Raw genomic sequence first — 460,432 nt, 5'->3', positions numbered from 1 at the left:
GGCCAGCAGTTGCCATTGATCGTTCAGACGCAGTTGATCCTGCACGTACACCGCACGGCTTTCGACTTCGGTGTGAGTGCTGCTGGACACTTGCATCCGTCCGGTATGGCGCAAATTGCGGTCGGGGTTGTACAGGTCCAGTGCCGGTACAGGCTGAGTCCCGCGTCCGGTGGCTGCGTTGTACAACGTAGGGTCGCGCCGCTGGCTGCCGATTTCGATGCCGGTCAGCAAACGATGCTCAAGGCCGAACGTGTCGAAACCGCCTTCCAGCTCGACGTTGTTGTAGACGTTGCGGGTGGTCAGGTCCTGTTGCCAGTGCTGGCGCGTGACCTTGTTGGTCGCCGGGGTGTAACCCGTCAGGTAGGTGTTGTCGAAATTGCTGTTGAGCTTGAACACGCCCAGGGTGTGGCGCAGCTGCCAGTTGTCGCTGAGCTCATAACTGAGTTTCGAGCGCAGGGATTGCGACTTGTCGTCGATGAAATCGTGTTCGCTGCCGTAGGTCGTATCCCGTCCTACGTCCGCCGGGCGTCCGTTTACACCGGGGATACCGCGATCCGGCGTACGGTTGTAGCGGCTGTATTCGTACTGCACCAGCCAGTTCAGGTCCGGTGTCAGTTGCCAGCTCATCGACGGAGCGAACAGTTGGCGATTGCCGCTCACGCCGTCGCGGAAGCTGTTTTGATCCATGTTGCCCATGTTCAGGCGCAGGCTGATGTTCTCGCTCGGGTCGGTGCTGAGGTCGGCGTAGAGGCTGCGCAAATCATCGCTGCCGCCCTGGGCCTCGAGGGTCGAGCGGCGACCGAATTCAGGCAGTTTGCTGACCCGATTGACGATCCCGCCCTGACTGCCACGGCCATACAAAACAGCGGCCGGGCCTTTGAGGACTTCGATGCGTTCGATGTTGTGCAAATCGCGCACGTATTGGCTGTCGTCGCGGATGCCGTCGAGATAGAAGTCGTTGCTGGCGTCGAAACCGCGGATGCGCAGGCTGTCGAAGCGCGTGTCGGCGCCGCTGCTGACGTTGGGGATGCCGCTCAGCGCGGTGCCCAGATCGTTGGTGCCGTAATCCACGACGTTCGCGGTTTTGATCGAGTCGATGGCTTGTGGAACGTAGCGCACCGGCGTGGCGGTGCGGGTCGCGGTGCTGGTTTCCTTCACACGCGGGTCATCGGCTTCAGCTTCGGCGCTGATCGACGTCTCGGGTAAAACGGTGGTGGCGGCGCAGGCAAAACCGGCAGAGAGAAATGCAGAAAGCCCAAGGGTGACGGGCGTGAGGCGAAAGGGGGCAGGCATCTGAAGCGCATCCGGAAGGGTGGAGTAATTCGAGGGTGCGAATGGTAATGCTTGCTATTTACTTCTGTTAATTATTCTTGAAAGGTTTCGCTGTTTGATTATTTCGAATTGTGTCGAGATGGCTACAGTGGGGCCGTGAGGTCATTTGACCGATTCATGAAACAGACTGAAAGCCATTCCAGCGTTTTTCAGAAACGGGCGGAGGACTAATCTGCCGGCATCTCGTTTTCCTACGCTTTTGCCGGAGTCTTCCCATGATCCTTCACTATATTTACGACCCGTTGTGCGGCTGGTGCTACGGCGCAAAACCGCTGGTGCAAGCCGCCCAGGCTGTGTTGCCAGTGATCGCCCACGGCGGCGGCATGATGACCGGCGCCAACCGCCAGACCGTCTCGCCACAACTGCGTAACTACGTCATGCCCCATGACCGGCGTATCGCCGAGTACACCGGTCAGCCGTTTGGCGAGGCGTATTTCGAAGGATTGCTGCGCGATGAGACGGCGGTTTTCGATTCCGCACCGCCGATTGCCGCGGTGCTGGCAGCCGAGCAGATCGCCGGTCGCGGACTGGAGTTGCTGGGGCGTTTGCAAAGTACTCACTACGAGGAAGGTCGACGCATTGCCGATGAAGCTGTGTTGTTAGAACTCGCGAAAGACATCGGTCTGGAACCTCAAGCGTTCCAGGCTGCTTTCAAAGCAGCTGAAACCGATCGCCACATCAAGGACAGTCGAACATTCCTGGCCGAAGTCGGCGGCCAGGGTTTCCCGACCTTCGCCCTGGAACACAACGGCCAATTTACCCTGATCGATATCAGCCCGTGGCTCGGCAAGCCGCAAGCCTTTGCGGCATGGCTGAGTCAGTCGCTTCCCGCACAAGCGTCATCATCGGAGCTTAAAGCCTGTGGTCTGAACGGCTGCGCCGATTGACGGCGGCAAGTGTTTTCTTAGACGTTTTTTCGCCTATTTACAGACGATTCATGAAATTGACACATCGTTAAGGGCGCGGCTAGGATTCGCCCCACGCCTGTGGCTAACCGCCATGACTCATAAAATAACAAAAAGGCCCGCCACGATTTCTTCGTGCGCGGGCCTTTTTGTTTAGGGTGAAAAAAGAGTGCGATAGCGCCGTTTCAGCCGTTCGACACAGCGCGTATCAACGGTCATAAGGAAAAGAACAAAATGTTGAACAAGCGAATCAGTCTGATCGCTCTGGGGATGTTGAGCGCTACACAGGTCATGGCTAACGACCAGGCCGAATCCAAGGGTTTTGTTGAAGACAGCAGCCTCAAAGTGTTGCTGCGCAATGCCTACATCAATCGCGACAAAAAAGACGGCAACGACGACCAGCGTGAATGGGGTCAGGCTGCCATCGGCACCTACACCTCGGGCTTCACCCAAGGTACCGTCGGCGTAGGCGTTGATGCCTTCGGTCTGTACGGCTTGCGTCTGGACCGTGGTAGCCACAGCGGCGGCCAAGGCATCGACTTCTTCAAGGAAGGCGACAGCGGTAACCCGGCCGGCGATCTGGCCAAAGCCGGTGGCGCGGTAAAATTCCGCATCTCCAGCACCGTTCTGACGTACGGCGACCAGATGCCGGTACTGCCGGTGTTGAGCTACGACAACGGGCGTCTGCTGCCGGAAAGCTACACCGGCACCCTGATCACCTCCAGGGAGATCAAAGGCCTGGAGCTGAACGCCGGTCGCTTCACCGCCGAATCGCGCAAAAGCGCTGAAGGCCATGACAGCGGCGGCCTGAAGTCGATCAACGTGTTGGGTGGTAGTTACCAGTTCACCGAACAGTTCAAGGCTGCGCTGTACGCCTCCGACGTCGAAGACGTGCTGAAGAAGCAATACGTGAACGCCAACTACGTGTTCCCGATCGACAAGGATCAGTCCCTGACCCTGGACTTCAACGGCTACCGCACCAAGCTGGAAGATTCCTACGTCCGCGACAGCGGTGCCACCGGCGACGACAACAAAATCTGGAGCCTGGCCGCCACATTCGCCACCGGCGCGCACTCGTTCACGCTCGCCCACCAGCGCAGCACCGGCGACAGCAACCTGGGCTACGCCTACGGCGGCTACCAGAAAGATCAAGGTCGCGTCGGCGACGGCGGCAACACCATCTACCTGGCGAACTCCTACTGGTCCGACTTCAACGCCGAAGACGAACGCAGCTGGCAGCTGGGCTACGGCCTGGACTTCAGCACCTTCGGTGTTCCAGGCTTGAGCTATAACTTCGCCTACGTGCGCGGCGACAACATCACCACCTCCACCAGCGAAGGCGGTACCGAGCGCGAAATCTTCAACCAGTTCAAGTACGTCGTCCAAAGCGGCCCGGCCAAAGACCTGAGCGTGAAACTGCGCAGCTCGATCCTGCGTGTCTCGCAGAAATCGAGTGAGTACAACTCCAGCGGTAACGAAGTGCGTGTGTTCGTGGATTACCCGATCAACATTTTCTGATGATTGGTTGCGCTACCGAGGCCTGATGCAAGGCTGAGAAAGGAAAAGCCCCGACTGGTTCGGGGCTTTTTTGTGGGTGCGATTTAGAGCTCAACGCCCTCAGCTATTTCCTGCGTTGAACCGGGACGGTTCTCGAGTAGGAAAGGGATCAGGCTGATATTCATCGCGAGCTCAAACGGTTGAAATATTGGGCGAGGAATCCAGCTGATGGTCACGCTTCTCAAGCTTTCGAGCCGTCCATCACGCTGAAGTTGACCAAAAAGATCCCGCTCAATCACAATGCTCGAGGTAGCGCCAATGTAGCTACAAATTAACGATGAGGTTATTACCATGGGTGCATTGCTGAAAACCACAGACGTGCGTTGCCGCATTGATGAGGATTTGAAGGCGCAGGCTACTGAGGTCTTGAGTGCTTGCGGCCTGAGCATCAGTGATGCCATGCGTCTTTTTCTTCGTCAGGTTGTAGCCACTCAGGGCCTCCCGTTTGAGGTGCGCGTCCCTTCGAAGAAGACGGCCCGCGCCATGACGGAAGCACGAGACATTCGCCAGCGGTTCGACTCGATAGACGACATGCTGAGGGACGCTGATGGCGAAACCGGAGAAAAAGCAAAAGCGCGCTGAGCTGCCCAAACAGTGTGCGCAAACATCGGAATTCAAGAAGTCGTGGGAACGTTACAAGCGGGCCGGACGCCGCGACATGAATGAAGTCCGTCAGGTGATGGTCACGCTATTTCTGGGAGAGCCATTGCCCGCCGAGTATCTGGATCATGCGCTTACGGGGGATTGGGCTGGTTTTCGAGAGTGCCATATAGGCGGTGATTTCTTGATGATTTATGAGCACACGCGCTCCGATCTGATCACATTCGTTGATCTCGGAAGTCATTCCGAACTGTTCAAGTAGCACCTCTCAACACAAACCCCCCGACTGGTTCGGGGCTTTTGTGGGCGCAGCAGCGCTCTGGCTTGCGCCACCGGGTGATTCGAGCTACCCGTCACAGCCTGGATTTTCCATCGCGAATGATCGAAACGACAAACTGGGTCGCGCGCGGCAACAGCATTGGACGCCGATTGAGCGGGAGTGGCGATTGATTACCGGTGCTACGGTCTGCGCCGTTTCGTGCGATCAAGCAAATCACCGTGGAAACCGTAATCGTCGAAAAGCTTAGGAAGTCCGCAAACGAACAAAAATTTTAAAAATGTTCGGATCTGTACTACTCTGAAGGCACAACCCTTTGCCCGAAGGAGTCCTTCCAATGGCCACTTCATCCCCCGTCCGCACGGCTCCCCAAGAGCTCGACACCCCGGAAGCCGGCCGTGTGGCGCTCAAGTTCTTCTTCAACCTGATGGAACGTTGGGGCTGCACCGCCGAAGAACAGCGCACGCTGCTCGGCAAGGTCGGCAACACCACCTTCTATAAATACAAACACCTGCCGCCCAATGTGCGTCTCCCGCACGACACTCTGGAGCGCATCTCCTACCTGATGGGCATCCACAAAGCCCTGAGCATCATCTTCAGCAACAACCGCGACCGCGCCTACAAATGGGTCAGCAGTCCGAACACCGCCGCGCCGTTCAATGGTCAATCCGCGTTGAGCTATATGCTGGCCGGCCGGGTGGTGGACATCGCTGACGTGCGTCGCTACCTCGATGGCGTCCGCGGCTGATGGCCCCGGAAGTGGTACTCCCCGAGTGGAACCGTGCTTACCGGATGATCAACAGCGCGTTCCCCCCGATCACCTTGTTTGAAGACGTGCTCGACCCCGAAGACCTACAAACCGCCTACGCCCTGGAAGCCCTGACCAACGACCGGTTGGCCCAAGAAGCCGGCGTGCTCTCCCGCGTGCTGCCCGAAGACCGAATCTCCGGCCCCGGCTCATCACCGGTCATGGCCGCGTTCACCCACATCGGCAAAACCAGCCGCTTCACCGACGGCACCTACGGCGTCTACTACGCCGCCAGCAGCCAGGCCGCCGCCATCGCCGAAACGAGCTATCACCAGGAACGCTTCCTGGCCGCGACCAACGAGCCGGACATCGAGTTGACCCTGCGCACCTACGTCAACAAAGTCGTTAAACCGATGCACGACGTTCGCCAACACTACCCCGGGCTGCACAACCCGGATCCTGACGCTTACGGGCCGTCACAAGCCTTTGCCCGGCAGCTGCGTGAAACCTTGTCATGGGGGCTGCTTTACAACAGCGTTCGGCTGCCTGGGCATGAATGTGTCGCTGCGTTTCGGCCGCCGGCCGTCTCGATTCCGAAGCAAGGCAAGCACATACGTTATGTGTGGAGTGCGAGCAGTCGGAAGATTTCGTTTGTGTTTGAGGTCAGCGAGGTGTGAGCCGGAAACTAAAAAGCCCCGATTGATTCGGGGCTCTTTCATACGTGCGATTTGTTTATGGCGCGACGTTACTGGCTCGGTTGTTACCCGGTGCATCGAGCACTTTCGCTACGTCATCGATGATCGCCTTACTCATATCCTGCAAAAAATGCGACGCCCAGGCATGCCGGTCGGTGTCACGAACCATGGCGGCGTCAGATGCGAGAAGTTTGGCGATGTGGAGCAGGTCGGAGGCGTGGGAGAGGGCCTGGATGACCGGGACGCCGGCGTTGATGCGGAACAGCGGTTGGTTGTCGTGGTAGGAGAAAGGGGTGAGGCCGATGGTTTTCAGGTCTTGGGGGTTGGTCATTGGGCACCTCCAGTTTTTGGGCGGTGGTGGGCGTGACCCGGTGTAGCAGTAGCGAAAATTTTGAATGGATTGCGGGCATGCATAAGGAGAACTCCGATTGGTTTCTGCATCGAATTCGAGTTCTCAGGCCCGGTCGCTGAATTGGCAGCGACGGGTTGAAGGTAGCTGGAGGGGGGAGGATGCGCAATCGTGGCTAGGTGGTGGCGTGGGTTGAAGGGTTTTAGTGATTTTTATGGCTGGGCAATAATTATTGGTCAGTCATAATTTTCATAATTTGAAGAAGGCGTGCTGATGGCCTTGCCGACTTGCTGAAGGAGACATCAGGAATGGACATTGAATTGGATAAGTTTCAAAAGGATTTGCTGGAATCTGTACGCGAAATGAATGAGAGCCAAGCGCTTCGAATCGCTGAGGGGAGGCCGTTAACGAAGGAACGCATCGACTCGCACATGTCGTCGTCAGCGACACGTTCTAATAACGTGTCGCTGAAAGTGAAAAAAAGCGACACGTAACAAGACGGACTACATCAGAAGGGGCTGGGTCCTACTGCAAAATCGCACAACGTCTAGCAGGCGTTAGCTTGTGAAATTACGATCTGAGGCAAAGCCCCGCCATCGTTGGACGGCAAGGTAAAAGTCGTTCGAAAGCCGAGTTTATCCAGCATGTCCAACATTGCATCGATCGTAAATTTCTCGATCTTGCCAGTGGTGAGTTCTGAGACGCGTGATTGGGTCACGTTCAGCCTGGCTGCAGCCTCACTTTGTTTGAGGCCCAGGGTTTTGATGTAGTCAGTGATGAATATCGATAGCTCCATCTTCAACGCTTTTTTGCTAGCGACTTCGCTGTCATGCGTGGCATGGAATGGGCTGTCGAAAAATTGAACTGCCATGAACGCCTCCATCCTTTGAGTTATCTAAAATTTGCGATAAGCGCAGGCTAGTCGATTGATCGCTTTTGATGCAAACGTATTGTGTCTGCGAGACATAACTCATTACACCAAGTAACTAATGATGTTCCCGCCCCCACCTTTATCCCCTCCAACTAACTCCCTACATTGAGCTCCAACGCCTACCCATTCATTCCGAAGGGAAGGTCACTGGAGATTCCTCATGCCTTTCGTAAGCGTACGCATCACCCGCGATGGCGTTACCTCTGAGCAGAAAGCTCAGGTGATCGCCGAAATCACTGAAACCCTGGAACGCGTCCTCAACAAGGATCCGCACCTGACCCACATCGTGATCGAAGAAGTCGACACCGATAACTGGGGCTACGCCGGCATCACCACCACCCAGTACCGCAAGCAGCTGGCTGAGGCGGAGGGGCAGTCATGACCGCGTCGGTCTCCATCGATTTCATCTCCGACGTGGTGTGCCCGTGGTGCGCGTTGGGTGCGACGGCGCTGGAGCAGGCGATCGAGAACGTGGCCGGTGAAGTGTCGGTCGAGCTGACCTACAAGCCATTCGAGTTGAACCCGGACATGCCGGCAGTCGGCGAAAAAGCGGTTGAGCACTTGATGCGCAAATATGGGCGAACCGCCGAAGACGTCGCCGCCGGCAAAGCGATGCAGATCACTCGCGGTGAGGCCATCGGCTTCAAGTTCGATCTGGAGAAGCGCAGCCACTTTTACAACACGTTTGATGCTCACCGGTTGTTGATGTGGGCGTTGCAGGAAGGGCGGCAGGTCGCACTCAAGAAAATCCTGCTGCGCGCTTATTTCACCGACGGCCAGAACCCGAGCGATCGCGAGACGCTGGTTGGTCTGGCTGCTGAAGCGGGACTGGATGCGGCGGCTGCTCAAGAGGTGTTGGCGTCCGGTGCGTTCGCCAAGGAAGTGCGTGAGCTTGAAGAGTTTTACCGCCAGCGCGGCATCAATTCGGTTCCGGCCATGGTGCTGAACGGTCGTCACCTGGTGTCCGGTTCGCAGTCGGTCGAGTACTACGAACAGATGTTGAGACAAATGACGACGACCCCCGCCGAAGCCTGATTACTTACTTTTTCAAACCATCATTTATTAGTTGAGGTTCATCATGAGCAATTCGAAGAAAGTCATCGTTATTACTGGCGCCTCCCAAGGTCTCGGCGCAGGCATGGTCAAGGCGTTCCGTGATCTGGATTACAAAGTTGTCGCCACTTCGCGTTCGATCAAACCGTCCACCGACCCGGACATCCTCACCGTGGCGGGCGACATCGGCAACCCGGAAGTCGCCCAGCAAGTCATCCGTGAAGCCATCGCACGTTTCGGCCGCATCGACACCCTGGTCAACAACGCCGGGATCTTCGTTGCCAAGCCGTTCACCGCTTACACCCCGGAAGACTACGCCGCCGTGTTGTCGGTAAACCTGAATGGTTTCTTCTACATCACCCAACTCGCGATCACCGAGATGGAAAAACAAGGCAGCGGCCACGTCGTCAACATCACCACCAGCCTCGTGGACCACGCCATCGACGGCGTGCCATCGGTACTGGCGTCGTTGACCAAAGGTGGCCTGAACGCGGCGACCAAATCCCTGGCCATCGAATACGCCAAGCGCGGTATTCGGGTGAACGCGGTCAGCCCCGGCATCATCAAGACGCCAATGCACGGCGAAGAAACCCATGAAGCGCTGGGCAATCTGCACCCCGTCGGGCGCATGGGCGAGATCAGCGACATTGCTCAGGCGGTTGTGTATCTGGACAGCGCCAACTTTGTCACTGGCGAGATCCTGCACGTCGATGGTGGGCAGAGTGCCGGTCACTAAGACCTGACTTTCCAAACCCCGGAAACAACAAGGCCCTCGTATTTCTACGAGGGCTTTGTTTATGGTGCCGGCACCAGGTGGAAAAATGGGCGTCTGTGCGCAGTGGTGCTAGCTTTGATCACAAACATCTACTTGCTAATGCTTCTGTATCGAGCCAGTACCCACCTCAAGGAAAACCCGTAATGGATCTACACCACGAGTTTGAGAGCAGTAAATTCTTCAACCGCGCCCGAATCGATCGACGCGCCGCCGATGCCTTGGTCGGGTTGGCCGCTGGGATTACGGCCGATGGTGTTGTGAACATCACGGAAGCGGTTTTTCTAAAGCAATGGTTGGAAAACAATCTCGCGCATCTGAACGATCCGGTGATCAATCTGCTGTATTCGCGTTTGGCGTGCATGCTTCAGGACAATGCTCTAGACATGGATGAGTCCCTGGAGCTGCTTAATATCCTGCGGGGTTTTTCTGGAGTGGACATTGAGGGAGCGAAGGTCGGCGGTGCTGTTGCCGTTGCTCCTACGGACCTTCCCTTCAATTTACCGGCCCCTGATTTGGTATGGGATGGCCGGATGTTTGTATTTACGGGTGTCATGGCCTTTGGGCCGCGTAAGGATTGTCAGGCGCTAGTCGAAGAACGAGGTGGTTTGATTGGGGGCGGTGTGAGTAAGAAGGTGCACTACCTGGTGGTCGGTAGCGTGGGTAATGAGCAGTGGCGCCACAGTACTTATGGAACGAAGATCATGAAGGCAGTGGAGTTGCGGGATGCAGGAGCTTCGATTGCCATTGTGGGTGAGGATCATTGGCAAAGGATGCTGTTTGGTTGAGGTTGCTTCGTTTTTGGTGCCTTGAAAAGGCAGCCCTTTGTCTGGGTCAGTAGATCGTCGTTGGGTTTGACGGCCTCATCGCGAGCAGGCTCGCTCCCACGGGTTTCAGTGTGTGCGGACAAAAAGTGGACGTTCCAGAAACAACAAAGCCCTCGTATTTCTACGAGGGCTTTGTTTTGTATGGTGCGGCACCAGGAGTCGAATTTATCTTTAACTATTTGCCGGCAATGGTTTTTATGAAGGTGAATATTCGTTTCTACCTCTAAAGCTACCCTCTAGATGAGGAAAGGCCTCTCGCCCTTCGTTTGTCAGTGGTGAACCCTGATGAACATGGCGAAGGGGCAGGACTGTCAAGAGGTGATGTTATTGTGACATCCTAGGGCTAGGCCTAGCGTGGTGGCTGCGAGGCGGGCTGCTTCGGCGAGCACCAAAATTTAAAGGGAGTTTGTTTTGATTGTTCCTTTGCGCAAACAGAAGCCTGACGGAAATCTGTACACGCGGTTTCCTGACATTGAAAGAGCTTTGGCCGAGCTCGACGGCATTCCGGCTGCGGATCTCGTAAGTCGGACGCGGCTACCGAAAGGTGAACCAAGTTACGTTCCCACTGAGTGCATTTTGCACTTTGTGCGAAGAAGCTGTCGGATCAATGACCAAGCGCTTTTTGAGCAGCTTTTTAAGGTGCTCGCCGAGCGAGTACGACGGGCAATGCCAAGAGTAGAAAATCCGGATGGATCGCTTTCCCTTGTCAGGAGCCAGATTTTTGAACAAGTCTACGACAAGCTCGTGACTCTGCTGCTTCAAGAACGCGCCGAGTACGTGGAGCGTTTGGATTTTTTCGAAATTAACTTCAATGGTGGCCTAGCACGGTTGAAGCTTGATGCTCAGGACAAGGCATGGAAGGAGGACAATCGCAACACGGAATTGGGGGTTGAGGAGGAAAGCGGAGAGCTCGACGTCAAGGTCCAGCAGGCCGTAGGCTCTTATGATCCCTTCGATGCAACTGTCCTTGACGACTATATTTACCGCTCTCGCTTGGATGCAGCGATGGATGAGTTACCACCATTGCAGCAGAGGATTATCGAAATGTTGCGCCAAGGAGTTCAGATCGACTCAAATGATCCTGGCACGGTGACCATCTCTAAGTCGCTCGGGAAATCAGAGAAAACCATTCGGAATCACCGTGACATGGCCTTTTCCCGGATACGGATGCTTATCACCCGAGGAGAGAAATAATGTCCACTCATCTCCCCAAGCTATCCCTTGATCAAGTGCTCGAATCGTTCGCAATGGAGCATGACGCTGACGGGCAGGCATTGCGGCGGTATCTGCAAGAATACCCCGAATACGCGCCACAGCTGGTAGATCTCTCCCAGGAAATATTCCGGTTCGACATTCTGGATGAAAGCCCTTTGTCGATGGAAGACCAAATGCGGATCGACACAGCGTGGTCTCGTATCCAAAGCGCTCCGACCAAGGCCGTAACCGACTTGTTTGCTGACCTGTCGGTGCCAAAATTGCGCGAGGTTGCTCAAACGCTCGATGTGCCTCGACAGGTAATCACTGCATTTCGTGAGCGAGCCGTAATTGTCGCGTCTATCCCGATGCGTTTTCTGACGAAGCTCGCTGGTTTGCTGGGAAGCAGCGTGCAGGACTTACAGGACTCACTTTCCCTACCTCCGCAAGCACAGGCGAGAAGCTACAAGGCTGACGGTAAACCTTCAGAGGCCGCTCGAGTGACGTTCGAGCAATTGCTGCGTGACGCCGGTCAGTCGGATGAGCAAATCGAGTTGCTTTTAGCGGACGACGTCTGAGATGGACAGTATAGAAATCGCCCGTAAGGTTGCCGAAGTCCTACACAACCAGGCGGTAGTGGCTGGCGATGATCCTTGGAAGCCACTGACGTTTGCATTGGCTGAGGTAAAGCGCCGCAATCTGGATGCTGAGTCTACGAGCAAAGGCGCAGCTGTCCTCAATGGTGGCAGGGCGACCTTTGTGCGCGACGAAGGCCTCATCCTTTATGAACGGGGTGATAGCGAGTTTGAAATGGCTTTTCTCGTTGCTCACGAAATAGGTCACATAGAACTTGGGGACGACGTCGAGGACACCAAAGACTCTACGCCGTACAGCATTGAGCCAGCTCGGACTGCAGAGGCGTCACCTGTCGGCATTGAACGGGTGGTGGACTACGGGAGGCGACAACGCAGAGAGGTCCAGATGGATCTCTTTGCTCGCGACTTCTTGTTGCCTAGGTCGGTAGTCCGGAGATTGCACCTTGAAGGTGGCATGACAGCTTCAGAAATCGCCGCAAGGTTAGGTGCCCCCTTCGATGTAGTAGCTCAGCAGTTGCTCGACTCACTACTGCTTCCCGCTATCTCAGCCATGTCTGGCGAGCATCAAGAACGCGAACTCAACGAGTTGCAGGAGATTGCAGCGAGTCATAGGGGAAGCGCGTACTTGCTGGAGGCGGGGCCAGGCACAGGAAAGACTCAAACTCTGATTGCCCGTCTTGAGAGGCTTTTAGCAGATAACGTCGACCCTCGCCGCATCTTGGTGCTGACATTCTCGAATAAGGCGGCAGGTGAAATCGCAGAACGTATCGCTCGTGTCGACAAGGCAGCCGCAGCGGCTATGTGGACAGGTACTTTTCACGCTTTCGGTTTGGACTTTCTCAGGCGTTTTCATACGGAATTTGGACTTCCACCAGACCCTCGTTTGCTTGATCGCACAGAGGCGGTCGAGTTACTCGAGAATGAGTTCCCCAGACTCCGACTCAATCATTACCGGGACATCTACGATCCCACCAACATCATCGTTGATATCCTTTCGGCTGTTTCGCGAGCCAAAGATGAGGTTGTAGGGGCTAAGGCTTACCAATCCCTTGCCGAGTCCATGCTTGCATCGGCGCTCAGCGACGAGGACAAGTTAGCGGCCGAGAAAGCACTAGAAGTCGCCAAGGTCTATGAAGTGTATGAGCAACTGAAACATCAGGCACGAGCTATCGACTTCGGTGATCTGGTCTGCCTGCCGGTTCAGTTGCTAGAAAATAATAAAGAGGTAAGGAGCATCATTCGAGGCACTTACGACCATATATTAGTTGATGAGTACCAAGACGTTAATCGGAGCAGTGTTAGGCTATTGTCCGCGCTGTGCGGTGACGGGAAAAATTTGTGGGTCGTAGGGGATGCGAAACAGTCAATCTATCGCTTCCGCGGCGCTTCTAGCTTCAACATGGAACGGTTCGGGACTGAGGACTTCGCGGGCGGTAAGCGTGGCCGGTTGAAGATGAACTATCGATCTGCGGACGAGGTCGTGACGGCGTTTTCCAGTTTTGCGGTCGGTATGGCAGTCGGTGATGCCGCAAGCGGTCTGGAATCCAATAGGGGGAAGAGCGGCTACCGTGCGCAACTGCGTCAGGTGGATCAGGGCGACCAACAGGTAGTGGCCATTGCGGACGCTATCGCAGAAATGCTCGCCAAAGGCTACAGCTACCGTGACCAGGCAGTCCTATGTACTGGTAACGAAAAGCTTTCCGAGATCGGGCAGAAGCTTGAGGGGCTCAACATACCAGTCCTATTTTTAGGGAGCCTATTTGAGAGGCCTGAGGTTAAAGATCTTCTGTCTCTGGTCTCGCTATTGGTGGACCGCCGGGCAATGGGGCTTGTGCGGACAGCCTGTCTTCCGGAATTTGAGATGGCTTTAGGGGGCGTGGCTGCGGTGATAGGCCACTTGAGGGAATACGACCTAGCTGCTGGGAGTTGGCGATCACTGGGAGGAGCGCTTGATAGTCTTTCCCCAGAAAGTAAGTTTGGATTAGACAAGGTTGCCACCGCGCTTGAAGGCTTTGATGAAAGTGCCTCTCCTTGGGACGTTATGGCCACAGTGTTGTTGGACCGAACCCGGATAGCAGCAAACTTAGCGGAATCGTCCAAAGCTGCCGATTGGGCGCGAGGTATTGCAACGTGGCAGCTGATGAACTTCGTCAAGGTACAGCCCGCCGGCAAGGGGCTCCCGATTTCGCGATTGCTGGATCGTATTCGGCGTCTGGTTAGACTGGGCGACGATAGAGATCTTCGACAGCTACCCGCAGCGGCGCAAAGCGTCGACGCGGTGCGGCTGATGACGATCCATGGGGCCAAAGGCTTAGAGTTTCCCGTGGTACATCTGCCAGGATTGAACGCCGGCACGCTGCCTAGAGCGGTACCCCCCCTTAGCTGTCCGCCTCCGTCGAATATGATTGAAGGTGCTGGTGTCGAAGCTGGAGAGGAGCATCGACGGGAGCATGAAAAAGAGCAGGAATGCCTTTTTTACGTTGCGCTGTCACGAGCCAGAGATCGGATTTTCATGTACGCAGCCACTCGAAACGCCATTGGCCATAAGAGAGCGTTGTCGAAGTTCATCAGTCGGCTGGGTACTGACGTTGAGATAGGTGGCGCCAAGCTTTCACGGACAGTGCCTAAAGCGTCTGAGGACGCGGCAATTGAGTTGGTGGTGGATGGCGGCCTGAGCCTAGCCGACCATGAGGTCTCGCTATACCATTCATGCCAGCGTCGATTCTTCTATACCTATGTGTTACAGGTGGGAGGCAAGCGTGCCCCTACGCCGTTCATGCAAATGCACGATGCGATGCGTACTGCGGTCAAGTCTATGGTCCAAGGAAGCGACCCATCCCCCGAATCTATTGCCAATTATCTGACTCAGATCTTCTCCTCCTCTGGGCTCGCGGAGCATGGGTATGTGGGGGACTATCTTGAGCTGGCCAAAGGGATGATGAGCTTTTTCGCTTCGATCCGAGAGGGATATGCTACCCAGCCCCCGGCTGGTATGAGTTTAACTGTTGGAGGAGAGCAAATTGTCGTCTTTCCCGACGACGTCTTAGTGGGGCTTGATAAGAGCCTTACGTTTCGGCGAATACGTACCGGCCACTCCAGAACGAGTGACTTGACCGGTATTGGTGCAATAGCATTTCTGTTGGCCGCACGACAGAGCTATCCGCATGCCAAGGTGGAGTATGTATATCTGTCCGATGGAGCTGTCCATCCAGTGGTATTCACGTCCAAGCAACTGGAAGGAGGCGGTTCCAAGCTTGCAGCTTCATTCGAAACCATCCGCAACGGAGTGTTTCGCGCTGAGCCATCACCACGAGTGTGCCCCGCCTGCCCTGCTTTTTTTGTGTGTGGCCCTACCCCTCCAGGACCACTTCACAAAAAATTCTAAAATAATTTACCGGTTTGTTTTTGTTACACCGATGACTAGGTAAAGCCGGACACTGGGTCTGGCTGATCCGTAAAGGTCAGCAAAATGAAAACCGATAATATTCTAGAGTTTGACGATTTAGGTGAGGCTATTCGAGAAGGTCGTGGCCTGTACCCGGCTCGCGTCTACCGCATCCTTTTTGCGGAAGAGAATCTCAACTTTCGCACGCTAGATGTAAGCGACCCAATACCACTTGGCCGTCAAATTTTGGCTGCTGCTGGGTTAAGCGCTCGAGACGATTACAGTTTGTTCGCCATCTTAGAAACAGGGGATTTTGAAGATTTGCGGCTCGACGAGCCCTTTGACCTGCGGGGTCATGGCGCAGAGCGCTTCGTAGCTTTCCAGACTGATCGTGATTTCAAACTTACAGTCAACGATAGCCAGGTTTCTTGGGGCAAGCCAGCTATTTCCGGCGCAGCGCTATACACGCTAGCGAACCCCGGAGATTCCGAAGCTGTGTTTCTAGTCATCCGTGGTGGTGAAGACCGTCAGATTGAAGTAGGCGAGGCTGTGGACCTCACGGTGCCTGGCGTGGAGCACTTTGTTACCGCGCCTAAGCGCAAACTGAAATTTGAGATTGTGGTCAACGGCCACGAGGTCGAAGTTACGGACACTAGCCTGAGCTTCGAAAAACTCGTGACGATCGCTTATCCAGGCGAAGCCCCAGCGCCGAATATCAAGTATTCAATTACCTATCGCAAAGTGGCTTCCAAGCCCCACAGCGGTGAACTGGCCGCTGGCGGCTTTGTCGAGATCAAGAACGGGAGCATTTTCAATGTCGGCCGCACTATTCAATCTTAATCAAGACCTTCAACGCCTGCGCGAGGATGGGTACTTTGTACAAATTACAGGTGGTCTCCTTGTAATGCGGGAAGTGCCATACGTTACTTCAATGCGGGAGGTGAAAATGGGCACAATCATTTCCACTCTGTGTCTTTCTGGGGACGTCACCCAAAAGCCAGAACCGCACACGGTGCATTTCGAAGGCGAGTTTCCTTGCAATGCTGATGGAACCACCATCGAGGGTATCTCTGCCGGAGCTGTCCCTGCGGCCCCGACGCTTACTGCCCAGTACATGCTGTCCAGCAAGCCTGGCCCGGAGGGTTACCAGGACTATTATCAGAAAATGGCGACCTACGCGGCGATCATCGCTGGGCCCGCTGCGGTTCTCAAACCCGGCACTACATCGCGTGTGTTCAGGCAGCCAGACACTGATGAGGACAGTCCATTTAATTACGTGGAAACTGCGTCAGACCGTGTGGGTATAGGGGCTCTGACGGCGCGCCTCGAAGGTGAGTGCTTAGCGATCATTGGAGTGGGAGGCACCGGGTCTTATGTCCTAGACCAAGTAGCGAAGACGCCGGTTCGTGAGATCCGGCTCATCGACAGCGACGACTTTCTGCAACACAACGCTTTCCGCGCACCTGGCGCCCCGTCGATCGAGACACTGCGAGAGGCTCCAAAGAAGGTAGATTACTTTACTGAGATCTACTCAAGAATGCACCGCCAAATTGTGCCGCATGCGGTGCAAATCGATGCAGGTACTGTACATCTCTTGGAGGGCATCACCTTTGCTTTTCTCTGCATGGACGCAGGCGAGCCTAAGCGCTTGGCAATGCAGAAACTGGAAGAAATGGGAGTGTCCTTTGTGGACGTAGGAATGGGACTCGAGCTCGTCAACGGTTCGTTAGGAGGCATCTTGCGGGTGACAGCCAGCACGCCGGATATGCGTTCCCATATTCGGGAGCGTGTATCTTTCGAGGGCGGGGGTGGGGAGAACGTGTATGCGTCCAACATTCAGGTAGCCGACCTGAACATGCTGAACGCTGCACTAGCCGTCATTAAGTGGAAAAAACTACGCGGTTTTTACCGCGATCTAGACAAGGAACACCACTGTTCGTACACAACCGACGGGAACATGCTTCTAAACGGAGATTTTGTATGATGCGTCATATGCAGCTTACACCTCTCTTCGTGAAGAGCGTCCCTAGGGCGTTAGATCCCGGGATCCTGTATGTGTCGATGGAGTACGGAACCGTGGTTCATAGTTGCTGTTGCGGCTGTGGTCAAGAGGTAGTGACACCGCTGACGCCTACAGATTGGAAGTTAACTTTTGACGGTGAAGCCATTTCTCTTTGGCCTTCTGTAGGTAACTGGAATTTACCGTGCCGGTCGCACTATGTGATTAAGGGCAACCGCGTTATAGAAGCAGGATCTTGGGATAAGGCTAAGATCGAAGCGGAGCAAAGACGCGACAAATCAGCCAAGGCTCAATTTTATGGTAAGTCTGCAGAGTTGGTAACGCCCCCACAAAAAGAAATACAAGAGCCGGTTGAGTCCGTACAGCACGAAGTAGAGAAAGGTGTATGGGGAAAATTGCTAAATTGGTTCCGCTAACCATAACCCGTCAATTTTTCTGATATTAAAATTAATCAATGTGATTGCAATGGGCGGACCATCTGCTCCGGAAATATGATCAAAGAAGACGAGCCTTAGGCTGTGTTAAACGCATGAGGGCTTTGGTATCAGTTAATTCATATGATTTAAGAAGTGTGTCTGATGATTTCATGGATTAATACTTGTTAGTCGGCTAGTTTTGTCTGCGGTGTTTTATTTTAGTCGGAGTTCATTGGTGGTAGAGTGCGCGCTTTTCGATACTGTACTTGGTGGTCGTATTGAATTAGTGGGTTTCATTGGGTAGTTAAGATATAGAGGGATTATGGATAATACAATTTGGAAATATGCGGAACAAGTGTATGGCGCGGAATTGCCAATGGTAGTGAAGCGGCTAGTTTCCAGCTATGAAGATGTAAAGAAGGATGCGGCCCATGTTGTAAGAGCTAAAGAAAGTAGCCTCGTGGCGCCGCTGGATGCTCTCCGTCAGTTGGGCATCGCTACCCAATCAGGTGATACCTTCACCATTGAAAGCAAGTCACTACTTTACCGGCTTGAGGTCGACGTTAAGCGGATGACTCTGAATGATGGCTCGCTTTCTGTGAGGGGGAGTTTTTTCTCGGAGGAATTGGGTCTTTGACCAGAATCTCGAACCAGTAGGGCTGATTGTTGCTTGTGTGTTTTGCGAGTTCGGTTTTTCACCTGAAGCTGAGAGACCTGGCTCATTGGTTGGAGTGGGATTAAAAGTATGTCCAGTATCTTCGTATTACATACTTATGACTCGAACCATGATTTTTTGAGCCGTTCTGCGATCAACTGCGCTGTCAGCCTATAATAATAACGAGTTGCTTCGGTTTTGAGGTTTGGCGAGTGATTTAAGAACCATACAAGATGCTTTCGCTTCCAAGTCCACGGATTATTTCGTTGCCAGCGAGCAGCGATTGCAATTTGGATGGCCATCGCTTGACGAAGGTGACGTTGGCGGGTGGCGGGCGAGCCGGTCATCACGCCTGCCAGGAACAATTCCATATCGAATCCCTTGCTCATGCTCGTCTACCGATGTAAGCCGAGGCCACGTCGATACGACCGTGCCCCAGCTCGTAGCTGATTTGTACTCTGGCCTCGCGATCAAGGTGTCGGTCGAGTTGGTAGTAACTGCCACCGTTGATGGGGGCGAGATGATGGGTGATTTGCTCATAGCGATTACACGCATAGGCTGCCCGCAGTTCGTGAAAGCCTTTGAGGTTGTGCTTATGGAGGATGTACCGTGTGGGGCGAACGATTCTCTGTTGGAAGTCGAGGTAGTTTTCGTCCGGTGCTAGCAGGTTGTGGCTACCGTCAGGTGAGACCTGGAGGGCAAATGCCAGCGCGATACGGATGTGATCATCCACCGTAACCCAACGATGCGCCGATGCGCCCGAGCGACCACCTTTGGTTCCGTCCTGAATGTTGATCTTGCCAAGTTGCTCCGCTTCGCGTTGCAGGCGCGGCAGGTCGGCCAAAATGGCCTCACGCAAGCGCATTCCGGTGGCTCGTGCCAACTGAGCGATTGCTGCGGCGCGAGGCATTTGGTGTTCGCAGAGCACGTCGACGATCCGCTTCACCTGTTCGCGGTCTTGGCCCTGCGGCACCGAGAGCCGAACACTGGTGCGCTGCATTCCCAACGCCTTGCTCGGACTCGGCACTTTCACATACTGATCACCGCGAAGCGCTGCCAGGGTCCGGTTGACGCTGGACAATCGGTTTTGCGCAGTCGCTACGGCGAGCTCACCTTGTTCAACTTGCTCGCGCAGATGTTCGGCATAGTCCAGCAAAGTCTGTCGATCAATCTGCCGCGCATCGTTAACCCCCGGCCCATCCTCCGAGCGACACCAGCGCACAAACGCCTGCCACCGATCACTGTGCGCCTTGACCGTGCCGTAGTGCCCGCCGCCAAATAGATCTTTCAGCGCCAGCGGCCCGGCAAAACTCAGTTGTCTCCCGTAGCCAAAATTGCGTCCATCTCGCCTGCCCACCAGTGCCATGAGCGAACTCCTCTTGAAGCCAAAACTTTTAAAACTTTCCCCACGTCATCCCGCCAAGAATGTTGAGTGTTATCAGGGATCAAGGCCCCTGCGACCTGTGAGGGTTGTCCACTAACGCGGGACTTGCGGCTCCTTACGACCGGGAGCTTGGGCATTTCATGATCTGGCCTCCTGAACACTTCCAAGGAAGTGGGCGGGTGGAGGCTGCACTGGCTGACGAGACCGGCGCCGCGAGATCCTGAGTCGGGTGAAGGCAGTGAAGCGATGACAGGGGCATGCCTGACTGTCAGTCAGGTGCAGTCCATTCCGTAGGCTGCGGCACCATCATCTGCATCGCTGTTGCTGGTGACTTTTCGGTGTTTGTCACGCCGATTGTCACGAGGGGGGAATGCCGCAAAGCCTTGTACGAGATCGGCTGCAGCAGCGGTACGAGCGCCCGTCTCTTTCCGGAAGAAAGAGACGGGCGCAGGTTGGCGCAAAGAAATGGCCAAGCGGATAGGTTGCTGCAGGGCAGCTATGAAAGGGGTGAGTTGCCGCAGTGGGCACACTGGTAAAAGTAGGCATCCATCACATCGCTGTGACCGTGCGAGCCGCCGGACGCTAATCGCACTTTGGGAGAACCGCCACGGTGTGGCGTAGCCTCAAAGGTTCTGGCTACCTGGGTTGCTGTCAACGACAGCACTTTGCCCGATCTTTTCTACGCCTGTGGATAATTCGGGTCAAGACTCTAATTTTCGGGAGTTCTGCGGCTGTGGATGAAATTATCCACCGGTGGAAATCTGTGGTTTTCCACAGACAGTTGCAAGGGTTTTAGATTTTTTAAGTGAGGTCCATCCAAGCAGGGCGGCTTTGCAGCCCTGTTTGGATGGACCCGCGTGGACAAGCGGATCATCGAGATTTCGAGAACGTACGCTTACTTTGCTGCGCCGCGATTGGCGATTGGCTTTTGGCCGTGTGACCTGCCTACGCGGGAGCAAGTGTTCGTAGGTCCGCTGCAGAGCTCCGAACATTACGCCAGCAGCTCCGAACATAACGGGGCTAGCTCCGAACATAACGTCGAACTGGATATGCAGCGAAACGATAATGGCTGCTTGTTGAGCAATCATATTGACGCGCCGATGATCGATGCTTGGGACAGACTCATGAAAAGCAGGCGTACAAAGCGCACATGGGTGGGCAGGACGAGGAGTAGGCTAACGGCCTACTCCCTCAAGCGGCTTTTCGCCTTGAGTCGCGTGACGTTCGCCCCGGTCTGATTGGCAAATTCGTGCGGGGTGACATGCTCCTGCCGATTGGCCTCCAGGTACCGGCTCCACCAGTTCATGATCAGCCTGCGCTCCTCGATGAACTCGGCCTTGTGGATGTAAGCGGCGCGGACGTTGTTGCGTTCCTTGTGGCTCATCTGCCGTTCAATGGCTGTCTCCGACCACAATCCTGATTCGATCAGTGCGCTGCAGGCCATCGAACGAAAGCCATGGCCGCAGATTTCGGTTTTGGTGTCGTAGCCCATCTTTCGAAGCGCGCTATTCACCGTGTTTTCAGACATGGGTTTCCAGGGCTTGGTATCGCCTGCAAACACCAGGTCGAATTTACCGGTGAGGACGTGGATCTGTTCAAGCAGGGCCACGGCTTGCGGCGATAAGGGTACAAGATGGATATCCCCGGCCATTTTTGTACCCCTTGTGGAAAAGGGGACTCCGTCCAACGCGGGACGGGTGTCGGGAATCTCCCAGGTGCCGCGCTTGAGGTCAAATTCATTCCAACGGGCAAAGCGCAGTTCACTGGAGCGGACAAACACATGCAGCGAGAGCATGGCCGTCAGCCGGGTAAGTACGCGGCCGTTATAACCCTCAATGCGCTCCTGCAGTTCAGGCAGACGCGATAAGGGTAACGCTGGGCGGTGAACAACCCTCGGGGCTTTGATCAAACCTTCAAGGTCGGAGGCAGGGTTTGCCGCGATCTGTCGAGCACGCTTCGCCTCGCGCATGATGCTTTGCAGGTAGTTTTGTACCCTTAAAGCTACGTCAATTGTGCCGCGCTCCTGGATCGCTTCCAGAGGTTGCATCAGGTCATGGGTGTCCAAGTCGACAATAGAGCGAGCGCCGATCAGTGGAAAGACATGGGTTTTGAGGCGGCTCAGAACCGTCTTGGCATGGCCCGGTGCCCATTTGGAAGACATCGCTTTGTGCCAGTCCAGGGCCGCGCTTTCAAAGGTTCGGCCTTGGATTGCGGCCTGCGTCTTGGCTTGGTGTTTGGACTCTATGGGGTCGACGCCTTCCGCCAACATCCGCTTGAGCTCCAGGCGCTTGTGGCGCGCATCGGCGAGACCAACCACGGGGTAGTTGCCGAACGAAGTCAGTCCTTCGCGTCCATCAGGTTTTACATACCTGAGACGCCAGCCTTTACGGCCATTGGGTTGGACGAGGAGGTAGAGGCCGTCGCCGTCGAAAAGCTTGTAGGCGCGGTCGGTGGGCTTGGCTGCGCGGCAAGCCGAATCGGAGAGTGGTGCAGTGGTGCGCGACATAAGGGTACTCCTCCCTTTATCGAATGACCTTACCCCTATATCTATCCCTAAAACGGTCGGAATCCAACAGATTTTGACGGAATCTGACGGAACGCCAAAACGAAAAAACCCGCCAGAAGGCGGGTTTTTCGGGGGTTCCAGAGATTTTGAAAGCCTTCTCTGGAACCTTGTATGGTGCCGGCACCAGGAGTCGAACCCGGGACCTACTGATTACAAGTCAGTTGCTCTACCAACTGAGCTATACCGGCGTGTTGGGCGACGATTATAGCGATTGGGTTGGTTCTGTAAACCCCTGAATTCAGACTATTTTTGCGCAGGCGTCAGGCGGGCCCCGCGGATGCTTCTGCGGGGCCGACCGGTGCAATTGCTTTAGCCCCTTACACGCCGTTTTTAACCGCGTTGATCAGGTCCTGACTCAGCACCTGCGCGGGCGCCACTTGCACGCTTTGCGTGTAGAACGGCGGCAGGTTCTGGGCCAGTGTCGATAACGCTTGGGCGGTGGTGTTGCCCGGCAACAATACATATTGCAGATTGGACGGATAGCTTTGTGGCACAGGGCCTTCCATGGTCGAACCGTACGCGCCGAAGGTCATCACGGCCTGCGGTGTGGTGGGATCGGGTGCATAGAGGAAGACGAAGGTGCCGTACTTTGGATGTGTCAGGTATTGCTCGGCCTGGGCGCGAACCGCCGGGTCGGGGTCGTTCATCAGGGTCCAGCGCATGACCGCGTAGTTGCGGGTGGTCTCCATGAACGCTGTACGAATCGGCGACTGGTTCTCGACGCCACCCAGGCACACCAGCAGGTTGCCGAACGGATCGATGAGGGCTACCGAGTTGAACACCGGGCTGTGCTGTGCGGTTTGTAACAGTGGCGTGGCGAGTTCTTCGCCGGGGTCGCGTGGGTTGGCCGATTGCACGGTCAGCGCAAACGGGCTGAGCGCGGTCAGTGCCTGGCGCACTTTGCTGTTGGCCGGAAGGTTTGCCGGGTTTTGCAGTTGATCCGGTGGCAGGCCGCTGTTGTTGCTGGCCTCGCGTACGGTGTTGACGCTGGCGGAGAAGATCGAGCTGGTGAGGAAGTAAGCCGCCGAGTCGATGGTCTGGCCGCCGAATACCGGGCTGTTCGAGCCCTGATAGGCGCGGCTGACAGGCGCCGCAATCGCGTAATAACCCCAGGTGTCCTGCGCCTGTTGGCGGATCTGCGGTGGCAGCGACGGAAAGGTGAACTGGCTGTTGTAGTTGATGCCTGCGTAGTCATCGATCGCACTGACGGCGACGTTAAATCCTGCGGTCAGCAGTGAACCAGCGCACATGGCGCACGGGTCCAGCGTGGTGACGACAGTCAACTGATTGGGCGGTGGCAGGTTCAATGGCGCGACATTTTCGTAGTACCAGTCCACCAACTGTCGCTCGCCGTGGGCGGTCGGGTCATGGGGTAGAAAGTAAGTGGTGCCATTGCCGGGGAAAGGCATCAGCACGTTGTTGTGTAGCGCGGCAATGACCTCGCCCGTCGCGTTGTTGATGATGGCGCCGCCCACCGCGAAGGTTTGCTGCAGTGCAGCGTAAATGGCTTGGTTGGCGACGGTATCGACGGCTTCTTGCGCACTGTTCAATGTGCTCATGTTTTCCCAGCTCCTTGCTGTCCCTGATGCCAGAGAATTCTGGCGCTTTGCAAAGATAGTTGAGGATTTCCAGGTCGTTTATGTTCTTTTGGCGTAACGCTTATGCACAACGCAGACCTGGGGCAGCTCAGTCAAGAGCGCAATTGTGGATCGGTTCTCAATTTGCTCGCAAATACCTGTTTTTCTGGTTTTTTATTCATGTGTACGAAAAATGAACAGTGGTGTTTAAACCCCGAAACAGGCGTTTTTATTGGATCCACGATAATTCCATCAACAGAGTTATCCACAGGCTGAGCGTATTTAAGGGTGTTCGGCCAAGAGTAGAAAGTTACGAGGTGTGAGCGGGGTTTCGCAGAAGGTGCCGAGGCGAATGGCATAGCCCTGCTCGGAGAGGAAAAGTGCCCGATCGAGTACCAGCCAAAGCTCCAACGGGCGTCGGAAAAGTCCGCGCAACAGCTCCAGATTGCGCACTTCGGCCAATCGCTGCCAACCGGCGGCTTCGAGTGCTGACCAATCCTGCGGGCTGATTGTGGATAACTCTTTAAGCGCGGCCAAATGATGGCAGTAATCAGCGAAGGATTTATCCAGCCAGGCACTGGGCAGCGAAGGGGTGGGCAGGTATTCGTCAATGCCGCGCAATTGCCGCTGGAGCAGGTCGAAGGCCAGGCGTCGGGCCATGGAAGTATCGCGTTGACGTCGGACGCGAGCGCCAGCGGTGACGGTTTCGCTCATCGGTAGCGAAAGATCTTCGAGGGATAGCTGTAGGTCGGAGCGCTTGGCCGACGAGGAAAGCGGCTGATACTCGCTCAGACTGATCCGGTTGTAGCAGCAAGGCGCGATGGCCAGTTGTTTGCAACCAGACGCACTGGCGAGCTGGATCAGCCGCACATGCAGATCACCGCAGGCGTGCAGCGCTACCGGCGTGTGGTCAGACTTCAAGAAAGAGGCGGCATCCGCAGCGAGTACATCTTGCTCGACATGCAGCGCATGCAGTTGATGATGCTGGCTGAGTGCCTGACCGCTGGCGACCAGCGCCGGGTCGTATTCCAGGCAGGTCAGTTGTTGTCCGGATTGCAGCAGACGTCGACCCAAGTGGCCTTTGCCCGAACACCAATCCAGCCAATGGCTCGGCGTATCAGCAAACTGCAAACGACTGGCGAAGGCTTCGATCTGCTGCCACTTGCGCCCCGGCACATCGACATTCAGTCGATGAACCGCCGTTTCAAGCGCATGAGCCGGCAATTCATCCACCGCGCTCAACTCAAGGGACATCGCTGCCAATGAGGCAAACGGCTCCGGTGCGTCCAAAAGAGCTGGGTTGTTGTGAGCGTGTTCCGCGTCCTCCAGCGATCGCCTGCGTAGCCAGGTCGCCAACTCCGGGTAGGACGCTTCCCAGGGAAGCTGTAGATGAGTAAACGGCCGAGGCTTCCACAGCGTCTGATGCTTGATCAGAAAAGCATCCAGCGCCGTGAAGCGGGCGAGTAACGCCTCGCCCGTCAGCACGCAGGCATCAACGCCCTTGGCAGGCATCGACGCGCAGCCAGCGCTCCAGCAGCTTGAAGCCGCGAACCAACACATAAGCCATCAGCAGATAGAACATGCCCGCCGCGAAGAAGATCTCCACCGGCAGGTAAGTCCGGGCAATGATGGTGCGGGCCATGCCGGTCAGTTCCAGCAGGGTCACGGTGCTGGCCAGGGCGCTGGCCTTGAGCATCAGGATCACTTCGTTGCTGTAGGCCGGCAGACCGATGCGGGCGGCACGCGGCAGCATGATGTAGAACAACGCTTTGGCCCGGGACATGCCCAGCGCCCGCGCCGCTTCAATCTCGCCTGGTGGAATCGCCTGGATCGCGCCGCGCAGGATCTCTGCGATGTAGGCCGCGGTGTGCAGGGTCATGGTCGCTGTTGCGCACCAGAACGGATCGCGCAGGTACGGCCACATCGAGCTGTTACGGATCGCGTCGAACTGCGCCAGGCCGTAGTAGACCAGGAAGAGTTGAACCAGCAACGGCGTGCCGCGGAAAAAGAAGATGTAGCCGTAGGGGAATGCCCGCACGTACCAGAGTCGCGACGAGCGCGCGATGCCCAGAGGAATTGCCAGCAGCAAACCGGCGATCACGGCGATGGCCACCAACTCCAGGGTCAAGGTCGCGCCCTGAGCCAGTTTCGGCAGCCACTTGATGATGACTTCCCAGTTCATTGGGTGCTCCTCGCGAAGCCGCGAGCGGCGCGTTTTTCCATGAAGTACATGCCGGTCATGGCGAGAACCGTCAGGCCCAGGTACATGAACGCGGCCACCATGTAGAAGGTGAACGGCTGCTTGGATATGGTCACGCCGATTTGCGTGTGACGCATGATTTCTTCCAGGCCGATGACCGATACCAGCGCGGTGTCTTTCATCAGGATCATGAACAGGTTGCCCAGGCCGGGCAGGGCGATGCGCCACATCTGCGGCATGATCAGCTTGGTGAAGATACGGAATTTCGACAGACCCAAGGCCACGCCAGCTTCACGGTGACCCTTTGGAATCGCCAGAATCGCACCACGAAACACTTCCGTGGCGTAGGCGCCGAAGCACAGCCCCAGCGCAATCACGCCGGCGGCGAAGGCATTGAGTTCGAGGTCGGGGTTGCCGAAGAACTCGCCCAGGGCACGCATCAGGTTGACCGTGCCGAAATAGATCAACAGCACCCAGAGCAATTCCGGGATGCCGCGAACCAGTGTTGAATAAGTGCCGCCAAGCCATTGCAGTGGCTTGTGCGGGGAAGTCTTGGCCAAGGCGCCGAGCAGACCGAGCACCAGCCCCAGGCACAAGGCCGAGAGTGCCAGTTTCACAGTCATCAGCGCGCCAGCGGCGAGCGCCGGGCCGAATCCGTAGAGATCGATAGTCATGGATTTCTTTTCAAATCGCGGCAGGCAATGCCAGGGACTGGCGCCGTCAAATAACGGCGCCAGCCCGGCAGGTCAGAATCAATAGATGCTGAACGGGAAGTACTTGTCGTTGATCTTTTTGTAGGTGCCATCAGCGACGATTTCTTTCAGTGCGGTGTTCAGCTTCGTACGAATCTCATCGCCTTTACGTACAGCGATACCGATCTTGTCGCTTTCTTCCACCGGGTCGCCTTTGAACTCATAAGAACGGCCGGCGTCGCTTTTCAGCCACTCGTAGTTGACGTATTTATCCGCGAGGATGCCGTCCAGACGACCGGAGGTCAGGTCGAGGTAGGCGTTTTCCTGGGTGTCGTAGAGTTTGACTTCAACGCCTTCCATGTTGTCTTCCAGCCAGGTGCCAGCGAGGGTCGCACGTTGTGCACCGATCACTTTGCCTTGCAGGGAAGCCTTGTCGGTTTTGAAGTCGACGTCTTTCTTGGCGATGAATTGCAGCTTGTTGGAGTAGTACGGGTCGGTGAAGTCCACCGCTTGCTTGCGCTCGTCGGTGATCGACATCGAGGAGATCAGGAAGTCGAATTTCTTGGCGTTCAGGGCCGGAATGATGCCGTCCCAGTCGGACGTGACCACGGTGCATTCGACTTTCATCTTGGCGCACAGGGCGTCGCCGATTTCTTTGTCGAAGCCGACGACATTGCCACTGGCATCTTTGTTGTTGAACGGTGGGTAGGCCGCTTCGATGCCCATCTTCAAGGTCTCGGCGGCGGCACCGGCGCTGAAGGCCAGGGTGACGGCAGCAGCCAGGAAGATTTTTTTGTAGTTCTGCATGTGGGTAGCTCCGTTAGCGGTTGCTGGACATGAATTGTTTGCAGCGCGCCGAAAGCGGGTTTTCGAACACCTGCTGTGGCGATCCTTGCTCTTCTACCAGGCCCTGGTGGAGGAACACCACCTCGCTGGAAACCTGACGGGCGAAGCCCATTTCATGGGTGACCAGCAGCATGGTGCGGCCTTCTTCGGCCAGTGCGCGGATGACATTAAGTACTTCCTGGACCATTTCCGGGTCAAGGGCGGAGGTCGGCTCGTCGAACAGGATCACCTTGGGCTGCATGGCCAGCGTGCGGGCAATGGCCGCGCGTTGTTGCTGACCACCGGAGAGTTGCGCCGGGTAGGCGTGGCGTTTGTCAGCGATGCCGACCTTGGCCAGCAAGGCTTCGGCGACTTCAATGGCCTCGGCCTTGCTCTGGCCGAGTACGCGACGCGGCGCTTCGATGATGTTGTCGAGCACGCTCATGTGCGGCCAGAGATTAAAGTTTTGAAACACAAAACCGATCTCGCTGCGCAGGCGATTGATCTGCTTGCCATCGGCTGCGACCAGTTCGCCGTTCTTGGCGGCTTTGAGCTTGAGTTCTTCGCCGGCCACCAGGATCTGGCCCTGATGCGGGTTTTCCAACAGGTTGATGCAACGAAGGAAGGTGGACTTGCCGGAACCGGAAGAACCCAGGATCGAGATCACGTCGCCGTCGCGGGCGGTCAGCGAGATGCCTTTAAGCACCTCAAGCTGTCCGTAGCGTTTGTGCAAGTTGCGGATTTCAAGCGCGGGCGTGGCCTCAGCCATGTGCGTTCCTCATAGTATTTCGCTCCTGCTGTTGGCGGCCTTCCTGGCGAGGCGGCCAAGCTAGCATAGCGTCTGAATGGCAGCCAACAGCGCTACGGGCGTTAAGCGGGTGGCCTGTGGCAGGTTGTCGCATCGGTACAGCAGACTGTCGCGCTGCTATCAACCGAACAGCCGTTTGAACCCTGCCTGTCGATAAAAAGGCTGGGGCTGTTCCAAAAAAGGGCGCGATGTTGCCAGCTTTGGCGGGGGGTTGGAAGCGCTAACCGGCCAAACGTTCCTGATCCGCACTTTTATTGTGCGTCGCTATATTTTTGGGTGTGTTTCTGGTGCGCCGCTTCGTTCTTAAAGTGGGTCGCAGGGTAACGCTCTGGCGAATTGCCATTAATCTCAATGACTTGCGATGACTGTCCGGTCCGGCGGAGAGCCCCATACTTGGGCGTTCTGTAACATTTTGGCGCAATTATTGCGTGCAGAATACGGAACGCCCCGTTGGTTTCTTTTTACGAGAAGGAACGCCACGCCGGGTGGACGTAATCGCTTTTCCTTACAAAGGTAGTTTCAATGAGCAGTACCCCAAGCTCCAATGGCCTCGAACAGGGGCTCAAACCGCGTCATGTGACCATGCTGTCGATTGCCGGGGTAATCGGCGCCGGCTTGTTCGTCGGCTCGGGTCACGCCATCGCCGCCGCAGGCCCGGCCGTGCTGTTGGCCTACGCTGCCGCCGGTATGCTGGTGGTGCTGGTGATGCGCATGCTCGGCGAAATGGCCGTGGCTTCGCCGGACACAGGCTCCTTCTCGACGTATGCCGATCGCGCGATCGGTCACTGGGCCGGTTTCACCATCGGCTGGCTCTACTGGTGGTTCTGGGTGTTGGTGATTCCGCTGGAAGCCAACGCCGCCGCGACTATCCTGCATGCCTGGTTCCCCAACGTGGCCATCTGGGCCTTCACCTTGGTCATCACCTTGCTGCTGACGGTGACGAACCTGTTCAGCGTGAAGAACTACGGTGAATTCGAATTCTGGTTCGCCTTGGTCAAAGTCATCGCGATCATCGGTTTCATCGGTCTTGGCATTCTGGCGATCTTCGGCTTCCTGCCGACCAGCCAGGTCAGCGGCGTTTCGCACCTGTTCGACACCCAGGGCTTCTTGCCGAACGGCATGGGCGCAGTGTTGGGCGCGATCCTGACCACCATGTTTTCCTTCATGGGCACCGAGATAGTGACCATCGCGGCCGCGGAATCGAAGAATCCTGGCCAGCAAATCTCCAAGGCAACCAACTCGGTGATCTGGCGGATTGGCTTGTTCTACCTCGTATCGATCTTCATCGTTGTGGCCTTGGTGCCTTGGAACGACCCGGTGTTGGCAGCCGTCGGCTCCTACCAGACTGTGCTTGAGCGCATGGGCATCCCGAATGCCAAGCTGATCGTCGACATCGTGGTGCTGGTTGCTGTGACCAGCTGCCTGAACTCGGCGCTATATACCGCCTCACGCATGATGTTCTCTCTGGGCAAGCGCGGTGATGCACCGGCCGTTTCCCAGCGCACCAACAAGAGCGGCACGCCGTACTGGGCCGTTATGCTGTCCACCGGCGCTGCGTTCGTCGCGGTTTTCGCCAACTACGTGGCCCCGGCCGCCGTGTTCGAATTCCTGCTGGCCAGCTCCGGCGCTATCGCGCTGCTGGTGTACCTGGTGATCGCGATTTCGCAATTGCGTATGCGCAAGCAGCGCATGGCACGTGGCGAGAAAATCGCTTTCAGCATGTGGCTGTTCCCGGCCCTGACCTACGCGGTGATCATCTTCATCGTTGCGGCCCTGACCATCATGCTGTTCCAGGAAGCGCATCGCGTGGAGATCCTCGCGACCGGTCTGCTGAGTTTGCTGGTGGTGGCTGCCGGTTTGTTTGTGGCTCGTCGTCGCAAGCTGCAGAAGATGGGTGCGGTGGTGCTGAACTGATTCGTACCGCATAACGCAAAACGGCCGCTGTCAGTGATGACAAGCGGCCGTTTTTTGTTTCTGAGGCGAGTGTTTACTCAGCCTTTTCTTCCTGCGCGTCCAGCGACTCGCGATAGCTGTCGAGTGCCGTGCCGAAGTCGGTGATGAACTGCGGATCTGTCAGCCAGGCCTGGGCGGTGTCGCGGTCCATGCCGTCGGTCCACATGCGGTAATCGATCAGCATGTCGGCAGCCAGGTGAGTGGCGGCCATGGCTTCGTTGTCGGCGTTTTCCATGTCCAGCAGTTCTGGATGGTCGCTGATGATTCCGGCGAGGTTCGATAGCAGGGTCAGCAGCATGTCGTTACGGCTGGTGGCTTCCGCTTCGCGCATTTTGCTGAACATCGCCAGGGTGTATTCCGGGATCGGCTCGCCGATTTCGCCCAGGTCATCGTCCAGTGCGGCGGGTTTTCTGCCGTGGATATTGATTTGCTTGGCTTTGATCTTGGCGCGTTTGGCGCGTTTCTGTTGCTTGTTCAGGGAGGCCATTAAATTCAGTTCGCTTTCGGTTGTGTTTGGGCCGCGATGGCGTCGGACGCCGCCACGTAGTCAGCCTGGAAGGCCGGGGATTCGATCCACGCCAATGCGCCGGCTTCGTCGACTTCGGTGGACCATTGGCGATACTCGATCAACGCCGCGAGGATGAAGTCTGTCGCGCCTTCTTCGCCTTCCTGCTCGTACACCAGCTCCAGCAGCGGGTCTTCGAGGAAGGCTGTGCACATGGCTTGCTGACTGGTTTTTTCAGCGTCGATCATTTTCTTGAACAGCTCGGTCAGGTCCACCGATTCGAAGTCGATGCGATCGTCGTTCGGGTCCAGCTCGACCGGCGCGGCGGCCCGTTGGGTGCGGTTCTGCTTGGCCTTGGCTTTGGCGCGTGTGGCGCGTTTGTTCTGCTTGTTGGCGGATGCCATGGGCGTCGTTCCGTATTTCGTTGAGTGGGCAAGTCAATCAGCTGCGTGGTACTAGCCGCCCGGGTGTGTCGGGGGTCAGTTCGCCGGTCTGCAGCCAGGACAGTGCAATGGGCCATAGTGTGGCTTGGTATGCGCTACGAAAAAAGGCGAAATGTCCGACTTCTTGTTCGCCGATGTCTTCGGGGGCGATTCGTAGGTGGCTGTTCGTGGCTCCGGTGAAGTAACTGAGCAGGCGTTCGATAGCTGGAATCGTGCCGTAAGGATCGTCGCTGATGCTGATGGCCAGGTTTTGTGCGGTGACGGATGAGAAGGGCAGCCGCCCGGATTTTGCGTGAAGGACGCGTCCGCTGGGGCGTTTCTCGTAGTGCGCGGTGGGCATGCTCCAGTCGCGAACCACGCCGGCGGGGGTGTCCTCTAGCCAGCCGAGACGTTTGCCGGGGAAGTAGCCGCAAAGCCATGTCATCAACGGCATCACCAGATGCCACTTGCCGAACATCCGCCAGCGATGGGCGGGCGCGTAATCGCGCCAGTAAGCGAATTGCGCACCGACGGTCACCAGACGTCGAATCATATGCCCGGAAGCTCCCAGGCCCGCTGCACAGCCTCCAAAGCTGTGGCCTACAACATCGATGGGTTGCCCGGGGAATTCACGCTGAGCGCGCTTGAGCATCGCCTCAAAGTCCAGCGCGCCCCAATCTGACCATGAAGCCCGAAGCCCTTTCAGCGACGCGGGTCGCGATTCGCCGATGCCACGGTAGTCGTAAGTGATCACGTCGAAGCCGTTGGCGTACAGGTAATCGGCGAAGCGTGAGTAGTGGCGACAGCGGACTGAGGTGGCGGCGTTGATGATGACGACCGGGCGGGTAGCGTCCTGATGGGGGTAGCTCCAGGTAAAACCGCCGAGGCTGTAGCCGTCTGCGGCGGGCTCCTTGAACGGTTCGCCTGCCGTAGATGTTCGCGGTGGCAACTCGGTTTGAGTGGGTGCCAGTGAGGGCATGTCCTGCAAATTCATCGGCGTCGGACCTTTGCGGGTAGCTGCCAACGATAGTCTTCGCGCAGCGTATGAACAATCTATCGGTGTTTATCCGGGTAACTGGTCGAGCAGTCTCTCTTCAATTGCCGCCCGCTCCCGATCCAGTTCCGCACGAAGCTCCTCCTCGCTCGGCAGCACTAGCTTGTACTTGCTGGCGAAAAGTTGTTCGTTGCCCTGCAACATCGAGTAGCGCACCACTGATTCGTTTTTTTGCGCGCAAAGGATGATGCCGACGGTCGGTCCGTCCTCATCGTTGCGCTTGAGGTCGTCATACATGCGTACATACATGTCCATCTGCCCGACATCCTGATGAGTTAATTCGCCTCGCTTGAGATCGAAGATGACGAAGCATTTGAGAAGGTAGTTGTAGAACACCAGATCGATGTAGAAGTCTCTACCTTCGGTGTTTATGCGTTGTTGGCGGGCGACGAAAGCGAAACCTTTGCCCAGCTCAAGCAGGAAGCCTTGAAGTTGCTCGATGAGTGCTTGTTCAAGTTCGGTTTCCAGGACAACTCCTGCGTTGGGCAGGCCGAGAAATTCCAGCATCACGGGATCCCGGATGAATTCTCGAGGGCTGTCGTTCATTGCATGGATGTTAGTAGTGGCTTCTTTCATGGCGGTAAGCTTGTCTCGACTCATCAGCAGTCGCTCGTAATAAAGCGTGCTGATCTGGCGTTCCAGGGCGCGGCTTGACCAGTTTTGATTGGCAGATTCGTCCATATACCATTTGCGTGCCGCGTCACTATCGACTCTCAGCAGTCTGCGGTAGTGGGTCCAGCTCAATTCGAGACGCAGTGCGTCCCGAATTGGAAACGTCTGATAAAACAATCGCATTTTTCGCAAGTTAGTCTCATCAAAGCCCTTCCCGAACTCCGCAGTCAGCACCTTCGCCAGCGATGCCAGCAGCTGCTTGCCATAAACCGCCCGCCGAGCGCCTTCCTGCTCGAACTCCACAATATGCCGTCCGATCTGCCAACAGGTTTGCACCTGAACGGTATCGACCGCTCGTAATACCTTCTGACGCGCTTCGCGGATCAACTCGCCAAGATTGCCGAGCAGTGAAGTGATCTGTGGATCTTGAGTGTTACCGGGTTTGAGGGAGGTCATGACATTTTCCGCCGCTGAAGGAAACAGGCGGAAGAGGATGGCAAGAGAGTAATAGCCCGCGATGCCGGGCGCGGCTGGTAAGCCGGAAGGAAAGTCCGACTGGTTTTGCGGGATCACGCCGACGGCAATCCGCGCTTGAGGAATACAACGTGTAGTTCAATTCGCAGTGAGCCCAAGTACTAATCAATCTAAAACTTGAACATTCAGCGAGAAATCTAAAAGGAGTAACGGTAGGGCTCTGTGGAGCCCGGGAGTCGCCATCATGAAGTACGTCCATTCACTCATGTTGCCCATCGTCGCAATCGGCGTGTTGATGTTTCCAGCCATTTCACCGGCCGCCAGCCTGGAGCCCATCGACAGCTCAGGTGTGCAAGTCCAGAGGCAAGAGCAAAACGGGATCGCTTATTTGTCCGGCGGTGTTGGCGAGGATGAGTCAAAGGCCATCCAGCAAACCACTGGGTACAATCTGCACATGACCTTCTCCACCGGGCCTGCGAGCGAATACATTCCCGACGTGGATGTAATCATCCAGAAGGCCCAAGGGCAGCCCGTGCTGACACTGAGTGAGGCTGGTCCGCTGGTCTACGTTCAGCTGCCTCCCGGCAAGTACACAGTTGTCGCCACGCATAAAGGTGAAGTGCGGCGTGATACCGCGGATGTAGGTAGCGGCACCGCTCGCAACCTGGTCTTCCACTGGGGTGGTGAGAACTAGCGACGACTGCGTAACGTCATCAACTAAATCGCAGGCATAAAAAAACCCCGAATCTTGCGATTCAGGGTTTTCGGTATTTGGTGCCCAGAGACGGAATCGAACCGCCGACACGGGGATTTTCAATCCCCTGCTCTACCGACTGAGCTATCTGGGCAACGGGGCGCATTAAACTGGTTTTTCAGGGGGTCGTCAAGAAAGTTTTCAAAAAAATTTTAATTATTACCGTCGCTTACGTTCCGACCCTCGAAAAAGCGGGATTATTCAGCCGGCGGAACGTAGCCGTCAGCCTTGGCGTATTCCTCGCCGGAAAAGAACTTGTCCATCTCGCCCTGAAGATATTTGCGGTCTTCGGCGTTCATCATGTTCAGGCGTTTTTCGTTGATCAGCAGGGTCTGGTGCTTTTGCCAGTCTGCCCAGGCTTTGGCCGAGACGTGGTCAAAAATGTCCTGACCTTTTGCGCCTGGAAATGGAGCGCGCTCCAGGGCGGGCAATTCTTCTTTGTACTTGCGGCACATGATGGTGCGGGTCATGACGACTCTCCTGCGTTCAATACGGCGGCCGCGCGTTCGAGCAAGGTTTTGACCGGGGCGGCAAGGCCCAGGCGCGGCGGGGTGGCGAGGTTATACCAGAGCCAGTCGGCCTCGGCCACGTGGTGGCCGGCCTCCTGGACCTGAACCAGCCAGGGTTCGATGGACAACTGAAAATGACTGAAGGTGTGTACCAGGCTCGGCAGCGCCTGTTGGCTGCCCAGTTCCAGCGAATGCTGCGAAGCCAGATGTTGCAGGTCGTCGAGGTCATCGAGTTCCGGCAGGCTCCATAGACCGCCCCACAAGCCCGTGGAAGGGCGACGGTAAAGCAGAATCGCGCCGTCACCGTTGGCGAGCATCGGCATCAGCGTACGCTTCTGCGGCACGGCTTTGCGCGGTTTGGGGATCGGGTAGCGCGTCTCCAGGCCAAGCATGTGCGCTTCGCAGCCCTTTTCGAGCGGGCAGAGCAGGCAACTCGGCTTGCTACGGGTGCAAAGTGTGGCGCCCAGATCCATCATCGCCTGGGTGTAGGCGTTGACCCGATCATGCGGTGTGAAGCGCTCAGCGTTCGCCCACAGCTGTTTGGCGACCTTTGGCTCGCCCGGATAGCCCTCTTGCGCGGTAAAGCGCGCCAGCACCCGTTTGACGTTGCCGTCGAGGATCGGCGCCCGCAGGCCCATGCTCAGGCTGGCGATAGCGCCGGCTGTGGACAGGCCGATGCCCGGTAGATCAACCAGCTTTTCCACATCGCGGGGAAACTCGCCACCGTACTGCTCGACGACGATCTTCGCGGTCTTCTGCAGATTGCGTGCGCGGGTGTAGTAACCGAGGCCGGTCCACAGGTGCAGGACTTCGTCTTCCGGCGCAGCGGCCAGGGCCTCGACCGTCGGCAACGAGGCCATGAAGCGGTCGAAGTAGTTCAGCACGGTGCTGACCTGGGTCTGCTGCAGCATGATTTCCGAGACCCACACCCGATACGGGGTGATGCCTTGTTGCCAGGGCAAATCGTGGCGGCCGTGGCGGTCGTACCAGTCCAGCACCGCCGATGAAAACTGCTCGGCTCTCATCGCTTGAACAGCCCCTTCAACGCGTTTTTCAGTTCCGGGCTGACTTTGTCGCCAAGCTTCTCGTCGATTTTTTCACCGATCCGTTCGCCGGCCAGTTTGCTCGCGACCTGGCCCATGCGTTCGTTATCGAGGCGGCAAGCCTTGGCGCCCAGTTCCAGCGGGCCACGGCAGCGCAGCGGCCATTCGATGCCGACGAACTTCTCGCCGACCTGGCAGGCCGGGTCCGGCATGTCGCTCTTGTCGCCTTCGACGATAACGCCCACGCGGTAGTCCATGCCCAACACCCGCAGATCGACATCGCCGTCGCCATTGACGGTCATGCCCGGGATGCGCACTTTCAGGTCCGGGTTGCTGGCCACGCCGTTACGGAAGGTCAGGTTGCCCTTGAGCTCCTGGAACGGTGTGTCCTTGCCCCGTGGCTCGCTGCTGAGGGATTTGCGGTTCAGGGTGGCGATGCCTTTGCACAGCTGTTGTTCGAGGTTGGCATTGAGCAGCACACCGTTGTTGATGATGAAACTGGCGTTGCCGTTGAGGGTTTCGATCAGCGCTTTCTGGCTGTTGCCGCTGCCGGTCAGGTTGCTGTTGAGCGTCACCAGACCTTTGACCGGTGGATTTTTACCCTGGCTTTCGAGGATTTTTTCCACCGGTACTTTGCTGATGCTCGACTGCATGTTCAGCGCCGGTACTTGTTGGCGCACATCGAGCGTACCTTTGGCGTCGAAGTTGCCGTCGTACAGGTCGCCGCGAAGGCTTTCGAGTGTCAGCAGACCGCCCTGGCCTGTGGCCTTGAGCGCAGCGTTCTGGATCGGCAATTTATCGAGCGTCAACTGACCGAAGGTGAGGTCAGCGTCCACGTCGAGTTTGCTCAGGCGTTCCACCGGCAGCAGGCGCTCGTTGCTCCACGCGTCTTTGGTCGGTGCTTGCGGCAGCGGTGTGCTGCCCGCGCCAGCCAATGCATCGGCTTCGGTGCTGGCCACTTCGGCCTTACGCACTTGCGTCGCGCTACTGGCTTCGGCGGATTTTGGTGGCAGATAACGGTCGACGTTGAAGGTGTCGGCCTTGAGGTTCGCCCGCAGCGATTGTTTGGCGAAGTCCTCGACGGCGATGCGGCCACTGAAGGTGCTGTCGTCGACTTTCAGGTTGATGTTGTCGAACACCACGCTGGTCGGCGTGCCCGCCAGACGGCTGACTAACTCGACTTTGCTCAGGCTACCGTCAGCCATCGCCGGAAGTTTCTGACCGATGCTGTCGACGAATTTCGCCAGATCGAACTGGGCGATCGACACGCCGCCGCTGATTTGCGGGGTTTTGTCGAGGTCGTTGACCTTCAGTTCACCCAAGGCGCGCAATTGGTTGGCAGAGATCTTGATGCCGGTCCATTCGGCGACGTTCGCCGCTTTATCCAGCAGTAACTGGCCCTGGGCGGCGAAGGTCATGGTTTTGCCTTGCAGCGGATCGCCAGCCACTTCGCCGGAGAGTTTCATGTCTTCGAATTTGTAGCGCTGCAGTGCGCGCTCGAAACGCAGCTCGCCATTGAGCTCGGTACGGACACGCAAAACCGGCTGGTTGGTGCCCAGGAATGCGGTGAGTTTGACCGGGATGTTCGTGGAGTCATGCACCGGGCCGGTACTCAGCTGGATGCTTTCGGCGCTGAATTGCTTGCCGGTTTTTTCGTCGCTGTATTCAACACGGGCGTTGTTGACGGTCAGGCTGTCGATGTCCAGGCGGATCGGCTGGGCCGGTTTTTCCGCTTGGGCGGTGGTCTCGGTCGCTGGTTCGCCAGTGGTTGCGGGCGGTGTGGCCGGTGTGGCTGGCGCCGGTACCTTGCCGATGTCTTGCCAGTTGCCGTGGCCGTCCTTGTCGCGGGTCAGGCGCAGGTTCAGGCCTTCGACGCGCACATCGCTCATCTGCACTTCACGGCGCAGCAGCGGCAGTACACGGACCGACAAGCCAAGCATCTGCAAATCAGCGAACGGCTCGGTGGGCTTGGCCAGGGTTGCGACGCTGGCTTCGTGCAATTCCAGGCCCAGCCACGGGAACAGGCTCCAACCGATATCGCCATTGAGCGTCAGCTCGATGTGGGCCTTGTCGCGGGCTATCTGGCGAATCTCGTCTTTATAGTCGTTGGGATCAAAGAGGTGGGTCAGGGCAAAGCCCAGCGCCACAATGATCAGCAACAGCCCGAGAAGTACCAGACCCAGGATTTTGCCGAACGCTTTCATGGGCGAGTCCTTGTAGTTAGTCGAATTCGAAATTTAGCCGGGGAGTATAGCGCTCCGTAGCGGACGACCGGTCAGCGATCACGTCGGCAACTCATCCAGCGGTATTTTCAGTTTGGCCGCCAGCGCTTGCGCCTCCAGATGTCCGGCAGGCGCCAGTAAGCGCAATGTCGTACCCGCTTGCGACGCCATTTTCTGCGCTTCATTCACCAGGCGCTCGGCCACGCCACGACGACGGGTGATTTTTCGTACGCAGAGTTGGGACAGGTGCCAGACATCCGAGTGCCGTTGCAGACGTGCCGCACCCAAAAGCCGATCGTTGAAGCGGCCAGCGATCAGCGAGCCGTCCAGCAGGCAGGCTTCGATCAGCTGCAAATCTCCGGCAAACGGGGCAAACAGCCAGTCCGGAGCATCGCGGTAGATCTTCTGCAGATCTTGCTGATCCTGATAAGTGGCTTCGTTCAATGGCTCGACAATGATCGGCATGAGGGCTCCTTCAGTGGTACGAGAACTGATGACATACAAAAGGTGATATCACTTTGATTTTTCTGTCACGTACAGATGGTAACCTCTGCCGGTTCGTCCGTCCTTCTGCGACGTGATGTCGCACCAAAATGGAGCTTCACCTCAAAAAACAGTCATGCGTGCGCATAAAGGCTGGGGGTGAGGAGCGCTGACGAACCATTCTAATAATTGGGGGATACACAATGACCACGAGCATCACGGTGGACGGCCTCAAAGCCGACCAGCCCGCGTTCCTGTCCAAGGAGCGCATCATCGCCAAGCCCGGTTTCAACCGTTGGCTGGTACCACCGGCCGCCTTGGCCATCCACCTGTGCATCGGCATGGCCTACGGCTTTTCGGTGTTCTGGTTGCCACTGTCCAAAGCCCTGGGTGTGACCAAGGCAGTGACCTGTGCACCGGACATGAGCTTCATCTCGCAAGTCTTTTCGTCCCAATGTGACTGGCCGATCTCGATGCTCGGCTGGATCTACACCCTGTTCTTCATCTTCCTCGGTTGCTCGGCCGCTATCTGGGGCGGCTGGCTGGAACACGCCGGGCCACGCAAGGCTGGCGTTGTGTCGGCGCTGTGCTGGTGTGGCGGTCTGCTGATTTCAGCGCTGGGGGTCTATACCCACCAGATATGGTTGATGTGGATCGGCTCCGGGGTCATTGGCGGCATCGGCCTGGGCCTGGGTTACATCTCGCCGGTATCGACCCTGATCAAGTGGTTCCCGGACAAGCGCGGCATGGCGACCGGCATGGCGATCATGGGTTTCGGTGGTGGCGCGATGGTTGGTGCTCCGCTGGCCGCAGCCTTGATGGGCCACTTCGCTTCGCCAACCAGCGTCGGCGTATGGCAGAGCTTCCTGGTGATGGCCGCGATCTACTTCGTGTTCATGATCGGTGGCGCACTGTCCTACCGCGTTCCGCCAACCGGCTGGAAGCCTGAAGGCTGGACGGCTCCAGCGAAGAAAGCTGCCAACGCGATGATCACCCACCGTCACGTCCACGTGAACGTGGCGTGGAAAACCCCGCAATTCCGTCTGGTGTGGCTGGTGCTGTGCCTGAACGTTTCGGCGGGTATCGGCATCCTCGGCATGGCTTCGCCGCTGTTGCAGGAAGTGTTCGCTGGCACGTTGTTGGGTAACGGCCTGACATTTGGTCAGCTGGACGCCTCGCAGTTGGCCTCGATCGCTGCGATCGCTGCCGGTTTCACCGGTTTGCTGAGCCTGTTCAACATCGGTGGTCGGTTCTTCTGGGCCTCGTTCTCGGATTACCTGGGCCGTAAAAACACTTATTTCGTGTTCTTCGCGCTTGGTTTTGCACTGTACGCGTTGATCCCGAACCTCGGTCACCTGGGCAACGTTGCGCTGTTCGTGGCGGCGTTCTGCATCATCCTGTCGATGTACGGCGGTGGTTTTGCGACTGTCCCTGCGTATCTCGCGGACCTGTTCGGTACGCAAATGGTCGGCGCGATCCACGGTCGTCTGCTGACTGCCTGGGCGGCGGCGGGCGTGTTGGGTCCGGTGTTGGTGAACTACCTGCGTGAGTATCAGCTGAGTATCGGCGTTGAACGCGCCGCGGCTTACGACATCACCCTGTACATCCTCGCGGGCCTGCTGGTGCTGGGTTTCATCTGCAACCTGCTGGTGCGTCCGGTGGCTGACAAGTACTTCATGACCGACGCTGAACTGGCCGCCGAACAGGCGCTGGGCCACGACAAAGGTGCTGACAGCAGCACCGTATTGGAGTGGAAAGCGGATGCGGGTACCAAGCCTTTGGCAGTGGCAGCGTGGCTGGTGGTGGGTATTCCGTTGGCGTGGGGTGTTTGGGTGACCCTGCAGAAAACGGCAGTCCTCTTCCACTAAGTTCAGTAAACGCGTCACCCCTGTGGGAGCGGGCTTGCTCGCGAAGAGGGAGTGTCAGTCGACATCAATGTTGCCTGACACACCGCTTTCGCGAGCAAGCCCGCTCCCACATTTGAACTCCACCAGGCACAGAATCCGTGTTTTGCTGGCTTGTATGGACATGTCTATCCCCGACAGCATGGGGTTCAGCCCGTCAGGGATATCACGTATCGTGTTTCTGTTTCTGCCCCGCGCCCCTATAATGGTTGCCTTTTTCGCCCAATGATTTTGCGGAGCTGGTGATGGCCGAACGTAAGGCGTCAGTCGAGCGCGACACTCTGGAAACCCAGATCAAAGCCTCGATCAACCTGGATGGCACCGGAAAGGCCCGATTTGATATCGGTGTTCCTTTTCTTGAGCACATGCTGGACCAGATCGCCCGTCACGGGCTGATCGACCTGGATATTGTCAGCAAGGGCGACCTGCATATCGACGACCACCACACGGTGGAAGACGTCGGTATCACTTTGGGTCAGGCCTTCGCCAAAGCCATCGGCGACAAGAAAGGCATCCGTCGCTACGGCCACGCCTACGTGCCGCTCGATGAAGCGCTGTCGCGCGTGGTGATCGACTTCTCCGGCCGCCCTGGCCTGCAGATGCACGTTCCCTACACCCGTGCCACCGTTGGCGGCTTCGACGTTGACCTGTTCCAGGAATTCTTCCAGGGCTTCGTCAACCACGCGCTCGTCAGCCTGCACATCGACAACCTGCGCGGCACCAACACTCACCACCAGATCGAAACCGTGTTCAAGGCTTTCGGCCGCGCCCTGCGCATGGCGGTAGAGCTGGATGACCGCATGGCCGGTCAGATGCCATCGACCAAAGGCGTTCTGTAATGCAGACGGTCGCGGTTATCGATTACGGCATGGGCAACCTGCACTCGGTGGCCAAGGCCCTCGAGCACGTCGGTGCCGGCAAGGTCTTGATCACCAGCGATGCCGACGTGATTCGCGAAGCCGACCGGGTGGTATTCCCCGGCGTCGGCGCGATTCGCGATTGCATGGCAGAGATCCGTCGCCTGGGCTTCGATTCGCTGGTGCGTGAAGTCAGCCAGGACCGCCCGTTCCTCGGCATCTGCGTCGGCATGCAAGCCTTGCTCGACACCAGTGAAGAGAACGACGGCGTCGACTGCATCGGCCTGTTTCCGGGCGCGGTGAAGTTCTTCGGCAAAGACCTGCACGAAGACGGCGAACACCTGAAAGTCCCGCATATGGGCTGGAACGAAGTGAAGCAGAAGGTGAGTCACCCGCTGTGGCACGACATTCCGGACCTGGCGCGATTCTACTTCGTGCACAGCTACTACATCGCTGCCGGCAATGCGCGGCAAGTGGTGGGTGGTGGTCACTACGGTGTCGATTTCGCTGCGGCGCTGGCCGATGGCTCGCGTTTCGCCGTGCAGTTCCACCCGGAGAAGAGCCATACCCATGGCCTGCAATTGCTGCAGAACTTCGCCGCGTGGGATGGTCGCTGGTAAATGGCCGTCAAGAAGAAGCCGCCGATCCTGACCCTCACTCCCGAACAGGAGAGCGAGGCCAATCACAAGATCAAACGCTTTATGGAAGATCGCTTCGAACTGGACCTGGGTTCGTTCGAAGCGGCTGAAATCCTTGAGCTGTTTACCCGTGAAATTGCGCCGCACTATTACAACAGGGCGATTTTCGATGTGCAGACGCACCTCAAAGAGAGGTTCGAAAGCATCGAAAGCGACCTGTGGGCGCTCGAGAAAAACTGATTTTCGAGCGAAGCTGAACAATCGAATTTGAAGGTTTGCCAGATGCTGATTATTCCCGCTATCGATCTTAAAGACGGTGCCTGTGTTCGTCTGCGCCAGGGCCGCATGGAAGATTCCACGGTGTTCTCCGATGACCCGGTGAGCATGGCTGCCAAGTGGGTGGAGGGCGGCTGCCGTCGTCTGCATCTGGTCGACCTGAACGGCGCCTTCGAAGGCCAGCCGGTCAACGGCGAAGTGGTCACCGCCATCGCCAAGCGCTACCCGAACCTGCCGATCCAGATCGGCGGCGGTATCCGTTCCCTGGAAACCATCGAACACTACGTGAAAGCGGGCGTGAGCTACGTAATCATTGGCACCAAAGCCGTGAAAGATCCGGCCTTCGTCGCCGAAGCCTGCCGCGCGTTCCCGGGCAAAGTGATCGTGGGTCTGGATGCCAAAGACGGTTTTGTCGCCACTGACGGCTGGGCTGAAATCAGCACCATTCAGGTGATCGACCTGGCCAAGCAATTCGAAGCTGATGGCGTGTCCGCGATCGTTTATACCGACATCGCCAAAGACGGCATGATGCAGGGCTGCAATGTACCGTTCACCGCTGCGCTGGCTGCCGCGACGAAAATTCCGGTCATCGCTTCGGGCGGTATCCACAATCTGGGTGACATCAAGTCGCTGCTCGACGCGAAGGCGCCAGGCATCATCGGCGCCATCACCGGCCGGGCGATTTACGAAGGCACCCTCGACGTTGCTGAAGCGCAAGCTTTCTGCGATTCGTACAAAGGCTGAGGACTGACCATGGCGCTGGCCAAACGCATCATCCCTTGCCTGGACGTGGATAACGGCCGGGTGGTCAAGGGCGTCAAGTTCGAGAACATTCGCGACGCCGGCGACCCGGTGGAAATCGCCCGTCGCTACGACGAGCAAGGTGCCGACGAGATTACCTTTCTCGACATCACCGCCAGCGTCGACGGTCGCGACACCACGCTGCATACCGTCGAACGCATGGCCAGCCAGGTGTTCATCCCGCTGACCGTGGGTGGCGGTGTGCGTACCGTGCAGGACATTCGCAACTTGCTCAATGCTGGCGCGGACAAGGTTTCGATCAACACGGCTGCGGTGTTCAACCCGGAATTCGTCGGTGAAGCGGCTCAGCATTTCGGTTCGCAGTGCATCGTCGTCGCCATCGACGCCAAGAAGGTTTCACTGCCGGGCGAACCCCCGCGCTGGGAAATCTTCACCCACGGTGGTCGCAAGCCTACCGGTCTCGACGCCGTTGAATGGGCGAAGAAGATGGAAGGCCTGGGTGCCGGCGAAATCCTGCTGACCAGCATGGATCAGGACGGCATGAAAAACGGCTTCGATCTGGGCGTTACCCGCGCGATCAGCGATGCATTGGGTATTCCGGTGATCGCCTCCGGCGGCGTCGGCAATCTGCAGCATTTGGCCGACGGCATTATCGAAGGCCACGCCAGTGCGGTATTGGCGGCGAGTATTTTCCACTTCGGCGAATACACCGTGCAGGAAGCCAAGGCCTACATGGCTCATCGCGGCATCGTGATGCGCTAAACAAACCGATACAGGCCAGTGGACAGCATGGCGGGCTCAGGGCACTCTTGGGTACGCCATGGATCTCGGTAGCCAGACATGCTTAAACGCCTTCTTCTTGTCCTCGCCAGCGCTTCTCTGTTGTTCATCAACGGAGTTCACGCCGAAGAAAGTCCCGACACCGGCCTGGTGTTGCTGACTGAAAATTTCCCCCCCTACAACATGGCGAAGAACGGCAAGAACTTCGCTCAGGGCGAGAACATCAATGGCATCGCCGTGGACATCGTCCGCGAGATGTTCAAACGCGCCGAAGTCACTTACAGCCTGACGTTGCGTTTCCCTTGGGAGCGAATCTACAAGCTCGCCCTGGAGAAACCCGGTTACGGCGTATTTGTGATGGCGCGGTTGCCGGATCGCGAGAACCTGTTCAAGTGGGTTGGCCCGATCGGGCCGGATGACTGGATCATGCTGGCCAAGGCCGATAGCAAGATCAGCCTTGAGTCGCTGGAGCAGGCGCGCAAATACAAGATCGGCGCCTACAAGGGCGATGCGATTGCCGAGACATTGGCCAAGCAAGGGCTGAAGCCGATTGTTGTGCTGCGGGATCAGGACAACGCAAAAAAACTGGTCAACGGCCAGATCGACCTGTGGGCTACCGGCGACCCCGCCGGGCGCTATCTGGCGCGCCAGGACGGGGTAACCGGGCTCAAGACGGTGCTGCGCTTCAACAGCGCCGAGTTATACTTGGCGTTGAACAAGGACGTGCCGGATGACGTCGTGGCCAAGCTGCAAGCTGCGCTGGATCAGCTACGAAAGGAAGGCGTGGTGGACGACATCATGGCGAAGTATCTGTAACCCTCACTTCGATACAACCTGAGACGGAGCGGCCGGCGTCGCGCTCAAGTACACGGCACTTGTAAACACGTTATTCAACATCGCCCTAGTCAGGTGCTGTTCACCGGAACTGACGCTGATAATACAAAGTGCATGTGCGCCGCTTTGTGGCCCGATTTCACTATTGATGTAAGCATCTTCAGCGCTGATGGCGGCGCTGTAATTGTCGGAAGCTTTGCAGTCCCTGGCCTTATGGACCGTTTTGTAGCGATAGAAGGGCGCCTCGAGGGAGAACCTGAAGTCCCACGTAGGCAATACGATCTGCTCATCCGCGTTTTGCGTTCTATGAACGTATGACTTGAGCTTCCAGGGTTCCGTGACCGTCAGCTCGACCGGCTCCAACGAACAGTTCGCCCCATCGCTGGTGAAGACACCGTCAATAAAGCAGTTGTGTAGAAAGTTGGCAGAGTAGCTGTAGTTGAAACGGGCAGCCGTACAGGACGTCGAGTGTTCACAGCCAGGCGGCGCTGGTGTATTGCGCGAACTCACGACTTTACTGACGATGCCGGTGATTTCATTGGTGCGGCGGTTCAGCATCGGGCTGCCGGAGCTGCCAGGGCGAAGGTCGCAGCTGTTTTTCATGGCCAAAGGGAACACCCCAGGGTGATCGATGAACGTTCCGGCGGTTTGTTCAGCGCAGGCACTCAATCGAAGCCCTTGTTCGGTAAAGCCTCTCGGCGCGCCAATGTTAAGCGCATCATGACTCTCGTTGGTTTGATGGGACGCCAGCTTGAGCGGGTTGACCCCGGCCTGTATCAGCGACGCCAATGTTGCATCGACCTCCAGTACTGCAAGATCGGTCCCGACCAGACTGCTCCATCGGGCAGTCCGGATGGCGTATTGGCGCTTACGCTGTGGCATGTCATGAAAGTAGTGAAAGGTGACGCTGGCTTTCAACGGCAGATTGGTCCGCGCCGAACCGTACTGAAACAACACGCAATGACCGCTGGTGAGCAGGTAAGCAGGGCCGGTGGCTCGGCCTTGCCTGTTTCGCGTATCCAGTAGAGCGGCGCCGCAGGTCGCGCCCGATTGGAGACTGAGAAGTCCCACGCCACTCCAGATTTCATAAAGATGTTCTCTGTTTTGCAGTGCCCTTGACGGTGAGTCGTTGACGACGCCTTCGCCCAGATCGCGGGCCTGCACTGCGGAAATGGCCAGCAGGCCAATCAGGCCTGCGAAGCAGAAGAAGCTGAGGTATTTCATGTCCATTCCTTGGTGATGAAATTCAGGGTGAGCGCTATCGTGGCACGCGACGGTGTACCGGCAGGTATAAATAGTTATCGCGAAATGGAGTGGGCTGCGAGGAATTATCGGGCGATCGGGAGGCGGTACTGGCCATCCTTGCCGTGCGCTGCCGTTGCACGATTGCCGCGCACGCTGATCATCTGTTTGATGTCGATCCAGTCAATGCCCTGAGCCTTGAGCTTGGGCAATTCACGTTCAAGCACCGCTAATGTCTGCGGATACGGATGCCCGATCATCACCGCAGAACCCTGCTTGCGCGCCAGGCTGATAGCCGTCTGTAGCTGAGTAAAAATCGTGGCTTCAGTGGGCTCGTCATCCAGGAATACATCCCGCGAAACGCTGGCCAAACCAATCTTCTGCGCCTCGGCGGCCGCCACGGTTTGCGCACTGGTGCGGCTGTCGACGAAGAGCTTGTGCCGACGCTGCAAGTCCGCCATCAGCCAGGCCATGGCCGGGCGCTGAGAGGTCATGCGACTGCCCATGTGGTTGTTGATCCCCGCGGTGTAGGGCACGACCTTAAACGCTGCGTTCAGCCGTTTCTCAAGCTCTTCGATGGGTAAGTCGGGATGCCAGGCAAACGGACCGGTGGCCGGGTCCATGGGCATGTGCAGGATGACGATCTTGCCGGCGCGATGGGCTTCGCGGGCGAATTCGGTGGCGTGGGGTGTGTCAGGCATGATCGCTGTGGTCACCGGCCCGGGCAGCGCCAGCACGCGGCGGTCGCGTGGCAGGTTTTGCCCGAGGTCATCGATGATCAGGCTCAGGTAAGCCTTGTGTGGGGTTGTCGCCGTCTCGGTGGAGGCTGCATGAGCAGCTCCCACCAGACAGCACAGCAAGCCGAGGATGAGCGCAAAGCGCATCTCAGTTGCCGCGGGTGATGCTCAACCCTTTGAGCAGGCTCAAGGCCTGGGCCAATTGGTAGTCGTCATCCTGCGGCATCGCCTTGGCTTTGCCGCTGGAGCTGGTCGGTTTGTCGGCGCCGCCGTTGCCATTGCCCAGGTGACCTTGCAGATCGGCTTCCTTGAAGTACTCGCCGTCCTGTTCGTTGGTGATCTTGGCCTTGCGCACTTCGATGTCCGGGACGATGCCCTGAGCCTGGATCGAGCGGCCGTTCGGCGTGTAATACAGCGCCGTGGTGATCTTCAGTGCGCGTTCGTTGTTCAGCGGCAGGACGGTTTGTACCGAGCCTTTGCCAAAACTGGTGGTACCCATGACCACCGCGCGTTTCTGATCCTGCAAGGCACCGGCGACAATTTCCGAGGCCGAGGCGCTGCCGCCGTTGATCAGCGCGACCATTGGCACGGCTTCGCTCTCGTCCTTGCCGGTGGCGGAGAAGCGCAGCTCGGAGTTGGCGATACGGCCCTTGGTGTAAACGATCAGGCCTTTGGTGATGAAGTGGTCGACCACTTCCACCGCCGCTTGCAGCACGCCGCCCGGGTTGTTACGCAGGTCGAGGATGATGCCTTTGAGCTTCTTGCCGTTGTCTTTGCGCAGCTTGGCCAGGGCCTTGGAGACTTCGTCGCCGGTCTTGACCTGGAACTGGGTGATGCGGATGTAGCCGTAGCCGGATTCCAGCAGCTGGCTCTTCACGCTCTTCACTTGAATGATGGCGCGGGCCAGCGTCACGTCGAACGGTGCACCGCCGTCGCGCACCAGGGTCAGGGTGATTTTCTGGCCGATCTTGCCGCGCATCTTGTCCACGGCTTCGGTCATGCTCTGGCCGCGGGTCGGCTGGCCATTGATCTTGACGATGAAGTCGCCGGCCTGAATGCCAGCCTTGGAAGCTGGGGTGTCATCGATCGGCGAAACCACCTTGATGAAACCGTCTTCGGCGCCCACTTCGATGCCCAGGCCGCCGAATTCACCGCTGGTGCTTTCCTGCAATTCAGCGAAGTCTTCCGGGCCCAGGTAGGCGGAGTGCGGGTCGAGGTTGCTGAGCATGCCCTTGATCGCGTTTTCCAGCAGGGTCTTGTCGTCCACCGGTTCGACATAGGCGGCCTTGATCCGATCCATGACCTCGGCAAAGGTGCGCAACTCTTCCAGCGGCAATGGCGCCTTGGTGGTCGCAGCAGTGCCCGCAGGCGCGACTGCCGGGGCCGGTTGAGCGGCGAACGCCAGAGGCGCGCCGATCACCAGGGCGATCGTCAGGGCCAGCGAGGTAAGGCGGGACAAATGCAGCATGTCGAACGAACTCCTGAAGTAGATGGCGTACTTATCCTTGCGCACGACACCATTGCGCCGGATCACTCGGGTGACCCTGCTGACGAATAGCGAAATACAGCGCTGGCGTGTCCTGCCCGCCACTGTTGCCGACAGTGGAGATGGACTCACCGGCTTTTACCACGTCACCCGCAGACTTGAGCAGCGTCTGGTTGTGACCATAAAGACTCAAAAAACCGTTGCCGTGGTCTAGAATCACCAGCAGCCCGGCGCCTCGCAACCAGTCGGCAAACACCACGCGACCGCCATGCACGGCGTGCACCTGGCTGCCGGCGGAGGCGCTGATCATCACGCCGTCCCACTTGGTGCGGGCGTCGTCGCCACGGGTTTCGCCAAAGCGTGCCAGCAGTCGACCATCGACTGGCCAGGGAAGTTTTCCCCGGCTTGAAACAAAGGGGCCGCCAAAGGTCTCGCCTGAACTTGAAACCAATGCGCCGGGTGTCGATTTAACGGGTTTGCGTGGGGCATCAGTGGCGTCTGCATCTGCTGCAGCCTGAGCCTCACGTAAACGCTTTTTTTCGGCTTCCTGCTGGGCGATCAGCGCTTTTTGCCGCGCTTCTTCTGCCTCACGGGCCTGACGGGCCAGGGTTTCTTCAATGGTTTTAAGGACTTTAGACAGGTCTGCCTGATCCTGCTCGCGGGCTGCCAGTTTCTGATCGCGGGCCTTCACGTCGTCGCTGAGCTTGGCCAGGACTTGTTGACGCTCCTTGCGGACTTTGTCGAGTTCGTCGCGCTGGCTGTCGAGGCTGCTTTTCTGCACCAGCAATTGCGCCTGTTGCATGGCGATGTCTTTTTCGACATTGGCCAGTTGGCGCAGGGTTTCGTTGAAATTCTTCAGCTGCTCCAGGCGGGCCTGGCTCAGGTAGTCATAATAGGTGAGGGTGCGGGCGAATTTTTCCGGGTTCTGCTGGTTGAGCAGCAGCTTCAAGTACTCCTGACGGCCGTTTTGATAGGCCGCGCGGGCCTGAATGGCGATCAGTCGTTGCTGTTCAATCCGCGCGCTCTGGAGTTTTTTTTTCTCGGCATCGAGTCGCTGCAGCTCGGATTCGCTTTTCTTCAGCTCTTTTTGCAGGGCTTCGACCTGCTTCTCGAGCTTGCCCATCTCGGTCTCGGTGCCCTTGAGGTCTTTTTGCACACCGGATTTTTCTTCCTGGAGCTTACCCAGCAGTTTTTTCAGCTCGGTAATGTCCTGACGCGTGGCGTCCAACTGTTGTTGGGTTTGCGCGCGCTCGTCAGCAAAGGCCGGTTGGAGCAGGCATGTCAGAGCAAGGGCTATCAGGACGCGAAGCATAGAGGCGGGCGACACCAGGGAAAGGGACAGCCTAGTATGCCCGCCAAGCGTGGCAAAAAAAATGCCCAATTGGGGCTGTGTGATGACTGGACCCCAAAACACCCACAAACCAGTGTGGGAGCGGGCTTGCTCGCGAATGCGGTGTGTCAGGCAACGTTGATGTCGACTGACCCGCCGCATTCGCGAGCAAGCCCGCTCCCACAGGGTATGGCGGTGTTTGAAGAGGCGGGTTACACCAGAATCGAAGTCCCGGTCATTTCAGCCGGTTGTTCCAGGCCTAGCAGTTTCAACATGGTTGGTGCCACATCCGCCAGCACGCCGCCGTCGCGAACCTTGAAGTCGCGCTTGCCGACATAGATGAACGGCACCGGTTCGGTGGTGTGGGCGGTATGCGCCTGGCCGGTGGCCTCATCGGACATCTGCTCGACGTTGCCGTGATCGGCAGTGATCAGCGCTTCGCCGCCGACTTTTTCCAGTGCATCGACGATGCGGCCAACGCACAGGTCGAGGCATTCAACAGCTTTTACTGCCGCATCAAACACGCCGCTGTGGCCGACCATGTCGCCGTTGGCGTAGTTGACCACGATCACGTCGTAACGCTGGTTTTCGATGGCATCGACGATGCGGTCGGTGACTTCCGGGGCGCTCATCTCGGGCTGCAAGTCATAGGTGGCGACTTTTGGCGACGGGATCAGGATGCGTTCTTCGCCCGGGAACGGTTCTTCGCGACCACCGGAGAAGAAGAAGGTCACGTGGGCATACTTCTCGGTTTCGGCGATGCGCAGCTGGGTCTTGCCGTTTTTCGCCAGGTAGTCGCCCAGCACGTTGTCCAGGCTGCCTGCGGCGAAGGCCGACGGCGCAGGAATGCTGGCGGCGTATTGGGTCAGCATGACGAAACCGGCCAGTTTTGGCTGGCGGGCACGTTCAAATTCCTTGAAATCGTCTTCGACGAATACGCGGGTCAATTCACGGGCGCGGTCGGCGCGGAAGTTCATGAACACCACGGCGTCGCCGTCTTCGACTTTCACCGGTTCGCCGATGCTGGTGGCTTTGACAAATTCGTCGCTCTCGCCGCGTTCGTACGCGGCTTGCAGGCCTTCCTGAGCGGTGGCGGCGTTGAATTCGCCGTTGCCATCGACAATCAGGTTGTAAGCCTGGGACACGCGGTCCCAACGGTTGTCACGGTCCATGGCGAAGTAACGGCCAATAATGCTGGCGATCCGGCCTTTGCCGAGGGCCTGGAAGGCCGCATCCAGCAGTTCGATGGACGACTGAGCGCTTTTCGGCGGCGTGTCGCGACCATCAAGGAAGGCGTGCAGATAGATTTTTTCGGCGCCGCGCTTGAAAGCCAGTTCAGCCATGGCAACCAGGTGATCCTGGTGGCTGTGAACGCCGCCATCGGACAGCAGGCCCATGAAGTGCACAGCTTTGCCGGCAGCAACGGCTTTATCGACAGCGGCGCAGATGGTCGGGTTCTCGAAGAACTCGCCGTCGCGGATCGATTTGGTTACGCGTGTGAAGTCCTGATACACCACGCGGCCGGCGCCGAGGTTCATGTGGCCGACTTCGGAGTTGCCCATCTGGCCATCCGGCAGGCCGACATCCATGCCGCTGCCCGAGATCAGGCCGTTCGGCACGGTGGCCCACAGACGGTCCAGCACGGGCTTCTTCGCCGCAAAGATGGCGTTGGATTCAGGGCTCTCACTGTGACCGAAGCCGTCGAGAATAATCAGGACCAAAGGTTTAGGCGTGGTAGTCATGGATTCCACTCGTGGCTGAGTTAAAAGAGGGCGATGGAAAAGGGAGTGGCAGTTTAAAGCTAAGTTCCGACGGCGTCACCGCCGGACGGGGTTTGGCCCACCATAGTGGCTGTGTATACTGGCCGACATTTTAACGCCCTGGAACCTCCTTCGATGGTTGCTCACCTGATTGAATTTGCCACTAACCACTATCTGCTCGTCGGTATCTTCGTCGTACTGCTGGCGTTGCTGATCGCTTATCAGATGCAAGGCGGCGGCCGCAGCCTGAGCACCGGTGAACTGACCGGGCTGGTCAACAAGGACGCGGGCGTTGTGATCGACATTCGTTCGACCAAGGACTTCGCCGCCGGTCACATTGTTGGCGCGGTGAACATTCCTCACGACAAACTGACCGCTCGCGTCGGCGAACTGGAAAAGCACAAGGCCAAGACCATCATCCTGGTCGACGCCATGGGCCAGACTGCTGGCACTCATGCCCGCGAACTGATGAAGTCCGGTTTCACCGCCGCCAAGCTTTCCGGCGGTATTTCCAGCTGGAAAGGCGACAACCTGCCGCTGGTGAAGTGAAATGAGCAACGTCGTCGTCTATTCCAGCGATTACTGCCCTTACTGTTCGCGAGCCAAGTACCTGCTCGAGAACAAAGGCGTGGCCTTCGAAGAGATCAAGGTCGATGGCAAGCCGCAGGTGCGTGCCGCCATGGCTCAGAAGGCCGGACGTACGTCCGTGCCGCAGATCTGGATCGGCAGCACCCACGTGGGTGGTTGTGATGATTTGTTCGCCCTTGAGCGCGCCGGCAAGCTCGACGCGATGCTCAAGGCCTGAATGCCTTCCCTATAAGACCCCAAGATCAGAAAGGATCTGAGATGACTGACCAACAGAACACTGCAGCTAGCGAAGAAGAAACCGCACCGCAATTCTCCTTGCAGCGCATCTACGTACGTGACTTGTCCTTCGAAGCACCGAAAAGCCCGGCCATCTTCCGCCAGCAGTGGGAACCGAGCGTCGGTCTGGATCTGAACACCCGTCAAAAGGCTCTGGAAGGCGACTTCCACGAAGTCGTGCTGACCCTGTCCGTCACCGTGAAGAACGGCGACGAAGTGGCGTTCATTGCTGAAGTGCAACAGGCCGGGATCTTCCTGATCAAGAACCTCGACGACGCTTCGATGAGCCACACCCTCGGCGCGTTCTGCCCGAACATCCTGTTCCCGTACGCTCGCGAAACCCTGGACAGCCTGGTCACCCGCGGTTCGTTCCCGGCGCTGATGCTGGCCCCGGTGAACTTCGACGCGCTGTACGCACAAGAGCTGCAGCGCATGCAGGCGGCTGGCGAGACTCCAACCGTTCAATAAGCGGTCTGTGCGTCAAAGCAAGTCCAATGTGGGAGCGGGCTTGCTCGCGAAAGCGGTGTAACAGACAACGATGATGTTGAATGTTATGACCCCTTCGCGAGCAAGCCCGCTCCCACATTTGTTATGTGCTGTTACTTGAACCCGAGCTGGCGCCAGCCTTCGTACACGGCGACCGCTACGGTGTTCGACAGGTTCAGGCTGCGGCAACCTTCACGCATCGGCAGGCGCAGGCGCTGTTCGCCGGGCAGGGCATCGAGTACTTCTGCTGGCAAACCACGGCTTTCCGGGCCGAACAGGAACGCATCGCCCTCGGCGAAGCTGGCATCGTGGAACGGCCGCGAGCCCTTGGTGGTGAAGGCGAACAGCCGAGGATGACCTAGTCTTTCCAGACAGCTGGCGAGGTCTGCGTGGCGTTGCAGGGTGGCATACTCGTGGTAATCGAGGCCGGCCCGGCGCAGACGCTTGTCGTCCATCTCGAAGCCCAGCGGTTCGATCAAATGCAGGTGGCAGCCACTGTTGGCGCACAGCCTGATAACGTTGCCGGTATTCGGCGGAATTTCTGGTTGGAAAAGGATGACGTGAAACATGCACGGCTCCGAAGGTAAAGATGAGCGGCATTCTACGCCTGAAGCTGACCCGCGTTCGAAGCTATTCCCGCGAGTGATGGCTTCGCTGGCGATTGTCGGGGTGATGGTGGGGCTGATGATCGGTCGCCTGACCACTCCCGACCCCAGCGAATTGCAGCAGGTCGAGGTCACGAACGATGGGCTGGTGGTGTGGTTCAACAACGAACCCAAGGCTCACGGCGAGTTCGTCGACGGTAGCCTCGCGCTGCTGTTCGAGGCTGAAGGCAAGGCACAGAAAGGTCAGCTCAAGCTCAACGACAAAAACGTGAACTGGCGGGTGCGTTTGAGTGATGGGGGGTTGTTGCTGACGGTGGTGGCGGCCCGGCCACTGCAGGGCGAGTGGGCCGGTAGCGAGGTCGATGACCGCTGGCGGCTGGAGATCCATCTCCGAGAGCAATAAAAGAGGGAATCCCCGGCCTGCCTGTACCAAGGTTCCCAAAACGGCAGGGCTCGCGCATTGCGTCGTGAGCCCGGTGTAAAGAAGGAACCCCTGACCTGCCTGTATCAAGGGCCCCAAAACTGCCTGGGCTCGTCGCTTATGCGGTGTGAGCCCGATGTAAAGAGGGGAATCCCCGGCCTGCCTGTACCAAGGTCCCCGAAACCGGGTAGTGAACTGAATCACTGAATGGACTATTGCAGGGGGCGTGCCAGGTTTTAACAAGTTGAAACAGAATGTCGCGCTGAAACGTCGAAAGCCCCGTATTCCGGGGCTTTCGTGTTTTTTCGATAGGGGTTCGATTGCGAACGCAGGCGGGATTTGGGATCGGTTGCCGTGCGCGATTGCGGTTCACGGTGCATTCAGTCGGTGCACGGAGATCTTAATGTGGGATTCGGCGAATGGATCTATTGATCGTTCCCACGCGCGGGAGCGTGGGAACGATCAGGTGGGGGGATTAACCCTCATCCCCCTCATCATCATCCCCACCATCAACCTTCATCCCCAATTCCTTGATCTTGCGCGTCAGGGTATTACGCCCCCAACCCAGCAAAACCGCGGCATCGCGGCGGCGGCCGGCGGTGTGTTTGAGGGCGGTTTCGATCATGATCCGCTCGAAGGCCGGCACGGCGCTGTCGAGCAGGCTCGACTGGCCACGAGCCAACGCCTGATCGGCCCACTGGCGCAGCGCTTGCTCCCAGTTGGTCACCGGCGCCGAATCCTGCGGCAGGTTCAGCAGCTCCGGCGGCAGGTCGCTGATGTGCACTTCGCGACCCGATGCCATCACCGTGATCCAGCGGCAGGTGTTCTCCAGCTGACGCACGTTGCCGCCCCACGGCAGGTTCTTCAGGTATTCCTCGGTTTCGCTTTTCAGCAGCTTCGGCTCCACCGCCAGTTCCTGCGCGGCGCGGCTGAGGAAGTGCTTGGCCAGGGTCGGGATGTCTTCGCGACGGTCCGACAGCCGTGGAATGTGGATGCGGATCACATTGAGGCGGTGGAACAAGTCCTCACGGAATTTCCCGGCATGCACCAGGGTTTCCAGATTCTGGTGAGTCGCGGCGATGATTCGCACATCGACCTTCACCGGCACATGGCCGCCGACGCGATAGAACTCGCCGTCCGCCAACACCCGCAGCAAACGAGTCTGGGTGTCTGCCGGCATGTCGCCGATTTCATCGAGGAACAGCGTGCCGCCGTCAGCCTGTTCAAAGCGACCGCGACGCAGGTTGGCCGCGCCGGTGAACGCGCCTTTCTCATGGCCGAACAGCTCGGATTCCATCAGGTCTTTCGGGATCGCCGCCATGTTCAGCGCAATGAACGGCGAAGCCGCCCGTGGGCTGTGACGGTGCAGGGCGTGGGCCACCAGCTCTTTACCGGTACCGGATTCGCCGTTGATCAGCACCGTGATGTTGGAGTGGCTCAAGCGCCCGATGGCGCGAAACACTTCCTGCATCGCCGGCGCTTCACCGATGATTTCCGGGGTGCGGGTCAGGGCGACCGGGACTTCCAGGCCTTGCTGTTCCTGAGCGTGCTGGTTCGCGCGCTTGACCAGGGACACCGCTTCGTCAACGTCGAACGGTTTTGGCAGGTATTCAAACGCGCCGCCCTGATAGGACGCGACAGCGCTGTCCAGATCGGAGTGAGCGGTCATGATGATGACCGGCAGCCGTGGGTGTTGTTCGCGAATCCGCGCCAGAAGGTCCAGACCGCTGGCGCCCGGCATACGGATGTCGGAGATGATCACGTCCGGCTGCTGGCGCGCCAGGCGGCTCATCACGCCATCGGCGCTGTCGAAGCTTTGCGTGGTCATGCCTTCTTGCTGTAAGGCTTTTTCCAGGACCCAACGGATAGAACGGTCGTCATCGACGATCCACACGGTTTCACTACGGCTCATGTCGATGTGGCTCCTTGTTCCAGTGGCAGAAAGATCGAGAAGGTGGTGTGGCCTGGATGGCTGTCACATTCGATCAGGCCCTGGTGCTGGCTGATGATGTTCTGGGTAATGGCCAGGCCCAGCCCGGTACCGTCCGGGCGGCCGCTGACCATGGGAAAGAAGATGGTTTCCTGCAACTCCGCGGGAATGCCCGGGCCGTTGTCGATGATTTCGATCTTGGTCACCAGCCGATGACGCACATGGCCGATGGTGAACTGGCGCATGGCGCGGGTGCGCAGGCTGATGCGGCCCAGGCGCAGCTCGTTCTGGCTGCTGATGGCCTGCATCGCATTGCGCACGATGTTCAGTACCGCTTGAATCATTTGTTCGCGGTCGATCAACACGTCGGGAATGCTTGGGTCGTAGTCGCGCACCAAAGTGATGCAGCCCTGGCTTTCGGCCTCCACCAGATGACAAACACGTTCCAGAACTTCGTGGACGTTGCACATCGCCAGTGACGGTAGCTTATTGGAACCGAGCATGCGATCGACCAGATTGCGCAGGCGGTCGGCCTCTTCAATGATCACGTTGGTGTAGTCGCGCAGGCTTTCTTCCGGCAGTTCGCGGGCAAGCAATTGCGCCGCGCCGCGAATCCCGCCGAGAGGATTCTTGATCTCGTGAGCGAGGCCGCGCACCAGCATCTTGCTGGTTTCCTGCTTCGACAGCTGCGCCTCTTCCTTGGTGATCCGCAGCAAGCGGTCACGGGGGTGGACTTCCAGCAGCAGCATCGTGACGCCGTTGGCCAGGATGGGCGTTACCGCGTAGTCGACGGTCAGGGTCTGGCCGGTGAGTGCGGTGAGCATTGCTTCGCGCTTGGTGAACGGGTGGGCCTGCTGGACCGCCTGGCGCAGGGAGTTCAGCGCTTCGGTGGATTCGGTGAACAACTCACTGATGAACTGCCCATGGCTACGCTGACCGCTAATGGCCAGGAGCATCTCCGCCGCCGGGTTCATGTACTCAAGGCGCAGTTCGGCGTCGAGCAGAATGGTGGCGGTGGTCAGGTTGTCGAGTAGCAATCGATGCAGTGCGTCGCTAATGGTCATCAGGACCTCTTTTGGAGCAGGGCGCGCGCATGAATAAAGCGCTGATACGAGGAAAATGCAAAAACCAAACCAAGGCTCCGAAAAGAAGCGTTTAAGGCCTGAAACGGGCGTTTGACGCTCGTTTGCGTGGCGTTCTGCCAGCTTTGACGGGTACTTTCGAACCAAAATGGGATGGGATGTGAGTACGGTGCAACTAATTGCACCAATATAGTGCGCAAAGCTGAGCGGCGTTAAAAGAAACGCAGGAAGGGATTTTTTTCTTCTACGGGTTTGTCTTTGAGCGGGCATTCCGGCCGTTGGCCGTAATCGGCGGGGGCGCAGGGTTTGACCTGACGCTTCTGCGCGAGGGAGATGCGCAGCATGTGGAATGGCTGGTTGGCTGTGCGTTCAACCGTGCGACCCTGCTCGTCGAGGATTTCCACGGAGAGGTTATGGCTGCCGCGATCGATGTTGCTCAGGGCAAATACCGGGCTCAGGCCGGGCGCTGCGGTGGGTTGGCCGTCGAGCAGCAGTTGGTAGCGATGGCCTCGTTGCAGGCCGGGTTCGCTGGTGACGCTGACGATAATCTCGCCAGCACTGCTGCGCACTGTGGCGTCTGGCTCCGGCACCAGGACTCTCAGCATGTCGTAGTGAAACAGAGGTTTTGTTTCGGTTTTCTTTCCAGCATTCACTGGTGCTGCGCCGCCAGGGTTGGCGGACATGCGATTACTCGTCGCCATGGGCACGCGCTTGGCGTTGCCGGAACCTGGCCGGTCGGTGTAGACCCGATTGCCCTGGGCGTCGATGTAGGTGAACACCTCGGCCGTCACCGGCAGGGCGATCAGGCAGGTGATCAGCAGCCACAGCCTCACGGCTTATGCACCCGTTGTACGGTGAACGTCACGGTGGGGCTTTGCTGGACGATGTTCTCACCATCGATCACCTGCACTGCGAGGCTGTGTGTGCCGCGATCAATATTGACCAGTTGCAGGATCGGCACGTTGCTCGGCTGGCCGTAAGGTTGATCGTCCAGCAACAGCCTGAGCAGATGAGGGCCTTGCAGGCGGGGTTTGATCAGAACGTTGACGGTGAAGGTGCCGTTGTTGGCACGCAGTGCTTCGGTAGTGGGCAAGTTGGTCAGCTCCAGCACCTCGTAAGCGCTAAGCGGCTGTTCGCGGCTGGTGGCTTCGACAGGTGGCGCAGAAGGGGCTTGGGGCTCAACCCTGTTAAGCGGTGGCAACTCGACCGGCTGAGCCTTCACGCCATCGGGCGGTTGGTTGCTGTAAGCGGTGTTGCCGTCGGCGTCGGTGTACTTATAGATCTGCGCTGCGGCGGGCAGGGCGATCAGCAGCAATATCAGTAGAAAACCACGACCCATAAAATTGACCAGAAACGAAAGCATTGAGGTGCAGCATAGGTCAGGGCTGGCAATAGACCCAAGTCGTTAACATTTGGGCATGATTTATCGCAATCTCCCAAACACTACAAAACCACTGTGGGAGCGGGCTTGCTCGCGAAGGCGGAGTGTCAGTCACCATCAATGCCAGCTGAAAGACTGCCTTCGCGAGCAAGCCCGCTCCCACAGGGGACGTCGTCAGCCGTTGAAATCGCGCCCAAAAAAAAGGCCTCCCGAAGGAGGCCTCTTTTTTGTCACGCCGCTTGCGCAGGCGCTACTGGATTAGCAGCTGTAGTACAGCTCGTACTCCAGTGGGTGTACGAAGGTACGTACTTTGATTTCTTCTTCGCTTTTCAGAGCGATGTAAGCGTCGATGAAGTCGTCGCTGAAAACGCCGCCTTTGGTCAGGAACGCACGACCTTTGTCCAGCTCTTCCAGGGCTTCTTTCAGGCTGCCGCAAACTTGTGGGATCTCTTTCGCCTCTTCAGGCGGCAGGTCATACAGGTTTTTGTCAGCAGCGTCGCCAGGGTGGATCTTGTTCTGGATACCGTCCAGGCCGGCCATTACCAGGGCAGCGAAGGCCAGGTACGGGTTAGCTGCTGGATCCGGGAAGCGAGCTTCGATACGGCGAGCGCGAGGGCTGGACACGTAAGGAATACGGATCGAAGCGGAACGGTTGCGAGCCGAGTAGGCCAGCATTACTGGAGCTTCGAAACCTGGGACCAGACGCTTGTAGGAGTTGGTCGACGGGTTGGTGAAGCCGTTCAGTGCCTTACCGTGCTTGATGATGCCGCCGATGAAGTACAGAGCGGTGTCGGACAGGCCGGCATAGCCTTCGCCAGCGAAGGTGTTCTTGCCATCTTTGGCGATGGACAGGTGAACGTGCATACCCGAACCGTTGTCGCCGTACAGCGGCTTAGGCATGAAGGTCGCGGTGCGGCCGTATGCATCAGCAACGTTGTGTACGCAGTACTTCAGGGTTTGAACTTCGTCAGCCTTGGCAACCAGGGTGTTGAACTTCACGCCGATTTCGTTCTGACCGGCAGTCGCCACTTCGTGGTGGTGAACTTCGATGACCAGGCCCATTTCTTCCATGGCGTTGCACATGGAGGTACGGATTTCGTGGTCGTGGTCGAACGGCGGAACCGGGAAGTAGCCACCTTTGACGCCTGGACGGTGGCCTTTGTTGCCGCCTTCCACGTCCTGGTCGGACATCCACGAACCTTGTTCGGAGTAGATCTTGAACATGGAACCGGAGATGTCGGACTTGAACTTCACTTCGTCGAAGATGAAGAATTCAGGCTCTGGACCAACAAATACGGTGTCGCCGATACCGGTCGACTTCAGGTATTCCTCGGCACGCTTGGCGATCGCACGTGGGTCACGGTCGTAGCCTTGCATGGTCGAAGGCTCGATCACGTCGCAAACCAGAATCAGGGTTGGCTCTTCGGTGAACGGGTCGAGAACGGCAGTGCTGTCGTCCGGCATCAGGATCATGTCGGAGGCTTCGATGCCTTTCCAGCCAGCGATGGAGGAACCGTCGAACATTTTGCCTTCTTCGAAGAAAGCTTCATCCAGCGCGTCGCGAGCCGGCATGGTCACGTGGTGCTGAGTGCCTTTGGTGTCAGTGAAGCGCAGATCAATCCACTTGACGTCATGATCTTTGATGAGTTGAACCGACTTCGACATAGTGTCCTCCGGGTGGCTTCGGGCTTAGTAGTGGATGCCCTTAGAATGTGGGTGATGCCGGCGCGAATACTCTGCCAAGGCAACCTGCCTCACAAGGGAGCAAATTGCATGCCAGTGCCCCACCATGGGTTTTTTGCCCCAATTTCACGCTTATAAAGGTGCAAAGCGGAGCAAAGCAGGAAATAGCGCCCTGTAATGTGGCGTCAAACTCAGCAAATGACCTGTTTTGGTGCGCGCAAAACCTTCTGCACATTAACTGGTTAAACCTTGAGCAATTTCCGCTATAATCCGCGCCCCCCTTTTTCGGCTGGCCCAGCGCGCGCTGTTTTCATGAAACTAATCGTAAAAGTCTTTCCCGAGATCACCATCAAGAGCCGCCCGGTACGGATGCGTTTCATCCGCCAGTTGGCCAAAAATATCCGTACCGTGCTCCGCGACCTGGACCCGGCTGTGGTGGTGAACGGTGTGTGGGACAATCTCGAGCTGGAAACCCGCGTCAGCGAGCCCAAAGCCCTGAAGGAGATGACCGAGCGCCTGAGCTGCATGCCGGGCATCGCGCATTTCCTGCAGGTCGATGAATACCCGCTGGGCGACTTCGACGACATCGTCGCCAAGTGCAAGCAGCACTTCGGTGATGCGTTGGCCGGGAAGATCTTTTCGGTGCGCTGCAAGCGTGCCGGCAAGCACGAATTCAGCTCGATGGACGTCGAGAAATATGTCGGCAGCCAACTGCGTCGTCAGTGCGGCGCCGCCGGAATCTCGCTGAAAGAGCCGGAAATCGAAGTCCGCCTCGAAATTCGCGACAAACGGTTGTTCGTGATCCATAACCAGCACAACAGCATCGGCGGTTATCCGCTGGGTGCCCTGGAACAGACACTTGTGCTGATGTCCGGCGGCTTCGATTCCACCGTCGCCGCTTACCAGATCATGCGCCGCGGGCTGATGAGCCATTTCTGCTTCTTCAATCTGGGCGGACGAGCCCATGAACTGGGCGTCATGGAAGTCGCGCATTTCATCTGGAAGAAGTACGGCAGCTCCCAACGCGTGTTATTTGTCAGTGTGCCGTTCGAGGAAGTACTGGGAGAAATTCTCGGGAAAGTCGATAACAGTCATATGGGCGTAGTTTTGAAGCGTATGATGTTGCGCGCTGCTTCCCGTATTGCCGATCGGCTGGACATCGAAGCGCTGGTCACCGGCGAAGCGATTTCCCAGGTGTCGAGCCAGACGTTGCCGAACCTGTCCGTGATCGACTGCGTGACCGACAAGCTGGTCTTGCGTCCGCTGATCGCCAGTCACAAGCAGGACATCATCGACCTGGCCAACGAAATCGGTACTGCCGACTTCGCCAAGCACATGCCGGAATACTGCGGGGTCATCTCGGTGAACCCCAAGACCCACGCCAAGCGTCCACGCGTGGAGTACGAAGAACAACAGTTCGACATGGCAGTACTTGAGCGTGCGCTCGAGAACGCCAAACTGGTGCCGATCGATCGCGTGATCGACGAATTGGGCCAGGATTTGCAGATCGAAGAAGTCAGCGAAGCGCTGGCTGGTCAGATCGTCATCGATATCCGTCATCCGGATGCCGCTGAAGATGACCCGCTGGGCCTCGTTGGCATTGAGGTACAAACGATGCCGTTTTATGCATTGAACGCTCGTTTCAAGGAACTGGACCCTACTCGCCAGTACCTGCTGTATTGCGACAAAGGCGTGATGAGTCGCCTGCATGCCCACCATTTGCTCAGTGAGGGGCATGCCAATGTGCGCGTTTATCGACCGAGCTAAGAGCCCGGGGCTGTATGCCTGTGGCCTGCGTCACCGGCCCCCCGACTCTGCCGTCAAGCTGTAACGGCAAGGCCTGACTCTACTGTAAATCGCTGCCAAGACTTGTCAGCACACCGAATCCTCTGATCGAGATACACAAGTGATCGAAAATCTACGCAACATCGCCATCATTGCTCACGTTGACCATGGTAAGACCACCCTGGTAGACAAACTCTTGCGTCAATCCGGCACCCTGGAGCGCAACGAGCTCAACGACGAGCGCGTGATGGACTCCAACGACCAGGAGAAAGAACGCGGTATTACCATTCTGGCGAAAAACACCGCCATCAACTGGAACGGCCACCACATCAACATCGTGGACACCCCGGGCCACGCCGACTTCGGCGGCGAAGTTGAACGCGTAATGTCGATGGTTGACTCCGTTCTGCTGCTGGTTGACGCTCAAGACGGCCCTATGCCGCAAACCCGTTTCGTGACCAAGAAGGCTTTCGAAGCCGGCCTGCGTCCAATCGTGGTGATCAACAAGGTTGACCGTCCAGGCGCGCGTCCGGACTGGGTTCTGGACCAGATCTTCGACCTGTTCGACAACCTGGGTGCTACCGAAGAACAGCTGGACTTCAAAGTCGTCTACGCCTCGGCCCTGAACGGCATTGCCGGTCTGGAACACACCGACATGGCTGAAGACATGACCCCGCTGTACCAGGCGATCATTGACCACGTGCCGGCTCCACAAGTTGACCGTGACGGTCCGTTCCAGATGCAAATCTCGGCACTGGACTACAACAGCTTCCTGGGTGTTATCGGCGTTGGCCGTATCGCCCGTGGTCGCGTCAAGCCGAACACTCAAGTTGTGGCTATCGACGCCGACGGCAAGCGCCGTAACGGTCGTATCCTGAAGCTGATGGGTCACCACGGTCTGCACCGTATCGACGTTGACGAAGCAGCTGCCGGCGACATCGTCTGCATCAGCGGCTTCGACCAGCTGTTCATCTCCGACACTCTGTGCGACCCACTGAACGTCGAAGCGATGAAGCCGCTGACCGTTGACGAACCAACCGTTTCCATGACCTTCCAGGTTAACGACTCGCCGTTCTGCGGTCGTGAAGGCAAGTTCGTCACCAGCCGTAACATCAAAGAGCGTCTGGACAAAGAACTGCTCTACAACGTTGCTCTGCGCGTTGAAGAAGGCGACTCCGCCGACAAGTTCAAAGTCTCCGGCCGTGGTGAGCTGCACCTCTCGGTACTGATCGAAACCATGCGTCGCGAAGGCTTCGAAATGGGTGTTGGTCGTCCGGAAGTGATCATCCGCCTGGTTGACGGCGTCAAGCACGAACCGTACGAAAACGTGACCATCGACCTGCCAGAAGAATCGCAAGGTTCGATCATGGAACAGATCGGTATCCGTAAAGGCGACCTGACCAACATGGTTCCGGATGGCAAGGGCCGTGTGCGCCTTGAGTACAACATCCCGGCTCGTGGCTTGATCGGTTTCCGTAACGAGTTCCTGACCCTGACCTCCGGTGCAGGCATCCTGACCTCGATCTTCGACCGTTACGACGTGATGAAGTCCGGCGACATGTCCGGCCGTCAGAACGGCGTGCTGGTTTCGGTTGCTACCGGTAAGGCGCTGACTTACTCGCTGGAAACCCTGCAAGCTCGCGGCAAACTGTTCCTGGGTCACGGCGAAGACGTGTACGAAGGTCAAATCGTCGGCATCAACAGCCGCGACAACGACCTGGGCGTCAACCCAACCAAAGGCAAGAAGCTCGACAACATGCGTGCTTCGGGTAAAGACGAAACCATCGCTCTGGTTCCGCCTATCCGTTTCACCCTGGAACAAGCTCTTGAGTTCGTGCAAGAAGACGAACTGTGCGAAGTCACTCCTAAGTCCATCCGTCTTCGCAAGAAGATCCTGGGCGAAAGCGAGCGTACCCGCGCTGCCAAGAAAGCCGGTAACTGAGTTTCGACTTAGTTAGCTGCTAAAAAAACGCCCCCGACCGCAAGGTCGGGGGCGTTTTTGTTTGTCTGGCTGTAGCAGCTGTCGAGCCTGCGAGGCTGCGTTCGGCTGCGCAGCAGTCGTGAAATCAAACGCTGCGGTGCATCATATAAATCGTATTTTCCGGCCTGCGACTGCTGCGCAGCCGAACGCAGCCTCGCTGGGGCTCGACAGCTGCTACGGGGAATCGAGGCGGCTTTAAAACTTCTCGAGGGTCCGACGGCTCTCGCTGGACTCGCGCGCCACTTCTTTCGGCTTATACGCGCAATACCCCGGCCGCGGCCCGATTTTCGGGTGGTTGCGGCAAGTATCCGGGCGCTTTTCATAAATAGTGCACAGACGGCTCTTACGATCCAGGTACAGGCAATCGTTGTTGCTCATGCGCTGAAGGGTGAAGATCTCGGACTTCTGGTTGTAACGCTCGACGATCCCTTCCTTCTGCAAACGCTTGGCAATGTTCTTCGGCGGCTCGCCGCGCTCGAATTCATCGACGATGCCGATACGGATCAGATCCTTGATCTTGACCTCGACCGGCAGGGTGCAGCAGCTGGAAACACACGAACCACACATCGGGGCGGAGTACTTGGCCCAGGTATCGAGGCGATCGATCTCCGCGGCGGCGATCAGGTTGGACTTCATCATCGGTTGTTACCAGCGTGCATCAGGGCGCGCGATCATACCGGGACTGGTGGATTTTTGAACAACCTTTCGCCAGATTTTTTCGTATTCCGCCCAATAACACCTGTAACCCGGCACGGCCCCTGCATTCTTTCCGGTGCGCGACAAGGTAATGTCGATCTATCTCACACTAACGGGAAAAACTGCCGAACCAGAGTTCCAACGGCCTGTCAGACCGTCTAGGCTCAACTACTCCACGCTCGCTCGAGGTCCTATCGATGACTCAAGAACCACTTGTTCGCGAAGCAGAGGTGGCCGCATTCCGCGACGCCGTCTTGACCAAACTCACCTACGCGGTGGGCAAAGACCCGGATCACGCCTTCGACCACGACTGGTTCGAAGCCATTGCCCTGGCGGCGCGCGATCACATGGTCGAGCACTGGATGGATCACACCCGGCAGATCTACCGCAAAGGTCAGAAGCGGGTTTATTACCTCTCCCTCGAATTTCTGATCGGCCGTCTGCTCTACGACAGCCTGAGCAACCTTGGCCTGCTCGACGTCGCCCGCGAAGCCATGACAGAACTCGGCGTCGATATTGAACGCATCCGCCTGCTGGAGCCCGACGCAGCACTGGGCAACGGCGGCCTCGGTCGCCTGGCCGCGTGCTTCATGGAAAGCATGTCGACCCTCGGAATCGCCGGGCACGGTTACGGTATTCGTTATGAGCACGGCTTGTTCCGCCAGGCCATCGTCGACGGCTGGCAGCAGGAACAGACCGAACACTGGCTGGATTTCGGTAACCCTTGGGAGTTCGAACGACCAGAGGTCGTTTACCCGATCGGCTTCGGCGGCAGTGTCGAAACCGTCACCGACGAAACCGGCAAGTCCAAGCAAGTCTGGACGCCAGCGGAAACCGTTCGCGCGATTGCGTATGACACGCCGGTCGTCGGCTGGCGCGGGGCGAGCGTCAACACGCTGCGCCTGTGGCGCGCCCGGGCCATGGAAGATTTGCATCTGGAACGCTTCAATGCCGGCGACCACTTGGGCGCCGTGGCAGAAGTCGCCCGGGCCGAAAGTATTTCCCGGGTGCTCTACCCTGCGGACAGCACCGAAGCCGGCCAGGAACTGCGCCTGCGTCAGGAGTATTTCTTCGTCGCCGCGTCCTTGCAGGACTTGCTGCGCCGCCATCGCAACATGCACACCTCGGTCCTGACCCTGGGCGATCATGCCGCGATCCAGCTCAACGACACCCACCCTTCGATTGCCGTCGCCGAGCTGATGCGGCAACTGGTCGATGTCTATGACGTCGCGTGGGATGCGGCGTGGCAGGTCACCGTCGACACGCTGTCCTACACCAACCACACGCTGCTGCCGGAAGCACTGGAAACCTGGCCGGTCGGTTTGATGGAGCGGATGCTGCCGCGGCACATGCAGATCATTTACTTGATCAACGCCCAGCACATCGATTCGCTGCGGGCCAAGGGTATCCATGACTTCGAGGTGCTGCGCGCGGTGTCGCTGATCGAGGAAGACAACGGCCGCCGCGTGCGCATGGGCAACCTCGCGTTCCTTGGCTCCCACAGCGTCAACGGCGTGTCCGGGCTGCACACGCAGTTGATGCGCAAAACGGTGTTCTCCGAACTGCACAAACTCTACCCGGACCGGATCAACAACAAGACCAACGGCATCACCTTCCGCCGCTGGCTCTACCAAGCCAACCCGGAGCTGACCTCGATGATGGTCGATGCCCTCGGCCCGGATCTGCTGGACAACCCGGAAGAACGTTTGCTCGGCCTGGAACCGTTCGCCGAGAAAGCCGCGTTCCGCAAGGCGTTCGCCGAGCAGCGGCTGCACAGCAAGAAAGCCTTGGCGTACATCATTCACGAGCGACTTGGCGTTGCGGTCAACCCGGCGGCGATGTTCGACGTGCAGGTCAAGCGGATCCACGAATACAAACGTCAATTGCTCAACTTGCTGCACACCGTTGCGCTGTATCAGGCGATTCGTGCCGAGCCGGAAATCGATTGGGTGCCGCGGGTGAAGATCTTCGCCGGCAAGGCGGCGGCCAGTTATCACCAGGCCAAGCTGATCATCAAACTGACCAATGACATCGCCCGGGTGGTGAACAACGATCCGACGGTGCGCGGTTTGCTGAAAGTGGTGTTCCTGCCCAACTACAACGTCAGTCTGGCGGAGAGCATCATTCCGGCAGCGGATTTGTCGGAGCAGATTTCCACTGCAGGCTTCGAGGCCTCGGGCACCAGCAACATGAAGTTCGGCCTCAACGGTGCGCTGACCATTGGCACCCTGGACGGGGCCAACGTCGAAATGTGCGAACGCATCGGTGCCGAACACATGTTCATCTTCGGCCTCAGCGCTCAGCAAGTTGAAGCGCGCAAGCAGAACCATGAGTTCAACGCGACGCCGGATATTGCGGCATCCCACCGGCTGAATGACGTGCTGCAAGCGATTCGCGGCGGGGTGTTCTCGCCGGATGATCCTTCCCGTTACACAGGATTGATCGATTCGCTGATCGACTACGACCGCTTCCTGGTCTGCGCCGATTTCGATTCTTACTGGGACGCGCAGATGCGGGTTGAAGCCCATTGGCACGATTCGAAGGAATGGTGGCGTTCGGCGGTGTTGAGCACCTCCCGGATGGGCTGGTTCTCGTCCGACCGGACCATTCGCGAGTACGCCACGGATATCTGGAAAGCTTTGGAGTAACTTTTAGCAATAATTGCGAGCAAGGCCCGACGGTTGTTGGGCCTGGCCGATATACTGAGCGTCAGTTTGCCGGATTGGCCACTGCGCTTAGGGATATCGACCATGCAATGGATGTTCATGCTGATTGGGCTGGTGCTGGGCTGGGTACTCGACGAGTCGTTCAGCGATGCGCTGCTGGGCGCGCTGCTCGGGTTGGGTATTGGCCAGGCCATTCGCATTGGCCGCTTGGGTTCACAAGCTGACCAGCAGCGCCAGCTGCTTCAACAGGCGCAGGTGACGCTGAATGCGGTCGAGCAACGTCTGGCATTGCTGGAGGTATCAGGTGTCAAGGCGCCGGAAACCAGTGAGCCAGTTGCCAGCGAAGCTGCTGCACCTCCTGAATTCACTCTCGACGAAATCCCTGCCGAGGCCCCGGAGCTGATCTGGGAACTCCCTCCCGAACTGGAACCGATCACCGCGGCCGCTGCCGAAACGAGCCGTCCAGTGCCCGTCGATGCCTGGAAACCCGAACCGGTCGCCCGCGAGCCGCAACAACCCGCCATCCCGCGCGGCCCGAACTTCATCGACCGCGCCATCAGTGGTGCCCGCAACTGGCTGTTCGGCGGCAACACCGTGCTGCGGGTCGGTGTGGTGCTGTTGTTTCTCGGCTTGGCCTTCCTGTTGCGTTACGCCACCGAAGGCATGGTGGTACCGATCGAGATGCGTTACGCCGGTGTTGCGGCGGCGGCATTGGGGCTTCTGGGGCTGGGTTGGTGGCTTAGAACACGCAACAGCCATTACGCGTTGATGTTGCAGGGCACCGGGATCGCGGTGTTGTACCTGACCGTGTTTGCCGCGATGCGCCTGCATCCGCTGCTCGATCCTACGGCGGCATTAGGTCTGCTGGTTGCAGTGACGGTGTTCTCGGCGATCCTCGCCATCACCCAGGATGCCTTGGGCCTGGCTGCCGCTGCAGCATTGGGCGGTTTTGCCGCGCCGATCCTGACCTCCACCGGCGCCGGCAACCATGTCGCGCTGTTCAGCTACTTCGCCTTGCTCAACGCCGGCATCCTCGCCATCGCCTGGTTCAAGGCCTGGCGGCTGCTCAACCTGATCGGTTTCGTCGGCACCTTCGGCATCGGTTTCGCCTGGGGCCTGCGTTCCTATACCCCGGAACTGCTGTGGAGCACCGAGCCGTTCCTGATTGTGTTCTTCCTGATGTACCTGGCCATTGGTCTGCTGTTCGCCCGACGCAAGTTGCTGGAAATGAGCGACGCCCCCGAGGACGACAGTCGTGAAGCGCTGCTGCACTGGTCGGCGCACAAGGGCGATTACGTCGACGGCACGATGCTGTTCGGTCCTCCGTTGGTGGGCTTCGGCTTGCAGTTCGCATTGGTCCAGCACCTGGAATTCGCCGCAGCCTTCAGCGCTTTGGCATTGGGCATGATTTACATGGGGCTGGCGCGGCTGTTGATGGGCGGACGAGCGTTGCTGCTGGCGGAAACCTGCCTGGCGCTGGGGGTGATCTTCGCCAGCCTGGCAATTCCGTTGGGGCTCGATGCGCGCTGGACCGCCGCCGCTTGGGCCGTTGAAGGCGCCGGCATCTTCTGGCTTGGCCTGCGTCAGCAACGACCGTTGGCCCGAGCCTTTGCCTTGCTGCTGCAATTGGGTTCGGCGCTGGCGTTTATCAGCGAACTGCGGATCGGTGAAAGCAGCCTGCTAGACGGTGCGCCGCTCGGCGCGTTGATGCTCGGCGTGGCGTTGTTGTTCAGCTTTTACCAGTTGCGCAAAGCCTTGCCCGAGCAGACGTCGGACTGGGAACGCAAAGGGCTGCCGGTATTGGCCTGCCTCGGTCTGACCTTCCTCTATCTGCTGGCGCCGTTGTTTTTCTTCACCGACGGCACGGCGATCAGTTGGGCGCTGGCGGGGTTGGCGACGTTGTTTGTTGGCTTGCGTCTGCAATCGCGCACGTTCCTGTTCACCGCATTCGCCGTGCAGTTGCTCGGCGGTGCGTTGTTCCTGCTGCGGCTGCAAGGTTCTAGCGGTGAGTCCGGTGCCGTGTTCAGTGCGGGTTGGAGCGGTTTGCTGAGCGCGTCGTTGATCGGCCTGGCGCTGATCGCTGGCATGTTGCTGGCGGCGCGCGATGAGATGGTCCGAAGCGACGTGAGATTGCTGCGTGGCTTGTCGGTGGTACTGCTGGCCGGTCTGGTGTTGATCAATCTGGCGGTGCTGTTCGTCCTGCCTTGGCAAACGGCGAGCGCGGTGTGGGCGGCCAGCGGTCTGTTCATCATCTGGCTCAGCCTGTACCTGAAGCAGCGCGTGAGTTTTGTCTTCGGTCTGCTGTTGCAGGTCATTGGCGGCGCGGCGTTCCTGATGGCCGGGCCTGATTTGCTCGGACCGCTTGCGAGCGAAGGATTGAGGCCTCTGGCTCATAGCGGTTTCTGGACGCCGATGGTGTTGGGTCTGGCTGCGATGGTTGGCGCCTGGCGCTTGCAGTTCGGCAATCATGCTTCGGCCTTCGATGTGCTGAGCTTGCAGCGTTTGTCCGAAGTGCTGCTGGTGTGGGGCGCGGCTTGGTGGGCGCTGGCGTGGATCAGTGAAGTGCTGCGCTTCGCACCGTTGAATCTGCACGCGACCTTGCTGCTGGCGGTCGCGGCGCTGAGCGTGGCGTTGTGGACAGTGTTGGCGCTACGCCTGAAATGGTCGTCGTTGGGCTTGCTCTGCACCTTGCTGATGCCTGCGGCCGGTTTGGTGTTGCTGGCTGCGTGGCACTCGCGTTATCACCCGGCGGCCAATGTTGGTTGGCTGGTATGGGCGGCCGTGTTCGTGGTGCATTTCCTCTCTCTGCGGCGTCTGGCGCCGATGTTGCCGGCGCGCGCCCTCAGTACCGCCCATGTGCTCGGCTGCTGGCTGTTGATCGGTGTGTTGGCCCTGGAGCTGCGTTACGGCCTGTTGCTGTTGTCCGAGCAGTACAACGCCTGGCGCTGGTTGGGTTGGGCGATTCTGCCGAGCCTGTATCTGGTGCTGATGGCGGCACCCCGTGCCTGGCCATGGCCGGTGTCGGCGTATTCGCGCGAATACCGTGTGTACGCGGCGGCACCGCTGGCGTTGCTGATGCTCGGCTGGTTCTGGCTGGCGAACGTCGTCAGCGACGGCACCGCCGAGCCGTTGCCATACGTGCCGCTGATCAACCCGCTGGAGTTGGGTCTGCTGTTTGCGCTGTTCGGCGTCTACGTGTGGTCCCGCAGCGCTGTGGCGCAACTGGCGATTCGCAAGGACTATGCCGAATACGCCACGCAACTGATCGCTGGCGCCTCGTTGTTTGTGTTCTTCACGGCGCTGGTGATGCGCACGGCCCATCATTGGGGCGGTGTGCCGTTCGAGCTGGATGCGTTGCTCGAATCCATGCTGGTGCAGGCCGGTCTGTCCATCGTCTGGACCTTGATGGCCCTGAGTCTGATGATCGGCGGCCATCTGCGTCATCGCCGAGAAGTCTGGCTGATCGGTGCGGCGCTGATCGGTGTAGTGGTGGCCAAACTGTTCTTTGTCGAATTGAGCAACCGCGGCGGACTCGCCCGGATCGTCTCGTTTATCGGCGTTGGCGTGTTGCTGTTGGTGGTGGGCTATTTCGCCCCGTTGCCGCCCAAGCGCGCCGAGGCTGTGCCGGAGGCTGAAAAACCGGCCCCGCAAACCGAAGGAGTGTCGTCTTGAGTCAGAAGCTGAACCTTGTCTGGTTGGGCGCCGTTGCGCTGGGGGTGGCGCTGTCGGCCGGTGCTCAGGAAAAATTGGCGGACTTCACCACACAGGTGCCATTGTCGGTCAGCGGCGAAGGTCCGTGGTATCGCCTCGAATTGCCGTTGAGCGTGCAATTGAAGGCGCGGCAAACCGATCTCAGCGATGTGCGCGTATTCAATGCCGCCGGTGAGGCTCAGGCGTATTCCTTGGCGCGCGCGCCGGCGCAGACCAGCGAAAACCGCACCCTGACTGACGTGAAATGGTTCCCGCTGTACAACTCGGCGGATTCCACCGAGCACGCACCGAGCGTGCGGGTGCAATCGAGCGCCAATGGCACGCTGGTCGAAGTTCAGCCGTCCAGTCAGCTGGAGGTGGGCGAAGAAATGCTGCGCGGCTGGTTGCTCGACGCCAGTAGCATCAAAGCACCGTTGCAGCAGTTGATCCTCGACTGGACCAGTGAGCGCGACGGTTTCCAGCGTTTCACCATCGAGGCCAGCGACGACCTGCAGCATTGGCAGTCATGGGGCGAAGGGCAGGTGGCACGCCTGACGTTTGCCGACGAGCGGGTCGAGCAACATGAAGTCGCCTTGCCGGGCCAGTCGGCCCGTTATCTGCGCTTGCTGTGGAACACGCCGCAATCGGCACCGACGTTGACCTCGGCGCAACTGCAAAGCGCCAAGACCCGCAGTCTGCCGCTACCGCTTGTCTGGTCGCAACCGCTGGCTGGCAGCAGCGTAAAGGCCGGTGAATACACTTGGCAATTACCCATGGGGCTGAATGTCGAACGCTTGCAGGTCGAGTTGAGCCAGCCCAACAGTTTGGCGCCCGTGACCTTGTCCGGTCGTCGGGAAAGCAGCCTGCCGTGGCAGCCGCTGGGCAGCGGTTTGCTCTACCGCCTGACCCAGAGTGGCCAGGACGTGGTGCAGAACGAATTGCAGCTGTCGGGGCAAACCGTTCAGCAGTTGAAGCTGACGGTGGACGAGCGCGGCGGCGGTCTGGGGGCCGAGGCGCCGACTGTGCGGTTCGCCGTGCGCTCCATTCAATTGGTGTTCCTGGCGCGCGGAGCGGGGCCTTATACGCTCGCGCTGGGAAGTGCCACGGTGAAGGCGGCGAACCTGCCGCTGTCGACGTTGATTCCGGATTACAGCGCTGCAAAGTTGGCGACATTGGGCAAGGCTACGGTGGACGGCGGGGCGGTGGCCACGCCAGCGTCGACCGTGACAACGGCTGCGCCGACGGACACCAACTGGAAGAAATTCGGGTTGTGGGCGGTGCTGCTGCTCAGTGTTTTGTTTCTGGCATCGATGGCGTTCAATCTGTTGCGCAAGCCGCCGGTCAAGCCCTGAAACTGGCAGCAACGCCCGGTGCACATCCGGGCGGTTTCGAACTACGCTCAACCGGGCGCATGAACTCTATTGGGTGTAACACGTCTGATAGGAGGAAATGCGCCCCGACTCGCGTTAAACTGCGCGGGTTTTTAGCCCCCCATTCCACCGGAGCCTTCCATGTCCCGCGTTACCCTGAGTCGCTATTTGATTGAGCAGACCCGTAGCAATAACACCCCTGCCGATCTGCGTTTCCTGATCGAAGTGGTGGCGCGTGCTTGCAAAGAGATCAACCACGCCGTGTCCAAAGGCGCCCTCGGTGGTGTTCTGGGCAGCATGGGCACTGAAAACGTCCAAGGTGAAGTGCAGAAGAAACTCGACGTGATCTCCAACGAGATCCTGCTCGAAGCCAACGAATGGGGCGGTCACCTGGCCGGCATGGCGTCCGAAGAAATGGACAACGCCTACCAGATCCCGGGCAAATACCCGAAAGGCGCGTACTTGCTGGTATTCGACCCACTGGACGGCTCGTCGAACATCGATATCAACGCGCCGGTCGGTACTATCTTCTCGGTGCTGCGTTGCCCGAACGAATACCTGAGCCAAAACGAGCCCTTGAACGAAAAGGCTTTCCTGCAGCCAGGCACCGAGCAAGTGGCTGCCGGTTACGCGATCTACGGTCCACAGACCATGTTGATCCTGACCTTGGGCGACGGCGTAAAAGGCTTCACCCTGGACCGCGAAATGGGCAGCTTCGTGCTGACCCATGAAGACATCAAGATTCCGGAGTCCACTCAGGAATTCGCGATCAACGCGTCCAATCAGCGTCACTGGGAAGCTCCGGTACAACGCTACGTCAGCGAATTGCTGGCTGGCGACGAAGGCCCGCTGAAAAAGAACTACAACATGCGCTGGGTCGCCGCGATGGTCGCGGACGTGCACCGCATCCTGACCCGTGGTGGCTTGTTCATGTACCCACGCGACAGCCGCGAGCCGTCCAAGCCGGGCAAGCTGCGTCTGATGTACGAAGCCAACCCGATGTCGTTCCTGGTTGAACAGGCTGGCGGCGCTTCCACCGATGGCCATCAGCGCATTCTCGACATCAAGCCTGACGGCTTGCACCAGCGTGTCGCGGTGTTCCTCGGCTCGAAAGAAGAAGTCGCACGCGTCACGGCTTACCACAAGGAATAAACCATGACCGCGCCCTGGCAGCCGTTGCTCGAATGGTGGTTCGGAACGCTCGAATTCCCCAACGAAATATCGGCTGACAAGGGCAAGTTATGGTTCGGCAAGCGCGACAGCCAGGACCTCGAAGCGCGCACGCGTTTCGGGGACTGGGTCGAGCAGGCACTGGCCGGCGGATTGACCGAGTGGGCGCAACGCCCCGAAGGTTGGCTGGCCCTGGTGCTGCTGCTCGATCAACTTCCGCGCATGATCTATCGCGACACTCCCAAATCCTTTTCAGGCGATCTCAGGGCTCAGGCACTGGTAGCGCAAGGCATTGCTGCGGATTTCGATCGGCAACTACGGCCGATTCAGCGGGTGTTCATCTATCTGGTGTTTGAGCATTGCGAGAATCTGGCGGTGCAGAACGAGGCGGTTTCGCGGTTTATCGATCTGGTGGCGCAGCAACCTGAGGCTGATCGGGCGGTGTTTGCCGATAACCTGGATTATGCCGAGCGGCATCAGAAAGTGATTGCGCGGTTTGGACGGTTTCCGCATCGCAATGCGGTGTTGGGAAGGGAGTCTACGGCTGAGGAGTTGGAGTTTCTTTCGGGGCCTGGTTCAAGGTTCTAAATCTTCATCGCGGCTGATGCCGTCATCGCGAGCAAGCTCGCTCCCACAGGAGATTTGTGCATGACACAAATCAAGTGTGGGAGCGAGCTTGCTCGCGATGAGGCCTTTAAAAGCGCTTTAGATCCGGAAGCTGCCAACCAACTGTTTAAGCCGCGCCGCCTGCTGCTCAAGGTCTGAACACGCGCGCAACGTCGCCTGCAGGTTCTCCACGCCTTCCTGGTTCAGCGTGTTGATCTCGGTGATGTCGACGTTGATCGACTCCACCACCGCCGTCTGCTCTTCCGTCGCAGTAGCCACCGACTGGTTCATCCCGTCGATCTCACCGATACGCTGAGTCACGCTGCCCAGACGTTCGCCCGCCTGGTTGGCGATGCCGACGCTGCTTTCGCTTTGGCGCTGGCTGTCGGTCATGGTGATCACGGCTTCCCGGGCGCCGACTTGCAGTTCCTCGATCATCTTCTGCACTTGCTGTGCCGAATCCTGAGTACGGTGCGCGAGGTTACGCACCTCGTCTGCTACCACGGCAAAACCGCGACCGGCTTCACCGGCACGGGCCGCTTCGATGGCGGCGTTGAGTGCCAGCAGGTTGGTCTGCTGGGAGATGCTGGTGATCACTTCCAGAATCTGCCCGATGTTCACGGTGTTGCTGTTGAGCGTTTCGATGTTGCCGCACGAATCGCTGATCTTCGCCGAGAGCTGCTGCATCGCCGCGATGGTTTTATCGACGACTTGCTGACCGTCCTCGGCCAATGCGCGAGCATCGCTCGAATGCTGAGAGGCGAGGGCGGCGTTCTGAGCAATTTCCTGGGCGGCGGCGCCCAGCTCGTTGATGGCGGCGGCGACGCTGCTGGTGCGCGAGGCTTGCTGGTCGGAGTTGAACATCGACGAATTCGACGCAGCAACCACACGCAAGGCGACTTCGTTGACCTGGCCGGTGGCCGAGGACACCTCGCGAATCGACGTATGAATACGCTCCACAAAACGGTTGAACGAGGTGCCCAGCGCACCAAATTCGTCCTGGCCGTGGATGGTCAGGCGTTTGGTCAGGTCACCTTCGCCTTCCGCGATGTCATGCATGGCGCGGCCCATGGTCAGTAGCGGCTGCATCAAGAAGCTGATCAGCATGCCCAGCAGCGCGATGATGATCACCACGGCAATGACCATGGCGATGATCGCCGAGGTGCGAAATTCGCTGAGCATCGAGAACGCGGTGTCCTGATCCAGCACCAGCGCCACGTACCAGTCTGCCGAGGGCACACCGTTGACGTGGGTAAAGGAGATGAATTGAGTCTTGCCGTCGATCTCGACTTCTTTCATGCCCGGGCTGACTTTCGGCGCGCCGTTCGGGTAGGCGTCGGTCAGGCTCTTGAGCACCAGTTTGCTGTCCGGGTGAATCAGGATCTTGCCGTCGGCACTGACGATGAACGCGTGGCCGTGGCCGCCGAAGTTCAGCGAGTTGATGATCGCGCTGACGCTGGACAAGTCGATGTCTGCGCCGGCGACGCCGATCATTTGATTCTGATGTTTCACCGGGGTGGCAACGGTGATCACCAGTTTGCCCGACGACGCGGCGATGTAGGGTTCGGTGACGATGGTCTGTTGCGCGCCGTTGGCCGCCTTGTACCAGCCGCGGGCGCGGGGGTCGTAATCCGCGGCACGATTGCCGGCCGGGACCGAGAACATCACGCCGTCGGTGCCACCGAAGTAGCTCAGCTGAAAATTACTGGTGTAGGCGGGCAGGTCGATGGCGCGCTTGAGGTTGGCCTGGGCGCTGCCGTCCACCGCGATCTGCTGAGACAGCGATTGCAGCAACTGAATGCGGCTTTCCAGCCAGGTCTGGATGTTGCTGGTGGTCAGGCTGCCGAGTTCCTGCATCGAGGATTCGGTACTGCTGCGCAGGGTTTGCCGCTGGCGATAGTCGTTGAAGAGGATGAAACAAGCGAATGCAACGGCCACCACGAGGGCGGCAGCCAACAAGATCTTGTGGCTGAACTTCATGTTTCTGGTCATTAAATGAGCTACCGCGGAGAGGCTGGTCAACAAAGGGGCGTCAATTTGCCACAGTCGTGGGCGTTGCGCTGCTTTTATGTCGACTGACCGGCGCCAAAGATTAGGCGGATTTTGTGAAAACCGACGAAATACTCAATAGCGAAAGAAAGTTGCTGATTTTTCGAAACAAGACAGACGAGCGGCCTGATAAATAGCCGGCCGGACAGGGAACCAGACAAGGGTTTTCTCTTCTAAGCTTCAGCTTGGCAGCCATGCCATTCCCCTTCGCCCCAGGAGCTACACCATGTCGCTGCGTTCTATCGCCCTGCTTTCGTTCTGCGTGTTGTTGGCCGCGTGCAGCAAGGTTAATCAGGAAAACTACTCGAAGCTGTCGTCAGGCATGCCCAAGGCCGAAGTAGAAACCTTACTGGGCAAACCCGCCGATTGCTCGGGCGCACTGGGCATGTCCAGTTGCACTTGGGGCGACAAGAACAGCTTTATCAGCGTGCAGTACGCCGGTGACAAAGTGCTGATGTTTTCTGGCCAAGGCCTGAAGTAATCCGGGGCGATGCGCCCACGGGAGAAAAATAATGAAGCGGTTACTGATAGTCCTTTTAGCCGGCCTGGTATTGGCCGGCTGCGCCACTTCCGGCGTAGATCCGTTGGCGCCGAAAACCGCCAATAGCGTCAATCTCAAGAAGTACCAAGGGACCTGGTACGAGTTGGCTCGTCTGCCGATGTATTTCCAGCGCAATTGCGCGCAATCCGAAGCCCATTACACGCTCAAGCCTGACGGCAAGGTGTTGGTGCTCAATCGCTGCCTGACGGCAGACTGGCAATGGGAAGAGGCCAAAGGCGTGGCCTGGCCACAGGAGCCTGGCAAAACCGACAAGCTGTGGGTCGAGTTCGATACCTGGTTTTCGCGGCTGATCCCGGGTGTGGCGAAGGGAGAGTACTGGGTGCTGTACGTCAGCGATGACTACAAGACCGCCATTGTTGGCGATTCGAGCCGCAAGTATCTGTGGCTGCTGTCACGGACCCCGACGGTCAATGGCGTAGTGCGTGAAGAACTGTTGAGCAAGGCACGTCAGCAGGGCTACGACACTACGCGGCTGATCTGGCGCGCGACCGACACGCAGATGGCCAAGACCTCTAACTAACGTCTAGCGCATAACCAATGTGGGAGCGGGCTTGCTCGCGAAGGGGTCATCAAATTCAACAGAGATGTTGACTGACAGTCCGCTTTCGCGAGCAAGCCCGCTCCCACATTTTTTTGCGTCAGCCTAGGAGATCGCGCAGGACTTGTGTGAAGGCGCGGTTACTTTCTTCTTCCCCTGCATGACGCCCGTCGCGCACAACCCACTGGCCATTGACCAGCACATCCCGCACCTGGCGATCACCGCCGGCAAACAACCAACGATTGAGAATTCCGTCGCCACTGGCCGTCGCCAGGTACGGATCGTTGCCATCCAGCACCAGCCAATCCGCACGTTTGCCAACTTCCAGCGCACCAATCGGCTGACCCATCGCCTGAGCGCCGCCATCCAGCGCCGCGTCGTACAGCGTGCGGCCAACCATAGGCTGATCCGCGCCATACAAACGATTACGCCGTTGGTCGCGCAGACGCTGGCCATATTCCAGCCAACGCAACTCTTCTACCACGCTCAATGACACATGGCTGTCGGAACCGATGCCCATGCGCCCGCCCTGAGCGAGGAAATCCACCGCCGGGAAGATTCCGTCGCCGAGGTTGGCTTCGGTGGTCAGGCACAAACCGGCGATGGCGCGACTCTTGGCCATCAGCGTGACTTCTTCCGGGTTGGCGTGGGTCGCGTGAACCAGGCACCAGCGTTGATCGACCTCGGTGTTCTCGTACAGCCATTGCAGTGGACGGCGGCCGCTCCAGCTCAGGCAGTCATCGACTTCTTTCTGCTGTTCGGCGATGTGGATGTGCACCGGGCACTGCTTGTCGCTGGCTGCCAGCACTTCGCTGATTTGCTGCGGTGTTACCGCGCGCAACGAGTGGAAACACAAACCCAGCGACTGCGCCGGTTGCTGCGCCAGGATCGGCTGCAAGCGCGATTGAAGCTTGAGGTAGTTTTCGGTGCTGTTGATAAAGCGGCGCTGGCCTTCGTTCGGGGCCTGGCCGCCGAAACCGGAATGGCTGTAGAGCACCGGCAGCAGGGTCAGGCCAATCCCGGCGGAGCGGGCGGCCTGGCTGATGCGCAGCGCCAGTTCGGCCGGGTCCGCGTAAGGCTGGCCGTTGGTGTCGTGGTGTACGTAATGAAATTCCGCGACCGAGGTATAACCGGCCTTGAGCATTTCGATGTACAGCTGACGAGCGATGACGCCGAGTTGATCCGGGCTGATTTTTCCGACGAGGCGATACATCAAATCGCGCCAGGTCCAGAAACTGTCATTCGGATTCCCCGCCACTTCCGCCAGCCCGGCCATGGCCCGCTGGAAGGCGTGGGAGTGTAAATTCGGCATACCCGGCAGCAGCGGACCGCTTAGCCGTTCGGCGCCATCTGCGTTGGAATCGGCCTGGATATGGGTCAACACGCCATCGGCGCTGACTTCAAGACGTACATTGTTGGCCCATCCACTAGGCAGCAGCGCGCGTTCGGCAAAGAAGGCGGACATGGTTCAGCACCCCATCGTGTGTTATTTGTATATACATATACAGACGTTTGCCTGCTCGGTAAACTCCGGCAAGCTAGCAACCTTTACTAAACGAACAAGGATTAACCGTGCCAACTCCGTCTGCCACATTGCCGCCGAATGCCAATCTGAGCGCCAATCTGGGCGACAGTCCGGCGCCCTTGTACGCCCGCGTCAAACAGATGATCACCCAGCAAATCGACAGTGGAAACTGGCCGCCGCACTACCGCGTTCCGTCGGAAAGCGAGCTGGTCAACCAGCTGGGTTTCAGTCGCATGACCATCAACCGCGCCCTGCGCGAGATGACCGCCGACGGTCTGCTGGTGCGCATGCAGGGTGTCGGCACGTTCGTCGCCGAGCCGAAAAGTCAGTCCGCGCTGTTTGAAGTGCACAACATCGCCGACGAAATCGCCTCCCGTGGCCATCGCCATACCTGCAAGGTCATCACCCTCGAAGAAGAGGCTGCCGGTTCCGAGCGCGCACTTGCCCTGGACATGCGCGAAGGCCAGAAAGTCTTTCACTCGCTGATCGTGCATTTCGAAAATGACATCCCGGTGCAAATCGAAGACCGTTTCGTCAACGCACTGGTGGCGCCGGACTACCTCAAGCAGGACTTCACCCTGCAAACGCCATACGCCTACCTGAACCAGGTCGCGCCGCTGACTGAAGGCGAACATGTGGTCGAGGCGATTCTGGCCGAGGCCAGCGAGTGCAAATTGCTACAGATTGAAAAGGGCGAGCCGTGCCTGCTGATTCGTCGCCGCACCTGGTCCGGCCGTCAGCCAGTGACCGCCGCCCGTTTGATCCACCCCGGTTCCCGTCATCGTCTGGAAGGTCGTTTTCATAAATAGAGAGAATAAATAGAGAGCATAAATGAGTCAGTTCAAGGTTCTACGCGCAATAGATTACCCACGCATGCCATGGAAAAACGGCGGCGGCAGCACTGAAGAAATCACCCGTGATGCGGGCACTGGTCTCGATGGTTTCGGTTGGCGCCTGTCGATTGCCGACATCGGCGAGTCGGGCGGTTTTTCGACATTCGCTGGCTATGAACGAGTGATCACGGTGCTGCAAGGCGACGGCATGACCTTGCGGGTTGATGGCCAGGACACGCAGCCATTGTTACCGCTGGACCCATTTGCTTTCAGCGGCGAGAGCCAGGTCTCCTGCACATTGCTCGGTGGGCCGATCCGCGACTTCAACCTGATTTATGCGCCGCAGCGTTATAGCGCGCGATTGCAGTGGCTGGACGGCGAGCAGCGGTTTTTCAGCTCTGCAGGCACCGTACTCGTGTTCAGTGTCACCGACGAGCTTGAAGTAAAGGTCGGTAACAGCGCCTCACAACTCGGTCGCCATGATTGCCTGCAACTTGACGGTAACGCCGGCCTGCTGGAAGTCTCCAGCAATGGCCAGTGCTGTGTGATCGAACTGATCGCACGCTGATTCAAAATCCCCAAAAGATCGTCCGAACGCGGCCCGAGCCTTCGGACGATCTTTTTGCTTTTCAATGTTCCCCAGCGCGCACCAACTTGTTACCGAATGCCCCAGCGTGGCGCAAAACCACGCTCAAGTAACAGCTGTAACCCTCCTCGCAAAATCCCCCCGAAAAATTTCATCTTTGCCAGAACCCTTGATCCAGGCGCTTTCCAGCCCTTTCAAAACTTTTCTTGAACACTCATCCAGCAAGTTGGCCGCTTGATTGCATATGCTTGTATGTACAAGTAAAGACGTATGCGTATGAGTCGATCGAGACTCCTCGCAGCGTCCACTGATTCAGGTTTGGATTGATCGCTGAGGAGTCTCTTTCGTGACTGACAATAAAATGACCAAGTTTCGTGATGTTGAAATCCGCGCTGCCCGCGGTAACAAGCTGACCGCCAAGAGCTGGCTGACTGAAGCGCCGCTGCGCATGCTGATGAACAACCTCGACCCGGAAGTCGCCGAGAACCCTAAAGAACTGGTGGTTTACGGTGGTATCGGTCGTGCGGCACGTAACTGGGAATGCTACGACAAGATCGTCGAAAGCCTGACCAACCTGAACGACGACGAGACCCTGCTGGTGCAATCCGGCAAGCCGGTCGGCGTGTTCAAGACCCACAGCAATGCCCCGCGCGTACTGATCGCCAACTCCAACCTGGTGCCACACTGGGCGAGCTGGGAACACTTCAACGAACTGGACGCCAAAGGCCTGGCCATGTACGGCCAGATGACTGCCGGCAGCTGGATCTACATCGGCAGCCAGGGCATCGTTCAGGGCACCTACGAAACCTTCGTCGAAGCCGGTCGCCAGCACTATAACGATGACCTGAAAGGTCGTTGGGTCCTGACCGCAGGCCTCGGCGGCATGGGCGGCGCTCAACCACTGGCCGCGACCTTGGCCGGCGCTTGCTCGCTGAACATCGAATGCCAGCAGGTCAGCATCGATTTCCGCCTGAACAGCCGTTATGTCGATGAGCAAGCCACCGACCTCGACGACGCTCTGGCACGTATCGCCAAATACACCAAAGAAGGCAAAGCGATTTCCATCGCCCTGCTGGGTAACGCGGCTGAAATCCTGCCGGAACTAGTCAAGCGCGGCGTGCGCCCGGACATGGTCACCGACCAGACCAGCGCCCACGACCCGCTGAACGGTTACCTGCCAGCCGGCTGGACCTGGGAAGAGTACCGTGCTCGCGCCAAGACCGAGCCAGCCGCTGTCGTCAAAGCCGCCAAGCAATCCATGGCCGTGCACGTTAAAGCGATGCTCGAATTCCAGAAGATGGGTATTCCGACCTTCGACTACGGCAACAACATCCGTCAGATGGCCCAAGAAGAAGGCGTCGAGAACGCATTCGACTTCCCAGGCTTCGTACCCGCTTACATCCGTCCGCTGTTTTGCCGCGGTATCGGCCCGTTCCGTTGGGCTGCACTGTCGGGCAACGCCGAAGACATCTACAAAACCGACGCCAAGGTCAAAGAACTGATCCCGGACGACGCCCACCTGCACAACTGGCTGGACATGGCGCGCGAGCGCATCAGCTTCCAGGGTCTGCCGGCACGTATCTGCTGGGTTGGCCTGGGCCTGCGCGCCAAGCTCGGTCTGGCATTCAACGAAATGGTTCGCAGCGGTGAATTGTCCGCGCCAATCGTGATCGGTCGCGACCACCTGGACTCCGGTTCGGTAGCCAGCCCGAACCGCGAAACCGAATCGATGCAGGACGGTTCCGATGCCGTGTCCGACTGGCCACTGCTCAACGCTCTGCTCAACACCGCGAGCGGCGCGACCTGGGTTTCCCTGCACCACGGCGGCGGCGTCGGCATGGGCTTCTCCCAGCACTCGGGCATGGTGATTGTCTGCGATGGTACTGACGAAGCGGCCGAGCGTATCGCTCGCGTGCTGCACAACGACCCGGCGACCGGCGTCATGCGTCACGCCGATGCGGGTTACCAGATCGCGATCGACTGCGCCAAGGAACAAGGGCTGAACCTGCCGATGATTACCGGCAAGTAATGCTTGCCCGTAGGAGCAAAGCTTGCTCGCGATGAACGATAACGCGGTGCATCAAATACACCGCTATCGCGAGCAAGCTCAGCTCCTACAGGGACCGAGTGATCTCCAATAACAATCCACAGAGGTTGAATCATGGCTGTTAACAGCGATCGTGCAGGCAGTAAACCGTTGATCGAGAAACGTTCGATCGACTACATCCCGGAAGCGGAAAGACACGGTCGTCTGTTGAGCCAGTTCACCCTGTGGATGGGTGCCAACCTGCAAATCACCGCGATTGTCACCGGGGCCCTGGCCGTGGTGCTGGGCGGTGACGTGTTCTGGTCGTTGATCGGTCTGTTGATCGGTCAATTGCTCGGCGGTGGCGTAATGGCGCTGCATGCGGCGCAAGGGCCAAAACTTGGCCTGCCGCAGATGATTTCCAGCCGGGTACAGTTCGGCGTTTATGGCGCGGCCATCCCGATCGTGCTGGTCTGCTTGATGTACCTCGGCTTCACCGCAACGGGAACCGTTCTTTCCGGTCAGGCGCTGGGCCAGTTGTTTGGTGTCAGCGACAGCGTCGGCATCCTGATCTTCGCCAGTGTCATTGTGCTGGTGACGGTGCTCGGTTATCGGGTGATCCATTGGATCGGCCGTGTCGCTAGCGTCATTGGTGTGATTGCCTTTGTTTACCTGTTCAGCCGCCTGATGAGCCAGACGGACGTGGGTGCACTCCTGCAAATCCGCCACTTCAGCTGGAGCAGCTTCCTGCTGGCGGTGTCGCTCGCGGCGTCCTGGCAGATCGCCTTCGGTCCTTACGTGGCTGACTATTCACGCTACCTGCCGAGCAAGACGTCTTCGGTGAAAACCTTTTTCGCCGCTGGCGCGGGTTCGGTGATTGGCGCACAAGTGGCGATGATCCTCGGCGTGTTTGCCGCCGCTTCGGCCAACGGCCAATTCGCCGGCCATGAAGTGGCCTACATCGTTGGTTTGGGCGGTACCGGTGCCACCGCTGCGTTGCTGTATTTCAGCATCGCGTTTGGCAAGGTCACCATCTCCACGCTGAACTCCTACGGCAGCTTCATGTGCATTGCGACCGTCATCAGCGGTTTTCGTGGTGATCTGAAAGTAACGCGCTTGCAGCGTCTGGTCTTCGTGCTGGTCATCGTCGGCGCTGCGACCCTGATGGCGTTGCTCGGTCAGCACTCGTTCCTCGGTGCGTTCAAGTCCTTCATCCTGTTTTTGCTGGCGTTCTTTACGCCATGGAGCGCTATCAACCTGGTGGACTACTACTGCATCACCCGCGAGCGCTATGACGTGCCGGCGCTGGCCGATCCGAATGGTCGCTACGGCCGTTGGAACGTCCTCGGTATCAGCGTTTATGTCTTCGGTGTGCTGGTGCAGTTGCCGTTCATCTCCACCAAGTTCTATACCGGTCCGCTGGTGGCGGCCCTGGGTGATGTGGATATTTCCTGGATCATCGGTCTGGTAGTTCCCGCAGGCCTGTATTACGTGTGCGCGAAAAAATGGCACAGCGCAGTACCCGATCACCTGATTCTGCCGGTCGAGCAGGACAGCGATGCAGCACCTATAACAAGCGGGGCCGGTCGCGCTGCGGCGCAGGCCTGATTGGACGTGGACAGGGCTGGATGCCTCTTGACTGCCGTAAGCCAACTCATGATTAGGAGCGTCACTACAATGAAATCGAACAAGACCCTGCTGACCACATTGCTTTCCATGGGCCTGCTGGCCAGCGCCGGCGCCACTCAGGCGGCGGGTTGGTGCGAGTCGGGCAAACCGGTGAAATTTGCCGGCCTGAACTGGGAAAGCGCCATGCTGCTGACCGACGTGCTGCAAGTCGTGTTGGAGAAAGGCTACGACTGCAAGACCGACAGCCTGCCGGGCAACTCCATCACCATGGAAAACGCCCTGAGCAGCAACGATATTCAAATCTTCGCCGAAGAGTGGGTTGGTCGTAGCGAAGTCTGGAACAAGGCCGAGAAGGCCGGCAAGGTCGTCGGAGTCGGCGCGCCTGTCGTGGGTGCTGTCGAAGGTTGGTACGTGCCGCGTTACGTGATCGAAGGCGACGCCAAGCGCAAACTGGAGCCTAAAGCTCCGGACCTGAAAGCGATTGCCGATCTGGGTAAATACGCTGCCGTGTTCAAGGATCAGGAAGAGCCATCCAAGGGCCGTTTCTACAACTGCCCGGCCGGCTGGACCTGTGAGCTGGACAACAGCGAAATGCTGAAAAGCTACGGCCTGGAAAGCACCTACACCAACTTCCGTCCGGGCACCGGTCCGGCACTGGATGCCGCGGTGTTGTCGAGCTACAAGCGTGGCGAGCCGATCCTGTTCTACTACTGGTCGCCAACCCCGCTGATGGGCCAGGTTGACCTGGTGAAACTCGAAGAGAAACCAGGCGTGAACAAGGAAGTGACCATCAAGGTCGGCCTGTCCAAGACTTTCCACGAGCAAGCTCCGGAACTGGTGGCCGTGCTGGAAAAGGTCAACCTGCCAATCGACCTGCTCAACCAGAACCTCGGGCGCATGGCCAAAGAGCGGATCGAGTCACCAAAACTGGCGAAAATCTTCCTCAAGGAACATCCTGAAGTCTGGCATGCGTGGGTGAGCGAAGACGCAGCCAAAAAGATCGACGCGGCCTTGTAGGTTGAGCCTCTCCGACTGCCCTGAGCGGCAGTCGGATGCTTGATCGCAACCCCTTGATTGAGAGTCTCTTATGTTTCCCGAAAGCTTTACCTTTTCCATCGCCGACTGGGTCAACAGTTGGGTCGATACGCTGGTCACCAACTACGGCGACGTGTTCCGGCAAATCTCGGACACGCTGCTGTGGGCCATCGTCAATCTTGAAGGGCTACTGCGCGCGGCGCCTTGGTGGCTGATGCTGGCCATCGTCGCGGGCGTTGCCTGGCACGCGACCCGCAAAGTCGTGACCACGGCCGTGATTGTCGGCTTGTTGTTCCTGGTGGGTGCGGTCGGCCTCTGGGACAAGCTGATGCAAACCCTGGCGCTGATGATGGTGGCGACGATCATTTCGGTGCTGATCGGCATTCCACTGGGCATTCTTTCGGCACGCAGCAATCGCCTGCGTTCGATCTTGATGCCGCTGCTGGACATCATGCAGACCATGCCGAGTTTCGTGTACCTGATCCCGGTACTGATGCTGTTCGGCCTGGGCAAGGTCCCGGCGATTTTCGCCACCGTGATCTACGCCGCACCACCGCTGATCCGCCTGACTGATCTGGGCATTCGCCAGGTCGACGGCGAAGTGATGGAAGCGATCAACGCCTTCGGTGCCAACCGTTGGCAGCAACTGTTTGGCGTGCAACTTCCGCTGGCCCTGCCGAGCATCATGGCCGGGATCAACCAGACCACCATGATGGCCCTGTCGATGGTAGTGATTGCCTCGATGATCGGTGCCCGTGGCTTGGGCGAAGACGTGTTGGTGGGGATTCAGACTCTCAACGTCGGACGTGGTCTTGAGGCCGGTCTGGCGATCGTGATTCTGGCAGTGGTTATCGACCGTATTACTCAGGCGTATGGTCGGGCACGGCATGAGGTGAGCAAATGAACAACGAAGCCATCAGCAAGATCGAAGTCAAAAACGTCTTCAAGATTTTCGGCAACCGTTCCAAGGATGCGCTGGCCATGATCGGCCAGGGCAAAACCAAGGATCAGGTGCTGTCCGAAACCGGCTGCGTGGTCGGCGTGAACGACTTGTCCCTGAGCATCGGCACCGGCGAGATCTTCGTGATCATGGGCCTGTCGGGTTCCGGCAAGTCCACCTTGGTGCGCCACTTCAATCGCCTGATCGACCCGACCAGCGGCGCGATCCTGGTGGACGGCGTGGACATCCTGCAATACGACATGGAAGCCCTGCGCGAATTTCGCCGGCACAAGATCAGCATGGTGTTCCAGAGCTTTGGCCTGCTGCCGCACAAGACCGTGGTGGATAACGTCGCCTACGGCTTGAAAGTGCGTGGCGAGACCAAGCAAATGTGCTCCGAGCGCGCGCTGCACTGGATCAACACCGTGGGCCTCAAGGGCTACGAAAACAAATACCCGCATCAGCTCTCGGGCGGCATGCGTCAGCGTGTGGGCCTGGCTCGCGCCCTGGCGGCAGACACCGACATCATCCTGATGGACGAAGCCTTCAGTGCCCTCGACCCGCTGATTCGCGCCGAGATGCAGGACCAGTTGCTGGAACTGCAAAAGACCCTGCACAAGACCATCGTCTTCATCACCCACGACCTCGACGAGGCCGTGCGCATCGGCAACCGCATTGCGATCCTCAAGGATGGCCGCCTGATTCAGGTGGGTACGCCAAGAGAGATCCTGCATTCGCCAGCGGATGAGTATGTCGATCGGTTCGTTCAGCGTCGGGCTGCGGTGGTTTAAGACAGACCGCTTTTGTGGCGAGGGAGCTTGCTCCCGCTCGAGCGCGAAGCGGTCGCAGATTTTTTGGGGCTGCTTCGCAGCCCAGCGGGAGCAAGCTCCCTCGCCACAGGTGTCATGCGTTCAAGAATTTTGTATGAGGTCAAAGATGTCCCAGGCTGAAAAAATCGTTATCGCCGACGCCCCGTTGCGTTGGCAGGATGTGGTCGCCGTCGCCCGTCATGGCGCACAGCTTGAGCTGTCACCACAGGTCTGGGCGCGGATCGAAAATGCCCAGGCGATCGTCCAGCGCATCGTCGTCAGCGGCGAGCGCGCCTATGGCGTCAACACCGGCCTCGGCGCGCTGTGCAATGTCTCGCTCAAAGACGAGCAACTCAGCCAACTGTCGCGCAACACCCTGCTCAGTCACGCCTGTGGCGTCGGCGCGCCACTGGCCGACGAACAGACCCGCGCAATCATCTGCGCCGCTATTCGCAACTACAGCCATGGCAAATCCGGCATTCATCGCCGGGTCGTCGAAGGTCTTCTGGCGCTGCTCAATCGCGGCATCACCCCGCAAGTGCCGTCCCAGGGTTCGGTGGGTTACCTGACCCACATGGCCCACATCAGCATCGCGCTGCTGGGTGTCGGCAATGTCAGCTATCGCGGGCAGATCGTTTCCGCGCAGCAGGCCCTGGCCGAAGAAGGTCTGCAACCGGTTCAACTGGGCGCCAAAGATGGCCTGTGCCTGGTCAACGGCACGCCGTGCATGTCCGGCCTCAGCTGCCTGGCAATCGCCGACGCGACGCGTTTGGTGCAATGGGCTGACGTGATCGGTGCCATGAGCTTCGAAGCCCAGCGCGGTCAAATTGCTGCGTTCGATGCCGAGATCATCGCGCTCAAACCACATCCAGGCATGCAGCAAGTCGGCATCAACTTGCGCGCGTTGCTCGATGGCAGTGAAGTGATTGCCAGCAGCAAAGGCATTCGCACTCAGGATGCGCTGAGCATTCGCTCTATCCCGCAGGTTCACGGTGCGGCTCGCGACCAACTTGAGCACGCGAAAAAGCAGATCGAAACCGAACTCAACTCGGTCACCGACAACCCGATGCTGCTGGGCACGCCGGACGACTTCCGAGTGGTGTCCCAGGCCAACCCGCACGGTCAATCCGTGGCCTTGGCGGCGGATTTACTGGCCATCGCCATGGCGGAAATCGGCTCCATCGCCGAACGTCGCCTCGACCGCTTGATCAACCCGCATGTCAGCGGTTTGCCGGCATTCCTGGTGGCCAACCCGGGGGTTAACTCCGGGATGATGATCGTCCAGTACGTCGCTGCTTCGCTGTGTGCGGAAAACCGTCAGTTGGCGCAACCGGCGGTACTCGACAACTACGTCACCTCGGGCCTGCAGGAAGATCACCTGAGCCTGGGCACCAACGCCGCGCTGAAGTTGCATCGCGCCTTGGAAAACTGCACGCAGATCCTCGCCATCGAGTACCTGCTGGCGTCTCAGGCGTTTGAATTCTTGAAAGAGCAACGCTTCGGCGCCGGTACCGATGCCGCCTGGCGTCTGCTGCGCGAGCGAGTCCCGGCCTACGACCAGGACCGCTGGCTGGCACCGGACATCGCCAGTGCCGCCGCCGTTTTGAAAGACCCTGTTTTGCTGCACAGCGCGTTACCAAACTTGAACTGATTTTTACAAAACACCAGCGTGCCAAGGCGCGGCTCCCCAGAAGGCGAGACGCGACGGACAACGGACATCTCCGGAGCGTCTGGTGAGTACTCTTCATTTATGAAGAATAAATCTCTCAAAAGGAGCATAGAAATGACTGTTTTAAACCTTATTCCCGGCCAACTGAGCCTTGCCCAACTGCGTGATGTTTATCAGCAACCGGTCAAAATCACCCTCGACAACAGTGCCTCGGCCCAGATCGAAGTCAGCGTTGCCTGCGTGGAACAGATCCTCGCCGAGAACCGCACCGCTTATGGCATCAACACCGGTTTCGGCTTGTTGGCGTCGACCCGTATCGCCAGCGAAGACCTGGAAAACCTGCAGCGCTCGCTGGTGCTGTCCCACGCCGCCGGTGTTGGCGAGCCGATCAGCGATGCACTGGTTCGCTTGGTCATGGTGCTGAAGGTCAACAGCCTGAGCCGTGGTTTCTCCGGTATTCGTCGCAAGGTCATCGACGCACTGATCGCCCTGATCAATGCCGAGGTTTACCCGCACATTCCATTGAAAGGTTCGGTCGGTGCATCCGGTGACCTGGCGCCGTTGGCCCACATGTCGCTGGTGCTGCTGGGCGAAGGCAAGGCGCGCTACAAAGGCGAGTGGATGGAAGCGACCGAAGCGCTGAAAGTGGCCGGTCTGACCCCGCTGACCCTGGCTGCGAAAGAAGGTCTGGCGCTGCTCAACGGCACCCAGGTTTCGACCGCTTATGCATTGCGTGGTTTGTTCGAAGGCGAAGACCTGTTTGCTGGCGCCCTGGCCATTGGTGGTATGACTGTTGAAGCCGTGCTGGGCTCGCGCTCGCCATTCGATGCTCGCATCCACGCCGCTCGTGGCCAGAAAGGCCAGATCGATGCCGCTGCTGCTTACCGCGATCTGCTGGGCGAGCGCAGCGAAGTGTCCGACTCGCACCAGAACTGCGAAAAGGTTCAGGACCCGTACTCCCTGCGCTGCCAGCCGCAAGTCATGGGAGCCTGCCTGACCCAGTTCCGTCAGGCCGCCGAAGTGCTCGCCATCGAAGCCAACGCCGTTTCGGACAACCCGCTGGTATTCGCCGCTGAAGGCGACGTGATCTCCGGCGGTAACTTCCACGCCGAACCGGTCGCCATGGCTGCCGACAACATGGCGTTGGCCATCGCTGAAATCGGTTCCCTGAGCGAGCGTCGTATCTCGCTGATGATGGACAAGCACATGTCGCAACTGCCGCCGTTCCTGGTGGCCAATGGCGGCGTGAACTCCGGCTTCATGATCGCCCAGGTGACCGCTGCGGCACTGGCCAGCGAGAACAAGGCGCTGTCCCATCCGCACTCGGTGGACAGCCTGCCGACTTCCGCGAACCAGGAAGATCACGTTTCCATGGCGCCGGCTGCCGGCAAGCGCCTGTGGGAAATGGCCGAAAACACTCGCGGCGTTCTCGCGGTGGAATGGTTGGCTGCGGTCCAAGGTCTGGATCTGCGCGATGGTCTGAAGACTTCTTCGAAGCTGGAAGAGGCTCGCGGGATTCTGCGTGCGCAAGTGCCTTTCTATGAGAAGGATCGCTTCTTTGCACCGGACATCAACGCGGCGAGCGAGTTGTTGGCGAGCCGTTGCCTGAACGCGCTGGTACCGGCGAAGTTGCTGCCTAGCCTGTAATGGCCCTATCGCGAGCAAGCTCGCTCCCACAGGGTTCATGCAATCCAATGTGGGAGCGAGCTTGCTCGCGATTCGATTTTGCGTCGAATAAGAATAAATAAGGACGAGCAATGCAACAGCCAGAAAAGGGTTTGAAACGCGGGCTCTCTGCCCGACATATTCGCTTCATGGCGCTGGGGTCGGCAATCGGCACCGGGCTGTTTTACGGTTCTGCCTCGGCCATTCAAATGGCCGGGCCTGCGGTCCTGCTCGCTTACCTGATCGGTGGCGCGGCGGTGTTCATGGTCATGCGCGCCCTCGGCGAGATGGCGGTGCACAATCCGGTGGCCGGTTCTTTCGGCCACTACGCCAGCACTTATCTTGGGCCGATGGCGGGCTTCATCCTCGGTTGGACCTACGCGTTTGAAATGGTCATCGTCGGCATGGCCGACGTCACCGCATTCGGTATTTACATGGGCTTCTGGTTTCCGGAAGTCGCCCGCTGGATCTGGGTGCTGGGCATCGTTTCGGTGGTCGGCGGCTTGAACCTGTGCAACGTCAAAGTCTTCGGCGAAATGGAGTTCTGGCTGTCGCTGCTCAAAGTGGCGGCCATCGTCGCGATGATCCTCGGTGGCTTTGGCATCATGCTGTTCGGCATCAGCACGGCGCCCGGCGCTCAGGCGACCGACATCAGCAATCTCTGGAGCCATGGCGGCTTCATGCCCAATGGCGTGGGCGGCCTGATCGCTTCGTTTGCGGTGGTGATGTTTGCGTTCGGCGGCATTGAAATCATCGGCGTAACGGCCGGTGAAGCCAAAGACCCGCAGCGCGTGCTGCCCAGGGCGATCAATGCCGTACCGTTGCGTATCCTGCTGTTCTACGTGCTGACGATGTTCGTACTGATGTCGATCTTTCCATGGCAGCAGATCGGCAGCCAAGGCAGCCCATTTGTGCAGATTTTCGACAACCTGGGGATCAGCTCGGCGGCGACCATTCTCAATATCGTGGTGATCTCGGCGGCGGTGTCGGCGATCAACAGTGACATCTTTGGCGCGGGCCGCATGATGTACGGTCTGGCCCAGCAAGGGCACGCGCCAAAGGGCTTCGCCCGCTTGTCGCGCAACGGCGTGCCATGGATGACCGTGGTGGTAATGAGTGCCGCGCTGCTGCTGGGCGTGCTGCTGAACTACCTGATTCCGGAAAACGTGTTTCTGTTGATCGCGTCCATTGCGACCTTCGCCACTGTATGGGTCTGGTTGATGATTCTGTTCACCCAAGTGGCCATGCGTCGTTCCATGAGTGCCGAGCAGGTCGCCCAACTGAAATTCCCGGTGCCTTTCTGGCCCTATGCGCCAATGGCGGCGATTGCCTTCATGCTGTTCATCTTTGGCGTGCTGGGCTATTTCCCGGACACCCAGGCGGCTCTGATCGTCGGCGTGGTCTGGATTGTATTGCTGGTGCTGGCCTACCTGACGTGGGTGAAACCGGCGGCAGGGAAGGCAGTACCGGTGGAGCGGGAACCTTCTTTTTCTCATCGATAACCTAACGGAGGCCACGGATGAAAACTCTCTGGCAACACTGCCACGTCGCAACCATGGCGCAAGGCGTCTACTCGATCATCGAGGATGCGGCCATCGTGACGTCAGGAGCGCACATTGAGTGGATCGGCCCACGCGCTGAACTGCCGTCGGGCGAGTACCCGGCAGTCAATGATCTTAAAGGGGCCTGGGTGACGCCGGGCCTGATCGACTGCCACACCCACACGGTGTTCGGCGGTAACCGCAGCGGTGAATTCGAACAGCGTCTGCAAGGCGTCAGCTATGCAGAAATCGCAGCGGCCGGTGGTGGCATTGCCAGCACCGTGCGCGCCACTCGCGCGGCCACTGAAGACGAGCTGTTCGCCAGCGCCGCCAAGCGTCTGAAAAGCCTGATGCGCGACGGCGTGACCACGGTCGAAATGAAATCCGGCTACGGCCTGGACCTGGCCAGCGAACGCAAGATCCTGCGGGTCATCCGCCGCCTCGGCGCCGAACTGCCGGTCAGCGTGCGCAGCACCTGCCTGGCCGCTCACGCGTTGCCGCCGGAATACGCGGACCGTGCCGACGACTACATCGATCACATCTGCGCCGAGATGCTGCCGGCCCTGGCCGCCGAAGGGCTGGTGGATGCCGTGGACGCGTTCTGCGAATACCTGGCGTTTTCGCCGGCGCAGGTCGAGCGGGTGTTCATCACCGCTCAGAAGCTCGGTTTGCCGGTGAAGCTGCACGCCGAACAATTGTCGTCGTTGCATGGTTCGAGTCTGGCGGCGCGTTACCACGCACTGTCGGCCGATCACCTGGAATTCATGACCGAAGACGACGCCATCGCCATGGCCAAGTCCGGCACCGTCGCGGTGTTGCTGCCCGGCGCCTTTTACTTCCTGCGGGAAACCCAGTTGCCGCCGATGGAGGCTCTGCGCAAACACGGCGTGAAAATTGCCATCGCCAGCGACCTTAACCCAGGCACCTCACCGGCGCTGTCGTTGCGTTTGATGCTGAACATGGCGTGCACCTGTTTCCGCATGACCCCGGAAGAATCCTTGGCGGGTGCAACGATTCATGCCGCCACGGCGCTGGGCATGGCTGAAACCCACGGTTCGCTGGAAGTCGGCAAGTGTGCAGATTTCGTCGCCTGGCAAATCGATCGTCCGGCCGATCTGTCGTACTGGCTGGGCGGTGACCTGGAAAAACGCGTCGTGCGTCACGGCGTTGAAGTGAGCATTTAGGAGAACAGTTGTGGATAAGGTTCTGAACTTCAAACAAGGCCGCGTGCCGCTGCTGATCAGCATGCCCCACGCCGGCCTGCGCCTGACCCCGACGGTCGAAGCCGGGTTGATCCCCGACGCGAAAAGCCTGCCGGACACTGATTGGCACATTCCGCAGCTTTACGAATTTGCTGCCGAGCTGGGCGCCAGCACCTTGGCCGCCGAGTATTCGCGTTTTGTCATCGACTTGAACCGACCGTCTGACGACAAGCCTTTGTATGCCGGTGCGACCACCGGTCTGTACCCGGCGACGCTGTTCGACGGCATTCCGTTGTTCCGCGAAGGGCATGAGCCGTCAGCGGCGGAACGCGCGACTTACCTGGAGCAGATCTGGACGCCGTACCACAGCACGTTGCAGAACGAGCTGGCGCGACTGAAAGCCGAGTTCGGCTACGCATTGCTGTTCGATGCGCACTCGATCCGCTCGATCATCCCGCACTTGTTCGACGGCAAACTGCCGGACTTCAACCTAGGCACCTTCAACGGCGCCAGTTGCGATCCACAATTGGCCGCTCAACTGGAAGCGATCTGCGCACGCCACGACGATTACAGCCATGTGCTGAACGGTCGCTTCAAGGGCGGCCACATCACCCGGCATTACGGCAATCCGGCTGAGAACATCCATGCCGTGCAACTGGAGTTGGGCCAGTGCACGTACATGGAAGAGTTCGAGCCGTTCCGCTATCGTCCGGACCTGGCGGCGCCGACGCAGGTGGTACTCAAGGAGTTGTTGCAAGGGCTGCTGGCTTGGGGGCAGGAACACTACAAGCGCTAACGCTCAGCACAATACCCTGTGGCGAGGGAGCTTGCTCCCGCTCGGCTGCGCAGCAGTCGCAAAGTCTGCAAACCGGTCCGTCTGACACCACAAGGTGTCTGTTTTCAGGGCTGCTTTGCAGCCCAACGGGAGCAAGCTCCCTCGCCACAGGTCATCACTCGCCTCGATACCGGACTGGAACGGTCGCCACCGTGCAAAACACGGTCGCCACAGTTCGCTTTTACCCTCTCGACGCTGCGTAATGTTCTGGGCACGGTGCATGAAGACACCGGGCCCACAATAATCCGCTGCCGCACGAGAACCTCCCCAATGAAAAGACCGTTTATCCGCTGTCTCTCAATCCTCTGCGGCACTGCTCTGCTGAGCACCAGCGTCCTGGCCAGTGACGACGCTTCCTGCAAGGCCGTGCGCATGGGCGTGGTCAACTGGACCGACGTGATCGCCACCAGTGGCATGGCCGATGTGCTGCTCAACGGCCTCGGCTACGAAAGCAAGCAAACCAGCGCCGTGCAGCAAATCATCTTTGCCGGTATCCGCGACAAGCGTCTGGACATCTACCTCGGTTACTGGAAACCGGCGATGGACAAAAACATCGCGCCGTTCCTGGCTGCCAATCAAGTGAAAGTCTTGGACAAGCCGAGCCTGGCCGACGCCCAGGCTACGCTCGCCGTACCGGAGTACGTCGCCGAAGCGGGCCTGAAAACCTTCGCCGATATCGCCAAATTCAAGGATCAACTCGGCGGCAAGATCTACGGCATCGAGCCGGGCAGTGGCGCCAACACCACCATCAAAACCATGATCGAGACCAATCAATTTGGCTTGAAGGATTTCAAGCTGATCGAGTCGGGTGAGGCCGGCATGCTTGCCGCTGTTCAACGGGCGGTGAATCGCAAGGAACTCGTGGTGTTCGTCGGCTGGACCCCGCACCCGATGAACATCAACATGAAAATAGCCTACCTGACCGGCAGCGAAGACGTTTACGGCCCGAACGAGGGCGCCGCCACCGTCTCCACCGTGACCGCCCCGGATTACGCCCAGCGCTGCCCGAATGTAAATCGCCTGCTGGAAAACCTGACCTTCAGCGCTGCCCAGGAAAGCCAGTTGATGGTGCCGATCATGGAACGCAAGACCCCTCAGGACGTTGCCAGACAATGGCTGCGTGATCATCCCGAGGATCTGCAGCGCTGGCTCGCCGGTGTCAGCAGTTTTGATGGCAAGGATGGCGTGGCGACCGTTCAGGCCAGTTTGAAACTTTGATGAGTTCCTATCCGTTATCCGAGCAAATGACGGCTTTCGTCGAGAAAACCGTCAGCTTCAACAGCACCGATAGCAGCCTCGCCGGTTTGCGCCAAGCCTACAGCGGGATGTGCCGAGCGTTCACCCCGTCAAGTCCCGCCGGTCTTTATGTGGTGGATTTCGAATTGGCCGGCGTGCCGGTGCGGTCTTATCAGCCGTCGGTTTCGCCACCGACCGGCGGTTGCCCGTGCATCGTGTATCTGCACGGCGGCGGCTGGGTGGTAGGGGACCTGGATTCCCACGACTTCATCTGCGCCGAACTGGCATCGACGCTCGGTGTGCTGGTGATCGCGGTCGATTATCGGTTGGCGCCGGAGCATCCGTTTCCGGCGGCGTTCGAGGATTGTCTGGGTGTCTGGCGCGCGCTACGGGCCGGGCCATTCCGGCTCGATCCCGAGCGAACGCTGGTGGCCGGGGACAGCGCCGGTGGCAACCTTGCGGCTGCGTTGTGTCTGGCGTTGCGCGATGCGGGCGAGCCATTGCCGGCGGCGCAGGTGCTGATTTATCCGGGGCTGGGCGGTGATCACCGATTGCCGTCGCGCAGTGAATGCCTCGACGCCCCCTTGCTCAGCAGCAGCGATCTGGACTGTTATCACGCCCTGTACTTGCGCGGCACTGGACAGCCAGGTGCCTACGCGATGCCGTTGCTCGCCGAGGACTTCAGTGGGTTGCCGCCGGCCTTGATCGCCGTGGCGCAATTCGATCCGTTGCGCGATGACGGCGTGCTGTACGCCGAGCGATTGAACGCAGCAGGCGTGGCAGCGACGCTTTATTACGGGGAGGGGTTGGTTCACGGCTGTCTGCGGGCTCGGGGGCAGGTCGCCGAGGTCGACGCGCTCTATGAAACGCTGCTCGGCTATTTGTCTGAAAAAACCGGCTGAAAAACTCTGACTCTGCAAGGCATGCTCATTGGCGTAATTCGGGTTTATGATGCCGGACGGCAGAATAATAGAAGTCCCCCCAGGGATGACCTCGACCCCTTACGGAGCGCGCAATGCAGACTTTGTACCCGCAGATCAAACCCCACGCCCGGCACGATCTGGCCGTCGATGAAACCCACACGCTGTATGTCGACGAAAGCGGTTCACCGGAAGGTTTGCCGGTTGTATTCATCCACGGCGGCCCCGGCGCCGGGTGTGATGCCCAGAGCCGTCGGTATTTCGATCCAAACCTGTATCGCATTGTGACCTTCGACCAGCGCGGTTGCGGTCGTTCCACGCCCCACGCCAGCCTGGAAAACAATACCACCTGGGATCTGGTCGCCGACCTTGAGCGGATTCGCCAGCACCTTGGCATCGATAAATGGGTGCTGTTTGGCGGTTCGTGGGGCTCGACCCTGGCGCTGGCCTACGCGCAAACCCACCCGGAGCGCGTGCACGGTCTGATTCTGCGCGGGATTTTTCTCTGCCGTCCGCAGGAAATCGAGTGGTTCTACCAGTGTGGCGCCAGTCGCCTGTTTCCCGATTACTGGCAGGACTACATCGCGCCGATCCCGCTGGACGAGCGCGAAGACTTGCTCTCGGCTTTCCACAAACGCTTGGTCGGCAATGATCAGATTGCCCAGATGCACGCGGCCAAGGCCTGGTCCACCTGGGAAGGCCGGACCGCCACCCTGCGCCCGAACCCGATGGTGGTCGATCGTTTCTCCGAGCCGCAGCGCGCGCTGTCCATCGCCCGCATCGAATGTCACTACTTCACCAACAATGCGTTCCTTGAGCCCAACCAGCTGATCCGCGACATGGGCAAGATCGCCCATTTGCCTGGCGTGATCGTCCATGGCCGCTACGACGTGATCTGCCCGCTGGACAACGCCTGGGAACTGCATCAGAACTGGCCGAACAGTGAATTGCAGGTGATCCGTGACGCCGGCCATGCCGCCTCCGAACCTGGCATTACTGACGCACTGGTTCGTGCCGCCAATCAGATGGCCCATCGACTGCTCGATCTGGCCCCTGAAGAAGCATGAAGGGCCTGCTGCAACGCGTGCGTGGCGCACGAGTCGAGGTAGCGGGGGAGGTGGTTGGCGCCGTCGATCAGGGATTGCTGGTGCTGGTGGCGGTCGAGCCCGAGGATACTCGGGCCAGCGCCGACAAACTTCTGCAGAAACTGCTTAACTATCGTGTGTTCAGTGATGCCGAGGGCAAGATGAATCTGTCTCTGGCGGATGTAGGCGGTGGGTTGCTGCTGGTCTCACAGTTCACCCTGGCCGCCGATACCAAGAGCGGGTTGCGTCCGAGTTTTTCGACCGCTGCCCCTCCGGCCCTGGGTGAGGAGCTTTTCGACTATCTATTAGGTAAAGCGAAACAGGTGCATGGCACTGTGGCATCAGGTAGATTCGGCGCGGATATGCAGGTGCACCTGGTCAACGACGGCCCGGTAACCTTCCTGTTACAGACCTGAAAGCCCTTGAAACATGTTTTTAAGGGCTTTTCGACTGAAAACAGGCGTTTTTCGCGATAAATACTTTGTTACCCCTGATGCGTTGTAACGCGGCCTACTAGATAATCGCGCGCTACGGGGATCAGCGTTCGTTGGTCCATTTTGACTTAGGTAGAGACTTGTCCTGGACCTCTTGGGGAATCATTTAGCCCCATAGGAGTCGGAATAATGCTCGCCAACTTGGCAAGAGTGGTCTGTAGGGTCGGTTTTTTCATGCCGCACACCTCATAGGCCCTTCAACTGGCCGTTGGTTTTTTGATCTGTTTTCGGCGAGGGTTGCTCGTGATTGTTAGTCCCTGTAATGCACCAAAATTGTCTGCCAAACGGTTACGAAGTGCTCTGGTAGCGGGCTCTGCACTGCTCTGCCTGCTCAGCGCCGGTCAGCTTTGGGCATTCAATCTGGATGATGTATCGGTCAAGGCAAAAGAGCTGGCCGGGCAGAAGTACGAAGCTCCGCGCAGTAACCTGCCGAACGAGTTCCGCGAGATGAAATTCGCGGACTATCAAAAAATTCGTTTCCTGACCGAAAAAGCCGAGTGGGCCGATCAGAAAACCCCGTTCAAGCTGTCGTTCTATCACCAGGGTATGCATTTCGATACGCCGGTGAAAATCAACGAAATCACAGCTAACACCGTCGAAGAGATCAAATACGACCCAAGTCGTTTCGATTTCGGCGACGTGAAGTTCGATCCTAAAGCCACCGAACAACTGGGTTATGCCGGTTTCCGTGTGCTGTACCCGATCAACAAGGCGGACAAGCAAGACGAAATCATGACCATGCTCGGCGCGAGTTACTTCCGCGTTGTCGGCAAGGGTCACACCTATGGCTTGTCCGCTCGCGGCATGGCCATCGATACCGCGTTGCCGTCCGGCGAAGAATTCCCGCGTTTCACCGAGTTCTGGATTCAACAGCCGAAACCGGGTGACAAGCACCTGGTGATCTTCGCCCTGCTGGATTCGCCACGCGCTACCGGTGCCTATCGCCTGACCCTGCGTCCGGGCAGCGACACCGTTGTCGACGTCAAGGCCAGGATGTTCCTGCGTGACAAGGTCACCAAGCTTGGCGTTGCGCCGCTGACCAGCATGTTCCTGTTCGGCGCCAATCAGCCGTCGAAAGTGCTGAACTACCGTCGCGAACTACACGATTCCAGCGGTCTGTCGATCCATGCCGGTAACGGCGAGTGGATCTGGCGCCCACTGAACAATCCGAAACACTTGTCGGTGAGCAACTTCTCGATCGAGAACCCGCGCGGTTTCGGTCTGCTGCAACGTGGCCGCGACTTCAGCCACTACGAAGACCTCGACGACCGCTACGACAAGCGCCCAAGTGCCTGGATCGAACCAAAAGGCGATTGGGGCAAGGGCTCCGTCGATCTGGTAGAGATTCCGACTGCCGACGAAACCAACGACAATATCGTTGCGTTCTGGAGTCCGGAAAAACTGCCTGAGCCTGGCCAACCGCTGGACGTCGCTTATCGCATGCACTGGACCATCGACGAAGCCGCGCTTCACGCACCGGACAGCGCCTGGGTTCAACAGACCCTGCGTTCCACGGGTGACGTGAAACAGTCCAACCTGATCCGTCAGCCGGACGGCAGCGTCGCCTATCTGGTGGACTTCGAAGGTCCGTCCCTTGCGGCATTGCCGGAAGATACGGAGATTCGTAGCCAGGTCAGCGTTGGCGAGAATGCCGAGCTGGTCGAGAACAGCGTACGTTACAACCCTGAAACCAAGGGCTGGCGCCTGACGCTACGGATGAAAATCAAGGATCCGGGCAAGCCTACCGAGATGCGTGCTGCACTGGTCAAGAACATCGTGACTGCCGACCTGGCCAAAACATCGTATCCGGCATCCAATTCTTCCGTCGCCAAGGCTGACAAGATTGCCGCTCGGCAGCAGGAGAAGCTAGACAAGGAGGCCAAGGAAGCCAAGGAGACCAAGCAAGCTGAGGCCAAGCAGGTTGAAGCCAAGCAGGTCGAAGCCAAGCCAGCCGCAGTTTCCAAGGACAAGGACAACAAAGACGCCAAGCAGCCAGTCGCTGCCGAAGCGGCCCCAGCCACACCGGAATCGGTACCGACTGAAGAAGTCCTGACCGAGACCTGGAGCTACCAGTTGCCTGCCGATGAGTAATTCTCAAGTACAGCCAGAGACTCTTGCCGAGTATCTGGCGCATCTACCGATGACCGACGAGCAGCGCGCGGAACTCGCGGGCTGCCAGTCTTTCAGCGAATTGCACGAACGCCTGTCGTCCTCGACGTTCGACGCGCCGACCGAGGCTGCTCAAGCTTCGGTGGGTCGTCGTTTGACGCTGAACACTGCCGAAGAACTGGCAGACGCTGAAATGCTGGTGCTCGACGCCAGCGGCCGGGTTTGCCTGCGGGCAACCCCGCCGATCCGTCGGACCAAAGTCGTGCCGGAGCCGTGGCGCACCAACATTCTGGTGCGTGGCTGGCGTCGTCTGACCGGTCGCACCAATCCGCCGGCCCCGCCGAAGGATGAGCGCGTGCTTCCGGCTGCTCGCTGGCGCACCGTCGGTTCGATCCGCCGCTACATTCTGCTGGTGCTGATGCTCGGCCAGACCATCGTCGCCGGCTGGTACATGAAAGGCATCATGCCGTACCAGGGCTGGTCGTTCGTCGACCTGAATGAAGTGCTGCATCAACCGCTGTCGCAAACGGCTACGCAAGTGCTGCCGTATGCACTGCAAACCAGCATCCTGATCTTGTTCGGGATTCTGTTCTGCTGGGTGTCGGCCGGTTTCTGGACCGCGTTGATGGGCTTCCTCGAGTTGCTCACCGGTCACGACAAATACCGCATTTCCGGTAAAAGCGCCGGTAACGAGCCGATCCCCAAGGACGCGCGCACCGCACTGGTGATGCCGATCTGCAACGAAGACGTGCCACGGGTGTTTGCCGGTTTGCGGGCGACCTTCGAGTCGGTTGCGGCCACGGGTAACCTGGATCGCTTCGACTTCTTTGTCCTCAGCGACAGTAACGACGCCGACATCTGCGTCGCCGAGCAACAAGCCTGGCTGGACGTCTGCCGTGAAGCCAAGGGCTTCGGGAAGATCTTCTATCGCCGCCGCCGCCGTCGCGTCAAGCGTAAAAGCGGCAACCTCGACGACTTCTGCCGTCGTTGGGGCGGTGATTACAAGTACATGGTCGTGCTCGACGCGGACTCCGTGATGAGCGGTGATTGCCTGACCAGTCTGGTGCGCTTGATGGAAGCTACTCCGGACGCCGGGATCATCCAGACCGCGCCGCGCGCGTCTGGCATGGACACGCTGTATGCGCGCATGCAGCAGTTCGCCACCCGCGTATACGGTCCGCTGTTTACCGCCGGTCTGCACTTCTGGCAGTTGGGCGAATCCCACTACTGGGGCCATAACGCGATCATCCGCATGAAGCCGTTCATCGAGCACTGCGCCCTGGCGCCGTTGCCCGGTAAAGGCGCGTTCGCCGGTGCAATTCTGTCCCACGACTTCGTTGAAGCGGCGCTGATGCGCCGTGCCGGCTGGGGCGTGTGGATTGCCTACGACTTGCCGGGCAGTTACGAAGAATTGCCGCCGAACCTGCTGGACGAACTCAAGCGTGACCGTCGCTGGTGTCACGGCAACCTGATGAACTTCCGGTTGTTCCTGGTAAAAGGCATGCACCCGGTGCACCGTGCGGTGTTCCTGACGGGTGTGATGTCTTACTTGTCGGCGCCGTTGTGGTTCTTCTTCCTTGTGCTGTCGACGGCGCTGCTGGCGGTCAACACGCTGATGGAGCCGCAGTACTTCCTTGAACCACGTCAGCTCTATCCGTTGTGGCCACAATGGCACCCGGACAAGGCGATCGCGCTGTTCTCGACCACCGTCGTGCTGCTGTTCCTGCCGAAGTTGTTGAGCATCATCCTGATCTGGGCCAAGGGCGCGAAAGAGTTCGGTGGCAAGTTCAAGGTGACGATGTCGATGCTGCTGGAGATGCTGTTTTCCATGCTGCTGGCGCCGGTGCGGATGATTTTCCACACCCGCTTCGTGCTCGCCGCGTTCCTCGGTTGGGCCGCGACCTGGAACTCGCCGCAACGTGACGACGACTCCACGCCATGGAGCGAAGCGGTCAAACGCCACGGTCCGCAAACCTTGCTGGGCTTCTTCTGGGCCCTGCTGGTGATCTGGCTGAACCCGAGCTTCCTCTGGTGGCTGGTGCCGATCGTCGGTTCGTTGATGCTGTCGATTCCGGTGTCGGTGATCTCCAGTCGAGTTGGCCTGGGCCTCAAGTCCCGTGACGAAAGCCTGTTCCTGATCCCTGAGGAATACAATCCGCCACAGGCGTTGCTGGCGACCGACCAGTACACCCACGAAAACCGTTGGCATGCACTGAACGACGGCTTCACCCGGGCAGTGGTCGATCCACAGCAGAACGCCTTGGCGTGCTCGCTGGCGACTTCACGCCACCGTCAGGCCGAGCCGATCGAATGGTTGCGGATCGAGCGGGTGCGTCATGCGCTGAAAGTCGGGCCTGAGGGGCTGAACAACAATGAGCGCGTGCAACTGCTCAGTGATCCGGTGGCACTGGGTCGTCTGCATGAGCAGATCTGGAACGAAGCTCACCCCGAGTGGCTGGAGGCGTGGCGTAAATCGGTGAAAGCCGATCCCCATGCGCCGCTGTTGCCGCTCAAGCCGCTGAGTGTGCAGCCTCAGTTGGCCTGACAAAAAACCCCGCGAAAGCGGGGTTTTATTTGCGCTGATCAGCGTCAGGCAACAAATCCTGCTTAAACCCTTGTGCAAACGAACGAGTGCGTTAGCATCCGTCCCCGAATTGGTGCGCCCGGACAACTTTCTGTTCGTATCTGCCGGTTTCCCAAGGGAAACCCGCAGTTTGCGCGCCTCACAACGCGATGGTTTTGGGGACTTGATGATGAAGAAGTATCTCTCGATGCTGCTGGTCGGCGTCACGGCATTGGTTGCAGTCAACACGGCGCAGGCCGGTGCCATCGATGACGCGGTCAAGCGCGGCACGCTGAAAGTTGGCATGGACCCGACCTACATGCCGTTCGAAATGACCAATAAGCGCGGCGAGATCATCGGCTTCGAAGTCGACATCCTCAAAGCCATGACCAAGGCCATGGGCGTCAAGCTGGAGACGGTTTCCACCGGCTACGACGGCATCATCCCGGCCCTGCTCACCGACAAGTTCGACATGATCGGCAGCGGCATGACCCTGACCCAGGAACGCAACCTGCGCCTGAACTTCAGCGAACCGTTCATCGTGGTGGGCCAGACCCTGCTGATCCGCAAGGAACTGGAAGGCACCATCAAGTCCTATAAAGACCTGAACACCACCGACTACCGGATCACTTCCAAGCTCGGCACCACCGGCGAGATGGTGGCCAAAAAGCTCATCTCCAAAGCCAACTACCACGGCTACGACAACGAGCAGGAAGCCGTGCTCGACGTGGTCAACGGCAAGGCCGACGCCTTCATCTACGACGCGCCTTACAACGTCGTGGCGGTGAACAAGGTCGGTGCCGGCAAACTGGTGTTCCTCGACAAGCCGTTCACCTACGAGCCGCTGGCCTTCGGTCTGAAGAAGGGTGACTACGACAGCCTCAACTTCATCAATAACTTCCTGCGCCAGATCCACGAAGACGGCACCTACGATCGCATCCATGACAAGTGGTTCAAAGACACCGCTTGGCTCAAGGACATGGAGTAAGGCCCGGTCAGCTAGACCGCGTCGCTCCATTCGCGGGCAAGCCCGCTCCCACAGTTGACCGAGTTGCTGGATAAGTACGCGGTTAAATGTGGGAGCGGGCTTGCTCGCGAAGACGGCATCCCTGGTGATACAAATCTCGGAATTTTCAAAGTCAATGAAACAGAAAAAAGCCCAATGGCCGTGGCACGTGTTAACCGTGCTGCTGCTGATCGGCCTGGCCGGCGCGTTGTATTACGCCACCTCGCTGATGTCCTACGAATGGCGCTGGAACCGTGTGCCGCAATACTTCGCCTACCACGCCGAAGAATCCCGGCGTGCCGCCGATATCTCCACCGTCAGCGAACTGGTGCGCAAGGGCGACAAGGCGGAAGTCACCCTGCGCAATGATGCCGGTACAGAGCAGCACCTGACCGTCGACGACAACAGCCTGCAAGTCGCCCAAGGTGATGACGTGGCCGAAGGCGACGTGATCGGCGTGACCCGCCATTGGGCCGCCGGACCGCTGATGTGGGGGCTCTGGACCACCTTATGGTTGTCCGTGGTTTCAGGTGTGCTCGGTCTGCTGATCGGCCTCGCCACGGGCCTGTGCCGATTGTCGAACAACCCGACCCTGCGCGATCTTTCGACGATCTACGTCGAGCTGGTCCGCGGTACGCCGCTGCTGGTGCAAATCTTCATTTTCTACTTCTTCATCGGCACCGTGATGAACCTCTCCCGGGAGTTCGCCGGGATCGCCGCGCTGTCGTTGTTCACCGGCGCTTATGTGGCAGAAATCATCCGTTCCGGCGTGCAATCCATCGCCCGTGGCCAGAGCGAAGCCGCGCGCTCCCTGGGTCTGAGCGCTGGTCAGTCGATGCGTCACGTGGTGCTGCCGCAAGCGTTCAAACGGGTGCTGCCACCGCTGGCCGGCCAGTTCATCAGTCTGGTCAAGGACACCTCGCTGGTGTCGGTGATTGCGATTACCGAGCTGCTCAAAAGCGGTCGCGAAGTCATCACCACCTCGTTCTCGCCGTTCGAAATCCTGTTCTGCGTGGCCGGTCTGTACCTGTTGATCAACCTGCCGCTGTCGAAAATCGCCAGCCGGCTTGAGCGGAGGCTCGCGCAAAGTGATTGAAGTCCGCGATCTGGTAAAAGTTTTCGACACCCGCGGCCACGTGGTTCGCGCGGTGGATAACGTTTCGACGCACGTGGCCAAGGGCGAAGTGCTGGTGGTGATCGGCCCGTCCGGTTCCGGCAAGTCGACTTTCCTGCGCTGCCTCAACGGCCTGGAAGAGTTCGACTCGGGCTCGGTGAGCATCGACGGCTTGCAACTGGCCGACCCGAAAACCGACGTGAATGCCTATCGTCGCGAAGTCGGCATGGTGTTCCAGCATTTCAACCTGTTCCCGCACATGACCGTGCTGGAAAACCTCTGCCTGGCCCAGAAAGTCGTGCGCAAGCGCGGCAAGAAGGAGCGGGAGGCCAAGGCCTTGGCGTTACTGGAAAAGGTTGGTATTGCGCAGAAGGCCAACGAGTTTCCGTCGCGCCTGTCCGGCGGTCAGCAACAGCGCGTGGCCATCGCCCGGGCACTGGCGATGGAGCCGAAGGTCATGCTGTTCGATGAGCCGACCTCGGCGCTCGACCCGGAAATGGTCGGCGAAGTGCTGGACGTGATGAAAACCCTGGCGGTGGAAGGTATGACCATGGTTTGCGTCACCCACGAAATGGGCTTCGCCCGGGAAGTGGCGGATCGGGTGCTGTTCTTCGATCACGGCAAATTGCTGGAAGACGCTTCACCGGCCGAATTCTTCGATGCGCCGAAGGATCCGCGGGCTCAGGCCTTCTTGCGGCAGGTTCTCTAACCTCAGCGTTTGTCAGACCGCTTTCGCGAGCAAGCCCGCTCCCACAGTGGGTCTGGTTGAGCACAAGAAATGTGTTCACCGAAAATCTACTGTGGGAGCGGGCTTGCTCGCGAAAGCATCACCCCGGTCCCAAGCGAACCGAGGTCATTGAATCGCCTTAAACCTTGAACCGCCCCACCAGCATCTGCAGATGCGTCCCCAACCGTGCCAGTTCAACGCTGGAGGCCGCGGTTTCTTCACTGGCCGCCGAGGTTTGTTCGGACACGTCGCGCACGTTCAGCACGCTACGGTTGATCTCTTCAGCCACCGCGCTCTGTTGTTCTGCTGCGGCGGCGATCTGCTGATTCATCGACTGAATCGCCGAGACAGTGCGAGTAATGCTTTCCAGCGAGCCACCGGCGCGGCGGGTCAGTTCGACGCTGCTGTCGGTCAGGCTGCGGCTGTTGTCCATGATGATCGCGACTTGCTGGGTGCCGGTTTGCAGGCCGACGATCAGCTCTTCGATTTCTTCGGTGGACTTCTGGGTACGCTGGGCCAGGCTGCGGACTTCGTCGGCGACCACCGCAAAACCACGTCCGGCCTCACCGGCACGTGCGGCCTCAATCGCCGCGTTGAGCGCCAACAGGTTGGTTTGCTGGGCCACGGATTTGATCACGTCGAGTACGCTGCCGATCTTGTCGCTTTCACGTTTGAGATGACCCATGGCTTCGGTGGAGCTGCCGACTTCCTTGGCCAGGCGCTCGATCTGGGCGATGGCTTCGCCGACCACTTTGTCACCTTCGCGGGCCTGCTGGTCGGCGGCGACGGCGGCTTCGGACGCTTCTTCGGCGTTACGCGCGACTTCCTGCACGGTGGCGGTCATTTCGTTCATGGCGGTCGCCACTTGGTCGGTCTCGACCTTCTGGCTGTTGACCCCGGCGCTGGTCTGCTCGGTGACTGCCGACAGCTCTTCGGCGGCGCTGGCGATTTGCGTGACGCCGTCACTGATGCCGCCGATCAACTCGCGCAGGCCCAGGGTCATGCTTTGCATGGCGCGCTGTAGCTGACCGAGTTCGTCCTGACGTTCAGAGATAAGGTTTTGGGTCAGGTCGCCGGCAGCAACGCGCTCCGCCACTTTGAGAGTCTGGCTCAGGGGAATCACGATCTGGCGAGTGATGGCCCAGGCGGCAAGCATGCCGAAGGCGAGCGCCAGGACGGTGGCCAGCAGCAGCAGGTTTTTGGCGTGCGCGGCGTCGGTGTCTCGGACGATGGTTTGCGACACGGTGAGTTTTTTGCTGACATCGAGCAGGATGTCGCCTTGCGCGGCCATGCGTTTGAGCGCGGCAGCGCTGGCAACCTGAGAGTCACGGAACTGGCTGACGGCGGCGCGATAGGCCTTGAGCGAGTCAGTGGCCTGCTGCAGATTGGTGATGTGCTGTTCCGGCAGCTTGGAGGGCAGGCCTTCGAGGTTTTTCAATGCGTTGTCGATGGCGTCCAGAGCAGGTTGCTCGGCCTCGGTTTTACCGCTGTAGGTATAACCGCGAACCTGGAAGCGCGCTTGCTGGATCAGTTTGCTCAGGTCGATCACGCTGTTGAAATCGGCGACGCTGTCACCTTGCAGCATGGATTTTTCGACTTCGGCGACACGGGCCACGGCGTTGTCGGCGGTGGCGCCGAGTTTGCCGCGGGCATCTTCGCGGTGGGCGCCGGCCTGGGTCATGGCCGTGAAGGCTTGTTTGTACTCACTGACGGCGGCCAGTTGCTGGTCGATCATGGCCACGTCGGCCGGTTGTTCGATCAGCGTGCGCGCGGTTTTCAGGCCGGTATCGAGTTGGCCGAGCAGATCGTTGACCGCACCGGGGCCTTGTTCGCCACGACGCATTTCGTAATCCAGACGGGCCAGGCGCAGGTCTTTGGTCAGGTCATTGAGGCTGGCAATAAACCCCAGCTTATCGCCGCGACTCATCACACCGCTCAGGCCGGTCCAGCCGGTGAAGGTGATCAACAAGGTAAGCAGCAGCACCAGACCGAAGCCGACACCCAGTTTGCGATTGACGCTGACGTTCCCCAGTTTCTCGGCTAGCCATCGGTACATACTGCAACTCCCTCGAACCATTCGTTGGTTTTATGGGAACTGTATCGGCAGGCAGCCGGGAATCTGTAGGGGAGTAAACACTTGTGGCGAGGGAGCTTGCTCCCGCTTGGGCGCGAAGCGGCCACCGCTTTTTGCCAGCAAGATCGCATTCACCGGTTTTACGACTGCTTCGCAGCCGAGCGGGAGCAAGCTCCCTCGCCACAGGTAGGGTGTTTGACTTAAAAAAGCCGCGAAAGCAGCGCAGTGACGGCGGTTTCGACCCGCAGGATGCGGTCGCCGAGCTGCACCGGTTGCAGGCCGGATTTGCCCAGCAGTTCGATTTCGTAAGGAATCCAGCCACCTTCGGGGCCGATGGCCAGGGTTACCGGTTCGTCCAGGCCACGAGGGCAGGGCGGGTAGTTGCCGGGGTGGCCGACCAGGCCGAGGGTACCCTCGGTGATCGCCGGCAGACGGTCCTCGACGAACGGCTTGAAGCGCTTCTCGATGACGACTTCCGGCAGCACGCTGTCCCGGGCCTGTTCGAGGCCGAGGATCAACTGCTCGCGAATCGCCTCGGGCTCCAGGAACGGCGTTTGCCAGAAGCTCTTCTCGACGCGATAGCTGTTCACCAGAATGATCCGTGGCACACCCATGGCCGCCACGGTCTGAAACACTCTACGGAGCATTTTCGGTCGTGGCAGGGCCAACACCAGGGTCAGCGGCAGCTTGGCCGGTGGTGGCTGGTCGAGGGTGACGCGCAATTCGGCTTCATCGGCGTCCAGGCGCAGCAGTTCGGCCGACCCCATCAACCCGCCGATGCGCCCGACCCGCAGGCTGTCGCCGACAACGGAGCGGTGGACTTCCTGCATGTGCGTCAACCGGCGATCGCGCAGGATCGCCCGGTCGGCCGCAATGAAGTCGGCCTCTTCGAGAAGCAGCAGGTTCACGGTTGAGTCGCTGGCGGCTGGTCGTTGTGATCGTCGGCCGGCTGGTCGTCCGGGTGCTCGCCGCGCTTGCTGATCAGGCCGCCGAACAGGATGCCGATTTCAAACAGCAGCCACATCGGTACGGCCAACAGTGTCTGCGAGAAGATGTCCGGTGGCGTCAGGATCATGCCGACCACGAAGCAACCGATGACTACGTACGGGCGGATTTTCTTCAGGTAAGCGACGTTGACCACGCCGATCCATACCAGCAGCACCACGGCCACAGGGATCTCGAACGCTACGCCGAAGGCGAAGAACAGCGTCATGACGAAGTCGAGGTAGCTGCTGATGTCGGTCATCATCTCCACGCCGGCCGGGGTGGCGGCGGCGAAGAATTTGAAGATCAGCGGGAATACCAGGTAATAGGCGAATGCCATGCCGGTATAGAACAGCAGGATGCTCGACACCAGCAGCGGCACCGCAATGCGCTTCTCATGCTTGTACAGGCCTGGCGCAATGAAGCCCCAGATCTGATGCAGGATCACCGGGATCGCCAGGAACAGCGACACCATCATGGTCAGCTTCAGTGGCGTCAGGAACGGCGACGACACATCGGTGGCGATCATCGTCGCGCCCACGGGCAGGTACTGACGCAGCGGCGTGGAGACGAAGGTGTAGATCTGCTGGGTGAAGGCAAACAACCCGGCGAAGATGATAAAGATCGCCGCTACACAACGCAGCAGGCGGGTACGCAACTCGGTGAGGTGCGAAACCAGCGGCATGTGCTGGTCATTTTCGGGGAGATCGCTCATGAGACTCGCGGCGGCAAAGTGGTGTCGTGAGGAGCCGGCGTTGTCGGCGCGGCGGCAGGAGCAACAGGTTCTACGGTCGCGACAACCGGCGCCGGTTCAACAGCTTTCACCGTTTCCGTCGGTGCCGGGGCAGGTGTGGCGTCTGCAGTCGGAGCATGAATCGTCTGCTCCGCCACAGGCTCAACCGGCTGAACCGGTGTGGCCTCTTGCTGAGTCGGCGTGAAAATCTTCCGCGCCTCCTGCTCCAGCGACAGAATGTGCTCGTTGTGCAGCTGCCGACGAATCTCGTCGGCACCGATTTCACGTTCAACTTCCTGTTTGATCGCGTTGAAGCTGCGCTTCAGACGGCCGACCCACAGGCCGGCGGTGCGCGCAGCACCCGGCAGACGCTCGGGCCCCAGCACCAGCAAGGCTACGAGGCCGACGAGCAGCAGTTCAGAGAAGCTGATACCAAACATTAGTCAGTGCTCACACGTCTTTGCGGATCGGCTCTTCGACTTTTTGCGCCTGCACGTCGATGGTGTGCGGCTGGTTCACGGACTGCGTGGTCTGTGGCTGAACAGGCGGAACCGAGGTCGCTGCCGGGTCGGCCGGTTTCTCGTCGTCGTTCATGGCTTTTTTGAAGCCCTTGATCGACTCACCGACGTCAGTGCCGAGGTTTTTCAGTTTCTTGGTGCCGAACACCAATACGACAACAACCAGGATGACGATCCAGTGTTTCCAGTCAAAAATGCCCATGTCGCTGCTCCTCTCTAATAGTTGTTCAGGCGGACGGGCGCGAGGCTTTCTCGGCGTGTCCGGACAGACCGAAACGACGGTCCAGTTCATCGAGTACAGCCTGTGGATGCTGCCCCAGTTGGGCGAGCATGACCATGCTGTGGAACCACAAATCGGCGGTTTCGTAGATCACATCGCTGCAGTCACCGCTGATGGCGGCATCCTTGGCGGCAATGATGGTTTCGACCGACTCTTCGCCGACTTTTTCCAGAATCTTGTTCAAGCCCTTGTGGTACAGGCTGGCGACATACGAGCTGTCGGCGGCGGCGCCTTTGCGCTCTTCCAGCACTTGGGCCAGACGGGTCAGAGTGTCACTCATGTGTGTGTCCTGCGGAATAGATGGCGTGCGGGTCCTTGAGCACCGGGTCGACGGTTTTCCAGTCGCCGTTCTCGAAGACGCGGTAGAAGCAGCTCTGACGACCGGTATGGCAAGCGATGTCGCCGATCTGCTCGACCATCAGGATGATCACGTCGGCGTCACAGTCCAGGCGCATCTCATGCAGGGTTTGCACGTGGCCGGACTCTTCGCCCTTGCGCCACAGCTTGCCACGGGAACGTGACCAGTAAATGGCGCGGTTCTCGGCAGCGGTCAGTTCCAGCGCTTCACGGTTCATCCAGGCCATCATCAGGACGCGCCCGGTCTTGTGATCCTGGGCAATCGCCGGCACCAGGCCATCTGCGTCCCACTTGATCTCGTCCAGCCAGTTTTTCATCTTCGACTCCGACAGCGGGCCCGACACTTCATTAGTCGGGCAGGCGTTGAAACAGTGTGCCAGCGTGCGGGGGCTCTGGCTATCGGCGAACGACCAGATACAAGCCGACGGCCACCATGATCCCGGCCGGCCAATGACCCAGTTCGTTCAGCGGCCCACCGGCAGCGAGTATGGTGCCGCCGGCCAGGTGCGCACAGCCGAGCAGTCGCAGCAGCCAATCGTCCTTGCGACGGTGCCACGGTGGCGGCGGGTCGTAGGCGTGGGGCTGGGACATGCGTTCGAGCAGGTCGCGGGCCATGTTGGCCAGGTGCGGCAGCTGTTCGAACTGGCTCTGCACGTTGCCGATCAAGGCTTTGGGGCTCACGCGCTCACGCATCCAGCGTTCGAGGAATGGCTGGGCGGTGTTCCACAAATCGAGGTCCGGGTACAACTGGCGGCCCAGGCCTTCGATGTTCAGCAGGGTTTTTTGCAGCAAAACGAGCTGCGGCTGCACTTCCATGTTGAAGCGCCGGGCGGTCTGGAACAGGCGCATCAGCACCTGGCCGAAGGAAATATCTTTTAACGGTTTTTCGAAGATCGGCTCGCACACGGTGCGGATCGCCGCCTCGAATTCGTTGAGTTTGGTTTCCGCCGGTACCCAGCCCGAATCGATGTGCAGCTGCGCGACACGACGGTAATCCCGCTTGAAGAACGCGAACAGGTTGCGCGCCAGGTAGTCCTGGTCTTCCGGGGTCAGGCTGCCGACGATGCCGCAGTCGATCGCAATGTACTGCGGGCTCCATGGCTGCACGGTGCTGACGAAGATGTTGCCGGGGTGCATGTCGGCGTGGAAGAAGCTGTCGCGGAACACTTGGGTGAAGAAGATCTCCACGCCGCGTTCGGCGAGCATTTTCATGTCGGTGCGCTGGTCGGCGAGGGTCGTGAGGTCAGTGACCTGAATGCCGTAGATGCGCTCCATCACCAGCACTTTCGGCCGGCACCAGTCCCAATAGACTTGCGGCACGTAGAGCAGCTCCGAGCCGTCGAAGTTACGCCGCAACTGGCTGGCGTTGGCCGCCTCACGCAGCAGGTCGAGTTCGTCGTAGATGGTTTTTTCGTAGTCCTGGACCACGTCCACCGGGTGCAGCAGGCGCGCATCGGCCGAGAGCTTTTCGGCGGCGCGGGCGAGGATGAACAGCCACGCCAGATCCTGCGCGATGATCGGCTTGAGCCCCGGGCGGATGACCTTGACCACCACTTCTTCGCCGGTTTTCAGCTGCGCGGCATGCACTTGCGCCACCGAGGCCGAGGCCAGCGGTTCGACGTCGAAGCGGCTGAAGACTTCACTGATCTTTTTGCCGAGCTGTTCTTCGATCAGATTGACCGACACTTGCGAGTCGAACGGGGGCACGCGGTCCTGCAGCTTCATCAGCTCATCGGCGATGTCTTCCGGCAGCAAGTCGCGGCGGGTGGACAGGATTTGCCCGAACTTGATGAAAATCGGTCCCAGGTCCTGCAACGCCAGACGCAATCGCGCGCCGCGGCTCAGGTCCAGCGTCTTGCGCGGGAACCAGCGCCACGGCAAGGCGTAGCGCAGCGCCAGCAGAAACCATGGCAGTGGCAGGGCGAACAACAGGTCATCGAGGCGGTAGCGAATCACAACGCGCTGGATGCGCAACAAACGGCGGACGGCAAGCAGCTTCATGCGTTATCGCTTGGGTCGAGGGATCGGGAAAGGCGCTCGAATCGCGCCTCGAGACGTTCCAGATCGAGTTTGATCTGGTCCAGTTCACTGAAACGGGCTTCGGCTTCGCGCTGACCGACGAGGGTGCGTGATTCTTCGGCCAGGTACTCGCCAAGGTTCTGGTTCAGGCTGGCGAACCCTTGCTGATACCAGCGCGCGCGACTGCGCAGGTGACCGCCGAGCAGTTGCGTGGCGACAGGTCCCAGCCAGCGCGAGAGTTCGTACTCCCAGTCCAGCTCAAGGTCCTGAAGGATCGCCGCCAGTTCCAGCAGCACGCCGCTGTCGCCGTCGAGTTCGACTTCGGGAGCATGCAGGACCGAAGTCTTGTCCTTGCTCATGGCCAGTTTCAGCAGGCTGGAGGCTGGTGCGCGCAAGGTACAGTCGGCGCCGGTTTCCCAGTGGGAAGCCAGCATCAAGCCTTCGTCGCTGGGCAGGATGAACACTTGCAGCGCCGGGCTGCGGCAGTCGACGGCAATCACCCGGCCGCTCAAATGCGCCAGCCGCGGCAACGCCGTGCTGTCGAGACGCAGCACCCGGTTCAGACCGAGTTCAACGCTGGCGAGCAGGCCGGCCAGCAACATCAGGGTTTGATGCCACGGTGCAGGGCGACAATGCCTGCGGTCATGTTGTGGTAGGTCACGCGGTCGAAACCGGCCTCGACCATCATCGACTTCAGGGTTTCCTGATTCGGGTGCATGCGGATCGATTCGGCCAGGTAGCGATAGCTTTCCGAGTCGTTGGTGATCAGCTTGCCCATCAGCGGCATGAAGGCGAACGAGTAGGCGTCGTAGGCTTTGGACATCAGCGCATTGGTCGGCTTGGAGAACTCCAGCACCAGCAAACGGCCGCCCGGTTTCAGTACGCGCAGCATCGAGCGCAGGGCGTCTTCTTTGTGCGTGACGTTGCGCAGGCCGAAAGCGATGGTCACGCAGTCGAAATGGTTGTCCGGGAACGGCAGCTTTTCAGCGTCGGCCTGAACGAATTCGACGTTGCCGGCCACACCCAGATCCAGCAGGCGGTCACGACCGACCTTGAGCATGGACTCGTTGATGTCGGCCAACACGACCTGGCCGGTCGGACCAACGAGGTGTGAGAACTTCTTGGTCAGGTCGCCGGTACCGCCGGCGATGTCCAGCACGCGGTTACCGGTGCGAACGCCCGACAGCTCGATCGCGAAACGCTTCCACAGACGGTGCATGCCGCCCGACAGGAGGTCGTTCATCAAGTCGTACTTGGCGGCTACCGAGTGGAAAACTTCAGCGACTTTTTCCGCTTTCTGGCTTTCCGGAACGTTTTTGAAGCCGAAGTGAGTGGTGGGTTCGGCATCGCTGCCTTTGCGCTGATCAGTCATATCGCTGTCACCAAAAGAGAATGCGGGACATTCTAATCCCGGTGGCCTGCTTTGTCTTGGCAAGGCTGAAGGTAAGATAGGCAATCGCCGGGACGTTTTGCCGCAGCAGCGGTCAAGATGCTTCAGGAAAGTATTCATAAAGCAGGAGTCATTCGATGGCCCGTATTAGTGTTGAGCGTTCCCACGGCCTGGGTAAGGAAGCGGCCCGCGAGAAGGCCGACCAGTTGGCGCAGAAACTGTCCGATCAATATGGCCTGGAGCCGCAATGGTCCGGCGACACTCTGAACCTCAAGCGTTCCGGTGTGAAAGGCGCGGTGTATGTGGGCGAGAATTCGATCAAGGTCGATGTCGAACTTGGCCTGTTGATGTCGGCCATGAGCGGCACGATCAAATCGGAAATCGAAAAGGCCCTCGATAAAGCGTTGGCTTAACTCGGTCTTGTTTTGGAATGCGATCAATGTGGGAGCGGCGGTGCGACGATTCGACTTGCTCGCGAAGGCGGTGTGTCAGTTGACTAAAATGTTGACTGAAACGACGCCTTCGCGAGCAAGCCTGCTCCCACATTTGTTTTGTGGTGTGACCAAGGTTTTATGTCAGTTGTTAGGGTGCCGTTTCTAATTATTCTCACTACTTTGTGCCTGAGCCCGACTCTTTCGCGGGCAGTTCCTCAAACCTTCTGCGCGTGAGGTGCACCATGGCCAAAGTTATTTTGAAGAAAAAAATCGACGCTTCGACGACTGCTCTGGGCGACGTTAAATCTTATGCCCGCAAGATCTGGCTGGCAGGCCTGGGTGCCTACACCAAGGTCGGCCAAGAGGGTAGCGAGTACTTTCAAGAGTTGATCAAGGCTGGTCAAACTGTTGAAAAGCAAAGTAAAAAAGTAGTTGCCGAGAAACTTGAAGCGGCCAATGCCGAGATCGATGAAGCCAAAAGTGAAGTGAGCACTTTCAAAGGCAAGGTCGAACTTCAACTCGACAAGGTCGAGAAGGCTTTTGACTCGCGTGTCGCAAGTACCTTGAATCGTATCGGCATTCCGTCTAAACATGACGTTGAGACACTCTCTGCCAAGCTCGATGAGCTGACGGCATTGCTCGAACGCGTCGCGCGTAAATCTTAAGGAGAACGGGATGGCTGGTAAAAAGAACACCGAAAAAGAAGGCAGCTCGTGGATCGGGAAAGTCGAAGACTACTCCCGCAAAATCTGGCTGGCTGGTTTAGGCGTGTACTCGAAGATCGACACTGACGGCAGCAAACTCTTCGATACATTGGTTAAAGACGGCGAGAAAGCCGAGAAGCTCACCAAGAGTGCTGTCGGCAAGAAAGTCGATGCTGCCAAGGACTCTGCTTCGTCGGCCAAGTCGCGCATCAGCGGCGTGAAAGATCGCGCGCTGGGCAAGTGGGATGAGCTGGAAGGGGCTTTCGACAAGCGTCTGAACAGCGCCATTTCACGCCTGGGTGTACCGAGCCGCAATGAAGTCAAGGCACTGCACAGCAAGGTCGATACCCTGACCAAGCAAATCGAAAAACTCACCGGTGCCAAGGTGGCGCCTGTTGCGGCGAAAACCGCGGCGGCCAAACCTGCGGCGAAATCCGCTGCCAAACCACTGGCTAAAGCTGCCGCTAAACCAGCAGCAAAAACTGCCGCAGCGAAACCTGCAGCAGCCAAAGCAGCAGCAAAACCAGCCGCTAAACCAGCCGCTAAACCGGCTGCCAAAACTGCAGCGGCCAAACCCGCAGCCAAGCCAGCGGCAAAACCTGCCGCAGCGAAGAAGCCAGTGGTGAAAAAGCCGGCAGCTCCGAAAGCGGCTGCACCAAAACCAGCAGTGGCTGCCGCCAAACCGGCAACCCCGGCCCCGGTCAGCGCATCGAACTCCGCTGCTGCACCGACCCCTGCTGTAACCCCGACTGTCGCATCAGCTCCTTCGACGCCAACCAGTCAGTCCTGATTTCAGGGCTCAAGAAAACGCCCGGCCTGCAAAGGTCGGGCGTTTTTGTTTGGCATTTCAAAGGATCAAAAGATCTTAATGCTCTTCGAGGTATTGGAGCGCCAACTGCTCCGTCGCCACCTTGATCGGCGGCAGCAAATGCGGCGCCACCAGCATCATGATCTGGTAAACCACCAACCTCACCTCACCCTCGCGATCAAGAATCCGCTGATAGTCCAGTGAGAACAGCAGCGTCATGGTGATCTGTTCCACCAACTGCCCCAACGCTTGGGTATCGCTGACCAATTGCCCTTGAGCCTTTAATCGTGCGAGCAACGAAGCCAGCGTGCGCTTCAACGCGTTGAGCAGGTTGCGTATGCCCTTGGCCAGTTTCGGCAAGCGCCCGGCGAGGTTCGACAGGTCCTGGAACAGAAACCGGTAGTGAGCCAGGCGTTCGACGATCAGGTGCAGGAACAGCCAGTAATCTTCCGGTGCAAGTTCCACATCGGCCGGTGGATCGAGCAGGGGCGCCAGTTCGGTCTGGAAACGCTCGAACAGTCCGAGTATCAACGGTTCCTTGCCGTGGAAGTGGTAGTAGAGGTTGCCCGGGCTGATGCCCATTTCGTTGGCAACTTCCATGGTGGAGACGTTCGGCTCGCCCTTCTGATTGAACAACTGCAAAGCACATTCGAGAATCCGGTCGCGGGTTTTCATCCAGTCTTCTTAATGGTCAAGTCATGCCACGGCCGGCGCCGGCCGTGGTTCGTTGTCAGTCAGCGCACGCGCACATAAGTGCCGGGTGCCGCTTCCATCGGTGGATAGTTCTGGTTGCCGAGCGCCATGTGGGTTTCTTTTTGCGCGCCTGAACGTTCTTGAATCCAGCTCAACCATTGTGTCCACCAACTGCCGTTGACTTGCTTGGCGTCGTAATACCAGGCCCGTGGGTCGCTGCTCAGCTTCGTGCTTTCGACGAAGTTGGCTTTCGGGTTTGATGGTGGGTTGAGAATGCTCTGTATATGACCGCTGTTGGACAACACGAAGCGTCGCTCGCCACCCAGCAGCAGGGTCGAGCGATACACCGCATCCCACGGGGTGATGTGGTCATTGATGCCTGCGACGCTGAAGCTGTCGACGGTGACTTTCTGCAAGTCGATCGGCGTGCCGCACACTTCCAGGCCACCCGGATGACTCATCGGGTTGTGTTTGAAGAAGTCCAGCAAGTCGCCATGCAAGGCTGCCGGCAAACGTGTGTTGTCGTTGTTCCAGTAAAGGATGTCGAACGCCGGCGGCTCCTTGCCCAACAGGTAGTTGTTAACGAAATAGCTCCAGATCAAATCGTTGGGGCGCATCCAGGCGAAGACCTTGGCCATGTCGCGGCCATCCAGCACGCCTTTCTGATAGGAGCGACGCTTGGCCGCCTCAAGCGTCTGTTCGTCGGCGAAGAGGGTCGCAGGCGAGTCTATCTGACTGTCGAGCAGGCTCACCAGGTACGTTGCGCTGGACACTCGCCGCAGTTGCCGCTTGGCTTGTAAGTGACCTTGCAGGGCGGCGATGGTCAGCCCGCCCGCGCAGGCGCCCATCAGGTTGACCTCACGAGCACCGGTGATCGCCCGGCACACATTCATCGCTTCTTCCACGGCTTCGACGTACGTCGACAGCCCCCATTCGCGATGACGTACATCCGGATTGCGCCAACTGATCATGAAGGTCTGCAAACCGTTCTTCAGGGCGAACTGGACGAAGCTGTTGTGTGGGCTCAGGTCGAAAATGTAGTACTTGTTGATCTGTGGCGGCACCACCAGCAGCGGTTTGGAATACTGCTTTTCGCTCATTGGCTTGTACTGGATCAACTCCAGCAGCTCATTGCGAAACACCACGGAGCCCGTGGTGGTGGCGACCGTTTTGCCGACCTCGAACGCTTGCTTGGTGACTTGTCTGGGCAGGCCGTCGTTGTGCAGGAAGTCGTCGACCAGGTGGCCGATACCTCGCACCAGGCTGTTGCCGCCGGAGTTGAAGATCTCCTTGATCGCCAGCGGATTAAGCAGGCTGTTGGACGGAGCCATGGCGTCGTTGAGCAAGGCGAACGCGAAGTGCGCCCGGGCGCGATCGTCCGGGGTCATGTTGCTGTCGTCGATCCAGTGTTTGACCTCTTTCTGCCAGCTCAGGTAGGCCTGCAAACTGCGGCGATAAAATGGATTGAGGCTCCACGCCGGATCGGCAAAGCGATTGTCCTGCGGGTTGGTCGGGTGCAGGGTTTCGCCCAGCAGCACGCGTCCCAGTTGACCGCCCAGCTTCAAGGCGTGTCGGGCGCTGTGCACTGGGTGGCGCAAGCCATGGGCGGCAACGCTGCGCAGGGTCGAAAACAGATCCCGGCCACGCAGGCCGGTAATCGCACTCTGTGCATTGATGAACGCGGCGGGAGTGGGTAAAAATTCCCTCGCTGGTTTTTCGCGCATGAATGAACACTCCTTCGTCTTCAGGCCAAATACAGATACACCGAACCAGAACACCATAGACGCTGTTGCGGAATGTTGCGCGGCGCTACGTCTTCCCGACCCCTTTTTGTAACAAAAGCCAGGGCCGATTAGCCGCCCAATGGCGCCGGATGCGGATGCATCACGGCACGCTGACGTTCTTCCTCGAGAAACTTCATGATGATCGGTGCCACCGCTTCGGCCCGGGTGATCAAAAACAGATGCCCGTCATCGATGATGTGCAACTGGGCGTTGGGAATCCGCCAGGCCAGTAACCGCATGTTGACCAACGGAATCAGTGGATCGTCGTCACCGGCCAGCACCAGGGTTGGCTGGTGGATCTTGTGCAACCAGTGAATGCTGGTCCAGCCGAGGCCGGCGAACAGCTGCCAGTAGTAACCGAGTTTGCCTGCCGAGCGGACCTTGGCGGCATGGCTGGCGGCGAGGGTTGGATCGCGACGGAACGCACCGCCATAGATCATCGGCGCAATGCGAATCACGTGAGACGGCTGGATGTAGCGTCGTGGGCTGGCCATCATCCACAGGACTCTCGGCTTGCCCGGCACCATCACCGTGCCAGCCGCCGTGGCCGCCAGAACGAGTTTCTTGCAGCGCTCGGGATAGTCGTAAGCGAACTGCTGGGCCAGGGCGCCACCCCACGACACGCCGATTACGTTGACTTGCCCGTAGTCGAGATAGTCGAGCATCCGCGCCGTGAGTTTCGCCAGGCCCGGAAAGCGATACGGTCGCCTTGGCGTCGACGAACCGCCGACACCGGGGACGTCGAAGGCGATGACTTCCAGGTCCGGGTCCAGCGCCGCGACGAACGGAAACACCAGCTCCAGGTTGGCGCCGATGCCGTTGAAAATCAGCAAGGGCGTCAAGTGAGGCTTGCCGGGGCGTACCGCCGTGCGGAGGGTCTGGCCATCCAGGTCGACGGTACGAAATATGAACGGTTGCGGCATGCTTCAGGCCTTGTGGGTCACTGTCTCAATTTCACCCCCTCGCTCCCCTACAGGGGAGCGAGGTGTGTCAGTTATCGCTCATGCACATATGTGCCTGGTGCAGCTTCACCTGCTGGATAAGCCTTGTTGCCCAGACTGCCCGGAGACTTCTTCAGCTTGCCCGAACGCTCGGCTTGCCATGCCTGCCAGTGCAGCCACCAGGAATCGGTGTGCTTGGTGGAGTTCTCTTGCCATTCCTCGGCCTTGACCGGCATCTCGGTGCTGGTCATGTAGCGCGATTTCGGATTGCCCGGCGGGTTCAGAATGCTCTGGATATGCCCGCTGCTGGACAGTACGAATTCAACCTTGCCACCGAACAGTTGCGCCGACTTGTAGCAGGACTTCCACGGGGTGATGTGGTCGTTGGTTCCAGCCAGGGAGAAGATGTCGGCAGTGACCTGTTTCAGATTGATCGGTGTGCCGCACACTTCCAGTGCGTCAGGACGGATCAGTGGGTTGGTTTTGAACATCTCGATCAGGTCGCCGTGGAACGCTGCGGGCAACCGTGTGGTGTCGTTGTTCCAGAACAGGATGTCGAACACCGGCGGCTCGTTGCCCAGCAGGTAGTTGTTGACCCAGTAGTTCCAGATCAAGTCATTGGGGCGCATCCAGGCGAAAACTTTCGCCATGTCACGGCCTTCCAGTACGCCGGCCTGATAGGAGTGGCGCTTGGCGGATTCGAGAGTCTGCTCGTCGACGAACAGTGCCACGTCGCTGTCCAGGGTGGTGTCCAGCACGCTGACCAGCAGCGTCAGGGCGTTGACCTTGTTCTCGCCGATCGCGGCGTAGTGGCCCAGCAGGGCGGTGCAGGTGATGCCGCCAGAGCAGGCGCCGAGCATGTTGATGTCTTTGCTGCCGGTGATCGCGGTAACAACGTCGACCGCTTCCTTGAGCGCTTCGATGTAGGTCGACAGACCCCACTCGCGCTGCTCCTTGGTCGGGTTGCGCCAGCTGACGATGAACGTCTGCATGTTGTTGCGCAGGCAGAAGCGCGCCAGGCTCTTGTCCGGGCTCAGGTCGAAAACATAGAACTTGTTGATCTGCGGTGGCACCACCAGCAATGGGCGCTCGTGCACCTGTTCAGTGGTCGGCCGGTACTGGATCAGCTCCAGCACATCATTGCGAAACACCACTGCGCCTTCGGTGACGCCCAGGCTCTTGCCGACCTCGAACGCGCCCATGTTGACCTGGCTCGGCATGCCACCGTTGTGCACCAGATCCTTGGCCAGATGGGAGAGGCCGTCGAGCAGGCTTTTGCCACCGGTTTCGAAGAAGCGTTTGACTGCCGCCGGGTTGGCCGCACTGTTGGTCGGGGCCATGGCTTCGGTCATGAGGTTGATCACGAAGTGCCCGCGTGCGACGTCCTTGGGCGAGAGATTGCTTTCGCCGATCCAGTCGTGGAGCTCCTTGCGCCACGCCAGGTAAGTTTGCAAATAACGTTTGTAGAGCGGGTTCTGGCTCCAGGCCGGATCGTGGAAGCGACGGTCATCGCTGGTCGGTTGCAGCGCGGATTTGCCGAACAGCACGTTCTTCAGTTCGATACCGAAATGAGCGACATGCTTTGCACTGTGAATCGGTTGTTTGATGGCCTGGGTCAGCACCATTCGGGCAGAGCCCAACAGATCTTTTCTACGCAGTCCAACGACCGGATTCAGCCCCAAGGTGTTTTCCGAGGCCTGAAACTTCAGGTCATCGTTATTCTTGTTACTCATCTACGACGCTCCATTGTCCTGAGACGAGTACCTGGGTCCAGCTGTGCAGTCCACAGCCAATGCCAGGTACTACTGCTCGGGTGACCGTTAATTCTGCATCGCTGCTTTTTAGTTCAGAGAGCACTGCAGGTACCTTGCCAGCTCCATTGGTTACCCGAGTTTAATTTTTTTCGCAAGCAGGCCAATCGTCGGCCAGGAAGCGGAGCATTCAAACAGATGGAATTAGAAAATGCCTTCTAATGAGCGAAAGGCCTGATTTAGAGCATCAGCTTGACGATGGATTCGTTCGGATCGCGGGTCTTTCCGGCGGCTTTGAGTTCCGCAAGATAATCGTTCCAGAGATCCTCTTGGCGCACGCCCAGCTGGTACAGATATTCCCAGGTGAACAGGCCGCTGTCGTGGCCGTCGTCGAAGGTCAATTTCAGTGCGTACTGACCGGCCGGTTCGACCTTGGTCAGACCTACGCCGATCTTGCCAAATTGCAGGATAGGTTTGCCGTGGCCCTGGACCTCGGCGGAAGGAGAGTGCACGCGCAGGAACTCGGCGGGCAGGTGATGTTCCTCGCCGGACGCGTATTTCAGCGACAGGGTTTTCGAGGCTTTGTGCAGTTTGATGTCGGTGGGGAGTTGGGTCGTCATGGGGCCGGTCGTCCGTCTTAATGGAGGCCCTGTGTCTGCGGGTGATCTTGTGGCGAGGGAGCTTGCTCCCGCTCGGCTGCGCAGCAGCCGTAAACTCGGCGAATGTGGTCTGTCTGGCAGATCGCATTCACTGACTTTTGGGGCCGCTTCGCGACCCAGCGGGAGCAAGCTCCCTCGCCACAGAAGCCCGCTCACACAGAATGTGACCTACAGGATATAACGGGACAGGTCTTCGTTCTGCGCCAATTCGCCCAAGTGGCTGTTGACGTAATCGGCGTCGATCAGGATCGCCTTTTCGTCGTGGGCGCTGGCCAGATCACCGGCGCTGAACGACACCTCTTCAAGCAGGCGCTCAAGCAGTGTGTGCAGGCGACGGGCACCGATGTTCTCGGTCTTCTCGTTGACCTGCCAGGCGATCTCGGCGATACGCTTGATACCGTCTGGCTGGAACTCGATCACCAGGCCTTCGGTTTTCAGCAGGGCGCAATATTGCTCGGTGAGCGAGGCATGCGGCTCGCTGAGAATGCGTTCGAAATCTTCAGGCGTCAGGGCCTTCAGTTCGACACGAATCGGCAGGCGACCTTGCAGCTCGGGCACCAGATCGCTCGGCTTGCTCAGGTGGAACGCACCGGACGCGATGAACAGGATGTGGTCGGTCTTGACCATGCCCAGTTTGGTGTTGACGGTGCAGCCTTCGATCAGCGGCAGCAGGTCGCGCTGTACACCTTCACGGGAGACGTCGATGCCACCGGAGTTGCCGCGCTTGGCGACCTTGTCGATTTCGTCGATGAACACGATGCCGTGCTGCTCGACCGCTTCCAGCGCCTTGGCCTTCAACTCTTCTTCGTTGACCAGGCGGCCGGCTTCTTCGTCGCGCACCAGTTTCAGCGCTTCCTTGACCTTGATCTTGCGGCTCTTGCGTTTGCCCTTGCCCATGTTGGCGAACAGGCTCTGCAACTGGTTGGTCATCTCTTCCATGCCCGGCGGCGCGGAGATATCGACACCGGTCACTTCGGCGACTTCGATTTCGATCTCTTTGTCATCCAGCTGACCTTCGCGCAGGCGCTTGCGGAACAGCTGGCGGGTGTTGGAGTCGGCCGACGGTGCGGCGTCGTCGTTGCTGAAACCCATGCGTGCCGGTGGCAGCAGGGCGTCGAGGATGCGTTCTTCGGCGGCGTCTTCGGCGCGGTGGCGAACCTTGGTCATTTCCTGTTCGCGCAGCAGCTTGATCGCCGCGTCGGCCAGGTCACGAATGATCGATTCAACGTCGCGGCCGACATAGCCGACTTCGGTGAACTTGGTCGCTTCGACCTTGATGAACGGCGCGTTGGCCAGTTTCGCCAGGCGACGAGCAATCTCGGTTTTACCGACACCGGTCGGGCCGATCATCAGGATGTTTTTTGGTGTGACCTCAACGCGCAGCTCTTCAGGCAACTGCATCCGGCGCCAGCGGTTACGCAGCGCGATGGCGACGGCGCGCTTGGCATCGTCCTGGCCGATGATATGGCGATTGAGTTCGTGGACGATTTCACGGGGAGTCATGGACATAGTAATTGGCGGTCCTCAGGTAAAAGTGAGCCGTGGCGTGGTGGCCAAAACAGGCTTACTCAGCGAGGTCCTGCTCCTCAATGGTGAAGGTGTGGTTGGTGAATACGCAGATGTCGCCGGCGATACCGAGGGCGGTTTCGACGATTTCCCGGGCCGACAGATCGGTTTTCTTCAGCAGTGCGCTGGCGGCGGCCTGGGCGTAACCGCCACCGGAACCCATGGCGATCAGACCTTCTTCGGGTTCGACCACGTCGCCGTTGCCGGTGATGATCAGCGAGGCGTCTTTGTTCGCGACCGCGAGCATGGCTTCGAGGCGACTGAGGGAGCGGTCAGTGCGCCATTCTTTGGCGAGTTCGACAGCGGCGCGAACCAGGTGGCCCTGATGTTTCTCAAGCTGGCCTTCAAAGCGCTCGAAGAGGGTGAAGGCGTCAGCGGTAGCCCCGGCAAAACCGGCGATCACCTGGCCGTGGTACAGGCGGCGAACTTTCTTCGCGTTGCCTTTCATCACGGTATTGCCGAGAGAAACCTGGCCGTCGCCGCCCATGACGACTTTGCCGTGGCGGCGAACTGAAACGATGGTGGTCAAGGGAGAGTCTCCACGCAGCGGGGCGAAAATGCCTTATGCCAACTCATATGGGGGTGGTGGAGCGTATTTCAACTGCGGAGAGGGAGAGGGGACGAGCGGTGTGTCGTTCACTAAGGAGGATGTAAGTGAATCCCTGTGGCGAGGGAGCTTGCTCCCGTTCGGCTGCGAAGCAGTCGTAAACCCGGCTACCGCAGTCTGTCTGACGGACCGCGGTGCCCGGGCTTGGGAGTGCTGCGCACTCCAGCGGGAGCAAGCTCCCTCGCCACAAAAGCAGGTTGTTTCTGCTGGATCAGCGGCTCTGGCGTTGTTGTAACAACAGGTTGCTGAACCCGCTGCCGGCCAGTTGTTTCTGGGCCGTGGTCAGCTGTTCGCGGTTGCTGAACGGTCCGACTAATACCCGATACCAGGTCTCGTCTTTCACGGTGCCGGATTCAACCGCCACCGCCTGACCGAGCAAAATGATCTGCGCCCGAACCTTGTCCGCGTCAGCCTCTTTGCGGAACGAACCGGCCTGCAGGAAGAACTTGGTCACTGGCGCCGCTTTGGACACCGGTGGCGCTGGCGGCGGAGTAATCCCGGCCAGTGCGGCCTGAGCCCGCGCGGTATCGATCTTCGCCGCTTGCTCTGGCGTGACCGGCGTCGTCGGAATGGCCGGCACTTGTGGCGTCGGCAGGGTTTTCTCCGGCACGGCATCCGGCGGCACGATGACTTCCGATTCCGGCAGCAACGTGTAGAAGTCGTACTTCGGCTTCACCGGTTGCGTCGGGCTCGGCGGGGTCTTGTTGGCCTCGGCGATCTTGGTGGCTTTCTGCTGCTCGATCTTCTCGCGCTTGACGCTCTCGCTGCCCTTGCCCGGTTCCAGCTTCATCAGGAACACAATAAACGCGCCGACCGTCAGGCCGATGGCCATCCACAGCCAGCCCGGGATCGGTTGCTTTGCAGGAGCTTGGTAACGGCTGGCGCCACGCTTGGGTGCAGGTTTTTTCTTGGCAGCCAACTTACATACGCTCCAGAGTTTCCAGACCCAACAGTTCCAGGCCTTGCTTGAGAGTGCGGCCGGTCAGCGCGGCGAGGCGCAGACGACTCTGCATTTGCGCTGGAGTGTCGGCACTGAGGATCGGGCAGTTCTCGTAGAAACTGGAGAACAGGCCGGCAACATCGTACAGGTAGGTACACAGGATGTGCGGCGTGCCCTTTTCGCAAACGTTGTTCAACACTTCGCCGAACTGCGCGAGCTTCGCCGCCAATTCGTGTTCGTGGGCCGCTTCGAGGACGATCTGGCCTTCGACTTCGCTGAAGTCCTTGCCGAGTTTGCGGAACACGCCGGCCACGCGGGTGTAGGCGTACAGCAAGTAAGGCGCAGTGTTGCCTTCGAAGTTCAGCATCAGGTCGAAGTTGAAGCTGTAGTCGCTGGTGCGGTGCTTGGACAGGTCGGCGTATTTCACCGCGCCAATGCCCACGACCTTGGCGATGTTGCGCAGTTCGTCTTCGGCAAGTGCAGGGTTCTTTTCTTTCACCAGGTTGTAGGCACGTTCCTGGGCTTCGGTCAGCAGGTCGATCAGCTTCACGGTGCCGCCGTCACGGGTCTTGAACGGACGGCCATCGGCGCCGTTCATGGTGCCGAAGCCCATGTGTTCCATGTCCATCGGGTGCGTCACGAAGCCGGCCAGGCGCGCGACCTGGAATACTTGCTGGAAGTGCAGGGCCTGACGCTGGTCGACGAAGTACAGCGCGCGATCAGCCTTCAACTTGCCGCTGCGGTAACGCACGGCCGCCAGGTCGGTGGTGGCGTAGAGGTAACCGCCGTCAGCCTTGACGATGATCACTGGCAGCGGGTCGCCATCGGCGTTCTTGAATTCATCGAGGAATACGCACTGGGCGCCGTTGCTCTCGACCAGCAGGCCGGCGGCCTTGAGGTCGTTGACCACGTTGATCAGGTCGTCGTTGTAAGCGCTTTCGCCCATCACGTCGGCCATGGTCAGTTTGACGTTCAGCAGTTCGTAGATTTTCTGGCAGTGCGACAGCGAGATGTCTTTGAACTTGGTCCACAGCGCCAGGCAGTCCGGGTCGCCGGCTTGCAGCTTGACCACCAGGCCACGGGCGCGATCGGCGAACTCTTCGGATTCGTCGAAGCGTTGCTTGGCCGCACGGTAAAAATTTTCCAGGTCCGACAGCTCGTCGCTGGTGATCGGGTTTTCCTGAAGGTAGGCCATCAGCATGCCGAACTGGGTGCCCCAGTCGCCGACGTGGTTCTGACGGATCACTTCGTCGCCGAGGAATTCCAGCACCCGGGCCACGCCGTCGCCGATGATGGTCGAGCGCAAGTGGCCGACGTGCATCTCTTTGGCCAGGTTCGGTGCCGACAGATCAACCACGGTGCGCTGCACCGGGCCGGCCTTGCGCACGCCAATGTGGGCGTCGACCAGGGCGGCGTCCAGGCGAGTGGCCAGGGCCTGGGTGTTCTGGAAGAAGTTCAGGAAGCCGGGGCCGGCGATTTCGGTCTTGGTGACGTTTTCATCAGCCGGCAGCGCGGCGATGATTTTCTCTGCCAGGTCACGCGGCTTCATGCCGGCCGGTTTGGCCAGCATCATCGCGATGTTGCTGGCGAAATCGCCGTGAGTCTTGTCACGGGAGTTTTCCACCTGGATCGCCGGCGACAGGCCTTCAGGCAACACACCTTCGTTGACGAGTTGGGTGATGGCTTGTTGGATCAGCTGGCGAATGGTGTCTTTCATGGTGTTCTCTTTCGACCGCAAGCGCGGCGGCGCCTGGATGCGCTAGTGGAAAAACTGGGCATTATCCGTTGCGAAGACGGGCTTGCCAACTATAGCGGGCAGGTTATGGATATGTGGTGACAAATCGGGCCCCTTCGCGAGCAGGCTCGCTCCCACATTGGAATGCATACCCCTGTGGGAGCGGGCTTGCTCGCGAAGGCGATCTCTAATTCAATACAAATCCACAGGATCGACATCCAGCGACCAGCGCACCGCCCGCCCACTAGGCATCTGCTCCAAAACCAGCAACCAACGGCTCAACAACCGATGCAGCGGCGCCCGGGCCGTCGCTTGCAGCAACAACTGCGCACGATAACGCCCGGCCCGGCGTTCCATCGGTGCAGGAACCGGCCCGAGCAGCTCGATGCCAGTCAGGTTCTGTTCGGCCAGCAAACGCTCGGCCTCACTGCACGCCTCATCAAGAAAACCTTCAGCTTGCCCCGGTTTGTGCGCTTCGGCCCGCAGCAGCGCCAGGTGCGCAAACGGCGGTAGACCTGCCGAGCGACGTTCGCTCAACGCCTGTTCGGCAAAGGCGAAATAGCCCTGTTCGGTCAGTTGCACCAGCAGCGGATGGTCGGCCAGGTGAGTCTGGATGATCACTTTGCCCGGCTCTTCAGCCCGGCCCGCGCGCCCGGCAACCTGGACGATCAACTGCGCCATGCGCTCGCTGGCGCGAAAATCGCCGGAGAACAGCCCGCCGTCAGCATCGAGAATCGACACCAGGGTCACCCGTGGGAAGTGATGCCCTTTGGCAAGCATTTGCGTGCCGACCAGAATGCAGGGCTGGCCCTTCTGAATGGTCGCGAACAGCTGATTCATCGCGTCCTTGCGCGAAGTGCTGTCGCGGTCGACCCGCAGCACCGGGACGTCCGGGAACAGAATCCCCAGCCGTTCCTCGGCGCGCTCGGTGCCAGCGCCGACTGGCCTTAAATCGACTTTGCCGCACTTCGGGCAATGCCGAGGGACGCGTTCGACGTAGCCGCAATGGTGGCAGCGCAGTTCGCCGGAGCGCTGGTGCACGGTCATGCGCGCATCGCAGCGCTGGCACTCGGACATCCAGCCGCAGTCGTGACACAGCAAGGTCGGGGCAAAGCCGCGACGGTTGAGGAACACCAACACTTGTTGTCCAGCGGCCAGCGTCTGACCGATGGCCTGCTGCATCGGCCCGGAAATGCCGCTGTCCAGCGGACGGCTTTTCACGTCCAGGCGCAGGAAGCGCGGCTGTTTGGCGCCACCGGCGCGCTCATTCAGGCGTAAGAGCCCATATCGACCGGTGTAGGCGTTGTGCAGGCTTTCCAGCGAAGGCGTGGCGGAGCCGAGGACAATCGGGATGTTTTCCTGGCGTGCGCGGACCAATGCCAGATCTCGGGCGTGATAGCGCAGGCCTTCCTGCTGTTTATAGGAGCCGTCGTGCTCTTCATCGATGATGATCAGGCCGGGGTTCTTCATCGGCGTGAACAGTGCCGAACGGGTGCCGATAATAATGTCGGCGTCACCGTCGCGGGCGGCGAGCCAGGCTTCGAGGCGCTCGCGGTCGTTGACCGCCGAATGGATCAGCGCGATACGTGCATTGAAGCGCTGCTCGAAGCGCGCCAGGGTCTGCGGGCCGAGGTTGATCTCCGGGATCAGTACCAGCGCCTGCTTGCCGGCCTCAAGCGTTTCGCGGATCAGCTGCAAATAGACTTCGGTCTTGCCGCTGCCGGTGACGCCGGCCAGCAGGAACGCGTGATAACTGTCGAAGCCGGCGCGAATTGCCTCATAGGCCGCACGCTGCTCAGGGTTGAGCGGCAGTTCCGGCTGCGCCAGCCAGTGTTCGTGGCGGGCGTCGGGGGCGTGCTTGCGGATGTCGACTTGCACCAGATCCTTGGCCAGCAGCAAATCCAGGCTGTCCTTGCTCAGCATCAGTTTGCTCAACAACTGATGGGCGACGCCGTGGGGATGCTGGGCCAGGGTCGCCAGGGCCTCCCGTTGACGCGGGGCGCGAGCGATGCGCGGGTCATCAAGGCTGGCGCCGGGCACGGCGGACCAGAAGCGCTCCTGCCGTGCTTCGGCCAGTTCGCCTTGTCGCAACAGTACCGGCAGCGCCCAGCTCAATGTGTCGCCGAGGCTGTGCTGGTAATACTGGGAAGTCCACAGACACAGTTTGAACAGCGCTGGCGGCAGCGGCGGCGTGGCATCGAGCAGGGCCAGGGCAGGTTTGAGCTTTTCTACCGGCACTTCGCTGGTGTCGGTGACCTCCACCAGAATCCCGATCATCTCCCGTCGGCCGAACGGCACCCGCAGGCGCATGCCCGGCTGCAACTGGGCACGCAGGACCCCGGCCGGAGCACGGTAATCGAACAGGCGTCGCAGAGGCGAAGGCAGGGCGAGGCGCAAAATGGCGTCGGGCACGCGGGGGGATCTCGATAAACGGGCAGTAAAAAAGTCGAACGCATATTAAATGTGGGAGCGGGCTTGCTCGCGAATGCTGTTGATCAGACACATCATCGTTGCCTGACACACCGTATTCGCGAGCAAGCCCGCTCCCACAATGGGCGCGTATTCGGCCGGGAGCCTAGCAGACGGTCGGTCGAAGCGACAGCTTGCGTGATTGCAAAGGTCTGGTAGAATCCGCGGCCTAATTATGTGCGGTATTCAACAATAGTGTTGAGTGGCGGCACACTAGCCTGAGGAATACACCATGAAAGCCGATATCCATCCAGCGTACGAAACCATCGAAGTAACTTGCAGCTGCGGCAACAAGTTCGAAACTCGTTCGAACCTGTGCAAGCCACTGGGTACTGACGTATGCAACGAGTGCCACCCGTTCTACACCGGTAAGCAGAAGACTCTGGATACTGGCGGCCGTGTACAGCGCTTCGCAGACCGCTTCGGTGCTTTCGGCAAGAAAGCTCCTGCTGCTGCAGAGTAAGGTTGCAAAGCCCCATGGGCTTTACCTTGCTGATGAAAAAGGCGTCCCTCGCGGGCGCCTTTTTTGTGTCTGCGATTTGGCTTTCCGCTGCCCAGGCCTTCTGCCCGGCGCCGAGCGGGCTGACATCCGTTGTGGTGCAACGGGTGGTCGATGGTGACACGCTGCGCCTGAGCGATGGCCGCAGCGTGCGCATGATCGGGTTGAATACGCCGGAGCTGGGCAAGAAAGGTCGCTCCGACGAGCCGTTCGCGGTGGCGGCACGCCAACGCCTGGAAGCACTGGTGAACGCCAGCGACGGACGGGTCGGTTTATTGCCCGGTAAGGAAAGCAAAGATCATTACGGTCGTACCTTGGCCCATGTCTACAGCGCCGATGGCACCAACCTTGAAGCGCAGATGCTCGCTGAAGGGCTCGGTTTCCAGGTAGCGGTCGCGCCGAATGTCGATCTGGTCGACTGCCAGCAAGCGGCTGAACACAGTGCCCGTCAGGCCGGGCTCGGCTTGTGGCGCCAATCCCCTGTGCTGAAAGCGGAGCAGATCAGCGCTTCCGGTTTCGCTGTGCTCAGCGGTCGTGTGAGCAAGGTTCAGCGCAATCGTGGCGGGGTTTGGATCGAGTTGCAGGATTCGGTTGTATTGCGCGTTGCACCCAATTTGCTGGGGCAGTTCGATGTGGCGAAGCTCGAGCGGCTGAAGGGCAGGCAGATCGAGGCCCGTGGCTGGGTGCTGGACCGTTCGCGGCGCGGCGGACTGAAGGAAGGGCAGGCGCGCTGGCTTCTGCCATTGACCGACCCGGCGATGCTTCAGATGGCGCAGTGATAAAAAATTGTAGACATTTTTTATTTCGATTGTGAACAGTCTATCCCTTGTGTTCCGTGGCTCTTGGCCCAAAGTCGTAGGGCCGGGTGCTTGACAGGGGTGACTGGTCAGTCTTGTGAGGACTTTGCGAGGCGAGTATCCTCGGCGGTCCGTCTGTCCCACAGTAAAAAGCGGAATGCCCCTATGTCTGATTTGAAAACTGCCGCTCTCGAATATCACGCCCATCCCCGTCCAGGGAAGCTGAGTGTCGAGCTCACCAAGGCCACCGCTACCGCCCGCGACCTGTCGCTGGCCTACAGCCCCGGCGTAGCCGAACCAGTACGCGAAATCGCCCGCGATCCTGAACTGGCCTACAAATACACCGGCAAAGGCAACCTGGTTGCAGTCATTTCCGATGGCACCGCAATTCTCGGCCTGGGTAACCTCGGCCCATTGGCTTCCAAGCCAGTGATGGAAGGTAAAGGCGTGCTGTTCAAGCGCTTCGCCGGCATCGACGTTTTCGACATCGAAGTCGACTCCGAAAGCCCGCAAGCCTTCATCGACACCGTCAAGCGCATCTCCATCACCTTCGGTGGCATCAACCTGGAAGACATCAAGGCACCTGAGTGCTTTGAGATCGAACGTGCTCTGATCGAGCAGTGCGACATTCCGGTATTCCACGATGACCAGCACGGCACCGCGATCGTTACTGCGGCCGGCATGATCAACGCCCTGGAAATCGCTGGCAAAACCCTCGCTGACGCCAAGATCGTCTGCCTGGGCGCCGGTGCTGCCGCCATCTCCTGCATGAAATTGCTGGTGAGCATGGGTGCCAACATCGAAAACATCTTCATGGTTGACCGTACCGGCGTGATCCACTCCGGCCGTGACGACCTGAACCAGTACAAGGCTGTTTTCGCTCACTCGACCGAGAAACGCACCCTGGCTGACGCCCTGAAAGGCGCGGACGTGTTCGTTGGCCTGTCCGGCCCGAACCTGCTGAGCGCTGAAGGCCTGAAATCCATGGCGGCCAACCCGATCGTGTTCGCGTGCTCCAACCCGGACCCGGAAATCTCCCCGGAACTGGCTCACGCTACCCGTGACGACGTGATCATGGCGACCGGCCGTTCGGACTACCCGAACCAGGTCAACAACGTGCTGGGTTTCCCGTTCATCTTCCGTGGTGCACTGGACGTTCGCGCCAAGCGCATCAACGAAGAAATGAAAGTGGCTGCGGCCAACGCCCTGCGCGAACTGGCCAAGCTGCCGGTTCCTCAGGAAGTGTGCGACGCCTACGGCGGCATCAAACTGGAATTCGGTCGTGAGTACATCATTCCGAAACCAATGGATGCCCGTCTGATCACCGTGATCTCCGATGCCGTGGCCAAGGCTGCGATCGAGACCGGCGTAGCGACCCTGCCGTATCCGAAGAACTACCCGCTGAAAAGCGTGGATGACGTGTTCAACGGCTAAGTCGTTGTAGCGCTTCAATAGAAAGCCCCGACTCTTGCGAGTCGGGGCTTTTTTTCGCCTGTGGGTTTGGCGGCGGTTGTGATGGCCCCTTCGCGAGCAAGTCGGATCGCCGCACCGCCACTCCCGCATTGGAATGCGTACCCCTGTGGGAGCGGGCTTGCTCGCGAAGACGGCCTGACAAGCGACACATCTATGTGGGGAATGCACAAATCAAAAAAAGCCCCGCTCTTCTTTCGAAGGCGGGGCTTTTTGCAGCTTCAGGCGATCAGAACAAATCGATCGGCGCCGCTTCATCCGCAGGCAGTGGGCTGCCCGGCGCAGTGCCGTTGCCCAGCTCGTTCCCCGACGGTGGCGTGTCTTCGGCCTTGAACAGCTCGAAGTAGGCGCCTGGCGTGCCTGGGGTGGCTGCACGGCCGCTGACCGGGTCGACTCGCAGGCTGAGGATGCCTTCCGGCTCTGCCTGCGTATGAGGCGGCAGGCCTTTGAGCGCGGCGCCCATGTAACTCATCCAGATCGGCAGGGCGACGGTACCGCCGAACTCCTTGCGACCTAGGCTTTCAGGCTGGTCGAAACCGGTCCAGACAGTGGTCACATAATCGGCGTTGTACCCGGAGAACCAGGCGTCCTTGGACTCGTTGGTGGTACCGGTCTTGCCCGCAATGTCGCTGCGGCCCAAGGCCAGGGCGCGGCGGCCGGTACCGAGTTTGATCACGTCCTCGAGCATGCTGTTGAGGATGAACGTGGTGCGACCATCGACGATGCGCTCGGCCACGGCCGGCGTTTGTGGCGTTGGCTGGGCGGTCAAGGCTTCGCCCGGCGTTGCGTTGACGGTGAAGGCGTTGGCCGCGACTGGGGCGGCGATGCCGTCAGTGACGACGTTGCCTTTCGGGACGCTCGGCGGGTTGGCGACGAACAGCGTGTCGCCGTTGCGGCTTTCGATCTTGTCGATGATGTAGGGGCTGATCTTGTAGCCGCCGTTGGCGAAAGTGCTCCAACCGGTGGCGATTTCCATTGGCGTCAGCGTCGCGGTGCCCAAGGCCAGCGACAGGTTGGGCGGCAGGTCCTGCTTGTTGAAGCCAAAGCGCGTGATGTAATCGATCGTCCTGCCAACGCCCATGGCTTGCACCAACCGGATCGAAACCAGGTTGCGCGACTTGTACAGGCCTTCACGCAAGCGGATCGGGCCGAGGAAGGTGTTGGTATCGTTCTTCGGGCGCCAGACCTTGTCCAGATACTCGTCGACGAACACGATCGGTGCGTCGTTCACCAGGCTGGAGGCGGTGTAGCCGTTATCCAGCGCCGCACTGTAGACGAACGGCTTGAAGCTCGAACCCGGCTGACGCTTGGCCTGCAAGGCGCGGTTGTAGTTGCTCTGTTCGAAGGCGAAACCGCCGACCAGGGAGCGAATGGCACCGTTCTGCGGATCGAGGGAAACCAGCGCGCCCTGAGCCTGCGGGATCTGGCTGAATTTCAGCGAGTTGTCCGGCTGGCGTTGCACACGAATCAGGTCGCCGACCTGGGCGACGTCCGAAGGCTGCTTCGGATTGGCGCCCATGCTGTTGGTGTTCAGGAATGGGCGCGCCCATTTCATGCTGTCCCAGCCGACGTGTTCGTCACCGGTACGGGTCATCACTTGCAGGCCGGTCTTGTCGACTTGGGTGACGATGGCAGGTTCAAGGCTGCTGATGGTGCGTTGCTTGGTCAGCTCGGTTGTCCAGGCCTCGCGAGTCTTGCCCGGCAGGCGCGACTCGGGGCCGCGATAACCATGACGCTGGTCGTAGGTCATCAAGCCTTCGTGAACCGCGGTGTTGGCCATTTCCTGCAGGTTGCTCGGCACCGTGGTGGTGACACGGAAACCCTCGGTATAGGCGTCGCTGCCATAACGGCCGACCATTTCGGCGCGGGCCATTTCAGCAATGTACGGCGCATTCACTTCCGGGGTCGGCACGTGATAACTGGCGTTCAGCGGCTCGTTGATCGCGGTGGTGTAGTCGGCTTCGGTGATTTTGCCGAGCTTGTACATGCGCCCAAGGATCCAGTCGCGACGTTCCTTGCTGCGGGCCGGATTGGCCAGCGGGTTGAAGCGCGACGGGGCTTTTGGCAGGCCGGCGATCATCGCCATCTGCGCCAGGCTGACATCACGAATCGACTTGCCGTAGTAAACCTGCGCGGCGGCTTCGATACCGTAGGCGCGGTTGCCCAGATAGATCTTGTTGACGTAGAGCTCGAGGATCTCGTCCTTGGTCAGCTGCCGTTCAATCTGCAGGGCCAGGAGAATTTCGGTGGTTTTGCGCGAGAAGCTGCGTTCGCTGGTCAGGAAGAAGTTCTTCGCCACCTGCATGGTGATGGTGCTGCCGCCGGACTGAATGTGTCCGCTTTTTACCAACTGGCTGGCCGCGCGCATCAGGCTGCTGGGGTCGACGCCGTAGTGGTTGGCGAAGTTGTCGTCTTCAGCACTTAGTAACGCATTGATGAAATTGGGGGGAATGTCGGCGAACCGGATTGGTGTGCGGCGCATTTCGCCAAATTCTGCGATCAGCTTGTTGTCGCTGCTGTAGACCCGCAAAGGAATCTGCAACTGGATGCTTCTCAGCGCCTCCACGGATGGCAAACCCGGACTAAGGTAGAGAAAGGCGCCGCTAAGACCGAGGAGCAGTCCGCAGAAAACGGCGACGATGGACCAACCGAAAAATTTCAGCAGACGAATCAAGGCTTTTGGACATCCAGGGCAAAGAATGAATTTGGCATCAGGGTTCAGATAAACAGGGAACGACCCGCGCTTGAAGTAAAAACCGGAAAAAAACGCTGGGCATTATAAGCATTTTTCCATCGGGGGCGTCATTTGCGCTGCTGTCAAGACGGGTGGTTTGAACGCAACGGATATTACAGAGTCCGTAAGACACGGATAGTCATAGGGAATTGGTAGTGCTAGGACTCTTTAATAAAAAGGCCAATACGCTTCTGGGGATCGACATCAGCTCCACGTCGGTCAAGCTTCTGGAGCTAAGCCGCCAAGGCGACCGCTATCGGGTCGAGGCCTATGCGGTGGAACCTTTGCCCACCAACGCGGTGGTCGAGAAAAATATTGCCGAGCTCGAAGGCGTAGGGCAGGCACTCGCGCGCGTGCTGCTCAAGGCCAGAACCAACCTCAAGAACGTCGCCGTGGCCGTAGCCGGTTCGGCGGTGATCACCAAGACCATCGAGATGGACGCCGGTCTTTCCGACGACGAAATGGAAAACCAGCTGAAGATCGAGGCCGATCAATACATCCCTTATCCATTGGACGAAGTGGCCATCGACTTTGAGGTCCAGGGCGTTTCTGCGCGCAACCCCGAACGAGTCAATGTGCTGCTGGCGGCCTGTCGCAAGGAAAATGTCGAGGTCCGGGAAGCGGCCCTGGCCCTGGCCGGCCTGACAGCCCGCGTGGTCGACGTCGAGGCTTATGCGCTGGAGCGTTCCTACGGATTGCTGGCGAGCCAACTGGCGGCTTCTCAGGAGCGTCTGACGGTAGCGGTGGTCGATATCGGCGCCACCATGACCACCCTGAGCGTGCTGCACCAGGGGCGGATCATCTACACCCGCGAGCAATTGTTCGGCGGTCGTCAACTGACGGAGGAAATCCAGCGACGTTATGGCCTGACCCTTGAGCAGGCGGGGCTGGCGAAGAAGCAGGGTGGTTTGCCGGACGATTACGTCAGTGAGGTGTTGCAGCCGTTTCGCGATGCGCTGGTGCAGCAGGTGTCGCGTTCGTTGCAGTTTTTCTTCGCCTCCGGTCAGTACAACTCGGTTGATCACATCCTGCTGGCCGGCGGTACCGCATCGGTCCCGGGGCTGGACCGGTTGATCGAGCAACGATTGGGTACGCCGACGCAAGTGGCCAACCCATTCTCCGACATGGCCCTGAGCAGCAAGGTCAACGCCGGTGCCCTGGCCAGCGATGCGCCGGCACTGATGATCGCCTGCGGGCTGGCCCTCAGGAGTTTCGACTGATGGCGCGGATCAATCTTTTACCCTGGCGCGAAGAGCGGCGTGAGGCACGCCGCAAACGCTTTTTACTGGCGCTGGTCGGTGTGATGGTGGGGGCTGTGGGCGCGGTGCTGATCGCGAACCAGGCCATCAGTGGCGCTATTGATCGGCAAGTGGCTCGTAACGATTACATCGGTAAACAGATTGCCGTGGTCGACGAGCGGATTAAACAGATCAGCGATTTGAAGGCCCGTCGCCAGCAACTGGTCGAGCGCATGCGCATCATCCAGGACCTGCAAGGCAACCGGCCGATCAGCGGGCGTATTTTCGATCAACTGGCGCGGACGCTGCCTGACGGCGTGTATTTCACTGAGGTGAAAATGGCCGGCAAGTCCTTGTCCATCACCGGAGCGGCGGAGTCCAACAATCGTGTGTCAGACCTGATGCGCAATCTGGATGCGTCCGATTGGTTTGATGCGCCCAGCCTCACGGAAGTCAAAGCGACGACCGCCGGTCAGCTGGATCAGGCCAACGTCTTTCAGCTGACCGTTCGTCAGACTCAGCCCGCTGCTGCGGAGGGCGGCAAATGAGGCTGTCTGACTGGTTCGAAGGCCTGCGCAAGATCGACATCAATGACCTGGACACCAATAACATGGGTTCCTGGCCCCCAGCCATCAAGGCACTGGCGGGTATCCTGCTCATGATCCTGGTGCTCTCGCTGGGCTACAGTTTTTCCATCAGCGACCTTCAGAGCCATCTCGAACTCAAGCGCGAGGAAGAGTCGACCCTCAAGGAGCAATTCGCCAACAAAGCCCATATGGCGGCGAATCTGGAGCTGTATACGCAGCAGATGAAGGAAATGGAGAACTCCTTTGGTGTGTTGCTGCGGCAATTGCCCAGCGACACCGAGGTGCCCGGCCTGCTGGAGGACATCACTCGCACCGGCCTGGGCAGTGGCCTGGAGTTCGAAGAGATCAAACTGCTGCCGGAGAACACGCAGCAGTTCTACATCGAGCTGCCGATCCAGATCACCGTCACCGGTGCCTATCACGACCTTGCCACCTTCGTCAGCGGTGTCGCCGGGCTGCCACGGATTGTCACCCTGCATGACTTCGACCTTGCGCCGGCCAACCCGGAAGGTGGTCCGAAGTTGCGCATGAGCATCCTTGCCAAGACCTACCGCTACAACGACAAGGGGCTGCAAAAATGAGCCCGATTCGTTGCTTTTCGCTGGTGGTGTTGGTCTCCGGCCTGGTCGGTTGCGGCAGCGACAATGACTTCAGCGACCTGGATGCGTACATGAACGAAATGCGTTTACGTGCCCCCGGCAAGATTGAACCAACGCCGACATTTCGGTCTTACCCAACATTCACCTACAGCGCCGCCAACCTGCGAAGCCCGTTTTCCCGACAGATCAGAGTCGATCTGGCCGGCCAGAAACACGGCTCGCGCACCGTCAAACCTGACCCGAGTCGGGTCAAGCAGTACCTCGAAGGTTTCAACATCGAGCAGTTTGAAATGGTCGGAACGATCGCCAATGCGACCGGCTCCTTTGCGCTGCTGCGCGGGGCGGGCGGGGTGCATCGGTTGAAAGTCGGCGATTACCTGGGGCGTAACGATGGGCGGATCGTCGCCATCAGCGGCTCGCAGGTCGATGTGGTCGAAATCGTTCCCGACGGCGAAGGCGCCTGGCTGGAGCGGCCGCGGACCATCCCTTTGAAAGAACACTCATAGTGGAACTCGAATAATGAACAGGATTTTCTCAACCTTCGGTATTTCGCTATGGATAGCGTTGCTGTCGCCGATGGTACTAGCGGCCAACCTCAAAGCGCTGGATGTCGCCGCGCTGCCGGGGGACCGCGTCGAGTTGAAGTTGTCGTTCGATGGGCCGCCACCGCCGCCCCACGGTTACACCACGGAATCGCCTGCACGAATTGCGCTGGATCTGCCTGGCGTCGTCAGTCAGCTTAAAAGCAAAAATCGTGACCTGGGGGGCGGAAATGCCCGCAGTGCCACGGTGGTGCAAGCCAAGGACCGTACGCGACTGATCATCAATCTGACCCAGTTGACGCCGTACAACGCGCGGGTCGAAGGCAACACGCTGTTCGTGGTGGTCGGGCAAGGGGCCAACAAGACGGCCTCCAGCCCGGCGCCCAAAACGCCGCGCGCCGCGACTGCAACGCCAGCCCTGGCGAAAGCCTATGCGCCGGTAGGCAAGGCCATTCGGGGTGTGGATTTCCAGCGCGGCACCCAGGGCGAAGGCAATGTGGTCATCGATCTGTCGGATCCCTCCATTGCCCCAGACATTCAGGAGCGCGACGGCAAGATCATCCTCGGTTTCGCCAAGACCCAGTTGCCTGAGCCGTTGCGTGTCCGTCTGGACGTCAAGGATTTCGCCACGCCGGTGCAGTTCGTCAACGCCAGCGCCACGGGTGATCGGGCCACGATCAGCATTGAACCCGGCGGCGCCTTCGATTATTCGACTTATCAGACCGACAACAAGCTGACCGTCAGCATCCGGCCGATGACCGTCGATGACTTGCAGAAACGCAACACCGAACGCTTTGCCTACACCGGTGAAAAGCTCTCGCTGAATTTCCAGGACATCGATGTGCGTTCGGTGCTGCAACTGATCGCCGATTTCACCAACCTCAATCTGGTGGCCAGCGACACAGTGCAAGGCGGCATCACGCTGCGTTTGCAGAACGTACCGTGGGATCAGGCGCTGGATCTGGTGTTGAAAACCAAGGGCCTGGATAAACGCAAGATCGGTAACGTTTTGCTGGTCGCTCCGGCCGATGAAATCTCCGCCCGCGAGCGTCAGGAACTGGAGTCGCAGAAGCAAATCGCCGACCTGGCTCCCCTGCGTCGCGAGCTGTTGCAGGTCAACTACGCCAAAGCTGCCGATATTGCCAAGCTGTTCCAGTCGGTGACCAGCGCCGAGTCAAAAGTTGACGAGCGGGGCTCGATCACGGTGGATGAGCGGACCAACAACATCATTGCCTACCAGACCCAGGATCGCCTCGACGAACTGCGCCGTATCGTCGCGCAACTGGATATCCCGGTGCGTCAGGTGATGATCGAGGCGCGCATCGTCGAAGCCAACGTCGACTATGACAAAAGTCTCGGCGTGCGCTGGGGCGGTTCGTTGCAGAACAAGGGCAACTGGAACACGTCCGGGGTCAGCAATAATGGGGCTGACGCTTCATCGACCATCGGTACGCCGGGCAGCACCAGCACCAACTCGCCGTTTGTCGACCTGGGCACCGTCGCCAACACCTCGGGGCTCGGCATCGCCTTCATCACCGACAATGTGCTGCTGGATCTCGAGCTGACGGCCATGGAGAAGACCGGTAACGGCGAAATCGTCTCGCAACCCAAGGTGGTCACCTCGGACAAGGAAACCGCGAAAATCCTCAAGGGCACGGAGATTCCCTATCAGGAAGCCAGCTCCAGCGGCGCTACCTCGGTGTCGTTCAAGGAGGCCTCGTTGTCGCTGGAGGTGACGCCGCAGATCACTCCGGACAACCGGATCATCATGGAGGTCAAGGTCACCAAGGACGAACCGGATTACCTGAACAAGGTGCAGGATGTACCGCCGATCAAGAAAAACGAGGTCAATGCCAAGGTCCTGGTCAACGACGGCGAGACCATCGTGATTGGCGGCGTTTTCTCAAATACTCAAAGCAAGGTTGTAGATAAGGTGCCATTTCTCGGTGATGTGCCGTATCTTGGCCGCCTTTTCCGGCGTGACGTGGTTTCGGAGAAAAAATCCGAGCTGCTGGTATTTCTCACTCCGCGTATCATGAATAACCAGGCGATTGCTGTGAGTCATTGATTCTGTGCGAAATTTGATTCTTGTTGGACCGATGGGGGCTGGAAAAAGCACCATCGGCCGGTTGCTGGCCAAAGAGCTGCGCCTGCCATTCAAAGATTCCGATAAGGAAATTGAATTGCGCACGGGCGCCAATATTCCGTGGATTTTCGATAAAGAAGGCGAACCGGGCTTTCGTGACCGCGAGCAGGCGATGATTGCCGAGCTGTGTGGCTGCGATGGCGTGGTGTTGGCGACCGGTGGCGGCGCGGTTATGCGCGAGGCCAATCGTCGGGCGCTGCACGCCGGGGGGCGGGTGGTCTATCTGCATGCGTCTGTCGAACAGCAGGTCGGCCGCACTTCCCGCGATCGCAATCGACCCCTGTTGCGTACTGCCGATCCGGCCAAGACCCTTCGGGATCTGCTGGCAATCCGCGATCCGCTTTATCGTGAAATCGCCGATCTGGTGGTGGAAACCGATGAGCGGCCGCCGCGAATGGTCGTGCTCGATATTCTCGAACGCTTGCAGCAGCTACCTCCCCGTTAAAGCGCAGCGCGAAATGCGCTATCCTCGGCGTCCTGTCATGGCCGCTCAAGGTTGTGGCGGATGGCTACCGAACGGCGTCACACCAGCAGACGCCGTGGACATTCGTTAACTCAAGGCAGGACGCCTGATTCCATCTTCACTGTGGGGACACATGCAGACACTCAAGGTCGATCTAGGCGAGCGCAGCTACCCGATTCATATTGGCGAAGGTTTGTTGGATCAGCCTGAGCTGCTGGCCCCGCATATCCGCGGACGGCAAGTGGCGATCATCTCCAACGAGACCGTTGCGCCGCTCTATCTCGAGCGTCTGACCCGCAGCCTTGCACAGTTCTCGGTGGTTTCCGTGGTGCTGCCGGACGGCGAAGCGTTCAAGACCTGGGAAACCCTGCAACTAATTTTCGACGGTCTGCTGACCGCGCGGCATGACCGCCGTACCACGGTCATCGCCCTCGGTGGCGGCGTGATTGGTGACATGGCCGGTTTTGCTGCCGCCTGCTACCAGCGTGGTGTCGATTTCATCCAGATCCCGACCACGCTGCTGTCGCAAGTCGACTCTTCGGTGGGCGGCAAGACCGGGATCAACCATCCGCTGGGCAAGAACATGGTCGGCGCTTTCTATCAGCCGAACGTGGTGCTGATTGATACCGCTACCCTCAATACCCTGCCGGCCCGCGAACTGTCCGCCGGGCTTGCTGAAGTCATCAAATACGGGCTGATCTGCGACGAGCCGTTCCTGACCTGGCTTGAAGACAACGTCGATCGCCTGCGCGCCCTGGATCAGGTCGCCCTGACCTACGCCATCGAGCGTTCTTGCGCGGCCAAGGCTGCGGTGGTCGGTGCCGACGAACGGGAGACCGGTGTTCGCGCCACACTCAACCTGGGTCACACCTTCGGCCACGCCATCGAAACCCACATGGGCTATGGTGTCTGGCTACATGGTGAAGCGGTCGCTGCTGGCACCGTAATGGCCTTGGAAATGTCCGCACGCCTGGGCTGGATCAGCGAGCAAGAGCGTGATCGCGGCATTCGTCTGTTCCAGCGTGCCGGCCTGCCGGTCATCCCGCCTGAAGAGATGACTGAAGCCGATTTTCTCGAACACATGGCAATTGACAAGAAAGTGATCGACGGTCGTTTGCGCCTGGTGCTGCTGCGCCACATGGGCGAAGCGGTGGTGACCGACGATTATCCGAAAGAGGTTTTACAGGCCACGCTGGGAGCGGATTACCGCGCTCTGGCTCAGCTTAAAGGTTAATAAGATCCCGATGACTAGTTTGCACGCCGACGAGGCTTTCCTCGGCCATTACCAGTTGAGTCATGACCCTTTTTCTCCACGGGTGCCTGGCTTCAAATTCTTCCCGGCCCAGCGCAAACCGGTGCTGGGGCAACTGCATCACCTGGCACGCTACAGTCAGTTGCTGCTGGTCGTCACCGGCCCGCAAGGCAGTGGCAAGACACTGTTGCGTCAGGCCCTGGTGGCCAGCACCAACAAACAGTCGGTGCAGAGCGTGGTGGTTTCCGCCCGTGGCGCCGGTGATGCGGCCGGCGTGCTGCGCCAGGTGGCTCAGGCGCTGAACGTCGCCCAGGCCGAGATCGGCGCGATTCTGGCTCAAGTGGTGCAGCTTGCACTGACGGGGCAGGAAGTCTATTTGCTGGTGGATGACGCCGAGCAACTCGACGAGTCCGCGCTGGAGGCCTTGCTGGCCCTGGCTGCCGGTGCTCCGGAAGGTCGCCCGCATGTGTTCCTGTTCGGTGAGTCCTCGCTGATAGCTCAACTGGACGCGCTGAGCCTCGAGGAAGAGCGTTTCCACGTCATCGAGTTGCAGCCGTACACCGAAGAAGAAACCCGCGAATATCTGGACCAGCGGCTCGAAGGCGCCGGCCGGGGTATCGAACTTTTCACCGCAGATCAGATCTCTGATATTCACGAAAGCTCCGACGGTTGGCCTGGCACCATCAACCAGGTTGCCCGCGATGCAATGATCGAAGCCATGATTGCCAGCCGCTCAGCGGTGAAGCGTCCAAGTATGGGGTTCAACATGCCGAAGAAACACGTATTGGCGATTTCCGCCGTTGTCGTGGTCGCGGTAGCCGCCGCCTGGTTGATGCCGGGTCGCAGCAAAGCACCGACCACTGGCGCACCTGCCAATGAACAGGCGCAACTGCCGCTTGGCCAGGGCACGCCACAACCTAACAGCGGCGGCGCGCCTGCCGTCGAATTCGCCGGTAACTCGCAACCGATGCCATTGCCGCTGGTCGGTAACTCGCAACCGGTCATGCGCGGTCCGTTGGCCGAAGCCGCAGGCGGCATCACCGAGGGCGATGACGGCGTGCCGGTCGAAGGTTCGAGCGCTACGCCGCCGACCGTAACCACCATCGCGCCGCCTGCGGGCATCCAGCCTGGCCCGGCACCGACACCTGCCGCCAAGCCTGTGCCTGCTCCGACTCAGGTTGCGACTGCCAAGCCGGTTCCGGTAGCGCCTGCCGTGAAGCCGGCTCCAGTGCCAGCCAAACCAGCCGCCGCCACCGCTGCCGCCAAACCTGTCGAGAAACCAGCCACCGTGGCCAAGGCCGCCGGCGGCACCTGGTACGCAGGGCAAGCGCCGGGTAACTACGTGGTGCAGATCCTCGGCACCAGCTCCGAATCGGCCGCGCAATCCTTCGTCAAGGAGCAGGGCGGCGAGTACCGTTATTTCAAGAAAGTCCTCAACGGCAAGCCGCTTTACGTCATCACTTACGGTAACTTCGCCAACCGCGATGCAGCCGTTACCGCCATCAAGGCCTTGCCAGCGAAGGTTCAGGCTGGTAAACCTTGGCCTCGCACTGTCGCCAGCGTCCAACAGGAACTGGCAACAACTCGCTGAAGATTCGGCGGCCTTACCCAGGCCGCCTCTCCCGGCACCTCAAAATTTCTACAAGTGCATGCCGCCTCTACAGGCCGCGTGCCTTGTGGTGTCTGCGTCACAGTAGTCTTTGAGTCGTTGCGGTCAAAATTAAAAAAGTTTTGACTAGCACAGCATATCGCTTTAAACCTTTCACAAATGCGACATAGATTTGCGACATTTCGTCGTCAAATTTGTGAGCCTCTGTGTCGGTGTGTACAATGACCTCCCTTTTGCCCCCGCAAAGCTGGCGTACGTTCGGCGCGGATGGTAAGTGGTTGAATTGAAAAGAAATTTGCCTCGATAAGAGGCAGCCTGGTGAGAAAGTGTCTATGAAAGCAGGTCTGTACCAACCAGATGAATTCAAGGATAACTGCGGTTTCGGCCTGATAGCCCATATGCAGGGCGAGCCCAGTCATACCCTTTTGCAAACGGCCATCGAGGCCCTGACCTGCATGACCCACCGCGGTGGGATCAACGCCGACGGCAAGACCGGTGACGGTTGCGGTCTGCTGATTCAAAAGCCGGATGTATTCCTGCGAGCCATCGCCCAGGAAACCTTCGGCATCGAACTGCCCAAGCAATATGCGGTGGGCATGGTCTTCTTCAACCAGGACCCGGTCAAAGCCGAAGCCGCTCGCGAGAACATGAACCGCGAGATCCTCGCTGCTGGCCTGACTCTCGTCGGCTGGCGCAAAGTGCCAATCGACACCAGCGTCCTCGGTCGCCTTGCCCTTGAGCGCCTGCCGCAGATCGAGCAAGTGTTCATCGCCGGTGATGGCTTGAGCGATCAGGACATGGCCGTCAAGCTGTTCACCTCCCGTCGTCGCTCGTCCGTGGCCAACGCCGCCGACGCCGATCACTACGTCTGCAGCTTTTCGCACAAGACCATCATTTATAAAGGCCTGATGATGCCGGCGGATTTGACCGCCTTCTATCCAGACCTCAGCGACCAGCGCCTGCAAACTTCGATTTGCGTGTTCCACCAGCGCTTCTCGACCAACACCCTGCCGAAATGGCCGCTGGCTCAGCCGTTCCGCTTCCTCGCCCACAACGGCGAGATCAACACCATCACCGGTAACCGCAACTGGGCCGTGGCCCGTCGCACCAAGTTCACCAACGATCTGATGGATCTGGAAGAACTCGGCCCGCTGGTCAACCGTGTCGGTTCCGACTCCTCCAGCATGGACAACATGCTTGAGCTGATGGTCACCGGTGGTATCGACCTGTTCCGTGGTGTGCGGATGATCATTCCGCCTGCGTGGCAGAACGTCGAAACCATGGACCCGGATCTGCGTGCATTCTACGAATACAACTCGATGCACATGGAACCGTGGGACGGCCCGGCCGGCGTGGTAATGACCGACGGTCGCTACGCGGTGTGCCTGCTCGACCGTAACGGTCTGCGTCCGGCGCGTTGGGTCACCACCAAGAACGGTTTCATCACCCTGGCCTCGGAAATCGGTGTCTGGAACTACCAGCCTGAAGACGTGATCGCCAAGGGCCGCGTTGGCCCGGGTCAGATCTTTGCCGTGGACACCGAAACCGGCCAGATCCTCGACACCGACGCCATCGACAACCGCTTGAAGTCGCGTCATCCGTACAAGCAATGGCTGCGCAAGAATGCCCTGCGCATTCAGGCGACCATGGAAGACAACGACCACGGTTCGGCGTTCTACGACGTCGACCAGCTCAAGCAGTACATGAAGATGTACCAGGTCACTTTCGAAGAGCGTGATCAGGTGCTGCGTCCGCTCGGCGAGCAAGGCTACGAAGCCGTCGGCTCGATGGGCGACGATACGCCGATGGCCGTGCTGTCCCAGCGCGTGCGCACGCCGTACGACTATTTCCGCCAGCAGTTCGCGCAGGTCACCAACCCGCCGATCGACCCGCTGCGTGAAGCAATCGTCATGTCGCTGGAGATCTGCCTCGGTGCCGAGCGCAACATCTTCCAGGAGTCGCCGGAACACGCCTCGCGCGTGATCCTCAGCTCGCCGGTCATTTCCCCGGCCAAGTGGCGCTCGTTGATGAACCTCGACCGTCCGGGCTTCGAACGCGCGATCATCGACCTCAACTACGACGAAAGCGTCGGCCTCGAAGCGGCAATCCGTAACGTCGCCGATCAGGCTGAAGAAGCTGTGCGCTCCGGTCGTACCCAGGTCGTGCTGAGTGACCGTCACATTGCTCCGGGCAAATTGCCGATCCACGCTTCCCTGGCCACCGGCGCGGTGCACCACCGCTTGACCGAAAAAGGCCTGCGTTGCGACTCCAACATCCTCGTGGAAACCGCGACGGCTCGCGATCCGCACCACTTTGCAGTGTTGATCGGTTTCGGCGCCTCGGCGGTCTATCCGTTCCTGGCCTACGAAGTGCTGGGCGACCTGATCCGCACCGGTGAAGTGCTGGGCGACCTCTATGAGGTGTTCAAGAACTACCGCAAAGGCATCACCAAAGGCCTGTTGAAGATCCTGTCGAAGATGGGCATCTCGACCATCACGTCGTACCGCGGTGCGCAGTTGTTCGAAGCCATTGGCCTGTCCGAAGAAGTCTGCGACCTGAGCTTCCGTGGCGTGCCAAGCCGCATCAAAGGTGCGCGTTTCGTCGACATCGAAGCCGAGCAGAAAGCCCTGGCCGCCGAAGCCTGGAGCCCGCGCAAGCCAATCCAGCAGGGCGGTTTGCTGAAGTTCGTCCATGGTGGCGAATATCACGCGTACAACCCGGACGTGGTCAACACCCTGCAAGCCGCTGTGCAGCAGGGCGACTACAGCAAGTTCAAGGAATACACGGCGCTGGTGGACAACCGTCCGGTGTCGATGATCCGTGACATGTTCAAGGTCAAAACCCTGGACACGCCGCTGGACATCAGCGAGATCGAACCGCTGGAATCGGTGCTCAAGCGCTTTGACTCTGCGGGCATCTCCCTCGGCGCCTTGTCGCCGGAAGCTCACGAAGCCCTGGCCGAAGCCATGAACCGCCTCGGTGCGCGTTCCAACTCCGGCGAAGGCGGCGAAGACCCGGCGCGTTACGGCACCATCAAGAGCTCGAAAATCAAGCAAGTGGCGACCGGCCGTTTCGGTGTGACCCCGGAATACCTGGTCAACGCTGAAGTGCTGCAGATCAAAGTCGCTCAGGGCGCCAAGCCCGGCGAAGGTGGTCAGCTGCCAGGTGGCAAGGTCAACGGGCTGATCGCCAAGCTGCGTTATGCAGTGCCGGGCGTGACCCTGATTTCGCCTCCACCGCACCACGACATCTATTCGATCGAAGACTTGTCGCAGCTGATTTTCGACCTGAAACAAGTCAACCCGAAGGCGCTGGTCTCGGTGAAGCTGGTGGCAGAAGCGGGCGTCGGCACCATTGCCGCCGGTGTGGCCAAGGCCTACGCGGACTTGATCACCATCTCCGGCTACGACGGCGGCACCGGTGCATCGCCGCTGACCTCGATCAAATACGCGGGCGCTCCGTGGGAACTCGGCCTGGCCGAAACCCACCAGACCCTGCGCGGCAACGACCTGCGCGGCAAAGTCCGGGTACAAACCGACGGCGGCCTGAAAACCGGTCTCGACGTGATCAAGGCGGCCATTCTCGGCGCTGAAAGCTTCGGCTTTGGCACCGCGCCAATGATCGCGCTGGGCTGCAAATACCTGCGTATCTGCCACCTGAACAACTGCGCCACCGGCGTCGCGACTCAGAACGAGAAGCTGCGCAAGGATCACTACATCGGTACCGTCGACATGGTGGTGAATTTCTTCACCTACGTCGCCGAAGAAACCCGTGAGTGGCTGGCCAAGCTGGGCGTGCGCTCCCTCGAAGAGCTGATCGGTCGTACCGATCTGCTGGACATCCTCGAAGGCCAGACCGCCAAGCAGCAACATCTGGACCTGACGCCGTTGCTGGGCAGCGATCACATCCCTGCGGACAAGCCTCAGTTCTGCCAGGTCGACCGCAACCCACCGTTCGACAAAGGCCTGCTGGCCGAGAAAATGGTCGACCTGGCCACTTCGGCCATCAACGACATGAGCGGCGCCGATTTCGCGCTGGATATCTGCAACTGCGACCGCTCGATCGGCGCGCGGATCTCCGGTGAAATCGCTCGCAAACACGGCAACCAAGGCATGGCGAATGCGCCGATCACCTTCCGCTTCAAAGGGACGGCCGGTCAGAGCTTCGGTGTGTGGAACGCTGGCGGCCTGAACATGTACCTGGAAGGCGACGCCAACGACTACGTCGGCAAAGGCATGACCGGCGGCAAACTGGTCATCGTTCCGCCGAAGGGCAGCGTCTACAAGACTCAGGACAGTGCCATCATCGGCAACACCTGCCTGTACGGCGCCACTGGCGGCAAGCTGTTCGCCGCCGGTACCGCGGGCGAGCGTTTCGCGGTGCGTAACTCCGGTGCTCACACCGTGGTGGAAGGCACGGGCGATCACTGCTGCGAGTACATGACCGGTGGTTTCGTCTGCGTATTGGGCAAAACCGGTTACAACTTCGGCTCAGGCATGACCGGCGGTTTCGCCTACGTGCTCGACCAGGACAACACCTTCGTTGACCGGGTCAACCACGAACTGGTGGAAATCCAGCGGATCAGCGGTGAGGCGATGGAAGCCTATCGCAGCCACCTGCAACGCGTGCTGAACGAATACGTCGAGGAAACCGACAGCGAGTGGGGTCGTAACCTCGCTGAAAACCTCGATGACTATCTGCGTCGTTTCTGGCTGGTCAAGCCCAAGGCTGCCAACCTGAAATCGTTGCTTTCCAGCACCCGTGCCAACCCGCAGTGATATGCGCCTGAAGAGTTTGATGAGGTTTTAACAATGGCTGAACGTCTGAATAACGACTTCCAGTTCATCGATGTCGGGCGCAAGGATCCGAAGAAGAAACTGTTGCGTCAACGCAAGAAAGAGTTCGTGGAGATCTACGAACCCTTCAAACCCCAGCATTCGGCCGATCAGGCTCACCGCTGCCTGGGTTGCGGTAACCCGTATTGCGAATGGAAGTGCCCGGTACACAACTTCATTCCGAACTGGCTGAAGCTGGTGGCCGAGGGCAACATCCTCCAGGCCGCCGAGCTGTCGCACCAGACCAACACCCTGCCGGAAGTGTGCGGCCGGGTGTGTCCGCAGGATCGTCTGTGCGAGGGTGCCTGCACCCTCAACGACGGTTTCGGCGCGGTGACCATCGGTTCGGTCGAGAAGTACATCACCGACACCGCGTTCGCCATGGGCTGGCGCCCGGACATGTCCAAGGTCATACCGACCGGCAAGCGTGTTGCGGTGATCGGCGCAGGCCCGGCGGGCCTGGGCTGTGCCGACGTACTGGTACGCGGCGGCGTGACCCCGGTGGTGTTCGACAAGAACCCGGAAATCGGCGGTCTGCTGACCTTCGGCATCCCCGAGTTCAAGCTGGAAAAGACCGTGCTGAGCAATCGTCGCGAAGTCTTCACCGGCATGGGCATCGAGTTCCGTCTGAACACCGAAGTGGGCAAGGACGTGACCGTCGAGCAACTGCTCGAAGAGTACGATGCCGTGTTCATGGGCATGGGCACCTACACCTACATGAAGGGCGGCTTTGCCGGTGAGGATTTGCCGGGCGTGCATGACGCGCTGGACTTCCTGATCGCCAACGTCAATCGCAACCTGGGCTTTGAAAAGTCGCCGGAAGATTTCGTCGACATGAAAGGCAAGAAGGTGGTGGTACTGGGTGGCGGCGACACGGCGATGGACTGCAACCGTACTTCGATTCGCCAGGGCGCCAAGTCGGTGACCTGTGCGTATCGTCGTGACGAAGCGAACATGCCGGGCTCGCGCAAAGAGGTAAAGAACGCCAAGGAAGAAGGGGTGAAATTCCTCTACAACCGCCAGCCTATCGCGATCGTCGGTGAAGACCGCGTCGAAGGCGTGAAGGTGGTCGAGACCCGTCTCGGCGAACCGGACGCCCGTGGCCGTCGCAGCCCCGAGCCGATTCCGGGTTCCGAAGAGATCATCCCGGCTGATGCCGTGGTCATCGCGTTCGGTTTCCGTCCAAGCCCGGCGTCGTGGTTCGAACAGCACAGCATCCAGACCGACAGCCAGGGCCGCGTTGTGGCCCCGGAGCAAGGTCAGTACAAGCACCAGACCAGCAACCCGAAAATCTTCGCCGGTGGCGACATGGTTCGCGGTTCTGACCTGGTGGTAACGGCGATCTTCGAAGGCCGCAATGCCGCCGAAGGGATCCTGGATTACCTGGGCGTTTAACGTTCAGACCTGATCTGCGGTACGGTCAAAATGTGGCAGCGGGTTTGTTCTTTGCGAACAAACCCGCTGCCACACATTGACCATCAGCGCCGGCGGGTTTTCACCCGTTGCATCACCACCACAAAAAACACCGGTACAAACACCACCGCCAGCGTAGCGGTGATCATCCCGCCGATCACGCCTGTGCCGATCGCCTGTTGGCTCGCCGAACTGGCACCCGTAGCAATCGCCAGCGGCACCACTCCCAGAATGAATGCCAGCGATGTCATCACAATCGGCCGCAACCGCAAACGCGCGGCTTGCAGGGTGGCGTCGATCAAATCGTGACCTTCGTCATAAAGGCTTTTGGCAAATTCGATGATCAGGATCGCATTCTTCGCCGACAGGCCAATGATGGTGATCAATCCGACCTTGAAGAAGACGTCGTTTGGCATCTCGCGCAGCGTCACCGCCAGCACCGCACCGAGCACGCCGAGCGGCACCACCAGCAACACTGACGTCGGAATCGACCAACTCTCGTACAACGCCGCCAGACACAAAAACACCACCAGCAGCGACAAGCCGAGCAGGATCGGCGCCTGATTGCCGGACAAGCGTTCCTGCAACGACAGCCCAGTCCATTCCTGACCCAGCCCGGCCAGTCCTTGCGCCACCAGACGTTCGATTTCCGCCATGGCTTCACCGGTGCTGTAGCCGGGAGCCGGCTCACCGGAAATGCTGATCGACGGGTAACCGTTGTAGCGGTTCAATTGCGCCGGTCCTTGAATCCACTTGGCCTGGACGAAGGCTGACAGTGGCACCATTTTTCCCTCGTTGTTGCGCACGTGCATCTTCAGCAGATCATCGACCTGATTGCGCTGCTCGCCCTCAGCCTGGACCACCACCCGTTGCATCCGCCCCTGATTGGGGAAGTCATTGATGTAGGCCGAACCGATGCCCGTGGACACCACGTTGCCAATATCGGCAAAAGACACGCCCAGCGCATTGGCGTGCCGGCGGTCGATATCGAGTTTTACCTGCGGCGCCTCGGCCAGCGCGCTTTCGCGGACGTTGATCAGGATCGGGCTAGCTTGCGCGGCTTCCAGCAAATCGCTGCGCGCCTTCATCAGCGTGGCATAGCCAAGCCCTCCACGGTCCTGCAAGCGGAATTCGAAACCGCTGGACGTGCCGAGACCGTCTATCGGCGGCGGCAAAACAACGAACACTTCTGCCCCTTTGATCTGGCTCACTACCGCGTTCGCGCGATCGGCGATGGCCGCCGCCGTGTCATTGCTGCCCCGCTGCGACCAATCCCTGAGCACGGTGTAACCCAGCCCGGCGTTCTGTCCGCTACCGGAAAAACTGAAGCCGAGCACGAAGGTGCTGTTGTCCACACCCGGCTCGGTGGCGTTATGCGCTTCGATCTGCTTGATCACCTCGACCGTGCGATTCTGGCTCGCGCCGGGGGGCAATTGAATGTCGGTGATCGTGTAGCCCATGTCTTCGACCGGAAGAAACGAGGACGGCAGGCGACTGAACGTCACCACCAGCACAATCAGCAGCCCGCCATAGATGAACAGATAACGCCCGCTGCGTTTCAGTGCATACGCGACCCCATCCTGATAGCGGTCGGTCAGATGCTCGAAGCGACGGTTGAACCAACCGAAGAACCCACGAGACGCGTGTTCGCCCTTTTCAACGGGCTTCAGCAGTGTGGCGCACAGCGCCGGGGTCAAGGTCAGGGCGAGGAATGCCGAGAACAGAATGGACGTGGCCATGGTCAGGGAGAACTGCTGATAAATTACCCCGACCGAGCCTTGCATGAACGCCATCGGGATAAACACGGCAACCAGCACCACGGTAATGCCGACGATGGCGCCGCTGATTTGCTTCATTGCCTTGCGCGTTGCTTCCTTGGGTGAGAGCCGCTCCTGAAGCATGATTCTTTCAACGTTCTCCACCACCACAATGGCGTCGTCCACCAGGATGCCGATCGACAGCACCATGCCGAACATGGTCAGCACATTGATGGAAAATCCCAGCACTTGCATGATCGCAAAAGTGCCCATCAACGCCACCGGCACCACCAGCGTCGGAATCAACGTATAGCGGATGTTTTGCAGAAACAGGTACATCACCGCAAACACCAGCACCATCGCTTCGAGCAATGTGTAAACCACTTTGGTGATCGAGACTTTGACGAAGGGCGAGGTGTCATACGCGATCTGGTACTTCATGTCCGCCGGGAAATAACGGGTCAACTCATCCATCTTCGCGCGCACCAGCGTCGCCGTGCTCAACGCGTTGCCACCGGGCGTCAGTTGCACGCCCAGTTCGCTGGAAGGCTGGCCATTCAGGCGCGTGCCGAACTGGTATTCCTGGCTGCCGATTTCGACCCGGGCGACATCGCCCAAACGTACGACGGCGCCATTGGTCTCGGCGCGCAGCACGATGTCGGCGAACGCTTCGGGGCTCGACAATTGGCCTTCAACGAGGACCGTCGCGGTGATTTCCTGACTGCCGCTGACCGGTAATTCGCCGAGGCTGCCGGCCGCTATCAGCGCGTTCTGAGCGAGTATCGCAGCGTTGACATCCGCTGGCGTCAGGTTGAAAGCGATCAGTTTTTGCGGGTCGACCCAAATGCGCATGGCCCGCTCGGAGCCGAACATCTGGACCTTGCCGACGCCGTCCAGGCGCTTGATTTCGTTGACCACATTGCGCGCCAGATAATCGCTGAGGGCAACGTTGTCGACATCCGCGCTGGTGCCGATCAGCGAGATGAACAACAGGAAACCTGTTGAGACTTTCTCCACGCGCAACCCTTGTTCTATCACCGCTTGGGGAAGGCGCGACTCGATGACTTTCAAGCGATTGAGTACGTCGACCTGCGCAAGCTCGGGATTGGTGCCGGGTTTGAAGGTCGAGGTGATCGTGGCGGAACCCTGGCTGCTGCGCGATTCAAAATACAGAAGATGATCAGCGCCGCTGAGCTCTTCCTCGATCAGGCTGACGACGCTTTGATCCATCGCCTGCGCCGAAGCCCCAGGATAGGTGGCGACAACTTCGATTTTCGGCGGGGCAATGTTGGGGTATTGCGCCACTGGCAACTGCGGTATCGCCAGTGCGCCGGCGAGCAGGATGAACAGCGCAATCACCCAGGCGAACACTGGGCGATCGATAAAGAACTGCGGCATAAAAAAGCGTCCTGCTTACTGACCAGTCGCCTGGGCAAGGGGAAGAGGGGAATTGTCGATCACGACTTTTTCGCCGGGACGAGCATGTTGCAGACCTTCGACGACGATGCGATCACCCGATTTGAGGCCATCAGTGACCACCCATCGATGCTGATTCACCGCGCCCAGTTGCACCGTTTTCAGGCTCACGCGCAGTTCGTCATCGATCAGCAGTACTTGGGGCAATCCCGCGCTGTTGCGCACGATGGCGCGCTGCGGGACGCTGATACCGCGTTGATCGATGGCCTGCTCCAGCCGCACCCGCACGAAGCTGCCGGGCAGCAAGTCGAGATCCGGATTGGGAAACTCGCTGCGCAGGATGATCTGGCCAGTGCCGGGGTCGACGGTGATGTCGCTGAAAAGCAGCTTGCCGGGCAAGGAATAGAGGCTGCCATCGTCCTGAATCAGCGTGGCTTTGGCCTGGTCCTGACCAAGCTGTTGCAGCTGGCCGGAGCGCAAAGAGCGGCGTAGTTCGTTGAGCTCACGGGTCGATTGAGTCAGGTCGACGTGAATCGGGTCCAGTTGCTGAATTAGCGCCAGCGGTGTCGATTCGTTCTGCCCGACCAGAGCGCCTTCGGTCACCAATGCGCGACCGATGCGCCCGGAGATGGGCGCGGTAACAGTGGAGTAACTCAAATTCAGACGCGCACGTTGCACCATCGCCTGGTTGGCCGCGACGTCAGCCTCGGCCTGCTGAGCCGCCGCGCGCGTATTGTCATATTCCTGGGCGCTGATCGCATTGCCCGAGATCAATCGGCGGTAGCGCTGTTCTTGCAGGCGCGCGCGCGTCGCATCGGCCTGCGCTCTTTTCAGTCCAGCCACGGCACTGTCCAGATCGGCTTGAAGGGGCGCAGGGTCGATGTAAAACAGAACGTCACCCTGTTTCACTTCACTGCCTTGCTCGAACACACTTTTGTGCACCACCCCAGCCACTCGGGCGCGTACCTGGGCAATGCGTGGTGCCGCAACCCGGCCACTCAATTCGCTGGTGACGGAAAGGGGCCTGGCTTCCAGGGTTTCGATGCTGACCTTTACAGGGGCGGATTCCGGCGTGTCGGATGCCTGTGTACAGCCGCTGACAATAATGGCCAGTACCAATGAACCTGACGCGAAATGCAGTTTTCTATACATCGACACCCCTCCATAAGAGGCGCGGATGCTAGGAAGGGACGGTTAATTCGCTGTTAAGCGGGTCTTGGAAGAGTGCGAGTAGATGTGACGAGCCCTCAAGAAACACGCCTGTTTGCGCCTCCGGCAAGTGTTCAGGGGGCGTGGCGCCCCGTTTGACTGGCGCGACAAATTGACCCGATAGACAAAAGGCTGACCTGCAACCGTGCCTTTTGCGTCGAGCTCTGAGAAAATGCCCGCACTTTTTTTCCGGATGCCGACATGACTGCCCTGAAGAACGACCGTTTCCTTCGCGCCCTGCTCAAGCAACCCGTAGACGTCACGCCTGTCTGGATGATGCGTCAGGCCGGTCGCTACCTGCCGGAATACCGCGCCAGCCGTGCCAAGGCCGGTGACTTCATGAGCCTGTGCATGAACCCGGAGTTCGCTTGCGAAGTCACGATGCAGCCGCTCGACCGCTACCCACAACTGGACGCGGCGATCCTGTTCTCCGACATTCTGACCATCCCCGATGCCATGGGCCAAGGCCTGTACTTCGAAACCGGTGAAGGTCCGCGCTTCAAGAAAGTCGTCAGCACCCTGGCTGACATCGAAGCGCTGCCGATTCCTGATCCGCACAAAGACCTCGGCTACGTCATGGACGCGGTCAGCACCATCCGCCGCGAACTGAACGGCCGCGTGCCGCTGATCGGCTTCGCCGGCAGCCCGTGGACACTGGCCACCTACATGGTCGAAGGCGGCTCGTCGAAAGACTACCGCAAGACCAAAACCATGCTCTACGACAACCCGCAAGCCTTGCACCTGCTGCTGGACAAGCTCGCGCAGACGGTCACCAGCTACCTCAACGGCCAGATCATGGCCGGGGCGCAAGCGGTGCAGATCTTCGACAGCTGGGGCGGCAGCCTTTCGGCGGCGGCGTACCAGGAGTTCTCCCTGGCTTACATGCGCAAAATCGTCAGCGGCCTGATCCGCGAACACGAAGGTCGCAAAGTGCCGGTCATCCTGTTCACCAAGAATGGCGGTCTGTGGCTCGAAAGCATTGCTGATGCGGGCGCTGACGCGTTGGGCCTGGACTGGACCTGCGACATTGGCGAAGCCCGCCAACGTGTCGGCAGCAAAGTCGCCCTGCAAGGCAACATGGACCCAACCGTGCTCTACGCAAAACCAGAAGCCATTCGCACCGAAGTCGGCCGCATCCTCGCCAGCTATGGCAAGGGCAGCGGCCACGTGTTCAACCTCGGCCATGGCATCACGCCTGAAGTCGACCCGGAACACGCCGGCGCCTTCCTGCGCGCGGTGCATGAACTGTCGGCGCAGTATCACGAGTGATGTGAACTGATAAAGCGCTAGGCTTTTCTGTGGGAGCGAGCTTGCTCGCGATGGCGGTATAACAGCCAACTTAGATGTTGAATGTTATGACCTCATCGCGAGCAAGCTCGCTCCCACAGTTGTTTATGGATGACTGGATATTTATGTTTAAGCCTTTACACCGCCGAGCGGCGGCAACTTCGCCAGTTTCAACGCCACCAGCAGCGCAATCACCAGCAACCCGCCAATGAACAACCCGATCCCGTTCCACCCGCCCATGTGCCAGAACACCCCGCCCGCCGTCCCGGCGATGCTCGACCCGGCGTAATAGCTGAACAGATAAAGCGACGACGCTTGCCCCTTGGCCTTGATCGCACGACGCCCAATCCAGCTACTCGCCACCGAATGGGCGCCGAAGAAGCCGAAGGTAAAGATCAGCATCCCGATGATCACCACCGGCAGCGGCGTGAGCATGGTCAGGGCGAGGCCGGCGATCATCAGCACGATGGTCGCCCACAGCACTTTGCGACGGCCGAGCTGGTCGGCCAACGAACCGATTTTCGCTGAGCTGTAGATACCCGACAGGTACACCACCGAGAGCAGCCCGACGAAGGCCTGATCCATGTGGTACGGCTCGGCCAGCAGGCGATAGCCGATGTAGTTGAAGAGGGTGACGAACGCGCCCATCAGCACAAAGGCTTCGAGGAACAGCAGCGGCAGGCCGGCGTCGCGAAAGTGCATGGTGAAGCCGTCAATCAAGCTGCGCGGGTGCAAAGAGCGGGCGCGGAAGTTGCGCGACTCGGGAAGGATTTTCCAGAACACCGCCGCTGCGATCATGGCCAGGCCGCCGATCACCAACATCGCCGTGTGCCAGCTGACGAAATCGATCAACACGCCGGTGATCAAGCGTCCGCACATCCCGCCAATCGCGTTGCCGCCGATGTACAAACCCATGGCCAGACCGATGTGTTGCGGGTGAATTTCTTCGCTCAGGTAAGTCATGGCGACTGCTGCCAGACCGCTCAACGACAACCCTATCAGCGCCCGCATCACCAGCACGCCGTGCCAGCTCGGCATCATTGAACTGGCGATTGTGCAGAGCGCGGCGGCGAACAGCGCGGCGACCATCACCGGTTTACGCCCGATGCGATCAGAGATCGGGCCGGTGATCAGCAGACCAATGGCGAGCATGCCGGTGGCGGCCGACAGGATCAGGCTGCTCTGGGCCGCGTTGATGGAGTACTCATGGGACAGCAGCGGCATCATCGGTTGCACGCAATAAAGCAGGGCGAAGGTCGCGAAGCCGCCGGAGAATAGTGCCAGCACCGTGCGCATGAACATCGGCGTGCCTTTTTCGATGTAGATCTCCTTTAATTCGGCGACAACATCGTCCACCGCTGCGGGCGGAACTTCATGGGCAAGTGGAGCAACAGCAGTTTTCACTTCGGACCTCGGGGGGGGCGCAGCCGGTCAGGCAATGAAAAAAGCATATAGCTGCCTAATGATTCAATCCAATATATTGTTCGACCTGTTTGATAGGTTTAACGACCTAATGGAGTTTTCATGGAATTGCGTCACCTGCGCTACTTCATTGCTGTTGCCGAAGAACTGCACTTCGGCCGTGCCGCCCAGGTGCTGGGCATCTCGCAACCGCCGCTGAGTCAGCAGATTCAGGCGCTGGAGCAGGAGGTGGGCGCGCGGTTGTTCGAGCGCACCAATCGTCGGGTCGAACTGAGTGAAGCCGGCCGGCTGTTTCTGGAAGAGGCGCGGTTGGTGCTGGCACAGGTCGACAAGGCGGCGGATGTTGCACGGCGGGCGCAGCTGGGTGAGTTGGGTGAACTGAAGATTGGCTTCACCTCGTCGGCGCCGTTCAACTCGACCATCCCTCAGGCGATTTTTTCGTTTCGCCAGCGATTTCCGGCAGTGCACCTGAACCTGCGGGAGATGAGCAGCACCCAGGTCGCCGATGCGTTGGTGGATGAGTCGATTGAAGTCGGGATCATGCGACCGCTTGGGTTGCCGGACTCGCTCAGCGTGGTGGAGTTGATGCGTGAGCCGCTGGTGGCGGTGCTCAGCTCCAAGCATCCTTTAGTGGCCGATAGTGAAGAAGGTTTGTTTCTGTCGGCCCTGGCCCTCGAGCCCTTCGTATTTTTCCCACGCAGCTATGGCAGTGGTCTGTACGCACAATTGCTCAGCCTGGCGCGGGATGCCGGTTTCAGTCCGCACTTTGCTCAGGAGGCGGGTGAGGCGATGACAATCATTGGTCTGGTGGCGGCGGGGTTGGGTGTTTCGGTGCTGCCAGCGTCTTATCAGCGGATGCGCATCGATGGCGTGGTCTATCGGCCTCTGCTCGATCCAGAGGCGGTGTCGGCGGTGTGGCTGGTGCAGCGCAAGGATCAGAAGTCGCCGATGGCCAAGGCGTTTGTTGAGTTGTTGACGCGTAAGGTTGAGCCGTTGAAGTCGTGACTGCTTCGCAGTCAATCGCGAGCAGGCTCGCTCCCACAGTGGATGGGAGGTGGAACAAAAATCGGTTCACGCCGCAAATCCTTGTGGGAGCGAGCCTGCTCGCGAAAGCGTCCGCGAGTTCACCAAAAAAGGTGCAGTTGCCTATGCCATAGCGGACGCTTCGCTGAAGGATGTAGGACATTTCCGAACTACCTTGAACAGGCCACAGCACCTTGCGGCATTGCCTACAACTACTCCAGAATCCGCCGGCTTGTGCGCTTTGGGGGCCATCGGTAACTTTATTCGCATCACTGATTTCCAGTGATCGGGTTTAGTAGCCCGTGTTTACACGATGCGCATTTGCATGCCGGACAGTCAGGTAATTTCATGCCTGCACTTTGATGGTCGCTGTGCGTAGGGCGCTCTCGGGCGCGCCGGTTCGTGTTTCCCGGTCTACTAACCTGCGTACGGCTGCCACCCTTTTGATTAGTAGCGACTCGGTGGCTCCACTTTGTAGGTAGCCGAAACATGACGAATACAACGACAAACCTACCGGACACTGATCCGGATGCTCCACGCCAACCAAGCAAAATCTTCCTCATCGCCCCCGATATCAACAACCAAACTTTGCTGGAATACGCCTGTGAATCCCTGGCATCAGCGAACGTCATGGCGAGCGATTTCGCGAGGTCTCTGCAAGGATCGCAAAGCAACACACTGCTGGGGATTCAACAGTCGATCATGCTGGGAGAATTGGCGGTGAACCGGGTGCTGGATAACCTCGATCCATCCTAGTGCGCCAGGGGGCTAACACTGCCTGCTTTCCCGAAAGGGGCTTGTGAGACTCTGTGGATCCTGGGCAACCAGCCATCGCAGAGCCAGACAGGGCCGGGGTTATGTCGAACCGACCTGTTTGAGACGGCGCTATTGTGGCGAGGGAGCTTGCTCCCGCTGGGTCGCGAAGCGGCCCCAAAAGAAAGGACTGCTACGCAGTCCAGCGGGAGCAAGCTCCCTCGCCACAGGTTACTCATTGCTCGCAGCGTTTCTTTATCTGCCGGGCATTGGCTCGTTACGACCAGCGCTTAAAAATCAGCGACGTATTAACCCCACCAAAGGCAAAGTTGTTGTTCATCACGTACTGGTTGCTCATCTGTCGGAACTCGCCGCGCAGGTAATCGAGCTTGCCGCAGTGCGGGTCAACGTCGTCGAGGTTGAGGGTGTGGACGTACAGGTCGCGGTTCATCATTTCGATGCTGAACCAGGACTCCAGCGCGCCGCAGGCTCCAAGGGTGTGACCGAGGAAACTCTTTTGCGAGCTGATCGGCATGTGCTCGCCGAACAACGCGCTCGTTGCCAGCGTTTCGGCAATGTCGCCCTGTTCAGTGGCCGTGCCGTGACCATTCACGTAGCCGATGTCAGAAGGCTGTAACCCGGCGTCTTCCAGCGCCAGTTCCATGGCTCGGCGCATGGTGACCTGCTCTGGGCGGGTGGCGTGCTGGCCGTCGGCGTTGCTGCCGAAACCGACGAGTTCGGCGTGGATGTGCGCACCGCGAGCCAATGCGTGTTCGAGTTCTTCGAGCACCAGCATGCCACTGCCTTCACCGATCACCAGGCCATCGCGGCCGCTGTCATAAGGGCGTGGGGAAGTCTGCGGCGCATCGTTTTTCAGGCTGGTGGCGTAGAGCGCGTCGAAGACCATGGCTTCGGTCGGGCACAGCTCTTCAGCGCCGCCGGCGAGCATCAATGGCAGGCGACCAAACTTGACCGATTCGTAGGCATAACCGATGCCCTGACTGCCGCTGGTGCAAGCGCTGGAGGTCGGGATCAGCCGACCGGTGAGGCCGAAGAAGATGCTGATATTCGCCGCCGTGGTGTGCGGCATCATGCGTACATAGGAGTTGGCGTTCAGGCCCTCGGCCACCGAGTTGAGCAGCATGTTGCCGAACGCCTTGATCTCGTCGGTGCTGCCGGTGGATGAGCCGCAGGAAACGCCCATGCGCCCGTCCTTGATCGATTCGTCACCCAACAGCCCGGCATCGGCCAATGCCTGTTCTGCCGCGCCGACCGCCAGGCGCGAGACCCGGCCCATGCTGCGCAATTGCTTGCGGGTCCAGTGGCTCGGGACCTTGAAGTCGTCGATTGGCCCCGCGAGGCGCGTGCTGAGTTCGGTGAAGCGATCCCACTCGTCCATCCGGCGGATACCGCTGCGGTTGGCCGCGAAGTTAGCGGCGATGGTGTCCCAATCACTGCCCAGTGAGGTGATGCCGGCCATGCCGGTGACGACGACGCGCTTCATCAGCACAGGCCTCCGTTGACGGCCAGAACCTGCCGGGTGATGTACGACGCTTCCGCCGACATCAGGAAATTCACCGCGCTGGCCACCTCTTCCGGGGTGCCCATGCGTTGTGCGGGGATCATTTTCATCATTTCTTCCACCGGCACGTTTTCATCGAGCATCGCGGTGTCGATCAAGCCGGGTGCGACACAGTTGACGGTAATTTTGCGCTTGCCCAACTCGATCGCCAACGCCTTCGCCGCGCCGATCAAACCGGCCTTGGAGGCGCTGTAGTTGACCTGTCCACGGTTGCCGATCAACCCGGAAACCGAGGTGATGCAAACAATCCGTCCGGCCGCGCGACGACGAATCATCGGCATCATCACCGGGTGCAGCACGTTGTAGAAACCGTCGAGGTTGGTGCGCATCACCACGTCCCAATCATCCTCGCTCAGGGCCGGAAAAGCACCGTCGCGTGTCAGGCCGGCGTTCAGCACCACGCCGTAATAGGCGCCGTGGGTTTCCACGTCGGCTTCGAGAATGGCTTTGCAGCTGGCGCGATCGGAAATGTCGAATTGCAGGATGCGCACGTTGCGCCCCAAGGCTTCGATTTCGGCCTTCACGGCTTCAGCGTCCGCCAGGCCACTGCGGCAATGCAGCACGATGTCATGCCCGGCCTGAGCCAGACGCAAAGCGATAGCACGGCCGATGCCACGGCTGGAACCGGTGATCAGTACGGATTCAGTCATGGCTGGGTTCCTTGGGTTTCATGAAGGTATTGAGCGGCCTGAGGCGGACGGAACACGTTCAGACGAGCGGTGGCATGAATGCCGGGGGCGGTGATGTGGCATTCGAACACGCCCATGCCGTTGTCGTCTTCCAGTGAGCGGATGCCGTGGATGGTCAGCTCGGTGCCGGCGGGGAAGTGCTCGACGTTGCATTCGAATTTGCGAGTGCCAAGCAGAAACCCCAGCTCTACCGCATCGCCTCGCTGGCGCGCATGGCAACCGGCGTAGGCGGCGACGCTCTGGGCCATCAGTTCGATACCGACCCAGGCCGGCAGGCTGCCGTCCGGGCGGTTGAACAGGCCGTCGGGTCTGACCGTGAGGCGGGTGTAAATCTGCTCGTCATCGAACGACAGGATCTGCTCGATGAAGATCATGTCGCCAGCGTGCGGCAGCAGTTCGGCGATCGGCCAGTCAATCATGGGGCGTCTCCGATAATCAGGCTGACGTTGTTACCACCGAAGGCAAAGGAATTGCTCATCAGATAGCGAGGTGCAATGGACGTCAGGCGATCGGCCGGGGTCACCCATTTCAGGGCTGGCAATTCGGGGTCCGGTTGACCGTCCCAGACGTGGGGCGGCAGGGCGTGGTCGTGGTTGCCTGCACTCAGGCTCAACCAGCAGAACGCCGCTTCCAGAGCGCCGGCCGCCCCGAGGGTGTGGCCGGTCATGGGTTTGGTCGACGAACACGGCACACCCGTCGGGAACAACGTCGCCACCGCCAGGCTTTCCATGGCGTCGTTGTGTTGGGTCGCGGTGCCGTGCAGGTTCAGGTAATCGATCTGCTGCGGCTGCAATTCTGCTCGGTTCAAGGCTTTGCGCATCGCTTGCAGGGCGCCACGGCCGCTGGGTTCCGGTGCGGAAATGTGATGTGCATCGGAGCTGGCGCCACTGCCGAGCAGGGCAAGCGGTTGGCTGTCGCCGACACGTTTGCTCATCAAAAACAGCGCCGCTGCTTCGCCAATGTTGATGCCGTTACGGTTCACCGAAAATGGGTTGCAGCGTTGTCCGGACACCGCTTCCAGCGCCGAGAACCCATTGAGGGTCAGCTTGCACAGGCTGTCGACACCGCCGCACAGCACCGCGTCGCACACGCCCAGGTCCAACAGTCGCTGAGCACTCATCAACGCCCGGGCGCTGGAGGTGCAGGCCGTGGAAATCACATAGGCCGGGCCGCTCAGTTGCAGCCAGTCGGCGAGGAAGTTCGCCGGCGCGCCGAGTTCCTGCTGTTGGTAGTCGTAATCGGCCGGGAACTGATGCTCGCGGATGTAATGGGCCAGGCCGCTGCTGGCTTCGTCGATGCCCGAGGTGCTGGTGCCCAGAACGATACCGATGCGGTCGCGGCCGTAGGTCTGGATTGCCTGGTCGATGTCTTCGCGAATTTGCAGCGCGGCTTCCAGCAGCAATTGATTATTACGGGTGTCTTGCGGCGCAAGCTCAGCCGGGATCGGCGCCAATTCGCCTTGAACCGCGGCCACGGGCAATGACCGTTCCGCCACCCAGCCGGCCTCATTGCGCATGCCCGAACAGTCTCCGGCAAACAGGTTGCGAGCGACTTCGGACTTGTCACGGCCCAGGGCGCAGATCACCCCGAGGGCATTCAGGTAGGTCGTCATGGCGCGTCTCCGCTGAGCGGCGTGACTTGATATTTCGGGCCTTTGGGCAGGTTCAATTCAAAGCTCATGGGTTGTGAGTAGCGGACTTCCCAGTGCGCTGGCAAGGACCGTTGCGAGCCATGCTGCCACGCGGCGGGATAGTTGCCCGACAGTTCATCTTTGGGGGTCAGCGCAAACAGCAGCGCGGCGAACAGCTCTCGCGCTTCCGGATTGGGCGGCAGCAGACCGTCAGCCTGCCACTCGCCATCGACCAGTTTCTGGCGTGCCTGTGGAATGCCCAGCAAGTCCATCATCGACCAGCGAATGCCAGGGCCTTCACGCTGGATCACCAGCACCCAGTCCTGACGTTGGTCGGCCACCAGGCGCTGGATGTGCAATTGCAGCGGCAACGACAGGTTCGGGGTTTGCTCGGGCAGCGGCGCCCGGCTGGCGCAGGCGCTCAGCAACAGGACGCAACCCAAAAGCAGAAAACGGATCATCAGGCACACCTATCAAGGGGTTTGCGCGCGACCACATTGACCAGGGTTTCTTCCCGTTGGCCAAAGGGCTTCGGCCGGCGCAGACCCAAGCGTTCAAACAGGCCGAAATCCTTGGCGCGGCTCCACCACAAGTATGGATAAGACACGTTTTGCGGGCCGAGTTCGAAACCCTGCTGGCGAATCATGTCCAGGTACCCGGCGGCGCTCTTTTGCACGTGCATCGGGTGGCGGAACAACCAGCGGATCACCCAGGTATCAATGTAAGCCTCGGTGGATTCGGCGAACAGCAAATAGCCACCGGGCTTGAGCACGCGGTAGAACTCGGCCAGTGCCTGTTCCTGCTGCACCAGATGATGGAAGGTCTGGTGACAGAACAGCAGATCGACGCTGGCGTCCGGGACGTTGATGCTTGCGCAGTCGCTGCCGATCAACTCCACCTCCATGCCCTGACGGATGGCTTCTTCGCCAGCCAGGTTCAGGCTGTGCGGGTCGGCGTCCAGACCGATCAGGCGCTGGGGGGCAAAGGTCTGGCGCAGGTACTGGAACGACTTGCCCTGGCCGCAACCGGCATCCAGCAGCACCGGGTTGCTCGGCAATGCTTCGCTGAACAGGCTACGCAAATCGGTGATTGCCACTCGCAGTACATGGTGCTGCCAGGTGTGGCTGCGCAGGAACCAGAAACCAAAGCGGGTTTCTTCGACGTAGGTGTCGCTCAAGTAGCTCATGTGCCATCCCTTGCACAGAGCTCCGAGAGCATCCGCAGGCGGCGCTTGGGTTCGGCGACAAACGGATTACGCTCGTCCCAGGCATACCCGGCCAGAATCGAACTGATCATGCGGCGAATATCGGGCGAGCCGCCCTCATGATAAATCACATCCTGGAACGTCCCGGCGTACCAGCCTTCGACGTAGCAACGGAACGTGTCGACGCCGCGCTTGAGCGGGATGGCGAACTCAGTCTGCCAATCGACATTTTCGCCTTGCAGTTGGCGATGCAGAACTGCGGCGGCCATGCTCGCCGAGCGCATGGCGATGGTCACGCCTGAGGAGAACACCGGGTCGAGAAATTCCGCTGCGTTGCCGAGCAGGGCAAAGCCTGGCCCGTGGAGGGTTTTGACGTTGGCCGAGTAGCCGCCGATGGTTCGAGCAGGCGTATCCCACACAGCGTTGTTCAGCACACCGGCCAGGCTTGGGGTTTCAGCGATAAACCCTCGCAGGCACTCGTCCAGGTTCTCCATGCGGCCTTCGAAGTGTTCGGCTGCCGCGACCACGCCCACCGAGCAACGGCCGTTGCTGAACGGGATGGTCCAGAACCAGATATCGCGGTGGATCGGATGGGTGGTGATGAGGATTTTTTCCCGCTCGAAGGTCGGGCTGTCGATGTGGTCTTCGACGTGAGTGAACACGGCCTGGCGCACCGGGAAATCCGACGGCGCTTCAAGGTCGAGCAAGCGCGGCAACACACGGCCGTAGCCGCTGGCATCCAGCACGAAATCGGCTTCGACACGGTACTGACTGCCGTCTTCGCGAAGCACGTCGAGTTGCGGTTTCGGCAGGCTGAAATCGACGCTGACGATGGCTTCGCCGTAACGAACGTCGACGCCTTGCAACGCGGCCTGATCGGCCAGCAGCTTGTCGAAATCGGCACGCAGCACCTGGAAGGTAGTCGGCTTGCCGTTGCTGAACGTCTCGCCGAAATCAAAGGCGCTGTATTGCTCGCCCCAAGCGAATGCCGCACCGTTTTTCAACTGGAATCCGGCGGCGTTCACCGCCTCGAGCATGCCGGCTTCTTCGACGAAATCCAGGCAGTGGGACAGCAGGCTTTCACCGATGGAAAACCTTGGAAAATGCTGGCGTTCGATCATCAACACGTCATGACCTTTGCGCTTGAGCAGCGCGGCGGCGATAGCGCCCGACGGACCTGCACCGATAACCACGACCTGGCGATGTTCCATTTCAACTGTTGGCACGGGGGCTCCTTGCCGGGACGGCGATGTTCAGAGGGGTTCGATGCATACCGGCGAGTGCCGGCAGCAGTGTCGCGATCAGGCCCATCACCATCAGCGCGAAGTACAGCGCCGGGCTGATGAGTTGTTGTTGCAGCAGCAGGTTGAGAAAGACGATCTCGCTCAACCCACGAATATTCAGCAAGACACTTTCCCGCCAGCGACTGGCGCCTTCAAACGAGGCGCCGGCCCAACCGAGGCCCAGCCAGTTGCCCAGCAGTTTACTGGCAATCGGGAACAGTAGCAGTGCGGCCAGTTGCACCCAGCCGAGGCTGGCCATGGCCGCGTGGACGTTGATTTGCACGATGCCGAACGTGAGGATCAGCGGGATCGCGATATACGTCTGCAAGTGACTCATCCAGATCACCGGCAACGGCAACACCAGCGGCACTTTGAGTGCAGCCATCCACAGCAGGTAACCGATGCCGAAAATCAGCGCATTGAGCTTGAAGTGCTCCGCCACGACCAGCAGTGCGAAGAAGCAACCGCTGTGCAGCAACGGTTGGCGCAGTCGGAGCAGACGCAGCAGCAACGGCAGGCAGGCGCCAGCCAGCGGCAGCAAGAGGCTGCTCAGGTGCAGGCTGCCCTGGGCGATGGCAAACAGGGTCCAGCAGGTGAGGTCGATGAGGATCGCGGTCTGCACCAGTCGTCGGGTGGCGGCAGGCGGGTATTTGATGTGCCGCAGGTACAGATACAACACCGGAATCGCCGTGATGGCGAACAGCAGGCCGACCGCCAGCGAACTGATCCAGGGTTGCGGCGGTAACAACCACACCGCTGTCGCGAGGCCGCAGGCGAATGGAATGCAGAAACTCGGCAGGGCGATTTTCAGGCTCTGACGGTCGAGTCGCAGGTCAATCACGTCACTGAGAATGTGCCCCAGCAACAACGCAAAACTCAGGCTGTAGACGTTTTTCAGCCAGGCCGGCGCGACCAATGCGGCGCCGCTCAATTGCCACTGGGGTTCGATCCAGAAGTACATCAGCAGCGGCAGGCCGAAGGTGGCCAGCAGCAACTGGCTGACAATCGGGATTACACCGAAGTGACGACCGACACGGGTGGCCACGGCGAACAGCGCCAGGGCCATGACCCAGAACACGGCGATCATCATATTGCCGACTCCGTGACCGGGGCAGCGTGAACCTGACGTCCGGCCCACGGCGCAAGGATGAAGCTGAACGCCAGGCCCAGGCTCACCGACAGACCGAAGTTGCTCACCGCCGGCGTGCTGGACACCGCCAGCAAACCGAACGACAGCCAGGTGGTCAGCGCCGCCAGCAAGGTGCCCAGCAGGCTCACGGCAGCGCCGCCGACCTGTTCACGCATGAGGATCGCGTAATCGACGCTGATGGCCGTCACCAGCAGCAGGCCGAACAGGCTGAACAGTGTCAGCGGTTGCCCCAGCCAGCCGAGACTGGCCAGGCTGCAGAGCGCGGCCAGCAGCGGCAGGGCGACGATCCGCAGCGCGCCGCCAAAGCCGAACGGCAGGATCAGCACCAGCACGATCAGCACGCAGGAAGCGAGTTTCAACTCTGCGGCACTGATCTGGGTATCGGCGAACACCTTGTTCAACTCACCGAGGCGATCCACCAGTTCCACGCCCGGCAAATCCAGCGCCTGGATTCGCAGCAGAGAGGGATTGTTCAACCCTTGCAGACTGACCATCGCCGCTACGCCGTTATCGGTCGGGCCCAGCCACAGCGCGCGATAGGGTTCCGCCAACGGACCGACCAACGCTGCGTCGATGTCTTCGGTGGGCAGTGCCTGCAACTTCGTGAGCTCTGCTTGCAGCGCCTCGGCCGGCACGCCGACATCAAGCAGCGGTTGCCAGAACTGCGGTAACTTGTTCAGCGCTTCACGGACTTTCCGTTGTTCGCTGGGTTGGCTGACTAGTTGATTGAGCGACAGATAACCCTGGAGTTTTTCCAGGTTGACCAACTGATCCAGTCGCTCGCTCAGCGCGGTTTGGCGTTCCAGCAGTTGCTGCTGATTGGCCGCGCGCACCAGGAAGAACTGGCTGGTGGGTTGATAGCCGGTGATGCGTGCAATGGTTTGTGCTTCGTCAGTCAGTTGCTGCGGTGCGCCGACCCACTGGCGAATGTCGTTTTTGGTGTCGAGCTGCAACAGGCCGCCCACACAAAAGGCAATCAGCAGCGCCAGCAGCACCGGCGTGCTCGCGAGTTTAAGCAACGCTTCACGGCGCCCCAGCAAAAACTCGGACACCCGCAGCGGCCACTGCGCGGGACGCAGGTCTGTGCCCTTGAGCAGTGCCGGCAGCAGGCACACAGCGGATAAATAAGCGCCGAGCAGACCGGCGGCAGAGAACACGGCAATCTGGGTCAGCGCCGGGAACGGTGTCCAGGCCAGGGCCAGGTAACCGATGCAACTGGTGATCAGGCTCAGCGTCAGGCCCGGCAACGTCAGGCGCAGGGCCGGCCAACTGTGCCAGGGTTTCAGGCTCCAGCTCTTGGACAGGTAATGCAGCGGGTAATCGACCGCCACGCCGATCAGGCTCGAACCGAGCACCAGCGTCATCACATGCATATGGCCGAACAGCGCCACGCAGGCCACCGCGCCGAAGAGCATGCCGACCAGCACCGGGACGAAGGCCAGCAACACCCGCCAGCGCCGAAAGGCCAGCAGCAACAGCAATAGAATGCCCGCCGTGGCGCCGCCACCGACCCAGGTCATTTCCCGGGTGGCTTGTTTTTGCCCACTGGCCGCATAGAGCAAGCCGCTGGCGGCAAGCAATTGAACATTTGCCTGGGCGGCTTGTTCACGGCTGTGCTGGAGCAGGTCGGCCACTTGCAGCGGCAGGTTCATGTCGAAGGCGTTGCCCGTGGTGCGCGAGCGCAGCAACACCCAACTCTTGCCGTCGGCATCGGCGACCAGCGCACCGCTGCCGATGTCCAGTTGCACCGAACCGTGCTGCGGCTGGCTGTTCTGGATGCGCCCGGTCAGGCCCAGCCAGTCATCCTGACTCGGCACCAGACTGAAACCGGTGAAAGGGTCGAACAGCGCTTGTACTCGCTGCTGGATAAAGGCGTCGGGATGCTCGATCAGTTGCTGCCGGTCAGCCGCTGAGAGCATCGCCAGTCGGCCATTGAGCAATTGCGTGCGTAGCGCCGGCAAGTCGGCTTGCAGGTTCCACTGGACCTTTTCGAACAAGCCGCTGGCCTGCCATTGCTCACCCAGTTTCTGCGCCATCGCGACGGCTTGCTGGCGATCGGTGTGGCCGACCAGTACCAGCATTTCGCGGTTCAGCGGTTCTTGCATGCGTTGTTCGGCGCGCAGTTCCAGCGCGTCCGGCGCCGTGCCCGGCACCAGTTCCATCAGGTTGGCCGACAGCGGGGCGCCGTCACGCCATTGCCAACCGGCGAGCGCGAGCACCGCCAGCAGCAGGATCAGAAATAGCCGCGGAAGACTCCGTTCACTCGGCAAAGTCATGTTGCTCCGCATCGCTCAACGGTTGGGCGCTGGTGCTGTCCTGCATGCGCAAAAGCGTGCTGTCGCCCTGGGTTTCGAGCAGCTCGATGCTGTGCACCAGTTCGCCGCCGGCAATGTTGATCTGAGTGAACACCTGCTTGAGCAGCATGGAGCGCGGGGTCAGCGTCAGTTTCCAGTTCTGCGCATCGCCGTTCAGTGAAAGCTCGAAATCCCGTTGCAGCCCGCTGCTGTCGCCTTGCAGTACGGCGAGGAACAAACGGTTCTGCTCAGCGCCGGCACTCTTGCTCGGCAGCATTTGCCAGCCGTTGGCATCACGCCGGGCGATGCCTTTGTCGCTGATGCGGTAATCCTGTTGCAGCGGGGTTTTCAGCAGCCAGAGCAAACCGTGGTTTTTAGCGAGGACGAAAGTGCCCTTGCTGGTCAGCGGCTGAGGCAGGGCACGCAGGTGTTTTTCCTGAATGAAGTTGCCGTGGATCACGTCAGGCTTGGCCAGTTGATCACTGAGTTGCTGCAAATCAAAAGCCTGCGCGATCGATGACAACCCAAGCAGCGCCAGCGCAGCGATGCATCTGAACACTGAACGTGGCGAGCGAGCTTGCTCGCGCTGGGCTGCGTAGCGGCCCCAAAATTGGCGGGTTTGTGAGTGCTTCGCACTCAAGCGCGAGCAAGCTCGCTCGCCACAAGGAATTGGCCTGGCATCAAAAGAGGTGTCGATTCCTGGGTTCATGCGAGCATCCTTTCAACAGCGTCGGTGAAGACCTTGGGTGAGGCCAACTGCATTTCGCGGCTGCTCATGTCGACGGCGACCTGTACGGAACTGGCGCGGGTCAAGCGTTCGCCGGTTTCCAGATCGCTGATCAGATAACTGATCTTCAGACGGTTCTCCCATTCCACCAGATTGGCGCGCACGTTGAGCTTTTGGCCGAACACGGCGCCACGCACATAACGCAGTTGCAGATCGATCACCGGCCAGGCGTAGCCCGACTCGACCATGGCCGTGTAGTTGTGGCCGATCTTGTCCAGCAGCGCGCAGCGGGCGACTTCCAGGTATTTGATGTAATGGCCGTGCCAGACGACGTTCATGGTGTCGACATCAAAGAACGGCACGAGGATTTCCGTATCGGTGTGAAGCACTCCCTTGCTACGCATGCAGCCTCCAGTGTTGCTCGGCAATTCGCTTCAGGCACAGGCGAAGTTCGCCTTCCAGCGCGCGGTCTTCGATGACCGGCGGGAAGTCCTTGGCCAGCTCCTCGTGCATGGCGGCCAGTGCTGGCGGCAATGGACGTGCATCCTCGGCCTTGCTACGCAGCCAGACGCCTTGGTTGGCGGCCAGCAGGGTGGCGGCGGCGACCTGTTCGGTCAGTTCCAGCACGCGGATCGCATCGCGGGCGGCGATGGTGCCCATGCTCACTTTGTCCTGGTTGTGGCACTCGGTGGAGCGCGAGAAGACGCTGGCCGGCATGGTGTTTTTCAGCGCTTCGGCGGTCCAGGCACTGGTGCCGATCTGCACGGCTTTGAAGCCATGGTTGAGCATCGCCCGGTCAGCGGTGGCGCCGGACAGGTTGCTCGGCAAGCCGTGGTTGTAACGCTCGTCCACCAGCAAGGCGAGTTGACGATCAAGCAGGTCGGCGACGTTGGCCACCAGGTTTTTCAGGCTGTCCATGGCGAACGCAATATGGCCGCCATAGAAGTGCCCTCCGTGCAGCACGCGTTCGGCTTCGGCGTCGATAATTGGGTTGTCGTTGGCGCTGTTGAGCTCGATCTCGATGAACGAGCGCAGCCAGTTCAGACTGTCGGCCAGCACGCCGAGGACATGGGGGGCGCAACGCAGGGAATAGCGGTCTTGCAGGCGATGCAGCGGCGCGGTCGGCGCGTCGATCGCTAGATCCTTGCGCAGCCACGCCGCAACTTGCATTTGCCCCGGATGCGGTTTGGTGGCGAACAGACGCTCGTCGAAGTGCTCGGGGTTGCCTTGCAGGGCGACCACGTTCAACGCGGTGATGCGCGTCGCCAGTTGCAGCAGGTAATCGGCGCGGGCATAGGCCAGACACGCGAGACCGGTCATGACGGCGGTACCGTTCATCAACGCCAGCGCTTCTTTCGGGCGCAGAACCAGCGGCTCCCAACCCAGTTCGCGATGTACATCGGCCGCTTGCCAGCGCTCACCCCGGAACATTACTTCACGCTCGCCGGACAGGGTCGCGGCGACATAGGACAACGGCGTCAAATCACCGCTGGCGCCCACCGAGCCTTCTTCCGGGATCAGCGGCAGAATGTCGTGTTCGAGGAAGGCTTGCAGGCGTTCCAGCAGTTCCACACGCACCCCGGACACGCCGTGGCACAGCGACTGCAAACGCGCCGCCAGCACCGCGCGAGTGGCTTGTGCGTCGAGCAGTTTGCCCAGGCCGCAGCCGTGGAACGTGTACAGATGACGGGGCAACGCCTCGACGTGATGCAGCGGCACCGCGACCACGCAAGAATCGCCGTAACCGGTGGTCACGCCGTAGATCACGCCTTCCTTGTCCAGCAGGGAGTCCAGGAATCGCGCACCCTTGGCGATACGCTCACGGTACGCAGGGTCGCTTTGCAACTGCGTCGGCACCTGACGGTTGGCCAGGGCCAGCACGTCTTCGATGCGCAAAGGGAGTTCGCCGAAGGTTACCGGCTCAAGCGTTGACGTCGTCATCGGTCTTCCAGAAAGGGTAAAAGTTGAACCATTGTTGGGGCGCTTCAAGGCAATACTGACCCAAGCGTTCGGCATAGCGGGAGGCCCACTGATGAATGACCTGCTCGCGGTCGCTGCGCTTCCACACCACGGCCTCGGCGAACGGTTCGAGGGTCAGTCGATAGTCGCCCGTCGGCTTCTTCAGGCACAGCATCAGGTTGATCGGGCATTTCAGCAGACCGGCCAGCAGCCAGGGCCCCTGGGGGAACGCGGCTTGATGGCCGAGGAAATCCACGCTCACGCTGCGCCCGCCGTGCAGCGGCACGCGATCGCCGGCAATCGCCAGCCACTCGCCGCGCTCCAGGCGTTCATGGAGTTGCAGCATGATCAGCGGGTCCAGCTCGCTGACCTGAATCAGCCGCAAATTGGTCGCGCCAGCTTCACCCAGCAAGCGGTTGAATTGCTCGGCGTGCTTGGTGTGCACCAGCACGTTCATCGTGACTTTTTCGCCGATCTCCGCCAGCGCGCGGCACACCTCGAGATTGCCCAGGTGCGCGCCCACCAGCATCTGCCCGCGGGTGCCGCGCAGTTGATTGCGCAGCAATGCCGGGTCGATGATTTCAATCTGCTCGATGCTCAGCTTGCCGTTCCATACGTCGAGCTTGTCGAGCATGGAGTCGGCGAAGGCCATGAACTGGCCGAACACTCGCCAATGGGTCGGGCGCAATTCATTGCGACCACTCCAGTCAGCGAGCCGTTGCTGGTATTGCCAGGCGCTGTGACGGGCGCTGCGACCGAACAGGAAAAAGTACAGAACGATGCCGTACAGCAGCGGGCTCAACACCCTGCGCCCGAGTACTTTGGCGCAGAACGCGGTGAACTTCATCAGCCAGAAACTGCCGCGCTCCTGGCGGTCAGCCCAGTGTTCCTTGTCTGCGCTCATGCTCGCCACCGTCGCCAGAGGATCACTGGCGCCCGCAGCAACATGCCGAAGAACAACCGGGTGTGCATGCTCGTAATCAGCACGTTGTCGTGGAACAGGCGGAAATGCGAGACGCCATCCAGCGGGTAACGGACTTTGGTTTGCAGCCATTGCATGGGCAGATTGCGCCAGGCCAGCCGGACGAGAATGTCCGAGTCGAAGTCCATGCGCTTGCCGATCTTCGCCGAATCGATCAGCGCCAGGGTCGGTGGCAGTGGATAGACGCGGAAGCCGCACATGGAATCGCGAATCTGCAACGACAGGGTGTTGATCCAGACCATGACGTGAGTCAGGTAGCGGGCATACAAACGACCTTTCGGCACGCTGGCGTCGTATCGCGGATAGCCGCAGATCACCGCCTCGGGATGGGCGCGCGACAGTTCGATGAAAGTCCGGACGTCTTGCAGGTCATGCTGACCGTCGGCGTCCACCTGCAAGGCATGGCTGAAGCCCAGCCGCGAGGCTTCGCGAAAACCGGTCATGACCGCGCCACCCTTGCCCTGGTTCGCGCCAAGCCGGATCAGGAACACCTTGTCGCGCAGGGCCAGTTGATCGAGCACCTTTGCACAGGCCGGGCTGCTGGCATCGTCGACCAAAATGCACGGCAGGCCGCTGGCGAGCAGCGCATCGACCACCGTGGTGATGGCGGTTTCGTGGTTGTAGACCGGGATGATTGCGCAGGGGTTATGCATGTTGGCTCACACCTGAAAGACCGAGGTGCCTGCTTCGCGAGCAAGCCCGCTCCCACCTTGGATCTCTGTTAAACACGAATCCCCTGTGGGAGCGGGCTTGCTCGCGAATGAGTGCGCAGCACTCACCAAGGTTATGCATCGCCTGCCGCCTCCAGCAAGATCCGCCCGCTGGAGCAGGTTGCGGTCTCGTTGCGATAGGTGAAATACAACTTGCTGCGCGTCGGATCGAAGCGCAGGTGCAGCTGGACTTCATCGCCAGGGCGCACCAGTTGCTGGAATTTCAGCACTTCCATGCCGGCGAATTTTGCCGGCAGGTCCATTAATTGTTGTCCTAGCATCAACGCCCACTCCACTTGCACCACGCCGGGCAATACCGGCGTCTGAGGAAAGTGACCGCTGAAGTAAGCGAGGTCGGGTGGTACCGCCAGTTGCAGGTTCCATTCGCCATCGACTTCGACCTGATCCAGCACTTCCGGCGCCTTTGGGCGTGGCGCCAGCAGCAGGGCTTCAACGGTGGCCTGGGGCAGTTTGCCCTGAGCGTTCAGCGGCAGTTGCCGCAGCAGGCGCCAGCGACGTGGCAACGCCAGCGCTTCGCAATGCTGGTTCAAATGCTGACGCAGTTCTTGCGTGAGGGTGCGTCGACCCTGATTGCGCAAGGCATGCAGGCCTGACTCGGTCAGCACCAGCAGCGCGCCCAACGAAGCGCGGTTTTCCTGAACCACGCCAAGACGCGCTTCGGCGACCCAGTCGTGGGCCATTAGGGCTTGTTCCAGCATGGGTAGAGAGATACGTTTTTCTTCCAGTTTGACGATCCGGTCCAGCCGGCCGAGCAGTTCGAATCGGCCGTCGGCAGCGATTCGCGCGGCATCCGCGGTGTGTTCGATATGCCCGGGAGGCAAGTACGGCGAAGCAATGAGCAGGGCGCCGTCGCTGTCCTGGCTCAACTCGATGTCAGCAAAGGGCTGCCAGAGCGCGTGGCCCTGACGCCAGGCGATACCGCCGGTTTCCGAGCTGCCGAGGATTTCTGTCGGCCATTGCTGCAAGCGTTGCTGAAGGCTTTGTGCGGCCTCGGCCGGGAGGGCGCCACCGGAAGAAAATACTCGGCGGACCGCACTTAAAGCGGGCCAGTCGAGGTTGTCACCCATGCGCTTGAGCAGCGCCGGGCTGGCGACCCAGGCGAACACCGGGTGTTCACGGCTGGCGCGCTGCAGGTCTTCAGGGAATGCCAGCTGCTTGCGCACAAACGAGCGCCCGGCGCACAGCGGCCAGAGCACTCGAAACAACAATCCGTAGATATGCTGAGTGGCGACGCTGCCGATGATGCAAGCCGCGCCAAGATCGGCGCCCCAGAGCAGCTCCAGCGCTTCGACTTCATTGGCCAGTTGGCGCAGGGTTTTGTCGATGCGCTTGGGCTCGCCACTGGAGCCGGACGTGCACAGGCTCAGCGAACAGCGATCCAGATCCAGCGCGTCGGCCATCAACGGCGGATGGCGGTAATCGCTCAGGTGTGCGTCATCGGCCTGATCGGTCAGCCACAGATCGACTTCGGTCGACCAGCGCAGGCGAGTCTGGGCTTGCAGGTCTGCGGGCAGCAGCACGCTGACCCCGGCGCGCCAGGCACCCAGCAGGGCAATCGCCAGGTCAGCGGCGTCCTCAAGGTGCACGGCAATACGCCGCGCCCCCTGGGCTTGCAGGCCCGCGGCGAGGCTCAAAGCCTGTTCGCAAAGCTGTGCGTGATTCAGTGCCGGTTCGGCCGTCACGGCACGTTCCGGTTGCGCCTTGAGCAACAGGTGCTCAAGTTTTATCCAATTCATGGGTGGCCTCGTACCCGTTGTCGTATCAGCCATTCAATGGCAAACAGCAGGCCCATCAATCCGTAGGAAATCAGGCCGGTGTACAACATCCACCAACTCAGCGGCGCCCAGAGGGTCAGGGCGGCGGCGAGCAAACCGTTACAGAAGAAAAACACGCACCAGACGATCGTCACCTGGCGGGTATAAACAATCGCCTTGGCCGGCAGTTGCGGTTCGCGCAAACGCGCCAGGCGTTCGATGATCGGCGGGCCAACGATCAAGCTCAGGCCAAACAGCCCGAGCATGAACGCACTGATCAGCACCGGGTACCAGCGCAGCAACAGCGGGCTGTCGAACAGCGCCAGCAACAGGCAAAAAGTGATCGCAGTGATCGCCATCCACAGACTGCCGGGCTTGCGCGTACCGAGCAGTGCCCGGGCCAGCCACAGGCTGCCCAGCAGCAAACCGAACTGCCACGGCGCGAAATGTTCCATGCCGAAATACACCGCGAAGGGGTACAGCAGGCCCGCCAGCAGCAGGCCGAGGCCGATCAGTCGGCTCATGCGGCCGGCTGAACCAGACGGTAGACCGCCTCGACCACGTCGCTGACGGTACGCACCGATTTGAACTCTTCGGCAGCGATTTTCTTGCCAGTCTGGCGTTTGATGTGATCGATCAGGTCGACCGCGTCAATGCTGTCGATTTCCAGGTCCTGATACAGGTTGGATTCGAGGCTTACGCGCTCGGGGGCCAGCTCGAAGAGTTCGACCAGAGCATCGCGCAGGGTGTTGAAGATGTCGTCACGAGTTTGCATGGTCCGGTCTCAAGCTGCCTGTTTTGCAGTGACGAACGCCGCAAGGCTCGCCACGTTGCTGAAGTGATTGCGGGTGTCTTTGGCGTCGGCGTCGATTTTGATGCCGTATTTTTTCTGGATGGCCAGGCCGAGTTCCAGAGCGTCTACCGAATCCAGGCCCAAGCCTTCGCCGAACAGCGTCTGGTCGTCGCCGATGTCTTGTGCGCTGATGTCTTCAAGGCCCAGGGCGTCGATGATCAGTTCTTTGATTTCACGGTGTAGATCGCTCATCTTCGGCGAGCTCCTTAATATAGTAATGATGCAAATAGTCATTGAGCTTGCGCGAGGCCTGAGGAGCAGGGCCCAGCGCGGCGAAGGCTTGTGGGTCTATATCGGCCCCGACACGGAAACTGAAGTGCACACGGCGTTTGGGGATCCGATACCAGGGCTCGGCCTTGGTCAACGTGGTCGGGCTGACCTTGATGATCACCGGGGTGAGGATTTTCGCACCCCGCAGAGCGATTGCCGCAGCACCCCGATGGAAGGCTGGCGCCTGACCGGGCTGAGTGCGGGTGCCTTCAGGAAAGATGATCAGGGTCTGGCCGCTTTTCAGCGCGTCGGCAGCGGCATCGAGCATTTCCATGCTGCCGTCATTGCTGATGTATTCGATGCAACGTAGCGGGCCGCGGGTAAAAGGGTTCTCCCAGAGGCTTTTCTTGACCACGCAGTTGGCGTGGCGCACCAGGCCGATCAGGAACACCACATCAATCAGTGACGGGTGATTGGCAATGATCATTTGCCCCGGTCGACCGAGTTTTTCGGCGCCCTGGATGTCGTAAGTCAGCACGCCGGTGCGGGCCATGAACCGCACAAAAAACCAGAACAGGCGAGCGACGGTGTGCCGCGCTCGCCGCCGGTGTGTCCGGGCATCGCCGGGCAGGCAGTTCAGTAGCGGGAAAACCACAAGCCGCAGGCACAGCCCGCCCAACCCGAACAGGGTGAAGCTTGCGGCGGTAGCCAGCAGGCGCCAGTAATAGGCGTCGCGGTTTTTTTCGGTTACAGGTTGCGTTGCCAGGTCCATACACGATTTTTCCAGGCATGTTGGCAGGTGGTCTGCTGGCCGAGCAGGGTACTCAATAGGTTCAGGGCATGGGGCCAGTGGGTTTTGGACAACTCATCCGAGCCGCTGTTCAGGGACAGCTGCCAGTCATTTCCGGGGGTGATCAACAAGCCGACCGCGTAAGGGAACGGCACGTCGTCGATCCAGGTCGAGTAGGCTTCGGGCGGTTGCTCTTCGGTGACGATCAGCAGTACCGCGGGAGCACCTTCGGAAAGCAAAGCCGCGGCCTCTAGCATGCCGTGTTCAAGGCCGTCGCCGGCTGCCGCGAGGGCCGTCATTTCGCTGGTTTCGCCGCGCATGATCGACCACAGGCCAATGATCGCGTTGTGCACGGACAGGCTGAATTGAGTCGGCGACAGCGGCTGATCGGTAGCCAGATCGCTGAGAATATCGAAAGTGCGCGGGGTTTCGCCGTGGCGAGAAATAAAGACCAACGGTAGGTCCTGGCGGCCATCGGCCAAGGGCCAGCCGACACTGAACGCCATCCGCGCCAGACGACTGAGTCGCCGGCGCTGCATGGCCGGCAGAAACGAGACGTCGGGTGCGGCATCGCTGCTCGCAAGCACGACCGGTTGTCGGCTCCAGGCCTGCCAGTCGTCCACGCTTTCGAGCCCAGGGGCCCACGCGCGCCATTGGGCGATGTTGAAATTGATCACAGACATTCATCCCGCCCTTGACGCGGTGAGTCGCAAAAAAACGCGAACTACCTTACGTAGCGCTTAGCGCCGAGTGACGCGCATTATCCCGTTGCGGCGGGCGTGTAGCAAATGATGGTTACATTTTGCTCAATGAAATGTACCGGTTGGTTCGTGCATGGCTGTCACTTGGCCATTATCCACGTCGTGGTGGACATGTCTGTCGGTACTGGTTGTTTTTTTATTGAGAGATTGCCGCTGACTGTGTAGTCCCGCTGCCGGCGAGGTAGCTAAGCAACGCCGTGGACTACTACACTCGGTCATTCTTTGATACACGGAGGTTTTGACATGCGGCGCGTGGTGTTCAATCAGAAAGGTGGCGTAGGCAAGTCCAGCATTGCCTGCAATCTGGCGGCGGTCAGCGCCAGCGAGGGTTATCGCACGCTGTTGGTGGATCTCGATGCCCAGGCCAACTCCACTCAGTACCTGACGGGGCTCACCGGTAATGACATTCCTATGGGCATTGCCGACTTTTTCAAACAGACCCTGTCTTCCGGACCGTTCTCCAAGAAAAACCAGGTCGATATCTACGAAACCCCGTTCGACAACCTCCATGTCATCACTGCCACTGCCGAGCTGGCTGACTTGCAGCCCAAGCTTGAGGCTAAACACAAGATCAACAAGCTGCGCAAATTGCTCGAGGAACTGGACGGCGATTACGACCGGATCTACCTCGATACCCCGCCAGCGCTGAATTTCTACGCGGTATCTGCGTTGATTGCCGCTGATCGTGTGCTGATTCCCTTCGATTGCGACAGCTTCTCGCGTCAGGCTCTTTACGGGTTGTTGGCGGAAATCGAAGAATTGAAGGATGACCATAACGAGGGGCTGGAAGTTGAAGGGATTGTCGTCAACCAGTTCCAGGCCCGCGCCAGTCTGCCCCAGCAAATTCTCGACGAACTGATCGCCGAAGGCCTGCCGGTGTTACCGGTGTACTTGGGCAGTTCGGTACGCATGCGTGAATCCCACCAGGCCAACACGCCGCTGATCCACCTCGATCCGCGTCATAAGCTGACGCAGCAATTCGTCGATCTGCACAACCTGCTGGAAAATTCCTGACTGCTCTTCAGATTCCTTGGCTACGCAACCAGCTCATCAACTGCGGTAACGGGAAGGCGCCACTCTGACGCGCCACTTCCCGGCCGTTTTTGAACAGAATCAGACTCGGGATCGAACGGATCCCCAACTGCGCTGACAGCTGCTGGTTTGCCTCGCTGTCCAGCTTGGCCAGTCGACACTTGCCTGCCAATTGCACCGCCGCCTGCTCGAACACCGGCGCAAACGACTTGCACGGCCCACACCAATCCGCCCAAACGTCCACCAGCAGCGGCAGATCGCCTTTGATCTGGCTGGCGTAATCGCTTTGCTTCAGTTCGAAGGGTTTATTCAGCAGGACTTCGGCTTTGCAGCGGCCGCATTTTGGATGGTCGTTGAGGCGTTCGGCGGGGATGCGGTTGAGGCCGTTGCAGTGGGGGCAGGGGATGAGGAGTGGGTCGGACATGGTCGTACTCTGAATGAGTGGGCAATCTAGAACTGATCTGGTGTCGAAGGTGGCGTTAATCAAGGAGATAGTTTGTAGTCCATCGCCTTCGTCAATGCGGAGAGGACCTACACGTATTGGCGTCGCGGCTGATTGGCTGCGAATTGTTGGGCTTTTAATGTGAGCAGCTTCAAAAAAGGGCGTTTCACTTTGGGAGTCTTCGGGCCAATGATCGCTAAAGCTTCATCGCGCTACCGCATTTCAGAGCTTCTCAGTGACCCTGATTGTGTCAAAGCTCTGAATGCCCGGACTGCTTTTGCGCAAGAAGGGGACTATGTGGGTCACGAAGATGTCTGGTGGGATCCGAATGCGGATCAAAATGGAAAGCTGAAAGCACTACAAGCACAGCAGTGTTCCGTCACGAGCAAAAATGCAGTCGAGAACTGGGAGTTCGCCTCTCCGCTCCTGCATAAACCGCAAAGTAAAGACAATTGAGGAGTGGGATCACAAGCATCACCCAATGCCGAAGCCCAGCGGTGTCGACGTCCTCGGCTACTTGATGCGCGAACACGGATTGAGCCAAAGCGAGCTGCCCGGCGTCGGCACCCAATCGGTGGTCTCCGAGATCTTGAGCGGCAAGCGTCAGCTCAACCTGCGGCAGATCCGCTGGTTGGCCGAGCGCTTCGGAGTGTCGGTGGAGACCTTTATCTGACCGGGTTCAGGAAGAGCAACTGATCTCCAGATGCTTGCCCCACTCCGGCGGCCGCTCGGCATAACTCTCCATCCCTGGCTGCTCCTTGAACGGATTACTCAGCACCGCGTGCAACCGACGAACCTCTGAATAGTCGCCACTCTCTGCCGCATCAATGGCTTTCTGCGCCAGGTAGTTACGCAGGATGTATAGCGGATTGACGGCGTGCATGCGTTTGCGACGCTGCTCCTGATCAACCTCGCCTTCACGCGTCACCCGGGCGATGTAGAGCTCGCCCCAGGCATCGAAGCCTTTGATGTCGACGAAGTCATCGCGCAAACGGGCGACGGCCAGTTCAGGTGATTCGTCTCCCAAACGGCGGAAGAACAGGCTGTAGTCGACGCCACTGTTCTGCATCAGTTGCAGCAGGTGCTCCAGCAGTTTCTGGTCATCGTCTTCGGCCTTGGTGAAACCGAGGCGGCGGCGCATCAGGTCCAGGTAATGGGCCTGGTACAGCGGGAAGTACAGGCCGAGGGTTTCACGCAGGGCTTCGACGCTGATGAACGGCGTCAGGGCCTGGGCGAGGGCGCTGAGGTTCCACTGGCCGATTGGCACCTGGTTGCTGTAGGAATAACGGCCCTGGTCATCGGAGTGGTTGCAGATGAAGTGGGCGTCGAAGTCGTCGAGGAAGGCGAACGGGCCGTAGTCGAAGGTAATGCCGAGGATCGACATGTTGTCGGTGTTCATCACGCCGTGGCAGAAGCCATAGGCCTGCCATTTGGCGATCAGTTCGGCATTGCGCTCGACGATTTCGCGAAACATCGCCAGGTACGGTTCCGGCTGTTCCAGGCATTCCGGGAAATGCATGGCCAGTACGTGGTCGCCGAGTTCTTTCTGCTTCTCGGGGCGTTTGGTGTAGTAGAAATATTCGAAATGCCCGAAACGCACATGGCTCGGCGCCATGCGCAGGACCATGGCCGCGCGTTCCTGCTTCTCGCGCCACACCGGCGTGTCGGAGCCGATTACGCATAGGGCGCGGGTGGTCGGGATGTTCAGGGCATACAGCGCTTCGGAGGCAAGAAATTCGCGGATCGAGGACCGCAGCACCGCCCGCCCATCACCCATACGCGAAAAGGGCGTCTGGCCAGCACCCTTGAGGTGCAGGTCCCAGTGCTCGCCGGCCTCGGTGTAGACCTCGCCCAGCAACAGACCGCGACCATCACCCAACTGTGGGTTGTAGGAACCGAACTGATGACCTGAATAGACCATCGCCCTCGGGATCGCGTCGGCCCAGAGTTTGTGGCCGCTGAACAGCTCGGCGAACTCCGGGGTTTCGGCCTCGGTTGGGTCGAGATCGAGCAGCGCCATGGCGGCGGGGCTGGCCACCACCAGACGCGGGTTGTCGATCGGCTCGGGCAGCACGTGGGCGGAAAACGTATCGCCCAGGCGGGCGAAACGATTATCGAAGGTCAGTTCGTCGAGGGCTTTCAAGGGCCATCTCCAGCAGAATGTCCGAGCATTCTGCTAGGGATAGGACGGTTAGTCGAGTTTGGCGGCTGGCGGCTCTTGAGGCGCTTGACCATCCACCTTAGGCGCAATGGTTTTGGCTTCTGGATCGACGGGTACCATTCTGTATTCCTGGCCCTGGATGTTCTTGAGGTAAACCTCCATCTGCCGGAACGAGATGTTGATGTGCTGCTTCTTGAACTCGCGATTGATGAAGCGGTTGACCTCATCGAGCACCGGGTTACGGTCACCGAGGTCGCGCACATGCATGCGCAACTCGTGGTCGAGGGTGCTTTCGCCGAAATTCAGGAAGTACACGTGGGGTTCCGGGTCTTTCAGCACGCGCGGGTTATCGCGCGCGGCCTTGAGCAGCAACTCCTTGACCAGGTCCAGGTCCGAACCGTAATCGACACCGAGCTTGAGGGTCACTCGGGTGATGGTGTCTGTCAGGGACCAGTTGATCAGTTGCCCGGTGATGAACGTCTTGTTCGGGACAATGATGTCCTTGCGGTCGAAGTCGGTGATGGTCGTGGCGCGGATACGGATCTTGCTCACCGTGCCCGACAGGTTACCAATGGTGATGGTGTCGCCGATCCGCACCGGACGTTCGAACAGGATCATGATCCCTGAGATGAAGTTGGCGAAGATTTCCTGCATCCCGAAACCGAGGCCCACCGACAGCGCTGCCACCAGCCATTGCAACTTGTCCCAACTCACGCCGAGCGTCGACAGGGTCGAGACGAAACCGATGCCAGCGATCACGTAAGACAGCAAGGTGGTGGTGGCATAGGCACTGCCCTGAGCCAGGTTCAGCTTCGACAGCACCAACACTTCCAGCAACCCCGGCAAGTTGCGCGCGAGGGCGAAGGTGATGCCGATGATGATCAGCGCGCCGAGCATGTCGCCAATGCTGATCGGCACCATGCTCATGTTGGCGCCGGTGCCGCTGGTGTATTCGTAGAGGGTGACGTTATCCAGGTACGAGAACACAGAGATCAGGTCCGACCAGACCCAGTACAACGCCGCGATGAAACCGCCAAGCAGTGCCAGGCGGATCAGGCGCAGGGACTGTTCGTTGACTTTCTCGATGTCCAGCGTTGGCTCTTCGATCACCGCTTCGCCATCGCCGGCCTCTTTCGCAGCCTGGCGTTTGGCCAGGGCGCGCTGGTAGGCCAGACGGCGTGCCGCAACGCTGAGGCCGCGCACGAAGGTGGCCTCGATCACCAGCCAGAACATCAGCAGGTAAAGGGTGTTGATCAACCGGTCACTGAGCTTCAGTGCGGTGTAGTAGTAGCCAAAACACACCGCCACGAACAGCGCCACAGGCAGGACGGTGAACATTATTCCCACGGCCTTGCGGAACAGCGAAGCGTTCTGGTGAGTCGGGCTGCTGATCAGCAGGCGGCTGAGCAGCCAGGCCATCAACGCGTAGCAGGTCAGCACCACCGGCATGCCGAGTACGTCATCGGCCAGGGTTGCGGGTTGCAGCTCGGCGACTGCCACCACCGCGACCAACGCCATGACCACCAGCCCGAGTCGACGGACCCAGCCCTGCAGGAATTCGACCTGAGGTTTTTCCCAGCGGAAATGCAGTTCGGCCACGCCGCCCGGCGCGAGGATCCGGTAAGCGGTGTAGAACACTAGCCAGGCCTGGGCCATTTGCAGCAGCGCTGCGCCCATGTTCGCGTTCTGTCCGCGGGCGTCGATTTGCAAGGCCAGGCCACACAAGGCCAGGCCCAGGGAGACCGGCATCGCCAGCAAAATGTTGATCAGGATTGCCTGCGGCGTGTGCCACTGGCTGTCACGTTTGAAGTGACCGATGTCCTGGTGAACTTTGCTCAGTCGGGCATACAGGCTTTTGCGCCGCCACAGCAGGGCACCGATCAACAGTGCCAGGGGCAGGAACAGCAGTGGCCGTTGGGTCAGGCCGTCACTTAATTCGCTCAGGCTGGACGCCCACGGCAGCGTGGTGACCTGACGTTCAAGACGCTCAGGCACGGCGCGCATCCACTCCGGGTCCAGCGGTTTATTGCTGGGAATCCAGAACATCTGCTCATCGAGGGTCGCCCGCAGGCTTTGCGCGGTGCTGAGCAGTTGCTTCTGATTGAGTTGCAACGTGATGGATTCGTTGAGCACCGCGCTGAGTTCACGGTTCAGCCGCTCCAGCAGGTCGGCGCGGGTCGTGGCCAGTTCCAGCAGGCTCTTGCGCAGTTGCGGGGTCACCTGCTCGGGAGGCTGAGTCGACAGCAGGTTGTCGACGTAGGTCGCCGGGTTGCTGAGCAGTTCCCGTTGCTGGCTGACTTCGAATTGATACAGGCGAATGTCGGCGATCTGGTCGGCCAGGTCACGGTCGAGCCTGAGGCGTGGCAGGGCCTGTTTCTGTTTGTAGAGAATCTTGGAGAGCAGCAGGCTGCCCTTGAGCACGTTGATTTGCTCGTCCAGCGCCGAATCGCTCTGGGTCACGTTGTCCAGTTGCTGCTTGGTCTGCAGGTTCTGCTGGGTGACTTCGTTGAGTCGGTCAGTACTTTTGAGCAGGTAGTCCGAAAGCTTCAGGTTGGCCGCGCTTTCGGTAGCCAGCAGGCTGCTGCCGCCGGACTTCTGCGCTTCGATGGATTGCTGCGTCACCGTCTCCTGGGACTGGGCCAGGCGCTTCTGGTTGATCAGGTTTTGCAGCTCCTGGATTTCCTGATCCAGACGATCGGATTTTTCCGAGAGCAAGTCATGTTGGCTTTTGCCCAAGTCCTGCAACTGGCTGTTACCGGCCAGTTCCTGGCGACGCAACGGGATCAGAGCGTTCAGTGCCGCGAGTTCGGCGTTGAGCAGGTCGCGTTGCTCAGGGGTCAAGGTCTTGCCGGCGTCCTTGCCGGCCTTGAGGATGTTGTTGATCTGCTGGATGCGTGTCTGGCTGGTGGAAATTTCGGCCTGTGCGCGCTCGGGGCGGGTCTGGGCAGTAATCACCAGACTATTGGCATCAGCCAGGGATTTCTGCAGATCGCTTTGCTGGGTGGAGCGCTCGGTGAGCATTTGCTCCAGTTGCTGAATAGGCTCTTTGGCATAGCGCTGCGGTACTGGCAGCACTTTGCTGGCTTTGAGCTTGGTCAGTTCTCGCAGGTTCTCGATGTTCTGCTTTGGAGCGTTGGCCAGTTGCTGTTTGAGATCGGCCAGTTTCTGCTCGTAATCACGCTGGTTGTTGAGCTGTGTCAGCGTGCTTTGCAGGATGCTCTGCAGGGCTTTCTGATCGGCTTCCGGCAGTTTGCGGTCGGCGATCTTGTCCAGGTTCGCCTGCACGGCTTCGCTGGACGGCGGTTCGGCCGCTTGCAATGTACCGACAGAAAGACTCAAGCCCAGCAGGGCCATGATGAAAAAGGTGCGCAGGGTTGACATAGAGACCGATCGAAAACGAGACGAAGTGTGGAGTTTAGAGGAAGAGTCCCGGACCGGGGCGACTTCCTTCGGGGAATCTGACGCCTACTTTGCCGATCTTGTTCCCCTCCATGACCGCGACGGTCCAAATGGTGTTGTTCCACTCCACCTGGTCACCGACTACTGGGGCACCACCCACTTTCTGGGCAATGAAGTGGCCGAGCGACATGTCCGGATCGATGCCTTCCACTTTCAACCCGTACAGCGCCGCAACCGCAGCCAGCTGGGCGTCTCCTTCGAGTACGAAGTCGCCGAAGAAGCGCAGATCGAGGCCCCGTTGCGGTGCCTGACTGAAGAGTTTTCCGAGGGCCGGAAGGTTGTGTTCATGGCCGATTACGCACAGCAAATCGTCGACTTCGAGCACTGTACTACCCGACGGATGGAGCAGTTGCTGGCGACGAAACAGGGCTGCAATGCGAGTGCCTTCGGGCATTTTCAGCTCGCGAAGGGGCGAGCCGATGCACCATTTCTCGGCACCGAGGCGATAAACGAACAGCTCCCACTCACTGGTGACGTGCACTTCCAGAGCTGCGCGGGAGATCGGCGCCGGCTCCGGCGGAACGGTCACTTTCAAAAGCTTCGCCACCCACGGCAGGCTCGTACCCTGCACCAGCAGCGATACCAACACGATAAAGAAGGCGAGGTTGAAATAGAGTTGAGCATTGGGCAGGCCGGCCATCAGCGGGAACACCGCCAGAATGATCGGGACCGCGCCGCGTAACCCGACCCAGGAAATGAACGCCTTCTCGCGTCCATGGAACGCCTTGAACGGCAGCAGACCGACCATTACCGACAGCGGCCGGGCAAACAGAATCATCCACAGCGCCAGGCCCAGAGCGGGCAGGGCAATCGGCAACAAGTCATGGGGCGTCACCAGCAGCCCCAGCACCAGGAACATGCCGATTTGCGCCAGCCAGGCCATGCCGTCGAGCATGTGCAAAATGCCGTGGCGGCTGCGCACCGGGCGGTTGCCGATGATCAGGCCGCACAGATAAACCGCCAAAAAGCCGCTGCCATGCAAGGCGTTGGTCAGGGCAAACACGACCAGTCCGCCAGCAATGACCAGAATCGGATACAGGCCGGTGGCCAAGTGGATGCGGTTGACCAGTTGCAGCATGACCCAGCCGCCGCCCAGGCCGACGACAGCACCGATACCGAACTCACGCATCAAGTGCCCGAGCAGGCTCCAATGCAGACCGGTCTGGCCGCTGGCGAGCATGTCGATCAGGGTCACGGTGAGGAACACCGCCATCGGGTCGTTGCTGCCGGATTCGATCTCGAGGCTGGCGGTCACCCGTTCGTTCAGGCCTTTGCCACCGAGCAGCGAGAACACTGCCGCGGCATCGGTGGAGCCGACAATCGCGCCAATCAGCAAGCCTTGAATGAGGTTCAGATTGAACAGCCACGCGGCGGCCATGCCGGTCAGCCCGGTGGTGATCAACACCCCGACCGTCGCCAGCGACAGCGCCGGCCATAACGCCACGCGGAAGCTGGAAACCCGGGTGCGCAAGCCGCCGTCGAGCAGGATGACTGCCAGCGCGAGGTTGCCGACCAGATAAGCCGTTGGGTAGTTATCGAAAATAATGCCGGCGCCATCGACGCCGGCCGACATGCCCACCGCGAGGATGATCACCAGAATCGGGATACCGAGACGCGATGAAAGTGAGCTCACCAGAATGCTTGCACCTACCAGCAACGCGCCGATCAAGAACAGGCTGTTGATGGTCGTCGCATTCAAAGGCAGTACTCCAGAAAGCTGAAAGGCGGGCGCAAACTGACCATGCAGTCTGCGTGCCAGCGATTCTAACCTGTTGAAATGTGATGCTGTCAAAAAGCTTTTTTGACGGTGGGTAGTCTAGATTTTTGTTCGACTTGAAACCGACCCCTCACCCTAACCCTCTCCCCAAAGGGGCGAGGGGACTGACTGAGTTGTTCTCTCGAGCTACATCGACCTGAAATTCCGCGTCGAACTCAGGCTTTGGAAAGCATGAAGATCTGCTCCCTTTCCCCCTCTCCCCCGTGGGGAGAGGGCTGGGGTGAGGGGTGGCTCTTGAAAGCACCCCCAAATCCCGATCAGAGGCTAAACCGCCCAACCATATTGTTCAGGTCCAGCGCCAACCGCGACAGCTCATTGCTCGCGGCACTGGTCTGGTTAGCCCCGGTCGCCGACTGCACCGACAGATCACGGATGTTCACCAGGTTGCGATCCACTTCACGGGCGACTTGCGCCTGCTCTTCGGCAGCGCTGGCGATGACCAGGTTGCGTTCGTTGATTTCGACGATGGCGCTATTAATAGTGTCGAGCGACATGCCAGCACCACGAGCGATGTTCAACGTCGACTCGGCGCGCTCGGTGCTGTTGCGCATCGAATCCACCGCGTGCTCGGTACCGCTCTGGATGCTGCCGATCATGCGTTCGATTTCGCTGGTCGACTGCTGGGTGCGATGCGCGAGGGCACGGACCTCATCCGCTACTACGGCAAAACCACGACCGGCCTCACCGGCACGGGCAGCTTCGATCGCCGCGTTCAATGCCAGCAAATTGGTCTGGTCAGCCAGACCGCGAATCACGTCCAACACTTTGCCAATGTCACGGGACTCATTAGCCAGATCGCCGATCAGGGTCGCGGTGCTCTGCACATCGGCGCTCATGCGTTCGATGGCGCTGACGGTTTCCTGCACCAGGTCACGGCCATCACCGGCGGAGGTGGTGGCATTTTTCGAGGCTTCGGACGTGCTGACGGCATTGCGCGCGACTTCTTCCACGGCGCTGGTCATTTCGTTGACCGCGGTGGCGGCCTGTTCGATTTCGTTGTTCTGCTGGGTCAGGCCACGGGCGCTTTCGTCGGTGACACTGTTGAGTTCTTCAGCAGCGGACGCCAGTTGCGTGGCGGAGCCGGAAATCCGTTGCAGGGTGTCGCGCAGCTTGTCCTGCATCTTCGACATGGCCAGCAGCAAGCGGCCGGCTTCATCCTTACCATCGACTGTGATCGGGCGAGTCAGGTTGCCTTCAGCAATTTCTTCGGCGGCGCTCAGGGCATTGGCGATCGGCTTGGTGATGCTGTTGGTCAGCAACCAGGCGAAAAGCAGGGTCAGGCCGGTCGCGATCACCAGCAGGGTGACCACCAGGTTGAAGGCCGAAGAGTACTGGTCGGCGGCTTGCTGATTGGTGTCGAGGGTCTGCTGAGTGTTGATCTCCAGAAGGCGGTTCAACACGGCATTGACCGCTTCGGAGTTGGTCAGCAAATCGGTGTTGAGCAAGGTGCGCAGTTCATCCACCTGATTGTTGCGCGACAGGGTCTTCATGCGGTCTTCGATCTGACGGTACTGGCTGAGCAACTGCACGTATTGGTCGTAGGCTGAACGTTCCTGCGGGCTGCTGATCAGTTTTTCGTAAGGCGCCTGAGCGGCACGAATCTGCTGATTGCGGGTTTCCAGCAGTTCCATGGTCTTTTGCTGGACGTCCGGCTCGCGGTTCACCAGCAAACGGTAGGACAACACCCGCAGGCGCAGGGTGAGTTGCGTGAACTCGTCGAGGCTTTTGATGCTCGGCACGCTGCTTGAGGTGATGTCCTCGGCGGCGCCGCGAATCTTGCTCATCTGGTTCAAAGAAAACACACCCAGAATCAGCATCAGGCCGCCAATCAGGGCAAAACCGAGGAACGCCCGTGGAGCGATATTCATATTACGAAGGGACATGGTGTTTACCGAAATGAGCGCATCCGTGCGGCGCTGAGACTGACGTATGGGTGACTTATCGGTCATACGACTAAAGTCTTGAGGCCCTGCGCGTTTTTTCGCACAACTGCTCCGGCGACGAAGTGCAGGAACCAGATCCGCCAATCACAGTCTTTAAAGTTCGCGAGAAAGGTCGCCCGCCAGCAAAATCAAGGCCTTGCGCCCCAATAACCCTGGCATCCGTGGTGACTTTTCTTTATCGTACGCGCCCTTTGAAAATGCCCGGAAAATCAAAATGTTGGAAGCATCCCTAAGCCAATTGGAACAGCTGGTCAGCGACCTGGTGCAACAGAACCAGACCCTGCTCGGCACCAACCAAACCCTGAGCGCAGAACTGGCCCAGGCCAAGGATGAAAACGAAAGCCTGCAGCTGAGCCTGATGGAACAGGAAGAGAAACAAGGTGCTACCGCTGCACGTATCCAGGCCCTGGTTGAGCGCGTCAGCGCCGGCCCGGTCAGCGCATGAATCACGGCGCCGCAGGGGTAAAAGTCGTCTCGATCCTGGGGGAGGACTATTCGATCAAGGCGCCGGCCGGGGAAGAGCAAACCCTGCTGGACGCCGCGTTAATGCTGAAGGCTGCCCTGGCCGACACCAAACGGAAGTACCCGACGCTGATCGGTGACCGCTTGCTGGTGCTGGCCGCGATGAATCTGTGCTCCCAGCAGATCGAAATGCAGAAACAGCACAAGCAGGAACTCGACCGTTACCAAGAGCAAGTCAGCGCCACGGTTGAAGTGATCTCCAAGACGATCAATCAGGCCTGATCGGCTTTGCGCACAACCAAAGAATAAATTGTCGTTTGCGTTGTATACAATCGGCACGGCTGTTGCAGCGTTTCAGCCTCTTATTCTTTGGGGGTGCTCCATGCAGTTCTGGCGACGCAGTATTCAATGGCAGTTGATCCTGAGCATGGGCACCGCCCTGCTGGTCAGTATTCTGATCGTGGTTGGCATTTATACCCTCGTGGTCAACCGTCTCGCCGAGCGCTATCTGGTCGAGCAAGCGCTGCCGTCGAGCATCGAAGCGATGCGCAACGACATTGAGCGAATCCTCGTTCAACCCCTCACCGCCGCCAAGGACATCGCCAGCAATAGCATGGTGCGCGACTGGTTGGCCGGGGGCGAAAACAGCGCCCAGACCAACACCTTCGTCACCTATCTGGAAGGCATCCGCGCCGAGCACAAAGCCTTTACCGCGATTATTGTCGGCACCGCGTCCAACCATTACTTCACTGAAAAAGGCCTGGACCGGACCCTCAGTCGCTCCAATCCAAAGGACGCCTGGTTCTATGCTTTCCTCGACAGCAACCAGCCGCGCACCCTCAATATCGACAATGACACCGCCACCGGCGAATTGGCGCTGTTCATTGACTTCAAGGTCGAGCAGGCCGGCAACGTCGTGGGCGTCGCCGGGCTTGGCTTGAGCATGAAAGAGCTGTCGGAGCTGATCCACAACTTCAACTTCGGTGAGCGCGGCAAGGTCTATCTCGTGCGTTCCGACGGTTTGATCCAGGTTCACCCCGAGGCGCAATTTAGCGGCAAACGCACGTTGGCCGAACAGATTGGCACCCCGGCAGCACAAGCGGTCATGGAGCAAAAAGGCGCCACCAGTAATTTTGTCCGCGATGGCGAAGATTTTTTGGCGTTGAGCCTGCCGTTGCGGGATTTGGGCTGGACCTTGGTGGCCGAAGTGCCACAGTCGCAGATCTATGCTGAAGCTCGTCGCGCGATGTGGATGAGCAGCGGCATCGGTCTGGCGGTGGCGCTGGTTTGCCTGATGCTGGTGGTGTGGTTGGCCCGTGGATTGGTGCGGCCGATCCGTCAGGTAACAGCAGCACTGGTAGCCATCGGTAGCGGTGGTGGAGATTTGACCCACAGGTTAGATTCCAGTCGCGCTGATGAACTGGGTGACCTGGCTCGTGGCTTCAATCGATTCCTGGAAAGTCAGCGAGACATGATCGGCGAAGTGCTGACCACCAGCGAGCGTTTACGCACGGCAGTCGGCCAGGTGGCACGGGTGGTGGACAACACCGCCGAACGCTCCGGCCGTCAGCAGGAAATGACCGACATGGTCGCCACCGCCGTTCACGAAATGGGCCTGACCGTGCAGGAAATCGCCCAGAACGCCGGCAACGCAGCGGTGGCTTCGCAAACTGCCCGGGATGAGGCGATGCAGGCGCGGGAAGTGGTGGGCGGATCGATCCGGCATATTGAAAGCATGTCCGATGAGATTGGCATCGCCGCCGGTGCGGTGGGTGAGTTGGCCCATCAAGTGGCCTCCATCGATCAGGTATTGGCAGTGATTCGCGGGATTTCCGAGCAGACCAATTTGCTCGCGCTCAACGCGGCCATCGAAGCGGCGCGGGCAGGGGACATGGGGCGTGGGTTTGCGGTCGTGGCGGATGAAGTGCGGACATTGGCGCGGCGGACACAGTCGTCGACTGATGAGATTCAGCAGATGATTGGCAGCCTCAAGCAAGGCGCGGAGAACGCGGTGTCGTCGATGCATTCCGGGCAAGCGGCGACCGGCACGGGCGTCGAGTCGAGCCAGCGTACCGGGGCGTCATTGACGGCGATTACCGGGCAGGTGGAGCGCATCAGCGACATGAACCATCAGGTGGCGGCGGCGACGGAAGAGCAGTCGGCGGTGACGGAAGAGATTAACCGGAACGTGCAGGGGATTTCTGATCTGGCGCGGGCGACGGCAGGGGAAGTCAGGGCGTGCCGCGAGGATTGTCAGACGTTGCAGCGATTGGCCGATGATCTGGCGCGGCAGATGGGTAGCTTCAAGTTGAGTTGATGAGTTGTCTTTGCGGGCGCCTTCGCGAGCAAGCCCGCTCCCACATTTGATCGCGTTGTTTGGTTCAACGCGGACTCCTGTGGGAGCGGGCTTGCTCGCGAATGGATGTCAGCAGCACCACAAGGCTCTAGTTAGAACCACTCATCCTGCATCCCAAGACACACATCATCCCGCGCCTCAAGAATCGCCAATTCATGGTGGCAACCCGGCACTTCCCACGTCAGAAAATACCGCGCCGCCTGCAACTTGCCTCTATAGAAGCTCACATCCGCCACATTCCCTTTGGCCAGCCCTTCCTCCGCGCGAATCGCCTGTTCCAGCCAGCGCCAGCCAATCACCGTGTGTCCGAACACTTTCAGGTACAGCGCCGAATTCGCCAGGCTGCTATTAACCTTGCCTTGGCCCAAATCCGTCAGCAAACCAATGGTCACCACTTGCAGGCGCGCCACCAATTTCTCCAGCGGCTCACGCAGCGCGGTCAACGATTCATACGCTTGAGCGCGCTCGGCGGTATCGGCAATCAGGCGGATCAATTGCTTGAGCCCCGCACCACCGTTCTGCGCCAGTTTGCGCCCCAGCAAGTCCAGCGATTGAATGCCGTGAGTCCCTTCGTGAATCGGGTTCAGACGGTTGTCGCGGTAATACTGCTCCACCGGGTATTCACGGGTGTAGCCGTGGCCGCCGAGTATCTGGATCGCCAGTTCGTTGGCCTTCAGGCAAAACTCCGACGGCCAGGATTTGACGATCGGCGTCAGCAAATCCAGCAGTTCGTGGGCCTGTTTGCGCTCGGCTTCAGTCTCAAGGGTCGTGGTGTCGTCAAACAACCGTGCCGCGTACAACCCAAGGTCGAACGAGCCTTCGACGTACGCTTTCTGAGTCAGCAACATGCGTTTGACGTCGGCGTGCTGAATGATCGCCACCGGCGCGGTGTTCGGGTCCTTGCTGTCCGGTACACGACCTTGCGGACGCTCGCGGGCGTACTCAAGAGAGTACAAATACCCGGCGTAACCGAGCATCACCGCGCCCATGCCGACGCCGATCCGCGCCTCGTTCATCATCTGGAACATGTAGCTCAAGCCATGATGCGGCTTGCCCACCAGGTAGCCGACACACTCGCCGTTGTCGCCGAAGTTCAGCGCGGTGGAGGTGGTGCCGCGCCAGCCCATCTTGTGGAACAGCCCGGCCAGCAACACGTCGTTGCGCTTGCCGAGACTGCCGTCATCGTTGACCAGAAACTTGGGCACGATGAACAGCGAAATCCCCTTCACCCCGGCCGGTGCATCCGGCAATTTCGCCAGCACCATGTGCACGATGTTTTCCGACAGCGGGTGATCACCGCCAGAGATGAAGATCTTGTTGCCCTTGAGTCGATACGTGCCGTCAGACGCAGGCTCTGCGCGGGTACGAATATCCGACAGCGACGAGCCGGCATGCGGTTCGGTCAGCGCCATGGTGCCGAAAAAGCGTCCGTCGATCATCGGTTGCAGGAAGCGCTGTTTCTGCTCCTCGGTGCCGAAGCTTTCGATCAGGTTCGCCGCGCCCATGGTCAGGAACGGATAAGAGGTCGACGCCGCGTTGGCCGATTGAAAATGCGCAAAGCAGGCCTGGGACAACAGCGTAGGAAGTTGCATCCCGCCCGCGTCGAAACTGCGCGCGGCGTTGAGGAAACCGGCTTCGAGGAAGGCATCCACCGCCGGTTTCACTTCCGGAATCAGAATCGCCTGACCGTTCTCGTAGCGCGGTTCGTTCTCGTCGCCCTTGCGGTTATGCGGAGCGAAGAACTTCTCGGCGATGTTGCGAGCGGTGCCGATAGCGGCGTCGAAGGTTTCGCGGTTGTGCTCGGCGAAACGCTCACGCTGGGTCAGGCCTTCGGCATCGAGGACTTCATACAGCTCGAAAGCCAGATTGCGGGAACTGAGCAACGTCTCGGACATGGCGGCCTACCTTTTTTTGGAATGGACCGAGTCTAGGCGTGGGAAGGGCGGGGTGAACAGGATGATTGATGAGCGTGATGGTGGAGCAGCGCAGCGACTTAGCAGGCGCCACAAAACAAATGTGGGAGCGGGCTTGCTCGCGAAGGCGGAGTGTCAGTCGACATCAACATTGACTGTTACACCGCCTTCGCGAGCAAGCCCGCTCCCACAGGGGATATTGCATACCGGGCGTCCATTGCGGGCGCCCGGTCTTGTGCCGGTTTAGCCGATAGTCATCAGGCTGGCATTACCACCCGCCGCCGCAGTGTTAACGCTCAACGCACGCTCAATCACCAGGCGTTCCAGCGCAATGTTGGTTTCGCCTTGCGACAAACCATGAACCCCAACGATCGCACCGGCACGCTTGGCCACTTGCTGGCAGACCGCACGCAGCTGATCGGAATGTCCGTGATGCAGAACCGCATCAAACAGCACTTCGTCCTTGCTCCAGTCGGAAACCAGCTTGATCTTCGCCTGAATTTCCTTCGGCAGACGTGCGAACAACGCCTTGGTCAATTCAGCTTCCGGCCATACCGCCGAACCGCCGATGGCCAATACCGCCGCCAGTTGCGTCAGCAGATCACCTTCGACTTCTGCCAGGCACAGCACATGTTCGCGCGGCAGGATGGCGTAGCTGTTGCGCTCGCCGGTCGGGCCCGCCAGAACACGGGTGATCCCGCTTTGCGATTGCGCCGCGAACAGCACGCACAGGGTGTTCAAGTCGGCAAACTTGTTGCTGTCAGCCCAGGCTTGCAGGGCCTTCAGCGGTTTGCTCATGGCATCACGCAGACGAACGTCCGGTGCAGCGATGGCGTCGCCGCGAGCGAAGGATTGTTCGATCGCATCGGTAGGACGCGTCGACAACAGACGGTACAGGTACAACGGACCACCGGCTTTCGGACCAGTACCCGACAGGCCTTCGCCACCAAACGGCTGCACGCCGACCACTGCGCCCACGATGTTGCGGTTCACGTAGACGTTACCGGCGTTGACGTTGTCGATCACCTTGGCGATGGTCTCGTCGATGCGGGTGTGCACGCCCAACGTCAGGCCGTAGCCGGAAGCGTTGATCTGACCAATCAGTTGATCGATGTCTTTGCGCTTGTAGCGAACCACGTGCAGCACCGGGCCGAAGATCTCCCGTTGCAGCTCGTCGAAGCTTTCCAGCTCGATCAACGTCGGCATCACGAAGGTGCCGCGTTTGACTTCTTCGGTGTTGGCGATGGCCACCTGGTACACGCTGCGACCTTTGTCACGCATGGCCTGGATGTGCTTCTCGATACCGGCCTTGGCTTCGGCGTCGATCACCGGGCCGATGTCCACGGACAGGCGCTCTGGATTGCCGAGACGGCATTCCGCCATGGCACCTTTAAGCATTTCGATGACACGGTCAGCGGAATCTTCCTGCAGGCACAGCACTCGCAGTGCCGAGCAACGTTGACCGGCGCTGTCGAAGGCCGACGACACCACGTCGATCACAACCTGTTCGGTCAGTGCCGAAGAGTCGACGATCATCGCGTTCTGGCCACCAGTTTCAGCGATCAGTGGAATCGGACGACCTTGAGCATCCAGACGACCCGCGACGTTGCGTTGCAGCAAACGAGCGACTTCAGTGGAGCCGGTGAACATCACGCCTTTGACCCGATCGTCACCGACCAGGCGAGCGCCAACGGTTTCGCCACGGCCCGGCAGCAGTTGCAGCACGCCTTCCGGAATCCCGGCTTCGAGCAGCAAACGCACGGCTTGAGCGGCTACCAGCGGGGTTTGTTCCGCAGGCTTGGCCAGTACCGGGTTACCGGCGGCCAGTGCCGCAGCGACTTGGCCGCTGAAGATTGCCAGCGGGAAGTTCCACGGGCTGATGCAGACCACCGGACCCAATGGGCGGTGGGCGTCGTTGGTGAAATCGTTGCGCGCCTGCACTGCGTAATAACGCAGGAAATCCACGGCTTCACGCACTTCGGCGATGGCGTTGGCGAAGGTCTTGCCGGCTTCGCGAGCCAGCAGGCCCATCAGCGGCTGGATTTCGCCTTCCATCAAATCAGCGGCACGTTCCAGAATCGCGGCACGTTCGGCGGGCGGAGTGGCCTGCCAGATCGGCGCAGCGTTCAGGGCGCACTGGATCGCGTTGTCGACGTCTTCGACGGTCGCTTCCTGTACATAGCCGACCACGTCACGCAGATCGGACGGGTTCAGAACCGGTGCAGGGGTTTCAGTGCTGGAGGCGCAACCGAGCATTGGCGCGGCTTTCCAGTTGTTATGAGCGGTTGCCAGCAAAGCACAGGACAGCGAAGCCAAACGATGTTCGTTGGCCATGTCGATGCCGCTGGAGTTGGCGCGCTCGGCACCATAAAGATCACGCGGCAGCGGAATACGCGGGTGCGGCAGGCCGAAGCCGCCTTCCAGCGTCGCCATCTGCTCGATGCTGGCCACTGGATCGGCCACCAGCTCCTGAATCGAAATAGATTGGTCGGCGATGCGATTGACGAACGAGGTGTTCGCACCGTTTTCCAGCAGACGACGCACCAGGTACGCCAGCAGTGTTTCGTGAGTGCCGACCGGTGCGTACACGCGGCACGGACGGTTCAACTTGCCTTCGGAGACTTTACCTACAACCTGTTCGTACAGCGGTTCGCCCATGCCGTGCAGGCACTGGAACTCGTACTGGCCGGGGTAATAGTTCTGACCAGCGATGTGGTAAATCGCCGACAGGGTGTGGGCGTTGTGCGTGGCGAATTGCGGGTAGATGACTTCTGGCACCGACAGCAGTTTGCGGGCGCAGGCGATGTAGGAAACGTCGGTGTACACCTTGCGGGTGTAGACCGGATAGCCTTCCAGGCCTTCGACCTGGGCGCGCTTGATTTCGCTGTCCCAGTACGCGCCTTTCACCAGACGGATCATCAGGCGATGACGGCTGCGGCGAGCCAGGTCAATCACGTAGTCGATCACATACGGGCAACGCTTTTGATAAGCCTGGATCACGAAACCGATGCCGTTCCAGCCGGTCAGTTGCGGCTCGAAGCACAGGCGCTCCAGCAGATCCAGCGACAGCTCGAGGCGGTCAGCTTCTTCGGCGTCGATGTTCAGGCCGATGTCGTATTGCTTGGCCAGCAAGGTCAGCGACAGCAGGCGCGGGTACAACTCGTCCATCACGCGCTCGTACTGCGCACGGCTATAACGCGGGTGCAGTGCCGAGAGCTTGATCGAAATGCCCGGGCCTTCATAAATCCCACGACCGTGGGACGCTTTGCCGATCGAGTGGATGGCTTGTTCGTACGAGGCCAGGTACTTCTGGGCGTCGTGCTCGGTAAGTGCGGCTTCACCCAGCATGTCGTAGGAATAGCGGAAGCCTTTGGCTTCGAACTTGCTGGCGTTGGCCAGGGCTTCGGCGATGGTTTCGCCGGTCACGAACTGCTCGCCCATCAGGCGCATGGCCATGTCGACGCCCTTGCGGATCATCGGCTCGCCACTCTTGCCGATGATACGGCTCAAGGACGACGTCAGGCCGGCTTCGTTGTGGGTGGCGACCAGTTTGCCGGTCAGCAGCAAGCCCCACGTGGCAGCGTTGACGAACAACGATGGGCTGTTGCCCAAGTGCGGGTGCCAATTGCCGGTGCTGATCTTGTCGCGAATCAGTGCATCACGAGTGCCTTTGTCCGGAATACGCAGCAGCGCTTCGGCCAGGCACATCAGCGCCACGCCTTCCTGGGACGACAGGGAAAATTCCTGCAACAGGCCCTGAACAATCCCGGCACGGCCGCCGGCGCTCTTCTGATTGCGCAGTTTTTCGGCAATCGAGGCGGCAAGCTTGTTGGTGGCTTCGGCCATGGCGACCGGCAGGCGAGCCTGCTCGATCAGCATCGGTACCACTTCCGGCTCAGGGCGACGGTAAGCGGCGGTGATCGAAGCGCGCAGCACCGATTGCGGCAGGATGCTTTCGGCGAATTCCAGGAAGCACTGGTGCGCGTGGTCGGCGTGGACTTCGCCGGCGTCGTCAGCGTCTTTGCTGATCAGGCCGCTCAGCTCGGTCAGGGTTGCACCACCCTCGAGTTTTTCCAGGTAATTGAAAATTGCCTGCTTGATCAGCCAGTGCGGCGTGCGATCAATCGAGGTCGCGGCGGCCTTGAGGCGCTCGCGGGTCGGGTCGTCAAGTTTGACCCCAAGGGTGGTGGTAGCCATATTTTTATCCTCATGTTTGCCACGACCGCGTGGCATCAGCTGGCGGCAAGATTAGCCGTGCAACCGTCGAGGTGCAACCGGGTGCAACCCTTTTTTTGTCGGAATAATACGCAGCTCGTCAGGAATTAAATTCCGGTACGAACGTACCGCTTCTGCTTGGTGCTTTTGCTTCTAGTAAACCGCCAGTACTGCGCTAAAAGGGAGCAAAAACAGGGCTTTTTCAGGTAAATCCGACTAGGTGCAACTTATTCTCGCGAAACTGGTTGCACCTTATTTGCTTTGTTGAATAGCATTCGCGCCCAAGGTGCAACCGGTCAAAAAAGACAGGTGCACCGGCTGATGGCTTTCCTGGGGAAACATCAGTCATAAATGCGCGGGCCCCGAAATCGTCTGAACAAACGTTGTCGTTTGTCGGCGGTTTCACACTCTGCCGCTACATAAAAACAAAGCCAGGGCATCACTTAATGAGCGTAAGCAATCCAACACTGATCACGTTCGTGATCTACATCGCAGCAATGGTGCTGATCGGCTTCATGGCCTATCGCTCCACCAACAACCTTTCTGACTACATTCTGGGCGGTCGCAGCCTGGGCAGCGTCGTGACTGCATTGTCCGCCGGCGCCTCCGACATGAGCGGCTGGTTGTTGATGGGCCTGCCGGGCGCTATCTACATGTCCGGTCTTTCCGAAAGCTGGATCGCCATCGGTCTGATCATCGGTGCTTACCTGAACTGGTTGTTCGTCGCCGGCCGTCTGCGCGTGCAAACCGAGCACAACGGTGATGCGCTGACCCTGCCGGATTACTTCTCCAGCCGTTTTGAAGACAAAAGCGGCCTGCTGCGGATCATCTCCGCAGTCGTGATCCTGGTGTTCTTCACCATCTACTGCGCATCCGGCATCGTGGCCGGCGCTCGTCTGTTTGAAAGCACCTTCGGCATGTCCTACGAGACGGCACTTTGGGCTGGCGCTGCGGCGACGATTGCCTACACCTTTGTCGGCGGTTTCCTGGCAGTGAGCTGGACTGACACCGTACAAGCCACCCTGATGATCTTCGCCCTGTTGCTGACGCCGATCATCGTGCTGCTGGCCACCGGTGGCATCGACACCACGTTCCTGGCCATCGAAGCGCAAGACCCAAGCAACTTCGACATGCTGAAAAACACCACCTTCATCGGCATCATCTCGTTGATGGGCTGGGGCCTGGGCTACTTCGGCCAGCCGCACATCCTGGCGCGCTTCATGGCAGCGGATTCGGTCAAGTCGATCGCTAACGCTCGCCGCATCTCCATGACCTGGATGATCCTGTGCCTGGGCGGCACCGTGGCTGTAGGCTTCTTCGGTATTGCCTACTTCTCGGCAAACCCTGCCGTGGCCATGCCGGTTTCTGAAAACCACGAACGTGTGTTCATCGAACTGGCCAAGATCCTGTTCAACCCATGGGTTGCTGGCGTACTGCTGTCGGCCATTCTGGCTGCTGTCATGAGCACCCTGAGCTGCCAATTGCTGGTGTGCTCGAGCGCCCTGACCGAAGACTTCTACAAAACCTTCCTGCGTAAAACCGCTTCCCAGGTTGAATTGGTCTGGGTTGGCCGTGCCATGGTGCTGCTGGTTGCCTTGATCGCTATCGGTCTGGCCGCTAACCCGGAAAACCGCGTTTTGGGTCTGGTCAGCTACGCTTGGGCCGGTTTCGGCGCTGCGTTCGGTCCGGTTGTCCTGATCTCCGTGATCTGGAAAGACATGACCCGCAACGGCGCACTGGCCGGCATCCTGGTCGGCGCGATCACCGTGATCGTCTGGAAACACTTCGAACTGCTGGGCCTGTACGAAATCATCCCTGGCTTCATCTTCGCCAGCCTGGCGATCTACATCGTCAGCAAACTGGGCGAGCCTACTAAAGGCATGCTTCAGCGCTTCGCCGCTGCCGAGGCAGATTTCCGTCTGAACAAGTGATGGGAATGAGCTGATGCTCTGACCTTTCGGTTACAACAAAACGGCCCGCCTCCTTTTGGATGCGGGCCGTTTTTTTCGTCTGTACGACCAATCTGACGGGTGTGTCTGTAGTTCTCTTTCCCAATTTTTGAAGGATAAATCTCTAAAAAAGCAGGGCGAATCTGATTTTCCTGTCCCTCCCTCAACACCCCATATCGCTCATGCAGAATCGCCCGCCTTCATTCTGCAGAGACACATCGGATGTTCGCTCCTGCCAATCAACCGCGTTTCACGTTGACGATCGACGGCGTCCAGAATGAACTCAAGGTACTTGAGTTCACGGGCACGGAAGCCATCAGCCAGCCCTACCGTTTTGACCTGGAACTGGTCAGCGAACGGCCCGACATAGAGCTTGAAAGCCTGCTGCATCGTCAGGCGTTTCTGAGTTTTGATGCGCAGGGTTCCGGCATTCATGGTCAGATATTACGCGTCGGCCAAAGCGATTCCGGACAACGCCTGACGGGCTACCAAATCAGTCTCGTGCCGCGTCTGTCCTACCTCGGTCAGCGCATCAATCAGCGGATCTTCCAGCACAAAAACGTGCCGGCGATCATCACGCAGGTCCTTAAGGATCACGGCATCCAGCGCGATGCCTTCGAGTTCCGGCTAGGCAGTGACTACCCAGAGCGCGAGTACTGCGTGCAATACGCTGAAAGCGATCTGGCGTTCATCCAGAGGCTGTGTGCCGAGATCGGCATTCACTACCACTTTCAGCACAGCATCGACGGGCACCTGTTGGTGTTTGGTGATGACCAGACGGTGTTCCCTCGTCTGCCCGAGCCGACGCTATACCTTCCGGGCAGCGGAATGGCGGCGGATGCGCCGGCGATCAAACGTTTCAACGTGCGACTGGAAACCCGGACGACAGCGGTAACCCGTTGCGACTACGACTTCAAAAAACCTCGCCTGCAACTTGAAAGCCGCCTCGACAGTGAGCTGCGACCGGTGCTCGAGGATTACCACTTTCCTGGCCAATTCACCGACCGCGAACACGGCAAGCATCTGGCCCAACGAGCACTCGAACGCCACAACGCCGACTTCCGTCAGGCCGAAGGTCGTGGCGACGAATCGGCGTTGGTCAGCGGGCATTTCCTGCACTTGGCCGAGCATCCGCGTCAGGCATGGAATGACCTGTGGTTGATCACCGGAATCGAACACCGTGGCCGCCAGCCGCAAGTGCTGGAAGAGTCAGTCACCAGCGACGGCCCGGATGATTTCCAGGGCTATCGCAATACCTTTCTGGCGACACCGTGGGACGTTTCGTTTCGCCCTCCACTCGGGCCGGAAAAACCACGCATGCTCGGCTATCAACCCGCCGTGGTCACCGGCCCGACCGGCAGCGAAATCCATTGCGACGAGTTCGGTCGGGTCAAGGTTCAGCTGGCTTGGGACCGCGACGGTCAGCTCGATGAACACTCCAGTTGCTGGCTGCGCGTCGCCACAGGCTGGGCGCACGACCGTTATGGCAGCGTGATGATCCCGCGAGTCGGCATGGAAGTGCTGGTGGGATTCGTCGACGCCGATGCCGATAAACCGCTGGTGATGGGTTGCCTGCCAAACGCCGCAACCCCGGTGCCGCTCGATCTGCCTGCCGACAAAACCCGCAGCATTTTCCGCAGCCAGAGCAGTCCCGGTGGCGGCGGTTACAACGAATTGCGCATCGAGGATCGCAAAGGTGCCGAGGAAATCTACCTGCGCGCCCAGCGAAACTGGACCCAACACGTACTGAATGATCAACAAGTGCAGGTCGATAACGCCCGCAGCATCGTCGTCACCGGCACCGCTCGCCATGAGCTGAAGGCTGACGAGCAACGCATCACCCATGGCCAGCGCCAGACCGAAGTGAAGCGGGATGATCATCTGGTGGTGGTCGGTGATCGACACATTCGCGTGACCAGCCAGGCGCTGAATGCCAGTCAGCAATTCCACGTCAGCGCCGGTCAGCAAGTGGTGATCGACGGTGGGGCCAGTGCGACGATTCAGGCGGGCGGGCAGTGGATCAACATTGGGCCGGGCGGGATCTTCAGCAGCGTGCCGATTCAGGTCGGTGGTGCGTTGATGCCGGCCATGGCGGCCGCACCGTCCTTGCCGGATACGCCGTTGCAACTCGTCGCCGCCCCGGCAGCACTGCTAAGTGCCGCACAGATTCTGAGCCTGAAAAGCGACGCGCCGTTCTGTGAGGAATGTGAGCGCTGCAAGGAGGGTGTCTGTGCAGCCTGATCGCATGTCACCTCATGACTGGCTGGAGCACCAGCCACTTAAACCGTCGGAACAGCTGTTCGCCATTTTTAGCAATGCGAGTGCCACTGAACCGTTCAAAGCCTGGCAGCAGTCGGTCACTGCTCAAGCACCCAGTCCGATCTGGGCCGACACCGCGTACGCCGAGTGGGATCCGGTGATGCCTTATGTGGGAATCATCGCTGCTGGCAGTGAGTTTCTGGACTGGGTCGCCACCACCGAGTCTCGCGACTGGGGGTGGTTGGCGGTTTCTTCTGCCCCTCAAGAGGTGTTGGTCGAGCATCTTCGCAGCCTCACTCAAGTCCTTTTGCCTAACGGCAACGCAGTGTTTTTTCGCTTTTGGGATGGGCGCTATTTGCTGTCGATCCTTCAGTCTGCCGAGGTTAACGCTACGCAGTTAATGCCTGTGATCGGGCGCTGTTTGATCAATGGTCAATCGCTCGACATCGGTGGCCAAGCGCTGAATAGCTCCCGGGTTTTTCCGTGGTGGGAAGTTTCCGAATCGCTGCTCAAACACCTCGGTACCCAGTTCGCAACAACTCGAATAAGCAACTTGCTGAAGTGGTTGAGCGAGGAACGCCCTGACCTTTACGAGGCGTTTTCCGAAAGCGTTTTGCGCCACAAGGTCGCGATCTTTCTTGAGATGCCGGACCTGCCTCAAGCACCCAAAACAGCCTTGGTGGACTACCTGATGGCGGAGCTGAACTGATGGATCAGATTGTACGAATCGAGCAGGAGCTCGACGGTTTCCCAAACACCCTTTCCCTCTACCGTGAACAGCTTAAGCACTGGTTGAGCCGGGCGGCAGACAAGGCCAGTCACGCGACTGATTTGCCTTCGCTAATGGGGATGGAGCGGATCATTCGGTTCGGCAATACCAGCACCACTGTGAGCAGTGGCGATGACGATTTTCTCTCTACCGTCGTGCAGTGCCCGAAGGGTGGGATGCTGGAAATCGAGAGCAAGTTCGAATCGGTTTATGACGTTCCCGTTGGGAATATCCAGGTTGATGTGATTGCCATCGACGGCGGTAAAACAACGTCTGTCACGCTTGATGAAAATGGCAAAGGGACGTTCAAGGGAGACGAGGGCAAGTTCTACCGCATTCACGTCCAAAGCGAAGTCACACCGCAGCAAGTTGATGATCTTTTCTCTTCCTACGATGGCCTGACCCAAGAGTTGGAAGGGTGGCTGCGCAAAGAATGGGAAGGCTTTAAACCGCAATGGTCACAGTCGACTTTTGCGGCCGCTGGCAACGGAATGCTGACGGGAAGTTGGGCCGCAGTCATGGGTGTTTGGGATGGCCTGAACCTAGTCTTTGAAATCCTTAAAAATCCTGGTGCCCACCTTGAGCGGCTCGGCAGCAGTGCGCAGCAACTTATCGATCTGGCGGAGCAATCACCCGCCGCGATGGAAAAAGCCATGTTGCTGGCCAGCGATGAAGCGGCGCTTTGCCTGCTGTTTCGTGCCGCGACTCTTTGGTTTTCGGCGTTACCGTCTAGCGAAATTGCGGGTACCACAGCAGAGGCGGCCAGCCATGCCATTGTCGCGGTACTGATCGATATTCTGATTGCTTCGGCGCTGGCTCTCACGGGTGTCGGCATGCCCGCCGCCGTAGCCTATTTGAAGCTTCGTGGAATCAAGTACGGAAAGGTGCTCGCCGGTCTGGCTACGCGCTTCGTCGAGGCTGTTTTCAATATCCTCAACACCTTCATGAAGTACGTCGACCAATACAAATCGGTCGCCGCGCGCGGTGTGGCTGCGGGTCTGAAAAAAGGTCGGATGCAACTACGTTGGGACGCCAAGCGCAATACCACGCTCAAGCAAAACGAACACCACGACAACGTCCCGGATCAGGCGAAAAACCCCAACGGCGATAGCGCCGATTCCGTTGATAAAACCGCCACCAACAAATGCCCGGTATCGATGGTCACTGGCGAAGAACTGCTGACCCTCACCGACGGTTCGCTGGATGGCATCCTGCCGTTCGACTTCACCCGGCTCTATCGTACCAGCGCCGCCGAGATCGATATCGGCCTCGGTTTCGGCTGGAGTCACAGTCTCGCCCATCGACTGGAAATCGATGGCGACTCCGTCATCTGGATCGACCACGAAAACCGTCGTACGACTTTTCCGCTGCCAAACAGTGAACGCCCGGCGATCCACAACAGCCTCTCGCGGGCGGCGATTTATCTGGGCGATGAACCCGAAGAATTGATCCTCGCCCAGGCTGGCGAGGACGCACGGTTCTATCACTTTCATAACGGTCGGTTGGCAACCATCAGCGACGCTTACAACAACCGCCTGCGCATCACCCGCGACCGACAAAACCGCATCAAACGCCTCGACAATGGCGCCGGCCGTGCCTTGCGATTGCGCTATGACCGCATCCATTTGGTCGCCGTCGACTATCAGGTTTTTGTCCCGGCCCAGACCCTCGACGAGGCTTGGCACACCGAGCAGACACTGGTCAGTTACAGCTACGACGAACGCGATCAACTGATCGAAGCCACCAACGCTGCCGGCGAAAGCGAGCGTTACGACTACGACGATCAGCACGTCATCCTGCAGCGGCAATTGACCGGTGGGGCGAGTTTCTTCTGGGAGTGGGAAAGGTCCGGCAAGGCGGCCCGATGTGTCCGCCACTGGGCGTCGTTTTCGCAGATGGACGCGCGTTATGTCTGGGATGACGAGGGCAGTGTCACCGTCCAGAACATCGATAGCAGTGAAGAGGTTTATGTCCACGACGACCGGGCGCGGCTGGTGCGCAAGGTCGAACTGGACGGCGGCGAACACCTCAAGGCCTACGACGATCAAGGCCGACTGATTGCCGAGCAGGATCCGCTCGGCGCCGTCACCGAATACCGTTACGACGAGGTCGGACGGCTTATCGCGCTGATTCCGCCGGAAGACGAGCCGACGGCCTACGAGTATCGCAACGGTTTCCTTCACGCGCGGTACCGCGGTAAAGCGGTGTGGAAATATCAGCGCAATGCGCAAGGCGACGTCACCGAGGCGACCGATCCCGACGACCATGTCAGCCACTTTCACTACGATGAAAAAGGTCAGCTGCTGTCGATCCGCTACGCGGACACCAGTCGGCATGTGTTTGTCTGGAGCGCCTTGGGGCAGCTGCTTGAAGAGACCTTGCCGGACGGTGGTGTGCGGCGGTTTTCCTACGACGCACTGGGGCGGCAGATTACCCGTCAGGACGAACACGGTGCCGTTACCCAGTACCAATGGGATGCCGTTGGCCGACTGATCCAGACGACGCTTCCCACAGGCGCCAGCCGCGCCTTCAGCTACAACGCCTACGGCAAGATCACCGCCGAACGCGATGAACTGGGCCGCGTCACACGCTACGAATACATCGACGACCTGCACCTGGTCAGCCGCCGCATCAATGCCGACGGCACCCAGCTGAAGTACCGCTACGACAACGCCCAGCTGTTGCTCACGGAAATCGAAAACGAATCCGGTGAAAAATATCAGCTGGACTACACGCCGAACGGCTTGATCCGACAGGAAACCGGATTCGACGGCCAGCGCACAGCATACGCCTACGACCTCAACGGCCAACTGCTGGAGAAAACCGAGTTCGGCGAGGACGGCTCGCGGTTGGTAACGTCGTATGAGCGGGACTCTACGGGAAGGTTGCTGGTCAAAACCCTGCCCGACGGCATCAAGGTTGAATACCGCTACGACAGCCTCGGCCGACTGGTCAGCGTCGACGACGGTCACGACCACCCGCTGGAATTTGAGTACGACCAGCAGGACCGGCTGATCACCGAACACCAAGGCTGGGGCACCTTGCGCTATGGCTACGACACCTGCGGTCAGCTCAATCGCCTGCGCCTGCCGGACGGCAGCAAACTCGATTACCACCACGCCAAGGGCGGTGCGCTGACGGCCATCGACCTCAACGGCGCGCGACTCACCACTCACCAATTCGCCTTCGGCCGCGAACAGCAACGCCAGCAGGGGCAACTGCTCAGCGAATATGCCTACGACGATCAGGGCCGATTGAAGGCCCACGCTGTCAGTCAACAGCACCAAACGCTGTATCGCCGCGACTATGCCTACAGCGCCAACGGCAATCTCGACAGCATCGCCGACACCCGTCACGGCCAACGCAATTACCAATACGACCCGCTCAACCGCCTGACCCGCGTCCGCCACACCCGCGACGACCCACCGGAAAGCTTCGCCCACGACCCGGCCGGCAACCTGCTGATGCAGGACCGCCCCGGCGCCGCGACCGTCAAAGGCAACCGCCTGCTGATGCAAGGCGATCGCCATTACGACTACGACGCCTTCGGCAACCTGATCCGCGAACGGCGCGGCACCGGGCAAAAACTCGTCACCGAATACCGCTACGACTGCCAACACCGCTTGGTCGGCGTCACCACTCCGGACGGCCGCAGCGCCAATTACCGCTACGACGCCTTCGGCCGCCGCATCGCCAAAACCGTCGACGGCCACACCACCGAGTTCTTCTGGCAAGGCGACCACCTCATCGCCGAAAGCAGCCGCGAGCACTACCGCAGCTACGTCTACGAACCGGGCAGCTTCCGCCCGCTGGCCATGCTCGACGGCAAAGGCCCGCGCAAGGCATGCCCGTTCTACTACCAACTCGATCACCTGGGTACGCCGCAGGAACTGACCGATTTTGGCGGCGAGATTGTCTGGTCGGCGAAGTACAACGCCTACGGCAAGGTCACTCGCCTTGCATTCGGTGGGGGAGAGCAGCTCGAGCAACCGTTGCGGTTTCAGGGGCAGTACTTCGATGCCGAGAGCGGCCTGCATTACAACCGCCATCGGTACTATGATCCGGAGGTTGGCCGGTACCTGACGCCGGATCCGATCAAGTTGGCGGGCGGGCTGAACCAGTACCAGTACACGCCGAACCCGACGGGGTGGGTTGATCCGTTGGGGTTGGCATGCAACCCGTGTCCTGGCGATAGAGATGTCGCTGGGCCGTATAGTGAAATTGTTCCGGGAGGTGGCTTACGTGCACACGAGGCTCGGGGAGGTCACCTAATTGAAAAACACATTGGCCGATCTGATGCTCAGTTAGCTCAACGGCTTGAAGATGAGCCATGGCTTGGCAGGGCTTCTACTTTTTATGATCGGGCAACGGCGGAAAAAGCCATGTCTAGCGTCATAACTACCAATAAGGCAGTGATAGCAAGATTCTTACGGAGCCGAGACACTCAGATCATTATTAGTGACTCTGTCCCTTATCCAGTTGGAGTTGTTTTAAGACGTAGAGCTTCCACCTTTATGCCTGTATCCGGGGTTTATCTACTTTTACGCAAGGACCAGCGAATGCCAGATGGTTATCGAATACATACAGGATATGCAGAGTAATGAGCACAAGATTTCCGGCACTATTTCAGTTCTTGGCTGGCTACTTTCATGAGGATTGGAGCTGTGATCACGAGTCAGAAGATGATGTCGTTCGATCGTTTGTTGCTGAATCTTCTCCAGAAAGGATTTCTCAAGTGAAGGATGAGTTGCAGGTCGTTTTACGTTCTATCCAAAGTGAAGAGGAATTGCAGGTTTTTTTGTTTGAGGAAATTGGATGTTCTTACTATTACCCCTATGCGTGGCCCTCAGGTAAAGCTTGGTTGGAACATATTTTGAGCATGCTTTAGCAGTGAATCCTGTTGGCTTTTCTGCACTCATAGGGTGAGGGATGAAGCGAAATTTCTGGGCAAGATCGTCGGAAGTTTCCTTCAAACCATATCGGTTTCCATGAACTGGTGCGAAGTGAGATCCATGGATAGTCTTTGGCTGTCGCTGCAAATGCAGTGGCAGGGTGTAGGAACCCTTGGAAATTCACCGCGCGTCAGCGCTGTCGTTTGATTGCGGCACTTTATTCGTGTCCGTAAGATCGTTCGCGGCGGCTGTGCGTGGGACACGCTTCGGCGTGGCTGAGTTTGGTGGATCCTCAGTTTCCTACTCCCGCGCACGGCTGCCACCCAAGCCCGTAGGAAAGGCCGTTGGTAGCTTGAATTTATCCACCAAGGTCTCAAAAAATGAAAACACTTCATCCCGATCCTCCCTATGAAAAACCAATTCCCCATCCCAAAAGCCGCTTCATGGCGCTCACCAGCAATTGCGACGACATGCCAACCCTGTTCGTCGACACCCAAGCGCCGCTGGATGTTTTGTATGACGCTGCCAACTACCGGATTCGCGCCGTCACCCAAGTGATGGAGAACTTGTCCATGCGCGGTTCGATCGAGTGTCAGTCCTTCATTCTTAGTGATTTTGCTTTGCTCTGTGCCATTCCGTTGCGGGATGGGTGTGATGTGCTGGATGTGTTAGGGCGACGATTGAAGGCTCGGTCTTCGGAGTAGGGCCGGGGGCTTTCGCTGATGCTGTTCAGTTAAGTTGATACGCACGTTTTTGTAGCAGCTGGCGAAGCCTGCGTTCGGCTGCGCAGCAGTCGTAAACCGGGCAGTGCGGTGTGTCAGGCATAACCGGATTGCAGGTTTTGGGGCTGCTTTGCAGCCCAGCGGGAGCAAGCTCCCTCGCCACGGGATTTTTGTAAGCTGGGTCGTTGTGGAGTGTCAGGCATAACTGGATCGCAAGCTTGGGGCCGCTTCGCGACCCAACGGGGATAAATCCCCTCGCCACATAGGTTTGTGTGATGCCCGAAATAGGGGCTGGGATAGCCCGCTCAGCTGTGAGGTCCTGACGTTCGCCTCGGTACAAGGTAAACTTCCCGCCCTTCGCAGGAGCAGCCATGAATTATCGTCACGCCTTCCATGCCGGCAATCACGCCGATGTGTTCAAACACCTGACTTTGACCCGCATCATCGCTTTGATGTCGCGCAAGGAGCAGCCGTTTGCCTATCTCGACACTCACGCCGGCATTGGTCTGTATGACCTGCAGGGTGATCAGGCGAGCCGTACCGGTGAGTACCTGGAAGGTATTGCGCGTTTGTGGGATCAGCCGGATCTGCCGGCGTTGACCGCGGATTACATGAAGGTGCTGCACGACATGAACCCGGATGGCCAGTTGCGCTATTACCCGGGGTCGCCGGAGTTGGCGCGGCGGCTGACGCGGCCGCAGGATCGGGTGATGCTCAATGAGAAGCACCCCGAAGACGGCTTGCTGCTCAAGGACAACATGGCCGGTGATCGTCGGGTGAAGGTTCACTTGGGCGAAGGCTGGCATGTGCCGCGTGCGATGTTGCCGGTGCAGGAGAAGCGGGCGGTGATGTTGATTGATCCGCCGTTCGAGCAACTGGATGAGATGCAGCGCTGCGCGGCGTCGCTGAAAGAGGCGATTGGCCGGATGCGGCAGACGGTGGCGGCGATCTGGTACCCGGTGAAGGATCAGCGCATGTTGCGTCGTTTTTATCAGGATCTGGCGGGTACGGGTGCGCCGAAGTTGTTGCGGGTCGAGTTGCTGGTGCATCCGCTGGATACGCCGAACAGTCTGAATGGCTCGGGGTTGGCGATTGCGAATCCGCCGTGGGGGCTGGAAGAGGAATTGCGTGAGCTGCTGCCGTGGTTGTCCAAGAAGCTTGGACAGACCCAGGGTGGGTGGCAGATGGATTGGTTGATTGCCGAATAGGGTAAATCGACAAGCAAGATCAAAAGATCGCAGCCTCGTTTCACTCGACAGCTCCTACAAGGGAATGCGCACCCCGTAGGAGCTGTCGAGTGAAACGAGGCTGCGATCTTTTGCTTTTAGGGCCCGAAAATCAGATCGGGCAAGTCACGCCTGTGCCGCCAATCCCGCAATACCCTTCAGGGTTTTTGGCCAGGTACTGCTGGTGATAAGCCTCGGCAAAGTAGACCGTCGGGGCTTCGTCGATTTCAGTGGTGATCGTGCCTTTCCCAGCCTTCGTCAATTCAGCCTGGAACACTTGCTCGCTGTGCTTGGCGGCTGCCAACTGAGTTGGATTGGTGGCGTAGATCACCGAGCGGTACTGCGTGCCGATGTCATTGCCCTGGCGCATGCCCTGGGTCGGGTTGTGCAATTCCCAGAACATCTTCAGCAGCGCTTCGTAGCTGACTTTTGCCGGCTCGTAGACCACCAGTACCACTTCGCTGTGGCCGGTCAGGCCCGAGCAGACTTCTTCATACGTCGGGTTCGGCGTAAAGCCGCCGGCGTAACCCACCGCCGTACTGACCACGCCTTCGCGCTGCCAGAACTTGCGTTCCGCGCCCCAGAAGCAACCGAGGCCGAAGATCGCGAAATCCACGTCCATCGCGAACGGGCCCAGCAACGGGGCGTCGTGGACGAAGTGTTTTTCCGGCACGGTCATTGGGGTTTCGCGGCCAGGCAGAGCTTGTTCTTTAGTCGGGAGCACGTTTTTGTTCACCAGAATTTCCGAGCGCAAGACCATGATCAGTCCCCTCAGTCAGGTTGAATGTAAATTGTCAGACACGCAGTTTGCCCGAGTGTTACGCCGCTGTCAGGCGATCGGGCCACGCGGATAGCGCTTGAGCTTTTCGATCAGCTCGGTGCCCGGAATCGGACGGTCGAACAGGTAACCCTGGCCGACGTCGCAGCGGTGACGGCGCAGGAACGCCAACTGCTCGGCGGTTTCGATGCCTTCAGCCACGACCTTGAGTTTCAGGTTGTGGGCCATGGCGATCACCGCGGAGGTGATTTCCATGTCGTCCTGGTTGTCCGGGATTTCGTGGATGAAGCTTCGATCAATCTTGATGATGTCGATCGGGAATTTTTTCAAGTAACTGAGCGACGAGTAGCCGGTGCCGAAGTCATCCATGGCCAGGGTCAGGCCCAGACGCTTGAGTTGATCGAGCTGCAAGTGGGTGTCTTCGGTGGCTTCCAGCAGCAAGCCTTCGGTGAGTTCGAGTTCCAGCAGGTTTGCCGGCAGCGCTTCTTCCTTGAGGATGTTGGCGATGGACGACACCAGGTCCGGATCGGAGAACTGCTTGGGCGACAGGTTGATTGCCACCTGAAGATTGCCCAGGCCAGCGGCGGTCAGGTCTTTGCTCATGCGGCAGGCCTGGCGGGCGATCCATTTGCCGATGGGGATGATCAGGCCGGTTTCTTCGGCGACGCTGATGAACTGGTCCGGGCGGATCATGCCTTTTTCCGGATGGTTCCAGCGAAGTAGCGCTTCCATCCCCAACAGGCGACCGCTGCGCAGGCAGAGTTTGGGCTGGTAGAACACGTCCAGCTCGTTCTGGGTCAGGGCGCGGCGCAGGTTGTTTTCGACGAACAGTTTGTAGCTGGCTTCGGCGTTCAGCGCTTCGGTGAACACCTGAACCTGGTGTTTGCCGTTGGCCTTGGCCTTGTGCAGCGCGAGGCCGGCGTTGCGCATCAGGGTTTGCGGGTCACGGCCATGCAACGGCGCGCAGGCCAGGCCCACAGAGCCGGTGACGCTGATCAGCTGGTTGTCGACGAACATCGGCTTGTCGAGGGTCGCCAGCAATTGATTGGCAATTTGTTGGCCCGCACGCAGGTCGGTGTCGTCCAGCAGCACGGCGAATTCGTTACTGGCGAACCGCGCCAGGCTGCCGCTCGGGCTCAGGCTGTTGCGCAGGCGTCGGGCGAGGCTGATCAACAGTTTGTCGCCGGTCTGGTGGCCGAGGCTGTCGTTGATCCGCTTGAAGTTGTCGATGTCCACCAGCAGCAGGCTGATCGGGGTATCGCTGTCTCGGGCGAAACGTTCATCGAGGTTGCGGATGAAGGCCGGGCGGTTGCCGAGGTTGGTCAGGTTATCGGTATACGCCAGACGCTCGATGCGCTGCTGGGCGAGCTTGGTCTGGGTAATGTCTTCGTAAATGCCGATGTAATGCGTCAGCTCGCGGTTGTCGCCGTAAACCTTGGAAATCGACAACTGGCCCCAGTAGGGTTCGAGGTTTTTTCGGCGGCTTTTGAACTCACCCTGCCAACTGTTGCTCTTGGCCAGCGCCGAGGGCGCGTCGAACAGCAGTTCGCTGAGGTTTTCCAGTGCCGGCAGTTCCGACAGCCGCTGGCCATGGACTTCTTCGGTGGTGTACTGGGTGATCGCCGTGAAGCTCGGGTTGACGTATTCCACCACGCCATCGCAATTGACCAGCAAAAAGGCGTTGGCGCTTTGCTCTACCGCACGCTGGAACAGGTGCAGGGCGCTGGTGGCGGTGCGGCGGTTGTGGTTGTTGATGACTTGGGCAAACTGATCCGCCAACTCACCGGCGAAAGCAATTTCGTCCGATTGCCAGGCGCGGGTCGTACCGGTCTGCTCCAGGCAGAGTACGCCGACCACTTGGCCATCGATGCGGATGCTGGCGTCGAGCATCGCATTCACATCGCGTGGGCGCAGGTGTTCGGCCATTTCCCGGGTGCGCGGGTCGCGTATGGCGTTGTGGGCGTCGATGGCGCGGCCAGTGTGTAACGCATCCAGATAATCAGGGAAGAGACTGACGTCGATCGACTTAGGCAGCAGGTATTCCTGGCTGGCGCGGTGATAGGCCGAAATCGGCACGAGCAGTGAACCTTCGAGGTTCCACAGGCTGGCGCAGTCGATTTCGTAAATGTCACAGGCACTGCGAGTGATCAGTTCGGCGGCTTCTTTCAGGGAGTTGTTGCTGCTGTAGCGCTGGCGGGTCAGCAGCAGGATCAAGTCTTGCTGGGCGCGCACCCGGTCCAGGTGCAGGAGCTGTTCCTGCTGGGCGCGCTGATTGAGTTCCAGGGCGATTTGCAGGCGAGAGTTCTGGGTTTCGAGGTCCAGGGCCGGCAGCAGTTGCTCGCCCTCGAACAGGCCGTCGACCACCATCAGGTAGCCGCGCAGCAGGTGTCGATTGTGTTGTTTGTAGGCTTCGCCCAGTTCCAGCAGGTTCAAGGAGCCGGCGGCGGTGTGCAGGGTGTAGCGGATCAGGTAGTGCGGGCTTTCGGTGAGTTGTTGCTGAACCGCGTCATGCAGCTGATAACGCGCTTCGGGCTCCATCAGGCTGGCGTAGGGCGAGCCGACCAGAGCACAGAGTTCCACCGCCGGCAGGCCGAACTGTCGTTCGCAATTGGGATCGAGAAACAGCAGCGCCCAACTCGCTTCATTCAGCCGTTCGAAACGAAGCATGCCGAGCCGCGAGGGCACAGGCAACTGCGTCACTACCTCGGCCACCATACGGCTGGCGGCATCGGGTTGGCTCTTCATATGGAAGGAAACTCACTTCGAATAGGCTGATCGCGCCGGGCTCTCGCCCTCTTTACTGTTACCTGCGGCAAGGTTGCATCATTGCGACACTGACTGACAAGAGACATGAAGGCCAAGTGCTATAAGAATATGTCGGCAGCCCAGTGAAATTCTGAAATATCGAAGTGAAACCAGCTGTCATGAGGGACGTGAAAGCGTTGGATTCGTCCCGCATGACGAGCTGTGCCGCCATCAGACCAGTGAAATGGTGACCGGCTGAAGATTTTTTCCGGTGTTGTCGAAGAAACCTACGGCGATCTGCTTGCCTTCAATGGTGATGCGCGCGAAGTTGTCCGTACCGATGACGTTGTTACTGGTCAGCGTGAGGTTGTAGCTGCCGGTGCCGACAGTGGTCAGCGGTTTGTCCAGAATGAAGTCAGCCTTTTTGGCGTAAGGCAGCAGCGTGGTATTGCACAGCGGTGAAGACACGATCGTATGGACAACAAAGTCTTTGTCCTCGGAGTGGGTCAGTCGACTGGTCATCGAGCCGTGCACGTCACCGGAAACGAAAACAACGTTTTTGATCTTGTTCAGGCGAATGAACTCTAGAAGCCTGTTGCGCTGCTCGGGGAAGGACTTCCAGGCATCGCCACCGTCGTTTTTCAGGTCGGGGTAAAACATAACCGACGTAACAATGAATTTGACTTTAGCACTGCTGGTCTTCAACCAATCAGTCAGGGCTTTCTCTTGGGTGTGATCCATCAGTCGTCGATCATTAGGCGACAGATTGCGTTGGGTGCGTGTGTCAGTCACAAACCATTCAAGGTTGCCATTAGTGAACTGATACCAATAATGCTCAAGTTTGCGATTGATGGTGTTATCAGGTGTCAGTGTATGAGCGGGGCTATGGCTGCACTGATAAAGTTGATAAGCCTTCATTGCGTTGTTGAACAGTTCATCATCGTTCGGAGCGCGCTTGGCGGGCCAGTTATCTTCGATTTCATGGTCATCAAGAATCATGTAAGTGGAAGTATTGCTCATCATGTTCTTGATATGGGGTTGTGAAAACGCCGCCCGGTACTTTCGCAGGAAGTCTTCAAGTTTTCGGTCCGGAAAGGCGAAGTTAAGATCGTCGGCATAAATTTGATCGCCGACCATGATCAGGCCATCGGTACGAAGGTTGGGCTCAGCCATTATCCTGAACATCCAATCTCCTCGTTGTGGGTCCACCGGATTTTGTGCGGCCAGGTTGAGGTAGCGGCAGGAGCCAATAATGTAGCTGCGCTTGATATCGGGTTGCGTCGAGACGGTCCAGAAGGTGTGCTCTTGTGCAGGCCATTCAAAGACAATGTCTTGCGGTTTGGTTGAGCTGGCCGGGATGCACCAGCCGGCTTGGTAAGTGTATTTCATATTGGATTGCAAATGAGGTAATACAACAACGCCGGTCGTGTCGTCGTTTGCCGGAAGTTCGGCGAAGTGTGGAGTGGACCATTTAAGTTCCCCTGTCCGCCGATAACGAACAACCGCCAGTGCTGTGATTTTACTGGATGCGCCCGCGAGCATAATACGAGCTTCATTATGTGTGGTATAGCCAAGAATAGGGCCGACAGTTGGGGTGTTAAGTTTCATGTTTGATTCCATTCAATAAGTTAATAGTTGCCTTGCGCAACTAAGTTGACTTTAAGGAGGTGCGTAGCGAATTGCCTGTCAGTCGGCGATGCTTTCTTATGTAGTCTTTGTGGGCGCTGGTTGTAGTACTTGTGCACTGTCGAAGTTTGGATGTGCTTTTATTTGCTGTAAGAAGTTATTGCGTTATGAGAGCGCGGGTAAAAAAAACCCGCCATAGGGGCGGGGTGGAAGTGTCTGCGTGGCGTTTGGGCAACGCAGAACGCGACAGGTCAGCGAAGGGCGATGGTGGCCGACTGCAACGGTTTGCCATTGCGGTCGCGATAGGTGACATGAATCTCCCCCTCTGTCACAACGATGTGCGCAAAATTGTCCTCGCTGACCACTTTGCTGGTCAGCTCATGGTTGTAGTCACCGGTAGTGGTGCGGGCCAGTGCTTTGTCCAGGATGAAAGTGGAGGCCTTGGCGTACGGCAACAGCTTGCTGTTGCACAGCGGTGAAGAAACGATGGTGTGAACCTCGAAGTGTGGGTCCTCGCTATGGCTCAGGCGGCTGGTCAAGGAGCCGTGGACGTCGCCGGAGACGAAAATAACGTTCTTGATCCCGTGGGTCCGGATGATTTCCAACAGCCGCAGACGTTGTTCGGGAAAGGCCCTCCATGCGTCGTCGCCATGGGCTTTGCGGTCGGGGTAGAACATAACGCTGGTGACCACGAATTTGACCCTGGCCGGGCTGTGAATCAGCCATTTGCACAAGGCCTGTTCCTGCTCTTTGTCGAGGATGCGACGATCATTGGCCGACAGGTTGCGTCGGGTTCGGCTGTCGGTGATAAACCATTCGATATCGCCTTCGGCGAATTGATACCAATACTGTTCCAGTTTTCTATTTATTTGCCCGCTGGCAAGAAGTTCATGCGCCGGGCTGTGACTGGCTTGATACAACTCATACGCCGCAATGGCGTTTTTGTATAAATAGGCATCGGACTTACTTTTGTTGACGGGCCAGTTATCTTCGATTTCGTGATCATCGAGGATCATGTAAGTCGGCACGCTGGACATTAACTTGGCGATATTGGGTTGGGAAAAAGCCGTGCGGTACTTACTGAGTATTGCCTTGTATTCCCGGTCGGGAGCAATAACGTTCAAATCATCGACATAGATTTGATCGCCGGTCATCAGCATGGCACTGATGGGCGGTTCGGCCTGCTGCGCCAGATTGGTGATCGAGGCGAAAATCCTGTCCCCCAGATGCGGTGCAGACGGGATGCCAGCGGTCATGCGCAGGTAACGGCATGAGCCGACGATATAGGCCCGTGGAATCGTGGCTTTGCTGGACTGCGTGCGAAACCGGTAGATATCCCGCGGCCATTGCAGCGGCAGTTCCTGAATCGTTTCCACGGTGTGCACCGGGCTCATGGGGCTGAACCAGCCTGCCTGGTACTCGTACTCGGTATCAGTGGCAAGGTCGTTGAGCGCAATGACATCGGACAAATCACGCACTATCGTCAACTTTGCAAATACACCGTGGGACCAGCGCTCTTCACCGGGCCGGCGATAACGAATGCCTGCAAATACCGGTGCATTATTTTGAAGTTCGCCACGCAAGAAGATGCGTGCGTGGTTAGTTGTTGTGTGGCCAATAATAGGGCCGACAGTCGGTTTGAACATGTTCGAATCCATTCGAAGTAATGCTAACTAATCAAAATAAGTTGATAAGGGTTTAGTGGTGATTTATTGAACTTAGCTTAGTTATTTGCTCGCAAAAAATATCGAGCAGAAGTGGACTCGGGTTGTAGGCGGCGTAAGCCATGAATGTAGGAATAAAACTCGGAAGAGGGCCCAATGCCAGTCAGTTCAGCCCTAATGCGATCTGTAGCAGCTGTCGAGCTTGCGAGGCTGCGTTCGGCTGCGTAGCAGTCGTCAAACCAGAACTTGCGGTGCATCAGGCAAACCGCGTCAGCCGGACTCACGACTGCTACGTCCGAACGCGGCCCGAACCGAACGCAGCCTCGCAAGCTCGACAGCTGCTACAGCGAGCGCGGCCTTTGGCAGTTGGTACTTGGAGTGCTGAACGGGGATGGCTTTCTTTCAGGCAAAAAAAGCCCCGCCAAACTGGCGGGGTTGAGGTACGAGCGTGGCGCTCGGAAAACGTGGAACGCGATAGGCCCTCCGGTGAAGGAGGGCCCGTCGGTGTTACAGCAGGATGGTACGGATGTCCGCCAGCAGGTCGCTCAGACGCTTGGTGAAGCGTGCAGCAGCGGCGCCGTTGATCACACGGTGATCGTAGGACAGCGACAGCGGCAGCATCAGTTTCGGCTGGAAGGCTTTGCCGTCCCAGACTGGCTGAATGGTTGCCTTGGAAACACCGAGGATCGCCACTTCCGGCGCGTTGACGATCGGCGTGAAGCCGGTGCCGCCAATGTGGCCGAGGCTGGAAATGGTGAAGCAGGCGCCTTGCATGTCGTCAGCGGTGAGCTTTTTGTCGCGGGCCTTGGCGGCCAGCACAGCGGCTTCGGCTGCCAGTTGCAACAGGCTCTTCTGATCGACGTTCTTGATGACCGGTACCAGCAGGCCTTCAGGGGTGTCGACGGCGAAGCCGATGTTCACGTACTTCTTGCGAATGATCGCCTTGCCGCTTGGTGCCAGCGAACTGTTGAAGTCCGGCAGTTCCTTGAGCAGGTGCGCGCAGGATTTGAGCAGCAGCGGCAGGATGGTCAGCTTGACGCCAGCCTTCTCTGCAACGGCTTTCTGAGCGATACGGAACGCTTCCAGGTCGGTGATATCAGCCGAATCGAACTGAGTCACGTGTGGAATGTTCAGCCAGCTGCGGTGCAGGCTCGACGCGCCGATTTGCATCAGGCGAGTCATCGGCACTTCTTCGGTTTCACCGAAGCGGCTGAAGTCCACGACCGGAATCGGCGGGATGCCCGCGCCACCGGTTGCGCCTGCAGCAGCGGCCGGTGCTTCCTTGGCCTTCTGCATCATGGCTTTGACGTAAACCTGCACGTCTTCTTTCAGGATGCGACCGTGTGGACCGCTGGCGCCGACGGCGTTCAGCTCGACGCCGAACTCGCGAGCCAGTTGGCGTACAGCCGGGCCGGCGTGAACCTTGGCGCCAGGCTTGGCTGGAGCTGCAACCGGGGCAGCAGCAGGTGCGGCTGCGGCAGGTGCAGCAGCGGCTGGCGCTGGAGCACTCGGTGCAGCAGCGGCCGGAGCCGGGGCAGCAGCAGGCGCAACGCCTTTGACTTTCAGCTTCAGGATCAGGTCGCCGGTACCGACTTCGTCATCCAGCTTGATGGAAACGCTTTCCACCACGCCAGCGGCAGGCGATGGAATTTCCATGCTCGCCTTGTCGGATTCCAGGGTGATCAGCGACTGGTCGGCTTCGACGGTATCGCCGGCCTTGACCAGGACTTCGATGATCTTGGCCTTGCCCGAAGAGCCGATGTCCGGGACATGAATGTCCTGAACGCTGTCGGCAACCGGTGCCGCCGGGGCCGCAGCGGCTGGCGCTGGAGCAGCGGCAGCAGGTGCAGCTGCCTGAGCTGGCGCGGCCGCAGCCGGTGCCGCAGCACCCGCCACTTTCAGGGCCAGAATCAGGTCGCCAGTGCCGACTTCGTCGTTGAGCTTGACGCTGATGCTTTCGACCACGCCAGCGGCGGGCGAAGGGATTTCCATGCTGGCCTTGTCGGACTCCAGGGTGATCAGCGACTGATCAGCCGCGACGGTGTCGCCGACCTTGACCTGGATCTCGATGATCTGGGCCTTGCCCGACGAGCCGATGTCCGGCACGTGCACTTGCAGGGTGGTTGCAGCAGCAGGCGCGGCAGCTGGCGCTGGAGCCGCTGCAGGAGCAGCAGCCGGTTTCGCTTCAGCTTTGGCAGCCGGCGCAGCCGCAGGGGCCGCAGCAGCGGCACCTTCGACTTCCAGCTCCAGCAGTTCGTCGCCTTCTTTCAGGCGATCGCCCAGCTTCACTTTCAGGCTTTTGACGATGCCGGCCTTGGGCGCAGGAATTTCCATGCTCGCCTTGTCCGACTCAAGCGTCAGGATGCTCTGGTCGGCTTCCACACGGTCGCCGACCTTCACAAATAGTTCGATTACTTCACCTTCACCGCTGCCGATGTCAGGTACGCGAATGAGTTCGCTCACAGAGTGTCTCCTCAGCAGTCCAGTGGGTTGCGTTTTTCCGGGTTGATCCCGAACTTGGCGATGGCTTCAGCCACCACTTTAGGTTCGATATCACCACGGTCAGCCAAGGCTTCCAGGGCTGCCAACACCACGAAATGACGGTCGACTTCGAAGAAGTGACGCAGCTTCTTGCGGCTGTCACTGCGGCCGAAACCGTCGGTGCCCAGGACTTTGAATTCCTTGGACGGGACCCACTGACGAATTTGCTCAGCGAACAGCTTCATGTAGTCGGTAGACGCGATGACCGGACCTTGACGGCCGTTCAGGCACTCTTCGACATAGCTCAGTTTAGGCTTCTGGCCCGGGTGCAGACGGTTGCTGCGCTCTACGGCCAGGCCGTCGCGACGCAGTTCGTTGAAGCTGGTAACGCTCCAGACATCAGCGCCGACGTTGAACTGTTCACGCAGGATTTTCGCCGCTTCACGGACTTCACGCAGGATGGTGCCGGAGCCCATCAGCTGAACGTGGTGCGCCGCTTCGCGGGTGTCTTCCTCGAGCAGGTACATGCCCTTGATGATGCCTTCCTCGACACCGGCCGGCATGGCTGGCTGCTGGTAGGACTCGTTCATCACGGTGATGTAGTAGAAAACGTCCTGTTGCTCTTCGGTCATCTTCTTCATGCCGTCCTGAATGATCACCGCCAGCTCGTAGCCGTAGGTTGGATCAAAGGTGCGGCAGTTCGGGATGGTGGCAGCCAGGATGTGGCTGTGACCGTCTTCGTGTTGCAGGCCTTCGCCGTTCAGTGTGGTCCGGCCGGCGGTGCCGCCGATCAGGAAGCCACGGGTGCGGCTGTCGCCAGCGGCCCAGGCGAGGTCGCCGATACGCTGGAAGCCGAACATCGAGTAGAAGATGTAGAACGGAAGCATTGGCTGGTTGTGGCTGGAGTACGAAGTACCGGCAGCGATGAAGGAGCTCATGGCGCCCGCTTCGTTGATACCTTCTTCGAGGATCTGGCCCTTCTTGTCTTCTTTGTAGAACATCACCTGGTCTTTATCGACTGGCTCGTAGAGCTGGCCGACGGACGAGTAGATGCCTAACTGACGGAACATGCCTTCCATACCGAAGGTACGGGCTTCGTCCGGGATGATCGGGACGATGCGCGGACCGATTTCCTTGTCCTTGACCAGTTGCGCGAGGATCCGCACGAAGGCCATGGTGGTAGAGATTTCACGGTCGCCCGAGCCGTCCAGGATTGCCTTGAGGGTATCCAGCGATGGCGTCGGGATGTCGAAGCTTTTGGCACGGCGCTGTGGCACGAAACCGCCCAGTGCAGTGCGGCGCTCGCTCAGGTAACGGGCTTCGGCGCTGTTTGGTTCCGGTTTGAAGAACGGCAGGTTTTCCAGTTCTTCGTCTTTGACCGGAATGTCGAAGCGATCACGGAACAACTTCAGGCTGTCGACATCGACTTTCTTGGTGTTGTGCGCAGTGTTTTTCGCTTCGCCGGCACCGGTGCCATAACCTTTGATGGTTTTAGCCAGGATGACGGTCGGTTGTTCTTTGTGGTTGACCGCTTCGTGGTACGCCGCGTAGACCTTGTACGGGTCGTGACCGCCACGGTTGAGTTTCCAGATCTCGTCGTCGGACAAGTCTTCAACCATCGCCTTGAGTTCTGGCGAGTTGAAGAAGTGTTCACGCACGAACGCGCCGTCTTTGGCTTTGTAGTTCTGGTACTCGCCGTCGATGACTTCGTCCATGCGACGTTGCAGGATACCGTCGACGTCTTTGGCCAGCAGTGGGTCCCAGAAACGGCCCCAGATGACTTTGGTCACGTTCCACTGAGCACCGCGGAACACGCCTTCAAGTTCCTGGATGATCTTGCCGTTGCCGCGAACCGGGCCATCAAGGCGCTGCAGGTTGCAGTTGATAACGAAGATCAGGTTGTCGAGCTTCTCGCGGCCAGCCAGCGAGATCGCGCCCAGGGATTCCGGCTCGTCACACTCGCCGTCGCCCAGGAAGCACCAGACTTTTTGCTTGCCTTCAGGGATGAAACCACGGGCTTCCAGGTACTTCATGAAGCGTGCCTGGTAGATCGCCTGGATCGGGCCCAGACCCATGGATACGGTCGGGAACTGCCAGAAATCAGGCATCAGCCATGGGTGCGGGTAGGACGACAGGCCCTGACCGTCCACTTCCTGGCGGAAGTTGTTCATCTGGTCTTCGGTGATGCGGCCTTCCATGAACGCACGGGCGTAAACGCCTGGCGAGGTGTGACCCTGGAAGTAGATCAGGTCGCCGCCGTGTTCGTCGGTCGGGGCCTGGAAGAAATAGTTGAAGCCGATGTCGTACAGGGTTGCGCTGGAGGCGAAGCTGGAGATGTGACCGCCCAGGTCAGAATCTTTCAGGTTCGTACGCATCACCATGGCCATCGCGTTCCAGCGTACCAACGAGCGAATGCGGCGTTCCATGAACAGGTCGCCAGGCATGCGTGCTTCGTGGGTAACGGGGATCGTGTTGCGGTATGGCGTGGTGATGGCGTAAGGCAATTGCGAACCGCTACGGGTTGCGAGTTCGCCCATACGGGTCATCAGATAGTGAGCGCGGTCTTCGCCTTCTTTGTCGAGAACCGATTCCAGGGCGTCCAACCATTCCTGGGTTTCGACGGGATCGAGGTCTTGCATGGCTTGCTCCAGGGCGGAAAGGCTTCCAGAATCGGTTGCCTGAGTTTGCGACTGGCCTTGTGGGCAGACGATATAAATTCTTGGATTGCCGAGAGGTTGTTCCGGCGGCGTGTAGTTTTACTACAAATCATCGGGCATTTCAGCCTTTCGAATGTATATACGAGTAGTAAAACTACAGATGAGCGGCTTGTGGCCTCCAGCTGCGTTGTGAGAATAATCGTTAAGGTTGGTCTTTTGCCAACCAGAAAAGGTGAAAGCTTGATGCTGTCTGCCAAAAATAAAGAAATTTCAGCTATTTCTAACCTTTGTTCGACAGTCGATCAGGTAGTGCATTCTCGCGAATCACTACATGCAGCCCTCTACACGCCGATCAAGGATAGACCATGAGCCTCCCTTCGCTTGCCGAACTGCCTGGCATCCTCCTGCCGTTTGTCACCCGCGCCGAGCAGTCGTTCCGTGCGGCCGTCGCGGGGCTTCCCGACGACCATGGCCTGGCCGGCTGGACGCCTGAACGCTGGGCGCAATTCGCCCGGGTCACCGCTGCCAGCGACTTCGTGATTGAACAAAGTGTCCGTGACCCGCTGATGTTGCTGGAGCTGGTGCAGTCCGGTGAGCTGGACCGAAGTTTTGCGCCCGGCGAGCTGTGCGCACAGATTGCGGCCGCGGTGAATGCGGCGGAAACCGACGATGGGCTCGGTCGCGCCCTGCGTCGTCAGCGTACCCGTCATCAAGTGCGGATCATCTGGCGCGACCTGACGCGTCAGTGCGATCTGATCCAGACCTGCCGCGACCTCTCGGACATGGCCGATGCGAGCATCGATCAGGCCTATCAGTGGTTGTACTCGCGGCACTGCCAGCAGTTCGGCGTGCCGACTGGCCGGCGCAGCGGCGAGCCGCAGCAGATGGTCATTCTCGGCATGGGCAAGCTCGGCGCGGTGGAGCTCAACCTGTCGTCGGACATCGACCTGATCTTCGCCTATCCTGAGGGCGGCGAAACCGTCGGCGTCAAACGCTCGCTGGATAACCAGGAATTTTTCATTCGTCTCGGCCAGCGTCTGATCAAGGCTCTGGACCCGATGACCGTCGATGGTTTCGTGTTCCGTGTCGACATGCGCTTGCGGCCTTATGGTTCGGCCGGTGCATTGGTGCTGAGCTTCAACGCGCTGGAGCAGTATTACCAGGATCAGGGCCGTGACTGGGAACGCTACGCGATGATCAAGTCGCGGGTGGTGGCCGGCGATCAAGTGGCCGGCGCGCAATTGCAAGACATGCTGCGGCCGTTCGTTTACCGGCGCTACCTCGACTTCTCGGCGATCGAAGCGCTGCGGACCATGAAGCAGCTGATTCAGCAGGAAGTCCGGCGCAAGGGCATGGCCGACAACATCAAACTCGGCTCCGGTGGCATTCGTGAGGTCGAATTTATCGCCCAGGCGTTCCAGCTGATCCACGGCGGCCGCGACCTGAGCCTGCAGCAACGTCCTCTATTAAAAGTACTGAGCACGCTGGAAGGTCAGGGATACCTGCCGCCGGCGGTGATCAGCGAGCTGCGCGAAGGCTACGAATTCCTGCGTTACACCGAGCACGCGATCCAGGCGATCGCCGACCGCCAGACCCAGATGCTGCCGGACGGCGCTCAGGATCAGGCGCGCATTGCCTTTATGTTGGGCTTCGACGATTGGACCGCTTTCCACGAACAGCTTATGTATTGGCGCGGTCGCGTGGCGTGGCACTTCGGTCAGGTGATTGCCGACCCCGACGAAGAGGAAGGTACCGAAAGCGAAGTGGTGGTCGGCGGTGAATGGCTGCCGTTGTGGGAAGAGGCTCAGGATGAAGAGGCCGCTTGCCGTCAGTTGGAAGAGGGCGGCTTCGTCGATGCCACCAAGGCTTTGAAAGCCTTGGCTGGCTTGCGCAGCAGTCCGCAATTACGCGCGATGCAGCGCTTGGGTCGTGAGCGCCTCGATGCCTTTATTCCGCGATTGCTGGCTCAGGCCGTGGAGCACGCCAATCCGGATCTGGTGCTGGAAAGGGTTTTGCCGCTGGTGGAAGCCGTGGCTCGACGTTCCGCGTATCTGGTGTTGCTGACCGAGAATCCCGGCGCGCTGCGACGTTTGTTGACCTTGTGCGCCGCGAGTCCGTGGATCGCCGAACAGATCACCCGCTTCCCGCTGTTGCTCGACGAGTTGCTCAACGAAGGTCGGCTGTTCAAACCGCCGCTGGCGCCGGAACTGGCCGCCGAGTTGCGCGAGCGTTTGACGCGGATTCCCGAGGACGACCTCGAACAGCAAATGGAAGCCCTGCGACATTTCAAACTGGCGCACCGCTTACGGGTCGCCGCTTCGGAAATCGCTGGCAGCCTGCCGTTGATGAAGGTCAGTGATTACCTGACCTGGCTCGCCGAAGCGATCCTCGAACAAGTGCTGGCCCTGGCCTGGCGCCAGACCGTGACCAAATACGGCACGCCGCAGCGCACCGACGGCACCTTGTGCGATCCCGGCTTCATCATTGTCGGTTACGGGAAAGTCGGCGGTCTGGAACTGGGGCATGGTTCGGACCTGGACCTGGTGTTTATCCACGATGGCGACCCGCAGGCGGAAACCGACGGGCCGAAGCCTATCGACGGCGCGCAATTCTTTACTCGGCTGGGCCAGCGGATCATTCACTTGCTCACGGCCCAGACCAACTCCGGTCAGCTGTATGAAGTGGACATGCGTCTGCGGCCGTCCGGCGCGTCGGGGTTGCTGGTGAGTTCGCTTGGTGCGTTTGCCCGGTATCAGGAAAATGAAGCCTGGACCTGGGAGCATCAGGCGCTGGTGCGGGCGCGGGTGCTGGTGGGCAGCCCGGACGTCGGCCAGGCGTTCGAGAAAGTCCGCGCGGCGGTATTGGGCAAGCCGCGGGACCTTGCAACCTTGCGCCAGGAGGTCAGCGAGATGCGCGCCAAAATGCGTGACAACCTTGGCAGCAAGAGCACGGCGGCGGGCACCGGGGCAAATGCCTTCGAGGCCACGGCGCCATTCGATCTCAAGCAGGACGCCGGAGGTATCGTCGATATTGAATTTATGGTGCAATACGCGGCCCTGGCGTGGTCCGAATCGCACCCGCCATTGCTGCGCTGGACTGACAATATCCGCATTCTGGAAGGGTTGGAGGAGGAAGGGCTGATGCCCGCCGAAGACGCCAGCCTGTTGCGCGAGGCCTATAAAGCCTACCGTTCAGCCGCTCACCGGCAGGCCTTGCAGAAGGACGCCGGGGTGATACCAGGCAACCAGTTCGTGGACGAACGGCGGCAGGTAGTGCGGATCTGGCGCGAGCTGGGGCTAAGCTGAAACGTGCCAGTTGGAACGACAAGATTCAAATGTGGGAGCGGGCTTGCTCGCGAAAGCGGAGTGTCAGTCGACATCTTTATCGGATGTGATGACCCCTTCGCGAGCAAGCCCGCTCCCACAGTTGATCTGCGGTGTTTTATAGAAAATTGATCCGGCGGGCCTGTGCAGGCTCGTCCAAATGACCTGACAGCCAAGGCTGCAGGTGCTGGATTCTCGAGGCGGGGAGGCGTATGCCTCCCCGGCTCGTTTATGGAAACCACATGAAAATTCTGATCGTTGGGCCCAGTTGGGTCGGTGACATGGTGATGGCGCAGACACTGTTTCAGTGTCTCAAGCAGCGCCACCCGCAATGCGAAATCGACGTGCTGGCCCCCGAGTGGAGCCGGCCGATTCTTGAGCGCATGCCCGAAGTACGCCAGGCCTTGAGCTTTCCGCTCGGTCACGGTGCCTTGGAGCTGGCGACGCGTCGGCGCATCGGCAAATCCCTGGCCGGCCAGTACGACCAGGCGATCCTGCTGCCCAATTCCCTGAAGTCGGCATTGGTGCCGTTCTTCGCCGGCATCCCGAAGCGCACCGGCTGGCGTGGCGAGTTCCGCTACGGCCTGCTCAATGACGTGCGCACGCTGGATAAAGAACGTTACCCGTTGATGATCGAGCGCTTCATGGCCCTGGCTTACGAGCCGGGTGCCGAACTGCCGACACCTTATCCACGGCCGAGCCTGCAGATTGACCCGGTCACTCGCGAAGCGGCAATGGCCAAGTTCGGCCTGGCCCTCGACCGCCCGGTATTGGCGCTGTGCCCCGGTGCCGAGTTCGGCGAGTCCAAGCGCTGGCCGTCCGAGCACTATGCCAAGGTTGCCGAAGCGAAGATCCGCGAAGGCTGGCAAGTCTGGCTGTTCGGTTCGAAAAACGATCACGCCGTCGGCGAAGACATCCGCTCGCGGCTGATTCCCGGTCTGCGTGAAGAGTCGGTGAACCTCAGCGGCGGCACCTCCCTGGCCGAAGCCATCGACCTGATGTCCTGCGCCGACGCGGTGGTGTCCAACGACTCCGGCCTGATGCATGTCGCCGCTGCGCTGAATCGCCCCTTGGTGGCGGTCTACGGCTCGACATCGCCGGGTTTCACGCCGCCACTGGCCGAGCACGTCGAGATCGTGCGCCTGGGCATCGAATGCAGCCCCTGCTTCGATCGCACGTGCCGTTTCGGTCATTACAACTGCCTGCGCCAGCTAATGCCGCAAGCGGTGAACGAAGCCTTGCAGCGTTTGCAGGGCACTGTGGTCGAGGTCAAATAGTTTGCGGGTACTGCTGATCAAGACTTCTTCGCTGGGCGACGTGATTCATGCGTTGCCGGCGTTGACCGACGCGGCACGGGCGATCCCCGGCATCCAGTTCGATTGGGTGGTGGAAGAAGGCTTCGCCGAAATCCCGACCTGGCACCCGGCCGTGGGCAAGGTGATTCCGGTAGCGATCCGTCGCTGGCGCAAAAACATCTGGCAGACCATCAAGAGTGGCGAGTGGAAGCGCTTCAAGCAAAGCGTTCGCGCCAACAAATATGATTTGGTGATCGATGCCCAGGGCCTGCTGAAAAGTGCCTTGCTGACCCGATACGCCAAAGCCCCGGTGGCCGGGCTGGATAAAAACTCGGCCCGTGAGCCGATTGCCGCACGGTTCTACTCCCGGCGTCTGGCCGTGGCCCGTGGTCAACATGCGGTGGAGCGAGTGCGTCAGCTGTTCGCCGTGGCCCTGGGTTACGACCTGCCCAAAGGCTTGGGCGATTACGGCCTGAACGTCGAGCGACTGGTGGAATTGCCGCGCAAGAATCCTTACGTGGTGTTCCTGCACGGCACCACGTGGGACACCAAGCACTGGCCTGAAGCCTACTGGCGCGAGTTGGCCGAGCGCGTCGGCTATCTCGGTGTCGCGGTAAAGCTGCCGTGGGGTAATCCGATCGAGAAAGCCCGGGCCGAGCGCATCGCCAAAGACATGAGGCACGTCGAAGTGCTGCCCAAGCTGAATCTGGCGGGTGTCGGCAAAGTGCTGGCCGGCGCGCAAGCCTGCGTGGCGGTGGACACCGGTCTCGGTCACCTCGCCGCTGCGCTGGACGTGCCGACGCTGTCGCTGTTCGGCCCGACCAACCCGGGCCTGACCGGTGCCTACGGTAAATCGCAGATTCACATCGCCAGCGATTTCCCCTGTGCGCCGTGCATGCAAAAGAAATGTACGTATCAACCGACGGCCGAAGATGCCCGTCAGTTTGACCTTAAACGCGAGTGGCCCCTGTGCTTCACGCGTCTGAATCCCGAGCGTGTCGCGACCCGACTGAGCACATTGTTACTGGCTGAGGAGCTGCGCTGATGCAATTGGCATTCGTCTTGTACAAGTACTTTCCATTTGGGGGCTTGCAGCGCGATTTCATGCGCATCGCCCTGGAATGTCAGCAGCGCGGCCATCAGATTCGGGTCTACACGCTGATCTGGGAGGGCGACATTCCTCCGGGCTTCGAAGTATTGGTGGCACCGGTCAAAGCGTTCTTCAACCATCGACGCAACGAGAAACTCAGCGAATGGATGGAGGCGGATCTGGCCAAGCGTCCGGTGGACCGTTTGATCGGCTTCAACAAAATGCCGGGTCTGGACGTCTACTACGCCGCCGACGGCTGCTTCGAAGACAAGGCGCAGAACCTGCGTAACTCGCTGTACCGTCGTTGGGGCCGCTACCGGCACTTCGCCGAGTACGAGCGCGCCGTGTTCGCCAAGGATGCCAAGACCGAAGTGTTGATGATTTCCGAAGTCCAGCAGCCGCTGTTCATCAAGCATTACGACACGCCGCTTGAACGCTTCCATCTGCTGCCGCCGGGTATCTCTCAGGACCGTCGTGCGCCGGCCAATGCCGCCGAGATTCGTGCCGAATTCCGTCGCGAATTCAACCTGAAAGACGATGATCTGCTGTTGGTGCAAATCGGTTCCGGGTTCAAGACCAAGGGCGTGGATCGCAGCCTCAAGGCGCTGGCCGCATTGCCCGCCGATCTGAAGAAACGCACCCGGCTATTTGTAATTGGCCAGGACGACCCCAAATTATTCCAGATGCAGAGCGCCACACTGGGGCTCGGCGATAACGTGACGTTCCTCAAGGGCCGCAGCGACATCCCGCGTTTTCTGCTTGGCGCCGACCTGTTGATTCACCCGGCGTATAACGAAAACACCGGGACCGTGTTGCTCGAAGCCCTGGTGGCCGGGTTGCCGGTGCTGGTGAGTGCGGTGTGTGGTTACGCCCATTACATCGCCGAGGCGGACGCCGGTCTGGTGCTGGACGAGCCTTTCGATCAGGCGCAACTGACCCAGTACTTGACCGGAATGTTGAACGACGCTCAAGCACGGGCGGCCTGGAGCCGCAACGGTCTGGCCTTCGCCGAGACGGCCGACCTCTACAGCATGCCGCAGCACGCGGCCGATGTGATTCTGGCGGAGCACGCTTAATGAAGTTGATGCTGGCTGAACCGTTCAAGAGCCTCTGGGCCGGACGCGACCCGTTCGCCGAAGTCGAGGGCCTCCAGGGCGAGGTATACCGCGAACTTGAAGCGCGCCGGACCCTGCGTACCGAAGTCAATGGCAATGGCTTTTTCGTGAAAATCCACCGTGGCATTGGCTGGGGCGAGATCTTCAAGAACCTGCTCACCGCCAAGCTGCCGGTACTCGGTGCGGGCCAGGAGTGGAAGGCCATCCAGCGCCTGCAAGCAGTCGGCGTGCCGACCATGACCGCCGTGGCTTATGGCGAGAAGGGCCGCAACCCGGCGGACCAGCATTCGTTCATCGTCACCGAAGAGCTGGCGCCCACTGTCAGCCTCGAAGACTTCAGCATCGACTGGGTCAAGCACCCGCCCGAGCCAAAGCTCAAGCGCGCGCTGATCGCTGAAGTCGCGCGCATGACCGGCATGATGCACCGCGCCGGCGTCAACCATCGCGACTGCTATATCTGCCACTTTCTGCTGCACACCGACAAACCGGTGACGGCCGACGATTTCAGGCTCTCGGTGATCGACCTGCACCGCGCCCAGACCCGTCCGACGATTACCCAACGCTGGCGCAACAAGGATCTGGCGGCGCTGTACTTTTCGGCCCTGGACATTGGCTTGACCCGTCGCGACAAATTGCGCTTCCTCAAGGGTTATTTTCAGCAGCCCCTGCGCCAGATTCTGGGTGATGAAGCCGGGTTGCTCGCCTGGCTCGAAGGCAAGGCCAACAAACTTTACGACCGTAAACAGCGATACGGGGATGCGCTCTGATGGCGGGTTGGAAACTGGAATCTGCGTACAGCGATCTGGCAGAAGATTTCGGCAGTCTTGAAGCTGTGTTTGCGCTTCAGGGCGAACGCTTGACGCGCGACCTGTTGTCCGAGGTCATTCGCGTCCAGCGCAATGGCGTCAACTATTACGTCAAACGCTACGTGGGTGCCGGCAAAGGTCTACGCCGTTACCTGGGTAAACCCCGGGTGAAGGCCGAGTGGCAGAACCTCAAGCGCTTCGCCAAGTGGGGCATTCCTACCGCCGAAGTGGTGGCCTGGGGCCTGGAACGGCGCGGCGCGGCGTACGATCGCGGGGCAATGATCACCCGTGAGCTGCCGCATACCGAAGACTTGTCGGCCCTGGCCGAACGGCATGATCCGAAACTGGCGGACCGCGCCTGGGTCGACAACGTCAGCCAGCAGCTGGCGGGTTATACCCGGACCATGCACGAACACCGCTTCACCCATAACGATTTGAAGTGGCGCAACCTGCTGATCGACGATGAGCCCCGGCTTTTTTTGATCGACTGCCCCAATGGCGATTTCTGGCGCGGCTTTTGGCTCAAGTACCGGATCACCAAGGATCTGGCGTGCCTGGACAAAGTCGCCAAGTATCACTTGTCGGCTACCCAGCGCCTGCGCTTTTACCTGCAATACCGCCAGTGTGATCGGCTGAATGCCGCCGACAAAAAGCGGATCCGGCACGTGGTGAGATTTTTCGAGGGACGCGAATGACTGATTTCCTGGCGGCTGAAGACCGTGCGCTGCTTGAGCGTCACGGCCTCGGTACCTTTGACGCACTCTGGGCCAAGCAGCTCGAGGCTGTGGACGAGCCCAACACCGCTCGCGGTGGCTGGAGCAGCGTGTTTCGGCTGGATCTGGAAGGTCATGGCTACTACCTCAAGCGCCAGAGCAACTACCAGATGCGCACCTTGCATGCGCCCTTTGGCGAGCCGAGCTTTGCCCGTGAATTTCGCAATATCAGTCGCTATGAAAAGTTCGGTATTCCGGCGTTGAAAGCGGCTTTTTTCGGTGAGCGCAAAGTCGACGGCGAAGTCCGGGCGATTCTGCTGACCCGTGCCCTGGACGGTTGGGATGACCTGGATTCGCTGTTGCAGCGCTGGTCGGACCTGAGTTCGGCGCAGCATTCGGCGATTCTGCAGGCCTGTGGGCAACTGGCTCGGCGCCTGCACGGCGCGCGTCAGGTTCACGGTTGCTTCTACCCCAAGCACATTTTTCTCCAAGCCACCGGCGACGGTTACCTGGCCCAACTGATCGACCTGGAAAAGACCCGGCCGTTGCTGTTTGGTTTGCGTGATCGGGCCAAAGACCTGGAGCCGTTGCTGCGTCGGGCGCCTGAGTGGAGCGAAGCGCAGTTGCGCGAGCTGTTGGCCGCCTATCTGGATCAATCGCAAGACAGTTCGCTGATCGACAGCTGGCTTGCGCGACTCTCCGCGCGGCGCAGTCATAAGGAGACGCGCTGATGCGTTTGTCCGAGCTGAAAAACGCTGGCCGCAGCCCGCGCCTGCCGCTGAACATTCCACTGGCCGATGCCGCCGGCCCTGCCGAGCTGCAGTTGCTGAGTCTGTTGCGGGTGTTGCCGGGGCAGCGTTATGTCGGTGCCGGCGTCTGGCGTGGGCGGCCGGTGCTGGCCAAGTTGTTGGTCGGCAGCAAAGCGGCGCGGCATTTCCAGCGTGAGCTGGACGGCGTGCGATTGCTGGCGGCTCAAGGGTTGACCACGCCGTTGCTGCTGGCTGATGGCTTGAAGGACGGCGAGGGTGGTTGGCTGCTGTTTGATTTCCTTGAAGGCGCTGAAAGCCTTGGGGATGCCTGGAAACAGGTCGAACACCTGCCGATGCTGGCGGATGAGCAATCGGCGGTATTGGCCGATGCGCTGGGTGCAATTGGTCAATTACACCGCAAGGGCCTGTGGCAGGAAGACCTGCACCTGGACAACCTGCTGCGCCAGGGCGGTCGGCTGTATTTGATCGACGGTGCCGGAATCCGCACGGAGACACCGGGCCAACCGCTCTCGCGGCAGAAAGTCCTGGAAAACCTCGGCGTGTTTTTTGCCCAGTTGCCCAAGACGCTGGAGCCCTACGCCGAAGAATTACTGGTGTATTACCTGCTGAGCAACGGCGAGCATGCCTTGCCGATGGAAGCGTTGCAGAAGCAGATCAGCAAGGTGCGCAGCTGGCGACTGAAGGACTTCCTGATCAAGGTCGGCCGCGAATGCACGCTGTTCAGTGTCCAGCGCGGAGCGTTCGGCTTGCGGGCGATTCGCCGCGAGGAAGAGGCGGCGATGCTGCCGGTGCTGGCGCAGGCCGATGCGCTGCTCGATCAGGGGCATCTGTACAAGACCGGCGGTGCTGCGAGCGTCGGCAAGGTCGAGGTGGCTGGTCGTACGCTGGTGATCAAGCGCTACAACATCAAGGGTTTTGCCCACTGGCTCAAACGCTTCTGGCGCCCGAGCCGTGCCTGGCACTCCTGGCGTGAAGGCAATCGCCTGGCGTTTCTCGGCATCGCCACGCCCAAACCGTTGGCGTTACTGGAGAAGCGTTTTCTCGGGTTGCGCAGTCGGGCTTATCTGGTGACCGAGTATTTGCCGGGGCCTGACATCATCGAGCGGTTTGCGCCTTACGTTGAAAATGGTGAGGCACCGGAAGCCGAGTTGCTGGCGCTGGATCATTTGTTTGCCGAGCTGATTGGCGAGCGCATCAGTCACGGGGATTTCAAGGGGCATAACCTGTTCTGGCAGCACGATCGCTGGGCGCTGATTGATCTGGATTCGATGTGTCAGCACGCCTCGCTCAGCAGCTTCGCCCCAGCCTATGCGCGGGATCGGGCGCGGTTCATGCGTAACTGGCCTGAGAGCAGTGCGCTTTATCAGGTCATTGATCAGCGTCTTCCCAAAGATATCTCCAGCGCTGCCTGAATCGCTTTCGCGAGCAAGCCCGCTCCCACATTGGATCGGCGTACACCAGACCACTGTGGGAGCGGGCTTGCTCGCGAAAGGGCCAGAACAGCCACCCGAGATTAAGGGACAGGTTTTTATGAATCGTCCTACATGATCTACAGAGCCCATGAACTGTGCCCTGAATAGCCGCGATGCTAGTTTGCCTGACGTTCACGGAGGGCAGATTTTGACGATAAAAATGACGGTATTACTGAGCACTCTTGCACTGGTTTTATCAGGCTGCGGGACAGCTGTTACGGTGCTGCAGGATGACGAAGACGCGGCTCGTAGCCTTAGACAGCAAAAGACCTACTGTCAGTCCATCCCACGTATCTACAGTGGTCTGGCGTTCGACTTTTGCGTATTAAATGCAGCGCCTGATCCCACGGGTGTTCTTTTGCCGTTCGTATTGGTGGATTTCACCCTGTCGGGTGTTTTCGATACCGTCCTCCTGCCCTATACGGTTTACCGACAAGCTACCGACGGCAATCTCAGTATTTACTGGAGGTCAGGCCGCTGATGAGCAATGCCGCCTGCTTTCGCCCGGGTCATATTTGCGGGGGTAATAAGCGCTGGGTCATTCCCGCCATGTTTACGCTATAATCCCGCCCTTTAGCTGCCTCTCGCCCTTTGCGAGGGCACATTAATCTTTGAGGCGCCTTGCGCCTGCATGCAGACTAAAGAGGCTAGACCCCTGTGGCATTGACGATTCTTGGCCTGTCCGGCGCCCTTAGCCATGATCCTTCCGCAGCGTTGTACATCGACGGCAAGCTGGTCGCGGCGGCTGAGGAAGAGCGCTTTGTGCGCGATAAACATGCAAAGAACCGCATGCCTTACGAGTCGGCGAAGTTCTGCCTCGAGCAGGCCGGCATCAAGCCATCCGACGTTGATGTGGTAGCAATTCCGTTCGCGCCGATCAGCCTGTTCGGCAAGGCTCGCTGGCAGTACGCCAAGCGTTACTGGTATGCCCCGGACCGCGCGCTCGACGCGATCCTGATGGGTAATCGTCGCTACAAGCGCTATCGCAACAAGATTGTCTGGTGCCTCGAGCAATTGGGTTTCGATCCGAAGAAAATCAAGATCGAGCCGGTCGAGCATCACCTGGCCCACGCCTCCAGCGCTTATCACTGCTCCGGTTTCAAAGAGAAAACCGCGATCCTCGGGATCGACGGCAAGGGTGAGTACGCCACGACCTTTTTCGGTTACGGCGAAAACGGCAAGATCCACAAGATCAAGGAATTCTTCGATCCTGACTCCCTCGGCGGCCTGTATGGCGCGATCACCGAGTTTCTCGGTTTCGATATGCTCGACGGTGAGTTCAAGGTCATGGGCATGGCGCCGTACGGCGACGCCAGCAAATACGATTTCTCGCGCCTGGCTTCGTTCGAAAACGGCGAGTTGGTGATCAACACCGACTACGCCAACGTCATCGGCCTGCGTCGTTATAAAGAGAAGGGCAAAGGCTACTACTTCTCGCCGAAGCTGATCGAGTGGCTGGGTCCCAAGCGCGAAGGCGACATCGCCGACGAGCCGTACATCCACTACGCGGCGAGCATTCAAGCGCTGTTCGAAAAGATCTCGCTGCAGATGATCGACTACTACCTGGGCGACGTGCTCAAGGAAACCGGCAAACTGGCCTACGCCGGTGGCTGTGCGTTGAACGTCAAGCTCAACCAGAAAATCATCGCCCGCGATGACGTTAAAGAATTGTTCGTGCAGCCTGCATCCGGCGATGCCGGCACCGCGGTCGGCGCGGCGGCTTATGTGTCCCACGCCCGTGGTGTGCCGGTCGAGAAGATGGAACACGTCTACCTCGGCCCGTCGTACACCAACGAAGACGTCCTCGCTGCATGCGCCCGTCACCCGAGCAAGCCGGTATGGCGCAAGCTTGAGAACATGCCGGAGAACATCGCCAAAATCATGGTCGATGGCAACCCGGTAGCCTGGTTCCAGGGCCGCATGGAGTTCGGTCCGCGCGCCTTGGGCGGTCGTTCGATCATCGGTTGCCCGAGCGCCGTCGGCGTGGCTGACCGCATCAACCACCAGATCAAGTTCCGCGAGCGCTGGAGGCCTTTCTGCCCGTCGATGCTCGACACCGTTGCACCGCAGATGATCAAGATCGATCACCCGGCGCCGTTCATGACCTTCACCTTTGAAGTGGCGGAAGAGTGGAAGACCCGCGTGCCGGAAGTCGTCCATGAAGACGGTACGTCCCGGGCCCAGGTACTCAAGCGCGAATACAACCCGCGCTACTACGACATGATGAAGGCGCTGGAGGTGCTGACCGGTAACGGTGTGTCGCTGAACACCTCGCTCAACCGTCGTGGCGAACCGATGATCTGCTCGCCGACGGATGCCTTGAACATGTTCTTCGGTTCCGATCTACAGTATCTGATCATGGAAGACATCCTGGTGGTCAAAGAGGGCGCGGACGCATATGACACGCTCGGCTGAACGCCATGTGCTGCAGTTCTGTCACGGCTATGACGGGCCGTTTCTGGACTGCGCCCGGCAGTACGCCAGCCTGTTCGCGGGGACCGGTTATCGAGTGACCACGGTCTTTCTGACCGGGGCTGCCGATACCGAAGTCGCCGCGGGCTGTGCTTCCGATGAAGTGCTGTTCATGGAATACAGCTCCAAGGCCATTCGTGGCCTGAAGCTGGGCGCCATCAGCGATCTGCGCAAGATCGCCGCCTCGCGCAATTTCAGTTTTTGCATCGCTCACCGTTTCAAACCTATTTATATCGCCTTGCTCGGCACGTCGTTGCCGGTGATTGGCGTGCATCACGCGTTTGACGATTACAAGCGCGGCACACGCAAACTCTTCGCGAATATTTTCCGCAAGCGCCTGAGCCTGCTCGGGGTTTCCGATGCTGTGCGCGACGACATGCGTCATTGCCTGCCGAAGTGGCCGGCGGCGCGGATTCAGACGCTCTATAACCGTATCGATGTGCAGACCTTGCAGGACAGCCAGGTGTCGGTTCGCGAGGCCCGGGAAACCCTCGGCCTGGCGCCGGATGCCTGGGTTGTCGGCAATGTCGGACGGCTGCATCCGGACAAGGATCAGACCACGCTGCTGCACGGTTTTGCTGCGGCGTTGCCGGGTTTGCCGACCAGCAGCCAGTTGGTGATTCTCGGTGCCGGTCGACTGGAACAGGACCTCAAGGCCCTGGCCCGTGAGTTGGGTATCGGCGACCGCGTGCTGTTCCTCGGTCAGGTGCCTGAAGCCCGACGTTATTTCCGTGCCTTCGACGTGTTTGCCCTGAGTTCCGATCACGAACCGTTCGGCATGGTGCTGCTGGAGGCCATGGCTGCCGGTGTGCCGTTGCTTGCCACGGCGTGTGGCGGTGCGAAGGAAGTGGTCGAGGGCGTCGGTATTCTGTTTCCGCTGGGCGATGCCGAACACTTGGCTCAAGGGCTGCAACATCTGGCCGCGATGGACGAGCAGCAACGTCACCAGTGCGCCGAGCTGATGCTCGATCGCTTGCGTGAGCGCTTCTCCGACCGCGCGGTGCGCGATGCTTTCTGGCGTTTGCCGCACGTTACCGAACTGGCGCCGAGGGGCTGATGCTCAACCGATTTCAAGGCTGGCGCGAACGTGGCTGGGCGGTAGTCGACGCCTCGACATATGCTGAGGCCTGGCAACGTTATGGTGGCAGCGTTGCCACTCATCCCATGGTGGTCGAGCGACTGGCGCAGTTGGCCGACATTCCTGTGCGCTACCTGGCCTGGGAGCAAAACGGTGAAGTCAAAGCCGCGATCCCGACTTGGGGGCGCGACCTCGCCTTGTCCAAGGATGTGCTCAAGCGCTGCGGTAAAAAAGGTCTGTTCGATCTCGGTAATGCCGAGTTCATCCTGCCGGCCGCTGCCGATGCGCAAGCGCCGCTGCGTCATCGTGGACGCTACCTGTCGGCACTGAATGAAGGCCGCTTTACCGGCATCAAGTTGCAGGCTGAACAGCTGGCGATGGCCCGCACTCCCGAAGAACTGTCGAAGAAGTTTCGCTACAACCAGCGCCGTGAATTGCGATTGCTGGAGGAGGCGGGCGGAGTGATCCGGCCGGTCGCGGAGTTTTCCAGCAGTGAACTGGCGGCGATCTATTGCGACCTGTTCCAGCGTCGCTGGGGCTTCCCCGCGACGGGGGCCGAGCGCATGGCTGAGGTCATCGAGTTGCTGCGTGATTTGCTGATCGGCTCGGTGATTTTCCTCAACGATGCGCCAATAGCGATTCAACTGGTCTACCGTGTCGAGACACCGCAGTGGATCAGCGTCGAGTACATCAATGGCGGCGTCGATCCCGAAACCCGCGAATTCAGTCCGGGCAGCGTGCTGAGCTTTCTCAATACGCAAAGCGCCTGGGAGCATGCCCGGGCGTTGGACAAACCGTTGCGCTTTTCTTTCGGTCGCGCCGACCGTGAATACAAGGATCGCTGGTGCAATCCTGTGCCGGTGTTCACCGTATGAGTCAGCCCATGAACCGCAAACAGCAATTGCTCAAGCGCCATCGGCGCAACAAACGCATTGGTCTGCTTATCGCGCTGGTGCTATTGGTTGCCGTGGGTGTGTTGGTGACCTGGTGGCTGCCGTTGGTACTCGCGGTTCTGGGCTGGATTGCCCACGAGGCATGGTTCGCCGATCATTTGTTTTATTCGCCCAAAGACGATTATCAGTACAGCTTTCCACCGTACACCCAGCAGCCCAAGGTTCACCTTGACGGTGAGCGTTTGCGCCTGGACGACGGCGTCATGCTGGTCGACGATGCCACCCTGGTGTTGGCGCTGCGGATAAAAAGCACCTGGCTGGGACGCTTTTTCGATCCCGTGGTCGAGTTGTCGGGGGGCGATAACCCGGACCGACAAACCTTCGAGCGTGGTGTGAACGGCCTGCGTTACCTCAACCTCAGTGGTCAGGCGCAGGTTCTGTCGCAAGGTGAGTTACGCCTGCGCGGGCGTTTCTGCCGACTGCTGGGTGAGCCGGTGCTCAGGGCGTTCGAGCATCCGGATTACAGCCGTCAACGGGTGATGGTGATCGCGCCCCACGCCGACGATGCCGAGTTGGCCGCCTTCGGGTTGTACAGCAGCGCCAGTCAAAGCTGGATCGTGACCTTGACCGCCGGTGAAATCGAGGCCGGGCACTATCAGCAGATGGGGCTCAATGGCGTTGAAGCGTCCCGGTTGAAAGGCTCGCTTCGCGCCTGGGACAGTCTCAGCGTTCCGTTGTGGGGCGGCGTACCTCAGGAGCGCTGTGTTCAGTTGGGGTATTTCTGCCTGCAATTGCCCGCCATGCAAAGCGCGCCGGCCGAGGCCGTGGTGTCCCGTGAGGCGCAGCTTGGCGATACCCGATATTTTCGACGGTTCAATCCGTTTGCCCTGGGCAGTGATGTCGATGGCATACCGTCCTGGAACAATCTGCTGGCCGACCTGAGTGAGTTGATCGAGCGCATCCAGCCTCAGGTCATCGTTTTGCCACATCCGCGTTTCGACCCACACCCAGACCATCTATGCTCACAGCAAGCGGTGATGCAGGCGCTGAACGGTACAGCCTGGCAGCCCGAAACCTTGTTGCATTACGCCAATCATCTACACGACAACGATCGCTGGCCAATGGGTGATGCCGGGACCGGTGTGACACTGCCGCCACAGATCAATAATCACGAACCGTTGCGGCCCTGGGCGCTTTGTCTGTCGACCGAAAAACAGTGGCACAAGGCTATGTCGTTGGGCATGATGCACGACCTTCAGCCCCGACTTCCCCTCAAGCGTCTACTTCGCCGGGCGATCCAACGTTGTCTGGCGGCCCGACACTGGCCGGCTTTCGGCGAAAACGAGTTCTTCCGTAAAGCGGTGCGACGCCACGAATTATTCTGGGTCCAAGAGCTGTCTGGAAAGAGAGAGACCAATTGAAAGTTCTGTTTCTGGTGCAGAAAGAGCAGCGAGCGATCCTCGATCGACTGTATGACGGTATCGCCGAGCACTGCGACTGCGACAAGCGCGAGCTGACCAGCGCGGAGCAGGACGACTTGCGTGGATACTTTCGCAAGCATGTCGATGTGACCCGCTACGACCGGATTGTATTTTTCCTGCGCTTCAAAAAAGAAATCAGACAGGTGAGGTTCATCCAAACCCTGCCCAATCTGGTTATTCTGGAACACGATGCGTACCAGAATTACATCCCGTGCAAGTACACCGGCAAGTTCAGTGAGCATTACCGCAAGCTGCCTTGGGCACGGGTGATCAGCTCGGGTTTCATGGTCAGCCAGCGCTTGCGTGAGGAAGGGTTTGACGCGCATTTCGTGCCCAAGGGCTATGATCAGGCACTGTTGCAAAACTGCCAGCGTGAACGGGATATCGAGTTGGGTTTTGTCGGCAGTCTCAACAGCGTGGCGTATGCCGGGCGCAAGGCCATGCTCGAGTCCGTGGCCGAAGTGGAGAACCTGCTGATCACCCGCACCAAGTCGGGTGAGGAATACTGCGAGACGTTGAGCCGGATCCGTTACTTCGTGAGTGCCGACGTCGGCATGGGCGAATACATGATCAAGAATTTCGAGGCCATGGCCTGTGGTTGTGTGCTGTTTGCTTACGATCAAGGGGAAGCAGAGAATCGCGCGCTGGGGTTTGTCGATATGCACAACATCGTGCTCTATCGAACCCGCGACGAACTCAGGGACAAACTGGCGGTGTTGCGCGAGTCCCCACAGCTGACCGAGACCATTTCATTGGCCGGACAGGCTTTGGTAGAGCAGCGTTACACGTTCCGGGCTGTAGGACATGCGATTGTCGAGGCCCTGCGTGCGCCGCTGCGCGAGCATGTCCCGCTGGGCTGGAAAGAAAAATTACGCTTGTCGCTGGGGCTGTGAAGCCGGGCGATTAAACAACCAATGGAGCGGTGCAAATAAATGCTGTTCAGCGAGACTAGCGACATTTCGGTAGTAATCACTAGTTGCGGTCGCTTCGATCTGTTGAAGCGTACCCTCGAGACATTTGACCGGTACAACACGGCTCCCGTCCGTAAAGTGTTCATTACAGAGGACTCCGGCGACAGCGCCGTAGAGGCCTGTATTCCGGAGCACTGGAGGGCGCATACCCAGTTCTTCATCAACAAGCCACGCCTGGGTCAGTTGCGATCTATCGATGCCGCTTATGCTCAGGTGCAGACATCGTGGATTTTCCACTGTGAAGACGACTGGGACTTCTACCGCGAAGGGTTCATCGAAGAGTCCCAATGCCTGCTGGAGGAAGATCCGCAGGCACTGCAGGTGTGGCTGCGCAGCTTCAATCATGACCTGATGGTTCACAGTCCTTACGTGTTCCTGAGCGAGCGCAAAGTCAGCCATGGCATTCCTTTCTACGTACTGGGCTCGCAAAAAGCCGAGTGGCAAGGTTTTTCCTTTAATCCAGGGTTGCGCCGTCGTGCGGATTACTTGATGCATGCACCGTATTCCGGATTCTCCGGGGAGAAAGAGCTGTCGCGTCTGTATGCTGGCGAAAACCGCTATGCGTTGATTCTGGAAAACGACGCGGTATTGCACACCGGTTTTGGTGAACATGTGGTGGTCCCGAAGGAGCGGGAGAACAAATTACGGCGTAAACGTCTCGATCGGCTGAAGCTGGTCGCAGCTCTTATCTTGGGTCTGGCAATAGGTTGGGTACTCCATGGAATTTAGCGGCATGAAGCAAGGAAAGAACACCATGGCGTATTTCGGAACGGTGCTCTGTCTGTTTCTTTTGAGCTTTGTGGTGGGCTGGTCGTCGAAGTGGACCAATAACCTGTTCTACGTCCTGATGGCATTGCCGGGCCTGGTCTTCCTGATCAAGGAGCGCGGCGCGGGCTTGCTCAAGGAGCCGCTGGCGTGGGGTTGGCTGGCGTTCATTCTGTGGTTTCTGGTGCCTGCGACGATTGCAGGGCAGATGCAGTTCTACAAACACGTCTTCTATGTACTGATGTTCGTCATGGTGGTCGGCGCCCTCACCGATCCGCAGTTCTTCCGCAGCGCGGCGTTTATTCGCGCTCAGTTCTGGATCTTGACGTTGTACATTTTCAGCAGCGCGCTCTACGGCTGGGCAACCGGTGAATACGCCGTCGGCGGCCGGGTGGCGCTGCTTCCTGCGCGTTTGGATAACGTCATCTACGCCAGCATTTGGCTGTTCTGTGCGTTGTCGCTGGCGCTGCCAATCTGGCTGAGAGAGCGAAAGTATATCGAGGGTGGCCTGGCCATCGTTTTGTCGGTGTTCGCGGTAGCCTTCGTCCTGCAGACGCGTACTGCGTTTGTGGGGGCTGCGTTCCTGTTTGGTATCTGGGTGCTTTACGGCATTTACCACAAGCCGCGGCTGGTAGGCGGTGCGGTGGCAATTTGCGCAATTGTTTTAGGCCTGCTGTTCCTGGTGGTGCACAACGAAGCCTGGTACCAGTCCCTCTGGCACCGAGGTGATTCGTACCGCCTCGAGATTTTCCATATCATGGTCGGCGAGTGGCGCAACTGCGGCTGGGCACTGGGCTGCGGTATCGGCTTCCACACCGCTCAGGTACTCGATGGCTGGATGCCGATTCAGCATCCGCACAACATTTTCGTAGCGCTGGGGCTGTACAGCGGCGGAGTCGCGCTGGCGTTGTTCGTAGCGCTGATGGTCGCAAGCCTTTGGCAGGCCTGGCGCCTGCGCGACGCGTGGGGTATGTACCTGGCGTGTGCGCTGGTGATGCTGAATTTCGATGGCAGTTTGCTGATTGGTAACCCTGACGAGTTGTGGCCGCTGGTGCTGCTGCCTGCCGCGATGATCCTGTCTCGTGCGCTGAAGACGCGACAACCCGCGCTGGCGTAGTGCCTGGCCTTCGCCTCCTCCCCGGAGGCGAAGGCAGTCAGATCATTTTTGCAGGGCGACGCTCAGCTCCTCCGGGGAGCAGATGCTCTGAGTCTGGCCATAATGGTGCATGAAGACTTCGCCGTGACCGTCGAGCAGCCATTGCCGATCTTGCGGGTAACGCACCATATGCTTGAAGTTGCGCAGCCGCAGAGTCTTGCGCAACGGACGGCGATACACCCGCATGTCGGCGATGTCGATCAGGCCCAGCTGATGCTCGGGTGTGAGCACGATGTTGCCCAGGTGCGCCGAGCGAAAATAAATCCCCCGCTCATGCAAAGTGGCCATGAAGACCCCCAATTGACCGCGCAACGGATCGGCATCGCCCTGGATGTCCAGCAGCTGACGCAGGGTCTGGCCCGGCAGTGGATCGTAGTGCACGGCATCGCGCTCGATACTCGCAATACGGTAAACCTGACGAATCGACGGGCAGGGGATGTGCCGTTCACGCAATGCATCGCAGTTGTCGGCAAAGCGTTTGGCGTACGGGTACCACGCGGCCGACGTCAGCAGGCGTTTGCGGCGAAACAGTTTGAGTATTGAACCGTCCGTCAACCGCAGAACCTTGTCCCCCGAACCATCCGCTTCAAGGACTTGTGCTCCCTCGCGCAGGGCGAGATATCGGGTGTGATCAAGCGCTTGCATCAATACTCCGGGTTGGGCGCCGTGAGGCATGGATAGCCGGCCATGTTACCGCAGCTCAGCGACTAAAATGGCCTGTGTTACACTCGCGGGCTCTTTTCTCATACAACGGGTTCTCATGACCAGCCCTGATTCGCCTGCGCCGTCGAGCTTGAAGATTTACCTGCGCCTGCTGTCGTATGTGCGCCCGTACTGGGGCATGTTTGCCATCAGTATCGTCGGCTTCGTGATTTTTGCCTCGACGCAGCCCATGCTCGCAGGGATTCTCAAATATTTCGTCGATGGCCTGAGCAACCCCGAAGCGGTACTCTTCCCGACTGTTCCCTATCTGCAAGACTTGCAGTTGCTGATGGCCGTGCCGCTGCTGATCATCCTGATCGCCGCCTGGCAAGGTCTGGGGTCTTTCCTGGGTAACTACTACCTGGCCAAAGTCTCCCTTGGGCTGGTCCACGACTTGCGTGTCGAGCTGTTCAACAAGTTGCTGGTATTGCCCAACCGTTATTTCGACACCCATAACTCCGGGCACCTGATTTCGCGCATCACCTTCAACGTGACCATGGTCACCGGTGCGGCCACGGACGCCATCAAAGTGGTCATTCGTGAAGGCCTGACCGTGGTGTTCCTGTTTGCTTACCTGTTGTGGATGAACTGGAAACTGACCCTGGTGATGCTGGCGATCCTGCCCATCATCGCGATCATGGTGAGCAGCACCAGCAAAAAATTCCGCAAGCAGAGCAAGAAGATCCAGGTGGCGATGGGCGACGTGACTCACGTGGCCTCCGAAACCATCCAGGGCTATCGCGTGGTGCGTAGCTTCGGCGGCGAGAGCTATGAAGAGCGTCGTTTCGCCGAAGCCAGCCAAGGCAATACCGACAAGCAACTGCGCATGACCAAGACCGGTGCGGTTTACACGCCCATGTTGCAATTGGTGATCTACACCGCAATGGCCGTGCTGATGTTCCTGGTGCTGTTCCTGCGCGGCGACGCCACCGCCGGTGACCTGGTGGCCTACATCACCGCGGCGGGCCTGTTGCCCAAACCGATTCGTCAACTGTCGGAAGTCAGCTCGACAATCCAGAAAGGCGTTGCCGGTGCCGAGAGCATTTTCGAGCAACTGGACGTCGAGCCAGAGGTTGACCAGGGTACCGTCGAGCGCGATCGCGTCAGCGGCCACCTGGAAGTGCGCAACCTGAGCTTCACCTATCCAGGGACCGAGCGTGAAGTGCTGAAGAACATCAGCTTCACGGCGGCACCGGGGCAAATGATTGCGCTGGTCGGTCGTTCGGGTAGCGGCAAGTCGACCCTGGCCAGCCTGATTCCGCGTTTCTATCACCACGAAACCGGTGAAATCATGCTCGATGACGTGGAAATCGAAGACTATCGTCTGCGCAATCTGCGTCGCCACGTGGCGCAGGTGACGCAGCATGTGACCCTGTTCAACGACACCATCGCCAACAACATTGCCTATGGTGACCTGGCCGGCGCACCGCGTGCCGACATCGAAAAGGCCGCCACGGATGCTTACGCGATGGACTTCATCTCGGAGATGCCGCAGGGCCTGGACACCCAGGTCGGGGAAAACGGCGTGTTGCTGTCCGGTGGCCAGCGCCAGCGCCTGGCGATTGCCCGGGCCTTGTTGAAGAATGCTCCGTTGCTGATTCTCGACGAGGCAACGTCGGCACTCGACACCGAGTCCGAGCGGCACATTCAGGCGGCACTGGATCAGGTCATGAAAGGTCGCACTACGCTGGTGATTGCTCACCGGTTGTCGACCATTGAGAAAGCCGACCTGATCCTGGTCATGGACCATGGTGAAATCGTCGAGCGCGGCACCCACGCTCAACTGTTGGCGCAAAACGGCTATTACTCGCGCCTGCATGCGATGGGCCTCGACGCCCCGGTTGGCGACATCGCCTGACCCCCGCTGGCCGCCACCGAGGGGTGGCGGCCGCAAAAAATCCTCTCATTAATGCCATGCGCAAGCCCACGCCAACCCTGTGTTAATATCGCGCCCCTGTTCATTTTGTATGTGGGTTGCTCCATGAAGTTGTCCATGCCGCGATTCGATCAAGCCCCTGTCTTGGTGGTCGGCGATGTCATGCTCGACCGTTACTGGCATGGTGGTACCTCACGGATTTCCCCTGAGGCGCCGGTACCGGTAGTCAAGGTCGAGCAAATCGAGGACCGCCCGGGCGGTGCCGCCAACGTTGCGTTGAACATTGCCGCCCTCGGCGCCCCAGCCTCGCTGGTCGGCGTGACCGGCGACGATGAAGCCGCCGACAGCCTGGCCAATAGCCTCAAGGGCGCTGGCGTACGGGCGTTGTTCCAGCGCATCGCGCACCAGCCGACCATCGTCAAGCTGCGGGTCATGAGCCGTCACCAGCAACTGCTGCGTATCGACTTTGAAGAGCTCTTCGCCACCGACGCGTTGGCGCTGGGCGAGCAAGTCGACGAATTGCTCGAAGGCATCAAAGTATTGGTGCTGTCCGACTACGGCAAAGGCGCGCTGAAAAACCATCAGGTGTTGATCCAGGCGGCACGTGCCCGTGGCATTCCGGTGCTGGCCGATCCCAAGGGCAAGGATTTCTCTATCTACCGTGGTGCGAGCCTGATCACCCCGAACCTCAGCGAATTCGAAACCATCGTCGGCGGTTGCGCCGATGAGCACGAGCTGGTGAGCAAGGGCGCGCAGCTGATGCACGACCTCGACCTCGGCGCGTTGCTGGTGACCCGCGGCGAACACGGCATGACCCTGCTGCGTCCGGATCATCCGGCGCTGCACCTGCCGGCCCGTGCCCGCGAAGTGTTCGATGTGACCGGTGCCGGCGACACGGTCATTTCCACCCTGGCGGCCGCCATTGCCGCTGGCGAAGAACTGCCTCACGCGGTGGCCCTGGCCAACCTGGCGGCGGGCATCGTGGTTGGCAAACTGGGTACGGCGGCCATCAGCGCACCGGAACTGCGTCGCGCCATTCAGCGTGAAGAAGGTTCCGAGCGCGGTGTACTTGGCCTTGAGCAGCTGTTGCTGGCGGTCGATGATGCGCGTGCGCATAAAGAGAAGATCGTCTTCACCAACGGCTGCTTCGACATTCTGCACGCCGGCCACGTGACCTACCTCGAACAGGCGCGGGCCCAGGGCGATCGCTTGATCGTGGCGGTCAACGACGATGCGTCGGTCAGCCGCCTGAAAGGTCCGGGTCGTCCGATCAACAGCGTCGACCGTCGCATGGCCGTACTGGCAGGTCTGGGCGCCGTGGATTGGGTGATCAGCTTCGCTGAAGGCACCCCGGAAAACCTGCTGCGCGAGGTCAAGCCGGATGTGCTGGTCAAGGGCGGGGACTACGGGATCGAGCAAGTTGTCGGCGCGGACATCGTGACCGCTTACGGCGGAACGGTGAAAGTGCTGGGGCTGGTGGAAAACAGCTCGACTACCGCGATTGTCGAGAAGATCCGCAAGTCCGAGTGATGCTAAAAGATCGCAGCCTCGTTTCACTCGACAGCTCCTACAGGGAATCGCATTTCAATGTAGGAGCTGTCGAGTGAAACGAGGCTGCGATCTTTTGACCTTTTGCTTTAAGAGCTGACTTTTTTACGCGGTACGATTCGCTTCAGCAATTGCTTCGCCTTCCCGCGCAACCGCGCCAAACCTGAATCTTTCCCCGGCGGGCTCAACCCCTGCTGCCGCACCCAATCCTTCCAGCGAATCCGCTCATCCCTCACCAGCCAGCCTTCCTGCTGGGCAAAACTCTCTGCCAGGTACAACCCGCGAGTACTCGCCGGGTACAGCTGATCCTTTTTCAAGGTATAGAGCTCGGCCATCGGTTGGCCGTCCTGCAGCGGCATCAAATACAAATCGGGACGTTTTCGATCGAGGCGGGCCACCAGTTGATCGCCTTCCAGTCGTTCGTCGACATGGAACAGGCTCAGGGATTTGGCCTCCTTGGGTACGTCCAGGCGCAAGTCATAGATCAATTGGAGCGAGGCCGTCGGCAAATGCACGTAAGCCCGCGGGCGTTCGATCAACTGCATCTTGGCGCAACGCACCGGCCGCGCCGAACCGGACAGCGGCGTCAGGCGAAACGGCAGGGCTTCACGGTAATGCAGCGCGGACGAGTAGGGCGCCGGCAGCCAGGTGTCGTTGAAACGTCCGCCGAGCCAGCCTTCCGGAGTTTCCAGCAGGCACTCTTCGGCAATTTCCTGAATCGCGGTGTGCAGCGGCAGGTTCAGCTCATGGGCGGGCACGTAACCGGAGATCAGCTTGAGCACCACGTCGCCGCGGTCTTGCCGACGCTGACGCACCAACACCCAGTAATCGCGATTCTGCCAATGCAGGGTCAGGCGCACCGAGACCCCGAGGTTGGCCAGTTCAAGCGAAAACCGCTGAGTGTCGGCGACCGTCACCGGGCGGCGACGTTGCAGCGTCTGGGAGAAATTGAGCGGCATCCCGACGCTTTGATAACTCAGGCCTTCGGGAGTCGCTTCGACGAATAACGGCAGGGTCTTGAAGTTGCTCGGGTTCTTTCTTATGAGCGTACGCGGCATGTCGGCTCCTGCTTAAGGCCGCGTGGGCGGCATCAGTTTCTACGTAGGACCTGGGCAACGGTCGCGACGTTATGGGCGAGGTGCAGCGGATTAATGGTCCCGACAATAGCACTGGCAACACCCGGATGTTCAAACAACAACTCGAAGCTGGCGCGAACAGGGTCCACGCCCGGGCTCAGGCAAACATGACCGCTGGCGAGGGCTTTTTTGACCAGAATGGCTTTGCCGTGAGCAGCAGCATAGTCAATGACCGGCTTCTCGTTCTGCTCGTTCAGATTGTAGGTGACCATCGCGCAATCACCTTGTTCCAGAGCCTTCAAACCACCTTCGACGGTTTTGCCGGAAAAACCGAAGCCGCGAATCTTGCCTTCGCTCTTCAGCTCGGCGAGGGTCGCATAGACCTCGCTGTCATTGAGGATCGCCAGGTCATTGCCATCGGAGTGCACCAGCACCAGGTCAATAAAATCCGTTTCCAGACGTTGGAGGCTGCGCTCGACCGAGAGCCGGGTATGAGCGGCGCTGAAGTCGTGATGGGACTGACCGTCGGCAAACTCTTCGCCGACCTTGCTGACGATCACCCAGTCCTGACGCTGACCCCGCAGCAACGGACCGAGGCGTTCTTCGCTGCGGCCATAGGCCGGGGCGGTGTCGATCAGGTTGATGCCCAGGTCGCGCGCGAGTTTCAGCAGCATGCGCGCTTCGTCGTCATCGGGAATCTGGAAACCATTGGGATATTTCACGCCTTGGTCGCGGCCGAGTTTGACGGTGCCCAGGCCCAGTGGCGAAACCAGCTGGCCGGTGCTGCCCAACGGGCGGTGCAGATCGTGCAAGGTCGGTTGGCTCATGGCAGCAGTTGCTCCCAGGCAGGGACGCCCATCGGCGGTTTTGGCAGCTCGGGCAGCGGCGCCGGATGGCTTGGCTGGATGCCGTCGCGCTGCAAGGACGCGATGACGCGATCAGCAAAGTCCGGAGCCAGCGCCAGTTTGGTTGGCCAGCCGACCAGCAGCCGGCCTTCTTCGGCAAGGAATGCATTGTCAGGACGGGTCAGTCCCGATTGCAGTGGCTCGGCGCGATCCACTCGAAGGGTGGCCCATTGCGCGGTACTCAGGTCGATCCATGGCAGCAACTGGCCGAGTTCTTTCTGCGCCGTGGCAATTTGCTCGGCAGGTTCGCGGGCGACACCTTCGGCTTCAGCGATATCACCGCCCAGATACCAGACCCACTGACCATCGGCGGCCGGATGGGTAGTCACGGTAATGCGCGGCTTGGTGCCGCCGCCCAGGCAGTGGGCATACAGCGGTTTGAGACCCGGACCTTTGGCGATGATCATGTGCAACGGCCGGCGTTGCATGGCGGGTTGGCTCAGTCCCAGCGCTTCGAGCAGCGCTGCCATACCGGCACCGGCGCTCAAGACGATGCGCTGGGCGCGAATCTCGCGCTCGTCAACCTTCAGGCCGACCAGTATTCCACCCTCCAGCAACGGTTCGATGGTCTGACCGGCGAGCAGGCCATCACCCGCCAGATCGGCCAGGCGCTGGATCAGGCTCGGCACGTCGATCACCAGTTCCGCCAGACGATAGACCTTGCCCTTGAAGCGCTTGTCTTGCAGGGCGGGCGGCAATTGCTCGCCCTTGACCTGATCGACACGGCCGCGCACGGCCTTGCTGGCGAAGAAACTGGTGAGATTGCCGGCGATTGTGCCGGGGGACCAGAGGTAATGGGCTTCGGACAGCAGGCGCACGCCGGTCAGGTCCAGTTCTCCGTCACCGGCCAGGGCTTCGCGCCAGCGCCGAGGCATGTCGGCGATGGCTTCCGAGGCACCGGTCAGGGCGCCATGCAATGCGTACTTGGCGCCGCCATGGATGATGCCTTGGGACTTCACGCTTTGCCCGCCACCGAGGCTGGCGCTTTCCACCAGCACGGTCGAAAAACCCTGACGGCGCAGGCGCGCATTCAGCCAGAGGCCGGCGACACCGGCGCCGACAATCAGAACGTCGGTGGAAATAACGGATGGCATGCAGCGACCTCAGTGTTCAAGACGAGGGCGCAGTATACAGACTCGAAGATTGGAGGTTTTGCTGGCGATCAACACGGCGAATGCAAAATCCTGTGGGAGCGGGCTTGCTCGCGAAAGCGGTGTGCCAGTCGACACAAATGTTGACTGACACACCGCTTTCGCGAGCAAGCCCGCTCCCACAATGAATCGTGTTTCGGCTTTAGTGGCCGGCGGTTTTGGAGAAGAGCTGGATCACTACGACGCCGAGCACAATCAACGCCATCCCCAGCATTGCCGGCACATCCAGCTTCTGCCCGTAGATAAACAGCGCCGCGACGCTGACCATCACGATCCCCATGCCGGCCCACACCGCGTAAGCCACGCCCACCGGAACGCTGCGCACCACCAGCGTCAGCATCCAGAAGGCGATGCCGTAGCCGACAATAACCAGAATCAGCGGCAGCGGGGTGCTGAAGCCTTTGACCGCTTTCATCGAAACAGTGGCGATCACTTCGGCGCAGATGGCAATGGCCAGGTAGTAGTAAGCGGTCATAGGTGCATCCTCGTGTGAAGTGTTGCTTTCTGAGGTCGGCATTTTAGAGATTCTCCAGATGCGGTAAAGTCATTACCTATCTGTTCTGAAGATGGGTTGAACCATGAACACGCAATGGAATCTGGAGCAGCTGCGGCTGTTTGTCAGCGTAGCGGAGCAGCGTTCGTTTTCTGCGGTGGCGCGGGATCAGCGCAAGGCGCAGTCGGCGGTCAGCAGTTCGATTGCGCTGCTGGAAGAGGACTTGGGTGTCAGCCTGTTCGACCGCAGTAGCGGCCGCCAGCCGAAACTCACCGAGGCCGGTAACGCATTGCTGGATGAGGCGCGGGAAGTGCTGCGCCAATGCGAACGCCTGAACGGTCGGGCGCTGGCCATGATGCGCGGCCAGGAGGCGCGTTTGCGTGTAGCCCAGGATGAGGCGATGCCCTATCAGCCGATCATCGAAAGCTTCGAAGCCCTGGCTCAACAATTTCCCAGCCTTGAAGTGCAATTGACCAGTGCCGCCCAGGGCGATGTGGCGCGCAAACTGGTGGAGCGTCGGGCCGATCTGGGGTTGCTGTTTTATCACGATCAGATTCCCGAAGCGCTCGAGCGGCGGGTGTTGGGCAGCGTCGAAATGGTCACGGTGTGCGGCGTCGGCCACCCACTGGCGAAACAGGCTCAGGTCGACTGTCAGCAACTGGCGCAGCATCGTCAGTTGCTGATGTCCACACAGTCGAGTGTCTATCCCGGCAGCGAACCCGCCAGCCCGCAAGTCTGGCGGGCCGACAGTTTCTACGTGATGGCTGAATGGCTGGTGCGCGGCCTCGGCTGGGCCTGGCTGCCGCGCCACGTGGTGCAGTACCCGGCCTATCAGGACCTGATGGTCGAACTGGTCAGCGAATGGACCCCGCCAGCGCTGGTGGTGGAGCTGGTCTGGCGCCGCGATGAACCTCTGGGGCCGGCAGCTCGTTGGTTGGCCGAACGTTTTGCTGTGCACTTGCAGACGATTGGTGAAAAAAGCCGATAAACTCCGCCGCCATGAATAGAACTCTCTACACCGCGCTGTTTTACCTGGGGCTGCCACTGGTAGCGATTCGGCTTTGGCTGCGGGCGCGCAAGGCGCCGGCGTATGCCAAACGCATTGGCGAACGTTTCTCCCTCGGGTTACCGGCGATGAAAACGGGCGGCATCTGGGTGCACGCGGTGTCAGTGGGAGAAAGCATTGCCGCGGCGCCGATGATTCGCGCCTTGCTGCAACGTTATCCACAGTTGCCCATTACCGTGACTTGCATGACCCCGACCGGTTCGGAGCGCATCCACGCACTGTTCGCCAATGAGCCGCGCATCCAGCACTGCTATTTGCCTTACGACTTGCCTTGCGCAGCGAAGCGATTCCTTGATCGGGTCCAGCCAAAACTGGCGGTGATTATGGAAACCGAGCTCTGGCCGAACCATATCCATCAGTGCGCCAGGCGCGGGATTCCCGTGGCCCTGGCCAATGCGCGACTGTCTGAGCGTTCAGCCAAGGGCTATGGCCGCTTCGGCAAACTGACCCAGCCGATGCTCGCCGAGATGAGCCTGTTCGCGGTGCAGACCGAGGCCGAGGCCCAGCGCTTCCGTAACTTGGGTGCGCGACCGCAAACCGTGGAGGTGACCGGTTCGATCAAGTTTGACCTGACCATCGACCCGGCACTGCTTCAGCGTGCCGCCGAGTTGCGTGCGCAATGGCAGGCGCAGGAGCGCCCGGTGTGGATTGCGGCCAGTACGCACGAAGGCGAAGACGAAGTGGTGCTGGCGGCTCATCGTCAGTTGCTGGCCAATCATCCCGATGCGTTGCTGATTCTGGTGCCGCGCCATCCGGAGCGTTTCAATTCGGTGTTCGAGTTGTGTCGGCAGCAGGGTTTCGCCACGGTCCGTCGTTCCGCTGGCGAACCCGTCACCGCCGGTACGTCGGTGCTGCTGGGCGACACCATGGGTGAGTTGCTGTTTCTGTATGCCTTGGCTGATAGCGCTTTTGTTGGCGGCAGTCTGGTGCCGAACGGTGGGCACAACCTGCTGGAACCGGCGGCTCTGGCCAAACCGGTATTGAGCGGGCCGCACCTGTTTAACTTCCTTGAAATCGCCGCGCAGTTGCGCAGTGCCGGGGCGTTGCAGGAAGTGGAGGATGCCGAAGGTCTGGCGCTGGCGGTGCAGCGGTTGTTCGAGTTGCCACGCGATGCGCAGCGGATGGCGGAGGCGGGGTTGAAAGTGATGCGCACCAATCAGGGCGCGTTGCAGCGGTTGTTGGATGGGTTGGGGCGGTTGATCGAGCGTTAGACCGAGTCGCTTGACATGAAAAGATCGCAGCCTCGTTTCACTCGACAGCTCCTACACGAGTGAAACGAGGCTGCGATCTTTTGTTTTTTATTGCGTCGGATTTGCCTTCAACTGCGCCGCCGCAGCCTTCGCCAGATCCGGCGGCAGGAAGTCTTTATCCGGGTTGTAATCAGCCTTGAGATAACGCCCCAGATCCTGCAAATCCCCCGGGTTCAAGGTGCCCGCGGCCTGCTTCAAGCGCAGGTTGTCGAGGATGTAGTCATAACGCGTGTTGTTGTAGTCGCGCACCGAGGTGTACAGCTGACGCTGGGCATCCAGTACGTCGACGATGTTTCGTGTGCCCACCTGATAACCGATTTCGGTCGCTTCCACCGCGCTTTGGTTGGAGATGATCGACTGCTTGCGCGCCTGTACCTGCTCGACGTCAGTGTTCACTGCGCGATGCAGGTTGCGGGTGCTTTCCACCACTTGCCGGCGCAGGGCTTCCCGTTGCTGCTCGGACTGATCCAGTTGCGCATACGATTGGCGCACCTGGGAGTTGATCAGGCCGCCGCTGTAGATCGGGATGTTCAGCTGCAGGCCCACGGTGGTCTGGTCGACGTTGCCCTTGTAAGGCGCGCCGAAGGCATTCGGGTTGCTGAAGCCCAGGGCATCGTTATCGCCTTTCTCATACTTCGCCACTGCATCCAGGGTCGGCGCATGGCCAGCCTTGCGTTGCTTGAGGGTTTCTTCAGCGGCGCTGACGGCGTAGTTGCTGGCCAACAGATTGAGATTCTGTTTGGCCGCCGTATCGACCCAGGCTTTGGCGTCGTTCGGTGATGGCGGCAGGATCGGCAGGGTGTGGGCAATGCCCCAGATCGAGTTGTACTGACGGTTGGTCAAGGTGATCAGGGCTTCGAACGCATCATCCACCTGACGCTGTGCGAGGATCCGGTTGGCTCGTGCGGTGTCGTAGCTGGCTTGCGATTGCAGCACGTCGGTCTTGTCCGACAGGCCGACATCAAAGCGCTCGTTGGATTGATCGAGCTGGCGTTTGAATGCGGCTTCTTCAGCCTTGGTCGAGGCCAGGTTGTCTTGAGTGCGCAATACGTTGAAGTAGCTTTCGGCGGTCTGCAGAATCAGGTTTTGCTGGGTCGCCGAGAGTTGCAACGCGGCCTGTTCATTAACGTCCTTGGCAGCCTGAAACTGGAACCAGCGATCGGCTCGGAACAGCGGTTGCGCCAGCGTTGCCTGATACGAATGAGCGTTGCGGCTGAAGGTGGACGAAGGCTGATCGATCGAAGTGCGCACGTTGGCCACTTCGGCGCCGCCGGAGAGGTTCGGCAGCAGCCCGGCGCGGGCCTGGGGCACGACTTCTTTCTGGGCGCCATATTGAGCGATGGCAGCAGCCAGGTCGGCGTTGTTGTCCACCGCTTCCTGATAGACGCTGACCAGATCGTTCTTGGTCGATAAGGGCGCTTCTGCTGCCCAGGCCATTCCATTGGACGCACAAGACACGGCAAGGGCCAGTGAGAGTTTGCGCAGCATGAGGCCATCCCTAAAAAGATTACGCTGATAATTTGAGCGCCAAGGCTACGGCGCGGCTCATACAGCGTCAAGGTGCGGTATGGGTTGCGAGTGTAGTTGTGCGCAACGACCGCAACAATCCTGTAATTACGCCATTCATCATGGTGTTTACCGCGGTGTTGGCGTTCTTTGCCAGTTGTGTCTAGACTGGCCGGGTTCTTGTCGGGGTGCCTTGCTATGAGGCTGAGATCGAATAATTTCGGATCCCGTTGAACCTGATCAGGTTAGCGCCTGCGTAGGGAACAAGATTTCTCGTCACCCGGCGAGTCCTCTTGTGCTTCGTCCGGGATGTTGTTCGACAATCGAACACCCCTCGAGCACTGAGCACAGCACTGCTGGTTTCCCCAGCGCCCGTGCGTCCATTCGTTTACAGGTTCGCTCCGACAAAAATCCACTGCCTGGATGTGTGTCTGGAGAGCCCGTGATGACGATAAAACTAAAAAACACTACGAACCTGAGTGATTCGGCCCAAGTCGATCAGCAATCGGTTCAGCCGTTTACCCGCTCGCAAAAAATCTATGTTCAGGGCTCTCGCCCGGACATCCTCGTGCCGATGCGCGAAATCAGCCTTGATGTGACGCCGACCGACTTTGGCGGCGAGGTCAACGCGCCTGTCGTTGTGTACGACACCTCGGGCCCTTACACCGACCCCAACGTCATCATCGACGTGCGCAAAGGCCTGGCCGATGTGCGTTCGCCGTGGATCGAGTCCCGTGGCGACACCGAGCGTCTGCCGGGTCTGAGTTCCAACTTCGGCCAGGAACGCCTCGCCGATGCCGAGCTGACCAAGCTGCGTTTCGCCCACGTGAACAACCCGCGCCGGGCCAAGGCCGGTGCCAACGTCAGCCAGATGCACTACGCCCGCAAAGGCATCATCACCGCCGAGATGGAATACGTCGCCATCCGCGAAAACATGAAGCTTGAAGTGGCTCGCGCCGCCGGCCTGCTGGACCAGCAACACGCCGGTCACAGCTTCGGCGCCAGCGTGCCGAAAATCATCACCCCTGAATTCGTCCGTGACGAGATCGCCCGCGGTCGCGCGATCATTCCAGCCAACATCAACCACACCGAACTGGAACCGATGATCATCGGCCGTAACTTCCTGGTGAAGATCAACGGCAACATCGGCAACAGTGCTTTGGGTTCGTCCATCGAAGAAGAAGTGGCGAAACTGACCTGGGGCATTCGCTGGGGTTCGGACACGGTCATGGACCTGTCCACCGGCAAGCACATTCACGAAACCCGTGAGTGGATCATCCGTAACTCGCCGGTGCCGATCGGTACGGTGCCGATTTATCAGGCCCTGGAAAAAGTCGGCGGCGCTGCCGAAGACCTGACCTGGGAGCTGTTCCGCGACACGCTGATCGAACAGGCCGAGCAGGGCGTCGACTACTTCACCATCCACGCCGGCGTGTTGCTGCGCTACGTGCCGCTGACCGCCAAACGCGTCACCGGTATCGTTTCCCGCGGTGGTTCGATCATGGCCAAGTGGTGCCTGGCGCACCACAAAGAGAACTTCCTCTACACCCATTTCGAAGACATCTGCGAAATCATGAAGGCCTACGACGTCAGCTTCTCGCTGGGCGATGGCTTGCGTCCGGGCTCGATTGCCGACGCCAACGACGCCGCACAATTCGGTGAGCTGGAAACCCTCGGCGAGCTGACCAAGATCGCTTGGAAGCACGACGTGCAGTGCATGATCGAAGGCCCGGGTCACGTGCCGATGCAGTTGATCAAAGAGAACATGGACAAGCAGCTGGAATGCTGCGACGAGGCGCCGTTCTACACCCTCGGCCCGCTGACCACTGACATCGCGCCAGGCTACGACCACATCACCTCGGGTATCGGTGCGGCGATGATCGGCTGGTTCGGTTGCGCCATGCTCTGCTACGTGACGCCGAAGGAGCACTTGGGTCTGCCGAACAAGGATGACGTGAAGACCGGGATCATCACCTACAAGATCGCCGCGCATGCCGCCGATCTGGCAAAAGGGCATCCGGGCGCGCAGATCCGCGACAATGCCTTGAGCAAGGCGCGTTTCGAATTCCGTTGGGAAGACCAGTTCAACCTGGGCCTTGATCCGGACACTGCTCGTTCGTATCACGATGAGACCCTGCCGAAGGATTCGGCCAAGGTCGCGCACTTCTGCTCCATGTGCGGGCCGAAATTCTGTTCGATGAAAATCACCCAGGAAGTCCGCGAATACGCGGCCAACCAGCGCATCGAAACCGTCGACGCCGAAGTCGCCCAGGGATTGGCGGACCAGGCCGAGCGGTTCAAACAGGAAGGCAGTCAGCTGTACAAGAAGGTTTGATCTGACCTGAAAAGGTGGGGCCTGAAAGGGCCCCATCGCCAGCAGGCTGGCTCCCACACTGGATTTGTGGTGTTCACAAGTCCCCTGTGGGAGCCAGCCTGCTGGCGATAGCGATCTACACAACAAAAAATGTCCCTCTGAGATAACACCCTTGAGCATTCAACCCAGCACTTACTCCCCGGATTCTGCGGTTCCGATCGACAAACGTGTCTTCGGCGGCCGTGATCTGTTTTCCCTGTGGTTCTCCCTCGGCATCGGTCTGATGGTCCTGCAGACCGGTGCATTGCTCGCGCCAGGTCTGGGCCTGTCCGGCTCGTTGCTGGCAATCTTCCTCGGCACCCTGGTCGGCGTTTTGCTGCTGGCCGCCGTCGGCGTGATCGGCAGCGACACCGGCCTGTCATCGATGGCCGCACTCAAACTCAGCCTCGGTGCAAAAGGCGCTAGCCTGCCTGCCGTATTGAACCTGCTGCAATTGATCGGCTGGGGCTCGTTCGAAATCATCATCATGCGCGACGCCGCCAGCCTGCTCGGCGCGCGGGCGTTCAGCGAAGGCAGTCTGTTGTCCAATCCGCTGCTCTGGACCGTGTTCTTTGGTGGTTTGGCGACCTTGCTGGCCGTCAGTGGTCCGCTGACATTCGTCCGTCAGATCCTGCGCAAGTGGGGCATCTGGTTGCTGCTGGCCGCGTGCATCTGGTTGACCTGGAACCTGTTCGCCAAAGCCGATCTGGCGGCGTTGTGGGCGCAGGCCGGTGATGGTTCGATGCCGTTCGCCGTGGGCTTCGACATTGCCATCGCCATGCCGCTTTCGTGGTTGCCGCTGATTGCCGACTACTCGCGTTTCGGCAAGCGTGCGAAAAATGTGTTTGGTGGCACGGCGCTGGGTTTCTTTATCGGTAACTTCTGGCTGATGAGCCTCGGCGTGGCCTACACCCTGGCGTTCGCGCCGAGCGGTGAAGTGAATGCCTTGCTGTTGGCGTTGGCCGGTGCAGGTCTGGGGATTCCGCTGCTGCTGATCCTGCTGGACGAGTCGGAAAATGCCTTCGCCGACATTCACTCGGCGGCCGTTTCGAGCGGAATTTTGTTGCGCTTGAAAGTCGAGCACCTGGCTTTGGCCATCGGTGTGATCTGCACACTGATCGCGTGCCTGGCGCCATTGGCCCAGTACCAGAACTTCCTGCTGTTGATCGGTTCGGTGTTTGCGCCGCTGTTCGGTGTGGTGCTGGTGGATCACTTCATCCTGCGCAAACGCGGTGCTCGCATGGCGTCAGCCGCATTGCGCTGGCCGGCGTTGCTCGCCTGGTTGGGCGGAGTGAGCACCTATCATTTGCTGGCTAATCTGTATCCGGACATCGGCGCAACCCTGCCGTCACTGATTCTGGCAGGGCTGCTGCAACTCGTGCTGGGTCGGGCCTTCAGTTACGGCCAGGAAACAGCTCGGGCTTGATAATGCCGTTCAGGCGAGGGTAAGGGATCTTCAGTTCGACGTGACCCAGCGCGTAAGGCGCGATGGTGCTCACTTCGTACTTGAGGATCACCCCGCCGTACGTCAGCGCCACGTTCTGGGTTTTCTGGAACGGCCACTGCTTCACGAACTCCGGTTCCTGATCGAGCTTGGTGCTTATCAGCCAGCTGTTGTGCGCGACTTGCGCGGCTTTCCAGAACGCCTCTTCCTGCCCCGGCACCAACATGTCCGACAACGTCAGCACTTTGTGTTGCTGGCGCGAATAGTTGATGAAGCTGCGGCCTGGCGTGCCATGGGCGCCGCCGGTGTCCAGGTAGCTGGAAAATTCAACGATCACCAAGCCGTCATGCTGCTCACGTACCTTGGCTTGCAGATAGCTGCTGTAGCGCGGGCCGGCACTGCTCAAAAACTGCTCGCGATACGCTGCCAGCGTCGGCGCCACCGGGGCGTCGGGCGAGGTGCGGGTCATTTGCAGCAGGCGTTTTTCGACGATGCCGTCCAACTGCGGTTCGGCCGGGAAGCGCAGCGTATCGATGTTCACCAACGGGCAGTCAGGTGTTGTGCAACCCGGTTTCAGCTGTTCGGATGCATCGCGGGTAGTTTCCAGCGGCGTCCGGTAGTTGGGTTGGAACAAACTCTGGCAGGCGCCCAGGGTCAGGGCGATTACAGCCACGGAGGCGATTTTAAAAAGCGACATGGGCGTCCTTCATAAAACAGGGAAAGGCGAAAAGTTATCCGCTTCGACTCTCAACGAAGCAGTCAGTTCGCCACTAAGCTAATTAGAGTTGGTTTCGCCCTCACCGTCTATCCCGCTGACTGTAAAGGGGCTGCATCAAAGGTCACGGGCGCGTTAGGATGGCGCGAAGTCGAGGTTGCAAGTAACAAAAAGGAGCCTCGGATCGGATTTGCAGTAAACGAGGATTGTCATGACTGATTTTGCCAACGCCATTCCGACCGCCGTTGATATCGTTCGGCGCGAAAAGTGCTACGAGGGCTTCTACAAGCTCGAGCGTGTGCACTTGCGTCACGAATTGTTTGCCGGTGGCATGAGTCGCGAGATCAATCGTGAAGTGTTCGTTCGCCACGATGCAGTGTGCGTGCTGCCGTACGATCCTCAACGTGACGAAGTGGTGTTGATCGAGCAGTTTCGCGTCGGCGCCATGGGCAAGACTGATAATCCTTGGTTGATCGAACTGGTCGCCGGTCTGATCGACAAGGATGAAGTACCGGAAGAAGTTGCTCACCGCGAAGCGCAGGAGGAAGCTGGGCTTGTGTTCGGGGCGCTCTGGCCGATGACCAAATACTTTCCATCGCCGGGCGGCAGCAATGAATTTGTGCACTTGTACCTGGGGCGTTGCGACAGCACCGGCGTCGGCGGCCTGCATGGGCTGGAGGAAGAAGCAGAAGATATCCGCGTCACGGTCTGGGCGTTCGAAGATGCCCTACAGGCCGTACGCGACGGACGAATTGCCAACGCGGCCAGCATCATTGCCTTGCAATGGCTAGCTTTGAACCGCGCTGAAGTGAGGGGGTTATGGTCGTAAACAAACTGCGCGATCGCTATCGGGTTGACCTTGTGGGGCTGCAAGCCTCCTGCGAGGCCAACTACGCGCGCCTGATGCGACTGTTGCCGGACATGCGCAACGAGCCGGAGGCACGGCGCATTGCCGTGACCCACGGCGACCAGATGCTCGGCGTGCTGGCCCTCGAAGTGCTGCAAGTCTGTCCGTATACCACAACCCTGCAAGTGCGCCAGGAACACAGCCTGCCGTGGCTGCCGGTGCCGCAACTGGAAGTCCAGGTCTATCACGACGCGTGCATGGCCGAAGTCGTCAGCGCCGAACATGCGCGACGCTTTCGCGGCATCTATCCTTACCCGAATGCCTCAATGCATCAGCCGGACGAAAAGGCCCAGCTGAATATGTTTCTGGGCGAATGGCTGAGCCATTGCCTGGCCTGCGGACACGAGTACGCCGTCGTGCGATAGATGTGAACTGCGTCAGCTTCACAAGTTTCCCCTTTTGATCATCCCCCAGCATAATCGCGGTACTCATCCATCCCGTGATTCAGCCCTGGGAGAACGCCTTGCCGAGCGTATCCACATTGACCACCGCCGATTCGGCGTTGCTGGTGCAACTTTCCGACAGTCATCTGTTTGCCGAAACGGACGGGACGTTGTTGGGCATGAATACCCGTGACAGCCTGCAAAAAGTCATCGAACTGGTGCGGCTTCAGCAGCCGCAGATCGACCTGATTATTGCCAGTGGCGATCTTTCTCAGGACGGGACGCTGGAGTCCTATCAGCAGTTTCGCGACCTGACGCGGCAGCTCGATGCGCCGGCGCGCTGGATTCCCGGTAACCACGATGAGCCGCGGATCATGGCGGAGGCCGCTGTGCAGAGTACGTTGCTGGAGCCAGTGGTGGATGTCGGTAACTGGCGTGTCACGTTGCTCGATTCGGCCGTACCGGGTTCGGTGCCGGGGTATTTGCAGGATGAGCAGCTACAGTTGCTGGCCCGTTCGTTGAGTGAGGCGCCGGAGCGCCATCATCTGGTGTGCTTCCATCATCATCCGGTGTCGATCGGCTGTGCGTGGATGGAGCCGATTGGATTGCGCAACCCAGACGCGTTGTTTGCCGTGCTGGATCGGTTTCCGCAGGTGCGCGCGGTTTTATGGGGGCATGTGCATCAAGAGATCGACCAGGTTCGCAAGGGTGTGCGGCTGATTGCCTCGCCTTCGACGTGTATTCAGTTCGAACCGGGCAGTGATGATTTCAAGGTCAGTGACCAGGCGCCGGGGTATCGCTGGTTGCGGCTGTTGCCTGATGGCCAGCTCGAAACCGGCGTGGAACGCGTTACCGGCTTCGACTTTGAGGTCGACTACGGCTCCAACGGCTATTGATTTTTTTGTCATTCAACAGGACCGAGTCGCGGCTTTCGCGAGCAAGCCCGCTCCCACACTGGATCTCGGGTGTTCACAGAGTGTGTACACCGCAGGTCAAATGTGGGAGCGGGCTTGCTCGCGAAGGCGTCGGCACAGACACCCTCATTTCTGCGGATATCCCCGATTCCCCCGACACCCTGTAAACTGCGCCTCTTTACCCGACGCACAGGGAGCTCAAATGTCTGGTTCGATCCTTTATATCCACGGTTTCAACAGCGCGCCTTCATCTAAAAAGGCCACGCAGTTGGTACAAGTGATGGAACGTCTGGGCTTGAGCGATCAGTTGCGCGTTCCGGCCTTGCATCACCATCCGCGTGAGGCCATCGGTCAGCTGAACAAGGCGATTGAGGAGCTTGGGCGGCCACTGCTGGTCGGCAGCTCACTCGGCGGCTACTATGCGACTCACCTGGCCGAGCGCCATGGCCTCAAGGCCCTGTTGATCAATCCTGCCGTCAGTCCGCACCGGATGTTCGACGGGTATCTGGGGACGCAGAAAAACCTGTATACCGATGAGGCCTGGGAATTGACCCACGACCACGTGACGGCCCTGGCCGAGCTGGAAGTGCCGGCGCCCCAAGACCCGCAGCGGTATCAGGTGTGGTTGCAGACCGGCGACGAAACGCTGGACTATCGCCTCGCCCAGCAGTACTACCGGGCCTGTGCCTTGCGCATCCAGGCCGGCGGCGACCATAGTTTTCAGGGTTTTGCCGAGCAATTGCCGGCGATGCTGAGTTTTGCCGGCATCGGCGCAGATTTGTATCAGGCGATCGATTTCACAGCACTGTGAGCCATCGCCTCTATTTCACAGAACACTCTTTTTACAGGCGGACGACGAGACCCCATGGCCACTCCCAGCGCTAGCTCTTATAACGCAGACGCCATCGAAGTCCTCTCGGGCCTCGACCCGGTGCGCAAACGCCCCGGCATGTACACCGACACCAGTCGGCCGAATCACCTTGCCCAGGAAGTCATCGACAACAGCGTCGACGAAGCCTTGGCCGGGCATGCGACCTCGGTGCAGGTCATCCTGCACGCCGATCACTCCCTGGAAGTCAGTGATGACGGCCGTGGCATGCCGGTGGATATCCACGCCGAAGAAGGCGTGTCGGGCGTCGAGCTGATCCTCACCAAGCTCCACGCGGGCGGCAAGTTTTCCAACAAGAACTACCAGTTCTCCGGCGGTCTGCACGGGGTGGGTATTTCCGTGGTCAACGCCTTGTCGAACGAAGTCCGGGTGCGCGTAAAGCGTGACGGCAACGAATACCAGATGACCTTCGCCGACGGTTACAAGAAAACCGAGCTGGAAATCATTGGTACCGTCGGCAAGCGCAACACGGGTACCAGCGTGTTCTTCGCGCCGGACCCGAAATACTTCGATTCGCCGAAATTCTCTATCAGCCGCCTCAAGCACGTACTCAAGGCCAAGGCCGTTCTGTGCCCGGGGCTGCTGGTCAGTTTTGAAGACAAGGCCACCGGCGAGAAAGTCGAATGGCATTACGAAGACGGCCTGCGCTCCTACCTGGTCGACGCGGTCAATGGATTCGAGCGTCTGCCGGACGAGCCGTTCTGCGGCAGCCTGGCCGGTAACAAAGAAGCGGTCGATTGGGCGCTGCTGTGGTTGCCGGAAGGTGGCGACAGCGTTCAGGAAAGCTACGTCAACCTGATTCCGACGGCGCAGGGCGGTACCCACGTCAACGGTTTGCGTCAGGGCTTGCTCGATGCGATGCGCGAATTCTGCGAATTCCGCAGCCTGCTGCCTCGTGGCGTGAAGCTGGCGCCGGAAGACGTCTGGGAACGCATCGCTTTCGTGCTGTCGATGAAGATGCAAGAGCCGCAATTCTCCGGCCAGACCAAAGAGCGCCTGTCGTCCCGTGAAGCAGCCGCGTTCGTTTCCGGTGTGGTCAAGGACGCCTTCAGCCTGTGGCTCAACGCCAACCCGGAAACCGGCATGTTGCTGGCAGAACTGGCGATCAACAATGCCGGCCGTCGTCTGAAGGCCAGCAAGAAGGTCGAGCGCAAGCGCATCACGGCGGGGCCGGCACTGCCGGGCAAACTCGCCGACTGCGCCGGGCAGGACCCGATGCGTTCCGAGCTGTTCCTGGTGGAAGGTGATTCCGCCGGCGGTTCGGCCAAGCAAGCGAGGGATAAAGAATTTCAAGCGATCCTGCCGTTGCGCGGCAAGATTCTGAACACTTGGGAAGTCGATGGCAGCGAAGTGCTGGCCAGCCAGGAAGTGCACAACATCGCCGTGGCCATCGGTGTCGATCCGGGCTCGGCGGACATCGCTCAGCTGCGTTACGGCAAGATCTGCATCCTCGCCGACGCCGACTCCGACGGTCTGCACATCGCCACGTTACTGTGCGCGTTGTTCGTCCAGCATTTCCGCCCGTTGGTGGATGCCGGTCACGTCTACGTCGCGATGCCGCCGCTGTACCGTATCGACCTGGGCAAAGAGATTTACTACGCCCTGGACGAAGCCGAACGCGATGGCATCCTCGATCGCCTGGTGGCCGAGAAGAAACGCGGCAAGCCGCAGGTCACACGATTCAAAGGTCTGGGTGAAATGAACCCGCCGCAGCTGCGTGAAACCACCATGGACCCGAACACTCGGCGTCTGGTGCAGCTGACGCTGGAGGATTTTGAAGCGACCTCGGAAATGATGGACATGCTGCTGGCGAAGAAACGTGCCGGTGACCGCAAATCCTGGCTGGAATCCAAAGGCAACCTGGCCGAGGTTCTTGGCTGATGCGGGTTGGCTTTGCCCTGGCGTGTGCGTTACTTCTGACCTCGATTTCGGTGTTTGCCGAACCGGTGCCGGAACTGCGCCTGTTGTCCGAGCATCCCGTTGACGGTATGCGCGGTGGCAACCTGTCCGGGCTGGCCCAGTGTGGCAAGGATATGTGGACGGTGTCCGATCGCGACGACGATCAGATTTACCGGCTCGATACCCGCGAAAGGGTATGGCACGCCGAAACCGTGGGCATCGGCGTGCCGCCGGTGCCAGACAGCGGTTTGCCCTGGGGCTTGCGTTCGCGGACCTGGGTGGCGTCGTTTTTCCGTGGTGGGGATCTGGATTTTGAAGGCATCACCTGCGACAGCGCCGGCAATCGCTACATCGTGAGCGAATCCCATGCTGCGATTCTGCAAGTGCCACCCGTTGGGCCATCGTCCTGGCTGAAGATCTCGCCGATGCTGATTCGCGAAGCCCGGGCCAGCGGCATGCTGTTGCACTTCAATGCGTTGTTTGAAGGCTTGGCGATCAATCCGGCGGGTGATCAATTGTGGCTCGCCGCCGAGCGTCAAAGCCGTGGATTATTGCTGATCAAGCGCAAACAAACGGTCTGGGATTGCGATGGTGGCTGTGTGTTGCTGAGCGAAGCCGGGAAAGAAATGCAGCCGGCGCAGTTTCCCCGAGCCAAAGCAGTGTCCCGAGACTTTGCCGACCTGTCGCTGTTCAACGGCAAGCTGTTTACCCTTGAGCGCAACGCTTACCAGATCTGCCGCCGTGATTCGGTGACAGCCAAGGTCGAGCGCTGCTGGTCGTTTGCCGATGAAGCCTTGCAGGCGCATCGCCGCTATAAAAATCCTTACGGCCTGACCGAAGCGTTGATTATTGACGCCGAGGGCGCGTGGATCGGCACCGACAACAACAACGATGCCCGCGCCGATGGCGAGGAACGTCCGATTGTCTGGCGCTTTGCCGCGCCTGAAGGTGGCTGGAGTGCCAAGCCATGAGTCAGCAGCCGCCGGGAAAACGCGCCGGTCGGGTATTTATGGTGCTGGCCTGGTGCGCGGCGCTGTTTCTGGCGACGCGGTTTTTCGGCCAGTGGGAAGCGCGTCAGCAGAATCCCAACACCGTCATCAGCTCTGAGCAGGGCGAAGGGTTTATCGAAGTGAAACTGGCCAGCAACACACAGGGTCACTTCGTTGCCAGCGGCCAGATCAACGGTCAGCCGGTGGATTTCATGCTCGATACCGGGGCGACCGACGTGTCGATCCCGGCGGAAATGGCCGAACGGCTGAAACTGGAAAAAGGCTTCGGGGTGACCCTGAGCACAGCCAACGGTCGCACCCAGGGTTACCGAACCCGCATCGACCGGCTGCAACTGGGCGACATTGTGCTGCGTGATGTGCGCGCCCTCGTCGTGCCAGGCCTGGATGGCAAGCAAGTGCTGCTCGGTATGAGCGCGCTGAACAAACTTGAATTTACCCAGCGCGGTGGCACCATGCTGCTGCGCCAGACAACGAACCGATGAGGCCCGCATGAGCGACTCCCTTGATCTCAGCCTGGACGGTGTAGAACGCCGGTCACTGGCTGACTTCACCGAAAATGCCTACCTCAACTACTCCATGTACGTGATCATGGACCGTGCCTTGCCGCATATCGGCGACGGCCTGAAACCGGTACAGCGGCGCATCATCTACGCGATGAGCGAGTTGGGGCTGGACGCCGATTCCAAGCACAAGAAGTCGGCGCGTACCGTCGGTGACGTGCTCGGCAAGTTCCACCCGCACGGCGACTCGGCCTGCTACGAAGCCATGGTCCTGATGGCCCAGCCGTTCAGCTACCGCTACACGCTGGTCGACGGCCAGGGTAACTGGGGTGCGCCGGATGATCCCAAGTCCTTCGCCGCCATGCGTTACACCGAGGCGCGGCTGTCGCGCTATTCCGAAGTGCTGCTCAGCGAACTGGGCCAGGGCACTGCGGATTGGGGCCCGAACTTCGACGGCACCCTCGACGAGCCGCTGGTGTTGCCGGCACGTTTGCCGAACATCCTGCTCAACGGTACCACCGGCATCGCCGTGGGCATGGCCACCGACGTACCGCCGCACAACCTGCGCGAAGTCGCCACGGCGTGCGTGCGTTTGCTCGATGAGCCCAAAGCCACGGTCGAACAGCTCTGCGAGCACATCCAGGGCCCGGATTACCCGACCGAAGCGGAAATCATCACGCCGCGCGCCGACCTGCTGAAAATGTACGAAACCGGCAAGGGCTCGGTGCGCATGCGCGCCGTGTACCACATCGAAGACGGCGACATCATCGTCACCGCGCTGCCGCATCAGGTGTCTGGCGCCAAGGTGCTGGAACAGATCGCGGCCATGATGCAGGCCAAACCGTCGAAAGCCCCGCAGATCGCAGACCTGCGAGACGAGTCCGACCACGAAAACCCGTGCCGGATCGTGATTATTCCGGGCGCACGCAAAAACTTTGACCACGACGCGCTGATGCAGCACCTGTTCGCCAGCACCGAGCTGGAGTCGAGCTACCGGGTCAACATCAACATCATCGGCCTCGACGGCAAGCCGCAGCTGAAAAACCTGCGCGCGCTGTTGGTCGAGTGGCTGGAATTCCGGGTCCAGACTGTGCGTCGTCGCCTGCAATTCCGCCTGGACAAGGTCGAGCGTCGCCTGCACCTGTTGGACGGCTTGTTGATCGCCTACCTCAACCTGGATGAAGTGATTCACATCATCCGCACCGAGGAGCACCCGAAAGCCGCGCTGATCGAGCGTTTCGCCCTGAGCGAAATCCAGGCCGACTACATTCTCGACACCCGTTTGCGTCAGTTGGCGCGACTGGAAGAAATGAAGCTGCGTGCCGAGCAGGATGAATTGCTCAAGGAACAAGCCAAGCTGCAAGCCCTGCTGAGTAGCGAAGCCAAGCTGAAAAAGCTGGTACGCACCGAGCTGATCAAAGACGCCGAAACTTACGGCGACGACCGTCGTTCGCCAATCGTCGAGCGCACCGAAGCCAAGGCCCTGACCGAGCACGATCTGCTGCCAAACGAGAAAGTAACCGTCGTTCTGTCGGAAAAAGGCTGGGTTCGTTCCGCCAAGGGTCACGAAATCGACGCCACCGGGCTTTCCTACAAGGCCGGGGATGGTTTCAAGGCCTTGGCGCCCGGCCGCTCCAACCAGTTTGCGGTGTTTATCGATTCCACCGGCCGCAGCTATTCGGTGGCCGCGCACACGCTGCCATCGGCCCGTGGCCAGGGCGAACCGCTGACCGGTCGTCTGACGCCGCCGCCGGGGGCGAGCTTCGAGTGCGTGCTGATGCCGGAAGACGATTCGCTGTACGTGATCGCCTCCGACGCCGGTTATGGTTTCGTGGTCAAGGGTGAAGACCTGCAAGCCAAGAACAAGGCCGGCAAGGCGCTGTTGAGTCTGCCGAACAACGCCAAGGTGATTCTGCCGCGGCCAGTGGCTGATCGTGAGCAAAACTGGCTGGCCTCGGTGACCACCGAAGGTCGCCTGCTGATCTTCAAAATCAGCGATCTGCCACAATTAGGTAAGGGCAAAGGCAACAAGATCATCGGGATTTCCGGTGAGCGTGTGGCCAGTCGCGAAGAATATGTCACGGACATCGCCGTTCTGCCGGATGGCGCCACATTGGTGCTGCAGGCCGGAAAACGTACCTTGTCACTGAAAGCAGACGATCTCGAACACTACAAAGGTGAGCGTGGACGTCGTGGTAACAAATTGCCACGTGGCTTTCAGAGGGTAGATGCGCTGCTCGTCGAAAACCTCAATTAAGCGTCCTAGAGCGCTCGATCTACGATTTAACGCGTAGATCGACGCTTTGGCGCTGGAGTCGGAACGCATATTCACGGATGATATGGCCTTTCAAGCGCCGGCGTGGCCGAGCGTTCTTCATATTTATTGAGTATTTTCACTGTGGTTAGCCTTGTGGCAACCACCTGGATGGGACGATGACTGCTCTGCGCCTTCCTTTTATTTTGATGCTCGCCGGCGTTCTTGGCCTGGCGGGTTGCAGCACTCACCAACCGGTGTCGCTGTATCAGCTGGACAGCGGAAGTCCGGCTCAGCCTGCGCAAAGCGCGGGTATGGCTGTATTGCTGGGTCCGGTAACTGTAGCTGATTACCTGCAACGCGAAACGTTGTTGCAGCGACAGCCGGATGGCAGCCTGCAAGCGTCGGCTGATGGTCGTTGGGCGGGTAGCCTGTCGTCGGATATCGATCAGTTGCTGCTGCGTCAGGTCGCCGGTCATCTCGACAGCCAGCGCGTGGTGCTGGCGCCAGCGACCGTGGGCTTCACGCCGGATGTGCAGGTTCTTCTGACGATTACTCGCCTGGACTCGGGTGAGGCGCAACCGGCGATCCTTGATGCGCAATGGCGTCTGATCGACCGTCGTGGCCAGGTTCGTGATAACCGCATCGTTCACCTGCAGGAACAGCATGCCGGTGGCACGGCGGCTCAGGTTCAGGCTCAGGGTGTATTGTTGCAGCGTCTGGCCGAGCAGCTTTCGGTGGCGCTCAAGCCGCTGGCCAATCAGCCACCGATTGCCGAAGCACCAAAAAAACCGGCTGCCAAGCCGGCGGCACCTGCGGCGGAAGCGGAAAAGCAGCCGAAGATCCCGATGGCTTCGCCGATCCGGACCGATATGGAAGTGTTCAGGTTCTAGGCCTGGATTGATCCAAGAACAAAGCCCGCCATGTGCGGGCTTTGTTGTTTCTGCGGGGGCTTGTAGCAGCTGTCGAGCCTGCGAGGCTGCGTTCGAGCCGGGGTCGCGCTCGACCGAAGTCCTCGCAAATCCTGTTCGCGCGATTGCATGACCCCTGGCGCGGACTGATTTTACGACTGCTGCGCAGCCGAACGCAGCCTCGCAGGCTCGGCAGCTGCTACAAGAATCAGGTAGCAACAAAAAGCCCGCAGACGATTACTCGTCTGCGGGCTTTTTCATAACGGGGCTATTTACGCCCGACGTTCATGCATCCGCGCCAGTTGCCGCTCGAGCATCGACGGATAAGGCTCCATCAGCCGCTCTACGCAACAAGCGCCTTCCGGGCTTGCGATCGGTCGGATTCGGGCGCGCTGGCGGATCAGCGCGTCGTCACCGATCTTGCGCTCCACCAGCAACAGGTTGCGGCTGTGTTGCGACAGGGCCAGTGCATCCTGAGCGGTTTCAGTCAGCAGCAGATCAATCTGGCTCAGGCCGAACAGCTCGTCACCCAGGGTCAGGCCCAGTTGCAATTGCAGGGTGATGCCGCTGTCAGCGACTTCGATCTGCAACTGATGGCCCAAGGCTCGCAACAACTCACCGCAGCAGATGGCGTTGGTCAGGTAGTCGTCGCCGCTGTCTTCGGTGTGGAACAGCATCAGCGTGCTGCCATCGTTCAGGGTGTGCAGCTCGCTCTGGTAGAGCGAGGCGGCCTGATCGAGGCAGTCGCGATAGCGTTTGAGCAGTTCTTCCAGACGTGTGCGGGGCAGACGACGCAGTTGATCCTGAGCGCCCAGTTGCACGGCCAGTACCGCGCTGTGCTGCGGCACGTTCGATAGTTGCGGTTTGGCTACCGGTTTCGGCGCGGTCGACGCTGATTCATCACGCAAGTCGGCAAATGCATCGTCATCATCATCGTCTTCAACGGTGCTGACAATGCGCCGTGGCGCAGGTTTGAGACCGGCCACAGGCTTGGTTTCATCGAAACTCGGGTCACGCAAATTGCGCACTTCGAAGGTTGGCTCGTTATCGTCCGCGTCTTCGTAGTCGCTTTCGTCGTACTCAGGCTCGGGAGCGGGTTCCGGCTCGGCGGGCTCTGGCGCGAAGTCGGCGTGCAGCTGGCGGGCCAGGTCGCCGATCTCATCCTGACGCTCGGTGGCCGGGGTGTATTCGTCGATATGGCGCAGCCATACCCGCAATTGCAGCAACGGCGTGGAGATGTGCCGACCCAGGCGCAGGCTCAAGGCCAGGGACAGCGCCAGTAGTATCGCGCTCAAAATGCCCATGCTTTGCAGGCTGATGGTCATCGGCTGCTGGAACTGATCCATGTCCAGGCTGATGCGCAGTTGCCCGGCGGTCACGTCCTGGAAAGTGATCTTGCTCTGGTACATGCCTTCGGCTTCGCCCAGCAGGCTATGCTTGGGGCGCTGACCGGCTTCGGCGAGGATGCGGTTATCCACGCTGTAGATGGCGGCGTGAGCCACCAGCTTGTTTTTGGTCAGGTTGTTGAGCAGCACGTTGAGGCTGAGGATGTCGTTGGACACCAACAGCTCCGTGGCGGACGTGGCAGTCTGGGTGGTCAGGCTTTCACCCAGCGCATCCGCCTGCTCGTGCATGGCCTGCTTGAACTGCAAACCCATCACACAGGCATAGATCACCAGGGCCAGAGCGACCAGGATCACGTTATGGCTGGCGATGCGCAATGCAATCGGTACACGGCGGTGGCGCAGTGCACGGAAGATCAGCAGAAAGAAGTTATCGGTTTTTACTGGCGTGGGCCGGTTCACTTGAGCTCGGCTCTTTTGTCCGTGAAGTTGACGCGCAGTATAGCGACAGGCCCTAGACCGTCAAAGCGCTCACGGTGCCCGATGGTCACTGAATGTGGGTAGAATGCGGTTTTTTTCCACCTGCGGGGGTGCGCCTTGCGCGAAATCGTCCTGATAAACATCACGGGAGTCGACCGTCCGGGTCTGACTGCGTCCATTACCGGCGTTCTGGCCCAGGGTGGTGTGAACATTCTCGACATTGGTCAGGCGGTGATCCACGACACCTTGTCATTCGGCATCCTGGTTGAAATTCCTGACACCGAGCAAGGCAAGTCGGTGCTCAAGGACATCCTGTTCACGGCTTACAAGCTCGATCAGCAGGTGCGTTTCACGCCGGTGTCCGAAGAGGATTACCAGCAGTGGGTCGGCAATCAGGGCAAGACACGCCACATCGTGACCCTGCTGACCCGCAAAGTGACCGCCGGGCAATTGCAGGCCGTGAGTTCGATCACCGCCAAATATGGCTTGAACATCGACCACATCGATCGTCTGTCCGGGCGCATGCCGCTGGACACCCCGGCCGATCAGGGCAAGGGCTGCATCGAGTTTTCCGTTCGTGGGGAAGCGGCTGATCCGCAAGCGCTGCGGGCCGAATTCCTCAGCGTCGCGCAAGAGCTGAACGTCGACATCGCCTTCCAGGAAGATTCGCTGTTCCGCCGCAACCGCCGTCTGGCGGTGTTCGACATGGACTCGACGCTGATCGAAGCCGAAGTGATCGACGAACTGGCCAAGGCTGCCGGTGTGGGCGATCAGGTGTCTGCGATCACCGAGCGGGCGATGGCCGGCGAATTGGACTTCCGCGCCAGCTTCAAGGAACGCCTGGCCTTGTTGAAAGGGCTGGACGTCAGCGTGCTGGATTCAATCGGTGCCTCCCTGCGCCTGACCGAAGGTGCCGAAACCCTGTTCGCCGAACTCAAGCGTCTGGGCTACAAAACCGCGATCCTGTCGGGCGGCTTTACCTACTTCGCCAAGCAATTGCAGGCCAAGTTGGGTATCGACTATGTGTTCGCCAACGAGCTGGAAGTGGTCGACGGCAAGGTTACCGGCGTGGCGGTCGAGCCAATTGTCGATGCACAGCGCAAGGCGGATCTGCTGAAGGAACTGGCGCACAAGGAAGGTTTGCGTCTGGAGCAGACCATTGCAGTCGGCGACGGCGCCAACGATTTGCCAATGCTGGCGATTGCCGGGTTGGGCGTGGCGTTCCGTGCCAAACCGCTGGTGAAACAGTCGGCGAAGCAGGCGATTTCCACCTTGGGGCTGGATGGCGTGCTGTATCTGCTGGGCTTCCGGGATCGCGACGGGCAACTCTGATTGTTTCAGGGCTGAAAGAACCTTGTGGCGAGGGAGCTTGCTCCCGTTGGGCTGCGAAGCGGCCCCAAAAAAGGACTGCTACGCAGTCCATACGGGAGCAAGCTCCCTCGCCACAGTTACCGGCATTACCCTCAAAGCGACTTCCACAACGAATCAAAATCCTCCTCAGCGCCGCTCTCCGCGGCGTTGTCGTTTCTGGCGGCCTCCAGTGGACGGTAGGCGAACTGATTGAAACTGTTGGTACTCGCCACCCGCCGATCCAGCCCGGCTCGACGTTCCTGGCCGTTGGTGTAGATCAGCACTTTGCTGCCTTCCTGAAAGGGCAGGCGCGGGGCAAGCAGTGTGGCGGGCAGGTCGATGGCGCTGATCTCCGGTAGCAAAAGACCGCGAAGGTATTGGCTGTGGTCATCACGGGTGCGCACCAGTTGCAGGCCGCAAGGCTCGGCGCAGGGTGCAACCTGCTCGATGCCCATTTGCGTGCCACCGCCACGCACCTGGCGGATCCAGCGCACCACCGCGATGCTCCAGCCCTGACCGACAGAATCCTCGATACCGACCATCTCACCCGCCTGTAACTCGGCCGGCACAGCAGCGCGCCAGGCCAGGCAGTAACCGCCGGGGCTGTGATTGACCACTGACAGGACATGGGTCGGGAAGTGCTGATTGCGGTCGGATGCTTCGTGGTTGTCGTCATTCTGAAGTTGCGGGTATTCGATCTCTTCGTAGGGCAATAGAGCATCTGCATTGCCTTGGGGAGCGGCGTCGAAGGCCTGGTGCCATTGGTCCTTTTCCCGGCCGGCCACTGACGTTACCGAAAATTGTGCAGGTCGGGCGCCGTGGTTTTTCAGGATGTCGCTGAATGAGCGTTGCCCTCCCAGATAGAAGTGCAGCGCGCTCATGCCTATGCACAGGGTCAACGTGCCTTGGCCAACGGTGCGCTGGAAGCTGCGCTCGGCAGTCTGGCCCCAGGCGGCATGAAGGTGTTGCAACGTATCCAGGCTTAACCCTGCTGGCACGGGCAGCGGCGATGAACTGTCATTTTTTTGCAAATGAGCTTCAATCGCCGCGACCAACGGCTGCGGATCAATCCCCAATAAGCTCTCTTGCTGCTCGGCCCGGAACTTGGCGCGGTAACGCGGTCCGGTGTCGAGGTCTGACACGACGGCAAACAGCCCGGTGGCCGGTTTGCCGGGTTGCAGCTTGATCCATTGGCTCCAGGGCTCCAGCACCTCGGCAACCCGGGCAATCTGGTGCTGGCGCAGTTGGTTGCAGCGTGAGGCGCCCAGCAGCAAGGCGACCACGTAAGTCTGTTCGATGCTCAGGTTTTGTGTCTGGCTGGCCAGCTCATCGCGCAGGCTCGTGTGCTCGAGCCGGTGCGCGCAGGCGATCCGGTAGAGCTGATGCAGCTCCAGCCACAGGCCTTCCGGCACTGGGCAATAAAGTTTGGTAGCGCGAATCAACGGCCCGTTCAGGCAATGGATCGCCCGTTGCAGCGCCTGGGTCAGCAGCGGCGCACGGTCCTTGCTGAATGTCGGTGTGATGCGCACGACGATCTGTTTATAACCAATGGCCAAGTGACTTTGCAGCGCCTGGCAGAGGTTGGCGATCTTGCGGGAACGCTCGTCGAGGACAATCGACTGATGCAGGAAATGCTGCTCAAGGTGTTTGCAGACGTAATACACCTCGGGCCGCAGCAGTTCGAGCAATTGCAGGCGATTGTCGCTGGGCGTGAGCAGCTGGTTGAGTTCGCTCAAGCCTTGATACAGCTGACGAGCGGTTTCGCCGATGTTGGCTTTGGGGAGATTGGCGATCCAGCGCTTGAGATCACGCGGGGTGGCTTCACAGAACGACAGGCGCAACTGCGTCGGGATCGGGGCGCGTAGCAACAGGTGGGGGCTGGTCTCATTCATGCCGTGGAAAAACTCCAACCGGTAAATGGGCAGTGAATGACCTGACTGTAGCAGCTATGGATTTCTACCGTTTGTCTGTCAGTCGAATGCCCTTCGGGCGTACTACTAATCTGACAGTCGTGCGACTGGATACGCACAGTCGTACGGCCTGCTGCCTACGCAGGGCAGGTCTCTTTGTAACTTCAAGGAGATGAAGTTTATGTCTAGATATGTAGTGGCAAATCAATGGGGCGGTAGTTCGGCACCCTGGCATCCGGGCGGAGACTGGACGCTAGGCGCGCGGGACAACCAGAACGTTGTCGCGATCGAGATCAAATCGGGCGATGGCGGGAAGAGTTTCACCGGCACCATGACGTATGCGGGTGAAGGTCCCATTGGTTTCAAGGCTCAACGCACGGGCCAGAACCAGTACAACGTTGAAAATCAATGGGGCGGCAACGATGCCCCGTGGCATCCGGGTGGCAAATGGGTCATCGGAGGTCGGGATAATCAGAACGTTGTGGCGTTGAGCGTGACCTCCAGCGATGGAGGGAAAAACCTCAGTGGCACCAATACCTACGCCAACGAAGGGCCGATCGGCTTCCGTGGACAGATAGAGTAACGGCACCACCGAAATGTCCGACCCCGCGAAGACGTTCGCGGGGTCGGATCAGGGATCAGGCTTTTGCCAGACCCATGCCCTGGCCCATCTGCACCGGCGAACCGGCCGCCAGTTCTTCAGCCCACTTCACTTGATCAGGCCCGAACAGCACGACAGCGGTCGAACCCAGTTTGAACCGACCGAGTTCTGCACCTTTCTCCAAATGGATCGGCGCACGGGCAGCTTCGTCGTAGCGGAAGGTTTTCAGCTCGCGTTTCGGCGGCGTGACCAACCCGGCCCAAACGGTTTCGATCGACGCAACGATCATTGCACCCACCAGCACCACGGCCATCGGCCCGCGCTCGGTGTCGAAAATGCACGCCACACGCTCGTTGCGGGCGAACAGTTCCGGAACGTTTTCAGCGGTGGTCTGGTTGACCGAGAAGATCCGGCCCGGGATGTAGACCATCTCGCGCAGGGTGCCGGCCAGCGGCATGTGTACGCGGTGGTAGTCCTTCGGCGACAGATAAATAGTCGCGAAATCACCGCCCATGAACGGCGCTGCGTTGGCAGCGTCGCCGCCCAGCAATTCCAGCACGCTGAAGCTGTGGCCCTTGGCCTGGAACACGCGACCGTGTTCGATCGGGCCAAGTTGGCTGACCGCGCCGTCGGCCGGGCTGAGAATCGCGCCTGGCGTCTCGTCCAGCGGGCGAGCGCCGTCCTTCAAGGCGCGAGTGAAGAACGCATTGAAATGCTCGTAGGCCGTCAGGTCTTCGACCAGCGCCTGCGACATGTCCACCTGATAACGCTTGGCGAACCACGCGGTAAACGCGTTTTTGAACCAGCGCACGCGGCATTCGGCAATGCAGCCGGCCAGTCGCGACAGCAGGTGATGGGGCAGCAGGTATTGGCTGAGGATAAACAAACGCTTATTCATTAACTGTCCTTAAAAACCTTAAATCTCTACGGGCGTATCGGGGTGGTTGCCCCATTCGCCCCAGGAACCGGCGTAGCCTTTGACCCGCGGATAACCGAGGGATTTGGCCACCAGATAGGTGAAGCCAGAACGATGGTGAGTCTGGCAGTGGGTAATCACTTCTTTGTCTTTGCTGATCCCGAGTTTTTCCAGGATCTGCGGCATGTCGGTGCGGATGCGCAGGTTGCGCGTCTGATCCATGCCCGCGGTCCATTCGAAATTGACCGCGCCGGGAATGTGCCCGGCCTTGGCCGCCAGGACTTTCTCGCCGGAGTACTCCAGAGGCCCACGTGCGTCCCAGATCGCCAGGTCGGCGGCACCTAGACGGCTTTGCAGGTACTCGCGGGTGGCAGTGGGTTCGTCGTGCAAGGTCAACGCAACCGGGCCGCCGACCGCTGCCGGGATCTGGATCGACATGGGCAAACCTTCTGCCAGCCAGGCTTTCAGGCCGCCGTCGACATAGTGGTACTTGCTGTGGCCGATGACATCCAGTAGCCAGATAAAGCGCCCGGCCCAACCGCCGCCTTCGTCGTCATAGACCACGTAGACCGCATCGGGGTTGTGTCCCAGCTCACCGAACAACGTTTCGAGTGCCGCTTGCGACGGCATCAGGCCCGGCGCAGGCGCCTGACCGAGTTGCGTGCGTTTCGGATCGACAAAACGCGCACCGGGGATATGCCCTTCGGCATAGCGGGCGCTGCTGGTCAGGTCCACCAGAATCAGTTCGCGGGAGTCGAGACGGGCGAGCAAGTCGCTCGGCTCGATGACCAGCGGCAAGCCAGAGAATTCAGACATGTGAGGTCTCCAGAACACAAAGGGGAGGATTGTATAGCAGCGTCATTGGCCGCGGTGACTAAAGCTGTGCAGGGCTTTCTCGATGCACTGCGCGGTTTTGCCGAAGGCTTGCACGGTGATTTCCGAGAACGGCCCGCCGCCCTGATCCGCCACCACAATCATGATCACCCGACCATTATTGACCAGTGAGCGCAACAGCAAGTGTTCGCCGCCGAACTGTGAGCGCAGGCTGGCCGGTAACAGGGCCGAAAATTGCGCGTTGTTGGCCGGCGTCAGGCGTACCTGGGCCTGCTGCGAGAGCAGGCGTTGCAGCACGGTGCTCTGGCTGACGACGAAGTTCAGACCGGCCACTTCTTTTGGCAGTCCGGCCGTCTGGTGCACTCGCAGATTGTCATGGGTGCGGTCGGCCATCAGGATCATCACCCGACGCATGCCGCACGCAACCAAAGCGTCCCGGGCAGACGTGGTCAAGTGCATGGCATTGGTGAAGCGACTCGGCTCGACCAGCAACTCTGCACATTGTCTGCGCCATTTCGCCAGGTCTTCGGCAGTCGGTGCCGGGGCCGGCAGCAAGCCTGCGTGCACGCGGTTCATGCCCCACGGCCAGATCAGTGAAACGGCCGGGTGCCAAAGGTCTGGCATCGCATGATGACGGGCGCTGTTGGCGGCCTGTTGGTGCAACTGCTGCTGCACTTCGTCCATCGGCATTTGCAGGTAAAGGCTGGTCAGATACTGCCAGCGTTCGCTGTGCGGACTGTCCCAGGCCTGTTGCGCCGACAGCGCCAGACCGTTGGCCAGCAGCACCGTATTGGCCGGTTGATTGAGCCAGCGGCGCAGGGTCGGATCGTCATCGAGGCGGTTCTGCTGGCGCAATGGATGATCGCTGTCGCGCGCGATGCGCAGGACTTTCACCAGCTCACGCTGCTCGTTGAGCAGCAGCCGATAACCCTGCTGCACCCAGATCGGCAGGCGCCAGATGTCCACGAGCGCCAGGCAGATATCCAGTAGGCGTACGCCGAACAACTGCTTTTCGACTTTGCGCGCCGACTCGCCTTTATGGATGACCCGCAGCTCCCACTCTTCGAGCAACTGCGGATGGGTCAACGCCATCGGCCAGAGCGGCGAGAGAAACAGCAGGCTGCCCCAATGGATGTCTTGCCACAGCCGCGCCAGGCGACTGGCGAAAAAACCGTTGGCCTGTTGGGTCGCGTGCTGGCTGATCAGTTGCAGCTGACGCAGGGCGATCGGAATTTCTAACTGAGGTTCGGCGGGCAGGCGGGCGAGCAGTTCTTCGGTGCGCTTCAAACCGAGGCGATTGATCGCCACCTCAAGGTTTTCCGCAGGCTCGGTCATGCTGCCATGGGTGTGACGATTGGCTTCGCGAATCACGCTCAGCGCCAGCGCGGGGCTGTCCTGTATCAGTTCGGCGATATCGCGCAGGGAGCTGCGACTGTTGGCGATGGCCTTGCAGACACGGTCATGACTGGCTTGCGGAACGGGCAAGCGCACGCCATCGAGAAGCTTTACCCAGCCTTCGAGAGTGGTTGGTTTTGGAGTTGGAACGTTCGTTTCGTTAGCCATGGTTGGACGCGATCATCGTCTGCATTACCTATGCCCGGAGCGGGCCAAATTGGCTTTTCGCCTGAACTGGCTATAGTCTGGCGCAGTTTTGCCGATAAGTAGAAGAAGAGATTTTTTAACTTCCGAATATGACCTTGAACCCGACTCAGTAAGTGCTCTCCTACCTATGGCTAAAATTATCGGCATCATCGTCGTATTCGCGAGCGTGCTCGGCGGATACGTGCTCTCCCACGGCAAAATTGCCGCCCTGATTCAGCCCTTCGAGGTGATGATTATTGGTGGTGCGGCACTCGGTGCATTTCTGCAGGCCAACCCCGGTTACATGACCCTGCACGTGCTCAAGAAATCCTTGGGCATGTTCAGTTCGCGTTTCAACCACACGTTCTATCTGGAAGTGCTGGGCCTGATCTACGAGATCCTCAACAAGAGCCGCCGCGAAGGCATGATGGCGATCGAAGGCGACATTGAAGATGCCGCTGCGAGCCCGATTTTCGCCAAGTACCCGGCTGTGCTCAAAGACGAACGCATGACTGCATTCATCTGCGATTACCTGCGCATCATGTCCTCCGGCAACATGGCTCCCCATGAGCTTGAAGGCCTGTTCGACATGGAGCTTTACAGCCTCAAGGAAGACCTCGAGCATCCGTCCCATGCGGTGAACGGTATTGCCGACGCCATGCCCGGTTTCGGTATCGTCGCGGCGGTACTCGGTATTGTGGTGACCATGGCTTCCCTGGGTGAAGGCGATCAGAAATCCATCGGCCTGCACGTGGGTGCGGCGCTGGTCGGTACCTTCTTCGGTATTCTCGCGGCGTACGGTTTCTTCGGTCCGCTGGCCCATTCCCTGGCCCACGATGCCAAGGAAGAACTCAACGTCTACGAAGCCATCAAGGCCTCGCTGGTGGCTTCCGCTTCCGGCATGCCGCCATCGCTGGCGGTAGAGTTCGGCCGTAAGGTTCTGTACCCGGCGCACCGTCCTAGCTTCGCTGAGCTGGAACAAGCGGTTCGCGGTCGTTAAGTCATGGAAAATAACCAGCCGATAATCATCAAGCGCGTCAAGCGCATCGCCGGTGGGCATCACGGGGGCGCCTGGAAAATCGCCTTCGCGGACTTCGCGACGGCGATGATGGCGTTCTTCCTGGTGCTGTGGCTGCTGTCCACCGCAACGCCTGAACAGAAGATCGCCATCGCCGGTTACTTCAAGGACCCGGTCGGCTTTTCCGAAAGCGGCACGCCGTACATCATCGACCTGGGCGGCACACCGACCCTGGCGCCGGAGAACACCCTCAACCCCGAGGTGAAATCTCAGCCGCAGCCCGACAAGGTGACCATCGATGCCGAGCAGGTTGAAGGCATGGCCGAGCAGGTCGAGAAGGAACGTCTCGAGTTGTTGCTGCAAGAACTGCAGACCAAGGTTGAAGAGAACCCGCAGCTGAAGAAATTCAAAGACCAGATCAGTTTCGAAATCACGCCGGACGGTTTGCGCATCCAGATCGTGGACGCCGAAAACCGGCCGATGTTCGACTCCGGCAGTGCTCGTCTGAAGCCGTACTTCGAAGACATCCTGCTGGCCATGGCCGACACCATTAAAGCGGTGCCGAACAAGATCAGCATCAGCGGCCACACCGATGCCAAGCCGTACACGGGCACCGGTGACTTTGGTAACTGGGAGCTCTCGGCCAACCGTGCCAACGCGGCACGTCGTGCGCTGGTTGCCGGCAGCTATCCGGATGCGCAGGTGGCGCGTGTCGTCGGTTATGCCTCGTCAGCACTGTTCGATCGCGAGCACCCGTTCAATCCGGTCAACCGCCGTATCGACATCGTGGTACTGACCAAGAAAGCCCAGCGTGCCATCGAAGGTTCGCAAGGTACGGAACCGGCTCCAGAGCCGGCGCAAGGGCAGGGCGGCCCGGGCGAAGTGCCCGTCACGCCAGCCGACCCGAATGCGTTGCCGGCGGATAAAGAACCGTTGCCGGCGCATGAGCTTCGCGAGCGTTTGAACCTGTTCGACAACCCGGCGCCGAAGCCGGCGGAACCGCCGAAGCAGTGACCCGCAAAAAAGCCGACAGCGATGTCGGCTTTTTTGTGCCTGTCGTTTGTACGTTGGTGGCGGCTGTAGGAACGATCTGAAATTGCATGCCGGGGTTCTCAGTCGTACAAGCATCTGACTATAGTTCCGCCGTTGCTGCCAGCGCGGTGACCGATCTTAGCCGGTCGAACCACAGATGAAATCTTTCGAAATTATCCGGAGTTTTGACCCATGGCTAAGTACCACCCGCTCCAAGGCAACTTCAGCGTCGGCCCGACGCTGTACATCGACACCGAAGCCCGCGCTTCCGATCTTCTTGAAACCGCCGTCCACCGACTCAAAGCCGCGCGTAATCTGCTCAACAGTGTCACCTGCCTTTGCGTCAAAGAAGCCGAGGGTCATGACCTGGAGCATTTCGCCAACGCTGCACACATGTTGATCCAGGACGGCTGTGATGCCTTGGATGCGCTGGGTTGGAAGCTGGAAAAAGCCGCACACTGAAGACCAGAAGCCGCGATCGTCGCGCAATGCAGTTCACTTAAGCTCGCTCTTGGGTCATGCCTGCCTTGTGGCGAGCGAGCTTCAGGGCGGGCGTTCCGACGTTGATCTGCGTAGCTGCCGCAAAAATCTGGTCACGGTAAGAATGGCAGTTACCTGCCATTCTTACCGTGACCGTCACTCGCTTCTCGGCCCTTATCTTTTATCTCGCGTCGCAGGGATCCGCATCAAAATTCACGAAAGAATATCAGGATTTTTGCACGCTATCAGACCCTCTGATATCGTGATGAAATCGTGATACGGAAGAATGACCATGGTTGACTTTACCAGCTACGACCACGACCTCGATGAGAGGCGTGACCTGATCGAGCTCAAGGTCTATGTAGAGAGCGTGCTTGGCCTGAAGCTGCGCTTAAAACCGTGGGAGCGCGTCAAAGTCCTTCCGTACGCGCTGCGTGACCGATACGAGTTTTTTGTCACGGAAATCTTGGGCGCCAAGTGCCTCATCCTGAAGGAACGTCCACAGCGGGAAGCTAGCGTTGCTGATATCGCCAAGCATATGCAGGCAATCAACAACCTGCTGGCGAAGAAGTCGCCCGAAACCGGCGACCTCATGATCTTCGTCACAGACACGCTCCCGAGCTATGACAGAAAGCGACTGGTCGAGAAAGGCGTCCAATTCATCGTGCCAGGAAACCAGCTTTATCTTCCCGCGTTTGGAATGGATTTGCGTGAGTACTACAGGCAGCGCCTGGAAAAACCTCAGGTACTGAGCCCCGCCACTCAATCCATGCTTATTCAATTCTTGATCAAAGGATGGCAGTCCCAGTTACTGACCACTCGCTCTACGTTCGAGAAATCCTTTACCTACGCGAAAATGACCGTCACCAGAGCCATCAAAGAGCTGACCGACCTGGACATCGTTCAGCCTGGAAAGGAAATGGGTGAAGCCGCGATCTTTTTTCACTTGTCTCCTAAAGAGACTTGGGAAATGGCGAAAAACTACATGCGTACGCCGGTCAAAAAAACGCTTTGGTTAAATGCAATTCCTGAGGCGTATGACACCCCAATGCTGCTGGCGGGTGAGGCGGCTCTGGCAGAGGTGAGCCTTCTCGCCAGCCCAAAAGTACCTGGCTTTGCAATGACGACTGCGCAGTTCGATCACATTCGAGAGCTCGCTCAGTCCGATCACCGCTGGAAGATGGATACTGCATATGGGGAAGAGTTCGGTTTTTGGGGCTCAAAGACGGCCAAATCGAAATTTGAGACCACATCCCCTTTTTATGAGGTGCCGCAAAACCATGCAGCGTGCTGCATCCAGTTTTGGAGTTATGACCCTCTGCATAGCAACACAGCCACTGGGACTGTAGACCCATTTTCTCTCTACCTGAGTCTCAAGGATGAGCATGATGACCGGGTGCAAATGTGTTTGGATGAAATGATGGAGAACGTGAAATGGTAGTGGGTATCGACCGGTTTAGAGAGTATTTCAAAGACTACCAGGGCAGCTACGTTCTGATTGGCGGGGTGGCAGCATCCATTACCATGGAGCTTCTGGATGAGCCATTTCGAGCCACCAAGGATCTGGATGTCGTACTGGTCGTTGAGGCCCTCAATCGTGAGTTCGTAGGGCAGTTCTGGAAGTTCATCAAGGACGGCGGATATGACATTCGTCAAAATGGAGACGGTGAAGGGGGCTCCCCTGTTTTCTATCGTTTCCAGAATCCTGAGGACAAATCCTTTCCAGTTCAGATCGAGCTTTTTTCTCGTGTCCCAGATGGCCTGAAGCACGAAGAGGCGACCCGAATGACCAGAATCCCCGTAGAAGAGCAAGCTGCAAGCCTTTCTGCGATCATCCTTGATGATGAGTATTACAACTTTCTCCTGGCCGGCGTCGACCACACCCAAGAAATCAGTCACATAGGGGCCGACAGACTCGTTCCGCTCAAAGCCCATGCCTGGCTTAACAAGAAGGCGCAAATCGAGAACGGCGTACGAGTGGATAGTCGTGATATCAATAAACACTTCAGAGATGTGATCTTACTTTCTGTCGGTCTTACAGAAGGAATGACTAAGCTTCCTGAACGAATGGCTCTCGATTTGATGTCATTTCTCAACCAAGTGCCCGCTGAGCTTGCGTCTAACCCTCAAGGTTACAAAGGAGTGGATGGCGATCGCTTGATCAAGACCATTCAAGAAGCCTTCAGCCTCAATTAATTCGTGTTTTTTGCACGGTATCACTAGCGCTGATAGCGTGCGTAAATTCTGTTATGTGGCCATTAATAGGGCTCTGTAACGCAGGTTTCGGGACGTAAGGTGTGTTGGCCGGGCGGTTACTGCTCAACAGCATCACCTGCCTGATATGAAGTCAGAAGGTGTAAACCTTATTCAGGACGCGACAGACCAAAAAAAGCCGCGATCATCGCGGCTTTTTTGCGCCTGTCAGAAACCGCGTCGGATGCGGTTCTTGAGCTGGTCGTGGAACAGCTCGGCATTGCGTCTGTAGGTGCCGTAAAGGGATTCGTTGATTGAATCCAGCGTCATCGAACGCTTGGTCGCCACTTCTTCTCGGTAGGCATCAATGAAAAACTCCAGATCCTTGTCGGTGCTGAGCTTTGGCCATTTATCGAGGTAGAGCGGCAGTTCCGCCGGTTCTGTCTTGAATGAACAAATCCGTCGGTTACTGATGGTCGCTTCACCGATTTCGAACGGCACCCACCACGACAGCGCGGTCTTGTCCGAGACTACCGCTATCAGATGCGTGCACGCCGTGATGTTGCGGGTGATGACCCCGGTGATGTCGTCAGTGGTTTGTGATTCCGGATCCAGCACGTCGAAGTAGGTCTTGATGTTGGCTTGAATAAGACGGGTGTTGATGGCGATGGCGTGGGGCCGATCGCTATGGCGGTAGCTGATGAATACTGGCATCAGAAGTGTCCCTTGATCGCGAGTTCTCGGTAATAGGCGCCGAGGGCGGTAAGGCGGCAGCCGGTGGAGTGGATGGCGGCGTAGTACATGTGTTCGGCGTCCACCGGTTCGATCAGGCTGTGGCGATTGCATTTTTGCAGTTGGGAGAAGACTTCACCGTGCTCTGGGTCGAACGTGGCTTCAGTAGGTTCGTAGCTGGGGTCGAGCGCGAACATTGATTCGGCTTCGGCGAACCAGTCGGGCAGTTTGCGCAGAATCTCTTTGGGGATCAGCGGCGAGACTTCTCGCAATGAAATGAACTGCGACACATTGGTCTTGAACACCGGGCGCTGTTCCCATGCGTCGAGAGCGTTGTCGACAAATGAATAGAGGCTGCCGGGGGTAATCTTTCCCAATATGTTCGCGGCGCCGCCGTGCAATGCTTGCAGCAACAGCCCAGTGAAGACGCCATGGTTGGCGCCTTCCATCGCCGGCTCTTCCTTTTTGCAAGCGGTGAGGATGGTCATGCCTTCGCACACCATGCTGCTTTCGCTGCGTAGCGCCCGGACTTCACCCGCCGAGCCCGCCTGGCAGCAGTCAAGAATAATTACTTTGTTTTTGATTTTTACGGCTTTGGTCGCCCAGTTCAGGATGTCGCTGATGCGAATTCCATCCTTGGCGGATTTGTAGTCCTGGGGGATCAGCATGCCTTCGTCCGTATCGACGTCGAAGTTGCCGTGACCGGCGAAGTACAGCAGTGCAACGCTGCAATCGCCTGAAAACAATTCCTGGATATGCCCTTCGAGCTTTTCACGGCTCAGATAATCTTCGGCGGAGGTCAGGACCAGGTTCTTGAAATTCGGATCGCCATTGGCGTCGGTTTTCAGCACCGAAGCCATGGCCATCGCGTCGTTGTTGCAGCCACTCAATTGCGAAACATGGCTGTAGTTATTAATGCCGATGAACAATCCCTTGCGCATGGTTCAACCCGCCGCGTGAGTACGAATGGCACTGATGATGCTGTTGGTGTTCCACGCACACTCCGCGTGTGCTGCCCGGCGCACCACGGTAGAAATCCGCTCCGCACCAAACGGCTTCACCGCAATGATCACCTTGCCCATACGCCTGGCGATCTCGATTTCCTTGTTGATCCACTTGCTGTAGGTCGAATACATCCCCGCCATGATCAGCACTGCCGAGCAGGGCCGGATTTTGTTTTCGATGGCTTCTTCCAGCTGTTTGTCGGTTTTCGCGCCGATGATCGGGTTGTCCGGCGGCACCGAAAAATTTTTGAACGTGAAGCCGGGTTTAGCGTTGAGCAGCCGCACGAGGTTGTCGTGGGCGTGGGGGTAGTTCCACGAATGGCTGATGAACAAATGATAGGTTTGCATGGGTATCCCTCGGTATCGCCAAAATGCGAAGAGGGCTCGAATGTATGCACTTGAGTGGTCGCAACAAGACCCGCACGGATAAAGAGAATTCCCCTACAAGCAGGCGTGAAGGAGCCTTACAGAAGTTTCTGACGTTTAAGTGGTGAGGATATTTGTAGGATGCTACAAGCGGCGCGCCGCCCCGTCAGTGTCGAGGCAGCGGGCGCGTCTGTTTAGTAGCTGGTTTCGGGCAGGCTGGCGATGATCGAACGATAGCTGTTCATCCGTTGCTGCTGTACGCGGCCTTCTTCCAGCGCCTTGAGCAGGGCGCAACCCGGCTCGCGGTCGTGCTTGCAGTCGCGGAAGCGGCAGGTGCCGATCAGGTCGTTGAACTCGATGAAGCCGGCTTCAACGTCGGCACGGCTGACGTGGCCCAGGCCGAATTCGCGGATACCCGGGGAGTCGATCAACTCACCGCCACCGGGGAAGTGGAACAACCGCGCGGTGGTGGTGGTGTGAGTGCCCTGGCCGGACAACTCGGACAACGGGCCGACACGGGCTTCGACTTCAGGCAACAGGCTGTTGACCAGCGACGACTTGCCGACGCCGGACTGGCCGACGAACACGCTGATGCGCCCGTCCAATTGTTTTTGAAGTTGCTCCATGCCGTTGCCGTGGTGCGCCGAGACTTCCAGCACCGGGTAACCCAGCGTGCGGTAAACCGCCAGCAAGACATTCAACGCCGGGGCGTTCTGCTCGTCGATCAGGTCGAACTTGTTGAGCAACAGCAGCGGACGAATCCCAGCGTGCTCAGCAGCGACCAGATAGCGGTCGATCAAGTTGGCGTGAGGCTCGGGCAGTGGCGCGAAGACGATGACGATCATGTCGACGTTGGCCGCTACTGGTTTGAGCTGACCACGGCTGTCCGGACGGCAGAGTTCGGTTTTGCGCGGCAGTTGCGCCACGATCACACCGATGCCCTGGTTGCCGGCACGCCAGACCACCTGATCGCCGGTCACCAGCGCCGGCAGGTTGGCGCGCAAGTGACAGCGGAACACCTGGCCGGCCAAATCGCCATCGAGGGCTTCGACTTCGACCTGCACACCGAAGTGCGCGATCACCAGGCCCGTTTGTTCCGGACCCAGATCGCCACCCTCAAGTGCCTCGACAGCCGAGGACTCGCGTTTGGCGGCGCGGGCAGCGCGTTCGCCCTGAATCTTTTCGATGCGCCAGTTTTGACGACGATTGAGTTGGCGTTTGGCCATGGGTGTTCCGTATCAAGAATGCAGCGATTAGGTAAAACGGCCGCGAGTTTAGCACGCCCGGCCGGCTGCCTAGGCTAAACTGCGCAGCATTGCCTAGGAGCCGACACATGCAAAACCCGCAGAATCTGATCTGGATCGACCTGGAAATGACCGGTCTGAACCCTGATACCGACGTCATCATCGAAATGGCCACCATCGTCACTGACAGTGACCTGAACACCTTGGCCGAAGGTCCGGTGATCGCCATCCATCACAGCGACGAAATTCTCGCCGGCATGGACGAGTGGAACACCCGTCAACACGGCGGCTCCGGGCTGACTCAGCGCGTTCGCGACAGCCGTATCAGCATGGCCGAAGCCGAAGCCGAGACCATCGCCTTCCTGGAACAATGGGTGCCGAAGGGCAAGTCGCCGATCTGCGGCAACAGCATCTGCCAGGATCGTCGCTTCCTTTATACCCACATGAAATCCCTGGAAAGCTTCTTCCACTACCGCAACCTCGACGTCTCGACCCTTAAAGAGTTGGCCGCACGCTGGGCGCCGGACGTGCGCGACAGCTTCAAAAAGGGCAGCACTCACCTGGCCCTGGACGACATTCGCGAATCGATCGCCGAGCTGCAGCACTACCGCAAGCATTTCATCAAGTTCTGACTGCGGGCTACGGTCCCTGTGTAGGAGCTGCCGCAGGCTGCGATCTTTTGACTTTGATTTTTTAAGATCAAAAGATCGCAGCTTGCGGCAGCTCCTGCATGGGATTGTGTCGGTCTCGCCCTCTTTTGGTGCCGCGACTAAATGGCTAGACTGCGCGCCTTCCTGCAAGGACCGCCGCCATGTTGCTGATGCTTTACCTGATCGCCATTACCGCCGAAGCCATGACCGGTGCCCTGTCTGCCGGTCGTCGCGGGATGGACTGGTTTGGCGTGGTGCTGATTGCTTGCGTCACGGCTTTGGGTGGGGGTTCGGTGCGTGACGTGCTGCTCGGCCACTACCCGCTGACGTGGGTCAAACATCCGGAATACCTGGTGCTGACCTCAGTGGCGGCGATGTTCACGGTCTTCGCTGCACGCTGGATGCGCCATCTGCGCTCGCTGTTTCTGGTGCTCGACGCCGTGGGCCTGGTGGCGTTCACCCTGATCGGCTGCATGACCGCGCTGGAAATGGGCCACGGCATGCTGGTGGCTTCGGTCAGTGGCGTAATCACCGGGGTTTTCGGCGGCATCCTGCGCGACATCTTCTGCAACGACATCCCGCTGATCTTCCGCCGCGAACTCTACGCCAGCGTCTCGTTTGCTGCGGCGTGGTGTTACATGCTCTGCATTTACCTGCAATTGCCCGGCGAACAGGCGATTCTCATCACCTTGTTTGGCGGCTTCCTGTTGCGGTTATTGGCAATCCGTTTTCACTGGGAAATGCCGAAATTCGTTTACAACGACGAAGCCTGATTTCAGCGGGGTGGCATGGTCGGATAAGTGTGTGTTCGAAATATCCTGTCGAGGAAGTCGCTTAGGCTCTTCAGTGAAAATAGGGTAAAAAGTCCATAAATGGGGTGGTGCGTTATTGAATTACCCTGTTTAGTGCTTGAATTACCCTGTTTGGCAGGTAAAACATATATGCGGTCACTCACTCCCGAATTTCTCTCAACACTTCGCTACAACGGATTGCAGGTCGCGACGTTGCGGGCTCTCGGTGAGTATCGTGGCAAGCAACAATTGTTCGTTTCCCAATCCCCAGAAATTCTTCAGGACCTGAAGCAGCTTGCAGTCATCGAGTCCGCAGAGTCATCGAACCGATTGGAGGGGGTGGTTGTATCGCCAAGTCGTTTGAAGTCGTTGATTATCAAAAATGCCGACCCGAAAAGTCGCTCCGAGCAAGAAATTGCGGGTTACCGCGATGCGCTTTCTCTTATCCATGAAGCGGCAGAGGGGATGCCATTCTCCGAGGGCGTCATTCGGCAGTTGCACGGCATGCTTTATCGCTATCTACCGCAGGATGGCGGGGAGTGGAAAGCAACGAACAATGACATCATCGAGCGCCATCTGGATGGCAGCTCGCGTGTTCGCTTTCAACCGGTAGCTGCACATCTGACACCCATTGCAATGGTCGATATGGTCACGCAGTACCGCAGAGCACTGGATCAGAATCTGGCAGACCCGCTCGTATTGGTCCCGCTGAGTATTCTCGACTTTCTCTGCATACACCCTTTCTCAGATGGCAACGGGCGTGTAGCTCGCCTGCTTACTTTGTTGTTGCTTTACCAGTTTGATTATCGCGTAGGCCGTTTTATCAGCCTTGAACGGATCTTCGAGGACTCAAAGGAAAGCTATTACGAAACACTTGAGGTCAGCTCTCAAGGTTGGCATGAAGGCAGGCACGATGTTCAGCCATGGCTCAACTATTTCTGGGGCGCGCTACTTCGCGCTTACAAGGAGTTTGAGGAGCGTGTCGGTAAGATCGATAAGCGCCATGGAGGCAAAAGCGATCGAGTTCGAGTTGAGGCATTGAAGCGCACCCTACCGTTTTCGATTACTGAGCTTGAAGAGGCTTGCCCTGGCGTGAGTCGTGACACCGTGCGTATGGTTTTGCGTTCATTGAAAGCTGAAGGGTTAATTGAATCAACTGGGAAGGGGCGAAGTGCCAAGTGGATAAACTTGCATCGCTAAGGGCTCGTTCCATGGCTGCCAGCGCGCAGCTCATGTTGCTTCAGCGCCCACTCCACATGCTCACGCACCAACTCCGACGGGTAATCCCTGCGGGCCTTCAACGCTTCCAGCACAGGAATGCTCGACGGCGCGTTCCCCAGCCCTACCGCCAGGTTTCGCAGCCAGCGCTCGTAACCCGCTCGGCGTAACGGCGAACCTTCGGTGTTGCTGAGAAACTTCTCCTCATCCCACATGAACAGCTCTGCCAGCTCCGCGTTGTCCAGATTGTGTCGTGGCTTGAAATCGCTTTCTCCAGTGGGGCGTGCGAAGCGGTTCCACGGGCAGACGATCTGGCAGTCATCGCAACCGAACACCCGATTGCCAATCAGTGGTCGCAAATCTTCCGGGATCGCGCTTTTCAGTTCGATGGTCAGGTAGGAAATGCAGCGTCGGGCGTCGAGTACATAAGGACCGACGAAGGCGTTGGTCGGGCAGATGTCGAGGCATGCGGTGCAACGGCCGCAATGTTCGGTGCTGTGTGGCGGGTCAACCGGCAGCGGCAGGTCGACAAACAGTTCGCTGAGAAAGAAATAACTGCCAGCCTTGCGATTCAAGACCAGGGTATTTTTGCCGATCCATCCAAGACCGGCCTGTTCCGCGATGGCTTTTTCCAGCACCGGCGCGCTGTCGACGAAGGCACGGAAACCAAACGGGCCGATCTCGGCCTGAATTTTATCGGCCAGTTGTTGCACGCGTTTACGGATCAATTTGTGGTAATCGCGGCCCAAGGCATAACGCGAGACGTAGGCTTTTTCCGGTTGTGCCAGACGTTTGGCCATTTCGGTGTCGCCCGGCAGGTAGTCCATGCGTAGGGAAACCACCCGAAGCGTGCCGGGCACCAGCTCTTCCGGGTGTGAGCGTTTGCTGCCGTGGGCGCCCATGTAGTCCATTTCGCCGTGATAGCCGGCCGCAAGCCAGCGCTCCAGGTGCTGCTCATGCTCGGCCAGGTCGAGGCCGCTGATGCCGACTTGCTGAAAGCCCAGCTCGCGGCCCCAATCCTTGATGGATTGGGCGAGGGCGGGCAGGTCTGTGGTAATTGCGGGCATGAGGCGAGAGAAACCGGAGCTGAGGTGCGTATAATTCTGCCAGACATCGGAGCCCGAAGACGCATGCTGCACACTAAAGATGATTTACCCGACGTGCTGTATAGCGCCGCGCAAGTGCGAGCACTCGATGCGAGCCTGATCGCGGCCGGCACACCGGGCTTCGAATTGATGCAGCGCGCGGCGCGGGCGACCTGGCGTGCGCTGGTCCGTCATTGGCCGACGGCGAACGAATTGAGTGTTGTGGCCGGCCACGGCAATAACGCCGGTGACGGTTATCTGGTGGCCGTGCTGGCCAGACGTGCCGGCTGGCATGTGCGGGTGCTGGCGGCCGGTGATCCCAAGCGTTTACAGGGTGACGCGGCATTGGCCCAAGCCGAGGCCGTGTCCGAAGGTGTCGCGGTTCAAGCCTGGAGCGCACAGTCCGAGTTGCGCGGTATTGTGCTGGATGCCTTGCTTGGCACCGGTCTGACGGGAGAGGTGCGAGAACCCTACGCGGGCGTCATTGCGGCGATCAATGGCTGCGGGCTGCCGGTTGCGGCAGTGGATATCCCTTCCGGGTTGTGCGCTGATACCGGCCGAATACTCGGTGCTGCGGTGCGGGCTGACCTGACGGTGACGTTCATCGGCCTGAAACTGGGTCTGTTCACCGGCGATGCTGCAGACAGGGTCGGCGAGTTGGTGTTCAACGATCTGCAAGCCTCCCCCGAGTCGTTTAATGGAGTTGCCATCAGTGCACGTCGCCTGACGGCCAGTTCCTTGCCGCGTCTGGCGGGCCGGGCTCCAACCTCCCATAAAGGCAAATTTGGCCACGTCCTGCTGATCGGCGGTGATCGCGGCTTTGGCGGAGCCATCCTGCTAAGCGCGCAAAGTGCGCTGCGTAGCGGTGCGGGCATGGTGTCCGTGGCGACGCGCAGTGAGCATGTTCCGGCCGCGCTGGCGAGAATTCCCGAAGCCATGGTGCTGGGCACTTCGTCGGCCAATCAACTGATGGAACTGCTGCAAAAGGTTTCCGTGCTGGTTGTTGGCCCAGGCTTAGGTCAGGCTTCCTGGGGGCGCAGCCTTTTGTCGGCGGCTGCCAACGCGCCGCTGCCGCAAGTCTGGGACGCCGACGCATTGAATCTGCTGGCCACGGCGCACGTGAGCTTGCCCAAGAATTGTGTGATCACTCCGCATCCGGGCGAAGCGGCGCGCTTGTTGGGGATGAGCACTGCCGAAGTGCAGGCTGATCGTCCTGCGGCGGCTCACGCACTGAGTAAAAAATATACAGCTGTCGTGGTGCTGAAAGGCGCCGGCAGCCTGATCGCCAGCCCCGATGGGCGCCTGGCGTTGTGTCATCAGGGGCATCCGGCCATGGCCACCGCCGGTTTGGGTGATGTGCTGGCCGGTCTGATCGGCGCGTTGCTGGCTCAAGGCATGGAGGCGTTCGACGCCGCCTGCCTGGCCGTTTGGCTGCATGCCAATGCTGGCGCGCAAGAAGGTAAATCGGGCCGTGGGCTGGCGGCCAGTGATCTGATTCCAGCCATTCGTCAGTTGTTGGAGGAGCAAGCACCGTGTCTGAAGTAACCCTGTACCTGGCTGATGAAGAGGCGATGACCGCATTTGGCGCACGCATCGCACAAACCACTGAGGGGCACGGTCTGATTTTTCTCGAGGGGGATCTGGGCGCGGGGAAAACCACGCTGTCCCGGGGCATCATCCGTGGCTTGGGGCATGTGGGCGCGGTAAAAAGTCCGACCTTCACCTTGGTCGAACCCTACGAGATTGGCGACATCCGGGCCTTCCATTTCGACCTCTATCGCCTGGTCGATCCTGAAGAGCTGGAGTACCTCGGCATCCGCGACTACTTCGAAGACGACGCGTTGTGCCTGATCGAGTGGCCCGAAAAGGGTGCAGGCTTTTTGCCAAAGCCCGACCTGACCATTACCATTAGCCCGCAAGATGGCGGGCGTTCGCTGAAAATTTTGTCCCAGGGCTCGCGTGGCGAGTCGTGGTGTGCCGCTTTGGCATTGGAAACCAATTAAATGATGGGGTCAGGTATGCGCTTTCGCGCGATGGTAGCTGCCGTAGGATTGTTGTTTTTGGCGGTGACCGTCGACGCTGTGGCCGAGACGAAGGTCAATAGCGTTCGCCTGTGGCGGGCTCCGGACAACACACGACTGGTGTTCGACCTGACCGGTCCTGTCCAGCACAGCGTCTTTACCCTGTCCGCCCCGGATCGGCTGGTCATCGACATCAATGGCGCGACCCTTGGTGCGCCGCTGAACGTCAACACCTCGAACACGCCGATCACCGCCATGCGCTCGGCTCAACGTACGCCGACCGACCTGCGAGTGGTCATCGACCTGAAAAAAGCCGTGACGCCGAAAAGTTTTACCCTGGCGCCAAACGCCCAGTACGGCAATCGCCTGGTGGTCGACTTGTTCGATAACGCGGCCGACGCCGCGCCAATTCCTGCGCCGACCAACGTCGCGACGGTCGCTCCGGTGCCGGTCACTCCGGTGGAGCCTGCAGTGAAGCTGCCGCCAGCCCCGGCCGGCAAGCGCGACATCATTGTGGTCATTGATGCCGGTCACGGCGGCGAAGACCCGGGTGCCTCGGGCTCTCGCGGTCAGCGTGAAAAAGACGTGGTACTGGCCATCGCCCGCGAACTGCAGCGTCAGGTCAACGGCATGAAAGGCTTCCGTGCCGAACTGACCCGCACCGGCGACTACTTCATTCCATTGCGCGGCCGTACCGAAATCGCCCGCAAGAAGGGCGCCGACCTGTTCGTTTCGATTCACGCCGACGCCGCGCCTTCGGCCGCAGCCTTCGGTGCCTCGGTGTTCGCCCTGTCTGATCGTGGCGCTACCTCGGAAACGGCCCGTTGGCTGGCCGACAGCGAAAACCGTTCCGACTTGATCGGCGGTGCCGGCAACGTCAGCCTCGACGACAAGGACCGCATGCTGGCGGGCGTGCTGCTCGACCTGTCGATGACCGCGTCGCTGACCTCCAGCCTGAACGTCGGCCAGAAGGTCCTGAGCAACATCGGCCGCGTCACGCCGCTGCACAAGCAACGTGTGGAACAGGCCGGGTTCATGGTACTGAAGTCGCCGGATATTCCATCGATCCTGGTGGAAACCGGGTTTATCTCCAACGCCAACGAAGCTTCCAAGCTTGCCGCAGCGAATCACCAGCAGGCGCTGGCGCGCTCGATCAGCAGCGGCGTGCGTCAGTTCTTCCAGCAGAATCCGCCGCCGGGCACCTACATTGCCTGGCTGCGTGATTCTGGCGGGATCGCACAAGGTCCTCGTGACCATCGGGTGAGCCCCGGCGAGACGCTGGCTATGATTGCCGTGCGATATCAGGTGTCTCCGGCCACGCTGCGCAGCGCCAACAACCTGTCGAGTGATGAGCTCAAGATCGGTCAGCACTTGACCATCCCCGGCACTGAACTGGCGGCCAAAGAATGAACCAGGTGCTGACCAATACGGCTCGCATCGAGCTGCTCAGCCCGCGACTGGCGAACCAGATTGCCGCCGGTGAGGTGGTTGAGCGCCCGGCCTCGGTGATCAAGGAGCTGCTGGAAAACAGCCTCGACTCCGGCGCCAAGCGTATCGATGTCGATGTGGAGCAGGGCGGTGTCAAGCTGCTGCGGGTGCGCGACGATGGCAGCGGCATTTCTGCCGATGACCTGCCGCTGGCCCTGGCGCGTCACGCCACCAGCAAGATTCGCAACCTGGAAGACCTCGAGCAGGTCATGAGCCTCGGGTTTCGCGGTGAAGCACTTGCCTCGATCAGCTCCGTGGCGCGTCTGACCCTAACCTCTCGCACTAAAGATGCCGATCAGGCCTGGCAGGTCGAGACCGAAGGCCGGGACATGGCGCCTCGCGTGCAGCCCGCGGCCCATCCGGTGGGCACATCGGTGGAAGTGCGCGACCTGTTCTTCAACACCCCGGCGCGACGCAAGTTTCTCAAAACCGAAAAAACCGAATTCGATCACCTGCAAGAAGTGATCAAGCGTCTGGCGTTGGCGCGCTTCGACGTGGCGTTCCATCTGCGCCACAACGGCAAGACCATCCTCAGCCTGCACGAAGCCCATGACGACGCGGCTCGTGCCCGGCGTGTGGCGGCGATTTGCGGTTCGGGTTTCCTCGAGCAGGCGCTACCGATCGAGATCGAGCGCAATGGCCTGCATTTGTGGGGCTGGGTCGGCTTGCCGACGTTCAACCGTAGCCAGGCAGACTTGCAGTACTTCTTTGTGAACGGCCGTGCGGTACGCGACAAACTGGTGGCCCATGCGGTGCGCCAGGCCTATCGCGACGTGCTGTTCAACGGTCGGCACCCGACATTCGTGCTGTTTTTCGAAGTCGATCCGGCAGGCGTGGACGTCAACGTGCACCCGACCAAGCACGAAGTGCGCTTCCGTGACGGGCGTATGGTTCATGATTTCCTCTATGGCACCCTGCACCGCGCCTTGGGCGATGTGCGGCCGGAAGACCATTTGGCCGCGCCTGTCGCGACGGCCATCGTTCGGCCCACCGGCATAGATGCTGGCGAGTTTGGTCCGCAGGGCGAAATGCGTCTGGCGGCCAATGCCTTGCTGGAACAGCCTCAAGCCCAGCCGTCGTTCAATACGCCGGCCGGCTCGGGCGCTGGTGCCGGTTACCAATATCAGTACTCGCCGCGCCCTCAATCGGGTGTGCCTGCGAATGAAGCTCAGGCTGCCTACCGTGAGTTCTTTGCGCCGCTGCCAGAAGCCAACGCGGTCGCGCTGCCGGCCGGACAGGACGATATTCCGCCGCTGGGTTATGCACTGGCGCAGCTCAAAGGCATTTACATTCTTTCGGAAAACGCCCAAGGGCTGGTGCTGGTGGACATGCACGCGGCCCATGAGCGGATCATGTACGAACGCCTGAAAATCGCCATGGCCAGCGAAGGCCTGAGCGGTCAGCCGTTGCTGGTGCCGGAGTCCCTGGCGGTCAGTCAGCGTGAAGCCGATTGCGCCGAAGAACACGTCGCGTGGTTCCAGCGCCTGGGCTTTGAATTGCAGCGTCTGGGCCCTGAATCCCTGGCCATTCGGCAGATTCCGGCCTTGCTCAAGCAAGCTGAAGCCAATCGATTGGTCAGTGATGTACTGGCGGATCTGATGGAATACGGCACCAGCGACCGGATTCAGGCGCATCTGAACGAATTGCTCGGCACCATGGCCTGCCATGGCGCGATTCGGGCGAATCGGCGTCTGGCCCTGCCGGAAATGAACGGTCTGCTGCGCGACATGGAAAACACCGAACGCAGCGGTCAATGCAACCATGGCCGACCGACCTGGACCCAACTGGGCCTGGACGATCTGGACAAACTGTTCTTGCGCGGTCGTTGATGAACCAGCTCCCTCCTGCGATTTTCCTGATGGGGCCGACCGCCGCCGGCAAGACCGACCTGGCCATCGAACTCACCAAAGTCTTGCCTTGCGAGTTGATCAGCGTCGATTCGGCGCTGGTCTACCGTGGCATGGACATCGGCACCGCCAAGCCTTCAAAAGAACTTCTGGCTGAGTTTCCACACCGTTTGATCGATATTCTTGATCCGGTAGAGAGCTATTCGGCTGCAGACTTCCGCCGTGATGCCCTCGAAGCCATGGCCGAGATCACCGCGCGGGGCAAAATTCCGCTGCTGGTGGGCGGCACAATGCTCTATTACAAGGCTTTGGTTGAAGGTCTGGCAGACATGCCGGCGGCTGACCCGGACGTCCGCGCACAGATCGAAGAAGAAGCTGCACGCCTTGGCTGGCAAGCCTTGCACGAACAATTGGCAGTCATCGATCCGGAATCTGCGGCGCGTATTCATCCGAACGATCCGCAGCGACTCAGTCGAGCGCTGGAAGTTTATCGCGTCAGTGGTCAGAGCATGACTGCACTAAGGTTGCGACAATCTGCGCAAAGTACTGAAGCAGCCGCCTCGGGACTGCAACAATTGCCCTATACTGTCGCGAACTTGGCCATTGCTCCGGCAAATCGCCAGGTATTGCACGAGCGCATTAAACAAAGATTCACGAATATGTTGGAACAGGGATTCATTGACGAGGTCGTAGCCCTGCGTAAGCGAAGTGACCTGCATGCCGGGTTGCCGTCTATACGTGCAGTAGGCTATCGACAAGTCTGGGACTACCTGGATGGCAAGCTGACGCAAGCCGAGATGCAGGAGCGTGGAATCATTGCCACGCGCCAATTGGCGAAGCGCCAGTTCACCTGGCTGCGCAGTTGGGCTGATTTACACTGGTTGGACAGCCTCGATTGCGACAATCTGCCGCGCGCCTTGAAATACCTCGGGACCATCTCCATATTGAGCTGAGTCCTTGCATTTGCCGTCTATCCTTGGGGGTGTGACGGCCACAAGCCATCTGTTTACCTATTTTTTATATTGAATCCTTAAAGGAGTGCGGCACATGTCAAAAGGGCATTCGCTACAAGACCCTTACTTGAATACTTTACGTAAAGAGAAAGTGGGGGTTTCCATCTACCTGGTCAACGGGATCAAACTGCAAGGCACGATCGAGTCTTTTGACCAGTTCGTTATCCTGCTGAAAAACACCGTCAGCCAGATGGTTTACAAACACGCTATCTCTACAGTGGTGCCGGTTCGTCCAATTCGTCTGCCTAGCGCAACCGAATCCGAAGCAGGTGACGCTGAGCCAGGTAACGCCTGATAGGAGTCTCCTTTGTTCTTTGAGCGCCACGGTGGTGGTGAGCGAGTAATCCTCGTTCACTTGGATGGACAGGACCCTGAGGCGCGCGAAGATCCGCAGGAGTTTCAGGAACTGGCTAATTCGGCGGGCGCCGAGACCGTTGCGTTTTTTAACGTACCGCGTCATCGGCCAACCGCCAAATTCCTGATTGGCAGCGGCAAGGTCGAGGAACTACGCGACCTGGTCAAGGCCGAAGAGGCCGATCTGGTGATTTTCAATCACATCCTCACGCCCAGTCAGGAGCGTAACCTCGAACGTGTTTTCGAGTGTCGCGTGATCGACCGTACCGGTCTGATTCTCGATATTTTCGCCCAACGCGCCCGTACCCATGAAGGCAAGCTCCAGGTAGAACTGGCCCAGCTTGACCACATGAGCACCCGGCTGGTTCGTGGCTGGACTCACCTTGAGCGTCAGGGTGGCGGTATCGGTATGCGTGGCCCGGGTGAAACCCAGCTGGAAACCGACCGCCGTTTGCTGCGGGTTCGCCTGCGACAGATCAAGGGCCGACTGGAAAAAGTGCGCAGTCAGCGCGAACAGTCGCGACGCGGTCGTTCGCGTGCGGATATTCCTACCGTGTCCCTGGTGGGGTATACCAACGCCGGCAAATCCACGCTCTTCAATAACGTGACGAAATCCGACGTGTACGCGGCTGACCAGTTGTTTGCCACGCTGGACCCGACTTTGCGCCGTCTGGAGCTCGACGATCTGGGGCCGATTGTCCTGGCCGACACGGTGGGTTTCATACGCCACTTGCCCCACAAACTGGTCGAGGCGTTTCGGTCTACGCTCGAAGAGTCGAGCAACTCGGACCTGCTGTTGCACGTGATCGATGCGGCCGAACCGGATCGCATGTTGCAGATCGAGCAGGTGATGGTGGTGCTGGGCGAGATCGGTGCCCAGGACTTGCCGATCCTCGAGGTCTATAACAAACTCGATTTGCTTGAAGGCGTTGAGCCACAAATCCAGCGCGACGAAAACGGCAAGCCCCAACGGGTCTGGCTGTCGGCGCGTGATGGCAGTGGTCTGGAATTGCTTGAGCAAGCCATTGCCGAGTTGCTGGGCGGTGATTTGTTTGTTGGCACCTTGCGCTTACCGCAACGTTTTGCTCGACTGCGTGCGCAGTTTTTCGAGCTCGGTGCGGTGCAGAAAGAAGAACACGACGAAGAAGGCATCAGCCTGCTGGCCGTTCGCTTGCCTCGGGTCGAGTTGAATCGACTGGTGAGCCGCGAAGGACTGCAACCGATGGAATTCATCGAGCAACACACTTTGCAATAAAAGCCTGAGAAAGCGGTTGTGCCGCGGTGACAGGCATTCTGTAGCATTGGTCGGCGCGCCGTGGGTGCGTCTTTGCTTTATCAGATGGAGAGCGCTATGGCTTGGAATGAGCCGGGTGGCAACTCGAATAATCAGGATCCTTGGGGTGGCAAACGCCGCAATAACGGCGACCGCAAGGGACCACCGGATCTCGACGAGGCCTTCCGAAAGCTGCAGGAAAGCCTGAACGGGTTGTTCGGTGGTGGTAAGAAACGCGGTGATGACGGTGGCGGTTCGGGCAGGAGTAGCGGCTTCGGCGGTCTGCTCGGCATCGGCCTGGTCGTGTTGGCGGCCGTATGGCTGTACAGCGCGGTCTATGTAGTCGACGAGCAGGAGCAAGCCGTGGTGCTGCGCTTCGGCAAGTACTACGAAACCGTTGGCCCGGGCCTGAACATCTATTTCCCGCCGATCGATCGCAAGTACCTGGAAAACGTCACTCGTGAGCGTGCCTATACCAAGCAAGGTCAAATGCTGACTGAAGACGAGAACATCGTCGAAGTGCCGCTGACCGTGCAGTACAAGATCAGCAATCTGCAGGACTTCGTGCTGAGCGTTGATCAGCCGGAAATCAGCCTGCAGCACGCGACCGAAAGTGCCTTGCGCCACGTGGTGGGTTCCACCGCTATGGACCAGGTGCTGACCGAAGGTCGTGAATTGATGGCCAGCGAAATCAAGGAGCGTCTGCAACGCTTCATGGATACCTATCGCACCGGCATCACCGTCACTCAGGTCAACGTACAGAGCGCAGCCGCACCGCGTGAAGTGCAGGAAGCCTTCGATGACGTGATCCGTGCCCGTGAAGACGAGCAGCGTTCGCGTAACCAGGCTGAAACCTACGCCAACGGCGTCGTGCCGGAAGCCCGTGGTCAGGCCCAGCGCATCATCGAAGATGCCAATGGTTACCGTGACGAAACCGTCTCGCGCGCCAAGGGTGAGGCTGATCGCTTCACCAAGCTGGTGAGCGAGTATCGCAAGGCACCTGAAGTGACCCGTCAGCGTCTGTACCTGGACACCATGCAGGAAGTCTTCAGCAATACCAGCAAGGTTCTCGTGACCGGCAACAAGAATGGCCAGAGCAATCTGCTGTACTTGCCGCTGGACAAGATGGTCGAAAGTGGTCGCAGCACCAGCACTCCGGTGACCGGCGCGGCAGCCACCAGCAATGAAGCGAATGTGCGTGCAGCCGATCTGCAGCAACAGCAAGCACGTACCAGGGAGAGTCGCTGATGAGCAATAAATCGCTGATCGCCCTTATTGTCGGCGTCGTCGTGGCGATCGCTGCCTGGAACTGTTTCTACATCGTGGCTCAGACCGAGCGTGCGGTGCTGCTGCAGTTCGGTCGTGTGGTCCAGACTGATGTTCAGCCGGGCCTGCATGTGAAAGTGCCTTACGTTAACCAGGTGCGCAAATTCGACGCACGCCTGATGACGCTGGATGCACCGACACAACGCTTCCTGACGCTGGAAAAGAAAGCCGTCATGGTTGATGCCTACGCCAAGTGGCGCGTGAAAGATGCCGAGCGCTTCTACACCGCGACTTCCGGCCTCAAGCAGATCGCTGACGAACGTCTTTCCCGTCGTCTGGAATCGGGCCTGCGTGACCAGTTCGGTAAGCGCACGCTGCACGAAGTGGTTTCCGGTGAGCGCGATGCGCTGATGACCGATATCACGGCTTCGTTGAACAAGATGGCGGAAAAAGAGCTGGGCATCGAAGTTGTCGATGTTCGGGTCAAGGCCATCGATCTGCCGAAAGAAGTGAACCGCAGCGTGTTCGAGCGCATGAGTTCCGAGCGTGAGCGTGAAGCTCGCGAGCACCGCGCCAAGGGTAACGAACTGTCGGAAGGCATTCGTGCCGACGCTGATCGTCAACGCCGCGTGTTGCTGGCTGAAGCCTATCGCGAATCTGAAGAGGTTCGTGGTGATGGTGATGCCCAGGCTGCTGCGATCTACTCCAAGGCCTACGGCCAGGATCAGGAGTTCTACGGTTTCTACCGTAGCCTGCGTGCCTACCGTGAAAGCTTCGCGAACAAATCCGACGTCATGGTCCTGGACCCAAGCAGCGACTTCTTCCGTTACCTGGAAAAAGCCAAGCCTTGATACGACGTTGACCTGAATCATCCCCCGCCTGACGGCTAACACCTCGGGCGGGGTGATCCTTTGGGAAAACGTGTGTATGATGCGGCAGCCGGGAAATTCCCGGCTTTTTTGCGTCTGCACGTTTGATTGCTGTTTTTTATGCAGGCGTCCGAGTTGAATGACTCGACAGGTTTTTCGAGGAAAGTGGTTGGCGAAGCCGATTTCAGGCTTTTCGCCCCGTTGTTCATGCGCGTGGTTTGTGCGCATGAACCGATCATTTTCTGCTTCACTCAAGGCTCGCCCAAAGGCTTGTCGCCCGGATCATAGGGGAATGGCGTAATGGCAACGGTAGACCGCTGGCTGCTGCCAGATGGCATCGAAGAAGTACTGCCACCAGAAGCGGCGCGCATTGAAGTCGCGCGTCGTCAGGTGTTGGATCTGTTCCAGAGCTGGGGTTACGAGTTTGTCGTGACTCCCCATATCGAGTACCTGGAATCCCTGCTGACCGGCGCGGGCCAGGACCTCGATCTGCGTACCTTCAAGGTCATCGACCCGCAATCGGGCCGGCAGATGGGTTTTCGTGCCGACATCACGCCGCAAGTGGCGCGCATCGATGCGCACACCTTGCGTCGCGAAGGCCCGAGTCGTCTGTGCTATGCCGGTAGCGTGCTGCACGCTCAGCCGCGCGCCTTGTCGTCCTCGCGCAGCCCGATCCAGCTGGGTGCCGAGTTGTACGGCGATGCCAGCCCGAGCAGCGACGTGGAAGTCATCAGCCTGATGTTGGCTATGCTGCAACTGGCCGATGTGCCGGACGTGCACATGGACCTCGGTCATGTGGGTATCTACCGTGGCCTCGCTCGCGCCGCCGGTTTGTCCGGTGAAGTCGAGCAACAGCTGTTCGATGCATTGCAACGTAAAGCCATCGACGAGGTCATTACCTTGACCGAAGGCTTGCCTGCCGATCTGTCGGGCATGTTGCGGGCGCTGGTCGACCTGTGTGGCGGCCGTGAAGTATTGAGCGCTGCCCGCGAGCGTCTGGCGAATGCGCCGGCGCCGGTTCTGGCAGCTCTGGACGACTTGCTGGCGATTGCCGAGCGTCTGTCCACGCGTTTCCCTGAGTTGCCGTTGTATTTCGACCTGGGCGAGTTGCGCGGCTACCACTACCACACCGGTGTGGTGTTCGCGGTGTTCGTGCCGGGTGTTGGCCAGTCCATTGCTCAGGGCGGTCGTTACGACGACATCGGTGCCGACTTCGGTCGGGCTCGTCCGGCAACCGGCTTCTCTACCGATTTGAAAACCCTGGTGACCCTGGGGCGTGCTGAGATCGAGTTACCGTCTGGCGGTATCTGGATGCCTGACAGTACGGATGCGGCACTCTGGCAGCAGGTTTGCCAGTTGCGCAGTGAGGGTCAGCGTGTCGTTCAGGCGTTGCCTGGGCAACCATTGGCCGCCGCCCGTGAAGCGGACTGCGACCGGCAATTGATTCAGCAGAACGGGCTTTGGCAAGTATCGCCACTGGCTTCTTGAGTTTTCCTGTCGGCCGCGGCCGGCACCAAGTTTGCGCGAATGAGGACAAGTGTTATGGGTAAGAATGTCGTAGTCCTGGGCACCCAATGGGGTGATGAGGGCAAAGGCAAGATCGTTGATCTGCTGACCGAACATGCTGCCGCCGTAGTGCGCTACCAGGGTGGCCACAACGCTGGTCACACCCTGGTGATCGATGGCGAAAAAACCGTCTTGCACCTGATCCCGTCGGGCGTGCTGCGCGAAGGCGTGCAGTGCCTGATCGGCAACGGTGTGGTGGTTGCACCCGACGCTCTGCTGCGGGAAATCATCAAGCTGGAAGAGAAAGGCGTACCGGTGCGCGAGCGCCTGCGTATCAGCCCGTCCTGCCCGCTGATCCTGTCCTATCACGTAGCGCTGGACCAGGCGCGTGAAAAGGCCCGTGGCGAGCTGAAGATCGGTACTACCGGTCGCGGCATCGGCCCGGCGTACGAAGACAAGGTTGCACGTCGTGGCCTGCGCATCGGTGACCTGTTCCACCGTGAGCGTTTCGCCGCCAAGCTGGGCGAGTTGCTGGATTACCACAACTTCGTTCTGGTCAATTACTACAAAGAGCCGGCGATCGACTTCCAGAAAACACTCGACGAGTGCATGGAATACGCCGAGCTGCTGAAGCCGATGATGCTCGACGTCACCGCTGAGCTGCACGAACTGCGTCGCGCTGGCAAAGACATCATGTTCGAAGGCGCCCAAGGCTCCCTGCTGGACATCGACCACGGCACCTACCCGTACGTCACCAGCTCCAACACCACTGCGGGCGGCATCGCTACCGGTTCGGGTTTTGGTCCGATGTACCTGGATTACATCCTCGGCATCACCAAGGCCTACACCACTCGCGTCGGTTCGGGTCCGTTCCCGACTGAGCTGTTTGATGATGTGGGTGCTTTCCTGGCCAAGCGTGGCCACGAGTTCGGCGCTACCACTGGCCGTGCCCGTCGTTGCGGCTGGTTCGATGCCGTCATCCTGCGTCGCGCTATCGACGTCAACAGCATCTCGGGCCTGTGCCTGACCAAGCTGGACGTGCTGGACGGTCTGGAAACCATCAACATCTGCGTTGGCTACAAGAACCAGGATGGTGCAGTGATTGACGCACCGACTGACGCCGACAGCTACATCGGCCTGGAGCCGGTGTACGAAGAGATGCCAGGCTGGACCGAATCCACCGTCGGTGCCAAGACCCTGGAAGAGCTGCCACAGGCTGCACGCAACTACATCAAACGCGTTGAAGAGTTGGTCGGTGCGCCGATCGACATTATTTCGACGGGCCCGGACCGCAACGAAACCATCGTTCTGCGTCACCCGTTCGCTTAATAAGTCGTTGATGTAAAACACAAAGGCCCCTTGATTGGGGCCTTTGTCGTTTCTGTCTGTCGGACGGCACGACCCTTGCTGTGAACTTCATTAAGCGCATCGCTTCTAGCGTGCCATCAATTTAATGGCGTTAAAGCAGAGGGATTCTAAGTGTCGGCCGTTCTCTCACTGTTACAAAGCCGTCTATTACGGCCTGTGTTCGTTACCCTTGGTATCGCACTGTTGGTGCAGGTGCTGGTGGCTGTCGCCCTGACTCGGAGCACAGTGACCGCACTGGAAGCCGATCTGGGTGTGCGCCTGGGTGCCGACAGTCAAAAACTTTCCGGGGAACTTGAGCAGGCAGGGCGTGAAGTCACGTCGAGCCTCGACAGCCTCTCCACTAGCACGCGTCAGCGCCTTACGGCGGGATTGTCCTCGCGATTGAAGGACGAGCAGGCGCAACTGCGTGCGACGCTGGAAAAGGATCTGAAGGACTCCGCCAATGATATGGCGCAGCTTCTGGCTTCGGTCGCACCCCGCGCCATGTGGGACAGCGACGTTCCAACCCTGTCCGAGTTCGCCCGCCGGGCTCAGCGTAATCCCAACGTGTTGTTCGTGGTCTACGACGACGCGACGGGGCAGCATCTGACGCGCTACCTCAACCGCGAAAACCCGATCAACAAAGCGCTGCTCGAGAAGGGGCAGGGCGAGCGTGCCCTGGACAAGTTGCTGGATGCGGCGAAGAACGATCCGTCGGTCTATTACCTCGAAGCTTCGATCAATCCTAACGGCGTGGAAATCGGCAAGGTCTTGATGGGCGTCTCGACCGCCTCGGTGGAAACCGATCTGGCGGCCCTGGACAAACGCTTCTCGGCGCTGATCGCCAGCAGCGATCAATTGGTGGGCGACAGCCTCAAGGGCGCGGCGGCTGACAGCGCCACGGCGATGCGTGCGCGTCTGACGTCCGCTCAGTCCACGGCATCTGAAATGAAAGCCAATACCACCAGCACTGTGCAGGAGGCTGCGGCGACCTTACGCTGGCGCATCGGCATGGGCCTGGCGCTGGTCGGTTGTGGTGTGCTGCTGTTGCTCGCGGTGGTGCTGGGTCGTCGAGTGGTCAACCGCTTGAAGATGCTGATCAGCGCCATGGATGATTTGGCGGCGGGCGAGGGCGACCTGACCAAGCGTGTGCAGATCAACAGCAAAGACGAAATCGGCGACATGGCCTCGGCGGTCAATCGCTTTGTGGATAAGTTGCAGCCGATCGTGCGCGAAGCGGGCGATGTGGCTCAGCGTACCGGTGTGGAAATCGGCGCGATGACCTTGCGCAATGCCGGGGCCGATAAAGCGGCGGGCATGCAGCGCGATGAAGTGGCCGAGAGCCTGCGTGCGTTGTCGCAAATGGCTGACGAAGCCCAGTCTGAAAGTCATGCCATGCAGGCAGCCTTGCAGCAAGTGGTGGATATTCGTTCGGCCACGGATGAAAACACGCGGACGTCGGCAAAAGTCGGTAGCCTGATCGAGGCGTTGGCCGGGCAGGTCGACACCGGGGCGAAAGTCATCGAGCGGCTGGCGCAGCAGAGTGAGCAGATTGAAGTGGTGCTGACGGTGATTCACGGAATCGCCGAGCAAACCAACCTGCTGGCGCTGAACGCGGCCATTGAGGCAGCGCGTGCGGGCGAGACTGGTCGCGGGTTTGCCGTGGTGGCCGATGAAGTGCGGGCGCTGGCGAGCAAGACACAAAGCTCTACCGGCGACATTCAGGCGCACATCGTTGCGTTGCAGCAAGGTGCGCGTGAGGCGGTGGCCGCGATCGGTCAGGCCGGGCGACAGGCCAGTGAAGGTTTGCTGGTGTTGCGTGACAGTGCGCGGTTGCAGCAATCGGTGCAGGCGTCGGTCGAGCAAGTGCATGCGGCGATAGGTCTGGCAACCCAGGCGGCTGCCCATCAGGCACAAGGCGCGCAAGCGGTGCGTGGTCGGGTTGAAACCATTCATGCGCAGGCTGAGAAAGCGGCTCAAGCGGTAGTGGAAACCACGGCCAGTGGCAAGGTGCTGGATGGCTTGGCGGCGCAGTTGAAGGCGAGCCTGGGGCAGTTCCGGGCTTAGGATGTTCTTTGTTTGGACTGGCCTCTTCGCGAGCAAGCCCGCTCCCACATTGGAATGCATTCCCCTGTGGGAGCGGGCTTGCTCGCGAAAGCGGTCTTAACGGCTCAAATACATCCGGGTAGTTAGCAGATAAACCGGCAACCCCGACACCAATATCAACAACGCCGCATAAGGCGCCGCCGCCGCAAACTCCACATTCGCGGTATGCGCCCAGACTTCCGTCGCCAGCGTATTGAGTCCGGTCGGACTCAGCAGCAGCGTCGCTGTCAGCTCCTTCATCGCATCCAGAAAAACTAGCGCAAACGCCGCGCCGAGTGCAGGGAAGATGATCGGTAACGTCACCCGGCAAAACGCGCTGAAGGACGACGCTCCCAGCGTGCGTGCAGCCTCTTCCAGTTGCGGCGCAGCTTTGTTCAGTGCCGTACGAATTGGCGCCTGCGCCAGTGGCAGAAACAACAGCGCATAAGCAATCAGCAACAATGCTGAAGTCTGGTACAGCGCCGGCACATAATGCAGGGCGAAATACACCAGCGTCAGCGCGATCACCAGTCCTGGCAGCGCATGCAGCAGATACGGCAAGCGTTCGGCCCAGATTGCCAATTGGCCTTTGTAGCGCACCACCAGCAATCCCACCGGCACGGCCAGCACCAGGCACAGCGCGGCGCCACCTAGCGACAACGCCAGGGAGGAGAGCAGCGCCTCGCTGATCGCAGCTACCGGGAACGCAGCCGACGAACCCACTGCCAGCCAGTACGCCAGCATTCCGAGCGGAATACCGCTGCCGATGATCGCCAGCGCCAGGCAATAAAGTTGTCCGGCAGCAGCCCACGGCCCCAGCCGAACCTGTTCCGCATGCCGGGCCGCGCCCTGACCGGTACGCACGTGTCGGCCCTTGCCTCGTACGCGCAGTTCCAACCAAAGCAGCATCAGACACAGTGCTAGCAACACGGCGGAAAGCATCGCAGCATTTGCGTTACTGAATTCCAGTTCGAACTGTTGATAGATCGCGGTGGTAAAGGTTTGCAGTCCGATGATCGACAACGCACCGAATTCCACCAGCATGTGCAGCGCGATCAGCAGTGAGCCGGCGAGCAGTGATGGCCAGAGCAGCGGCAGGGTAATTCTGAAAAACACACCCCAGCGATTCTGTCCCAGTGTGCGGGCGGATTCTTCGAGGGAGGGATCGAGATTGCGCAGGGTCGCCGCGACCGGCAGAAAGATCAGCGGGTACTTGGACAGGGTCATCACCAGGATTGCCCCGCCCAAGCCTTCGAAATGAGCGCTCAGCGATACCCAGGTAAAGCTGCTGACAAATGCCGGTACCGCGAACGGCAGGCACAGAATCACGCCCCACAAGCGCCGTCCCGGCAAGTTGCTGCGCTCAAGCAGCCAAGCCAGCGACAGGCCAATCACGCCACAGGCGAGCGTCACACCGACCATCAGCGCCAGGGTGTTGCGCAGCAGGCCAAACACATAAGGTCGCCACAACAAATGCAGCGCCTCAGCCCAGCCGGCCTGCCAGGTTTTGAGCCCTACATACGCCAGCGGTAACAGGCTGAGTACCACCAGCAGCAAAACCGGTAGCAACAGCCAGATCGATGGCCGCTTGCGCCGTGGCACATAACCCCCGCGCGCGACGGGGGCGGATAACGATGCGCTCATCAGTTCAAGCCAACGTCACGTTCCAGGTCCAGGGCTTCTTCGGCATTGCCCAAGTCGGCTGGCGTGACTTTCGGTGCCTCAAGTTCGCTGAACGGCTTGAGCCCACGATCCGATTCCATGCCTTTGTGCAGCGGGTATTCGGCGGTGGTCTGGGTGATCACGCGCTGACCTTCTTCGCTGGCCATGTAGGCGAGAAACTGCTGGGCTTCTTTTGGATGCTTGCTGGATTTCAGCACGGCCGCACTGGATACGGTGATCAGTCCGCCGACGTCGCCGCCGGTGAAGTAATACAGTTTCGAATCGAGCTGACCTTTTTCACGCTGCAAGGCGAACCAGTAATAGTTGTTCACCAGCACGGTAGCGACTTCGCCGTTTTCCACCGCCTTCAGTGCAACCATGTTGTTGCTGTAGGTCTTGCCGAAAGCACGCAAGCCGGTCAGCCATTCTTCGGCCGCGTCCATGCCATGCACTTTGATGATCGCCACGGCTTGTTCCTGAAACGCGCCGCTGGTGGGCACGAAGCCGACCTTGCCTTGCCATTTCGGATCGGAGAACTCCATGACCGATTTGGGCAGGTCTTTTTCATCGATCAGTTTCGGGTTGAAGGCGACCACGCGGACCCGTGCGGTGACACCGATCCAGGTGCCGTTGCCGGCGACGTAGTCTTTCGGCAGAACGGCAAGGGTGGCGGCATCGGTCTGCGCCAGCAGGCCTTGTTCGCCGAGTTTGTTCAGTGGTGGCGATTCTTCGGTGTAGATCACGTCGGCAGGGGAGCGATCGCCCTCTTCGACGACCTGGCTGGCGAGCTGGTTGCTGCTGCCTTTGCGCACATTGACGTGAGTCCCGGTCTTGGCTTCGAAGGCTTTGGCGATAGCGTCGCCGACTTCCTTGTGTTGACCGTTATAGAGTGTCAGGGAAACCGGTTCGTCGGCTTGGGTGAGGGGAGTGGCGAGTGCCAGGCCGAGCAGGGTTATGGTCAGACCGCGGCGCAGGGTATTTCGAAACATCATTCGCAAGGTTCCTCACTGTCGCATTGCAAAAACTTGAAACAATGATAAACGATATTGTTTCTCAAGTGCGCCTTGCAGCGGGTGAGGGGTTGGTACACAAACCCCGGAAACGCAAAAACCCGCTCTCGCGGGTTTTTGTGAAATTTCAGATCGACTCTGAAATTTGAATTGGTGCCCAGAAGAAGACTCGAACTTCCACGACCTTGCGGTCACCAGCACCTGAAGCTGGCGTGTCTACCAATTTCACCATCTGGGCATAATCTTCAGCGTTGCCGCTGTTGATGTGGCGCACTATACGGAGAGCTTTTTGATCTGTAAACCCCTGATTTAGTTTTAATAAATCAGGGGCTTAGAATGCAAAAAACCCGCTTTCGCGGGTTTTTGTGTGAGCCTTGAAATTGAACTAATCTCAAGCTCGAAATTGGTGCCCAGAAGAAGACTCGAACTTCCACGACCTTGCGGTCACCAGCACCTGAAGCTGGCGTGTCTACCAATTTCACCATCTGGGCATTATCGACAATGCGTCTGCGTCGTCGATGGCGCGCACTATACGGAGCGTCTTTTTAACTGTAAACCCCTGAAGTCGAAAAAACCTGGAAAATTTTACCAGTGGCATTTAATTCAGCTTCGCGGTGTCGATAAAGGGCTTTAGATGGGCTGTCATAGCCTGAAATTTCCCGTTTCATTACGCCTATGCCAAACTAACCCGCATATAGACAAGGTGAAAACTCTCTAATGGCCGATTGGCAGTCCCTCGATCCCGAGGCCGCTCGTGAAGCGGAAAAATATGAAAACCCTATTCCTAGCCGCGAACTGATCCTTCAGCACCTTGCTGATCGGGGTTCGCCTGCTAACCGCGAGCAGTTGGTCGAAGAGTTTGGTCTGACCACAGAAGACCAGATCGAAGCTCTGCGCCGCCGCCTGCGCGCCATGGAGCGCGACGCTCAACTCATCTATACCCGTCGCGGCACCTATGCGCCGGTGGACAAGCTCGACCTGATCCTGGGCCGCATCAGCGGTCACCGTGACGGCTTCGGCTTCCTGGTCCCGGACGACGGCAGTGACGACCTGTTCATGAGCCCGGCGCAAATGCGTCTGGTGTTCGATGGTGACCGTGCGCTGGCCCGTGTTTCCGGTCTCGACCGTCGCGGTCGTCGCGAAGGCATGATTGTCGAAGTCGTATCCCGTGCCCACGAGACGATCGTTGGTCGCTACTTTGAAGAGGGCGGTATCGGCTTCGTTGTTGCGGACAATCCGAAGATCCAGCAAGAAGTGCTGGTCACGCCGGGCCGTAACGCCAACGCCCAGATCGGTCAGTTCGTCGAAGTGAAGATCACTCACTGGCCGACGCCACGCTTCCAGCCGCAAGGCGACGTGGTCGAAGTCGTGGGCAACTACATGGCGCCGGGCATGGAAATCGACGTTGCCCTGCGCACCTACGATATTCCTCACGTCTGGCCTGAGGCTGTGCTGAAAGAAGCCGCCAAGCTCAAGCCGGAAGTCGAAGAGAAAGACAAAGAGAAGCGCATCGACCTGCGCCATCTGCCGTTCGTGACCATCGACGGCGAAGATGCGCGCGACTTCGATGATGCGGTCTACTGCGAAGCCAAGCCGGGCAAGCTGCGCCTGTTCTCCGGCGGCTGGAAGTTGTACGTGGCGATTGCCGACGTTTCCAGCTACGTGAAAATCGGTTCGGCTCTGGACAACGAGTCCCAGGTTCGTGGCAACTCGGTGTACTTCCCCGAGCGCGTCGTGCCGATGCTGCCTGAGCAGCTGTCCAACGGCCTGTGCTCGCTGAACCCGCACGTCGATCGTCTGGCCATGGTTTGCGAGATGACCATCTCCAAATCCGGCGAAATGACCGACTACTGCTTCTACGAAGCGGTGATCCACTCCCACGCTCGCCTGACCTACAACAAAGTCAGCGCGATGCTGGAAACGCCGAAACTCACCGAGGCGCGTCAGCTTCGTGGTGAGTACAACGACGTTCTGCCGCACCTCAAGCAACTTTATGCACTGTACAAAGTGCTGCTGGCCGCTCGTCACGTGCGTGGCGCGATCGATTTCGAAACGCAGGAAACCCGGATCATCTTCGGGACCGAGCGCAAGATTGCCGAAATCCGTCCGACCGTTCGTAACGACGCCCACAAGCTGATCGAGGAATGCATGCTGGCGGCCAACGTGGCCACCGCCGAATTCCTGAAAAAGCACGAAATCCCTGCGCTGTATCGCGTCCACGATGGCCCGCCACCGGAGCGTCTGGAAAAACTGCGCGCCTTCCTTGGCGAGCTCGGTCTGTCCCTGCACAAAGGCAAGGACGGCCCGTCGCCGAAGGATTACCAGGCACTGCTGGCGAGCATCAAGGACCGTCCGGATTTCCATCTGATCCAGACCGTCATGCTGCGTTCGTTGAGCCAAGCGGTGTATAGCGCCGATAACCAGGGCCACTTCGGCCTGAATTACGAAGCCTATACCCACTTCACCTCGCCGATCCGCCGCTACCCGGACTTGCTCACGCACCGGGCGATTCGCAGCGTCATCCATTCGAAAATGGACACCCCGCACGTTCGCCGTGCTGGCGCGATGACCATTCCGAAGGCGCGCATCTACCCGTACGACGAAGCGATTCTGGAACAGCTCGGCGAGCAGTGCTCGATGAGCGAGCGCCGTGCCGACGAAGCGACCCGCGATGTCGTGAACTGGCTCAAGTGCGAGTTCATGAAAGACCGTGTGGGCGAGTCGTTCCCTGGTGTGATCACTGCCGTGACCGGTTTTGGTCTGTTCGTCGAGCTGACCGATATCTACGTCGAAGGCCTGGTGCACGTCACCGCGCTGCCGGGCGATTACTACCACTTCGATCCTGTGCACCACCGCCTGGCCGGTGAACGTACCGGGCGCAGCTTCCGCCTTGGCGATACCGTTGAAGTGCGCGTCATGCGCGTCGACCTCGACGAGCGCAAGATCGACTTCGAGATGGCTGAAAAAACCATCAGCGCGCCGATTGGCCGCAAGAAGCGCGGGACTGAAACCACTGCACCTGCTACCAAAACGGCTGCAGAGCCGGCCCCGGCGAAAACCGGTCGTCGTCCTGCCAAGGAAAAAGCCGTAGAAGCCTATCGCCCGAGCGATGCCGCGGCGAAAAATGCTGAATTGCGCAAAAGCCGCGAAATGAAGCAGGCGTTGCTGTCTGAAGCGAAAAGCGGCGGTAAAGCGGCGTCTGGGGGAAAGACCGGACGGTCGGCGCCTGACAAGGCTCCCGGCGGCAAGCCAGCCAAACCGAGCAAGCACCGTAAAGGCCCGCCAAAAGCGGGTTCTGCTCCAGCCGCCAAAAGCGGCGGGGCGCGTAAACCGAAGGCCAAGTCATGAGTCAGTTGGAAAAGATCTACGGCGTGCACGCTGTAGAAGCGTTACTGCGTCACCACCCAAAACGCGTCAAGCAGATCTGGCTGGCCGAAGGCCGCAGTGATCCGCGGGTTCAGACGCTGATCGAGTTGGCGAACGAAAATCGCGTGGCCGTCGGCAACGCCGAGCGCCGTGAGCTGGATGCCTGGGTTGATGGCGTGCACCAGGGCGTGGTGGCGGACGTGAGTCCGAGCCAGGTCTGGGGCGAGGCGATGCTCGACGAGCTGCTCGATCGCACCGAAGGCGCGCCGCTGTTGCTGGTACTCGACGGCGTGACCGATCCGCACAACCTCGGCGCTTGCCTGCGTTCGGCTGATGCGGCGGGCGCACTGGCGGTGATCGTGCCGAAGGACAAGTCAGCCACGCTGACCCCAACGGTACGTAAAGTTGCCTGCGGTGCGGCGGAAGTGATTCCGTTGGTCGCCGTGACCAACCTGGCGCGCACCCTGGAAAAACTCAAGCAGCGCGGCTTGTGGGTTGTCGGTACGGCGGGCGAGGCCGAGCAGAGTCTGTATCAACAAGACATGACTGGCCCGACCATCCTGATCATGGGCGCGGAAGGCAGCGGCATGCGTCGCCTGACTCGCGATCTTTGCGATTACCTGGTGCGCCTGCCGATGGCCGGCAGTGTCAGCAGTCTCAACGTATCCGTGGCGACCGGCGTGTGCCTGTTCGAGGCCCTGCGCCAGCGCAGTGTCAAGGCTGCGGCGTCTACCAAAAAGTCTTAAGTCGCACGCGATCCAAATGTGGGAGCGGGCTTGCTCGCGAAGAGGGAGTGTCAGTCGACATCAATGTTGACTGATGTACCGCATTCGCGAGCAAGCCCGCTCCCACATTGGTTCTGTGTCAGGGCAAAGATCGGTGGTGCGAACGAACTGTTCAAATAATCACCAATTGCCTTGCACCTCTTCTGTCCCTTCTCTACAATTGCGCCCCTTGCTGTGACGGCAGGCACGCATGTGTCTATCGCAAGCAAGTCCATAAGTGTCATTCACTCCTTGTCTGACCGCTTTTGAGCGGCAGGCTACAACCCGTAAGGAGCATTCATGCGTCATTACGAAATCATCTTTTTGGTCCACCCGGATCAAAGCGAGCAAGTCGGCGGCATGGTAGAGCGTTACACCAAGCTGATCGAAGAAGACGGCGGCAAAATCCACCGTCTGGAAGATTGGGGCCGTCGTCAACTGGCCTACGCAATCAACAATGTTCACAAGGCTCACTACGTGATGCTGAACGTTGAGTGCACTGGCAAGGCCCTGGCCGAGCTGGAAGACAACTTCCGCTACAACGATGCAGTGATCCGTAACCTGGTCATCCGTCGCGAAGAAGCCGTTACCGGCCAATCCGAGATGCTCAAGGCTGAAGAAAACCGCAGTGAGCGCCGTGAGCGTCGCGACCGTCCTGAGCACGAAGGCGCTGAAAGCGCTGATAGTGATGACAGCGACAACAGCGATAACGCTGACGAGTAATCCACGGACCTTTTAAGGAGCCTATCAAATGGCACGTTTCTTCCGTCGTCGTAAATTCTGCCGCTTCACCGCTGAAGACGTGAAAGAGATCGATTACAAAGATCTCAACACTCTGAAAGCTTATGTATCCGAGACCGGCAAAATCGTTCCAAGCCGCATCACCGGTACCAAAGCACGTTATCAGCGTCAGCTGGCCACCGCTATCAAGCGCGCCCGCTTCCTGGCCCTGCTGGCCTACACCGACAGCCACGGCCGCTGAGACCGGGCAGTCGACACGTAGCAAAGGATTGAAAGCATGCGTGCCATAGCTGAGTTCATCATGCGCGGCCGTATGCAGGCCACTCTCGTAGTGGCTGGATGCGCAACATTGCCGTTGTTGTATTGGTTGGGTGCTGCCGCTGGTTGCCTTGTGCTCCTGCGGCGCGGATTGAAGGACGCCCTGGGCGTTCTTGCTCTGGGACTGCTGCCGGCGTTGATCTGGTGGCTTTACTCCGATGACCCACGGGCACTTCTGGTGCTGCTGGGATCTTGGAGCCTTGCGTTGGTTTTGCGCGCAAGCGAGTCCTGGAACCGCGTGCTGCTGGTCAGCATAGCGATGGGAGTGGTGTTTTCAGTGGTGCTGGGGACGATTTTTGGTCCCCAAATCGAGATGCTGGCGCAGGCTTTGATAAAAGTCATGCCGTCGCTACTCGGTGATGTCTACCAGAAGTTGTCGGTAGACGAGCAAGCGCATTTTGCGTCCCTGATCGCACCGGTCCTGACCGGCCTGATTGCGGCCTTGTTGCAAATCGTCAGTGTGCTGAGCCTGCTTGTCGGGCGCTACTGGCAGGCGTTGTTGTACAACCCGGGTGGTTTTGGTCGCGAGTTTCGCGCCATCCGATTCCCGCTTTTGCCGGCGATGTTGCTGCTGGCGTGCATGCTTCTGGGGCCGAACATCGGTCCGCAGATGGCCATGTTGACGCCGTTGTGCAGTGTACCGCTGGTGTTCGCCGGGCTGGCCCTGATTCACGGGCTGGTGGCGCAAAAGCGACTGGCCAGGTTCTGGCTGGTGGGGTTGTACGTCACGCTGTTGCTGTTCATGCAGCTGATCTATCCGTTGCTGGTGGTCTTGGCCATCGTCGACAGCCTGATTGATTTTCGCGGTCGTTCGACGCCGAAAGACGTCGATAGCGCGAACGGTGAAGGTTAAAAGTTAAGAGGATTTTCACATGCAACTGATCCTTCTGGAAAAAGTCACCAACCTGGGCAACCTGGGTGACAAAGTGAACGTTAAGGCTGGTTACGGTCGTAACTACCTGCTGCCTTACGGCAAAGCTACCGCTGCGACCGCTGCCAACCTGGCTGCGTTCGAAGAGCGTCGCGCTGAGCTGGAAAAAGCCGCAGCAGATCGTAAAATTTCGGCTGAAAGCCGTGCCGCCCAACTGGCTGAGCTGGAAGTGACTATCACTGCCACCGCTGGCGACGAAGGCAAGCTGTTCGGTTCGATCGGTACTCACGACATCGCTGATGCACTGACCGCCTCTGGCGTTGAAGTTGCAAAAAGCGAAGTTCGTCTGCCGAACGGCACTATCCGCAACGTAGGCGAATTCGACGTAGCCGTGCACCTGCACGCCGAAGTTGAAGCCACCGTACGCGTTGTCGTGGTAGCAGCTTAAGCAGCACTTGTCGGCTGGCACCCTCGGGTGCTTGCCGGTAACATCGGGCACGATCCTGTTTACAGGTCGTGCCCTTTGTCTTTCTGCAGTTCCTGATTTTCACACACTCAATTCAAGTGGCCATGAACGATATCTCCGCTCCCGAGCAATACGATCTGCAAACCGCTGCCCTGAAGGTGCCGCCGCATTCCATCGAGGCCGAACAGGCCGTGCTCGGTGGTTTGATGCTGGACAACAACGCCTGGGAACGCGTGCTTGATCAGGTGTCGGACGGCGATTTCTATCGACATGACCACCGCCTGATCTTCCGTGCGATCGCCAAGCTCGCCGACCAGAACTCGCCGATCGACGTCGTGACCCTTGCCGAGCAATTGGACAAGGAAGGTCAGACCTCGCAAGTCGGCGGCCTCGGATACCTTGGCGAACTGGCAAAAAACACGCCGTCTGTCGCCAACATCAAGGCTTATGCGCAGATCGTTCGTGCGCGGGCGACGTTGCGGCAGTTGATCGGCATCGCCACCGAAATCGCTGACAGCGCCTTCAATCCGGAAGGTCGCTCCGCAGAAGAGATCCTCGACGAAGCCGAACGGCAGATCTTCCAGATCGCCGAGGCCCGGCCAAAAACCGGCGGCCCGGTGAGCGTGAACGACCTGCTGACCAAGGCCATCGACCGCATCGACACCTTGTTCAACACTGACAACGCCATTACCGGCCTGTCCACCGGTTACACCGATCTCGATGGTATGACCAGCGGCCTGCAACCGTCCGACCTGATCATCGTCGCCGGCCGTCCATCCATGGGTAAAACCACCTTTGCGATGAACCTGGTGGAAAACGCCGTGTTGCGCAGCGACAAATGCGTATTGGTTTACTCGCTGGAGATGCCAGGCGAATCGCTGATCATGCGTATGTTGTCGTCCCTTGGCCGTATCGACCAGACCAAGGTCCGTGCCGGTCGCTTGGAAGACGACGATTGGCCGCGCCTGACATCGGCGGTCAACTTGCTTAACGATCGCAAGCTGTTCATTGACGATACGGCCGGTATCAGCCCCTCGGAGATGCGTGCGCGGACCCGACGTCTGGTGCGTGAGCACGGCGATGTCGCCCTGATCATGATCGACTACCTGCAGCTGATGCAGATTCCGGGTTCGGGTGGCGACAACCGGACCAACGAGATTTCTGAAATCTCCCGTTCCTTGAAGGCCCTGGCCAAGGAATTCAACTGCCCGGTGGTGGCATTGTCCCAGCTCAACCGCTCCCTGGAGCAGCGACCGAACAAACGCCCGATCAACTCCGACCTCCGGGAATCCGGAGCGATCGAGCAGGATGCCGACGTGATCATGTTCGTGTACCGGGACGAGGTGTATCACCCGGAAACCGAGCACAAAGGCATCGCCGAGATCATCATCGGCAAGCAGCGGAACGGCCCGATCGGTACGTCACGACTGGCGTTCATCGGTAAGTACACCCGCTTCGAAAACCTGGCGCCGGGCAGCTACAACTTCGACGACGAGTAAGTTGCCGAGGGTTTCAATTTCCGACCATAGCCGTCGGAATTGGTTATTTTTTGTGCTATATTCCGCGCCCGCGATTTTTCATCTCAACACCGGTCATCGTCATGCAAACAGCCAAGCCGTTATTTGACTATCCCAAGTACTGGGCCGAATGCTTCGGTCCAGCGCCATTCCTGCCGATGAGCAGGGAGGAGATGGATCAGCTTGGCTGGGATTCATGCGACATCATCATCGTCACCGGTGATGCGTACGTTGACCATCCGTCGTTCGGCATGGCAATCATCGGCCGGCTGCTGGAGTCGCAAGGCTTTCGCGTCGGGATCATTGCGCAACCAGACTGGCAGTCTAAAGACGACTTCATGAAGCTCGGCGAGCCGAACCTGTTCTTCGGCGTCGCGGCCGGCAACATGGACTCGATGATCAACCGCTACACCGCCGATAAAAAAATCCGCTCCGATGACGCCTACACTCCCGGCGGCATGGCGGGCAAACGTCCGGACCGCGCGAGCCTGGTTTACAGTCAGCGCTGCAAGGAAGCCTACAAGAACGTGCCGATCGTTCTCGGTGGTATTGAAGCTTCCCTGCGTCGCATCGCCCACTACGATTACTGGCAGGACCGGGTTCGCAACTCGATCCTGATCGACGCCTGCGCCGACATCCTGCTCTATGGCAATGCCGAGCGTGCGATCGTCGAAGTCGCCCAGCGTCTGTCCTACGGTCACAAGATCGAAGACATCACCGATGTGCGCGGCACCGCGTTCATCCGTCGCGACACGCCGAAAGACTGGTACGAAGTCGATTCCACGCGTATCGACCGTCCGGGCAAGATCGACAAGATCATCAACCCGTACGTAAACACCCAGGACACCCAGGCCTGCGCCATCGAGCAGGAAAAGGGTCCGGTTGAAGATCCGAGCGAAGCCAAGGTCGTGCAGATTCTGGCCAGTCCGAAAATGACTCGCGACAAAACCGTAATCCGTCTGCCGTCGGTTGAAAAGGTCCGTGGTGACGCGGTTCTTTATGCGCACGCCAACCGCGTGCTGCACCTGGAAACCAACCCGGGCAACGCCCGTGCGCTGGTGCAGAAGCACGGCGAAGTCGATGTCTGGTTCAACCCGCCTCCGATTCCGATGACCACCGAAGAAATGGACTACGTGTTCGGCATGCCCTATGCGCGCATTCCGCACCCGGCGTACGGCAAGGAAAAGATCCCTGCCTACGACATGATCCGCTTCTCGGTGAACATCATGCGTGGCTGCTTCGGCGGCTGCACCTTCTGCTCGATCACCGAGCACGAAGGCCGGATCATCCAGAACCGTTCCGAAGAGTCGATCATTCGCGAAATCGAAGAGATCCGTGACAAGGTCCCAGGCTTCACCGGCGTCATTTCCGACCTCGGCGGTCCGACCGCGAACATGTACCGCATCGCCTGCAAGACCCCGGAAATCGAATCCGCGTGCCGTAAGCCTTCGTGCGTGTTCCCGGGCATTTGCCCGAACCTGAACACCGATCACTCGTCGCTGATCCAGCTGTATCGCAGCGCCCGTGCGTTGCCGGGTGTGAAGAAGATCCTGATCGCGTCCGGTCTGCGCTACGACCTCGCGGTCGAGTCGCCGGAATACGTCAAAGAGCTGGTGACCCACCACGTTGGTGGTTACCTGAAGATCGCCCCGGAACACACCGAGGAAGGTCCGCTCAATCAGATGATGAAACCGGGCATCGGCAGCTATGACAAGTTCAAGCGCATGTTCGAGAAGTACTCCAAGGAAGCCGGGAAAGAGCAGTACCTGATTCCGTACTTCATCGCCGCTCACCCGGGCACCACCGACGAAGACATGATGAACCTGGCCCTGTGGCTCAAGGGCAACGGCTTCCGTGCCGACCAGGTGCAAGCGTTCTACCCGTCACCGATGGCCACCGCCACCGCGATGTACCACTCGGGCAAGAACCCGCTGCGCAAGGTCACTTACAAGAGCGACGCCGTGACTATCGTCAAGAGCGAAGAGCAGCGTCGTCTGCACAAGGCGTTCTTGCGTTATCACGATCCGAAAGGCTGGCCGATGCTGCGTGAAGCGCTGACCCGCATGGGCCGCGCCGACCTGATCGGGCCGGGCAAAAATCAGTTGATCCCGCTGCACCAGCCGGCGACCGACAGCTACCAGAGCGCCCGTCGCAAGAACTCGACACCGGCCGGCAGCCATAAAGTGGCAGGGGAAAAGACCACCAAGATCCTGACCCAGCACACGGGCTTGCCACCGCGCGCCAGTGATGGCGGCAATCCGTGGGACAAGCGTGAACAGGCCAAGGCAGCGGCGTTCGCCCGCAACCAGCAGGCGGCCAAGGATCGCAAGGACGCGGCCAAAGGCAAAGGGCCCAAGCCTGCGCGTAAGCCGGTAGTGCCGCGCTAAGCCTCGCTTGAGCTGAACAGAACGCCAACCTTCGGGTTGGCGTTTTGCGTTGTGGCTGTCTGGAGATTGTGTTGTATCTGTGGGATCCACCCCTCATCGGAACGCCGCCCGCCCATCCCTCTCCCCACGGGGGAGAAGGGGAATGGGAGCTGATCTCCAAGCCTTTCAAAACCTGAGTTAGACGCGGGACTTTCCGGTTGCAGCATCTAGGCCAAACACCTCGGTCAGTTCCCTCTCCCTCCGGGAGAGGGCTAGGGTGAGGGTTGGATCTCAAGCCGTACACAAAACCCGACCCCAGCCCTCCCTCCGCAACATTTCCGTGCAACTCCCCCAAACCAAATTCCCGCATCGCCCGATTTTGGTGCTGTACTGCCTCAAGCAACCGGAGAAAGCGCCAGCGCTGCTGGATGGCATAAGTCTTGCGCGCTTTCGATAACGCTTAAGGCTCGCAGGAGGCACGCCGTGTCGATTCATGTCGCATTGCACCACGTCACGCATTACCGCTACGACCGCGCCGTCGAGCTCGGTCCGCAGATCGTTCGCCTGCGCCCGGCCGCCCACAGTCGCACGCGGATACTGTCCTATGCGCTGAAAGTCTCGCCGGAGCAGCACTTCATCAACTGGCAGCAGGATCCCCAGGGCAATTACCTGGCGCGGTTGGTGTTCCCGGAAAAAACCGATGAGCTACGGATCGAAGTCGATCTGCTGGCGGAGATGGCGGTCTTCAATCCGTTCGACTTCTTCCTTGAGCCCTACGCGGAAAAGATCCCGTTCGCCTACGCCGCGGATGAGCGCAAGGAACTGGCACCGTACCTGGAAACCTTGCCCCTGACGCCGAAATTCAAGGCGTATCTGGATGGCATCGACCGCACGCCACTGCCTAGCGTCGACTTCCTCGTCGCACTCAATCAGCGCCTGAGTGAAGACATTGGCTACTTGATTCGCATGGAGCCGGGCGTGCAAACGCCCGAACATACCCTCGAACATGCCTCCGGTTCCTGCCGCGATTCTGCGTGGTTGCTGGTGCAACTGTTGCGCAACCTCGGTCTGGCGGCGCGTTTCGTTTCCGGCTACCTGATTCAATTGACCGCCGACGTCAAAAGCCTCGACGGTCCGTCGGGCACTGACGTGGACTTCACCGACCTGCACGCCTGGTGCGAGGTCTATTTGCCCGGCGCTGGCTGGATCGGCCTGGACGCGACGTCAGGGCTTTTTGCCGGTGAAGGACACATTCCGTTGGCCTGTAGCCCCGATCCGGGCTCTGCGGCACCGATCAGTGGCTTGGTTGAACCGTGCGAGTGCGAATTCACCCACGAGATGTCCGTGGAACGGATTTGGGAAGCACCACGGGTAACGAAGCCCTACACCGAAGAGCAATGGCTGGCGATCCAGGCGTTGGGACGGCAGATCGATGCCGACCTGTTGGAGGGTGATGTACGCCTGACCATGGGCGGCGAACCGACGTTTGTTTCCATCGACGATCCAGACGGCGCCGAGTGGAACACTGCGGCACTGGGGCCAGACAAGCGGCGTCTGTCCGCCGAACTGTTCCAGCGCATGCGCAAGCACTACGCCCCCCAGGGCCTGGTGCATTTCGGCCAGGGCAAGTGGTACCCCGGCGAGCAATTGCCGCGCTGGTCGCTGAACTGCTACTGGCGCCGCGACGATGTACCGATCTGGCACAACAGCGCGCTGATTGCCGATGAGCAGGAAGACTACGGTGCCAATGGCGAATTGGCCGGGCGTTTTCTGGCGAGTGTCGCCGAACGCCTGAAAATTCCGACACGTTTTGTGTTTCCGGCCTACGAAGACAATTTCTATTACCTCTGGCGCGAAGGCACTTTGCCGCAGAACGTCAGCGCCGAAGACTCACGTCTTGAAGAGCCGTTGGAGCGTGCACGTCTGCGCAAAGTCTTCAGCCAGGGTCTGGACAAAGTCATCGGTCAGGTACTGCCGCTGGCGCGCACCGCCAAGGGTGATCAGTGGCAAAGCGGCCGCTGGTATCTGCGCGATGAGCATTGTCGATTGGTGCCGGGGGATTCGCCGCTGGGCTATCGCTTGCCGCTCGGCTCGCAGCCTTGGGTGAAAGCGGCGGAGTACCCGTTCATTCATCCTGTGGACCCGAATCAGGATTTCCCGGCACTGCCCGACACGGCACAACTTCAGAGCCAAGGCGAGCCTGCGGTTGCTGATGAACGCACGCCAAAGATCGACGAATCCGCCGACTGGCTGACCCGCACGGCGTTCTGTGCCGAAGCGCGAGAAGGGCGGTTGTACCTGTTCATGCCGCCGCTGGAACGGGTCGAGGATTACCTGGAACTGGTCAGCGCCATCGAAGCCACCGCCGAGGAATTGCATTGCCCGGTGTTGCTGGAAGGCTATGAACCGCCGAGCGATCCGCGGCTGAGCAACTTCCGCATCACGCCCGATCCGGGCGTGATCGAGGTCAACGTGCAGCCGTCAGCCACGTGGGATGAACTGGTCGAACGCACTGAGTTTCTTTACGAAGAGGCACGCCAGACCCGACTGACCACCGAGAAATTCATGATCGACGGCCGGCACACCGGCACCGGCGGTGGTAACCATTTCGTACTGGGTGGCGCGACACCGGCTGACTCTCCGTTTCTACGCCGTCCGGATTTGCTGCGCAGCCTGATCAGCTACTGGCATAACCACCCGTCCTTGTCCTACCTGTTTTCCGGATTGTTCATCGGCCCGACGTCTCAGGCGCCACGGGTTGATGAAGCGCGTAATGATGCGTTGTATGAACTGGAAATCGCCTTCGCCCAGATGCCTGAGCCGGGCGAGGAGTGCGCGCCGTGGCTGGTGGATCGGCTGCTGCGCAACCTGCTGATCGACGTGACCGGCAACACCCATCGTGCCGAATTTTGCATCGACAAACTGTATTCGCCGGACGGAGCTACCGGTCGCCTTGGATTGCTCGAATTGCGCGCCTTTGAAATGCCGCCCCATGCGCGCATGAGCCTGGCGCAACAGTTGTTGCTGCGGGCGTTGGTGGCTCGGTTCTGGCGCGAGCCTTATGCGCCGCCGAAACTGGCGCGCTGGGGCACAGAACTGCACGATCGTTTCCTGTTGCCGCACTTTATCGAGCAAGACTTCGCCGACGTCATCGTCGACCTCAATGCCGCCGGTTATCCCGTGCGTGCGGAGTGGTTCGCGGCGCATCTGGAGTTCCGTTTTCCCAAGGTCGGTGATTACGCGGTGAGTGGGATCGAGCTGGAATTGCGTCAAGCGCTGGAGCCCTGGCATGTGCTGGGCGAGGAGGGCGCAGTCGGCGGCACAGTGCGTTATGTGGATTCGTCGCTGGAGCGTTTGCAGGTCAAGCTCACGGGCCTGCCGCCGCAGCGTTATCTTCTGACCTGCAATGGCATCCCGGTGCCATTGCAACCCACCGGGCGGGTCGGCGAATTTGTGGCCGGCGTGCGTTTCCGCGCCTGGCAACCGGCCAACTGCCTGCAGCCGACCATCCCGGTCCACGCGCCATTGGTGTTCGACTTGCTCGACACCTGGATGCAGCGTTCGCTGGGTGGCTGTCAGTACCACGTCGCCCATCCGGGCGGGCGCAACTACGACAGCTTGCCGGTGAACGCCAATGAGGCGGAGAGCCGGCGGATGGCGCGTTTCTTCCGCATCGGACATACGCCGGGGAAACTTCCTATACCCAATATGGAAATTAACGACGAGCTGCCGATGACTCTCGATTTACGACGTTTCTAAACCGTACGCGACGCTCGGACTTTTCGTATATCCGAGCGTCATGAGCCTGCGTTAGTCTGACCGTTCTTTGCTGTCTGCCGAGCTTTCCATGCCTGACCTGCTTGACCGCTACCCGCTGACGGCGGGCACTTATCATGAACTGCTCGACGACAGCGGCGCTGTGCGCCCGCATTGGCGTCGGTTGTTCGACCAATTGCAACGCAGCACACCAACGCAATTGGTGCAGCGTCAGGCGCTGCTGACCCGGCAGATCCAGGAAAACGGCGTGACTTACAACGTCTACGCCGACCCTAAGGGTGCCGATCGGCCGTGGGAACTCGATCTGCTACCTCACGTGATTGCGGCTGATGAATGGCAGCAGTTATCGGCCGGGATCGCTCAGCGGGCACGCTTGCTCAATGCTGTGCTGGCAGATCTATACGGACCGCAACGCTTGATCGCCGAGGGTCTGCTGCCTGCTGAACTGGTCTTCGGTCACAACAACTTCCTCTGGCCCTGTCAGGGCATCACGCCACCTGATGGGGCTTTTCTGCATCTGTATGCGGTGGATCTGGCACGCACGCCTGACGGTCGCTGGTGGGTGACGGCGGACCGGACGCAAGCACCGTCCGGCGCCGGTTATGCGCTGGAAAACCGCACCATCGTGTCCCGGGCCTTTCCCGAGTTGTACCGCGATTTGAAAGTGCAGCACCTGGCCGGGTTCTTCCGCACGCTTCAGGAAACCCTGGCCCGTCAGGCGCCGAGTGATGACGACGCGCCACTGATCGTGCTGCTGACACCGGGACGTTTCAACGAAAGCTATTTTGAACACCTCTATCTGGCTCGCCAGCTCGGCTATCCGCTGGTAGAGGGCGGCGACCTGACCGTCCGGGATGCCACGGTTTACCTGAAAACCTTGAGCGGACTGCGTCGGGTCCACGCGATCATGCGGCGGCTCGACGATGACTTCTGCGACCCGCTGGAGCTGCGCACTGACTCGGCCCTTGGCGTGCCGGGATTGCTGGAAGCGGTACGCCGAGGGCGAGTGTTGGTAGCCAACGCCCTCGGCAGCGGCGTGCTGGAGTCGCCGGGGTTGTTGGGATTCCTGCCGAAGATCAATCAATTCCTGTTCGGCGAAGAATTGATCCTGCCCTCCATCGCGACCTGGTGGTGCGGTGAAGCACCGGTCCTGGCTCAGGCCCTGGAAAAATTGCCGGAGTTGTTGATCAAACCGGCGTTCCCGTCACAGAGCTTCACGCCAGTATTTGGGCGCGATTTGAGTGAAAAACAGCGTCAGGCACTGGCAGAGCGCATGCAGGCCCGGCCTTATGCCTATGTTGCGCAAGAATTGGCTCAGCTCTCTCAAGCCCCGATCTGGCAGGCTGAAGACGGTCATCTGCAACCTCGGGCCATCGGCATGCGCGTGTACGCAGTGGCCAGTCGTGAGGGCTATCGGGTCCTGCCCGGCGGCCTCACTCGCGTTGCCGCCGAGGCTGACGCCGAAGTGGTGTCGATGCAGCGCGGTGGCGCGAGCAAAGACACTTGGGTGTTGGGCGATCGCCCGCCGAGCGGTGAGCAATGGAAAACCCAGCGTAAGATCGGTGTGCACGACCTGGTAAGACGCGATCCGTATCTGCCGTCGCGGGTGGTGGAAAACCTGTTCTGGTTCGGCCGTTATTGCGAACGCTGTGATGACAGCGCGCGGCTGCTGCGGATCATGCTGGCGCGTTATGTCGATGGCGATGACCCGCAAGCCCTGGAGGCGGCGGTCGATCTGGGTGAACGGTTGATGTTGTTGCCCGATGAAGGCGAGTTGCCGGAGCGTTTAATGGCGGCATTGCTCGGCGATGACTGGTCGTTCAGCCTGCGCTCCAACCTGCAACGTTTGCAGTGGGCGGCCTCGCAGGTGCGTGGCAAGCTCTCGCGGGAAAACTGGCAAGCGCTGGTGGAGCTCCAGCGTGAAGCCATGGAGCTGGAAGCCGAAGAGCCGGATTTCGGCGAATTGCTGGATTTCCTCAACCGTCTGGTGATGTCCCTGGCGGCATTATCCGGTTTCGCCCTCGACGACATGACCCGGGACGAAGGCTGGCGCTTCCTGATGATCGGCCGCCGGATCGAACGTCTGCAATTTCTCAGCGCCAGCCTGGCAGCATTTCTGCGCGGTGCCGGTGCTTTCGATCAGGCGGGACTGGAGTGGCTGCTGGAGCTGGGCAACAGCAGCATCACTTACCGTTCGCGATACCTGGCGGTGGCGCAACTGATCCCGGTGCTCGACCTGTTGCTGCTCGACGAGCAGAACCCCCATGCCGTGCTGTTTCAGTTGAAACTGGTGACGCGTACCTTGAAACGCTTGAATGACGACTTCGGCGTACCTCGCGAAGCAGGGTTACCGCAGTTGGTGGAACGCTTGGCGCAGTTCGATCTGGGATGCCTGGAGAATTCGCTGTTCGGCGAAGCCAGCGTTCGGGCGGCCATTGAGGGGCTGGCTGACCTGCTGCAAGAGATCGCCGACGCCAGCGGGCAAGTGTCGGATCGTCTGGCCTTGCGACATTTCGCTCACGTCGATGACGTCAGCCAACGCACGGTGTCCGTCTGATGAGCGCCCATTACCAGATTCTCCACGACACCCATTATCACTACGACAGTCCAGTCTCTCTGGCCCAGCAGCTCGCGCACCTGTGGCCGCGGGCGTGTGCCTGGCAGCGATGCACCGAGCAGCAACTGCAGATCAGTCCCGCCCCGACGACCCGCCGCGATGAACTGGATGTGTTCGGTAATCCGCTGACTCGGCTGGCGTTCGAGCGGCCCCACGATGAATTGCTGGTCAATGCCCGGCTCACCGTCGAAGTGCTGGCCCGGCCTGCGCTGGATTTCAATCAATGCCCCGCGTGGGAAGAAACCCGCAACGCGCTGACCTACAGCAGTCAGCCGCTTTCCCCCGAATTGTTGGAGGCGTGTCGTTACCGGTTCGAATCGCCCTACGTGCATTTGAAGCGCAACTTCGTCGAGTTTTCCGAAAGCTGTTTTCCGTCGGGTCGGCCGCTGCTGTTGGGTGTACAGGCGCTGATGGAGAAGATCTTCAGTGAATTCACTTTCGACGCTGAAGCGACCCAAGTGGCGACGCCGCTGGTAGAAGTGCTGGAGCGCCGACGAGGTGTTTGTCAGGACTTCGCTCACCTGATGCTCGCCTGCGTACGCTCCCGTGGGTTGGCGGCGCGGTACATCAGTGGCTACCTGCTGACCCAGCCACCACCGGGCCAGCCGCGACTGATCGGCGCCGATGCGTCCCATGCCTGGGTTTCAGTGTTTTGCCCGGTGCTTGGTTGGGTGGATTTCGACCCGACCAACAACGTGCAGCCGGCGCTGGAACACATCACCTTGGCCTGGGGCCGGGATTTTTCCGATGTCTCGCCGTTGCGTGGGGTGATTCTTGGGGGCGGCAGTCATGATCCCGAGGTTAGAGTCACCGTGATGCCATTGGAATAACAAATGATCCAATGTGCATAAATTCGGGAAGGGTGTTTCAGATTGGCCTGTGAGGGTCAGCAACATCGTTGCTGACCCTGGACACAGATCCGGTGGGCCTGATCAGATCATCGGGCCCTGAGGGTCTCAGGCGTCGGGCGCCTGATCTTTCGGTGCTTCAACAGCATCTTCTGCGGCCACTTCACCTTCTGCATCCGGGTTCAGTGCGGCGGCTTCTTCTTCAGCTGTAGCTTTCTTGCGCTGAAGCTTTTCCTCTTTCTTCTGCTCCTTGGCCAAGTCTCTCTGACGTTTGGCGAAGGAATAATTGGGTTTAGCCATGGGCGATCCTCTGGGGTCGAAGGTGAGGTTGAGCGGCGCGTATTCTGCCCTGTATCGATGCCCAGCCGTTAGCTGGGTTTTTGCTCGAGCCACTTTGGCACCACTGTCGGCTGCCAGGCGTCCAGTGCATCGAGCAGGGTTTGCGGCGATTCGCTCACTTGCAGCATGTCACGGTGCGGTTCACGAACGAAGCCTTCGCCGACGATATGATCGAGAAAAGACGTCAATTTGCTGTAGAAACCGTTCACTTCCAGCAGCCCCAGCGGTTTTCCGTGGTAGCCGAGCTGGCCCCAGGTCCAGACTTCGAACAGTTCTTCCAGCGTGCCCAGGCCGCCGGGCAGGGCGATAAAGGCGTCACTGAGCTCGGCCATCCGCGCCTTGCGCGCATGCATGCCGTCGACCACTTCCAGACGAGTCAGGCCGCTGTGACCGATTTCCTTGTCTTTGAGGCTTTGCGGGATGATCCCGATCACTTCACCGCCGGCCGCCAGCGCAGCATCGGCGACGATTCCCATCAGCCCGACGGCGCCGCCGCCATAGACCAGAGTCAGCTTACGCTCGGCCAATGCTCGCCCCAAGGCGACAGCCGCTTCACGATAAGCCGGGTTGGTGCCAGTGCTGGCACCGCAAAATACACAAACGGACGCTAAAGACATGCCTTACTCCATGGTCAGGATGGCCACAGAGTAAAGGCAGGTACGCGGCGTTCCAAGGTCTACACTTCGCATTCAGATGTTTCACAGGTTCCGCTGGCGCCACAGGCGTAGGCGGCGAGCAAACTGCACAACAGGCTTTTGATCGACATGACTGACGCTCCAGATGAGTGAGGACGACCTGATGATAGGGCCGCCCCAGACGTCTGGCTGGTAGATTGTTTCGATAGGTGTCATAGCCCGAAAGTTGTATACAATTTTTGATTCAGGTCATAGGAACTTGCGAAGTTTTCAGGCAGTCTTCTGTCCATTCGCACTTTTGTTAACCCTGCCTTGGAGATTCACCATGTTTGCCAAACTTGTTGCGGTATCCCTGCTGACACTGGCCAGCAGCCAATTGATGGCTGCCGAATGCAAGGTCACTGTCGACTCGACTGATCAAATGTCCTTCGATACCAAGGAAATCAGCATCGACAAGAGCTGCAAGACGTTCACCGTGGAGCTGAAACACTCCGGCAGCTTGCCGAAAAATGTCATGGGCCATAACTGGGTGCTGAGTAAAACAGCTGACATGCAACCGATCGCCACCGACGGCCTGAGCGCAGGTATCGAGAAGAACTACCTGAAAGCAGATGATGCCCGCATCATCGCCCACACCAAAATCATTGGTGCTGGCGAGACGGATTCGGTGACTTTCGATGTTTCGAAACTGGCTGCTGGCGAAAGTTACGGCTTCTTCTGCTCGTTCCCAGGCCACATCTCGATGATGAAAGGCACAGTTACCCTGAAGTAAGTCGGACCACCGCGTTATCGTTCTTCGCGAGCAAGCCCGCTCCCACATTGGATTTGTGAATTCCTCGGATCCAATGTGGGAGCGGGCTTGCTCGCGAATGGGCCTTCAGCATCAATAAATGCTTGAGGCAAAGAAAAGCCCGCTGAGGATCAACGCCTTCAGCGGGCTTTTTTTATTCACACATCAAGGTGCGAACGGCATTACTCGCTTGTGATGAGTCTTTTTATACGTGTCACAAATGATCTTGAACGCTTCCTCACGCACCGGCTCGCCATGCAAAAACGCGTCGATCTCGGCATAGGTCACGCCGTGGGACGCTTCGTCCGGTTTGCCGGGCGACAGGTCTTCAAGGTCGGCCGTGGGGATTTTTTCCACCAGCGACTCCGGCGCGCCGAAGCTGCGGGCGATATTCCGGACCTGGTTTTTCACCAGGCCGCTCAGTGGCGCCAGATCGCACGCGCCATCACCGAACTTGGTGAAGAAACCCATCACCGCTTCCGCTGCGTGGTCGGTGCCGATCACCAGGCCGTGGGCCGCGCCGGCGATGGTGTATTGGGCGACCATGCGCATCCGCGCCTTGGTGTTGCCCAGCACGAAATCCACCGAGACCGCGTGCTTGCCTTCGAAGGCTGCGACTTCACTGGCCAGGGATTTGACCGCTGGGCCGATGTTCACGGTGTGGCGCTCGTCCGGGGCGATGAAGTCCACCGAAGCCTGGGCATCGTGTTCGTCGAACTGGGTTTCGTACGGCAGGCGCACGGCGATGAACTTGTAGCTGTTGTCGCCTGTGCGGGTGCGCAGTTCGCGCATGGCACGCTGGGCCAGCAGGCCGGCGGTCAGGGAATCGACGCCACCGCTGATGCCGAGTACCAGGGTCTTCAGCCCGGAATTGACCAGGCAGTCCTGGATGAAGATGATCCGCCGGGTGACTTCAGCCTCGAGGGCGGCCTGGTCGGCGAACGGCGGCTGGACCTTGAGCTGTTCAGCAATCTCACGCTGTTCGGCTTGCATGAATTCACTCCTTGCTAGATGTACTTGATGTGCTGGAAAGGGCGGCAGGTACTTTGAAAACGTGTCGCAAGTAGGCGACGAAATTCGGGTCTTTGCAGTGAGTCTTGCCAGGCTCATCGGAAATCTTTGCCACGGGCTGGCCGTTGCAGGCGGCCATTTTAAGCACGATGCTCATCGGTTCAACACCCGGAATATCGCACGTCAGGTTGGTGCCGATGCCAAAGCTGACATTGATCCGACCGCGCAACGCCCGAAAAATCTCCAGGGATTTTGGCAGCGTCAGGCTGTCGGAGAACACCAGTGTCTTGCTCATCGGGTCGATGCCGAGCTTGTGGTAATGGGCAATGGCTTTTTCCGCCCAGAGCACCGGATCACCGGAATCATGGCGCAGACCGTCAAACAGCTTGGCGAAGTACAGGTCGAAATCGCTGAGAAAGGCATCTGTGGTAATGCAATCGGTGAGGGCTATCCCCAATAGGCCGCGGTACTCGCGGACCCAGCAATCGAGGGCGGCAATCTGACTGTCGATCAGCCGCGGGCCGAGTTGTTGGTGGGCCATGATCCATTCGTGGGCCATGGTACCCAACGGCTTCATGTCCAGCTCACGTGAAAGGTGCACGTTGCTGGTGCCGACAAAACGACCGGGGAAATCGTGCTTGAGCACGTTCACCACTTCTTCCTGCACGCGGTACGAGAAGCGACGGCGAGTGCCGAAATCGGCGACCTGCAATTCGGACAATTCCTCCGCGCTGGCGTTGGCGGTGAGCCAGTCGAACTTGCGGTAGAGCTGCTCGCGCGCTTGTTCCAGGACGATCTCACGGTAGCGATAGCGGTTGCGCACTTCGCTGACAATTGACAGCAGCGGCACTTCGAACAGGATCACGTGCAGCCATGGCCCGCGCAGGCGGATGAACAGCTCGCCGTTTTCGATACCGGTGTGGACGTAGCGCAGATTGAAGCGGAACAGCCCGAGAAAGCGCAGGAAATCCGGTTTCATGAAGCTGATGCGCTCCATGAAACTCAACTGGTCGGCGCTCAGGCTCAACTCAGCGAGGCGCTCGATCTGGAAGCGGATTTCCGCCAGGTACGGGCGCAAATCTTCACTGTTACGGCAACGAAACTCCCATTCGACTTCCACGTTCGGGTAGTTGTGCAGCACCGCCTGCATCATCGTCAGTTTGTAGAAGTCGGTGTCGAGCAGGTTCTGCACGATGCGATCGCCAAACACGCTCTCGCTCATAACGGGGTTCTCCAGGCTGGCCGCGGCCCGTGGCAGCGACGTTGCAGCTGTTTCAATGAATGGGGCTAGTGGCGCATATCAGTGGTGGAAATTGCCAGTGATTTTTGTATCGACGAGTCACTGTGTAGGAGCTGTCGAGTGAAACGAGGCTGCGATCTTTTGATTTTGCTTTTAAGATCAAGAGATCGCAGCCTCGTTTCACTCGACAGCTCCTACAGGGGTTAATCGGTGGATGTGGGACTGTCAATCTGCTCCAGCATCCACTTCACGAAATCCCGCACCTTGGGCACTTCCGCCGAATGCTCCGGATACGCCAGGTAATAGGCATCGGTGCTGGGCATTGCGTGCTGCCAGGGTATGACCAGTTTGCCGTCGGCCAATTCCTCTTCCACCAGAAAACGCGGCAACAGCGCTACACCGCAGCCGACCTGGGCTGCGCGGATGCACATGTAAAAGGTTTCAAAACGTGGGCCGTGGTAGCTGTGTTCGGTGTGGTAGCCCTGACTGTCGAACCAGTCGTGCCAGGCCTGGGGCCGGGAGGCGTTTTGCAGCAGGACCAGGTCGGTGAGTTGCGTAGGATCGGTGAACGGCGTGTTCGGCAGGCTGCCCGGTGCGCAGACCGGCACCAGCTCTTCGCCGAACAGCTTCAGGCATTCAGTGCCGGGGCGTGAGCCCTGGCCAAAGTAGAACGCCAGGTCGCTGCGACCTTGCAGCAGATCGTCGGCTTCCTGCTCGCTGCACAGGTCCAGATGGATCGAGGGATGGCGCAGGCGCCAGCCTTTCAAGCGTGGTACTAGCCAGCGCGCGCCGAAGGTCGGGGGCGTCGAGACGCGCAGGACTTCGGTTTCACCGCCGTAGGAGCGCAGGTAGTGGGTCGACATCTCGACCTGCGTGAGGATTTTTCGTACCTCCACCAGGTACAAATCACCGGCCGGGGTCATTTGCAGGCGTCGGCGCACCCGGCGGAACAGCAGGTGCTGCAGCAATTCTTCGAGTTGCGCGACCTGTTTGCTGACGGCGCTCTGGGTCAGGTTCAGCTCTTCAGCCGCCCGGGTGAAGCTCAAATGTCGGGTCACGGCCTCAAAACACTGCAGCGCGGTGATCGACGGCAAGTAGCGTTTATTCAGCATTGGTTGTCCTTTTTCTTGTTTCTTACTTACCAGCAATTCGCAGCATGAATAAACGGAATGATATCTCTCTTAAAGGTCGTTTGTTGGGTAACGTCGGGAGCGCTAAAACTACAGGCCTCACCAGCCGAATCAATCCGGCTGCACGTTTTCTGTTTTTTGCTTGAGGAGTGACCCATGGTTGCCGCATTGCTTGATCGTCTTGGTGTGAACCCGGCCCTGTACCAGAACGGCAAAGTGCCGGTGCATTCGCCGATCGATGGCAGCCAGATCGCCGCCGTGAACTGGGAAGGCGCCGCTGAAGTCGAGCAGCACATCAGTCGTGCAGATCATGCATTCGAATTGTGGCGCAAGGTCCCGGCGCCGCGCCGTGGCGAACTGGTCCGTCAACTGGGCGACATCCTGCGCGAATACAAGGCCGACCTCGGCGAGCTGGTGTCCTGGGAAGCCGGCAAGATCACTCAGGAAGGTCTGGGTGAAGTTCAGGAAATGATCGACATCTGCGATTTCGCCGTCGGCTTGTCCCGTCAGCTGTACGGTCTGACCATTGCTTCCGAGCGTCCTGGCCACCACATGCGCGAAACCTGGCACCCGTTGGGCGTCGTTGGCGTCATCAGCGCGTTCAACTTCCCGGTTGCGGTCTGGGCCTGGAACACCGCGCTGGCATTGGTCTGCGGCAACCCGGTGATCTGGAAACCGTCGGAGAAAACCCCGCTGACCGCCCTGGCCTGCCAGGCGCTGTTCGACCGTGTATTGAAGAACTTCAGCGACGCGCCGCCGCACCTGAGCCAAGTCATCATCGGCGGTCGCGATGCCGGTGAAGCCTTGGTCGATGACCCGCGTGTCGCGCTGATCAGCGCCACCGGCAGCACCCGCATGGGTCGTGAAGTGGCGCCGAAAATCGCCGCACGTTTCGCTCGCAGCATTCTGGAGCTGGGCGGCAACAACGCAATGATCCTCGGCCCAAGCGCCGATCTGGACATGGCCGTACGAGCAATCCTGTTCAGCGCCGTCGGCACTGCCGGTCAGCGTTGCACCACGTTGCGTCGCCTGATTGCGCATGAATCGGTGAAAGAAGAAATCGTCACCCGCCTGAAAGCCGCGTACTCCAAAGTGCGTATCGGCAACCCACTGGAAGGCAACCTGATCGGCCCGCTGATCGACAAGCACAGCTTCGAAAACATGCAGGACGCGCTTGAGCAGGCCTTGAGCGAAGGCGGCCGGGTGTTCGGCGGCAAGCGTCAACTGGAAGACAAGTTCCCTAACGCTTATTACGTCTCGCCGGCCATCGTCGAAATGCCGGAGCAGAGCGATGTGGTCTGCAGCGAAACCTTCGCGCCGATTCTGTACGTGGTCGGTTACAAGGATTTCGCCGAAGCGCTTCGCCTGAACAACGCCGTGCCACAAGGCTTGTCCTCGTGCATCTTCACCACTGACGTACGTGAAGCCGAGCAGTTCATGTCGGCGGTGGGCAGTGACTGCGGCATCGCCAACGTCAACATCGGCCCGAGCGGCGCGGAAATCGGCGGGGCGTTTGGCGGTGAGAAAGAAACGGGCGGCGGTCGTGAATCCGGCTCCGATGCATGGCGCGGCTACATGCGCCGTCAGACCAACACCGTGAACTATTCGCTGGAGTTGCCGTTGGCTCAGGGCATTACGTTCGACTAAAACTTGAGTCGAACGTAATGCCCCTGTGGGAGCGGGCTTGCTCGCGAATGCAATCTGTCAGTCGACATTGATGGTGACTGACATACCGCTTTCGCGAGCAAGCCGCTCCCACACTTGAATTGTGTATCTGTTAGGTTTCTGTTGGAGTCTGGCAATGCCGTTACGCGAAGAATGTCTGTGGGAAAAACTGACGCCGCAAAGGCCTGACAACGCGGCGCTCAAGGGCGAGGTGACGGTCGATGTCTGCGTCATAGGCGCCGGTTTCACCGGGCTGTCGGCGGCGGTGCATCTGCTGGAAAAAGGCAAAACTGTTTGTGTGCTGGAAGCCCATCGCGCCGGTCATGGTGGATCGGGGCGCAACGTCGGGCTGGTCAATGCCGGGATGTGGATTCCACCGGACGAGATCGAAGCCGGTTTCGGCGAGGCGGTCGGCAGTCAGCTCAACCGCATGCTGGGTGCGGCGCCGTCCTTGGTGTTCAGCCTGGTGGATAAGTACAACATCGATTGCCAGTTACGCCGTGAAGGCACGTTGCACATGGCACACAACGCCCGTGGCGAAGCGGACTTGCGCAGTCGTGAAGAACAATGGAAACGTCGTGGCGCGCCGGTGGAACTGCTGACCGGTCAAGCCTGCGAACAAGCGACGGGTACCAAAAAGATCGCCGCCGCACTGCTCGATCGACGTGCCGGCACGATCAACCCAATGGCTTACACGACGGGGCTGGCCAAAGCGGCCATCGGCCTCGGCGGTCAGTTGTTCGATCATTCACCGGTGACCCGCCTCGAACGTCAAGGCCAACGCTGGTCAGTACAAACCGCTCAGGGTTCGGTGCTTGCCGAGCAAGTCGTGATTGCCTCTAACGCCTACACCGAAGGTGACTGGACGGAATTGCGGCGTAACTTCTTCCCCGGTTATTACTATCAAGTGGCGTCGGTCCCGCTGACCGAAGAGGCTGCGCAGCAAATTCTCCCGGGTGGCCAGGGTTCCTGGGATACCCGCCAGGTCCTCAGCAGTGTTCGTCGCGATAAGGATGGCCGTCTGCTGCTCGGCAGTCTCGGTAATGGCAATCAGAAACCGACCTGGTTTCTCAAGGCCTGGGCCGACCGGGTTCAACAGCACTATTTTCCTTATCTCAAACCGGTGGAATGGGAGTGCACCTGGACCGGTTGCATCGCCTTCACCCCCGATCATTTGATGCGTTTGTTCGAGCCAGCGCCCGGTTTAGTGGCAGTCACCGGTTACAACGGCCGGGGCGTCACTACTGGCACTGTCGTCGGCAAAGCCTTTGCCGATTATCTGTGTAACGGAAATCCTCAAGCACTGCCGATTCCCTTTGCGCCCATGCAGCCACTGGCGGGCGTGGGGTTACGCAGCTGTTTGTACGAGGCCGGATTCTCGCTGTATCACGCAGGCCAGTGCCTGCGGATCGTTATTTGATTGTTGAAATTTGTTGCTGAAAGCGGCGCTTTTTCGCGCAGCGTCTAGCCTGTAAAAGGTGCGGGTTGTAGCAGTTGCGCACCAGCAGTGTGCACTTCGGTGACGCATGTTGTTACAGGCTGGTTGCACGTCGTTTGGCGCCGCGGTTGCAATGATGGCGCGCTCGGGTTGCGCCTTTAAAAATAAATGGTTTCACCTTCCGCGGTTTAGACGGTTGCACACCCAATGAAAATGGGATCGAAACAGTCGAAATAACAATAAAGCAGCGACTTTTTTCAGAATAAAAAACCGATGGCACGGCCCTTGCTCTGAGCATTCAGGAAGTCGCAGTGCCAACTAAAAAAAAACCTTGGAGCACCACCTCATGTCCCAGACGTTTTACAAAAAAGGCTTTTTGGCCCTCGCAGTGGCAACTGCGTTGGGTGTTTCTGCGTTTGCACAGGCTGATGTGAAAATCGGTGTGGCGGGACCGATGACCGGCGCCAACGCGGCATTTGGCGAGCAGTACATGAAGGGTGCACAGGCTGCGGCCGATGCGGTCAACGCAGCGGGCGGCATAAACGGGGAAAAAATCGTACTGGTCAAAGGCGATGACGCCTGCGAACCGAAACAGGCTGTGACGGTCGCCAAGGACCTGACCAACCAGAAAGTCGCTGGCGTAGTCGGTCACTTCTGCTCCTCCTCGACCATCCCGGCTTCGGAGATCTACGACGAAGCGGGCATCATCGCAATCACTCCAGGCTCCACCAACCCACAGGTTACCGAGCGCGGCCTGGCTGCCATGTTCCGTATGTGCGGTCGTGACGACCAGCAAGGCATCGTGGCCGGCGACTACATCGTCGACGTACTCAAAGGCAAGAAAGTCGTGGTCCTGCACGACAAAGACACCTACGGCCAAGGTCTGGCGGACGCCACCAAGGCGCAACTGGTCAAGCGCGGCGTCACGCCGGTGCTGTACGAAGGCCTGACCCGCGGCGAGAAAGACTTCAGCGCCGTGGTGACCAAGATCCGTGCGGCCGGTGCCGACGTGGTCTACTTCGGTGGCTTGCACCCGGAAGCCGGTCCACTGGTTCGCCAACTGCGTGAACAGGGCCTCAAAGACGTCAAGTTCATGTCCGATGACGGCATCGTGACCGACGAACTGGTGACCACCGCCGGTGGTCCGCAGAACGTTGACGGCGTGTACATGACCTTCGGCGCCGACCCGCGCCTGCTGCCAGACAGCAAGACGGTAGTGGATGAGTTCCGCAAAAAAGGCACCGAGCCTGAAGGCTACACCCTGTACGCCTACGCTTCGGTCCAGACCCTGGCGGCTGCCTTCAATGGCGCCAAGTCCAACAAGGGCGACGACGCAGCCAAATGGCTGAAAGCCAACAAGGTCCAAACCGTGATGGGCGAGAAAACCTGGGACGCCAAGGGCGATCTGAAAATCTCCGACTACGTGGTTTACCAGTGGGACAAGGACGGCAAATACCACCAACTGGAAAAACAGAAGTGATATGAACTGCTGATTGCCCGGCGCCTTGTGCGCCGGGCCATCAATCAACATGTCCGTGCAGTACCTGTCTTTTCTCGTAGAGCTGCACACAACCGTGTTGCGCCGGCGGCTGAACCCCGGTCCGTCGTACCCGGCTTCTGTGCAGTCTCTCAAATGCGTGAGATTGCGTTATGGATGGTATTTTCCTGCAGCAACTGGTCAACGGCCTGACCCTCGGGTCGGTCTATGGCCTGATCGCCATCGGCTACACAATGGTCTATGGCATCATCGGCATGATCAACTTCGCCCACGGCGAGGTTTACATGATTTCCGCTTACCTCGCGGCAATCAGTCTGGCTCTGCTGGCTTACTTCGGTATTGAATCCTTCCCTCTGCTGATGCTCGGCACATTGGTCTTCACCATCATCGTCACGGCGGTGTATGGCTGGGTCATCGAGCGCGTCGCCTACAAACCGTTGCGCAACTCCACACGACTGGCACCGCTGATCAGCGCCATCGGTATTTCCCTGATCCTGCAAAACTATGCACAGATCGCCCAGGGCGCCCGCCAACAAGGCGTGCCCACACTGCTGACCGGTGCATGGCGAGTTGAAGTCGGGAGCGGCTTCGTCCAGCTCACCTACACCAAGATCTTCATTCTGATCGCCGCATTTGTCGGGATGGGCCTGCTGACCTACGTCATCAAGTACACCAAGCTCGGCCGCATGTGCCGCGCCACCCAGCAAGACCGCAAGATGGCCTCGATCCTGGGGATCAACACCGACCGGGTGATTTCCTATGTGTTCATCATCGGTGCAGCGATGGCGGCCCTGGCCGGCGTGCTGATCACCATGAACTACGGCACGTTCGACTTCTACGCAGGCTTTGTGATCGGCATCAAGGCGTTCACTGCCGCGGTACTCGGCGGGATCGGTTCGCTGCCTGGCGCCATGCTTGGCGGGATTATTCTGGGGATCTCCGAATCACTGTTCTCAGGTCTGGTGAACTCGGACTACAAAGACGTTTTCAGCTTCTCGCTGCTCGTTCTTGTTCTGGTCTTTCGGCCTCAAGGCCTGCTCGGCCGTCCTCTTGTGTCGAAGGTGTAAGCGATGTCTTCAACCACTAAAAAAACCATTGATCTCAAAAGAAGCCTGGTTGACGCGATTCTTGCCGGCCTTGTGGCCCTGATTGTGTTCGGCCCGATTGTCGGCATCGTCCTCGACGGCTATGGCTTCAACCTGGAAACGACCCGGGTGGCGTGGATTGTCGCCATCGTCATGGCCGGCCGCTTTGCCTTGAGCCTGTTCCTGCAAACCTCCAAGGGCCTGAAAATTCTTGAAGGCTTTGAAAGCACCGGCTCCGGCGTTCATGTACTGCCGCCTGACTATAAAACCCGGTTGCGCTGGATCATCCCGGTGTTGATTGTCGTCGCTGTGGTGTTCCCGTTTTTCTCCAACTCCTACCTGCTGGGTGTGGTCATCCTCGGGCTGATCTACGTACTGCTGGGCCTGGGGCTGAACATCGTGGTCGGCCTGGCCGGTTTGCTCGACCTGGGGTACGTGGCGTTTTACGCCATCGGTGCCTACGGGTTGGCGCTCGGTTACCAATACCTCGGTCTGGGCTTCTGGACGGTGCTACCGCTGGCGGCGATCACCGCCGGCCTTGCCGGTTGCATCCTCGGTTTCCCGGTACTGCGCCTGCACGGTGACTACCTGGCGATCGTGACCCTGGGCTTCGGTGAAATCATCCGGTTGATCCTCAATAACTGGTTGTCCCTGACCGGCGGCCCGAATGGCATGGCCGCTCCGTTGCCAACCTTCTTCGGCATCGAGTTCGGCAAAAGGGCGAAAGAGGGCGGGGTGCCTTTCCATGAGTTCTTTGGTATCGCCTATAACCCGGACGTGAAGTACTACTTCATCTACGCGGTGTTGTTCCTGGTGGTATTGGCCGTATTGCACATCAAGCACCGCTTGACCCGCATGCCGGTCGGTCGCGCCTGGGAAGCCTTGCGTGAAGACGAAATCGCTTGCCGCTCCATGGGTCTGAACCACGTACTGGTCAAACTCTCGGCGTTCACCATCGGTGCATCGACGGCCGGTCTGGCCGGCGTGTTCTTCGCCACCTACCAAGGTTTCGTCAACCCGACCTCGTTCACCTTTTTCGAATCGGCATTGATCCTCGCCATCGTGGTACTCGGCGGCATGGGCTCGACCATCGGCGTGGTGATTGCAGCCTTCGTGCTGACCGTCGCCCCGGAACTGCTGCGTGGGTTCGCGGAGTATCGCGTGCTGCTGTTCGGCATCCTGATGGTGTTGATGATGATCTGGCGACCGCGCGGCCTGATTCGGATCAGCCGTACCGGTGTGACCCCGCGTAAAGGAGTAGCGCCATGAGCGAAGTCGTACTCTCGGTCGAGAAGCTGATGATGCACTTCGGCGGCATCAAGGCGTTGAACGATGTCAGCCTGAAGGTCAAGCGCAACTCGATCTTCGCCCTGATCGGCCCCAACGGCGCCGGCAAGACCACCGTGTTCAACTGTCTGACCGGGTTCTACAAGGCCTCGGGCGGCAAGATCGAACTCAACGTGCGTGGCGAGCGGACCGATGTCATCAAAATGCTGGGTGAACCGTTCAAGGCGACTGATTTTGTATCGCCGAAAAACTTCATCAGCCGGCTCCACTACAAGATGTTCGGCGGCACTCATCTGGTGAACCGTGCCGGCCTGGCGCGGACCTTCCAGAACATTCGCCTGTTCAAGGAAATGTCGGTGCTGGAAAACCTGCTGGTGGCCCAACACATGTGGGTCAACCGCAGCATGCTGGCCGGGATCCTCAACACCAAGGGTTACCGCAAAGCCGAAAGCGATGCGCTGGACCACGCGTTCTACTGGCTGGAAGTGGTGGACCTGGTGGACTGCGCCAACCGCCTGGCCGGTGAGCTGTCCTACGGTCAGCAACGCCGTCTGGAAATTGCCCGGGCCATGTGCACCCGGCCGCAGATCATCTGCCTCGACGAACCGGCCGCCGGCCTCAACCCTCAGGAAACCGAAGCGCTTAGCGCGATGATCCGGCTGCTGCGCGACGAGCACGATCTGACCGTGGTGCTGATCGAACACGACATGGGTATGGTAATGAGCATTTCCGACCACATCGTGGTGCTGGACCACGGCATCGTCATCGCCGAGGGCGGCCCCGACGACATCCGACACGATCCGAAAGTGATTGCGGCCTACCTGGGCGCCGATGAAGAGGAAGTGGTGCTATGAGCCAACCCATCCTCGAACTGAAGGATCTGGATGTGTTTTACGGGCCGATCCAGGCCCTGAAGAATGTCTCGCTGCACATCAATGAAGGTGAAACGGTCAGTCTGATCGGCTCCAACGGCGCCGGTAAATCGACCCTGCTGATGTCGATTTTCGGTCAGCCGCGGGCGGCGGATGGGCAGATCATCTATCAGGGTGTGGATATCACTCACAAGTCATCCCACTACATCGCGTCCAACGGCATCGCTCAATCGCCGGAAGGCCGGCGGGTGTTCCCCGACATGACCGTCGAGGAAAACCTGCTGATGGGCACCATCCCTATCGGTGACAAGTACGCCAAGGAAGACATGCAACGCATGTTCGAGTTGTTCCCGCGACTCGAAGAGCGGCGCACCCAGCGGGCCATGACCATGTCCGGCGGCGAGCAGCAAATGCTCGCCATCGCACGTGCGCTGATGAGCCGGCCGAAACTGCTATTGCTTGACGAGCCGAGCCTGGGTCTGGCGCCGATTGTGGTGAAACAGATCTTCGCGACCCTGCGGGAACTGGCCAAAACCGGCATGACGATCTTCCTGGTGGAGCAGAACGCCAACCACGCCCTTAAACTGTCGGACCGGGCGTACGTGATGGTCAACGGCGAGATCCGCCTCACGGGCACCGGCAAGGAGCTGCTGGTTAACGAGGAAGTGCGTAACGCTTATCTCGGCGGCCACTAAACCGCTGAGCACATAAAAAACGCCTTGACGCATCCACGTCAGGGCGTTTTTTTATGCCGGTGATAAAGGTTTTTTGAAATTGTGGAAAACAATATTCACAAGCTCTCAAAGCGCGACATAAAGCCGCTGCAAATAGTTGTTTTGTCACGGTTTTGACTTGTCCCCGTTTGCTGTGGAGCTGGCTGTGAATAACGTGGGAGTAGCTGGCTGAAAGCCTTTGAAACCGTGGCTTGCAGAGTTGTGGTTGTTTTTTGATCAGGCGTTTTTGCATGACCGCGAGGGGGCTTTGTCAACCTTTTTGTTGATGACGAAAACGGGACGAAACAGGGTGGAGTGGCCTGTGGATAAGTCTGTGGTTAAACTCTGGAAAGACTCGGCTGAAGGCCGTAGTTACTGGCTTGGCGCCATCGTCGGTATGACCGGTCAATCGTGCAAAATGCCATGGGCTACACAGCCGACGTTCCAGGGTCAAGCAAAAAAATTTCCAATTTGCCCGCAAAGCCTTGTGCACAGCGGCTTACAGCTTTTCCACTTGCCCCCGGAATCTGTGGACCGGCCTGTGGATAAGGTGCGCGCACATGGCTGAGAGCCACGGCGGGCAAGGTCCGGCAGCGTTTGATCGTTTTTTGTACAGCGTCTGCGGTAGTTGCCGCTGTGGGCAAGGCCGGGCATGCTGGCTGCTGATTTTCTATTCCAGTGGCTGCCGATCAGCCGAAGCAAGGAGAACACGATGTCCAACACCCTGTTTATCACCGGCGCGACCTCCGGTTTTGGTGAAGCCTGCGCCCGTCGTTTTGCCGAAGCCGGCTGGAAATTGGTGCTGACTGGCCGTCGTGAAGAACGCCTCAATGCGTTGTGCGCCGAGTTGTCGAAGCAGACCGAGGTCCATGGCCTGGTGCTCGACGTGCGTGATCGCAAGGCCATGGAGGAGGCCATTGCCAACCTTCCGCCGTCCTTCGCCAAACTGCGCGGTCTGATCAACAATGCCGGGCTGGCCCTGGGTGTTGACCCGGCGCCCAAGTGCGACCTCGACGATTGGGACACCATGGTCGACACCAACATCAAAGGCCTGATGTACAGCACTCGTCTGTTGTTGCCCCGCCTGATTGCTCACGGTCGTGGCGCCGGCATCGTCAACCTCGGCTCCATCGCCGGCAACTACCCGTACCCGGGCAGCCACGTGTATGGCGCGAGCAAGGCGTTCGTCAAACAGTTCTCCCTGAACCTGCGCTGCGACCTGCAAGGTACAGGCGTGCGGGTCAGCAATATCGAGCCGGGCCTGTGCGAAAGCGAGTTCTCACTGGTGCGTTTCGCCGGTGACCAGGAACGTTACAACGCGACCTACGCCGGTGCCGAGCCGATCCAGCCGCAAGACATCGCCGACACCATTTTCTGGGTGCTCAATGCCCCGGCGCACATCAACATCAACAGCCTGGAGCTGATGCCGGTGAGCCAGACGTGGAGCGGGTTTGCGATTGAGCGTAATGCTGGCAAGGCTTAATTGTGGCGAGGGAGCTTGTCGGATCGCCGCACCGTCCCGCTGGACTGCGCAGCAGTCCCTTTTTTAGGGCCGCTTCGCAGCCCAGCGGGACGGTGCGGCGATCCGACAAGCTCCCTCGCCACAGAGGACTTAGCCGAGATATTCGACCAATCCGCGATAACAGGTTGCCAAGTGATAAGGCGTGGTCGACGGCATGTCCTTGCGACTGACATCGCCATTTTCATCCCGACACTCATACCATCCGCCCACATGCAGAAAGTGTTGCTGCAACGCCTGCAACTGGCGTTGTACCGAACCTTCGCTGTTCGGACGCAAGGTCAGAGCGCGCAGGTATTCAGCCTGGGCCCATATGCGTTGGGTGGCATCCTTGGGACGGCCATCCAGATCGAGCGACGCCCGCACTGCGGCGGTTTGCGGATCGACGCCCAGTTGCTCAGTGAGCGCAAAGGCGCGTTCCAGAGCAGCATGCAGTGTCGAACCGCGCAGTAACGAAGACGATTCCAGCAGGAAATACCATTCGAACTGATGTCCCGGTTCAAACCAGTTATCCACAGCGCCCAGCGGTTTTTCCATCAACACACCGTGTTGCGGGTCGATAAAACGCTTCTGCATCGCTGTGCATAACTCGACGAGCGCGTCTTGCACGGCGACGTCTTTGCGCACCGAGAGCGTGGCGAGGAAGGCTTCAGCCAAGTGCATCAGGGGATTTTGCAGCGGCCCGGACTCGAGCGAGGACCAGTCACGGTCGAGGCTGGCTTCGTACAGGCTGTCGCCCGTGGCAAAGCGCTGCGCGACCACTTCCAGTACGGCGTTGAGCACCGATTCCACCAGCGGTTCGCGGACTTTGTCCCAGTAATGGGCGCAGGCGAACAGGATGAAGGCGTGGGTGTAGAGGTCTTTGCGCTGATCCAGCGGAGCACCGTGCGGGTCGACGCTATAGAACCAGCCGCCATGCTCGGCATCGTGGAAATGCTGCTGCAGGGAACGGAACAGCGCTGCGGCGCGCTCTTCGGCGGCAGGAACCTGGCCGATCAGGCTGGAAAACAGGTAAAGCTGCCGCGCGCAGGCCATGGCGCGGTAGCGTTGGGGCGGCAGCGGTTGGTGCTCGGCGTCCAGCGCCTCATAGGGCAGCGCCATGTCGGCATTCCAGCCGGGACCTTGCCAGAGCGGCACGATTACGTCCTGGAAGTGCTGTTGCACCGAGGCAAACAGAGTGGTCAATTCAGGCTGGGAAGCAGAGCGGGAAACAGGCGGCATTGGGTGGCGTCGTCACGGCAGGGTTGATTGCGCGACATGTTAGCAGAGAGGCCGGCCGGAGAGATGCGGTGTCTGTCAGACCGCTATCGCGAGCAAGCTCGCTCCCACAGTGGAGTTGTGTATACAGGACAAATGTGGGAGCGAGCCTGCTCGCGATGAGGCCATCACAGGCGATAAAGAAATCAGCCCGTCAACAACCACACGCCAGTCGCCGCCGAGGCCGCACCCGCCAGTCGAACCAACGGCGCTGCCGCTTGCGGCAACACCCGCACTACGGCGTAACCCAATCCATGCAGCGCAGCCGTCGCCGCTACAAAACCCGCCGCATACGCCCAGGGGCTCGACATCTGCGGCAACTCCAGTCCGTGCGCCACCCCATGGAACAGCGCAAACAAAGCGGTTGCCGCAACGGCGAGGCTCAACGGCGGACGCACGGCCAAAGCCACCGCCAGACCCAGCGCCAGCACCGACGCCGCAATCCCGCTCTCCAGCGCCGGCAGGTTCAGCCCTTCAAACCCCAGCAACCCGCCGATCAGCATGATGCCGACGAATGTGCACGGCAGCGCCCAGCGTGCAGCGCCTTTCTGTTGTGCCGCCCACAAACCGACCGCAACCATCGCCAACAAGTGATCGAGGCCACCGACCGGGTGGCTGATGCCGGCGATCAAACCGTTGTCGCCATGCCCCGGGTGGGCGAAGGCGATGGCCGGGGTCAGCAGCAGGGCAATGGCGCCCAGAATGCGTTTAAGTGTCATGGATAAGCTTCCTTGTTGATAAAAGTTGATCGTGTTCACGCCGCTGTCAGCAGGCCCTGGCGTTCGATAAAGGCGATGATCTCTTCCAGGCCCAGACCCGTTTTCTGGTTGCTGAAAACGAACGGCTTGCCGTTGCGCATGCGTTTGGTGTCGCTGTCCATCAACTCCAGCGACGCACCCACCAATGGAGCGAGGTCGATTTTGTTGATCACCAGCAGATCCGATTTGCAGATCCCCGGCCCACCCTTGCGCGGCAGCTTGTCGCCGGCCGAGACGTCGATCACATAAATGGTCAGGTCGGACAGTTCGGGGCTGAAGGTGGCGGACAGGTTGTCGCCACCGGACTCCACAAGGATCAGGTCCAGCCCCGGAAAGCGGCGGTTCAGTTGGTCCACGGCTTCGAGGTTGATCGAAGCGTCTTCGCGAATCGCCGTGTGCGGGCAGCCGCCGGTTTCCACGCCGATGATCCGCTCCGGCGCCAGGGCTTCGTTGCGCACCAGAAAGTCGGCGTCTTCGCGGGTGTAGATGTCGTTGGTGACCACCGCCAGGTTGTAGCGGTCGCGCAGGGCCAGGCAAAGAGCCAAAGTCAGGGCCGTTTTACCGGAACCGACCGGGCCGCCGATGCCGACGCGCAGAGGTTGTGTGTTCATGTGATTCTCCAAAATAACAGGCCCTAGGAACGGAATAGACGGCTGTACTGGCGCTCATGGGCCATGCACGCCAGGGACAGGCCAAATGCAGCGCTGCCATAGTGTTCGGGGTTGATTCGGGTGGCGTTCTGCTGAGCCTCTTGCAGAAGCGGCAGCAGTTCGCTGGTCAGGCGTTGCGCGGCTTGCTGGCCCAGCGGCAGGGTTTTCATCAGCACCGCCAGTTGGTTTTCCAGCCAGCTCCAGAGCCACGCCGCCAGTGCGTCCTGCGGGCTGATATTCCAGGCGCGAGCGGCCAGTGCCCAGCCAAGGGCCAGATGAGGTTCGGGGCGTTGTTCAAGAAAGGCGCGGGCCGGCGCATCAAGCTCAGGCAAACCGTTGAGCAGTTGCTGCAACGAATAACCCATCTGCCGACTTTCCTGATGCAGCTCGCGGGTTTCCCGACTGGCGCGATGTTCTTCGCAGCGTTGCAGCAATTCACCCCAGTTTTCATCAGAGGCGGCCACGCAATGCGCGAGCAACAGCGGCGCTTCGAAACGCGCCAGATTCAGCAGTAACTGATCACTGATCCAGCGACGGGCGCTGTCAGAATCATTCACCCGACCGTTATCCACAGCCATTTCCAGGCCTTGGGAATAGCTGTAGCCGCCAATCGGCAACTGCGGACTGGCCAGGCGCAACAGCGCCCAGGCTGGGTTCATAGCCGCACGCCGAACTGGTGCAGTTTCGGCGCGTAGTTGAAGTCCTCATCGCCGTGACGCGAATGGTGATGGCCGCCGCCGTAGGCGCCGTGTTCCGGCTGGAACGGCGCTTCGATGTTCTCGACCTTGGCATCAAGCTGTTCGAGCATGGCCTTGAGTACGTAGTCGTCGAGCAGGCGCAACCAGCCATCGCCAACTTGCAGGGCGACGTGGCGGTTGCCGAGGTGATAGGCGGCGCGAGTCAGTTCGAAAGCATTGGCGCAGGTGACGTGCAGCAGTTGTTCGGCCCGGGCGCAGACGCGCACGATGCGCCCGTCTTCGGCTTGCAGGTATTCGCCGTCGTACAGCGGTGGCTGACCTCGCTCCAAAAACAATCCGACGTCTTCACCCTCGGCACTGAAACAGCGCAAACGGCTTTTGCTCCGGGCTTCGAAGGTCAGGTGCAACTCGGCGGCCCAGACGGGTTGAGGGTCGATTCTGCGATGAATCACCAGCATCGGAAGGCTTCCAGCAATGGACAATGCTTAGGCTAGAGCAAGGGGCTTGCCAATCGGGTGATACGTGGGAAATGCCTGTCAGTGCTCAGTGGTGGCTACTAGGCTTTGCGGCTATTTGGATGAATTTGGTGCGGTGCAGAGCTACTCGCACCAATTTGCGGCGCACAAAAAAAGAGGATTACTCGGTACTGCCGAGTCCTTGCCAATGCTTCAACCCGATAAAGATAAAGCGTAACTGCTGAGTGATTTTCGCCTGCGGCGTCAGATGCTCAGGCAACGCCTGCGCCGGCGGATCAATGATGTCCGGCAAAGTCGCGAACACGCTTTTAACAATCAGATCGGCCATGACGCTCAGACCGGCGATGTCCAGGTGTTGCAGTTTCGGCATCAAGGACAAGTCGGCCGCCAGGTCCGAGCTGATGTCTTCGCGCAAACGGCCGATGGCCAGTCGCACCGGCAGTGAGCCGCCATACTGTTCGCGAGCGAGAAACAGGAACTGCGAGCGATTGGCCGTGACCACGTCGAGAAAGATCCGCACCGAGGCGTCGATGATGCCGCCCATGACGAACTCGTTGTGGCGCACCAGGCGAATGGTTTCGCGGAAGGTTTGACCGACTTCACTCACCAGCACCAGGCCCAGTTCATCCATATCGGCGAAATGCCGGTAGAAACCGGTGGGCACGATCCCGGCGGTTCTGGCGACTTCGCGCAGGCTCAGGCTGCCGAATCCTCGGCCGCATTCCATCAAGTGGCGGGCAGCGTCCATCAGGGCGTTGCGGGTCTGTTGTTTCTGTTCGGCGCGGGGCAGCATCGCAAGGGTGTTTTCTGGATAAGACAGCGACGCACTCTAGCAAATCGGCTTTGCCGGCGTCGAATGACTATCGGGGAATCAAGCGGGGGAGTGAGGCATCTATAACGTCAAAAGCCCAATCTTGGGATTGGGCTTTTTTTCAGGGCCGCCATAGGCTTAGCTCAAAGCACTGTTGCGTTCGATGACACGGTCACCACCACCTTCAGCGAGGGTTTGACCTTGTGGGGTGCGGTCGGAACCATCAGCAGCCAGGGTCTGGCCTTGTGGAGTGCGATCGGAACCATCAGCAGCCAGGGTCTGGCCTTGTGGGGTGCGGTCGGAACCATCAGCAGCCAGGGTCTGGCCTTGTGGAGTGCGATCGGAACCATCAGCAGCCAGGGTTTGACCTTGTGGGGTGCGATCGGAACCGTCAGCCGCCAGGGTTTGACCTTGTGGAGTACGGTCCGAACCATCCTGAGTGATCAGGCCTTTTTCTTTCAGGCGATCATTGCCACCTTCGGCGACAGTTTGGCTGAACACCGAGTGGGTGGATTTCACTTGCGGCGTGGCCTGGTCAGCAGCTGGCAGCGCGAAAGCAGTGCTGGCCAGCATCGAGAGGGTAAGGCTAAGCAGTAATTGGCGTTTCATGATTGGGTGCTCCGGGGGAGGGCGATAAAGTGGGTACGAGGGCAATGCTACTCTCGATAAGTCGATATAAAAGTTCATAAACGCAATGGTAATAATCAACAGAATTGATTGTTCCGTGAAATGGCTCTAGAACGGGCGTTTCCGGCGGACGTTTTTGCGCTGAGATGGGTATTTTCCACTCACTTGCGCCTTGCAACAGTGCGGGTCCGGTAACGCATCCTGTCGCCGACCGATTATTTGAGCGTTAAGCGGCATTTCGGCTAAACCTGCGCGCTATTTTCCAGTCCTAGACTCCATGGCAGGCCGGTTCTGGCCTAACGTTTCAAACGTGCGTCGCAGTCAGGGCGCTCAGTCGTATCAGGAGCCCTGTGCAATGACGCGCACTCATAAAATTTTTACCTGGACCCTCGCCAGCCTGGTTGTCCTGCTGGCCGTACTGGTTGTGATCATCGCGTTCTTCGATTGGAACCGGATCAAACCACCGCTTAACGCCAAAGTTTCCGAGGAGCTGCACCGCCCGTTTGCCATTAACGGCAACCTCGCGGTGGTCTGGCAACGTGAACCCGACGTGGGCGGCTGGCGTGCCTGGGTGCCGTGGCCGCATGTCGTGGCGCAGGACTTGAGCCTGGGCAACCCGGACTGGTCGAAGAAGCCGCAGATGGTCACCCTCAAGCGTGTCGAGTTGCGCATCTCGCCGCTGGCCTTGCTGGCGCAGCGCGTGGTGATCCCGCGCATCGACCTGACCGAACCGAATGCCGACCTCCAGCGCCTTGCCGATGGTCGAGCCAACTGGACCTTCAAATTCGATCCGAAAGACCCGAACGCCGAGCCTTCAAGCTGGGTGGTGGACATCGGAGCGATCGGCTTCGACAAAGGCCACGTCACCCTCGACGACCAGAGCCTGAAAACTCAGCTCGACTTGATCATCGACCCGCTGGGCAAACCGATTCCGTTCAGTGACATCGTCGGTGACAAAGCCGCGAAAACCGCGTCGGAAAAGGGTGCTGCGCCACAGGATTACGCGTTCGCGCTGAAGGTCAAAGGCCAGTACCACGGCCAGAAACTCGATGGGGAAGGCAAGGTCGGCGGCCTGCTGGCGTTGCAGGACGCGGCAAAGCCGTTTCCGCTTCAGGCTCAAGTGACGATCGCTGACACCCGCGTCGAACTGGCCGGCACCCTCACCGATCCACTGAACCTCGGCGCCCTGGACTTGCGCCTGAAACTGGCCGGCACCAGCCTGGGCAATCTCTACCCGCTGACCGGCGTGACCCTGCCGGACACACCGCCGTACGAGACTGACGGGCACTTGATCGCCAAGCTGCATGAAGCGGACGGCGCGGTGTTCCGTTACGAAGAATTCAACGGCAAGATCGGTCAGAGCGACATCCATGGCAGCCTGGCCTATGTCGCCAGCCAGCCGCGTCCGAAGCTGAGCGGATCGCTGGTTTCCAATCAACTGCTGTTTACCGATCTGGCCCCGCTGATCGGTGCCGATTCCAACGCCAAACAAAAGGCTCGTGGCGGCGAAAGCAATCAGCCAGCCGACAAGGTATTGCCGGTCGAAGAGTTCAAAACGGAGCGCTGGCGCGATATGGACGCTGATGTCGAGTTCACCGGCAAGCGCATCGTCCACAGCGAAAGACTGCCGTTCAACGATCTCTACACCCACCTGATACTCACTGACGGCATGCTCAGCCTTGCACCCCTGCGCTTCGGCGTGGCTGGCGGCAACCTGGATGCTCAGATTCACCTCAATGGCCGAACCGAACCGTTGGAAGGCCGGGCAAAGCTCACCGCCCGCGGTTTCAAACTCAAGCAGTTGTTCCCGACCTTTGAACCGATGAAAACCAGTTTCGGCCAGCTCAATGGCGATGCCGACATCACCGGTCGTGGCAACTCGGTGGCCAAACTGCTGGGCACCGCCAATGGCAATCTGAAGATGCTGATTAACGATGGCGCTATCAGCCGCCAGTTAATGGAGCTGGCCGGGCTGAACGTCGGCAACTATGTGGTGGGCAAGATCTTTGGCGACAAGGAAGTGAAGATCAACTGCGCTGCCGCCGACTTCGACATCAAGACCGGACTGGCGACCACGCGCCTGTTCGTCTTCGATACCGAAAACGCGATCATCTACATTGATGGAACCGCCGACATGGCGACTGAGCAACTGGACCTGACCATCACCCCTGAATCCAAGGGCTGGCGCTTGATCTCGCTGCGTTCGCCGCTGTATGTGCGGGGCAAGTTCATCAAGCCTGATGCGGGTGTGAAGGCTGTGCCGCTGATGCTGCGCGGGGCGGGGATGGTGGCGTTGGGTGTGATTGCGGCGCCGGCGGCGGGGTTGCTGGCGCTGGTGGCGCCGAGCGGTGGCGAACCGAATCAGTGCGCACCGTTGCTGGAGCAGATGAAGGCCGGCAAGGCGCCCGTGACCGTTAAACCCACCAAGTAATTCGTTGGTGTCTGTTATGACGCCACCGTCGGAACTGCCGAAGGCCGCGATCTTGGCAATAGCCCCGACAGCGCTGCTTCCTCCTGCAACCACGCAAAAAACGCCCGGACCGGCGGATGCCGTTCGCGCCCCGGTACGCACAGTGCAGCGTAACCGGCACCATCGACCTGAACCTCTCCCTTGTAAGCCACCAGCAAACCACTGGCCACGCTCTCGGACACCAGAATATTGCTCGCCAGCACCAGGCCTTGCCCGGCAATCGCCGCTTGCAGGGCGTAATGCTCTTCGTCGTACTCACGCACCACCGGTTGCCCGGCCAGCCAGGTTTCGCCGGACTTCACGCACCAGGCCTCCCAATCGTATGCGTAAAATTTTGAATTGCACCAGCGAACGCTAATCAACGTCGGCACTCGTCTGGCCGCCAGGGCCACCTGTTCGGGAGAGCCATAGACGCCGAAGGATTCGTCGAACAGACACAGCCCATAAAGGTTTGGGTAGTCGTCTTGTGTGTAGCGCACCACCAGATCGACGCTGGCGTCCTGATGCAAATCGATGACGTCGCAATGGGTGTCGAGCCGCAGGCTGATATTCGGATGCCGCGCATAGAAGCGCCCCAGTCGCGGCACCAACCACAGTGCGGCGAAGGCGGCGATGGTGGAGACCGTCAAGCTCGCGCCACTGCGTTGCGGGCGCAGGGTATCGACGCTTTGTGCCACTTCCAGCAAGGCACCGTGCAGACTCTGGAACAGGCGTTCGCCGCCGTCAGTGAGACGCACTTGTCGCGGCAATCGCTCGAACAGCGCGATACCGAGCCAGCTTTCCAGCGAGCGAATCTGATGGGAAATCGCTGTGGGTGTCACCGAGAGCTCTTCGGCGGCGGCCTTGAAGCTCAGCAAGCGAGAGGCGGATTCGAAGGCGCGCAAAGCGGTTAGCGGCAGCGAGGCGAACATGGGAACTCCATGGATGAAACAAATTCATCCTGAATGACTTTTGCTCATTTGAAGGAAGGCGGCTACGAGCATCAAGCTACGGGCCATAAACAATTCGAGTGTAGTCCTTCAGGAGGTTCAGATGAGCACAGTTCTTGCGATTCACGCCAGCCCCCGTGGCGAACGTTCCCACTCCCGGCGCTTGGCCGAGGTGTTTTTGTCGGCCTGGCAGGCCCGTCACCCGCAGTCGCAGTTGACCCGTCGTGAAGTCGGTCGGGCATTGATTCCTCCGGTCAACGAGGCTTTTGTTGCGGCGGCGTTTTACCCCGAACCCGAGGCGCGGCCGCTGTCGATGCAGGCCGATCTGGCGTTCAGCGATGAGCTGGTGGGGGAATTGCTCGGCCACGATCTGCTGGTGATTTCCACGCCCATGCATAACTTTAGCGTGCCCAGCGGCCTCAAGGCCTGGATAGATCAGATCGTGCGGCTCGGGCTGACCTTCAACCACACCCTGGACAATGGCATTGCTCAGTACCAGCCGTTGGTACAGGGCAAAAAAGCCCTGATTGTCACCAGCCGCGGCGGGTTCGGTTTCGGACCGGGCGGTGAGCTGGAAGCCATGAACCACGCCGATCCATTGTTGCGCACGGCGCTGGGTTTCATCGGTATCACCGACATCACGGTGGTCGCTGCCGAGGGTGAAGAGTCCGCCGAGCGGACTTTTCAGCTCAGCGCCGCCGAGGCAGAACAGCGTCTGCTGGCGCTGGCAGGGGAGTTTTAAATGCCTTGGTTTTTTTTGTTGATCGCCGCCGGGTTCGAAATCACTTTCGCCATGAGCATGAAGTACTCGGAAGGCTTCACTCGGCTCTGGCCGTCGCTGATCACCGTCGTGGCGGCGCTGGCCGGGATTTACTTCCTGACCTTGTCCATGCGCGAGTTGCCGGTGAGCATCGCGTACCCGATCTGGACCGCCATTGGCTCACTGGGCACGGTGTTTCTCGGGTTTGCGCTGCTTGGCGAAAGCCTGACAGCGGTCAAACTGGTGTCGGTCGGATTGATCGTGGCGGGGGTGGTGGGGCTGAAGTAGGGCGGGATGTCATAGACTGGTCGTCGAGTTGTCATCTTCGATGCCGATGCTTGGCTGATGTCCTGCCTTCAGCCTTGCGTCACCTCACCGATCACAAGGACGTTCGCCCATGTCGCAAGGTTCCGCCACGCGTTATCCGTTGGTGCTGGTCCCGGGAATGCTCGGGTTTATCCGTCTGCTGCTCTATCCATACTGGTACGGGATCGTCTCGGCGTTGCGCCGCGGTGGGGCTGTGGTGTTTGCGGTGCAGGTTTCTCCGCTCAATTCCAGCGAAGTGCGTGGCGAGCAGTTACTGGCGCGGATCGAGGAGATTCTGCGCGAAACCGGGGCCGAGAAGGTCAACCTGATCGGCCATAGCCAGGGCTCGCTCACCGCCCGTTACGCCGCGGCCAAGCGCCCGGAGCTGGTGGCTTCGGTGACGTCGGTGGCAGGACCCAATCACGGTTCGGAGCTGGCGGACTACCTGCACAAACACTATCCGGGAGACAGCGCCAAGGGGCGTTTGCTCAGCGTTTTGCTGCGCTGGATCAGCGCGCTGATGAGCCTGCTGGAAACTGGTTATCGCGGGCCGAAATTGCCGGTTGATATCCATGCCTCCCATCATTCACTGACGACGGAAGGCGTGGCGCTGTTCAACCAGCGTTATCCACAGGGCTTGCCTGAAACCTGGGGCGGGCATGGGCCGGAAGAGGTCAATGGCGTGCGGTATTACTCCTGGTCCGGGACCTTGCAGCCGGGCAAGACCGATCGCGGGCGAAACCTGTTTGATGGGACCAACCGCAGTTGTCGGTTGTTTGCCAGAACCTTCGTTCGGGAGGTCGGGCATTGCGACGGGATGGTCGGGCGTTACAGCTCGCATCTGGGGACAGTGATCGGCGATGAGTATCCGATGGATCACTTCGACATCGTCAATCAGTCGTTGGGTTTGGTGGGGAAGGGGGCGGAGCCGGTCCGGTTGTTTGTCGAGCATGCGGCGCGGTTGAAAGCTGCCGGGGTTTAGACTCCTGTGGCGAGGGAGCTTGCTCCCGCTCGAGCGCGAAGCGGTCGCAACTCGGGGCCGCTTCGCAGCCCAACGGGAGCAAGCTCCCTCGCCACAAAGGATTAAGTGCGGCCGAGAACCGTGGTCCAGCGCTCCGACAAAATCACCCCACCCAGCGTCAACATCCCGCCCACCAGGTGATACATCGCCAATTGCTCATGCAGCACCACCGCCGCAATCAGCGCAGTAATCAACGGCAGCAGATTGAAAAACAGCGTAGTCCGGCTCGGCCCCAGGCGGATCACGGCCTGCATCCACGCCAATGGCGCAACCATCGAGGCCAGCAGGCAGGCGTAAAGCACCAGCGGAATGTTCTGCAGCGTCGGGCCGATCTTCGGTGACGCGAGGAACATCGGAAACAGCACCACCACCGCCACCCATACCTGCAAGTACAGCAACACCAGCGGCGGCAAACGCAGCTGCCACTTTTTCAGCAGCGTGCTGTAAATCGCGTAGGCCAGGGTAGCGATCAGCATCATCGCGTCACCCAGGTTCACCCCGTGTTCGAGCAGCGCGCCAAGGCTGCCGGAGGAGACGACCACCAAAACCCCCGCGAGCGACAGCACCGCTCCGACCAGGGCCCCGATGGTCAGGCGCTGGCCGAGGCTAATGATCGCCATGGCCAGCGACATCAACGGCATCAGCGACAGGATGATGCCCATGTTGGTGGCCGAGGTCAGGCTCGCCGCGAAGTACGCCAGGCTTTGGTACACGGCCATGCCGAGCACGCCGAGCACAAAGATTTTGCCCAGGTTCGGGCGGATCGCTGGCCAATGGGCAATCACCGGTTTGAGCATGAAGGGGGTGAACAGCATCCCGGCCAGCAGCCAGCGGTAAAAACCGATCTCGGCGGGGAAGATCGCCCCGGCCGACATCTTGGTGATCACGGTGTTGCCGGCCCAAATGAAAATGGCCAGCAGGGGATAAGCGTATTGCATCAGAGAAAACCGGAACGTTAATGAGGGGCGATTATCGCCTGTCTGGATACAAGCCTATACTTCGATCCAGACAACCTGCCCCTGATGACGGACAGCATGAACAGTAAACCCATCGATCTGCTGGATTTCAGCGAACTGCCCGCGCCGGTGTACTTCCGTTATGCCGACTTTGATGCGCATCGTTATGCCTCGGCGCACCGTCATCCATGGGGCACGCTGGAATATTCGGCCCACGGCGTATTGCACATGGAAATCGGCGGCAGCCGCTTCATGTCACCGCCGCAATACGCGGTGTGGGTGCCGCCGCAGACTGAACACAGCTTCTATAGCCATCAGCCGATCAACTATCGCGCGGTCTGCCTGGCGCCGATGATGTGCCAGGACCTGCCTCAGCAGGCCTGCACCCTGGCCATCAGCGACATCCTCAAAGCGATCCTCAAAGACTTTGCCGCGCGCGATGTGAAGATTCCCGAGTACGAAGCCGACAAACGTCTGGCCCAAGTGTTGGTGGATCAGCTGCAGCAAGCGCCGGTGCATGAGTGTTACCTGCCCTACGCCAGCAGCCCCGGCTTGCTCGCGATACTCGAAGCCTTGCAGGCTGAGCCCGGTGATAACCGGCCCTTGGCGGAGTGGGCTACGCAGATCCATGTCAGCGAACGCACCCTGGCGCGGCGGTTCGTGCGTGAGTTGGGCATGAGCTTTGGTGAGTGGCGGCAGCGGTTGCGGTTTCTGGCGGCGATCGAAGCGCTGGACAGCCATCGCAGCATCCAGGAAATCGCGTTCGACATGGGCTACAGCACCGGATCAGCGTTTATCGCGATGTTTCAACGCCAGGCGGAGTGCACGCCGGAACAGTATCGACGCAGTCACCTTGAGACCAGGAAGGTGTAACAGGTGTTGTCTACACTCCAGAGCGAGGCCGTGCTCGTCAGTGCGGCAACAAGGAGAAAACTCCATGAAGATGTTGCGTGTCCCTTTGTTGATGATCGGTTTACTGTTCTGCGCCCAGGGCTTTGCCGCCACCGAGCAACAGAACAAGATGACCACCTGCAATGCTGACGCTACCGCGAAAACCCTCAAAGGAGACGAACGCAAAGCCTTCATGAGCAATTGCCTCAAAGCTGCACCCGCCGCCGATGCCGCCAAACCCCTGACTCCTCAGCAAGAAAAGATGAAAACCTGCAACGCCGATGCCGCCACTCAGGCGCTCAAGGGCGATGCGCGCAAAACCTTCATGAGCGATTGCCTGAAGAAAAAATAAAGATCAAAAGATCGTCCGAACGCGGCCCGAGCCTTCGGCAGCTCCTACATAAGACCGCGTTCCCTGTAGGAGCTGCCGCAGGCTGCGATCTTTTCGGAGCGACGCCGCTTGAAGGTCATCCGCTCGCTTCGGCGCCAGAACGCTGGCAGACTGCCAATCCTTTTACGCCGTTCGTTTTGAGGCTGTATGCCAACGTTTTCTCAACGCCAAGTCTTGTTGTCAATCAGTTGGGTCATCATCTTCGGTGGTTTGTTGCTGGTGATCCCGCTGCGATTACTGCCGAGTCTGCTGGCCGGGCTGCTGGTGTTCGAACTGGTCAACATGCTCACCCCGCAATTGCAGCGCCTGATCGAAGGTCGGCGTGCGCGCTGGCTGGCGGTGGCGTTGTTGGGGACGCTGGTGGTCAGTGTGTTGACGCTGATCTTTGCCGGTGCCTTCAGCTTTCTGCTGCATGAAGCGGAAAACCCCGGCGCTTCTCTCGACAAATTCATGGTTGTGGTTGATCGGGCGCGCGGGCAACTGCCGCCGTTCATCGACGCCTATCTGCCCGCCAGCGCTGCCGAGTTCCGTGTGGCGATTGGCGAGTGGGTGAGCAAGCACCTCAGCGACTTGCAGCTGGTGGGCAAGGACGCGGCGCACATGTTTGTGACGCTGCTGATCGGCATGGTGCTGGGGGCGATCATTGCCTTGCAGCGCGTGCCGGACGTGACCAAGCGCAAGCCATTGGCCGCCGCGCTGTTCGACCGCTTGCACCTGCTGGTCCAGGCGTTTCGCAACATCGTGTTCGCCCAGATCAAGATTTCCCTGCTCAACACCTTCTTCACCGGGATTTTCCTGGCGGTGGTCCTGCCGATGTTCGGGATCAAGCTGCCACTGACCAAAACCCTGATCGTGCTGACGTTCCTGCTCGGCCTGCTGCCGGTAATCGGCAACCTGATGTCGAACACCCTGATCACCATCGTCGGTCTGTCGCTGTCGATCTGGGTGGCCGTGGCGGCGCTGGGGTACCTGATTGTTATCCACAAGCTCGAATACTTCCTCAACGCGCGCATCGTTGGCGGGCAGATCAGTGCCAAGTCGTGGGAGTTGCTGCTGGCGATGCTGGTGTTCGAGGCCGCGTTCGGCCTGCCGGGAGTGGTGGCAGGGCCGATTTATTACGCGTATCTGAAGAGTGAGTTGAAGCAGGTGGGGATGGTTTGATCCCCGATATGTGTTGCATGTTCTGACGCCTTCGCGAGCAAGCCCGCTCCCACACTCGACCGCATTCCATCTGGAGGAACTCGGTCGAGTGTGGGAGCGGGCTTGCTCGCGAAGCAGGCGCCGCGGTCTTTCAGCTCAGTCCATGTTGCCGTAGCGCTTCATCGCTTCAATCGCCAAGCCACTGCCGATGCTGCCGAAGATGTTCCCTTCCACATGCCGCGCATTCGGCAACATCGCCGAGACGCTGTTGCGCAGTGCCGGAATTCCGCTCGAACCCCCTGTGAAAAACACCGTATCCACCTGATCGACCCGCACGTTGGCGTCGTTCAGTAGCTGGGTCACGCTGTTGCGCACCCGCTCCAGCAAGTTGTCGATGGCCGATTCGAACAGTGCCCGGCTCAACTCCACGCTCAAACCCGGTTCGATGCGGTCCAGCGGCACATGGCGGCTGTCGGCGTGGGTCAGCTGGATCTTGGTTTCTTCTACTTCCATCGCCAGCCAGTGGCCGGCGCGCTGGTCGATCAGCTTGAACAGGCGATCGATACCGCCAGTGTCTTCGATGTCGTAACGCATGCTGCCCAGCGCCAGGGTCGACTTCTGCGAGTACACCGAGTTGATGGTGTGCCAGGTCGCCAGGTTCATGTGGTGGCTGGTCGGCATGTAAGCGCCGCTCTTCATCCGGCTGCCGTAGCCGAACAGCGGCATCAGGCCTTGCAGGCTCAGTTGCTTGTCGAAATCAGTCCCGCCGATGTGCACGCCGCCGGTGGCGAGGATGTCATCGTGACGGTTGTCGTGCATACGGCGTTCAGGGGAAAGGCGCACCAGTGAGAAGTCGGACGTACCACCGCCAATGTCGACGATCAGTACCAGCTCTTCTTTTTCGATGGTCGACTCATAGTCGAAGGCCGCCGCAATCGGTTCGTACTGGAACGAAACGTCCTTGAAACCGATGGCGCGGGCCACGTCCACCAGAGTGTTTTCGGCTTCCTGGTCGGCCAATTCATCGTCGTCGACGAAGAACACCGGACGACCCAGTACCACTTCATCGAACTCCCGACCGGCGGCGGTTTCGGCGCGCTTCTTCAGCTGGCCGATGAACAACCCGAGCAAGTCCTTGAACGGCATCGCTGTGCCGAGGACGCTGGTGTCGTGCTTGATCAGCTTGGAGCCGAGCAGGCTTTTGAGCGAGCGCATCAACCGGCCTTCATAGCCTTCCAGGTACTCGTGCAGCGCGAGGCGGCCGTACACCGGGCGGCGTTCTTCCATGTTGAAGAAGACCACCGAAGGCAGGGTGATCTTGTCGTCCTCCAGCGCGATCAGCGTTTCCATGCCGGGGCGCAGCCAGCCGACGGTGGAGTTGGACGTGCCGAAGTCGATACCACAGGCACGGGCTGGAGATGCGTTTTTCATGTCTTTCGAGTTCCGGTTAAAAAACGGCCGCGCAGTGTATGTCAGTGCGGCGCAGATTCGAAGGCCGACTATCTGCTAAATCACTACGAATAGCGCCTTGATAAGCTGGCCCGATGCCCCAAACTTGTCTGCATCGACCCTGGCAGCCTTTCGGCGGTCGCAAGAACTGCCCACCGCTGCCGATAAACTTCTGATGCGCTGCCCGGTCACAACCTTGAGATCGGTCAACCTCGCGGCTGCCAATAAGCGCATGCTGCCGGTGGTGGCGCGATATCGATAACGGATGGTGATCCTTAGATGGACTTCAAAGACTATTACAAGATTCTCGGTGTGGAACCGACGGCGGACGATAAGACGATCAAGGCCGCCTATCGCAAACTGGCGCGCAAGTATCACCCGGACGTCAGCAAGGAAAAGGACGCCGAGTCCAAATTCAAAGATGCCTCGGAAGCCTATGAAGCGCTGAAAAGCGCCGACAAGCGCGCCGAATACGACGACTTGCGCAAATACGGCCAGCACGGCCAACCATTCCAGGGCCCGCCGGGTTGGCAGGGTCGTGGCGCAGGTGGTTTCGGTGGTGGTCAGGATTCGGGCGATTTCTCGGACTTCTTCAGTTCGATTTTCGGCAACCGTGGTCCTGGTTTTGGTGGTGGACAGTCGGGCCGTAGCGCCGGACGTCGAGGGCAAGACGTGGAAATGGAACTCGGGATTTTTCTGGAAGAAACCCTCTCGAACGAATCGAAGAAGGTCACCTTCCAGGTGCCGCAGTACAACGCTGCCGGCCAGCATGTCAGCAACACCAGCAAAAGCCTGAACGTGAAGATCCCGGCCGGCGTGGCCGACGGCGAGCGCATCCGCCTCAAGGGCCAGGGTGCGCCGGGCACTGGTGGCGGGGCCAATGGCGACTTGTTCTTGATCATTCGCTTTGCGCCGCACCCAAAGTTCGACGTCGAAGGCGAAAACCTGATCATTACCTTGCCGCTGGCTCCATGGGAGTTGGCATTGGGTACTGAGGTGGCAGTGCCTACACTGACAGGCAAGATCAACCTCAAGGTTCCGGCCGGCAGCCAGAATGGCCAGCGCATGCGCGCCAAGGGCCACGGTTTGCTGAACAAGGACGGTCATCGCGGTTATCTGTTTGTACAACTCAAGGCCGTCATGCCTAAAACCTCGGACGACGAGGTCAAGGCGTTGTGGCAGGAGCTGGCGAAAAAAGCGGCTTTCAACCCCAGAGAACACTTCTGATCCAAGAGACGGAGTAGCCCATCATGAGCAACCCCCTGATCGTTCAACTGGACATGGCAGAATTCTGTGAGGCGACCGACCTGTCGGACGTCTACGTGATCGAAATCGTCGAACACGGCATCCTCGAACCTCAGGGCAACCAGCCCAAGGATTGGCGTTTCAACGATTATGAGCTGGCACTGGCCAAGCGTGCCGCCAAGCTGCGGCACGATCTGGAGCTGGAATGGGAAGGCGTCGCCCTGGCGCTGGACCTGCTTGAAGAAGTGCAGCAATTGCGGGCCGAGAACCGCATGCTCAAGCAGCGGTTGGCTCGGTTGGTGGTCGAGTAACTCTGGCGACGCCGTTTCCCTGTAGGAGCATTGATTTCAGATCTTGCGTGCCATCAACCTCTTTGGAAACAAGGGTGTTATATATGTATCGTTTAACCCTTTAATAGTTGAACGATCACGCTATTGAATGGCCGCCGGTCCAGCAGTTTTTTAGTCTTTTATTTCAGGGGGTGCCGCTTAAGCTGATCACTCCTATCGTTACTTTGGTTGTTACATGATGTCTGAATTAAAAGAGTTGGAAGGTATTGAACAAGTTCCAGTTAGTCCAGTTGCACATAAAGGCCCTCACCACGAACGCATTGTCCAGGCACTGCCCCGCGGCATAACAGAAGCGCCGGTGAGTCGACTGTTATCACTGGACGGTTTAAATGATTTAAATACAGCCTTTCCCGATTGGTACATGAATGCGTCGAGCCTCAATCGGCAATACCTCAAGGAACTGGTCGAGGAGCGCTGGCGCTTGCAAGCGAAGGTCGATGGCCCGCTGAAAAATCTGCAACAGGACATTCAGGCGTTCGCCAAACCCTTGCTGTCCACGCTTGTCAGGTCGAACTTCAACACCCATGTCGACGTCAGCCAACTGACGGTGAAGCTGTATGTGCCGGACAAGATTCTCCTGGCGATCGACCGTGGCGCCAGCTATCTGCGCGCATCTACGCTGCTGGAGGCGGCCTTGCACAACTTCGAAGAACCGGAAACCGCTGAAGATCATTTCAGGAGCGGTTCCGGTGTGTATTCGAAGAACTTCAAAGGAGAGTTGAAACTTGAAGCAACAATGACCACCCAAAAAATCGCCACGCTGTGTCGACGACTGGACTTGGGGGCGCAGTATCAAACCCATATAAAAAGCATTTTGTTGCCGGCTGATCCAAAGGCCAGGCAGCTATTGGAAGAGCATGCGCTGGCCGCGCAGAAAGCGTCCTTTAATCTGGACGCGTTGATGGCTTATTTGAAAAAAGATATCAGCGAGTATGCCTACGGCAAACTTCAACAGGTGCGTGATGGCGGAAGCGACATCACCTTTCATGATCAGTCGCTGCATCGGCATCGGCTCTCGCTGATGGGCTTCGCGTTGCACGGCATCGTGTTGTTCAGTGCGGTGAGCCAGCCGTCCAGGCTCAAGCCGTTGGTCGACACCTTGACGTCCGACGGTCTGAAGTTCTGGAGCGACTGGTCGCAACGCACGCCGATGCTGCCGGGTAGTTATTACGACAAGTACAAACTGCTGCAGTCGTTCCTGGCCAACGGCCCTGCCGGCGTGCATGAGGACATGCTGCGCCGCGAGGATGTTTATCAGCAGAGCCGTTTGGACGGACCGGTGATTGCCTACGTGCCGGACGATCCGCTGCACCCGCTGAAAGAGTACGACTCGCTCGCCGACTTCATGAAGGAGCTGCTCAGCCAACTGCGCGATACGGAGTATCAAGCGTTTTTCAGCCGCTTCGTGGCGCAAAAGGACAAGGGCAAATTCTTCACCCGAGTCAAAGAGCGGCTGACGCGTGTTGTCTGGCAGCAACGCGAGCCGTTGGACATGGGCCCCTGGTGGCGGGAAACCGCAGTCGAAAATCCCACCGCAGAACCCATCACCAACCTGATTGCCGGGGACTTGTGGCAATGGCTGTATGTCAACAAGCGCGATAAAGCCATCGCCGATGCGCGGGTCATCGCGGTGCCGACCGGCGATGAGGATGCCATCACGCGTTGGAAGCGCCTGACCAGCTATCTGGACATTGGCTGGAACGTGTTCAACTTTGTCGGGATGTTGATCCCCGGCGTGGGTGAAGTGCTGTTGGGGGTGATGGTGGCGCAGATCGCCGAAGAACTGCTGGAGGGCATCGAGGACTGGAGCAAGGGCGACCGGGAGGAGGCCGGGGCGCACATCAATGGGGTGCTGATCAACTTTGCCCAATTGGCGCTGATGGGCGCCGGGCATGTGCTGCCTCGGGGGGCCGTCGCAGCGGTCAAGCCCAGCGCGCTGATCGACAGCCTGCAACCGGTGGAACTGCCCGGTGGCAAGACCCGCCTGTGGAAACCCGACGTTGGGTCCTACGCGCATCCGGTAGCGCTGCCGGACAATGCCGTGCCCAACGACATCGGCCTGTATGAACAGGGCGGCAAGCAGTGGCTGCGGCTGGAGGAAAAAAACTATCAGGTGAGCCAGGACCCGGTGACGGGGCAGCATCGACTGGAGCATCCACAGCGCCGCACGGCCTACAAACCGGTGGTGGAGCACAACAACGCCGGTGCCTGGAAGGTCGAGACCGAGCGGCCGCTGGAGTGGGAAGCGAAACGGTTGATGCAGCGCATGCACACCACGCTCGACGGATACTCTGCGCAGACGTTAGGCATGATTCAACACGTGAGCGGCGTAGACGAAAGCCTGCTGCGCCGGTTGCACGTCGAGCATGAAACCCCGCCCGCGCTGCTGCGCGATACCTTCTTGCGCTTCAATACCTATGCCGATGCGGAACGATTCCCGCAGCACATCGAGGCTAACCAGATTCCCGATGCGATGATCGGCTTTGTGCCAGAGGTCACGGTTGAACTGCCGCGCTGGCCCGAGAATAGGGCGCTGGAAGTTTTCGAGGTGTCGGATCGTTCCGGGACCTCCGTCAAACACGGCAATGCAACGGCATCCGAGCCGATGACGATCAAGGTCAGTCGTTCCGAAGTGGCTGCCGGAAAGCTGCCCGAGCGAGTCATTGAATCGATGAATGAAACCGAGATTCGCGCCCTGCTTGGCGATGACGTTGTGGTGGGTACACCTGAGCGTATTGATGCGCTACGCAAGCAGTTGGTCGTGCAGGCAGGGAAGCACAAGAAAACCGTATTCGATGCACTTTACAAAAGCCGCGATGTGTCCAGCGACCCTCGTGTGCGCCGAGTGCTCAGTGACGTTCCGGAGTTGCCGGCCAGCGTTGCGCTGGAACTGCTGGAGCATGCCGAGCCGGCCGATCTGCAACACCTGAGCGAAAAACAGCGTCTCTCGCTGCGTTTGCGTCAAGAGGCCCGGGCAGTGCGTGACCGGGTGCGATTGAACCGGGCTTATGAGGGCCTCTACCTTGAAGAGCTGGCCAATGCCGACTCGCGCAGGCTCGAACTGAGCTCCTTGGCCGGCCTGCCCGGGTGGTCCGATGAGGTGCGGATCGAAATTCGCGAGCTGGGGTTTGCCGGGAAACTGCATGCCAGTGTGGGGCCGGAAAGTGCGCCGATCCGCAAGGTGCTGATTCTCGAGGAGGACGGGCGTTACCAGACGCGGGACGCGGATGATCGGCATTTGCACGGCACCGATGAATTCTATGCTTCGGTCTTGCACGCCCTTCCGGATGCGCAGCGCAACGCGTTGGGGTATGACATTCACGAAGGTGCTCGACTCAAGTTTGAAATACAACGTTCACCCCTGAGCCATGATCGGTTCGCGTCGACGTTGCTTGAGCATCCGATTCGTAAACCGGCTTACGACCCACACACCCTGAAGCTGCTCGGGGGGATGGACGGCTATCGGCGTGTTTCCAGAGACATGACGGACCGGCTTCGAATCCGCAGCCTTTACCCGTCGCTCACGGACGCAGAGCTCGACATGTTTATGGAGACCCTGCGCCAGCAACACATACCCGTCGATTTACAGATCCATGGGCTTGAGATCGAATTCAACCAGTTGGTTTCAACGCTGAACCAATGGGTGAAACGTCCCCTCCGGGATTTTCCTTTCAGCCCCAGAGGCGTGGTCGAAAGGGATACCAGAAATGCCATCGCTGGAAAGATCAGGCGTTGCTGGCAGCGCAGCGGCCCAAGGCATCTGGATGGGTACGGAAACGCTATTGGGCAGGTGCTGGACCTGAGCAACCTGGATCTGAGCCCGCACATCGATAGCCTGCCCAAGCTTGCGGCCAACTTCGATCACGTGACGCGTCTGGAGTTAAGCAATACAGGATTGTCGAACATCGAACATCCTGTTCTTCAGTCCTTTCGCAAAGTACGTGCGCTGTACCTGGCTCGAAACAGATTGACCGCGTTGCCATCAAGCCTCGCCGAGATGCCACACCTGAGGGAGCTGGACCTTACGAACAACCGGATTATGCTGAACATCGTCGATCACCAGAGGCTCAAGAACAGTACCTTGCTGACCACCTTGAAGCTGGGTGAAAACCCTCTGGGATTGTTACCGAACATCGGTCGCATGCCTGACTTGCATACCTTGGTGCTGACTAATACAGGCGCCACTACCTGGCCGCCCGGGCTGTTTGACCGGCCACGGTTCCGGCACTTTAACCTGGACCTGCGCCGCAACGTGTTGACCCACATTCCGCAGGTTACGCCGGGCACTTGGCATGCCGAGATGCTGGGGCGTACGTGGCTCAGTCGTGGACCCGAGTGGATATCGGCTGAAAATCTGGAAACGCTCAAAGACTACGTTCGGTCGGTGGGCATGGACCCTGAACGTCCTTATCCGCCCACAGGTGTGCTCACCAGTATCCAGTGGGAGGAAGGCTTGACGCGACCTCAGTGGATTGAGAAACAGTACGTCTGGAACGAGGTTGAGGATGAATTCAATTCGACGGATTTTTTTGAAGAAATCAACGCACTCACCCTGTCTGCCGACTTCACCGCCAGCAAGGCCTATCGCGCCGATTTGACAGCCAAGGTCTGGCGAATGCTGGACACCATGGCTGAGAACGCACCATTGCGAGAGCAGTTTTTCAGGGAGGCCAGCGTACGATCCAACTGCGTCGACGGTGCGACACAGCTTTTCAACGTCATGGGCGTGGAGGTGCTGGTTCACGAAACGTTGGCGCTCGGTAACAGCGGTTTGATCGAGGCTGAGCTGGTGAACCTGGCAAAGGGCAAGTCTCGACTGGACGAGCTCGAGAGAATTGCCAGGCGCCACATCGTGGCGCGCGAAGCGGCCGGTGAGCGGTTTCGACGTGAGGATGCCGCCCGCAATGTCACTGGCACCATTGATGAGGTGGAGGTTCACCTGGCCTTCATGACGGATCTGGCAGAGCGGCTGGACCTGCCATGGCAGGCGCGCGGCATGCAGTTCCGCAAGATCGCAGGCGTCACCAGCGAAATGATCGAGGATGCCTGGCAACGGGTTCTGGGGCTGGAGGAGGGGGATCTGCTGCGTAACTCGATTGCCGAGCAACCTTTCTGGAAATCCTTCGTCGAGCGCTTGAATCGCTCGCGCTTCAGGGCGATTGATCGCAAGACCATTGCCACCACCGAGTTCAAGGTTGCCCTGGATGAGCGAGCCGACAGCGCAACGCTGTCGCTGGAGGAAAAGGCCGGTTTGAAAGAGCGAATCCGCGTACTGGCGGCTGAGCTTGGTGAGCCGGAAAGTGCCTTCGCCCCCGGTCAGATCATGACCGACGAGGCCTATGCCCAAGCGCTGGAAACGATCAAGGCTGAGCGTGAAGCCTTACTGTTGCAGCTGACCCAGGAAGCCATGGACCGGGCGAAACTGAGTCGGGTTGAAATACCTTTTACGGTTGCCCCGGGCAACTGATACCTGAACGTCTCAGCCCCGAGTGTCGCATTGTGCACTCGGGGCTTTTGTGTGCTTGAGGCGTCAGAACAGGAAATAGCGTTGAGCCATCGGCAACACATCCGCCGGTTCACACCACAGCAAAATCCCGTCAGCCTTGACCTGATAAGTCTGCGGGTCGACGTCGATGTTCGGCAGGTAGTCGTTGTGGATCAGGTCGGTTTTCTGCACGTCGCGGCAACCTTTGACCACAGCGATTTTCTTTTTCAAGCCCAATGCCTCGGGCAACCCGGCATCCGAAGCAGCCTGGCTGATGAAGGTCAGGCTGGTGGCGTGCAATGAGCCACCGTAGCTGGCAAACATCGGACGGTAATGCACCGGTTGTGGCGTCGGAATCGAAGCGTTGGCATCGCCCATCAGGCTGGCCGCGATGGCGCCACCCTTGAGGATCAGCGTTGGTTTGACGCCGAAGAACGCCGGGCGCCAGAGCACCAGATCGGCCCATTTACCGACTTCGACCGAGCCCACTTCATGGCTGATGCCGTGGGTGATTGCGGGGTTGATCGTGTACTTGGCGATGTAGCGTTTGGCGCGGAAGTTGTCGTTGCCTTCGCCATCACCGGGCAGCGGGCCGCGCTGTTTTTTCATCTTGTCGGCGGTCTGCCAGGTGCGCGTGATCACTTCACCGACCCGACCCATGGCCTGGCTGTCGGAGCTGATCATCGAGAACGCGCCGAGGTCGTGAAGGATGTCTTCGGCGGCGATGGTTTCACGACGGATACGGCTTTCGGCGAACGCTACGTCTTCGGCAATGCTCGGGTCCAGGTGATGGCAGACCATCAGCATGTCGAGGTGTTCGTCGATGGTGTTGCGGGTAAACGGCCGGGTCGGGTTGGTCGAGCTCGGCAGCACGTTGGCAAATCCGCAGGCCTTGATGATGTCCGGCGCGTGACCGCCGCCCGCGCCTTCGGTGTGATAGGTGTGAATGGTGCGGCCCTTGAAGGCGGCGAGGGTGGTTTCGACGAAGCCCGATTCGTTGAGCGTGTCGGTGTGGATCGCCACTTGGACGTCGTACTGGTCGGCGACGTTCAGGCAGTTGTCGATGCTCGCCGGGGTGGTGCCCCAGTCTTCGTGCAACTTCAGCCCGATGGCACCGGCCTTGACCTGTTCGATCAACGGCTCCGGCAGGCTGGCGTTGCCCTTGCCGGTGAAGCCAATGTTCATCGGGAACGCATCGGCGGCCTGGAGCATGCGCGCCAGGTGCCATGGCCCGGAGGTGCAGGTGGTCGCGTTGGTGCCCGTGGCCGGGCCGGTGCCGCCGCCGATCATGGTGGTGACGCCGCTCATTAGTGCTTCTTCGATCTGCTGCGGGCAGATGAAATGGATGTGCGTGTCGATGCCGCCCGCGGTGAGGATCATGCCTTCACCGGCGATGACTTCGGTGCTGGCGCCGACTGCGATGGTCACGTTCGGCTGGATGTCCGGGTTGCCGGCCTTGCCAATGGCGGCGATGCGTCCGTCCTTGAGGCCGACGTCGGCTTTGACGATGCCCCAGTGGTCGATGATCAGCGCGTTGGTGATCAGGGTGTCGACGACCTCGGCCGCGAGCAATTGGCTTTGACCCTGGCCATCGCGGATGACCTTGCCGCCGCCGAATTTCACTTCTTCGCCGTAGGTGGTGAAATCTTTTTCGACTTCGATCCACAGCTCGGTGTCGGCCAGGCGGACCTTGTCACCGACGGTGGGGCCGAACATGTCGGCGTAGGCTTGTCTTGAGATTTTCATGCGCTTGCCTTGGGATTCAATTGTGTTTGAGACCGCTCGCGTAGCTCGCTATCGCAGCCTCGCTGCGCTCGACAGCTCCTACAGGTGTTCACGCAAATTCTCGGTTGCGCCCGGTCTCTGTAGGAGCTGTCGAGCGAAGCGAGGCTGCGATCTTTTGATCTTTAATCGAGATCGCCCATGATCCTGCCGGCAAACCCGAACACTCGGCGATGCCCGGACAGGTCTACCAACTCGACCTCGCGGCTCTGCCCCGGCTCGAAGCGCACGGCGGTGCCGGCGGGGATGTTCAGGCGCATGCCGCGGCTGGCGGCGCGGTCGAATGTCAGCGCATCGTTGGTTTCGAAGAAGTGGTAATGCGAGCCGACCTGGATCGGCCGATCACCGCTGTTGGCCACCTTCAGGCTGAGGGTGCGGCGGCCAACGTTGAGTTCGATGTCACCGGGCTGGATCTGGTATTCACCGGGAATCATCAATGGGCTCCTTGGAGAATCTTGTAGTAGAGGGCGGTCGGTTTGTAGCGACCGCTCGGGTCGCAGGCATAGTCGGGGATTTCGCCGGCGCGGGTGTAACCCAGAGCTTTGTAGAAGTCTTCGGCGGGAGAGCCGGCCTCGGTGTCGAGGTAGAGCATGCCGCGCTTGTGCTGGAGGGCGGCCGTTTCCAGCGCACTCATCAACTGCTGCCCCAGACCCCGACGACGCGCATGTTCACGCACCAGCAGTTTTTGCACTTCGGCGCGGTTCAGGCCATTGGCTTTCTGGCACAGGGTCAGTTGCACACTGGCCTGCACCTGCTCGTCCTTGACCACCACCCACAGCAGCACGTTGCCTTTGTTCAGGTTCTCCTGGACATCATCGAAATAGGCTCGGGCTTGAGTGGCGTCCAGATCGGCCATGAACCCGACGCTGGCGCCATAGCCGACGGCGTCGAGCAACAGATCAATCAAACCCTGACGATAGTGCGCAAAGCTTTCAACATTGACGCGGCGCAGTTGGGCGGCGTTCATGGGCAATTACTCCTTGTTGGCGGTCGGCGGCTCCGCGCCAGGATTAAGGGTCAGTTGCATAAAGGTCAGGTCCAGCCAGCGACCGAACTTGGTGCCCACCTGGGGCATCTGCCCGGTCGTCACGAAGCCGGCTCGCTCATGCAGGCGAACAGAAGCGGCGTTACCGCTTTCGATGGCGGCGACCATCACATGTTTGTCGCAGCCTTTGGCGCGCTCGATCAACTTGGTCATCAATTGCGGGCCGAGACCATTGCCGCGCTGGTCGCTGCGTACGTAAACCGAGTGCTCGACGGTATGGCGGAACCCGTCGAACGGTCGCCAGTCACCAAATGAAGCGTAGCCCAGCACGGTATTGTCGCCGTCGACGATCACCAGAATCGGGTAGCCCTGGGATTGGCGGGCGCTGAACCAGGCCTGGCGGTTACCCAAATCCACGGCCTGCTCGTTCCAGATGGCCGTGGTGTTGAGCACGGCGTCGTTGTAGATGTCGCGAATCGCCGGCAGGTCGGCATGCGCTGCATCGCGGATGTGGTAAGTCATGGCGCGGCCTCAGGCGATCGGTTGGTGAACGGTGACCAGTTTGGTGCCGTCGGGGAAGGTCGCTTCGACCTGGATCTCCGGAATCATTTCCGGGATGCCTTCCATCACTTGTTCGCGGCTGAGCAGGGTGGTGCCGAAGTGCATCAGCTCGGCCACGGTCCGGCCGTCGCGCGCGCCTTCGAGCAGCGCTGCGGAAATGTAGGCCATGGCTTCCGGGTAGTTGAGTTTCACGCCGCGCGCCAAACGCCGCTCGGCCACGAGGCCGGCGGTGAAGATCAACAGCTTGTCTTTTTCGCGTGGGGTCAGGTCCATCGTTTGGAATCCATCTGGGCAGTTTTGTGAGGTTCTTGCGGTTTGGGGTGTGTCAGTTGGATCCACCCCTCACCCTAACCCTCTCCCCAAGGGGGAGAGGGGACTGATCTCGGTTGGATGTTGGGGCCGGATCAGTCAGTAGCATTCTTGTGTCTGGAATATTTCTACAAAGCACATTGGTCAGGCTCCCTCTCCTCCCTGGGGAGAGGGCGGGGGGTGAGGGGTGGCCCTCAAGTACTCCAAATTCTCGGCGGCAAAGCTTCTCGCCCCAGCAACGCAGGCCGAAGCAATCGCCACAAATCAATCAACCAGCCCCGGGCCAACAGCGCCTCACTGGCCAGACAACGTGCGACCAAAAGCCCCGGCAACTGGGTCAGATCTCCGCGCACGTCATGGGGCAGTGAACGGCATTTCTCCAGTAAGTCGCTATCGATGTCGCCGGTTACCAACAGGGTCGCAAACACCGGTTGCCCATCCAGCCCAATCGGCGAATCAAGCAAACCATCACCTCCGACAATGCGCTGGCGTTCATGCCAGAGCAACTGGCCGTCACGGCGGATGTCCAGCTGCGCCTGAAAATGCCCGAGGTCGAAACGCTCGCCACTGGCCGGGCGACCCAGGGCTACCACATCCCAGTAAAACAACCGGGCATCGCCTTCCAGATCAATCGAAGTGCTGAGCTCAGCCTGGGCGTCGCTGAAGATAATGGTCTCTTGCGGCAACCATTCCAGTGTCGCGCCGGCGGCTACTTTCAAGTCGAGCTTCTGATAAGCGGGCCCCGCCGCGCGATACCACTTGGCCGCGCCAGGGCTGGTGATTTGCGCCCAGGCATCGCGGCCGACACTGGCCGAGATGTCCAGCCGATCGCCATCGGCAATCCCGCCCGGCGGGTGGACGATGATGTGCTGGCAAACCTCCGGCCCTTCGGCATACAGGTGCTTCTGCACCCGCAGCGGGCCTTTGTGGCGACGCTGAACCGGGCGCGTACTGTCGCCGAATCGGGCGTAGCCGAGTTCCAGCTCAGCGTGCCAGTTGGGGGTAAACACGGCAGTGGGAACAGGTAAATTCATGATCTCTAATTTTCGTTAGGACGCTACAGATTAGATCGTAACCAGACCGCGTACACCCTCGGCCTCCATATTTTCTCCGCGACCCTGTTGCACGATCTCACCCCGGGACATCACCAGATATTGATCGGCCAGTTCGGCGGCGAAATCGTAGAACTGCTCCACCAGCAAAATCGCCATATCTCCACGGGCCGCAAGCTTCTTGATCACTGCGCCGATTTCCTTGATCACCGATGGCTGGATGCCTTCGGTGGGCTCGTCGAGAATCAGCAGGCGTGGACGGCTGGCCAATGCGCGGCCGATCGCCAATTGCTGCTGTTGGCCACCGGACAAATCACCCCCGCGCCGTTGCTTCATTTGCAGCAGCACCGGAAACAGCTCGTAGATGAACGCCGGGACTTCCTTGGCTTCAGCGCCGGGAAATCGCGACAGGCCCATCAGCAGGTTTTCTTCCACGGTCAGCCGGCCGAAAATTTCCCGACCTTGAGGTACATAAGCGATTCCGGCATGAACCCGCTGGTGTGGCTTGAACGCGGTGATCGGTTTGCCTTCCCAGTTCACCGCGCCTTCTTTGGCCGGCAACAAACCCATCAGGCACTTGAGCAGGGTGGTCTTGCCCACACCGTTGCGCCCGAGCAGGCAGGTGACTTCGCCGACTTTCACGTCAAACGTCAGACCGCGCAGGATGTGGCTACCGCCGTAATACTGGTGCAGCTTGTCGACTTGCAGCATCTTCAAATTCTCCCCAATCCCCTGTGGGAGCGGGCTTGCTCGCGAAGGCGGTGTGTCAGGCAACTTTTATGTTGAATGTGCCGACGCATTCGCGAGCAAGCCCGCTCCCACATTGGTATGTGTTCGCAGGTCTAGCGGCCGAGATAAACCTCGATCACGCGCTCGTTGTCCTGCACCTGTTCCAGCGACCCTTCGGCCAGCACGCTGCCCTGGTGCAACACGGTGACGTGGTCGGCGATGGAGCCGACGAAGCCCATATCGTGTTCCACCACCATCAGCGAATGCTTGCCCGCCAGGCTCTTGAACAGTTCGGCGGTGAATTCGGTTTCGGCGTCGGTCATGCCCGCCACCGGCTCGTCGAGCAGCAGCAGTTGTGGGTCCTGCATCAGCAACATGCCGATTTCCAGAAACTGCTTCTGACCGTGGGACAACAAACCTGCCGGGCGATTGACCGAGCTGGTCAGGCGAATGGTCTCCAGCACCTCGCTGATGCGATCTTTCTGTTCGCCACTCAGGCGAGCCCGCAGGCTGGCCCACACCGATTTGTCGGTTTTCTGCGCCAGCTCCAGGTTTTCAAACACGCTGAGCGCTTCGAATACTGTCGGCTTCTGGAATTTTCGGCCGATGCCAGCCTGGGCGATTTGCACTTCGCTCATCTGCGTCAGGTCGAGGGTTTCACCGAACCAGGCCTTGCCGTGACTGGGGCGGGTCTTGCCGGTGATCACGTCCATCAGCGTGGTCTTGCCCGCGCCGTTGGGGCCGATGATGCAGCGCAATTCACCGACGCCGATGTACAGGTTCAAATCGTTGAGCGCCTTGAAACCATCGAAGCTGACGCTGATGTCTTCCAGGGTCAGGATCGTGCCATGGCGAGTGTTCAGGCCGGGGCCGACGCGCTGGCCGAGACCAATGGCGTCGCGGCTGCTGCCGATGTCCCTGTTGGGTTCCAGTGGCGGAAAAAACGCCGGTTCGAGCATGAATTCAGCCGTCGCTGTCACTCTCATTGTTCACCTCTTTTTTTCAGCAGACCGATCACGCCTTTGGGCAGGTACAGGGTCACGACGATGAACAGCGCACCGAGGAAGAACAGCCAGTACTCCGGGAAAGCCACGGTGAACCAGCTCTTCATTCCGTTGACCACACCGGCACCGAGCAGCGGGCCGATCAGCGTGCCGCGACCACCCAGCGCCACCCAAACCGCGGCCTCGATGGAGTTGGTCGGTGACATTTCACTCGGGTTGATGATCCCGACTTGCGGCACATACAACGCACCGGCCAGGCCGCACAACACCGCGCTCAACACCCAGACAAACAGCTTGAAACCGCGCGGGTCGTAACCGCAGAACATCAGGCGGTTTTCCGCATCCCGCAGGGCGGTCAACACGCGACCGAACTTGCTCTGCGCCAGACGCCAGCCGATAAACAGGCTTGCCACCAGCAACACCACGGTGGCGAAAAACAGCACCGCGCGAGTCCCCGGCTCGGTGATGCCAAAGCCGAGAATCGTGCGGAAGTTGGTGAAGCCGTTGTTGCCGCCAAACCCGGTTTCGTTGCGGAAGAACAGCAGCATTCCGGCGAAGGTCAGGGCCTGGGTCATGATCGAGAAATACACGCCTTTGATCCGCGAACGGAAGGCGAAGAAGCCGAAGACCAGCGCCAGCAACCCCGGCGCCAGCACCACCAGGCACATCGACCAGAGGAAACTGCTGGTGCCGGCCCAGTACCACGGTAATTCAGTCCACGACAGGAACGTCATGAATGCCGGCAAACCATCACCGGAAGCCTGGCGCATCAGGTACATGCCCATCGCGTAGCCGCCGAGAGCGAAGAACAAGCCGTGGCCGAGGGACAACAGGCCGGCGTAACCCCAAACCAGATCGAGGGCCAGCGCGACAATCGCGTAGCAAAGAATCTTGCCCACCAGCGTCAACGTGTAAGCCGAGACGTGAAACGCGCTGTCCGGCGACAACAACGACAGCAACGGCAACGCCAGCAGCAGAACGAGGATCACCGTGCCAACGGCGATCGTGACTTTGGGGCCGGCCTTTTGCGTGGCCGTGAGCATCAGGGGCTGATTCATCAGTCGATCACCCGTCCTTTCAGTGCGAAGAGGCCTTGCGGACGTTTCTGGATGAACAGAATGATCAACGCGAGGATCAGGATCTTGCCGAGCACGGCGCCGATCTGCGGTTCGAGAATTTTGTTGGCAATACCGAGGCCGAACGCGGCGAGCACACTACCGGCCAATTGGCCGACGCCACCGAGCACCACCACCAGGAACGAGTCGATGATGTAGCTCTGACCGAGGTCCGGGCCGACGTTACCGATCTGACTCAGGGCCACGCCACCGAGCCCGGCAATGCCCGAGCCGAGACCGAAGGCGAGCATGTCCACGCGCCCGGTCGGCACGCCGCAGCAAGCGGCCATGTTGCGGTTCTGGGTGACGGCGCGCACGTTCAAACCGAGGCGCGTCTTGTTCAGCAGCAGCCAGGTCAGCACCACCACAAACAGCGCGAACGCGATGATCACGATGCGGTTGTACGGCAGCACCAGATTCGGCAGCACTTGAATCCCGCCCGACAGCCAGGCTGGGTTGGCCACTTCAACGTTCTGCGCACCAAACATCAACCGCACAAGCTGGATCAGCATCAGGCTGATGCCCCACGTGGCGAGCAGGGTTTCCAGCGGGCGGCCGTAGAGGTGGCGAATCACCGTGCGTTCCAGCGCCATACCGATGGCGGCGGTGACGAAAAAAGCCACCGGCAACGCGATCAGCGGGTAGAACTCGATGGCTTGCGGGGCGAAGCGCTGAAACATCAGCTGCACCACGTACGTCGAGTACGCGCCGAGCATCAGCATCTCGCCGTGGGCCATGTTGATCACCCCGAGCAGGCCGAAAGTGATCGCCAGACCGAGGGCCGCGAGCAGCAGGATTGAACCGAGTGACATGCCGCTGAAGGCCTGGCCGAGGATCTCGCCGATCAGCAGTTTGCGTTTGACCTGAGCGAGGCTGGTTTCGGCAGCGGTGCGTACGCCGACGTCGGCTTCGACACCAGGTTGCAGCAGGCTTTCGAGGCGAGTGCGAGCCAGTGGGTCGCCGGTTTCACCGAGCAGACGCACAGCGGCGAGGCGTACGGCGGGGTCGGTATCGACCAGTTGCAGGTTGGCCAAGGCCAGGCTCAGGGCGGCGTGAACGGTTTCGTCTTTTTCGTCAGCCAGTTGCTGGTCGAGAAATTTCAACTGTGCCGGTTTGGCGCTTTTCTGCAATTGCTGCGCGGCGGCCAGACGGGTTTTGGCGTCGGTGGCGAGTAATTGGTGGCTGGCCAGTGCGGTGTCGATCAGACCGCGCAAGCGATTGTTCAGGCGCAGGGGTTTCGGTTGGCCGTCGACGGTCACCTCGCCTTGCTGGAGGGCGTTGATCAGGTCGATGCGGGCCGGATCGGGCTGCGCGGCCCAGGCTTCCAGAAGCTTGGCTTGCTGCACGGGATTGGCCGCGACGAAGTCTTCGACGTCGCCGGCATGGGCGGCCATCGGCAGTAAGAGCGCGAGGGCGAGGATGAAGCGGTAGAGGGCGGTGGGCATTGGTGGTGTTCCTGTTAAATCGACCCCTCACCCCAGCCCTCTCCCCAATGGGGAGAGGGGGAAAGGGGGCCGATCTTCATGCTTTTCAAATCTTGAGTTCGACTTGAGATTGCAGGTCGCAGTACTTCGACCAGACGACTCGGTCAGTCCCCTCGCCCCTCTGGGGAGAGGGTTAGGGTGAGGGGTGGATTTCAAGTCCACCCCAAACTCCAGATTCGCCTCAGTTGCTCTTCACCGCATAATCCGGCTTCTTGTCGTTACCCGAGATAAACGGGCTCCACGGCTCGGCACGGATCGGCCCTTCGGTCTGCCACACCACGTTGAACTGACCGTCCGCCTGAATCTCGCCGATCATCACCGGTTTGTGCAGGTGGTGGTTGGTCTTGTCCATGGTCAACGTGTAACCCGACGGCGCGGCAAAGGTCTGGCCGGCAAGGGCTTCGCGGACTTTGTCGACGTCGGTGGATTTGGCTTTCTCCGCCGCCTGCGCCCACATGTGAATGCCCACGTAGGTGGCTTCCATCGGGTCGTTGGTCACCGCTTTGTCGGCGCCTGGCAGGTTGTGTTTCTTGGCGTAGGCTTTCCAGTCGGCAACGAACTTTTTGTTCGCCGGGTTCTCGACCGACTCGAAGTAGTTCCACGCTGCCAGGTTGCCCACCAGCGGTTTGGTGTCGATGCCGCGCAGCTCTTCTTCGCCGACCGAGAACGCCACGACCGGAACGTCGGTGGCTTTCAAACCCTGGTTGGCCAGCTCTTTATAGAACGGCACGTTGGAGTCGCCGTTGACGGTGGAGATGACCGCTGTCTTGCCACCGGCCGAGAATTTTTTGATGTTGGCCACGATGGTTTGATAGTCGCTGTGGCCGAACGGGGTGTAGACCTCTTCGATGTCCTTGTCCGCCACGCCTTTGGAGTGCAGGAACGAACGCAGAATCTTGTTGGTGGTGCGCGGGTAGACGTAGTCGGTGCCCAACAGGAAGTAACGCTTGGCGCTGCCGCCTTCTTCACTCATCAGGTACTCCACCGCCGGGATCGCTTGCTGGTTCGGCGCGGCGCCGGTGTAGAACACGTTCGGCGACATCTCTTCGCCTTCGTACTGCACCGGGTAGAACAGCAGGCCGTTGAGCTCCTCGAATACCGGCAACACTGATTTACGCGACACCGACGTCCAGCAACCGAACACCACCGCCACCTTGTCCTGAGTCAGCAACTGACGACCCTTTTCGGCAAACAACGGCCAGTTCGATGCCGGGTCGACGACCACAGGCTCCAGCATTTTGCCGTTCACGCCACCCTTGGCGTTGATCTCGTCGATGGTCATCAGCGCCATGTCTTTGAGCGACGTTTCGGAGATCGCCATGGTGCCGGACAACGAATGCAGGATGCCGACCTTGATGGTCTCGGCGGCCTGGAGGCTCCAGGTCATGCCCATCGCGGCAATGCTTGCCGTAAGTGTGAAAGCCTTGATCAAGCTGCGACGCTTCATTGTGCGATCTCCATGAACTTATGAATTTTCTTGGTGGCAGATGCGGACTACTGAAGGGTCTTTAGCAAGGGCTGTGCCTGGTCGGCCAAAGGCAGGGAAATGTCGTATTAGAGCGGTTGCGCCGGTTGGGCGGCGCACCATGAAGGATCGCGCCTGGCGCGTTGGTGCGAAGAGGTGCGCCACATTGGGGCGCAGATGTTGCAGGCTACACAAATCCAATGTGGGAGCGGGCTTGCTCGCGAATGCGGTTTGTCAGTCACATTGATTTTGAATGTGCCGACGTCTTCGCGAGCAAGCCCGCTCCCACAGGTTCAGTGGTGGATTAGCGGCGGCGCATGAGGCCGATGAAGAACAGGCCTCCGATGGCGGCGGTGGCGACGCCGATGGGCAGGTCTTCCGGGGCGATCAGGGTGCGGGCGGCGACATCGACCCAGACGAGAAAAATGCTGCCCAACAATACGCACACCGGCAGCAATCGCCGATGCTCCGCCCCGACCAAACGCCGCGCAATGTGCGGCACCATCAGCCCGACAAACCCGATAGAACCGCTGATCGACACCAGCACCCCAGTCATCAGCGAAGCAATCAAAAACACCCGCAACCGCACGGTACGAGCATTGAGCCCGAGGGTCACGGCCGTCTGCTCGCCCGCCATCAACGCATTCAACGGTCGCGCCATGCCCAGCAGCAACACCAACCCGAGCAACACGCTGGCCGCTGGCACCGCCAGCAACTCCCAACGTGCCAACCCGAGCCCACCGAGCATCCAGAACATCACCGCCGAGCTCGCGCGGTGATCGCCGAGAAACAGCAGCAGATTGGCGATCGCCATCATCACGAAGGACACCGCCACGCCGCACAACAGCAGCCGATCACTGTCCAGCCTCCCGTTGCGGTTGGCGATCATCAGCACGATCAGCATGCTCAGCAACGCGCCGATAAACGCCGCGATCGGCAAGGTCAGCAAGCCAACGATTTCACCGACATGCAGCACCACGATCACGGCACCGAGGGTCGCGCCGGAGGTGACCCCAAGCAAATGCGGGTCGGCCAATGGATTGCGTGTTACCGCTTGCAGCACCGTACCGATCAGCGCGAGCCCGGCGCCCACCAACGCGCCAAGCAACATGCGCGGCACGCGAATCAGCCAGACGATGTGTTCCTGCCCGGCGGCCCAGTCCGGCACGCCGAAACCGAAAATTTTGTGCAGCAAAATCCGCCACACCACGTCCACCGGCACCCGCGCCGGACCGAAGCCCAGCGACACCACACACGACACCAGCAACAACGCGCCGAGGGCCACCAGCAACAAGGCGTAGCGACGATTGATCATTCGCCGTGGAAACCCTTGGCCAGGGTTTCAACCGCCAGCACATTGTCGATACCCGGCGTGGCCTGCACATACGGAATCACGATGAAGCGCTGGTTCTTGATCGCGTCCACCGATTGCAGCGCCTTGTTGTTGAGCAGAAATTGCTCTTTCTGTTCGGCAGTGACTTCGCCATAGTCGACGATGACGATCACCTGCGGATTGCGCTCGACCACGTTCTCCCAGTTGACCCGCGTCCAGCTCGACTCGACGTCATCCAGAATATTGCGCCCGCCAGCGGCGTCGATCAGCGCTTGCGGCATTCCGAGACGGCCGGAGGTCATGGCGCGGTCTTCACCGCTGTCATAGAGGAACACGCGAGGTTTGTCCGCCGGCAGATCCTTGCGCACTTCGGCGACCTGCGACTGCATTTGGGCGATCAAGGCATTGGCGCGATCCTGCACGTCAAAGATTTTGCCGAGGTTGCGCAGGTCGTTGTAGGTGTCTTCCAGGCTGGCCGGCGGACGCTTCATCACGAACGCGCAGGACTCGGTCAGCTCGTAGACATTGATGCCCAATGGCTGCAACGTTTGCGGCGTGAGATCACCGCCCACGCGCATGCCGTAATCCCAACCGGCGAAGAAGAAATCGACGTTGGCGTTGAGCAGGGTTTCCACCGACGGGTATTTGGCCGCCAGCTCCGGCAAACCATCGAGGATGGACTGCATCTGCGGTGTGACCGACTTCCAGCCGGTCACGCCGCTGTAACCGGCCATGTTTGGTTTGAGTCCGAGGGCGAGCATCATCTGGGTCATGTTGATGTCGTGGCTGACCGCGTGTTTCGGCGCTTGCTTGAAGGTCACTTCGCGGTTGCAGCTCTGCACGGTCAACGGGTAGTGAGTGGCCTCGGCAAATGCTTGGGCATTGCCCAGCAACAGGGCGGCGCAAAGCAGGGAACGCAAAGTCATGGTTGGGTTATCCAGGTGATTCGTGGGTAGCCGTGCAAGGGATGTTCATCGATCAGCGCTTCGACGCCGAACACGTCACGCAGCAGTGGGGCGGTCAGGACTTCTTTCGGCGTGCCGCTGGCGACGATGCGACCATGATTGATCACGTACAGCCGATCGCAGAAAGCGGCCGCCAGGTTCAGGTCGTGGATGCTCGCCAGGGTGCCGATCTTCAGGCGTTTGACCCGTTGCAGCAGTTCGAGCTGATAGCGCGGGTCGAGGTGATTGGTCGGCTCGTCGAGGATCAGCATTTGCGGTTGCTGAGCCAGGGCGCGGGCGAGGATCACGCGCTGTTTTTCACCGCCGGAGAGGGTGGCGAAGGCATGATCCTCGAAGCCTTTCAGACCGACTGATTCGAGGGCTTGGGTCGCGAGATTTCTGTCTTCGAGGGTGTCGCCGTCGAACAGACCTTTGTGTGGTGTGCGGCCCATGGCGACGACTTCGTCGACGGTGAGGCCGAAGGCGTCGGGGAATTCCTGCAGGACCACGGCGATGCGTTGCGCGCACCAGCGCGAGGATTGCTTCCAGACGTTGTGGTGGTCGAGCTTGACCTCGCCGCGCTCGGGTTTGCTGAAGCGCCAGGCACAGCGCAGCAGGCTGGTTTTGCCGCTGCCGTTGGGGCCGATCAGACCGACGAACTCACCGGCGGCCACGTGTAACGAGGCATCACGCAGTTGGAACTGATGATGGCAATGGCCGTGGCCCAGGGGTGTCCAGGCGAGGTTCGTGAGGTTCAGCGAGGTCATTGCGTACTCGAAGTGCGGGGGTAGTTGCAGCGGGTCGACATTGTAAGGTCAACCGCGCTGCAACAGGCATCTCGCTGTATTCAGGATGAAGATGAGGCGGATTCAGACTGGCCGCTCAAGCGCGACAGCAGCACCCGATCCAGCAGCCAAACCACTACCAGCGAAGCGCCCACCAACGGAAACGCCACCGCCAATGCGAACATGATGACCATCGCGGTTTTCCATTTCGGCAGGTCATGGCGCAGCGGCGGAACACCGAATTTTCCTTGTGGACGACGCTTCCACCAGATCACCACGCCGCTGACGGCGCTGAGCAGAATCATCAGGCAGATCAGCAGGATGATGATCTGATTGAGCGGGCCGAACATTTTGCCTTCGTGCAGCATCACGCCGATTTCCGTCGCGCGGGCGACGGTACCGTACTGCTCGAAACGCACGTCAGCGAGGACATCGCCAGTGTACTGGTCAACGTGCAGCGTGGCGTCGTTGCGCGGGTCGTCGGCGAACACCGCGATGGTGAACACGCCAGTCGCCGTGGTCGGGAAGGTGATGCTGTAACCCGGTTCGACCTTGCGTTGCACGGCGATGTTCTGCACGTCCTGCAAGCTGATGGTCGGCGCGGCGGGGCCCGCTTGCGCGCTACCGTGGGCCATGTGTTCGGCGTGGTCGCCGGACATTGGCATCGGTGTGTTTTCCATCGCCCAAGGCACGGTCTGGCGGGTGGCAGTGTTGAGGCTGCGAGCCTCGACATCGGACTTGGGCACGTCATCCCACATCGCTGCCGGAAAGACATTCCACACTTGCGCGTATTGCTTGCCCCAGAACCCGGTCCAGGTCATGCCGCTGAGCAGCATCACCAGCAACAACGACGCGCCCCAGAACCCGGTCACCGCGTGCAGGTCACGCCAGAGCACTCGACCGCGACTGTTCAAACGCGGCCACAGGATGCCGGCCGCCTGGCCACGCGGCCACCACAGAAAGACGCCGGAGACCACCAACACCACGCCCCAACCGGCGGCCAGTTCGATCAGTCGATCACCGACGGTGCCGATCATCAATTCGCCATGAATCGCCCGCGCTACGGCTTGCAGATTCTTTTTGGCGTCTTGCTCGCCGAGGACATCGCCGTGGTAGGGATCGACGAAAACGTTGAGCTCATTACCGCCATCGATCACGACAAATTGCGCGCTGCGTTCGGCGTTGACCGGTGGCAAATACTGCTTGATCGTTGCTTGTGGATAAGCCTCTTTCACCCGCTTGAGCAGGTCATCGGCCGGGACGCTGTGATGCCCGGCCGGGACGTTCAGCAGGCTGCCGTACATCAACGGATCGAGTTGCGGCTTGAACAGGTAAATGATGCCGGTCAGGGCCAGCATCACCATGAAAGGCGCGACGAACAGACCGGCATAAAAATGCCAACGCCAGGCCAGGTTGTAGAAATTCGGTTTGGGCTGTTTCATCGGTTGTGCTCCGCTTTGGCGATTCAATTGTCTTGGAAAGATCGCAGCCTCGTTTCACTCGACAGCTCCTACACAGCTCCTACAGGGGGTACGCGTTGCAATGTAGGAGCTGGCGTAGCCTGCGATCTTTTGACTTTTTCTTGTTAGAAACTCATGTCCACCTTGGTCCAGAGCGTGCGCCCCGGTTCTTTAATGGCTTGCGGGTCATTGGCCGGGTAGCCGAAACCGGCGTTGCCCGCCAGGTTCAAGTGCTCGGCGTAAGCCTTGCCGAACAGGTTGTCGACGCCGCTGCTGACCTTCCAGTTTTTGTTGATCCGGTACGCGCCATTGAGCGAGAACACGCCAAAACCCGGGGTCTTGTCGAAGTCCTTGCCGACGACGTTGCCCTTGTTCTGGTCGATGCGGTTTTGCGCCGCGACCACGCGCCACAAGGCCCCGGCACTCCAGTTGTCTTCGCTGTAGGTCAGGCCGAAACGTGCGTCCAGCGGCGGCATTTGCGGCAGTGCGTTGCCGTCGCTGCTGTTTTTGCCCCAGGCGTAGGCCAGGGTCGCGTCGGCTTTCCAGTTGCTGGTCAGCTTGTAGGCCGCCCCCAATTCGCCGCCCATGATCCGCGCGTCGATGTTCTGTGCTTGCGAGGTCATGCCCATCATTGTTGGTGTGTAGTTGAACAGGATGTAGTCGCGCACCTGCCCGACGTAACCCGAGGCCCAGGCTTCGAGGTCTTCGGTCTTGTATTGCAGGCCGAAGTCGAGCTGGGTGGTTTTTTCAGGCTTGATCGAATCGAAGGCATTCACCGAGCCGGCGGGGCCGGACTTGGGTGAAAACAGCTCCCAGTAATCCGGGAAGCGCTGGGTGTGACCGAGGCCGGCATACAGCGTGGTCGGACTGTCGGCCAGGTCGTGCTCGTAACGGACGAAGCCGCTTGGCAGCGTGTCGGCGCGGGTGTCGTCGGCGGTCGGGTTAGGGCGTGCCATCATCCCGGAGCCAGTGGTCTGCCGGAAATCCTTGGCCGAAGCGCGGTCCAGTCGCGCGCCGGTAATCAGCCGGTCACGGTCGGCGGCGTACCAGGTCAATTCGCTGAACACGCCGTAGTTGTGGAAGTCGGCGTCCTTGTTGCGCGGCAGATCCTTGTAGACGTCGATGCCCATGGCGCTGCGTTGGCGATGTTCGCTGGTCTGCGCATCGATGCCGCTGATCAACTGCACATCGGCCCAGCGCCAGGTGGCCTTGATCCGTGCGCCGAGGGTTCGACGGTCGACGTTGGAGGCCATCGGGCCGGCCATCATTCCGGTGCCGGACGGCGTGCGCAGGGTGTAGTTGTCCATTACGTGGTCGGCGTAGTTGTAGTAAATCTGCGCCTCGACCTTATCCAGCACGTCGCCGATGTTGGACTTCTCGAAACGCAGGCCCAGGCTTTCGCGCTTGAACTGCGAGCCGTCCATGCCGCGTCCCGCGTAACGCGCTTCGCCATCGCCCTTGCCGGCGGTGAGTTCCAGCAGGGTGTCGGCGTCCGGGGTCCAACCCACCGCGACGTCGCCATTCCATTTGTCGTAGCGCGACGGCACGGTGTCGTTGTTGCCGTCCCGGTAGTCGTCGGCATGCGCGGTGTTGCCGATCACTCGCACGTAACCCAATGGCCCGCCGGCAGCAGCATCCACCACTTTGTCGAAACGGCCGTTGGAGCCGGCCAGCACGCTGGCGTTCACCCGCGTGCCGAGTTCGCCGAAACTCTCCGGCTCGCGGTCGAAGAGGATGGTCCCGGCCGACGCGCCCGGTCCCCAGAGCACGGTTTGTGGGCCTTTGATCACGGTCAGTTTGTCGTAGGTTTCCGGCGAGATGTAGGAGGTCGGTGCGTCCATTCGGCCGGGGCAGGCGCCGAGCAACTGGCCGCCGTTGGTGAGGATGTTCAACCGCGAGCCGAACATGCCGCGCAGCACCGGGTCGCCGTTGGTGCCGCCATTGCGCACCAGGGCGAAGCCGGGAATGGTTTTCAGGTAATCGGCACCGTCGCTGGCCGGCACCGGTTGGCGTGGGTCCTTGGGATTGGTGACGATGGTCAGTGGCGAACTCGGCGCAATGGCGGTGATCACCGTCGGGCTCAGTTCTTCGCTATGACCGGCGTGTTCATCGGCCAGCACCATGGGGGTCAGCAGTGCACCGCAAAGGAAGGCGGTGGCGTGCCTGAAACGAATGCTGGATTCGTTCAAGGCAAAAGAAGCTTGGGCAGCGCTCAAGCGTGTGTCAGCAGAAAACCTGGACATGACAATTTCCATCGAACAGTCGTAAACGACACGGCCGGCAGCCTGCGCAATCCTTGTGGGAGCGAGCTTTGTGGCGAGCGAGCTTGCTCGCGCTGGGCTGCGTAGCGGCCCCTTTTGTGAGTGCTGCGCACTCAAGCGGGAGCAAGCTCCCTCGCCACAAAGCTCGCTCCCACAGGTTGCTGTGGCTGGCTTCTAAACCGTGTGAGATCGGGTGGGGGTTTACGCGTCGATGGGCGGGGCGCGGGTGCGGGCACCGGGGAAGAAGGTTTGCCGGGCGTGGCCCAGGCGAGGGGAAGGTGTGGTGAAAGTGCTGGCGTTTGGCGTGTCGAATGCGACGAAAGACTGGCCGCCGGTCAGCGCCGGGCAATTGAACAGCAGGCTGCAATAGCCGCATTTTTCCCAGAGTGCGTGATGTGAGGCTTTTGGCGGGCAGTGTTCGGCAGCGGGTTGTGCGTCGTGGTCGGCGTGATCCATCGCCGACATGTCCATGGTCATGTCCATCGACATAGTCATGGACATCGAGGCGCGTTGATCCATCGGCATCGACTGAGAAATCAGCGGGCCGATAAAGATCATCAACATGGCGAACAGGCTGATCCAGCTCCCGCGCGTCAGGCTTAACGGCTGACGACGGTGTGCGGATGACCTGGCGCTAAACGGGCGCATGGGCGTTTTTGCTCAGTCGCTTACTGGGCGTGGGCGTGCGTCTGCATGCCTTCCGGCGGCTTCTTCTGCACCGAGACGTCGACCGTCACGTCGCCGGATTTTTCGAAGTGCATCGTCAGCGGGAAGCGTTTTCCGTCGCTCAACAGACTGCGGTCTTTCAGTTCCAGCAGCATCACGTGGTAGGCCATTGGCGCAAAAGTGACTTCGCCACCGGCCGGGATTTCGACACTCGGCACGTGCTGCATTTTCATCAGATCGTTCTGCATTACATGCTCGTGCAGTTGGGCAACGCCTGCAATCGGCGAATCGACGCTGAGCAAGCGGTCGGCAGTGTTGCCCTTGTTGTGAATCACGAAGTAAGCCGCAACGGTCGGCGCGTTTGGCGGCAACTCTTGCGACCACGGATGAGCGATCTCCAGCTCCCCGGCTTTGTATTCGTGAGCATTGGCAAAACAGGCAGGCAGCAGCAACACAGCCAGGACGATGAGTTTGTTCAACATGGCAGTTCTCCAGAACGATTCAAAACGCAGGTCAATTGCGAGAAGGAATCACACCAGAGGGGAAGCGCGGGGATTGAGACTTGGCCATTGCTGGCGCGGTGTCGGTGTATCGAGAGAGGCGTGAGGCAGGCTTCGATTGGCCTCGAACTGCGCGAAGTACAGTTGCGGCACTTGCCCGGGCAGCGCCACCAACGGCGCGGAACCTGAACAGCACCAGCAATGTTGCATGTTGGAGTGATCGTCACTCTGCGGAGTTTTCTGTTCGATATCGCCCAGGGAAATCGCCACCATCTTCGTGCCGCCGGACGAACAAAAACTTCCCCACAACAACTGCTCGGCGGGTGATTTCGCCGTCTGTGCCATCGCTCCCGTCATCGGCATGGCGAGCATGTTGAACAGCACTGCGAAGCAGGCGATCCAGGCAAATGCGAGCCGTTGTCGGGACATGGGACAAATCCGGTTGGGAGGGGGATCAGGCGCGGCTATTTAGCCTGATCAGGGCCGATAAGTAAAAAAGCGGCGTGCGGTGTGGTGTCGCAGTGCCTGAGTTAATAGGTGCAACATCCTGTGAGCCATTTCTGGCTCGCCATTATGAAAGAGTGTAGCGACTTCGATTCGCAGTGCCTGCGCAAATTGTGGGTCACTCTGGATTCGTGCGCGGATGGTGTGTTTGACGTCCCTGAGCGCCACACGATTGAAACGACCGTCTCCCGAATCTTCCTCCTCACAAGCCTTTAGGTAATTCCACATGTCGGCAGGTGTCAGGAGAAACTCGGCGATATCGAAACGAGTGAATTTTTCGGTCATTCGGTACTCCGAGCGCTACATTCGTGGGACTCGGAAATATAAGGGTGGGGTTGCGACCCGACTAGTCAGCCGCGTTGGATGATGTTGTGTGTGAGGTCCGATAGATAGGTAGGGCGTTGCGCATTTCCTGTAGCAGCTGGCGAAGCCTGCGTTCGGCTGCGAAGCAGTCGTAAAATCGAACACCTCGATCTTTCAGGTTAATCGTGGATGCAGGATTGACGACTGCTACGCAGCCGAACGCAGGCTTCGCCAGCTGCTACAAGTTATGTGGTGGATTCTGCGGTTAGGGCTGCCAGCACGTCATTCACCGATCCAAACTCCCGATCAACCCCCGGCAACACTGGCCGCTGCAAAACAATCACCGGCACCCCGCGCTCCCGTGCCACTTCCAGCTTCGGCTCGGTCGCGGTGCTGCCGCTGTTCTTGCTGATCAGCACATCTATCTGCCGACGTTCAAACAGTTCACGTTCATCCTCGATCAGAAACGGTCCACGCGCGGCGATGACTTCGCAGCGTTCATTACCGGGGTAAACGTCCAGGGCACGCAGGGTCCAGAATTGCTCTGACGGTATTTCGTGCAGATGCTGCAACGGTTCACGGCCAAGGGTGAACAGCGGTCGCCGGAACGGTTCCAACGCCTCGATCAACTCGGCCCAGTCGCTGACATCTCGCCAGTCATCCCCGGCCTGTGGTTGCCAGGCCGGGCGCCTTAACGCCCAGCAGGCAATACCGCTCAACCGCGCAGCAGTGGCGGCGTTCTGACTGATTTGTGCGGCGTAGGGGTGGGTGGCGTCCAGCAGCAGGTCGATCCCTTCATCGCGAATGAACTGCGCCAGCCCTTCGGCACCGCCGTAACCGCCAACGCGAACGTGACAGGTCAGATCAGTCGGCACACGCCCGACGCCGGCCAGGCTATAGATGTGTTCCGGCCCGAGGGTCCGGGCGATGGCCAAGGCTTCCGTCACGCCACCGAGCAATAACACGCGCTTCATTGAAAAGCTCCCGCATGGCCGACAATCCCGCCCTGGCGATCGATGGCAAACACTTCGACCTGAACCTGCGCCGGCACCACGCTGCGGGCAAAGTCCAGCGCGTGCTGACACACCGCATCACCGAGGGCGATGCCCGCTGCACTGGCCATCGCCAAGGCTTGCTGACTGGTGTTGGCCTCGCGAATCCCTTGCTGCAATACCTCATCGGCGCCAATCGCCGCCGCCCACTCGGCCAGTTGCGGCAGGTCGATGCTCGAATGTCGACTGTGCAAATCCATGTGCCCGGCCGCCAGTTTGCTGATCTTGCCGAAACCACCGCAGAGGCTGAGTTTATCCACAGGCACTTTGCGCAGATGTTTGAGTACGGCGCCGACGAAGTCGCCCATTTCTATCAGGGCGATCTCCGGCAGGTCGTAGACCCTGCGCATGGTGTCTTCGCTGGCATTGCCGGTGCAGGCGGCGATGTGCAGGTAGCCGTTGGTTTTTGCGACGTCGATGCCCTGATGGATCGAGGCAATGTAGGCCGCACAGGAAAATGGCCGGACGATGCCGCTGGTGCCGAGGATCGACAAACCGCCGAGAATCCCCAGGCGCGGGTTCATGGTTTTCAGTGCCAGTGCCTCGCCGTCCTCAACGTTGACGGTAACCTCAAAGCCACCGCTGTAGCCGAGTTCTTCCGCAAGCAGGGTCAAGTGATCGGTGATCATCCTGCGTGGCACCGGGTTGATCGCCGGTTCTCCGACGCTCAATACCAGCCCCGGCCGAGTCACTGTGCCGACGCCACGACCAGCGTTGAAGCGGATTCCCCGCTCGCTACGCAATCGCACCTGGGAAAAGAGCAAGGCGCCGTGGGTCACGTCAGGGTCGTCACCCGCGTCCTTGATCGTCCCAGCCTCGGCGCCATCATCCATCAATCGACAGAATTCCAGACGCATCTGCACGTGCTTGCCCTTGGGCAGGACGATGTCCACCGCGTCCGAATGCGTGCCATCCAACAACAAACGCGCAGCCGCCAGACTGGTGGCAGTGGCGCAGCTGCCGGTGGTCAGACCACTGCGCAGCGGTGCGGGTTGTTCGGCGGTTTCGTCACGCATCGAAAGGCTTCGTCACTTCCAGCAAGGTAATCGGCAACGCCTGACGCCAGGTATCGAAGTCTCCCAACGGTTGGGCTTGAGCGATATGGATTCGCGTCAGCTCGCCGCCGTGCTGCTCGCGCCAGGCCATCAAAGTCATTTCACTTTGCAGCGTGACGGCGTTGGCGATCAGTCGGCCGCCGGGTTTGAGTTGTGCCCAGCAGGTGTCGAGTACGCCCTCGCGGGTGACGCCGCCGCCGATGAAAATCGCGTCCGGGCGCTCCAGTCCGTCCAGGGCGTGCGGTGCACAGCCGCGAATCAATTGCAGGCCGGGCACGCCGAGCGCATCGCGGTTGTGCTCGATCAACAACTGCCGACTTTCATCGGCTTCGATGGCCAGCGTTCGGCAACTTGGATGGGCGCGCATCCACTCGATGCCGATCGAACCGCTGCCGGCACCGACGTCCCACATCAACTCACCGGGCACCGGGGCCAGGCGAGCGAGAGTGATCGCGCGGACATCGCGCTTGGTCAGTTGGCCATCGTGCTTGAAGGCTGAGTCCGGCAGACCGGCCAATCGGGAGAGGCGCGGCGTATTGGGTTCGGCGATGCACTCGATGGCGATCAGGTTCAGATCGGCGATCAGAGGATCGTTCCAGTCATTGGCGACGCCATCGATGCGTCGTTCGGCGGCACCGCCCAGATGTTCCAGCACGGTGAGGCGACTCGCACCGAAACCGCGCTCACGCAATAACGTCGCGATCGCGGCCGGGCTCTGACCGTCGTTGCTCAACACCAGCAAGCGAACACCGCTGAACAACTGCGCATTGAGTGCGGCGATGGGACGAGCAACCACCGACAGCGTGACCACATCCTGCAATGGCCAGCCCATTCGCGCTGCCGCCAGCGAGCAGGAGGAGGGCGCCGGCAATATCAGCATTTCATCGTTGGGCAGTTTTCGGGCAAGGCTGGCGCCCACGCCGAAGAACATCGGATCGCCGCTGGCCAGCACGCAGACCGGTTCGCCGCGCAGCACCAAAACCGGATCAAGGGAGAAAGGGCTGGGCCACAACTGCCGCTCGCCACGGATGCACACCGGCAGCAAATCCAGTTGCCGCTGACCGCCAATGATCCGCGAAGCACGCAGCAGAGCGTGCCGGGCGTTTTTGCCCAGGCCCTTGAAGCCGTCTTCGCCGATTCCCACTACTGTCAGCCACGGTGACATCTATAGCCCTCAAATATTGTCCTCAAACGGACTGTTCCGACGGGCAGGCTTTTCATGCCGTCGAACAAAGCAGGCATAATACCGCGCCTTCGCCCGCGAAGCGCCTTTCCCACACAGCCGGTCGCCCCCTTGAACAAACACCCGATGTCCTCAGCCTTACGCCCCTCGGCCTGCCCGGGGTTGCTGCGTATCGTCCAGGCGCTGGATGGCGGGATCTGCCGGATCAAGTTGAATGGCGGTTCGATCAGTGCGGCTCAGGCCGACGCAGTGGCCAGTGCGGCCGAAAGGTTCGCCGGCGGCGTGATCGAGGCGACCAACCGCGCCAATCTGCAGATTCGCGGGATCGGTATTGAACATGACGCCTTGATCGACGGCCTGATGGCCGCAGGGTTGGGCCCAAGTACTGCCGCTGGCGACGATGTGCGCAATCTGATGCTCAGCCCCAGCGCCGGGATCGATCAGCAGATGCTGTTCGATACGCGTCCGTTGGCTGAACAGATCCTCGCCACCTTGCAAAGTCATGAACGCTTCCACGACCTCAGCGCCAAGTTTGCCGTGCAACTGGATGGCGGCGAAGGTCTGGCGATGCTCGAACATTCTCATGACCTGTGGTTGTCAGCCACTGAGCGAGACGGCGAGCTGGTTTTTGCATTTGGCCTGGCAGGTTGCCCTGTGGACTCGCCTGCGGGCGCGGTGTCACTGGAGCAGGGCCATGCGCTGGTGGTCGCGGTGCTTGAGTTGTTTCTTGACCTGGCACGTCCCGATCAGACACGCATGCGGCATTTGCTCGCTGAATGCTCGCTCGACGAATTTCTCTCCCGTCTGGCCGAGCGTGTGCCGCGGATGCCCATCAAGGGTCGGCAGCGCAAGGTAAGTCCGAGCGTCTTGCACATCGGCGCTCATCCACAGCGTGAGGCCGAGCGCGTGTATATCGGCGCGGTGCCGCCGCTGGGTCGCCTCAATCCCGCGATGCTCAGAGGCGTCGCACAACTGGCACGTGACCAGGGTGACGGCAGCCTGCGTTTTACACCTTGGCAAAGCCTGTTGTTGCCCGGTGTTCATGCCGACGCTGCGGCTCAAGTTATCCACAACCTTGAACAACTCGGTCTGCGTTGCTCGGCCGACGATGCCTTGGCGCACCTGATCGCCTGCACCGGCTCGACGGGTTGCGGCAAAGGCCTGGCTGACACCAAGGGCGATGCCCGACAACTGGCGGCGCTGCTGCAACGTCACGGCCAGACACTGAACGTGCACTTGTCCGGCTGCCAGCGTTCCTGCGCGGCCGCGCACATCGCGCCGGTCACGTTGCTGGCGGTTTCTCCCGGTCACTACGACCTCTATTTTCGCGATGCAGCGCAGCCGGGTTTCGGCGCCCTGCACGCACGCAACCTTACTATTGAAGCGGTCGCAGCCTTGCTCGACGCCCGCTCACGGAGCCCCCTTGATGCTTGATTACATCCGCGACGGTCAGGAGATCTATCGCAACTCCTTCGCGATCATTCGTGCCGAGGCCAACCTCGAGCGTATTCCGGCCGATTTGGAAAAGCTCGCGGTCCGTGTGATCCACGCCTGCGGCATGGTCGACGCCATCGATGGGCTGCAATTTTCCGAAGGCGCGGGCAAGGCCGGACGTGATGCGCTGGCCGCCGGTGCGCCGATTCTGTGTGATGCGAGGATGGTCAGCGAAGGCGTGACCCGCACGCGTTTGCCTGCGAACAACGAAGTCATCTGCACCCTGCGCGATGACAGCGTTCCGGAGCTTGCCCGCGAGCTGGGCAACACCCGTTCCGCCGCCGCGCTGGAACTGTGGCGCCCGCACCTGGAAGGCAGTGTGGTGGTGATCGGCAACGCGCCGACCGCACTGTTCTATCTGTTGGAAATGCTCGACGCCGGCGCGCCGAAACCGGCGCTGATCCTCGGCTTCCCGGTGGGCTTCGTCGGCGCCGCCGAATCCAAGGCAGCGCTCGCGGCGGACAGCCGTGGCGTGCCTTTCGTCATCATGCAAGGCCGGCTGGGCGGCAGCGCCATGGCCGCCGCCGCCGTCAATGCCCTCGCTACGGAGATCGAATGATGCAGCAACCTGGACGTTTGATCGGCCTGGGCGTCGGCCCCGGTGATCCGGAACTGATTACCGTCAAAGCCCTGCGCCTGCTGCGTGAGTCGCCGGTGGTCGCGTACTTCGTCGCCAAGGGAAAAAAGGGCAACGCGTTCGGTATCATCGAGGCGCATTTGCAGGACGCGCAAACGCTGCTGCCGCTGGTGTATCCGGTGACCACAGAAGCGTTGCCAGCGCCGCTGTCGTACGAACAAGTGATCAGCGATTTCTACGATGCGGCCGGCGAAGAACTCGCCGCGCACCTGGACGCTGGCCGTGACGTGGCGGTGATCTGCGAAGGCGATCCGTTCTTCTACGGCTCCTACATGTATCTGCACGATCGACTGGCCGAGCGTTATGAAGCCGAAGTCGTGCCGGGCGTTTGCTCAATGCTCGGCGGCGCTTCGGTGCTGGGCGCGCCGCTGGTGTATCGCAATCAGAGTTTGTCGGTCCTGTCGGGCGTATTGCCCGCCGACGATCTCAAGCGTCGTCTGGCCGATGCCGATGCTGCCGTGATCATGAAACTGGGGCGCAACTTCCCCAAGGTCCGTCAGGTACTCGAAGAACTCGGGCTGGCCGAACGCGCGCTGTACGTTGAGCGCGCGACCATGGCCAACCAGAAAATCGTCCCGCTGAATGAGGTTGAGCCGATGTCCTCGCCGTACTTCTCGCTGATCATTGTGCCCGGCGAACGGTGGCAAGGCTGATGGCCCGTCCAGTTCCGGCGATTGTCATTCTGGGCAATGGCAGCCTTGCGACCGCGCGCAAGATTGCGCAGCTATACCCTGGCGCATTGATCCATGGCCTGGCCGAACGGGTGGAAGGCGCGGACCGCGTTTATCACGAGTTCGGCGCCACCTTGCGTGAGTTCTATCAGCAGGACACGCCGATCATCGCCTTGTGCGCTGCGGGCATCGTGATCCGAACGCTGGCCCCGCTTCTGCTGGAAAAAGGCGCCGAGCCGCCAGTGCTGGCCGTGGCCGAAGACGGCAGCGCCGTGGTGCCGCTGCTCGGCGGCCTCGGTGGCGTGAACGTCATGGCGCGAGAGATTGCTGCCGGTCTTGAGGTCGCCGCCGCCATCACCACCAGTGGTGAGTTGCGCTTCGGCACCTGCCTGCTCAATCCACCCAGCGGTTATGCCCTCGGCGATCTGGAACTGGGCAAGCGCTTCGTCTCGGATTTGCTCGCCGGCCAAAGCGTACGCGTCGAAGGGGCTGCGCCTTGGCTGGCGCAGGCGCAGTTGCCGGAAGATCCTCAAGCGCAGCTGTCGATCCATGTCGGCCATGCCGAACGGACACCGGCAGCCAATGAATTGATGATCTACCCGCGCAATGTGTTGGTGGCGGTGAACGCCGAGGTCGCGGACCTGCCAGGCGCCATTCGCTCAGCCTTGCATCAGGCGAAGATCGCCGTGCAATCGGTGGCGTGCCTGTTGGCCAGCGATCTGAACATGGCCAGCACGGCATTGCGCGAAGCGGCACTTGAACTGGGTGTCCCTCTGCGGTTTGCGTCGGTCAGCGGCGGCGTTAGCGAGTTGTCCCGCCACACCGTGCCGAACGCTACCATCGTGTCAACGGATACCGGCATTGCCATCGCGGTGGCCACTCAGCCGCTGGACGCTGCGCAAATCGGCCGTGCACGCGGTCGTCTGGCGGTAATCGGTCTGGGCCCTGGCGCCGCCGAACTGATGGTGCCAGCGGTCAAGGCCGAACTGGCCAGGGCCACCGACGTGCTCGGCTACGAAACCTACGTGCGCATGGCCGGGCCGTTCCGTGAAGATCAAGTGCTGCATTGCACCGACAACCGCGAAGAGATGCAGCGTGCCCGTCACGCCTTCGAGCTGGCGGCGCAAGGCCGTTCGGTGATTGTGGTGTCGTCCGGTGACCCCGGTGTGTTCGCCATGGCGGCGGCGGTGCTTGAGGCGTTGCATGAGTCGAGCGAGCCGAGCTGGCACAGCGTCGATCTGGAGATTCTTCCGGGTGTTTCCGCGTCACTGGCGACGGCTGCTCAAGCAGGCGCGCCCTTGGGCCATGACTTCTGCGTGATGTCGCTGTCGGACAACCTGAAACCCTGGTCGATCATCGAGAAGCGCCTGGACCTGGCCGCCGAAGCCGATCTGGCGCTGGCGTTCTACAACCCGATCTCCCGCGCGCGGCCATGGCAACTGGGCCAAGCCCTGGCAATCGTCGGCCGGCATCGCACACCAGAAACGGTGGTGGTGCTGGGCCGCGATATTGGCCGCCCTGGCCAGACGTTGCGGGTCACCACGCTCGGCGAGCTGACCCCCGACCAGGTGGACATGCGCAGCATGGTGTTGATCGGCTCGTCCACCACCTGCGCATTTCCTCGTGCCGAGGGTGGTGAGTGGGTGTATACGCCGCGCTGGTACGGTATCAAGCCTGCCTCCTGAACCACAGCGGCCCCGTGTGGGCCGCTTTTCACTTGATACATTCCCTTCTGCTGGTTTGGCTCTTTCACTTTGGCGTTGATGCGTCATTTATTTCACCAGTCGTTGTGGGATTTATGACTCTCGCCACGACGAATCAATACTATTTTCTGTCGCTGCTTTCTTCCTTTGTGTAGTGCTTTTTTGCAGTCGAAAACGTCGGCGTTGCGCATGAGTCACAACGCCGCCTGTTTGCTGATGGCCTCAACGATTTTGTTTATCTAAGTGCGCTTATTTAAGTTGGCAATATAAGGTTTTATTTTTTTCAAATTTGATTGTATTGAAATTAATTGAATTTCTTCGGGTTTGAAGTGTCCGCTTTTACGATTTAGTTTTGTCTCGTGTGAAGTAATTGCTTCACGTGTTGATCTGGTCTCGTTCAAAAATACGAAATGGTTGACGTTGTCGTCGAGCGGTATTTGCGTGGCTGGCTTACAGAACTTAATTGCATGTATTGAAGCTGGAGAGTGTCTTGTCTAATAGTCATTTGGATGTTCCGTATATCGGTGAATATGTAAAGTTCGCAAAGCTTTTTAATCTTGAAGATCTTGAGCAGGCGTTAATTTCACACAAAGGTACTGACGAGTATGACGACGTCTTCAGGTATTACTCAGGCTGCATCGACTTGCTCGATTCGCCCAGGATACTGGAGCCGCTGGGTCTATTGAAGAAGGCTTTGGCATCTTTTGTCGGGCCTGAGGGGCGAACACGACGAACGACTGAGTCGCTTCCTCCCAAGAGCGCGGCCCCCGACGTGACAGACATCTACGAACGGCTCGAAGGTTTCGAGGCTCGTTTGTCGAACGGTACGCAGCAGTTGCAAACTCCCAAAACAAACGTTCCTGACACTCTGCATTTTGTCTGGCTCGGCGGTGGTTTGGGCGGTATCCAGCGCGACTACATCAATATCTGGAAGCAGACACTGTCTGGGCAGGGTTACACCCTCAAACTCTGGTACGACAGCGATGCATTGCTGGCCTACGAAACCAATCGGATTATTGTCGAGGCAGCCAAGGCTGACGCCATGCTTGATGGCGGGCAGGCCAGTAGTACCGCTGTTGAACTGGGCGACAAGTATGAAGAGCGGGTCATTGCTCTCAAACAGCAGATGTTTGCGCACATTAATAAAGCGCTAGAGAGCGGTGAGAGTGCCGACGACGCCAGGATCGATCTGTTGGTTCGAGCCTATAGTCAAGATGAAGGGCAGTTGAAAGTACTCAGGGAAAAAAACCGCCAGAGTCTGTTGTCGTTGAGCGAGGACGCTATTGTTCTTCGCGATCTCGCCACTGAGGCGACACCGTTGTACTTGCAGGACATCTATGAGCAAGAAATCAGCTTGCGTGGCAACTTTGCTGCCGCCTCCGATATTGTCCGCGTCGAGGCACTGTTCGCCGACGGTGGCAGTTATGTAGACGTGGATAACCTGCCGCCGCTACTAGAAACCCTGGGCGGGGTGGATATCAGCCGGTTTGGCTCGGATGCACGCCTGAGTGTTTTGCAGCTGATACTTGACCACAACCCTGAGTGGATGCCGGGTCGGCAGGTTATACGCAGCAGGTACAAAAGCTTTTTAGAGCAAATTCCCCAGGAGCACCGTGAGGCGCTGGAGCATTTTGCCAAGAGCAGCCCTGATATCAGCGGTGTTTTCCGGCAGCCGGTAGAGCGTCAGGTGCAACCGGATGGACTGCGTGCTGTCGCCGTAAACAGCACGTTGAGTAACGCGTTCATGATGGCTCATCCCGGGTCAGCAATGCTCAAGGCTGTTCTTGACCGTTTCAGGCTTAACTATGAGGTGGTTGATGCCACCGCCCGGTTAGCCGTTGAAAGAAAGATCGCGCTTATCGATGCCCAGGCAGTCAGTCACATTGGCGAGGAGGTGGTCGAGAAACGGTTCGGGCTCTTGCATGAACTGTCGATGGAGGAAGAAATAGCGGTCAGGTTTTTGGTTGAAGCTGCCGCTGCTTACTACAGCGACGGTATCCGTCCTCAGAGTGAAGTGACCATTTATCTGACCGGGCCTGCTGCGATGCGCGATGGGCTGGCGGATTACGAAAAAAAGCATTTCACCCCACGGGGCGCTGAAGCTTCGAGAGCTGAAGTCGCCATACCACCCATCGCAACCGTCAACCTGGCGACCGAGGAGGAACTGGATCACTCCTGGAAGGAGAACGAGAGCGACACGACTCAATGGCTGAATAGAGAAAAGCAGCGTTGGGAAGCCGGGAAGTTCAATATCCGTTATGCCGGCGATGTCACACAACTGCTCAAGTACCAGCGTATTGATTTCGAAGAAGGTTGGCCGGTGATTGAAGGTCGTCATGTGCTGATCACAGATCTGTTGCAGCAACTGGCCGATGACCTCGGTGAGCCATTTCGCCAGGCAATGAGTCAGCGCCACAACGGCAGCGTGACGTTTGAAAAGCCGTTGTCCCTGAGTTTCGATGACCGGCAAGCGATCATTGCTCAGGATGCCAGCATTCGCCCCCCGGCTTCCCTCCCGGATGCGGCGACACAAAACCTGTCGGTGGATGAACTGCTGAGCCGGGTCGCCAAAGACCCACTGCTCACCATGAAACTAAACCCGCTGCAACGTCTGTTGCTGGGTGGGCTATTGGGGGTCAGTGCGCTGGATAACCAGCATTTTGATGCTGTCAGTGCAACGCTTGAAAACCTTGCCAATACGATGTCGGAGTTGGGAGTCATCCACCGTTACGGGGCCATTGAGCGGGAGTTGTTCAAGCAAAGTCATCCGGCTTTCCTTGCCGGGTTGACGCGTGCTTCCAACCCGCCTGTGGCCTTGTCCGAAACGAGTGTTGAACTCAAGAAACAGGCACTCGAACGTCCGCTGACCCTGGCGGAGTGGGGACGTTTGGTCGCCAGGATTCAGCAAGTGGCGAAGCTCGAATACCGCGACCATATTGGCGAGCGAATCGGTGAAGTGCTGGAGAGCTTTGATCACGGCAGTTTCAAATTGGTGCCCCAGGACTTGTTGCTCGAAGGATCGGGCGATCGGGTTGCCGGACGCTGTTACCCACTGGCACTGGCCATGGCTGCTGCGCTCCATAAAGGCAGCAACGCGGCAAATACCTTGCGGGAACGCTTTTACCTGGCGGTTACCGAGCCTGAAGCCGGCGACTCAAGGGGGTTTGTGAGCATGATCGAGGAGCTGCGTGACGTCCCGGTCAATGAATCAGGCAAGCCATTGATGCGTTCCGATCTGACTCGGATCGTAGCGATGCTGGAAGAAAAAACGGCCACGACCACCCTGATGCTCAACTCGGACAACCACTCGATGCTGGTTGCGAAAACGCTTGAGGGGCCGCAAAGCGCTTACCTGCTCTACGATCCGAACTTCGGGATCTTCGAGTTTGCGACTGCCTCGACGTTCAGTGAGGCGCTGAAGCACTTCTTCATCCGCAAGGAGATGGGCAGGCATTACGCCGCCTTTGGGGATGTGGCACGTCCGACTTTTGACTTGATCGAACTCAATGGCGCAGGGCTGAACGCCATAGTGCTTGCGTCCGGTGCTCAGGTCTCAAGCCTTTCGGAGTCGGGAGCGTTGCCTGAGCAGGCTCCTCGCGCAAGACAGCGACTGGCCAGTGCGCGGGGGCAGTCGTTGGTCAACAATGCAGCGTTGGGCAGTTCATTGCTGGAACTGGACGCTCACTGGTGGGGTGGGCAGATCGCGCAGGCGACACGGCAGTTGCAAGAGCAACACGGGCTGGCGTCGGATTCTGTTGTGTTGTTCGAGACACTGGAGATAACCCCGACAGGGGAATACACAATCAGTCTGGTCAACACCGATGCCGGGCAGACCATTGAGCGTGTCACCACCCGCGATCACCGGTTCCTGAGAATTAAAAACTTCCTCTCCGAAACCTTCCATTCATTGGCCGCTCGCCCGCGTGCGTCGGTCAATCCGCTTGATCCGACGGACGCCGGCAGCGTTCATACGCTCAATGCCGGTTTCACCGTACAAGCCTTGATGAACGTACTGCGTCGTCACGAGAGTGCAACGAGCGGTGGTGATAAGGCCCTGACCACCGCCATTCGCCTGCATGCCTACGTGAACTATGCCCAGCTGGCCCATGGCAACGTAGTGGACGTTATTGGTGTGATCAAACTGGCCCGCCAGGCACTGGACGATGAAAAGCTGATCGCCCGCACCAGCGCGCCGTTGGTGCAAAAGGCCTTGGGGCATATCGCCAATGAAGGGGTCGGTACGGTATTGGGGATGGTGAATGTCGGGTTTGATATTTACCAGTTGAGCCATGCCACCAATGAGATTGAAAAGGCGCAGTTCGGGACGCAGTTGGCCTTCGACTCCGCGAGTACGGTGTTGGGCGCAGCGGGTCTGGGGGCAGCCCTGGCTGGCGCGGGTACGGTGGCCGCGGTGCTGGGGGGCGCCGGGGTGATTCTTGGCGGGTTGGCGGTGGGCGTTACTGCGCTGGCCGAAGGTTTTGCGACGATTGCGGAGGAAGCCAAGGAGGTCGCGCGGTTTTTTGATGGGCTTGAAAAGGGCTATGTACAAGGCGGCTATCACCTGGACAAGGCGTCAAATGTCTGGATTGCGCATCCCTTGCTGGTATTTGCCGATTTGGATTTGCGCGCATCCACCGTCCATTTCGACAGCCCGAAACTGTTCCCGCTTCGGGACCATTTCGGGGTCCCGGATTACGATGTGGATTACACCCGCGCCATCGATATTCGCCAGGGCCTTGGGTTGCCGGACTCGGCGCATTTCTCACCACAGGCAGGACAAACCATCGTTCTGCCCTGCAGACCCAAGACCTTGTACGGCTACAGATACAAGTTGCTGCCGTTTGTCACGTTTCGTCATGCCGGCGGGTACGACACGGCACGTCGACTGGAGAAAAAGAACGAACAGGGGCAATGGCAGTTTCTGTTTTCGTTCTACTCGTTTCCCGGTGAGTACGTGGTCAACCGGCTGATCCCGGCCTACCAGCCAACGGTATTCAATGTTCGTCTCGATAACATCGAGCGTTCACTCGCGGTACCTGCGCTGCCGAAGATGTGGCACGGGCTGGTGTCCTACCGGGTAGAAGGCGCAGGTGCTCAATGTTCCCTGTTGCTCAATCCTGGAGTGAGCCTCGAACTCGCCGCGCCCGGTCACATTGCTATGCAATGGGTGCTGCGGACTCCATGGCTGGCGGAGACAGACATCCGGATAGAAGCCGGGGGACGCCTTGTTTCGGCGACGCTGGAGGTGACGTTCAGTGGCGGTGGCGTTCACCATGTGTTGCTTAAGCTGGCGGATAACAAAATCGTGCGTGTAGATCTTGCTGCCCGGCAGCTGGAGGTTGTCGAAGAAGAGGCCGATCCGGCCCTCGGGGAACAAGCGTTGCTGGATCACTTCAAGACACTGACCCATGAACATCGACTCGCCGCGTCTTACACCCCCGTTCGCAACTTCGTGGTGCCGTTCGAAAAGCCGGACGAACCCAGGACGGTAACCGCGTATTACGACTCGGCGCAGGATCGTTTTCTGTACATCCGCGACTCGAATGTCCTGTTGTCCGATGAGGTGATATTGGGCGCGGTGGTGGAGGGCTCGGCTTACTTCTATCACCCCGAGACTTTCTATGTCTGGCAGGTCGATGCGATCACCGGCACGCTGGTTCAGCGCTATCGTTTGCTGATTAGAGATGGCCTGGCGATTGTCCGCTTCGAGGCCGTGACCCATGGCGGCATTCAGATCGTGCAGCAGCTCACTGGAAAGGACGGCCAGCGCGATGAACTGACTTATGTGATCCATGACCGGGCCGTGGTGCTCAGCTCGATCACCCGCGGTCAGGATCCTGCGTTGCAGGTCGTTTTGGAGGTTGACACGCTGAAGGACTGGAAGCAGGTGCTGGGCGACTATGTGTTGCTGGCAGAGTCCGCCACTACAGTGAACTGGCGTCCCGGTGCACTGGTTTCGATTTGTTGGCAGATCGATGACAAGTGGCGGGATCTGGTCTGGGTACGCAGCAGTGATGGGTTGATTATTCGTGCACCTGCCAGGCGTCACCATGCGCGGGGATGGGCAGACTCGATCAAGGCCTTGAATGAACTTCTGCTCATTGCTCCCGCCGGTGTCGAGGGCGAAGTGTTCATTACCTACGACAAACTTCGCCAAAGCCTTATGTGTCAGCAAAGGTCGATTGTGGAGGGGCGCGCACAATGGTCGTCCAGCAATATCTCCCCCCCTGGGCTGAAAAATGTTGTCGCCGTTGAGCGGGACTATCTCGTCCTGACCGACTCTGGTCTGTTCTTTGACATTACGCCGGACGGGAATCTGAGCTTTGGCGGGCTGACCGAGCACTGGTTCAAGGATCGAGCTCAGTGGTGGTCGGTGCTGGAAACGGTTGCGGTGCAATACCCGGTGCCGAGTTTTGCCATCCTGGGTTTGACCGGTTTCAAGGGCGATGCCTTGTGCGCCTGGTACCTGGGTGGTCGGCTGCTGCTCGCTGAAATGGGTCACGGCAAAGAAGTACGGTTGCTGAGTATTACTCCAGACAATCAGGCCACCTGGCTGTTTGATCTTTCAACCGGCAGGATTGTCCGTCAGGGTTTTATCGATCCAGACCGCTTGAACACGGCATTTGCCCAGGGAACGAAACTGTTACCGGCTGAGGCATTGCCAGCCCCGACGCAGGAATGGGCGAGCTGGACCTTTAGCGACGTAACCGTGGAAGGCTCTGGCCTGAGGGCAACGACGCTTGAAGGTGTGGAGGTGGATTTACAGTACAACGAACCGGTACGGATTACGGGCGTTGACAGCCATTGGGTCGCTGCACTGGAAGGTGAGTTGAGTGAGGGCCTGGCGGCGCTGGCGAACGAACATCGATGCGCCGATTTTCTGTCCGTCAAAGACGCTGACTCCCAACAATGGTACGTGGTCCGGACCGGACGGTTGATCCTCATTCCGAAGACCGCTATTGCTGCGCCATTCACGCTCGTCGGCACCCAGCATCAAACCAATGTGATGCTGCATGATCGCAGGGATGGTTTTTTGCACACCTATCCGCAAAACAACAGGGTCGGGCCGCTCGACTATGTCCAGCGAAACGCCGAAGTACTGGTGGTCGAGGGGGCGGAAACGCGTACGGACCTGCTCCCGTTGATTGCCGATGATGTCAGCATCCTGGTGCTCAAACTGGGTCAAGGTTCAACGACCTGTCGGCTTACCAGAGCCGCATGGTTGAAGCTTGAGTCGGTCATTGTCGATTGCCGCCATTCGCTCGACCACTCGCCCTCGGTTCCGGGAAAACTGATCTGGGATATCGTGGTTGCGGATCAGTTGTGGGCGAGCCGGATCGATGAGCACTTGGTGATTGTGGATGCGGACAGCGGACACAGTTTGATTTTTCGCGACGTATTCTCGACCGATGTCGTTTTGCAACGGAACGTATTTCTGACGATGAGCGGCTATCAGTCCTTCGCGGTGTCAACACTGGTAAGCACCCTGGTTGCCAGGAAGGACAGCACGAGCAGTGTGTTACTCAAAGACATTTTGCCCACCGCATTAGTTGAAAAAATAGAAGATTGAGTCCTGACAGCCACTGACACATTGAACCTGTTCGATGTGTGAGTGGCTGTCGGCTTTTATTCATAAGGATATGAAAGTGAAAAGTACAACGACGGGAGCGCTGAATCAGACTGACGCTTTTTCCACGCCGTTTGATCGCAGCGAGTTGGAGTTTGCGTTGAGCGGTTTCAAAGACATGCCGGAGCACGCAGCGGCCTTGCGTTACTTCGACGGTGCTAGCGAAGCGTCGAGTCTTGAGGCCCAACTGACGCCGATAAGTCTATTGAAGGAAACGCTCGAATCAAAAACCCCGAAAGGTTCGGCTGCCACACTGCAAAAAGTCCGGGATAAATTGACGGACTATTTACTGCGTTTGAGTACAACTGTCGAACTACTGAATACTGCCAAACCCGTCCCCAAAAAGTTGCACTTTGTCTGGGTAGGCGGCGGCATTGGCGCTATTCAGGGAGACTACATCAATGTCTGGAGGCAAATGCTTGCCCCAAAGGGTTACAGCCTCAACCTGTGGTATGACAGCGATGCTTTACTGGCCCATGAAACCAATCGCATTATCGTCGAGTCAGCCAAAGCGCTGGGGACGATTTCTGCGCCAGAAGGCGCAGTCGATACGCCTGCTGCGCTGGCTCGTCGTTACATCGAGCGAACTCGAGTGTTGCGACAGCAGATGTTCGAGCATATCCAGACTGTCACCCAGGCGGGCGGCAGCGCCGATCAGGCGCGGATTGATCTTTTAGTCAGTGCCTATGGCCAGGACGAAGGTGAGCTCAAGGCGCTCAAGGCCCGCAATCTTCAATCTCTGCAACGCGTGGAAATTGCCCATCGAGACATACACGTAGAGCTTATCGATCAACCGTTGTTCGATATCTATGAGCGCGAAATCTCGTTTCGCACCAACCTGGCGGCTGCATCCGATATCACACGTTTACAAGTTCTGAATGTCGAGAGTGGAACCTATCTTGACGCTGACTTGCTGCCGTCTCTACATAAAGTGCTCGGTGGTGTGGACCTCGCCGCCTTCGGTGCCGAAGAACGTATAGGTGTGATGCAGTTATTGTTCAATCACAACCCGACACTACTTCCGAATCGGGGGCAGGCCTATGCGGATTTTCGCCCCCAGGTGCCTGAACAACACAGAGAGGCGATAACAGCATTTGCCAAAAACATGCCGTCCCTCAGTGATATTTTTGCGCCGTTCAATGACGTCATGGTTGCAGCGAACGGGCTGCGCGTCGGGAACAAAAACACGCGTGATTTGGTGCCGGATCAAGTCAAGACGCCGTTCAACGGATTATCCAATGCACTGTTGAGTGGTCATGCGGGTTCTGTACAACTCGCTGCGGTTATGGAAAAAATTCGCAGCAACTATCAGTTCCTGGACCGGGTCGTTGCGCAGGCCTTGAGCAGCAATGTATCGCTTCAGGATCGCCAGGCATTTCCCGATCTGATTATCCGGGAGCTGGAAAAAAAACACGGTTCGATTTCAAGCTGGGAGGCGAATATCCACAGCCTCAACAGTTTTTTGCAGGCGATCAATGACTATGATGCCGACGGCATCAAATTCGGTGCCCAATCGGCCATTGCGATGAGCGGGCCGACGGCGGTATCCAGCGGTTTGAGTGACTTTGTCGAAGACCATGCGCTGCTTGAAAGCCGCCAACTGATCAGCGACAAGGTTGACCTGTTCGACGGCTTTAACCTCGCCACCGAAGAAGAAACCCACCACAGCTGGAAAGACAATGCCAGGACTGAGGCGGCCTGGTTCGAGCTTGAAACAACCAAAGCGAGCCAGGGCGGCTATAAGGCCCATTTCAAAGGCAACATCACTGAGCTGCTTAAAGGTCAGCTGATGACGTTTGAAAAGGGTTGGCCTGTGATTGAAGGCCGACCGGTTTTACAGACCGACCTCTTGCAGCAACTGGTGGATGATCTGGGAGCCCCCTTCATCCGGGCCATGAACGAAAAACTCAGCGGCGACCTGAGCTTCGATAAGCCTTGGTCTCTGAGTTTCGATGAGCGTCAGCGGATCCTGGCGCAAGCCCGTGTCGAACTTCCGGTCTCACACGGTTTTGAGCCGATCGGTAACTTGAACGAAATGATTGCCCGTATTGGTCACGGCTCTCTGCCGCTTGATCAGTTGAGTCCGGTGCATCGAGTACTACTCGGTGGGCTGTTCGGCGCGCAGACGCTGGATAGTGCCGGATTCGACGATGCCTGGCAGCGCACCCGAACCCTCGCTCAGATCACCGCCGACCTGGGTTTCGCCCAGCGTTATCTGGCCATCGAACAGGCCTTGCTCGCACGCAGGCATCCTGCATTCGAAGCCGGGTTTGCAGCTGCCCAGGCAGCGGTTGAGCCGTCGAAGAACAGCGCTCAGGTGCTCAAGGCCCTCGCGTTCGAGAAGCCGTTGACCTTGCGCCAATGGGGCGAGCACATGGCCCGCATCAGGTTTCAGGCGCAATATGAACTGCGCCACCACATCTTCCAGCGCAGCGCCACGGTGCTGGAAACCTTCATCGAGCAAGGTGCTTCGACGGGGAGGTTGATGCCTCAGGGGTTACTGGTCAGGGGTGAAGGCGATCCCGGAGGGCGCTGTTATCCACTGGTGTTGGCCATGGCGGCAGCCATCGAAAAAGGCCCCTCGGCCGTGGACGCTTTGAGCGGCAGGTTGGCCAATGCCAACCTTGCGCCCGACGCCAATGAAACCCATGCTTTTCTGCGGACCCTCGATGAGCTGCGAACCGTGCCAATGGCGCGGTCGGGCACTTTATCAGGAGAGTCCGGGCTGAATCAGGTCATGCAGGCACTGGAAGCCAGGACTTCTACCAGTACCTTGATGCTCAACACCGAAAGCCATTCCCTGTTGGTGGCAAAAATCGTCAATGGCGAGTCGAGTGCCTACCACTTCTACGATCCGAATTTCGGTGTCTTCGGATTTGAACAGGCACAGGACCTGCACCGTGGTCTTGAGCAGTTTCTGAGCAGCCCTGAGCTGGCCAGGCTCTATGAGATCAGTCACGTGATGGACGCGACGTTCAACGTCGTCGATCTCAATGGCCCGCGTATCGCCGATCTGATACTGCCGTCACAGATCAATGTGTCGGGTTTGCTGAGGCATGATCCGATCAGCGCCGGTGTGACGGTGACGCCATGGGAACACCACGCTGCGTTGCGGGCCCGTTCATTGGCGGAAAATGCCCGACTGGGGCGTGGGCTGAACGAACTGGACGCCCGTCACTGGGCGCAGCAGATTCAGCACAGCGCTGATCGCCTCCACGCGGAAAGTAACCTTGGGCGAGACTTTGTTCCGGTGTTCGACAGTGTGCGAGAGGTGTCGGGTGGACACTATGAAGTCAGCCTGGTCAATCTCAAGGACCCCACGCGCACCGTCAGGGTGTCAAGCACCGACGGAGTTCTGTCGCGGATCCGTTCCTACCTGACGGAGACCTTCCAGACACTGTCGGTCAAGCCGTCCGTACCGGGTTATGTCGACCCGACCGATGTCAGCGCCGTGCATACCTTGAATGCGGCTTTTACGGTTCAGGCGCTGCTGGTGGCGCTCCAGTCCCATGAGCAAATCAGCGACATCAATGAAGACCGGAGCCTGACGACTGCCGTGCGAATGCACGGTTACCTCAGTTACGCGCAACTGGCCCATGGCAATCTGCTCGACATCGTGGATCTGGTCAAACTGTTCAGGGTGGCGTTAAACGACGCACCGCTGGTGGCCCGGACCACCTCCACGGTAGTGGTCAACGCGCTGGGACATATTGCCAGGGATGGTTTGGCCACGGTGATGCAACTGGCTACTCTGGGTTTCGATATCTACCTGCTGGCCAATGCCAAGGACGATCTGCAACGGGCGCAATATGGCACGCAGCTGGCGTTCGATTCCGCGGGGTTGGCACTGTCTGCGGCCGGCATAGGCGCCGGCCTGGCAGGTGCCAGTACGGCAGCTGCGTTTCTTGGCGGAGCCGGTGTGATTCTGGGCGGGCTGGCCATTGGCGTGAGCGCGCTGGTCGAAGGGTTCAACGGCACATTGGAGCGAGGGCGGCGGATCGGTCAGTACCTGAATCGTGTCGATAAGGCGTATCGCTCGGGCGGTCACTCGATCAGGGAGGGCGTGTTTTATCCGAATCCTTATGCGGCCATCCGCGAGATTGATTTGCGCAACCAGCGACTGACGTTTGGTAGTCAACAAATCTTATCGGCCAATACCTCCGTGCTGCACCCGCCGAATGACAATCGTGATCGTTCGAAAGCCATCAACATTCGACAACACCTCGGGTTGCCGGAGCAGGCGGCTATTGGCGATTTGACGACCTTTCAGGCCATTGTCCTGCCGTGTGTGGCCAACACCTGGTTCGCTTTCAATTACTCGGCCCTGCCGTTTTCGACCACGCGTTCCGAGCATTTTGAAACTGCGCTGAAGCTGGAGTACGACACAGCAGGCAATCGCCAGTTCTGGTTTACCTTTTACAAGTTCCCCACCGAGTACATCTTGCACAACTTGTTTTCGATAGAGGTCGAGACGACGATCAGTGTCTTGCTGGATGAGGAGCCGCGTTCGTTGCTGGTGCCCGAGCTGCCCAAGATGTTGCACGGCAAGCTGTCCTACAGTGTTGAAGGGGTGGGTGGTCATTGCGCGCTGACACTTGTTCCGGGCGTGCGTTCGGTCAATCTGTCACTGGCACAGAAGGCTCGCCCCATGGCCTGGACGCTGCGTGCGCTCTGGTTGAGAGAAGAGGATATCGTTGTCGGCGAAGGTCTTTTGAAGGTGGGGGCTGTCGACGTTCACGTCATGGGTACGCCTGAATTGGTTATCCAGACTTCGCATCACTCGTTTCGAGTCAACTGGGCGAAACAGCAGTTGTTGCTCGAAGAACTGGAGAACGACCCGACTGCCGACACTGCGATGATCCAGGCCCGAGTCAGGAAACTGGCCCGCACCAATCGTTTGGCCAGCCCGTTCACAGCGGTACAGAATTTCCCGGTTCCATTCGCAGACCCACAAGAACCACAACTCACCACGGCTTTTTATGAGCAGGCCCGTGATCGTTTTATCTACGCTCGCGACCTCCCATCGGCACTGGCGAACCAAGCCAGGCTGGGCGCGGTTATGGGTGGGCAGGCGTATTTCTATTGCTCCCGGGAAGCACTCATCTGGCGCTCAGACGTGGTCACCGGGCGGGTCAATCGATTCTATAGGCTGATGGATCCGGTGCCCGGTTCAAGCATTTCGGTATTCCAGGTCTTGGGGCACGGGATCATTCGGATTGTCCAGCAAGTGACCCAGCGCACTGGGCGTGAAGCCGAGGTGGTCTACCTGTTGGGTGAGGACGAAGTCTTGCTGCTGGCGATTGCAGGTCATCTGACCGACCGTCAGCAAGACGTGCTGCTCAAGGGCGCCATGCCAGGGTGGTCGAACTTCCTGTGGGATTACGAACTGTTGGTCAAGGATTCGAAACTTTGGCCTTTGACCCAAGTGAAAATCGTGGATTATCAGCCAGCGGCGTTTGTCTCGATAACACCTTTGACAGAAGGCAGAAAGGATCCGGTCAGCACGTGGGTCCGGGCTGCCGATGGCCTGCTGATTCGTCCCAATGTGCCGCAGATTGAGGGGGCGGGCGGCGTGGTCAGCCCGATGTTGCTGACACCCGCGAGCAGCACGGGCGATACCGTCCTGTTCTTTGACAAGCGCAATCGGAGCCTCTATCGCCAGAAGATCGGGATGACCGTCACCGGTGTGGATGCCCAGGCTGAACTCATCGGGCCCTGGAGTGTGATTGAAGTCATCGCCAATGAAAAACGCTACGTTGCGTTGACCAAGGACGGGCTGTATTTCGATATCAACGAGCAAGGGCAGTCTCAGCTGGCCGGAGTCTCCGAAGACTGGCTGGAGGCTGCCAGAGGGCCGTTGGGCATTGGCTTTGAGTTTTGGACCGACGTTGAGGCGCTTGCGAAGGCGCATCAAGCGTCGAGCTTTTCGATTCTGGGTCTGGGCAACGGCGTACGGGATAAAAAATTGTGTGCCTGGTACGTCGACCATCGATTGCTGATTGCTGATGTGGGCCCCGGCAAGGTAGTGCAGTTGGTGGCAACGACGCCGGATGATGAGGCGGGCTGGCTGCTGGATATTTCCGTTGGGCAACTTTACCGCCAAGCGTTCCTTGGGCCTGAAAAACTACCGACACTCTTTGATAATGGTCTGCAACTTCTGCAGCAGGACCTGTTGCCTGTGCCACAAAAGGTCTGGCCCGAATGGTCTTTTGCGCAGGTATGGACACATGGCTCCGGTCTGCGAGGGCGGACGCTTGAAGGGGTTGAACTCGAGATGATGTTCGGTGAACCGGCACGTATTGTCGGCGTCACGGGAGACTGGGTTTTGGCGCAACAGGGTGCGAATGACCCTTACGACGCAGGTGTGAGGCAAGCGTTGAAGGCGCTGGTGAGCAAGCATCCCCACGAAGCATTTGTATCGGTTGGCGGTTACTCGGGCTACCAATGGTACGTCGAAGGCATCGATCGTGTGGTGGGTGAGGTCAATACGCGCCTGGAAACCCGACTATTGGGTGTTCGAAACAAAACGGTTGCCTTGTTACATGAAACGCCCAGCCAACTGACATACAGCGCTTCGAGGGATGTGTGGCTGGAGAACAGCGTTGCCCGTCGTGAAGCCGAGGTGTTGATGCTGGAATTTCAGGGGGAGCTCAATGACGTTATGCCGTTGATACCTGACGGTGTTACCCAGTTGATCTTGAGTTATGGGCCCAGAGCGATCAGCTGCAGCGTATCGAGCGATGTCTGGCAGCGGCTTGAATGTATTGTGGTTGATTGTCGTCGTTCGTTGAGCGCTGAGTCACTGATGCCTGGCACATTGATTCTGGATACCGGGGCGCAGGATGTTTGGCGGGTCAGCCAGGTTGAAGGGCAGTTGCTGTTCACCGACCCGAATACCGGGCACAGCCTGATCTTGCGCGATCATCCCGACGATTTGACCGCACGCCGCGCCATGAACCTGAGTTTTCAGGTTCATGGCACCACAATGACCGTAACCCTTGATGAATTAGTGCGGGCACTGGCCATCGATGGCGAGGACAGGCAGCTTGCGGCGCTAATGGCGAAGGTGGGCGTCACGGAACCAGATAGCCCTTCACCCCGGTAAAGATGATCTGCGCCGCCAATGCGCAGACGAACAACCCCATCAACCGACTGACGATCTGCAAGCCCTGGTCACCGAGAATGCGCTCGATGCGGTTGGACAGATAAAGCACTACGCCGACCGTAAAACTGGCCAGGGCAATACTGAGAATGGCCGTGAGTTTGTCGTCCCAATGAGGCTGGCTCACGCCCATCACCAGCAAGGCGCCGATGGTGCCGGGGCCGACCGTCAGGGGAATGGTCAGCGGGACGATGGTCACGTCCTGCTGCACGTTGTCGGTCTGCACCGCAGACTTGCCTTGGGCCATGCCCAGCGCCGAGATGAACAACACACTGCCGGCGCCGATGCGGAAGGCGTCCACGGTGATGCCAAAGACACTGAAAATCACTCGCCCGAACAGGTACAGCAAGACGCTGGAGACCAGGGTGGCAGTCGCCACTTTCCAGGCCAGTCGACGTTGTTCCTTGCGCGAATAACCACGGGTCAGACTGATGAAGCAGGACAATACGAAGAATGGGCTGTAGAGCACCAGCATCTTCAGGTAAACGCTGAACAACACGTGGAGCATGGTGCAAGCTCACTGGCGAGGGAAGTCGAGGGGGAGTCTATCAGGCGCTGCGGGGTCTGTCGGCTCAGGACGTTTGAGTCGCTGCCCGGATCTGCTGATCGCGCTGGGCCACCCAATGCTCGATCAGGTCACGCAGTTGCGACAGCTCGACCGGTTTGGCCATATGCCCGTCCATGCCGGCCTGGCGTGCACGTTCTTTGTGCTCGGCGAGGATGTGCGCGGTCAGCGCCACCACGGGGGTGCGAGTCCGCTGATTACCGACTTCCCAGGCACGCAATTGCTGAGTCGCGGAGAAGCCGTCGAGAATCGGCATTTCGCAGTCCATCAGGACCAGGTCATAACGCTGGGCTTTCATCGCCTGCAAGGCTTCTTCGCCATTGCTGGCGGTATCCGGTTGCAGGTTGAGTTTGCCTAGCATGCCGCGAATCACTTTGGTCGAGATGCTGTTGTCTTCGGCCACCAGGATGCGGAAATCGCTTGGCACCTTCACCGGTAAGGTCGGGCCGGTGGGCAGGTGATGCGAGATGGAAAGGCCCTTGTTTCGTTGGTTCAGCTCATCGGCCAGCGTCGTCTTGAGGGTATAGCCGGCCACCGGTTTGGCGAGGATGCGTTTGATCCCGGAGTTGCGCGCGATGATCTTGCTGGGCGCATTGCTGATGCCGGTGAGCATGATCAGCAGGATGTCGTGGTTCAGGCTCGGGTCTTCCTTGATCTTGGCCGCCAGTTGCATGCCGGTCATGCCGGGCATGTTCTGGTCCAGCAGGACCACGTCGAAGTAATCGCGCAAGTGAGCCTTGGTGCGCAGCAGCGCCAGCGCTTCCTTGCCGGACGCTACGGCGCTGACATTCAGGCCCCAGGCGGTGCACTGTTGCACCAGCACTTTGCGACACGTGTCGTTATCGTCCACCACCAATACCCGTGCACCCTGCAAGGGGCCATCAAGGTCAGACGTCGGGTGTTCGAGGCGGTCAGGGTCCAGCGGCAGGGTCAGCCACAAGGTGCTGCCCTGATTGGCGCCGCTCTTGATCCCGAACTCCCCGTGCATCAAGCGAATCAGCTGACGGGCGATCACCAGCCCCAGGTTGCCTCCCAGACGGGTGGCCGAGAGGAAGTGCTTGCTGTGCAGTTCTGCGTGCATCAATGCATCGCGCTCTTCGGCGTCCATCGGCTCACCGCTGTCCTGCACGGCAATGCGCAAGCGCGGTTTGACACTGCGCTCATCGAGCGCGACGACGATCAGGATTTCGCCTTCGTCGGTTTTCTTCAGGGCGTTTTCCAGCAGGCTCAGCAGAGTCTGGCGCAGGCGAGTCGGGTCACCGCTGATAACGCGGGGTACTTGCGGCTGGATAAAGCTGATCAGCTCGACGTTCTGCTGTTCGGCCTTGGCGCGGAAGATGCTCAGACAATCTTCGATCAGTGCGTTGAGGTCGAACTGCACATCATCCAGTTCGATCTGCCCGGATTCGAGCTTGGAGATGTCGAGAATTTCGTTGATCAGTGTCAGCAGTTCGTTGCCGGCACTGTGGATGGTTTGCACATAGTCGCGCTGCTTGACCGAGAGCGGCGTGCCCAGCAGCAGCTCGGTCATGCCCAGCACGCCATTCATCGGGGTGCGGATTTCGTGGCTGATTTTTGCCAGGAATTCGGCCTTGGCGTTGATCTCGGCGTTGCTGGCGGCCAGGTCGCGGCTGATACTGAAACGGTTTTCAGTGATGCTGCGCTGACGTTCGCTCAAGGCAATGCTCATCAACACGCCGCTGATGCAGATTAACCCCAGCAGCGTCATGATCAAGCCTTGCGGTGCGACCAGGGTCAATCCCAGCAGTGCCGGCAACATGATCAGAGTGCCAATGTTGAACACCACCATCGCCGCGACGAACAGGCGCGCCGGGCGATAACCTTTTTGCCAGTGATAGGCGCTGACGAACAACATGCTCAGACCTGCCAGAGCGACCAGGGCGTAGGTCATGATGTTCAGCGGCAGCGTGTTGACGAATAACAGCAGCAAGCCGCAGACCACGATGAACAGAATGTCCCCCAGCAGCAGCTTGTTCAGTGGGTGCGGGCCGAGCGGGGCGAAGAAGCGATAGGCGAACATCAGGCCGCACGGCGCCGTCAGCAGCAAGGCGAGGTAGGCTCCGGGTGTCTGCACCGCGTGCCAGTTCGGCAGCCAAGGTCCTGCCAGATTCAGTAACAGCAACAGGCTGAGCATCAACAATGCTTCGCATCCGGCCAGCCAGAAACTGCTGCGTGAGCGGGTATAGGCGTAGCGGACGAGGCTGTACAGGATCAGCATCGCGATACAGCCGAACAACAGTCCGTAGATCAGCGTCTGATTCTGATTGGCCGCGGTCATGACCGCCGACTGCAGGGTGATGTAAGGCCTCAACTGATGGTCGGAGACCAGTCGCAGGTAAACGTCGAGAGGTTTTTCGTTTTGCGGCAGCGGCAACATGAAGTCACTGCTGGGCAATGGTCGTTCAGCCTGGGGCTGGTTGGTTCCGGTGTTCAGTTGCTCGATCAGCGTGTCGCCGTCCAGCACATACAGATTGAGGTGCGACAGGTCGGGCGCGAATACCCGCAGCAACTGTTCATGCTTGCCGGGAGCGAGTCTGAAGCGCAGCCATAACGCACCATCGGGGTCGGCGGCGGTGAGGCGGTCGAGTTCGATGGGGCTGAATTGATTGGTGTAGCGAGCGGAACGGATGTCGCTGAGCTGCAGGTCACCCTGTTCGTCGAGCAATACCGCCCAGCCACTGCCTTGCGCGGCCTGGGCCGGGAGCATGCAGAGCAAGGTCAGCAGAGTGACGGTGAAACCTATGGCAATCCTGAGCCAGCGCACGGCGAAATCCCTTCGTAGGTTAATGCCAGAATATAACTATGCGCGGCGCCGGAATAGTCCGGCAAGGGCTCGAAGCCCTTGCCTGGCCGAATGACGTTCTTATTCCTGATTTTCGCCACGCTCGCGGGCAATGGCACGGTAGCCAATGTCCTTGCGATAGAAACAGCCTTCCCAGTCAATTTTGGCCGCCAGCTTGTAAGCCTGCTGCTGAGCGGCATCGACGCTGGTACCCATTGCCGTGGCGCAGAGCACCCGACCACCGGCCGTCACCACTTGACCGTCCTTGAGTGCAGTACCGGCGTGGAAGACTTTGCCTTCCAGTGCTGCAGCTGCATCGAGGCCGTTGATGGCAACGCCTTTAGCGTAGTCACCAGGATAGCCGCCAGCCGCCAGCACGATGCCGACGCTCGGACGCGGATCCCATTGTGCTTCGACCTTGTCCAGGGCTTGCGCCAGCGCCGCTTCGACCAGCAACACGAGGCTCGACTGCAAACGCAGCATTACCGGTTGGGTCTCAGGGTCGCCGAAACGGCAGTTGAATTCGATGACTTTTGGGTTACCAGCCTTGTCGATCATCAGGCCTGCGTACAGGAAACCCGTGTAGACGTTGCCTTCATCGGCCATGCCGCGCACGGTCGGCCAGATCACCAGGTCCATGACACGCTTGTGCACTTCAGCGGTCACGACCGGGGCAGGGGAGTAGGCACCCATGCCGCCAGTGTTCGGACCGGTGTCGCCGTCGCCGACGCGTTTGTGGTCCTGGCTGGTGGCCATCGGCAGCACATTCTTGCCGTCGACCATGACGATGAAGCTGGCTTCTTCGCCGTCCAGGAACTCTTCGATTACTACGCGCGAGCCTGCGTCGCCGAATGCGTTACCCGCCAGCATGTCGCGTACGGCGTCTTCGGCTTCGGTCAACGTCATGGCAACGATCACGCCTTTACCGGCGGCCAGGCCATCGGCCTTGATCACGATCGGTGCGCCTTTTTCACGCAGATAAGCCAGGGCAGGCTCGATCTCGGTGAAGTTCTGGTAGTCGGCCGTCGGGATCTTGTGGCGCGCCAGGAAATCCTTGGTGAAGGCTTTCGAACCTTCCAGCTGAGCAGCGCCAGCGGTCGGGCCGAAGCAATCCAGGCCACGGGAACGGAACAGATCGACGACGCCGGCGACCAGTGGCACTTCCGGGCCGACGATGGTCAGGGAAACATTCTTCTCGGCGAAGTCAGCAAGCTGTTCAAGGGCCAGCACGTCGATAGCGACGTTCTCGCACTTGGCTTCAATGGCGGTGCCGGCGTTGCCCGGGGCAACGAAAACCTTCTGCACGCGCGGATCCTGAGCCACTTTCCAGGCCAGGGCGTGTTCACGGCCACCGCTGCCAATGATCAAAACATTCATTTCAAAAACCTCGGATGACGCTAATTCTGTTTTTAGAGCCTAAAGCGCTTCACGCTGTAGGAGGTCGCAATGAAGTCGGTAGATGCCAGGCGGAGTCGACCTCGATGAGCGGCGTTGCCTTTTGGCAATGAGCATCATCGAGGTCGGCTCCAACGCAGCAGATGCCGGATTCAGTGCGGCCGTCGTCTAGTTAGTGACGGAAGTGGCGCATGCCGGTGAATACCATGGCGATGCCGGCCTCGTCGGCAGCAGCAATCACTTCGTTATCACGCATCGAGCCGCCTGGCTGGATCACCGCAGTGATCCCCACCTTGGCCGCGTTGTCGATGCCGTCGCGGAACGGGAAGAAGGCGTCCGAGGCCATGACCGCGCCCTGCACCTGCAAACCAGCGTGTTCAGCCTTGATCGCAGCAATACGCGCGGAGTTCACACGGCTCATCTGGCCAGCGCCGACACCGATGGTTTGACGGTTTTTAGCGTAGACGATGGCGTTGGACTTAACGTATTTGGCGACTTTCCAGGCGAAGATCAGGTCGTGGATTTCCTGTTCGGTCGGAGCGCGTTTGGTCACGACTTTCAGGTCGTCGGCGCCGATCATGCCGATGTCGCGGCTCTGTACCAGCAGGCCACCGTTGACGCGTTTGTAGTCCCAGGCAGCGGCGCGATCAGCCGACCACTCGCCGCAGGCCAGCAGTCGCACGTTGGCTTTGGCAGCCACGATGGCACGAGCTTCTTCGCTGACGGACGGGGCGATGATCACTTCGACGAACTGACGCTCGACGATGGCCTTGGCGGTTTCAGCATCCAGCTCGCGGTTGAAGGCGATGATGCCGCCGAACGCCGACTCGGTGTCGGTGGCGTAGGCCAGTTCATAGGCCTGACGGATACCGCCTTCGGCGTCCGGGCTGACGGCAACGCCGCACGGGTTGGCGTGTTTGACGATCACGCAGGCCGGTTTGACGAAGCTCTTCACGCATTCCAGCGCGGCGTCGGTGTCGGCCACGTTGTTGTACGACAGCTCTTTGCCTTGCAGCTGGGTCGCGGTGGCGATGCCGACTTCGGCCGGTTTGGCTTCAACGTAGAACGCTGCGCTCTGGTGCGGGTTCTCGCCGTAGCGCATTTCCTGAGCCTTGACGAACTGGCTGTTGAAAGTGCGCGGGAACTCGCTGCGACCGGAGGTAGCGAGGGTGTCAGCCGCCTGGTTCACGGTGCCCATGTAGTTGGCGATCATGCCGTCATAGGCGGCGGTGTGTTCGAAGGCCTTGAGCATCAGGTCGAAACGCTGAGCGTAGGTCAGGCCGCCGGCCTTGAGGCTTTCAAGGACGTTGGCGTAGTCGCTGGCATTCACCACGATGGCCACGTCTTTGTGGTTTTTTGCAGCCGAACGGACCATGGTCGGGCCGCCGATATCGATGTTCTCGATCGCGGTCGGCAGGTCGCAGCCTGGCTTGTTGATAGTCGCTTCGAACGGGTACAGGTTGACCGCTACCAGGTCGATCGGCTTGATGCCGTGCTCGTTCATGATGGCGTCGTCGATACCGCGACGACCGAGGATCCCACCGTGGATTTTCGGGTGCAGGGTTTTTACCCGGCCGTCCATCATTTCTGCGAAACCGGTGTAATCCGCGACTTCCACTGCGGCAACACCGTTGTCGCGCAGCAGCTTGAACGTTCCGCCGGTGGAGAGGATCTCGACGCCCAGGGCTTCAAGTTCTTTGGCGAATTCAAGGATCCCGGTCTTGTCGGAAACGCTGATCAAGGCGCGGCGGATCGGCAGGCGGGTAGTCTGGTCGGTCATTTCAATTTCCATCAAAAGCAAAGGAGTCAGCAAAAAAGGCGACCGTTTTTACGCGGGCGCCTTTCTGGTTTGATTGAATGCTTACAGCAAATCGTACTGCTTGAGTTTTTTGCGCAGCGTGCCTCGGTTCAGTCCGAGCAGCTCGCTGGCCTTGGTCTGGTTGCCCTTGACGTAGTTCATCACGCACTCGAGCAGGGGCGCCTCGACTTCGGAGAGCACCAGGTTGTACACATCCGTGACGGCAGCGCCCTCAAGGTGGGCGAAATAATTGTGCAGCGCCTTCTCGACACTCCCGCGAAGGGTCTGACCTTCTTCGCTCGGCGTATTGAGGTGCTGTTTCAAATTCACGTTGTCGCTCACGGGTGTTGTTCCACTCACTAAAGTCTCGGTCATCATCGTCATGCGGCCACCCCTTCTCCGTCCCCTGTCAGGCTCTTGTAACGTTCGGCGAAGAAGCCCTGAACGTTGGCGCATTGTGCTTCCGTATCTTCTAAACGATTGAAGTGGGCGCGAAACTCCCTGGCGCCCGGCAAGGTTGCGAGATACCAGCCCACATGCTTGCGAGCTATGCGCACGCCCATGACGTCGCCATAGAAGGCATGCAGCGCGGCCAGATGCTCAAGCAGAATACGTTCCACCTCGATCAGTTCCGGTGCCGGGAGTTTTTCGCCGGTACGCAGATAATGGTCGATTTCACGAAAAATCCATGGCTGCCCCTGGGCAGCCCGGCCTACCAGCAGGCCATCGGCACCGGTCGCATCGAGCACGTACCGGGCCTTCTCTGGCGAATCGATATCGCCATTGGCAAAGACCGGAATCGACACCGCCTGCTTGATCGCGGCAATGGTGTCGTACTCGGCTTCGCCGGTGTACAGATCGGCACGGGTGCGGCCATGGACTGCCAGCGCTGTAATGCCTGCCTGCTCGGCGATCTTCGCCACGGTCAGGCCGTTCTTGTTGTCCCGGTCCCAGCCGGTGCGGATCTTCAGGGTGACCGGCACATCGACTGCGGCCACCACGGCCTGCAGGATCTCGGTCACCAATGCTTCATCCTTCAACAGCGCGGAACCGGCGGCCTTGTTGCAGACCTTTTTTGCCGGACAGCCCATGTTGATATCAATAATCTGTGCGCCCAGTTCAACGTTGGCCCGGGCCGCATCCGCCAGCATCTGTGCATCACCACCGGCGATCTGTACCGAGCGGGGCTCGGGATCACCTTCGTGGATCATGCGCATCCGCGATTTGCGGGTGTTCCACAAGCTCATGTCGCTGGTGACCATTTCCGAGACTACAAGTCCTGCGCCCAGTCGCTTGCACAGCTGACGAAAGGGTTGGTCTGTGACCCCCGCCATCGGGGCGAGAATCAAGCCGTTGTGCAATGTGTAAGGACCGATGCGTACCGCCGACATAGGACTTCCCTGTTGTGGGGTCGGATCATGAGAGTTCGAAAAAGGGTTGGCATGATACCCGCTCTCGATGACTGGATAAAGGCTGAATTGAACAAAATCTGAACAGTTATTTTGTTATCGCCAGCGGTTTGGTATGAGCGGTCAAAGTCAGAAATATGCCGTCAAAGCCGAAAAACTGAACCGTTTCACTCGGGCGAATGGAAGCTCAGGCTGTAATTCACCGCTTTGGAGCCTGGATCGAGGATATCCAGTGCGATGTGGATCGGCGTTTGCGGAGGCATTTCCGCCATCCCTTCGAGATCGCCGTTGAGGTACTCGCCGGGCTTGAAGCGACGGCTGGCGATCAGGTGGCCGTTGAGGTCGGCAAAACGCAACTCCAGCAGCGGGAAAGGCTGGGAGAAGGGCGCGCGGTTGTAGATGATCGCGTCGACCACCAGTGCGCCGTTGAAGTCCGGGTGACTGCGGACCACCAGGTTGCTGCTTTTGATTTTGGCGATGTCGACTTTGGATGGCACGGTGCAGCCGATTTGCGGGCACAGTTGCTGGAACCACGGACGGTACTGGTCCTGACGTGCCAGTTCATCGAAATGGTAGGCGATGTACTGGCCGGCGAGCGCGGCAGCGCCGAGCAGGATCAACAGCAGCCAGAAAAATCGGCGACCCCAGGGTGAGCGGCGTTTTTGCCAGTCCAGTTGCAGTGGGTCATCGGTCAGGTCTTGCAGGGCTTCAGCGCGGACAGCCGGCTCACGCTTTTTGCGCTGAGGCTGGATCGAGGGCAGATCGTCGTCGATATCATCGGTCGCCGACAGGCGTTCGTGATGCATTGGGGCGTCGAGTGGGTCGTGCAGGCGCAGCTGTGGTGGCAGATGTTCGTCGTCCAGTTCCACCGGTTCCAGGGACAGCGAAGGTTCGGTGCGCGAGTATTTGCTCGGATCGAGTTCCAGCTCTGGCAAGTCGGCTTCAGTGGTCTGCGCACGATCGGCGGCCGATTCGCTGAACAGGCTGTCGGGCCACGGCGCTTCTTCGTGCTCGACGGTGTCCCGGCTGGCGCTCAGGTTGTCTTCGCGCTGACGGCCGAATTCCGTGGTCGGCTGGATCTCCCGTTGTTCGAGGCGGGCGAGCTCTTCGTCCAGGTCCAGGCTGTCCAGATCCAGCTCGGCGGCGGTCCATTGCTTTTGGCTGATGGCCCGCGGCTCCTGCGGTTCGGCGATGGCCGGGGCAGCCGGCGTGATCGCGTCCTTGCCGGATCGTTGCTCAAGTAGTTGCTTGGCGGCGTTGAACACCTGCAAACACGAGCCGCAACGAACCACCCCGCGGGCCACGCTCAATTGAGCATGGCTGACTCGGAAGCTGGTTTGGCAATGCGGGCACTGGGTGACGAAGCTGTCGGTCATGCGGCGATCCGGTTTATGCAGACACTCATTCTAGCGCCGACGGCCAGTAATGCGCACCCAGCCATCGCGATTGGCGATCGGGTCCAGATCGAAGTCCTGGGCGTAGGCTTTGGCGACTTCTTCACCTTGCTCGGCGAGGATGCCCGACAGCGCCAGACGACCACCGGATTTGACCAGGCTGGACAATTGTGGCGCCAGGGAAACCAGCGGGCCGGCAAGAATGTTGGCCACCAGCACATCGGCCTGAACTTGCGGCAGATCTTCCGGCAGGTACAGCGGGAAGAGTGCTTCGGCAATGTTGTTGCGCCCGGCGTTATCGCGGGAGGCTTCCAGGGCTTGCACATCGATATCGGTACCGACGGCTTCCTTGGCGCCCAGCAGCAGGGCGGCAATCGCCAGAATCCCCGAGCCGCAGCCGAAGTCCAGCACGTTGCAGTCTTTCAGATCCTGGCCGTCGAGCCATTCCAGGCACAGCGCGGTGGTCGGGTGTGTGCCGGTGCCGAACGCCAGGCCCGGGTCCAGCAGCAGATTGACCGCGTCAGGCTCGGGAGCTGCGTGCCAGCTCGGCACAATCCACAGGCGCTGGCCGAAACGCATTGGCTGGAAACCGTCCATCCAGCTGCGTTCCCAGTCCTGGTCTTCGATGACTTCGCTGTGATGTTCGGGCAGCGGGCTGCCGGTCAGCAATTCAAGGTGGGCCAATACGGTGGCGGCTTCGGTGCCGCCTTCGAACAGGGCCAGCAGGTGCGTGTGCGACCACAGCGGCGTGGTATTGAGTTCCGGCTCGAAGATCGGCTGATCTTCGGCGTCCATGAAGGTCACCGAAACGGCGCCGACTTCAAGGAACGCGTCTTCGTAGGTTTCGGCTTGTTCTGGGCTGATGGCGAGACGGACTTGCAGCCAAGGCATGGCGGGCACCTTTGAAAAATATTAATTGCAGCCTAGCGGGCTGCGAGAAGCGCGCAAGTTTACGCGAGCGCGGGGCTTTTGTGGGAGCGGCCTTGCTCGCGTGCACATTATGAAACCTCCAGAAACAACAAAGCCGCTCGAAAGCGGCTTTGTTGGTATGGATCACAGCTTAATGCTTTTCGCCAGCCAGCTTGTGCTCGAGGTAGTGAATGTTCACGCCCCCTTCGCAGAAGCCGGCATCACGGACCAGGTCGCGGTGCAGTGGGATGTTGGTCTTGATCCCGTCGACAACGATTTCGTCCAGCGCATTGCGCATGCGCGCCATGGCTTCGTCACGGGTTGCGCCGTAGGTGATCAGCTTGCCGATCAACGAATCGTAGTTCGGCGGAACGGCATAGCCACTGTACAGGTGCGAATCGACGCGAACGCCGTTGCCGCCTGGTGCGTGGAAATGCTTGACCGTGCCTGGGCTCGGCATGAAGGTTTTCGGGTCTTCGGCGTTGATCCGGCATTCCAGCGCGTGACCGCGGATAACCACGTCTTCCTGGGTGAACGACAGCTTGTTGCCGGCGGCGATGCTGAGCATCTCCTTGACGATGTCGATGCCGGTGACCATTTCCGATACCGGGTGCTCTACCTGGACACGAGTGTTCATCTCGATGAAGTAGAAGTGGCCGTTTTCGTAAAGGAACTCGAAGGTGCCAGCGCCACGGTAGCCGATGTCGATGCAAGCCTTGACGCAGCGTGCGAGGACTTCAGCCCGTGCCTGCTCGTCGATGCCCGGTGCCGGCGCTTCTTCGAGAACCTTCTGGTGACGACGTTGCAGCGAGCAATCGCGGTCGCCCAGATGGATGGCGTGGCCCTGGCCATCGGAAAGTACCTGAACTTCCACGTGACGTGGGTTGGTCAGGAATTTTTCCAGATAGACCATCGGGTTGCCGAACGCTGCGCCCGCTTCGGTGCGGGTCAGTTTTGCGAAGGAGATCAGGTCTTCTTCTTTATGCACAACGCGCATGCCGCGACCACCACCGCCGCCAGCGGCTTTGATGATCACCGGGTAACCGACTTCGCGACCGATGCGCAAAGCGGTTTCTTCGTCTTCAGGCAGTGGGCCGTCGGAACCCGGAACGGTTGGAACGCCCGCAGCGATCATGGCGTGCTTGGCCGATACCTTGTCGCCCATCAGGCGAATGGTGTCGGCTTTCGGGCCGATGAAGGCGAAGCCGGAGTTTTCGACCTGTTCAGCGAAATCAGCGTTTTCCGCAAGGAAACCGTAGCCTGGGTGAATGGCGGTAGCGCCGGTCACTTCGGCCGCGGCGATGATTGCCGGGATGTGCAGATAAGAGTGCGCGGCCGAGGCCGGGCCGATGCAGACGGATTCGTCTGCCAGACCCAGGTGCATCAGTTCTTTGTCGGCCTTGGAGTAAACGGCGACAGTCTTGATGCCCATCTCTTTGCAGGCACGCAGGATCCGCAGGGCGATCTCACCGCGGTTGGCGATCAGAACTTTTTCCAACTTCGCAGTCATCAAAGTCTCTCCGCGGTTCAAACGATGGTGAACAGCGGTTGGTCGTACTCAACCGGCTGGCCGTCTTCGACGAGGATAGATTCGATCACACCGCTGGATTCAGCTTCGATGTGGTTCATCATCTTCATGGCTTCGACGATGCACAGGGTGTCGCCTTTCTTCACGGTCTGGCCGACTTCAACGAAGGACGGCGAGGCTGGCGAAGACTTGCGATAGAAGGTGCCGACCATAGGCGAACGGGCAACGTTGCCGTTCAGAACTGGCGCGGCCGGAGCAGCAGGTGCGGCGGCAGCAACCGGGGCAGCAGCCACAGGCGCAGGCGCCGGAGCATGCATTGGAGCCGGTGCGTAATACTGCTGAGCCGGGGTCTTGCTGTGACGGCTGATGCGTACGGACTCTTCGCCTTCCTTGATCTCGAGCTCGTCGATGCCGGACTCTTCCAGCAGTTCGATCAGTTTCTTAACTTTACGGATATCCATGAATCATCAACTCCCAAGGGTCGGTCAGGGGCGTATAGCTTGTTGTTCAAGCTGTTCCAGGGCAGCCTCCAGGGCCAGTCGATAACCGCTGGCGCCAAGGCCGCAGATCACTCCCACCGCTACGTCGGAGAAGTAAGAGTGATGGCGGAAAGGTTCGCGTTTGTGCACGTTAGACAAATGCACTTCGATGAATGGGATGCTCACCGCCAGCAGCGCGTCACGTAATGCGACACTTGTGTGCGTAAAAGCTGCTGGGTTGATCAGAATGAAGTCCACACCTTCGCTGCGGGCAGCGTGGATGCGGTCGATCAATTCGTACTCGGCGTTGCTTTGCAGGTGCAGCAAATGGTGGCCGGCTTCACGGGCGCGGCGTTCCAGGTCCTGGTTGATCTGCGCCAGTGTCGTAGCGCCGTAGGTGCCCGGTTCACGGGTGCCGAGCATGTTCAGGTTGGGTCCGTGCAGAACCAGTAGCGTCGCCATCTGCTGTTCCTTGTTATCTGTGTGCAATTGTCAGAACCCGGCGACTATGCCGCAAAGCCTTTGTGACTGTCCAGTTCTATGCAATAGCCAGCACGATGGCCGATGTTTGCGCGAAATATGTGACCGGGTTATTAAATCCGGTCATTTGCTTTCGCAACACGTTCGGCGAAGTCGGTGGCGTTGATCTCGCCGATCACTCGCACATCGGCGTGTTCGACGCCGTCCTTGCCGAAAAACATCAGCGCTGGCGGGCCGAACAGTTTGTAGCGGTCGAGCAGGGCGCGCTGCTCGGCGTTGCTGGCGGTGATGTCGAAGCGGATCAGTCGATAGTCTTTGAGGCGTTCGACGACCTTGGCGTCTTTGAGCACTTCATGTTCGATGACTTTGCAGCTGATGCACCAGTCGGCGTACCAGTCGAGCAGCAGCGGAGTGCCCGATGATTTGGCTTCGGCGAGGACGCGGTCCAGGTCTGCCGGGGTGCTGATGGTTTGCCAGGCGCTGGTGATTTGTGATTGCTCATTGCCGGCAACCGTGCGCGGCTGGCCAATCGGATTGAGCGGGTCGGTCTGGCCGCTGAACGCTCCGTACCAACACGCCAACGCATAAAACAGCAGGAACATCCCAAGCAATTGGCCCAGGCGTTTTCTCGGCGGTTTGTAGACGAACTCCAGCGCACCCATGAACAACCCGGCGCCACCGGCCAGCAAACCGATCAGCAGCAACGTGATCTGGCCCGGCAGTACTCGACTGAGCAAACCGATCGCCAGCCCCAGCAACAAAACGCCAATCGCGTTTTTTACATAGATCAGCCAGGGTCCGCTTTTCGGCAGCCAGGCGGCACCACCGGTGGCGACCAGCAACAGCGGGGCGCCCATGCCCAGGCCGAGCATGAACAATTTCAGACCGCCGCCCAATGCATCGCCGCTGGCGCTGATGTAAAGCAGCGCGCCGGCCAGCGGCGCCGAGACGCAGGGCGATACCAGCAGGCTGGAAACCACGCCCAGCACGGCGGCGCCCCACAACGAACCACCCTCGGTGCGACCGGCGATCCGATCCAGCCGACTGCTGATGGCGTGAGGCAGCTTGAGTTCGAAGACGCCAAACATCGCCAAGGCAAACAGCGCAAAAAACATCGCGAACGGCACCAGCACCCACGCCGATTGCAACCGCGCCTGAAGATTGAGCTGCGCGCCGAACATCCCCATCAACGCGCCAAGCAGGGCGAAGCAGGCGGCCATTGGCAGCACATAAGCGAGGGACAGATTGAAACCGCGCAAACCACCCACCTGACCGCGCAACACCACGCCGGACAGGATCGGCAGCATCGGCAGCACGCACGGTGTGAACGTCAGGCCTATGCCTGCGAGGAAGAACAGTGCCAGTTCGCGCCAGCTCCAGGCAGGAGTCGTACCTGCGCTGCCATCAATACTCAGGCGCTCGGTTTCGGGTGGATAGCACAAGCCTTTGTCGGCGCAACCCTGATATGTAATCACCAGGGTGAAGGCGCGTTGATCGGTGCGCGGCAGTTCGACTTCGAGAATGCCGTGGTAGACCTCGACATCGCCGAAATACTCATCGTGCTTTTGTTCGCCCTTGGGCAGTAGCGCGGCGCCCAGACCTACATCGGCCGGGTCGGCGCGAAACTGAAAGCGGTGCCGGTAGAGGTAGTAGCCCTCGGTGGCGACGAAACGCAGTTTGATCGATTGCGGCGTGCTTTCTACCAGGCTCAGTTGAAAGGCTTCACGTACCGGCAGAAAGTCGGCGCTGTTGTTGATCGAGCCCAACGTCGAACTGGGCCGACTGTCCAGCAACCCGGCGGCGGTGGCCGGCAGGGCTAGCACTAAAAACAACAGGCAGAGCAAACGGCGCATGACAATCTCGCGTATCGAAAGTGAGGGCATGATAGCGGACAGCGGTCGGGTGTGCAGGGCGAGTCCTGTGGTGATTGTTCTGACGCCTTCGCGAGCAAGCCCACTCCCACAATGGAATGCGTACCCCTGTGGGAGCGGGCTTGCTCGCGAAAGCGGTCTGTCAGACGCGGAAGGCCTGGACGGCTGTGTGCAATCGTCCACCCAACACCAGCAAATTCTCACCCTGTACGCGCCCTTCACCGATACGCAGCAAGTTATCCCCACCCAATTGGTGAATCCGCTCACTGTGATCGCGGATTTCGCTGACGGCGCCACTCTGCTGGGCGGTGACATCGGCGATGCGCACGGCAGTGTCGGAAATGGTCTGGATTGCGCCGACGATTTTATCCAGCGCACCGTCGGCGGCCTGGGCCTGATTGGCAGTGGCTTCTGCGTGTTCGACTTGGGCGCGCATGCCTTCCACCGATTGTCGCGCCGCGGTTTGCAAACCGGCGATGAGTGTCTGGATCTCTGCTGTGGCGCCGGCGGTGCGTTGTGCCAGTGAACGAACTTCTTCGGCCACCACCGCAAACCCTCGACCCATTTCCCCGGCACGGGCCGCTTCGATGGCGGCGTTCAGGGCCAGCAGATTGGTCTGGTCGGCAATCGAGCGGATGACCGTCAGCACGCCGCCAATGGTCGCCGACTCCTCGGCCAGGTGTTCGATCATCTGCGCGTTGCCTTGCACTTCACCGACCAGCGCGTGCAGCCCGGTGAGACTCAAACCGATGACTTTCTGGCCGTGCTCCACCGCCAGCCCGGCATGGCGGCTGGCGTCGGCCGCCTGGCTGGCATCGCCGGCAACCTGTTGAATGGTCGCTTCCAGCTCGCCGAGAGAATCACGGATCAGCGCCGTGTCGCCGGCCTGATGTTCGGCGCCGCTGTGCAGGTCATTGCTCAACTCGGCCAAGGTTCGGCTGCTGCCGGCGACCTGTTCGGCGTTGAGGCGAATGGTCCCGACCAGGTCGACCAGATAGGCGCGCAAGCGATTGAGCGAAGCTTGAATGTCATGCAGTTCGCGATTGGTCGCGCCCAATTCAATGTCCCGGCTGAAGTCGCCCTCGGCCCAGGTCGAAAGGGCAGGGGCGAGGTTGGTCAGCGTCCGGGCCAGTTTCCGTTGCAAGGTGTCGATCAGCAAAGCAATCAGCAGAATCAGGCCAATCATCACCCCTTGCATCAGCCGCACTTCGCCCTGGATCTGCCCGTGCTGGGCGCGAACCACCGGCTCCAGTCCGGCGATGGCCTGCTGCACGGCGGCGATTTTCAGGTGAGTGGCGGCGCTGAGGTCGGTGCGTTTCTGGATCTGGTCACGTGTGCGCGCCAGTTCGGCCGGGTAGCGAGTGAGGAGGCTGTTCAGTTCACGCTTGAGGCCCACGCCCGCATCTTCGGCAACAGCTTTTTCGGTGTTCTCCAAGCCCATCATCGCGGCGAAATCATCGGTGCCGGATTCGCTGCTGCTGGCTACACCGAGCAGCGGCAAGGTGCCCAGCAACTCAGCCTGAGTGCGAATGTTGGCGACTTCACGCTCGACATCGGCGGCCAATTCGCTGCGGCCGCTGCTGACCAGTTTATCCCGGGCCAGAGACAACTTGCCCAAGTGCTGGGAGGCGGCGAGCAACGGCGTCAGATACGCCACGTTAGCGCTGGCGTATTGGCTGAGCTGATCGAGGCTGGCGCCGAGTTCGCGTTCGGCCTGCAGCAGCAACGCTTGCGGATCACCGGCCAGTTTGCCGGCGGCCAGCAGGTCGGTTTTGCTGAATTCTTCGAGGTTCGACAGGCTCGGGCGCAAGGTGTGGGCCAACGCCGGCGGCAACTCGCCGAGTTCCTTTTGCACCCCGTCTATGGCCTGGCCGGCGCTGCTCAGGCGCAGGGCATCGCCGCTGGCGAGGTAGTCGTCGATGTTACGTGCGACTTCATTTTGAAATTGCTGGGACAAGCCCAAGTAACGCTCCATCAATAGATAGGGGCGTTCCAGGGCCTTTTGCGACCACCAAAGCGTGGCGCCAAGGGCCACGCACACGGCGACTAAAAGGAGGGTATTGAGATTGGTCAGCAGCTTCAGGCGCATCGCGGGTCTACCAGCGGCAGAATGGTAAGCGCCTGAATTTATTGCGTTTGTGTTACAGGGTTATGACCGAATGGGTCGATTCCGATGAAAAAGTGGCACTTTGCTTTGACGTCCGCGCGGCCTGCACGCGGTTGCGTCCGGCGTCCTTCGCGCGGTACAGCGCTTCGTCTGCCTGGCTGGCCATCATCAGGCTGTCGGAGTGTTCACACAGTTCCACCACCCCGGCGCTGAACGTGCACCAGAGGTCCTGCGGTTGAGCCGGGTAGTGAATCTCGGCAAAGCGTCGACGGATTTCGTCGAGCACTTTGTGGGCCGATTCGAGATCGGTGTCTGGCATGACGATCGCGAACTCTTCACCGCCGTAACGGCCGATGAAGTCGGTCTTGCGCAAGCGTTGCTTGAGAAACAGCGCCAGGCTCTTGATTACTCGATCGCCCATAGGGTGGCCATGGCTGTCGTTGACCCGTTTGAAGTGGTCGATGTCGAGCATCGCAAAGCTCAGCGGCTTGTTCTCGCGGCGGGCGCGGAAGCTGCAGTCTTCGAGCAATTGCAGAATGTGCGTGTGGTTGTACAGCCCGGTGAGGCTGTCACGGACCATCCGCGCCTTGAGATTGCGCGCCCGCGCCGCGCGGTTGCGCACGGTGGTGATCAGGTGTCGTGGCTTGATCGGTTTGGTCAGGAAGTCATCGCCGCCCTCGCTCATGGCGTCGAGCTGCTTGTCCAGATCGTCTTCGGCCGACAGGTAAATGATCGGTACGCTGACATAGCGGTCGTTGTGGCGGATCACTTTGGCCAGTTCAGTACCAGTGCAGGCCGGCATGTACATGTCGAGGATGATCAGGTCTGGCTGGAAATCCGCGAGCTCGGCCATGGCCTGGATCGGCTCGATCAAGGTCCGTGTGACGATCCCGGCGCTATTGAGCAGGCGCTCGGTGTGCAAGGCCTGGGCGCGAGAATCGTCGATGATCAGCACTTTATAAGGTTCGTACTGGGCGACGCAGGTCAGGACTTCGATTTTCTCCAGCAGGCTCGAGGCTTCGAGGGTACCGGTCAGGAATTCCTGGCCACCGGCACGCACGGCGGCGAGACGGGTCGGGGTGTCGGTTTCGTGCAGGCTGAAGAACAACAGCGGCAATTGATGATCGAGGCCTTCCTGGGCTTCGGCAGCCAGTTTCAGGCCGATGCCGGTACCACTGAAATCCACGTCCATGACGATCGCCGCAGGCAAGCGCTCGACCATCGAAGAGCGGAACGCCGCAACGCTGTCGAGGGCTTGAGCGCTGAGCCCAAAAAATTCCAGCTGTTTGGCCAGCCGCTCGGCGCGGTCGTGATCCTGCAGCATCACGTAAATCGGCTTGCGCAGCGGCGGCAGAAAGGTCTGGTCCAACTGATCGCCATGGCGCAAACCGGTGCGTGACAGGCGCTGCATCAAACGATTGAGGTCAGTGATCAGTCCGCTGCTCAGGCGTCCGCGATTGGCGTCGACAGCCTCCAGCGACTGACCGATGTGGTGTGCGAGCTGCGTGTGTTCAGGTTGTTCGAAGCGTTCGGCGAAACGCAGCAGGCGCAGGTTGGCCTCGCTCAGTTCCGATAAGTCGGTGGTGGACCACTCGCTGCGTTGCAGGCGCTGCCATATCTCAAGAATTTGACGTGCCTGATGAATTACCCGCTGGGCAAAGTGGTGCTTGAGGCGCTCACGGCTGGGGTCTTCTGGCTCGGTCATATCCTGACTACTAGTTAGGGTGCATGCTGAGATCGACTGGTGGCTCTATGCTAGCACCTCTTTTCGATCGCATGAGTGTCGTACGTCAATTAACTGCAAAGCGACCTTATTCAGTTCCTGACCGACTGGTCGCATAGGATCAACGCTGTGCTTCATTTATAGTGGCCGTCGATCGTGGTCATTGTGCTGGTAGTGTTTGTGCAGGATTTAATGCGCGGCAAACGAGGCACGATGAGATAGGGTTGTGGTCGAACCGATGAACTCAAGTGATTGAAAGGATATCGCCATGCTGGACTGGAAGAACCGCGCGGGCAGCGCGCCTGAACGTGCCGCTGAACCGAAATCGGCCACCCGCAGTTACTTGGGTGGCCTGTTGTTCAGTCGGGCGCTGGCCACTCTGATTGGCCTTTACTTGCTGGTGGCTATTGCGCTGGGCTGGTACTGGAGCCAGGAACCTGCGCTGTTCCCGGTTCAGCAGAATGCCCAGATGGCTGCCGAGAAAGAAGGCAAGCAAATGGTCATCGGCTACACTACGGTCGAAACCCTCAAGACCGTCGCCGGTACTTTGCTGACCAAACCGGGTGGCTATATTTCCAACGACCGTTTCCCGCCGGGCCTGTGGATGGACAACACGCCGAGCTGGGAATATGGCGTGCTGGTCCAGGTCCGTGACCTGAGTCGTGCACTGCGTAAAGACTTCGCTCGTTCCCAGTCGCAGTCCACCGAAGACGCTGACCTGGCCAAGGCCGAGCCGCGCTTCAACTTCGACAACAAGAGCTGGGTGCTGCCCTCCAGTGAGTCCGAATACCAGGAAGGCATCAACTCCCTGAGCCGTTATCAGGCGCGCCTGTCCGACCCAAGTCAGAAAAGCGCGCTGTTCTATGCCCGCGCCGACAACCTGAACAACTGGCTGGGCGATGTCGGCACCCGTTTGGGTTCGCTGTCGCAACGACTGTCGGCCAGCGTTGGCCGGGTCAAACTCAACACTGCGCTGAAAACCGAAGTCGTCGCACCGGGTCAGGTGCCACAGGTTGACGAAGAAATCGTCGAGACCCCGTGGATGCAGATCGACAACGTGTTCTACGAAGCCCGCGGTCAGGCCTGGGCCTTGTCCCATCTGCTGCGTGCCATCGAAGTCGACTTCGCCGATGTGCTGGCCAAGAAGAACGCCACGGTCAGCGTGCGTCAGATCATTCGTGAACTGGAAGCCTCGCAGGAACCGGTCTGGAGTCCTATGATCCTTAATGGCAGCGGCTTCGGGGTGCTGGCCAACCACTCGCTGGTCATGGCCAACTACATCTCCCGGGCCAACGCCGCAGTGATCGATTTGCGTCAATTGCTCAATCAGGGCTGAGTCATGGTCGATAGCGCCAGAGAGGTCGCGCACCGCGCGGCCTCGGATGCCGAACAGATCGCCTGGGTCGACGAGCAGGACAACCTGCTCGGCGCCCTGGTCCGCTCCGACCTGCGTGAGCGCGGGCTGATCGGACGCGGCACTTACATCATGCTGTTCAATTCCGCCGGTGAACTCTGCGTGCATCGACGCACGCTGAGCAAAGCCATTTATCCAGGTTTCTGGGACGTGGCGGCGGGGGGCATGGTGCTCGCGACCGAAACCTACGCCGAATCGGCTGCCCGCGAGCTGGAAGAAGAGCTGGGTGTGAGCGGCGTGGAACTGACCGCCCATGATCACTTTTTCTTCGAAGACACCGGCAATCGGCTCTGGTGTTCGGCGTTTTCGGCGGTGTGGGACGGTCCGTTGATCCTGCAACCGGAAGAGGTGCTGGAAGCGCGCTTCACCCCCATCGATCAGGTCCTGCTGGAAATCCAGCAAAAGCCTTATTGCCCGGACTCTCTGGCTGCGTTGAAGCGGTATCTTCGGGCCCGTGGGTCGGACGTCGCAAAAGAGGCATAAATTGGCGCCGATTGGCTCTTAGCAAGTCGGCTTTTTGCCGTTACACTGCGCGACCTTTTCAAACTGAACCGGCACTCCTTTTTTATAAGTGCGTCTGGCTCAGTAGCGCTGCCCCTGCCTGAGTGGGGCTTCGCGGTCGATGGCACTTGCCCAAGTTGCCGCGACCAGTCTTTGTCCTCCCAAGAGGATTGCCGGTGGCCAAAAAAGCCGCATCCTTCGCCGCCCTTGGTGGCCTGGTATTTTCCACCGACGCAGGTCGTCATTGCCCGGATTGCTGTAAGCCGGTGGATGCCTGCATCTGCAAACAGACCGTTATCCCGACCGGCGACGGCATCGCTCGCGTGCGTCGCGAAAGCAAGGGGCGTGGCGGCAAGACGGTGACCACCATCACCGGCGTGCCGTTGGCCGAAGACGCGCTCAAGGACCTGGCGACCACGTTGAAGAAACGTTGCGGGACCGGTGGTGCGTTGAAAGACGGAATCATTGAAATCCAGGGCGATCATGTCGAGCTACTCTTGGCCGAGCTGATCAAACACGGTTTCAAAGCGAAGAAGTCCGGCGGCTAGCAGCCTCTGTGAAAACCACCCTCGGCTTGATCCAGCCCTGATCCGATTCAGGTCTGGCGTCGTCTACATGGTTTTCACAGAGCCTGTTCTGACCGGTTTCTAAACTCACTGCGGTCAGCGAGGTCTATCCCCTCGTTGACGAACCGTCATTTTCATTCTTTAGACTGCGCCGGCCTGAACCCAGGCGACGCTCTATGACTTTTTTATAGGGGACTTCAATGTCCGTACGACGCACACGCAAAGACGATGGCAGCCAATGGACAGTTGCGGACAGCCGCAGTGTTTACGGGATTCGCCATTGGGGGGCCGGGTACTTCGCGATCAATGACGCCGGTCGCGTCGAAGTTCGTCCGAACGGTCCGACCAGTTCGCCTATCGACCTCTTCGAGCAAGTCGACCAGCTGCGTAAAAGCGGCCTGTCCTTGCCGTTGCTGGTGCGTTTCCCTGACATTCTGCAAGACCGCGTGCGTCAGCTGACCGGCGCCTTCGACGCCAACATCGAGCGCCTGGAATACCAGAGCAAGTACACCGCGCTGTACCCGATCAAGGTTAACCAGCAAGAAGCGGTGATCGAGAACATCATCGCCACCCAAGACGTGTCCATCGGTCTTGAGGCCGGCTCCAAGCCTGAGCTGCTGGCCGTGCTGGCCCTGGCGCCGAAGGGCGGCACCATCGTTTGCAACGGCTACAAGGACCGCGAGTTCATTCGTCTGGCGCTGATGGGTCAGAAGCTCGGCCACAACGTGTTCATCGTGATCGAGAAAGAATCCGAAGTCGGGCTGGTGATCGAAGAAGCCGCCTCGCTCAAGGTCAAACCTCAGGTTGGCCTGCGCGTGCGTCTGTCGTCCCTGGCGTCGAGCAAGTGGGCCGACACCGGTGGCGAGAAATCCAAGTTCGGTCTGTCGGCGGCGCAACTGCTGTCGGTGGTCGAGCGTTTCCGCGCGGCGGGCCTGGATCAGGGCATTCGCCTGTTGCACTTCCACATGGGTTCGCAGATCGCCAACCTGGCGGACTACCAGCACGGCTTCAAGGAAGCGATTCGTTACTACGGCGAACTGCGCAACCTCGGCCTGCCGGTAGATCACATCGACGTCGGTGGCGGTTTGGGCGTGGACTACGACGGTACGCACTCGCGTAACGCCAGCTCGATCAACTACGACATGGACGATTACGCCGGTGTTGTGGTCGGGATGCTCAAGGAATTCTGCGACGCGCAGAACCTGCCGCACCCGAACATCTTCTCCGAAAGCGGCCGTTCCCTGACCGCTCACCACGCCATGCTGGTGGTGCAAGTGACCGACGTCGAGAAGCACAACGACGACGTACCGAAGATCGACAACAAGGAAGAACTGCCGGAAACCGTGCAGTGGCTGGTTGACCTGTTGGGCCCGACCGACATCGAAATGGTCACCGAAACCTACTGGCGCGCCACGCACTACATGAGTGACATCGCGACCCAGTACGCCGATGGCAAGCTGACCCTGGCCGAGAAAGCCCTGGCCGAGCAATGCTACTTCGCCGTGTGCCGTCGCCTGCACAACTCGTTGAAGGCTCGTCAGCGTTCGCACCGCCAGGTGCTCGACGAACTCAACGACAAGCTGGCCGACAAGTACATCTGCAATTTCTCGGTATTCCAGAGCCTGCCGGACACTTGGGCCATCGGCCAGGTCCTGCCGATCCTGCCGCTGCACCGTCTCGACGAAGAGCCGCTGCGCCGTGCCGTACTGCAAGATCTGACCTGCGACTCCGACGGCAAGATCAAGCAATACGTCGACGAGCAGAGCATCGAAACCAGCCTGCCGGTTCACGGTTTGAACGACGGTGAAGACTACCTGCTGGGTATCTTCCTGGTCGGCGCCTACCAGGAAATTCTCGGCGACATGCACAACCTGTTCGGTGACACCGACTCGGTGAACATCTATCAGAACGCTGACGGCAGCGTGTACCACGCGGGTATCGAAACCCACGACACCATCGAAGACATGCTGCGTTACGTGCACTTGTCGCCGGAAGAGTTGATGACCCACTACCGCGATAAATGCGCCAGTGCCCGCATCACCGCCGCCGAGCGTACCCAGTTCCTCGACGCGCTGCGTCTGGGTCTGACCCGTTCCTCTTACCTGTCTTCTTGAGGTAAGGCACCGCTCTCATCAAGTTGTCTGAAAATGTTCCGCACGAAGCGGAAATTTCAGATGACTTGGTGGGATGCCTCTCTGATTTCAAGCGAAATGACTTACATTCTTGGCCATCCAAGCGATGTGGTCTTCTTTTCGCGTAGGTCATTTCCTAAGTTGTACTTCGGCACTCTACTCGGCCAACTCTCTCGGAGAGAATCCCCGGCCGCCCCTCCTGTAGAGAATCGCCGATGTTCGATCCAGTCAACGAGCCGTCATTTCGTCTGGATGTAGAGGGTCTGCCCGACCCCTTTGAGGTCTTGGCCTTTACCGGTAGAGAAGCCATCAGCGAGCCTTTTGTGTTCGACGTGGATCTGCTGATCGATGACCCGACACTCGACCTTGCAAGCCTGCTGTACCGTCCGGCCTTTCTGCATGTCGGGCCTGCGGGAAACGGCTTTCACGGACAATTGCATGAACTCGTCCAGCGTGATCATGACCCGGCTGTCAGGCTCTGCCGCGTCCGTCTGGGGCCGAAGCTGGCGTGCCTTTCCCTGCGCTTCAGTCAGCGAATTTTCAGCGCGCGCTCGGTGCCGCAAATCCTCGCTCAGGTGCTCAAGGAGCACGGTATCGTCGGCAAGAATCGGCGCTTTGAGCTGGGCGGCAATTACCCGGCCCGTGAATTCTGTACGCAGTACCAGGAATCGGATCTGCAATTTATCCAGCGACTGTGTGCCCAGGAACGGCTTCATTACCATTTCGAACACGGCGCGCTCGGGCATTGCGTGATCTTTGGCGAGGGGCAGGCGCAATTTCGCCTCGGCGAAAATACGCTCTTCCAGGTCGAGAGTGAGCAATCGGCTGTGCGTCAGTTCAAGGTTCAGGGTTGCGCTGGGCAACGAACCGCGCCGATTGCCGAAGGTCGTACGGACCTGACAACGCTGCGAAGTGGTCAGCTGATGCGGCTGTCCGGCCATCCGATTGCCGACTGGAACCATCTCTGGCTGCTGACCCACGTCGAGCATCAGGGCAGCCAGGATTTAACGGCGCCCTACAGCAACCAGATCCGCGCGATTCACTGGCAGGTGCCTTTTGTCTCACCTCATTGCGCAGTGAAACCCAGGATGCACAGCCTGCAACGGGCCTGGGTGGTCGACATTGATGAGTCATGCCCCGATCCGTCCAGACCGGTTGCCGTGCAATTTGACTGGCTCTATCAGGGCGAGGGCGCGGCGCCCAGCCACTGTTGGCTGCCGTTGGCCGCTGAACTGGGCGACGCGGCAGTCACGCAGTTGAGTGAGGGGGTCGAGGTGGTGGTGAGCTTTATCGAGGGGGATCCGGATCAGCCGCTGATTACCGGGTTTCTTCACGTCCCTTCGTCCGTTGAAGAGGTTGAGGAGGTCGGCTCGCCGCGCATATCCGCGACAGATGATGTCGAGGGTTTGCTGGCGCTTCTGCAATCGAGCGAACCATTGATGTTGCTATGTCTGCTGCCCGGTGGCGGCAGTTTCAACCATTGCACGCAGGCCCTCTGCACCTGCCGGGCGGCGAAGCGGTTTGGCCAGAGCGGTGCGGCATGATCGTCGCGACCCCGCAATGGCTATTGCTGGATGTGCCGGGTGCGCCACAGGCGGGGGCGATGCTGCAACAGCAATTTGCGCATGCCCGGTGGTTCTGGTTGTTCGAAGGCACTGAGTGGCATGCGTTGCGGGAGCGCGGCCCGGCCCTGATCGATCTTCGAACATGCCCTGTGCTGGCCGGGTTGTGCCACAGCGAAGTGCCCCTCTGGTGTGGCTTGCTGATCGCCAGTGAAGCGTCGTCGTCGCAGTTGCTGGAGCATTTGCGCCGCATGCTCACGGTCACTGTCGGTGTGCATCACCGGGCCTTGTTGAGTTACTACAACCCGCAAACGGCCAGTTACTTGTTCGATGCCTGCGATGCGCAGGAGCTGAGTCGCTGGCTGGGTCCTATCAGCCATTTGCGCTGGTTCGGCGGGACGTGGGCCGACCGCGCGATCGGCAGTCAGGGCTGGCAGCAGTTGGTCAATCCGGGGCTTGCCGTCAGCCCTTTGGCGGTTGAAGAAAACCTCAGTCCTCATCAGCAGGAAAAACTGCAAACCTGCCTGCTGGAGCAGCATGCCTGGCACTGGAGTCGGTCCACCGGGACTGACTACAACACGCTGTGGTCCCATGTGCAGGAAGGGCTGGCGCTGGATTTTACCGAGCGTCCGGTACTCGATGACTGGTTATGGCTACGCTTGCAGTACCCCGGCGCTTTGCCTGGGCAAGCGTTGTCAGGACTCACCCAGCAGGAGCGTCTCGATAGCCTGCGCAACCGGTGGCAGAACGATCAGCCCTGAACACGGTGATCTGCCGCTGCGCTTCAAAGCAGCGCCGACTCAGTGAGCTTTGCCTGCGAACCAGCCGTCGCTTTTGTGCAGGTACCAGGCAAACGCGCCGAGGGTCAGGCTGCGCAGTAACATGAACAGCAGAAAGGTTATCCACAGTCCATGGTTGCCAAAGCCTTGCAGCGCCCAAGCGAACGGCAGCAACAAAACCACCGTCAGCAGCATGCCGTTGCGCATTTCCCGGGCACGGGTGGCGCCGATAAACAGCCCGTCGAGCAGGTAACTCCCGACCGCGATCAGCGGCAGCGCGGCGAGGTAGGGGAGGTAGATGAACGCCGTGTCGCGCACGCTCTGAATGTTGGTCTGCATCTCGATAAACAGATGCCCGGCGAACAGAAACAGCACGGCAAAACCCAGGCTCGCCAGCAACGACCAACCGCAGGCCACTACCAGCGAGCGGCGCAGGGCCTCTCGATCACGAGCACCAATGGCATGTCCACAAAGGGCTTCCACGGCGTGGGCCAGGCCGTCCAGCGCATGGGCGGTCAGCAGCAAACCGTTGAGCAACAGCGCGTTGGCGGCGACGGTGGCATCACCCAGTCGTGCGCCTTGCACGGTGATCAGGAAAAACACCGATTGCAGCGCCAGGCTGCGGATGAAGATGTCGCGGTTGACTGCCAATAGCGGTCGCCAGCTCTGCCACAGCACCAGCGCGGCCCAGGCGATGTGGCCGGGATAGGCGCGCAGGGCGTTGCGGGTCATCAGCAGGCCGATCAGCGCGCCGGTCCATTCGGCGATCACCGACGCTCGGGCGGCACCGACCACGCCCCATTCCAGCCCGAGGACGAACCACAGGTTCAGCGCGATGTTCACCAGGTTGGTGCTCAGCAGAATGGCCAGCGGCGCCCGGGCGTTTTGAGTACCGAGGAACCAGCCGACCAGCGCATAACTGGCCAGCGCCGCCGGCAGACCGAACAGGCGCGTGTGGAAAAACTCGCGGGTCAGCTGATCCAGCTCCGCCGACGGCTGCATGAAATGCAGCGCGACCCCGCTCAACGGCACCCCCAGTGTTCCCAGGACAATGGCCAGGCCCATGGCCAGCAACAGGCCCTGCAGCAAGATCTGCCGCAATGCCGCGCCGTCCCCACGCCCGGCGGCCTGTGCGGCGAACCCGGTGGTGCCCATGCGCAGAAAACCCATGGCCCAGGCGAGAAAGGTATACAGGCTGGCCCCGACCGCGACGGCGCCCAACTGATGGGCGTGGGGCAAGTGACCGATGACGGTACTGTCGACCAGCGCCACCAGCGGTACGGAAATGTTCGAGAGAATCATCGGCGCGGCGAGCGCCCACACTCGACGATGGGTAGGGCGGTCGCGCCAGTCGGCGATCAGGTTGGACATGCAGGCTCCTTGGGGGAGCGGGCATTGTAGCGGTTGATTCGGGATTTGCTGTGAATCAGAAATCGACCCCTCACCCCAGCCCTCTCCCCACGAGGGAGAGGGGGAAAGGGAGCCGATCTTCAGGCTTTTCAAAACCTGAGTTCGACGCGGAATTTCAGGTCGATGTAGCTCGAGAGAACAACTCAGTCAGTCCCCTCTCCCTACGGGCGGTCCGACGTTTCGGGAGGGCTAGGGTGAGGGCTGGATCTTAAGCCGATCAATGGATTATCCAGCTCAACAACCACAACCCCAGCAGCAACCAGATAATCCCCATGATGATCGACGCATTCATGAACGCCCGAATCGCCGACCACAGCAGCATCAACCCCAAAATCAGCGCAACGATGCTGATGATCGAGGCGTCCATGCCCAGCGCACCGGACAGCCCTTCGACAAAGTTGCTGCCGGCGTGGCTCAGCAGATTGAACAAGCCGCTGAGGCCGTCAACGATGAAGCGGATAACCGAACCGAGTGCCTGGCCGAGCCATTCGAAAAAACTTTCTACCTGCATGTCGTGAGCGTCCTTGATGAAAGTGGAGGCGTGGTTGCCGGACTTGAGCCTTGGGCTATCGAGCAGGGTGCCGAGTTCCCGTAGGAGCTGCCGCAGGCTGCGATCTTTTGATTATGGTGTAAAGATCCGCGTCACACCGAGACGCTTGCCTTCCCCCGTCATCCCCCCGAAGCTATACGCCTTCAGGAGAGCCCGATGAACCTTGTTGAACTGACCGAACGCCTGCACGCCATCCGTGACCGCAATGACTGGCGGCAATTTCACAGCCCGAAAAACCTGGCCATGGCCGCGAGCGTGGAAATGTCCGAGCTGGTGGAGATTTTCCAGTGGCTGACCGAAGACCAGTCGCGCCAGTTGCCGGCGGACACACTCGCCCATGCCGGGCAGGAAATCGGTGACATCGTGCTCTATCTACTGCTGCTGTGCAGCGAGTTGGGGTTGGACATGAATGAAGTGGTGCGCAGCAAACTCGCGGACAGCGAACGGAGGTTCAGCAGATGAGCGACCGTCATTTCGATCAACTGGCGACCCGCTTTGCCGAAAAAATCTACGGCGGTGCCAAAGGCGCGATCCGTCTGGCGGTGCTTCAGGCCGACCTGGCCGAAACCCTGCCGGATCGACCTTTGCGCGTACTGGATATCGGTGCTGGTCTGGGCCACATGTCGTTGTGGCTGGCCCAGCGTGGTCATGAGGTCACACTGGCCGAGCCCGCCGAGCCGATGCTCGAAGGCGCCCGCCAGCGCTTTGCCGACGCCGGGCAAACAGCGACGTTCATTCAGGCGCCGTGGCAGGATCTGCTCGGCCAACTCACCGAACCCTACGACCTGGTGCTGTGCCATGCGGTGCTGGAATGGCTGGCCGAACCTCACGCGATCCTGCCGGTGCTGCATCAATTGACCAAACCAGATGGCTGGTTGTCCCTGGCCTTCTACAACCGCGATGCGTTGATCTATCGCAACCTGCTCAAAGGCCATTTCCGCAAGATGCGCAAGAACGACATGGCCGGCGAGAAACAGAGCCTGACGCCGCAGCAGCCTCTTGATCCACGGGAACTGGCGGCGCAACTTGAGGGCATGTGGCAAGTCGAAACCCAGAGCGGGGTGCGGGTTTTTCACGATTACATGCCGGTGGAATTCCAGGCCCGGGCCGAACTGGTGGACTTGCTGGAAATGGAGCTGGCCCACCGTCGTCACCCAAGCTTTGCCGGGCTTGGGCGCTACTTGCACTGGATCTGTCGGCCGGTCTGATCGGAGCGCGAAATGAACAGTCGTTCGGGGTTATTGGTGATCTGTCTCGGGTTGGCGGCCTGTCAGGGCAGCAACCCTTATGTGGCGTCATCCAACCCCTTGCCACCCGCGCCGCCTCAGGCGGCCAACACCTTCGACCGCAGCGCCTACCCGGCCGCGCCGCGCGACTACGGGCGTTACCGCAGCTGGGCCTGGCTCAACGGGCAGCTGCCGCCGGGCAGCGCCTGGGCGGATTCGGCGCAGGTCGCCGAAGCCGTCAGCAATGCGCTCGATCAACGTGGTTTGCGTCCGCTGCACGATAACCGCCCGGCCGACCTGTTTGTCAGCGCCGACCTGCACCTGGAAACCCGCCTGCGTCAGGTTCGGGACGACTATGGTTATTACGGCGGCGGTTATGGCGGTTACAACCGCTACGGCAGCGGTTACGGCATGTACAACACCGTGCCGATCGTGCGGACTTATCAGGAACAGGTCGTGGTGGTGCGGGTTGATTTGTTTGACGCTCAGAGCGGTCAACCGGTGTGGAGTGCCAGTGCCGAAACCAGCAATCGCGGCAGCCAGAGCGAGCGTGCCGATGCCATACGGGAAGCTGTAGAAAAGGCGATGTCGGCGTATCCTCCTAGTTAGCTTCTGTAGGTAAGAAGCATTGCGCAGGTTCATGTCTTCAACCGGAGAAATATCATGTTCCGCCGTCTCGCTTTACTGGCTGTGGCCGTGCTGCTCACTGCCTGCGCCGGCAGCCAGGTCAATCATGACTTCGATGCCAGTCGCGACTTCGCCGCCTATCGCAGCTGGAGCTGGAAAGAACCCGCCCTGCAATATCGGCCCGATGATCCACGGATCAAGAGCGACCTGACTGAACAACGCATCCGCCAATCGGTGACCGATCAGCTGGATCAGCGTGGCCTGCGTCCGGCTGCGGGTGGCCAAAAGGGCGATTTGAGCGTGCAGACCTATCTGATCGTCGAGCAGCGCCAGCAACAAGTGACCACCAACTACGGCGGCGGTTGGGGTAATCCATGGAACGGCTACTGGGGCGGGCCGATGTACAACGAAACCCGCAACGTCAGCTACAAAGTGGCGATCATCCAGATCGACCTGCTCGACGGCAAGGACGGCAAGCTGGTGTGGCGCGGCAGTGACGAGCAGATACTCAGCCGCACACCGAACCCGTCGGATCGCAGCACGGCGATACGCGAAACGGTGGGGCGAATTCTCGCCAACTACCCACCCAAATAAACACCACCCAACCCTGTAGGAGCACGGCTTGCCGGCGATGGCGTCCTTGAGATCGCCATCGCCGGCAAGCCGTGCTCCTACAGGGTTTTTTGTTGTCTTGGCTGGCATGTTGCCAGCATTCCGGCCAAGTCTTGTCTACACTGCTGTTCACCCAAGGAGGTAGCCCTCGGCTGTGCACCGGCAAAGGAGTGTGCGATGTCTCCCCGTTTGCAGTTTCGCAGCCCGTCCCGGCAACGGGGGGCGATCGGTTTGATGGCGGCGTTGACATTGGGCATGGCCCTGATGTTCTTGCTGGTCGTGGTTGACAGCGGTCGTTTGTACCTGAAAAAACGTGACCTGCAGCGCGTAGCGGATATGGCCGCACTTGAAGCTTCCACCCGCGGGGGTGATTGCGCCGCTGGCAACACCGCCACCGTCTATGCCACCGCCAGCGCAAACCGTAACGGCTTCACCCTTCCTGACCCCAATCACACTCTGCTGGTCGCTTGCGGCGCCTTGACCCTGGATGCCAATAACCTTCGAGTATTTGGTGCCGACCCGAGCAAGAGCGAAGCCATTCGGGTGATCGCCAGCCATGTGGTCCAGCAGAGTGTCGCCGGCGGTGTCGGCGCCCTGTTCGGTGGCGCTCCACGCGCAGCGACCATCAACCTGACGGCCACCGCTGTCGCGGCATTACCGCCACCGCAGGCTTCGTTGACCCTGCGCAGCACGACGCTGAGCGTCGACACCAGCAAATCGGCCACGCTCAACGTGCTGTTCGGTGGTTTGCTCGGGGGTAACCTGAACATCAACGCGGCGGGCTGGAACGGACTGGTGAACACCAACATCAGCCTGCTCGATTACCTCAATCGATTGAAGGTCGACCTTAACCTCAGCGCTGCCGGGTATGACCAGGTATTGGGCAATACGATTGCCGTCAGCCAGCTGATCCAGACCGCCGTCAATGTACTGGACCCCGGCGGCACACTCGGCGCGACCGCAACCATTTCAAGTCTTCAAGCGCTGAAAGTCGCGGCAGGCGCAACCACCGTCGTACTCGGCAACGTGCTGCACGTCGAGGCTGGCAGCACTGTGACGGCGCTGGGGACCAGCCTGAAAGTGTTCGACCTGATCGAAGCCGTCGTGCAACTGGCCAACAAGAAAAACGGCCTGGTGGCAACCTTGCCGATCAACCTCGCGGGGCTGGCGCAAATCACCGCTCGGGTGCAGATACTGGAGCCGCCACAGCTCTCGGCCATCGGCAATCCGAAAAACGCCGCGCTCGCGCCTTTGGGGCCCAACCGGATCTATGTGAAAACCGCTCAGGTGCGTACATTGCTGTCGATCGACTTGCCCATTCTGAGTGCGATTCAACCCTTGCTCGAGGCGGCGGCTGATCTTGCCGGGCCGTTGACCAATACCTTGAACGCCTTGCTGCATCTCAATCTGGTCGGTGTCATTGACTCACTGACCTGCGCGCTGGGGGCGGCTTGTGAAACACCCTCGATCGTGCCGCTTTCCAGTACCGTAAGGCTCGATGTCGCACTGGACGTCGCGAGCGCCAACAGTTACGTCACCGCCTACAGCTGCGTCAGCGCCACCAACAAATCCCTGACCACCAATACCAGCACTTCACTGGTGACGCTGAAAATCGGCAAGATCGATCCGAACACGGCTTTCGGCAACAACACTACGCCGCCCGCCGTGGTGGTACAGCCGTTGAAGGTGATCGATATCGGGGTGAAAACCTGTCGCCGGTTCCTGATCCTTCCCGTCAGTTGCGACCCACGAATTCCAGGCGTCGGCGGCGGCATCGATATCATGGCCGACACCACCGTGGCACAGAGCGCCAACATGCCGCACGTCTATTCCGCACCGCCGGCCACCAGCCTGCCGGAGATCAACCAGCCACCGTTCTACTATTCCTATTCCACCAGCAATATCGTCAGCAGCCTTACCGACACGGCGACCAATATCAAGGTCGACATGTACGGCCCGACGGGCAGTCTGGTCGGTGGTCTGGGGGCGATCCTCAGCACGGTCACAACATTGTTGGTTAATGCGATCAACAGCGTGCTCAGCCCGTTACTCGACACCTTGATCAACACACTGCTGCTCAGCCTGGGGATCGATCTGAACAAGGTCGATGTCGGCGCCAACCTCAGTTGTCACTCAGGACGAGCGACGCTGGCGATCTGATCGTCGGCAGCAATCGGCAGTTCGATACAAAACCGTGCGCCCTCGACCGAGTTTCTAACGCTCAGTTTTCCGCCCATGTTCTCGACGATGCCGTAACTCACCGACAATCCCAGCCCGGTGCCGACACCCGCGGGTTTGGTGGTGAAGAACGGCTCGAAAATCCGCTCCAGCAACCGCGGATCGATACCGCCGCCATTGTCCTCGACCCACAGCCGCACCGAATACTCATCACGTTCGGCGTACACCGAGATCCACGGTTTGAACTCGCGATCGGCCTCGCGTTTGCCGAGCAACGCATCCCGAGCGTTGACCATCAGATTGATCAACACCTGTTCGAGCTGATCGACGTAACCGCGCACTTGCACGTCAAACCCGGTCTCGCTGACCCGTAGATCGACCCCTTTGCCGCGCATCCCTTCGGCCAGCAGCGACAGCGTGCCTTCGATGGCTTGCGCCGGATTAAACGGATGCTGCTCGATCTCCGAGCGGCGGCCAAATACCCGCATGTGATCCACCACCCGCGCGGCGCGCTGGACCTGCGCATCGATGCGGTTGAGCTTGTCGGTCAGGTAGTCGATCTGCGCATCGCCGTTGCTCAGACGCTTGAGCACGTTGACGATGGCCATGCGCATCACATTCAACGGCTGATTGATTTCATGGGCCAGCCCTGTGGCCATTTCACCGAGGGTGGCCATTTTTGCGCTTTGGGTGAGCTGTTGTTGGGCGCGGCGGACCTCGGTGTTGTCGCGCCCCACGGCCTGAATCTCGAGCAAATGGCCGTGCTCATCGAACACCCCGCGATCCGACCACACCCACCAGGCATGTTCCCGTCCCGGCAGTTGCAGGTTGATTTCTGCGGTGCTGACCGGGAATTCCGGGCTGAGTCGGCTGAGCCGCTGGAGAAACGCTTCGCGCTGCTCCTGCGACATCCAGCTGCCCAGATTCACCCCGGGCAGTTGCTCGGGCTGGCACTCCAGGTAAGTCGCCAGCGGGCGGTTGCCGAAGGTCAGGGTCAGGTCCGGGCGGTAGCGGCAGATCATCGCCGGAGAGTCTTCCACCAGGATCCGGTAACGTTCTTCACTCTGCTTCACCTGTTCGGCGGCCAGGGTTGCTTCGGTGACGTCCAGCCACAGGCCGACGGCTTCCACCGGCAAGCCAAGGTCGTCGCGCAGTAGCTTGGCTTCATCGAGTAGCCAGTGGTATTCGCCGCGACTGTCGCGCAGCCGATAGCGGGTGCGCACCGAACCTTCACGCAGCAAATGTCGGGTACGTTCGAAGTACCGATCGCGGTCATCCGGGTGCACCCTTTCAACCAAGGTCCCCGTCGCGCAATCAGCCAGTGTCCAGCCGAGCAGCGGCAGTAGGCTGTCACTGAAAAACGTCGGTTGCAGCGCACCTTCGACATAGCGCTGCACGTAGATCACCGCCGGTGAGCTGGCGATCAGGTTGTCCAGTCGGGCATGGGCCGCCGCGGCGTTTTGCTCCTGGTTTTTGATGTCGCTGATGTCGAGCATGAAACCCACCAACCGCCGGTTTTTACCAATACCCAGAACCTGGCCCTGCAGGCGATACCAGTTCGGCGCTTGCGCCAAACGCACGCACAGCAGCAGTGGAACGCCGTCGTCTTGCAAGGTTTGCAGACGACTGCTCAGCTCTTCACGGTCGGCGGGGTGCACCCGATCAAGCCAGTCGTGCAGCGGCAAACGATCGATCGCAAGGTTCAGGTGACTGGCCAACGACGGCGCTAATTGCACCTCGCGACTGTCGCTGAACACCTCCCACCATCCCGTGCCGAGCAAGGCTTGCAGCGACTCCAGCCGTTCCAGTTGCAACTGGTGCCGGTGCTCGCGCAAGCGCTCAAGCAACGGGCCCGCCAGTGCGCCGGTAAGTTGCAACCAGTCGCGATCATTCAGGTCGGGTGCCTGTTGCTGCACCGGATAAAGGCCACACAGCAACCAGGCGACCACACCCTGAGCATCGTGATAGGGCACCGCGAACCCGTCGGCATTACCGAAGATGCCTTGCAAACGGGGGTGTTCAGCGGGCGTCAGGCATTGCGGCGCAGAGCCGTTCAGGCTGTCGAGCCCCGTGCCCAGGCGCTGAGCGTTTTGCCACAGCTGGGGCGCATCGAAGGCCGTGTAATGCTGGTGAATCTGCCAGCCTTCTTCCTGTTCATCGAGTAACGCCACCGCAATGCATGGCATGGGGAAACGCTGGGCCAGGCCTTGCAGTTGTTCCACCAACACCTCGGGCAGGCGCGTCAGGTTGCACCGGCGCAACTGTTCGCCGATCTGCGCGGCGAGTAATTGGCATTGCTCGCGGCTGCGTGATTGCCGGCGTTCGAGCAATAAGTCGCCGATGTCCAGTAACTGCAACAGCCAGGCATCGGCCAATGGCTGGACCCAGCCACGCAAGTGCAGGGGTTGTCCGTTGAGGCTGTAAAAGTCCAGGTCCAGACTCTGTCCCTGCCAGTCGACGGGCGAGCCTTCAACGGCGAGGCAGCTGTGGGGCATGAGGAAATCGAGCAGATGCGGTGCTTGCGCCGCGGGTGTCTGCTGGGCCAGCGCATGCCGCAGCGGGCCGGTCAGGTGAATCACTCGACCTTCGGCATCCAGATGCACCTGCAAACCGACACTTTGCACGCTCAGGGTGTCTGGCGTATCCAGTGGCTGAGGCGGATGGCGGTTGAGCAGGCGCCCGAAGAGTTTGTCTGCGGAACTCAAAATTGCAGGCTCGAACTGGCGCTGAGGTTTGCCGGCAGATTGGGCACTTGGCCAATTCCCGGCAAGGTCAGAAACGGGATGACCTGCTGCAGTTTGCTGGTGGGGTAGTTGATGCTGACCTTCAACACTCCGCCCACGTAGGTGGCGCTGGCGTCGGTGGCGACATTGAAATTCAGTGCGGCAGGAATCCAGGCCAGCTGTCGGCTCAGTTCTGTCGTGGCAATGGCTTTTACCGCGGTGTCGTATCCGGGGGTACTCGGATCCAGCGCCACGCTTCGGCGCACCGCTTCGGCGGTCGACTGGGTGAACGATTGCATCAGCAACAGCGGCAAGCTGTAAGCGACGATTCCATAGAACACGGCGAAAAAGATGAGAAACACCAAAGCGAATTCAATCGCTACAGCGCCTTTTTGCTTACGGGGGAGGCCTATTTTCATGACTGCGTCTACCCTGATATTCACAACGTGATATCAGCATAGAATCATTCAGCCAAAACGGACGTTTTTTACCGGATGCAGAGCTTTGTATTACTGATCTGGCTGGCGCTATGCGCAGCACAGGATGCTCGAGAACGACACATCGCCAATGGCCTGACCCTTGGCGCAACGGTGTTGGCGTTGGCGTATCTCCTGTGGACGGGCACTACCTGGCTGGGGGCCGAGGCGGTGCAGGGCGGCTGGGCTTTTTTGCTGGCGCTGGCCTTTACCTTGCCTGGTTATGCGCTGAGACGCTTGGGCGCAGGCGATGTGAAACTAATGACCGGCCTGGGTCTGGCGACAGACGGCATGCACCTGCTCGGCGTGTTCATCGGTGCCGGATTGGCCAGTGTGCTGTGGCTGCTGCTGGCGCCAAGAGTCTGGCTTCATATGGGCCAAGGGCTTAGAAATCATCTTCGATATCTGGGGCCTGGAATGTCAAAGAAACAGCCCTTTGCACCCTTCGTATTGGTGGGCCTGTTGCTCACACTCGCCTGGTTTCACTAGTCGCCCGTTCTATGTACAGAGTCGGAAAGTACGTCTACTTTCAATTCAGAAGTTGTACAGCCTGTGGCTGTCAGTAGAGGAACGGTCAACGTTGACCTTGCAGGGAGTCGCACGTGAACAAGCTTTCTTCGGCAGTAAAAATCCTTGTGGTCGACAACCAGCCGTTGATTGCCGCAGCGCTCTGTGAGTTTCTTGAAGGCAGCGGTTACCGGTGCGTTTCTTGCGAGACTGGCCAACAGGCCGTCGAGCGTTTCAATGAAGACGAAGCGATCGGCCTGGTGCTTTGCGATTTGCACATGCCCGGTCTGGACGGGATTCAACTGGTTCAGGAGCTGCAACGGTTATCCGGCAAGCACCGTGTGTTTGAAGCGATCATGCTCACTGAGCGTGCGGACAAGCAGGATGTGATCAAGGCCTTGCGGGCCGGGTTTGCCGATTACTACCAGAAGCCGATTAATCTGGGTGAGTTGCTCGACGGGATTGCGCGTCAGGCAGTGGTTTTGCAGGAACGGCAGAAGAGTCTGCAGCTAGGGCATCTGGATCAGAAGCTGCAGTATCTTGCCGAGTCGATCGATGATCTGTATCAGGATCTGGATAAGGTTCGGCGTGGGCCGCGGTTATCGGTTTCCCCTGATGACGATGTCAGTGCTGTGGGCCGGGTTGAGATTCCGGCGATTTTCAGTCAGCTATCGCCAAGGCAGTTGGAGGTGGCGCGGTTGGTGGGGAAGGGGCAGACGAATTATCAGATTGCCTGTGAGTTAGGGATTACCGAGAACACGGTGAAGCTGTATGTGTCGCAGGTTTTGCGGTTGACGCATATGCATAATCGGACGCAATTGGCGCTGGCTTTGTTACCCGGTCATTCTGGATTGCGTCAGGGGGTGACTGCGCATTAGGTTTTTGTTGATGTATCTATCCATTCCTGCGGAAACGACCACGACTCAGTCAGTTAAGCCGTAACGCAATCTGTAGCAGCTGCCGAGCCCACGAGGCTGCGTTCGGCTGCGTAGCAGTCGTAAAATCAGTCATTGCGGTACGTCAGGCATACCGCGTCAGCCGGACTCACGACTGCTTCGCAGCCGAACGCAGCCTCGCGGGCTCGGCAGCTGCTACAAAGAGTGTCGCGGTTGGAGTTGCCCGGATCTAGACTACCCCCCCTGTCCCACCGTCCACTTGCCCGCTCGATCCCTCTAAGAACCAAAGGCATGGGACAGGGCGGTGAAGCCCGGGCCGGCCAGTACGATCAATAACGCCGGGAAGAGAAACAGCATCATCACGACGGACATTTTGGCGGACAGCTTGGAGATGTATTCCTGCAGGCGCGTCAGGCGCCGGTCATCGAGCAATTGCTTCAGGGTCAGCAGGGATTTCATCGCACCGCCCCCCTGATGGATCAACTGCTCAAGGATGACGCAGGTGTCGGTGAACTCGTCGACGGCCAGCAATTGGGTGGCTTTGTGCAGTTCTTCGCCCAGTTCCAGGCCGGAATCGACCCGGGCCAATACCAGACGCAATTCATGGGTCAGGGCCGGTAATAATTGTTTGCCTTCATTGCTCAATACTCGCAACGACTGCTCCACCGCCATGCCCGATTCGAACAGGATGCGCAGCAGCGGAATGAAGGTGGATATCTCGATCGCCAGTTGTTTTTGCCGACGCTGCGCGGCAGCGGCCAGCAACCGTTTGGGCAATAGATAGCCGGCGCAGGTGGCGAACACCGGGGCCATCCAGTGATTGTTTGTGTGAGGGAAGAATACGCCCTGGATCAGCAAGGTCAGGGCCAGCGCCAGCACCGGAGCGCCTACCTGGAACGCCGCGAACAGTGAACGTCGCCGGGCGCTGCGCCAGCCGAGACGGTTAAGCAATGCCTGGGTTTCGTTATCCAGGTTGACCGAGCGCTGACCGATCCGGCTACTGCCCAGCAGCTCAAGCCACTGATTTACCCGGTTGTCGCTCGCCAGTTTGCCGTCGAGTCGTTGCGCCACCTGGCGAACCCTCCGACGGTGTTCCAGCAAACCGCTGAGCAGCAACAAGGCTGCCCCCAGAAACAGCAATGCGCAGATCAGCAAAGGCACTTTCATACGCTGCGCAACATATGCCAGAGCGCCAGGCTGCCGACCACCTGTAAGCCGAACGCGGACGCGAGCATGATTTGCCCCGAGCCGTCGTGCCACATGGCGAGCAAGTAATGAGGGTTGGTCGCGAGGAAATAGCCGGCCAGGCCAATCGGCAAACAGCCCAGGACCCACGCGGTCACCCGGGTTTCACCGGTCATGGCCCTGAGCTGGCGCGCAGCCTGCTCGCGCTCCCGGATCATCTTGATCAGGTTTTCCAGCAATTCGCTGGCATTGCCGCCATAGCGGTGATTGACCTTCAAGCCGAGCGCAAACAGGCGAAGTTCGTCTTTCTCATACAGCTCGGCGAGGTCAGCCGCGGCATCCGGCAAGCTGACCCCCAACTGCACGTTGCGCTGAACCCGCCCCATGGCGTTTTTCAGCGGGTCTTCAGCGGTGTCGATGGCGCCCAGCACCGCATCGGCCAGGGTGCGCCCGGACTTCAGACTGCGCACGGTGTGATCGAGCATTTGTGGCAGTTGTTCGATCATGCGCTGGAGTCGGCGCTGATAACGCCAATTGACATACAGGCGCAGAATCAGCGGCGGCAGCAGTAACAGAACCAGCAAGCCGGCCCAGCCACCGCTAGCAAATCCGAGCAAGATGCCAAGGGCCCAGAGCAGCAGCCACCCCCCCAGACGCTTGGAGGGACGCCCAAGGCCGGCCCGCAGAAATGCCCGATCCAGACCCGCCCAGGAGGTTTTCGTCGGCACCGGCTGCAGTTGCCCCCGGGTCAGGCGCCCCAGTACCCGCTCGGTGCCGGTCTGGCGCAAACCGCGATAAAACAGGCGGATCGACAGTCCGAGCAAGACCAGGCAAACGAGGATGAGCAGCACTGGTTTGAGCATGCCGTGGCCTTCAGTATGCAGAGGGAGAGAGCGCCAACTCACGGCGCAGTTTATCGCCAGCGGGGTTGACCGCCTCACGCATGAATCCGAAGCCGCTGTGCCGGTCGAGCCGGAACAACGTGTTGGTGACATACACGTCATCACGCAAGCCGATCACCTCCACCACTTCGCTGACGCAGCGGCGGCCGTCGGGCATGCGCGTCAGCTGGATCACTACGTCCAGTGCGGCGCAGATCATTTGCCGCAAGGTCCGTTCGGCGATGGTGCGGCCCGTCAGGCCCACCAGTGTCTCCAGGCGCAACAGCGCATCCTGGGCGTTGTTGGCGTGCACGGTGCTCATCGAACCGTCGTGGCCCGTGTTCATTGCGGTGAGTACGTCCAGCACTTCGACGCCACGAATCTCGCCGAGGATGATTCGGTCCGGGCGCATCCGCAGGGCGTTGCGAATCAGGTCACTGGCTTTCACTTCTCCGTGGCCTTCGGCATTCGGCGGCCGGGTTTCCAGGCGCACCACGTGAGGGTGGCCCAGGTGCAGTTCGGCGACGTCTTCGATGGTGACGAGTCGTTCGTGAGGGTTGATCAACTGGCTGAGAATGTTCAGCAGCGTGGTCTTGCCAGTGCCGGTACCGCCGCTGATCAGGATGTTGCAGCGCTTGCTCACGGCCTCCTGAATAAAGTCGTAAATCGCCTGATCGATGGTTTGCATCGCCATCAGGTCCGAGCTTTTGAGCATGTCCTTGCGAAATTTACGTATCGACAGGCAGGGACCATCGAGCGCAATCGGGGGAATGATCGCGTTGACCCGGCTACCGTCGGGCAGTCGTGCGTCGACCATTGGCGACGACTCATCGAGCCGTCGACCGAGGGGCGCGAGGATCCGTTGCATGACCCGTTCGACGTGATGCGCATCGATGAAACGCAGGTCGCTTTGATGCAGTATGCCGTCGCGTTCAATGAACACCCGGTGCGGGCCGTTGACCAGGATCTCCGTCACCGCCGGGTCTCGCAGCAGTACTTCCAAGGGGCCGAAACCGGTGAGTTCGTCGACGATTTCTTCGGCTAGACGCTCCATTTCATAGCGGGAAATCGCCAGATGCAGCCGGGCGATGTACTCGGCAACCTTGTCGATGACGAACTGCGAGAGTACCTGCCGCGAACCCTCCAGCAGGTTTTTGCCGGACTCCTCGATGGCGTCGATGATGTAGCGGTGCAGCACCAGTTTCAGACCTTCGTGGTCAGTGTTGCCAGTGGTGGTGCGCACAGGGGCACCGAAGAGTTTTTCACCGCTCATTGCGCACCCCTCAACCGATTGAACCAGCCAGACTTGGGCTTGGCCAGGCCCTCGGAACGCTTGGCCAACCGATCGCCGAGGGCGCGCAGGCTTTGAGTCAGGCCTTCGCGGGGGGCCAGTTCAAATAGCGTCACACCTTGGTTCTTGGCGTTAAGTCGAACTTCCGGGCTGTAGGCGAGGGTCGCGATAATCTCCATGCCGAAGCTTTTGCTCAGGGTGTCGGAGTCCGGTGCGACGTTGCGCAGGTAGCGATCCACCAGCAGTCTGGCGTGATCGAGCTTCATGCCTTTTTCACGCCACAGGTTGAGTACCGCCAGGTTACGGCGGCAGTCGAGTACGTTCTGATCGGTGTACCACAGCAACTTGTCGCAATGGGTGACGAAGGTGCGTAGCGCTTCGCTGTCCGGCTGGCCAGTCAGGTTCACCACGATGTGCTGGAAGTGTTGGCGCAGGGCGCTGAGCAGCATGTACAACTCGGCGGTGCTGGTGTGTTCCAGCGGCTCATCGTGGTGGGCGTAGGCGAGGATCCGCAACCCGGCGGCGCAGTTGGTGAACGCGCTGTCGATCAGCGTCGCGTCGAGGCGCCGCAAGTGCCGGAGTGCATCGCCGAAGTGGAACGAACTCTCCAGCCCGAGCAAGGCCAGGCTGTCACCGCGTGGCAGGCCAAGATCCAGTAACAACGTTTGCTGCCCGCTCTTCTGCACCACTTGCGCCAGGTGCGTGGCGAGCAGCGCGCCGTCGGCGTTGATCTGCACACCGTAGAGCACCGTCAGGCTACCCAGTTGGGTGTTCGGGGCCACGGGTGGCAGGCGTTTGCTCAGCCGTCGCACCAACCCCGCGACTTCACTGGAGCGCGAACCATAGGCCACGAAATCCCGTGCGCCGGCGCGCATGGCATTGAGCACGAGTTGGTTGTCCATGCCATCGCCCAGCGCGACGATCGCCAGCATCGGTTTGGCTTCCAGGGCACCTTCGATCAGTGCGCTTTGGGCCACCACGTGTTCGCGGTCCAGGCCGATGAACACCAGGCTGGCGAAGGTCACGTCCACCAGCGCCAGCAATTCGTCGAGGCTGCCACCGCCGGCGCTGACCACTTGGCCCAACGGGGCGAGGGCGCCTTGCAGCCACTCAAGGTCGGTGCTGTTGCGTGTGATCGCGAGGAAGGTCTGGCTCAGGTTCTGGCTCTGGCTCATTGCGATAATCCGCTGCGTTTATCGAATCGATTCAGGGGGTTTGTTGGGTGATTTCGTTGCCACGGATGACTTCCACGCTCGGCTTGCGCGGTGCTGTGCCGCCGTGGGTGACGACAGGTTTGGGTGGGGGCGTCATGGCCAGTTGGCTGAACTGGATCAACTCGCGGTTGGCACTGGCAAGGTTGGCCGATGAATCGCTTTCGCCGGCCCAGTAACGAGCCAGACGTTTTTCATCGGCGCTGCGTACGGCCAGGCGCAGCACGCCAGCCTGGGCCGCCAACATCAGGCGGCTCACTAGTTGTTCGGGGACGGCAAGCAAGACGCTGCGGGCGCTGGCGCGCAATTGTTCCTGCCTGAGTTTTTCTTCGTTACTGCGGGCCGGGCTTGCGGGTTGACCGTCGTTGGTCAACCCCATCTGTTCGCCCACCCCGAGCACCCGCAAGGCCGGCACCACCAGTTGCGCTGACGGCTGAAGGTTGTTGCTGTCCATGCGCAGAAACAGCAGCACATCGACGTAGTCCCCCGGTATCAGTTGCCCGCCGGCATTGATCACTTCATCCACCGCGACGGCGAGGGCGCGTTCATCGGGACGAATCATCCGCGCCAGTCTGCCACCGGCTTCGAAACTTTCTTCATTGAGCCAGGTGCCGGCACTGAGGGCGCGCCAGGGTGTTCGGCCAATGGCTTGATCGAGGCGGCTCAGGCTGCCGGCGGGGACGGCACGGAGTTTTTCCAGGGTCACGTCGGCGGCGCTGATCGGCATGAGCGGTGGCACATCATGCAGCAGCACCACCACCGGTTGGCGGGTGGGGTCGTCCACGGGGGCAGGTGTCTGGGCGATGGGGGCAGGCGTAACAATCCCGGGTTGCACGACAGGCTCGGGAGCGGGTTGACGGCTCAGCGTGAGGCCCCAGTAACCGGCAATAATGGCGCCCACCAGAAACAAGCCGGCCAGGCCCAGAGTGATACGACTGTTCATGACGGCTCTCCCTTTCCTGCTGCTTGAGACCTCGTCGCACCCAACGAGAAAACTTCGCAATCAGGCAGCTATGAACATGGAACTATTTCGCTATTTGACGGTAGCTCAGCTAGAGCAAAAAGCCATTACGGGCCTGAAAATAACTAACGAAAGTAAGTCGTCAGGGCGAAAACGTGATTTTTTTGACGTCAACGAAGCAACTAATACTTTAGTGATAATTCGTTCTTACAGTTGTGGGTACGGGGAATGCCGACAATGCTGATGCTGGCAAAGGGGAATCATGTTGCGACCGTGCAACACCCGCCGTCTTTCAGGAGAGCTGCCATGTCCTTTACCAAGATTGCTCAGAAGATCAAATCCGAAATCGCTTTTTACAAGGGCCTGGCCAAAGATACCGAGGGGGCTTCGGGTATCGAATACGCCATTATTGCGGGCATGGTGGCAGTCGCTCTAGCGGCGTTTGTGACGCCGATCTCCAACGCTGTCACCATCATGTTTACCACTATCCAAAACGCGCTTTGACCTGCCTGCTGTCAATGGTCAGCTACTTGCCAATCCCGCAAAGGGCTTCTAACGTCAACGCTTAGTCCATTGCAGGTGTTGCCCATGAACGCTCCCTCACTTCCACGCCAACAGCTTCTTCTGGTCGATGATGAGGAGGATGCATTGCTGGAGTTGGCGGAGTTGCTGGAGGGTGAGGGCTTCAATTGCTTTACCGCCACCTCGGTCAAGCTCGCGCTGAATCATCTGACGCGCCACCCTGATATTGCGTTGGTGATTACTGATTTGCGGATGCCGGAGGAGAGTGGCATGTCGTTGATCAAGCGGTTGCGTGAACATACGTCCCGCCAGCATTTGCCGGTGATTGTGACGTCGGGGCATGCGGACATGGAGGATGTCAGTGACATGTTGCGGTTGCAGGTGCTCGACCTGTTTCGCAAGCCGATTTATCACGTGCGGTTGTTGGAAACTTTGAATAATTTGTTTCCGCAGCCTCGCATGGATTTAGTGAGTCCGTGATTGATCGTTACCACGCTCTGCGTGGGAATGCAGCCAGGGACGCTCTGCGTCCCAAGAGCCGAACGCAGAGCTCAGGAACGATCGGGTCAGGCAACCGGCCGCCAATGCCCAGCCATATGCTCAAGATCCCCCGCACCCACCAACAGCAAATCCCCGCTCGACCCCGCCGCGCTGGCCAGTAATGTCACTTCACTGGGCAACCGCACCGGTTTGCGAAATTGCACCGCAATCTCGACATTCGCCGCCGGCAGATGCTCACTTAACGCCGCCAGCGTACGCGCCTTGTTCCACAACCCATGGGCGATGGCCGTAGGGAAACCAAAGAGTTTGGCGCTGACAGCACTCAGGTGAATCGGGTTGTAGTCGCCGGACACTTTGGCGTACTGCCGCCCAATGTCCGACGGCGCTTTCCAGCGGGCCACCTCCGACATCTCCAGCGACGATGCCAATACTTCTTCGACAGGTTCGCCTTCGAGTTTGACCCCTCGGCACAACATCTGGCTTTCAGCTTCCCACAACGCCCCTAGTTGATCGTCGAGCGTGGTCACCAGGTCGAACGTCGCGCCTTTTTCATGGGGCTGAAGGTTTTGCACCTGAACGCTGACCCGCACACGATTCACGCCGCCCATTGGGCGAAAGATGCGAATGCGGTTGCTCAGGTGAATCAACCCCAGCAGCGGAAATGGAAACTCCTTGGCCGTCAGCAATTGCATCTGCAAGGCGAAGGCGAGGATGTGTGGATAGGTGGGCGGCAACAAACCGTTCTCGGCAAAACCGCAGACCTTGCGATAATCCGCCAGGCGCTTGGGGTCGACATTGATCCAGCAGCGCAAACCCGAATCGGGCAGGGTGGTGCCGGTGATTTTGCGTCGCGTCGCGGCCCGCACGTACAGTCCCGACAGGCTTGGTTCGCAGTTGAGTATGTGCCAATCGATGATCATGCCTAAGCCCCCAAAACACTTTGTCCGCACACCCGTAACGCTTGGCCGGTGAATGCGCCGGTGCCCGGTTGAGCCAGCCACGCCACCGCCTCCGCGACGTCTTGCGGCAGGCCGCCCTGGCCCAGCGAACTCATGCGTCGCCCGGCCTCACGCACGCCGAACGGCAGGTGCGCGGTCATCTGGGTTTCGATGAAACCGGGTGCTACCGCATTGATGCTGATGCCGCGCTCATTCAGCAACGGCGCCCAGGCTTGGGCCAGACCGATCAGCCCGGCCTTGCTCGCTGCGTAATTGGTTTGCCCGCGATTGCCGGCGATGCCGCTGATCGACGCCAGCAGGATCACCCGGCCGTTGTCGTGCAGGGTGCCGCTGTCGAGCAGTGCCTTGGTCAGCACTTGCGGCGCATTTAGGTTGACCGCCAACACCGCGTCCCAGAATTCCGGGGTCATGTTGGCCAGGGTTTTATCCCGAGTGATGCCAGCGTTGTGGACCACGATGTCGATGCCGTCGGGCAGTTGCTCGATCAACTGCGCGGCGGCGTCTTCGGCGCAAATATCCAGGGTGATGCTGCGCCCGCCGAGGCGTGCGGCGAGGGCGTCGAGATCAGTCTTGGCCGGTGCTACGTCGAGCAGGATCACGTCGGCCCCGTCACGGGCCAGGGTTTCGGCGATGGAGGCACCGATGCCGCGTGCAGCACCCGTGACCAGCGCCTTGCGGCCGGACAATGGGCGAGTCCAGTCCGTCACCTGCGCGTCGCAGGCGTTCAAGCGAATCACTTGCCCGGAAACGAATGCACTTTTGGGCGAGAGGAAAAACCTCAGCGGGCCTTCCAGTTGATCCTCCGCCCCTTCGCCGACATAAATCAGCTGCAAGGTGCCGCCGCTGCGCAGTTCCTTGGCCAGCGAACGGCTGAAACCTTCCAATGCCCGCTGGGCGCTGGCGGCGAACGGATCGCTCAAGGTCTCCGGCGCGCGACCCAGAATCACCAGGTGCGCGCTGTGGTCGAGGTTTTTTATCAGCGGCTGGAAGAACTCGCGCAGCTGTTTGAGTTGATCGGTCTGCACCAGGCCGCTGGCGTCGAACACCACGGCTTTGAGTTTGGGGCCGTGGCCGGGAATCCACGCGGTGGCCAGCGAAGGCTCGGCGCCGTAGCTGTAAATCGCGTCGGTCAGGCGGTTGGCGAAGGTGCCGATTTTCTCCGTCAACGGGCCACCGCCTAACAACAGCGCCCCCTCGACAGGCCGCAGCCGGCCGGCTTGCCAGCGCTCCAGTCGAACCGGCGACGGCAGACCCAGGGCCCCGACCAAACGATGGCCGATGGACGAATTGGCGAAGTCGATATAACGGTCAGACATGGAACGCGCTCCAGCAGCTGGGTTTCAAAGTGTGGACCATGAATGGCAATCAGTCGTTCGATCCACGAGATAAGGCCTACGCTAGAACATTGTAGGAGCTGAGCTTGGTCCGGGCGGCTCCTACAAGGGGGGTGGTTCTCAATTTGAATAATTCATCAGGAGCTTTTCATGACTCAACTGCGCCGCGTTGCGATTATTGGTGGTAACCGTATCCCCTTCGCCCGGTCCAACGGGCCGTACGCCACTGCCAGTAACCAGGCGATGTTCACCGCAGCGCTGGAAGGCCTGATCGAGCGCTATAACCTTCACGGTGTACGCATGGGCGAAGTGGCAGCGGGTGCGCTGGTCAAGTATTTGCGCGATTACGGCCTGACCCGCGAGTGCGTGCTGGGCTCGCGGTTGTCACCGATGACGCCGGCCTACGACATCCAGCAAGCCTGCGGCACGGGGCTGGAGGCAACATTGTTGGTGGCGAACAAAATCGCCCTGGGTCAGATCGAATGTGGCATTGCCGGTGGCGTCGACACAGCCTCGGACGTGCCGATCGGTGTTAACGAAGGCCTGCGCAAGATCCTCCTGCAGGCCAACCGGGCCCGAAGCACCGCCGACAAACTGAAAACCTTCCTGCAACTGCGCCCCCGCCATTTGGTGCCTTACTTTCCAAGCATCGGCGAGCCTCGCACCGGTCGGTCGATGGGCGAACACTGTGAATTGATGGCCCAGACCTGGAGCATCCCGCGTGACGAACAGGATCAGCTGACCCAGGAAAGTCATCAGAAACTGGCCGCGTCCTACGCCGAAGGCTGGCACAACGATTTGATGACACCGTTCCTCGGCCTGACCCGGGACAACAACCTGCGCCCGGATCTGACCCTGGAAAAACTGGCCTCACTGAAACCGGCCTTCGAGAAAAGCGCCAAGGGCACCCTGACCGCGGGCAATTCCACGCCACTCACCGATGGTGCGTCAGTGGTGCTGCTGGGCAGTGAGGAATGGGCGAAAGAGCGCGGCCTGCCGATCCTCGCCTATTGGCGTGACGGCGAGACGGCGGCGGTGGATTTCGTCAACGGTGCGGAAGGATTGTTGATGGCGCCGGTGTATGCGGTGCCGCGTTTGCTGGCGCGCAACGGCCTGACCTTGCAGGACTTCGATTACTACGAAATCCACGAAGCCTTCGCCGCGCAGGTGCTCTGCACGCTGAAGGCCTGGGAGGATCCGGAATATTGCAAAACCCGCCTCGGTCTCGATGCGCCACTGGGCTCCATCGACCGCAGCCGTCTCAACGTCAAAGGCAGTTCACTGGCGGTGGGGCATCCGTTTGCCGCGACTGGCGCACGCATCGTCGCGAGCCTGGCGAAGTTGCTGGATGCGGCGGGCAAGGGCCGAGGGTTGATCTCGATCTGCGCCGCCGGTGGCCAGGGTGTGACAGCGATTATCGAGCGCTGAGGGCTGGTGCGCTTTGCTGTTGAGCCAGCTGCCGGTTGCGGTTGGCGTAACGCTCGGCCATGACCGAGCAGACGATCAGCTGCAACGGGTGGTAGATCATGATCGGCAACAGGATCAGCCCAAGCCCCGGGTTGGCGCCGAAGATCAGCGCCGCCATTGGCGCACCGGCGGCCAGGGATTTCTTGCTGGCGCAAAATACTGCGGCGATTTCATCGGCCGGGCTGAATTTCAACGCGCGAGCGGTGCGGGTGGTCATCCACAGGATGATCGCCAGCAGGATCGCACTGCCGATCAATGCCGTGAGGATTACGCTGTTGCCCTGCTTTTGCCACATCCCCGAGACCATCGAATTGCAGAACGCCGCGTAGACCAGCAACAGGATCACCAACTTGTCGGCGATGTTGGTGTAGCGCTTGTGGCGGGCAAAGAACTTGCCGAGGAACGGCCGAACCCATTGGCCGAGCACCAGTGGCAACAGCAACATGGCGCAGAGGTCGAGCAGGGTGGCGCCCAAGTCGATGCCGCCCGCGCCGCTGCCGACCACGAAACTCACCAGCAACGGCGTCAGGAAAATCCCCAGCACGCTGGACAGGCTCGCGTTGAGAATCGCCGCCGGTACGTTGCCGCCCGCGCTGCCGGTCAGGGCCACGGACGAGGAGATGGTCGAGGGCAGGGCGCAGAGATACAGGAAACCCAGCATCAGAAGCGATGGAATGTGCGAGCCAAACAGCGTGTCGCTCAGCAGCCAGATCAGTGGAAATACCGCGAAGGTGAAACCCTGAACCATCACGTGCAGCTTCCAGTTTTTCAGACCGTGAGTGATCTGCTCGCTGGACAGGTTGACCCCGTGCAGGAAGAACACCAGAAACACGCCGATGTTGATCACGTATTCAGCGTGCATCCCGCCACCGCTGGCACCAAAGGTCGGGAAGAAATACGCCAGCAGCGTGGCGATCAACATGCCGCACAAGAACCAGTCGGTGACCACGCGTTTGAGGTGTTTGAAGGCATGCATAACAGGCACCGAATACATTTGTAAGAATTGGTGACTTAGCCTAACGTCGGCTCCATCAGCCGTCTTGCGACATAAGGCCAATCAATGCCGACTAACGGACAACTTTCCCTCGAGCGGACGATTCCGACGCTGACGGCGCTGCCGCGTCCGCTGTATGCCCGTGCGGAAAGTCTCAACGCCGGTTCATGGACGCCGCCGCATCGGCACGATTGGGTGCAGTTCTCCTACGCGATCAGCGGTGTTCTCGGCGTGCACACCGCCGAAGGCAGTTTCTTTGCGCCGCCGCAGTGGGGGATCTGGATTCCGGCTGATCTCGAACACCAGGTGGTGACTTCGATGCGCGCCGAGATGCGCAGCCTCTATGTGCGCCGCGAGGATTGTGAATGGGCGGACGGGCGTTGCCGGGTGCTGGAAGTGACGCCGTTGGCCCGGGAGCTGATCAAGAGTTTTTGTTTGCTGCCGGTTGAATATCCACAGGGCGACAGCCAGGAATCGCGGCTGGTGAGTGTACTGCTGGATCAGTTGGCGCATCTGCCGGAGGTCGGCTTCTCGCTGCCGCTACCGCGCCATGAACGGTTGCTGGGGTTGTGCAACGAGCTGATCGAAAGCCCTGAGCGCAATGTGACCTTGCAGGCGTGGGCCGAGCGGTTGGGCACCTCGGAGAAGACCTTGATGCGGTTGTTCCAGCGGGAAACCGGGTTGAGCTTTCGAGGGTGGCGCCAGCGGATGCGGTTGCTGTCGTCGTTGAGTTTGCTGGAGGAGGGGGACAGCGTGACGAATGCCGCGCTGTCTTGCGGGTATGACTCGACTTCGGCGTTTATTGCGGCGTTCAAAAGCCTGTTCGGGTTTACCCCGGGAGAATTGTTTCGGCAGTGAAAACCAGCCCCCTCACCCTAACCCTCTCCCCAAGGGGCGAGGGGACTTATTGGGGATATCTCGAGAAATTCTTCGACCTGAAATATCGAGTCGAGCTCAGGATTTGAAGGCGATGGAGATGGGCTCCCTTTCCCCCTCTCCCCTCTGGGGCGGTCCGACGTTTCGGGAGGGCTGGGGTGAGGGGTGGATCTAAAACCACCCCAATTCTCAAGTCCTGAACCGCCGAACCAACCCATCCAGCTCATTCGACAACCCCGCCAGACTCTGTGAATCCAGCCGCGCCGAGTTCGCCAGTTCCGCCACCAACTGCGCATCACCATGAATCTGGCTGATGTGCCTATTGATGTCTTCAGCCACCTGATGCTGTTCTTCCGCCGCGGTAGCGATCTGGGTGTTCATGTCGCGAATCACGTCCACCGATTCCCGAATCAGCCCGAAGCTGCTGCGTGCTTCACCGATCCGCGTCACCGATTGCTGGGACACTTCCAGGCTGGCGTGCATTTGCTGAGTCACCTGACTGGTGCGTTTGGCGAGGTTACCCAGCAAACCGTCGATTTCCGCGGTGGAATCGGCCGTGCGTTTGGCCAGTGCCCGAACTTCATCGGCCACCACCGCAAACCCACGACCCTGTTCACCGGCCCGCGCCGCTTCAATGGCGGCGTTCAGTGCCAGCAGGTTGGTCTGTTCGGCAATCGAGCGAATGGTCCCGAGAATTGACTGAATGTCGTTGCTGTCGCGCTCGAGCTGTTGCATCGACTGGGCCGACTGTTCGATTTCCTGGCTCAAGCGATCAACGCTGGTCACGGCCGCATCAATCTGCTGCTGACCTTCACGCGCCTGACGCTGGCCGCTGTCGGCCGATTCCGCCGCCTGGCTGCAAGAGCGCGCGACTTCGTTGGCGGTGGCGACCATTTCGTGGAACGCCGTGGAAACCATGTCCACCGCTTCGCGCTGACGCCCGGCGGCTTCGGCCATGTCGCTGGAGACCTGGGTCGAACTCTTGGAGGTGGCGAGGATCTTGGTCGCGGCGCCGCCAATGCTCTGGATCAGGTTACGAATCGCCGCCAAAAACTGGTTGAACCAGTTGGCCAGTTGCGCGGTTTCATCGCTGCCACGGATTTGCAGGTTCTTGGTCAGGTCGCCTTCACCTTGGGCGATGCCTTCCAGACCGCTGGCCACGCTGCGGATCGGTCGCACGATGAGGCTGGCGAAACTGGCGCCGACGATGGCGAAGAGCACGGCCAGTACGGCGGCGATGATCGCGATCAGCCAGGTCAGTTGAGTGGCCGAACTCATCACGTCGGTCTGCTTGATCAGGCCGATAAAGGTCCAGCCCAGCTGCTCCGACGGCCAGACGTTGGCCATGTAGCGTTCGCCGTTCAGCTCGACTTCCACCAGCCCTTTGCCGGCCTTGGCCAGTTGCGCGTAGCCCTCGCCGAGGCTGCTCAGCGCTTTAAAGTTGTGTTCCGGTTGCTTCGGATCGACCAGCACGGTGCCGGTGTTTTCCAGCAGCATCAGGTAGCCGGTTTCACCGAGCTTGATCTGTTTGACGATTTCGGTGAGCTGCTTGAGCGTCACGTCGATGCTGACCACGCCGCCATTGGTGCCCAATTTGTTGTCGATGGTGCGCACGGTACTGACGTACGTCGCGTCGTCCTGGGCCCAGTAATAGGCCTCGGTGCGGAACGGTTTGCCCGGTTTGGCCTGGGCAGCCTTGTACCAGGGGCGTTGGCGCGGGTCGTAATTGTTCAGCTTGGCATCGTCCGGCCAGGACACATAACCGCCCGCCGCGGTGCCGAGGATGGCATAAGCGTAGGACGGGTGACTGTTACCCAGGTCCTGAAGGAGGCCGAAGACTTTCTTGTCCATCTCACCTTGGGGAATGCTCTCGGCGTTGGCGCTCATGTAGGTCTTGAGGCTGTCGTCGGAGTTCTTGATCAGCGGTTGGGTCGCCAGGTAATCCACGTTCTGGCTGATGCCGTCAAAGAACAGTTGCATGGCGTTGCTGACCTGACGAATTTCACGGCCACTGCCATCGACGAAACTGTCCTTGGCATCACTGCGCAAGTTCAGCACAACCAGGGTAGCGACCAGCACCACCGGCAAGCAGGCGATGATTGCAAACGCCCAGGTCAACTTCTGTTTGATGTTCATCCGCGCTCCAGATTTTTCTTGTAGGCCCACGCAGTGCAGATGACTCGCGGATTATTGGCAGAACGATTGTCGGACAAATCACTTTGTCTCTGATGACTTCGGCCGGCCGAGGCGGAAATTGAGGCCTATTAAGAAAAATCCTACGAAGGGTATGAATCGAGATGTCAGCTACTGTCGCAAATACCTGCTTAGCCCTTCAGCAACAAGTGACGCAGGGTCAGCTATGATCTGTGGCGGCCGATGACGACCGGCGGTTGCTGACTGATTAAACCGGCACATTGTGTGCTTCTTGACGGTCACAGGAACGTTCATAGGTCGGCAACCCCTCCCCCGAATGAGTGGATTGCCGTATAACGAATGACTTTCGCGTGTTTGGTAATAAAGGACCCCCAATAAAAGCTGATGAAGACTCCAAAACGCATTGAACCCCTGATCGAGGACGGTCTGGTCGACGAGGTGCTGCGCCCACTCATGAGTGGTAAAGAAGCAGCTGTTTATGTGGTGCGCTGCGGCAACGAGTTACGTTGCGCGAAGGTCTACAAGGAGGCGAATAAACGCAGTTTCCGTCAGGCGGCCGAGTATCAGGAAGGCCGCAAGGTGCGCAACAGCCGTCAGGCTCGAGCGATGGCCAAGGGCTCCAAGTTCGGCAAGAAAGAAACCGAAGACGCCTGGCAGAATGCCGAAGTGGCGGCATTGTTCCGTCTGGCCGGTGCTGGCGTGCGGGTTCCTCAGCCTTACGACTTCCTTGAAGGCGTGCTGTTGATGGAACTGGTGGCCGATGAGTACGGTGATGCCGCGCCGCGTCTGAACGACGTGGTGCTGGAACCGGATCAGGCACGCGAGTATCACGCGTTCCTGATTTCGCAGATCGTGCTGATGTTGTGTACCGGTCTGGTGCACGGTGACCTGTCGGAGTTCAACGTACTGCTGACCCCGACCGGCCCGGTGATTATCGACCTGCCGCAAGCGGTCGACGCGGCGGGCAACAACCACGCGTTCAGCATGCTGGAGCGGGATGTCGGCAACATGGCGTCCTACTTCGGGCGGTTTGCGCCGGAGTTGAAAAAGACCAAGTACGCCAAGGAAATGTGGGCCCTGTTCGAAGCCGGCACCTTGCACCCGGCCAGCGTCTTGACCGGCGAGTTCGATGAGCCGGAAGAGTTGGCCGATGTTGGCGGGATCATGCGCGAGATCGAGGCGGCACGCCTTGATGAAGAGCGCAAGCAAGCGATCCGCGCTGCTGACGACGCGCCACCGGGCAAAACCGAAGAGCCGCCTCCGCCCTGGATGCAGTGATCGGTTAATAAAAACCCGGCTTCGGCCGGGTTTTTTTATGGGCAATAGGAGCTGTCGTGTGGTGTCAGATAGATCCACCCCAGCCCTCTCCCCACGGGGGAGAGGGGAAAGGGAGCCGATCTTCATGTTTTTCAAAACCTGAGTTCGACTCGGAATCTCAGGTCGATGTACCTCGAAATACACCTCGGTCAGTTCCCTCTACCCTCTGGGGAGAGGGTTAGGGTGAGGGGTGGCTTCCAGATCCACACAAAATCACGTTTACTGCCCACCGACCCAACCCACACTCAAGGACTGAATGTGAACACCACCCGCAACGCCCAACTGATCATCACCGCCCGTCTGGTCTCGGACTTTGGCGCCTTCCTCAACATGGTCGCCCTGGCCACCTACGTCTACCTGCTCAGCAACAGCGCCATGAGCGTCGGCATCTTTCTCGCCAGCCGCGTGGCCGGTGGAGTATTCGCCAGCCTCATCGGCACGACGTTTTATCACCGTTGGGCCGGGCGCCTGCCGCTGATTGCCTTCGACCTGTTGCGCGCCGGGCTGCTGGGTCTGCTGCTGGTGCTGCCGGTCGCCCAGCAGATGCTGCTGTTACCGGTGATCGCTTTCGGTCTGGGATTCGGCAACTCGATGTTCGCCATCGGCCTGAACAGCCAATTGCCGCACTTGATCGAAGCTGAGCATTTGCTCAAGACCAACGCCTGGATCACCTCGGCGTCATCGGCCGCCATGGTCGGTGGAAGTCTGGTGTCGGGGCTTTTAGTGGCGGCATTCGGCTTTGAAACGGTGTTTGCATTGAACGTGGTCACTTATCTGCTGGCCGCGTTGTTCATCTTGCCGCTGCGCTTCTCAAAACCTGCACTCAGCGCGGAACCCACTCACGAGCGTGGTGAATGGGCGGCCCTGCGCCAAGGCCTGCGCAGTACACCGGTGGTGGCGGCGATGCTCGCGGTGGCCATGGCTGACACCCTTGGCAGTGCGGCGCATAACGTGGGGTTTCCGATCATTTCCAGACTGCTGACGCCCGAGTCGGCCAGCACCACGCTGGGTCTGATGCTGGCCGTCTGGGCCAGCGGAAAACTCATTGGCGCGCGCATCGCCAGCAGGCTGAAAGGTTCGGATAACGTAAACCTGGAGCGACGATTCTTCTTTGGTGTGTTGCTGATGTCCTGTGGCTTCATCCTGATGTTTCAGCAGCAAACGCTCTACGGTTTGCTGTTGTTCTCGCTGCCGGCGGGATTGGGCGACGGTTTCGCGGAAGTCGGCCTGATGTCGCGGCTACAGCGTGAACCGGACAGCCTGCGCCTGCCGATTTTCAGCTTCCTGACGCTGTTGCAAATGACCGGGTTCGGCGTCGGCATGCTGATCGCCGCGCCGTTCTATTCATGGTGGACGCCGGGTGCCGTGGTGCTGTTGTTCCACGGGATTCCCCTCACCACGTTGTTGGTGGTGAAGGGGCTGGCAATCAGGGGCGAGCGGGTTGTGCGCAACAGCCCGACTCCAGATTCTTGAGGATCGGGCAGTCGGGACGGTGATCACCGTGGCAGTGTTCGACCAGGTCCTGCAGGGTGTCGCGCAGTTGGCCGAGTTCGCGGATTTTCTGGTTCAGCTCGTCGATGTGCTGACGGGCCAGGGCCTTCACATCGGCGCTGGCTCGCTGGCGGTCCTGCCAGAGGGTCAGCAGTTTGCCGACCTCCTCCAGTGAGAACCCCAGGTCCCGGGAACGCTTGATGAACGCCAGGGTATGCAGGTCGTCGTCGCCGTACACCCGATAGCCGCTGTCGGTACGATGGGCGGCCTTGAGCAAGCCGATGGATTCGTAATAACGGATCATCTTCGCGCTCAGACCGCTTTGGCGGGCCGCTTGGCCGATGTTCATCGGTTGTCCTCCAGATCCTTGGGTTTCCAGGTTTTCAACAGTAGCGCATTGCTCACCACGCTGACGCTCGACAACGCCATGGCCGCACCGGCCAGCACCGGGTTGAGGAAGCCGAACGCTGCCAGCGGAATGCCGATCAGGTTGTAGACGAAGGCCCAGAACAGGTTCTGACGAATCTTCGCGTAGGTCTTGCGACTGATCTCCAGCGCCGCCGGCACCAGCCGTGGGTCGCCGCGCATCAGGGTGATCCCGGCTGCGTGCATCGCAACGTCGGTGCCACCGCCCATGGCGATGCCGATGTCGGCGGCGGCCAAGGCGGGTGCGTCGTTGATGCCGTCGCCGACCATCGCCACGACGCCGGTTTTCTTGAGTGTGGCGACGGTGGCGGCTTTGTCTGCCGGCAGTACTTCGGCGTGGACATCCTTGATGCCCAGCGCCTCGGCAACCACCTTGGCGCTGCCGCGATTATCGCCGGTCAGCAGGTGGCTGCTGATGTTGCGTGCGTTGAGTTGTTGCACGGCTTGCAGCGCGCCGGGTTTGAGGGTGTCGCCGAAAGCGAACAGGCCCAGCACACGAAGTTCGGGACTTTGCTCGATCAGCCAGGACAGGGTCCGGCCTTCGGTTTCCCACGCGGTGGCGGAGTCCGCCCATTCACCTGCGCTCAAGCCGCTCTCTTCCAGTAGACGACGATTGCCCAACGCCAATCGACGACCGTCGAGAGAGCCGGCGATGCCTCGGCCAGTCAGCGATTGACTGTCGCTGACATCGGCCACGGTCAAGCCGCGTTCGGCACAAGCGTCCAGAACCGCCTTGGCCAGTGGATGTTCACTGCCGCGTTGCAGGGCACCGGCCATTTGCAGCAGGGCCGCTTCGTCATGGTTGATTGCGCTCAAATGAGCGATGCGCGGAGTACCCGAGGTCAGCGTGCCAGTCTTGTCGAACACCACCGCACTGACTTCATGGGCACGCTCCAACGCTTCGGCGTCCTTGATCAGAATCCCGTGGCGCGCTGCCACGCCTGTGCCGGCCATGATCGCTGTCGGTGTGGCCAGCCCGAGCGCGCAAGGGCAGGCGATCACCAATACCGCCACGGCATTGATCAGCGCCGTTTCCATCGGCGCGCCGTGCAACCACCAACCGATCAAGGTGGCCAACGCAATCAGCAGAACCGTTGGCACGAACACCTGGCTGACTTTATCCACCAGTTTCTGGATCGGCGCTTTCGCCGCTTGAGCGTCTTCGACCAGGCGGATGATGCGGGCGAGTACGGTTTCCGCGCCCAAGGCCAGGGTGCGAACGAGCAACCGGCCTTCGCCATTGATCGCGCCGCCGGTGACCTTGTCGCCGGGTTGTTTGGGCACTGGCAGGCTTTCGCCACTGATCAACGCTTCGTCGGCGTGGCTCTGGCCTTCGACCACTTCCCCATCCACCGGGAAGCGTTCGCCGGGTTTGACCATCACCAGATCATTCAAACGCAAGGCACTGATGGCGACGTCCTGCTCGCGGCCATCGATCACCTGAATCGCCCGCTCCGGACGCAAGGCTTCGAGGGCGCGAATGGCACTGGCAGTCTGGCGTTTGGCGCGGCTTTCCAGGTACTTGCCCAGCAGCACCAGGGCAATCACCACCGCCGAGGCTTCGAAATACAGGTGCAGCATGCGCCCGGCGGCGGTGGCCCATTCATAGAGACTCAAGCCATAACCGGCGCTGGTGCCCAAGGCGACCAGCAAATCCATGTTGCCCGCACCGGCGCGCACGGCTTTCCAGGCAGCGACGTAAAAGCGCGCACCGAAGATGAATTGCACCGGCGTCGCCAACGCGAATTGCACCCAGGCCGGGAGCATCCAGTGCACGCCGAATGGTTGCAGCAACATCGGTAGCACCAACGGCGAGGCGAGGACGATCGCCATGATCAAGGCCCAACGCTCGCGGTGCAGGCGTTGTTGTTGAGTATCGGTTTGCGGGTGTTCGACTTCCCAGACACTGGCGCTGTAGCCAGCCTTGGTCACGGCAGCGATCAAGGTTTGCGGATCGATCTGACCGAGCAGCTCAAGGTGAGCACGTTCGTTGGCCAGGTTGACGCTGACGCTCTTGACTCCCGGCACCTTGGCCAGCGCCCGTTCGACCCGGCCGACGCAAGAGGCGCAGGTCATGCCGTCGATGCTCAATTCCAGACTCTGCTGCGGCACGCTGTAACCCGCCTGCTGCACGGCATCCATCAAGGCCGGCAGGCTGTCGCTGGGCGCATGAACCCGGGCCTGTTCGGTGGCCAGGTTGACACTGACGGCAGAGGCGCCGATGACTTTGCTCAAGGCACGCTCGACACGCCCGGCGCAACTGGCGCAGGTCATGCCGGCAATCGGCAGATCGAAAGTGGTGGATTCGGACATCGGTCACGCTCCCTGTAGAAGATATCTACAGGATCAACCTTGCCATGCTGGCAAGGTCAAGCGCCATGTCTCAGATCAAAAGATCGCAGCCTGCGGCAGCTCCTACATTGACCGCGTGGTAACCCGATCCCGTAGGAGCTGCCGCAGGCTGCGATCTTTTTTACAGGCGACTCAGTATTCGAGAGCGGCAGGTTTCAGGTACATCCCTTCCTGCGTCATCGCAATCCGGAACTTCAACACGTCACCGGCCTTGAGCGTGATGTTCTGCGAACCCGGTGCGAGCATGCCCGGGTTGCAACCCGGCGCCTGGCCCGGCAGCAGCTTCAGGCGCAAGGACACATTGCCCGGCGGCAGGTTGAACGAGGTGCTTTGTTCCTGGAACAACCGCGCCGACAGCTGATCGTGAATGTACACGCCGATCTCGCAGGAGGTCGCGACTTCCAGGCGCTCGCGGGAAATGATCAGTACGCCATAGTCCTCCCCGGCGGCTTGAACCGAAGGTGTCGCGGCAAATAGGCTGAGAAAGCCAAACAGGCTGAGAGCTGACCAGCGCATGGCTGAATCTCCTGATGTCGAGTCATTGATGGACGCAGCTTGGCCGAGCGCGACGCTGATTGCCAGCCCGGCAGCTCACTTCAGAACTTGACCTTGCCACGGTGGCAAGCTCGAGACTGCACGCAACCTCACTCAAGGAGTCATCCCATGCAAGTGTTCAACGTTCAAGGCATGTCCTGCGGTCACTGCGTCAAAGCCATCACTCAGGCGCTGCAAGCCAAGGATCCTGCGGCCAGCGTGCGTATCGATCTGGCTGCGAAAGAAGTCGGTGTCGAGAGTGCTTTGTCGGCGGATCAGGTGATCGCGGTGATCACCGAAGAAGGCTACGAGGCGAAAGTCGCCTGAAGCTTTTTAATAGTTAGCGACCTAACGGAATGTTCAAGGCGTCCATGCGCGGCTAGACTGTGGGGCTGCCGACCCTGTCCAACTGGATGCCTGATGAATTTCCGTAGCATTTTGATTCTTGGCGCCTTGAGCGCCTTCGGTCCGCTGGCGATCGATTTCTATCTGCCGGCCTTCCCGGCGATGGCGCTCGCCTTCGCTACCGATGAAAAACACGTTCAGTTGACCCTGGCGGCGTATTTCCTTGGCTTGTCCATCGGTCAACTGGCTTACGGCCCGGTGGCGGATCGTTTTGGGCGACGTATTCCCTTGCTGACCGGCGTCGGCTTATTCACCGCGGCTTCCTTGGCCTGCGCCTATGCGCCGAACCTCGAATGGCTGATCGGCGCACGCTTCGTTCAGGCGTTGGGCGGGTGCGCGGGGATGGTGATCGCGCGGGCGATTGTCAGCGATAAATGCGATGCGGTGGGTTCGGCGAAGGTCTTTTCGCAGCTGATGCTGGTGATGGGCCTGGCGCCGATTCTTGCGCCGATGCTGGGCGGGCTGTTGGTCAACACCACGGGCTGGCAGTCGATATTTCTCGTGCTGACCGGTTTCAGTGCGCTGGCAGGGTTGGCCGTGGCGCTCGGGTTGCCGGAAAGTCTGCCGGCCCATGTGCCGCGTCAACCGTTGTCCGGCGCGTTGCGTCAGTACGGTCGACTGTTGTCGGACTCGGTGTTCCTCGGCCACGCCTTGACCGGTGGCATCGCCATCGCCGGGATGTTTGCCTACATCGCCGGTTCACCGTTCGTCTTCATCAAGCTGTATGGCGTGCCGCCCGAGCATTTCGGCTGGCTGTTCGGTACCAACGCGGCGGGCTTCATTCTGGTCGCGCAGCTCAACGCACGATTGCTGGCCAAGCGTGGCCCGGCGTTCTTGCTGGCGCGCACCGTGTGGATCTACGTCGGCGCGGGCCTGGCGCTACTGGCCGTCAGTTCGCTGCACACCGCGCAGCTATGGCCATTGCTGATTCCGCTGTTTGTCTGCATCGCCAGCCTCGGTTGCATCCTCCCCAACGCCTCGGCCTGCGCCATGAACGGGCAGGGCGCTCGCGCCGGCAGTGCGTCGGCAATGCTTGGTTGCCTGCAATTCAGCGTTGCCGCCGGGGCAGCAGCACTGGTGGGTGTTTTACACGACGGCAGCGCCATGCCGATGGCCATGGTCATCAGCCTGTGCGGAATTCTGGTGGTGAGCGTTGCGACGCTCACCCGGCGTTTGCAAAATGCCCGGGCGCTGGCACAAGCCCAGGTCTGAGGACGGACTCAGCCAGCGGCACGCTGCTGGCGGTCAATAATTTGATGAGGTGCTTGTAGTCGCGCTTCAAGGGTACGGGTGAAGGCGCGGGCTTCGGCTTCGCTGCGGAACGTCACGGCGTGTTGGTCCAGACGGACTTGCCACTGGGATTTTGCCAATTCTTTTATCAGGATCTTCATTGCTGATCTCTCCTCTCGTAAAAGATGTCACGTAAAAGATTGTGCCGCAGAGGACTCGATTGTAGACCCGAATACGATCGCAATTGTGACAAGGGTCAACCTTCTGACTGACGGCAAAGATCATAGGCTCCTACAGATGAATGCATTCCCTGTAGGAGCTGGCGAAGCCTGCGATCTTTTGATCTTTAGAACCCTTCGAGCACAATCTTGCCTTTGGACTTGCCACTTTCCAGCAGCTCATGGGCACGGCGCAAATTCGCCGCGTTGATGGTCCCGAAATGCTCGCCGACCGTGGTCTTCAGCGTCCCGGCGTCGATCAGCTCAGCCACGCGGTTGAGCAATGTGTGCTGCTCGATCATGTCTGCGGTTTCGAACAGCGAGCGGGTGTACATGAACTCCCAGTGCAGCGACAGGCTCTTGCGCTTGAGCTTGGTCACGTCCAGCGCCTTCGGATCATCGATCAGGGCCAGTTTGCCTTGCGGCGCCAGTGCCTCGATCAACTGATCCAGGTGGTGATCGGTCTGGGTCAGGCTGGCGACGTGAGTCACCTGATCGACACCCGCGCGTTTGAGTTCTTCGCTCAACGGCTGGCTGTGATCAATCACCAGGTCGGCACCCAGCTCACGAACCCAGCTCTGGGTTTGCGGGCGGGAAGCGGTGCCGATGACGTTCAGCCCGGTGAGCTGGCTGGCCAGTTGCGTAAGAATCGACCCCACACCGCCAGCGGCACCGACGATCAAAAGGCTCTGGCCTTCATCGGTTTTGCCTTCACGCACTTGCAGGCGTTCGAAGAGCAATTCCCACGCGGTGATTGCGGTCAGCGGCAGCGCGGCGGCTTCGGCGAAGCCGAGGGTCTTCGGCATATGGCCGACGATCCGCTCGTCTACCACGTGCAGTTCGCTGTTGCCGCCCGCGCGGGCGATGGAGCCGGCGTAGAACACGTTGTCGCCGGCCTTGAACAGCGTCACTTCACTGCCGACGGCCTTGACCACACCGGCCACGTCCCAGCCCAGCACTTTCGGCGCGCCCGCCTCAGGCTGGACGTTCTGGCGGACCTTGGTGTCCACCGGGTTGACCGAGATGGCTTTGACTTCCACCAACAGGTCGCGCGGGCCGGCAACCGGTTCAGGCAGTTCGATGTCTTGCAGTGCGTTTGAGTCGCTGATTGGCAACGAGGCGTAGTAGGCAATGGCTTTCATACGGGCTCCTGAAAAGTAATAAGGAAGGAAGAAATCAGATGATGGAGCGCAGGCGCTTGAGGTCGAAGTGTTCGAGAAAGTCGCCAGCCTTGGCGCGGAAGTTCTGGATATGCGCGCTGGCGTCATGGGCCTGCAGGGCTTCGTCACTGCTCCATTTTTCGATCATGTAGAAGGCGTGAGGATTGGCGAGGTCCTGGTGCAAGTCGTATTGACCGCAACCGACCTCGGCGCGGGTCGGTTCCAGCAGCGCACGCAGGTGCTGTTCGAGGGCGTCCTGTTGGCCGGCTTTGGCGATGAGGGTGGCGATAGCGGTAAAAGGCTGGGACATGTTCGGCTCCGGGAACGGGATGAATTCGATGGGACGGATGATTGGCTATTTCTCTGCAAGATAAAACCCGCTAAAAGAGCAGTCTCTTTCAATATTTTTTTGATAATCGAGGCTGAACAATGCTGCGTTTCGATGACTTGCAGTTGTTTGTCCGGGCGGCGGACCTGGGCAGTCTGTCAGCGGCGGCGCGGGGGATGGACATGT

The 460,432-nt window shown here is 59.5% G+C and carries 382 protein-coding genes, 4 tRNA genes, 5 pseudogenes and 1 riboswitch (2 of these 392 cut by a window edge); of the genes and pseudogenes, 204 read left to right on the top strand and 187 right to left on the bottom strand.

The window, feature by feature from the left end; genetic code table 11:
• On the bottom strand, positions 1-1,293 hold the 5' portion of the coding sequence (locus ACSQ87_RS30185) for a TonB-dependent receptor (RefSeq protein ID WP_436274994.1). Its footprint begins 798 nt before the window's first position; 1,293 of the gene's 2,091 nt are visible here — the first part of the coding sequence; its start codon is at positions 1,291-1,293; the stop codon falls past the left edge of the window.
• Positions 1,294-1,547: 254 nt separating this feature from the next.
• Between ACSQ87_RS30185 and ACSQ87_RS30180 the strand changes: the two genes are divergently transcribed.
• From ACSQ87_RS30180 to ACSQ87_RS30155, 6 genes are all read left to right on the top strand, one after another.
• The gene (locus ACSQ87_RS30180) at positions 1,548-2,219 is read left to right on the top strand and encodes a DsbA family protein (protein WP_436274993.1); all 672 of its coding nucleotides are present in this window, start codon (positions 1,548-1,550) and stop codon (positions 2,217-2,219) included.
• 252 nt (positions 2,220-2,471) lie between these two features.
• Positions 2,472-3,755, top strand: coding sequence for an OprD family porin (locus tag ACSQ87_RS30175; RefSeq protein ID WP_436274992.1), 1,284 nt, complete (start codon positions 2,472-2,474; stop codon positions 3,753-3,755).
• A gap of 330 nt (positions 3,756-4,085) precedes the next feature.
• Entirely contained in the window at positions 4,086-4,376 is a 291-nt protein-coding gene (locus tag ACSQ87_RS30170) for a type II toxin-antitoxin system RelB/DinJ family antitoxin (protein ID WP_436274991.1), read from the top strand.
• The gene (locus ACSQ87_RS30165) at positions 4,342-4,656 is read left to right on the top strand and encodes a type II toxin-antitoxin system YafQ family toxin (RefSeq protein ID WP_436274990.1); all 315 of its coding nucleotides are present in this window, start codon (positions 4,342-4,344) and stop codon (positions 4,654-4,656) included. Before ACSQ87_RS30170 ends, ACSQ87_RS30165 begins: the two co-directional genes overlap by 35 nt.
• Positions 4,657-5,008: 352 nt before the next feature.
• Entirely contained in the window at positions 5,009-5,419 is a 411-nt protein-coding gene (locus ACSQ87_RS30160; protein ID WP_033058347.1) for an MbcA/ParS/Xre antitoxin family protein, read from the top strand.
• Positions 5,419-6,096, top strand: a complete 678-nt coding sequence (locus tag ACSQ87_RS30155) for an RES family NAD+ phosphorylase (protein WP_223433240.1) — start codon at positions 5,419-5,421, stop codon at positions 6,094-6,096. The genes ACSQ87_RS30160 and ACSQ87_RS30155 overlap by 1 nt, the downstream gene beginning before the upstream one ends.
• A gap of 55 nt (positions 6,097-6,151) precedes the next feature.
• Here the strand turns inward: ACSQ87_RS30155 and ACSQ87_RS30150 are convergent, their stop codons facing one another.
• Positions 6,152-6,445, bottom strand: a complete 294-nt coding sequence (locus ACSQ87_RS30150) for a DUF3077 domain-containing protein (RefSeq protein ID WP_223433239.1) — start codon at positions 6,443-6,445, stop codon at positions 6,152-6,154.
• Between the two features lie 326 nt (positions 6,446-6,771).
• Here ACSQ87_RS30150 and ACSQ87_RS30145 point away from each other — a divergent pair, with 326 nt between their 5' ends.
• Complete coding sequence (locus ACSQ87_RS30145) at positions 6,772-6,957, top strand: hypothetical protein (protein ID WP_223433238.1); 186 nt, start codon at positions 6,772-6,774, stop codon at positions 6,955-6,957.
• A 53-nt stretch (positions 6,958-7,010) separates the two neighbouring features.
• Here the strand turns inward: ACSQ87_RS30145 and ACSQ87_RS30140 are convergent, their stop codons facing one another.
• Entirely contained in the window at positions 7,011-7,334 is a 324-nt protein-coding gene (locus ACSQ87_RS30140; protein WP_436274989.1) for a helix-turn-helix domain-containing protein, read from the bottom strand.
• A 220-nt stretch (positions 7,335-7,554) separates the two neighbouring features.
• Here ACSQ87_RS30140 and ACSQ87_RS30135 point away from each other — a divergent pair, with 220 nt between their 5' ends.
• From ACSQ87_RS30135 to ACSQ87_RS30085, 11 genes are all read left to right on the top strand, one after another.
• Positions 7,555-7,776 carry a tautomerase family protein gene (locus tag ACSQ87_RS30135; RefSeq protein WP_046045533.1) on the top strand — a complete coding sequence of 74 codons (222 nt, stop codon included), beginning with the start codon at positions 7,555-7,557 and terminating at the stop codon, positions 7,774-7,776.
• Positions 7,773-8,429 carry a DsbA family oxidoreductase gene (locus ACSQ87_RS30130; protein WP_436274988.1) on the top strand — a complete coding sequence of 219 codons (657 nt, stop codon included), beginning with the start codon at positions 7,773-7,775 and terminating at the stop codon, positions 8,427-8,429. The genes ACSQ87_RS30135 and ACSQ87_RS30130 overlap by 4 nt, the downstream gene beginning before the upstream one ends.
• A 43-nt stretch (positions 8,430-8,472) precedes the next feature.
• Positions 8,473-9,183: an SDR family NAD(P)-dependent oxidoreductase gene (locus tag ACSQ87_RS30125; protein WP_150656797.1), complete on the top strand. Its 711-nt coding sequence runs from the start codon at positions 8,473-8,475 to the stop codon at positions 9,181-9,183.
• Between the two features lie 182 nt (positions 9,184-9,365).
• Positions 9,366-10,007, top strand: a complete 642-nt coding sequence (locus ACSQ87_RS30120) for a BRCT domain-containing protein (protein ID WP_436274987.1) — start codon at positions 9,366-9,368, stop codon at positions 10,005-10,007.
• Positions 10,008-10,457: 450 nt separating this feature from the next.
• Positions 10,458-11,240 (top strand): DNA-binding response regulator, encoded by a 783-nt coding sequence (locus ACSQ87_RS30115; protein WP_122841415.1) that lies wholly within the window; start codon positions 10,458-10,460, stop codon positions 11,238-11,240.
• Positions 11,240-11,818 carry a hypothetical protein gene (locus tag ACSQ87_RS30110; protein WP_205896075.1) on the top strand — a complete coding sequence of 193 codons (579 nt, stop codon included), beginning with the start codon at positions 11,240-11,242 and terminating at the stop codon, positions 11,816-11,818. Before ACSQ87_RS30115 ends, ACSQ87_RS30110 begins: the two co-directional genes overlap by 1 nt.
• Position 11,819: 1 nt before the next feature.
• Positions 11,820-15,221 (top strand): UvrD-helicase domain-containing protein, encoded by a 3,402-nt coding sequence (locus ACSQ87_RS30105; RefSeq protein ID WP_436274986.1) that lies wholly within the window; start codon positions 11,820-11,822, stop codon positions 15,219-15,221.
• A gap of 84 nt (positions 15,222-15,305) precedes the next feature.
• Entirely contained in the window at positions 15,306-16,061 is a 756-nt protein-coding gene (locus ACSQ87_RS30100; protein WP_122841418.1) for a multiubiquitin domain-containing protein, read from the top strand.
• Entirely contained in the window at positions 16,036-17,205 is a 1,170-nt protein-coding gene (locus ACSQ87_RS30095) for a ThiF family adenylyltransferase (RefSeq protein WP_436274985.1), read from the top strand. Before ACSQ87_RS30100 ends, ACSQ87_RS30095 begins: the two co-directional genes overlap by 26 nt.
• Positions 17,202-17,657 (top strand): DUF6527 family protein, encoded by a 456-nt coding sequence (locus ACSQ87_RS30090; protein WP_436274984.1) that lies wholly within the window; start codon positions 17,202-17,204, stop codon positions 17,655-17,657. Before ACSQ87_RS30095 ends, ACSQ87_RS30090 begins: the two co-directional genes overlap by 4 nt.
• Positions 17,658-17,979: 322 nt before the next feature.
• Positions 17,980-18,294: a hypothetical protein gene (locus ACSQ87_RS30085; protein WP_436274983.1), complete on the top strand. Its 315-nt coding sequence runs from the start codon at positions 17,980-17,982 to the stop codon at positions 18,292-18,294.
• A gap of 134 nt (positions 18,295-18,428) precedes the next feature.
• Here ACSQ87_RS30085 and ACSQ87_RS30080 read toward each other — a convergent pair whose 3' ends face one another.
• The 10 genes from ACSQ87_RS30080 to ACSQ87_RS30035 form a co-directional block, all read right to left on the bottom strand.
• Entirely contained in the window at positions 18,429-18,701 is a 273-nt protein-coding gene (locus ACSQ87_RS30080; protein ID WP_436274982.1) for a hypothetical protein, read from the bottom strand.
• Positions 18,698-19,678 carry an integrase domain-containing protein gene (locus tag ACSQ87_RS30075; protein ID WP_436274981.1) on the bottom strand — a complete coding sequence of 327 codons (981 nt, stop codon included), beginning with the start codon at positions 19,676-19,678 and terminating at the stop codon, positions 18,698-18,700. Before ACSQ87_RS30075 ends, ACSQ87_RS30080 begins: the two co-directional genes overlap by 4 nt.
• Positions 19,679-20,879: 1,201 nt before the next feature.
• Positions 20,880-22,202, bottom strand: coding sequence for a tyrosine-type recombinase/integrase (locus ACSQ87_RS30070; RefSeq protein ID WP_436274980.1), 1,323 nt, complete (start codon positions 22,200-22,202; stop codon positions 20,880-20,882).
• 172 nt (positions 22,203-22,374) lie between these two features.
• Positions 22,375-22,450: transfer RNA gene (locus ACSQ87_RS30065), tRNA-Thr, on the bottom strand.
• A gap of 129 nt (positions 22,451-22,579) precedes the next feature.
• Positions 22,580-23,821, bottom strand: coding sequence for a nucleoside deaminase (locus ACSQ87_RS30060; protein ID WP_436274979.1), 1,242 nt, complete (start codon positions 23,819-23,821; stop codon positions 22,580-22,582).
• A gap of 300 nt (positions 23,822-24,121) precedes the next feature.
• Positions 24,122-25,351, bottom strand: a complete 1,230-nt coding sequence (locus tag ACSQ87_RS30055; protein ID WP_436274978.1) for a methyltransferase — start codon at positions 25,349-25,351, stop codon at positions 24,122-24,124.
• A complete protein-coding gene (locus tag ACSQ87_RS30050) occupies positions 25,332-26,021 on the bottom strand; it encodes an ABC transporter permease (protein WP_436274977.1) in 690 nt (229 codons plus the stop codon). The genes ACSQ87_RS30055 and ACSQ87_RS30050 overlap by 20 nt, the downstream gene beginning before the upstream one ends.
• On the bottom strand, positions 26,018-26,713 hold the full coding sequence (locus ACSQ87_RS30045) for an ABC transporter permease (protein WP_436274976.1): 696 nt from the start codon (positions 26,711-26,713) through the stop codon (positions 26,018-26,020). Before ACSQ87_RS30045 ends, ACSQ87_RS30050 begins: the two co-directional genes overlap by 4 nt.
• A gap of 78 nt (positions 26,714-26,791) precedes the next feature.
• Complete coding sequence (locus ACSQ87_RS30040; RefSeq protein ID WP_150656790.1) at positions 26,792-27,538, bottom strand: ABC transporter substrate-binding protein; 747 nt, start codon at positions 27,536-27,538, stop codon at positions 26,792-26,794.
• Positions 27,539-27,551: 13 nt separating this feature from the next.
• Complete coding sequence (locus ACSQ87_RS30035; protein ID WP_007897462.1) at positions 27,552-28,325, bottom strand: ABC transporter ATP-binding protein; 774 nt, start codon at positions 28,323-28,325, stop codon at positions 27,552-27,554.
• Positions 28,326-28,886: 561 nt separating this feature from the next.
• On the opposite strand from ACSQ87_RS30035, the gene gabP reads away from it, so the two are divergent.
• Positions 28,887-30,278, top strand: coding sequence for a GABA permease (gene gabP, locus ACSQ87_RS30030; protein WP_223433230.1), 1,392 nt, complete (start codon positions 28,887-28,889; stop codon positions 30,276-30,278).
• Between the two features lie 73 nt (positions 30,279-30,351).
• Here the strand turns inward: gabP and ACSQ87_RS30025 are convergent, their stop codons facing one another.
• From ACSQ87_RS30025 to ACSQ87_RS30010, 4 genes are all read right to left on the bottom strand, one after another.
• The gene (locus ACSQ87_RS30025) at positions 30,352-30,804 is read right to left on the bottom strand and encodes a hypothetical protein (RefSeq protein ID WP_223433229.1); all 453 of its coding nucleotides are present in this window, start codon (positions 30,802-30,804) and stop codon (positions 30,352-30,354) included.
• A gap of 5 nt (positions 30,805-30,809) precedes the next feature.
• Positions 30,810-31,226: a hypothetical protein gene (locus ACSQ87_RS30020; RefSeq protein WP_436274975.1), complete on the bottom strand. Its 417-nt coding sequence runs from the start codon at positions 31,224-31,226 to the stop codon at positions 30,810-30,812.
• Positions 31,227-31,263: 37 nt separating this feature from the next.
• Positions 31,264-32,238, bottom strand: a complete 975-nt coding sequence (locus ACSQ87_RS30015; RefSeq protein WP_436274974.1) for an alpha/beta hydrolase family protein — start codon at positions 32,236-32,238, stop codon at positions 31,264-31,266.
• Positions 32,239-32,307: 69 nt separating this feature from the next.
• Complete coding sequence (locus ACSQ87_RS30010) at positions 32,308-33,366, bottom strand: PDDEXK nuclease domain-containing protein (protein WP_436275127.1); 1,059 nt, start codon at positions 33,364-33,366, stop codon at positions 32,308-32,310.
• Between the two features lie 262 nt (positions 33,367-33,628).
• On the opposite strand from ACSQ87_RS30010, the gene ACSQ87_RS30005 reads away from it, so the two are divergent.
• Complete coding sequence (locus ACSQ87_RS30005) at positions 33,629-34,078, top strand: carboxypeptidase regulatory-like domain-containing protein (RefSeq protein ID WP_436274973.1); 450 nt, start codon at positions 33,629-33,631, stop codon at positions 34,076-34,078.
• Positions 34,079-34,156: 78 nt separating this feature from the next.
• Here the strand turns inward: ACSQ87_RS30005 and ACSQ87_RS30000 are convergent.
• The 5 genes from ACSQ87_RS30000 to ACSQ87_RS29980 all read right to left on the bottom strand — a co-directional run bounded on the left by ACSQ87_RS30000 (position 34,157) and on the right by ACSQ87_RS29980 (position 38,377).
• Positions 34,157-34,232, bottom strand: a tRNA-Phe gene (locus ACSQ87_RS30000).
• Between the two features lie 103 nt (positions 34,233-34,335).
• Positions 34,336-34,608 (bottom strand): oxidative damage protection protein, encoded by a 273-nt coding sequence (locus ACSQ87_RS29995; RefSeq protein WP_008149405.1) that lies wholly within the window; start codon positions 34,606-34,608, stop codon positions 34,336-34,338.
• A complete protein-coding gene (gene mutY, locus ACSQ87_RS29990; protein ID WP_046045553.1) occupies positions 34,605-35,672 on the bottom strand; it encodes an A/G-specific adenine glycosylase in 1,068 nt (355 codons plus the stop codon). The genes ACSQ87_RS29995 and mutY overlap by 4 nt, the downstream gene beginning before the upstream one ends.
• Positions 35,669-37,894: an AsmA family protein gene (locus ACSQ87_RS29985; RefSeq protein WP_436274972.1), complete on the bottom strand. Its 2,226-nt coding sequence runs from the start codon at positions 37,892-37,894 to the stop codon at positions 35,669-35,671. Before ACSQ87_RS29985 ends, mutY begins: the two co-directional genes overlap by 4 nt.
• A 78-nt stretch (positions 37,895-37,972) precedes the next feature.
• Positions 37,973-38,377 (bottom strand): acetyl-CoA sensor PanZ family protein, encoded by a 405-nt coding sequence (locus ACSQ87_RS29980; protein ID WP_223433224.1) that lies wholly within the window; start codon positions 38,375-38,377, stop codon positions 37,973-37,975.
• A gap of 221 nt (positions 38,378-38,598) precedes the next feature.
• On the opposite strand from ACSQ87_RS29980, the gene ACSQ87_RS29975 reads away from it, so the two are divergent.
• From ACSQ87_RS29975 to ACSQ87_RS29945, 7 genes are all read left to right on the top strand, one after another.
• Complete coding sequence (locus tag ACSQ87_RS29975; RefSeq protein ID WP_436274971.1) at positions 38,599-40,263, top strand: OFA family MFS transporter; 1,665 nt, start codon at positions 38,599-38,601, stop codon at positions 40,261-40,263.
• Between the two features lie 281 nt (positions 40,264-40,544).
• Positions 40,545-41,138: an imidazoleglycerol-phosphate dehydratase HisB gene (gene hisB, locus ACSQ87_RS29970; protein WP_003218037.1), complete on the top strand. Its 594-nt coding sequence runs from the start codon at positions 40,545-40,547 to the stop codon at positions 41,136-41,138.
• Positions 41,138-41,776, top strand: coding sequence for an imidazole glycerol phosphate synthase subunit HisH (gene hisH / locus ACSQ87_RS29965; protein ID WP_095127563.1), 639 nt, complete (start codon positions 41,138-41,140; stop codon positions 41,774-41,776). Before hisB ends, hisH begins: the two co-directional genes overlap by 1 nt.
• Positions 41,777-42,034, top strand: coding sequence for a DUF2164 domain-containing protein (locus ACSQ87_RS29960; RefSeq protein WP_008005317.1), 258 nt, complete (start codon positions 41,777-41,779; stop codon positions 42,032-42,034).
• Between the two features lie 42 nt (positions 42,035-42,076).
• Complete coding sequence (gene hisA, locus ACSQ87_RS29955) at positions 42,077-42,814, top strand: 1-(5-phosphoribosyl)-5-[(5-phosphoribosylamino)methylideneamino]imidazole-4-carboxamide isomerase (RefSeq protein ID WP_033058290.1); 738 nt, start codon at positions 42,077-42,079, stop codon at positions 42,812-42,814.
• 9 nt (positions 42,815-42,823) lie between these two features.
• Positions 42,824-43,594 (top strand): imidazole glycerol phosphate synthase subunit HisF, encoded by a 771-nt coding sequence (hisF, locus tag ACSQ87_RS29950; protein WP_436274970.1) that lies wholly within the window; start codon positions 42,824-42,826, stop codon positions 43,592-43,594.
• Between the two features lie 78 nt (positions 43,595-43,672).
• A complete protein-coding gene (locus ACSQ87_RS29945) occupies positions 43,673-44,428 on the top strand; it encodes a substrate-binding periplasmic protein (protein WP_436274969.1) in 756 nt (251 codons plus the stop codon).
• A 3-nt stretch (positions 44,429-44,431) separates the two neighbouring features.
• Here ACSQ87_RS29945 and ACSQ87_RS29940 read toward each other — a convergent pair whose 3' ends face one another.
• The 5 genes from ACSQ87_RS29940 to gpmI form a co-directional block, all read right to left on the bottom strand.
• Positions 44,432-45,670, bottom strand: a complete 1,239-nt coding sequence (locus ACSQ87_RS29940) for a trypsin-like serine peptidase (RefSeq protein ID WP_436274968.1) — start codon at positions 45,668-45,670, stop codon at positions 44,432-44,434.
• Positions 45,671-45,774: 104 nt separating this feature from the next.
• Entirely contained in the window at positions 45,775-46,572 is a 798-nt protein-coding gene (locus ACSQ87_RS29935) for a divergent polysaccharide deacetylase family protein (RefSeq protein ID WP_436274967.1), read from the bottom strand.
• 1 nt (position 46,573) lies between these two features.
• Positions 46,574-47,893: a S41 family peptidase gene (locus tag ACSQ87_RS29930; protein ID WP_223433217.1), complete on the bottom strand. Its 1,320-nt coding sequence runs from the start codon at positions 47,891-47,893 to the stop codon at positions 46,574-46,576.
• Positions 47,894-47,924: 31 nt separating this feature from the next.
• Positions 47,925-49,223, bottom strand: a complete 1,299-nt coding sequence (locus ACSQ87_RS29925; protein ID WP_436274966.1) for a murein hydrolase activator EnvC family protein — start codon at positions 49,221-49,223, stop codon at positions 47,925-47,927.
• Between the two features lie 230 nt (positions 49,224-49,453).
• A complete protein-coding gene (gpmI, locus tag ACSQ87_RS29920) occupies positions 49,454-50,983 on the bottom strand; it encodes a 2,3-bisphosphoglycerate-independent phosphoglycerate mutase (RefSeq protein ID WP_223431152.1) in 1,530 nt (509 codons plus the stop codon).
• A gap of 153 nt (positions 50,984-51,136) precedes the next feature.
• Here gpmI and ACSQ87_RS29915 point away from each other — a divergent pair, with 153 nt between their 5' ends.
• From ACSQ87_RS29915 to secB, 3 genes are read left to right on the top strand one after another with little or no spacing between them, the layout of a single operon-like run.
• Entirely contained in the window at positions 51,137-51,550 is a 414-nt protein-coding gene (locus ACSQ87_RS29915) for a rhodanese-like domain-containing protein (protein WP_008149429.1), read from the top strand.
• A 1-nt stretch (position 51,551) separates the two neighbouring features.
• Positions 51,552-51,806 (top strand): glutaredoxin 3, encoded by a 255-nt coding sequence (gene grxC, locus ACSQ87_RS29910; RefSeq protein WP_008149430.1) that lies wholly within the window; start codon positions 51,552-51,554, stop codon positions 51,804-51,806.
• Positions 51,807-51,847: 41 nt separating this feature from the next.
• The gene (gene secB / locus ACSQ87_RS29905) at positions 51,848-52,333 is read left to right on the top strand and encodes a protein-export chaperone SecB (protein ID WP_007949026.1); all 486 of its coding nucleotides are present in this window, start codon (positions 51,848-51,850) and stop codon (positions 52,331-52,333) included.
• A 131-nt stretch (positions 52,334-52,464) separates the two neighbouring features.
• On the opposite strand, the gene ACSQ87_RS29900 is transcribed toward secB, so the two are convergent.
• Positions 52,465-52,920, bottom strand: coding sequence for a tRNA (cytidine(34)-2'-O)-methyltransferase (locus ACSQ87_RS29900; protein WP_436274965.1), 456 nt, complete (start codon positions 52,918-52,920; stop codon positions 52,465-52,467).
• Here ACSQ87_RS29900 and ACSQ87_RS29895 point away from each other — a divergent pair.
• Positions 52,919-53,359, top strand: coding sequence for a hypothetical protein (locus ACSQ87_RS29895; protein ID WP_046045565.1), 441 nt, complete (start codon positions 52,919-52,921; stop codon positions 53,357-53,359). The two genes, ACSQ87_RS29900 and ACSQ87_RS29895, sit on opposite strands and share 2 nt — an antisense overlap.
• 493 nt (positions 53,360-53,852) lie before the next feature.
• On the opposite strand, the gene ntrC is transcribed toward ACSQ87_RS29895, so the two are convergent.
• The 5 genes from ntrC to glnA form a co-directional block, all read right to left on the bottom strand.
• The gene (ntrC, locus tag ACSQ87_RS29890; protein WP_008149434.1) at positions 53,853-55,289 is read right to left on the bottom strand and encodes a nitrogen regulation protein NR(I); all 1,437 of its coding nucleotides are present in this window, start codon (positions 55,287-55,289) and stop codon (positions 53,853-53,855) included.
• Positions 55,286-56,371 carry a nitrogen regulation protein NR(II) gene (gene glnL, locus ACSQ87_RS29885; protein WP_436274964.1) on the bottom strand — a complete coding sequence of 362 codons (1,086 nt, stop codon included), beginning with the start codon at positions 56,369-56,371 and terminating at the stop codon, positions 55,286-55,288. The genes ntrC and glnL overlap by 4 nt, the downstream gene beginning before the upstream one ends.
• A 230-nt stretch (positions 56,372-56,601) precedes the next feature.
• The gene (locus tag ACSQ87_RS29880) at positions 56,602-57,222 is read right to left on the bottom strand and encodes a DUF4124 domain-containing protein (RefSeq protein WP_436274963.1); all 621 of its coding nucleotides are present in this window, start codon (positions 57,220-57,222) and stop codon (positions 56,602-56,604) included.
• Positions 57,219-57,728, bottom strand: a complete 510-nt coding sequence (locus ACSQ87_RS29875) for a DUF4124 domain-containing protein (RefSeq protein WP_436274962.1) — start codon at positions 57,726-57,728, stop codon at positions 57,219-57,221. Before ACSQ87_RS29875 ends, ACSQ87_RS29880 begins: the two co-directional genes overlap by 4 nt.
• Before the next feature lie 300 nt (positions 57,729-58,028).
• Positions 58,029-59,435 carry a glutamate--ammonia ligase gene (gene glnA, locus ACSQ87_RS29870; RefSeq protein ID WP_046045568.1) on the bottom strand — a complete coding sequence of 469 codons (1,407 nt, stop codon included), beginning with the start codon at positions 59,433-59,435 and terminating at the stop codon, positions 58,029-58,031.
• Positions 59,436-59,765: 330 nt separating this feature from the next.
• Between glnA and thiI the strand changes: the two genes are divergently transcribed.
• Both thiI and typA read left to right on the top strand, forming a co-directional pair.
• Positions 59,766-61,220: a tRNA uracil 4-sulfurtransferase ThiI gene (thiI, locus tag ACSQ87_RS29865; protein WP_436274961.1), complete on the top strand. Its 1,455-nt coding sequence runs from the start codon at positions 59,766-59,768 to the stop codon at positions 61,218-61,220.
• A 139-nt stretch (positions 61,221-61,359) separates the two neighbouring features.
• The gene (gene typA / locus ACSQ87_RS29860; RefSeq protein ID WP_415758300.1) at positions 61,360-63,180 is read left to right on the top strand and encodes a translational GTPase TypA; all 1,821 of its coding nucleotides are present in this window, start codon (positions 61,360-61,362) and stop codon (positions 63,178-63,180) included.
• A 234-nt stretch (positions 63,181-63,414) separates the two neighbouring features.
• Here the strand turns inward: typA and ACSQ87_RS29855 are convergent, their stop codons facing one another.
• A complete protein-coding gene (locus tag ACSQ87_RS29855) occupies positions 63,415-63,858 on the bottom strand; it encodes a YkgJ family cysteine cluster protein (RefSeq protein ID WP_046045571.1) in 444 nt (147 codons plus the stop codon).
• Positions 63,859-64,112: 254 nt separating this feature from the next.
• Between ACSQ87_RS29855 and ACSQ87_RS29850 the strand changes: the two genes are divergently transcribed.
• From ACSQ87_RS29850 to ACSQ87_RS29830, 5 genes are all read left to right on the top strand, one after another.
• A complete protein-coding gene (locus ACSQ87_RS29850; RefSeq protein WP_436274960.1) occupies positions 64,113-66,563 on the top strand; it encodes a glycogen/starch/alpha-glucan phosphorylase in 2,451 nt (816 codons plus the stop codon).
• A gap of 102 nt (positions 66,564-66,665) precedes the next feature.
• Complete coding sequence (locus ACSQ87_RS29845; RefSeq protein WP_436274959.1) at positions 66,666-70,253, top strand: DUF2339 domain-containing protein; 3,588 nt, start codon at positions 66,666-66,668, stop codon at positions 70,251-70,253.
• On the top strand, positions 70,250-71,623 hold the full coding sequence (locus ACSQ87_RS29840; protein WP_436274958.1) for a DUF3999 domain-containing protein: 1,374 nt from the start codon (positions 70,250-70,252) through the stop codon (positions 71,621-71,623). The genes ACSQ87_RS29845 and ACSQ87_RS29840 overlap by 4 nt, the downstream gene beginning before the upstream one ends.
• Positions 71,624-71,782: 159 nt before the next feature.
• Positions 71,783-72,793 (top strand): class 1 fructose-bisphosphatase, encoded by a 1,011-nt coding sequence (locus tag ACSQ87_RS29835; protein ID WP_150656762.1) that lies wholly within the window; start codon positions 71,783-71,785, stop codon positions 72,791-72,793.
• A gap of 3 nt (positions 72,794-72,796) precedes the next feature.
• Positions 72,797-73,399 carry a DUF924 family protein gene (locus ACSQ87_RS29830; protein ID WP_223431144.1) on the top strand — a complete coding sequence of 201 codons (603 nt, stop codon included), beginning with the start codon at positions 72,797-72,799 and terminating at the stop codon, positions 73,397-73,399.
• Between the two features lie 117 nt (positions 73,400-73,516).
• Here ACSQ87_RS29830 and ACSQ87_RS29825 read toward each other — a convergent pair whose 3' ends face one another.
• The gene (locus tag ACSQ87_RS29825; RefSeq protein ID WP_150656760.1) at positions 73,517-75,409 is read right to left on the bottom strand and encodes a methyl-accepting chemotaxis protein; all 1,893 of its coding nucleotides are present in this window, start codon (positions 75,407-75,409) and stop codon (positions 73,517-73,519) included.
• Positions 75,410-75,692: 283 nt separating this feature from the next.
• Here ACSQ87_RS29825 and ACSQ87_RS29820 point away from each other — a divergent pair, with 283 nt between their 5' ends.
• On the top strand, positions 75,693-75,947 hold the full coding sequence (locus ACSQ87_RS29820) for a lipoprotein (RefSeq protein ID WP_046052167.1): 255 nt from the start codon (positions 75,693-75,695) through the stop codon (positions 75,945-75,947).
• A gap of 31 nt (positions 75,948-75,978) precedes the next feature.
• Complete coding sequence (locus ACSQ87_RS29815; RefSeq protein WP_223431143.1) at positions 75,979-76,548, top strand: lipocalin family protein; 570 nt, start codon at positions 75,979-75,981, stop codon at positions 76,546-76,548.
• A 118-nt stretch (positions 76,549-76,666) separates the two neighbouring features.
• On the opposite strand, the gene ACSQ87_RS29810 is transcribed toward ACSQ87_RS29815, so the two are convergent.
• Positions 76,667-78,031, bottom strand: a complete 1,365-nt coding sequence (locus ACSQ87_RS29810; protein ID WP_436274957.1) for a formimidoylglutamate deiminase — start codon at positions 78,029-78,031, stop codon at positions 76,667-76,669.
• Between the two features lie 200 nt (positions 78,032-78,231).
• On the opposite strand from ACSQ87_RS29810, the gene hutC reads away from it, so the two are divergent.
• From hutC to ACSQ87_RS29705, 21 genes are all read left to right on the top strand, one after another.
• Complete coding sequence (gene hutC, locus ACSQ87_RS29805; protein ID WP_236713266.1) at positions 78,232-78,900, top strand: histidine utilization repressor; 669 nt, start codon at positions 78,232-78,234, stop codon at positions 78,898-78,900.
• A 22-nt stretch (positions 78,901-78,922) separates the two neighbouring features.
• Positions 78,923-79,492 (top strand): HutD/Ves family protein, encoded by a 570-nt coding sequence (locus tag ACSQ87_RS29800; RefSeq protein WP_436274956.1) that lies wholly within the window; start codon positions 78,923-78,925, stop codon positions 79,490-79,492.
• Positions 79,493-79,871: 379 nt separating this feature from the next.
• A complete protein-coding gene (hutU, locus tag ACSQ87_RS29795) occupies positions 79,872-81,539 on the top strand; it encodes a urocanate hydratase (protein ID WP_223431153.1) in 1,668 nt (555 codons plus the stop codon).
• A 132-nt stretch (positions 81,540-81,671) separates the two neighbouring features.
• The gene (locus ACSQ87_RS29790; protein WP_436274955.1) at positions 81,672-83,144 is read left to right on the top strand and encodes a purine-cytosine permease family protein; all 1,473 of its coding nucleotides are present in this window, start codon (positions 81,672-81,674) and stop codon (positions 83,142-83,144) included.
• A gap of 69 nt (positions 83,145-83,213) precedes the next feature.
• The gene (locus ACSQ87_RS29785) at positions 83,214-84,182 is read left to right on the top strand and encodes an ABC transporter substrate-binding protein (protein WP_123361141.1); all 969 of its coding nucleotides are present in this window, start codon (positions 83,214-83,216) and stop codon (positions 84,180-84,182) included.
• A gap of 70 nt (positions 84,183-84,252) precedes the next feature.
• Entirely contained in the window at positions 84,253-85,104 is an 852-nt protein-coding gene (locus ACSQ87_RS29780; protein WP_095127535.1) for an ABC transporter permease, read from the top strand.
• Positions 85,101-85,931 (top strand): quaternary amine ABC transporter ATP-binding protein, encoded by an 831-nt coding sequence (locus ACSQ87_RS29775; protein WP_008149478.1) that lies wholly within the window; start codon positions 85,101-85,103, stop codon positions 85,929-85,931. The genes ACSQ87_RS29780 and ACSQ87_RS29775 overlap by 4 nt, the downstream gene beginning before the upstream one ends.
• A 145-nt stretch (positions 85,932-86,076) precedes the next feature.
• Complete coding sequence (gene hutH / locus ACSQ87_RS29770; RefSeq protein WP_223431139.1) at positions 86,077-87,600, top strand: histidine ammonia-lyase; 1,524 nt, start codon at positions 86,077-86,079, stop codon at positions 87,598-87,600.
• 132 nt (positions 87,601-87,732) lie between these two features.
• Entirely contained in the window at positions 87,733-89,265 is a 1,533-nt protein-coding gene (gene hutH, locus ACSQ87_RS29765; protein WP_436274954.1) for a histidine ammonia-lyase, read from the top strand.
• A gap of 110 nt (positions 89,266-89,375) precedes the next feature.
• Positions 89,376-90,785 carry an amino acid permease gene (locus tag ACSQ87_RS29760; RefSeq protein WP_150656751.1) on the top strand — a complete coding sequence of 470 codons (1,410 nt, stop codon included), beginning with the start codon at positions 89,376-89,378 and terminating at the stop codon, positions 90,783-90,785.
• 17 nt (positions 90,786-90,802) lie between these two features.
• A complete protein-coding gene (gene hutI, locus ACSQ87_RS29755) occupies positions 90,803-92,008 on the top strand; it encodes an imidazolonepropionase (RefSeq protein WP_436274953.1) in 1,206 nt (401 codons plus the stop codon).
• 10 nt (positions 92,009-92,018) lie between these two features.
• On the top strand, positions 92,019-92,822 hold the full coding sequence (gene hutG, locus ACSQ87_RS29750) for an N-formylglutamate deformylase (protein WP_436274952.1): 804 nt from the start codon (positions 92,019-92,021) through the stop codon (positions 92,820-92,822).
• A 309-nt stretch (positions 92,823-93,131) separates the two neighbouring features.
• Positions 93,132-94,079 carry a choline ABC transporter substrate-binding protein gene (locus ACSQ87_RS29745; RefSeq protein WP_223431135.1) on the top strand — a complete coding sequence of 316 codons (948 nt, stop codon included), beginning with the start codon at positions 93,132-93,134 and terminating at the stop codon, positions 94,077-94,079.
• Positions 94,079-94,999: an alpha/beta hydrolase gene (locus ACSQ87_RS29740; protein WP_436274951.1), complete on the top strand. Its 921-nt coding sequence runs from the start codon at positions 94,079-94,081 to the stop codon at positions 94,997-94,999. Before ACSQ87_RS29745 ends, ACSQ87_RS29740 begins: the two co-directional genes overlap by 1 nt.
• 113 nt (positions 95,000-95,112) lie before the next feature.
• Positions 95,113-96,084, top strand: coding sequence for a prolyl aminopeptidase (gene pip / locus ACSQ87_RS29735; protein WP_223431133.1), 972 nt, complete (start codon positions 95,113-95,115; stop codon positions 96,082-96,084).
• On the top strand, positions 96,081-96,518 hold the full coding sequence (gene dtd / locus ACSQ87_RS29730; protein ID WP_008149496.1) for a D-aminoacyl-tRNA deacylase: 438 nt from the start codon (positions 96,081-96,083) through the stop codon (positions 96,516-96,518). Before pip ends, dtd begins: the two co-directional genes overlap by 4 nt.
• Before the next feature lie 321 nt (positions 96,519-96,839).
• Positions 96,840-98,687, top strand: coding sequence for a glucan biosynthesis protein G (locus tag ACSQ87_RS29725; protein ID WP_150656746.1), 1,848 nt, complete (start codon positions 96,840-96,842; stop codon positions 98,685-98,687).
• The gene (gene mdoH, locus ACSQ87_RS29720; protein WP_436274950.1) at positions 98,680-101,250 is read left to right on the top strand and encodes a glucans biosynthesis glucosyltransferase MdoH; all 2,571 of its coding nucleotides are present in this window, start codon (positions 98,680-98,682) and stop codon (positions 101,248-101,250) included. The genes ACSQ87_RS29725 and mdoH overlap by 8 nt, the downstream gene beginning before the upstream one ends.
• A gap of 208 nt (positions 101,251-101,458) precedes the next feature.
• A complete protein-coding gene (locus ACSQ87_RS29715) occupies positions 101,459-102,256 on the top strand; it encodes a transporter substrate-binding domain-containing protein (RefSeq protein ID WP_223431131.1) in 798 nt (265 codons plus the stop codon).
• Positions 102,257-102,410: 154 nt separating this feature from the next.
• The gene (locus ACSQ87_RS29710) at positions 102,411-103,370 is read left to right on the top strand and encodes an amino acid ABC transporter permease (RefSeq protein ID WP_436274949.1); all 960 of its coding nucleotides are present in this window, start codon (positions 102,411-102,413) and stop codon (positions 103,368-103,370) included.
• Positions 103,363-104,097: an amino acid ABC transporter ATP-binding protein gene (locus tag ACSQ87_RS29705; RefSeq protein WP_046045596.1), complete on the top strand. Its 735-nt coding sequence runs from the start codon at positions 103,363-103,365 to the stop codon at positions 104,095-104,097. The genes ACSQ87_RS29710 and ACSQ87_RS29705 overlap by 8 nt, the downstream gene beginning before the upstream one ends.
• Before the next feature lie 157 nt (positions 104,098-104,254).
• Here the strand turns inward: ACSQ87_RS29705 and ACSQ87_RS29700 are convergent, their stop codons facing one another.
• The 10 genes from ACSQ87_RS29700 to ubiE all read right to left on the bottom strand — a co-directional run bounded on the left by ACSQ87_RS29700 (position 104,255) and on the right by ubiE (position 112,452).
• Positions 104,255-106,171 (bottom strand): methyl-accepting chemotaxis protein, encoded by a 1,917-nt coding sequence (locus tag ACSQ87_RS29700; RefSeq protein ID WP_436274948.1) that lies wholly within the window; start codon positions 106,169-106,171, stop codon positions 104,255-104,257.
• A 218-nt stretch (positions 106,172-106,389) separates the two neighbouring features.
• The gene (locus tag ACSQ87_RS29695) at positions 106,390-107,097 is read right to left on the bottom strand and encodes a 16S rRNA (uracil(1498)-N(3))-methyltransferase (RefSeq protein ID WP_436274947.1); all 708 of its coding nucleotides are present in this window, start codon (positions 107,095-107,097) and stop codon (positions 106,390-106,392) included.
• Complete coding sequence (tatC, locus tag ACSQ87_RS29690) at positions 107,094-107,888, bottom strand: twin-arginine translocase subunit TatC (protein WP_223431127.1); 795 nt, start codon at positions 107,886-107,888, stop codon at positions 107,094-107,096. Before tatC ends, ACSQ87_RS29695 begins: the two co-directional genes overlap by 4 nt.
• Positions 107,885-108,346 carry a Sec-independent protein translocase protein TatB gene (gene tatB / locus ACSQ87_RS29685; protein WP_223431126.1) on the bottom strand — a complete coding sequence of 154 codons (462 nt, stop codon included), beginning with the start codon at positions 108,344-108,346 and terminating at the stop codon, positions 107,885-107,887. Before tatB ends, tatC begins: the two co-directional genes overlap by 4 nt.
• A 10-nt stretch (positions 108,347-108,356) precedes the next feature.
• Complete coding sequence (locus ACSQ87_RS29680; RefSeq protein WP_436274946.1) at positions 108,357-108,626, bottom strand: twin-arginine translocase TatA/TatE family subunit; 270 nt, start codon at positions 108,624-108,626, stop codon at positions 108,357-108,359.
• A gap of 25 nt (positions 108,627-108,651) precedes the next feature.
• On the bottom strand, positions 108,652-108,984 hold the full coding sequence (locus ACSQ87_RS29675) for a phosphoribosyl-ATP diphosphatase (RefSeq protein WP_007899279.1): 333 nt from the start codon (positions 108,982-108,984) through the stop codon (positions 108,652-108,654).
• Positions 108,977-109,378, bottom strand: a complete 402-nt coding sequence (hisI, locus tag ACSQ87_RS29670) for a phosphoribosyl-AMP cyclohydrolase (protein ID WP_007899278.1) — start codon at positions 109,376-109,378, stop codon at positions 108,977-108,979. Before hisI ends, ACSQ87_RS29675 begins: the two co-directional genes overlap by 8 nt.
• A gap of 79 nt (positions 109,379-109,457) precedes the next feature.
• On the bottom strand, positions 109,458-111,062 hold the full coding sequence (gene ubiB / locus ACSQ87_RS29665) for a ubiquinone biosynthesis regulatory protein kinase UbiB (RefSeq protein WP_223431125.1): 1,605 nt from the start codon (positions 111,060-111,062) through the stop codon (positions 109,458-109,460).
• Complete coding sequence (locus tag ACSQ87_RS29660) at positions 111,059-111,682, bottom strand: ubiquinone biosynthesis accessory factor UbiJ (protein ID WP_436274945.1); 624 nt, start codon at positions 111,680-111,682, stop codon at positions 111,059-111,061. Before ACSQ87_RS29660 ends, ubiB begins: the two co-directional genes overlap by 4 nt.
• A complete protein-coding gene (gene ubiE / locus ACSQ87_RS29655; protein ID WP_007948968.1) occupies positions 111,682-112,452 on the bottom strand; it encodes a bifunctional demethylmenaquinone methyltransferase/2-methoxy-6-polyprenyl-1,4-benzoquinol methylase UbiE in 771 nt (256 codons plus the stop codon). The genes ACSQ87_RS29660 and ubiE overlap by 1 nt, the downstream gene beginning before the upstream one ends.
• A 155-nt stretch (positions 112,453-112,607) precedes the next feature.
• Between ubiE and ACSQ87_RS29650 the strand changes: the two genes are divergently transcribed.
• From ACSQ87_RS29650 to ACSQ87_RS29640, 3 genes are all read left to right on the top strand, one after another.
• Positions 112,608-112,883 (top strand): polyhydroxyalkanoic acid system family protein, encoded by a 276-nt coding sequence (locus tag ACSQ87_RS29650; protein WP_223431123.1) that lies wholly within the window; start codon positions 112,608-112,610, stop codon positions 112,881-112,883.
• A gap of 263 nt (positions 112,884-113,146) precedes the next feature.
• Positions 113,147-113,569, top strand: coding sequence for a phasin family protein (locus tag ACSQ87_RS29645; protein ID WP_150656734.1), 423 nt, complete (start codon positions 113,147-113,149; stop codon positions 113,567-113,569).
• A gap of 10 nt (positions 113,570-113,579) precedes the next feature.
• On the top strand, positions 113,580-114,398 hold the full coding sequence (locus ACSQ87_RS29640) for a phasin family protein (RefSeq protein ID WP_436274944.1): 819 nt from the start codon (positions 113,580-113,582) through the stop codon (positions 114,396-114,398).
• Between the two features lie 75 nt (positions 114,399-114,473).
• Here ACSQ87_RS29640 and ACSQ87_RS29635 read toward each other — a convergent pair whose 3' ends face one another.
• The 10 genes from ACSQ87_RS29635 to ACSQ87_RS29590 form a co-directional block, all read right to left on the bottom strand.
• Complete coding sequence (locus tag ACSQ87_RS29635) at positions 114,474-115,091, bottom strand: TetR/AcrR family transcriptional regulator (RefSeq protein WP_223431122.1); 618 nt, start codon at positions 115,089-115,091, stop codon at positions 114,474-114,476.
• A 59-nt stretch (positions 115,092-115,150) separates the two neighbouring features.
• Complete coding sequence (gene phaC, locus ACSQ87_RS29630) at positions 115,151-116,833, bottom strand: class II poly(R)-hydroxyalkanoic acid synthase (protein WP_223431121.1); 1,683 nt, start codon at positions 116,831-116,833, stop codon at positions 115,151-115,153.
• A 128-nt stretch (positions 116,834-116,961) separates the two neighbouring features.
• On the bottom strand, positions 116,962-117,816 hold the full coding sequence (phaZ, locus tag ACSQ87_RS29625) for a poly(3-hydroxyalkanoate) depolymerase (RefSeq protein WP_129439177.1): 855 nt from the start codon (positions 117,814-117,816) through the stop codon (positions 116,962-116,964).
• Positions 117,817-117,887: 71 nt separating this feature from the next.
• Positions 117,888-119,567 (bottom strand): class II poly(R)-hydroxyalkanoic acid synthase, encoded by a 1,680-nt coding sequence (phaC, locus tag ACSQ87_RS29620; protein ID WP_436274943.1) that lies wholly within the window; start codon positions 119,565-119,567, stop codon positions 117,888-117,890.
• 257 nt (positions 119,568-119,824) lie between these two features.
• Positions 119,825-120,205, bottom strand: a complete 381-nt coding sequence (locus ACSQ87_RS29615) for a gamma-butyrobetaine hydroxylase-like domain-containing protein (RefSeq protein WP_033055352.1) — start codon at positions 120,203-120,205, stop codon at positions 119,825-119,827.
• Positions 120,206-120,412: 207 nt separating this feature from the next.
• On the bottom strand, positions 120,413-121,753 hold the full coding sequence (hslU, locus tag ACSQ87_RS29610) for an ATP-dependent protease ATPase subunit HslU (protein WP_150656728.1): 1,341 nt from the start codon (positions 121,751-121,753) through the stop codon (positions 120,413-120,415).
• A 55-nt stretch (positions 121,754-121,808) separates the two neighbouring features.
• Complete coding sequence (hslV, locus tag ACSQ87_RS29605; RefSeq protein WP_007899242.1) at positions 121,809-122,339, bottom strand: ATP-dependent protease subunit HslV; 531 nt, start codon at positions 122,337-122,339, stop codon at positions 121,809-121,811.
• Positions 122,340-122,628: 289 nt separating this feature from the next.
• Positions 122,629-123,336: an SPOR domain-containing protein gene (locus tag ACSQ87_RS29600; RefSeq protein ID WP_008149545.1), complete on the bottom strand. Its 708-nt coding sequence runs from the start codon at positions 123,334-123,336 to the stop codon at positions 122,629-122,631.
• 1 nt (position 123,337) lies between these two features.
• The gene (gene argS / locus ACSQ87_RS29595) at positions 123,338-125,074 is read right to left on the bottom strand and encodes an arginine--tRNA ligase (protein ID WP_223431118.1); all 1,737 of its coding nucleotides are present in this window, start codon (positions 125,072-125,074) and stop codon (positions 123,338-123,340) included.
• Between the two features lie 210 nt (positions 125,075-125,284).
• Positions 125,285-127,504 (bottom strand): primosomal protein N', encoded by a 2,220-nt coding sequence (locus ACSQ87_RS29590; protein ID WP_436274942.1) that lies wholly within the window; start codon positions 127,502-127,504, stop codon positions 125,285-125,287.
• Positions 127,505-127,793: 289 nt separating this feature from the next.
• Here ACSQ87_RS29590 and rpmE point away from each other — a divergent pair, with 289 nt between their 5' ends.
• From rpmE to ACSQ87_RS29575, 3 genes are all read left to right on the top strand, one after another.
• Positions 127,794-128,024: a 50S ribosomal protein L31 gene (rpmE, locus tag ACSQ87_RS29585; protein ID WP_008080648.1), complete on the top strand. Its 231-nt coding sequence runs from the start codon at positions 127,794-127,796 to the stop codon at positions 128,022-128,024.
• A gap of 14 nt (positions 128,025-128,038) precedes the next feature.
• Positions 128,039-128,839, top strand: a complete 801-nt coding sequence (locus ACSQ87_RS29580) for a thermonuclease family protein (protein ID WP_436274941.1) — start codon at positions 128,039-128,041, stop codon at positions 128,837-128,839.
• A 183-nt stretch (positions 128,840-129,022) separates the two neighbouring features.
• Positions 129,023-130,291 (top strand): malic enzyme-like NAD(P)-binding protein, encoded by a 1,269-nt coding sequence (locus ACSQ87_RS29575; protein ID WP_223431115.1) that lies wholly within the window; start codon positions 129,023-129,025, stop codon positions 130,289-130,291.
• Positions 130,292-130,556: 265 nt separating this feature from the next.
• Here the strand turns inward: ACSQ87_RS29575 and ACSQ87_RS29570 are convergent, their stop codons facing one another.
• Entirely contained in the window at positions 130,557-132,998 is a 2,442-nt protein-coding gene (locus ACSQ87_RS29570; protein ID WP_411741496.1) for a penicillin-binding protein 1A, read from the bottom strand.
• A gap of 218 nt (positions 132,999-133,216) precedes the next feature.
• Between ACSQ87_RS29570 and ACSQ87_RS29565 the strand changes: the two genes are divergently transcribed.
• The 10 genes from ACSQ87_RS29565 to ACSQ87_RS29520 all read left to right on the top strand — a co-directional run bounded on the left by ACSQ87_RS29565 (position 133,217) and on the right by ACSQ87_RS29520 (position 147,727).
• Complete coding sequence (locus ACSQ87_RS29565; protein WP_046045616.1) at positions 133,217-134,281, top strand: pilus assembly protein PilM; 1,065 nt, start codon at positions 133,217-133,219, stop codon at positions 134,279-134,281.
• Positions 134,281-134,847 (top strand): PilN domain-containing protein, encoded by a 567-nt coding sequence (locus tag ACSQ87_RS29560; RefSeq protein WP_223431113.1) that lies wholly within the window; start codon positions 134,281-134,283, stop codon positions 134,845-134,847. The genes ACSQ87_RS29565 and ACSQ87_RS29560 overlap by 1 nt, the downstream gene beginning before the upstream one ends.
• Complete coding sequence (gene pilO / locus ACSQ87_RS29555; protein ID WP_436274940.1) at positions 134,844-135,467, top strand: type 4a pilus biogenesis protein PilO; 624 nt, start codon at positions 134,844-134,846, stop codon at positions 135,465-135,467. Before ACSQ87_RS29560 ends, pilO begins: the two co-directional genes overlap by 4 nt.
• Positions 135,464-135,991 carry a pilus assembly protein PilP gene (locus ACSQ87_RS29550; RefSeq protein ID WP_436274939.1) on the top strand — a complete coding sequence of 176 codons (528 nt, stop codon included), beginning with the start codon at positions 135,464-135,466 and terminating at the stop codon, positions 135,989-135,991. The genes pilO and ACSQ87_RS29550 overlap by 4 nt, the downstream gene beginning before the upstream one ends.
• A 13-nt stretch (positions 135,992-136,004) precedes the next feature.
• Complete coding sequence (pilQ, locus tag ACSQ87_RS29545; RefSeq protein ID WP_223431110.1) at positions 136,005-138,095, top strand: type IV pilus secretin PilQ; 2,091 nt, start codon at positions 136,005-136,007, stop codon at positions 138,093-138,095.
• Positions 138,096-138,099: 4 nt separating this feature from the next.
• Positions 138,100-138,618, top strand: coding sequence for a shikimate kinase AroK (aroK, locus tag ACSQ87_RS29540; RefSeq protein ID WP_010464421.1), 519 nt, complete (start codon positions 138,100-138,102; stop codon positions 138,616-138,618).
• 151 nt (positions 138,619-138,769) lie between these two features.
• Positions 138,770-139,870: a 3-dehydroquinate synthase gene (gene aroB / locus ACSQ87_RS29535; RefSeq protein ID WP_123366938.1), complete on the top strand. Its 1,101-nt coding sequence runs from the start codon at positions 138,770-138,772 to the stop codon at positions 139,868-139,870.
• A gap of 10 nt (positions 139,871-139,880) precedes the next feature.
• Complete coding sequence (locus tag ACSQ87_RS29530; RefSeq protein WP_223431109.1) at positions 139,881-141,479, top strand: SPOR domain-containing protein; 1,599 nt, start codon at positions 139,881-139,883, stop codon at positions 141,477-141,479.
• Between the two features lie 350 nt (positions 141,480-141,829).
• Positions 141,830-146,275, top strand: a complete 4,446-nt coding sequence (gltB, locus tag ACSQ87_RS29525) for a glutamate synthase large subunit (RefSeq protein WP_436274938.1) — start codon at positions 141,830-141,832, stop codon at positions 146,273-146,275.
• A gap of 33 nt (positions 146,276-146,308) precedes the next feature.
• A complete protein-coding gene (locus ACSQ87_RS29520; RefSeq protein WP_008149580.1) occupies positions 146,309-147,727 on the top strand; it encodes an FAD-dependent oxidoreductase in 1,419 nt (472 codons plus the stop codon).
• An 83-nt stretch (positions 147,728-147,810) separates the two neighbouring features.
• Here the strand turns inward: ACSQ87_RS29520 and ACSQ87_RS29515 are convergent, their stop codons facing one another.
• Both ACSQ87_RS29515 and ACSQ87_RS29510 read right to left on the bottom strand, forming a co-directional pair.
• Complete coding sequence (locus ACSQ87_RS29515; RefSeq protein ID WP_436274937.1) at positions 147,811-150,900, bottom strand: multidrug efflux RND transporter permease subunit; 3,090 nt, start codon at positions 150,898-150,900, stop codon at positions 147,811-147,813.
• Positions 150,901-150,915: 15 nt separating this feature from the next.
• Entirely contained in the window at positions 150,916-152,070 is a 1,155-nt protein-coding gene (locus ACSQ87_RS29510) for an efflux RND transporter periplasmic adaptor subunit (RefSeq protein WP_436274936.1), read from the bottom strand.
• Between the two features lie 258 nt (positions 152,071-152,328).
• Here ACSQ87_RS29510 and hemE point away from each other — a divergent pair, with 258 nt between their 5' ends.
• Positions 152,329-153,396: a uroporphyrinogen decarboxylase gene (gene hemE, locus ACSQ87_RS29505; protein WP_436274935.1), complete on the top strand. Its 1,068-nt coding sequence runs from the start codon at positions 152,329-152,331 to the stop codon at positions 153,394-153,396.
• A 147-nt stretch (positions 153,397-153,543) separates the two neighbouring features.
• Here the strand turns inward: hemE and ACSQ87_RS29500 are convergent, their stop codons facing one another.
• Positions 153,544-154,770 carry an MFS transporter gene (locus tag ACSQ87_RS29500; protein ID WP_436275126.1) on the bottom strand — a complete coding sequence of 409 codons (1,227 nt, stop codon included), beginning with the start codon at positions 154,768-154,770 and terminating at the stop codon, positions 153,544-153,546.
• Between the two features lie 168 nt (positions 154,771-154,938).
• Here ACSQ87_RS29500 and ACSQ87_RS29495 point away from each other — a divergent pair, with 168 nt between their 5' ends.
• Both ACSQ87_RS29495 and ACSQ87_RS29490 read left to right on the top strand, forming a co-directional pair.
• A complete protein-coding gene (locus ACSQ87_RS29495; protein ID WP_223431103.1) occupies positions 154,939-155,841 on the top strand; it encodes a LysR family transcriptional regulator in 903 nt (300 codons plus the stop codon).
• Between the two features lie 507 nt (positions 155,842-156,348).
• Positions 156,349-156,615, top strand: coding sequence for a DUF6124 family protein (locus ACSQ87_RS29490; RefSeq protein ID WP_223431102.1), 267 nt, complete (start codon positions 156,349-156,351; stop codon positions 156,613-156,615).
• 274 nt (positions 156,616-156,889) lie between these two features.
• Here the strand turns inward: ACSQ87_RS29490 and ACSQ87_RS29485 are convergent, their stop codons facing one another.
• From ACSQ87_RS29485 to ACSQ87_RS29390, 20 genes are all read right to left on the bottom strand, one after another.
• Positions 156,890-158,116 carry a beta-ketoacyl-ACP synthase gene (locus tag ACSQ87_RS29485; RefSeq protein WP_436274934.1) on the bottom strand — a complete coding sequence of 409 codons (1,227 nt, stop codon included), beginning with the start codon at positions 158,114-158,116 and terminating at the stop codon, positions 156,890-156,892.
• Positions 158,116-158,844, bottom strand: a complete 729-nt coding sequence (gene fabG / locus ACSQ87_RS29480; RefSeq protein ID WP_095127486.1) for a 3-oxoacyl-ACP reductase FabG — start codon at positions 158,842-158,844, stop codon at positions 158,116-158,118. The genes ACSQ87_RS29485 and fabG overlap by 1 nt, the downstream gene beginning before the upstream one ends.
• Entirely contained in the window at positions 158,841-159,302 is a 462-nt protein-coding gene (locus ACSQ87_RS29475) for a hotdog family protein (protein ID WP_095127485.1), read from the bottom strand. The genes fabG and ACSQ87_RS29475 overlap by 4 nt, the downstream gene beginning before the upstream one ends.
• Positions 159,299-160,495 (bottom strand): beta-ketoacyl-[acyl-carrier-protein] synthase family protein, encoded by a 1,197-nt coding sequence (locus ACSQ87_RS29470; RefSeq protein ID WP_223431100.1) that lies wholly within the window; start codon positions 160,493-160,495, stop codon positions 159,299-159,301. The genes ACSQ87_RS29475 and ACSQ87_RS29470 overlap by 4 nt, the downstream gene beginning before the upstream one ends.
• Positions 160,492-160,974: a hypothetical protein gene (locus ACSQ87_RS29465; protein WP_223431099.1), complete on the bottom strand. Its 483-nt coding sequence runs from the start codon at positions 160,972-160,974 to the stop codon at positions 160,492-160,494. Before ACSQ87_RS29465 ends, ACSQ87_RS29470 begins: the two co-directional genes overlap by 4 nt.
• Positions 160,974-161,699, bottom strand: a complete 726-nt coding sequence (locus ACSQ87_RS29460) for a class I SAM-dependent methyltransferase (protein WP_223431098.1) — start codon at positions 161,697-161,699, stop codon at positions 160,974-160,976. The genes ACSQ87_RS29465 and ACSQ87_RS29460 overlap by 1 nt, the downstream gene beginning before the upstream one ends.
• Complete coding sequence (locus ACSQ87_RS29455; protein ID WP_436274933.1) at positions 161,696-162,943, bottom strand: NAD(P)/FAD-dependent oxidoreductase; 1,248 nt, start codon at positions 162,941-162,943, stop codon at positions 161,696-161,698. The genes ACSQ87_RS29460 and ACSQ87_RS29455 overlap by 4 nt, the downstream gene beginning before the upstream one ends.
• The gene (locus ACSQ87_RS29450; protein ID WP_150656711.1) at positions 162,930-164,090 is read right to left on the bottom strand and encodes a sodium:proton antiporter; all 1,161 of its coding nucleotides are present in this window, start codon (positions 164,088-164,090) and stop codon (positions 162,930-162,932) included. Before ACSQ87_RS29450 ends, ACSQ87_RS29455 begins: the two co-directional genes overlap by 14 nt.
• Positions 164,087-166,426: an MMPL family transporter gene (locus ACSQ87_RS29445; protein WP_436274932.1), complete on the bottom strand. Its 2,340-nt coding sequence runs from the start codon at positions 166,424-166,426 to the stop codon at positions 164,087-164,089. The genes ACSQ87_RS29450 and ACSQ87_RS29445 overlap by 4 nt, the downstream gene beginning before the upstream one ends.
• Positions 166,410-167,153 (bottom strand): outer membrane lipoprotein carrier protein LolA, encoded by a 744-nt coding sequence (locus ACSQ87_RS29440; protein WP_436274931.1) that lies wholly within the window; start codon positions 167,151-167,153, stop codon positions 166,410-166,412. Before ACSQ87_RS29440 ends, ACSQ87_RS29445 begins: the two co-directional genes overlap by 17 nt.
• Positions 167,150-167,575, bottom strand: coding sequence for an acyl-CoA thioesterase (locus ACSQ87_RS29435; RefSeq protein WP_033055401.1), 426 nt, complete (start codon positions 167,573-167,575; stop codon positions 167,150-167,152). Before ACSQ87_RS29435 ends, ACSQ87_RS29440 begins: the two co-directional genes overlap by 4 nt.
• A complete protein-coding gene (locus ACSQ87_RS29430; protein ID WP_436274930.1) occupies positions 167,568-169,112 on the bottom strand; it encodes an HAL/PAL/TAL family ammonia-lyase in 1,545 nt (514 codons plus the stop codon). The genes ACSQ87_RS29435 and ACSQ87_RS29430 overlap by 8 nt, the downstream gene beginning before the upstream one ends.
• Positions 169,093-170,034, bottom strand: coding sequence for an LpxL/LpxP family acyltransferase (locus ACSQ87_RS29425; protein WP_436274929.1), 942 nt, complete (start codon positions 170,032-170,034; stop codon positions 169,093-169,095). The genes ACSQ87_RS29430 and ACSQ87_RS29425 overlap by 20 nt, the downstream gene beginning before the upstream one ends.
• Entirely contained in the window at positions 170,031-170,765 is a 735-nt protein-coding gene (locus tag ACSQ87_RS29420; protein ID WP_436274928.1) for a glycosyltransferase family 2 protein, read from the bottom strand. The genes ACSQ87_RS29425 and ACSQ87_RS29420 overlap by 4 nt, the downstream gene beginning before the upstream one ends.
• 131 nt (positions 170,766-170,896) lie before the next feature.
• Positions 170,897-172,579 (bottom strand): AMP-binding protein, encoded by a 1,683-nt coding sequence (locus ACSQ87_RS29415; protein ID WP_436274927.1) that lies wholly within the window; start codon positions 172,577-172,579, stop codon positions 170,897-170,899.
• A complete protein-coding gene (locus tag ACSQ87_RS29410) occupies positions 172,576-173,121 on the bottom strand; it encodes a membrane protein (RefSeq protein WP_046045640.1) in 546 nt (181 codons plus the stop codon). The genes ACSQ87_RS29415 and ACSQ87_RS29410 overlap by 4 nt, the downstream gene beginning before the upstream one ends.
• A complete protein-coding gene (locus ACSQ87_RS29405; protein ID WP_403103174.1) occupies positions 173,118-173,372 on the bottom strand; it encodes an acyl carrier protein in 255 nt (84 codons plus the stop codon). The genes ACSQ87_RS29410 and ACSQ87_RS29405 overlap by 4 nt, the downstream gene beginning before the upstream one ends.
• Before the next feature lie 9 nt (positions 173,373-173,381).
• Positions 173,382-173,642 carry a phosphopantetheine-binding protein gene (locus ACSQ87_RS29400; RefSeq protein WP_008149626.1) on the bottom strand — a complete coding sequence of 87 codons (261 nt, stop codon included), beginning with the start codon at positions 173,640-173,642 and terminating at the stop codon, positions 173,382-173,384.
• Positions 173,623-174,432, bottom strand: a complete 810-nt coding sequence (locus ACSQ87_RS29395) for a lysophospholipid acyltransferase family protein (protein WP_223431089.1) — start codon at positions 174,430-174,432, stop codon at positions 173,623-173,625. The genes ACSQ87_RS29400 and ACSQ87_RS29395 overlap by 20 nt, the downstream gene beginning before the upstream one ends.
• The gene (locus ACSQ87_RS29390; RefSeq protein WP_223431088.1) at positions 174,408-175,133 is read right to left on the bottom strand and encodes a beta-ketoacyl synthase chain length factor; all 726 of its coding nucleotides are present in this window, start codon (positions 175,131-175,133) and stop codon (positions 174,408-174,410) included. The genes ACSQ87_RS29395 and ACSQ87_RS29390 overlap by 25 nt, the downstream gene beginning before the upstream one ends.
• Positions 175,134-175,454: 321 nt before the next feature.
• Between ACSQ87_RS29390 and ACSQ87_RS29385 the strand changes: the two genes are divergently transcribed.
• The gene (locus ACSQ87_RS29385; protein WP_436274926.1) at positions 175,455-176,225 is read left to right on the top strand and encodes a ParA family protein; all 771 of its coding nucleotides are present in this window, start codon (positions 175,455-175,457) and stop codon (positions 176,223-176,225) included.
• Positions 176,226-176,232: 7 nt separating this feature from the next.
• Here the strand turns inward: ACSQ87_RS29385 and trxC are convergent, their stop codons facing one another.
• Positions 176,233-176,667: a thioredoxin TrxC gene (gene trxC, locus ACSQ87_RS29380; protein WP_123366912.1), complete on the bottom strand. Its 435-nt coding sequence runs from the start codon at positions 176,665-176,667 to the stop codon at positions 176,233-176,235.
• Positions 176,668-176,874: 207 nt separating this feature from the next.
• Between trxC and ACSQ87_RS29375 the strand changes: the two are divergent.
• Positions 176,875-177,358 (top strand): annotated as a pseudogene (locus ACSQ87_RS29375) (helix-turn-helix domain-containing protein).
• A 6-nt stretch (positions 177,359-177,364) separates the two neighbouring features.
• Here the strand turns inward: ACSQ87_RS29375 and selO are convergent.
• The 5 genes and pseudogenes from selO to ACSQ87_RS29350 all read right to left on the bottom strand — a co-directional run.
• The gene (selO, locus tag ACSQ87_RS29370) at positions 177,365-178,828 is read right to left on the bottom strand and encodes a protein adenylyltransferase SelO (protein ID WP_436274925.1); all 1,464 of its coding nucleotides are present in this window, start codon (positions 178,826-178,828) and stop codon (positions 177,365-177,367) included.
• Between the two features lie 48 nt (positions 178,829-178,876).
• Entirely contained in the window at positions 178,877-182,227 is a 3,351-nt protein-coding gene (mscK, locus tag ACSQ87_RS29365; protein ID WP_436274924.1) for a mechanosensitive channel MscK, read from the bottom strand.
• A gap of 34 nt (positions 182,228-182,261) precedes the next feature.
• Positions 182,262-184,004, bottom strand: a complete 1,743-nt coding sequence (locus ACSQ87_RS29360) for a potassium/proton antiporter (protein ID WP_223431084.1) — start codon at positions 184,002-184,004, stop codon at positions 182,262-182,264.
• Positions 184,005-184,339: 335 nt separating this feature from the next.
• Positions 184,340-185,203: a methyl-accepting chemotaxis protein gene (locus ACSQ87_RS29355; protein WP_371922129.1), complete on the bottom strand. Its 864-nt coding sequence runs from the start codon at positions 185,201-185,203 to the stop codon at positions 184,340-184,342.
• A pseudogene (locus tag ACSQ87_RS29350) lies at positions 185,195-185,950 on the bottom strand (MCP four helix bundle domain-containing protein); the annotation flags it as partial. The pseudogene ACSQ87_RS29350 and the gene ACSQ87_RS29355, both read right to left, overlap by 9 nt.
• 289 nt (positions 185,951-186,239) lie before the next feature.
• Here ACSQ87_RS29350 and ACSQ87_RS29345 point away from each other — a divergent pair.
• From ACSQ87_RS29345 to ACSQ87_RS29330, 4 genes and pseudogenes are all read left to right on the top strand, one after another.
• A complete protein-coding gene (locus ACSQ87_RS29345; RefSeq protein WP_008149645.1) occupies positions 186,240-186,470 on the top strand; it encodes a hypothetical protein in 231 nt (76 codons plus the stop codon).
• Entirely contained in the window at positions 186,467-186,769 is a 303-nt protein-coding gene (locus ACSQ87_RS29340; protein ID WP_008149648.1) for a cell division protein ZapA, read from the top strand. Before ACSQ87_RS29345 ends, ACSQ87_RS29340 begins: the two co-directional genes overlap by 4 nt.
• Positions 186,770-186,869: 100 nt before the next feature.
• A pseudogene (locus tag ACSQ87_RS29335) lies at positions 186,870-187,937 on the top strand (cache domain-containing protein); the annotation flags it as partial.
• A gap of 21 nt (positions 187,938-187,958) precedes the next feature.
• Positions 187,959-188,804, top strand: a complete 846-nt coding sequence (locus ACSQ87_RS29330; protein WP_411741495.1) for a methyl-accepting chemotaxis protein — start codon at positions 187,959-187,961, stop codon at positions 188,802-188,804.
• 131 nt (positions 188,805-188,935) lie between these two features.
• Here ACSQ87_RS29330 and ACSQ87_RS29325 read toward each other — a convergent pair whose 3' ends face one another.
• Positions 188,936-190,738, bottom strand: coding sequence for an acyl-CoA dehydrogenase (locus ACSQ87_RS29325; RefSeq protein WP_436274923.1), 1,803 nt, complete (start codon positions 190,736-190,738; stop codon positions 188,936-188,938).
• A 261-nt stretch (positions 190,739-190,999) separates the two neighbouring features.
• Complete coding sequence (gene putA, locus ACSQ87_RS29320) at positions 191,000-194,953, bottom strand: trifunctional transcriptional regulator/proline dehydrogenase/L-glutamate gamma-semialdehyde dehydrogenase (RefSeq protein WP_436274922.1); 3,954 nt, start codon at positions 194,951-194,953, stop codon at positions 191,000-191,002.
• 464 nt (positions 194,954-195,417) lie between these two features.
• On the opposite strand from putA, the gene putP reads away from it, so the two are divergent.
• The 7 genes from putP to ACSQ87_RS29285 all read left to right on the top strand — a co-directional run bounded on the left by putP (position 195,418) and on the right by ACSQ87_RS29285 (position 206,770).
• Positions 195,418-196,902: a sodium/proline symporter PutP gene (gene putP, locus ACSQ87_RS29315; RefSeq protein WP_150656692.1), complete on the top strand. Its 1,485-nt coding sequence runs from the start codon at positions 195,418-195,420 to the stop codon at positions 196,900-196,902.
• A 240-nt stretch (positions 196,903-197,142) separates the two neighbouring features.
• Entirely contained in the window at positions 197,143-199,161 is a 2,019-nt protein-coding gene (locus tag ACSQ87_RS29310) for a type VI secretion system tip protein VgrG (protein WP_436274921.1), read from the top strand.
• Entirely contained in the window at positions 199,151-199,888 is a 738-nt protein-coding gene (locus ACSQ87_RS29305) for a DUF4123 domain-containing protein (RefSeq protein WP_436274920.1), read from the top strand. Before ACSQ87_RS29310 ends, ACSQ87_RS29305 begins: the two co-directional genes overlap by 11 nt.
• Positions 199,888-204,549 (top strand): RHS repeat-associated core domain-containing protein, encoded by a 4,662-nt coding sequence (locus tag ACSQ87_RS29300; protein WP_436274919.1) that lies wholly within the window; start codon positions 199,888-199,890, stop codon positions 204,547-204,549. The genes ACSQ87_RS29305 and ACSQ87_RS29300 overlap by 1 nt, the downstream gene beginning before the upstream one ends.
• A complete protein-coding gene (locus tag ACSQ87_RS29295) occupies positions 204,549-204,836 on the top strand; it encodes a contact-dependent growth inhibition system immunity protein (RefSeq protein ID WP_223432807.1) in 288 nt (95 codons plus the stop codon). Before ACSQ87_RS29300 ends, ACSQ87_RS29295 begins: the two co-directional genes overlap by 1 nt.
• A 384-nt stretch (positions 204,837-205,220) precedes the next feature.
• A complete protein-coding gene (locus ACSQ87_RS29290; RefSeq protein WP_008149673.1) occupies positions 205,221-205,544 on the top strand; it encodes a hypothetical protein in 324 nt (107 codons plus the stop codon).
• 389 nt (positions 205,545-205,933) lie between these two features.
• Positions 205,934-206,770, top strand: a complete 837-nt coding sequence (locus ACSQ87_RS29285) for a 23S rRNA (adenine(2030)-N(6))-methyltransferase RlmJ (protein ID WP_008149676.1) — start codon at positions 205,934-205,936, stop codon at positions 206,768-206,770.
• Positions 206,771-206,900: 130 nt separating this feature from the next.
• Here the strand turns inward: ACSQ87_RS29285 and msrA are convergent, their stop codons facing one another.
• From msrA to aceE, 6 genes are all read right to left on the bottom strand, one after another.
• Positions 206,901-207,548 carry a peptide-methionine (S)-S-oxide reductase MsrA gene (msrA, locus tag ACSQ87_RS29280; RefSeq protein WP_150656684.1) on the bottom strand — a complete coding sequence of 216 codons (648 nt, stop codon included), beginning with the start codon at positions 207,546-207,548 and terminating at the stop codon, positions 206,901-206,903.
• Between the two features lie 69 nt (positions 207,549-207,617).
• Entirely contained in the window at positions 207,618-210,311 is a 2,694-nt protein-coding gene (locus tag ACSQ87_RS29275) for a putative bifunctional diguanylate cyclase/phosphodiesterase (protein WP_223432809.1), read from the bottom strand.
• 231 nt (positions 210,312-210,542) lie between these two features.
• Positions 210,543-211,919 carry an alkaline phosphatase D family protein gene (locus tag ACSQ87_RS29270; protein ID WP_223432810.1) on the bottom strand — a complete coding sequence of 459 codons (1,377 nt, stop codon included), beginning with the start codon at positions 211,917-211,919 and terminating at the stop codon, positions 210,543-210,545.
• A 269-nt stretch (positions 211,920-212,188) separates the two neighbouring features.
• Positions 212,189-213,583, bottom strand: a complete 1,395-nt coding sequence (locus ACSQ87_RS29265; protein WP_436274918.1) for an alkaline phosphatase D family protein — start codon at positions 213,581-213,583, stop codon at positions 212,189-212,191.
• Between the two features lie 525 nt (positions 213,584-214,108).
• Positions 214,109-216,064 carry a dihydrolipoyllysine-residue acetyltransferase gene (aceF, locus tag ACSQ87_RS29260; protein WP_436274917.1) on the bottom strand — a complete coding sequence of 652 codons (1,956 nt, stop codon included), beginning with the start codon at positions 216,062-216,064 and terminating at the stop codon, positions 214,109-214,111.
• 11 nt (positions 216,065-216,075) lie between these two features.
• Positions 216,076-218,721: a pyruvate dehydrogenase (acetyl-transferring), homodimeric type gene (aceE, locus tag ACSQ87_RS29255; RefSeq protein WP_436274916.1), complete on the bottom strand. Its 2,646-nt coding sequence runs from the start codon at positions 218,719-218,721 to the stop codon at positions 216,076-216,078.
• 383 nt (positions 218,722-219,104) lie between these two features.
• On the opposite strand from aceE, the gene glnE reads away from it, so the two are divergent.
• The 16 genes from glnE to ACSQ87_RS29175 all read left to right on the top strand — a co-directional run bounded on the left by glnE (position 219,105) and on the right by ACSQ87_RS29175 (position 238,100).
• Positions 219,105-222,044 (top strand): bifunctional [glutamate--ammonia ligase]-adenylyl-L-tyrosine phosphorylase/[glutamate--ammonia-ligase] adenylyltransferase, encoded by a 2,940-nt coding sequence (glnE, locus tag ACSQ87_RS29250; protein WP_436274915.1) that lies wholly within the window; start codon positions 219,105-219,107, stop codon positions 222,042-222,044.
• 260 nt (positions 222,045-222,304) lie between these two features.
• Positions 222,305-223,339 carry a lipopolysaccharide heptosyltransferase II gene (gene waaF, locus ACSQ87_RS29245; RefSeq protein WP_129439087.1) on the top strand — a complete coding sequence of 345 codons (1,035 nt, stop codon included), beginning with the start codon at positions 222,305-222,307 and terminating at the stop codon, positions 223,337-223,339.
• Between the two features lies 1 nt (position 223,340).
• Positions 223,341-224,402: a lipopolysaccharide heptosyltransferase RfaC gene (rfaC, locus tag ACSQ87_RS29240; protein ID WP_150656678.1), complete on the top strand. Its 1,062-nt coding sequence runs from the start codon at positions 223,341-223,343 to the stop codon at positions 224,400-224,402.
• On the top strand, positions 224,402-225,523 hold the full coding sequence (locus tag ACSQ87_RS29235) for a glycosyltransferase family 4 protein (protein ID WP_223432815.1): 1,122 nt from the start codon (positions 224,402-224,404) through the stop codon (positions 225,521-225,523). The genes rfaC and ACSQ87_RS29235 overlap by 1 nt, the downstream gene beginning before the upstream one ends.
• The gene (gene rfaP, locus ACSQ87_RS29230) at positions 225,523-226,329 is read left to right on the top strand and encodes a lipopolysaccharide core heptose(I) kinase RfaP (RefSeq protein ID WP_436274914.1); all 807 of its coding nucleotides are present in this window, start codon (positions 225,523-225,525) and stop codon (positions 226,327-226,329) included. Before ACSQ87_RS29235 ends, rfaP begins: the two co-directional genes overlap by 1 nt.
• Positions 226,329-227,063, top strand: a complete 735-nt coding sequence (locus ACSQ87_RS29225) for a lipopolysaccharide kinase InaA family protein (RefSeq protein ID WP_436274913.1) — start codon at positions 226,329-226,331, stop codon at positions 227,061-227,063. The genes rfaP and ACSQ87_RS29225 overlap by 1 nt, the downstream gene beginning before the upstream one ends.
• Entirely contained in the window at positions 227,060-227,812 is a 753-nt protein-coding gene (locus tag ACSQ87_RS29220) for a lipopolysaccharide kinase InaA family protein (RefSeq protein ID WP_150656674.1), read from the top strand. Before ACSQ87_RS29225 ends, ACSQ87_RS29220 begins: the two co-directional genes overlap by 4 nt.
• On the top strand, positions 227,812-229,263 hold the full coding sequence (locus ACSQ87_RS29215) for a lipopolysaccharide kinase InaA family protein (RefSeq protein WP_223432818.1): 1,452 nt from the start codon (positions 227,812-227,814) through the stop codon (positions 229,261-229,263). The genes ACSQ87_RS29220 and ACSQ87_RS29215 overlap by 1 nt, the downstream gene beginning before the upstream one ends.
• 208 nt (positions 229,264-229,471) lie before the next feature.
• Positions 229,472-229,804: a YceK/YidQ family lipoprotein gene (locus tag ACSQ87_RS29210; RefSeq protein ID WP_223432828.1), complete on the top strand. Its 333-nt coding sequence runs from the start codon at positions 229,472-229,474 to the stop codon at positions 229,802-229,804.
• 176 nt (positions 229,805-229,980) lie between these two features.
• Positions 229,981-231,738 carry a carbamoyltransferase family protein gene (locus tag ACSQ87_RS29205; protein ID WP_056746448.1) on the top strand — a complete coding sequence of 586 codons (1,758 nt, stop codon included), beginning with the start codon at positions 229,981-229,983 and terminating at the stop codon, positions 231,736-231,738.
• A complete protein-coding gene (locus ACSQ87_RS29200) occupies positions 231,722-232,852 on the top strand; it encodes a glycosyltransferase (RefSeq protein ID WP_223432820.1) in 1,131 nt (376 codons plus the stop codon). The genes ACSQ87_RS29205 and ACSQ87_RS29200 overlap by 17 nt, the downstream gene beginning before the upstream one ends.
• Positions 232,852-233,748, top strand: coding sequence for an antimicrobial resistance protein Mig-14 (locus tag ACSQ87_RS29195; RefSeq protein WP_008146244.1), 897 nt, complete (start codon positions 232,852-232,854; stop codon positions 233,746-233,748). Before ACSQ87_RS29200 ends, ACSQ87_RS29195 begins: the two co-directional genes overlap by 1 nt.
• 8 nt (positions 233,749-233,756) lie before the next feature.
• Positions 233,757-235,187, top strand: coding sequence for a PIG-L deacetylase family protein (locus tag ACSQ87_RS29190; RefSeq protein ID WP_436274912.1), 1,431 nt, complete (start codon positions 233,757-233,759; stop codon positions 235,185-235,187).
• Complete coding sequence (locus ACSQ87_RS29185) at positions 235,184-236,140, top strand: glycosyltransferase family protein (protein WP_436274911.1); 957 nt, start codon at positions 235,184-235,186, stop codon at positions 236,138-236,140. Before ACSQ87_RS29190 ends, ACSQ87_RS29185 begins: the two co-directional genes overlap by 4 nt.
• A gap of 39 nt (positions 236,141-236,179) precedes the next feature.
• A complete protein-coding gene (locus ACSQ87_RS29180) occupies positions 236,180-236,947 on the top strand; it encodes a glycosyltransferase family A protein (RefSeq protein ID WP_223432822.1) in 768 nt (255 codons plus the stop codon).
• Between the two features lie 4 nt (positions 236,948-236,951).
• A complete protein-coding gene (locus ACSQ87_RS29175) occupies positions 236,952-238,100 on the top strand; it encodes an O-antigen ligase family protein (protein ID WP_223432823.1) in 1,149 nt (382 codons plus the stop codon).
• A 42-nt stretch (positions 238,101-238,142) separates the two neighbouring features.
• On the opposite strand, the gene ACSQ87_RS29170 is transcribed toward ACSQ87_RS29175, so the two are convergent.
• Positions 238,143-238,784, bottom strand: a complete 642-nt coding sequence (locus ACSQ87_RS29170) for a toluene tolerance protein (RefSeq protein ID WP_223432824.1) — start codon at positions 238,782-238,784, stop codon at positions 238,143-238,145.
• A gap of 115 nt (positions 238,785-238,899) precedes the next feature.
• Here ACSQ87_RS29170 and msbA point away from each other — a divergent pair, with 115 nt between their 5' ends.
• Both msbA and hldE read left to right on the top strand, forming a co-directional pair.
• Positions 238,900-240,699, top strand: coding sequence for a lipid A export permease/ATP-binding protein MsbA (gene msbA / locus ACSQ87_RS29165; protein WP_223432825.1), 1,800 nt, complete (start codon positions 238,900-238,902; stop codon positions 240,697-240,699).
• Positions 240,700-240,822: 123 nt separating this feature from the next.
• Positions 240,823-242,247: a bifunctional D-glycero-beta-D-manno-heptose-7-phosphate kinase/D-glycero-beta-D-manno-heptose 1-phosphate adenylyltransferase HldE gene (gene hldE, locus ACSQ87_RS29160; protein WP_436274910.1), complete on the top strand. Its 1,425-nt coding sequence runs from the start codon at positions 240,823-240,825 to the stop codon at positions 242,245-242,247.
• A 107-nt stretch (positions 242,248-242,354) separates the two neighbouring features.
• On the opposite strand, the gene ACSQ87_RS29155 is transcribed toward hldE, so the two are convergent.
• The 4 genes from ACSQ87_RS29155 to ACSQ87_RS29140 all read right to left on the bottom strand — a co-directional run bounded on the left by ACSQ87_RS29155 (position 242,355) and on the right by ACSQ87_RS29140 (position 245,872).
• Complete coding sequence (locus ACSQ87_RS29155) at positions 242,355-243,323, bottom strand: hypothetical protein (RefSeq protein ID WP_008146227.1); 969 nt, start codon at positions 243,321-243,323, stop codon at positions 242,355-242,357.
• 32 nt (positions 243,324-243,355) lie between these two features.
• On the bottom strand, positions 243,356-244,168 hold the full coding sequence (locus ACSQ87_RS29150; protein ID WP_436274909.1) for an aldo/keto reductase: 813 nt from the start codon (positions 244,166-244,168) through the stop codon (positions 243,356-243,358).
• The gene (locus ACSQ87_RS29145) at positions 244,165-245,340 is read right to left on the bottom strand and encodes an NAD(P)/FAD-dependent oxidoreductase (RefSeq protein WP_223432827.1); all 1,176 of its coding nucleotides are present in this window, start codon (positions 245,338-245,340) and stop codon (positions 244,165-244,167) included. The genes ACSQ87_RS29150 and ACSQ87_RS29145 overlap by 4 nt, the downstream gene beginning before the upstream one ends.
• A gap of 199 nt (positions 245,341-245,539) precedes the next feature.
• Complete coding sequence (locus ACSQ87_RS29140; RefSeq protein WP_008027887.1) at positions 245,540-245,872, bottom strand: DMT family transporter; 333 nt, start codon at positions 245,870-245,872, stop codon at positions 245,540-245,542.
• 103 nt (positions 245,873-245,975) lie between these two features.
• On the opposite strand from ACSQ87_RS29140, the gene ACSQ87_RS29135 reads away from it, so the two are divergent.
• Complete coding sequence (locus tag ACSQ87_RS29135) at positions 245,976-246,878, top strand: LysR family transcriptional regulator (RefSeq protein ID WP_008146219.1); 903 nt, start codon at positions 245,976-245,978, stop codon at positions 246,876-246,878.
• Positions 246,879-246,889: 11 nt separating this feature from the next.
• The gene (gene waaA / locus ACSQ87_RS29130) at positions 246,890-248,167 is read left to right on the top strand and encodes a lipid IV(A) 3-deoxy-D-manno-octulosonic acid transferase (RefSeq protein ID WP_436274908.1); all 1,278 of its coding nucleotides are present in this window, start codon (positions 246,890-246,892) and stop codon (positions 248,165-248,167) included.
• A gap of 87 nt (positions 248,168-248,254) precedes the next feature.
• On the opposite strand, the gene ACSQ87_RS29125 is transcribed toward waaA, so the two are convergent.
• Positions 248,255-249,694, bottom strand: coding sequence for a TolC family outer membrane protein (locus ACSQ87_RS29125; protein ID WP_436274907.1), 1,440 nt, complete (start codon positions 249,692-249,694; stop codon positions 248,255-248,257).
• Positions 249,695-249,886: 192 nt separating this feature from the next.
• Positions 249,887-249,992: riboswitch (TPP riboswitch) on the top strand.
• Positions 249,993-250,157: 165 nt separating this feature from the next.
• On the opposite strand from ACSQ87_RS29125, the gene thiC reads away from it, so the two are divergent.
• Positions 250,158-252,047 carry a phosphomethylpyrimidine synthase ThiC gene (gene thiC, locus ACSQ87_RS29120; protein ID WP_150656657.1) on the top strand — a complete coding sequence of 630 codons (1,890 nt, stop codon included), beginning with the start codon at positions 250,158-250,160 and terminating at the stop codon, positions 252,045-252,047.
• A gap of 151 nt (positions 252,048-252,198) precedes the next feature.
• Entirely contained in the window at positions 252,199-253,491 is a 1,293-nt protein-coding gene (gene cytX / locus ACSQ87_RS29115; protein ID WP_436274906.1) for a putative hydroxymethylpyrimidine transporter CytX, read from the top strand.
• Here the strand turns inward: cytX and ACSQ87_RS29110 are convergent.
• Positions 253,460-254,206, bottom strand: coding sequence for an RsiV family protein (locus ACSQ87_RS29110; protein ID WP_436274905.1), 747 nt, complete (start codon positions 254,204-254,206; stop codon positions 253,460-253,462). The two genes, cytX and ACSQ87_RS29110, sit on opposite strands and share 32 nt — an antisense overlap.
• A gap of 229 nt (positions 254,207-254,435) precedes the next feature.
• Between ACSQ87_RS29110 and ACSQ87_RS29105 the strand changes: the two genes are divergently transcribed.
• The 9 genes from ACSQ87_RS29105 (at position 254,436) to ACSQ87_RS29065 (ending at position 263,873) form a co-directional block, all read left to right on the top strand.
• Positions 254,436-255,053: an NUDIX domain-containing protein gene (locus tag ACSQ87_RS29105; RefSeq protein WP_223431801.1), complete on the top strand. Its 618-nt coding sequence runs from the start codon at positions 254,436-254,438 to the stop codon at positions 255,051-255,053.
• Positions 255,044-255,496 (top strand): DUF1249 domain-containing protein, encoded by a 453-nt coding sequence (locus ACSQ87_RS29100; RefSeq protein ID WP_008153350.1) that lies wholly within the window; start codon positions 255,044-255,046, stop codon positions 255,494-255,496. The genes ACSQ87_RS29105 and ACSQ87_RS29100 overlap by 10 nt, the downstream gene beginning before the upstream one ends.
• A 98-nt stretch (positions 255,497-255,594) precedes the next feature.
• Entirely contained in the window at positions 255,595-256,410 is an 816-nt protein-coding gene (cpdA, locus tag ACSQ87_RS29095) for a 3',5'-cyclic-AMP phosphodiesterase (protein WP_223431800.1), read from the top strand.
• A gap of 220 nt (positions 256,411-256,630) precedes the next feature.
• The gene (locus ACSQ87_RS29090) at positions 256,631-257,239 is read left to right on the top strand and encodes a YqiA/YcfP family alpha/beta fold hydrolase (protein WP_008153348.1); all 609 of its coding nucleotides are present in this window, start codon (positions 256,631-256,633) and stop codon (positions 257,237-257,239) included.
• 54 nt (positions 257,240-257,293) lie between these two features.
• Positions 257,294-259,198: a DNA topoisomerase IV subunit B gene (gene parE / locus ACSQ87_RS29085; RefSeq protein ID WP_150656652.1), complete on the top strand. Its 1,905-nt coding sequence runs from the start codon at positions 257,294-257,296 to the stop codon at positions 259,196-259,198.
• Entirely contained in the window at positions 259,198-260,187 is a 990-nt protein-coding gene (locus ACSQ87_RS29080) for an esterase-like activity of phytase family protein (protein WP_436274904.1), read from the top strand. The genes parE and ACSQ87_RS29080 overlap by 1 nt, the downstream gene beginning before the upstream one ends.
• Entirely contained in the window at positions 260,184-260,708 is a 525-nt protein-coding gene (locus ACSQ87_RS29075) for a retropepsin-like aspartic protease family protein (RefSeq protein WP_095127420.1), read from the top strand. The genes ACSQ87_RS29080 and ACSQ87_RS29075 overlap by 4 nt, the downstream gene beginning before the upstream one ends.
• 7 nt (positions 260,709-260,715) lie before the next feature.
• Positions 260,716-262,983 carry a DNA topoisomerase IV subunit A gene (gene parC / locus ACSQ87_RS29070; protein ID WP_046056739.1) on the top strand — a complete coding sequence of 756 codons (2,268 nt, stop codon included), beginning with the start codon at positions 260,716-260,718 and terminating at the stop codon, positions 262,981-262,983.
• 176 nt (positions 262,984-263,159) lie between these two features.
• On the top strand, positions 263,160-263,873 hold the full coding sequence (locus ACSQ87_RS29065; RefSeq protein WP_223431797.1) for a PqiC family protein: 714 nt from the start codon (positions 263,160-263,162) through the stop codon (positions 263,871-263,873).
• A 290-nt stretch (positions 263,874-264,163) separates the two neighbouring features.
• Here the strand turns inward: ACSQ87_RS29065 and ACSQ87_RS29060 are convergent, their stop codons facing one another.
• Positions 264,164-265,696 carry an AhpA/YtjB family protein gene (locus ACSQ87_RS29060; RefSeq protein WP_436274903.1) on the bottom strand — a complete coding sequence of 511 codons (1,533 nt, stop codon included), beginning with the start codon at positions 265,694-265,696 and terminating at the stop codon, positions 264,164-264,166.
• 135 nt (positions 265,697-265,831) lie between these two features.
• Here ACSQ87_RS29060 and serB point away from each other — a divergent pair, with 135 nt between their 5' ends.
• Positions 265,832-267,046, top strand: coding sequence for a phosphoserine phosphatase SerB (gene serB / locus ACSQ87_RS29055; protein WP_436274902.1), 1,215 nt, complete (start codon positions 265,832-265,834; stop codon positions 267,044-267,046).
• A gap of 131 nt (positions 267,047-267,177) precedes the next feature.
• On the opposite strand, the gene ACSQ87_RS29050 is transcribed toward serB, so the two are convergent.
• A complete protein-coding gene (locus ACSQ87_RS29050; RefSeq protein ID WP_436274901.1) occupies positions 267,178-268,956 on the bottom strand; it encodes a molecular chaperone in 1,779 nt (592 codons plus the stop codon).
• Positions 268,957-269,155: 199 nt separating this feature from the next.
• Here ACSQ87_RS29050 and ACSQ87_RS29045 point away from each other — a divergent pair, with 199 nt between their 5' ends.
• Positions 269,156-269,557 carry a lectin OAA family protein gene (locus ACSQ87_RS29045; protein WP_042932429.1) on the top strand — a complete coding sequence of 134 codons (402 nt, stop codon included), beginning with the start codon at positions 269,156-269,158 and terminating at the stop codon, positions 269,555-269,557.
• A gap of 55 nt (positions 269,558-269,612) precedes the next feature.
• Here the strand turns inward: ACSQ87_RS29045 and asd are convergent, their stop codons facing one another.
• The 3 genes from asd to ACSQ87_RS29030 are packed head-to-tail and all read right to left on the bottom strand — an operon-like array spanning position 269,613 to position 272,888.
• Entirely contained in the window at positions 269,613-270,473 is an 861-nt protein-coding gene (gene asd / locus ACSQ87_RS29040; protein WP_046045706.1) for an archaetidylserine decarboxylase, read from the bottom strand.
• 18 nt (positions 270,474-270,491) lie between these two features.
• Positions 270,492-271,307: a rhodanese-like domain-containing protein gene (locus ACSQ87_RS29035; RefSeq protein ID WP_436274900.1), complete on the bottom strand. Its 816-nt coding sequence runs from the start codon at positions 271,305-271,307 to the stop codon at positions 270,492-270,494.
• A gap of 42 nt (positions 271,308-271,349) precedes the next feature.
• The gene (locus ACSQ87_RS29030; RefSeq protein ID WP_436274899.1) at positions 271,350-272,888 is read right to left on the bottom strand and encodes an HDOD domain-containing protein; all 1,539 of its coding nucleotides are present in this window, start codon (positions 272,886-272,888) and stop codon (positions 271,350-271,352) included.
• 166 nt (positions 272,889-273,054) lie between these two features.
• Between ACSQ87_RS29030 and motA the strand changes: the two genes are divergently transcribed.
• From motA to ACSQ87_RS29005, 5 genes are all read left to right on the top strand, one after another.
• Positions 273,055-273,906: a flagellar motor stator protein MotA gene (gene motA / locus ACSQ87_RS29025; protein WP_223431791.1), complete on the top strand. Its 852-nt coding sequence runs from the start codon at positions 273,055-273,057 to the stop codon at positions 273,904-273,906.
• 3 nt (positions 273,907-273,909) lie between these two features.
• Positions 273,910-274,938, top strand: coding sequence for a flagellar motor protein MotB (motB, locus tag ACSQ87_RS29020; RefSeq protein WP_436274898.1), 1,029 nt, complete (start codon positions 273,910-273,912; stop codon positions 274,936-274,938).
• A 210-nt stretch (positions 274,939-275,148) separates the two neighbouring features.
• Positions 275,149-275,418 carry a hypothetical protein gene (locus ACSQ87_RS29015; protein ID WP_436274897.1) on the top strand — a complete coding sequence of 90 codons (270 nt, stop codon included), beginning with the start codon at positions 275,149-275,151 and terminating at the stop codon, positions 275,416-275,418.
• A 310-nt stretch (positions 275,419-275,728) separates the two neighbouring features.
• Positions 275,729-276,877, top strand: coding sequence for a hypothetical protein (locus tag ACSQ87_RS29010; RefSeq protein WP_436274896.1), 1,149 nt, complete (start codon positions 275,729-275,731; stop codon positions 276,875-276,877).
• A complete protein-coding gene (locus ACSQ87_RS29005; RefSeq protein WP_436274895.1) occupies positions 276,871-277,632 on the top strand; it encodes a hypothetical protein in 762 nt (253 codons plus the stop codon). The genes ACSQ87_RS29010 and ACSQ87_RS29005 overlap by 7 nt, the downstream gene beginning before the upstream one ends.
• A 225-nt stretch (positions 277,633-277,857) precedes the next feature.
• On the opposite strand, the gene ACSQ87_RS29000 is transcribed toward ACSQ87_RS29005, so the two are convergent.
• The 4 genes from ACSQ87_RS29000 to rsgA form a co-directional block, all read right to left on the bottom strand.
• Positions 277,858-278,343 carry a toll/interleukin-1 receptor domain-containing protein gene (locus ACSQ87_RS29000; RefSeq protein WP_436274894.1) on the bottom strand — a complete coding sequence of 162 codons (486 nt, stop codon included), beginning with the start codon at positions 278,341-278,343 and terminating at the stop codon, positions 277,858-277,860.
• Complete coding sequence (locus ACSQ87_RS28995; protein WP_283182712.1) at positions 278,343-279,302, bottom strand: caspase family protein; 960 nt, start codon at positions 279,300-279,302, stop codon at positions 278,343-278,345. The genes ACSQ87_RS29000 and ACSQ87_RS28995 overlap by 1 nt, the downstream gene beginning before the upstream one ends.
• A gap of 3 nt (positions 279,303-279,305) precedes the next feature.
• Positions 279,306-279,713: a TIR domain-containing protein gene (locus ACSQ87_RS28990; RefSeq protein ID WP_123369060.1), complete on the bottom strand. Its 408-nt coding sequence runs from the start codon at positions 279,711-279,713 to the stop codon at positions 279,306-279,308.
• Between the two features lie 212 nt (positions 279,714-279,925).
• Positions 279,926-280,957 (bottom strand): small ribosomal subunit biogenesis GTPase RsgA, encoded by a 1,032-nt coding sequence (rsgA, locus tag ACSQ87_RS28985; RefSeq protein WP_436274893.1) that lies wholly within the window; start codon positions 280,955-280,957, stop codon positions 279,926-279,928.
• Positions 280,958-281,064: 107 nt separating this feature from the next.
• Between rsgA and orn the strand changes: the two genes are divergently transcribed.
• The 3 genes from orn (at position 281,065) to ACSQ87_RS28970 (ending at position 283,616) form a co-directional block, all read left to right on the top strand.
• Positions 281,065-281,607, top strand: a complete 543-nt coding sequence (gene orn, locus ACSQ87_RS28980) for an oligoribonuclease (RefSeq protein WP_056746367.1) — start codon at positions 281,065-281,067, stop codon at positions 281,605-281,607.
• Positions 281,608-281,786: 179 nt separating this feature from the next.
• Positions 281,787-282,398: a trimeric intracellular cation channel family protein gene (locus ACSQ87_RS28975; protein ID WP_008153267.1), complete on the top strand. Its 612-nt coding sequence runs from the start codon at positions 281,787-281,789 to the stop codon at positions 282,396-282,398.
• A 168-nt stretch (positions 282,399-282,566) separates the two neighbouring features.
• Entirely contained in the window at positions 282,567-283,616 is a 1,050-nt protein-coding gene (locus ACSQ87_RS28970) for a Fic family protein (protein ID WP_436274892.1), read from the top strand.
• Here the strand turns inward: ACSQ87_RS28970 and queG are convergent.
• Positions 283,613-284,701, bottom strand: coding sequence for a tRNA epoxyqueuosine(34) reductase QueG (gene queG, locus ACSQ87_RS28965; protein WP_223431783.1), 1,089 nt, complete (start codon positions 284,699-284,701; stop codon positions 283,613-283,615). The genes ACSQ87_RS28970 and queG overlap by 4 nt on opposite strands.
• A 63-nt stretch (positions 284,702-284,764) precedes the next feature.
• Between queG and ACSQ87_RS28960 the strand changes: the two genes are divergently transcribed.
• The 12 genes from ACSQ87_RS28960 to ACSQ87_RS28905 all read left to right on the top strand — a co-directional run bounded on the left by ACSQ87_RS28960 (position 284,765) and on the right by ACSQ87_RS28905 (position 299,770).
• Positions 284,765-286,264: an NAD(P)H-hydrate dehydratase gene (locus tag ACSQ87_RS28960; protein WP_436274891.1), complete on the top strand. Its 1,500-nt coding sequence runs from the start codon at positions 284,765-284,767 to the stop codon at positions 286,262-286,264.
• Positions 286,252-286,722, top strand: a complete 471-nt coding sequence (tsaE, locus tag ACSQ87_RS28955) for a tRNA (adenosine(37)-N6)-threonylcarbamoyltransferase complex ATPase subunit type 1 TsaE (protein ID WP_046045717.1) — start codon at positions 286,252-286,254, stop codon at positions 286,720-286,722. Before ACSQ87_RS28960 ends, tsaE begins: the two co-directional genes overlap by 13 nt.
• Positions 286,723-288,150 carry an N-acetylmuramoyl-L-alanine amidase gene (locus ACSQ87_RS28950; protein WP_317851620.1) on the top strand — a complete coding sequence of 476 codons (1,428 nt, stop codon included), beginning with the start codon at positions 286,723-286,725 and terminating at the stop codon, positions 288,148-288,150.
• Positions 288,147-290,057, top strand: coding sequence for a DNA mismatch repair endonuclease MutL (gene mutL, locus ACSQ87_RS28945; protein ID WP_436274890.1), 1,911 nt, complete (start codon positions 288,147-288,149; stop codon positions 290,055-290,057). Before ACSQ87_RS28950 ends, mutL begins: the two co-directional genes overlap by 4 nt.
• Positions 290,057-291,028, top strand: a complete 972-nt coding sequence (gene miaA / locus ACSQ87_RS28940; protein ID WP_436275125.1) for a tRNA (adenosine(37)-N6)-dimethylallyltransferase MiaA — start codon at positions 290,057-290,059, stop codon at positions 291,026-291,028. Before mutL ends, miaA begins: the two co-directional genes overlap by 1 nt.
• Positions 291,029-291,122: 94 nt before the next feature.
• On the top strand, positions 291,123-291,383 hold the full coding sequence (hfq, locus tag ACSQ87_RS28935; RefSeq protein ID WP_007902656.1) for an RNA chaperone Hfq: 261 nt from the start codon (positions 291,123-291,125) through the stop codon (positions 291,381-291,383).
• 12 nt (positions 291,384-291,395) lie between these two features.
• Positions 291,396-292,697, top strand: coding sequence for a ribosome rescue GTPase HflX (hflX, locus tag ACSQ87_RS28930; RefSeq protein WP_046045721.1), 1,302 nt, complete (start codon positions 291,396-291,398; stop codon positions 292,695-292,697).
• 96 nt (positions 292,698-292,793) lie between these two features.
• Entirely contained in the window at positions 292,794-293,963 is a 1,170-nt protein-coding gene (gene hflK / locus ACSQ87_RS28925) for an FtsH protease activity modulator HflK (protein WP_223431780.1), read from the top strand.
• Complete coding sequence (hflC, locus tag ACSQ87_RS28920; protein WP_008156983.1) at positions 293,963-294,832, top strand: protease modulator HflC; 870 nt, start codon at positions 293,963-293,965, stop codon at positions 294,830-294,832. The genes hflK and hflC overlap by 1 nt, the downstream gene beginning before the upstream one ends.
• A 318-nt stretch (positions 294,833-295,150) precedes the next feature.
• Complete coding sequence (locus ACSQ87_RS28915; protein ID WP_007939588.1) at positions 295,151-296,338, top strand: ATP phosphoribosyltransferase regulatory subunit; 1,188 nt, start codon at positions 295,151-295,153, stop codon at positions 296,336-296,338.
• A gap of 54 nt (positions 296,339-296,392) precedes the next feature.
• Entirely contained in the window at positions 296,393-297,685 is a 1,293-nt protein-coding gene (locus ACSQ87_RS28910; RefSeq protein WP_010464193.1) for an adenylosuccinate synthase, read from the top strand.
• A 150-nt stretch (positions 297,686-297,835) separates the two neighbouring features.
• Positions 297,836-299,770: a methyl-accepting chemotaxis protein gene (locus ACSQ87_RS28905; protein WP_223431779.1), complete on the top strand. Its 1,935-nt coding sequence runs from the start codon at positions 297,836-297,838 to the stop codon at positions 299,768-299,770.
• 96 nt (positions 299,771-299,866) lie between these two features.
• Here the strand turns inward: ACSQ87_RS28905 and ACSQ87_RS28900 are convergent, their stop codons facing one another.
• From ACSQ87_RS28900 to ACSQ87_RS28885, 4 genes are all read right to left on the bottom strand, one after another.
• Complete coding sequence (locus ACSQ87_RS28900; RefSeq protein WP_223431778.1) at positions 299,867-301,432, bottom strand: ABC transporter permease; 1,566 nt, start codon at positions 301,430-301,432, stop codon at positions 299,867-299,869.
• Complete coding sequence (locus ACSQ87_RS28895) at positions 301,432-302,442, bottom strand: extracellular solute-binding protein (protein WP_436274889.1); 1,011 nt, start codon at positions 302,440-302,442, stop codon at positions 301,432-301,434. Before ACSQ87_RS28895 ends, ACSQ87_RS28900 begins: the two co-directional genes overlap by 1 nt.
• 169 nt (positions 302,443-302,611) lie before the next feature.
• Positions 302,612-302,698, bottom strand: a tRNA-Leu gene (locus tag ACSQ87_RS28890).
• A 166-nt stretch (positions 302,699-302,864) separates the two neighbouring features.
• Positions 302,865-302,951, bottom strand: a tRNA-Leu gene (locus ACSQ87_RS28885).
• Positions 302,952-303,177: 226 nt separating this feature from the next.
• Here ACSQ87_RS28885 and rnr point away from each other — a divergent pair.
• The 11 genes from rnr (at position 303,178) to ACSQ87_RS28830 (ending at position 320,093) form a co-directional block, all read left to right on the top strand.
• Positions 303,178-305,808, top strand: a complete 2,631-nt coding sequence (rnr, locus tag ACSQ87_RS28880; RefSeq protein ID WP_223431776.1) for a ribonuclease R — start codon at positions 303,178-303,180, stop codon at positions 305,806-305,808.
• Positions 305,805-306,572 carry a 23S rRNA (guanosine(2251)-2'-O)-methyltransferase RlmB gene (gene rlmB / locus ACSQ87_RS28875; RefSeq protein WP_223431775.1) on the top strand — a complete coding sequence of 256 codons (768 nt, stop codon included), beginning with the start codon at positions 305,805-305,807 and terminating at the stop codon, positions 306,570-306,572. Before rnr ends, rlmB begins: the two co-directional genes overlap by 4 nt.
• Positions 306,573-306,890: 318 nt before the next feature.
• Positions 306,891-307,313: a 30S ribosomal protein S6 gene (rpsF, locus tag ACSQ87_RS28870; RefSeq protein ID WP_003217491.1), complete on the top strand. Its 423-nt coding sequence runs from the start codon at positions 306,891-306,893 to the stop codon at positions 307,311-307,313.
• 28 nt (positions 307,314-307,341) lie between these two features.
• A complete protein-coding gene (rpsR, locus tag ACSQ87_RS28865; RefSeq protein ID WP_002551829.1) occupies positions 307,342-307,572 on the top strand; it encodes a 30S ribosomal protein S18 in 231 nt (76 codons plus the stop codon).
• A gap of 36 nt (positions 307,573-307,608) precedes the next feature.
• Entirely contained in the window at positions 307,609-308,502 is an 894-nt protein-coding gene (locus ACSQ87_RS28860) for a hypothetical protein (RefSeq protein WP_223431774.1), read from the top strand.
• A 19-nt stretch (positions 308,503-308,521) separates the two neighbouring features.
• Complete coding sequence (gene rplI / locus ACSQ87_RS28855) at positions 308,522-308,968, top strand: 50S ribosomal protein L9 (protein WP_033055552.1); 447 nt, start codon at positions 308,522-308,524, stop codon at positions 308,966-308,968.
• A 122-nt stretch (positions 308,969-309,090) separates the two neighbouring features.
• Positions 309,091-310,485 (top strand): replicative DNA helicase, encoded by a 1,395-nt coding sequence (gene dnaB, locus ACSQ87_RS28850; protein WP_008157008.1) that lies wholly within the window; start codon positions 309,091-309,093, stop codon positions 310,483-310,485.
• A gap of 101 nt (positions 310,486-310,586) precedes the next feature.
• Positions 310,587-312,890 carry a YgiQ family radical SAM protein gene (locus tag ACSQ87_RS28845; RefSeq protein ID WP_223431773.1) on the top strand — a complete coding sequence of 768 codons (2,304 nt, stop codon included), beginning with the start codon at positions 310,587-310,589 and terminating at the stop codon, positions 312,888-312,890.
• A 462-nt stretch (positions 312,891-313,352) separates the two neighbouring features.
• Positions 313,353-316,628 (top strand): DUF2126 domain-containing protein, encoded by a 3,276-nt coding sequence (locus ACSQ87_RS28840; RefSeq protein WP_436274888.1) that lies wholly within the window; start codon positions 313,353-313,355, stop codon positions 316,626-316,628.
• A gap of 88 nt (positions 316,629-316,716) precedes the next feature.
• Complete coding sequence (locus ACSQ87_RS28835) at positions 316,717-319,203, top strand: circularly permuted type 2 ATP-grasp protein (RefSeq protein ID WP_436274887.1); 2,487 nt, start codon at positions 316,717-316,719, stop codon at positions 319,201-319,203.
• Entirely contained in the window at positions 319,203-320,093 is an 891-nt protein-coding gene (locus ACSQ87_RS28830; RefSeq protein ID WP_436274886.1) for a transglutaminase family protein, read from the top strand. The genes ACSQ87_RS28835 and ACSQ87_RS28830 overlap by 1 nt, the downstream gene beginning before the upstream one ends.
• Before the next feature lie 126 nt (positions 320,094-320,219).
• On the opposite strand, the gene ACSQ87_RS28825 is transcribed toward ACSQ87_RS28830, so the two are convergent.
• A complete protein-coding gene (locus tag ACSQ87_RS28825) occupies positions 320,220-320,411 on the bottom strand; it encodes a hypothetical protein (protein WP_008157021.1) in 192 nt (63 codons plus the stop codon).
• A 68-nt stretch (positions 320,412-320,479) separates the two neighbouring features.
• Entirely contained in the window at positions 320,480-321,067 is a 588-nt protein-coding gene (locus tag ACSQ87_RS28820) for a TIGR00730 family Rossman fold protein (protein ID WP_033055560.1), read from the bottom strand.
• Between the two features lie 343 nt (positions 321,068-321,410).
• On the opposite strand from ACSQ87_RS28820, the gene azu reads away from it, so the two are divergent.
• Positions 321,411-321,857, top strand: coding sequence for an azurin (gene azu, locus ACSQ87_RS28815; RefSeq protein ID WP_223431769.1), 447 nt, complete (start codon positions 321,411-321,413; stop codon positions 321,855-321,857).
• A 183-nt stretch (positions 321,858-322,040) separates the two neighbouring features.
• Here azu and nadE read toward each other — a convergent pair whose 3' ends face one another.
• The 3 genes from nadE to ACSQ87_RS28800 form a co-directional block, all read right to left on the bottom strand.
• Positions 322,041-322,868: an ammonia-dependent NAD(+) synthetase gene (gene nadE, locus ACSQ87_RS28810; RefSeq protein WP_223431768.1), complete on the bottom strand. Its 828-nt coding sequence runs from the start codon at positions 322,866-322,868 to the stop codon at positions 322,041-322,043.
• Between the two features lie 4 nt (positions 322,869-322,872).
• Positions 322,873-324,108 carry a nicotinate phosphoribosyltransferase gene (pncB, locus tag ACSQ87_RS28805; RefSeq protein ID WP_415773040.1) on the bottom strand — a complete coding sequence of 412 codons (1,236 nt, stop codon included), beginning with the start codon at positions 324,106-324,108 and terminating at the stop codon, positions 322,873-322,875.
• Between the two features lie 221 nt (positions 324,109-324,329).
• Entirely contained in the window at positions 324,330-325,238 is a 909-nt protein-coding gene (locus ACSQ87_RS28800; protein ID WP_223431767.1) for a LysR family transcriptional regulator, read from the bottom strand.
• Positions 325,239-325,412: 174 nt separating this feature from the next.
• Here ACSQ87_RS28800 and amaB point away from each other — a divergent pair, with 174 nt between their 5' ends.
• The 8 genes from amaB to ACSQ87_RS28760 all read left to right on the top strand — a co-directional run bounded on the left by amaB (position 325,413) and on the right by ACSQ87_RS28760 (position 335,297).
• Positions 325,413-326,903, top strand: coding sequence for an L-piperidine-6-carboxylate dehydrogenase (gene amaB / locus ACSQ87_RS28795; protein WP_223431766.1), 1,491 nt, complete (start codon positions 325,413-325,415; stop codon positions 326,901-326,903).
• A 154-nt stretch (positions 326,904-327,057) separates the two neighbouring features.
• Complete coding sequence (gene amaA / locus ACSQ87_RS28790; RefSeq protein ID WP_223431765.1) at positions 327,058-328,341, top strand: L-pipecolate oxidase; 1,284 nt, start codon at positions 327,058-327,060, stop codon at positions 328,339-328,341.
• 364 nt (positions 328,342-328,705) lie between these two features.
• The gene (locus ACSQ87_RS28785; RefSeq protein WP_223431764.1) at positions 328,706-329,839 is read left to right on the top strand and encodes a branched-chain amino acid ABC transporter substrate-binding protein; all 1,134 of its coding nucleotides are present in this window, start codon (positions 328,706-328,708) and stop codon (positions 329,837-329,839) included.
• Between the two features lie 170 nt (positions 329,840-330,009).
• Positions 330,010-330,924: an ABC transporter permease subunit gene (locus ACSQ87_RS28780; RefSeq protein ID WP_008153375.1), complete on the top strand. Its 915-nt coding sequence runs from the start codon at positions 330,010-330,012 to the stop codon at positions 330,922-330,924.
• Positions 330,925-330,927: 3 nt separating this feature from the next.
• Positions 330,928-332,211 carry a high-affinity branched-chain amino acid ABC transporter permease LivM gene (livM, locus tag ACSQ87_RS28775; protein ID WP_150656612.1) on the top strand — a complete coding sequence of 428 codons (1,284 nt, stop codon included), beginning with the start codon at positions 330,928-330,930 and terminating at the stop codon, positions 332,209-332,211.
• Positions 332,208-333,083, top strand: a complete 876-nt coding sequence (locus tag ACSQ87_RS28770) for an ABC transporter ATP-binding protein (protein ID WP_008153377.1) — start codon at positions 332,208-332,210, stop codon at positions 333,081-333,083. Before livM ends, ACSQ87_RS28770 begins: the two co-directional genes overlap by 4 nt.
• A complete protein-coding gene (locus ACSQ87_RS28765) occupies positions 333,080-333,796 on the top strand; it encodes an ABC transporter ATP-binding protein (protein WP_008153378.1) in 717 nt (238 codons plus the stop codon). The genes ACSQ87_RS28770 and ACSQ87_RS28765 overlap by 4 nt, the downstream gene beginning before the upstream one ends.
• Positions 333,797-334,526: 730 nt before the next feature.
• On the top strand, positions 334,527-335,297 hold the full coding sequence (locus tag ACSQ87_RS28760) for an SDR family oxidoreductase (RefSeq protein WP_046044806.1): 771 nt from the start codon (positions 334,527-334,529) through the stop codon (positions 335,295-335,297).
• Positions 335,298-335,426: 129 nt separating this feature from the next.
• Here the strand turns inward: ACSQ87_RS28760 and ACSQ87_RS28755 are convergent, their stop codons facing one another.
• The 7 genes from ACSQ87_RS28755 to ACSQ87_RS28725 all read right to left on the bottom strand — a co-directional run bounded on the left by ACSQ87_RS28755 (position 335,427) and on the right by ACSQ87_RS28725 (position 340,592).
• Positions 335,427-336,554: an AGE family epimerase/isomerase gene (locus tag ACSQ87_RS28755; protein WP_436274885.1), complete on the bottom strand. Its 1,128-nt coding sequence runs from the start codon at positions 336,552-336,554 to the stop codon at positions 335,427-335,429.
• A gap of 182 nt (positions 336,555-336,736) precedes the next feature.
• Complete coding sequence (locus ACSQ87_RS28750; RefSeq protein WP_436274884.1) at positions 336,737-337,309, bottom strand: HupE/UreJ family protein; 573 nt, start codon at positions 337,307-337,309, stop codon at positions 336,737-336,739.
• Between the two features lie 35 nt (positions 337,310-337,344).
• On the bottom strand, positions 337,345-337,959 hold the full coding sequence (gene ureG, locus ACSQ87_RS28745) for an urease accessory protein UreG (protein WP_008157381.1): 615 nt from the start codon (positions 337,957-337,959) through the stop codon (positions 337,345-337,347).
• Between the two features lie 23 nt (positions 337,960-337,982).
• Entirely contained in the window at positions 337,983-338,657 is a 675-nt protein-coding gene (locus ACSQ87_RS28740) for an urease accessory protein UreF (protein WP_223431761.1), read from the bottom strand.
• Positions 338,654-339,154 (bottom strand): urease accessory protein UreE, encoded by a 501-nt coding sequence (gene ureE / locus ACSQ87_RS28735; protein ID WP_223431760.1) that lies wholly within the window; start codon positions 339,152-339,154, stop codon positions 338,654-338,656. Before ureE ends, ACSQ87_RS28740 begins: the two co-directional genes overlap by 4 nt.
• A gap of 178 nt (positions 339,155-339,332) precedes the next feature.
• Positions 339,333-339,965 (bottom strand): TetR family transcriptional regulator, encoded by a 633-nt coding sequence (locus ACSQ87_RS28730; RefSeq protein ID WP_046044801.1) that lies wholly within the window; start codon positions 339,963-339,965, stop codon positions 339,333-339,335.
• Positions 339,966-340,121: 156 nt separating this feature from the next.
• Positions 340,122-340,592, bottom strand: coding sequence for a hypothetical protein (locus tag ACSQ87_RS28725; protein ID WP_008157373.1), 471 nt, complete (start codon positions 340,590-340,592; stop codon positions 340,122-340,124).
• A 373-nt stretch (positions 340,593-340,965) separates the two neighbouring features.
• Between ACSQ87_RS28725 and ACSQ87_RS28720 the strand changes: the two genes are divergently transcribed.
• The gene (locus tag ACSQ87_RS28720) at positions 340,966-343,041 is read left to right on the top strand and encodes an AsmA family protein (protein WP_436274883.1); all 2,076 of its coding nucleotides are present in this window, start codon (positions 340,966-340,968) and stop codon (positions 343,039-343,041) included.
• A 14-nt stretch (positions 343,042-343,055) separates the two neighbouring features.
• Here the strand turns inward: ACSQ87_RS28720 and ACSQ87_RS28715 are convergent, their stop codons facing one another.
• Positions 343,056-343,991, bottom strand: coding sequence for a LysR substrate-binding domain-containing protein (locus tag ACSQ87_RS28715; protein ID WP_223431758.1), 936 nt, complete (start codon positions 343,989-343,991; stop codon positions 343,056-343,058).
• A 121-nt stretch (positions 343,992-344,112) separates the two neighbouring features.
• On the opposite strand from ACSQ87_RS28715, the gene ACSQ87_RS28710 reads away from it, so the two are divergent.
• The 3 genes from ACSQ87_RS28710 (at position 344,113) to ACSQ87_RS28700 (ending at position 346,057) form a co-directional block, all read left to right on the top strand.
• On the top strand, positions 344,113-344,751 hold the full coding sequence (locus ACSQ87_RS28710) for an FMN-dependent NADH-azoreductase (RefSeq protein ID WP_223431757.1): 639 nt from the start codon (positions 344,113-344,115) through the stop codon (positions 344,749-344,751).
• A complete protein-coding gene (locus ACSQ87_RS28705) occupies positions 344,752-345,057 on the top strand; it encodes a DMT family transporter (protein WP_223431756.1) in 306 nt (101 codons plus the stop codon).
• A gap of 109 nt (positions 345,058-345,166) precedes the next feature.
• Positions 345,167-346,057: an esterase/lipase family protein gene (locus ACSQ87_RS28700; protein ID WP_223431755.1), complete on the top strand. Its 891-nt coding sequence runs from the start codon at positions 345,167-345,169 to the stop codon at positions 346,055-346,057.
• A 101-nt stretch (positions 346,058-346,158) separates the two neighbouring features.
• On the opposite strand, the gene ACSQ87_RS28695 is transcribed toward ACSQ87_RS28700, so the two are convergent.
• Entirely contained in the window at positions 346,159-347,034 is an 876-nt protein-coding gene (locus ACSQ87_RS28695; RefSeq protein ID WP_436274882.1) for a DMT family transporter, read from the bottom strand.
• Positions 347,035-347,130: 96 nt separating this feature from the next.
• Between ACSQ87_RS28695 and ACSQ87_RS28690 the strand changes: the two genes are divergently transcribed.
• The 3 genes from ACSQ87_RS28690 (at position 347,131) to ACSQ87_RS28680 (ending at position 349,495) form a co-directional block, all read left to right on the top strand.
• Positions 347,131-347,925 (top strand): AraC family transcriptional regulator, encoded by a 795-nt coding sequence (locus ACSQ87_RS28690; RefSeq protein ID WP_223433695.1) that lies wholly within the window; start codon positions 347,131-347,133, stop codon positions 347,923-347,925.
• A 64-nt stretch (positions 347,926-347,989) separates the two neighbouring features.
• Positions 347,990-348,295 (top strand): PsiF family protein, encoded by a 306-nt coding sequence (locus ACSQ87_RS28685; RefSeq protein ID WP_223433694.1) that lies wholly within the window; start codon positions 347,990-347,992, stop codon positions 348,293-348,295.
• 186 nt (positions 348,296-348,481) lie between these two features.
• Complete coding sequence (locus tag ACSQ87_RS28680; protein ID WP_223433627.1) at positions 348,482-349,495, top strand: AI-2E family transporter; 1,014 nt, start codon at positions 348,482-348,484, stop codon at positions 349,493-349,495.
• Between the two features lie 135 nt (positions 349,496-349,630).
• Here the strand turns inward: ACSQ87_RS28680 and ACSQ87_RS28675 are convergent, their stop codons facing one another.
• A complete protein-coding gene (locus ACSQ87_RS28675; protein ID WP_223433626.1) occupies positions 349,631-350,905 on the bottom strand; it encodes an Hsp70 family protein in 1,275 nt (424 codons plus the stop codon).
• A 297-nt stretch (positions 350,906-351,202) separates the two neighbouring features.
• On the opposite strand from ACSQ87_RS28675, the gene ACSQ87_RS28670 reads away from it, so the two are divergent.
• The 3 genes from ACSQ87_RS28670 to ACSQ87_RS28660 all read left to right on the top strand — a co-directional run bounded on the left by ACSQ87_RS28670 (position 351,203) and on the right by ACSQ87_RS28660 (position 357,985).
• Positions 351,203-352,150 (top strand): DnaJ C-terminal domain-containing protein, encoded by a 948-nt coding sequence (locus ACSQ87_RS28670; RefSeq protein WP_223433625.1) that lies wholly within the window; start codon positions 351,203-351,205, stop codon positions 352,148-352,150.
• 23 nt (positions 352,151-352,173) lie between these two features.
• Positions 352,174-352,479, top strand: coding sequence for a chaperone modulator CbpM (locus ACSQ87_RS28665; RefSeq protein ID WP_046044790.1), 306 nt, complete (start codon positions 352,174-352,176; stop codon positions 352,477-352,479).
• Positions 352,480-352,879: 400 nt separating this feature from the next.
• On the top strand, positions 352,880-357,985 hold the full coding sequence (locus tag ACSQ87_RS28660; protein WP_436274881.1) for an NEL-type E3 ubiquitin ligase domain-containing protein: 5,106 nt from the start codon (positions 352,880-352,882) through the stop codon (positions 357,983-357,985).
• A 63-nt stretch (positions 357,986-358,048) separates the two neighbouring features.
• Here ACSQ87_RS28660 and ureC read toward each other — a convergent pair whose 3' ends face one another.
• From ureC to cbiE, 23 genes are all read right to left on the bottom strand, one after another.
• Positions 358,049-359,749 carry an urease subunit alpha gene (ureC, locus tag ACSQ87_RS28655; protein ID WP_436274880.1) on the bottom strand — a complete coding sequence of 567 codons (1,701 nt, stop codon included), beginning with the start codon at positions 359,747-359,749 and terminating at the stop codon, positions 358,049-358,051.
• A 161-nt stretch (positions 359,750-359,910) separates the two neighbouring features.
• On the bottom strand, positions 359,911-360,219 hold the full coding sequence (locus tag ACSQ87_RS28650) for an urease subunit beta (protein ID WP_223433622.1): 309 nt from the start codon (positions 360,217-360,219) through the stop codon (positions 359,911-359,913).
• Positions 360,219-360,752, bottom strand: coding sequence for a GNAT family N-acetyltransferase (locus ACSQ87_RS28645; protein ID WP_008146492.1), 534 nt, complete (start codon positions 360,750-360,752; stop codon positions 360,219-360,221). The genes ACSQ87_RS28650 and ACSQ87_RS28645 overlap by 1 nt, the downstream gene beginning before the upstream one ends.
• 6 nt (positions 360,753-360,758) lie before the next feature.
• Positions 360,759-361,292, bottom strand: a complete 534-nt coding sequence (locus tag ACSQ87_RS28640) for a GNAT family N-acetyltransferase (RefSeq protein WP_223433621.1) — start codon at positions 361,290-361,292, stop codon at positions 360,759-360,761.
• A 9-nt stretch (positions 361,293-361,301) separates the two neighbouring features.
• Positions 361,302-361,604 (bottom strand): urease subunit gamma, encoded by a 303-nt coding sequence (ureA, locus tag ACSQ87_RS28635; RefSeq protein ID WP_033055605.1) that lies wholly within the window; start codon positions 361,602-361,604, stop codon positions 361,302-361,304.
• A gap of 230 nt (positions 361,605-361,834) precedes the next feature.
• Complete coding sequence (locus ACSQ87_RS28630) at positions 361,835-362,674, bottom strand: urease accessory protein UreD (RefSeq protein WP_436274879.1); 840 nt, start codon at positions 362,672-362,674, stop codon at positions 361,835-361,837.
• A 30-nt stretch (positions 362,675-362,704) separates the two neighbouring features.
• Positions 362,705-363,403, bottom strand: coding sequence for an urea ABC transporter ATP-binding subunit UrtE (urtE, locus tag ACSQ87_RS28625; RefSeq protein WP_033055608.1), 699 nt, complete (start codon positions 363,401-363,403; stop codon positions 362,705-362,707).
• Positions 363,404-363,534: 131 nt separating this feature from the next.
• Positions 363,535-364,407: an urea ABC transporter ATP-binding protein UrtD gene (gene urtD, locus ACSQ87_RS28620; protein ID WP_436274878.1), complete on the bottom strand. Its 873-nt coding sequence runs from the start codon at positions 364,405-364,407 to the stop codon at positions 363,535-363,537.
• Positions 364,404-365,483 (bottom strand): urea ABC transporter permease subunit UrtC, encoded by a 1,080-nt coding sequence (gene urtC / locus ACSQ87_RS28615; protein ID WP_436274877.1) that lies wholly within the window; start codon positions 365,481-365,483, stop codon positions 364,404-364,406. The genes urtD and urtC overlap by 4 nt, the downstream gene beginning before the upstream one ends.
• The gene (urtB, locus tag ACSQ87_RS28610; RefSeq protein WP_436274876.1) at positions 365,483-366,985 is read right to left on the bottom strand and encodes an urea ABC transporter permease subunit UrtB; all 1,503 of its coding nucleotides are present in this window, start codon (positions 366,983-366,985) and stop codon (positions 365,483-365,485) included. Before urtB ends, urtC begins: the two co-directional genes overlap by 1 nt.
• Before the next feature lie 220 nt (positions 366,986-367,205).
• Positions 367,206-368,471, bottom strand: coding sequence for an urea ABC transporter substrate-binding protein (gene urtA, locus ACSQ87_RS28605; RefSeq protein WP_150656588.1), 1,266 nt, complete (start codon positions 368,469-368,471; stop codon positions 367,206-367,208).
• Positions 368,472-368,793: 322 nt separating this feature from the next.
• Positions 368,794-369,804 (bottom strand): FecCD family ABC transporter permease, encoded by a 1,011-nt coding sequence (locus tag ACSQ87_RS28600; protein WP_436274875.1) that lies wholly within the window; start codon positions 369,802-369,804, stop codon positions 368,794-368,796.
• Positions 369,801-370,748, bottom strand: a complete 948-nt coding sequence (locus ACSQ87_RS28595) for an ABC transporter substrate-binding protein (RefSeq protein WP_436274874.1) — start codon at positions 370,746-370,748, stop codon at positions 369,801-369,803. The genes ACSQ87_RS28600 and ACSQ87_RS28595 overlap by 4 nt, the downstream gene beginning before the upstream one ends.
• A complete protein-coding gene (locus tag ACSQ87_RS28590; protein ID WP_223433613.1) occupies positions 370,745-371,533 on the bottom strand; it encodes an ABC transporter ATP-binding protein in 789 nt (262 codons plus the stop codon). The genes ACSQ87_RS28595 and ACSQ87_RS28590 overlap by 4 nt, the downstream gene beginning before the upstream one ends.
• An 80-nt stretch (positions 371,534-371,613) precedes the next feature.
• A complete protein-coding gene (locus tag ACSQ87_RS28585) occupies positions 371,614-372,993 on the bottom strand; it encodes a PepSY-associated TM helix domain-containing protein (protein ID WP_223433612.1) in 1,380 nt (459 codons plus the stop codon).
• Positions 372,994-373,136: 143 nt separating this feature from the next.
• Positions 373,137-375,254, bottom strand: a complete 2,118-nt coding sequence (locus ACSQ87_RS28580; RefSeq protein ID WP_223433611.1) for a TonB-dependent copper receptor — start codon at positions 375,252-375,254, stop codon at positions 373,137-373,139.
• Between the two features lie 219 nt (positions 375,255-375,473).
• Entirely contained in the window at positions 375,474-375,920 is a 447-nt protein-coding gene (locus ACSQ87_RS28575) for a DUF2946 domain-containing protein (RefSeq protein WP_436274873.1), read from the bottom strand.
• A gap of 20 nt (positions 375,921-375,940) precedes the next feature.
• Positions 375,941-376,420, bottom strand: coding sequence for a copper chaperone PCu(A)C (locus ACSQ87_RS28570; protein ID WP_436274872.1), 480 nt, complete (start codon positions 376,418-376,420; stop codon positions 375,941-375,943).
• A 48-nt stretch (positions 376,421-376,468) separates the two neighbouring features.
• Complete coding sequence (locus tag ACSQ87_RS28565) at positions 376,469-376,867, bottom strand: DUF2946 domain-containing protein (RefSeq protein WP_436274871.1); 399 nt, start codon at positions 376,865-376,867, stop codon at positions 376,469-376,471.
• A gap of 48 nt (positions 376,868-376,915) precedes the next feature.
• Positions 376,916-377,227: a DNA-binding protein gene (locus ACSQ87_RS28560; RefSeq protein WP_436274870.1), complete on the bottom strand. Its 312-nt coding sequence runs from the start codon at positions 377,225-377,227 to the stop codon at positions 376,916-376,918.
• Positions 377,228-377,490: 263 nt separating this feature from the next.
• A complete protein-coding gene (locus tag ACSQ87_RS28555; protein WP_436274869.1) occupies positions 377,491-378,219 on the bottom strand; it encodes a cobalt-precorrin-6A reductase in 729 nt (242 codons plus the stop codon).
• Positions 378,216-379,313, bottom strand: coding sequence for a cobalt-precorrin-5B (C(1))-methyltransferase (locus ACSQ87_RS28550; protein ID WP_223432865.1), 1,098 nt, complete (start codon positions 379,311-379,313; stop codon positions 378,216-378,218). Before ACSQ87_RS28550 ends, ACSQ87_RS28555 begins: the two co-directional genes overlap by 4 nt.
• Positions 379,306-380,517 (bottom strand): precorrin-6y C5,15-methyltransferase (decarboxylating) subunit CbiE, encoded by a 1,212-nt coding sequence (gene cbiE, locus ACSQ87_RS28545; RefSeq protein WP_436274868.1) that lies wholly within the window; start codon positions 380,515-380,517, stop codon positions 379,306-379,308. The genes ACSQ87_RS28550 and cbiE overlap by 8 nt, the downstream gene beginning before the upstream one ends.
• A gap of 144 nt (positions 380,518-380,661) precedes the next feature.
• On the opposite strand from cbiE, the gene cobG reads away from it, so the two are divergent.
• The 6 genes from cobG to ACSQ87_RS28515 all read left to right on the top strand — a co-directional run bounded on the left by cobG (position 380,662) and on the right by ACSQ87_RS28515 (position 399,772).
• The gene (gene cobG, locus ACSQ87_RS28540; RefSeq protein ID WP_436274867.1) at positions 380,662-381,969 is read left to right on the top strand and encodes a precorrin-3B synthase; all 1,308 of its coding nucleotides are present in this window, start codon (positions 380,662-380,664) and stop codon (positions 381,967-381,969) included.
• Positions 381,962-382,588, top strand: coding sequence for a precorrin-8X methylmutase (locus tag ACSQ87_RS28535; RefSeq protein ID WP_123367583.1), 627 nt, complete (start codon positions 381,962-381,964; stop codon positions 382,586-382,588). Before cobG ends, ACSQ87_RS28535 begins: the two co-directional genes overlap by 8 nt.
• On the top strand, positions 382,588-383,319 hold the full coding sequence (locus ACSQ87_RS28530; RefSeq protein ID WP_223432872.1) for a precorrin-2 C(20)-methyltransferase: 732 nt from the start codon (positions 382,588-382,590) through the stop codon (positions 383,317-383,319). Before ACSQ87_RS28535 ends, ACSQ87_RS28530 begins: the two co-directional genes overlap by 1 nt.
• On the top strand, positions 383,319-385,022 hold the full coding sequence (gene cobJ / locus ACSQ87_RS28525; protein ID WP_436274866.1) for a precorrin-3B C(17)-methyltransferase: 1,704 nt from the start codon (positions 383,319-383,321) through the stop codon (positions 385,020-385,022). Before ACSQ87_RS28530 ends, cobJ begins: the two co-directional genes overlap by 1 nt.
• Positions 385,023-385,530: 508 nt before the next feature.
• Positions 385,531-392,610, top strand: coding sequence for a TcdA/TcdB pore-forming domain-containing protein (locus ACSQ87_RS28520; protein WP_436274865.1), 7,080 nt, complete (start codon positions 385,531-385,533; stop codon positions 392,608-392,610).
• A gap of 76 nt (positions 392,611-392,686) precedes the next feature.
• Entirely contained in the window at positions 392,687-399,772 is a 7,086-nt protein-coding gene (locus ACSQ87_RS28515; protein ID WP_436274864.1) for a TcdA/TcdB pore-forming domain-containing protein, read from the top strand.
• Here ACSQ87_RS28515 and ACSQ87_RS28510 read toward each other — a convergent pair.
• From ACSQ87_RS28510 to gcbA, 14 genes and pseudogenes are all read right to left on the bottom strand, one after another.
• Positions 399,741-400,337: a MarC family protein gene (locus ACSQ87_RS28510; RefSeq protein WP_007937197.1), complete on the bottom strand. Its 597-nt coding sequence runs from the start codon at positions 400,335-400,337 to the stop codon at positions 399,741-399,743. The genes ACSQ87_RS28515 and ACSQ87_RS28510 overlap by 32 nt on opposite strands.
• A gap of 64 nt (positions 400,338-400,401) precedes the next feature.
• A complete protein-coding gene (locus tag ACSQ87_RS28505) occupies positions 400,402-403,179 on the bottom strand; it encodes a hybrid sensor histidine kinase/response regulator (protein ID WP_223432859.1) in 2,778 nt (925 codons plus the stop codon).
• 99 nt (positions 403,180-403,278) lie between these two features.
• Complete coding sequence (purD, locus tag ACSQ87_RS28500) at positions 403,279-404,574, bottom strand: phosphoribosylamine--glycine ligase (RefSeq protein WP_223432858.1); 1,296 nt, start codon at positions 404,572-404,574, stop codon at positions 403,279-403,281.
• 190 nt (positions 404,575-404,764) lie between these two features.
• Entirely contained in the window at positions 404,765-406,372 is a 1,608-nt protein-coding gene (purH, locus tag ACSQ87_RS28495) for a bifunctional phosphoribosylaminoimidazolecarboxamide formyltransferase/IMP cyclohydrolase (RefSeq protein ID WP_223432857.1), read from the bottom strand.
• 81 nt (positions 406,373-406,453) lie between these two features.
• Positions 406,454-406,774, bottom strand: a complete 321-nt coding sequence (gene fis, locus ACSQ87_RS28490) for a DNA-binding transcriptional regulator Fis (RefSeq protein WP_007907419.1) — start codon at positions 406,772-406,774, stop codon at positions 406,454-406,456.
• Complete coding sequence (gene dusB, locus ACSQ87_RS28485) at positions 406,771-407,781, bottom strand: tRNA dihydrouridine synthase DusB (RefSeq protein ID WP_223432856.1); 1,011 nt, start codon at positions 407,779-407,781, stop codon at positions 406,771-406,773. Before dusB ends, fis begins: the two co-directional genes overlap by 4 nt.
• Positions 407,782-407,966: 185 nt before the next feature.
• The gene (locus tag ACSQ87_RS28480; RefSeq protein WP_223432855.1) at positions 407,967-409,175 is read right to left on the bottom strand and encodes a DUF3426 domain-containing protein; all 1,209 of its coding nucleotides are present in this window, start codon (positions 409,173-409,175) and stop codon (positions 407,967-407,969) included.
• Between the two features lie 30 nt (positions 409,176-409,205).
• Positions 409,206-410,084: a 50S ribosomal protein L11 methyltransferase gene (prmA, locus tag ACSQ87_RS28475; RefSeq protein WP_140683146.1), complete on the bottom strand. Its 879-nt coding sequence runs from the start codon at positions 410,082-410,084 to the stop codon at positions 409,206-409,208.
• Positions 410,085-410,253: 169 nt separating this feature from the next.
• A complete protein-coding gene (gene accC / locus ACSQ87_RS28470; RefSeq protein ID WP_223432854.1) occupies positions 410,254-411,612 on the bottom strand; it encodes an acetyl-CoA carboxylase biotin carboxylase subunit in 1,359 nt (452 codons plus the stop codon).
• Positions 411,613-411,629: 17 nt separating this feature from the next.
• Positions 411,630-412,091, bottom strand: a complete 462-nt coding sequence (accB, locus tag ACSQ87_RS28465) for an acetyl-CoA carboxylase biotin carboxyl carrier protein (RefSeq protein WP_046044753.1) — start codon at positions 412,089-412,091, stop codon at positions 411,630-411,632.
• 24 nt (positions 412,092-412,115) lie between these two features.
• Positions 412,116-412,571, bottom strand: coding sequence for a type II 3-dehydroquinate dehydratase (gene aroQ, locus ACSQ87_RS28460; protein ID WP_008031265.1), 456 nt, complete (start codon positions 412,569-412,571; stop codon positions 412,116-412,118).
• Between the two features lie 131 nt (positions 412,572-412,702).
• Complete coding sequence (locus ACSQ87_RS28455; RefSeq protein ID WP_436274863.1) at positions 412,703-414,442, bottom strand: protein-disulfide reductase DsbD; 1,740 nt, start codon at positions 414,440-414,442, stop codon at positions 412,703-412,705.
• A 160-nt stretch (positions 414,443-414,602) separates the two neighbouring features.
• A pseudogene (locus ACSQ87_RS28450) lies at positions 414,603-415,109 on the bottom strand (methyl-accepting chemotaxis protein); the annotation flags it as partial.
• A 1,492-nt stretch (positions 415,110-416,601) separates the two neighbouring features.
• Entirely contained in the window at positions 416,602-418,272 is a 1,671-nt protein-coding gene (gcbA, locus tag ACSQ87_RS28445; RefSeq protein ID WP_223432851.1) for a diguanylate cyclase GcbA, read from the bottom strand.
• Between the two features lie 286 nt (positions 418,273-418,558).
• Between gcbA and ACSQ87_RS28440 the strand changes: the two genes are divergently transcribed.
• The 6 genes from ACSQ87_RS28440 to ACSQ87_RS28415 all read left to right on the top strand — a co-directional run bounded on the left by ACSQ87_RS28440 (position 418,559) and on the right by ACSQ87_RS28415 (position 425,226).
• Entirely contained in the window at positions 418,559-419,626 is a 1,068-nt protein-coding gene (locus ACSQ87_RS28440) for a DUF2333 family protein (RefSeq protein WP_111449180.1), read from the top strand.
• Between the two features lie 3 nt (positions 419,627-419,629).
• A complete protein-coding gene (locus ACSQ87_RS28435) occupies positions 419,630-420,187 on the top strand; it encodes an NUDIX hydrolase (protein WP_436274862.1) in 558 nt (185 codons plus the stop codon).
• Between the two features lie 194 nt (positions 420,188-420,381).
• Positions 420,382-420,753, top strand: a complete 372-nt coding sequence (locus tag ACSQ87_RS28430) for a translation initiation factor Sui1 (RefSeq protein WP_436274861.1) — start codon at positions 420,382-420,384, stop codon at positions 420,751-420,753.
• Positions 420,754-420,971: 218 nt separating this feature from the next.
• Positions 420,972-422,885, top strand: coding sequence for an arginine decarboxylase (gene speA / locus ACSQ87_RS28425; protein ID WP_150656556.1), 1,914 nt, complete (start codon positions 420,972-420,974; stop codon positions 422,883-422,885).
• Positions 422,886-423,118: 233 nt separating this feature from the next.
• Positions 423,119-424,447, top strand: a complete 1,329-nt coding sequence (locus ACSQ87_RS28420; protein WP_436274860.1) for a contractile injection system protein, VgrG/Pvc8 family — start codon at positions 423,119-423,121, stop codon at positions 424,445-424,447.
• The gene (locus ACSQ87_RS28415; protein ID WP_436274859.1) at positions 424,444-425,226 is read left to right on the top strand and encodes a DUF4123 domain-containing protein; all 783 of its coding nucleotides are present in this window, start codon (positions 424,444-424,446) and stop codon (positions 425,224-425,226) included. The genes ACSQ87_RS28420 and ACSQ87_RS28415 overlap by 4 nt, the downstream gene beginning before the upstream one ends.
• Positions 425,227-425,265: 39 nt before the next feature.
• Here ACSQ87_RS28415 and ACSQ87_RS28410 read toward each other — a convergent pair whose 3' ends face one another.
• The gene (locus ACSQ87_RS28410) at positions 425,266-426,615 is read right to left on the bottom strand and encodes an MATE family efflux transporter (protein ID WP_223432846.1); all 1,350 of its coding nucleotides are present in this window, start codon (positions 426,613-426,615) and stop codon (positions 425,266-425,268) included.
• Between the two features lie 256 nt (positions 426,616-426,871).
• Complete coding sequence (locus ACSQ87_RS28405) at positions 426,872-427,165, bottom strand: hypothetical protein (RefSeq protein ID WP_150656924.1); 294 nt, start codon at positions 427,163-427,165, stop codon at positions 426,872-426,874.
• 195 nt (positions 427,166-427,360) lie between these two features.
• Between ACSQ87_RS28405 and ACSQ87_RS28400 the strand changes: the two genes are divergently transcribed.
• From ACSQ87_RS28400 to ACSQ87_RS28380, 5 genes are all read left to right on the top strand, one after another.
• Positions 427,361-427,666 carry a MazG-like family protein gene (locus tag ACSQ87_RS28400; protein ID WP_436274858.1) on the top strand — a complete coding sequence of 102 codons (306 nt, stop codon included), beginning with the start codon at positions 427,361-427,363 and terminating at the stop codon, positions 427,664-427,666.
• Positions 427,663-428,412 (top strand): methyltransferase, encoded by a 750-nt coding sequence (locus ACSQ87_RS28395; RefSeq protein ID WP_008153735.1) that lies wholly within the window; start codon positions 427,663-427,665, stop codon positions 428,410-428,412. The genes ACSQ87_RS28400 and ACSQ87_RS28395 overlap by 4 nt, the downstream gene beginning before the upstream one ends.
• A 12-nt stretch (positions 428,413-428,424) precedes the next feature.
• A complete protein-coding gene (locus ACSQ87_RS28390) occupies positions 428,425-429,039 on the top strand; it encodes a DUF4136 domain-containing protein (protein WP_223432844.1) in 615 nt (204 codons plus the stop codon).
• Positions 429,040-429,093: 54 nt separating this feature from the next.
• A complete protein-coding gene (locus ACSQ87_RS28385) occupies positions 429,094-429,651 on the top strand; it encodes a DUF4136 domain-containing protein (RefSeq protein WP_223432843.1) in 558 nt (185 codons plus the stop codon).
• 195 nt (positions 429,652-429,846) lie between these two features.
• Complete coding sequence (locus ACSQ87_RS28380) at positions 429,847-431,829, top strand: pilus assembly protein TadG-related protein (RefSeq protein ID WP_436274857.1); 1,983 nt, start codon at positions 429,847-429,849, stop codon at positions 431,827-431,829.
• Here the strand turns inward: ACSQ87_RS28380 and ACSQ87_RS28375 are convergent.
• On the bottom strand, positions 431,799-434,552 hold the full coding sequence (locus tag ACSQ87_RS28375; protein ID WP_436274856.1) for a PAS domain-containing sensor histidine kinase: 2,754 nt from the start codon (positions 434,550-434,552) through the stop codon (positions 431,799-431,801). The two genes, ACSQ87_RS28380 and ACSQ87_RS28375, sit on opposite strands and share 31 nt — an antisense overlap.
• The gene (locus ACSQ87_RS28370) at positions 434,549-434,989 is read right to left on the bottom strand and encodes a TadE/TadG family type IV pilus assembly protein (RefSeq protein ID WP_436274855.1); all 441 of its coding nucleotides are present in this window, start codon (positions 434,987-434,989) and stop codon (positions 434,549-434,551) included. The genes ACSQ87_RS28375 and ACSQ87_RS28370 overlap by 4 nt, the downstream gene beginning before the upstream one ends.
• A 75-nt stretch (positions 434,990-435,064) precedes the next feature.
• On the opposite strand from ACSQ87_RS28370, the gene ACSQ87_RS28365 reads away from it, so the two are divergent.
• Positions 435,065-435,535, top strand: coding sequence for a prepilin peptidase (locus ACSQ87_RS28365; protein ID WP_436274854.1), 471 nt, complete (start codon positions 435,065-435,067; stop codon positions 435,533-435,535).
• Positions 435,536-435,648: 113 nt separating this feature from the next.
• Positions 435,649-436,431, top strand: a complete 783-nt coding sequence (locus ACSQ87_RS28360) for a response regulator (RefSeq protein WP_223433450.1) — start codon at positions 435,649-435,651, stop codon at positions 436,429-436,431.
• 294 nt (positions 436,432-436,725) lie between these two features.
• Here the strand turns inward: ACSQ87_RS28360 and ACSQ87_RS28355 are convergent, their stop codons facing one another.
• Genes ACSQ87_RS28355 through cpaB form a run of 5 tightly spaced genes read right to left on the bottom strand, consistent with a single transcriptional unit; the run spans position 436,726 to position 441,960 of the window.
• Entirely contained in the window at positions 436,726-437,616 is an 891-nt protein-coding gene (locus ACSQ87_RS28355) for a type II secretion system F family protein (protein ID WP_223433449.1), read from the bottom strand.
• Positions 437,613-438,497 (bottom strand): type II secretion system F family protein, encoded by an 885-nt coding sequence (locus ACSQ87_RS28350; protein ID WP_436274853.1) that lies wholly within the window; start codon positions 438,495-438,497, stop codon positions 437,613-437,615. The genes ACSQ87_RS28355 and ACSQ87_RS28350 overlap by 4 nt, the downstream gene beginning before the upstream one ends.
• A gap of 10 nt (positions 438,498-438,507) precedes the next feature.
• Positions 438,508-439,788, bottom strand: coding sequence for a CpaF family protein (locus tag ACSQ87_RS28345; RefSeq protein WP_223433447.1), 1,281 nt, complete (start codon positions 439,786-439,788; stop codon positions 438,508-438,510).
• Positions 439,785-440,981 carry an AAA family ATPase gene (locus ACSQ87_RS28340; RefSeq protein ID WP_436274852.1) on the bottom strand — a complete coding sequence of 399 codons (1,197 nt, stop codon included), beginning with the start codon at positions 440,979-440,981 and terminating at the stop codon, positions 439,785-439,787. The genes ACSQ87_RS28345 and ACSQ87_RS28340 overlap by 4 nt, the downstream gene beginning before the upstream one ends.
• A gap of 31 nt (positions 440,982-441,012) precedes the next feature.
• The gene (gene cpaB / locus ACSQ87_RS28335) at positions 441,013-441,960 is read right to left on the bottom strand and encodes a Flp pilus assembly protein CpaB (RefSeq protein ID WP_436274851.1); all 948 of its coding nucleotides are present in this window, start codon (positions 441,958-441,960) and stop codon (positions 441,013-441,015) included.
• 324 nt (positions 441,961-442,284) lie between these two features.
• On the opposite strand from cpaB, the gene ACSQ87_RS28330 reads away from it, so the two are divergent.
• Together ACSQ87_RS28330 and ACSQ87_RS28325 are read left to right on the top strand one after the other, a co-directional pair.
• Complete coding sequence (locus ACSQ87_RS28330; protein WP_223433444.1) at positions 442,285-442,482, top strand: Flp family type IVb pilin; 198 nt, start codon at positions 442,285-442,287, stop codon at positions 442,480-442,482.
• Positions 442,483-442,566: 84 nt separating this feature from the next.
• Complete coding sequence (locus ACSQ87_RS28325; RefSeq protein WP_046044730.1) at positions 442,567-442,980, top strand: response regulator; 414 nt, start codon at positions 442,567-442,569, stop codon at positions 442,978-442,980.
• Between the two features lie 86 nt (positions 442,981-443,066).
• On the opposite strand, the gene ACSQ87_RS28320 is transcribed toward ACSQ87_RS28325, so the two are convergent.
• Both ACSQ87_RS28320 and ACSQ87_RS28315 read right to left on the bottom strand, forming a co-directional pair.
• Positions 443,067-443,921 (bottom strand): MaoC/PaaZ C-terminal domain-containing protein, encoded by an 855-nt coding sequence (locus tag ACSQ87_RS28320; protein ID WP_436274850.1) that lies wholly within the window; start codon positions 443,919-443,921, stop codon positions 443,067-443,069.
• A 2-nt stretch (positions 443,922-443,923) separates the two neighbouring features.
• On the bottom strand, positions 443,924-445,276 hold the full coding sequence (locus ACSQ87_RS28315; RefSeq protein ID WP_223433442.1) for a 3-oxoacyl-ACP reductase: 1,353 nt from the start codon (positions 445,274-445,276) through the stop codon (positions 443,924-443,926).
• A 168-nt stretch (positions 445,277-445,444) separates the two neighbouring features.
• On the opposite strand from ACSQ87_RS28315, the gene ACSQ87_RS28310 reads away from it, so the two are divergent.
• Positions 445,445-446,722 (top strand): acetyl-CoA C-acetyltransferase, encoded by a 1,278-nt coding sequence (locus tag ACSQ87_RS28310; protein ID WP_223433441.1) that lies wholly within the window; start codon positions 445,445-445,447, stop codon positions 446,720-446,722.
• Here the strand turns inward: ACSQ87_RS28310 and ACSQ87_RS28305 are convergent.
• Complete coding sequence (locus ACSQ87_RS28305; protein ID WP_436274849.1) at positions 446,709-447,737, bottom strand: bile acid:sodium symporter family protein; 1,029 nt, start codon at positions 447,735-447,737, stop codon at positions 446,709-446,711. The genes ACSQ87_RS28310 and ACSQ87_RS28305 overlap by 14 nt on opposite strands.
• 84 nt (positions 447,738-447,821) lie before the next feature.
• On the opposite strand from ACSQ87_RS28305, the gene ACSQ87_RS28300 reads away from it, so the two are divergent.
• Positions 447,822-448,613, top strand: coding sequence for an AraC family transcriptional regulator (locus ACSQ87_RS28300; RefSeq protein WP_223433439.1), 792 nt, complete (start codon positions 447,822-447,824; stop codon positions 448,611-448,613).
• A gap of 207 nt (positions 448,614-448,820) precedes the next feature.
• Here the strand turns inward: ACSQ87_RS28300 and ACSQ87_RS28295 are convergent, their stop codons facing one another.
• The gene (locus ACSQ87_RS28295; protein ID WP_371917828.1) at positions 448,821-449,549 is read right to left on the bottom strand and encodes a methyl-accepting chemotaxis protein; all 729 of its coding nucleotides are present in this window, start codon (positions 449,547-449,549) and stop codon (positions 448,821-448,823) included.
• A 129-nt stretch (positions 449,550-449,678) separates the two neighbouring features.
• A pseudogene (locus tag ACSQ87_RS28290) lies at positions 449,679-450,767 on the bottom strand (cache domain-containing protein); the annotation flags it as partial.
• Positions 450,768-451,169: 402 nt separating this feature from the next.
• Between ACSQ87_RS28290 and ACSQ87_RS28285 the strand changes: the two are divergent.
• Both ACSQ87_RS28285 and ACSQ87_RS28280 read left to right on the top strand, forming a co-directional pair.
• A complete protein-coding gene (locus tag ACSQ87_RS28285) occupies positions 451,170-452,063 on the top strand; it encodes a PA4780 family RIO1-like protein kinase (protein ID WP_223433437.1) in 894 nt (297 codons plus the stop codon).
• 297 nt (positions 452,064-452,360) lie between these two features.
• Positions 452,361-453,575, top strand: a complete 1,215-nt coding sequence (locus ACSQ87_RS28280) for an MFS transporter (RefSeq protein WP_436274848.1) — start codon at positions 452,361-452,363, stop codon at positions 453,573-453,575.
• Here the strand turns inward: ACSQ87_RS28280 and cueR are convergent.
• The 3 genes from cueR to ACSQ87_RS28265 form a co-directional block, all read right to left on the bottom strand.
• On the bottom strand, positions 453,529-453,942 hold the full coding sequence (gene cueR, locus ACSQ87_RS28275) for a Cu(I)-responsive transcriptional regulator (RefSeq protein ID WP_008156539.1): 414 nt from the start codon (positions 453,940-453,942) through the stop codon (positions 453,529-453,531). The genes ACSQ87_RS28280 and cueR overlap by 47 nt on opposite strands.
• A complete protein-coding gene (locus ACSQ87_RS28270) occupies positions 453,939-456,332 on the bottom strand; it encodes a heavy metal translocating P-type ATPase (RefSeq protein WP_436274847.1) in 2,394 nt (797 codons plus the stop codon). Before ACSQ87_RS28270 ends, cueR begins: the two co-directional genes overlap by 4 nt.
• 171 nt (positions 456,333-456,503) lie before the next feature.
• Positions 456,504-456,887, bottom strand: coding sequence for a hypothetical protein (locus tag ACSQ87_RS28265; protein WP_046044720.1), 384 nt, complete (start codon positions 456,885-456,887; stop codon positions 456,504-456,506).
• A gap of 147 nt (positions 456,888-457,034) precedes the next feature.
• On the opposite strand from ACSQ87_RS28265, the gene ACSQ87_RS28260 reads away from it, so the two are divergent.
• Together ACSQ87_RS28260 and ACSQ87_RS28255 are read left to right on the top strand one after the other, a co-directional pair.
• On the top strand, positions 457,035-457,232 hold the full coding sequence (locus ACSQ87_RS28260) for a heavy-metal-associated domain-containing protein (protein WP_046044719.1): 198 nt from the start codon (positions 457,035-457,037) through the stop codon (positions 457,230-457,232).
• 93 nt (positions 457,233-457,325) lie between these two features.
• The gene (locus ACSQ87_RS28255) at positions 457,326-458,522 is read left to right on the top strand and encodes a multidrug effflux MFS transporter (RefSeq protein WP_436274846.1); all 1,197 of its coding nucleotides are present in this window, start codon (positions 457,326-457,328) and stop codon (positions 458,520-458,522) included.
• 8 nt (positions 458,523-458,530) lie between these two features.
• On the opposite strand, the gene ACSQ87_RS28250 is transcribed toward ACSQ87_RS28255, so the two are convergent.
• The 3 genes from ACSQ87_RS28250 to ACSQ87_RS28240 all read right to left on the bottom strand — a co-directional run bounded on the left by ACSQ87_RS28250 (position 458,531) and on the right by ACSQ87_RS28240 (position 460,228).
• Positions 458,531-458,701: a hypothetical protein gene (locus tag ACSQ87_RS28250; RefSeq protein ID WP_165353242.1), complete on the bottom strand. Its 171-nt coding sequence runs from the start codon at positions 458,699-458,701 to the stop codon at positions 458,531-458,533.
• A gap of 185 nt (positions 458,702-458,886) precedes the next feature.
• Positions 458,887-459,900 (bottom strand): zinc-binding alcohol dehydrogenase family protein, encoded by a 1,014-nt coding sequence (locus tag ACSQ87_RS28245; RefSeq protein ID WP_436274845.1) that lies wholly within the window; start codon positions 459,898-459,900, stop codon positions 458,887-458,889.
• A gap of 34 nt (positions 459,901-459,934) precedes the next feature.
• Positions 459,935-460,228, bottom strand: coding sequence for a putative quinol monooxygenase (locus ACSQ87_RS28240; RefSeq protein WP_436274844.1), 294 nt, complete (start codon positions 460,226-460,228; stop codon positions 459,935-459,937).
• Positions 460,229-460,347: 119 nt separating this feature from the next.
• On the opposite strand from ACSQ87_RS28240, the gene ACSQ87_RS28235 reads away from it, so the two are divergent.
• Positions 460,348-460,432, top strand: partial view of a LysR family transcriptional regulator gene (locus ACSQ87_RS28235; protein ID WP_008156521.1) — the start only. 845 nt of this gene lie beyond the right edge of the window; the window shows 85 of its 930 coding nt (coding positions 1-85); it begins with the start codon at positions 460,348-460,350; the stop codon falls past the right edge of the window.

Source organism: Pseudomonas sp. LjRoot277 (genome assembly GCF_964253845.1).
Classification (GTDB): domain Bacteria; phylum Pseudomonadota; class Gammaproteobacteria; order Pseudomonadales; family Pseudomonadaceae; genus Aquipseudomonas.
Note: the sequence above shows the minus strand (reverse complement) of the source record. Positions and strands in the feature narration are given on the sequence as shown.

What these genes read in the sequence shown, in the direction of transcription:
- ACSQ87_RS30180 (WP_436274993.1), top strand. Translation starts at nt 1,548, where the DNA reads ATGATCCTTCACTATATTTACGACCCGTTGTGCGGCTGGTGCTACGGC.
- ACSQ87_RS30175 (WP_436274992.1), top strand. Translation starts at nt 2,472, where the DNA reads ATGTTGAACAAGCGAATCAGTCTGATCGCTCTGGGGATGTTGAGCGCT.
- ACSQ87_RS30170 (WP_436274991.1), top strand. Translation starts at nt 4,086, where the DNA reads ATGGGTGCATTGCTGAAAACCACAGACGTGCGTTGCCGCATTGATGAG.
- ACSQ87_RS30165 (WP_436274990.1), top strand. Translation starts at nt 4,342, where the DNA reads ATGGCGAAACCGGAGAAAAAGCAAAAGCGCGCTGAGCTGCCCAAACAG.
- ACSQ87_RS30160 (WP_033058347.1), top strand. Translation starts at nt 5,009, where the DNA reads ATGGCCACTTCATCCCCCGTCCGCACGGCTCCCCAAGAGCTCGACACC.
- ACSQ87_RS30155 (WP_223433240.1), top strand. Translation starts at nt 5,419, where the DNA reads ATGGCCCCGGAAGTGGTACTCCCCGAGTGGAACCGTGCTTACCGGATG.
- ACSQ87_RS30150 (WP_223433239.1), bottom strand. Translation starts at nt 6,445, where the DNA reads ATGACCAACCCCCAAGACCTGAAAACCATCGGCCTCACCCCTTTCTCC.
- ACSQ87_RS30145 (WP_223433238.1), top strand. Translation starts at nt 6,772, where the DNA reads ATGGACATTGAATTGGATAAGTTTCAAAAGGATTTGCTGGAATCTGTA.
- ACSQ87_RS30140 (WP_436274989.1), bottom strand. Translation starts at nt 7,334, where the DNA reads ATGGCAGTTCAATTTTTCGACAGCCCATTCCATGCCACGCATGACAGC.
- ACSQ87_RS30135 (WP_046045533.1), top strand. Translation starts at nt 7,555, where the DNA reads ATGCCTTTCGTAAGCGTACGCATCACCCGCGATGGCGTTACCTCTGAG.
- ACSQ87_RS30130 (WP_436274988.1), top strand. Translation starts at nt 7,773, where the DNA reads ATGACCGCGTCGGTCTCCATCGATTTCATCTCCGACGTGGTGTGCCCG.
- ACSQ87_RS30125 (WP_150656797.1), top strand. Translation starts at nt 8,473, where the DNA reads ATGAGCAATTCGAAGAAAGTCATCGTTATTACTGGCGCCTCCCAAGGT.
- ACSQ87_RS30120 (WP_436274987.1), top strand. Translation starts at nt 9,366, where the DNA reads ATGGATCTACACCACGAGTTTGAGAGCAGTAAATTCTTCAACCGCGCC.
- ACSQ87_RS30110 (WP_205896075.1), top strand. Translation starts at nt 11,240, where the DNA reads ATGTCCACTCATCTCCCCAAGCTATCCCTTGATCAAGTGCTCGAATCG.
- ACSQ87_RS30105 (WP_436274986.1), top strand. Translation starts at nt 11,820, where the DNA reads ATGGACAGTATAGAAATCGCCCGTAAGGTTGCCGAAGTCCTACACAAC.
- ACSQ87_RS30100 (WP_122841418.1), top strand. Translation starts at nt 15,306, where the DNA reads ATGAAAACCGATAATATTCTAGAGTTTGACGATTTAGGTGAGGCTATT.
- ACSQ87_RS30095 (WP_436274985.1), top strand. Translation starts at nt 16,036, where the DNA reads ATGTCGGCCGCACTATTCAATCTTAATCAAGACCTTCAACGCCTGCGC.
- ACSQ87_RS30090 (WP_436274984.1), top strand. Translation starts at nt 17,202, where the DNA reads ATGATGCGTCATATGCAGCTTACACCTCTCTTCGTGAAGAGCGTCCCT.
- ACSQ87_RS30085 (WP_436274983.1), top strand. Translation starts at nt 17,980, where the DNA reads ATGGATAATACAATTTGGAAATATGCGGAACAAGTGTATGGCGCGGAA.
- ACSQ87_RS30080 (WP_436274982.1), bottom strand. Translation starts at nt 18,701, where the DNA reads ATGAGCAAGGGATTCGATATGGAATTGTTCCTGGCAGGCGTGATGACC.
- ACSQ87_RS30075 (WP_436274981.1), bottom strand. Translation starts at nt 19,678, where the DNA reads ATGGCACTGGTGGGCAGGCGAGATGGACGCAATTTTGGCTACGGGAGA.
- ACSQ87_RS30070 (WP_436274980.1), bottom strand. Translation starts at nt 22,202, where the DNA reads ATGTCGCGCACCACTGCACCACTCTCCGATTCGGCTTGCCGCGCAGCC.
- ACSQ87_RS30060 (WP_436274979.1), bottom strand. Translation starts at nt 23,821, where the DNA reads ATGAGCACATTGAACAGTGCGCAAGAAGCCGTCGATACCGTCGCCAAC.
- ACSQ87_RS30055 (WP_436274978.1), bottom strand. Translation starts at nt 25,351, where the DNA reads ATGCCTGCCAAGGGCGTTGATGCCTGCGTGCTGACGGGCGAGGCGTTA.
- ACSQ87_RS30050 (WP_436274977.1), bottom strand. Translation starts at nt 26,021, where the DNA reads ATGAACTGGGAAGTCATCATCAAGTGGCTGCCGAAACTGGCTCAGGGC.
- ACSQ87_RS30045 (WP_436274976.1), bottom strand. Translation starts at nt 26,713, where the DNA reads ATGACTATCGATCTCTACGGATTCGGCCCGGCGCTCGCCGCTGGCGCG.
- ACSQ87_RS30040 (WP_150656790.1), bottom strand. Translation starts at nt 27,538, where the DNA reads ATGCAGAACTACAAAAAAATCTTCCTGGCTGCTGCCGTCACCCTGGCC.
- ACSQ87_RS30035 (WP_007897462.1), bottom strand. Translation starts at nt 28,325, where the DNA reads ATGGCTGAGGCCACGCCCGCGCTTGAAATCCGCAACTTGCACAAACGC.
- gabP (WP_223433230.1), top strand. Translation starts at nt 28,887, where the DNA reads ATGAGCAGTACCCCAAGCTCCAATGGCCTCGAACAGGGGCTCAAACCG.
- ACSQ87_RS30025 (WP_223433229.1), bottom strand. Translation starts at nt 30,804, where the DNA reads ATGGCCTCCCTGAACAAGCAACAGAAACGCGCCAAACGCGCCAAGATC.
- ACSQ87_RS30020 (WP_436274975.1), bottom strand. Translation starts at nt 31,226, where the DNA reads ATGGCATCCGCCAACAAGCAGAACAAACGCGCCACACGCGCCAAAGCC.
- ACSQ87_RS30015 (WP_436274974.1), bottom strand. Translation starts at nt 32,238, where the DNA reads ATGAATTTGCAGGACATGCCCTCACTGGCACCCACTCAAACCGAGTTG.
- ACSQ87_RS30010 (WP_436275127.1), bottom strand. Translation starts at nt 33,366, where the DNA reads ATGACCTCCCTCAAACCCGGTAACACTCAAGATCCACAGATCACTTCA.
- ACSQ87_RS30005 (WP_436274973.1), top strand. Translation starts at nt 33,629, where the DNA reads ATGAAGTACGTCCATTCACTCATGTTGCCCATCGTCGCAATCGGCGTG.
- ACSQ87_RS29995 (WP_008149405.1), bottom strand. Translation starts at nt 34,608, where the DNA reads ATGACCCGCACCATCATGTGCCGCAAGTACAAAGAAGAATTGCCCGCC.
- mutY (WP_046045553.1), bottom strand. Translation starts at nt 35,672, where the DNA reads ATGAGAGCCGAGCAGTTTTCATCGGCGGTGCTGGACTGGTACGACCGC.
- ACSQ87_RS29985 (WP_436274972.1), bottom strand. Translation starts at nt 37,894, where the DNA reads ATGAAAGCGTTCGGCAAAATCCTGGGTCTGGTACTTCTCGGGCTGTTG.
- ACSQ87_RS29980 (WP_223433224.1), bottom strand. Translation starts at nt 38,377, where the DNA reads ATGCCGATCATTGTCGAGCCATTGAACGAAGCCACTTATCAGGATCAG.
- ACSQ87_RS29975 (WP_436274971.1), top strand. Translation starts at nt 38,599, where the DNA reads ATGACCACGAGCATCACGGTGGACGGCCTCAAAGCCGACCAGCCCGCG.
- hisB (WP_003218037.1), top strand. Translation starts at nt 40,545, where the DNA reads ATGGCCGAACGTAAGGCGTCAGTCGAGCGCGACACTCTGGAAACCCAG.
- hisH (WP_095127563.1), top strand. Translation starts at nt 41,138, where the DNA reads ATGCAGACGGTCGCGGTTATCGATTACGGCATGGGCAACCTGCACTCG.
- ACSQ87_RS29960 (WP_008005317.1), top strand. Translation starts at nt 41,777, where the DNA reads ATGGCCGTCAAGAAGAAGCCGCCGATCCTGACCCTCACTCCCGAACAG.
- hisA (WP_033058290.1), top strand. Translation starts at nt 42,077, where the DNA reads ATGCTGATTATTCCCGCTATCGATCTTAAAGACGGTGCCTGTGTTCGT.
- hisF (WP_436274970.1), top strand. Translation starts at nt 42,824, where the DNA reads ATGGCGCTGGCCAAACGCATCATCCCTTGCCTGGACGTGGATAACGGC.
- ACSQ87_RS29945 (WP_436274969.1), top strand. Translation starts at nt 43,673, where the DNA reads ATGCTTAAACGCCTTCTTCTTGTCCTCGCCAGCGCTTCTCTGTTGTTC.
- ACSQ87_RS29940 (WP_436274968.1), bottom strand. Translation starts at nt 45,670, where the DNA reads ATGAAATACCTCAGCTTCTTCTGCTTCGCAGGCCTGATTGGCCTGCTG.
- ACSQ87_RS29935 (WP_436274967.1), bottom strand. Translation starts at nt 46,572, where the DNA reads ATGCGCTTTGCGCTCATCCTCGGCTTGCTGTGCTGTCTGGTGGGAGCT.
- ACSQ87_RS29930 (WP_223433217.1), bottom strand. Translation starts at nt 47,893, where the DNA reads ATGCTGCATTTGTCCCGCCTTACCTCGCTGGCCCTGACGATCGCCCTG.
- ACSQ87_RS29925 (WP_436274966.1), bottom strand. Translation starts at nt 49,223, where the DNA reads ATGCTTCGCGTCCTGATAGCCCTTGCTCTGACATGCCTGCTCCAACCG.
- gpmI (WP_223431152.1), bottom strand. Translation starts at nt 50,983, where the DNA reads ATGACTACCACGCCTAAACCTTTGGTCCTGATTATTCTCGACGGCTTC.
- ACSQ87_RS29915 (WP_008149429.1), top strand. Translation starts at nt 51,137, where the DNA reads ATGGTTGCTCACCTGATTGAATTTGCCACTAACCACTATCTGCTCGTC.
- grxC (WP_008149430.1), top strand. Translation starts at nt 51,552, where the DNA reads ATGAGCAACGTCGTCGTCTATTCCAGCGATTACTGCCCTTACTGTTCG.
- secB (WP_007949026.1), top strand. Translation starts at nt 51,848, where the DNA reads ATGACTGACCAACAGAACACTGCAGCTAGCGAAGAAGAAACCGCACCG.
- ACSQ87_RS29895 (WP_046045565.1), top strand. Translation starts at nt 52,919, where the DNA reads ATGCACGGCTCCGAAGGTAAAGATGAGCGGCATTCTACGCCTGAAGCT.
- ACSQ87_RS29900 (WP_436274965.1), bottom strand. Translation starts at nt 52,920, where the DNA reads ATGTTTCACGTCATCCTTTTCCAACCAGAAATTCCGCCGAATACCGGC.
- ntrC (WP_008149434.1), bottom strand. Translation starts at nt 55,289, where the DNA reads ATGAGCCGTAGTGAAACCGTGTGGATCGTCGATGACGACCGTTCTATC.
- glnL (WP_436274964.1), bottom strand. Translation starts at nt 56,371, where the DNA reads ATGACCATTAGCGACGCACTGCATCGATTGCTACTCGACAACCTGACC.
- ACSQ87_RS29875 (WP_436274962.1), bottom strand. Translation starts at nt 57,728, where the DNA reads ATGGGTCGTGGTTTTCTACTGATATTGCTGCTGATCGCCCTGCCCGCC.
- glnA (WP_046045568.1), bottom strand. Translation starts at nt 59,435, where the DNA reads ATGTCGAAGTCGGTTCAACTCATCAAAGATCATGACGTCAAGTGGATT.
- thiI (WP_436274961.1), top strand. Translation starts at nt 59,766, where the DNA reads ATGAAACTAATCGTAAAAGTCTTTCCCGAGATCACCATCAAGAGCCGC.
- ACSQ87_RS29855 (WP_046045571.1), bottom strand. Translation starts at nt 63,858, where the DNA reads ATGATGAAGTCCAACCTGATCGCCGCCGCGGAGATCGATCGCCTCGAT.
- ACSQ87_RS29850 (WP_436274960.1), top strand. Translation starts at nt 64,113, where the DNA reads ATGACTCAAGAACCACTTGTTCGCGAAGCAGAGGTGGCCGCATTCCGC.
- ACSQ87_RS29845 (WP_436274959.1), top strand. Translation starts at nt 66,666, where the DNA reads ATGCAATGGATGTTCATGCTGATTGGGCTGGTGCTGGGCTGGGTACTC.
- ACSQ87_RS29835 (WP_150656762.1), top strand. Translation starts at nt 71,783, where the DNA reads ATGTCCCGCGTTACCCTGAGTCGCTATTTGATTGAGCAGACCCGTAGC.
- ACSQ87_RS29830 (WP_223431144.1), top strand. Translation starts at nt 72,797, where the DNA reads ATGACCGCGCCCTGGCAGCCGTTGCTCGAATGGTGGTTCGGAACGCTC.
- ACSQ87_RS29825 (WP_150656760.1), bottom strand. Translation starts at nt 75,409, where the DNA reads ATGACCAGAAACATGAAGTTCAGCCACAAGATCTTGTTGGCTGCCGCC.
- ACSQ87_RS29820 (WP_046052167.1), top strand. Translation starts at nt 75,693, where the DNA reads ATGTCGCTGCGTTCTATCGCCCTGCTTTCGTTCTGCGTGTTGTTGGCC.
- ACSQ87_RS29815 (WP_223431143.1), top strand. Translation starts at nt 75,979, where the DNA reads ATGAAGCGGTTACTGATAGTCCTTTTAGCCGGCCTGGTATTGGCCGGC.
- ACSQ87_RS29810 (WP_436274957.1), bottom strand. Translation starts at nt 78,031, where the DNA reads ATGTCCGCCTTCTTTGCCGAACGCGCGCTGCTGCCTAGTGGATGGGCC.
- hutC (WP_236713266.1), top strand. Translation starts at nt 78,232, where the DNA reads ATGATCACCCAGCAAATCGACAGTGGAAACTGGCCGCCGCACTACCGC.
- ACSQ87_RS29800 (WP_436274956.1), top strand. Translation starts at nt 78,923, where the DNA reads ATGAGTCAGTTCAAGGTTCTACGCGCAATAGATTACCCACGCATGCCA.
- hutU (WP_223431153.1), top strand. Translation starts at nt 79,872, where the DNA reads ATGACCAAGTTTCGTGATGTTGAAATCCGCGCTGCCCGCGGTAACAAG.
- ACSQ87_RS29790 (WP_436274955.1), top strand. Translation starts at nt 81,672, where the DNA reads ATGGCTGTTAACAGCGATCGTGCAGGCAGTAAACCGTTGATCGAGAAA.
- ACSQ87_RS29785 (WP_123361141.1), top strand. Translation starts at nt 83,214, where the DNA reads ATGAAATCGAACAAGACCCTGCTGACCACATTGCTTTCCATGGGCCTG.
- ACSQ87_RS29780 (WP_095127535.1), top strand. Translation starts at nt 84,253, where the DNA reads ATGTTTCCCGAAAGCTTTACCTTTTCCATCGCCGACTGGGTCAACAGT.
- ACSQ87_RS29775 (WP_008149478.1), top strand. Translation starts at nt 85,101, where the DNA reads ATGAACAACGAAGCCATCAGCAAGATCGAAGTCAAAAACGTCTTCAAG.
- hutH (WP_223431139.1), top strand. Translation starts at nt 86,077, where the DNA reads ATGTCCCAGGCTGAAAAAATCGTTATCGCCGACGCCCCGTTGCGTTGG.
- hutH (WP_436274954.1), top strand. Translation starts at nt 87,733, where the DNA reads ATGACTGTTTTAAACCTTATTCCCGGCCAACTGAGCCTTGCCCAACTG.
- ACSQ87_RS29760 (WP_150656751.1), top strand. Translation starts at nt 89,376, where the DNA reads ATGCAACAGCCAGAAAAGGGTTTGAAACGCGGGCTCTCTGCCCGACAT.
- hutI (WP_436274953.1), top strand. Translation starts at nt 90,803, where the DNA reads ATGAAAACTCTCTGGCAACACTGCCACGTCGCAACCATGGCGCAAGGC.
- ACSQ87_RS29745 (WP_223431135.1), top strand. Translation starts at nt 93,132, where the DNA reads ATGAAAAGACCGTTTATCCGCTGTCTCTCAATCCTCTGCGGCACTGCT.
- ACSQ87_RS29740 (WP_436274951.1), top strand. Translation starts at nt 94,079, where the DNA reads ATGAGTTCCTATCCGTTATCCGAGCAAATGACGGCTTTCGTCGAGAAA.
- pip (WP_223431133.1), top strand. Translation starts at nt 95,113, where the DNA reads ATGCAGACTTTGTACCCGCAGATCAAACCCCACGCCCGGCACGATCTG.
- dtd (WP_008149496.1), top strand. Translation starts at nt 96,081, where the DNA reads ATGAAGGGCCTGCTGCAACGCGTGCGTGGCGCACGAGTCGAGGTAGCG.
- mdoH (WP_436274950.1), top strand. Translation starts at nt 98,680, where the DNA reads ATGAGTAATTCTCAAGTACAGCCAGAGACTCTTGCCGAGTATCTGGCG.
- ACSQ87_RS29715 (WP_223431131.1), top strand. Translation starts at nt 101,459, where the DNA reads ATGAAGAAGTATCTCTCGATGCTGCTGGTCGGCGTCACGGCATTGGTT.
- ACSQ87_RS29710 (WP_436274949.1), top strand. Translation starts at nt 102,411, where the DNA reads ATGAAACAGAAAAAAGCCCAATGGCCGTGGCACGTGTTAACCGTGCTG.
- ACSQ87_RS29700 (WP_436274948.1), bottom strand. Translation starts at nt 106,171, where the DNA reads ATGTACCGATGGCTAGCCGAGAAACTGGGGAACGTCAGCGTCAATCGC.
- tatC (WP_223431127.1), bottom strand. Translation starts at nt 107,888, where the DNA reads ATGAGCGATCTCCCCGAAAATGACCAGCACATGCCGCTGGTTTCGCAC.
- tatB (WP_223431126.1), bottom strand. Translation starts at nt 108,346, where the DNA reads ATGTTTGGTATCAGCTTCTCTGAACTGCTGCTCGTCGGCCTCGTAGCC.
- ACSQ87_RS29680 (WP_436274946.1), bottom strand. Translation starts at nt 108,626, where the DNA reads ATGGGCATTTTTGACTGGAAACACTGGATCGTCATCCTGGTTGTTGTC.
- ACSQ87_RS29675 (WP_007899279.1), bottom strand. Translation starts at nt 108,984, where the DNA reads ATGAGTGACACTCTGACCCGTCTGGCCCAAGTGCTGGAAGAGCGCAAA.
- hisI (WP_007899278.1), bottom strand. Translation starts at nt 109,378, where the DNA reads ATGAAAAACTGGCTGGACGAGATCAAGTGGGACGCAGATGGCCTGGTG.
- ubiB (WP_223431125.1), bottom strand. Translation starts at nt 111,062, where the DNA reads ATGAAGCTGCTTGCCGTCCGCCGTTTGTTGCGCATCCAGCGCGTTGTG.
- ACSQ87_RS29660 (WP_436274945.1), bottom strand. Translation starts at nt 111,682, where the DNA reads ATGTTGCTGGCCGGCCTGCTCGCCAGCGTTGAACTCGGTCTGAACCGG.
- ubiE (WP_007948968.1), bottom strand. Translation starts at nt 112,452, where the DNA reads ATGACTGATCAGCGCAAAGGCAGCGATGCCGAACCCACCACTCACTTC.
- ACSQ87_RS29650 (WP_223431123.1), top strand. Translation starts at nt 112,608, where the DNA reads ATGGCCCGTATTAGTGTTGAGCGTTCCCACGGCCTGGGTAAGGAAGCG.
- ACSQ87_RS29645 (WP_150656734.1), top strand. Translation starts at nt 113,147, where the DNA reads ATGGCCAAAGTTATTTTGAAGAAAAAAATCGACGCTTCGACGACTGCT.
- ACSQ87_RS29640 (WP_436274944.1), top strand. Translation starts at nt 113,580, where the DNA reads ATGGCTGGTAAAAAGAACACCGAAAAAGAAGGCAGCTCGTGGATCGGG.
- ACSQ87_RS29635 (WP_223431122.1), bottom strand. Translation starts at nt 115,091, where the DNA reads ATGAAAACCCGCGACCGGATTCTCGAATGTGCTTTGCAGTTGTTCAAT.
- phaC (WP_223431121.1), bottom strand. Translation starts at nt 116,833, where the DNA reads ATGCGCGAAAAACCAGCGAGGGAATTTTTACCCACTCCCGCCGCGTTC.
- phaZ (WP_129439177.1), bottom strand. Translation starts at nt 117,816, where the DNA reads ATGCCGCAACCGTTCATATTTCGTACCGTCGACCTGGATGGCCAGACC.
- phaC (WP_436274943.1), bottom strand. Translation starts at nt 119,567, where the DNA reads ATGAGTAACAAGAATAACGATGACCTGAAGTTTCAGGCCTCGGAAAAC.
- ACSQ87_RS29615 (WP_033055352.1), bottom strand. Translation starts at nt 120,205, where the DNA reads ATGACGACCCAACTCCCCACCGACATCAAACTGCACAAAGCCTCGAAA.
- hslU (WP_150656728.1), bottom strand. Translation starts at nt 121,753, where the DNA reads ATGTCCATGACTCCCCGTGAAATCGTCCACGAACTCAATCGCCATATC.
- argS (WP_223431118.1), bottom strand. Translation starts at nt 125,074, where the DNA reads ATGAAAGACACCATTCGCCAGCTGATCCAACAAGCCATCACCCAACTC.
- rpmE (WP_008080648.1), top strand. Translation starts at nt 127,794, where the DNA reads ATGAAAGCCGATATCCATCCAGCGTACGAAACCATCGAAGTAACTTGC.
- ACSQ87_RS29580 (WP_436274941.1), top strand. Translation starts at nt 128,039, where the DNA reads ATGGGCTTTACCTTGCTGATGAAAAAGGCGTCCCTCGCGGGCGCCTTT.
- ACSQ87_RS29575 (WP_223431115.1), top strand. Translation starts at nt 129,023, where the DNA reads ATGTCTGATTTGAAAACTGCCGCTCTCGAATATCACGCCCATCCCCGT.
- ACSQ87_RS29560 (WP_223431113.1), top strand. Translation starts at nt 134,281, where the DNA reads ATGGCGCGGATCAATCTTTTACCCTGGCGCGAAGAGCGGCGTGAGGCA.
- pilO (WP_436274940.1), top strand. Translation starts at nt 134,844, where the DNA reads ATGAGGCTGTCTGACTGGTTCGAAGGCCTGCGCAAGATCGACATCAAT.
- ACSQ87_RS29550 (WP_436274939.1), top strand. Translation starts at nt 135,464, where the DNA reads ATGAGCCCGATTCGTTGCTTTTCGCTGGTGGTGTTGGTCTCCGGCCTG.
- pilQ (WP_223431110.1), top strand. Translation starts at nt 136,005, where the DNA reads ATGAACAGGATTTTCTCAACCTTCGGTATTTCGCTATGGATAGCGTTG.
- aroB (WP_123366938.1), top strand. Translation starts at nt 138,770, where the DNA reads ATGCAGACACTCAAGGTCGATCTAGGCGAGCGCAGCTACCCGATTCAT.
- ACSQ87_RS29530 (WP_223431109.1), top strand. Translation starts at nt 139,881, where the DNA reads ATGACTAGTTTGCACGCCGACGAGGCTTTCCTCGGCCATTACCAGTTG.
- gltB (WP_436274938.1), top strand. Translation starts at nt 141,830, where the DNA reads ATGAAAGCAGGTCTGTACCAACCAGATGAATTCAAGGATAACTGCGGT.
- ACSQ87_RS29520 (WP_008149580.1), top strand. Translation starts at nt 146,309, where the DNA reads ATGGCTGAACGTCTGAATAACGACTTCCAGTTCATCGATGTCGGGCGC.
- ACSQ87_RS29515 (WP_436274937.1), bottom strand. Translation starts at nt 150,900, where the DNA reads ATGCCGCAGTTCTTTATCGATCGCCCAGTGTTCGCCTGGGTGATTGCG.
- ACSQ87_RS29510 (WP_436274936.1), bottom strand. Translation starts at nt 152,070, where the DNA reads ATGTATAGAAAACTGCATTTCGCGTCAGGTTCATTGGTACTGGCCATT.
- hemE (WP_436274935.1), top strand. Translation starts at nt 152,329, where the DNA reads ATGACTGCCCTGAAGAACGACCGTTTCCTTCGCGCCCTGCTCAAGCAA.
- ACSQ87_RS29495 (WP_223431103.1), top strand. Translation starts at nt 154,939, where the DNA reads ATGGAATTGCGTCACCTGCGCTACTTCATTGCTGTTGCCGAAGAACTG.
- ACSQ87_RS29490 (WP_223431102.1), top strand. Translation starts at nt 156,349, where the DNA reads ATGACGAATACAACGACAAACCTACCGGACACTGATCCGGATGCTCCA.
- ACSQ87_RS29485 (WP_436274934.1), bottom strand. Translation starts at nt 158,116, where the DNA reads ATGAAGCGCGTCGTCGTCACCGGCATGGCCGGCATCACCTCACTGGGC.
- fabG (WP_095127486.1), bottom strand. Translation starts at nt 158,844, where the DNA reads ATGACTGAATCCGTACTGATCACCGGTTCCAGCCGTGGCATCGGCCGT.
- ACSQ87_RS29475 (WP_095127485.1), bottom strand. Translation starts at nt 159,302, where the DNA reads ATGATTGACTGGCCGATCGCCGAACTGCTGCCGCACGCTGGCGACATG.
- ACSQ87_RS29470 (WP_223431100.1), bottom strand. Translation starts at nt 160,495, where the DNA reads ATGACGACCTACCTGAATGCCCTCGGGGTGATCTGCGCCCTGGGCCGT.
- ACSQ87_RS29465 (WP_223431099.1), bottom strand. Translation starts at nt 160,974, where the DNA reads ATGATCCGTTTTCTGCTTTTGGGTTGCGTCCTGTTGCTGAGCGCCTGC.
- ACSQ87_RS29460 (WP_223431098.1), bottom strand. Translation starts at nt 161,699, where the DNA reads ATGAGCTACTTGAGCGACACCTACGTCGAAGAAACCCGCTTTGGTTTC.
- ACSQ87_RS29450 (WP_150656711.1), bottom strand. Translation starts at nt 164,090, where the DNA reads ATGATGATCGCCGTGTTCTGGGTCATGGCCCTGGCGCTGTTCGCCGTG.
- ACSQ87_RS29445 (WP_436274932.1), bottom strand. Translation starts at nt 166,426, where the DNA reads ATGACTTTGCCGAGTGAACGGAGTCTTCCGCGGCTATTTCTGATCCTG.
- ACSQ87_RS29440 (WP_436274931.1), bottom strand. Translation starts at nt 167,153, where the DNA reads ATGAACCCAGGAATCGACACCTCTTTTGATGCCAGGCCAATTCCTTGT.
- ACSQ87_RS29435 (WP_033055401.1), bottom strand. Translation starts at nt 167,575, where the DNA reads ATGCGTAGCAAGGGAGTGCTTCACACCGATACGGAAATCCTCGTGCCG.
- ACSQ87_RS29430 (WP_436274930.1), bottom strand. Translation starts at nt 169,112, where the DNA reads ATGACGACGTCAACGCTTGAGCCGGTAACCTTCGGCGAACTCCCTTTG.
- ACSQ87_RS29425 (WP_436274929.1), bottom strand. Translation starts at nt 170,034, where the DNA reads ATGAGCGCAGACAAGGAACACTGGGCTGACCGCCAGGAGCGCGGCAGT.
- ACSQ87_RS29420 (WP_436274928.1), bottom strand. Translation starts at nt 170,765, where the DNA reads ATGCATAACCCCTGCGCAATCATCCCGGTCTACAACCACGAAACCGCC.
- ACSQ87_RS29415 (WP_436274927.1), bottom strand. Translation starts at nt 172,579, where the DNA reads ATGAATTGGATAAAACTTGAGCACCTGTTGCTCAAGGCGCAACCGGAA.
- ACSQ87_RS29410 (WP_046045640.1), bottom strand. Translation starts at nt 173,121, where the DNA reads ATGAGCCGACTGATCGGCCTCGGCCTGCTGCTGGCGGGCCTGCTGTAC.
- ACSQ87_RS29405 (WP_403103174.1), bottom strand. Translation starts at nt 173,372, where the DNA reads ATGCAAACTCGTGACGACATCTTCAACACCCTGCGCGATGCTCTGGTC.
- ACSQ87_RS29400 (WP_008149626.1), bottom strand. Translation starts at nt 173,642, where the DNA reads ATGAGCGATCTACACCGTGAAATCAAAGAACTGATCATCGACGCCCTG.
- ACSQ87_RS29395 (WP_223431089.1), bottom strand. Translation starts at nt 174,432, where the DNA reads ATGGACCTGGCAACGCAACCTGTAACCGAAAAAAACCGCGACGCCTAT.
- ACSQ87_RS29390 (WP_223431088.1), bottom strand. Translation starts at nt 175,133, where the DNA reads ATGTCTGTGATCAATTTCAACATCGCCCAATGGCGCGCGTGGGCCCCT.
- ACSQ87_RS29385 (WP_436274926.1), top strand. Translation starts at nt 175,455, where the DNA reads ATGCGGCGCGTGGTGTTCAATCAGAAAGGTGGCGTAGGCAAGTCCAGC.
- trxC (WP_123366912.1), bottom strand. Translation starts at nt 176,667, where the DNA reads ATGTCCGACCCACTCCTCATCCCCTGCCCCCACTGCAACGGCCTCAAC.
- mscK (WP_436274924.1), bottom strand. Translation starts at nt 182,227, where the DNA reads ATGTCAACCCTGCGCACCTTTTTCATCATGGCCCTGCTGGGCTTGAGT.
- ACSQ87_RS29355 (WP_371922129.1), bottom strand. Translation starts at nt 185,203, where the DNA reads ATGCAGGACAAGCTGCGCGACACCCTGCAACGGATTTCCGGCTCCGCC.
- ACSQ87_RS29345 (WP_008149645.1), top strand. Translation starts at nt 186,240, where the DNA reads ATGTTGGAAGCATCCCTAAGCCAATTGGAACAGCTGGTCAGCGACCTG.
- ACSQ87_RS29340 (WP_008149648.1), top strand. Translation starts at nt 186,467, where the DNA reads ATGAATCACGGCGCCGCAGGGGTAAAAGTCGTCTCGATCCTGGGGGAG.
- ACSQ87_RS29330 (WP_411741495.1), top strand. Translation starts at nt 187,959, where the DNA reads ATGATCGGCGAAGTGCTGACCACCAGCGAGCGTTTACGCACGGCAGTC.
- ACSQ87_RS29325 (WP_436274923.1), bottom strand. Translation starts at nt 190,738, where the DNA reads ATGTCCGAGACGTTGCTCAGTTCCCGCAATCTGGCTTTCGAGCTGTAT.
- putA (WP_436274922.1), bottom strand. Translation starts at nt 194,953, where the DNA reads ATGGCTACCACCACCCTTGGGGTCAAACTTGACGACCCGACCCGCGAG.
- putP (WP_150656692.1), top strand. Translation starts at nt 195,418, where the DNA reads ATGAGCGTAAGCAATCCAACACTGATCACGTTCGTGATCTACATCGCA.
- ACSQ87_RS29310 (WP_436274921.1), top strand. Translation starts at nt 197,143, where the DNA reads ATGTTCGCTCCTGCCAATCAACCGCGTTTCACGTTGACGATCGACGGC.
- ACSQ87_RS29300 (WP_436274919.1), top strand. Translation starts at nt 199,888, where the DNA reads ATGGATCAGATTGTACGAATCGAGCAGGAGCTCGACGGTTTCCCAAAC.
- ACSQ87_RS29295 (WP_223432807.1), top strand. Translation starts at nt 204,549, where the DNA reads ATGAGCACAAGATTTCCGGCACTATTTCAGTTCTTGGCTGGCTACTTT.
- ACSQ87_RS29290 (WP_008149673.1), top strand. Translation starts at nt 205,221, where the DNA reads ATGAAAACACTTCATCCCGATCCTCCCTATGAAAAACCAATTCCCCAT.
- ACSQ87_RS29285 (WP_008149676.1), top strand. Translation starts at nt 205,934, where the DNA reads ATGAATTATCGTCACGCCTTCCATGCCGGCAATCACGCCGATGTGTTC.
- msrA (WP_150656684.1), bottom strand. Translation starts at nt 207,548, where the DNA reads ATGGTCTTGCGCTCGGAAATTCTGGTGAACAAAAACGTGCTCCCGACT.
- ACSQ87_RS29275 (WP_223432809.1), bottom strand. Translation starts at nt 210,311, where the DNA reads ATGAAGAGCCAACCCGATGCCGCCAGCCGTATGGTGGCCGAGGTAGTG.
- ACSQ87_RS29270 (WP_223432810.1), bottom strand. Translation starts at nt 211,919, where the DNA reads ATGAAACTTAACACCCCAACTGTCGGCCCTATTCTTGGCTATACCACA.
- ACSQ87_RS29265 (WP_436274918.1), bottom strand. Translation starts at nt 213,583, where the DNA reads ATGTTCAAACCGACTGTCGGCCCTATTATTGGCCACACAACAACTAAC.
- aceE (WP_436274916.1), bottom strand. Translation starts at nt 218,721, where the DNA reads ATGCAAGACCTCGATCCCGTCGAAACCCAGGAATGGTTGGACGCCCTG.
- glnE (WP_436274915.1), top strand. Translation starts at nt 219,105, where the DNA reads ATGAGCCTCCCTTCGCTTGCCGAACTGCCTGGCATCCTCCTGCCGTTT.
- waaF (WP_129439087.1), top strand. Translation starts at nt 222,305, where the DNA reads ATGAAAATTCTGATCGTTGGGCCCAGTTGGGTCGGTGACATGGTGATG.
- ACSQ87_RS29235 (WP_223432815.1), top strand. Translation starts at nt 224,402, where the DNA reads ATGCAATTGGCATTCGTCTTGTACAAGTACTTTCCATTTGGGGGCTTG.
- rfaP (WP_436274914.1), top strand. Translation starts at nt 225,523, where the DNA reads ATGAAGTTGATGCTGGCTGAACCGTTCAAGAGCCTCTGGGCCGGACGC.
- ACSQ87_RS29225 (WP_436274913.1), top strand. Translation starts at nt 226,329, where the DNA reads ATGGCGGGTTGGAAACTGGAATCTGCGTACAGCGATCTGGCAGAAGAT.
- ACSQ87_RS29220 (WP_150656674.1), top strand. Translation starts at nt 227,060, where the DNA reads ATGACTGATTTCCTGGCGGCTGAAGACCGTGCGCTGCTTGAGCGTCAC.
- ACSQ87_RS29215 (WP_223432818.1), top strand. Translation starts at nt 227,812, where the DNA reads ATGCGTTTGTCCGAGCTGAAAAACGCTGGCCGCAGCCCGCGCCTGCCG.
- ACSQ87_RS29200 (WP_223432820.1), top strand. Translation starts at nt 231,722, where the DNA reads ATGACACGCTCGGCTGAACGCCATGTGCTGCAGTTCTGTCACGGCTAT.
- ACSQ87_RS29195 (WP_008146244.1), top strand. Translation starts at nt 232,852, where the DNA reads ATGCTCAACCGATTTCAAGGCTGGCGCGAACGTGGCTGGGCGGTAGTC.
- ACSQ87_RS29190 (WP_436274912.1), top strand. Translation starts at nt 233,757, where the DNA reads ATGAACCGCAAACAGCAATTGCTCAAGCGCCATCGGCGCAACAAACGC.
- ACSQ87_RS29180 (WP_223432822.1), top strand. Translation starts at nt 236,180, where the DNA reads ATGCTGTTCAGCGAGACTAGCGACATTTCGGTAGTAATCACTAGTTGC.
- ACSQ87_RS29175 (WP_223432823.1), top strand. Translation starts at nt 236,952, where the DNA reads ATGAAGCAAGGAAAGAACACCATGGCGTATTTCGGAACGGTGCTCTGT.
- ACSQ87_RS29170 (WP_223432824.1), bottom strand. Translation starts at nt 238,784, where the DNA reads ATGCAAGCGCTTGATCACACCCGATATCTCGCCCTGCGCGAGGGAGCA.
- msbA (WP_223432825.1), top strand. Translation starts at nt 238,900, where the DNA reads ATGACCAGCCCTGATTCGCCTGCGCCGTCGAGCTTGAAGATTTACCTG.
- hldE (WP_436274910.1), top strand. Translation starts at nt 240,823, where the DNA reads ATGAAGTTGTCCATGCCGCGATTCGATCAAGCCCCTGTCTTGGTGGTC.
- ACSQ87_RS29155 (WP_008146227.1), bottom strand. Translation starts at nt 243,323, where the DNA reads ATGCCGCGTACGCTCATAAGAAAGAACCCGAGCAACTTCAAGACCCTG.
- ACSQ87_RS29150 (WP_436274909.1), bottom strand. Translation starts at nt 244,168, where the DNA reads ATGAGCCAACCGACCTTGCACGATCTGCACCGCCCGTTGGGCAGCACC.
- ACSQ87_RS29145 (WP_223432827.1), bottom strand. Translation starts at nt 245,340, where the DNA reads ATGCCATCCGTTATTTCCACCGACGTTCTGATTGTCGGCGCCGGTGTC.
- ACSQ87_RS29140 (WP_008027887.1), bottom strand. Translation starts at nt 245,872, where the DNA reads ATGACCGCTTACTACTACCTGGCCATTGCCATCTGCGCCGAAGTGATC.
- ACSQ87_RS29135 (WP_008146219.1), top strand. Translation starts at nt 245,976, where the DNA reads ATGAACACGCAATGGAATCTGGAGCAGCTGCGGCTGTTTGTCAGCGTA.
- waaA (WP_436274908.1), top strand. Translation starts at nt 246,890, where the DNA reads ATGAATAGAACTCTCTACACCGCGCTGTTTTACCTGGGGCTGCCACTG.
- ACSQ87_RS29125 (WP_436274907.1), bottom strand. Translation starts at nt 249,694, where the DNA reads ATGCTGCGCAAACTCTCACTGGCCCTTGCCGTGTCTTGTGCGTCCAAT.
- thiC (WP_150656657.1), top strand. Translation starts at nt 250,158, where the DNA reads ATGACGATAAAACTAAAAAACACTACGAACCTGAGTGATTCGGCCCAA.
- ACSQ87_RS29110 (WP_436274905.1), bottom strand. Translation starts at nt 254,206, where the DNA reads ATGTCGCTTTTTAAAATCGCCTCCGTGGCTGTAATCGCCCTGACCCTG.
- ACSQ87_RS29105 (WP_223431801.1), top strand. Translation starts at nt 254,436, where the DNA reads ATGACTGATTTTGCCAACGCCATTCCGACCGCCGTTGATATCGTTCGG.
- ACSQ87_RS29100 (WP_008153350.1), top strand. Translation starts at nt 255,044, where the DNA reads ATGGTCGTAAACAAACTGCGCGATCGCTATCGGGTTGACCTTGTGGGG.
- ACSQ87_RS29090 (WP_008153348.1), top strand. Translation starts at nt 256,631, where the DNA reads ATGTCTGGTTCGATCCTTTATATCCACGGTTTCAACAGCGCGCCTTCA.
- parE (WP_150656652.1), top strand. Translation starts at nt 257,294, where the DNA reads ATGGCCACTCCCAGCGCTAGCTCTTATAACGCAGACGCCATCGAAGTC.
- ACSQ87_RS29080 (WP_436274904.1), top strand. Translation starts at nt 259,198, where the DNA reads ATGCGGGTTGGCTTTGCCCTGGCGTGTGCGTTACTTCTGACCTCGATT.
- ACSQ87_RS29075 (WP_095127420.1), top strand. Translation starts at nt 260,184, where the DNA reads ATGAGTCAGCAGCCGCCGGGAAAACGCGCCGGTCGGGTATTTATGGTG.
- parC (WP_046056739.1), top strand. Translation starts at nt 260,716, where the DNA reads ATGAGCGACTCCCTTGATCTCAGCCTGGACGGTGTAGAACGCCGGTCA.
- ACSQ87_RS29065 (WP_223431797.1), top strand. Translation starts at nt 263,160, where the DNA reads ATGACTGCTCTGCGCCTTCCTTTTATTTTGATGCTCGCCGGCGTTCTT.
- ACSQ87_RS29050 (WP_436274901.1), bottom strand. Translation starts at nt 268,956, where the DNA reads ATGAATGAGACCAGCCCCCACCTGTTGCTACGCGCCCCGATCCCGACG.
- ACSQ87_RS29045 (WP_042932429.1), top strand. Translation starts at nt 269,156, where the DNA reads ATGTCTAGATATGTAGTGGCAAATCAATGGGGCGGTAGTTCGGCACCC.
- asd (WP_046045706.1), bottom strand. Translation starts at nt 270,473, where the DNA reads ATGAATAAGCGTTTGTTTATCCTCAGCCAATACCTGCTGCCCCATCAC.
- ACSQ87_RS29035 (WP_436274900.1), bottom strand. Translation starts at nt 271,307, where the DNA reads ATGTCTGAATTCTCTGGCTTGCCGCTGGTCATCGAGCCGAGCGACTTG.
- ACSQ87_RS29030 (WP_436274899.1), bottom strand. Translation starts at nt 272,888, where the DNA reads ATGGCTAACGAAACGAACGTTCCAACTCCAAAACCAACCACTCTCGAA.
- motA (WP_223431791.1), top strand. Translation starts at nt 273,055, where the DNA reads ATGGCTAAAATTATCGGCATCATCGTCGTATTCGCGAGCGTGCTCGGC.
- motB (WP_436274898.1), top strand. Translation starts at nt 273,910, where the DNA reads ATGGAAAATAACCAGCCGATAATCATCAAGCGCGTCAAGCGCATCGCC.
- ACSQ87_RS29015 (WP_436274897.1), top strand. Translation starts at nt 275,149, where the DNA reads ATGGCTAAGTACCACCCGCTCCAAGGCAACTTCAGCGTCGGCCCGACG.
- ACSQ87_RS29010 (WP_436274896.1), top strand. Translation starts at nt 275,729, where the DNA reads ATGGTTGACTTTACCAGCTACGACCACGACCTCGATGAGAGGCGTGAC.
- ACSQ87_RS29005 (WP_436274895.1), top strand. Translation starts at nt 276,871, where the DNA reads ATGGTAGTGGGTATCGACCGGTTTAGAGAGTATTTCAAAGACTACCAG.
- ACSQ87_RS29000 (WP_436274894.1), bottom strand. Translation starts at nt 278,343, where the DNA reads ATGCCAGTATTCATCAGCTACCGCCATAGCGATCGGCCCCACGCCATC.
- ACSQ87_RS28995 (WP_283182712.1), bottom strand. Translation starts at nt 279,302, where the DNA reads ATGCGCAAGGGATTGTTCATCGGCATTAATAACTACAGCCATGTTTCG.
- ACSQ87_RS28990 (WP_123369060.1), bottom strand. Translation starts at nt 279,713, where the DNA reads ATGCAAACCTATCATTTGTTCATCAGCCATTCGTGGAACTACCCCCAC.
- rsgA (WP_436274893.1), bottom strand. Translation starts at nt 280,957, where the DNA reads ATGGCCAAACGCCAACTCAATCGTCGTCAAAACTGGCGCATCGAAAAG.
- orn (WP_056746367.1), top strand. Translation starts at nt 281,065, where the DNA reads ATGCAAAACCCGCAGAATCTGATCTGGATCGACCTGGAAATGACCGGT.
- ACSQ87_RS28975 (WP_008153267.1), top strand. Translation starts at nt 281,787, where the DNA reads ATGTTGCTGATGCTTTACCTGATCGCCATTACCGCCGAAGCCATGACC.
- ACSQ87_RS28970 (WP_436274892.1), top strand. Translation starts at nt 282,567, where the DNA reads ATGCGGTCACTCACTCCCGAATTTCTCTCAACACTTCGCTACAACGGA.
- queG (WP_223431783.1), bottom strand. Translation starts at nt 284,701, where the DNA reads ATGCCCGCAATTACCACAGACCTGCCCGCCCTCGCCCAATCCATCAAG.
- ACSQ87_RS28960 (WP_436274891.1), top strand. Translation starts at nt 284,765, where the DNA reads ATGCTGCACACTAAAGATGATTTACCCGACGTGCTGTATAGCGCCGCG.
- ACSQ87_RS28950 (WP_317851620.1), top strand. Translation starts at nt 286,723, where the DNA reads ATGATGGGGTCAGGTATGCGCTTTCGCGCGATGGTAGCTGCCGTAGGA.
- mutL (WP_436274890.1), top strand. Translation starts at nt 288,147, where the DNA reads ATGAACCAGGTGCTGACCAATACGGCTCGCATCGAGCTGCTCAGCCCG.
- miaA (WP_436275125.1), top strand. Translation starts at nt 290,057, where the DNA reads ATGAACCAGCTCCCTCCTGCGATTTTCCTGATGGGGCCGACCGCCGCC.
- hfq (WP_007902656.1), top strand. Translation starts at nt 291,123, where the DNA reads ATGTCAAAAGGGCATTCGCTACAAGACCCTTACTTGAATACTTTACGT.
- hflK (WP_223431780.1), top strand. Translation starts at nt 292,794, where the DNA reads ATGGCTTGGAATGAGCCGGGTGGCAACTCGAATAATCAGGATCCTTGG.
- hflC (WP_008156983.1), top strand. Translation starts at nt 293,963, where the DNA reads ATGAGCAATAAATCGCTGATCGCCCTTATTGTCGGCGTCGTCGTGGCG.
- ACSQ87_RS28915 (WP_007939588.1), top strand. Translation starts at nt 295,151, where the DNA reads ATGGCAACGGTAGACCGCTGGCTGCTGCCAGATGGCATCGAAGAAGTA.
- ACSQ87_RS28910 (WP_010464193.1), top strand. Translation starts at nt 296,393, where the DNA reads ATGGGTAAGAATGTCGTAGTCCTGGGCACCCAATGGGGTGATGAGGGC.
- ACSQ87_RS28900 (WP_223431778.1), bottom strand. Translation starts at nt 301,432, where the DNA reads ATGAGCGCATCGTTATCCGCCCCCGTCGCGCGCGGGGGTTATGTGCCA.
- ACSQ87_RS28895 (WP_436274889.1), bottom strand. Translation starts at nt 302,442, where the DNA reads ATGATGTTTCGAAATACCCTGCGCCGCGGTCTGACCATAACCCTGCTC.
- rnr (WP_223431776.1), top strand. Translation starts at nt 303,178, where the DNA reads ATGGCCGATTGGCAGTCCCTCGATCCCGAGGCCGCTCGTGAAGCGGAA.
- rlmB (WP_223431775.1), top strand. Translation starts at nt 305,805, where the DNA reads ATGAGTCAGTTGGAAAAGATCTACGGCGTGCACGCTGTAGAAGCGTTA.
- rpsF (WP_003217491.1), top strand. Translation starts at nt 306,891, where the DNA reads ATGCGTCATTACGAAATCATCTTTTTGGTCCACCCGGATCAAAGCGAG.
- rpsR (WP_002551829.1), top strand. Translation starts at nt 307,342, where the DNA reads ATGGCACGTTTCTTCCGTCGTCGTAAATTCTGCCGCTTCACCGCTGAA.
- ACSQ87_RS28860 (WP_223431774.1), top strand. Translation starts at nt 307,609, where the DNA reads ATGCGTGCCATAGCTGAGTTCATCATGCGCGGCCGTATGCAGGCCACT.
- rplI (WP_033055552.1), top strand. Translation starts at nt 308,522, where the DNA reads ATGCAACTGATCCTTCTGGAAAAAGTCACCAACCTGGGCAACCTGGGT.
- dnaB (WP_008157008.1), top strand. Translation starts at nt 309,091, where the DNA reads ATGAACGATATCTCCGCTCCCGAGCAATACGATCTGCAAACCGCTGCC.
- ACSQ87_RS28845 (WP_223431773.1), top strand. Translation starts at nt 310,587, where the DNA reads ATGCAAACAGCCAAGCCGTTATTTGACTATCCCAAGTACTGGGCCGAA.
- ACSQ87_RS28835 (WP_436274887.1), top strand. Translation starts at nt 316,717, where the DNA reads ATGCCTGACCTGCTTGACCGCTACCCGCTGACGGCGGGCACTTATCAT.
- ACSQ87_RS28830 (WP_436274886.1), top strand. Translation starts at nt 319,203, where the DNA reads ATGAGCGCCCATTACCAGATTCTCCACGACACCCATTATCACTACGAC.
- ACSQ87_RS28825 (WP_008157021.1), bottom strand. Translation starts at nt 320,411, where the DNA reads ATGGCTAAACCCAATTATTCCTTCGCCAAACGTCAGAGAGACTTGGCC.
- ACSQ87_RS28820 (WP_033055560.1), bottom strand. Translation starts at nt 321,067, where the DNA reads ATGTCTTTAGCGTCCGTTTGTGTATTTTGCGGTGCCAGCACTGGCACC.
- azu (WP_223431769.1), top strand. Translation starts at nt 321,411, where the DNA reads ATGTTTGCCAAACTTGTTGCGGTATCCCTGCTGACACTGGCCAGCAGC.
- nadE (WP_223431768.1), bottom strand. Translation starts at nt 322,868, where the DNA reads ATGCAAGCCGAACAGCGTGAGATTGCTGAACAGCTCAAGGTCCAGCCG.
- pncB (WP_415773040.1), bottom strand. Translation starts at nt 324,108, where the DNA reads ATGAGCGAGAGCGTGTTTGGCGATCGCATCGTGCAGAACCTGCTCGAC.
- ACSQ87_RS28800 (WP_223431767.1), bottom strand. Translation starts at nt 325,238, where the DNA reads ATGCTGAATAAACGCTACTTGCCGTCGATCACCGCGCTGCAGTGTTTT.
- amaB (WP_223431766.1), top strand. Translation starts at nt 325,413, where the DNA reads ATGGTTGCCGCATTGCTTGATCGTCTTGGTGTGAACCCGGCCCTGTAC.
- amaA (WP_223431765.1), top strand. Translation starts at nt 327,058, where the DNA reads ATGCCGTTACGCGAAGAATGTCTGTGGGAAAAACTGACGCCGCAAAGG.
- ACSQ87_RS28785 (WP_223431764.1), top strand. Translation starts at nt 328,706, where the DNA reads ATGTCCCAGACGTTTTACAAAAAAGGCTTTTTGGCCCTCGCAGTGGCA.
- ACSQ87_RS28780 (WP_008153375.1), top strand. Translation starts at nt 330,010, where the DNA reads ATGGATGGTATTTTCCTGCAGCAACTGGTCAACGGCCTGACCCTCGGG.
- livM (WP_150656612.1), top strand. Translation starts at nt 330,928, where the DNA reads ATGTCTTCAACCACTAAAAAAACCATTGATCTCAAAAGAAGCCTGGTT.
- ACSQ87_RS28770 (WP_008153377.1), top strand. Translation starts at nt 332,208, where the DNA reads ATGAGCGAAGTCGTACTCTCGGTCGAGAAGCTGATGATGCACTTCGGC.
- ACSQ87_RS28765 (WP_008153378.1), top strand. Translation starts at nt 333,080, where the DNA reads ATGAGCCAACCCATCCTCGAACTGAAGGATCTGGATGTGTTTTACGGG.
- ACSQ87_RS28760 (WP_046044806.1), top strand. Translation starts at nt 334,527, where the DNA reads ATGTCCAACACCCTGTTTATCACCGGCGCGACCTCCGGTTTTGGTGAA.
- ACSQ87_RS28755 (WP_436274885.1), bottom strand. Translation starts at nt 336,554, where the DNA reads ATGCCGCCTGTTTCCCGCTCTGCTTCCCAGCCTGAATTGACCACTCTG.
- ACSQ87_RS28750 (WP_436274884.1), bottom strand. Translation starts at nt 337,309, where the DNA reads ATGACACTTAAACGCATTCTGGGCGCCATTGCCCTGCTGCTGACCCCG.
- ureG (WP_008157381.1), bottom strand. Translation starts at nt 337,959, where the DNA reads ATGAACACACAACCTCTGCGCGTCGGCATCGGCGGCCCGGTCGGTTCC.
- ACSQ87_RS28740 (WP_223431761.1), bottom strand. Translation starts at nt 338,657, where the DNA reads ATGAACCCAGCCTGGGCGCTGTTGCGCCTGGCCAGTCCGCAGTTGCCG.
- ureE (WP_223431760.1), bottom strand. Translation starts at nt 339,154, where the DNA reads ATGCTGGTGATTCATCGCAGAATCGACCCTCAACCCGTCTGGGCCGCC.
- ACSQ87_RS28730 (WP_046044801.1), bottom strand. Translation starts at nt 339,965, where the DNA reads ATGCTGCCCCGCGCCGAACAGAAACAACAGACCCGCAACGCCCTGATG.
- ACSQ87_RS28725 (WP_008157373.1), bottom strand. Translation starts at nt 340,592, where the DNA reads ATGAAACGCCAATTACTGCTTAGCCTTACCCTCTCGATGCTGGCCAGC.
- ACSQ87_RS28720 (WP_436274883.1), top strand. Translation starts at nt 340,966, where the DNA reads ATGACGCGCACTCATAAAATTTTTACCTGGACCCTCGCCAGCCTGGTT.
- ACSQ87_RS28715 (WP_223431758.1), bottom strand. Translation starts at nt 343,991, where the DNA reads ATGTTCGCCTCGCTGCCGCTAACCGCTTTGCGCGCCTTCGAATCCGCC.
- ACSQ87_RS28710 (WP_223431757.1), top strand. Translation starts at nt 344,113, where the DNA reads ATGAGCACAGTTCTTGCGATTCACGCCAGCCCCCGTGGCGAACGTTCC.
- ACSQ87_RS28705 (WP_223431756.1), top strand. Translation starts at nt 344,752, where the DNA reads ATGCCTTGGTTTTTTTTGTTGATCGCCGCCGGGTTCGAAATCACTTTC.
- ACSQ87_RS28700 (WP_223431755.1), top strand. Translation starts at nt 345,167, where the DNA reads ATGTCGCAAGGTTCCGCCACGCGTTATCCGTTGGTGCTGGTCCCGGGA.
- ACSQ87_RS28695 (WP_436274882.1), bottom strand. Translation starts at nt 347,034, where the DNA reads ATGCAATACGCTTATCCCCTGCTGGCCATTTTCATTTGGGCCGGCAAC.
- ACSQ87_RS28690 (WP_223433695.1), top strand. Translation starts at nt 347,131, where the DNA reads ATGAACAGTAAACCCATCGATCTGCTGGATTTCAGCGAACTGCCCGCG.
- ACSQ87_RS28685 (WP_223433694.1), top strand. Translation starts at nt 347,990, where the DNA reads ATGAAGATGTTGCGTGTCCCTTTGTTGATGATCGGTTTACTGTTCTGC.
- ACSQ87_RS28680 (WP_223433627.1), top strand. Translation starts at nt 348,482, where the DNA reads ATGCCAACGTTTTCTCAACGCCAAGTCTTGTTGTCAATCAGTTGGGTC.
- ACSQ87_RS28675 (WP_223433626.1), bottom strand. Translation starts at nt 350,905, where the DNA reads ATGAAAAACGCATCTCCAGCCCGTGCCTGTGGTATCGACTTCGGCACG.
- ACSQ87_RS28670 (WP_223433625.1), top strand. Translation starts at nt 351,203, where the DNA reads ATGGACTTCAAAGACTATTACAAGATTCTCGGTGTGGAACCGACGGCG.
- ACSQ87_RS28665 (WP_046044790.1), top strand. Translation starts at nt 352,174, where the DNA reads ATGAGCAACCCCCTGATCGTTCAACTGGACATGGCAGAATTCTGTGAG.
- ACSQ87_RS28660 (WP_436274881.1), top strand. Translation starts at nt 352,880, where the DNA reads ATGAATGCGTCGAGCCTCAATCGGCAATACCTCAAGGAACTGGTCGAG.
- ureC (WP_436274880.1), bottom strand. Translation starts at nt 359,749, where the DNA reads ATGAAAATCTCAAGACAAGCCTACGCCGACATGTTCGGCCCCACCGTC.
- ACSQ87_RS28650 (WP_223433622.1), bottom strand. Translation starts at nt 360,219, where the DNA reads ATGATTCCCGGTGAATACCAGATCCAGCCCGGTGACATCGAACTCAAC.
- ACSQ87_RS28645 (WP_008146492.1), bottom strand. Translation starts at nt 360,752, where the DNA reads ATGAACGCCGCCCAACTGCGCCGCGTCAATGTTGAAAGCTTTGCGCAC.
- ACSQ87_RS28640 (WP_223433621.1), bottom strand. Translation starts at nt 361,292, where the DNA reads ATGACTTACCACATCCGCGATGCAGCGCATGCCGACCTGCCGGCGATT.
- ureA (WP_033055605.1), bottom strand. Translation starts at nt 361,604, where the DNA reads ATGGACCTGACCCCACGCGAAAAAGACAAGCTGTTGATCTTCACCGCC.
- ACSQ87_RS28630 (WP_436274879.1), bottom strand. Translation starts at nt 362,674, where the DNA reads ATGAATTTACCTGTTCCCACTGCCGTGTTTACCCCCAACTGGCACGCT.
- urtE (WP_033055608.1), bottom strand. Translation starts at nt 363,403, where the DNA reads ATGCTGCAAGTCGACAAGCTGCACCAGTATTACGGCGGTAGCCACATC.
- urtD (WP_436274878.1), bottom strand. Translation starts at nt 364,407, where the DNA reads ATGAGAGTGACAGCGACGGCTGAATTCATGCTCGAACCGGCGTTTTTT.
- urtC (WP_436274877.1), bottom strand. Translation starts at nt 365,483, where the DNA reads ATGAATCAGCCCCTGATGCTCACGGCCACGCAAAAGGCCGGCCCCAAA.
- urtB (WP_436274876.1), bottom strand. Translation starts at nt 366,985, where the DNA reads ATGCCCACCGCCCTCTACCGCTTCATCCTCGCCCTCGCGCTCTTACTG.
- urtA (WP_150656588.1), bottom strand. Translation starts at nt 368,471, where the DNA reads ATGAAGCGTCGCAGCTTGATCAAGGCTTTCACACTTACGGCAAGCATT.
- ACSQ87_RS28600 (WP_436274875.1), bottom strand. Translation starts at nt 369,804, where the DNA reads ATGATCAATCGTCGCTACGCCTTGTTGCTGGTGGCCCTCGGCGCGTTG.
- ACSQ87_RS28595 (WP_436274874.1), bottom strand. Translation starts at nt 370,748, where the DNA reads ATGACTTTGCGTTCCCTGCTTTGCGCCGCCCTGTTGCTGGGCAATGCC.
- ACSQ87_RS28590 (WP_223433613.1), bottom strand. Translation starts at nt 371,533, where the DNA reads ATGACCTCGCTGAACCTCACGAACCTCGCCTGGACACCCCTGGGCCAC.
- ACSQ87_RS28585 (WP_223433612.1), bottom strand. Translation starts at nt 372,993, where the DNA reads ATGAAACAGCCCAAACCGAATTTCTACAACCTGGCCTGGCGTTGGCAT.
- ACSQ87_RS28580 (WP_223433611.1), bottom strand. Translation starts at nt 375,254, where the DNA reads ATGTCCAGGTTTTCTGCTGACACACGCTTGAGCGCTGCCCAAGCTTCT.
- ACSQ87_RS28575 (WP_436274873.1), bottom strand. Translation starts at nt 375,920, where the DNA reads ATGCGCCCGTTTAGCGCCAGGTCATCCGCACACCGTCGTCAGCCGTTA.
- ACSQ87_RS28570 (WP_436274872.1), bottom strand. Translation starts at nt 376,420, where the DNA reads ATGTTGAACAAACTCATCGTCCTGGCTGTGTTGCTGCTGCCTGCCTGT.
- ACSQ87_RS28565 (WP_436274871.1), bottom strand. Translation starts at nt 376,867, where the DNA reads ATGTCCCGACAACGGCTCGCATTTGCCTGGATCGCCTGCTTCGCAGTG.
- ACSQ87_RS28560 (WP_436274870.1), bottom strand. Translation starts at nt 377,227, where the DNA reads ATGACCGAAAAATTCACTCGTTTCGATATCGCCGAGTTTCTCCTGACA.
- ACSQ87_RS28555 (WP_436274869.1), bottom strand. Translation starts at nt 378,219, where the DNA reads ATGAAGCGCGTGTTATTGCTCGGTGGCGTGACGGAAGCCTTGGCCATC.
- ACSQ87_RS28550 (WP_223432865.1), bottom strand. Translation starts at nt 379,313, where the DNA reads ATGCGTGACGAAACCGCCGAACAACCCGCACCGCTGCGCAGTGGTCTG.
- cbiE (WP_436274868.1), bottom strand. Translation starts at nt 380,517, where the DNA reads ATGTCACCGTGGCTGACAGTAGTGGGAATCGGCGAAGACGGCTTCAAG.
- cobG (WP_436274867.1), top strand. Translation starts at nt 380,662, where the DNA reads ATGTCCTCAGCCTTACGCCCCTCGGCCTGCCCGGGGTTGCTGCGTATC.
- ACSQ87_RS28535 (WP_123367583.1), top strand. Translation starts at nt 381,962, where the DNA reads ATGCTTGATTACATCCGCGACGGTCAGGAGATCTATCGCAACTCCTTC.
- ACSQ87_RS28530 (WP_223432872.1), top strand. Translation starts at nt 382,588, where the DNA reads ATGCAGCAACCTGGACGTTTGATCGGCCTGGGCGTCGGCCCCGGTGAT.
- cobJ (WP_436274866.1), top strand. Translation starts at nt 383,319, where the DNA reads ATGGCCCGTCCAGTTCCGGCGATTGTCATTCTGGGCAATGGCAGCCTT.
- ACSQ87_RS28510 (WP_007937197.1), bottom strand. Translation starts at nt 400,337, where the DNA reads ATGCTCCACGTGTTGTTCAGCGTTTACCTGAAGATGCTGGTGCTCTAC.
- purD (WP_223432858.1), bottom strand. Translation starts at nt 404,574, where the DNA reads ATGAATGTTTTGATCATTGGCAGCGGTGGCCGTGAACACGCCCTGGCC.
- purH (WP_223432857.1), bottom strand. Translation starts at nt 406,372, where the DNA reads ATGACCGACCAGACTACCCGCCTGCCGATCCGCCGCGCCTTGATCAGC.
- fis (WP_007907419.1), bottom strand. Translation starts at nt 406,774, where the DNA reads ATGACGATGATGACCGAGACTTTAGTGAGTGGAACAACACCCGTGAGC.
- dusB (WP_223432856.1), bottom strand. Translation starts at nt 407,781, where the DNA reads ATGTCGGCGGTACGCATCGGTCCTTACACATTGCACAACGGCTTGATT.
- ACSQ87_RS28480 (WP_223432855.1), bottom strand. Translation starts at nt 409,175, where the DNA reads ATGACCGACAGCTTCGTCACCCAGTGCCCGCATTGCCAAACCAGCTTC.
- prmA (WP_140683146.1), bottom strand. Translation starts at nt 410,084, where the DNA reads ATGCCTTGGCTGCAAGTCCGTCTCGCCATCAGCCCAGAACAAGCCGAA.
- accC (WP_223432854.1), bottom strand. Translation starts at nt 411,612, where the DNA reads ATGACTGCGAAGTTGGAAAAAGTTCTGATCGCCAACCGCGGTGAGATC.
- accB (WP_046044753.1), bottom strand. Translation starts at nt 412,091, where the DNA reads ATGGATATCCGTAAAGTTAAGAAACTGATCGAACTGCTGGAAGAGTCC.
- aroQ (WP_008031265.1), bottom strand. Translation starts at nt 412,571, where the DNA reads ATGGCGACGCTACTGGTTCTGCACGGACCCAACCTGAACATGCTCGGC.
- ACSQ87_RS28455 (WP_436274863.1), bottom strand. Translation starts at nt 414,442, where the DNA reads ATGCGCCGTTTGCTCTGCCTGTTGTTTTTAGTGCTAGCCCTGCCGGCC.
- gcbA (WP_223432851.1), bottom strand. Translation starts at nt 418,272, where the DNA reads ATGACCGAGCCAGAAGACCCCAGCCGTGAGCGCCTCAAGCACCACTTT.
- ACSQ87_RS28440 (WP_111449180.1), top strand. Translation starts at nt 418,559, where the DNA reads ATGCTGGACTGGAAGAACCGCGCGGGCAGCGCGCCTGAACGTGCCGCT.
- ACSQ87_RS28435 (WP_436274862.1), top strand. Translation starts at nt 419,630, where the DNA reads ATGGTCGATAGCGCCAGAGAGGTCGCGCACCGCGCGGCCTCGGATGCC.
- speA (WP_150656556.1), top strand. Translation starts at nt 420,972, where the DNA reads ATGTCCGTACGACGCACACGCAAAGACGATGGCAGCCAATGGACAGTT.
- ACSQ87_RS28420 (WP_436274860.1), top strand. Translation starts at nt 423,119, where the DNA reads ATGTTCGATCCAGTCAACGAGCCGTCATTTCGTCTGGATGTAGAGGGT.
- ACSQ87_RS28415 (WP_436274859.1), top strand. Translation starts at nt 424,444, where the DNA reads ATGATCGTCGCGACCCCGCAATGGCTATTGCTGGATGTGCCGGGTGCG.
- ACSQ87_RS28410 (WP_223432846.1), bottom strand. Translation starts at nt 426,615, where the DNA reads ATGTCCAACCTGATCGCCGACTGGCGCGACCGCCCTACCCATCGTCGA.
- ACSQ87_RS28405 (WP_150656924.1), bottom strand. Translation starts at nt 427,165, where the DNA reads ATGCAGGTAGAAAGTTTTTTCGAATGGCTCGGCCAGGCACTCGGTTCG.
- ACSQ87_RS28400 (WP_436274858.1), top strand. Translation starts at nt 427,361, where the DNA reads ATGAACCTTGTTGAACTGACCGAACGCCTGCACGCCATCCGTGACCGC.
- ACSQ87_RS28395 (WP_008153735.1), top strand. Translation starts at nt 427,663, where the DNA reads ATGAGCGACCGTCATTTCGATCAACTGGCGACCCGCTTTGCCGAAAAA.
- ACSQ87_RS28390 (WP_223432844.1), top strand. Translation starts at nt 428,425, where the DNA reads ATGAACAGTCGTTCGGGGTTATTGGTGATCTGTCTCGGGTTGGCGGCC.
- ACSQ87_RS28385 (WP_223432843.1), top strand. Translation starts at nt 429,094, where the DNA reads ATGTTCCGCCGTCTCGCTTTACTGGCTGTGGCCGTGCTGCTCACTGCC.
- ACSQ87_RS28380 (WP_436274857.1), top strand. Translation starts at nt 429,847, where the DNA reads ATGTCTCCCCGTTTGCAGTTTCGCAGCCCGTCCCGGCAACGGGGGGCG.
- ACSQ87_RS28370 (WP_436274855.1), bottom strand. Translation starts at nt 434,989, where the DNA reads ATGAAAATAGGCCTCCCCCGTAAGCAAAAAGGCGCTGTAGCGATTGAA.
- ACSQ87_RS28365 (WP_436274854.1), top strand. Translation starts at nt 435,065, where the DNA reads ATGCAGAGCTTTGTATTACTGATCTGGCTGGCGCTATGCGCAGCACAG.
- ACSQ87_RS28355 (WP_223433449.1), bottom strand. Translation starts at nt 437,616, where the DNA reads ATGAAAGTGCCTTTGCTGATCTGCGCATTGCTGTTTCTGGGGGCAGCC.
- ACSQ87_RS28350 (WP_436274853.1), bottom strand. Translation starts at nt 438,497, where the DNA reads ATGCTCAAACCAGTGCTGCTCATCCTCGTTTGCCTGGTCTTGCTCGGA.
- ACSQ87_RS28345 (WP_223433447.1), bottom strand. Translation starts at nt 439,788, where the DNA reads ATGAGCGGTGAAAAACTCTTCGGTGCCCCTGTGCGCACCACCACTGGC.
- ACSQ87_RS28340 (WP_436274852.1), bottom strand. Translation starts at nt 440,981, where the DNA reads ATGAGCCAGAGCCAGAACCTGAGCCAGACCTTCCTCGCGATCACACGC.
- cpaB (WP_436274851.1), bottom strand. Translation starts at nt 441,960, where the DNA reads ATGAACAGTCGTATCACTCTGGGCCTGGCCGGCTTGTTTCTGGTGGGC.
- ACSQ87_RS28330 (WP_223433444.1), top strand. Translation starts at nt 442,285, where the DNA reads ATGTCCTTTACCAAGATTGCTCAGAAGATCAAATCCGAAATCGCTTTT.
- ACSQ87_RS28325 (WP_046044730.1), top strand. Translation starts at nt 442,567, where the DNA reads ATGAACGCTCCCTCACTTCCACGCCAACAGCTTCTTCTGGTCGATGAT.
- ACSQ87_RS28320 (WP_436274850.1), bottom strand. Translation starts at nt 443,921, where the DNA reads ATGATCATCGATTGGCACATACTCAACTGCGAACCAAGCCTGTCGGGA.
- ACSQ87_RS28315 (WP_223433442.1), bottom strand. Translation starts at nt 445,276, where the DNA reads ATGTCTGACCGTTATATCGACTTCGCCAATTCGTCCATCGGCCATCGT.
- ACSQ87_RS28310 (WP_223433441.1), top strand. Translation starts at nt 445,445, where the DNA reads ATGACTCAACTGCGCCGCGTTGCGATTATTGGTGGTAACCGTATCCCC.
- ACSQ87_RS28305 (WP_436274849.1), bottom strand. Translation starts at nt 447,737, where the DNA reads ATGCATGCCTTCAAACACCTCAAACGCGTGGTCACCGACTGGTTCTTG.
- ACSQ87_RS28300 (WP_223433439.1), top strand. Translation starts at nt 447,822, where the DNA reads ATGCCGACTAACGGACAACTTTCCCTCGAGCGGACGATTCCGACGCTG.
- ACSQ87_RS28295 (WP_371917828.1), bottom strand. Translation starts at nt 449,549, where the DNA reads ATGGTTTCCACGGCGTTCCACGAAATGGTCGCCACCGCCAACGAAGTC.
- ACSQ87_RS28285 (WP_223433437.1), top strand. Translation starts at nt 451,170, where the DNA reads ATGAAGACTCCAAAACGCATTGAACCCCTGATCGAGGACGGTCTGGTC.
- cueR (WP_008156539.1), bottom strand. Translation starts at nt 453,942, where the DNA reads ATGAACATCGGCCAAGCGGCCCGCCAAAGCGGTCTGAGCGCGAAGATG.
- ACSQ87_RS28270 (WP_436274847.1), bottom strand. Translation starts at nt 456,332, where the DNA reads ATGTCCGAATCCACCACTTTCGATCTGCCGATTGCCGGCATGACCTGC.
- ACSQ87_RS28265 (WP_046044720.1), bottom strand. Translation starts at nt 456,887, where the DNA reads ATGCGCTGGTCAGCTCTCAGCCTGTTTGGCTTTCTCAGCCTATTTGCC.
- ACSQ87_RS28260 (WP_046044719.1), top strand. Translation starts at nt 457,035, where the DNA reads ATGCAAGTGTTCAACGTTCAAGGCATGTCCTGCGGTCACTGCGTCAAA.
- ACSQ87_RS28255 (WP_436274846.1), top strand. Translation starts at nt 457,326, where the DNA reads ATGAATTTCCGTAGCATTTTGATTCTTGGCGCCTTGAGCGCCTTCGGT.
- ACSQ87_RS28250 (WP_165353242.1), bottom strand. Translation starts at nt 458,701, where the DNA reads ATGAAGATCCTGATAAAAGAATTGGCAAAATCCCAGTGGCAAGTCCGT.
- ACSQ87_RS28245 (WP_436274845.1), bottom strand. Translation starts at nt 459,900, where the DNA reads ATGAAAGCCATTGCCTACTACGCCTCGTTGCCAATCAGCGACTCAAAC.
- ACSQ87_RS28240 (WP_436274844.1), bottom strand. Translation starts at nt 460,228, where the DNA reads ATGTCCCAGCCTTTTACCGCTATCGCCACCCTCATCGCCAAAGCCGGC.